The sequence below is a fragment of the Runella sp. genome, from assembly GCF_965279615.1.
In the GTDB taxonomy this organism is placed as follows: domain Bacteria; phylum Bacteroidota; class Bacteroidia; order Cytophagales; family Spirosomataceae; genus Runella.
This window is the reverse complement of the sequence record NZ_OZ257252.1, coordinates 5,049,216-5,510,588: the sequence shown is the minus strand read 5'-3', so window position 1 is coordinate 5,510,588 and position 461,373 is coordinate 5,049,216. Positions and strand designations below refer to the sequence as shown.

Genomic DNA, 461,373 nt, shown 5'->3' with positions numbered 1-461,373 from the left:
AAGAAATTTGCGCCAAACAATCAACTTCCGAGCGGTTTTTACCGAGCAGACAGCGGTCCGGAAAAGGGATTGATCAAATACAATGGCGCGGCTATTCATGCCGATTTTGATCTAATGAATATCAGTATGGCCGACAAAAATGGACATTTCGCTTTTACAACCCGAAACGACGCCCATACTCTTTTTATCAAAGCTCAGCCCCTTTTAAATCACCTTTTCGGTTCTCCGCTGATCATGCACGGCTCTGAATTTGACTGGGACCGTGGTATTGGAGCAAGAGAAAGTGAATATGTATTTTATTTTGGCCCTAAACGGCAGTTCAAACAAACGCTTTCTTCAATGCCTCAAAAGGCCGGCACCTTACATTAGAAAAGAGCCTTTTCTTGCTCATTTTCAGGCTAATTGAGCCAATATGAAGGTAGTTTAGATAGTTTTCGCCAATTTTGCAACTTGGTTTTATCTAAATTGTCCTTTTTGTAGTCGCAGCCATGCAAAAATTCTTTACATTATTACTCCAAGCCCTTAAAGGCGAAGAACAAGAATACACTTCCGGAAGTATCAATCGCGCTATTTTTCTGCTTTCCGTCCCCATGATTCTGGAAATGGTCATGGAGTCGCTGTTTGCGGTGGTGGATGTCTTTTTTGTTTCCAAGATCAGTACCGATGCCATTGCTACTGTAGGGCTTACTGAGTCCGTGCTTACATTGGTCTATTCTGTTGCCATTGGTTTAAGCACAGCCGCCACGGCCATTGTAGCGAGAAGAGTTGGCGAAAAACAGTTTGTTGAAGCAGGTCATGCAGCAGCGCAGGTGATTCTGGTTTCGTTGGGATTAGGAATTGCGATGGGATTAGCCGGTTTTTTTGGTGCCGAAGCCATTTTGCGAGCCATGGGCGGGCATCAGGGATTAATTGAATCGGGATCAAATTTTACACGGATCATTTTCGCCAGCAGTCCTGCTATTATGTTGCTTTATACGTTGAGTGGCGTGTTACGCGGTGGCGGAGATGCTGCCGTGGCGATGCGTTCCCTTTGGATCGCCAACGGCATCAACATTTTACTCTGTCCTTTATTCATTTTTGGATTTGGCCCTATTCCTGCTTTCGGGGTGGCGGGTTCTGCCATGGCAACTACCATTGGCCGCACCATCGGCGTGCTTTATCAGTTAAATGCCCTTGCCAAAACCAAAGGAACCATTCAGGTATTGGCTTCACAATTTAAAGTCAATGTGGCCATCATTCGAAATCTGATAAGTGTAGCGGCGGGCGGAACAGGACAATTTCTTATTTCATCGGCCAGTTGGGTATTTTTAACGCGTATCCTATCCGACTTTGGGCCCGGTATCGTGGCCGGATATACGATTGCCATTCGCATTATTGTTTTTACGATTTTACCTTCCTGGGGCATGGCCAACGCCGCCGCAACGCTGGTAGGGCAAAATCTGGGTGCTAATAAACCCGACCGCGCCGAAGCATCGGTTTGGCGGGCGGCTTTTCTCAATTTTCTTTTTTTGGCAGTGATTGCTGTTGTATTTTTTGTTTTTTCACGCCCTATCATTTCCTGGTTCAATGCTGATCCGGTTACGGTCAATACAGGCGTCAATTGTCTGCGTATTGTTTGTTTGGGGTATTTATTTTTTGCGTATGGAATGGTTATCAGCCAGTCATTTAACGGAGCCGGCGATACGTTGACCCCCACACTCATGAACCTGTTTTGCTTCTGGGCCGTCGAAATTCCGCTGGCATATGTTTTAGCAAAGCAATTGAATATGGGTCCTGAAGGTGTGTATACTTCCGTGGCTTTCAGCGAATCCTTACTGGCCGTTGTCGGTATTGTGCTTTTTAAACGCGGAAAATGGAAAAATAAGAAGGTCTAATACTCAAATTCAAGTTGTTGTAGGGTTTTGAATCCCTGATAATTTCTCTAACTTTGCTGCCCAATTTTCAGTCGTCAACTGTAAATCAGGACCTAATTATTATTCTATTTTCGCCATTGATTCTGTTTTACCAACGACTCAATATCCTTTGCAATGAAAGAGCAAATTGACCGTACTAAACTCCCTCAACACATCGCCATCATTATGGACGGCAACGGGCGTTGGGCCAAGCAACGCGGCGCTATGCGGATTTTTGGACACCGCAATGCTATCAAGGCAGTACGTGAAGCAACCGAAGGCTGCGCTGAGTTAGGAGTTAACTATTTGACATTATACGCATTCTCAACCGAAAACTGGGGGCGCCCTGAAATGGAAGTACGGATGCTGATGGAACTTTTGGTACATACCATTGGGGATGAGTTGCCTACTTTGCAAAAAAATAATGTTAAATTAGACAGTATCGGTGACCTCGAAAGTCTTCCAAAATCGTGTCAGCTTGAATTGCAGGAGGCCATTGAAAAAACAAAGCACAATACCGGACTTAATCTGATTCTGGCTTTGGGATATAGCGGTAAATGGGATATTGTCCAAGCTACCCAACAACTCGCCCGTGAAGTACAGGCAGGTACATTACGTGCCGAAGACATTAACGAAAACCTTCTCAACAGCAAACTTTCAACCCTCGACCGCCCGGAAGTGGACCTGATGTTGCGTACGGGAGGCGATCATCGCATCAGCAATTTTCTGTTGTGGCAATTGGCATATGCCGAGCTGTATTTTTATGACGATGTATTTTGGCCTGATTTCCGTCGGAATCACCTGCACGAGGCGATCCTGTCTTTTCAGCAACGTGAACGCCGATTCGGAAAAACCAGCGAACAGATTCTGAGTGACGCGAAATAAAATATCCCTTTTAGCGTTATAGCATTTTGGATAATTATGCTCTTATCGCCGGGTTTCTACCAATTGTTTCTCTTGATATTGACCGGAAACCTTACAATCAACGAAATTATAAAGAATTGATACCGAACCGTGAGCGAAAGAATTGTGTACCTACTACCTATGAAAAATTTTAACCAACCTGCCCGCTTAGCAACTTTTGCGGCGCTTTTTTTGTGTACTGTAGTATCGGCTATGGCTCAGCAGTTGGGTCTTGGGCAACGCACCCCGGCTACCGCTAAACCCGCCGAAGAAGCGATCAGTTACGCCAATCCCAAAGAACTTACCATTGCCGACATCGTCGTGACCGGAAATCAATTTTTGGACCCTAATTCCATGATTTCTATGTCAGGATTGAAAGTCGGCGACAAGATCAAAGTCCCCGGGGATGCCATCACAGGTGCCATCAAAAAATTGATGGATCAGAAAATCCTGGAAGACGTAGAAGTGCTCTACCGCAAGATCGAAGGTGAGCAAATCTGGTTGGAACTGCACATCAAAGAGCAATCGCGGTTGTTTAAAGTAACCTACGATGGTATTCGTAAAGGGGAGCAGGAATCCCTGAATGATAAAATTAAACTTCCCAAAGGGCGTATCATTTCCAACACGATGATCAAAAACACACAGTTGGCAGTGAAACGCTTTTTTATGGATAAAGGATTTTTGAATGTTAAAGTGCGTATTGCTCAAATTACTGACTCTACCCGTGGCAATGCAACCTTGAAGATCTTTGTTTCAAAAGGGCCTAAAGTAAAAATCCACCAGATTGTTTTCAACGGCCGTACTGAAATCTATGAGCAGAAGTTGCGTAACAAAATGAAAAGCACGAAGCAAATGCGCTTCGGTCGTTTGTTTACACCTTCCAAATTTATTCCTAAGAAATACGACGAAGACAAAGAAAAACTCATTGAGCTTTACAATAAGAATGGTTTCCGGGATGCAATAATTGCTTCTGATTCAGTTATCCAAAATGCTGACGGTAAAACCATTGATTTGGTAATAAACCTTGATGAAGGTCCACGTTATTACATCCGCAATGTAACATGGGAAGGGAATTACCTTCATTCAACGGATATATTGAATAAAGTATTCGGCTTGAAAAAGGGAGATATCTATAACCCTGAAGAAATCCAGAAACGTCTGGAAGCCAATCCGGGTCAGGATGTAAGTTCACTTTACATGGACGACGGTTATTTGTATTACAACTGCCGCCCTATTGAAAAATCCATCGAAGGAGATTCCATTGATATCGAAATGCGGATCTTTGAAGGAAAGCAGGCAACCATCAATAAAATTATCCTTAACGGTAACACCAAAACCAGCGACCACGTTGTGATGCGTGAGTTATTTACGTTGCCGGGCCAGAAATTCAGCAAAACAGAAATCATTAATACCCAGCGTCAGCTTTCTCAGTTAGGTTATTTTGATGCAGAAAAGATCGGCATTCAACCTATCCCCCACCCTGAAGATGGAACGGTAGATATTGAATACACCGTAGAAGAAAAACCCAGTGATCAGATCGAATTATCCGGTGGTTGGGGTGGATTTATTGGATTTGTCGGAACGTTGGGATTGGTTTTCAACAACTTCTCCACCAAAAATATTACTAATCTGAAAGCATGGAAACCGTTGCCTTCCGGTGATGGGCAAAAATTGGCGGTTCGTTTCCAAGCGAGTGGACGTCAATATCAAACCTATTCCATCAGCTTTACGGAGCCTTGGTTGGGTGGTAAAAAGCCCGTAACGTTCGGGATCAATCTTAGCCACACGATCTACCGTACGGTCGATTATTCTAACTATTATACCCAATCATCCAGTGGTATGAAGTTTTTGGGTTCTTACAAGAACTCAGGCGTCACGATTTCTCTTGGGAAGCGTCTTAAAGTACCGGATCGTTACTTTGTGTTAAGCACTGCCCTTTCTTATCAGCGTTATAAAATGGACAGTCTGGATTTGTTCGGTATCGGGTACCCTAACGGTGTTTCAAACAACCTAACCTTCAACCTTACTTTATCCCGCAATACAATTGACAATCCGCAATTCCCGCGCGGAGGATCTTCGTTCTCATTAAGTGGGACATTTACACCTCCTTATTCGGCCATTACGGGCCAAACCAGCTTTGCTACCAACGAAAGCCGTTACAAATGGGTAGAATACCACAAGTGGATGTTTGATGCCAGTTGGTTCCAGACAGTAGCGGGCAAATTGGTACTCAGTACCCGTGCACACTTGGGCTTTTTGGGCAGATATAATAAAAACCTGTCTATCAGTCCTTTCGAGCGATTTGTTTTGGGAGGTTCAGGGTTAGCAGGATATGGGATGTTTGCCTTAGCGCAGGACATTATTGGTTTACGCGGCTATGCTGACCGTTCGCTTGTTCCGATCTATAACCGCTTGAGTACCACTGACGCTTCCCAATCGACCGGTGCTACCGGCACAGGAGTTGCTTCAAGTTTAGGAGGGGTTGCTTACAGCAAATATGTAATGGAGCTTCGTTATCCGCTTTCTCTAAACCCATCTGCCACCATTTTTGGGTTGGTATTTGCCGAAGCCGGAAACAACTGGGGAACCGATGCACCACAGAAAAAGTATAAAGATTTCAATCCTTTTGACCTCAAACGTTCGGCAGGGGTTGGAGCACGTATCTTTATGCCTGCCTTCGGATTGATCGGTATCGACTGGGCCTATGGGTTTGATCCACTGCCGGGACAAACAAAACGCAGCGGCCCACAATTCCACTTTACAATTGGACAACAACTTAGATAAAAAGGGATATTTTAGGCATTAGACGTTGAGAAATCGGAATTCAACATCTAATGTTCGGTATTCAAAATCCAAAAGATGTATGAAAACCCGTTGGCTTTTAGTACTTTTGCAGTTTGTTACAGTAACCTACTCATTATCAGCCCAGAAATTAGGGTATATAGATATGGAGTATGTAACGACGAAAATGCCTGATTATCAAAAAGCACAAATCGAATTAGACAAGTTTTCGGATCGTTGGGCCAAAGAGATTCAGGATAAATATGCCGAAATAGACAAGCTGCAACGTCTTTATCAAGCAGAGGAAGTATTGCTGACCGACGAAATGAAACGCAAACGTCAGCAGGAGATCAACGATAAAGAACGCGAAGCAAGAGAATATAATAATAAGATTTTCGGTTTTGAAGGGTTATTATTTCAAAAGAAAAAAGAACTCATCAAACCCATTACCGATCAGGTATACAAAGCAAGTGAGCGTGTGTGTCGGCAGCGGAGATTGGATATGTTATTGGACAAATCAAGTGAATTTGTCATTATTTATTCAAATCCCGTTCATGACTATACCGATTACGTGATGGAAGAACTGGGATTGGTAACAGAGGCAAAAAATAATAAAACCGCTACGCCCGGCGTTAATACGCCTACGGCTAAACCAAACACAACGGATCCCCCAAATAAAACAACCAAACCAAAACAGTAGATAAAAATGAAGAGCAAATTCATCGTGGCACTTGTTGCCATTGTAGCTTTAATCGGAGTAGAAACAAAAGCCCAACAAGCCCCTAAGATCGGTTGGACGAATGTAGACTATATTTTGGGAGTATTGCCTGAAAGCAAAAAAATCGAAAACGAACTCCAAATCCAACAGCAACAGATCCAAAAAGCAATGCAGGACAAGCAAAAGGAGTTTGAAGATAAATACAAAGCGTACGAAGCCAATGCCACTAAATGGTCGGAAATCATTCGCGCTGACAAAGAAAAAGAATTGACTCGTCTTCAGACTGATTTTCAGGAGTTTCAACGTACTTCGCAAGAATCATTGCAGAAAAAACAACAGCAATTGATCCAGCCCGTGTTGATGAAAATCAATACAGCTATCGAAGCAGTTGGTAAAGAAAACAACTACACCTACATCCTTAATATGGATGGCGGTGCGCAAACTACACCTATCATTTTGTTTGCCGGTTCTGACGAGCTGAACGTAAGCAATTTGGTGTTGAAAAAATTAGGTGTTGATCCTGCTGAAATTGAAAAACAACAAAAAGCAGCTTCTGAAGCGGCAATGCAACAATTGCAAAAACCTGCCACGACTACACCGCAGCAGCCTGCAACTACCAAGCCTGCCACGCCTGCAACTACAACACCAAAGAAAAACTAATCCGTTTATAAAAACGGTCACGTAGCATAAAAAGAAGGAGCGCAGCCAATGGCTGCGCTCCTTCTTTTTATGGTCGAACTTAGTTGTTTTTTAAGGAGTTGAGCAAAAGTTTTCAGGTTTTACAAGTTAGATATTGCTCACAACCCGACCCATACTATTTCAACTCCCCTAAAATTTATACTTAATCACTCAAATCCAATGCTTTCGTTTGAAGATAAGCCACATACCTGCCATCGAACAGGCCATCAGCAGCAACGAGAACCAAAATCCGTATTGGTGTGTACTCGTTGGTAGAACGCTGTAATTCATTCCGAAAATCCCCGCAATCAACGTTGGCGGCATAAAAATGATCGTGAAGACCGTGAATATTTTGATGATCTGGTTTTGCTCAAGATTAATCAAACCCATGAACGTATTTTGAAGGTACTCCAATCGTTCAAAATTAAACGTACTGTACTCCAGCAATGAGCTGATATCTTTCAAGATGATACGTAAACGCTCTTTATGGTCGTCCGGAAAAAATTGACTTCGCAAAATACCCGACAGTACGCGTTGTTTGTCAATAATGGTTTCACGCAAGAGCATCGTATTCTCCTGCATCATATTGATCTTCAAAAGAATATCCTGCTTTGCTTTTTGTTCGCGATTGAGGTCTTTGCTGATGTTTGAAATATCTTTTGACAACCCTTCGAGTACATCGGCATCGCTTTCAATTCTGGTTTCGAGCAGCAGCAGCAACATATCGACGCCACTCATGAACGTTTCCTGACTCACTTTCATCTTGCGTACTGTATCAGCAAATGTCTTTGAATCACCGCTGCGATACGTAAACAAAACACCGTCTCGGATCAAAATGGAAACAGGATAGATAGCATACCCTTCCGGGCTGATCTTTAAAAAATTTGAGTTGGCATTGATGGTATTATTCTGTTCAAAATACCGTGAACTGCTCTCAATTTCAACAATTTCCTGTGGAGTTTGAAAACTGATGTCACATTTGGTCTCTACCCATTCTTCTTCTTCCTGAGAAGGAGATTGCAGATCTATCCACAAAATAGCCTTTAAATGCCCTATTTCCCGGACGTCCGTTTCACGTTTAATGTGCTTACCTTCGCGATAATAAATCCTGACCATACCTCTAGCTACTTCATTTGGGCCAAAGTTAGCCAATTGATTTTAGGATATTACGCGGATTTTGCAGATTTTGTACCTATGTTTTGACGCACAGTAACGGTAGAATTGTTTTTCCAACACAATTTTTTTCAAATCAATGCAACATTTAATTTTATCTATTGTCATTACCTCGAAAATACAGCCGATTGGAACCTAAACAATACATAGACAAACACGTCGAACTCGTAGAGCGCTGTAAGCAGGGAGATAGAAAGGCACAGTATGAACTGTACAAGCTTTATTCAAAATCCATGATGAATGTGTGCGTGCGGGTGGTCAACCATATAGGAGAAGCCGAGGACGTGTTGCAGGAAGCATTTTTGGATGCGTTTTGTAATTTACATACGTTCAGGGGGCAGTCTACGTTTGGGGCGTGGCTGAAGCAGATCGTGGTCAACAAAGCCATCAATCACCTCCGCCAACGAAAAATGCAACTTGTTGACATTGAAGGCTATGGCTACGGAGATGACGACCATGACATTGCCGACGATGTGCCGTTTGACGAAGAAAGTATTCAAATGGATGTTGAACGAGTTCGAAGAGGAATCGAACAACTTCCGGAAGGATACCGAGTGGTGCTGTCGCTGTATTTGTTTGAAGGATACGATCATGAAGAAATTGGTGAGATCCTTAACATCAGTGAAAGTACTTCCCGAACACAATACATGCGGGGAAAGAAGAAATTATTGGAAATGATTAAAAATTAGAAGTGAGTAGTCGGTGATGAGTAGCGAGTATTATTCCTGCTTCCTACCTGACACTCTGTACCAAATACAAACAAAATGAAAGATAAACTGCAACGATTCGTCAGAGACAACCGCGAGGCATTTGATGTGCATGAGCCTTCTGATGACCTTTGGAGTCGGTTGAGTGAAAAATTACCTAAAGCCGAAGATACCACTCCGTCGGGGGAAAGTACCGGCCCTGAAAAAACGTCGAAAGATGCGGAGTTAGGCAAAATTGTTCACGAAGATTTTCAAAATGGCGGTAGCTATAATCCATTTTTCAGGAAAGTCAGTAAAAACCTGAATTGGCGTATTGCAGCTTCTATTGCACTTATAGTAGGTTTAGGCTGGGTCGGTTATCGTATTAACCAAAATTACGGAATTACGGAGGCACCTGAAGTGGCAATGACGGATCCGGGCTTTGCTAAACAAGTAAGCCAATATACCCAATTAATTGATAACAAACGTACGGAGTTGCGCCAAATGACCGAAAGCGACCCCGCACTTTATAAAGAATTTGCAGTTGAACTGGATCAGCTTGAGCGCTCATACCAAAACCTGAAAGCCGACCTTCCGAAGAACCCCAATCAGGAAACGGTCATTCAGGCCATGATTCAAAACCTGCAATGGCAGATTGACCTATTGAACCAACAGTTGGACATTATCCAACGCATTAAAAACAAGAACAACCATGCAAGCAATAAACTTACATAAGACTACTAATTATTGGTTAATAGTTATTAGCTTCTTATTCACGCTGACAGCCCGCGCCGAAGATTACGGCAACATTGAAAAGAAAAAGTCTGTCATAAAAATCTATGATGTCTCTGCCAAAGAAAATTTACTGATTGACAATCAATTCGGGCAAGTTAAAATTAATCTTTGGGACAAAAATGAGATCCGCGTTGATATCAGCATTACCGCTAATTCCAACAGCGACGACCGCGCACAGCAGTACTTGGACGGAGTAAGCATTGAAGATAAAAAAGACGGAAACCAGATCAGCATCCGCACCATTATCAACAAAAACGGCAATTCAAATTGGAGTTGGAAAAGCAACAATGGTGAGAAAAATTTTGTGCAGATCGACTATACAGTCTCAATGCCTAAAAACACGCCTCTAAACGTAAAGAATCGCTTTGGCGCCACTAACATTCCATTTTTCAGAGCACCTCTTGTGGTAGAGTCTAAATACGGAAGTTTTAACGCCACCGATTTGTCCGGCAGCAGAAATGACATTGATGTATCTTATGGCAAAGCTGAAATACAACAACTGTCAAACGGAAACCTTGACATTGCTTATTCAACGCTTGAACTTGACAAAGCCAATAACATTGTGTTGAGCAATAAATTTGGAAAAATGAAAATCGGTGAAGTGGAATCTTTGGATGGTCAGATCAGCTATTCCGGCGGACGCATCGGCAACTTAAAGGGTTCAAGTAAGATCAAGCTTAGCTTCTCAGGAGGTTTCAGAATTGACCAATTGAATGAATCAGCCGACAATGTAGACATTCAGGCCAGCTACTCATCCGTAACCATTCCGATGGAAAACAACGATTGCAACTTTGATGTTACGGTAAGTTACGGCGGTTTTAAATATCCCGGCGACCGTAAGGTATCATTTACTCAAAATGACGACGACCGCAAGGATGATGAACATCGCGGCCCTCGTATGACAAAACAATACATTGGTAAGTTCGGCAAAGGAAGCGGCACCAAAATAAAGATCGTCTCGAAATACGGAGAAGTGAATTTGAGATAAAATTAAAAATTGTAGGGGCAGGCCTCGCGTCTGCCCTCTTCCAAATATAAAAAGAGCGGCAATAGTAGTCGTCAACTATATCAGATAGACGCAGCCGGGCCGACGCGAGGCCTGCCCCTACAGAGTTCAGTATTTATTCTACAAAATCAAGCTCTTTTCCGTAGGTCTCTTCGATTCGGGTAAGTGAAAAAAGCGAAATTCCATAACAGAGAACACCTAATAACGCGGCTCCGCCTATTGCTCCAAAAGAGGGTTTGAAAGCCTGAAAAGCGAGCGTCATAGGAATAGCCATCCCTCGTACTACGCTCGGGACAGAAGTAGTGGCGGTAGCGCGAAGATTCGTCCCATAGAGTTCGGCAACCATCATCAGGTACAAACCGATATATCCTGTACATATTCCTGCCAAAAAGCAAACGCTGTACAGTACCGTGGGTGATGCTATTCCACCGTACAAATAAATAGCCACGCAAATACTTCCGCAAAACATCAAAGCGCTAATGGCTTTGCGCCGTGAATGCAGCCATTGGCTTAAAGGACCGCTGAAAAAATCACCCGCCGTGAGTCCAAAATAAATGAACATAACGCATTTGCCGGGAGAAATGGCTTCTGTAATGCCGAGTTCTTTACCCAATTCATTCCCAAAAGTTCCCAGGATTCCTACTACAAACCACGTAGGAACGCCAACCATGATGCACCGCACATATTTAATAAACCGCGGCCAACTGCTGAAAAAGTAAAAGAAATTCCCTCGACTGACCTTCGTTTCTTTCATTTCCAGAAAAAGACCTGATTCAAATACGCTGATTCTAAGTAAAAGCAATAATAGGCCCATTCCACCTCCTACCATATACGCAGTGCGCCATTCAAACCATTCCTGCGTCAGGTAAGCGGCTCCTGCACCTAAATAACCCACTCCGGCAACAATTGTCGGTCCAAGGCTGCGAATCTCTTTAGGAATGATCTCTGTTACAAGGGTCATGGCAGCACCAATTTCTCCCGAAAGTCCTACGCCGGCTACAAAACGCAGCAACGCATACGTATTGGGTTCTTCGACAAACCCGCAGGCAATATTGGCCAATGAATACGTAATGATAGAACCAAACAAAACCGAAAGCCTGCCCCTCTTATCTCCCAAAACTCCCCACAAAATCCCTCCTACCAACAATCCGGCCTGTTGAGAATTGAAAATAAAAGTCCCGATTTTAGACACTTCCGCCTCTGAATATCCTAAAGATTGCAAACTTGGCACCCGTACAATGCTGAAGATAAGCAAGTCGTATACGTCTACAAAAAAGCCAAGTGCCGATACAATAACAGGCAGCGTGAAAAGCGCACGATAAGAGATTTTGGTCATGTAGTTGATTTCCCCCTCCTTGATAAGGAGAGGGACTAAGGATGAGGTTATTCTTCGATAAAATCAAGGTCTTTGCCGTGCGTTTCGGGAACTGTTAAGGTTGAATAAAAGCCTAAAAAGTAACTTAATACACCAACCAACGTACCTGCTCCGATCACTCCCAATTGCGGTACTGTAAGCTGAAACCATCCAAAAACGTCCAGTGTACCCGTCTTAAATCCGGCAAAAAGCGTAGTCATGATAATGACCATTCCCCGAACCATATTGGGCACAGTAGTAGCAGCAGTTGCGCGTAAATTGGTACCAAACTGTTCGGCTCCAATGGTCACAAACATGGCCCAGTAGCCAATTCCAAAACCCATGAGCGTACAAAGGCTATACAATGCAAAAGAAGATTTGACGCCGGCAAAAAGGTACACAATGCTGAAAACTCCGGCAAAAGCCATCAAAGCGGCCACGGCTTTTTTTCGAGAATGAAAATAATGGCTGATAAACCCACTGGACAAATCTCCAACGGCCAACCCTACATAACACCACATAATGGCCAAGCCCGGTTTTATAGGTTCGGCAATGCCAAATGCTTTCCCAAATTCATTACTGAACGTTGCCAAAATCCCAATGACGAACCATGTTGGAAGTCCAATACCGATACACTTCATATAGCGGACAAAACGCTCCCAATTGGTAAAGAATGAGAAGAAATCACCTTTGGCAATATTCTTTTGCCCGGATACCTCCGTAAACATTCCGGACTCAATAACTCCAATTCGCAGTAACAACAACCCAAATCCTAAGCCTCCTCCTACAAAATAAGCAATGCGCCAATCACCGAAGATCTCGACGGTAAAATAAGCAACTACCGCTCCTAGAAGGCCAATTCCTGCCACTAATGACGTACCAATAGCTCGCAACTCCTTGGGCAAAATTTCGGAAACCAACGTAATGCCTGCGCCTAATTCACCCGCTAAGCCAATTCCGGCAATGAAGCGTAAATATTTGTAGAGATCCGTTGCCGGCAAAAAGCTTGTATCCTGTATAAAACCGCACAATATGTTGGCAATGGAATAGGTAATAATGGAGCCAAAAAGCACCGAAAGCCGACCGCGCTTATCTCCCAATACTCCCCAAAGTATCCCACCGATGAGCAATCCTCCCATTTGCCAGTTAATAATGGAAGCTCCAACGGCCGACACTTCCTGCTCATTAAGTCCTAAGTCTTTGAGACTGGGTACGCGTACAATTCCGAATAATAATAAATCATAAATATCAACAAAATAGCCAAGCGCGGCCACAATCACAGGAAGTCCAAAAAGCGAGTTTTGGTTAGAAGGTTTAGACATTTGTTAAGGGGGTTATGGATTTTCTGCAATAATACTAAAAAAGCGCCAATCGGCTTGATACCGACTGACGCTCTTTTCTGATTCTTTTGGTATATCTAGGTATATTTTCGCCACCCTCCCAAAATTGCGCCCATTGCTGCGCCGCTCACCGCACTAAAACCGGCATTAAGTACCGATAATTCGATGGGTTTCATTTCGTAGGCATTGTTGGTAAAGATATTTCCCCCAACAATCAACGCCCCAATCAAAGCGCCGGTCATGGCACCCGTTTGGACAGTACTGACATTCATGGATTTAAACAAAAGTGCCATGGCATACGCTTCCAACAGATAGGTAATAAAACTGACAGCATAGCCTATGGTTCCACCGCCACCGGCCTGTATCTTGTCTTCGGTAAGGCCTGTCAGTGCCAGCCATTGAGGTTGAAAGGTTATGTACCAGAGGGCACCTAAAGCGAAGGTAGCAATGGCAGATATAAAGACCGCCATGTAATTGATTTTTAAGGTTCTCATTGTAACAGAAGGTTTGGTTAATCATTAAAACTTGACTGAAATATACACATTTTCAGAAAACCTCCTGTCTGTCGTACTATTATTTCTCGTTCATATTCAATTACTTATCTATCAACTGCAAATGGCTGTAGTTGGCGCCGATCGGTATGATCTGGCCATTAATGTACACCTCATACCTGTCAAAACGGTCTATTTTATCTTTTGCCACAATATACGAGCGATGAATACGCACAAAACGGTCATTGGGAAGAAGGGCTTCTGCCTCATTCATCGTCATACGAGAAGCTATTTTTTGCGATTTGATTACAAAAACCACGTAGTTCCCGCCCGCTTCCAAGTACAAAATATCATCCAACATCACCCGAATCTGTTCATAGCCATTTTTGACAAAAATACTTTCTGCAACCCCCGGCGTCGGTCGGTTCAAAACAGACTGACGCTTGCTTTCTTCCGCAATGGCCAATTCTCTCACTTTCAACACTTCATGCGCTTTGGTGCAGGCTTTCAGAAAACGACTGATGGCAAACGGCTTCAATAAGTAATCAATGGCATCGAATTCATAGCTCTGAACGGCATGTTCGGCGTAGGCCGTAGTAAAAATCACCAATGGGGGATTAGGAACCGCTTTTAAGAATTCAAGTCCCGAAATATCAGGCATTTTGATGTCCAGAAAAATCAGGTCTACGTGTTCTTTCCGTAGAAAATCCAACGCCTCAAATGCGTCTTGAAAAGTCGTTTTTAAGTCCAGAAAAGGTACTTTCTCCGCAAAAACCCGCACAATGTCCAACGCTTTGGGTTCATCATCAATGGCTATGGCAATCATTTTAATCGACTGATTTTTTGTCTGCTTTCTTCATTTTTAGGATTAAGAGCCAACGCTTTTTCGTACATCGCAATGGCTTCTTCTTTTTTTCCGCTTTCCAATAAACTGTCGCCAAAACTATCATAGACATTAAAACTGGTCGGGAAAAGCAGTGTATTGAGCTTAAAGGTTTCTAAAGATAATTGTTTGTGCCCTTTAAAATCAGCTCTGTATAAAAAATCATAGCCAAGCCAATTGAGTTCTTTTTCCGAAAGGTAATAATGAGCCGTATCCGATTTCAGTTCGTGAAACTTAGTGATGGCATATTCCGCGCCTTTTTCCTTCAATGCCACACCATATTCCTTCGCCAATGATTTTTTGGTGGTCGTTTCAATCGGTTTTTGATTATTCATCAATGCCAATGCCGAAGTGACCACCTTCCCAAAATCGCGGTCGGCTGTATTATCGAACGCAATAATGGTCTGGTTTTTTGAAAGATTATGGTAATAAAATGTAGCCAATCCAAACTTAAATCCGCCATGCCCTACCGATTTGCCGTACAATGGCTGCTCAAACAATTCCCAGCCCAGTCCGTAAGAGCCTTTTCCTTCGCCCATCATCGTATCCATTCTACCTTCGTAAAAGACAGCTCCGTCATTGAGCTTAACGGGAGTGAAAGCTAATTCCATCGTCGCTTTTTTTAGAAATTTTCCTTCAAAAAATGCCTTATCGAAAAGGTACAGGTCGGTGATCGTGGTGATTACATTGGAAGAACCTTGCGAGCCACTGCAATTGTAATGTGTATAACGATGGCGACTTACTGAATCGAGCGAATAATTCTTCGTTGAATACCAATAAGGCTGCGTGTGAAGCTTTACGGGACGTTTTGACATTTCCACCGCTTTTCCGTAAACATTCAAGTACGTATCTTTCATTCCTGCGGGCTCAAAAATGGCCTTTCCAAGGTAGGTCGGCAAAGGCGTCTTCGTGATTTTTTCAATCAATAAGCCTAATAATTCATAATTGGTATTGCAGTATGACCACTTGTCGCCGGGCTGAAAGTACAACGGTTTCTTTTGCGCAATCAGTTGGGGGATAATGATCGAATTGGTTACGACGGTATCAGGATAAGCTTTAACCAAATCCTCATATAATTCCAGATCAGGCAAACCCGAAGTGTGTGTGAGCAGGTGCCGAATGGTAATGGTTGGATATGGGAAGGTCGGAAAATACTTGACAAAAAGGTCGTCCAACTTCAATTTCCCTTTTTCCATCAACTGTAAAATCACCGTTGAAGTAATCACTTTAGAGATGGAAGCCAAATTATACCTTGATTGAATCGTATTAGGCGTTTGGTCGGTAAAATCCGCAAAACCGCTGCTTTTCTCATAGAGCACCTGACCGTTTTCGGCCAATAAGAGATTGCCGTTAAGATGCGCGAACGCAGAGTGGGAATAATAAGATTCGATAACGTTGCGCCTGTCTTGAGCTTTACAAGTAGTAGCAATCAGTAATAACAGAACAACAATTTGTAATAAGTTGGTTTTCATGACTGTATGGATTTTTAATCTCCACAAAGAAACCTGTAACGGCATTGCGCATGAAAAATCTGTGACGAACCGTCCGACAAATGGGGCGAAAACAACAAAATACAAATATGAAAGAAGAAAGTTTACTTGGCAGCACTATTGGTAAATCAATTAATTACCGCAAAAAAAGCCTGTTTGTAGCTTTCTGAGATTGGAATCAGGGTTTCTTTTATGCGAATACGGTCTTTTTCAATCGAATCAATTTTCGCCACCGCCACCATATACGATTTGTGGACGCGACAAACGACGTTTGGCGGCATGGCCTGTTCAAATTCGGCAAATGTTTGCAGCGTCATGATTTTCTTGGTCGGCGTATGAATTTGTAAATAATCGCCTTTGCCTTCCACAAAAAGAATATCGTTCAGTAAAATTTTCTCCAGCCGGTACTCGGTCTTAACAAAAATAAAGGGCTTGATGGGTGCAGTTTCCGATTTGGGAATCAGATTTTGAACCCTATCCACGGCCTGCACAAATCGCTCAAAAGTGTAAGGTTTAAGCAGATAATCGGCTACTTTCAGATCAAAACCCTTGAGCGCGTATTCATGATAAGCGGTTGTAAGGATCACCTGGCTTTTGACAGTACCCGTTTCGAGTAACTGAATGCCGGAAAAATCGCCCAAATGAATGTCTAAAAACAGCAGATCCACCTGATTGATTTTCAGAAAACCCAATGCTTCCATAGCATTGTCGAAGGTAGCTAACAAGTTTAGAAAAGGCAGTTTTCGAACGTATCCCTGCGCTTTTTCGAGCGCCAGCGGTTCGTCTTCGACAATGATGCAAGTGAAATTCATAAAAGACTATGGGTACAGTTCCATTACAACCAATTGGTTTCTAAAAATCAATCTTTCTACTTCGTTGAATTTGAAGATTTGCTCCGTAGCCTTACCAATATCAGGCTTTCCATGAACTGCCCCGTTAAGCAGTTGGAAGTGAGAATACCAATCATCTTTTCTTGGATTGAAGAAACGGGTTATTGTTTCATCATCCTGTAAAAATGTTCCAATGTCGTAGCCTTTGTAATAATTGCAATCGGGGCAGCAATAAGCTAAATTATCCAATTCATTACTACCGCCGTGTTTGATGCTTCTGATGTGTTCAATATGGAAGGAATAAAAAGAGGTCTGTTCACGTAACAAACAATACTCACATCGGTAATCGGCCCGTATTGCTACTTTCTTTTTAGTAGCGGCGGAGATGGTTTTCCTCATTTTTGCAACATCTTGACAGCTCTGGCTTTGGCTAAACCAACAATGCGGTTAATGATGAGATAGTGTTCCAGTTCGCTTTTTTCTTCCGCCGAAAGAGATGTATCTTTTTGCTTATCCAACAGTAAATCAAGACGTTGCTGATGTACCGGTGAAGGTTTAAAAGCAACTACCTTTTTGGGGTTCATCCCTGCTATAAATAGCGAGATTTCGTCAAATACCGAAAGTTCCGCTGTCATATTCTTAACTGGTTATTTTATACAAAGTTAATCGTTTTTCAACATCTTTAAAGAAGAGTTCAATGCCTGATTTTGAATTGTTCTCACGGTTAGCTTTATCCGATATACCTCTTCGTTTTTCGTAATCTCTAACGTATGACGTTCCGCGTACAATAACTCCAACCGTTTCTTAATCAACTCATTACCCAAGCCTCCGTGTTCCGACTTCATGGTTGATTCCTGATATTTGTTTTCACATTCAAACCCAATAATGCCGCTTTTTATCCAAACCTTGATTTGAATAGCATTTCCGGTTTTGAGGTTGACGGTGTGTTTGAAGGCATTTTCAACAAACGGGATGATGACCATTGGCGCAATGTAATCATACGTCGTTTCCCCTTCTACGCTGAAATGCACAAAATCGGGATTGGCCGTTCTGATCTTTTGCAATTCAACGTACTTTTGAACGTACGCCAATTCTTTACTGAGTAATATCTTTTCCGTTTTGGTTTCATAAAGCATAAACCGCATAATGTCAGACAATTGATTGAGGTAAGAAGAGGCTTTCTCGGCATTTTTAGTAATCAAAACATCAATGTTATTGAGTGTGTTGAACAAAAAATGCGGGCTGATCTGTGATTTGACCAAAGCCAATTCCATTTCAAAGTTCTTTCGGGTTAGTTCTTCCTTCAATTTCAGTTCGGCGTACCACCGAATAAACCCCTTCATGATCAGACCAATTGTACCATTAAGCAATGCTATGATAGCAATGACAATAATGATTGGAATGGAAGTCCCATTCCCATTATTCAAAATACTTGGGCCAATACGAAACGAATGTAAAACGGTCAACATACAGGCACTTATCAAGCTGCAAGCCAAGGCAGTAACTACCCCTGAAAAAAACAGCAACAGGATTTTTCGTTTAATGAGAAAGTTGTCAAAAAGCAGTGTGTAGTAACTGTAAAACCCTAAAATTGCCGGTAGTACCGCAAAAGCAAAGAAAAAGATCTCGAAACGCACGTCGGTGAAAAAAGGTAAATTCTTCAGGTTGGTTCCAACCTGAAGACATACCAAAATCAGCGTCAGTAGTAAAAGATACAGCAGCCAATAGCCTACATGCAACGAAACGACAACTATTTTTCTCATTGTTTTCGGGTCGCCCCATCAACCCTTCTCTTTTTTTGTAAGGTAAAGTATATAGCTAATCAACGTAAAAACTGTAAAATATCCCAACGCCAATGCATGAATATTGAGGTGTTGAGTGGCTTTCATGTTTGCGCCTCTGAGAAAAAAGAAATTGTAAGGGCAATACGTATAAGGAATAATATAGCCATATTCCCACTCCACGGCAAACAACGCAGCCAATAAAACACCGATACCGACCCCAAACGACACCAGAAAATTACGAAATTGCAGGCTTACCAAATATTGCAACGCCACAATCGGCAAACAATCTACAAAGAAATAACCGCTTGATTTTAAATACAGCAGCATTGGAAACACTTCTTTCGGATAATCAACAGTGCCTAAAATCAGCGCAGGAGTTATACCTGACAAAAATATGCCTACGTTGAATAAGACGAAAAACTGAAACATCATCAGCAAAATTACGCTCAATTTGCTCCAAAAAATAGTACTTAGGCCTTGCGGCGTGGTATGTAATTGCTTCCATGTATTGTTTTTAAATTCGAGTTGGGTAATCAAACTCGTAGCCAAAATGACGCCCATCGGCAACAGAAAAAGGGCCATCAACTGCCAATGCTGCGTCATCAGATTTTCCCAAAACCGAGGCGATAAACCCTCTTTTTGTGCTCTATCGGGATATAACATACGCGCTGCCACCATAATAAGCGGAATAAAAAAACCGCCAACGATCACCAGCCAAGACGCCAAACTGCGCTTGGTCTTGAGCCATTCGCTCTGAAAACTATAGATGAAATTCATGTTAATTGTCGTTGGTTAGGTTGATAAAAATACTTTCCAGATCGTTGGTAACCGTAGCAATGCTATACACATCAATGTCATGTTTTACCAAAGTTTGGTTGAGGCGGGCAATGGTCGGTTTGGGCAGGTGAGGCAACAAAATCTTTTCGTCATTGATCTGTGCTTCAAAATGGTGACTTTGAATGAGTTGAAGGGCGGCAGTATTATTACCGGTTTCAAAAGCAAGGTAAGAAGCCTCCTGTTGGCGACGCATCAATTCATTCAAAGAGCCTTCAAAAAGCATTTGACCTTTGTTGATGATGCCCAAGTCCGTTACCAGTTTTTCGATTTCCGGCAGCAAATGGCTCGAGATCACAATGGTTATGCCCTCATTTTTGTTAAGATTTTTGAGCAATTCCCGCATCTCAATGATACCGCCGGGATCAAGGCCATTGGTCGGTTCGTCCAAAATCAAAAGAGACGGATTGTGCAGCAATGCCGCCGCGATGCCGAGCCGTTGTTTCATTCCCAACGAAAATTGCCCTGCTTTTTTGCGACCTGTGTCACCCAGTCCCACCAATTGAAGTACTTCCGGGATACGATTTCCGGGGCATTGGTATATTTTCTGCCATACGGTCAGATTTTCGACCGCCGTCAGATGGCTATACATGGAAGGGCTCTCAATGAGCGAGCCGATGTTCTGCAGGATCTCTATTCGGTGCTTTTCAAACGATTTGCCAAGCACCCGAATCTCGCCTTTCTGCTTTTTAAGAAGTCCTAATAAAAGTCTTAATGTTGTGGTTTTCCCCGCACCATTCGGTCCCAAAAAACCGTAAATACTTCCTTCTTTGACCCGAAGGTTTACATTTTCCAACGCTCGGTCGCCGTTGGAAAATCGGTGAGACAACCCCACTGCTTCAATACTGTACATGGCTGTTAACAGGTTTGGTAATGCCTCAAAATTGGGCATTACCAAACGAGCTGCCAACTGTAATAGGTAAGTCGGGGAAATTAATCGGTCAATCGTGCATTTTATCCCTTCACTTTAACGCTGATGCATTTTTATTTGAGTTGATCGTAAGTGGCAAACAGTGAGTTCAGCTTTGATTTTTGGCTTTTTTTAGAAAAATCAATCACCAACTGAACCGAAAATTCTTTCTCCGTCCGATGAATCCGAAGTTGATGGTTGTTGGGATACAACAATTCAAGGCGTTTTTGGACATTTACCAACCCTATTCCTGACGAATGTTTTTCGGGATCCTCTTCGTGGCGTGGGTGCAGACTATTAAAAACTGAAAAATGAATCTGATGCTGTTCGCAATACAATTTGACAAATATCCAGGAATGATTACGAAGGCTGATGCCGTGTTTAAACGCATTTTCGACAAATGGAATCAACAACATCGGCGCAATACTTCTCAGGCAAAGCGAATCATCCAAGTCAACTTTCAATTCCAATTTATCCGACTCCGACAACCGAAGGCGCTGCAGGTCAATATAGTTTCGCAAGTAGGCCACCTCCTGTTGCACATCGATCTGTTCCTGATTGTTTTCGTGCATCATAAAACGCATCATATCCGACAATTGCTGAATCCCGTGCGAGGTTCTTTCGGCATTTTCTTCAATGGCCGTGGCGTAGAGCGTATTCATGGCATTGAACAAAAAATGCGGATTGATCTGAGCGCGCAACGCCGAAAGCTCTGCTTGGTTACGGTTAAGATTGGTTTCCAAGGGTTTCACCATGAACTGCCGAATCAACGTAACGGCCAAGGCTCCCAGCCAAGAAACCATCCAAAAGGCGAAAAATTCGTCAATACCGGACAGATACACATAACTTGAATGGCTAACCTTAAACACATCATACAACAAAGTCAAAACGATACTGCTGCCAAAACTAATAACCAAAGCAGTTAACAAGGTCAGGAAGGCTTGGCGATTCTCGTTGTTTCGACGAAAAGCAAACGTTTTCCATCTCAGGAGGTTATTGTGATACAAATAAGCGTGAAGAAATGCGCCCTGTACCCAAATCAACCCGGGGATAAGGAACAAATGACGAGCCGTGACTTGGGAAGCAATCCATAGCACAAATCCAATGAATGCCAGAATGGTGCCATCTTTAATGACTTTCCGGTTTGGATTGGAATCTGTTTCCGGTTGTTGCAGCGCCCATTGGTAGACCTGAGAAAGAAGCGTGTACAATGACAAAGCCAAGAATCCCCCCCCGCTAAGTAAGGCTAAGTTTCTGAGCCGGAAAGAAGACCAAACTTTTGCTCCAATTATGTTGGGATGGGCATCGTATCTAAAATCAAGCTCTTTCCATGTATACAAATAACTCCAAGCGCCGGCCAGTATAATAATTCCAATAAATATACATCCAAGCGCAAAAAAATTAAGGTTATTGGGCCAATAGCGTGGAATAATAATATGGTTCAGCGCGTACCAACTGCCATACACGGTTAGGAAAATACTAAGAATAGGCCACAACCCATTGGTTGCCCAAGTGTAGACAGAATAAATACGATTTTGCTCAAAAGCATCAATATGAGTCCATACTCTTGAAAAATTATGATAATCACTGGCAAGAAAAATCAATAAGAACAGGGACGTAAGAGCGGTAATCACCCAAAATTCTATTTGGCGGAAGCGTTCGACAGTCATAATTTTTTATCGTTTAGCTAAGGTTGCGTCAATTTGATGATACAATGAATCTCGGTCGCTGGGCCGAAGAGCAGAGCGATTCATGATATTTTTGTATTTGTCACTGATAAAATACCTCGGAATCTCAATAGGCTCTTTTTCATTGGCTGCGACGTTTCTAAAAATGCGGTCGTATTTTTCGTCTTCCAAAAAAATATGAACCCCCTGCATATTGTATTTCTTTAGTAATTTTTGCCACAGAAGTTTGTTGCCGCGCCCCACGTACAAAAATGCTACCTCTTTACCGGCGTATTTGTACTTTAATGATTTTGTAAAATTTCGTATTTCCCAAAGGCACGGACCACAGGTAGTTCCCCAAAAATCGCCATAGACCGTTTTGTTGGCCAACATTTTATGGTTCAATAAATCCGAGATATTTTTAATGGACTCATCTTCAATAATAGCAATTTTCTCTTCCTTACTGATTGAATACCAAGTCGTTTGTACAATTATAGAAAGGCCAATCAATAGAGCCGTTATTCCAAGAAACTGATAAACAGGCGGCCTGCTTTTCTGATTTGATCGTACTAAAATGAATAGAATAACGCCTATACAAATTATCATCAAAAAACTGAATCCATAAATTGTAAGATTGATTTCAAATTCATTTTTTAGAAAATGATCAAGAACCTCAGTTTTGAGTTTTTTATCATCAGGGAGAAAATGAACAGCGTAAATCATTTCCTCTTTAATTTCAGTTTTCCAAGCCATAAAAGCCTCAATGATTTGAAACAGGAAAATGGGAAGTAAAAAAATGAGCAGGAAGACGCCCCAAAAGGGTCTGAATTTTTTCATTATTGTTGTAGTTTAGTGATAAGAAAAATGGCTGTTAATGGGTATTTGATGGCTCAAAAGTACCCGTAATGCTTACTCAGAGGTAAAATCTGTGACGAATGTTGCGATAAATGGGATGGATTTACAACGGTTGGATTCAACCCTGCGTCTTGATTATAAACAAATCAACTATTCAAACAAACGACCTGCTCATCATGAAAATCGTTCAGTATTTTTTATTGTTTTTGGTGACAGTAAGCTGTCGCGAGAAAACACCAACACCTCCTGAGACGTTGGCACCGCTTGTAGGGAAGTGGCGTCTGGATGCGTATGAGCGTACCGAAAATGGAAAGAAAGTCTGGAAAGCTGTGGATCCTCAATCGACATCTTTTCTCAGTTTTCGCTTCGATGGTGTTGTTTTAGACAGCAAAGGCCTACCTTCGTGCTGCGCACCCGGTTCACTCACTATCAATGGAAAAGAATTCAAAATTATCCCGCAAGCAGCGCTTCCCGAAAACCCTTCCTGTGCATATATAGACTGTATAAGCTGCGCAACAATGGATATTGAGTTGACAGGTGACACGTTCATTCAGCACTCTTGCTTTGGCTCCAGGAGCAGATATGTGCGCGATAATCAGTAAGTTAAGCCAACGGAATATTTACCTCTGTGGCCACTTTCATTACATAGAGTCGCGCTTCATCGTATTCTTCAGCCGTTCTAAGGTGTTCGAGCATGAGCGGAACTTCGCGGGGCAGAGCCGTTACATTACGGAGATACGTTGGATAATCCATGCTGCCGCGTCCCGGCATGGTTTCGGCAAAATGCGCATCTTTTCCCACCACATCTTTGGCATGGCAAGACACGATCCACTTTCCTAATTTGCGAAAAGTATCGTTGATAAGCGCCGTATTTTGATAAAAACGTTCGGGAGAGTTGATGATATTGGCAATATCAACGTGTGCCGCAAAGGCGGGTCGGTCAATGGCTTTTATAAATTTAAGGCAAGAATCAGCATCATTGGGCAAACTCCAACCCATCATTTCAAGGGCAAATTTGGCCGTTTTGGGCTTGACAGCATCAATCACTTTGCGGCAATTTTCGACCGTAGCATCAAAATATTCTTTGGTCAGGTTTCGAGCATCCGGTCCGTCCCAATTTTTTGGATTGTAAGAACCTGCAATATCTACGCAGGTCAATGCACCTATTTCCTCTGCCAATGCCAGTCGTTCGGTCACATACGTAATATTTTTCGCACGTTTCTCAGCATCTTGATCGAGCATATTTACCCACGCTCCCACTTCAGCAATGATCACGTTTTGCTCCGCAAACGCCTTTCGAAGCGCGGCTATGCGGGCAGTATCTTTCAGTTCCACTTTAGGAACGTATGCTGCGCTGTATCCCAAACGTCGATGCTCTTTTGCCAACTCAACAGGATCATCACTTTTCAAAAAAATGGGCCCACCCAAACGCAACGATCTTTGGGCAATTCTGAATTGCGGCAGCAAAGCCGCCCCTGCCAATAAAGTTGAGGCGTGTAAAAAACGGCGGCGAGTGAGGGATTTCATATTAAATATATAATCGGAAACTTTTACAAACTTTTTCTCAAAGACTTTATAAAAACATTACAAATCCAATCAATTACATCCACCTATTTGAGCATTAAAAACACTTCCTCGTTTAGCTTCAAAACCGGGCAATAGTTGGGTAGACATCTTAGCATCAAAAGTAATATTGGCTTCCGCACTAATCAAACTATTAGAAGTGACAGTACCTCTCGAAAGAATATATTCCTGTCCATCCAGCACTGAAGAAATAATCTGAGATTCCAAACAGGGTACGGGCGGAACTTCACAATCCTTTAAAAGATATAAGGCCGCTACTTGATCAGCTATTAGCGCACCTTTAAAAATTTTAACTTCATCAATTTTACCAATAAAGTAATTAAGGTAATCATTTGGATACCCGTTTTTTACTACATTGCTTCTTCCTATAAAAGCATTTTGAATTCCCACTCCTCCATATGCAGGACTATTTACTCCTGAGCTGCCGGAGGAATTTACCAATATTCCGTTTAAATATAAAGCAAAGTTTTTTCCCTTACATGTGATAACTATGTGAAACCATTGATTACTGCTAATATTTACCAAATTGTAATTAGCAGAACCATCACTGTTTCCATTATAGGTGACTTTATAGGTAGCATAATTATAGATGGGGTTAGCGGTGACAAGTTCTAATTCTAATAAGTGACCCATAATATCTATAATTGAGCGACTATAAAGAACTATGTCACTGGGTGGCGAGAACCACAGAGAATAGGTATAACTACTGTTTAAAATTTGGTTTGTCGGAATTTGAATATATGAATTATTTCCACTAAATAAATAGGCACTGTTAGGGTTCCCAAACCGATCTGTTGTTAATGTCACGTTATATGCTGTTCCGTTATTAATCCCTCGACTATCATTGGCATTTCCATTAAATGGATAACAACTAACCAATTTTGTAACTGCCGGCAATGCTTCTATTCTTATCGTTGCGCTGCCAATACCTACACTGCTATTACACCCGTTATTGATAGATGTGAGCGTATAAGTTGTTGTAATTAAAGGACTCAATGATATTATCTCAGGATTCGACGAGGCCGTCTGAACAGCCCCTCCATTGATCGAATACAACCGGGGACCTGCACCGGTAAAACTAATTTTCAAGGAAGCCCTACTTTCTTCAAATATGGTTGTATCACCACTAATAGTCGCGGTCACATTCCCGAGAATTTTCAGAACGGAAGATGTATCACTGATTATACCGGAATTACCGGCAAAGCGCAGGCGAATTTTGTAACCACTACCACTGACAGTCGGTATTTGAGCACTTATAGGTGTTACGTTTCCTGAGCCAATGACTGTAGGGTTCGAAAAACCACCTGAAGCATCAGATAATTCAACGTTAATAGCATTACCGCTTAAAACACCTAAAACACCGATTGAGAAAAAAGGGATTGAAAGAGCTTGGTTCTGGCAAAAAACTGTATCGGTAATGGTCCCTAAAGACAGTCTATTTTCTTCACAGCTTGAGGAGCGATAAAGTTGCATGACTTGGATCGCATTCAGTGAACCTTTAAAGATTTTTACATCATCAATTTTACCTTCAAATCCGGTAAGCGCTCCCCCGGCAGCGTTCATAGCACCTATAAATGCGATATAAGTATCTCCATACCCATAAACAGGGTCGGCATTACCCATGCTACCGGATTGAAGTATGCCGTTTAAATAAAACGCAAAATTCCGACCATCCCGTGTGATTGTTGCCTGATACCAAGTATCAGGGCGTAGGGTTGGTTGTATACTGGTCATACTTCCATCGGCGTTTCCGCGGTAATTAAAATGACCTAGGGGTTCTCCTATTTGATAATAATTAAGCGATAATGAATGCCCCATTAAGTCAATCAAAACTCTCTCTGATTGTGAATCGGGCTTTGCTATTGAAAACCAAACAGAATAAGTATAAGCACTGTTTTTCATTCCTAATATTGGAATTTGAACATATGCTCTGGAGCCAAAATAGTAAGCACTGTTTGGGTTACCAAAACGATCAGTTGTGAGAGTTGCATTATTAGCAACTCCATTATTACTGCCTTGACTATCATTGGCATTTCCATTAAATGGATAACAGCTTATTAAGCGATTAGCTATTGGTATTACGGTAACGGTGGCACTCCCGGAACCTGTACCTGTATTACACGCAACATTTGAAACCGATGTAATACTATAAGTCGTTGTTGTAATTGGAGTAACTGAAATTGATTGTGGGTTATTGGAAGTGGTTTGTAACGAACCTCCATTTAAGGCGTAAGTCCACGGTCCGGTACCTGAAAAATTAATTGTCAAAGTAGCGACAGCACCTTCTCCTATAGTTGCGGTACCTGTAAGTGTAGCTGTTGGTATGGTAGAGTTAATATTGATAGCCAAAGAGTTAATGCTGGTCACAACTGAAGTACCAAGTTGCGTAATTCTTACTCTATAACCGCTTCCCGGAGCAAGGATAGAAGAAATTGGCACAATTAACGGATTGCTCGTACCCGTACCAAGTAATGTTGGATTAGCAAAACTACCTAATGAATTAGACAATTCTACTCGTAAAGGATTAGAATTACTAACAGTAAGGTTACTATTGTATGCGATAGTTATATTTTGACCGGCACAAGCAGGAGTAGTAATCGACTGAAGAATTGCAATAGGAGCATTTTCAATAACAGGGCAATCCTGTACCGTATAATACAATGCTGCTACCTCAGTATCATTAAGTGCCCCTTTATAAAGACGAACATCATCTATTACTCCCTTAAAAAGGTCCGTAGTAATACCGTTATTACCTAACTTTCCGCCAACACGTAATGAATCAGTATCTTTAAAGACTATATATGATGAGGTGTTAACAAATCCCACTGAAGCGCCATTGATATATAAACGCATTTCATTGTTCTTCCTAACAGCCGTCAGATGAATCCACTGTGCGGTTTGCACACTACCGGATGCCTCAACTATTTGAGTTGTACTTTGATTAGTCGAAACAAAAGCCCAACGAGCAACTCCGGAAGTAGCCGTCAAGGCTAACCCCTGCAGGTTGCCTGAACCAACATTATCGCCTATCGAAATAACGTATCGGGTTTGCCCGCTTGTTGGCAATTCGTTAAGAAACACCCATGCTGACATTGTATACTCTTGCTTACGAAGATTATTGGTGGTTCCTTTCATATAATCGTTGCTACCATTGAATAAGTATGCCGCATTGGATGCACCAATTCGATTGCCGATCAAAAGTGGCCCTCCGATTAACGAAATAAAATTATTATCTCTGGTATCATTTGCGTTTCCATTAAATGGTAAGCAAGTAATAAGTTGCTTAGGAACTATTACAGTTATAATGGGAGTGCCATTAACAGTTCCTGCACCACAAACATTACTTATTGAAGCAAAATAGGTAGTTGTACGTTCAGGAGTGACACTTATCAATGTAGGATTAACATTTGTGATGACATTTCCTGAAATAATTGAGTTCTCGCCATTTATTACATAATTGAAAGGAAAAGTACCGGTCCAATTTATATTAAGAGCCGTATTCTGACCATCTTGAATTGCAGATGTTCCGGTAAACGTGGCAACGATCGGTTTATTAAGAACTAAATTCAAGACGTTGATACTGTATAAGTTACCATAACGTATCCTGACCTTATAGTTGCCTTGGGGAAGGTTAGCAGGAATAGTCACTGAGTTAATGGGCAAAAATGATGCATTTGCTAAAATTATCGGATTTGCAAAACTTCCTGTAGTATCAGAAAGCTCAACCATAAATGATAAATTAGGATCATATACATTTTGAAAATTAGCAGTTTGGACAGATATACCAAAGGCCCTATCTGTACAGATAATTGTGGAGCTAAGACTTTCCAAGTAGATGTAAGTCTCTTGAGTTACATCATTACATGTTGTAGCCGCATAGTTAAGCTTTATTTCAGGCAAAATAATAGCTCCTTGGTATATTTTTACATCATCAATTTTACCTTTAAAGAATTGGTCATTATTAATACCACAACCTATTCGGAAAGAAGAATTTACCTCAAATGAAGTAGCCGGTATTGATGATTTTGAATTTACCGGTTCTCCATCTATATATAATAGCAATTCTGTATTTCGACGTATTCCGACTAAAAAATGCCAATGGTTTGTCTCCAGATTACGATTACTATAAACATTAAACCCGTTAGAAGAAAATTTCCATTTAGCTTCGCCACCGTTATTATCTACCGATAAATAATGTTGGCTTGAACTATTGCCCATTGACATAATAATGCGTTGCGGCTCACCTTCTAATGGTAAATCATCTAACTTTACCCAGCTTGAAAACCCAAAAGTTGAATTATTAAATTGGTTGGCCGACGCAGAGATGTAATCACTTAATCCATTAAAATAGTATGATTTATTTAACTGATTTTGTCGATCTGTAGTAAGCACAGTTCCTGAAACAACACCGTTATTAACATTTTTAGAATCATTGGAATCTCCATCAAAGGGATAGCATGATTTTAAACTTAGTGTTCTTGCTACTGAAACACCTGCATTTCCTGAAGTATTACCCGTTCCACAAACATTACGGACTGAGGTAATGGTATAATTAGTTGAAGCTACAGGGGTTACAACTTTCATTAAGGGAGTTGTTTTGGCCGTATCAATACTGCCATCGGACAATGAATATATCCAAGGGCTTTCTCCTGAAAAATTTAAGGTCAAACCAGTCGACTGTCCTTCATTAATTGTTGATGAACCGGATATCGAAGCTGTAGGAAGATTAGAACAATTTGGCAATTTCAGCATATGATATGTGACACTGCCACCTGTTGGCTGAGAAATGTTAATATTAGTAATTGCATTAGAATAATTCGTTACTAACATTATATATTTCTGACCTGCCTGCGCATTTAAAATAGATAAATCAGGATCAAATGCATCGTAATCACAAGTTATTGGAAGAGAATTGACAGATGTGCAGGCAGCAGAGATTTCAGCATTTTGAATTGGCCCCCAAATGGCCGCATCAACATCAACTCCTTTACTATTTGTGAAACGAAAGTAAAGAGAACCGCTTGAATTTACTTCAATAATAAACCAAGCTTGGTTTGGGACAGTATATAAGCATCCATATTTTGCATTATTAGGCCCTGTCAAATAGGAATTGTTATTAATTGGAGCATTATAAGTAAAGCTACTTCCTGTATTATAATTATCCGGATTATTAAAAAGGCTGCATCCAATTCGATATGAGCTAAATTCGACCGAGCTTATATTCGCTATGCCAGGTGGGCTTTTCTTTTGTTGTCCAAGGCTATTAAAAGAAATACATAATAAGAAAAAAAGACCGTTTGGCAATTTCATTGGGAATTAAGAATAAGTATTTGACAATAAATCTTAAAAAACTTAATAACCCAAAATAAATCTAAATTCCCCTCAATAAATAATACTTTTTAGAATACCGGACAAAAATTAATGGTAAGGTTTAGTTATATAATTCAAAAAGGGTTGCCCAAGCATATGTTTGGACAACCCTTTTTGAATTATATACTTATTAATTTTTATCCAAAAATGCGTAAGAGCAGTAATCTTCAAATAATGAACAATAAAGTCGCTACATTTTAACGAGCTTATCAGTAAAAATAAGCGTTAATTTTATTGTTTATAATATATGCTTTTAATGCTATATTTTAGATACTAATAAGCTCTCACCACACCGCGGCCTTCGTAGAAGTTTGCGTAGGCTTTGTTGACCACGCGATTTCCTCCCGGCGTTGGATAATCTCCTGTAAAATACCAGTCGCCGCTGTGATTTGGACACGCTTCGTGCAGGTTTTCTACCGTTTGGAATATGATCGACAAATCGGCTTTTAAATCTTTAGGACGCACAATGTCCGCCACTTTACGCGAAACCTCTTCCGGTGTAAACGGCTCAAACAATGCTTTCACATAGTTTTGCTGATAGGCATTTCCTGTTTCGAGCGAAGCTACACATTGGGCATATACTTCGTCGCGCAGGTTGTCTAAGCCACGTTCTTTCAAGAGTTGTAATGCCGCACGGAAAGCAACAAAGTCTTTCACTTTCGACATATCAATGCCGTAGCAGTCCGGATAGCGTATCTGCGGTGCCGATGATACGATCACAATTTTCTTCGGACCCAAACGATCCAACAGGCGCAGAATACTTTTTTCCAACGTAGTACCGCGTACAATGGAGTCGTCCACGACCACAATCGTATCAACGCCTTTTTTCACCACCTCATAGGTCATGTCATAGACGTGAGAAACCATTTCATCACGGGCGGCATCACTCGTAATAAACGTCCGTTGCTTAACATCTTTGGATACCAGTTTTTCAATCCTCGGGCGGAACGAAAGCACTTTGTCCAATTCTTCCGGCGAAAGATTCCCGTTCAGAATTGCATTTTTACGCTGCTTGGCCAAGTACTCTTCCAATCCTTCCACCAGCCCAAAAAATGCTGTTTCGGCCGTATTCGGAATGTATGAAAATACTGTATTTTCGAGGTCGTAATCTACTTCTTCCAAAATTTGAGGAATCAATAATTTCCCCAACTGCTTGCGTTCGTGGTAAATATCGGGGTCAGAAGCGCGCGAAAAATAAATCCGTTCAAAACTGCACGAACGTTTCTCAAGAGGCTTTAAAATCTGGTGCTGACCGTATTCGCCGTATTTATCAATGATCAGCGCATGGCCCGGCGTGATTTCCTTAATATCAGCATAATTGGCATCAAAAGCAGCTTTGATGGCCGGTTTTTCAGAAGCAACGACCACCACTTCATCGTCGGCATAATAATACGCCGGACGAATACCGGATGGATCGCGTACTACAAAGGCCTGTCCTGAACCTGTCATTCCGCACATGGCAAAACCACCGTCAAAATCACGGCAGGAACGGTGCAGCACGCGCACCATATCCATATTGTCTTCGATGACGTCAGAAAGGTCAGGATTTTCGTAAATACCTTTGAAGCGGTCGAAAACGCGCTGGTTTTCTTCATCTAAAAAGTGACCGATTTTTTCCATGATCGTGACAGTATCCACCCGGTCTTTTGGATGCTGTCCCAGCGAAACGAGCTTATCAAAAAGCGTGTCCACGTTGGTCATGTTAAAGTTTCCTGCTACCACCAGGTTTCTGCTTCGCCAGTTGTTTTGACGCAACATCGGATGGCAGTTTTCGATCTCGTTGGCACCGTGGGTACCGTAGCGCAGGTGACCTAACCAGACTTCACCCGTAAATGCTACGTTTTCCTGTAGCCAATTGGCGTCGTAACGGAGGTCTTTTTGATCGCCCTTGAGTTCTTTAAAGGCTTTTTTGAATTTCTTCTGTACCTTCTTAAAGATCTCAGCTACGGGTTGGGGGTCTACCGATCGGTAGCGGCTTATGTAGCGGCTGCCCGGCGGAACTTCGAGCTTGATGTTGGCTACCCCGGCGCCGTCTTGGCCTCGGTTTACCTGTTTTTCCATCAAAGTGTGAAGTTTATAGACTGCGTAGAGGGGTGTGCCGTATTTATCAATATAATATTGAAACGGCTTCCGGAGTCGAATGAGGGCAATCCCACATTCGTGTTTTATAGCGTCGCTCATCAGGGAGTGTGAAGTGTGTGACGATTTGTTAACACAAAGTTAAGAAATCGAATTCCAAAACTGTGTGTTAAATTTTAAGAAAGTTTAAAAACAATAATTTCTTTTCAAAAAACGTCACCTAATTGACGTTTTTTATATAAATTTTGTCATTTAATTGACATTTTTTATACCTTTATAGCTAAAAACCCTCGAAAATGGAAATTATACGGCTGTTGGAAAAAACATTGCTAAACCGACTTGTTCCTAATAAAGTACAACTCATTTTTGGGACTCGGCGGGTAGGCAAAACCTTTTTATTGAACCGGATTGTATCCAAAACCTCCTATAAAAATCTCGTTCTTCAAGGCGAAGACATTGATGTTCAGCAGGTTCTTGGGCAAAGAAGCATTGCCAATTATCAACGATTGCTTGGAGATACAGAATTATTGGTAATTGACGAAGCCCAAGCAATTCCTGAGGTTGGGAAAGTACTAAAATTAATAGTAGACAATTTTGAGGGTATTCGAGTGATTGTTACCGGCTCTTCTGCTTTCGATTTGGCCAATCTTTCAGGTGAGCCATTAACAGGAAGGGCATCCTTTCACGAACTATACCCCATTGCACAACAGGAACTTTTGCCCTTTGAGAATGCATTACAAACCATTCAAAATGTAGAAGACAGATTACTTTTCGGAAGCTATCCTGAGCTTTGGAATCTACCGCTCGGTGCTGCTAAAGCAGAATACCTTAAAGATATGGTCAATTCCTATTTGCTTAAAGATATTATGGCTTATGAAGGCATTAGAAACAGTTCAAAAATCAGAGATCTGTTACGATTGATTGCGTTTCAATTAGGGAAGGAAGTGTCTATGGACGAGTTGGGCAAGCAGTTACAAATGAGTAAAAATACCGTTGAAAAGTATCTTGATCTATGCACAAAAGTATTCATTTTGAAAAAAGTGGAAGCTTTCAGCCGCAACCTGAGAAAGGAAATTACGAAAAGTGCGCGGTGGTATTTTTGGGACGTAGGAGTGCGCAATGCTCTTATTAACGATTTTCGCCCTTTAGTCATTCGTACAGATGTTGGCGAGCTTTGGGAGAATTATTTAATCAGCGAACGTCTGAAAGTATTAAAATATACTTCGAGCTTATCCGAAACGTTCTTTTGGCGAACATACGATCAACAGGAAATAGATTGGATTGAAATAAAGGATGGCAGAATTGACGCTTATGAGTTCAAATGGCAGAAAAAACAAGCCAAAATTCCCAAAGCCTTTGCGGAAGCCTATCCGGAGGCAAGTTTTACAGTCATCCACCGAGAAAATTATTTATCATTTGTAACGGAGTTGGCATCTTCCGTTTAATCGGGCTCTACAAAGTGCTTTTGATTTTTAGATAAGTTGTGTGTGCTCCAATCAATGTCTTTCCGGAAGGCTTCTGCCCGGACGGGGCAATCGACCAAGCGACAGTATTTACAGCATTCAGGCAGGCAGGGATCAACGTGAATAAAGAATTCAACATGCCCTCCCGTATCTTCTTCCAATGCTTCTTCGAATTCATGCACAGCCTGATGAACCTGACGCAAATCCCAGTAATATGGCAGTGTGAGGTGGCAGTCTATGTGCAGATCGGGGCCGTATTTTTGAATGCGCATGTTGTGCACATCGATCCAATAGTCGCGTTTGTGGTTTTTGAGAATATTCACAATACGTTCCAAAAGCTCGGGGTCGGTTTGATCCATCAACGCAGCGACTGATCCTCTGATGAGCGTAAATCCATTGTAGAATATTACCAATGACAAAATCAACGATGCCGCACTGTCGATCCATTGCAAACCGGTGAGAATCAGCAGCCCCAACCCTATCAATATCAGTACGCTGCTTAGACTATCGGTCATTAAATGTTTACCATCAGCAATGAGCGCATCCGAGCGGGTTTCCTTGCCTACTTTTTGGAGATAATAACCCACTACGCCATTAAGAACCACTGTTACTAAAATCAACAAAAGCCCCCAATCCAAGTGCTGAATAGGCAAAGGATGAAGCAGGTGCTGAACGGCTTCTACCGCGATCAAAACGCCTGCAATGATGATGAGCGCCCCTTCAAATCCTGATGAAAAATATTCGATCTTCCCGTGGCCGTAAGGATGATCAAGGTCTTTGGGTTGCGACGAAAGATAGATACTGTAAAAAGCAAAACTGCTCGCAATGACGTTGATGATCGATTCTAAGGCATCACTTAATATGGCATTAGAACGAGTCAAATAATAGGCGGAGAACTTAATTACCATTAAAACTATGCTCAAACTAAGCGAGAGGATAATCCAACGGAATTTAGAATTTTGGCTAACTTGCACGACTTTTTTGGGGTAACTTGGACACAAAGTTACGAGTTTAGCCCCAAACCTTAGTATTAAATATACATGTCGTAAGAAAACGAAGCATTTTACATTCAACACACTGTATTAGAAATTCAGCCTGTTATGTCTCTTCCTTTTGAAACAGAAAACCCGTGGAAAACGCTGACATCCAGCGTCGTGTACGACAATAAATGGATTCAGGTACGCCACGAAGAAGTTCTTAATCCCAGCGGCGGCCCGGGAATATACGGCGTGGTGCATTATAAAAATAAAGCCATTGGCGTTATCCCGATTGACGATGAAGGATTTACTTATCTGGTAGGTCAATACCGCTATCCGTTGGAGGAATATTCGTGGGAAATTCCTGAAGGCGGCGGGCCGATGGACGAAGACCCGCTCGAAGGAGCCAAACGGGAATTGTTGGAAGAAACAGGCCTCATTGCCGCCAAATGGACTAAGATCGCCCGTGTACACCTGTCCAACTCCGTCGGCGACGAAGAAGGTTTTTTGTATATTGCCGAACAACTCACCCAAGCCCAACAACAACCCGAAGACACCGAACAACTGCACGTGGCGCGAATTCCGTTAAAGGAAGCCATAGAGATGGTTATGCGCTCCGAAATTACAGATTCTCTAAGCGTGATGGGGCTTTTGAAAATAGCGCGCCTCAGAGGCATTTAGAATAAATTGACCGTTTAGTACCAACGCTCAACTGACACCTTACTTTTCAACGTTAAACAGTTAATTTAAACCTATGTTTCTGGCAGCTTTATACGGATTGATTGCGGGAATTTTGTTGTGTCTTACCTTCGGAACGGTATTTTTTGCTTTGATACAAACGAGTATTGAACGGGGCTATCGGAGCGGCGTTCAGATTGCGTTAGGAGTAGTTGCCAGCGATGCTTTTTTTATCTTTACGGCCATTTTCGGTACTTCTTTTTTGCCTCAAATCAACAATTTCGATAAGTGGATCGGTGCCATCGGAATTATTTTTTTGGTGATCTTAGCGATTGGGAATTTTTTAAAAACGCCCACCCTTGAACCTAAAACACACGCCGACGACCGCAGCCGACGACGTTCCAATTTAAAATTTTTCCTCAAAGGCGTTGCCCTTAATGCCCTCAACCCTATTAATTTTATGTCTTGGGCGGCCATTGCGGCGTACCTGCGCACCAAGGGGCGCTACGATCTCAGCGAAATGATCATTTTTTTCAGTATGAGCCTCGTTGGGGTCGGAGCTACTGAATCCGCTTTGGCAGTTTATGCTCACCGTTTGCGTGGATTGCTCACTATCAAGGTCATCCATTACATCAACATCGCTACAGGAGTGGTTTTTTTAGGAGTGGCCACCAAACTTCTTTGGGAAGAATTTCTTAAATAGAACGAACTATTGCTGTTTCAGCCAATCAACAATTATTTTCAATGCATCGGCCGAAAATGTCTCTTCCAACATACCATACTCGGCGGTGGTGCATTTTTGGCATTTCTGAAAAAGGTGATTTAAACCCGGAAGTTCTATTGTTTTGAAATTCCTGTTTCCTGCGGCCGTTAAACCTTTTTCAAAGCCTGCCAGATTTTCCTTGGCAGATACCTGCAAGTCACTTCCGCCATTAAGCGCCAATACCGGTATTTTGATTTGAGCCAATATCGGCTGCGGGTCGTATTTAAGAAAATAACGATACCATTTTGAACCTATTTGACCAAATTGTCCGGTAACATTTTTTTTGCCTGCTTCACTTTTAAAACCCATCTGTCCCAATACTGCATCGGGCTGGGCTTTAATCCAATTGTCAAAAGCGAGTTGAAGGGTATCTTTTATGTCGCCCTCAAGCGGCTGCCGCATAGCTGCGTCATAGAGTGCAGCATTAAGCGATTGAGTATTTGCCCGATATGTTGCATTTGTACCTGCCTTCTGCAAAATATCATCGCTTTGTTTCAGCAACAACTCTCGTCCGCCAACACCAAGTCCTGCCAGTGACACGATAAAAGCAACATCTTTTGATTGAGCAGCAACCATTGGCGCAATCATTCCTCCTTCACTATGCCCCATCAATCCGATTTTTTTCGCATCAACTTCCTTTCTGGATTTTAAAAACGAGATCGCCGCCAGCACATCCTGCGCGTAATCGGCCGATGTACCTACTTTGCCGGTCGTTTCACCAATGCCTCGGTCGTCTACGCGCAATACAGCAAAGCCTTCCCGGCTCAACGCATCGGCAATGACCCAAAAGGGCTTATGTCCAAAAAGGGTTTCGTCACGATCCTGCAGCCCCGATCCGGTAATGAGAATGACCGTTGGAAATTTACCTTGGCCTTTGGGAAACGTCAGTGTTCCGCCAAATTGGATAGAACGGTCAGCATTGGCAAAATGCACGTCCTCTGAGTTATACGGAAAGGGTGCTACAGGAGTCTGTGGACGGTTCAAAAACGATAGCAAATTAACTCGCTTCAGCGTGAGCGGTGCAGGAAAGCCATTTTGTTTCCATTGGCCTGAGAAAGTTTCCGGCTCTAATTTCCCGGTCAATATTGTCTTAAATTCACTCAGATCAGCCAGTAAACTATCGTTACGAAATACGGAAGTTTTGAGTGCATAGTCAAACAAACCTTGTTCGGGAATATACAGCGCCGCTTTTTGTTGCTCTTTTTGGATTTTTAAGCCAATTTTTAACGTACTGAGATTTCCTTCGTAATAGGTTTGGCCAAAACCTTTAATCAACATTACTAAACAAAGAAGACAAAGTGAGGTAGTTCTCATGGGAGGTGGAGTTTATGAAACCGATCTGTATAAACTGAAAAATGTAAAACCGAGAAACTGAAAAATAATAATCAGATCGCCGATGCGACCGAAAAATATAAAAGTAAAAAATGCGAGCTTCGAAATGGTGAATACAAACTGAACCTGAGTCAAAAGTAAATGAACCGATTCTAAATAACAGGATGACGTTTAAATTCTTTGGTGCGGTCAAACAGATAACGGTAGGTGGTGTGTACTTTATGGGGTGTGCCGCCCAGTAATTCCACAAACCGTATCATTTTAGGGTTGAAATCACCGATCCAATTCATTTCGAGTTCGGTATACTGATAGTTTGGTCGCCAAGCCACTTTCGAAGATGCCAACGCAATGGCCGACTCCACACCTCGTCCCTGAAATTCAGGAACAACGCCAAAGATCACTCCAAAAGCTTTATGATTGGTTTTCATAAGTTTATGGTACAAAAATTTTAATTTGCCGATCAAGTCCAGTTTCCCGTTCATATGTTTAAAGATCTGATTCAATTCGGGAAGCATGATAAAAAAAGCAATAGGCTCGTCGGCATAATATCCAAACCACATCAATTCTTCGTCCAGGATCGGCTTCATTCGTTGCATGATTCCGCGTGCTTTGTCGGGCGTCATGTCTTCGGCACCCAGATTTTTTGCCCATGCTTTGTTGTAAACGATTCGAAAATCTTCGGCGTATTTGTCTAAGCGTTTTTTGTCTATGTGTCTGAATTCATAGTTTTCCATGGCCAAAATTCGCTCTGCGCGCTCAAAAAAAACGCGATTGACTCGCTCCATAAATCGCTCTTTGGGCATAAGCAGAAAGAACGTCAATTGTTCAAAATACGTCTGAAAGCCGTAGTTCTCAAAAAAGGTCTTATAATACGGAAAATGATAACCCATTCCATACAACGGTTCTTTATCAAACCCTTGAATCAGGACACCCCAAAAACGATCACGCTCTCCGAAATTGATTGGCCCATCCATTGCCTCCATGCCTCGTTCAGCGAGCCACTTTCTGCAAATATCAAACAATGCAAAGGCTACTTTTTCATCTTCGATACACTCAAAAAAACCCATTCCGCCTGTGGGCTGATCATTGCCTTTGTGCACCGTATTTTGATTAACAAAAGCCGCTACCCGCCCGATGGTCTGCCCGGCATCATCAACCGCGATCCAACGAATGCACTCTCCATATTTGAAGTTTTTATTTTTAGCAGGATTGAATGTATCTTCCACGTCTTTGTCCAACGGACGAATCCAGTAAGCATTGCCTTTGTAAAGACGAACGGGGAGCATTAAAAATTCGCGTTGGCGTTGAGTGTCTTGGCCTACTTCGAGGAGTTGCATAATAGAAATTGAGTCAAATAGAGAAGACTTGGAAAGTCTTTGAGACGGGGTCGCCCAGACTTTCCAAGTCTATAAAGAGGAGCGAAATTATGCGTTTCCGGGAAATTATAGCGTATTCACTTTCACAAAAAACTAACTTTGCACCTTCAAACCACCAATCATTTATCCTCAATGGCCCAAAAACGCCTTGCTATTTTTGCTTCAGGCTCCGGTTCCAACGCCGAAAAGATCGCCGAATACTTCACAGATCATGCTGACATTGAAGTTACCCTCATTCTTTCCAACAATCCTCAAGCGGGCGTAATTGCCCGGGCGCGCCGACTTCATATTCCCGTTGTTTTATTTGACCGAAAAACATTTTACGAAACCAATAAAATAATTGATATACTCCAAAATGAGCACATTGATCTGGTGGTATTAGCGGGTTTTATGATGCTGATTCCCGAAGCAATGGTGCACGCATTTCCTAACAGGATCATTAATATTCACCCGGCATTATTACCAAAATATGGTGGTAAAGGGATGTATGGTCACTTTGTCCATGAAGCCGTCGTTGAGGCTCGGGAACTTGAATCGGGCATTTCGATCCATTATGTCAACGAGCATTATGACGAAGGCGATATTATCTTTCAGGCAACCTGCCCGGTAACCCCCGAAGATACCCCCGAAGAAGTGGCGCGTAAAGTGCAGGTGTTGGAGCATCAGCATTATCCGGAAGTAGTGGAAAAGTTATTAAGCGCGTTAAACAGTTAAAATTCAGGCTGCTTAGGTTTGGAATATCAATAGCATAATTACTATCCAAACAGTAAATAGCGCCGTTTTGGTTAACGGCGCTATTCTACTTAAATCTCCGGTATAGTAAGCTTATCTCTTCGTAATCACCATTTCTACCCGACGGTTTTTCTCGCAGGGGCTTGGTTTACAAACCAATCGTGTATCGCCATAACCTTTGGTTGTAATACGCGCTGAACTAACTCCTCTTCGTATCAGGTATTCACGCACGGCATTGACTCGGTCGCGGGAGAGAATCAGGTTCTTTTCGGAGTCTCCGATTTTATCTGTATGACCTTCCAGACGAATTTCAACGCTCGAATTGGCTTTCAGCCAATCTGCTACGCGATCCAACTCTTTATAGGAACTTTCGAGCAAATCCGACTTAGTCAATTCAAAATAGATATTTTCCATGACTAAAGGCTGATTGACCACCGCCTCATCGTAGCGCGACGGCACTAACGGCTTAGGTTCAGGCTCGGCTTTTTCAACAGGTTTCTCCAATTTTGTTTTTTTGGGTTCCTTAAGCTTAGGTTCTTTTTTAGGTTTAGGTTCTTTTATTTTCTTAGGCTTCGGCTCTTTAACCGGCTTTGGCTCATAGACTTTGGGTTCTGACGTGACGGTCTCCCGTCGTTTCATAACAGTAATAGGTAATTTGATATTAGCCATTACTACCCCCAATGAAACATCCATCCGATTGACGCCCATCACCTGATTTAATTTTACAAAGGAAGTCTCCATCTGAAACAAATTTTGTAAAGGATGATAGTAAGCAATACTGAACTCAATGCCGCTGTTTTTGCCGTATTGCATCCCAATCTCAGGAACGACCTGTATCACGCCTTTCTGAATATTATAGGCTTTGGTACGGTCACCATTGCCCTGCTCTATAAATTCATCTTCCCACGCTTTCAATCCCTGCGGACCGGAGGGCGATTGATCATAAAATAAGGTAGAATAATAACCGCCCAATTGAATGTAGGTGCCGGCCCATTCTTTCATCCAAGTGCGGCGCAACATCAACCCGGTTCTTACGTAATTTACATTCCACACTGTGGCGCTGATATCATAGCCTTTGTAAGAAAACGAAAACGGATGTTCCAATTTAAATACGTGCTGATGCCAAGCCGTACTGAGACCCACTGACCAACGATTGCTTGAGCGACGGTCTTTCCAACGATAGTAAGTTTCGAGTCCCCATAACCCGGTATAATAAGTGTGCTGCTGAACGGTACCGTCTTTGGAAACAAGCTCACCGCGATACGAAGCAATCCAGGCCGCACGGGCGGCGGCCGTACCGCTGACCAAGGCTACTTTCGAGGGAACAATCCCGCCGATGCCTACCATAGGAGCTATGACAAAATCACGCTCACGGGTATAATTTTGTGAACGGGCGTCCATCGAAAAGACTACCCATAAAAAACTAATAATAAAGAGATTCAGGTTGAAAGTTTTCATAGCTGTATAATAAATAACAACGAAATTATACAGCAAGAAGCCGCCTGCCAAACAACAGACGGCTTCTTTACGCTTTACTTATTATACGGCCTTTATCTCTTACAATATAATAAGTTTTGATGTATTTTTCCAATAGACTCGCCGACCGAAATTTCATCCGGCGGCGAGCCAACTGTGATTTTCGGAATACTTAAAAAACATATTTATTTTCTGCAATCATCGCATCTGCAACACGACGACGGGCATTTTTAGTGTTCATGGGCTCGATTTTGGTGAAACGTTTCAATCCCATCAGCATGACGCGCAATTCGTCTCCTTCGGCAAAACCCATAATGGCAGCTTTCCCGGCGCCGGTGATTTTTTCTACGGCTTCGTGCAGGTAGCACATAGCCATATCTTTTTGTAACGCACAAGCCGCTTCGCCTTTGATTCCGATCAGTTTTTCGGTACGTAAGAGAGCCGATTCAGCAGCGTAGATCTCTATCGCCATATCGGCCACATTCATCAGGATTTCCTGCTCATCCGACAGTTTCATCATAAACTTCTGCACTGCCGCACCCGCTACCATCAAAGCTGCTTTTTTCAGGTTTTTGATCACTTTCTTTTCGGCGGCAAACGGCGTTTCATCTTCCGTAAGGCTAAAATCAGGAATAGACATGATTTCTTTGCCTACCGCCATCGCCGGTCCCATCAGGTCTATTTCACCTTTCATGGCACGTTTGAGCAACATATCTACCGTCAGCATGCGATTGATCTCATTGGTACCTTCAAAAATTCGGTTGATACGTGCGTCACGGTAGGCGCGATCCATAGGAGCATCGGCCGAAAAACCCATTCCACCATATACCTGCACACCTTCATCCACTACATAATCAAGCACTTCAGAACCATGTACTTTCATCATGGCGCATTCAATGGCAAATTGCTCCAAGGCTTTCAATTTTGCTTCAGCATCGGTCAGGCCTTTTTCTTTTAAGTCAGCAATAGCATCATCAATGTTCTGACCTGCACGGTAAGAAGCAGATTCGGAAGCATATAATTTTATGGCCATTTCACCCAGTTTGTGCTTGATAGCCCCAAACGTGCTGATAGCAATGCCAAATTGTTTGCGTTCGTTAGCGTATTGAATCGCCTGTGTAACAACCTGTTTCGCTCCACCCACGGCGGCAACGGCCAATTTGATACGACCGATGTTTAGAATATTAACGGCAATCTTAAAACCGTTTCCACGGTCAGAAAGCATGTTTTCAGCGGGCACGTGGCAATCATTGAAGAAGATTTGGCGTGTATCGGAGCCTTTGATACCCATTTTATGTTCGGGCTCGTTCATGGTAATGCCCCCGTAGGTTTTTTCCACGATAAAGGCCGTAAGGTTTTTATCTGTTTTTCCACCCTCATCAATTTTCGCAAAAACAATGAACACATCAGCGAAACCGCCGTTAGTTATCCACATTTTTTGCCCATTCAGGATGTAGCTTTTGCCATCTTCACTCAATACCGCTTTCGTTTTTCCTGAATTGGCATCTGAACCTGAATCAGGTTCAGTAAGGCAGTAAGCGGCTTTCCACTCACCGGAAGCAAGTTTAGGCAGGTATTGTGATTTTTGACTTTCGTTTCCGTAATATAGAATAGGCAATGTTCCGATCCCGGTGTGAGCCGACAGTGCTACCGAAAATGAATTACCTGCACCCGTTGCTTCGGCTACGAGCATCGAAGTATTAAAACTCATTCCAAAACCACCATATTCTTCCGGAACAGCCGTTCCTAAAAGGCCCAATTCGCCGGCTTTGTCCATCAGTGAAGACATTAATTCGGGTGATTTAGCTTTGTCGATTTCTTCTACGCGCGGCCAGATTTCGGTGGCTAAAAAGTCCCGGCACGACTGAGCGATCATCAATTGCTCTTCGGTAAACTCTTCAGGAATAAATACTTGAGAAGCATCAGTGTCTTTGATCAGGAATTCTCCTCCTTTAATACCGGCACGATTTTCTACAGTTGTCATGGTCATTAGGAATTTTAGTATTGTTCTGCTTGCATACAAAATTAGAAGAAACAAAAATAGTATGCAAGCATACTATTAAAAAATTTTATTACTCAAATCATGTTCAAAATAGATTGGCTTTTTTAATTAAAGAACCATTGTCAAGCGTCCGGTATTCAAAATCCGCTATGTAACGTCTAATAATCATTATCTTTGTAAAAAATCCAATGACGATGGAAACAGTACAAAAAACCGAGGAGCAGCTTCGTCGTGAGCGGGCAATAGCTTGGGCAAAGAAATTATTGGAGAGTAAACGAGAGCTTGAGAAAAAAATGGACGAAGATGTTTTGAATAATCCTAAAATCCGTGAATTAGTGAAACAGCTTCGCACTATGTAAGATTGCATTATGCCTCAATATTATACGTTCTACTCTGAAGTTGCAGAATATACTTACTACTTTTTCAAGACAAGTAATGGTATAATTTATGAATTAAGCTTCCGACCAACCCCTTATCTTTTTGACCCAACTTTTCCTTTTGCAGAGAATGTTTACGAGTCAGTAATCAAGGTTTTAGAAAATGGTTCTGATAATTTGGTACCATTCGATAAAAAAGTCAAACGTACCATCGCGGAAATATTCTATCATTTCTTTAATGATAAACGACGAATAATTGTCTATATCTGTGATACAGCTGACGCCCGCCATCAAGCCCGATCTCGTAAGTTTGGGGCTTGGTTTGAAGAATTTAAACATGGACAATTTGTCAAAGTAAATACAACTATTGCGGACTATTCTGATTTAGTGTACTTGAACGCTTTGATTTTACACATTGAGAACCCTTATTTTGTTGAAATTATTGACGCTTTCCGTAAAGTGACGGGAGGCTACTCTGAAGATAAATGACTGAAACACTCACCCTATCGCCCGAAGTACTTGCCAAATACGAGATTGTGATTGGCCTGGAAGTACATTGCCAATTACAGACCAACACCAAAATTTTTGCCGCCGATGCCAATCAATTCGGTAGTGAACCCAATACAAACATCAGCGTGATTACGTTGGCGCATCCCGGAACCTTGCCGAAATTGAATAAAAAAGCGGTTGAATACGCCGTACGTATGGGCTTAGCGTGTGGTTGTGCCATTACACGAAATACGATTTTTGACCGTAAGAATTATTTCTATCCTGACCTACCCAAAGGGTATCAGCTTTCGCAGGATAAATTTCCGATCTGCGTGGGCGGGCAAATTCCTGTGTCGTTTAAAGATAAAAGTGGAAAAACGGTTGAAAAAACGGTGCAGATCCACCATATCCATTTGGAAGAAGATGCCGGAAAATCAGTTCATGATGGTGCATTGGCTGATACATTGCTGGATTATAATCGCGCCGGCACACCACTGATTGAAATGGTGACTGATCCATGCATCGGCTCCGGTGAGGAAGCGGGTGCTTTTTTAACGGCCATTCGGCAATTGGTTCGCTTTATTGATATTTGCGACGGCAATATGGAAGAAGGTTCATTGCGGTGTGACTTAAACGTTTCAGTTCGTCCTAAAGGCACATTGCCTCTGGGGACAAAAGTGGAGGTCAAAAATATGAACTCTATCCGCAATGTGATGAAGGCCGTTGAAACGGAATTCCGTCGACAAGTGACAATGGTCGAAAACGGCGAAATTATCTTACAGGAAACGCGCATGTTTGACCCTGAAACGGGAGAAACATTGGGAATGCGGGTGAAAGAAACCATGAACGACTATCGTTATTTTCCGGAACCTGATCTGGCACCTGTATTTATTTCTGACGAATGGATGGCAAAAATTCAGGGTGAAATGCCGCCATTGCCTCGCCAATTGTTTGAGAAATTTACCACAAAATACAGGCTTTCTGCAGGACACGCGACTACATTAACAGATACAAAAGATGTAGCTTTATACTTCGAAAATTTAGGCGCTGTCGCAGGAAATTACCAAGCAGCTGCCAATTGGGTATTGGGACCTGTCAAAACATATCTTAACGAAAATCCGGATGCGGTGGCCGATCAATTTCCGCTTTCGCCCGCACAGTTGGCCGAAGTCATTAAATTGGTAGAAAGCAATCAGGTAAGTCATACCACGGCTTCGCAGAAATTGTTGCCAATTTTACTTGAAGATCCGACCCAAGACCCGTTGGAAGTGGCCAAGCAAAATAATTGGCTGCAAAACAGCAACGCTGACGCGCTCGAAGGCATTGTAGATGAAGTATTGGCTTCCATGCCCGACAAAGTTCAGGAGTTTAAAAAAGGTAAAAAAGGATTGATGGGGTTGTTTGTGGGCGAAGTAATGAAGAAATCAAAAGGCAGTGCCGACCCCAAAGTAGTTAATCAGTTGTTAGGCAAGAAACTCGGGGCATAGAAGGGATTATAAGAATGGATCAACCGGTATATCCCTACAAAAAATCAGAAGATGTATTGATTTTTGAATTTGAGAGTTATGGTTCAAGCAGAATTTCAAAAAAGAAAATTGTATATTCAAGTTTAGAAGAGTCTCCAAATCTATATAGCCTTTCTCTATTTGAAGTATTGGAAGGTGGACAATTAGATATTTATACGGAAAGTCGTAATAAGGATATGATTAAAATATTGTCTACCGTATTACACACAATTTTCGATTTTTTTGCTGCTTATCCGAACAGTAAGATTATTTTCACCGGTAGTACACAAGAACGTACCCGTTTATACAGAATTGTGATTGGTAAACTTCTTAGAGAGACAACGCTTAAATTTGCAGTAATGGGACTGTCAGAAGAGAGAGGGCTTGAACCCTTCGATACAAATGGGAACTATTCGGGTTATATTGTATCTTTAACTATTTAAAGCAAAAACGCTCATTTATCAGATGGAAACTGTAGTAAAAATAGCTAAATCAAAAAAAGCGCCTCATAAATCAGGACAGTTTGCAAATTTGGAAGAGGCAGTTCAGTATAAGCAATCTGAAATAAAAAAAATATTCAGAGATATTGATTTAAAGGCTATCAGCAAAAAGTAAGCTAAAAAAAACGCGCTTTCTCATGAAAAAAGTAATAGGCTTAGGAGGGATATTTTTTAAATCCAAAGATCCCGTTGCGCTTCGAGAATGGTATAAAACACATTTGGGTATTGCCGCTGAGGAATGGGGCACCCAGTTTTTTCCCAAGCAATTGGAAGAATCCAAGCTGGATGCTTATCAGGTATGGAGTCCTTTCCGCGAAGATACCACATACCTCGCTCCCGGCACACAGCCTTTCATGATCAATTTTATTGTAGAAGACCTCTATGCCCTTTTAGATCAATTACGCATCGAAGGCATTGATATACTTGAAGAACCGCAGGATACCGAATTCGGTAAATTCGGCTGGATTTTAGACCCCGACGGCACCAAAATTGAGCTTTGGCAACCACCACTAAAGAGTTAAGGGCAAAAAATACTAACTTTTGATGGTCAGTCGTTTAGGTTGTATATCTCACGACTGCACCATGAAAAATCTATCTACTTTCGTTATTTTTTTTAGCCTGCTTCAATCGGCTTACGCTACGCACCTTCTTGGCGGTGAGATCCGCACTAAACGCCTCAATACGCAGGGCCTGACGTATGAAATCTCGGTAAATTTGTACATGGACGACATAAATGGTGCTTCGGCTGCCGATGCACAAAGTCAAATAACAATTTGTGTAGGCGAAGGAAATCAAACGCTTGTCATGACGCGAGCGACCAGAAGAAAAGTAAGTTCCGGAGTATCACTAAATACATATTATGCCAATTTTACCTATGCCGCCCCGGGCACTTATACCGTTTCATTAGCTATTGAAAATCGTGGTGGAAATTTTGTTAATTTTAGCTCTGTAAATACTTCCTTTTATATTCAAACTACGTTTGCGGCCAATATTGTTAATGCAACTCCTGTTTTCAATGCGGCCGTTGGCACGCAAACGGCAAGTTTGAAACAAATTTTCAACTACAATGTAAATGCTGTTGATACTGAGGGCGACAGTTTGGTTTATCGCTTGGGCGTTAGTAATCAAGGCGTATCGAACAATTGTACGCGTGAAGGAATCAGAGATTTTAAATATCCCAATGAAATAACAAAAGAGGGCACATTCAGTATCAATGCTGCTACAGGAACCCTCACTTGGAATGCCCCAACCCAAGTAGGGACGTATGCTTTTGTCATTATCGTTGAAGAATGGCGTGATGGAGTCCGCATCAGCGAAACGCAACGGGAGGTAACGGTAAACGTAGAAGATAAAGGTGGTGATCTTGTGATTATTCCTCCATTTGAATACGCCAATAATGGTACGATTACAGCCATAGAAACAAGTCAAAAGGATGAACTGCAAGTATTTCCTTCTCCTGCTCGCAACGTAATCAAGGCGCATTACCACAGCCTAAAATCTGTCAAAGTGATTTTTCAGCTTGTTGATAGCAATGGAAAAGTCGTGGATGAGCACCGGGAAAACGAAAGATTCCTGCTGCACACTCACGACTTTGAGGTCAAACATTTGCCAAGCGGCGTTTATTTTATTCGAACAATTGGCGAAAAGATCGCAACGAAAAAATTCATTAAAGAATAGTCTTCTACGCTTTTTTTACCAAATCCACCAATGTTTCTATCCAAATCGGGCTATCATTGAGGCTTTCAACGAGCTGCCAATGTTTGCCGCCCGCCTGTTCAAATATTTCTTTGTATTCTTCGCCTACTTCGATGGTTGTTTCGAGGCAATCGGCCACAAAAGCGGGAGAGAATGCCAACACGCTTTTAATTCCTTTTGCCGGTAATTCTTTGATTACTTCATCGGTGTAGGGTTTTACCCAAGGATTTTTGCCCAAGCGCGACTGAAAACTGGTAATGTATTTCCCTTCGGGAATATTCAGGGCCTTGACCAATAAGCGCGTCGTTTCGAAGCATTGGGCGCGGTAACAATGCTGATTCATGGCGTTGAGTGTACCGCAACATTCACCGAATCGGCATACTTGCCCGGTCACATCTCCTTTTGTAATTTGGCGTTCGGGCAAGCCATGATAACTAAACAGGAAATAATCGAATTCATGCGTTGCCATGTATTTTTTGGCATTCTGCACAAACCCTTCAATGAATTTTGGATGTCTGACAAATTGATTGACAAAGCGAAGTTCAGGCATTACTTGCCATTTTGTCAATATGCGCATTACTTCTTCATACACAGAACCCGTTGAGGCAGAAGCATATTGCGGAAAGAACGGCACAACAATAATATCGGTCAAGCCCATTTTTTGGAATTCCAACAGTCCAACTTCAATGGCGGGATTTTGATAACGCATGGCCAGCTTAACAACATACGCGTCACCAAGCTCATCCTGCAACAATTTTTCGACCCTTTCGCCGTATATTTTCAAGGGAGAGCCTTCCGGCAACCATAGCTCTTTATAAATTTTGGCTGATTTGGGGGCACGAAAGGGCGCAATGATAAAATTCACCAGCATAAAACGTTGGAGAAAAGGAATATCTATCACGCGTCCATCCATTAGAAATTGACGCAGGTATTTGCGGACGTCCGGGACCGAATAACTATCGGGAGTTCCCAAATTAACAATCAGTACGCCCGTTTTTCCCGGCTTTGCTTGAATAACCGGAAGTGATTCAGAAACAGTTGAAGTCATTTTTTTTGGTGAATACGAAGAGAAAAAGCCATTAACTTTTTCTACAAATTACTGATAATCAATTATCTTTTTGTACTATTTGTTCATGTTCGCCCTTTTAGGCACTTGTAATTTCAATACCAAAACGATACAGCGTTGGGTTTTCAATACGTTCTGAAAACTTAAATCAGAAGAAAAAGTTTTCAGAATGTTGGCTTTCTTTATGCCCAAACTGCCCAATTCCGCTCTCCTTATTAGTATTTTGCAAAGGTAGGATGGAGATTTGAATTAAATGCTATCATAAGGAAAAACGGCAATAGGCTAAAACTACAAACCAACCATTACCTTTGTAGAGAATTTAAGTCCAACGGCAAGATACTATAACAAGAATATACAATCCATGGGATTCAATTTTGACTACCATAAACCTCTCGTTATTTCCGAAATCGGTTGTAACCACATGGGTGATTTTGAAATTGCGAAGGAATTGATCAGATTATCAAAAGAGTGCGGGGCAGATTATGCCAAGTTTCAAAAACGCAACGCCCGTGAATTATTGACGGACGAGCAATACAATTCTCCGCATCCTACGCCCTATAATTCGTACGGAAATACCTACGGCGCACACCGCGAATTTCTGGAATTGACGTGGGAACAACACGCTGATCTTAAAACTTATGCCGAATCCATCGGCATCGGCTATGCCACTTCGGTCTGGGACATGACCTCGGCCCATGAGATCATTGGTCTTAAACCCGATTTTATCAAGGTTCCTTCGGCGTGTAATAACCATTACGAAATGTTGAAACTACTGCGGGATGGCTACAAAGGTGATATTCATATTTCTTCCGGCATGACCACTCTCAGCGAAATCGAAGAGATCGTTGCCTTTTTTGAAGAAACCGGTCAAGCCAAAAATCGCCTCGTTCTTTATAATTGCACTTCAGGTTATCCCGTGCCTTTTAAAGACATTTGTTTGCTTGAGATCAATCGTTTGTACGATAACTACGGCGAACGGGTCAAGGAAATAGGATTTTCGGGCCACCACCTAGGTATCGCTGTCGATATTGCTGCCTATACGCTGGGCGCACGGTGGATCGAGCGCCATTTTACCAAAGACCGCACATGGAAAGGCACCGACCACGCCGCTTCGCTCGAAGTACCTGGCCTACAAAAATTGGTTCGTGACCTGCACCACATGCAACAGGCTTTTACCTATAAAAACAAGGAGATTTTGGACATTGAAGCCGAACAACGCAACAAGCTCAAATACCGCAAAGCCCAAACCATTTAATCATTCAACCTTTTTTCGTTTTGTCACGACCCAACGTACTGGCAATCATTCAGGCACGGGGCGGCAGCAAAGGCCTTCCCCACAAAAACCTGCTCCCGTTGGCGGGGCATCCGCTCGTGGCTTACAGTGTAAAGGCCGCGCTTGATACACCATCCATTACCCGAACCATTATTTCAACGGACTCTGAAGAGATTGCTGCCGTAGCCGCTCACTACGGAGCGGAAGTTCCGTTTCTGCGTCCGGCCGAATTTGCCCAAGATCTAAGTATTGATATTGATGTCTTCGGTCATGCGCTGCAATGGCTGTTGGACAATGAAAATTATACCCCGGACTTAGTGGTACAATTACGGCCCACCTCTCCTATTCGCACAATACATCATATTGAAGATGCTATTCAGCGGATGTTGGCTACTCCCGAGGCTGACAGTTTGCGCATGATCACAAGCGCGCCTATTACGCCTTATAAAATGTGGTTGTACGACGAAGAAACAGCTTCTATGCGCCCGCTGTTGCAACATCCTACCTTGAAGGAGCCTTACAATGAAGCACGCCAAAAATTACCACCCGTGTATTGGCAGATCGGAACGCTTGATGTGATCAGGCCATCTGTTATTCTGGAAAAAAAATCAATGTCCGGTTACCCAATTTTGCCGTACGTTCTCCCTTTTGATTACGCCATTGATATTGATGATATGAACAGTTTCCTCAAAGCAGAGGAGGTAATGAAGCGTTTGGATTGCGTTAAATTTGAAACCAACTTCGTAAACGATTGAGCCTTTCTACCCAAATTTCGCTCTTAGTCATTGGTGCAGGCTCCATCGGTGAGCGACACATTGAAGTGCTGCAATCGCTTGGCTATCACACTATTCATGTGTATCGCCAACGAATGTTGCCTTTACGGAATGTTCAGAACGATAGCGTTCATTGCTTCACGGATTTTGCTGAGATGGATAGTATCAAGCCGTATGCAGCGATCATTTGTACACCTACTGCCCAACACCTTGCGCAAGCCCTTGACTGTGTAAAAAGAGGAATTCACGTCTTGGTCGAGAAACCGTTAGCGGCCAATACCGAAAGAATTGAAGAATTGAAAGTAGCGGCGGCTCAAACAAATAGCTTAGTCCAAGTAGCCTATATGTTGCGCTATCATCCTTTGATGCAGCAACTGAAATCCATTATTTCTAACAAACGTTTTGGTAATCTATTGTCATTCAGTACGTATTGGGGCGAGTATTTACCCAACTGGCATCCGTGGGAAGATTATCGCGCTTCGTATGCAGCAAAGCGCGAATTGGGCGGCGGCGTAGCATTAACGCTCAGCCATGATCTTGATATTGTCAATTGGCTGGTTGATGAATTGCCGCAACATTGGCAACGTTCGTTCAATTATCGTTCTGATTTGGAGGTAAACGTAGAATCCGGCGCATCTTTTTTGCTTGAGTACAGCAACGGAATTACCGGTGTTGTTCAACTGAATTTTTACCAAAAGATCCCTAAAAGAACCTACGATTTGGTTTTTGACGATGCATTTGTGACCTTCGACTATTTCCAAAATAAAATCACTATTCAAACTACCAATGGTGTTGAAATCATCGAAGAAAAGCATTTTGAACGCAATGAGATGTTTCGAGAGCAAACCCGTGATTTTTTAAAAAATACGACATTGGCTTTCGCTAACTCATTGACCGATCGTTATCTGCGTGAATCGGAAGCTATTTTAAAAATGTGTAATTAAACAATGCAAAAGTTAAAAGGGAAAACGATCTTATTCACAGGCGCTTTTGGGCTGATCGGCAAAGAGATCTGCACGCATTATATGAACGAAGGTGCGCGGGTAGCTTGGACCGATATTCGAATTGATCCGGAAACCGTAGCGTGGCTGCATACCCATTTTGCCGATACTGATTTTATCGTGCTTGAAATGGATATTACCGATGAGCAACAGGTAGCAGACGCGGTCACAAAAATCGTTGTGCATTTCGGAACGATCGATGTGTTGGTAAACAATGCGGCAATTGATGCAAAATTTGACAAAACGGGTCTTTCGCAGGTAAATCAAAGTCGCTTTGAAAATTACCCCATTGAACTGTTGCGGCGTTCGGTGGATGTAAATTTAACGGGTACAATCATTGTAACTCAGGCTGTTTGTCGTCAAATGTTGGAGCAGCGATACGGCAATATTATCAATGTAGCTTCGACCTATTCAGTTGTTGCGCCTAATCAGGATCTGTATGATTTTGGGCAGGGAACGCAAAATTACAAACCCATTGATTACATCGCGTCCAAATCATTTATTCCTAATTTTACACGATACATCGCCACTTTTTACGCCAAAAACAACATCCGGTGCAATGCGGTGGTACCGCACGGCATTTTCAATAATCACGACGAAGCATTCTTAACCAATTTTGCCAAACTGTCGCCGCTTCAACGAATGGCTAACCGTGAAGAACTGCGCGGGCCTTTCACGCTGTTGGCTTCGGATGAATCTACGTACATGACCGGTTCGGTGTTGATGGTAGACGGCGGCTGGACGGCTTGGTAATCAATAGACTATTTCATGACTGCTATTAAATTATTTCTGACGGATGTTGACGGCGTTTTAACCGACGGAAGTATGTATTATACCGAAAGCGGCGACGAAATCAAACGCTTTCATACCTACGACGGCATGGCGTTTGAATTGCTCCGCAATGCCGGCATCAAAACAGGCATCGTTACTTCCGAAAATACCCAAATTGTGGCGCGTCGAGCAGCCAAGGTCAAGGCCGATTATTTATTTCAGGGAAAACGCGATGGCGGGAAGTTGGCCGTTGCAGAGCAGATTTGCAAAGAAATGGGCATTACAATGGCCGAAGTTGCTTATATCGGCGATGATATTAATTGCCTTGATCTGTTAAAAGCAGTCGGTTTGCCCGCTTGTCCTGCCAATGCGCGAGCGGCGGTCAAAAATATTCCCAATATTATGCTGCTGGAAACCAAAGGCGGCGAGGGTGCCGTGCGGGAATTTGTGGAGCGAATTTTGGGTCAATGAGTTTATGAATGTGTAACATTACGCCTGTGTATTTACAGAAATCTTCTACTACGGGTTATTATTGGCTTCTTCTGTTGATCTCACTTTACGTGGGATGGTATTTTTATTACCTAAACCTGTATGCAGTCGATGTTCCTTATATTGATGACTACGACGCCATTTTAGAGTACCTGCTAACTTACGGGAAAGTCGACGGTTGGAGCAAGTTCAAATCATTGTTTTTGCCGCACAGTGAGCATATTCTCATCATGACAAGAATAGCAGGTTGGGTAAATTATGCACTGGCCGGGCACATCAGTTTTCGCCATCTTTTGTTGGTTGGCAACAGTTTATTGGTTCTACAATTGGGATTGCTCTATACGCTGTTTCGGCCTTCTTTGCGTTTTTCGCCCGTATATTTTTTTTTAGTGGCGTTGGTCTTTCTTAATCCACAGTATTCACCTACTTCTTTTTGGGCCATGGCACTGTGGTCCAATATTTGGGTTTTGATTCCTGTGACGCTTTGTACCTTTATTTTAACACGCCCAAAACAATGGCATTGGACTATCCCATTGGCCATTTTAGCCCAGTTCAGCAATGGGAATGGAATGATGATCTGGCCGGTAGGTGTATTTGTTTTATTTATGGATCAAAGACCGCTGAGGCACTATTTGACGTGGATCATTACGGGAATCATCAGTTGTTCAGGGTATTTTTACGTGATGAGTCAACATCCTGCTGCCGGTACTTTTGAGATCAGTAATCCGGTCATGGCTCCTTTGAATTTTTTGGCATTCATCGGGTCGTATGCCGCACTCGTTGGCGGAATCGGAGGGCAGATCATGGCAGTATTGACAGGCAGCCTCGTGGTTACCGTAAGTTTTTTAACGTTGAGGAATTATAGAAAAAGCAACGATCGTACAGCGTTGATCTTGTTATCCTTAATGCTTTTCATCTGTCTGACTGCACTTTCAGTAGCGCTGTTCCGGGCCGAGAAGGGCATGAATATCATCATTGGAGGGCGTTATCGGCATTATTCGTCTTTAGCCGTAGCCATTAGTCTTCTGATGGGTTTTCGATTTATTACTTTCCGCGTGAGCCGTTGGATCTCTTTCGTTCCGTGGACGATCGCAGTAGTGGTTACCGCATTAAGTTATTTCAGAGATATTGGCTTACGACTCACCACCGAATGGATGACCGTAGCGGATTATTATAATTTTTTGCACAACCAACTGGATGTTTATACAGTAGACGGAACACCGCGCTTTGGAAAAACAGCCTTAAAAGCCCATCAAACAGGATTGTATAATGTACCTTTGCGGTATGACTTGAAAGAGCAGCTCAAAATCGCAGCCCTTCTGAAGTTTAAACCAATGCATCAACTTGAACGCAATGAAGAAACGAAAGTGGATAAAACTGTATGTGGCAATTATTGGCTCCTGAAAGAACCTCAATTCCAATTTCCACCTTCTTCCAAAGAAGCTTTTTACGCAGTACTAAGCCAAGGTTCGCGTCATTATGTATTTCCAACTTCTTCGACTCGAAACAATTGGCTTGCTATGCTGAAAGAGCGGCGTTATTTTAAAAAAGGGCTGGAAGCGGAAGTATTCGATTGTCATATTTCGATGCTCAATGCCCGGATCGAATGGCTGCAAACGGGCCATAAGCCTACATTATACCTTACAAATTCCATTATTACTGTCAATCCATAAACCCATCTCCCCGCTTTGTCGCTTGATTACCGAAACATAGGTGTTCTGTTTAGCCTAAACACGCTTAATATCTTTCTGAACGTAGTTGTTTCGACGCTGACGGTGTACATCTTTGGTACATCTCCGAAAGTCGAAGCGTTTTTTGCGGCGTCTTTGTTAGGAACTGCGGTATCGCGTTTTGTCAATACGGGGCAATTGATCGAGATCGTTGTCTCTCGCTATCACCGGACCAAACAGGAGGCCGGCAAGAACGCTGCCATGTCGATCATTGCCACCCTTTGTAATTATATGACGGGGATCGCATTGTTGCTGACCTTGGGGTTTATTGCAGGTGGTACGGGAATTATCAACTTATTAGTGCCCGGTTTTAAGGAAGAAACCAAATGGGGAATTTGGCAAATCTATTGCATTACAGGATTTTTAATGCCTGTTCAGATCGCCACTAATTTGTTTCAGGGCTTGCTCAATGCCGAAAATATATACGGAAAAGTAGAATTTACGAATACGGTCTCACTCCTTACAAATGTATTGATCTTGGCCGTCTGGGGGAATTCAGAAAATGTAACGAGCCTAATAGTGGGATTGGTTATCAGTGTTTTAGCGCAGTTTTTTACGGTTATTTATTATTTACGACAAATAGGTTATCGGCATTCATGGCTACTGCGGAATCCTTATTTCCCACTGCGAGATCTGGCGAAGACGCTATCGGCCACTTCTACCTATATGGTAAGTGTCCAACTTTATATCTTTCTCTTTAATGCTGCCTTATCACTCCTGCCACCCGGCAGTTTTGCCATTTACCGTTATGCCGAAATAATTTACGGGAAAGTCGCCAGTGTATTTATGATACCCGTCAGTACGGTTTTTTTCAATGAGATCAATCGCCTACTCAATCAAAACAACGGACAATCCATCAAAGCCTTTGTTTCTAAAAATCTGAACTTCTCCTTTTTTATCGGGTTCATGATTCTACTTCCCTTTTGGGCGGGCGGGAAATACCTGCTTTGGACGTTATGGGGAGGCGCTAAGTTCAACGCCCAAGACGTAACAGCCGTTTATGAATTGCTGTGCATCTTTTTCCTTTCCATGATCTGGTCAGGACCTTATATGATCTATCGTAAACTGGCCGTCAGTGTCGTGCGCCCTGAGTTATTGTACTATTATTGGAGTGCTTTACACGTTTTTTCGGCTTTGATCGGCTATGCAACTATTCGTATGTTAGGCTTTAACGGAGTGATGGTTCAGGTATTCCTGCATAGTTTTCTCATGTGCCTTGTTCCCATTCTAACTGTATGGTACCGGAAAAGAGTTTATTTCGGTTTTTATGAACTGAAAGAAATAATTAAAATCACATTGGCATTATTGGCAGGGGCAGGTGCCGTATGGGGTTTCAACAATTATTGGGGAGAAGTATTTGATTACGATAAAATAAAGAGTTTTTTTGTGGGATTCTTATCTATTTCCATTGCGGGCATTGTATTTATAGCGAGTACTCTTTTACTTAAAGTCCACGATATTAACCTTATCAGTAACAAGATTTTGAACCGCATGAAATGAGCCAAGCTGATTTACAAGCGCTAAAAATCAAAGACTTAACGTTTGCCTTTAAATTAAAAAATCAAGCATAATCTAATTTTATTGAATGCCCGCTACAGCTACCAGCATTGAGTTTACCGAATTGTCACGCATTATCGTTGACGCAGAAAAACCCCTCGCATTTGATTCTCCTGATCATTTAGTGCCTTGGGGAACTGCCAACAACAACAGCAGAAACTACCGGTTCAATGAAAAAATATATCAGATCTATTATAGTTACGCTAAGCCATTAAGGATATTAGACATTGGATGCGCCGGTGGGGGGTTCGTAAAAGATTGTCTGGATGATGGCTGTTTTGCAATAGGTTTAGAAGGAAGTGATTACTCTAAAAAGTTTAAACGTGCAGAGTGGGCCACCAGTCCGAGCAATCTTTTTACGTGCGATGTGACCGAAAACTACACTGTTTCCATCGAAACCAATGGCAAAAAAGAACCGGTAGTGTTTGAATTAGTGACCTCATGGGAATTGATGGAGCACATTGCTGAAGACAAAATAGAAGCCGTAGCCAAATACATTAAAAAGCATTTGGCCGAGCATGGGCTTTGGATCATGAGTATTGCTACGGTAGATGATATAGTCAATGGCGTAAATTTACACCAGACGGTAAAGCCAAAAGAATGGTGGATCAACCGCTTTGAGGAGTCAGGTCTTTACCATCTTCCTGCCTTTATTGACTTTTTCAATACACAGTTTGTACGCGGAGGCACCAAATACAGCGGACCCGCGAGCCACAGCTTTCATTTGGTTTTATCGGCTGATACTGCTAAAGCGCCTGCTGTTCCTCCAACAGGCATCAGAGATAAACTATTTGACGCATGGCTGGGAAGTAATTTTCAAAAAACACTTAAAAGATGGGTAATGGGAGCCTCTCGCAAATATTCTTAAATTTATTACATTGCCCTAAGACACTGAGCTATGGAATGCCACCTTTGTAAACATACAGAATTTGACGACCTCATGGCTTACAGGGCCGTTGCAAATGATACTATTTTTCGTGATAGCCGCCTTGTAAAATGCAAACGTTGTGGGTTAAATCAAATTAATCGAACTTTTACAAACGATGCTCTGACCGACTATTATAAAAATCAGTACGATAGAGAGCATATTTATCGGGTATCGCCTGAAAATTTTCCCAATGACAATCTTTTTTCAGTGTCGCGAGGACGGGCTTTGGCTAAATTATACAAAAGTTTACAGCTCCCGGCCCCTCAAACAGTATGTGACTTGGGCTGTGGCTACGGGCATCTGTTATATGGGTTTAGTCAACACTTTCCGAAGGCGCACTTTACCGGAGTGGAGTACGATACACATACCGAGGCGATTTTAAAACCACTAAATTTTGATTTTAAATTGGGAGGCATTGACGATATCAGTGAGTTGAACGGAAAAATAGATGTCCTGATCACCTCACATGTCTTTGAGCACGTCGTAAATCCGCATCAATTTGTATCACAATGTAAAGATTTGCTCACTCCAAGGGGTGTTTTTGTGTGGGAAATGCCCAATTCTGACGTTTTTAATCTCCAATGTGAACGCAGGCATTCGCCTCATATTTGCCTTTGGGACATTCAAACGCTGCGAAAAGTACTTGAAGAAAATGGCTTAACTATTCTTTTTTTAGAAACTGCCGGCAAAAAGTATCATTGGATAGACAGTCTGGAAAAAGGACCTGTAAAGACCGCAGGATTATTAATTCGAAATATGTTTGACGAAAAAACAGAGACGATTTCATTGTCAGACAAAGACGATATTGGATTTAAACTGGACGTATATGGCAACAACCGGCGCAATCTCAGAGTAATAGCCGGTAAAAAGGGATAATAAATTTGAGTATAAAGGTGAGCAGTTTGATTAGTTTTTAATACACAGATTTGGGCAGCCACGATTATTCAGTAAATTTGCCACGTTTTTGGAAAATCCTCGTTGACCATAAGACTTCTTTCGACCTAACTGCACTATGTTCCCACTAGCTACCCCGTCAATTCCCGACGTTGTTCAATCCATTCCCTTACAAAACTACGTTCTGTTAGCAACGACGTTGTTTATCATCGGCATTGTTGGGGTATTGACCCGACGCAATGCCCTTATTATTTTTATGAGTATTGAGTTGATGCTCAATGCTGTCAACCTGTTATTGATTGCTTTTTCTACCTACAAATCTGATCCTACCGGTCAGGTTTTTGTATTTTTTATCATGGCAGTAGCGGCGGCTGAAGTGGCCGTTGGGCTGGCTATCATCGTAATGATCTATCGTAACACACGTACTATTGATATTGGATTTTTGAACAAGTTGAAGTGGTAATTTTCAAATTTGGAGATAGATAAAACGTTATTTTCAAATTTTTAAATTCTCAAATTGAGCAATTTATGAACTCCTCCTTACTTATTTTTATACCTCTTTTACCTCTCATTGGATTTATTATCAATGGGATCGGATTTCGGCATGTTCCTAAAAGCCTTGCGGGTGTTATCGGTTCGGCAGCAGCGCTTGGAGCCTTTGCCATTTCTATTTTAGCGTGGACCGGATTTGACGGCCAACCGCAGGTGGTAAAACTGTTTGACTGGATCTCTATTGGGCAATTGACCATCCCTTTTGCTTTCCAGATAGATCAGCTTTCATTGCTGATGCTTATGGTTGTCACCGGGGTAGGATCGTTGATCCATATTTATTCTGTTGGCTACATGCATCATGACGAAGGTTTTGGGAAATTTTTTGCTTTCCTAAACCTCTTTTTGTTCTTTATGTTGCTGCTTGTGATGGGCTCCAACTACGTGATCATGTTCATCGGTTGGGAAGGTGTAGGTCTTTGCTCCTACTTATTGATCGGTTTCTGGAACAAAGTCACTAATTATAACAACGCTGCCCGCAAAGCCTTTATCATGAACCGCATCGGGGATTTAGGCTTTTTGTTGGGTATTTTCATGATCATCCAAACCTTTGGTTCGGTCGAATACCTCGACGTTTTTGCCAAAGCCGCCAATGGCAGTTTCAGTATCAATGACACCGTTATTGTGACCATTACGGCGTTGCTTTTTGTAGGGGCAATGGGAAAATCAGCCCAGATACCTCTTTATACTTGGCTACCGGATGCCATGGCAGGCCCGACACCTGTATCTGCGCTGATCCACGCTGCAACGATGGTAACGGCGGGAATTTACATGGTGATCCGTTCCAACGTGTTGTATTCGCTTGCTCCGGCTACACTCGGTGTAGTGGGCGGCATCGGCTTGCTCACCGCCGTCGTTGCGGCTTCCATTGGTTTATACCAAAACGATATTAAAAAAGTATTGGCTTACTCAACGGTAAGCCAATTGGGATATATGTTCCTGGCGCTGGGGGTGGGAGCTTATACGTCAGCGATGTTTCATGTCATGACACACGCATTTTTTAAAGCGTTGTTGTTCTTAGGTGCAGGAAGCGTGATTCACGCCATGTCAGACGAGCAGGACATTCGCAACATGGGTGGTTTGCGTAAATATTTGCCGGTTACCTATTGGACCTTCCTGATCGCAACCTTGGCGATCTCGGGAATTTTCCCACTTTCAGGGTTCTTCTCTAAAGACGAAATTTTGGCGCACGTATTCGAGCACAATAAGATCATGTGGGGTATTGGTCTGTTTACTTCAATGATGACAGCCTTTTACATGTTCCGTTTGTTATTCGTAACATTCTTCGGAGAATTTAGAGGTACACACGACCAAAAACATCACTTGCATGAATCTCCCGCTACAATGACCATTCCGTTGATCGTTCTGGCGGTCTTATCGGCCGTTGGTGGGCTAATGAATATTCCTCATGTATTGGGCGGCGGTGAATCATTGGCGCACTTTATGGCTCCGTTGTTTGAGTTATCAAAACAAGCCAATCCTGATTTGTTTGAAGGACATTTGGAACACTCAACCGAATATATCCTGATGGGTGTATCCGTAGGAGCGGCCGTTCTGTCTATCCTGTTTGCTTACAATTTGTTCATGAGCAAAAAAGTGGTTCCTGCTGCCGATAAAGACGTAACGGGCTTTCCCAAAGTATTGCAAAACAAGTACTACGTAGACGAGCTCTACGACGCTGTGTTTGTTAATCCAATGCGCAAACTTTCTGATGCGTTGTATAGCTTTGGTGAATTCCTGATTGATTTGGTGGTAAACGGAACAGGACGTTTGGTACAGTTCCTTTCAGGACGCCTGCGTTTATTGCAAACGGGTGAAACCGGCTTTTACGTGTTTGCGATGGTCCTTGGTATACTTGTGATTTTGGCTTGGAATCTTTTATTGAAGTAGAAGTAAAACGATACAGATAGATGCTTACACTTTCCCTTATACTCATTCCGTTGATTGCGGGTGTAGTTTCATTAAGTACAAAAAACAACAGCGCCAAACAACTTGCTCTGGCGGGAGCCGTCGTTGAGCTGGTATTGGCAATCGTTATTTTTACCCAATTTCAGTCAAATGCCAGCCAGCAGTTTGGTTTTAGTTATCCTTGGATAAAATCGGCGGGAATTATGTTTGCGGGTGCGATAGACGGTATCAGTCTGTTGTTGGTAATGCTTACGGCGTTTTTGACACCCCTTATTATTCTTTCCACATTTCGTCAGCCTTACAAAAATGCGTCTGCTTTTTACGCCTTGATCTTATTCATGCAATCAGCGCTGATGGGCGTTTTTACCGCTACCGATGCCTTTTTGTTTTACCTGTTCTTTGAAGCCGCTTTAATACCCATTTACTTTTTGGCGGCCGTTTGGGGTGGTGAAAATCGGATCAAGGTCACGTTCAAATTTTTCGTTTATACCATTTTCGGAAGTTTGTTCATGTTGGTTGCGTTGGTGTATTTGTATTACCAAACCACCGGCAGCCAAGGTCACACTTCTGAAATCTCCGCTTTTTATAAATTAGCATTGGATGCTCAAAAACAAGGTTGGATATTCTGGGCATTTTTCATTGCCTTTGCGATCAAAATGCCGGTGTTTCCTTTCCATACCTGGCAGCCTGATACCTATACAGAATCTCCAACGCCCGCTACTATGCTACTAGCGGGAATCATGCTTAAAATGGGGGTTTATGGCGTTATTCGTTTCATTTTACCCATCGTACCTTTAGGTTTGCAAACGTGGGGAACCACCGCCATTGTTTTATCGGTCATTGGCATTGTATATGGCTCTATCATTGCCATTCAGCAACGCGACATGAAACGCCTCATTGCCTATTCGTCATTTGCGCACGTAGGGTTGATGTCAGCAGGGGTATTTTCGCAAACATTAAGTGGTGTACAAGGCGCTTTGATCCAAATGCTTGCACATGGTATCAACGTAGTGGGTTTGTTCTTTATCGTAGAAATAATCTTTTCCAGAACCAAAACCCGCAATCTTGATCAGCTCGGCGGCATTACCCAACGCACGCCCAACCTGACCGTTTATTTCATGATCCTGATGTTGGGTAGCGTAGCTTTACCGTTAACGAATGGATTTGTGGGCGAATTTTTATTGCTGAGAGGCGTATATGAATCAAATATATGGCTGGGCGCAGTAGCAGGAACAACTATTATTTTAGGAGCGGTCTATATGCTTCGCCTGTTTCAAAAATCGATGTTTGGTACTAAATCATCCTTTACTGAGCACTTCGCTGATTTGTCATCCAGTGAGCGCGCTGTGTTGATTCCGTTGGTGGTAATGGTTTTTTGGATGGGTCTATATCCTAACTCTTTCCTGAAATTGACCGAGCCGGCCGTCAGCAACCTTTTACAAATGATTCATTACTGAGCTGAAAGGAGGTCATAATTATGACGCTTGTTCGCTCAACTAATATCGGTAATTTATAATTGCCACATTACATTCTAAAATTGAAACATTACTAAAATGCTTCCAATCGTACTTCTTTCTATACTGGGCCTTGTGGTTTTGTTTTTGGGTTTCCAAAAATCAAAAAACATTTTGCTTCCTGCCACACTTTTAGTACTGGCAATTGTATTAGTGGCCAATTTTCTCCATTGGAACGATGCGCCTTCTCTGTATTTTAAAAATATGCTGTTCGAAAACAAGATGACTATGGCGTTTTCGGGCATTGTCATTTTATCCGCGTTTTTGATCGTAGCACTTACGCGCGGTTTTGTGGACGACGAGTCGGCGCAACCTGCCGAATATTATACATTGATGTTGTTTTCATTGGTTGGCGCAATAATGATGATCGGTTTTGAAAACCTCATCATGCTGTTTGTAGGTGTTGAAATTCTGTCTGTTTCAATGTATGTCTTAACAGGAAGCGACAAAAAGAACCTCCGCTCCAACGAAGCAGCACTCAAGTATTTTTTAATGGGGGCTTTTGCAACGGGAATTATGTTATTTGGAATGGCCTTGCTTTATGGCGCAACAGGTTCATTCAGTCTTACGGCGTTGAAATCCTACGTTCAGTTCAACAACACGCCTTCTTCCATGCTTTATATCGGGCTGTTAATGTTATTGATCGGAATGCTTTTTAAAGTATCTGCGGCACCTTTCCATTTCTGGACTCCTGACGTATACGATGGCGCGCCTACGATTTTTACAACCTTCATGTCAACGATTGTAAAAACGGCCGGATTTGCCGCTATCTATCGTTTACTTTCGGGTTCCTTTGCAGGAATTTACAGTTTTTGGTGGATCACACTTGCCGCCATTACGATTTTGACCCTGATAGCAGGAAATATTACGGCAGTGTATCAGCAAAGCTTCAAGCGCATGATGGCTTATTCAAGCATTTCTCACGCAGGTTACTTGCTTTTAAGTCTGACGGCACTTACCAATCAATCGCAAAGCGCCATTGTGTTTTATTCATTGGCTTATTCAGTGGCAACCATCAGCGCCTTTGGTGTATTAATGATCGTAGCGCGGGAAACAGGCGTTCGCTCCAATGAAAACGCCGAGAACTTTGAGGCTTTCAACGGATTAGGGAAGAAAAACCCATTATTGGGTTTTGTATTGACCGTATCCATGTTGTCACTGGCAGGGATACCGCTCACTGCGGGTTTCTGGGGTAAGTTTTTTGTATTCTCTAATGCCGCTGATCGCGGTCTGACGTGGATGTTGGTCATTGCCATTTTGATGTCGACCGTCGGGATATATTATTACTTTAAAGTCATCATTGCTACCTATATGCGTGAAGGAGAATTGGGGACCATTAAAATTGCCCCTTTCTACCGTTTGGTCTTAATTGCCACTACTATCATTACGCTTGTCTTCGGTTTAATGCCTGATTTCTTAAAAGGATTGGTATAAATTTTAAGTTTTTAGCTAACCACTTTAAACAAGAGTTGTAGAAAAAAGAGGTATTTGAATGCATTTATTGTACTTTTTTTATAAAAACTTTTTCTTTTAAGGATTTTTTAATTTTTTTTTAAGAAAAGTATTGTAATTATTAAAAAAGAATTTACCTTTGTCAAGGAAACCTTAAAACATCACAAAATAATGAAAAAGGCATTTGCATTCTTGTTCGTAGCTGGTATGGTAACTCTAGCAGCTTGTGGCGGTAAAACTGAAGAAGCTGCTACTACTGATACTACTGCTGTAGCTGTTGATACTGCTATGACTATCGATACTGCTGCTGTTGACACAGCTGCTGTTGATACTGCTGCTGCGAAATAATTCGCCCCAACGAGTACAACAAATGAAAGCCACGCGAACCTTCGCGTGGCTTTTGTCGTTTTCAGATCAAGATGAAAACTATTGCTGAAAAAATAAGACTCTTTCGCCTTGAGCGTGGCCTTTCGCAGGAAAACATGGCCGATTCATTAGGCATTTCCACTACTTCATACGGTGACATCGAACGAGGAAAAACGGATCTGTCGCTCTCTCGATTCTATCAGATTGCGGAAGCACTGAATGTGACCATTGCTGTTTTGATGGGTGAAGAAACCCGGATACACCAAGAATTACAGCGCCTTGAAGTAGAAAAGTTGCGGATTGAAAACGAGAAGCTACGGATTGAAAATCAATACCTGCGCGAAAAATTAGCGGGAAGAATGATCATTGACCTAATTCAGGAAAGTGCTTCTTCAGTTCCGGAACGGCAACGAATAGGATTTTAACTAAATAAAATAGGAATGCTCTACCCCGACGCTTGTTCACGTCGGGGTATTTTTTTAGGTTTAAGGCTCAAAACAAAATAACCTATGATGAATCTCGCCGACATACAAGGAAGAAATCGTGTGATAATAGAGCGCGTATCGCCCGAATTGGACGGAGGACGCTTTTATATTAAATCTGTTCCTCAGGAAATTATTCAGGTAGAAGCCGATATTTTCTGCGACGGACACGACAAAACCGCCTCTCATTTGCTTTATAAGCATCATTCGGAAAAACAATGGAGTGAAGTCCCCATGCGATTTATTAATAATGATCGTTGGGGTGGCCAATTTATGGTGGAAAAGGAAGGTTTCTATAGCTATACCATTGAAGCTTGGGTTGATCATTTAGCTTCTTGGGAGCACGAAATAACCCTTAAAATACGCGATGCCCAACACGTCAACAGTGAGCTTTTGGCAGGTGCAACCTTACTCGAGAAAATTGTAAAACAAGCGTCAAAAGACGATAAAAAAGCCATTCAAGAGGCTATAAAGCTTTTTCGTAACGAAAAACGATACGATGAGGCCGTGCTATTGGCTATCAGTGAAACTTTTACCGGCTGGATTGCCAAGTACCCTATTCGCGAGCATACCACACGTTACCGGGAGCTCCAACTATGGGTTGATCGCCCCAGAGCCGGTTTTTCGAGTTGGTATTCGATGTTTCCGCGTTCAGCGGCCAAAGAACACGGCAAACACGGCACATTTCATGATGTGATCGACCTCCTGCCCCGCATTCAACGCATGGGATTTGATGTGCTGTACTTACCTCCCATCCATCCGATCGGTACACAATTCAGAAAAGGCAAAAATAACAATGTACTTTGTCAACCGGGCGAACCCGGAGTGCCTTATGGAATCGGTTCAGAACTGGGCGGCCACGATGCCATTCATCCCGAATTAGGCACTTTGGATGACTTTAAAGCGTTAATTGCGGCTTGCAAAGCGCATGAAATGGAAATTGCGATGGATCTGGCCATTCAATGTTCGCCTGACCACCCCTGGGCTAAAAACCATCCGGAATGGTTTAAGATCCGCCCTGACGGCACGATCCAATATGCCGAAAATCCGCCAAAAAAATACCAAGACATTTATCCGATCAATTTCGAAACAGAGGCGTGGCAGAGCTTGTGGGAAGAACTTCGGCGCATCATTTTTGTCTGGGCAGAATGGGGCGTTAGAATCATTCGGGTAGACAATCCGCATACCAAAGCGTTTGCTTTTTGGGAATGGGTCATTGCGGAAACCAAACAGAAGTACCCCGATATGTTGTTTTTGGCGGAAGCGTTTACACGCCCAAAAGTGATGCAACAACTGGCAAAGGGAGGCTATACGCAATCATATACGTATTATTCATGGCGCAACTCCAAATATGAACTCACGGAATACATGAATGACTTGACCCAAACCGAAATGAAGTATTATTTCCGTCCCAATTTTTGGCCCAATACCCACGATATTAATCCGCCTTTATTGCAAAGCGGCCACGAGCCTAACTACCTGCTTCGGTTCTTTATGGCTGCGACGCTCTCCTCTAACTATGGAATTTTCGGCCCCACGTTTGAATACATGGTGCATGAGACATTCCCGGGAAAAGAAGAATATTGGAATTCCGAAAAATATGAGATCAAACACTGGGATTGGCAACATACCAATAAGCTCACACAGGTGATCACACAGGTAAACCGCGCACGAAAAGAGAACACGGCGTTGCAACACACCAATAACATTACCTTCTGTGACATTAACAACGACCAACTGTTAGGGTATTTGAAAACGCACCCGAACGGCAACCGTATTCTGTGTATCGTTAACTTAGATGGGTACAACACACAAACAGGTTGGGTAAAAATACCGCTACAAAAAATCGGAAAAGCAGGATGGGAAGATTTTATTGTACATGACCTTATCACCGGGTCCAAATACGTCTGGAAAGGTGAATACAACTATATTGCCATTGACCCTTATTTTCTGCCCTTTCATTTGTTTCGGATTGAGGATCTTTAGAATTAATCTCAAACTCTCCTTCATTTTACTGTTTTAGGAGAGTTTGAGTAAAGAAAAGCGGCTAAGCACTTTTAATTGTTATAACAAAAAACGTAGTTTTGCAAAAAACTAATACCAGCCTAGAAAATTGACGCTTATCAAAGACATATTAGAGCGCTTTGATATGACTGTTGGGAGCGGTCTCGTCTTCACTGACCGCCTTGAAGATGCTGCTAATAACAGCGAACTCCTTGCATTACATCAAGCCTCACAATTTGAAGCCAAAGCCGTTTATTTCCGTCGGTTTGAAGAAAGAGGTATGTCTATGCCTCAAATCTATATTTATGATGAGGACTTTTCGGATGAGCAATTAACCGATATTCATCGTAAACTTTGGAGCAGTGGCGTTGTGCCTCTGTTCTATGTTATCACAAGAAGTCAAATTAAGATTTTCTCCTGTGTTAAAAGTTCTGAAAAAAAACGGAAAAGGGATGAACTGCCTCTAGTTGAGCGAATTTCGTTATTATCAGATACCATCGAACAATACTACTACGAAAAGTATTCCGCTCGATTGTTCGATAACGGAACATTTTGGGAAAAAGATGAATCGCTCTTAGATTACAAACAAGGGCCTTACCAGAAATTGCTTGAAGGACTTCTAAATGCTAAGAAATATTTAGAAAAAAAGAAACAAATTACTCAGCTTACCAACAACAAAACTATTAGTAAGTTGCTGATAATGTGCGTTTTGGTAAAGTACTTAGAAGAAAAACAAGATTATAACGGTACAAAGTTGCTTGAGATATACCGAGACTTTTACGGTCAGTTTCAAGATGCTGAGGAGTTTACGGATATTCTAAGAAAAGGGCTTTGCGTTCCGTTTTTTGAGAAACTGTCAAGTAAGTTCAACGGAAAAGTATTTGAGTTAACCAATGATGAAAAGATAGAGTTAAAAAATGCAAACTTAGAATATGTAGCCGCCATATTCGATGCAAAAATTGACGGCAATCAATATGTGCTATGGGAGCTTTACTCCTTCAATCATCTTCCCATTGAGCTAATTAGCGGAATTTATGAAGCGTTTTTAAGCAAAGAAGGAGTTAAGCCGAAAGATGTAGTATATACACCACCCTACTTGGTTAATTTTTTGATTGATGAATGCATGCCGCTTGAAAAAGCGGAAGAGTTATTTCGAGACCACAGTTTCAAAGTGCTTGACCCTTCTTGTGGTTCAGGAATTTTTCTGGTAAGTGCGCTAAAACGAATGATTCAGTGGGCCGCCATAGTGCATTATAAAAAAACGGGACAGATTATTTATCCTGATGCAGAAGTTGTCAAAGCAATCATTCGGAATAATATTTTTGGTGTTGATACTGAGCAGGAAGCTACATTAATTACTGTTTTTAGTCTCTGTATTGCTTTGTGCGATAAACTTTCCCCAATGGAAATTTGGGATAATTTACGTTTTGATAATCTTAGTGAGACCAATATTCTTGAAGACAATTTTTTTAATTTTTTCAACAAAACGTCAAAGCAGTCTTTTGATTTAGTCATTGGTAATCCTCCTTTTAACCCAAGAACAGGAAGTAACAAACAGTACGCTCAATTTTTAGCAGAAGAATATACTATTCAGCCGATTTATCCAATTCATGACTCTAACTTAGCCATTATTTTTTGGGATAAAGCTATTATGCTATGCAAACCCGGTCGGAACTGCTGCCTCATTTTACCTTCCGGTGCCTGGCTTTATAACAACAATTCTTACGAATACCGGAATGCTTTTTTGAAAGCCTACCAACTGCGCACTGTTATTGATTTTACTAATTTAAGTGAAGTACTGTTTCATGGCTCGGCTAATGTAGCCGTTTGTGCGGCTATCGCATCCAATAACTTACCTACTCTTAAAAACTCTATTCTTCATGCAGTTATAAAAAGGACGTTGGTAGCTGAACAGCGACAATTTTTTGAGATTGACCACTACGATTTTCATAATGTATCCTATTCCGCTGCCACTCAAAACCCACACGTTTGGAAAGCAAATCTCTTAGGTGGCGGGCGAATATCGCGGTTACTAAATAGACTTCAGAACTTACGTTCTTTAGGTGAATACTTAGAAGAGAAAAGAGAACAAGAAGGCTGGGAATTTGGAGAAGGATATATAATAGCTAATCAAAATGGCTCAACTGAAACTATTAAATCTAATGGAAGAAAGTTAAAAAGAGCCGAATGGATAACAGAAAAACCAACCATTATTACAAGTTCGTTTAACGAAACAAATAAGTTAAAAATAAAAATCGAAGAAGCTACTCTTTTTGAAGAACCTCGTTTTTCAAAAAAAACTATCTTTTTGCCTCCGCATCTGTTAATAAAAGAAAATTTAGGACAAGAGCAAATCCCTATGCTTTTTTCAGATGAATATCTCTGTTTTAAACACGAAATTATTGGTATTCATGCTCCCGTACAAGACAGAGAAAATTTATTGAATATTTATAATATATTAAAGTCAAATAGTAAAACAAATCGTTTTTTTTTAATAAGCACAAGCGGAAGGTCAGGCATCACAAGGTCTAATTTTACATTGTTAAAAAGTGATATTTTTAATTTGCCTTACCCAGGGGATACTACTGATTTAGAGCTTAGTAATAGTGAAAAAATAGTGCGTGATGATGTTTTAAATTACTTTATTAAATCGGGCCAAAGCAGTAAATTGTCCCTTTTAAATGAAGAGGTTTCGGATTCTGCGTTGGAAGAATTTGGGGCTATTTTTTGCAACACTTTGAACCCAATTTATCAAAAAGGAGATAATAAATGGTTTACGACCAAGTATGCAGAAGTTGGTGGAATGGTCATTTCTAAGTTTTATTTTGGCAAGTATTCTCCTTTATTTCCTTATGAAAAAGATACATGGGACAATGATGCGATTGAGAAATTAGAACGAATGATATATGACAAAAAACGACGCCATGTTCGTATGAATCGGGTATTAAAAGCCTACTTACATGAAGATGGCTACGACGTTTTGATACTGATAAAACCAAATAAACTTCGTTATTGGCTTAAATCTGTAGCGTTACGAGATGCCGATGAAACATTCTCTGATCTTAAACGTGCCGGATTTTAAGCCTATATGATAGAAAATATTCCATATTCAGGTGAAATTCCTTACCAAAATGTTACTCGTAATTCTTCCACGGAAGGTTATGTAGAGAAATTGATATTTTTCTTGGAACAATATCTCCCCTTGTTTCCAAAACAGAAACAAATTCAAAAAGATGAAAGTGAAGAAGATATAAGTGAAAAACTGTACAATTATTTACAGCGCCAACGTAGGTTTAATTTAGAGCAGATAGAATACCCATTCGAGTTTCAAATTGAAAAAAGCCAGAGAAAAGCAAAAAAAGGTAATAAAAGGCGAGTGGATTTTGGTGTGAAATTAAATACTGTTGACAATGATATGGAGTTGATTTATTGTATTGAGGCTAAAAAATTACCCACAGGACAAAAGGAGCGAGAAAAGGAATATGTGTTGGGTAATTATGGGGGTATTCAAAGGTTTAAAAACAATGCTCATGGAATAGATGACAATGGAAAATCGCTTGCAAGGAACGGAATAGTTGGTTATGTATTTGAGGAAACGTTTGATTTTTGGCACAGACAGATTAACAGTTGGATTACAGACGATGGGGGATGGGGCGATGAAGAAAATTTGCGAATAATCTATTTTGCCGAAATGGCTAAATTAGAATCTAAACATATACGGGAAAACCAAGACTACCTGTTTCTAACCCATTTCTGGGTAAAATAACATAAAAGGGTTGGTGATGAGCCACCCCTTTTTGTTATAGCCCTTCAACCGGCTATCAGGATTTCTTATCATTTTTCATCTGAATAAGGTAAGAAAGAAGTAACCCTGCTCCGCCGAAAATCATAATAAGCGCTAACGGAATACCATCACTGTCGTTGTTAAGTAAAGGCTCTATGATTATTCCTATTAATAAACCCAATCCCGCCCCTATCAACAGTAACCCAAATCTGAGTGTATTATCGGGGCTGATGCGGCCGCGCTTTAATGATTGACTATCAAAAGGGTTGAGCCCTTTTTCAATCATGCCCATACGCTCTACATATTGAAAATAACGGAGAAAAATAATCATTATTGATCCGGCAATGACAGAGATAAGAGGAATTATGAGTGGATTCATGGTAGTTGATTTTTAGTTTTTACGATATGTTTTGAACATAGGATGAAAAAGCATTGCGGAAGGTTACGGTGTGATGATAAAAATTTTTACACGAAAAAATCCGAACTTAGCCGTAACCTATTTTGATTCTTTCGCATCCAATACACCGTGAATGATAATCTAAAAGATATACAGATCATTGAGCGAATCCTGAATGGCGACAAGTCTGCCTATCGCGACTTGGTGCACCGTCATAAGGATTTTGCTTTTACGGTGGCGTATCGCATTCTCAATCACCGCGAAGAGGCTGAGGAGGCCGCTCAGGACGCTTTTTTGCAGGCGTTTGGAGCATTGAAAGAATTTAATCAAACGGCAAAATTTACAACTTGGTTTTATCGGATCGTTTTTAACGCCGCGTTAGGTGCCAAGCGCCGACAAAAACCGACAGAATCAATCACCGAAATACACACATTACCGTACGCGGTCATGGATGCCCCGCAAAACCTGCATAAGAAAGAGCGTGTCAAAAATATCCAACGGGCACTGACGCAACTTTCGCCGGATGATGTGACAATGATCACGTTATTTTATTTACAGGAACAATCATTGGAAGAAATTGCGGAAATTACGGAAATTTCGGTGGAGACCATCAAGGTAAAATTGCACCGGGCGCGCAAGCGTCTGGCAGAAACCTTACGAAAGCAATTGGGAGAAGAAGTCAAAAATTTGTATTAGAAAGATATGCAACGACTTAGTGACGACGAACTGTTTGATGTACTCGATGGCGCAGCTAATGAAGAAGTGGTGCAACGTCATCATTATTGGTTGAAGGCGGATGCTTCTTACCATGAGTACTTTACTGAACTGTCACAAATGCACAACGATTTAGGAGCATTATCCATAGAAGTTCCATCAATGGCCTTTGAAAACAAAGTGATGCACCAATGGGAATTGGCACAGGCCCGTTCACTGCGCCCGGCGCTTACAAAATGGATGCCTTTCCTATTCGTTGCCATCGTGTCGATCATATCGGCCGCATGTATGCTGATCACGGGAGCAAACCAATCTCCGGCGCCCGAAACCGGGCTATTAAAACAACTAAATGTCAATGTGCCCATTATCCAACAGGTACTCCTTCTATTGAATGCTATTTTGTTCCTGCTGGTCGTAGAGCGAATGCTTCGAAAACGGTTAAAACAGCATTACTGATCGGTTTCGGTGAATTTTCAGACCTGTTATTGGCAACGATCACCAACCAAAAATCTCTACGCCGGCATAAAGAACCAACATGATTCCGATGCTTGTAAGCGTATACATGACCGTATTGAAGGAAGTGCCCTGCATATATAAAACGTATTGGATCAGAAATCCCAAGCCCAATAAGGCAATGCCAACTGCCCCAACGATCAGGCCTCGGCGGCGGCGCTTGGCATAATAGTTTTCTTTTTCAGCTATTGAATTAAACTGTTTCATGGTAGAAGGTTTAGTAAAATCAAATTAAAACTTTCCATTATGCAAAAAAATGATTTTAGTCAAACAGGGTTAGGCTATGCTAACGTATTGGGAATACTGCTTTCAACGAGTTGAAGAATAGGGCGCAATTCCTCCGTCCTTTCTGCCAGCCACAGCATTTTCATATCCGCTTTTTGGGTAATGTGCGAGAGTTCAGCCCATTTAATTTGAAGATTTTGGCCTCGAAGTGTCGATTTCGGTTCGATAGAAATACCAATTCCGGCCTCTACCAATCGAAGTACAGAAGCAGAATACGCCGATTCGTGAATTATTTTGGGAATAAAGCCTCCATAATCGCGGCAAATTTGATGGACTGTTTCTACATAACCCATTCCCAACCAAAGCGGGGGAATGATAAAATCTTCATCTTTCAAAAGCGATAAATCGGTAAAATTTTCAGGATCAACCGTGTGGTTTTGTGGTAAAATAAGGACAAAATTTTCCTGATATACCGAACGTTGCTCAATGCCCGACGGCGGCAAAATATTGGGAGCAAAGCCAAGATCAAGACGGCGATTCAGGATATCTTCAATCAAAAACAAATTGGCTGTTTCGGTCAAAACTGTGTGAAGATCAGGCATTTGTTGCCGAAACCTGAGCAATAGTTGCGGTAAAATTGACTGCATGGCCGAACTCGCGTGTCCGATTCGCACTTCCCCTGCCTCGCCACGGTGAATTTGGGCTGTTTTGCGGCAGGCTTCTTCCCACTGAAAAACAATTCTTTCTACCTCTTTCTGAAAAAACAGTCCTGCTGCCGTTGGCCGTACATTGCGCTTATCTCGGTCAAACAACATTGCTCCGATGGTCTCCTCCAGTTGTTGTATTTGCCTACTCAATGCGGGTTGAGCGATAAACACCTCTTCCGACGTTTTGCGATAGTTCAGGTTCTTAGTAAGTCGCAGGTAGTTTTTAAGGGTACGAATATCCATAACTGATAACTTATTAGCATTAATCAGTAAAAATTAAGTATTTTTCAGTATCAAATATACTCATTTGTTTTGTACTTAAAACCATACTATTTAGAGTCCCCATGAATCTCACCCAAGCCTATTCGCCGGAGCATTTTCGTCAGGAAGCACATCAATTAGTGGATGTGTTGGCTGATTATCTGTCCAATGCCCAACATCAAACCTTGAAATCAGTTATTCCATATCGTTTGCCGGAGGATAATCTTGATTTTTGGCAGGCTGATTTCGAGCAGGGAACAGGCGATCCGCTTACGTTTTTTGAGAATGTGATTCAACAATCCACTCATCTGCACCATCCGCGCTACATGGGGCATCAAGTATCACCGCCGCTGCCTATTGCCGCACTGGCGGGGCTTTTGACGGGGATGCTCAATAATGGAATGGCGGTCTATGAAATGGGCTTGGTCTCTAATCCGCTTGAGCGAGTTTTGAGTGATTTATTGGCAAAAAAAATAGGATTCTCCCCCCAATCTTCGGGCTTTTTAACTTCCGGAGGAACGTTGGCCAACTTAACTGCCTTACTGGCCGCTCGTGCCGCCAAAGCGCCCACAGATGTGTGGGAAGAAGGCCACAGTAAGCGGTTGGCGGTGATGGTTTCCGAAGAAGCCCATTACTGCATCGACCGTGCGGCGCGAATCATGGGAATGGGCAGCGAAGGTATTATTAAGATCCCGACCAACAACCGTTTTCAAATGCGTACTGAGCTTTTGGAAGAATATTACCAACAAGCACAAAACAACGGTTTAACGGTCATTGCAGTCATCGGAAGTGCCTGCTCTACGTCTACAGGCTCGTATGATGACTTGAAGGCCATCGGCGATTTCTGCACGCAACATAATTTGTGGTTTCACGTCGACGGAGCGCACGGCGGCGCGGTAGTTTTTTCCGAAAAATACAAAGCATTGGTAACGGGAATTGACCGCGCCGATTCGGTAGTCATTGACTGGCACAAAATGCTTATGACGCCCGCTTTAGCAACGGCCTTGATTTTCCGCAATGGGGACGATGCATTTAAAACTTTTCATCAAAAAGCCCAGTATTTGTGGGCCAATCAAGGTTCGCAGGAATGGTTCAATTCCGGCAAACGCACCTTTGAGTGCACAAAACTCATGATGAGCGTCAAGATATATTCCATTTTGAAAACCTATGGCGAGGAGATTTTTGCTGAAAATGTAGACACGCTTCACGATCTGGCAAAGGATTTTGTGGGGATCCTGCGGGAAAATTCGCGTTTTGAATTGGCTATTGTTCCGGAAAGTAATATCGTATGTTTTCGTTTTATAGATAACGGGCAAAACCCCGAAACGTATAATTCGCTGAATGCTGCCATTCGGCAACAATTATTGGAAGAAGGGAAGTTTTACATTGTCCAAACCACCTTACGCGAAAAGCTGTATTTGCGCGTATCGTTGATGAATCCTCTCACGCAAAAGGATGATCTAAGAGCGCTTTTGGCTGAAATTGAGAAAATTGCGGCAACCATTGGGTAGTTTTAGTGAGAGAGAAAGCTTTTTGGATTAACTCATTCAAAATCAACCGTTATGGATTCCAATTCTTACGATCAAATTGCCAACGAATACCGCGACTCAAAAAAACTTGATTTTCGAAAATACATCGAAGAATATACGCTTCTTCAATTGGCCGGTGACATTTCCGACATGCACCTTTTAGACTTGGCTTGTGGGGAAGGAATTTACACGCGCAAACTTAAAAAGCAGGGCGCAGCCACTATTTTGGGCGTGGATTTGTCGGCGCGAATGATTGATCTGGCCGAAGAATCCGAAAAGCAGGAAGCATTGGGATGCCAATATTTGGTACATGATGTACTTCAATTAAAGCCACTCGGCGAGTACGATATTGTGGTTGGAATGTATTTGTTGAACTATGCTCAATCGCCGGAAGAGTTGACGCAGTTTTGTAAAGTAGTTTATGACCATCTCAAACCCGGCGGGCGATTCATTGGCTTTAATGACAATCCTCTCAACGAGTCGCAACATTATGCCAACTACAAAAAGTACGGCTTCGTCAAAGAAACCACGGAACAACGCAAGGAAGGCGATTTTGTAAAATACCGTCTGTTTAATCTCGACGGAACGGAATTCAGCTTTGATAATTTTTATTTTGATCCCCAAACTTACGCCGATGCTTTTACCAACGCAGGTTTAAAAGGCTTCAAATGGGAAGGCCCACTCCTGCATCCCGAACAACATCATCCCGAAAAATTTGACTATTGGGAAGACTTTATGAAGCATCCGCCATTGATTGGATTTTCGGCAGTGAAATGAATTTTACGAAAACATAACTCCTTCATAAATATCGGCAACAGACAGCCTGACATCCAACGCTTCAAGATATATCTGAGCATTTAATGCAGTATGGGACTGAAATTTCCAGAAATCATTGGCTCTTTGGTAAACTTCTATGATACAAGACTGCTGAGCTACCAATAAATAACATTGCAAAGAAGGCAGTTTGAAATAATGCTGCCTTTTTTCCATTTTATCACTGTCTTCGGTCGAATCAGATAAGACTTCAATGAGTAAGCAGGGGGATGAAACAATAACATCACTATCATCCGCCAGATCTTCAGAATCGCAGGTATAAATTACATCCGGGTATACGTAACGCTCACCGTCCTGTAATTTTTGTTTAACATTTTCTGAAAATGTTTGGCAACCATTTTTCCGCGCAAATGGACGTAAAGCAAAAGTAATGTTTTGCACAATTGTGTTATGCCGTTTGGTTGCTCCTGCCATGGCATAAATTTCACCATTATCAAATTCATAACGAATTCCTTGTGCTTTTTCCAGAGCGATATATTCTTCAAATGTGTAATGGCTCTTATGGGATCTTGCTGTACTCATTGGATCATTTTTGTTGTGAAGATACAAAAAAGGCAGATTTTCTAAAAATCTGCCTTTTTTGATACATTCTATCATCAATTATAAAATCAATCCTGCCCGTTTCAGCATCGCTTCCGGTTTAGGTTCGCGACCACGGAAACGTTTGTAAAGAACCATCGGTTTTTCGCTACCGCCTTTTGACAATACATTATCACGGAAAGACTGCGCCACTTCTTGGTTGAAAATGCCTTTTTCTTTGAACAACTCAAAAGCATCTGCATCCAATACTTCCGACCATTTATAGCTGTAATAGCCCGAAGAATAGCCTCCCGCAAAAATGTGGCTGAACGCCGTGCTCACGCTTGTTCCTTCGGTCTTGGGATATAATTTAGCACCTACATCGGCCTTTTCTTCGATTTGAGCTACGGTTTCGCCGTTAGGAACTGCACTGTGCCACGCCATATCGATCATGCCCAGACCTACTTGACGCATATTGCCGATACCCGCCATAAAATTAGAGCTTGCCCGGATTTTGTCGATGTATTCCTGCGGAATCACTTCACCGGTTTGATAATGTTTTGCGAAGATTCTTAATACTTCAGGTTCTTCCGCAAAGTTTTCCATGATCTGACTGGGCAACTCCACAAAGTCCCACGCAACGCTGGTGCCGGAAGTTGTTTGGTATTTGCCGTTGGCCAACATCGCATGTAATGCGTGCCCAAACTCATGGAAAAGCGTCGTTACTTCACCAAAAGACAACAGCGAAGGTTTGGTATCGGTTGGGCGTGTGAAATTACACACATTGACCACATGCGGACGATATTCTTTGCCATTCTCGATCCATTGATCCTGAATACTGTTGTTCCAGGCACCCGCACGTTTGCCGGGACGCGGGAAATAATCTCCATACCAAACAGCCAAAAACTTACCGTCTTTATCAAATACTTCGTAGGTTTTTACTTCCGGATTCCAACCTGTGATGTCTTTATTCTCTTTAAATGTAATGCCGTATAATTTGTTTGTCAACGTAAAAATGCCGTCCAACACGTTCTCAAGTTTGAAATAAGGCTTCAGCAATTCATCATTGATGGCGTATTTCTCTTTTTTCAGTTTTTCAGAGTAATACGACACATCCCAACGTTGCAGTTTTTCTTCGGTAAAACCGTTTTTTCTGGCATAATTGGTCAATTCAGCCAATTCTTTGGCAGCGGCAGGTTCAGCGTATTTTTTTACGTCGCTGAGAAAATTAGCTACTATCTGCTTACTGTTGGCCATACGTTCTTCCAACATATAATCGGCCCATGTTTCGTAACCCAGCAATTTGGCTTTTTCATAGCGAAGTTTTACGATTTGGGCAATATTGACTTGGTTATCATTTTTGCCACCGCCAAAACCACGGGCATTAAAGGCCAAAAAGAGTTTTTGGCGCAGGTCACGATTTTCGGAATATTGCATAAACGGGCCGTAACTTGGTGCCTGTAATGTAAATACCCAACCTTCTTTATTCATTTTCTTGGCCGTCGCTTTTGCTCCTTCTTTTACAAAATCAGGCAAGCCGGCCAAGTCTTTTTCGTCAGTAATTACGAGTGCATATTCATTGGTTTCCGCCAAATTATTTTCCGCAAACTTGATAGAGAGCTGCGACAATTCTTTGTTGATACCGCGCATCTTCTCTTTGTCGGCATCGTTGAGATTGGCACCGTTGCGAGAAAAGCTCTTATAGGTTTTCTCCAGCAGCATTGCACTTTCGGTGTCGAGTTTAAGCTTGTCGCGTTGGTCCCAAACGGATTTCACGCGGGCAAAAAGCTTATCGTTAAGTGTAATATCGTTGCCGTATTCGGTCAACATTGGCGAAGCTTCCCGGACGGTCTTCTGGATTTCAGGGTTGGTTTCTGCTCCATTGAGGTGAAACAGAATAGCACTCACTTTCCCTACATTTCCGCCCCCCTGTTCAAGCGCAAGAATGGTATTGTCAAACGTAGGTTTGGCGGGATTGTCAGTGATGGCAGCGATTTCCTTACGGCCTTCGGCCATGGATTCTTTAAGCGCCGGCAAAAAATGCTCCGGCTTGATTTTGTCATACGGAGCCGTTTGGTGGGGAGTATTGAACGGCTGTAAAAGAGGATTCGAACTCATACTACTTGGGTTTTGTGCAAAAGCCACACTACTGATGAGCAGGCCTGCGAATAATGCGTTGGTTTTCATGGGAAGAACGAATGGTTTGTTGCTAAAAGTGTGGCAATTTAGCAGTTAAAGAAGAAAAACGAATCCCCCAAAAGAGGTGATTACACAAAAGTTACGAATGAGTGACCATTGGCATTCTCTTCAATTCCTTACGAATCTTCTTTTAATACATATCCCATTCCTGATTTGGTATGAATCAGTTTGGTATCAAAATCGCGGTCTATTTTTTTACGTAAAAAATTAATATACACTTCCACCACGTTAGTGCCGCTGTCAAAATTCATATCCCAAACCTTTTCGGCAATGTCGGTTTTGGACACAACGCGTCCTTTATTACGCACCAGGTATTCCAGAAGCGCCAGCTCTTTGGGGGTCAGGTCGATGGCATGATTCGCCCTTACTACGATCTTTGTATCGGTGTTTATTTCAAGATCTGCCACGCGGAGGATATTGCTGCCTGTATTTTCTGCATCAAATTGCGAGCGTTTCAGAAAAACATTGACCCGCGCCAACAGTTCCCGAAAATCAAACGGTTTGACGATATAATCATCCGCCCCCACGTTAAATCCTTCGATCTTGTCGTCAGGTTCGCCAAGGGCGGTAAGCATCAAAATGGGTACATTAGGGTCGCGCTGGCGGATGAGTTTACATACCTCGTAGCCGTTCATGGAGGGCAAATTGATGTCTAAGATGACCAAATCGAAATGATTGGCAGCAGCGATCTTATTGCCAATGAGTCCATCATACGCTATTTCTGTCTCAAAACCTTTTTCCCGAAGGCCTTTACTGATATTTTGGGCAATACGTGAATCGTCTTCTACAATGAGGATCTTTCTGGAGTCGTTGGTCATTTTAAGAGTAGTTGAAGAGAAAATTCAAATCCCGGCGCTACATTTTCGCCTGAGAGTTTTTCAGAAAAATCAGTTATTTTACTGATTGTACCATCGGCTCGGTAAATAAAAACTGTCTGAGTGGCAGGTTGTATCAACCAAGCCAATTGCACTCCGTTTTCGATATACTCAAGCATTTTTTCCTGTGCTTTTTTCAGGTTATCACTCACCGACATCAATTCTATCACAAAATCCGGTGCAATAGGAGGAAATCGTTCCTGCTCTTCCTCGGACAAAGCATTCCAACGCACATCACTGATCCAGGCAGCATCAGGAGATCTGGTTGCAAAATTAGGTAATTTAAAAGCGGTAGAAGAATCAAACACAACGCCTCCAAACCCTTCCGACCAACTATATAATTTTGATAAAATTTTTGTATTACGGATACCTGTTTTTCCTCCGGTATTGGGCATGATAATGATTGTTCGGTCGGGGTTTCGTTCAAAGCGTAAATGAGGATTTCGGCGACAAAACTCATAAAAAGCATTGTCGTCCATCTCGTATGCCAGCTCTAACGGTTCCGGACCTTCGCCTCGCCAATCATTGATAACTACGGTCATGATTATGTAATTTTTGAGTAAAGATAACGATTCTCAAAAGAATTTAGTTGCTTTGAACCGGATTGAAGATTCTCTTACTTTTTCACTTTCCGGTTATGCAATTACACGTCATTGATGCAGGGCATTTCAAACTCGATGGAGGCGCAATGTTTGGTGTTGTCCCTAAAACATTATGGAATCGGCTCATTCCTGCCGACGAAAATAACCTTTGCAGTTGGGATATGCGCTGCCTGCTGATCGAAGATGGTAATCGACTGATGCTCGTCGATACCGGCATGGGCGATAAGCAAGACCCAAAATGGCAGGCGTTTTATTACCGTCACGGCGAGGGTGATCTGGTCAAATCCATTGAAAAGGCGGGCTTTGGTGCGCACGAAATCACTGATGTTATTTTTTCGCATCTGCACTTTGACCACTGCGGCGGCGGCGTAAAGTGGAATGCAAGCCGCACAGGCTACGAACTGACGTTTCCCAATGCTAAGTATTGGACACATTCGGAGCATTGGCAAACGGCTACTTTTCCTAATGCCCGCGAAAAAGCAACGTTCTTCAAAGAAAATATACTGCCTGTTCAGGAAGCAGGACACTTATATTTTTCGGATAAAACCGAGAATCCGTTCGGAACAAACGTACAACCCATTTATGTCGACGGTCACACCGAGAAAATGACGATGGTTAAAGTAGCTTATAAAGGCCAAACAGTGGTTTTTATGGCCGATACCATTCCTTCACACGCGCATTTGCCGCTGCCTTACGTAATGGGCTATGATGTGCGGCCGCTCGAAACCATGAAAGAAAAGGAGGCACTGCTCAAAGAAGCATTGGAGCATAATTACCTTTTGTTTTTTGACCACGATCCATTGTACGATTGCTGTACCGTAGAAATGACAGAAAAAGGTATTCGTGTGAAAAACAAGGGATTACTCAGTAATTTTATTTAAAAACAAAAGCGTCTGACGGTCTTGAATCGTCAGACGCTTTTATAATGCAAACAGTATTTGTTACAATTGTTCAAACTCACCAACGGCACGAAGTTCTACATCTTCACCCACAACGGCTGCCGGCATGGCTCCAACGCCAAAATCAGCACGTTTGATAGTTCCTGTAACTTTAAAACCTACTTTTGGTTTTTTTGTACGTCCATTCATCCCTGTTCCTGTCAACGCAAGGTCAAGTGAAACCGGTTTTGTTACGCCTTTAAGCGTCAAGTCACCCATTAATTTGTATTTCTTATCTGCTACTTTTGAAATAGAAGTGCTCTTGAAAGTGAACTTCGGATGTTTTTCAGCATCAAAATTTTTCTCACCTTTCAAATCTTTATCACGCATCTCGTTATCCGTGTTCAGGCTGGTAACATCTGCCGTTACTTCAAAAACAGCATCAGAAAAATCTTCTTTTGAAGAAGTAATGGTGGCATCGAACGTTTTGAAATTGCCGTCTACTTCCGACATTAACAAGTGAGTTACGGTAAAACCGAGCTTCGAGTGTGCTTTGTCGACAGCCCATTTCTGTTGAGCAAACGTGGCAAATGAGACTAAAAGAGCGGCTGCTGCTAAAGTGATTTTTTTCATTTTGTTTTGTTGGTAATGGTTTAATGAAAGTTTAATTCACACAAATCAAAAATATTTTTTTTACCTCTACGTAAATTTTCGACCATTAGTTGCCTCTACTCTGCCAACCCGTCTGTTTTTCGGCCAATCGGAGTCATAGGGTAATCTATCCGGGTCATCGATAAAAGTAACGAAGATGTAGAAAAAATCCATATACTTCTTTGGCAACGCTAAAAACATTAGTGCAAATAGATTCTTTTATCGAAATTTATCCCTCTTTGCGCAATGTTATATACGTCTTGCTCCCACCTGCTATCATGCAAGTATTCATTAAACGATACCGTATTTTAATTCTACACCTTTCCTTTTGGTGCGTTTATTTTTCTTTTTTCTTTTATCAGATACGTTTCCCCATCAGAGGTCAGGAAGTTACATTTTGGGATGCTTTTAAGAATACCTCGTTTGAAGTAATTTTTATGGCATTGGTAGTGTATCTCAATTATTTTTTCTTTTTACCCCGTTTCCTCAAACACAAAAGCCTTGCGCGTTACATTCTGGAATTCTCGCTGCCATTTGCACTGCTGATACGGTTGTTTATTCTTTTAAAGCGGCATTTGATCGATGGCAACACTCGCATGATCTGTTATTTCTACGAAGATAAATTTACCGTCAATGTTGTCTTAAGTACGTTGTTCATTGTGATCTTTGTCGGAATGCTCAAGTTTGCCGAAGGTTGGTTTGAGTTGGAAGCCAAAAAGAAAGAGATTGAAAATGAGAAACTTACTTCAGAACTTCGTTTTCTGAAAGCCCAGATCAATCCTCACTTTTTATTCAATACACTCAACAATCTGTATTATCTGGCATTTACCAATTCTCCCAATACAACGGAAGTCATTGCCAAATTATCGCAAATGATGCGATACATGATCTACGATTCCAACCACCCCAAAGTGCCGTTGAGTAAAGAGATCGAGTACATGGAAAACTACATCAGCCTCGAAAAACTGCGCCTCAATGAACCCATATCAATTGAGTTTGACGTGCAGGGTTATACGGGTGATGTCATGATCGTGCCGTTGATTTTTATCAGCTTTCTTGAAAATGCGTTCAAACACGGAGTAAGCAATAATTTTTCGGAGGCTTGGATCAAAATTCGTATTTTGCTGAAAGGATCGGAGTGCATTTATACGGTTGAGAACAGTAAACTCCCCGAAAACATTTTGAAAAGCGAAGAAAAATCAGGCATTGGTTTACAAAACGTTAAAAGGCGTTTGGCGCTGAGTTACCCTGACAACTTTGATTTAAAAATCGAAGAAACCGCCGATTTTTACCGCATAAGATTAAAATTAAATCTGGCATGATCTTAACCTGCGTAGTTGTAGAAGACGAACCTCTGGCCCGTAACTTATTAGAGCAATACATCCTGAAAGTAAGCCATTTACAACTCGTCAAATCGTTTTCCAATCCACTGACTGCACTGGAATTTTTGCGTAACAATTCGGTTGATATTCTTTTCTCCGATATTCAAATGCCGGAAATTACCGGAATTTCGTTGTTGAAAATATTGCCGAAAAAACCTTTAGTGGTTCTTACTACCGCTTACTCCGAATACGCTATTGAAGGGTACGAGCTTGATGTGTTGGATTATCTGTTGAAGCCCATTACGCTGGAGCGTTTTTTAAAATCGGTCGAAAAAGCTACTCAACGGCTTTCGGTGCTTCCACCCTCAACCATTCCGGAAGCAACTGCCCCGAATGATCAAACGCAATCGTGTATTTTTGTCAAAGACGGCACTAAATTGGTAAAGATCCGCCTCAGCGAAATTTTATACATCGAAGGGCTCAAAGATTATGTCACCATCTATACTAAAGATAAAAAGGTAGTGACCCTGCAAACATTGAAGTCGTTGGAAGTACTGCTTACTCCCCATCACTTTATTCGTGTGCATCATTCATACATTGTTTCCTTTGAGGCAATTGATACCATCGACAAAGAGAAGATCCAGATCGGGAAAATGTGGATCCCGATCAGTGATACTTACCGAAAAAGCTTCAAAGAATTTATTGAACGCAAACAAAGTTAGCGCGACATACGCATCGGTATACCTTGATTATGAAGGTATTGCTTCAACGCAGGGATCTCTATTTCCTTAAAGTGGAAAATACTCGCCGCCAATCCGGCATCAGCGTAACCTGTGGTAAATACTTCATAAAAATGTTCCATATTGCCCGCTCCTCCCGATGCAATGACCGGAATGTTGGCAGCGGATGAAATGGCCGACGTTAATTCCAATGCAAATCCGTTTTTAGTACCATCGGTATCCATTGAAGTCAACAGAATTTCTCCTGCTCCGCGCTCTTCCACTTCTTTGGCCCATTCAAGTGTGCGAAGTTCAGTGGGTTTGCGCCCACCGTGGGTATGCACCAAATGAGTATAGAGTGCAGAGTGTAGAGTGTCAAGTGGCTGTTTAGCTGAATAATCATCAGTTTGCTCACTTTCACCTTTCAACTCTAAACTTTTAACCTGTTTTGTATCAATTGCCACTACAATACACTGACTGCCAAACTCCAACGCCAATTCGTTGATCAGGTCCGGATTGCGAACAGCGGCAGAGTTGATGGAAACCTTATCGGCTCCTGCATTCAGAAGCGCCGAAACGTCTGCTTTGGAAGAGATACCTCCACCTACGGTAAACGGAATATTGATCGTATGCGCCACCCGACGAACCAACTCCAGAAGCGTTCCACGCCCTTCAACGGTAGCGGTAATATCCAAAAACACAAGTTCGTCAGCTCCCTGCTCAGCATATACAGCGGCGAGTTCTACGGCATCCCCGGCATCGCGAAGATTGACAAAATTGACTCCTTTTACCGTGCGCCCGTCTTTGACATCCAAACAGGGAATTATACGTTTCGTAAGCATTGTTCTATTACTGATTTTCGACTTTTAAACTATTTCGGTTTCTCACTATCTACGCCCCACTTTCATTTAATATTTTGTAAAATTAATCTTTTCCATCATTCGTTCCGGACGGGCAAGTGCCGTAAAGCCAAATTGTTCATACAATCCATGTGCATCGGCTGTAGCGAGCGACCATCTTCGAAAGCCCTGCAATTCGGGTATCTTATTGAAAATACAATCCATCAACCACTTGGACAGGCCTTGTCCGCGATATTCTTCCAATATAAATACGTCCCCTAAATAACCAAACGTAGCGAAATCCGTTACAACCCTGGCAAACCCTATTTGATTATTGTTATGATAGATACCAAAACAAAGCGAATTTTGAATAGAACGCTCTATAATGTCACGCGGAATATTTTCGGCCCAATAAGAGCGTTTTGAGAGATACTCATGAATCACGTCAATGTCTAATTTTGACTTTTCGGTAGAGATCAAAAAAACTTCTTTTTGAAATTCATGTACAAGCGTATCAAGAAGAGACATGGCGGTTGGCAATGATTTTTCCGCAAATAACCGAAAAAAAGGCGATTTTTTGCCCGGTTATTTAACTACTTCCGGCTTGATCGCACCAAAATTTTGGACAAAACGCCCAAAAGGCGCACTGCAAGCCTCGTAAGGATCTTTGGAAATTCGGGCAGAGCAGCCCAAATGAGTATAAGTTGAGTCCAACACATTGCGGCGGTGCCCGGGAGATTTCATCCATTCGCCAATGGCATATTCTGCAAACCCTTCGTAGGTATAAGGAGAAAAAACGGCTTTACTTTCACACTCCATGTATTCAAACGTTCCGTCGCGTTTTTTTCGGCAGCAATACGTGGGCGTCGTATCAATTACTTGGTATTGGCCGATGTTTTCTCCTTTTCTCAGAAAAGCCCATGTATGAACTTTAACTCGGTCGCTTATGGTGGCCAGCGAAGGGCTATAAGGGTGAGTATGTCCATAAAAACCCATTTGAATCATGTCCGTTGCATAGCCTTGCGCCGTTTGATGAAGGCCCGGATCGTATCGAAGGAGTTTTAGGCCAAATTTACTGCGTGCTTGATTGGTCAGATGAAAAATAGCCGCATCCAATAATTCGTAATCGGGCTTGCGGGCATCCACAAAATGCTTCAATTCGGGGAGTTGAACAAAGCGCTCAAGCGGAACCCCATAATAATCAGGCTGCTCGGTTTTGAATGAACCTGCAAGCAAAAGTAAGAACAGGAACCGAAGAGCCCGTTTCATCGGAATACAAGGTTGGCGTTTAGAACTTAAAAATAGCAACTTATTGAGTAAGTTGTATACAATTGCCCCATCGAACCTCTTTTTGTGGTAACTTTGCACCCTCAAAAAAGTTAAAAGTTAGCCTTCAGTGGTCATTTAAGACTTGGTAAGGATAACCTTTAATCAACAACCAATCTCGTTTATCATGTCCGTAAGAGTTCGTTTTGCTCCCAGCCCTACGGGTCCGCTCCACATTGGCGGTGTCCGCACGGCGTTGTATAACTATTTGTTTGCCCGTAAAAACGGTGGAAAAATGCTGCTCCGCATTGAAGATACCGACCAAAATCGCTACGTACCCGGTGCTGAAAACTATATCTTGGAAGCCCTTCAATGGATTGGTATTGAAATCGACGAAGGTCAGGGCGTTGGCGGCCCTCACGCACCGTATCGCCAGTCAGAACGGAAAGATATCTATCGTGAATATGCCGAGCAATTGATCGCTGCCGATAAAGCCTATTATGCTTTTGATACTGCTGACGAGATCGAAGCCATGCGCAAACGTCTCGAAGAAGCCGGTGCCGATGCCGCTCAGTACAATGCCATTACGCGCTTGCAAATGAACAATTCATTGACACTTTCTGCCGATGAAGTTCAACAACGCATTGCCAATGACGACCCATACGTGGTTCGTATCAAAATTGATCCGAAACAGGACATTCGTTTTAAAGACATCATTCGGGATTGGGTGGCAGTACATGCTTCTACCTTGGATGATAAGGTGTTACTCAAATCTGACGGAATGCCCACGTATCATTTGGCAAATATTGTAGACGACCATTTGATGGGAATTACGCACGTGATTCGTGGGGAAGAGTGGCTTCCTTCGGCACCTTTGCACGTGTTGATGTACCAATATTTTGGGTGGACGGCACCGCAATTTGCGCATTTGCCTTTACTGCTCAAACCGGAAGGGAACGGTAAACTTTCGAAGCGCGATGCCGACTTGGGTGGTTTTCCGATATTTCCGTTACAATGGCAAGACCCTACTACGGGAACCATTGCCCGTGGCTTTCGTGAAGATGGCTATTTGCAGGAAACCCTTGTCAATTTTTTGGCCTTTTTGGGCTGGAATCCCGGCACAGAGCAGGAGTTATTCACCATGGATGAACTCATCGAAGCATTTTCGTTGGAACGTATCCACAAAGCCGGGGCGCGTTTTGATATTACCAAAGCCAAATGGTTCAATCAGCAGTATTTGAAAGCAAAGTCTGATGAAGAATTGGCCGATTTGGTCCAAAGCCAAACCTCCGGCATCGAACGCCAAAAATTGCTCAAAATCTGCCACCTGATGAAAGACCGCGTAACTTTTTCTCAGGAGATATTGAGTGAAGCGGCTTTCCTTTTTGAAGCCCCAACGACGTACGAAGAAGCCATCGTTACGGGCAAATGGAATGCTGATGCCATAAAAGCCATTACTGCGTACGTAGATGACTTAAAAGTATACGAAGGTGATTTCTTAGCCGATTCGGCCAAAGCGGTATGGGCGGCGGCGGCTGAGCGTGTGGGTGTCAAAATGGGAAAGGTAATGCAAGCCCTTCGCCTTGCCGTAACGGGTGCAGGTCACGGTCCGGACCTGATGCTTACCATGGAGATTTTGGGCAAAGACGAAGTGATTCTTCGTTTGGAAAAAGCATTGCAGATATTGCCGCAGGTGTAAAAAGGTAGTAATTTTACGAAAAACGTCTAAGCGCATGACTTTGGTAGACCAAATTTTTCGCTCCCCTCATCTGCCGCAAATTTTGCAGGAGCTCAATAGCCTTTGGGAAAAAGAACAAGCTGACCGACGGGCATTTTATGAACAAATTTCGGAAAATGATAAAGCAGAATTCATCAATGGCCAGCCAGTTTTTCATTCTCCTGTAAAGCGCAAGCATAGTAGTGCTCTTGATTTTCTACAAACATTGCTAAGTGTATATGTTAGAATTAATGGGTTAGGGCGTATTTATGTAGAAAAACTCATGATCGAACTCACACGCAATAGTTTTGAGCCTGACCTGTGTTTTTTTACGACCAATCGAGATGCGCAATTTAATGAAGAGCAAATGCTTTTTCCGGCACCCGATTTTATCATTGAAATTTTGTCACGCAAAACTGAAAAATACGACCGTGGCGTAAAATTTGAAGATTATGAAGCACATGGCATCAAAGAATACTGGATCGTAGACCCAACGCACAAGACGATCGAACAATACTTGCTGAAGAATAAACGCTACGAACTTGCTGTGAAATCAACCGATGGTTACATTGAAAGTAAAGTTATTAAAGGTTTTAAAATGCCAATCAGAGCAGGGTTTTATGAACGTAAAAATCTCAAAGCATTACAAGAAATATTGAAGCCGTGATGCTCACTAACTATCACAGCCACAGCCATTATTGCGATGGCAAAGGCTCTCCGGAAGAACAAGTACAAGGCGCGCTGGCTCAAGGGCTGCGCGCCTTTGGATTTTCGTCGCATTGTCCCGTTCCGTTTGAAAACAAATGGAGTATGAAAGCGGAACGGATGACCGATTATCTGGCGGAAACAAATGCTTTAAAAGTTAAATACGCGGGGCAAATTGAGCTTTACGTGGGTATGGAAGTGGATTTTCTACCCGAAACATTAGGGCCAAAATCTTTTCCTATGCTTGACTATTGCGTTGGGTCAGTGCACTATGTTGAACTCAATCAATTTGGGCAACCGTGGGAAATTGACGGTAGCTCGGTAGAGTTTCTGGAATGTTTGGATACGCTTTACAGCGGAGATATTCGGGCAGTTATCCAAAAGTATTACGGTATTATTCGACAAATGGTGGACACCGATCCACCACAGATAATGGGGCATTTAGATAAAATCAAAATGCACAATGCAGCCCGTCATTTGTTTGATGAATCAGAACCTTGGTACGTCGAAGAAGTGGAACAGACACTTCAGGCCATTGCCAAAGCAGGAATTATTACAGAAATCAATACACGGGGCAATTACAAACGTGATTTGGATTTATATCCTTCCTCGTGGATCATTAAACGCATGCACGAATTGAACATCCCGATCTGTATCAATTCTGACAGCCATCGACCCGAAGAAATCACGGCTTCGTTTCCGCTTGCTTTTCAAACAGCCCTGGCGGCAGGTTATCGCGAAGTACGGATTTTATTGGGTGGTATATGGCAGGATGTAGCCCTTGAAAATCCTTTTTAAGAAAGATCAATGACTGAATGAGTATTGAAATGTATACGTTTTACCTTTCTCCTGGTACATTTCGGTTACTTTCAGGGAAGTAGACGTTAGCTCATTTATTGTCCAAATAAAGGCGGGTTTTCCTTCTTCGGTGATTTTAATGGTCGTTTCTCCGGGCTCAAACGCCCAAGAACCTTGTGTATAGATTTGAGGATCAGCTATATTGCATTTAGTAGCTCCTTCTTCATGCGAGAATTTATTGGCGGCGGTAAAAATCCAGTGGTCGTCCTGCCAACATGGGGGAGACCTGCTGAAATAATCGTCACCGATAAGAATCCCAATTCCAAAAATATCATACGCAGGTGAAATGGAACCGCCCACCCATTTCCACGTTTTGTTGGTCAACAACTCCGTTTGGTCGGGAGTGGGGGCTTCTTCTTTGCAGGAAAGCAAAATTGTTATCATTAACACTACCGGTAACAGCTTTTTCATTGACCTCCATTTAAGATTGAAAGGCAAAATACAAAATTCAATCCTGAAGTACTAATTTCATAAAGGTCATTCTATATTCCTGACCACCGTGTAGGTATAAAATAATAGTATGAAGAACTATACGGGCTATTGGGTCGGTCTGACGGTTTTGAACCGTCAGACCGTTATATATTACTGCTAATCTTCTTCTCCCAACTCGAATATCGCTTCCACGGGTTTTTCAAAATAGTTGGCAATCTTCATGGCCAATACGACCGAAGGTACATACTTTGAAGCTTCAAGGGCGTTGATAGTTTGGCGCGATACGCCTACCGCTGCGGCCAATTCGGCCTGCGTAATACGTCGGATGGCACGTTCTACGTGAATGATATTTTTCATGCGGCTGCTCTCCTTTCTTCCAAATAGGGTTTCACGTAAACGATCCAATGAAAGCGGGCTAAAAAGACCAACGGAGCCGTAAGCATATTCCACGACAAAAAGACGTAGAAAGCCAAACTATACGACAGCCAAACGGCTACTATAAAACCGGCAAGATGTACATAAAAAGCCCATAATAATGATTCAAGACGAATGCGCATGATCCATTCGTCGTCGGTACGCTCGCGGGAAAAGGCCACAAAAAAGAACCCAAGCGCGGTGAGTGTCATTAAAATTTCACCCGCAAGGTCATTGGACTGCCCATCAAGTGCTTTAGCCAATGAACTTTGCTCCGAAACCACCAACGTGGTCCACTTGGAAAGGATGTGTTCGGAATCAAAAAAGCTGAGCGCAGGACTGACTTGAAGAATGCTCAAAATAGTGAGAATTAAACAGGGGATGAAGATGATCCAACCAAGGCGTTTGTAGCGGTTGGGTAAAAGCAATTTAGTGTACATAGCTGTTAATAGGTAGTTGTTAGAAATTGTATTTCGATTCAAATGTAAAATAAACCTTACATTAAAGCAAGAATTTTTTACATAAAGACAAAAATAAAAGCGCGTCGCAAAAATTTGCGACGCGCTTTTATTAGTTATAGATTCCTTCGGAATGACAAAAACTGTGATTCTACTCTGCTTCGGCAGCGGCTCCCGGATACGTTACTTTGGGGATTTCCTGATCAATGGTAAAACGTCCAATGCCTTCTTCTCCGATAACATCAAACAATTCAACCTGACGGCGGGCAATGTATTCTTCTTCGATTTGCTCTTTTACAAACCATTGAATGAAGTTTTCAGTAGCATAATCATCATTGCGACGACTGATACCGACAATGCGGTTGATGGATTGAGAGACCGCAATTTCCTGCTCCAATGCCGTTTCGAACACACTGCGGAAAGTCGGATACTCTTGTGGAATGTTGGTTACATCGGGCGTAATGGCCACGCCACCCATGTCGCTGATGTATTTGAATATTTTGAGCATATGGCCGCGTTCTTCTTCAGCTTGCACAAAGAAAAAATCAGCACTGTTTGAAAAGCCGTTACGATCGCACCATGCTGCCATCGCTAAGTATTTTGAAGATGACTCTGCTTCCATTTTCACTTGAGCATTGAGGGCAAATTGCAACTCTTCTTTTAAAGAGGTGCGAAGGCGGATTAAATCTTTCATATTAGTATCTGCGAGGTTATAATTCGTTTGTTTTATAGTACAATACTACAACCAAGTATTCAAAATTGTTCGCTCAGTCGATCCTTCTCCTAAAATTTGGAATCAGTCTGAATTTGCTTATGTGTTCATAATGAACATTTCCTGTAAAATGACAGGTAGATAGCTTGACAAAAAAGCATTTATACTTAATAAAATGCTTCTGCTATGAATCGGCTCTTTATTGTATTATTGTTCTTATTGAACGTTTCTTGTTTTGCCCAAAAAAAGACGGCTGTTCCCATTATTTTTGACACTGACATCGCGGGCGATTACGACGATGTAGGAGCGATGGCACTGTTACACGCTTTTGCCGACCAAGGCGAAGCCGAGATTCTGGGCATGGTTTCCTGCAATGTTTTTCATACAACAGTTCCTACCATCAGTGTATTGAATACTTATTTTGGCCGCCCTTCTATTCCCGTAGGAATCACAAAGACGGAGTTTCCAAACAAAGATTGTCAACAAAAATGGGCACAGGGCATTGTGGAAAAATACCCACATGCTCTAAAGTCCAACGCAGAAGCTATGGATGCCGTTAAGCTTTACCGTCAATTGTTGGCCAAACAACCCGACCGTTCTGTGACCATTATTACGGTAGGATTTTTCACCAATTTAGCGCAATTGCTGGATTCCAAACCCGACGAGTTTTCTAAGTTGACGGGCAAAGAACTTATCAAAAAGAAGGTTAAAAATTTGGTTTCCATGGCCGCCGGATTGCCGGCAGGGAAAGACCGTTTTCATGAATACAATGTACACGTAGACGCCAAATCTTCCCAAAAAGTATTTGCTGACTGGAATACACCTATCTTGCTGAGTGGTTTTGAGATCGGCGAAAAGATTCACACGGGTATTCGACTTATAAGCAGCGCCTCCATCCAAAACAGTCCTGTCAAAGATGCGTATCAAATCGCATTGACCGCCGACAAAAACACCAAAGGCCGCATGAGTTGGGACCAAACGGCGGTTTTGGTAGCAATTAGGGGCGTAGAACCTTATTTTTCGAGTCGTAAACTTAACTTTGAAATTACTGACGACGGCACCAATATTTTGATTCCCGGCGAACGGTTTGAGTACCTGACCGAGAAAATGCCCGCCGCAGAGGTAGCCCAACTCATTGAAAACTTAATGATGCATCAACCCAAAACAAAGTGAGACTATTTTCCATCATTGTTTTGCTTGCCTTCATGGCTAAGCAATCGGTCATTGCCCAAACGAATTCAAATCCACGGGCTGTGTCTTCACAGCCCGTTCCAACACAGATTTCATCACAGGTCTTTCCAAACGCCGCTAAACCTTGGACCTACTGGTGGTGGATGGGCAGCACCGTTACCGAAAATGATATTACGTGGCAACTTGAACACTTTGCCAAGGCCGGGCTTGGGGGCGTTCACATTATTCCGATTTATGGCGTCAAAGGTCTTGAAAAACAAGCCATTCCGTACCTGAGTCCGCAGTGGATGCAAATTTTGGAGCATACTGTTCGCGAAGGGAAGCGACTGGGATTAGGCGTTGACATGACCACAGGAACGGGTTGGCCCTTCGGCGGCCCTAATGTGTCACCCGAAGTGGCTGCTAAAAAATGGCAGTTCACCAATGGACAATTACAAAGCGTACTGACCAAACAAGCCGTAAAACGCGCCGCACCAGGCGGAGAAGGATTGGTATTGGACCCATTTTCGGCCACTGCCGTTCCTCACTATGTACAGCGCTTTGATTCGGCATTTGCCACCATTAAAGACCTCCCGCGTGCTATGTACAACGACTCATACGAAGTATACGGTGCCAACTGGACGGATGATTTTTTGAACGAGTTTAAAAAACGACGCGGCTACGATCTGCAAAGTCAGTGGGCGGCGTTTATGGATACAACTACGGCGTTGGTGAAAATTGATTACCACCAAACATTGGCTGAACTGCTGCATGAAAACTATGCAAAAAAATGGACCGACTGGTCGCGGCAAAAAGGGTTTGTAAGCCGTTATCAAGCCCACGGCTCACCGGGAAATTTGTTGGACCTGTACGAATTGGCCGATATTCCCGAAACCGAATCCTTTGGCAGCAGTCGCTTTCCCATCAAAGGACTGCGCGTCGACGATCAGTACGAAGTAGATCGCTATGGCACGCCCAATCCACTGGCGATGAAATTTGCAAGTTCGGCGGCGCATCTGACGGGCAAAAAGCTCGTCAGTTCCGAAACCACCACTTGGCTTGCCAATCATTTTAAAGTGTCGCTTTCACAGATCAAACCCCAAATAGACGAACTTTTTACGGCAGGGATCAACCATATTTTTTATCACGGCACCACCTATTCTCCCAAAAATGCCGATTATCCCGGATGGCTGTTTTATGCTTCCACCAACTACGGCATGAATTCCCATTTCTGGAAACATTACCCATTGTTGAACAAATACGTTGAACGTTGTCAAACAATTCTGCAAAGCAGCCAACCCGACAATGATCTATTGGTGTATTTTCCGATTCACGATCTGTGGGCAACTTCCACCCGCGCAGGCGGAGGTATCCATTTGTTGGAAGTTCATCACGTAGATAAATGGCTGCTGAAACTGCCTTTTGGCCAATTGGGGGAATGGCTTTGGAACAATGGCTTCGCCTTTGACTTTATATCCGACAATCAACTTCAACACTTCAAGCCCGACGGTGCGGGGAAATATAAAACCCTGCTTATTCCTGCCACCACCTATTTGCCTGAAACAACGCTTGCCCGACTGAATGAGTTGACAAAAATGGGCGTCAAAGTGGTATTTATGGAACGTTTGCCCAAACAACCGACAGGATTCTATCAACAGGAAGAACGCAATGCGGCTTTCCAAAAAATGCTTCAGACGTGGTCCGACAACCAAAACTTTCCAAGTCTTAAACACTTGGAAAGTTTGAAACCCCAAGGTCTGGAAATGTTGCTGACTTCTGCCAATCTACGTCAGGAAACATGGGCCAAAGAAGGTCTGAAGTACATTCGTAAAGTGCAGGACGGTAAAGTGGTCTATTTCATTGCCAACCAGGATCAAAAATTCAGCGAAGGCTGGATCACATTATCTACTTCCGCCAAAACGGTCATTCTTTATCAGCCAATGACCGATAAAACTACGGTCTTACCTACCAAAATTGAGGGTGGCAAAACACAAGTATATTTAACCTTGCGTTCGGGCGAATCCTGTTTTTTACGGCTTGATCCGAATGCTGACCAAGCAAACGTCGGCGAGGTTTTGAACGGCAGACGCTCAGTCCTCGCCGACGTTAAAACCGCCCCGCTTCAAGGCAACTGGAAATTGGAATTTATGGAAGGAAAACCCTATTTACCCAAATCGGTCTCACTTACGCAACTTGGCTCATGGACATCGCTTTCCGACTCTGCCGGCTATTTTTCCGGCACAGCGCGCTACTCGTTAACATTTGATCTACCCAATGGTTTTATTCCAAGCCAAAGCATAACACTCGATTTGGGCGATGTTCGCGAAGTGGCTGATGTAATAATCAACGGCAAAAAGATCGGTACGGCCTGGAGTTTGCCTTTTCGGTTGGACATTCCTGCCAATACGCTCAAACTCAAACAAAATCAAATCACCATTGAAGTGACCAATCTTTCAGCCAATTACATGCGCCTCCGCGACACGCAACAACCTGAATGGAAGAAGTTTCAGGAAATCAATATGGTAGATATTCAATACAAACCTTTTAATGCTTCCAAGTGGCCGCCGATGCCTTCCGGGCTTTTGGGAGAGGTTAAGTTGGAAATTAAAAAAAATTAATGTGTCTCTATTGCAACGGCTGCCAAAAGACCGGCGTATCTATTACCAGATTATGGTTACAACATTAATCGTATTCGTTTTTATGGCTGTTAGAGATAAAAATCCCCGTTGGTTCTGCCGACGGGGATTTTTTTATTTTTACCCTAAGGTTCAAAATGGGTAAGTTCATAATTTGCCGGAAAGTATGTATGTTCGCTTGCCCTTGAACGACAAAAACATGCAACTCCCCGAATACGACAACTTAGATATTGCCAAACTTTCCACAGTTTTTCGGGTTACCACCAATTCCTATAAATTTTATTGGTTCCTCTCCATTCTGGATAGCCTGCGCGACAATGGTGAAAGGTTTATCTCACAAAAAGACATTGCCCTAAGAATGTTGGCAAATGTCTGGTATCCTTTGGATTACTTCAAATTATCGTTTGGTTCGCAGGATGGATTTAAGAAGGTAGCTAAATTTGTTTCTTCAAAAATGACGGTTGATAATCGCCCTAATTCATCAAGCCTCTTTGAACAAATTAAGAAAAATTTTACAGAAACAGACCTAACAGAACTTACTCAGGAAACGAAAAAACTATATCGGTGGGTTCCGTTTCGATTTGTACGCCCTTTCATTGAGTTGGAAACAAAAGGCATTTTAGACCAAAATGTAAATGCGGCTATTATCCGAATTTGTGGTGAATTATTTGAAAATCAGTCACATCGTATTATGTATCGTTTTGTAGGAGATTCTATTGAGTTGAACAGCGTTTGGGTAGAGTATCTGCAAAAACATCAGGGAATTTTACGCGGTTTTATTTTTTGGCATTTGGTTAAGTTTGTACAGAAGAATAACCCAAATGTGATTGGGCTTTCGGAAAAACTTCAAAAACCAACGGCGCGTGATTTGAAATTAGCCAATCGTTTTTGGAAAGGATATTTAGCTGAAAATTCGGATGTAACGTGTATTTATTCGCAACAAACAATTACAGAAGAAAACCTGAGCTTAGATCATTTTTTACCTTGGTCTTACGTTGTTCATGACCAACTTTGGAATATTATTCCCACGCCAAAGAATATCAATTCGGGTAAAAGCGATGGATTACCCTCGTTTGAAATGTATTTTGAAAGCTTTTTGAAAATTCAATACGATGCTGTGCAGTTTTATTTAAAGAAAGGAAACATAAGGATTTTAGAGGATTACAACCGCATTTTTCACGAAAGTTTAAATGAAATGTCACTTGAGACCTTTCGAGACGTCTTAACAAAACAAATTGTACCCCAACTGCAAACGGCTCAAAACTTGGGGTTTTCGTACCCAAATGTGTTTGATAAAGTAACAAAGAAATGGAAGATGAAGTAAAAATAAGTAAGTTCTTGAGTCTAGTTTTAAGACACAACCCTGCCTTAATCGGGCTTAAGTTGGATGCAAACGGTTGGGCTTCCATTACAGACCTATTGGATAAAATGAAAGCGAAAGGCCATCGCATAAGTCCGGAAGATCTCAAACATTTAGTTGACACAAACAGTAAGAAACGATTTGCTTTTAGTGATGATTTTGAAAAAATCAGGGCCAATCAAGGCCATTCCGTTGAGGTTGATTTAGGGTATGAAAAGCAAATGCCACCAACTGTTCTGTTTCATGGAACGGCCGAAAAAAACGTTGATTTAATACTAAAAGACGGTATTAAAAAGATGAATCGCCACCACGTTCATTTAAGTCAAGACATGACTACTGCCCGGAAAGTAGGCATGAGGCACGGCAAACCCGTCATTCTTAATGCAGACGCTAAAGGAATGGCACAACGGGGATTTGATTTTTATCTTTCAAATAACGGTGTTTGGCTAACTGATTTCGTACCTGCCGAATTTATAAGTATTAATGAGTGATTTGTACAACCCCAATACGCACCTAACCGCTAAAGAACGCAGCACTCCATCATTGCCCGTGCGTATCCTGCATGAGCGTAAACTTATTCAGGGGAAAGTGCTGGATTTCGGCTGCGGATTCGGTAAAGATATTGATTTTTTACATCAGAAGGGTTTTGACGTTCAGGGATTTGACCCGCATTATTTTCCACAATACCCTTCCGAGACCTTTGATACCATTCTTTGTTTTTATGTATTAAATGTACTTTTTCCCGAAGAACAAAATCAGGTCTTAATGCAGATTTCAAGTTTGCTTAAACCAACGGGCAAAGCATATTTTGCCGTTCGTCGCGATATTCAAAAAGATGGGTTTCGTACGCATCAAATTCACGGAAAGCCAACCTATCAATGTTTTGTAAAATTACCATATACCTCTATTTTTTTGAACGAAAATACCGAGTTTTACGAGTACCAGCATATCAATCAAGTTATTGATAATCAATCGAAGTGCCCGTTTTGTAAACCTGCCTCAAGATTACACTTACTGGCAGAAACTCCTCTGAGCTACGCAGTTTTGGACGGTTATCCTATTGCCAAAGGCCATACATTGGTCGTTCCCAAACGCCACGTTGCCGATTATTTTGAATTGACGTTTGAAGAACAAAAAGACTTGGTACAACTCTCTAACTTTGTTCAGAAACGCATCAAAGCCGACTTTCAGCCCGACGGTTTCACAACGGGAATGAACATCGGCAAAAGCGCCGGCCAAAAATTCCCTCATGCAAGCCTGCACCTCATCCCGCGCTCTACGGGTGATTGTAAAAATCCGAGTGGTGGCATTCGGAATATTTTGAAGTAAAAGCCATTATGAATTGGAAAGATTATTTTCGATTTCTTCAATGCTTGGCAAAGTGCTTTTGAGATTTTCGGGTAAGGCTTCGGTCAAACTGTATTCTGAGATACCGATTGGCTTTTGAATATCACGCAGGGTGTATTCTGCCATAAATTTACTCTTGTGGCGACAAATCAGCAGACCAATACTTGGTTGGTCTGTTGGGTGGCGAAGTTGGTCATCTACTGCTGAAAGATAAAAATTGAGTTTGCCCACAAATTCGGGTTCAAAATCAACGGCTTTCAGCTCTATAACTACGTAGCATCTTAGCGTAAGATGATAAAAAAGTAAATCAATAAAAAACTCGCGGTTATCTACTTCTATCAGGTGTTGTTTTCCAACATAGGCAAAACCTTTTCCAAGTTCGAGCAAAAAGGTAGTGATGTGTTTTACCAATCCGTTTTCTAAATCTTTCTCTTTATAGTTGTCAGCAAGAGCTAAAAAATCAAATCGATAGGGGTCTTTAAACGCCTGCTTTGCCAAATCTGACTGAAAATCAGGAAGTGTTTGGTCAAAATTTGAGGCTATTTTTCCTTTTCTTAGCCAATATCCTGATTCAATTTGATTGACCATGACATCTCTTGACCATCCTTGTTGTGCAGTTTCGTGTATGTAAAAGATGCGTTCTTCTTCGTTTTTTACCTTGTCTAAAAGAGTTAAATGATGATACCAAGTCAATTGTGCAAGCGACGCTTGCACAATTGAAAAATTGGGATAAGTATCCGCAAACTTTCTCATATACTTCAAATTTCTTGCCGACAGTCCTTGCATATCGGGAAACTCCGAACGTAGGTCATTAGACATTCTCTCGATTATTTTGCTACCCCATCTTTGTTGTTTTTGTTGTTCTAATATCGTTTTTCCAATTTGATAATAGATTCCTAACAGCTCCCTATTAACTAAGATGGAAGCCCTAAGTCGAGCTTGTCTGATTTCTTTTTTTAATTCTTCTAAAATTGGTAAATAACTTTCCATAATCAACTTATTACAGCTCAAACTGATGATGAAATATATTGGTTTAGTCGTAAGCTGAAGCAGGTCAATATTAAGAATAAAAACACAATATTCCTTTAAAATCCCTCACTTACATCCACGATTGCAAAAACCCCAAGCGGCGTAATTCGACTTATTTTAAGGTTTTAACACGCAGGAAAATTCACGTACCTTTGCCGCACAGTAACACTTCAATCAGTGAATAGTCATGTAATAAGTTACGCATAATTCAATACGAATCGGCGCCTGATTTTCAGGCGTTCAGTAACTTTATTACCGTAACTTAACCAAGTTTACAATGGCTATTTCAACAAAATACGGTCGTACGTATCACTTCCCTTTTTCGCCCGGGACTGCAAGCGACGACCGAATATATTCCGATTATTGGCAGTCTTTTTCCTCCATTCCGTCGTTGATCCATACCGAAAAAATGGACGGAGAAAATAATTGTTTGAGCAAATCAGGTGTTTTTGCCCGCTCTCACGCCGCCCCCACTACGTCGCCTTGGACGGCGCAATTGCGGCAACGGTGGCAATTGATCAAACACGATTTGGGTGATCTGGAGCTGTTTGGCGAGAATCTTTACGCTGTTCACTCAATAGAATACCGCAACCTGCCGGCGCATTTTTTTGTGTTCAGCATTCGTCACCATGATGTGTGGCTGTCATGGGAAGAAACCGCTTTTTATGCGGCTTGCTTCGATTTCCCCTGTGTGCATGTTTTAGAAACGGTGCAAATGCCTGTTTCAAAAGAAATTTTTGAGGCAACCTTGCTCCAATGGACAAAGCGCCCAAGCACGTTTAACTCTTTCGATATCGGCACCCAACAGCCGTGTTCGATGGAAGGCGTTGTCACACGAAATACAGATGAATATTCCGTTGAGAACTTCGCTAAAAATGTGTGCAAATACGTCCGCAAAGGACACGTCAAAACCGATGAGCACTGGACCAAAAACTGGAAAAGAGCCCGTCTAACATGGGAAGGAGGTGAACATCATGTGGAAATTAACCGATAATAAGGAGTGGGCGCAACTGGAAAAGGCGTTTGGCTGGGTGCGGGATATGAAAAATACGCCGCAGGATGTTCGTCACCATGCCGAAGGAGATGTTGCCATCCATACGCAAATGGTATTGGATGCACTGAATGAACTACCTGATTATCAGAACCTATCCCCTGAATCTCAAGAAATACTGTGGGCTGCGGCGCTAATGCACGACATGGAAAAGCGCTCTACCACTGTCTTGGAAAATGATGGAAGAATTACATCAAAAGGCCATGCGAAAAAGGGAGAATTCAGTGCGAGGTCTTGGCTGTATCAAAATACCGATACACCTTTTGAAATCAGGGAACAGATCACAAAATTAATACGTCATCATGGTCTGCCGGTTTGGGTATTTGAAAAGCCTGACCCTCAAAAGGCCATTATCAAAAGCAGTTTTGAGGTAAAAACTGACCGGTTGGGACTACTCGCACAGGCAGATATGCAGGGGAGAATATGTGAAGATAAAGACGATATGATGTATCGGGTCGAGCTTTTCAGGCAGTATTGCGATGAACTGAATTGTCTCAGCAATCCTTATACTTTTCCGTCGGCGTTGGCTCGTTTTGAATATATTCACAAGGAGGAAAGAGACGTCAGCTATCTTCCTTTTGATGATTATACCAATGAAGTGACGATGTTGGCAGGCCTGCCCGGCACCGGAAAAGACACCTACCTGCAAAAACACTTTCAGGGGGCAGAAGTGCTGAGTTTGGACGCCATCCGACGTGAATTGAAGATAAAACCGTCGGATACAAAGGCCACCGGTTTTGTGATTCAGCAGGCCAAAGAAACTGCAAAATCATATCTGCGCCGAAAGCAGCCTTTTATACTGAATGCGACCAATATCAGTCGCTCTATTCGTGAAGTTTGGATTGATCTGTTTGTGAGTTATAAGGCCAAAGTGAACATTATTTATCTGGAAGTACCTTACAAACAAATGATCAGTCAAAACAAAAACCGCGAACACGTAGTACCGAATGACGTTTTACAGCGAATGATCTCAAAGTTGGATGTGCCCGCATTGTGGGAGGCACACGAGGTTAGGTATGTAGTTTAAAATGTAACGCAGCCTGTGTCAATAAACAAACTATTGACACGGGCTATCCCAATTTTTCACGGCAACTCCACCTCTTTCAGACTAAATGGTACGGATTTGACAGAGGCAGGTGTTTCGATGAGAATTTTCAATTTCCATTTTGGGGTTGGTTTTTCGTCAAAACTATAGGAATGCATACGGTCGCCTGAAATAAAGCGTCCGCTTCGCCGTATTTCTTTGCCTGTTTCATCTTCAACTTTTATATCTACCAATTTGCTGAAATCACCGTCTACATAGAATGAAAGTTCATTTTCTCCGGCCATGCCTGCCCCGAAACCGTCGACCAGCGCCATAAGGCCGGCCGCAAGCTCACGCGTGGCAGGGTCAAGCTGTTTCATTTTGGCTTCACGTTCGGCTTTCTCTTGTTTTGCCAACTTTTCAACCGATTCTTTCGTAAAAAAGGCAATGGAAAGCGGGGCTTTTTTGGGCAATAAATTGAGGTTGGGCTTTGCCTGAAAATTGGTTACTTTTACGATAGCGCCGTTGGCTTCGGTGGGATTATACAGATCCAACGTTCCCGAAATCTCTTTGATGGCAGTCGCTTTACGCATAGGGTTTTTAAGCTCTATCTTAAGTTTTTCATCACCGATCTCGGCATAATCAGCCTTTTCTTTTTTGTCGGTGAGCAGATCAACACCCTCACTGTCAACCGCGCGGCTTAGGCTTTTGATCTTGACATATTTATACTTACGGACCTCATCGCCGGTAGTTTTGAGTTCAAGTTCGCAACGGTTTCCGAAATACGACGTGCCAATTGAGCGGCGGTCTTCGAGGCTTACTAAGGCCACTTTTTGTCCCACAGCGGCACGTCCAAACGCTAACGTTGCGAGAACAATCAGATAGGTTTTCATTATCATTAAGTAGATAAAGGTTTTAGAATTATTACCCAAATTAGACAACTTTTCCCTTACTTGCCGTACCTTAAAATAAGTAACGACGTCTAACGATTGGAAGGAGTCATAAACAGATACGTGAAGAAATGTTAGATTACACTATTCAGAAAAAGTATATAGAGACAATGCCGCTCAGCAAAGAACAAATTTTAAAACACTACTTCGGATACGATACATTCAGGCCGTTACAAAGTGAAATCATTGATTGGATATCAGCAGGAAATGACTGCATGGTACTGATGCCCACAGGTGGCGGAAAATCGGTCTGTTTTCAGGTACCGGCTCTGATGAAAGAAGGCATAACACTGGTGATATCACCGCTGATCGCCCTCATGAAAGACCAAGTGCAGGCGCTTCGTGCCAACGGTATTGAAGCTGCTTTTTTGAACAGTACGCAGAGCTCATCGGAGCAATACGCCATCGAAAAACAGTGCTATTCCGGTGAATTGAAACTGCTCTATATTGCACCGGAGAAACTTTTCGCGTCGGGTTCGCTGGATTTTGTGCGGTCGCTCAACATCAATTTATTTGCGGTCGACGAGTCACATTGCGTTTCGGTATGGGGGCACGATTTTCGACCTGAATATACGCAGCTGCACATTCTGAAGGCAGCCTTTCCTGATGTACCCGTGGTGGCACTGACAGCTACCGCCGACCGCGTCACCCGGCGTGATGTATTAAAGCAGTTGGGCATTCCGGAAGCACGCGTATTTGAGGCATCTTTTGACCGACCAAATCTTTCGCTCAATGTATTGCCCGGACGCAATCGTATCAAGGTCATTGAGCAGTTTATCAACGATCACCCCCATCAACCGGGCATTATCTATTGTTTAGCCCGCAAAACCACCGAAGACATTGCTCAAAAGCTTCGGGCCAAAGGCATCAATGCGCGGCATTACCACGCCAAAATGCCGCCCGATGAGCGCTCGCAGGTGCAGGATGCGTTTCTGCGCGATGATGTTCAGATCATGGTGGCAACCATCGCTTTTGGCATGGGCATTGATAAGTCGAATGTGCGCTGGATCATGCACTACAATATGCCCGGCAATGTTGAGAGTTTTTATCAGGAAATCGGGCGAGCGGGTCGCGATGGACTTAAATCCGATACGTTGCTCTTTTATAGCTTTGCCGATTGGATCATGCGACGCGATATGATCGAAAACTCAGAGTTGCCCCAACACCTGAAAGATATTCAGTTTGCCAAGCTCGATCGGATGAAGCAATATGCCGAGGCCGACCACTGCCGACGACGTATTCTATTAAGTTATTTTAACGAAGCAGTGGACAGAGACTGCGGCAACTGCGACGTGTGTCGTAACCCGCGTTCAAAATTCGACGCAACCTTGCCGGCTCAAAAAGCGCTGTCGGCCATTGCCCGCACCGATCAGAAAATCGCGATGGGTATGTTGATCGATGTGCTGCGCGGCTCACACAATCGCAACGTCACCGAACGCGGCTACGACCGTATCAAGACCTTTGGGGCGGGGCGTGAACTGCGGGCGGAAGAATGGGCCGATTACCTGACGCAAATGCTCAATTCAGGCGTGATGGACGTAGCCTACGACGAAGCTCACTCCCTCAAGCTCAACGAAACCTCATGGCAAGTGCTGCGCGGCGAGCGAAAAGTGCCCTTGGTTCGTTTTGAGTCGTATGAAGAAAAACGTAAACGACAGGAAGAAGCCGCCGAGCCGGTGAAAACCAAGAAAGAGATCATCCGGGATGAGTTGTTTGAACGCTTGCGAAAAGTACGCAAGCAATTGGCCGACGAACTGAACGTGCCACCATTTGTGGTATTTTCAGATGCTACGCTGTCGGACATGGCCGAAAAACGACCCATCAACCGTTTTCAAATGTTGCAGGTTTCGGGGGTTGGTGAAACGAAATTTTCACACTATGGCGAAGCCTTTATTAACGAGATTTTGGAATATGCCCGCTCCAAGACCCAACCCGGAACACGCATTGTTAACGGTATGACCTACATTGAGACGCACGATCTGTACAAACAGGGACTGACACCAACTCAAATCGCCCAGCGCCGAAATTTGAACGAGTTAACTGTGTATTCCCACTTGGCTAAATTATATGAAGATGGCTATGAAATAGATGTTTGGCAATACCTGACCAAAAATGAATACCGCGTCATTACGGAAGCGGCTGATCTACTTCAAGTCCTTCCGGGAGCAGCATTAAAACCTCTTTTTGAGCAATTGGAAGGACAATATGAATACTACAAATTGAGAATTGCGTTGGCAATTTGGGAGAAGGGAAAATAAGAAATCGCAAATTTTACAAAGGTTGCACCTCTCTACAAATGTTGCGCTTCTCCGAAGCTTGTTGGAATTTGCGGATTATTTTTCCCGGTGGTTTGATGCATTAATTTCTACAAATGTTGCGCTTCTCCGAAGCTTGTTGGAATTTGCGGATTATTTTTCCCGGTGGTTTGCGTTATTAATTTCTACAAATGTTGCGCTTCTCCGAAGCTTGTTGGAATTTGCGGATTATTTTTCCCGGTGGTTTGATGCATTAATTTCTACAAAGGTTGCGCTTCTCCGAAGCTTTGTGGTTTGGATCCTTGGTCTTTACTATAAAGGTTTCGCCTCTCCGAGGCTGATAAATGCTTCGGAGAAGCACAACCTTTGTAGAAAAACAATAACATAAATTCCAACAAGCCTCGGAGAGGCGAAACCTTTGTAGAAATTAATAACGCAAATTCCAACAAGCCTCGGAGAGGCGAAACCTTTGTAGAATTGTGGCGTAACATTTTATTCCCGAGTTCCCAAAAGATTCAGCATAAACGCATATTCCAACGCAATATCTTTCAGGCGCTTGAACCGCCCGGAAGCACCACCGTGGCCAGCTTCCATATCGCAATGAAGAAGAAGTTGGTGATCATCGGTTTTGAATTCGCGCAATTTAGCGATCCACTTTGCCGGTTCCCAATATTGTACCTGAGAATCGTGTAAGCCCGTTGTAATAAGCATATTAGGATAGCCCTGTGCCACTACGTTATCATACGGGCTGTATGATTTCATGTAATCGTAATAGATTTTTTCGTTGGGATTTCCCCATTCTTCATATTCTCCCGTAGTGAGCGGGATCGACTCATCAAGCATCGTTGTGACTACATCTACAAACGGCACCTGAGCTACTATGCCTTTGTAAAGCTGCGGAGCCATGTTGGCTACCGCACCCATCAGCAAGCCGCCGGCACTGCCACCCATCGCAAAAAGGGATTCGGGTGATGTCCATTTTGTTTGAATTAAGTACTGAGAGCAATCAATAAAATCGGTGAAGGTATTTTTCTTATGAAGCATTTTGCCGTTTTCATACCATAGTCGTCCCATTTCGTGCCCGCCGCGAATATGCGTGATGGCAAACGCAAAACCTCGATCCAATAAACTCAAACGCACACCGCTGAACGTCGGATCCATTGAATAGCCATAGGAACCATAAGAATATTGTAGTAACGGCGCACTTCCATCTTTTTGAAAACCCTTTTTGTATACAATTGAGATCGGAATCAATACGCCGTCGCGGGCGGGCGCAAAAAGGCGTTCGGTTTGGTACTCTTCTTTATCGAAACCTCCCAATACCTCTTGCTGCTTGAGCAAAACGCGCTCGCGCGAGTCCATATCATAGTCAAACGTACTGGCAGGCGTTGTGAGGGATGTATAACCATAACGCAAAATGGTTGTATTAAAATCAGGGTTATTTCCGGGAGAAGCGGTGTAAGCCGGCTCTCCAAAATTCAAATAATGCTCCGCGTGCGTTTTTTGGTCGATGATACGAATTTTAAGCAATCCTTCTCCCCTTTCCTGCAATACCAAATGATGTTTAAACGCCTCTATTCCTTCCAGATACACATCCGAACGATGGGCAATGAGCTCACGCCATTGAATCAGATCACTGTGATCCGTTTCCGCCACCGACATGAGTTTGAAATTGGTAGCTCCGCCGAGATTAGTGCGCACATAAAAGGCGCTTTCGAAATGCTCGATATAATATTCGTGGCCGCGACTGCGCGGCAAAAATGATACACATTGGCTTGCTGGCTCATCGGCTTTGATGAGTTGGTATTCGGTCGATACTCCATTTTGGTCCGATACGATGGCGATGAATTTTTTGGATTTCATTCGGTACAATCCCAAATAAAACTGATCATCGGATTCTTCGTACGTCAATACATCCTCGCTCACATCTGTACCAAGTCGGTGTCGCCAAACCTGAAATCCCAAGAGCGTATCGGTATGTTTTCTGATGTAAAAAATCGTTTGGTTATCGGCAGTCCATGCATAGTTTCCTCCTTCAGTATCGGGAATTGCATCGGGATAAAACGCTCCCGTTTTTAAATTTTTAAATTTCAAGGTATACAAACGGCGACTAACGGTATCTTCACCAAAAGCTGCAATTTCTTCATTATCAGCCATTTCGGGAAATGTGGCATTGTAGTACGAATGGCCTTCGGCCAATTCGTTGACATTCAGCATTATCTCTTCCGCAGCATCCAATGCGCCATATTTGCGACAATAAATTGGGTATTCGCCACCCTGTTCGTATCGGTAATAATAGTAGTAATTCCCGGCTTTATACGGCACTGATTCGTCCTGCTCTTTGATGCGCGACTTCATTTCTACAAACAACTTCTCCCGTAATTCTTTAACGGGCGCAAGAATGGCCTCTGTGTACGTATTCTCAGCATTCAGGTAGTTGATCACTTCCGGGTTTTCACGTTCGCGAAGCCAGTAATAATCATCTGTTCTGACATCTTTGTGTAATTCAAATCGGTGCGAAATTTTAGGCGCTTTGGGGGGCTGTATAGTATTCTGATGTTTGGACATAGCAATCTTAAATAGCGTTTTCAAAACCGGAAGTTACAATAACTTCCCGGAAATACTGTATTTTTGTTAAAACTACTGCAATGATTACGGACATTAATTCGCTTGACCCAAACGGCACCTATACCTATGCCGATTATCTGAAATGGCGCTTTGAAGAGCAGGTCGAGCTCATTAAAGGTAAGATATATCGGATGTCACCGGCACCGAAAATGGCGCATCAATGGGTATCTAATAAGCTGTCTTTTATGCTGAATAAGCATTTTGAGGAAAGATCTTGCAGTGTATTTGAAGCTCCGTTCGATGTACGTTTACCGATTGGAAATGACCGTTTTCCTGAAAAAATCTATACAGTTGTTCAACCGGATATTTGTGTGATTTGTGATGATTCCAAATTGGATGAAGATGGGTGCTTAGGTGCCCCCGATTTGATTGTAGAAATCACCTCCTCTTCCACATTCAAAAAAGACTTCAACGAAAAATTTAATTGGTATGAGAAAGCAGGTGTACGTGAATATTGGATTGCCATTCCGAGTGAAAAGGCTATTCAGGTCTATTTTCTCGAAAACGGCCAATATCAATTAGGTGGCATTTATGACAAATCTCCCGCCCAATCTATTATTTTTGAGGGATTTGAGGCCGCACTCGAAAAAATCTTCAGATAGTACCTATTCCTTAAACCATCCCGCGTACATTATATAGTTATTGGCCGTTCGCATAAACACCTCTCCCAGATCGGGCGTAACGTCTTTGAGGTATTTGGCAGGGTTACCTGCCCAGACCGTACCCGGCGGAACTACCTTGCCCTGCGTTATGACCGCCCCTGCGGCAATGATAGACCCTGTTCCGATGTGTGCACCGTCCATGATGATGGCTCCCATTCCCACCAAAACTTTGTCTTCAATTGTACAGCCGTGCACAATGGCATTGTGAGCGATAGAAACGTAATTACCGATCGTGGTTTTGGTTTTTTGGTAAGTACAATGAATCACTGCGCCATCCTGAATATTGACGCAGTCGCCCATTTGGATCGTATTAACATCTCCGCGAACAACGGCATTGAACCAAACGGTGCAATGATCGCCCATGATAACTTCTCCAACGATGGTGGAGTTTTCGGCAAACCAGCAATTGGGGCCGTATTGAGGAGAGATACCCCGAACAGGTTTTATAAGAGCCATAATTAGTTACGATTTTTGATTGTCGATTTCCGTGTTCCTTTCTCCCCTTTCTTCTTTCTCCACGCGAAACGCAAAGATAGCAGTCAATCAGTTTTATTTCCGTTTCCTATTTGTTTTTGACGGTTTCGGAGGTTAAAAATTGATGCTTCTTCTCTAACTTTCTTTCTTTGATAAAAAATTCACCTATGTCAAATCCGCTTGCCTCTAAAACACGCATCTTCATTGTTGTTATTTCGTTTCTGCTTGTGTGTTCATGTCTGATGCGGTGGTATGTTTTTAAAATACCCTGGCAGTCCAATATTTTTCTGGCCACTATTTCCGGCACGGTCATGATTATCTCCTGGCTGTTTTTCAGTAAGATGCACCGCTTTTTTGATTCTTTTTTTCCCTATGAAAGAGGAATCATTATGCGCATGATACCGCAGGTATTGATCACCTTCTTTTTTGTCCTGATCGTATCTCAACTTGTTATATCACGCGTAATGGATCTGTTTCCATTTAGAACCTTAATTGCCGCACAATACACCGATTTGGCACGTATTTCGGGTTATTTCGCTCAATTTTTAGTGGTTGTACTCATCAATGTGCTGCATCTTTCGGACTATTTGTTTCAGCAATGGCGTGAAAATGCTACCCGTGCCATCCACCTTGAAAAAGAAAAATCTCAAGTACAGTTCGATAATTTAAAGAATCAACTTAATCCTCACTTTCTTTTCAACAGTCTGACCTCATTGGATAGCCTGATTCAGGAAAATCCCGACTTGGCACGTCAATTTTTACAGCAGCTTTCGAAGGTATTTCGGTACGTGTTACAACACAAAGACAAAGGATTAGTGCCACTTTACATTGAATTGGATTTTATCAAAAATTACGTTTTTTTGCTTCAAACACGGTTCGATACTTTTCTGACAATTGATTTTCAAATGTCAGAAGAGAGTCTTGAAAAAAAAATAACACCTGTTACGCTCCAAATATTAATCGAAAATGCGCTCAAACACAACATAGTGAGCGCAGCACATCCACTCACCATTCGGATTTGTTCGGATGAGCAGTATCTGAAAGTGGAAAACACCATTCAGCCCAAAAAACAGGTTGAAACCTCAAACGGCCAAGGCTTACAAAATCTTAAAAATTTGTATAAATTCCTGACCGACACGCCCTTTGAGACCATTATACATAATGGAAAATTTGTCGCTTATGTTCCTTTGATCAGCTAATGATTCTTTATGCCATGACTATTTTAATTCTTGAAGACGAGCCGTTGGTGGCCAAAAATTTAGAAAAACTCGTTTATCAGCTATTGCCCAATGTGACTTTGCAAGGACCGTTAGCGAGCATTGAAGCAACGTTGAATTGGTTCAAACAACATCCGGAGCCTGACCTTATTCTGTCCGATATTCAGTTGGCCGATGGCGTAAGTTTTGACATTTTCCAAGAGCTGCAACTGTCGTGCCCTATAATTTTTACGACCGCCTATGACGAATATGCCATTCGCGCGTTTAAGGTCAACAGCATTGATTATTTATTAAAACCCATTGATAAAGACGAACTTAAACGCGCATTTGAGAAATTCAGGCGTTGGCAAAGTACGCCCGATAAAGAAGAAGTATTTTCTCACCAATTGCGTGATTTACTGCACGATCTGGAACATCGATCAGCCAAGCAATACAAACATCGTTTTACGGCGCATTATCAGCGGGCCGTAGTAGCGGTAGCGGATACACGTGTGGCTTATTTTGTACGTGAAGAAGTAATATGGCTCATCACGACCGATAATCAGCGGCTTATTACTGATTATCAATCGCTTGATGAAATAGAAGAGTTGCTCGACCCTATGCAGTTTATACGGGCTAACCGGCAGTATATTGTCAAAAAAGAAGCCTTGGAAAGTTATCGAACGCACTATTCGGGCAAAATAGAATTAACGCTTACGGTGCCCGTTAAAGACGAAATCATTATCAGCAAAGATAAAGCTGCGCAATTCAGGATTTGGTTTGAAACATAAAGCTATGTCAATTTTTAAGCGGTCACGCTTTTTTATAGACAAAATGGTTTAACTTTGTGGAATGGAGAGCTCTGCTAAAATCTATGTTGCCGGTCACCGAGGAATGGTAGGATCAGCACTTGTACGTCGCTTGCAGGCCGAACGTTATGAAAATATTATAGTTCGTACTTCGCGCGAACTGGATTTACGTAATCAACAAGCTGTAAGTGAATTTTTCGAGACCGAACGCCCCGACTATGTCTTTTTAGCGGCGGCAAAGGTAGGTGGCATAATGGCCAACAACGTCTATCGTGCAGATTTTTTGTACGATAATTTACAGATTCAAAACAACATTATTCACAATTCATACCTCACGGAGGTGAAAAAACTGATGTTTTTAGGATCTTCGTGTATTTATCCTAAAATGGCTCCGCAACCACTCAAAGAAGAGTATTTGCTGACCGGCCCGCTTGAGTACACCAATGAGCCGTATGCCATTGCGAAGATCACGGGTATCAAAATGTGTGAAAATTACCGTAAACAGTATGGCTGTAATTTCATTTCCGCCATGCCAACCAACCTTTACGGCCCCAACGACAATTACGACCTCAACAACTCACACGTATTGCCGGCCATGATTCGAAAGTTTCATGAAGCCAAAGTTGAAGGCAAACCTTTCGTTGAACTGTGGGGGACGGGTTCACCGCTTCGTGAGTTTCTGCATGCTGACGATCTGGCTGACGCCTGCGTTTATCTCATGAAAACCTATGACGGTGAGCAGTTCGTAAACATTGGCGTAGGCGAAGACATTACAATTAAGAATCTTGCTGAGCTTATCAAAGAAACCGTTGGATACGAAGGTGTATTACACTGGAATACCGACAAACCCGACGGCACTCCCCGCAAACTCATGGATGTGAGTCGCTTACACAGCATGGGTTGGAAACATAAATATGACTTGGAAGAAGGTATTCGAATAACATATCAGGATTTCCTATCCAAAGTCGAAGAATACGCAGTATAAATAAAAATGCCCCGCCTGAAAAGCGGGGCATTTTGTTATCTCCTTTGCCATTAGAGGTATTTTACCTGCAATCTTACGCTTTGACAATGCGCTATAACAACTCACCCATAACTTCTTCAATGGACTTAATTCCCGGAAAAAATGATACTATTCGAGTCAAAACGCCTTCGATAATGGCATCCGGGCAGGAAGCGCCACAGGTCAGCATAATAGTCACCCGATCCTTTTCAGGAATATAATTTTCGGTTACTTCCTCTTTCTTACTATGTAAATTATAGTGCTTGATGAGCGTACGATTCAATATTTTGCTGTCGGACTCAATAAAATACGTCGGCAATTTTTGTTCGCACAATTCTACAATGTGAGACGTATTGGAACTATTATAACCACCTGCCACAAGTACAAAATCTGCTTCATTTCTGAGCAATGCATAGGTGGCATCCTGATTATCATTGGTGGCGTAGCAAAGCGTATCTCGGGTATTGGCAAAGCGATCTTCCACTTCATTCGGTGCCAAGTGATAATACTGAATCATTACTCCTTTGAGGTAATCAGCAATTCCCTGCGTATCTGATGCCAGCATTGTGGTTTGGTTTACCACACCGATACGTTGCAGATCCTGCTCCGGGTCAAAGCCTACCGAATATTGACCCCGGAATTCTTCGTAAAAGTCTTCCTTTGTGCCTTCTCCTGTAATGTAACGCGCCAGCCTTTCGGTTTGCTTCATGTTTTTAACCACGACTGTCGGTGCGTTTTCCTTGCTATGAGAAAACGTCGCGCGAGTTTCTTCGTGTAGCGGCTTGCCATGCACTACAATGGTATAATTCTTTTGCCCGATCTGAGAGGCACGATTCCATACTTTTTCCACAAACGGACAAGTCGTATCGTATTGATAGGCATCAATTCCCAGTAATGTCAGGCGGTTTTGAATCTCAATAGTGGTTCCAAAAGCAGGAACAATGACAACATCTTCGGGGCGAAGTTCTTCCCACGGAATAATCTGACGGCCTGTTGTTTCCATCAAAAAACGCACACCGCGCTGCTGCAAATCCCGATTCACGTCGGGATTATGGATCATTTCACTCAGCAAAAAAATACGTTTACCGGGATTGTCCGCAATTGCTTTGTAGGCAATTTCAATGGCATTTTCTACCCCATAACAAAACCCAAAATGCCGCGCGATCAGAAATCTTACGGGGCCAAAGTCAAGCACTGTTGGTGAAAAATCGCGTTTAAGCTTATCATTTTTCCGACGCAGTTCTTTGATGGGCGTAATAATGCGGCTACGGTAAAAATCAGGTATGTGAAAAGTCTTCATGCTGTTTGAGCAGAATTACGCGTTCGTTAAAAGAATAATGGGTGCTGTCCGCTGCAAAATTACAACGAACCTAACTATAACACGCTACTATTCTGCTTTGTTTCAACAAATCCTCAAAATACCTGCTCATTTACCTTGCTTTGCGTATCCGGATTGAATTGGTATGTGTAGCATTTATCTTCCGCCCGGGTCTCTACGATCCGATAACCTCGATACTCTACGCCCCAACTTCCGCCAAAATGACCGTCAAAAAAGGCAGGTTTTGAGGTATTCTTACCTACATCTATTAAATGGTCATGCCCGTGAAACATCGCTTTAAGGTTCGGGTATTTCGTCAGTGTTTTCTCTAATTCGGGGCAGGTGGTGCCGTGTTCTGTCCACATTTTGGAAGGAATATGCATAAACAAAAACACATTTTCTTTCTTAGTAAATCCTGCCAATTGCTTATCTATCCAAGGAATATCAGGACAAAGGTATTCGCCTTTTTCATTGGAAGTATCGGCGAGAATGATCGCGTTTTTTCCGATTTCTACCGCATGATTGAGATCATAGCCCCACGCAGCGCGCCATTGCTCGGGTGTTACGTGGTCGTGATTACCACGCGTTACGTAATAGGGTAGGCCGAGGCTGTCAAATACTTTTTTTACTTCGGGCAAAAATGTAATATCGTCGTGAAATAAGTCTCCGTTGAATACCACAAAATCAAGCCTTCTTTCGGCATGTTCCTTTTTCAAATTTTTGATGATATTGTCGTGGTAGAGTCGAAAATCAGTCTTGGGTTGCCCATAATGCCCATCGGAAGCAACGGCAAAACGTAGATTTTTCGTTGATTTTGCAGCGGGCTTTTGGCAACCAAATGCCAATACTCCCACCGAAAGTTGAAGAAATTCGCGACGACGAAGCATAGTGTCTTTCGTTTTTCAGTAAGTTGATGTCTTGAACTGTTTTTCAGCTATTCCAGATTTCCCACGCTTTTTCGGCTTGCAACTGAAGCATGGGCAGCCCATTGTGGGTTTGCGCCCCCTGCTTTTTGCCTTTTTTTAAGAAAAGCGTTTCGGCAGGGTTGTATACTAAGTCGTAGAGTAAATGCTGTTGGCTCACTAATGCGTAAGGAATAGCGGGGCACTCTTCTATTTTCGGATAAGTACCTACCGGAGAGGTGTTTATAATAAGCAAATGCTCAGCAATGATATCTGCTGTTAAATCATCATAAGAAATGGCATCCTCATGATTCCCCGGTTGACGGGATACAATTTTGTGATCAATATGAAGATCTTTCAATGTTGCCAATACTGCTTTTGCCGCACCGCCATTGCCCAATACCAACGCTTTTAATGTTGAAGGGATGATAGTTAAATCAGCCAGCCATTTTTCTAAGGAAATTCGAAATCCGTAATAATCTGTATTATAGCCCTTTAATTTTCCGTCAGGCAAAAACTTAATGGTATTAACCGCACCGATTCGCTCCGCAGATGCCGCATCCAGTTCATCCAAAAATGGAATAATATTTTGCTTGTGCGGAATTGTTACATTAAGCCCCGACAAATCAGAATGCGCCTTGATCAACTCAGGAAAGTTTTGATAATCAGGAAGTTCTAATAATTCATAGCAACTGTTTTCAATCCCTTCATTTTCAAATTTTTCGGTAAAATACTTCTTGGAAAAAGAATGAGTCAAGGGGTAACCGATCAAGGCAAATACTCTCATTATTGGGCAATTATCAATTTTTTACTTCCTTTAAAACTTTGGTTTTGAACCTGTATCATGTAAATACCGACAGGCAAGTCTGTAAAGTCAAACAGTTTTTGATCGTTAAAAGACGGCACATTGATGGTTTTTACCGGTTTTCCGGTTAAGTCATAAACAATCAACGTAGCATTACTGAGAACTTCCAGCGTTTCTACGATCACCTTCCCATCCGGCGAGGGGTTAGGATAGACGGCTAAACCGTTATTACTCACTTCCAATACATAATCAAATACCGCAGAAGTTTTTGAAACGCAGGTTAAGGTTGGAAAGTATTGTACTGAGGCCGCCGCTGTATAAGCCCCGGATTGATTCACTCTGATGATTGATTTTGTTTCGGTCAGCGCTTGAGCGCCCGATTTCCACGTATATACTGCCGAAGCCGTTGGATTGGAAACCTGAAGCGTATAAGCACCTACTTTCTCAACAACAGGCGTTGCCGGGAGATCCTTTACATCTACTCTCGTCGGGCCGGTAAAAGGAGATAAACAACCGATCTCATCGCGCACACGAGCCGCGTAATTGCCCGATTTTGTGGCAACGATCCGCTTAACAGTCTCTCCTGTGTTCCATAATACATCATAATTTGATTCAACTCTGAGGCCGACTTGTTCGCCGTCACAAAATGTAAGGCGTCCTTCTGCAATAACCGAGGGAATTGAAGGCAATTGGTTAACCTTCACATTTACCGGCTCAGAAGCAGGGGAAGGGCAACCAAATTGATTTCGTATGATCAGTGTGTAATCTCCTGCAAAATTGACAGCTACACTTTTTGTATTGGCTTGATTTGACCATTGATAAGCACTGGCATCAGGAGCCGTTAGCGTCAGGCTTTGATCGGCACAAATCGTAGTAGGCCCGCCAACCGAAATAGTAGGGCGTCCGGGATTTGGATTGACCACAATAGTTATCGGCGCTGAGGCCGGCGAAGTACAACCCGTGGTAGGTTCAAAAACGGTCGCTGACAATTGGCCGGGGCTATACACTTTTATGCTTCTTCCCCGTTCTCCGGTACTCCATTCAAAAATATTGCCTCCCGACGTGATCGTTAGAACGGTATTGTCAAACTCGCAAAAAGTGGTAGGCCGCTCATTGACGATCGTTGGAGCTGCCGGAAGTGGATTTACTTTAACAGGAAAGGCATCCGAAACGGATCGGCACCCATTGTTATCCACATAACTCACATTATAATTCCCTCCGGTCGTAGCCGTAATGGTTTGGCTGTTTTGAAAATTACTCCAAGCAATACCTGAGCTGTAATTGGTCGTCAACGAAACCTGTCCGCCTTGGCAGAAAGTGGTAGGCCCAAGGGCTGTAATGATCGGCTTGGCAGGCAAAGCATTCACCGTTACCGAAATAGTATTGGAAGAAGGCGATTGACATTGATTGGCATCTACGGTCCGGGCCGAATACCTGCCGGGAAGATTGACCGTTACGCTTTTCGTATTTTGTCCATTACTCCAAATATAGCCGGATTGGGTAGAAGAAGTAAGCGTAATAACTTCATTCTCACAAATCGTCGTCGTAGAGCGATCCGTTGTGATTGTCGGAGCGGCCGGCAATGTATTGACTTTTACCGTAATCACTTCCGATCCGGGAGACGTACAGCCATTGGCATCTGTAACGGTCAATGAAAAACTTCCTGCCTTCAGAATATTGATACGACGACCGCGCGCGCCATTGTTCCAATTATACTGAGCAGAGCTGCTTGAAGTCAGCACAGTACTGTCACCGTCACAAAATACGATCGGACGTTCCGGGGTAATTGTAGGTGCGGCAGGCAACGGATTTACATTTACGGTGATATTGTTTGATATTCCGTCACATCCATTTGCATCCCGAAACCGAACATTATAAGTACCTGACGCCGTTACTTCAATGTCTTTTGATTGTTGGCCTGAACTCCAGATATTGCCGTCGTTATAATTTGAAGACAACGTTACGCGCCCGCCCTGACAAAAAGTAGTATTTCCTGAGGCATTAATGGTAGGTGCTGCGGGAGGTGCATTGACTTGTACTGTTACACTTGTAGGTTCGGAGGTACACCCTTTATCATCCAATACCCGCACCTCAAATGTACCCGTGTTTCGAGCCGTTACAACCTGACCTCTGTCACCGGTTGACCAACGGTATTCAGCCGCTGACGTAGCGGTAAGATTGACCGAACCACCCTGACAAAAAGTAAGCGGTCCCGAAGAGGCAATGGTTGGTTTGGCGGGAAGGGGTGAAGAAAACGAGGTAACATTGATACTCGCCGAGCCTTTACAACCATATAAATTTTGGGTAGATACCGAATAGGTTCCCGACGTTGACACTTCTATTCGTTGGCTTGTTGAGCCGGTATTCCATTGATTGCCGGTAGCCCCGCTGGAGATAAGCCCCACTGAGCTTCCCTGACAAAGGGGTAACTTCCCATCAACACTAATATTGATCGGAGCACTTTGAAGATCATTGGGAACATTAATGGTGGGCGTATAATAGACATTACCGGCAAAATCCCGTACGGTAGCCTGATAATTGCCGGGACCGAAATTGACGGATGATCCATTGGCGCCATTATTCCATTGAACAGAAGAGTAAGCCCCTTGTACATTAATATTCAACTGATTTCCTCCTGCGCAGCTAATTGAAAAATCGGGAAAAGAGCCGACTTGGGGAAAACATGAATTAAAGAAATTATCATCTAAGGCTGAATTCCAGGCATTGGCGGCGTCGGATAAACCTCCGTTCTGGAAGTGCGTACCATCAGGGCGCGGGATTTGGATACCATCCGTAGAAGGGCCAAAAAACACCGAATTGCCGTTCAAAACAACTTGGTTTTGACCATTAATCACCTCTTGGTAAATTCTCGCATTATAAAAAGAAGCCCGAGCCACCACCCAACCAACTGTTTTACCAAAATGTTGCCGTGATTTTTCGATGATCTTCTGTAGATTGGCCTGATACGTTACCGCCGAAGTATTAAGCAGGTTGTCAGCCTCTCCCTGATGCCAAAGTACCGCTCTGATCCCTGTTACACTGGCGTAATAATTGAGCGCCATTTTTAAATTCGCGTAAGGCTGCCCCTGCGGATAAGTATCATTGATATAAATACTGTTGGTAGTTCCACCATCGACGGTTTCACTCCAGTTTTTGGAAGCAGTACCCTCCCAGGCTGCATTATAAAAAAGCACAGGAACATTCAGGCGGCTCGCAATCATATCTCCCAAACGACCCCAACACCACGAAGACAGCCCACGGGGGCCTACACTTCCGTTATCACTCATCCTGACAAAATCAGGTGCCGGAAAAGAGTTATTTTGATTGACAATATTTCGATAATTAACACAATTGACGCGGTCATCTCCCGGGCCGGGAGCACCGTAGTTGAAGAAGCCCTGTGCATTGGATTGGCCGGCCACCAAAAATACTTCGCCCACACCCACCCGTTGCAATTCAGAAGTGCTGACAGTATTTCCGTTGGCAATGCCTCTGATCTGAAGTTCGTACCAACCTCCTCTAACGGTAATACTGCCCGAGTAAAACCCGCCCTGCGGGTTGTCCTGAATAACTCTCCAATCGGTTTGCTCTCCCTGTCCCGGATTCATTGGTATCACACGCGCCTCTACTCTGTCAACACTTTTACTGTATTGGCCGGTAACACGGATTTTTCCATTACCAAAATTATCACGTTGAAATACGATTCGACTAGAGGGAAAAGTGATGTTTATCTGTCCAAAAATCGTCAAAGGAAAAAGAATACATGCAAAGCTTTGCCGGAGGCCTTTCAGGTAACGGTTCAATTTCATTTGTTCATTATTAGGTGGAATATATACTTACATCTGTTCTTACAACATCACTGATCATTTCAATCCTTCAGAGCATCTCAATTACACCTGCTATTACGCACTGTTCAACGGTAAAGTTGCGATTGCCTAAGGATTCAGGGTCTTCCAAATCAAATCTTTCAATTCACTGATCCCTTCCTGAGTTACTGACGATATATATACGTACGGAATATCGTTAGGGACTGTTTTTAATAAATCATTTTTTAATTCTTCATCAAGCAAATCACCTTTTGAAATGGCCAGCAAACGATCTTTCATTAATAAAGAAGAATCATATAATTCTAACTCATTCAAAAGTGTACGGTACTCATCGCCGATATTTTCACTGGTGGCCGGGACCAAAAACAACAGGATCGAATTGCGTTCAATATGCCTTAAAAACCTCAATCCCAAGCCTTTACCCTGCGATGCTCCTTCAATGATCCCCGGAATATCTGCCATTACAAATGACTTGAAATTCCGATACGCTACCACGCCCAAATTAGGAACCAACGTAGTAAAAGGATAATCGGCAATCTCCGGTTGCGCCGCCGATACCGTTGAAAGCAACGTCGATTTTCCGGCATTCGGAAAGCCAACCAAACCCACATCGGCCAATAATTTCAATTCCAAGATGATCCATTCTTCCAACGACGGATCTCCGGGCTGAAAGTACTCGGGCGTTTGGTTGGTGGCGGTTTTAAAATGATGGTTTCCCAATCCTCCTCTACCCCCTTTCAACAAAATCACCTCTTGACCATCCTCGGTTACTTCTGCCAAAATCTCCCCGGTTTCGGGGTGTTTTGCGATGGTACCGAGTGGAACTTCTATTATGACGTCATCTCCCTGCTTTCCGTTGCAACGGGCTCCACTTCCTGCTTCACCATTTTCCGCTCTTATATGTCTTTTATACTTCAAATGGAGCAGTGTCCAGTGCTGAGAATTGGCTTTCAGGATCACGTGTCCACCCCGGCCGCCGTCGCCACCGTCCGGGCCTCCTTTGTCAACAAATTTCTCTCTTCTGAAATGTCGTGAGCCTGCTCCTCCCGCTCCCGAGCGACAATTAATTTTAACGTAATCTATAAAGTTCGAACTTGCCATTTTGACGTATTTATCTTCCGATGGTATCGGAAAACTCTTTTTTAGTGAAATTAGTAGTTATTAATACTTAACTCCTAACAGACAATAATGATTCTTTGATGGAGTATTTTACACTAAAAAACTCGTGTGGAATGCCTGTCGGCAAGACCACACGAGTTACAAATTTGGGAAAGAAACAGCAGAGTCTATGTATTTTGACCCCTAAAATTATTATTCGGTATCAATGGCGGCGCACAAATTATCGAAAATTTCTTCAATTTGCCCAATTCCGTGCACAACCGTCAGCTTGCCCTGTGTTTCATAATAAGGCAATACATGTACCGTTTTATTAAAATATTCGTCGATTCTTTTGACCAATTTATCTTCATCATCATCGGCGCGCCCGCTTACTTTTTTGCGTTCGGCAATACGGCGTTTGAGTTCCTCTTCGTTTACATCCAACTGTAATACCGCTTTGATCTCGCTGTTTTTAGAGGCCAAAAATGCATCCAACGCTTCGGCTTGCGGCACCGTACGGGGAAATCCATCAAAAATAATGCCCTTTGCGTCAGGATTTTTTTGAACCTCTTCTTCCAACATATCAATCGTAACTGAATCAGGTACCAAAATCCCGTTGTCAAGCAGGTCTTTTACGCGTTTCCCCAACTCGGTTTGTTCTTTGATGTGCATCCGAAACAAATCACCGGTGGAAATATGGACCAATTGATATTTTTCGATAAGTTTTGCAGCTTGGGTGCCTTTGCCCGCACCCGGAGGGCCAAAAAGTACAATATTAAGCATCTGACTGAAAGGGCGTTTTGGTGGAGGTAGTGCTATGTTTTGAGGTTTGAATGCGCAAATTTACAATTTCATCACACTACTCAACGGTTTTCGGGCACAAATTAAAAAAGGATTTTGCTAAAATGAGGTAGTTTATCCTATTTTCTCTTGTTGGCCATGTGATTTTCATATTAGATACCCCGTCACAATGTAGCTTTAAGTTCCTGTTATTCTTTTTTTAAAAGGCGGATTGCTTCTTTTTGTAAATCTATCAGTTCTGTCAGTTTATCAACAATAGGGCCTTTTGGTGAGGAAGCCCTCGAAACTTCTGTTTGTTCTTGATTGTCCGCCTGATTGGGGACCGTTAAAGGAGGAAATTCTTCGGGCAAAAGTTCGATTACTTCTACATTGAAAATTTTAGCCAAAGGGACTAAATACTTGGCAGGAAGGCCGGTTTTATCGCTCTCCCAATTGTGATAAGTGCCTTGCGTCACGCCTAATTCATCGGCAACTTCAGTGCCTGAGAGTTTACAACGATTACGGTTTTTGCGGAGTAGCGTACCGATAGTCATAGGAGCATCTATTTATTGGCTGAGTTCATAGGACGTTAACCGGCATAAAAAGTCACAAGTAAAAAATACAAATTCCATATTATTTTTTACCGGTAATGAAAAACAAAAACTTAATTATTGTTATTAAATTATTGTTTTTTTACCTGATTTTTTACTTATTTTTTTGGATTGCCAAAGGCTACATCGGCAATATTGCTACAACTATCTCCTTTGGCATCCAAACAACATGAAAAGATTATCATTAGCCGAATTGAAGGCGCAGTCAGGAAATGTAGTAGAAAATTTAGAGGCTATTAAAGGTGGGAATACAGCGGAGTGTCATAATGGTTCATGTACACCTCCTCCTCCTCCAAAAAGTTTTTGGGAACGTTGTTTAGATACTTTTCGGGAAAATTTAGATTTATATTTGCATTAATAATTACAAGCATATTTGAATTGCTTTTATTACTAACTTGCAAATAGAGCACATTTTCTTCTTGAATATGTATTAAAATCATGCTTTGAATAAGTTATAATTTTAAAATTCGGCTTATTTAAAGCATGTAAAAATATTAATATTTTAAAAAGTTGATAGTAATACGTTAATAATTAAACATAATTACTAATTCTTCCATTTTAATGAAGTATCTATTAAGAAGCATTGCGAATTTTTTGATAAATGGCGAAATAAAATACGAAAAATTAAGATTTTCTACTTTTTTCTCTGATTTTTTTTTACTCCTAACTGTTTCTTTCACTTGCTTAATTATTATTACTATTTTTTCTCAATTTATATTCTATTATTTTGATATCCCTTCACCAAAAAACAATACAGTAAATTTACTTTACGAAAAAAAAATTTTATACGTATTATTTTTTGCTGGGATATTAGGGCCTATTGTTGAGGAGATAACATTTCGGCTAATTCTAAATTATTCACTTGTTAATATTTCTACTTTTTTTTCAATTTTATTATCTAAAACTATAGCATACATATATCCATTTTTCTTAAACGGAGATGCATTTATAATTAAAATATTAGGACTACATTTGTTTATTATGTTGGTTGTATTGTTTTTTTAAATAATCTAAAAGTGTTTAATGAATATCTTGAAATAATTTATTTTAAAAATTATAAATTTATTATATATATTCTTATTTTATGTTTTGGATTGATTCACTTATCTAATTATAAATTTTCTGATAATATTATATTAATTAGCCCTATGCTAATTTTTCCTCAAATTGTGGACGGTATTATTTTTAGCTATTTAAGGGTAAAATATGGAATTGCATATTCAATACTTATTCATTCGTTTCATAATTTAATATTAATAGCATTAAAATATAGTTAAGTTTTTTACGAATAAAGCAAATTGTAATACCATGATTCCAAAAGTAAATTATATTTTGATTGAGTATTATATTTATTCCTATTCAATCTTGTAGTCAAGAAAAATTCTTACAAAATGTAATTTACGTAATTGGATATATTATTACTTTGGATTTAAGGACAAATATAAAATTTCGTCAGAGACATTGGCAATAGAAGTAAATCGAGCCATAGGCAACTCTAAAAGTAATACAGAAAGATTTCTTACGGTGCGGTTTGTGGTAAATTGTAAAGGGATGAAGAAAAAGTATGAATATGAAATTTTGGCAATGGATAAAAACCAAATTTGGCAAAGAGAATACACTATGAGAATATTGCATTTTATACTTGATTTTAAATTACTTACAATAAATCAAGCTTCGCTCTCCGACACTATTCGCATGGCTTTATATCAAGAAAACACCGAATTGTTTGAGAAATTGAATTATTATGATGATACCACATTTTGGGAACCTACTTTGTTTTGTTATTTTTTGTCGGATATAAGTAAAGAAAACAAAATCTCTCTGGAGCAAAGTGTATTGGGGTATATAGAGCAAAAAAACAGGCCGCTTACTGTTACCCTTAAAGCGGATATATTTGGAATCATTAACTTGCCTAATTGGGGCTATTTGCGTGTTCAACCGTATGGACAGTTACAAATAGAAACAGCAAAAATAAAGGATGTTATCCTGGAAAATGAGTATGCGACAAACACTTCCGTTCGCCTGTGTTTACATCACTCGGATTTACTGGCTTACGAAGCAGGTGTGATTTTTGACGAGCCGATACAGGAAAGCCTTGAGAAAAACAAAGACAATTTATTTGCCGCTATCCACTTTTTTCAAACCCATTTACCGGATTTTTGGAATGTAATAGAGCGGGTTACGAGCGAATTTGTTGTATTCAGTAGTCCAAGTTACAATTCCTTTGCGGGCATCATGCAGCACGGTACAGCCTATTTTAATGTCGAAAACAAACGCCAAACCCCTGTATTTTTTATTGACGACATCGCTCACCAATGTGGTCATATAATCTTCAACGCACTTACGCTACAAACTGACCAATTTTTGAGCGCCCCCAAAGCCCATCCGATGCAGGGCTATACAGACTGGCCGGGAGAAACACGTGGAGCTTATGGGGCATTTCACGGCCTGTTTACTTATACTACTATTCTGCATTCATTGGACAAAGTTCTTGATTTAGAAGGTGTATTTAATGAAGATTTACGTCATGAAGCCTTGGGCAGAATGGGTTTTTATGTTAATAAATTTGGCTATGACCTTCAATTCATTCATTCTGCTTCTATTTTGACCGAGGCAGGGATGGATTATTGGAAACAGTTTGCTAAAGGGTTCAAATACATTGCTGAAAAATATGAGGCAAGGTTAACAAAGTTAGATTATCGCAATCAGCCCTATATGTTTCAATATGATTTGTTTAAAGAGTTAAATCCTATTCAAAAAACTGTATCCGCATGAAATCATATATTCTAAGTTTGGGGCTTATCTCATTGGTATTTTCATCAAATGCCCAAACCCTATCCAATTATCAAAAAGCCTTGGCAATTTTGGATAAAGCCATTGGAGCTACGGGTAAAGATGCCCCCAACAGCATCACCCTTACGGCCAAAGGAACGGTTCATAACTTAGGTCATTACGAAACCCCCGAAAAAACCCGCGATATACCCGTAGAAGAAACGTATGCGTATTTTAGAAACGAACAGGTAAATTATCTGCGAAGCGCGATTCAAAACAATGGGAATAATTACGTTCGTTCAGCTATTAAAAAAGCAGATTCTCTCTATCAAATCGGGTATTACGACCGTCGGATTATAGCTTCTACTAATGCGCAGGAATTTAATTTTGAAACGGCCAAAACGTTGCCTGTCAAATTGTTAGAGTTTGCTTTTGAAAATCGTCAATCGCTTCGGTATCTTGGCAATGATAAAACGCATGAGTGGCTGTCGTTCAGTTATAAAGCCAACGATGCTGTAACGCTTTATATTAACAGGAAAACGTATTTGATAGATAAAGTTGAAAAACTAACCTATAACGACCGCTACGGCGACGCAGTTTTTACGACAGAATACAAAAATTATGAACTGCAAAACGGTGTTCAATTTCCTAAAAACCGAGTCGATATAGAATATGGGTTAGTAGAGCGAGAGCTAACGTATAGTGATTTACGGTTTGATACAAAACCCGATACCACTGATTTCAGATTGCTTTGGTTGTCTAAAACCTTTCGAGATAAACTTCCGGGTGTAACACCACAGGAAGACAATTTAACCTTTGAGAATATAGGAGCGAATCTTGATTTGATTAAAATCGTTTCTCAAAACAACAAAGTACTGGCGGCACAATTTAAAGATTATATCGCGCTGTTTGAAAGCCCTTCGGGTTTGAGGCTCAATCAGCAAATTTTGGCAGAAATTCAGAAACGATACGCACCAAAGCCACTACGCTACGTATTTGTAACGCATCACCACCCCGACCACGCAGGAGGAATTCGCGCTTATGCTTTGCTGCCCGTCACACTTGTGACTACACCCGGCAACGAAGCTTATTTCAAGAAACTGCTTACTGCAACGCATACACTGGGCAACGTACCTTCTAAAAATGAAGGGTTGAAATTGAAAATGGATTTTGTACCGTTGGAAGGGCAAAAAGCCTACAAAGATGAGCAAATGGAAGTTATAGCCTACGAAATTGGCAAAGCTACAACTCACTCCAACGAGCATTTAGTCTATTATTTTCCTCAACAAAAAATAATATGGTCGGGCGATTTGCTTTTTTTTCGCGCGGATGAGAAAATCTATCCCGCAGGAAATCGCGGAAAATCAGTTTATGATTTGATTCAGAGCCAAAAATTGACCGTTGACAAAATCTATACTTCGTGGCCGTTGCAAGGGCAAGCTCCGTTTGGTAAGGTAGAGGAATTAAAGAAAGCAACGGCGATGAAATAGTACACGTAGTATGGCCAAAAAATACCCCTTCTATAAACAATTAGACACTCATGACTGCGGCCCTACGTGCTTACGGATGATTAGCAAGTACCATGGCCGCTCGTTTGAGGCAGCTCACCTGCGTGACATATCCAACTTAGCCGGTGACGGCACTACTATGGGAGGACTGGCCGATGCTGCCGAAAAAATTGGATTTAGTACCTTAGCACTCAATGTCACCTATGCCGATTTATCTTCCCAAATCCCGTTACCGTGCATTGCTCATTGGCGGCAGCGGCATTATGTAGTGGTCTATGAAGCCACACCCGAAAAAGTAGTGGTGGGAGACCCCGCCTACCAACTTATCACTTATACCAAACAGGATTTCCTAAAAGGCTGGATACCCAACAAAGCCACTCAGGAAGATGCAGAAGGAGTGCTGTTATTATTTGAAACTACCCCCTTATTTTTTGAGCAGGAAAAGGAATCATCGTCTCCTAAAAGATCTTTTTGGGGATTCTTGGGTAAGTATTTTCGGCCGTATCGTGCTTATGGATTTCAGGTTTTCTTAGGTCTTACGGTAGTTACAGGCTTGCAATTGATTTTTCCTTTTCTGACGCAACAAGTGGTTGATACCGGGATCAATACGCGCAATCTTAACTTTGTTTATTTGATTTTGCTCGCGCAGATGGTGCTATTCATCTCGCAATCAAGCGTAAACGTGATACGGAGTTGGATTGTAATGCACGTCACGAGCCGCATCAATCTCCGTATGTTATCCGATTTTCTGATGAAGTTGATGAATTTGCCGATTGCCTTTTTTGATAGCAAGAGTACAGGCGATATTATGCAACGTATTCAAGATCACAGTCGAGTGCAGGGATTTCTTTCGGCCACTACCTTAGATGTACTTTTTTCGACCGTGACGTTTCTCATTTTTGGCGGCATTTTGTTCTATTTCAATGCCCAACTTTTCTGGGTTTTTCTGCTCGGAGCAAGTTTATATGTAGCTTGGATTTTTTTATTTCTCAAACGTCGGGCCGAAATAGATTATCGCTATTTCGACCAAGCTTCCGGCAATCAGAGCAGTACGATTCAGTTGATAAACGGAATGCAGGAAATCAAACTCAACGGCTCTGAAAAACGCCGCCGTTGGGAATGGGAAGCCATCCAAACCCGTTTGTTTCGGCTCAATATCAAGAGTTTGACCCTCTCTCAAGCCCAAAATGAAGGAGGACGTTTTATCAACGAACTCAAGAATATGTTCATCAGTTTTATTGCAGCCAAAGCCGTAATCGATGGACAAATTTCATTGGGAGGAATGCTGTCGGTGCAGTACATTGTAGGACAAATGAATGTTCCTCTCAACAATTTTATCGCCTTTGTGCGCAGTTACCAAGATGCCAAAATCAGCATTGAGCGACTTTCTGAAATTCATAACAAACCCAACGAAGAACTGATTGATGCTCAACTCGTTAATGAACTACCCGCTCACAAAACCATTCAAGTTCAAAATCTGGATTTTCGGTACGGAAGCAGCAGTTCGGAATTGGTATTAAAAAATATCAGTCTTACCATACCCGAAGGAAAAGTAACCGCGATTGTAGGAGCGAGTGGAAGCGGCAAAACTACCTTGTTGAAACTGCTTTTGAAGTTTTATGAGCCTACGAATGGCCAAATCAGTATTGGAAAAATGAACCTCAAAAATTTGAGTTATAACTTTTGGCGAAGTCAATGCGGGGTTGTGATGCAAGATGGCTATGTTTTTGCTGATTCTATTGCCCGAAATATCAGTGAATCTGACCCTAATGGTTTGGTAAATCGCTCAAAACTTCAGGAAGCGGTTGGAATCGCCAATATTGAGTCTTTTGTGGAAGAATTGCCCAATGGTTTTAATACCCGAATTGGGGCCAGTGGAATGGGAATCAGTGGCGGCCAACGGCAACGAATTTTCATTGCCCGTGCTGTTTATAAAAATCCTGAATTCTTATTTTTTGACGAAGCCACGAGCGCCTTAGATGCTAATAATGAAGCCGTCATTATGAAAAATTTAGAAGGCTTTTTTAAAAACAGAACAGTTGTAGTAGTGGCTCACCGATTAAGTACGGTCAAAAATGCTGACCAAATTATCGTACTGAATCAAGGCGAAATAGTAGAAAGCGGAACTCATACCGAATTGGTTTCTCAACGCCGCTACTATTATTCATTGGTCAAAAATCAGTTAGAATTGGGGAACTAATGGCGAAAATCGAGGAATTAGAAGTGAGTAGTGAAGCTATCCGCGACTACATGGAGCAGATTCCTGCCTGGATTTTGCGTTGGGGAATTACCGTCATTTTCTTTGTATTGTTGTCGCTTGGGGCTATCAGTTGGTTTGTTCATTACCCTACTATCGTTATGGCGGCTTTCAGACTCACTTCCGACAATGCCCCAAAGCCTGTTTTAGTACGTGCTGACGGTCGATTGATTAAGCTGTTCGTAGCTGACAATCAAACTGTTGAGCAAAACCATATTTTAGGGTTTATAGAAGCTACCGCAGCTCATTCAGAAGTTTTATCTCTACAAAAAGAGTTAAAAACGCTTCAAGCGGTTATTGAAGCAGGTAATTTTGAACAACTTGATAAATTTCCGGCCAATCGGTTTCAAAAGTTAGGAGAGTTACAAACTACCTATCAAAGTTTCATGCAATCTTATACGCAAACGTTGGCATTGTTTGCCAACGAATATTACAACAAACGTAAAAGTTACCTAAAAGCAGAATTTGACGATTTACAACAAAATAAAACACAACTTTTAGGCCAATTAGAACTGCATAAACGTGACGCAGAGTTGGCAAAAAAAGAATTTGAAATCAATGTAAAACTCTACAAAGAAAGAGTAATCTCTCCTTTAGAATACCAACGGGAAGAAAGCAAATACATAAATAAGCAATTGCCTGTCAGACAGTTGGAAATGGCAATCACCAATAATATAACTGCTCAAACCCAAAAACAAAGAGAATTGATGGAGCTTGAGCGTCAGGCAATTGAGCAAAAAGCGCAGTTTACTCAGGCGTTGAATACGTTGAGAAGCGAACTGGAAAATTGGCAAAGACGTTTTATTTTACGCGCTCCTACGGATGGAAAAACAAATTTTTCAATGACCCTGCAAGAAAATCAATCGCTACGAGCGGGGACAGAAATTATGTACGTGGGTGGAACTCGTGGCCATTATTTTGGAGAAATAAACATACCTCAAGTTAATTTTGGAAAAGTAAAAAAAGGACAACGCGTTCTAATCAAATTTCAAGGGTATCCGTTTGAAAAGTTTGGGGCAGTAGAAGGACAAAATGCTACTATCTCCCAAGTACCTACGCCCGACAATCAATTTTTTTTGGCGACAGTTATTCTTCCGAATGGCTTAAAAACCGGCATAAAAAAACAACTTATTTATAAAACGGGAATGATTGCATCCGCCGAAATTATTACCGAAGATTTACGCCTCATTGAGCGAGTGTTTTATCAAGTAAAACGCGTTTTAAATCAGTAATAGCCTAAAAATCATGATATGAATAGATATATTTTACTTCTTCTGCTGCTTTCCGCCTTTACAGCCCAAGCCCAAATCTTTGTTCGTCCCGACGGAGAGTACATGGACACAACATTGAATCTTAGAAAAAACTGTTTTGATATGAAGGGAGAAGCCTACTATTACAGTTTTGACGCAAAATACCCTCAAAGTTCAACGACAATTCAAAAGAATGCGATTGCATTTTTGAATCAAAAAAATACAAAATTGGCGGGAAGCGGTTATGTTACTTTCCAATTTAGAGTCAATTGTGAAGGTGAGATGAGTTATGTAAAATTGATGCAAATTGATGAGAAATATAAACCCAAGAAGTTTAAAGAAGAGGTTGTTCAAAGTTTGTATGAATTTACAAAGTCATTAAAAGACTGGAAACGAGTCAAATATAAAAATACGATTCCTTTTTCGTACACAGCATTCATCTCTTATAAAATCCATCATGGCCAAATCGTTGCTATTATTCCTTAGTGGTTTTTGCTTTGCATTTTATTGCTTAGGCCAACCTTCCAAAATTGATTGTTCATCCAAACAGGTTCAGGATAGCCTCATTACGCATTATATTGACAATGGCGCAGCTACTTTTAGTTACAACAACCCCAAATGGCACGTTTATCTTGATAGCTTGATTGCCATTTGTCCCACTATAGCAAGGGCCTATCAACAAAAAGCATTGCCTTATATTAAAAGTGGAGATTTTGGTAGAGCCTTCCCTCTGGAAGATAAAGCCGTGGAATATGACCCGGTCCGGTGGATAGGTTATCGGGCTTTTTTAAAATGTATTTTTTCTAAAGATTACGAAGGAGCAATTGCAGATTTTGATTTAGCTCAAAAGATAGTGCCCAATAGCTTCGTTATGGATCATTCTTATTGTTTTTATAAAGGGCTTTGTTTTTTAGAACTGAAAAATTTCAAAAAAGCAGAACGAAACCTGTTGGAAGATATTCAGATTCAAACGAAGGGAGATACCGCTAAAAACGTCCATTACAATACCTTGCTTTATTGTGGCATTGTCTATTACGAAATGAAACAGTACAAAAAAGCAGAAGCTTATCTCAAAAAATGTTTGAGTCAATTTTCACAGCTTCCGGACGCCCATTTTTATCTGGCAATGGTTTACAAAGTTGAAGGAAAAGTATATAAACCTCACTTAGAGTTCGCAAAAAAAGCATTTGAAGACGGTTATAAACAAAATGAGGATAATGAAGCCTACGCTTATTATCCTCATCAAATTACATTATATGAAGTTCTTGAAGAACTGAAAAACAACTAATGATTTCCTCTACTCAATCACAATACGTTTCACGGCACCATCTTCATTTTGAACAACGTTGATAAAATAAGTTCCTTTCACATTTTTACCCAGTTCAAGTTGTCCTACATAATCGCCTGAGAAATCTTTCACTTCTTTCTTCGTGATTTGCTTTCCTTTGGTATCGGTAACAGTGATGGTTACATCGCCTTTGTTGGGCGCATAGAAGCGAAGGTTAAGCTCATTTTTATCGGGATTGTTGGGATATGCTTCCAAACCGCGAATGGAAGCAGGTTTACCGCTCATGCCGCTGATGTTGATGTCGCTGTTCCAGAATTCACGGAATTTAGGCTCAAAATCACGGCTCCAGTTTTCCATATTCCGTTCAAATTTCCGCATCTGAGGCTCAATTCTTTTTTCGACGCGCTTCATGCGGTCGGCAAATGCGTCTTCATTGAAATTAAAATTATGGTTGTCATCGTTGTCCCAACGCTCTACATAGCGGTCTTTCGGTTTAGACTTGTAGTTTTTTACGCGTTCTTGTTCGTCTTTTTGTTTACGTACGATACGCTCTTCGTCATTCCAACGGCCTCCTCGATCAAAACGATGGGTTTCGCCTTCTTCGATCTCTACGCTCAATCGACGATTGGTCGCGTCTTTGCTCTGTCCTTTCAATGAGTCAACAATGGCCTTGATTTTAGCCTCCCGCTCGGCATCCGAAAGTTTATTGTACGTATAAGAACGCTCAACGATCTCGGTTTTGCCATCTTTTTCCTCACTCATGCGCACACGAACGGTGACTTTATCTTTCGCCGAATCGTTGGCTTCTTTCTTTTCATCCTGCGACATAGCAGTCGTGGCTACTCCCAGCCCGGCGACCAATGCAATAAGAGCAAATGTTGTTTTCATGCGTTTGTTGTTTAAAGGCTCAAAAGTGTTTAAATTTTAAAAAGCAGTGTTGTTAAATTTTCTTAAATTGTGTTAAAGGGTGGTTGAATTACGTTATTTTGATGATTCAGTGCGAATGTTTTCGAGGATGCTTTCAGCATAACAAACAGAAAGTCACGTTTTGATGAATGAACGTTGCATGAAGTTGAAAAAAAATGATGACGAAGCAAAAAATACGGTTATTGATCACACTCATGGGCCTCGCAACCCTGGGATTGGTGGGATTTCAATGGCATTGGATCACGAGTGCATTGGCTTTACGCAATGAGCAATTTGACCTGAAAGTGTCGGATGCGTTGCAGGATGTGGTACGTAAATTGGAAAAACAGGAAATTATTTACCTGATTCGTCAACGCGAACAGATCGAGCAACAACAGCGTAAACTGGAAGCGTTGAATAAAAATCGCCTGGCTAAATCTACGCAATCGCCGAAGCATTCATTGCCGGAAGAGTACGCGGCCGCTTCCAACCGCAATGATAAATTGACCGGCTCCAATCCTACTGATGCGCTTACGCCACGCAATCGTTCCATGACGGATTTTCAGGCCAACCTCATCACTGAATTTTTACGGCAACGTAATAGCGAATTACCTCATATTGAACGTTTTTTGCGTATTCATGCCGAGCAGGAGCGAATCTTTGATGCATGGTTTGAGCAAATGGATCGCGCTTTATGGCCAACCGACAGTTCGTCTAATGGATCAGTATTAATGACCGTTCGGTCTTCCGTTCACAAGGCTCGTCAACATCCGGAAAATACCTCGCAAGCCATTCTGCCAGATCATTCCAAAACCAAAGAAAAACTGCTCAAAGTAGCTTCGGCCTCGCAATCTGATCTGTTGAGAGATGTCTTTAAAGACCTGCTTTTCAGCAAACGTCCTGTGGAGCAGCGTGTTAATCGACTGATGCTTGATTCACTTTTACGAAAATCATTGCAGGAACGCGGCATTGGCATTACGTATGAGTTTGCCATTCAGAATGATGTTCGTCAGAATATTATATTTTCGACCGCTTCTTACCGCCCCGACAGTGCTGATTCAGAATTGTTTAAGGCAAGTTTGTTCCCCAACGAGATCAATACCTTTCCCAGTCAGTTGTTGGTTTACTTTCCGGACAGGCAAGCTTTTATTCTCGAAAATATGGGATTTACGTTGGTAAGTTCCGCTTTGTTATTACTCGTAATTCTGGGCTGTTTTTACGTAGCGGTTGCTACCATTTTAAAACAGAAAAAACTCTCGGACGTCAAAAATGATTTTATCAACAACATGACGCACGAGTTCAAAACGCCGATCTCAACCATTTCATTGGCTGTGGGCATGGCGCGTGAGCAAGTCGAAACGCAGGGACAACCTGTCAAGGTCAAACGATATTTAGGAATCATTCAGGATGAAGTTCAACGGTTGGGCGGACATGTTGAAAAAGTACTGCAAATGGCGTTACTGGATAGGGGCGAGATCAAATTGCGGCCTACGGCACTTAATATCCATGATGTAATTGAAAAAGTGTTGAACAATCTCAGCGTACAACTGGAACAGCGACAGGGAGAAGTTGATCTGAGTTTTGAAGCTGAACAGGAGATGGTTCAGGCCGACGAACTTCACTTGACCAATATTCTGACCAATTTGATCGATAACGCCAACAAATATTCACCCGATGCGCCACCGCACATTACGGTCAGTACCGAAAGCGACGATACAAACGTATATATCCGCGTAAGTGATCGCGGTTTAGGCATGAGTAAAGAGCAACAAACCAAGATATTCGAGCCTTTTTACCGCGTACCTACGGGCAATGTTCACGACGTAAAGGGCTTTGGTTTAGGGCTGAGTTATGTCAAAAAAATGGTAGAAGCGCACGGCGGCAGTATCGAAGTAAAAAGCAAACTCGGCGAAGGAAGTACATTTACCATTCAGTTGCCACACACATTCCAAAATGCATAAACCCTTCAATAAAAACAGTCATGTCCACCAGTCCAACTAAAATTCTCCTGACTGAAGATGACCCTAATTTGGGGCAATTGTTACAGGAATACCTCACCAATAAAGGTTACAAGACAGATCTGGCCGTTGATGGCAACGCGGGCTTGAAACGGTTTCTGGAAGGCTCTTTTGATCTGTGTTTATTGGATGTGATGATGCCCAAAAAAGATGGTTTCTCATTGGCGAAAGAAATTCGTCTCACCGACAAAGAAGTGCCGATTATCTTTCTGACGGCCAAAAGCATGAAAGAGGACACGATTCAGGGTTTTAAAGCCGGAGCTGACGATTACATTACCAAACCCTTCAGCATGGAAGAGTTGCTGCTTCGAATACAGGCGGTGTTGCGACGTTATCAGAAAACATCACCGGCCTATGAGTCTCAGCAAAGTGCATTTCAACTGGGTAAATACACGTTTGATTTTGACCACCAGCTCCTTACGATAAACGGAACTCCGCAAAAACTGACGAGCAAAGAAGCGGCTCTGCTCAAACTGTTCTGCGAAAATCGAAATCAGCCCATCAATCGAAGTTTTGCGCTCAAGCTCATTTGGGGAGACGATTCTTACTTCAACGCCCGCAGCATGGATGTATACATCACCAAATTGCGCAAGCACCTGAAAGACGATGCTTCGCTGCAGATCATGAATCTGCACGGCGAAGGTTTTAAGCTATTGGTGGATGAATAGAATTTGCCGCTCCAATAAAAATCTTTATGTAAAAGCACTCAAAATGAAGAACAAAAAAGGAGAAGTTTATCGCTTCTCCTTTTTTGTTCTTCACCAATGCTATTTTTTGCGTTTCTTTTTCGTCTCAATCACTTTCTCCTGCTCTACAGGTGGCGGAGGTGGCGGGATCGTCAGATCTTTGATACGGATATTTCTGAAACGTACCACGTCCCCATGCCCCAGAAACCCAATATACCCCGACGTGCGACTAAGCCCGGGATGCTCGCGGTGATCAGCCGTGCCATTTTTGGACGCTTCGGCCAAATCACCGTCCAAAATCACCGTACCATTGAGCGTTACTTTTACTTTTGAACCTTTGACCACTACTTCCTGATAGTTCCACTCGCCCACAGGTTTGAGGTAGCCGCGTTTGGCCGGGATGATACCATATGCTGAGCCGTGGTATTGATACGGCTGTAGGTTCTTATAGATATCAGCCTCATTGTCCAGAATCTGTAATTCGGTTCCTACGTAGGCCGCGTCGCCGGTAAGCGGCGCCCGAATACCCAACCCGTTGTTTGAACCGGGCGTCAGCATGAACTCAAAGCGAAACTCAAAATCACTGTATTCATCTTTGGTGTAAAGATTGCCTTTGCCGCCACGGTTGGGATAAACGACCATTGCCCCATCTTCTGTAATATAATCAGTGGTATTTCCCGTCCATTCAAACATGTTTGTTCCGTCAAACAGCACTTTAAAATTCTCCTGTTTTTCCTGATCGCTTAAAACAAATGGTTTCGTCTGAGGCAACTCCCGCACATAAATATCGCGGTACGCTACGAGTGTACCGTGAGCCTGAAGTTCCAATTGTTCCATTGGGAAGATCGGTTGCTTACGGTCCCAATAGTTTTCCAAAATGACGTTATCTACCACCAATTCACCGTTGAGACGCACCGTTACGCGGTCGCCTTTCATCATGATATAAAACGTATTCCAATCACCGATGGCGTTATCGGCCAATTTAAGCGGTTTGCTTGGGTTCTTTTGGTTATTGTACAATCCGCCGGAACCTACCTGTGCGCCAACTTCCACGCGTGAGGTATCCCATACCTGAACCTGCGGCGAACCACGCAGATAAATACCTGCATCACCTTTGGGTTCGATGCGCCAATCCACGTACATTTCAAAATCACCGTACTTTTTGACGGTACAAAGATTGTCGCCATGTCCGGTAAATATGAGTTCACCATCTTTGGCGTACCACCCTTTTTTCATGACCTCGTCGGCTTTTTTCTGTTTAGCAACAAGCGTATCGGGGTGCATTTTCGCACGAACAACGGGGTTAGCGACCAATCCTTTCCAACCCGTTAAGTCTTTGCCATTGAATAGTGAAACAAAGCCATCGCCCGCAGGCATGTCTGCTAAATGCTTCCGAACAGTTTCTTTTTGGGCTTCGTTAGTTATCACATTCATTGACTTGGTCAGCAATTGGCGCACAGCATCGCCCTGAAAATCTTTGTTGGCCAAAGCGCTGTTGATAACAATTTGAGCGGCCGTTTGTTGCAATTGCGTATCGTCCAGATAATTACCTGCCAGCATCAACGCGTTGAACGTCCGATTACGAACCAATTCTTTTAAAATACTTTCTTTCTGGGCTACCGTTTTCGAGATATCCAACGCTTTGCGAAGCGTCAACACTTTTTGCGTAGGCGTTTGATTTACGCGATTGACCGCTTTAAGATAACCGCTGACCGCTTGGTCAAGGTAGCCGGCATCGGCGGTGCTTTTTCCGATTTTATACAATTCAGGGGCAGCACTTGCATCTACCCAATTGGAAAGTGCGTTCAACGCAACATTTTGAGTAGCGGCATCCCCGTTAGAAAAAGCAGCAGTTACGGTAGACAAGGCTTTTTTACCGCCAATATTGGCCAAAATACGCAGATAGTTTGATTTCCTGTCTGCAGGAGCAGCAGCGATCTGTTCCAACACTACATTGGTTCGCTGAGCCACATCTCCTGTATTTTTTAAAACGGCTGTTATCGCTTCCTGTGTAGCCAGCACTTCCTGAGGCGTTGAGAGGCTGTTCAATAAACTAACCAAGACAGGCATATCTTTCGTCACCGAAACGCCTTTAAGTGCCGTAAAAGCAGCAGCTTTTACATTAGCATCCTTGCTTTTCAACTGTGCCAATACAACGTCTATTTTACTGTCAGCCGCCCGCGCCGCCAATACTTCAAGCAACGCAGATTGTGCGCTTACAGGCATGGCAGGAAGTGCATTGGCAACTTGATCTACCACCTTATCGCCTTTCATGATGAGCAGCGCATTTTTAACGGCGGTCACCTCGTCAGCAGTGCCTTTTTTCATGATGCCCAACAAATTATTCAAAACACTTTGCTGTCCAATCTTACCGGCGGCTTGGATAGCAGCCATTTTTACATTGCTTTCTTTGTTGATCAGATTTTTGAGAATAACAGGCAATGCCGATTTAGCATCTGACCGTCCCAACATACCGATGACCTCTGCTTGGGCAACGGGTTTGAGTGCAGGCAACGCTTTCAGCCAAAGCCCCGTTGTGGCCGGAGTGGTATATTTTTGCGCATATTTCAACGCCGCTACACGGTATGTGATCTCAGGGCTTTCCAATGCTTTGATCAATGTAGGAACGCTTGCCGCGCCCTGTGCATCCGCCAATAATTTCAACGCTGCTGATCGCGTGGGAATTTGCTTGGTGTCAGGCGTATTTTTCAGCAAGGCATTCGCCGCTTTTATAGTAAGTGCTTTATTACCGTTTTCGATTAAACGCCCTAAATACGTAAGATAAGAAGACGTTGCATTTGCTTCATCATAGCCATAAGAAGCCTTCGCGGCGGCACTCATCAATGTATTCTCAGAGGATGGAGCACCGATGTTTGCCAACGCATACAAGGCTACTTTTCGGGTCTTTAGGTCAGCACTTGCCGCTAACTTTTCAATGGTCGAAGCCGCTTCGGTAAAATGACTGTCGCCCAGAGCTTCAATAATGGAAATTTGAGCCTCACCTGAAGCCCCCGATAAGGCTTTTAATAGTGCTTGACTTGCCGAAATTGTGCCTATTCTCGCCAATGCTCTTGCCGCAGGGCCGCTTAGTTTTTCATCGTTCAAATAGGATGAAATTGGCGTAACGCTTTCCTCTTTACCTACCTGTTGAAGTTGAAAAATAAGAAAGGCCTGATTGTCTTTGTCGGTTACTTTACCCAAGGCTTCTGCGTAAGCTTCCGCTGCCATTTTACGTAATTCTTCTTTGCCGCTTTGCGTAACAAAATTCGTAAAACCGCCAATGGCGTATTGTACTTTTGCATTATTCCCTTTAGCTGAAGGCACTAACATAGAGGCTATTTGAACAATGCCGGATTTACCCAGCGCTGCCATATCATCCATATTTTTTTGAGATTGCTTGGCATTTTGTGCAGGCAATTGACCCAAAACCGTAGTAACGCGGCTATCGACCTGCGCTACAGCCATCGCCCCGCTTACCAAAAGTGCAATAAGTATATGTTGTATTTTTTTCATAAATTCCGAAAATAGATAATATTCGCTGATTCACTTGATTATTAGATCGTCCACGGTCCGCGCATAGGTTGGTCAATCAGGCGATTGGCGCCTTCATCGTCAACAAACAATTGCTTAACGGGGTCGTATTTCAGCGAGCGACCTAAACGCAAAGCCGCCAATCCCATATTAACAATTGTACAGGAACGGTGTCCGTTTTCTTCATTCAACGCAAACTTCTGACGCTTTCTGACCGCTTCTGCAAAATCCGTTACCTGTGGCTCAGAGTCAGGAAAAGTGGCAAGTTTCTTTTCCAGATCAGGAATATCGGAGCGGAAATTAGGATACAATTTACCTTTCGGGCCTTCGATGTATGGGATGTTTTCATCTTTACCTTCTCCGTCAAGAATGATCTTACAACCGTCGGCATAGGTATATTCGATGCGGCGCCATGTACCAACGGCATCAGTGTGTTGTTGCGGCGCATCAATTTCTACACTGATAGGGCTCGTATCATCTTTTCCTAAGAAATACTGAATCGGGTCTAGGTAATGCTGTCCCATATCGCCCAAGCCACCGCCATCGTAATCCCAATACCCTCGGAATGTGCCATGTGTGCGGTGCTCACTGTAAGGTTTATATTGGGCAGGTCCGAGCCACATATCATAATCCAATTCGGCCGGAATCGGCTCAGGTTGGAGATTCGTTTTTCCGACCCAATAAAATTTCCAGTCAAACCCTGTATGGCGGCTCACGGTCACTTTAAGCGGCCAGCCGAGCAATCCACTTTCAACGAGTTTTTTGATGGGTTTTACGGTTGTATTCATCCCATAGAAATTGGATTCAAACCGGAACCACGTATTCAATCTAAAAATACGACCATGTTGTTGAACGGCCTCCACCAGTCTTTTGCCTTCGCCAATAGTACGGGTCATGGGTTTTTCACACCAAACATCTTTGCCCGCCCTGGCAGCGTCAGCGGCAATGATCCCGTGCCAATGCGGTGGCGTAGCTACGTGCACAATGTCCACTTCGGGAAGTTGAATCAATTCACGATAATCGGAGAAGGTTTTTACGCCCGGTTCCAACTGATCAAGAGCCAGTTTCAGATGGCGTTTATCTACGTCACAAATGGCCACCACTTTGGTACCGGCGTAGGGAATGTGTCCTCTTCCCATACCGCCTACGCCTACAATAGCTTTCGTGAGTTGGTCACTGGGAGCCAAATAGCCTTTTCCCAATACGTGGCGCGGCACAATCGAAAAGGTGGCCAGCGTAGCCAACGAACCTTTAATAAATTTTCTTCTGGAGTTAGAAACAGGTATATTTTCTTTCATAAAGCAGTTGCAGATATACTTTTTACCTTTAGTTGATAAGTTAATAACAGGCCATCATTACTCATTTTTCTTAAAAATAAGCGTTGATTTGATCAAAATACTTACTAATACAAAACACTACACTTCTTTGAGAAGAATACTGCTTATAAACCAAAATGTACTAAGCTTATAGCATATAAAGTAACCTTCGGGCACTATTCCTGAGTAAGCGCAGCCCCGGTTCCATTTTCTGAAGCAAAAACTACTTTTCCATAATCGAATGTTACGCCTGTAGCAGGGTCATTGGCAATAAGAAGTGTGCCATCCATATCGACGTAATCCAGCAGGGGGAGTAAATGGGCAATGGACGAAATTCCTACGCTTGTTTCGTTCATACAGCCAACCATGGTTTTCATTCCCAATGATTTTGCCTCGTTGAGCATTCGGCGAGCGGGCGTAAGGCCACCGCATTTGGTCAGTTTTACATTAACTCCATGAAAGTATCCGTGACATTTCAAAACATCCGCTTCCACAATGCAGCTTTCATCGGCAATGCAAGGGAGAGCACTTTTCTCAAAAACGCGCTTCATACCTTCCCAATCTTCTGCTTTGAGGGGTTGCTCAATGAACTCAACGCCCAGCGCCTTTAATTCATGACTCAACCGGATAGCTTGGTCGGCTGTCCAGGCACAGTTGGCATCTACGCGAAAGACGGCGTCGGTATGTTTTCGAAGTTCTTTAATGATTGCTAAATCGTCAGCAGTGCCGAGCTTAATTTTATAGATAGGCCAAGGTAATTCTTTCATTTTCGCGACCATTTTTTCTACCGTGTCTATGCCAATGGTATAATTGGTCATTGGAATAGCTTCAGCGGAAAGTCCCCAAGCTTCGTATAATTTCCGGTGTCGTTTTTTTGCCCATAGGTCGTTTGCCGCTTCATCCAACGCACATTGAGCAAAGGGATTATCTTGAAGAAAAGGATGTATAAAAGCCCAAAATTCTTCGGGCGATTTTAAATCATAACTTTCGATACGTTCGCGAATGTTTTCCAAGGCGTCCACCATACCATCTATGGTAATGCCGTAATACTTATTGGAAGTAGCTTCACCAAATCCTCTTAGCGCCCCATCGCGCAATTCTACAACCAATGTAGGTTGCACATCCCGCGAATCATGGGCAATGGTAAATGTATGACGAAGACGTAAATCGAAGCGGTGAAAAAAGAGTTGCATAGACCTAAACCGAAAAACAGTACCCGTAAATATACACCTCAAACGGATATCAACTGCCGATTTGCCTTAATAATCATTCGAAAAACCGGGTGGGCAAATAATGGAATAAAACGTATAACTAAGCGTAATAGACGTATAATAATACATGTCCTTGGTGGTAGGATTTCCCAATCGGGTCTTTTGAGAAATGGGCACATTATCTCCAAGATCGTCCAGATAATCCGTGAATAATTTACGCGTCCCAAATTCAAATTCGAGGCTCCACGGACGTTTAAATTCCCATTTTACGCCGGCACCAAAGGGAATATTCATCTGTGCGGTTTTATAATCAGCTGTTTTGGTTCGGGGCTTGAATTTGTAAAACCCCAATCCTCCAAAAAGGTACGGTGTCCAATTTTTCGCTTTCCGTTTTTGCGAATAATTCAAAAAATTGTATTCAGTAATCAAATCCCCCTCCAATATAGAAGAACGAAAAGAGGCATTACGTGCCTGATTAAAAGGGTCTGACGAACGGCTGTCCTTCGCCCCTACCACTCCAAAGTTACCTCCAACCCGCAATGAAACCGCCGGACTGACATTGTATCTGAAAAGCAGATGCCCTCCGGGAAGATAGTTTCGAGGATTGAACGCCGGCGACAAGTCACCTTTGTAATTAAATCCACCCAAGCCTGCACCGATATTGATACGTTGCGCTTTAACCTGTAAACAAAAGGCTCCCAAAAGGAAGCCAATCAAAAAAAGTCGGTATTTGCTGTTCACAATTGCTATTTCTTTACTTTAAACTTCATATCATTAACGAAGCGGAGGGCACTTAATTTTAGAAGGCAACACATAACTTACCGTGATACTGGATAAAAGATATGCATCGTTTTTACCGCCACCTCTAGGGTCTCCTTGAGCCCAACCCGATAAAGGATTTGTTGCAAAGGGATCAATGGATGGTTCATTAGGATAGACAATACTTCTTACTATATCTGTACGATCTCTTCCGGTACGCGCCGCTATGGGCTCATTTGTACGATTAGACATAGCACGTGCTAAATCATTTTTCAGCACCGCAGGATCCGGAAAAAATCCACCTATATCATCCAAATAATCGGAACCTACCAAACGAAACCCTCCTTCAGCACTAACATTCCAATTTTCATTTATTTTCCACGTAAAGCCCAATCCAAATGGAATAGAATATGTCACTAATGAATAAGGTTTGGCATACCCGGGTTGTCCTTGTCCTTCAGTTCCGAGTGGTTGAAGTGCGACCCAATTATTGTCATATTCGGGAGATAGTGGCGTTTTGGCTTTTGGGTTATGAGCCAATACCGCGATCCCACCAAACAAATAGGGACTAAATGCAGCTCTTCGGTTAGGGCTTCTGCCATCACCTCGAAACTTAAAAATACCAACTGCACTAAATTCTTTGACATCATTACGAAAATGCAGGTTCCGTACATAAAAATTAGGGAACGGCTTTCCTCCTCGATTGTAATACTCATCATCACCGATAAGTCGTGCCCATGTAAATCCCAGCCTGGCCGCCAAATGTGGTGTAAAGTGTCTTGTATAGCCTGCATTGACATTCCAACGCATCATTTTAAATACAGTTTGGACAGGAGTACGGACCGGAGCTAATTCACCTATATAGCTGGAAGTTCCTAATCCAAAACTCACCGTTGAGTACTGTTCAAAAGGAGTTTTACGACGTTGGGCTTCGGAGGTATACGTCACTAGTAGCGTAAACAACACAGTGCCGACAAGTATCTTGAATTTCATTCGCTTTACTGATTTATGCGTGACTCTGAATCAACGCTTAAATGAATGTTTTTATTGAATGGCGCTACAAAAATCGCGCCGAGAATTAGTTTCGGGCATCTAATCCCCAATGTAATTTGGTACGTAATGTCTGCACAAAATTATCCTGACTCAATTTTACCAAACGTGCCTTAAACAGTTCTTTCTTAACCATTAAGGTAACAGTGGAGTCTACAATACGAAAGCGCGAATCCAGAGAGACCAGAAAGTTGCTGCTTCGGCTTTCTACCCGAAAACTTAATTTGCTTATATCGGGAATAATCATGGGGCGCACATTTAGATTGTGCGGGCTGATGGGTGTGATGACAAACACATCATTGGTTGGCAATACGACCGGGCCGCCGCAACTTAATGAATAACCCGTTGAACCCGTCGGCGTTGAAATAATCAGACCATCTGCCCAGTAAGAATTCAGAAACTCCCCATCCAGATAGGCATGTACCGTAATCATGGAAGAGGTGTCTGTTTTGGTAATGGTGAAATCGTTTAGGGCAAAATTGTAGTCCTCAAACAGGTCTGTATTCGACAATAAGCTTACTAACGTGCGGTCTTCCGTTTGGAAGTTCCCCTGAAAAAGTGCCTCCAGAGAATCATTGATCATAGGAGGAGAGACCGTCGCCAAAAAACCAAGACGCCCCGTATTGATCCCCAAAATGGGAATTTGACGCGAACGCGACTGCATCACAGCTTCCAACAGTGTACCATCGCCACCAATACTGAAAATAAAATCAGCATCGGGAGCGCCGTGTGGATGGGGGTAGTTTTTTTCGGTGTAAGGATCGACACCGGCACTAAGCAAAAAAGAATAAAACGAAGATGAAATAGAAAGTTCTATTTGCCTGCTCTTCAGAATGTCGAAAAAGGCCTGTACGTAAGGCTGCGTGTCGGTTGTAAAACTGCGTCCGTGGATGGCGATTTTCATTGGTATCGCTTCGGGGAAAGATTTGGACGCAAAGGTATAATAATCCTATTTAAGTCAGCGCCTAGGTTTCCAAATACCGCAGTAATAAATCCAGACGATGGCGGTCAGGGTTTTCAAGCGGTTCATTGGCGTAGACATTTTCAACCACGTATCCAAAACGCTCAAGGGTTGCCACCACCGCTGATACTTCTGTGCGGTTGAGTTTAAGCGTCAGCGTAGCTTGGTCGACAGCACCATATTCAGCGCCTGAAAAATAGCTGCTGATTATTTTTGCGTTATTAGATTCTACCAAGCGACTTATATCGGTCATGGAATAATCCCGATTAGACATTTTGAGTACTACCACTGCTCCTACTTCCTGCGTTCCTAACAATCCGGCAAACTTAGCCAACATATCACTTACAACAATTGTCCCGGCGTAGAGATTGTCTTCATCCAACACCGGAACGGTATCTAATTGATATTGGTTGGCAATGCCCATAACTTCATAAATGTGCTGAAATAAATTAGCGTGGACAGGATTAGGCGGTAAATTAAGTTCAGAAAGCAGCTTTTCATCGTCCGGAAAACTCAACAGTGTGTCTTCACTTAAAAGCCCTTTATATACTTCATCTTCCACTAAAGCCAATTGCCGAATGCCGTATTCATCCATTAAGTCAACAGCTTGCCCAACCGAGTCATAAGGTCGTAAAACGGGGGTAGCGGGGTTGATAAGTTCTTCGGCCAGCATGTTTGATGTGTGATTTTTCTGAAAACTTAGAAAAGTTATTTAAAGTTTCCAAGAATATTGCAAGATTTTATTGACGTTGAATCCGTATTAAAACAAAAAACAGCAATTTCCGGCTTTTTCAAATATGATATAAGCAACTAATTTTCAATGAATTTACATCTTAACAACGACAAATTCGACGCGCCGGTTCCGACGGCGCTCACTTTCGGAGGTTCCTTTGGTCACCGGGCGCGTCGGGCCTAAACCTTTGGCTTCAATACGTTGAGCGTCAATGCCTTTGCTGACCAGGTATTTTTTAACTGCATTAGCCCGATTCTGAGAAAGTTCAACATTCTTATCAAAATCACCTAAATTATCAGTATGCCCTTCTACCTTTATTTCCATGTTTGGATTTTCACGCATGAGTTGTGTAAGGCGATCCATTTCGGCGAAAGAAGAAGGCAATAAATCGAATTTAGAAATATCAAAATAGATGTTATTGAGCGTAATGGCTTCTCCTACAGCAACCGGATTCAGTACAATTTCATTTTCTACTTCCTGCCCTCCTTTGGCCTGCGTCAAATCAAACGCACCACTCGTCGGGAAATGACCTTTAGCCGTTGCTACATAAGCGTATTTATTTCCGGCATCCAGATTCAGTTTAAATCGCCCCGAAGAAGCCGATAACTGCATTGAATCCAATCCATTATCACCTCCGGGAAGCAAATAAGTGATTTTTGCCGCAATGGGTTGTTTTGTTTTAGCATCAATAACCGTACCACGCAACGTAACCAACTGTGGTGCAGACTCTTTTTTTGGTTCTGTAGGCAACGGAGTTTCTTTAGGAGCTTCGGCTACAACCGGCGGTTCTGCGTTTTTAGGTTCGGGAACAGGCTGCTTTTTAGGTAATGGACGTTTCGGATTTCGGATATGGACACCAAAATAATTCCAAAACTTTCTGGTTCCCTGGTCTTGTCCTTCATACATATCAAACTCTTCTATTCCGGGATCCAGTCGTTCAAAATAGACAACAAATTTTACAACATCTCCCTGATATATTTTACGCGTTTGTGGAGCAACAGGAATTCCTTCTGCCTTGATAAATCGAAATTTTCGGCTTGCATTGCCCGGTTCGTACAATCGGCAATTGGGGTCAATTTCAATTATGTCAGGTGTAGTACGATTACCCAAAATGATATCTTCCAATGATCGCGGACGTGCCGCAGTATTGAAATCAAGCGTAAAATAGAGAATTGTATAATCATTGGTCAATTCCACTTTGGTGATATTAACATAATATTGAGATTGCTTCTCAACATAAGGACTCAAAGTAGTAAGTTTCTGCGCAAAGGTTTCAATGGAAAGCAACAGAAATAAGCCTAAAAAGTATCGTAATCGTTTCATGGTCAGATGAGAGAATCTTGCCCGAAATAACGCAACCAAACAGCGATTAGTGCGAGAATTGTGTTAAAAATAGTTAATAAATTACTGTTCAATGGTGCTGATTTGACTAATTAAATGAAAAATTTTGAAAATTACAAAATGTATTTAGATATTTGTCTAACTATTTAAATTACATGAATATTCTTTTTAGAGCTCTTAATGACCCCACCCGAAGAAGAATTCTCGAGATATTACGAGAGAAGGATTTTACGGCGGGGGAAATAGCCGATAGATTTGACATGACCAAACCCAGCATTTCTCATCACTTGGATTTATTAAAGCAGGCCGAACTGGTTACGGCTGATAAACAGGGACAATTTATTTATTATTCGCTCAATACTACCGTTTTAGATGAACTGTTAACGTGGATATTTACCCTTAAAAAACCATGAAGAAATCGCTTGAATACCTGATGTGGGCTGCCATAGTCGCCCCTTTGATCTATTTAGCTGTTGTTTGGAATCAATTGCCTGATATTGTTCCCACGCATTTTGGTGTAAGTGGAAAACCTAACGGTTTTGGTCCTAAATGGACATTAGCGATCCTGAGCGTTGTTTCTGTAGGGCTGTATTTTCTGATGCGCTACGTACCTCATTTGGATCCTCGGCTTAATCAAGCCAGTTTATCAGAGCATTACCCAAAATTGATTTTGGTGGTGCTTACTTTTTTTGGAGCCATTCAGATGTTGATCATCCGCTCGGCCATTGAGCAAAAGATAAGCGGGATTTTTATGAACGTAGTTTTTGTGGGTGTATTTCTACTACTGGCAGGAATAGGAAATTATCTCAACACCATCAAATCCAACTATTTTGTAGGAATCCGTACTCCTTGGACGCTTGAAAGCGAAACGGTTTGGCGCAAAACCCATCAACTCGGGAGCAAACTGTTTTTTGCCATGGGAATTATCGGCGCTTTGGTCGTAGTTTGGCTACCTGATCTATGGAAAACTATTTGGACCTTATCCTTGATTTTGACTACCACCCTCTGGATCGTTGTGTATTCTTATCGGGTATATCGACAGGAGCAAAAAGCCTAAAAACGCCTTTTCTATGCTTTAGGGTGAGATTGCTTGAAAATCTTTTTCAGTTTTTCAATGGAATTGTGGGTATAAACCTGCGTTGCTGCCAAACTGCTGTGTCCCAGCAAATCTTTGATGGAATTTAGGTCGGCACCGTTGTTGAGCAAATGGGTAGCGAAGGTATGGCGCAGTACGTGCGGGCTGCGTTTTTGAAGGGAAGTGACGGCCGAAAGGTATTTTTTTACAATTCGTTGAACAAGAATCGGATACGCAGGCTCACCTTTATTGGTCAAAATTAAGATGTTGGTTCCCGGAAATTGCTCTTCTTTGCTGCTTTGGTATTTCTTTATAAGATCGGCTAAATTTTTATAAATAGGAACAATTCGTTGCTTACTTCGTTTGCCTTCTACTTTCAGCGTGAGGTCATAGTAGTTGATGTCCTGATCTTTCAGCGTGAGTAATTCCGCTAAACGCATTCCTGTTCCATAAAGAAGTTCCAAGATCAAACGGTCGCGGATTCCTTCAAAATCCGGCGTAAACTCCATCTCTTCAAAAAGCACTAAAAGGCTTTTTTCTTCGACAAATTGAGGCAGTGGTTTATCAGTTTTCAGTGCCGACACTCGTTGCGTTGGATTCACCGGAATCACTTTACAGCGTACCAAATACCCATAAAAAGACCGCAGCGTGGCCAATTTTCGGTTCACGCTGCGGTGGTGCAATTCTGCCTCTACCAAACTTACCGCCCAACCCCGCACCATGCGAAAGTCGGCCTTCTGAAGTTCTTTGAGGTTGTATGTTTTATCCAAAAACTCGCCGAATTGCTCCAAATCATTCTTATACGCCGTCAGCGTGTGTACACTGAGCCGCTTTTCGTGCGTAATGTGTTGGAGAAATTGGTCGATCATCATTTTTGGTGTCGAATTCAGGTTATTACAACGTTCTGATTCTCATGTTTTTGTACCACGCTTCGTCACCGTGATCCTGAAGGGCAATTTTTCCTTTTGCATGAGGAGTAGCGTAAGGCCATTTAGTGAATTTACTTTTGGCCAATTGCTCTTTCCACGCGGCACTGCCATATTCATATTCCACTACTTTAACGCCGTTGAGCCAATGTTCAATATGATTGCCATTTACTACGATCTTTGCTTTATTCCATTCACCAACGGGCTTGCTCACAAACTTACTTGGCGCCTGCATGTCATAGTTGGCAGCCGTTTTTTGTTTATCATTGATTTTGACCATTTTGCCGTTATCATTAAACGGCGGATAGCCTTCATCGTCAATCACCTGATATTCAGGGCCTGAATGATAGGGTGGGTTATTTGGATCTTCAACAACTTTATAGATTACTCCGCTATTACCTTTAGGGTTTATCTTAAATTCAAATTCAAGTTCAAAACTTTCGAAATCAGCGTCAGTCACCAGATTGCCGGATTTGCCGTGTGTCATCAATGAACCACCCATCACCATCCAGCCACTTGTGCCTGTTTTGCCGTAGCTATGCCATCCTGCAGTGGTCTTGCCGTCAAACAGATTTTTCCACGGCCCGGGTTTAGAAGCGTGAGAGAAAGTAACAACACCCATTAAAAGGGCACTCGTCAAAATGCGAATACTTTTCATGTGCAATTGATTGGTTTTAGTTTTAAGGAAAAAGGGAATACATGGTTTCAATTTACTCATTTTTGACGAGCTACCGCCACCGCAATTTTAGAATCAGCCGTACCATAATACAAAAACCATTTGCCTTTGTACGACGCCAACCCTTCCACAAAGCATACCTGATTGATTTGGCCCGTTATTTCGTATGGTTTATCAGGTTTAATAAAATAATTCTCCGACCGTTCTTTTAATTGAACAGGGTTTTCAGCATCAAACAGGAACTGCCCCGCAGCATACGCTCCTTCGGGCAGATTGGGGTCTCCGGTTTGGGCATAATTCATTCCATTATAAATAAGTACAATACCGTTTTTGGTCAAAAAAGCGGGCGGCCCTGACTCCAGCAAACGCGAATCATGTTTGCCATTGCGCGTAGCCGCTACAGGCACACAATTGACATCCGAAACATTTTGTGGTTTGAACGCAGGGTTAGCGGCTTTGGTGGCAGGATACCAGTTCACCAAATCATCGGAAGTAGCTACGTATAGTTGTGCCTGGTCCCCCCAATACATCCAATATTGTCCGTTGATTTTGGTTGCAATAAATTTATCGCCCACTTTTTTACACACAATCGCTCCCGACTTAGACCAAAAATCACGGTTACCTTTGATGAAATTGGAGAAAGCCAACCCATGTTTCTGCCACTTGACCAAATCGCGTGAGCTTGCCACGCAGAGACGCGCCAAATCACCATCGTAAGAAGTATAGGTCATGACATAACGTCCATCTTCGGTTTCCACGATGCGCGGGTCTTCACAACCACCCTCCCACTCGTATTTTTTCATAAAATCGTTGTCGGGATAAAATACCGGCTCGGGCATTCTTTTAAAATGAACGCCGTCAGTACTTACCGCTAGCCCCAAACGTGATGTTCCTGCATATTTACCTACTTTATCTTCAGCACGGTACACCATATACACTTTGCCATTACGAACCACTACGGCAGGATTAAACACATCTTTCTCCTCCCAATGTACTGTTTCACCTTTTACCGGACATGCAAAGGTGGTGGTAGATTTTGCCTCCAAAATAGGATTGGCAGCATCCAGTTTGTTAAAAGGGCCCAACATCCACGATTGTGATTTCTGGGCAAAAGCAAGGGGAGAAAAGAGCAGAAACAGTACTATTTTTTTCATAAAAAGAAGAAGTTGGAATACAAAAATAAAGGGCTAAAAGCATTGAAAAACAACCCCTTAACCCTTAATTCAATGAATTTGATCTATTTAATCAAAACATAACGAAGCCGCACCGAGCAAACCGGCATCATTCCCTAATGTAGCGCGCTTTATTTCGAGGTCTTTTAAGTAATACGGTGTCAACCAATAGTTTAGTTGTTTGTTTACGGCAGGAATGATATAATCAAACGAAGCTGCCAAACCACCACCGATCAGGATCAGTTTAATGTCCAAAATACGAACCATCGCCACTAGCCCATCTCCCAACATCTCTCCTACAGCCGTCCAGATTTGAAGTGCTAACTCATCGCCTTCTGCGGCCGCAGCCACTAATCCGGTAGTAGAAATGGTCCCATCTTCGGGCAATTTAGTTTCGCCGTTATAGGTACGACGCATGTCGTTGGCTAAGTCGAGCAATTCTTTCTTACCAATGTTGCGTTCGAGCACTTTTCCGTTGCGCGAAGGCACATGGCCCGGCTCCATTGCGTTTCCATCGCCGCCCACAAATACCTTGCGGTTGATGATCGCAGCACCGCCTACACCGGTACCAAGCGTAATGAATATATAGTTTTCGTTGATTTTTTCTTCAGCAAAATAAAACTCTCCCAATGCCGCAGCGTTGGCATCATTTTCAAGGAAAAATTGCACTCCCGCAAATCGTTTTGACAAATACTCCACCAACGGCACATTATCTATTTCCGGAATGGCGGTGATTTCCAAAGGAACCGTACGGTTTCGGTTGATCATTCCCGGTAATCCAATGCCTACTTTCTTTACATTTGGATATTCGTGCAGTTGTATCGCAATTGCGTCGCCAAGTCGTTCTTCAAAGTGCCCGGATTGGCGCCAACTGGCAGTATCGTGGCTATAAAAATTAGAAATTCGTCCCGTTTCCGTGTCCACGACACCCATTTTGACGTTGGTCCCGCCCACGTCAATACCCAAATATTGTTCCATTTTAAATTATAAATCGTTATCTGTTAGTGGTTAATAGTACAAGGCTAAGTGCAAAGTAGCGATTTAACGCGCAAAAATCCTAAACTTAAACAATATCTCCCAACTGTGGGCGTATCAAAATTTCTTCTACTACACTCCCCGCCGAAAGATGATAAGCTGACCAAATTGCTTCTGCAACATCCTCTGCCTTTATAAATCGTTCGGGAGGCAATTCTACTCCTTCCCAACTTGAGGTAAACGTTGCTCCCGGCAAGATTGCTGTCACCCGGATTCCCTTCGTTTTCAATTCTTCGCGAAGCGCTTTAGTGAATCCGTAAAGCGCAAATTTAGAAACGCAATACGCCCCGCTGTTAGGATATGCCGTGATACTTGCCGTAGAGCAAAGGGTGAAAATGTGACCTTTTTTTCGCTCTATCATTCCATCTATTAATCCCCTTGTCAAATAATGAGCACTGTACAGGTTGATTTCCATCATCTCTTCCAAAGTTCCTTCTGAAGCTTCGTGAATTTTCCCCAAGGCATAGAGCCCTGAGTTATTGACCACAATTTCAACCGGACGACCAAGCGACGCAATAAACGATAAAAATGCTTCAATATCTGTTTTTAATGCCATATCGGCGGCTTTTACAAAAAGCTTTGCCGTCGGATATTTTTCCCGAAAGCTATACTGAAGTTCCCGCAAATCGGACTCTGTTCGGGCGCAAGTGACCACGTCGAAACCACCGGCCATAAATCGCTCTACAACGGCTCGGCCAATTCCTTTGGTACCGCTGCTGACAATCACAAGAGGGTTCATCTTAAAAAAATATCATTTTCGTGAAGCAAAGGTCAAGATAAAGTTTTACTTTTGTTGGCTTTTTTGCAAGAAAAAGCTATTTTTAGATCACCAATAGAATTTTTAATCCTTAAAAAACTTACACTTTGTCAATGAATATTTGGCACATTTGTTCTGCCATTATTACTGCTTACCTGTTGGGATCTATTCCCTCTGCCATTTGGTACGGTGAAGCGTATTTTGGGATCGATGTTCGGAAATTTGGGAGCGGGAATGCGGGGGCAACGAATACATTCCGGATATTAGGCAAACGTGCCGGAACAATCGTGCTGTTGATTGACGTGTTAAAAGGCTGGACAGCCACCAAATTGGCCAGCATTCTGTTTTTTTTGGAAGTAATTCAGCCTTCTGAAGTTCCTACCTATAAATTAATACTGGGTTTTGCGGCTGTTTTGGGGCATTTGTACCCTATTTTTGTTCGCTTCAAAGGCGGCAAAGGCGTTGCCACTTCTCTTGGAATGATCTTGGCCATCGACCCACTGGTTGCTTCCGTTTGTATTGCCATTTTTGTATTGGTACTGTTGGTATCTCACTATGTATCACTCAGTTCTATTGTGGCAGCTTTTGCTTTTCCGATGATGCTGTTGTTAGGGGTTTTCGGCAAAGCCAGTACGTTATTGATCGTATTCGGATTTTTTCTGTTTGCAGTGGTGGTTATTACCCACCAAAAAAACATTGTTCGTCTATTGAAAGGCAACGAAAGCCGAGTTTATCTTTGGCGAAGTCGAAAATAGTGACTTTACGGCTTCTTCACCGCCGATAGTTCATAGTAGTTTGAAAGATTATACGTTATGTTTGCGTTTGAATACTAATTTGCGTTCAAATCAGCAACCATACACTTTGAACTACTCGCTAAACAATGTCTATTACCCTTATTCTTATCATTCTTACTGCCGGTATCAGTTGGTATGCATTCCAAAATCCTTCGCTCATGGACAAGTGGGTAATGAACCCGGCTCGCGTTTCTTCCCGCAATGAATATTATCGCTTCATCACTTCGGGTTTTATCCACGCCGATTTTGGGCATTTGATCTTCAATATGTTCAGTTTATATTTCTTTGGCGAGGCCATGGAAATGTTTTTGGGAAGCATTTTCGGTTCCGGCGGCACAATCTATTACTTGGCTTTATACCTTTTGGGTATCGTTATTTCTGATATTCCTACATTCCTTAAACATCGTAAAGACAGTCGGTACAACTCACTCGGTGCTTCGGGAGGTGTATCTGCTTTGTTATTTGCGTTTATTCTACTGGCGCCTCTGCAAAAAGTGTGTTTGTATTTTGCCATTTGCATTCCCGGCTTTCTATTCGGCGCTTTGTACATGGTATACTCTTTTTACGAATCGCGCAAAATGGGCGGAAGAGTTAACCACGACGCTCACTTATACGGAGCTATTTTCGGTATTCTTTTTATGGCACTCTTATTCCCGGCTTCTGTGCCGAATTTTTTCGAACAAATAAGCACTTGGCGATTATTTTAATCCTTTGATATTCTTTCATTTTATTTCATCATGAACAAACTTCGCATTTCGCTTTTATTCTTTGGAATGATTTCTTTTGCATCCTATGCGCAAGAGGTTTCAGGACAATACGCGCAAAGCATTACACCAACAGACCTTGAACGCCACCTGCGCGTCATTGCTCACGATAGTCTTGAGGGAAGAGACACGGGTTCGCGGGGACAGAAAAAAGCGGCAAAATACGTAGCTGATTTTTTTAAATCCGTTGGTTTACAACCCATTGTAACGGACAAAGATGGTTCCAAATCTTATTTCCAACCTTATGCGCTTTATCAGAAAAACTGGGGTGAGGTCTATTTAGCTACCGAAAAAGAGCATTATGAATTTCAACACGATTTTTACCTGAGCGGATTACTGAATGTTCTTTCGGAAGAAAAAGTACCTGTCATTTTTGCGGGTTACGGAATAGAATCCGATAAATACGATGATTATAAAAACGTGGATGTCACCGGTAAAGCCGTGCTTATTCTCGAAGGAGAACCTAAGGCCAAAAACGGAAGTTATTTACTTTCGGGTGACGATAAGGCTTCAAAATGGAGTAACGACGCCATGGCCTGGCAGCGCAAAGCCAGCCTCGCCACAAGCAAAGGGGCAAAATATGTTTTGATCGTTTCGAATTTGACGGGCGATGATTTTACCAAAGAAGTAACCAAGCGCGGTGCAATGAGCCAACGTTTCAATCGCCTTTCGATGAAACCGTCTACCGAGAAAATCGGAGGTACTGCCGCTTTTACCATTTCACGCACGATGGCGCTTGATTTATTGGACATCAAAGAAAAGAAACTGGCAAAAATCGAAAAAGAAATCACTACAAAAAGCCAAAGCTTGGCCGGCAGCCTGCCCGAGCGCACCGTCCGCGTAAAAGCTGAGCGCAAAGAAAACATCGTAATGACCGAAAATGTGCTGGGCTTTTTGGAAGGTACTGACAAAAAAGACGAAGTTATTTTCATTACCGCTCACTTAGATCATATCGGTATTTCGGCAGACGGCCAAATCAATAACGGTGCCGACGACGATGGCTCGGGAACGGTTTCTATCCTTGAACTGGCCGAAGCCTTTGCCAAAGCAAAAGCCGAAGGGCATGGGCCACGCCGCAGCATTGTATTTATGACCGTAACGGGTGAAGAAAAAGGGCTTTGGGGTTCTGAATATTACACTTCCAATCCTGTTATTCCGTTGGCAAATACCGTATGTGACCTCAATATCGACATGATCGGACGCGTGGACAACGCTCACAAATCCAATCCCAATTATGTGTATATTATTGGTTCTGACAAACTTTCGTCAGAATTGCACGCCATCAGCGAAGAAGCCAATAAGAAATCGGTCAATTTTAACCTGGATTATACCTATAACAATCCCAGCGATCCCAATCGGTTTTATTACCGCTCCGACCACTACAATTTTGCCAAGAACAAGGTGCCTGTCATCTTTTATTTTACCGGCGTTCATGAAGATTATCACCGCCCGGGCGACGATGTAGAAAAGATCATGTTTGACAAGCAATCCAAAATTGTCCAATTGGTGTTTCAGACGGCATGGGATCTGGCCAACCGCGATGAACGTATTAAAGTAGACAGTAATAAACCATAAGCATCATTCATCCATAGGGCAGGCTTTACGTCTGCCCACTTGCGTCTACCCAATTCGACGTATTTGGACGACGTGACCGGGCAGACGCAAGGCCTGCTCCTACAACCCTAAACCTCCTTTTTATGCTTACTTTTGATAATCTTGCCGCATTTCGCGCCCACGTTGGGCAGCCACTCGGCACAAGCGAATGGGTGACCATCACCCAGGAAATGGTCAATGATTTTGCCAAAGCCACCGGCGATCACCAATGGATTCATGTTAACATTGAAATGGCGGCAAAGTTCTCGCCTTTTAAAACAACCATTGCCCACGGTTTTCTGACACTTTCGTTCGCTCCTAAATTTATGTATGAAATGTATCAGGTAAAATCCGTGAAAATGGGGCTTAATTATGGTACAAACAAAGTACGCTTTACCTCTCCTGTTCCCACGGGAAGCCGAGTACGGATGATTGCTACCCTCAAAGAAGTGGAAGATCAACAGCCCAACGGAATAAAATCGGTGGTAGACGCGGTTTTTGAACTGGAAGGAAGCGCCAAGCCTGCCTGTGTAGCAGAGTTGATTACCCTGATGTTTGAGTAATTTGCTTCAAATTTACTCCCTGTAGTTTTTTATTCTAAGTGCGTGCCCAAGAAGTTGCACTTTTTGTTGCTTTGATAGCCTACATTTATTCTTCTCAGTAGTATTCCAATAGTACAGAACTCAACCATAGCCTTTAATAAAATGTCACGTTTAGAAAATAAAGTTGCCATCATTACGGGAGGTGCTCGCGGAATCGGCAAAGCTACTGCCGAAATTTTTACACGCGAAGGCGCCAAAGTCATCATTTGGGACATGCTCGACGCGGGCGAACAAACCGCTCAGGAATTGAAAGACAAAGGTTTTTCGGCGGAGTTCATCAAAATCAGCGTAACGGATGTACCAGCTATTGAAGCCGCCACCCGCGATATCTTTGAGCGTTATGGTAAAATTGATATTCTGGTCAACAATGCAGGAATCACGCGCGATAAATCGTTGCTGAAAATGTCGTATCAGGAATGGGCGCAGGTCATTGATATTAATCTCAACGGCGTTTTCAACTGCACCAAAACCATTGTTCCTTACATGGTTGAAAACAAATACGGACGCATTATCTGTACTTCTTCAGTAGTAGGGCAAACGGGCAATTTTGGCCAAACCAACTACGTCGCTACCAAAGCCGCCATCATTGGAATGGTAAAAACGTGGGCCAAAGAGCTTGGCAAATACAACATTACCGCCAACGCCGTAGCGCCGGGATTCATCAAAACCGAAATGACAGATCTGATTCCCGAAGAAGTGAGAAATCAAACCGTGGCAGGAATTCCCGTCAAACGTATGGGAATGCCCGAAGACATTGCCAACGCTTATCTTTATTTGGCTTCGGAAGAAGCGGGATATGTAAATGGTCATACATTGAGTGTGAATGGCGGGGTCGCTTAAAAATAAGTATGCTTGCATACCTTTTTTGAAAAGTGTAACTTTGGCCAAAAGTCAGCAAACATACACACTTCATTATGGCACTGAACGAATCAATGTTGGAAGGTTTGAACTTCAACCTCTCGGAAGAACATCTGGCAGTAAAAGAAGCCGCCCGGGATTTTGCCCAAACCGAGCTTTTACCGGGAATTTTAGAACGCGATAACGCCCAAAAATTTGACCCAAAGCTTCTCAAACGAATGGGCGAATTGGGCTTTTTGGGGATGATGGTTCCGCCGGAATACGGCGGTGGAGGCATGGATACTGTCTCGTATGTGTTGGCGATGGAAGAACTTTCTAAAGTGGATGCTTCGGCTTCGGTGATGGTTTCGGTCAATAATTCGTTGGTTTGTTACGGTTTGGAGGCATACGGTACAGAAGAACAGAAGCGGAAATACCTGACACCATTGGCTTCAGGAGAAATTATCGGCGCTTTTTGCCTTTCTGAGCCCGAAGCAGGCTCAGATGCTACCTCACAACACACCACTGCCGAAGATAAAGGAGATCATTATTTACTCAATGGCACCAAAAACTGGATCACCAACGGTGGAATTTCGTCGGTTTGCTTAGTCATTGCTCAAACCAATCCTGAACTGCGACACAAAGGAATAAACTGCCTGATCGTCGAAAAAGGGTGGGACGGATTTATGGTTGGTAAAAAAGAGGACAAAATGGGCATTCGTGCCTCAGATACGCATTCATTGATGTTTACCGACGTGAAAGTACCCAAGGAAAATCGCATCGGTGCCGATGGATTTGGGTTCAAATTTGCGATGAGTACCCTCAATGGTGGTCGCATCGGGATTGCAGCGCAGGCATTGGGAATCGCGGCCGGGGCGTTTGAACTTTCTCTGAAATATTCACAGGAACGAAAAGCCTTTGGCAAGCCTATTTTTGAACATCAGGCCATCCAATTTAAACTGGCCGAAATGGCTACCAAGATCGAAGCAGCTCGCTTATTGGTATATAAAGCGGCACGTCTCAAAGATGAGCATAAAGATTATGTAGAAGCCGCCGCTATGGCCAAGCTTTTTGCCTCCGATGTAGCCATGTGGGCCACCACCGAAGCCGTACAAATCCACGGCGGCTATGGTTACGTCAAAGAATACCATGTAGAGCGCATGATGCGTGACGCGAAGATCACGCAGATTTACGAAGGCACTTCTGAAATACAAAAATTGGTCATTGCACGAGAATTGATCAAATAGAAGGAGCGGGCTAAAACCCGCTTTTTTATTTCCTGTCTTAAAACAAGTGCTGTAGTGGGTCAGGTTCCACTACATGTGAAGAAGGTTGCTCACAACCTGACCGTTAACCGGAAAAAGGTGACGGTTTCAAATAGTCCTACAATTTATACTCAAACACTTTAAAAATCCCGCTATTTTTATCGGTGCCAAAAATGTTGATTCCTGCTGCAATAAGGCAGCTTGTAGAAATCATATTTATTGGATTTAGTAAAGATTCATGCAAACTGCAAAAAGGCTTCAATAATTCCCCGGTTCTCCCTTCAGAAAAAATATTTTAAAAAAAAAGTACCTCTGAAATACAAAAACTTACAATAGCCCAATAAGGGCAAAAAGCCCAAATAATCCAATTTTTACCATTTTTATAAAAAAAAGTGTGCGTTTTCTTGCAGGATTCGTGTACTTTTTTTTATATTGAAAAAAATTCCACACTTGTATTAGTTTTGTACAATTATTAGTTTTGTACAAATTTTAATGGAAGCCCCTTTTTGGGCATTATACAAGCAACGCACTTAACCATTACCCAATGGAAGATTATAATAAAATCATCGAATCACTCGGCGTGAAGTTTATCAAAGCTCGTCACATCCGAATGCTGCAAACCATCACAATTAAAAACTTTTACGACGTTGAAAACTCGTTGATGATCCTCTATGATGGAGAGGTATTGTTTGCCAACGAAAAAATTGAGGTCGGCGACATGTTATTTATTCCCGGAGGAAAACATGCGACCGTCACTTACAGCAGCGGCGACAGCGTACAACCCAAGGTAGTCAGCAATGAAGAGTTCTTAACTCGTCGTGAGTTATATTTCGACAGCCTGCGCGACGCTACTCAGGTTGGCAAAATTCCTCATTCTTTCGGCTTAGTTGCTTTTGATGCCAAGGTGTTTGATTCGGTCAACTTCTTTACGTCGTTGGACATTCCTCCTTTCATCATCAAAAATAATTCATACCTCGGGCGTCTTATTGGTGAAATTCTTCAGGAAGATTTTAACGAAACGCCGGGACGCGGACGTATCATTAAGATCAAAACCGAAGAGTTAGCCATTGAAGTGATTCGGTATATTTTGAAGAACAAGTTGTTTGTAGAACAACTCGTGACCAATAGTACCTATTTTAAAGACCCTCGTTTGATCGATATTTTTGCCTACATCAAAGATAATTTGGGGGGCGATCTATCCAATAAAGTATTGGCCAACGTGGCCAACGTTTCGGAAGATTACGTAGGGCAATACTTTAAAATGTTAACCGGCATTAACCCTCAGGATTATATTGAATACCAACGCATGGAAGAAGCCGTTACGCTTCTGCGTACGTCGAAAAAGAGTATCCGAGCCATCGGTGCAGAAGTAGGATACAAGGATACCGCCTATTTCTGTCGGCGTTTTAAAATGATGTTTGGAATTCCGGCGGGCAAAATGCGCCGCCGCGAATCACTGATGAACGTTTAAAGGTGAAAAATAGATTGATTCATAAAGCAGCTCATTCAACGGGCTGCTTTATTGTTTCTGTGGGGTTTTGATTTAAATTTGCTCAAAAAACCAAAACCGCTCGAACATGAAAAAGCCATTTCACTTCTCGTGGATTATTGTATTCTGTCTTGTATATGCAACACAGGTGTCGGGTCAACTTAAGGGAGCATGGAAACAAACCTCTTCTGATGGAAAAACGACCATGCTGGTTTGCTCGGACGATTATCTGATGATTGCCCGTTACAAAGAAAAGGAGTTTTTATACACAGAAGGCGGCATATACACGCTTAGCGGCGGCACTGTCACTTACAAAAGCGAGTTCAATTCGGCGGATACGTCCAAGGTAGGAAAGACGGTGAGTGTTAACATTAATTTTTCAGGCAACAAATTATCCGTTGAGGGCTTGGGCGATTGGCAACGCACTGATGAAGGGAAAACACCTGCCGCTGCCGTTTATCGAATTACGGGACGAATGGGCAACGACAATCAAATCACTTCTATGCAGCGCGGTGCTCGAAAAACTCTCAAAATGCTCACAGATACACGTTTTCAATGGGTAGCCATCAATCCCGAAACCAAACAGTTTTCGGGTACAGGTGGCGGCAGTTACACGATCAAAGATGGAAAATATACCGAAACCATCGACTTTTTCAGTCGTGATAACAATCGTGTCGGCGCTTCTTTAAGTTTTGATTATGAACTTAAAGAGGGCAAAGATTGGCACCACAGCGGTCTCAGCAGTGCAGGCGCCAAAATATACGAAGTCTGGAGCAAGGAAAAATAACAGACGCAGTTCCTACGTCAAAATGCCCGTTACTCAATACGAATTTACTCACTACCGTTTAGAATGACCATTCCTCAACTTTACGATTATTTTCGCACCTGCACGGGTGTATCGACCGATACCCGCCAAATTAAGGAAGGATGTTTGTTTGTTGCCCTTCGCGGCGACAAATTTGACGGCAATGGCTACGCCAAAGATGCGCTGGAAAAAGGAGCAAAATACGCCATTGTGGATAACTCTGATGTAGTGGTGGATAACCGTTATCTATTGGTGGAAAACAGCTTGGAAGCGCTGCAACAATTGGCGGCTTATCACCGTAAACAGTTAAGTATTCCCGTGATTGGTCTTACCGGTTCCAATGGTAAAACCACTACCAAAGAATTGATCGCGGCCGTATTGTCTAAAAAATTCAGAACATACGCTACCAAAGGCAATCTTAACAACCACATCGGCGTGCCCCTTACCCTTTTAGCCATTGACGAAACGTACGAGATCGCCGTGGTTGAAATGGGCGCCAATCACCAAAAAGAGATCGCGCTTCTCAGCAGCATTGCCCAACCCACACACGGTTTGATCACCAACGTTGGCAAAGCACATTTGGAAGGTTTTGGAGGAGTGGAAGGCGTTAAGCGCGGAAAAGGCGAATTATACGATTGGCTGATTGAATCCGGTGGAACGGTCTTTGTGAACGGTATCAACGCTACCTTGGTCGAAATGGCCGACCAACGCAGTTTTTCGAAAAGAATCACGTATTTAGCCGGCATTGAGTCACCCATCTTACTCGAAGATTCCCCGTTGGTCATTTATCAGGATGTGGAAGGCAATTTGGTTCAAACTCACCTGATGGGAAGATATAACTTTGAAAACATTGCCGTTGCATTAGCCATTGGCAACTATTTCGGCGTTCCCAACGATTTGGCCAATGAAGCCGTAGCGGATTATAATCCTACTAATAATCGCTCTCAAATCATTCAAAAAGGCGACAATACCATCATTATGGACGCCTATAACGCCAATCCATCTTCCATGTCGGCAGCAATTGAAAATTTCGGACGATTGAAAGCAGAGCGGAAAATGGTCATTTTGGGCGATATGCTTGAGCTCGGCGAAGAATCCCCGGAAGAGCATTTGGCTTTAGGAAAGTTAGTGGCACAACAACAATTTGACGTGGTGATCCTGGCGGGAAAACTCATGCAGGATGCGTTGCCGGCGTTGCCCAAAGCGTATTATTTTCCCGATAAATTCTCTTTGCACAATTGGATCGTTGACCATCCTCAAAAAAACACGTATGTCCTCATCAAAGGCTCACGCGGAATGGGATTGGAAACGGTGGTTCCGTATTTGTGAGAAATATCAGTAACCTACTGCCGAATCTTTTTTAAACGGTTTCCCCGACCAAGCCTTTTGCTGCGTCCATTCGGCGTCGGTATCGGCCCAAAATGGGTCTGTGGCCGGCAAGCCTAAAGGAATAAATCCTAAGGTGGTCAGGTACATGCTTCCGGCATTGGAATACGAATCGGCAATATTGGGCTGATGTCCGGCAAAACCTAAGGTAAGCCAACCTTCTTTGTCAAAAATACCGTCCTGCGCAAACATCCGTTTCATGACCGCCGTAAGCGCGCATCTTACTTGCGAAGGGCTGACTCCTTCGGGCAATTGATGAATCAGCGCTGCATGGCACAGAGACTGAAATGCGCCCACTCTGTAGGTTACACTGCGCCCAAACGCAGGAAATGTTCCTTCCGGCGAGATAAGACGCTCCAGAAAATCTGCGTGCCGCTGCATACGTTTCACCGATCGTGTATGGCGTTCCTGTAACGCCTGATGATTGCCGTTGGGCGATTGGCGCTTATTGGCTTCCAACCAGGTTTGCAGCACATCGACCAACATCGGTTGAATGACAAAAGAATTGTAGTAATCAGTATGAAACACCTCGCCATCTTTAAACCAACCGTCGCCAATGTACCACTCTTCGATTTTTCGAACGCCAAATTCGATGCGATAGCGGTCAGCTTCTTCATCAATCGATAACAAAAACGATTCGACAATGGCCGCAAAAAGCACCCAATTATTATTAGGCGGCACTACTCGCCGCATCAATTTAAACTCTTCAATAACCCGTTTTTGAGTCAATGCATCCAATGGTTTCCAAAGTGCCTCGGGCGCTTTGAGAAAAGCCTGGGCTAAAAATGCCGCATCCACCAATGTTTGTCCCTGTTTTCGCCAAAGCATATAATCAGGGGCATCGGGGTCAACGCTATTTTTGATACTTAAAAGCGCATAGTCTCTTAACTTTTTACGCAACTTCCCTTCTTCCGTTGTGTCATCAGGTAGAGCAAGCCAAGGCGCAGCGCCAACAATTGTGCGTCCAAAGGCTTCCAGATAAGCTACTTTTGCGTTGCGATTATCCCAATTGGGGCTGTATTCTACTTTCCAGTTTTTTACAAGCGTATTCTGACTCAGGTTTTTGAGTACCGGCTCGGCTATTTTATAAAGCAACTTGGCCCAATACAACCGCACAGTATCTTCGATAACCGCTGCCTGAATGTTAGAAATGGGTAAACTAACCGCCCCTAAACTTAAAAGGGTATTTTTGTGAATAAAGTCTCGACGATTCATGGAAAGAAACGTTGTCAAAAAATAGTTCTTACTGCATTGCTTTCAAACACACAGGCATCGACACCTTTATTTCTTTTCCGGTCGGGGTTAATTTCCCCGTTTTTATATCGCGGCTAAATACCACCACATTATCAGTGTCCTGATTGGCTACCAATAGCCATTTCCCCGTGGGATCGATCATAAAATTGCGGGGCGTTTTTCCCGGTACATCCTGATGACCTACGTAAGTAAGTTGGCCCGTTTTTTGATCAATGCTGAAAATCACCAAACTCTCATGCGAACGATTGGAGCCATACAAAAATTTACCATCGGGTGAAATATGAATGTCGGCGCACCATTTACGGCCTTTATAGTCGGCAGGTAGGGTGGAAACCGTTTGAAAAGCCTCCAACTTACCCGGTGTATAGTTGAACCCGGTAATGGTTGCGTCCAATTCCTGAATTACGTAGGCAAATTTGCCGTTGGGATGAAAGGTAAAGTGACGAGGTCCGGCCCCCGGAGTTGTACGGGTATACGGTGGATTTCCCGCCGTCAATTGCCCTGTTTTGGCATCTAATTGGTAAGTCATGATCTTATCCGTTCCCAAGTCAGGAACAAACACATCGCGGTTATTGGGAGCGATGTTGATGGAGTGTACGTGAGGTTTTTCCTGACGTTCGGCATTTACGCTTTTGCCTTCGTGTTGGATGGTTTGTATAGGTTTACCTACCGAACCATCTGCCTGAATGGGCAGTACGCTCAAACTTCCACCGCCATAATTACCCACAATGACCCATTTTCCGGTTTTATCGACCGTTATATGACAAGGCCCTGCGCCACCTGCCGATTCCGTATTCAGTAATGTCAAACTGTTTGATTGCTTATTGAAGGCAAAAGCACTTACCGCCCCGCCACTCATTTCAGCCACAGAATACACAAATTTCCGGTCGGGAGAGAATGCCAGAAAGGACGGATTTTTGACGCCTTTCCCAATGGCTACAGGCGTGAGATCGCCCGTAGTGGAATTAAATTGGTAGACATAAATTCCTTCACTTGTTTTGTTCGTATATGTACCAATAAACAGGAGAAAGCCATTGTTTTGACCAACAGACGCATTACTCATCAAATATAAAAGCCCCAAAAGGAGTAGGCCGACTCTTTTCATGTGATAATACATTTAGGGAAAAGGGATAATAATAGATTTTTGACTTTTTTTCTAAAGTAATGAAAAAAGTGCTTTTACCCTACATTCCGGCACTAGTTTTGGGGTTTATAATGAATGTTAAAAAAAATCCCTAACTTTTCGTCCTATTTTATAATATCCCAAAAAATATATTTGTATCTCCAATGAAAGGCATAATTTTCACCGAATTTTTTGATATGGTTGAACAAAAATTCGGATATGAAATGGTTGATACTTTACTCAATGAGTCAGATCTGCCTTCAGGCGGTATTTATACAACCGTTGGAACGTATGATCATAAAGAAATGGTAAATTTGCTTGTCACTCTTAACCAAAAAACAGAAATTCCCCTTTCCCTTTTATTACAAACGTTTGGTCGATATCTATTTCAGAAATTCACAGAAATATACAGCCATCTTATTCATAAAGCCCCTGATGCGTTTACGTTTTTGGGCTCTATTGATAACTATATTCATGTTGAAGTAAAAAAACTATATCCTGACGCCGAACTTCCTCATTTTGCCATAGAGCGTTTGGATGACAACACTCTCGTTATGAATTACTTATCCATAAGAAAAATGCCAGATCTTGCTTATGGGCTTATAGAAGGCGCTATGCTGCACTTTGGCGAAAAAGCAACCATAACACAGGAATTACTTACACAAGACGGCTCACATGTAAAATTTGTGATCATAAAGCAGTATGCAGGAAATCGAAATTCTTAAACGTCGTGTAGAGCGAGAGCAAAAAGCTCGTAAACAAGCCGAAACAATCTTGGAAGATAAAGCATTGCAACTCTACCAAGCCAATGAGCAGCTCCGCCGGTTGAATGAAAACCTCGAGCAGCAGGTAAAAGAAGAAAGCGAGAAGCTCCAAAAAAGTGAAAAACGATACCAACAGCTCATTGAGTCGGTTCAGGATATTATTTATAAAATTTCGCCCGAAGGTTTTTTTACGTTCGTCAATCCGGTAGTACAGCAACGCTTGGGATACAGCGAAGCCGAGATCGTCGGCCGTCATTTTACTGAGTTGGTTGTGCCTGAATACCGCGAGCCGTTGATCAATTTTTATTGGGATATGGTATATTTTCAAAAGGAGAGTACCTACAACGATTTTCCCGTGTATAAAAAAAACGGTGAGATCGCCTGGATCGGCCAAACTGTTCGGATCATTGAAAATGAAGGTAAGGTAGTGGAATTGGTTGCCGTAGCCCGCGATATTACCGATAGAATCGCTACGGAAGATGCCCTTCGTACCACGCAAACTCGTATGTCAACGCTGATCACCAATCTCCAAAAAGGGGTATTGGTCGAAGACGAGAATCGAAAGATCATCTTAGTAAATCAATTATTCTGCTCTTTTTTTGACATTCCCGATGCTCCGGAAGCGCTTATTGGGCTGGATTGCGCCCAATCCGCCGAACAATCGAAGCATCTTTTTAAGAATCCCGAAAAATTTGTACAACGAGTCAATGAGTTGTTAGCTCAACAAAAAATAGTCATTGATGAAGAATTGCACATGGTAGACGGGCGCATTTTAGAGCGCGATTATATCCCGATCTTTTTGGAAGGCCACTACAGAGGGCATCTTTGGAAATATGCCGACGTTACGGAGCAGTTTCTGGACAGAGAGCAAATCCGTAAAAGTGAAGAAAAATACCGAGGCATCATGAACAATATGGAGCTCGGTCTGATCGAAGTAGATACGGAAGATCGGATTTTCAGAGCGTATGACCGTTTTTGTGAAATGATCGGTTATACTGAGGAAGAACTCGTCGGCAAAGTTGCTTCCGAGTTGTTTCTTCCCGAAGAATTCAGGGACTTATTCAACCGGCAACAATCCATGCGGGGAGAAGGTCGCGCCGGTTCTTATGAGGTGCAAATGGTCAAAAAAGACGGCACTCGGATATGGGTCATTATCAGCGGCGCGCCTATTATTGACGAGCACGGCGAAGTTACAGGCTCAATGGGGATTCACTATGATATCTCTGAGCGGAAGCTCTTGGAGCAGGAATTGGCGCAGGCCAAAGAAATTGCGGAAGAGGCGCGTCAGGCGGAAAAGCAGTTTTTGGCCAATATGAGTCACGAAATTCGTACTCCCCTCAATGCCATTATTGGCATGACCCATTTGCTGTTTGACACGCGCCCGTCCAAACAACAGTATGAATACCTGGATATTCTCAAAACCTCGGCCGATTTCTTACACAGTCTCATCTCAGATCTCCTTGATATGGCAAAAATTGAAGCCGGACGCATCGAAGTCCAAAACCACCCTTTTGATTTAGTCGGACTGCTGCGAACCACCCAGCGCGTTTTTCAAATAAAATTGGAAAATCGCCCTATTGAGCTGGATTTGATGATCGATGGTCGTATTTCAGGCAGTTACATGGGCGACGATGTGATGCTAAACCAAATTCTGTTGAACCTCATTGGCAACGCCGAGAAGTTTACGGAAGAAGGAACCATTGAGATCACGGTTAAACTAAAAAAGGAAGACAACACAATCTCATGGATCGAATTTAAAATAGCCGATTCAGGCATCGGAATTCCGAAAGAAAAACTGGAGATGATCTTTCAGAAATTCAAGCAGGTCAATCCGCAGGGCCATAAACACAAAGGAACGGGTCTGGGGCTTTCTATCACTAAACAATTGGTTGAATTGCAGGGTGGAACCTTAGACGTTAAAAGTCAGGAACAGGAAGGCACAACATTCATATTTACCCTTCCATTCCAAAAAGTTGACGATGAAGTCATAAAGAATAATTACGAAATAGAAGAAGGAACGAACAATCTGGAGCAATGCCATTTGTTGGTGGTGGAAGATAATATCATGAACCAACGGTATATCAGTGGATTGCTCAACAAATGGAATATTCCGTTCACGATAGCCATTGATGGCAGAAAAGCCGTAGAACAAGCTAATAAACAGCATTTTGACATTATCCTTATGGATATCCAAATGCCAAATATGGACGGATACGAAGCCACTTTAACCATTAGAAATACCAACAATCCCAATCAGAAGACCCCCATCGTAGCGCTTACGGCGTCGGCAATGATCGACCAGAAAAATAAGACAAAGGATGTTGGTATGGACGATTTTATTACTAAGCCATTCACTCCTACGCAGCTTTTAAGTGCCATCAAACGATTCCTTAAAACAGAAAGTATGGCAGCCTTGGCTTTACCGATCGTTGTTGCGGCACCCACTGTTTCACTTCTGAATCAAGAACGCATCCAAGAATTATATGGCGACGACAATGAATACATTCTGGACATGATGGAAACCTTCATGACGGATGCATTGCCTGATTTTCCATCTTTTCAGGAACTCATAACGAAGCAAGACTGGGTGAATGTAAGCAAATTAGCCCATCGGCTGAAGCCTACCCTCGGAATGGTCGGTCTAACTACACTGGAGAAAAAAATGGCTCAGCTTGAAACGGAATCCCGTAAAAATCCACAGGCTGAAAGTTTGCAATTGCTTTGGGACAGTATAAAAGAAGGGCTGGACCGAGGAATAAAGGAAATTACGGGTGAAATTGAAAAATTAAAATCGTAGCTTTCTTTTTAAGGGGTTTTAACCACAAATATTTTTTGCAGAAAAGTAGTGATGTGACCGACCACCGGGTCAAACCAAGGGTTAAATAAAACAAATGTATGAGGAGCATCGGGAAAGGACTGCACCTCAGAATAAATCCCCAAGGCGCTCAATTTCCGACGCATATCGTCGCGGCCTGCGTGCATTCTATCCACAGAACTGTTGATAAACAAAATAGGCGGTGTGTTTTTGTCTACGTGATTTAACGCGCCGGCTTCATGCCATAGTTCGGATTTTTGAGTTTTGGTATACCCAAACCAGTACGTAGCGGCCGAAATGGATTTGCTGTCGTCGCCCTCGCCCGATTCGGGATGAATAAATGCCAAGGTGCCGTCAAGGTCAACAATCGCATTTATTTTACTCGAAAAGGAAGTATTTCCTGCATTTCCTTCCAATCTTGATATGTTATTGGTTGTTCCCAACAATGCGGCCAATTGTCCGCCGGCTGAAAAACCTAATGATGCAATTTTATCGGGGTCAATGTTGTATTTTTTGGCATTGGCCCGCATCCACCGAACTGCGCCTTTCAAATCATGTAACGCCGCCGGATAAAGTGCTTCGGTCGAAAGACGATATTCGGCCGTAACGGCTACAAATCCACGTTCAGCCATTTTTTGCGCCAACGAAATATGTTGTGAGCGATCGCCCGAACGCCAACCTCCTCCGTGAATAATGAGTACGGCAGGAACGGGTTTCTTAGCTTTTGCTTTTGGATAAAAAATATCCAATTGTAATTCTCTCGTCCCCATGTCAGCATACACAACATTACGCATTTCGGCTACCGACTGCGGCGGCGTAAATTCAACCAATGAACTGTTGGGAAATTGTTTTTGAATTTGGGCAAAAGCTCCTTTGGTGTTAAAAGATGCATCTTTTACCCCCGTTAAGCCAAACGTAAGCAAAGGTGCTTCAGGGTCCCAATGGTCTTTTCCGCCTAATACTTGCGCTACGGTATAGTTTTTAGCTTCTTCTGCGGTTAACTGCTTTGCCCAACTTACTCTGGCTTTAGGATTTGCACCGGCACCCTTAGATCGGTACTCGGCATAAAAGGCCGTTTTTTCGGCATTCGGCTTATCCCAATTATGCCAACCCTCCGGCTTGACGACTTTCGACAAATTGCAATTCAGAAAAACAGTTTGGGCATAATCCCGCCACGGCCGGCCCAAATAAATACTCGCCTCCGGAGACTCCCCATCCAACTCACATTGGTTGAAGACGTATCCGTACGCTTGCCCTTGCGGGGTGGAAGCGGCCGTAAAATAGCCTCCGCTAAGCTTGGAGGAAATTCGGCAATTTTGAAAGTAAGCAATCGCCCAGCCAAAGATAAAATCAACGGTACCTTCTATATAACAATTCTTATAATACTGACGCGTGCCTTCTCTTTTAGGATAAAGCGTGTCTTGAAAACCCAAAAACCGACAATTGACAAAGCGTGCCTTATCGCCGTCAACGAGCATGGCAACGGCTTGACCCACAGGCCCTGCCGAGTTGGCAAACGTAATATCAATGGCCGTAAAATCATTGGCAACAATGCGCGTGGAAGTGGAGGTAGTGGTGCCCAATTTTGTGCCGCCAACCGTTACTTTACCCGAAAAATCATCGTAGGTAAGCACCGTACTTTCGGCATCTTCTCCCATAATGGTGACGTGATTTTTGGTAGAATCGAGCGTAAGTTTTTCTTTATAGATTCCTTTTTTGATACGGATCAAAACAGCCTTTGTATTGTTCAGTGGAACAGCATTGAACGCTTCCTGTACGGTTTTAAAATCACCCGTACCGTCTTGTGCCACGATCAAAAGGTTTTTACCGGTGTTTTGGGCAAACAAATGAGTTGCCAAACAAACGGGCAAAAGCAAAAAGCAGAAAGTTTTCATGCGTAAAATGATTCAAAAACGTTTCAATTTCCCCATTTCTTCAACCAATTCGGATAATCGGTTGCTACTAATTTTGCCGGCCAGACACCGTAATAAGCATATCCCACACGGCGTTCGTTCTCAATTTCGGCCAGTGTGGCTTTCGGTGTGCCGTTGCGCCCCGTAAAGAAAGGTATATTGGTATCAAGATCATAAAAACGCGCCCAAACCGTTGAATTTGGGTCATTTATCACAAGTCGATCACGGCCTTTCGGTTGAAAAGGATCTACTGCCTCCTGTATTCTGATCCCCACCAGTTTAGAAGCTTCAAACCATGTAACAGCGGCGTTGATCGCCTTCCTGATTTCGGCCGAAGGCTTATCGATGCTCATCAAAAATCGAACGATTCCCACACTTTCATTGCCACTTAATGAGGCCAATTCAAAAGCACGCGCTTTGGCGGGCAACAGTGTTTGGCGATCATGCTGCGCGCACCAAACGGTAAGCTTTCCTTTCTGAACAAATTGGGTTTTAAGGATACAGCTGATTCCCTTCGCCATAGCGGCTTTGGCTCGTGGAATCAAGGCTTTATTTACTGTCTCAAAATCGTTTGTACCTTCTGTAATGGATTTCATTATCTCCATTGCATCTATCATCGCATTGTCGTTGTAGGTAATATGTTTGCGGTAACCACTGGTGTCCGGATAAAATTGCCCCCACCCACCGGCACTATTTTGGGCAGTCAAAAGGTAATTAATACCGATTTCGGCAGTCTTCAAATAGATCGGATTGTTCGTTTTTTTATAAGTCGTGACCAGCATTTTGATCTCTCTTGTGGTGGCTTGGTCGTCAATGGTCGCGTCCAATTTGCTTTTTTCCGCAAGCAAGATAGCTTTTAACGCCTCTGATAATGTTTTATCATAATTAATGGCATCACCGCCGGGTTGCGGCCAACCGCCGTTACTACGTTGATAAATCAACATTCGTTCGGCTACGGAGTCTTTTACCGCTTCCTGCCCAATAACGGCAGTAACGAAGGATGCGAAGAGCAAAGCACCCATAATTATTGATTTTTGCAACATAATAAATGCTTTTGTGTCCAATTTATCTGCCCATCCATCCGCCATCAACAGTCAGAACGGTCCCATGCACGTAATCGGAAGCCGACGACGCCAAGAACACCGCCGGGCCTTTAAAATCCTCCGGTTCTCCCCAACGTCCTGCCGGAATACGGTCTAAAATGGATTTGCTCCGGTCGGCATCGGCCCGCAATGCGGTTGTATTTTCCGTAGCGATATAACCCGGTGCAATCGCATTTACGTTGACGCCTTTGGCTGCCCACTCATTCGCCAACGCTTTAACAAGGCTGCCGATCGCTCCTTTGCTCGCGGCGTAACCGGGCACATTTATTCCCCCCTGAAAGGTTAGAAGAGAGGCCGTAAACACAATTTTTCCGTAACCTCTTGCAATCATTTCTTTTCCGAATTCTCTGGCCATTATAAACTGAGCATCCAGGTTGATGGACAGTACCTTATCCCAATAGTCGTCGGAATGATCGGCCGCAGGCTCCCGCAGGATTATTCCTGCATTGTTAAATAAAATATCAATCTGAGGATGATCTTGTTTGACCTGTCGAATAAAAGCATACAACGACTCCCGATCTCCCAAATCAGCCCTGTAAGAACTGAATTTTCTACCCAATTCAGTTACTTCATTTTCAATACTGCTTCCCTGCGCCGGCAAAGACCGCGATACGCCTATAATATCCGCTCCCGCTTCGGCCAAACCGATGGCCATTGCCATTCCAATTCCGCGGTCACATCCCGAAACCAAAGCCACTTTACCTGTCAAGTCAAAATTTCTCATGCGGTGATTTTAATTTTTTTTAGAAATAAGAACAGAAAGTATAGGCATATATTCACTTTTTACCATTCTATTCTTTTAGGTTACCACTCAAGTTTAGTTCATATTTTTAGTACATAACAAATATTTTGTTGACTTTTTTATGCAATCGTTATCGGTAACGTTCCCAAAATCCTATATTGAGAGTTTATAGTGATTTTGTTTGAGTTGCTTACCAAAAAGGTGTATCTTCACCTTCTTAAAACGGAATACTTCCGTTAGTAGCCGAAAATTGCACAAAACCAATAATCAAGTTTGTGGAGATAATTACCATAAAAGATATAGCTAAGGCGCTCAACCTTTCAACTTCCACAGTATCAAGGGCATTACGGGGCAGTTATGAGATCAATCCGGAAACGAAACGTTTGGTCATGGAATATGCCGAGCGGATGAACTACCGGCCCAACCCCATTGCGCTGAGTTTGAAAGAAAACCGCAGTCGTTCTATCGGAGTAATTATTCCCGAAATTGCCAACAACTTCTTTTCGCAGGCCATCAATGGCATTGAATCCATTGCGTACAATCGCGGATACCATGTGGTTATTTCGCAAAATCACGAATCGTACGAACGTGAGCTGGTCAGTACACAATACTTAGCACAACGGCGCGTGGATGGGCTACTGGTCTCTCTTTCGGGCGAAAGTAATGACTTAGAACACTTTAAAGAACTTCAATCCAAAGGGTTGCCGATCGTATTCTTTGATCGTGTGCCGCAGGATTATATTACCCATAAAGTAACCGCCGATAACTTTGCCGGCGCTTACGAAGCCACCGAACATTTGATCGAACAGGGATTTCAGCGCATTGCGCACCTGACCAGCCCTTCGTGGCTTTCCATTACGTATGAACGACTGGAAGGGTACAAAAAAGCCTTGCAAAATCACGAAATTCCGATTGAAGAATCGTATATAAAATACTGTAGTCATGGGGGAATGATCGAGGAAGAAGTAGAAAAAGCTGTGATGGAACTCATCAATCATCCCGATCGGCCTGACGCTATTTTTACGGCCGGCGACCGACTGACCACCACCTGTATGTCGCTGATTCGGCAGGCCGGGCTGCGCATTCCGGAAGATATTGCCATTGTTGGCTTCACCAACCTGATCACAGCTCATTTGCTCAATCCTTCGTTGAGTGCGGTGCGTCAGCCGGCTTACGAAATGGGTCAATTAGCCACCGAATTTTTGATCGATCTCATTGAACGCCCGAAAGCAACGATTCGTTTTGAGACAAAAAAATTAGATACGTACTTGGTTATTCGTGAATCTTCCATCAAATCTAAAAACTAAATTTCAGGCCAATGCGGCGTTTTTTGTGCTTACTGCTCATTGTTTCAGCACCCACCTGTTTGTTTGCTCAAATCCGCGATACCATCACAGCTCTGCGCCCTGATTCTGCCTTTTATGTGCGTACCAAAGGACCTTCTGCTTCGCTGAGTTATGGTTTGGGAGAAGACCGCCTCGGCGGAGCCAAAATGGGTCATGTAGATTCATTGGTGCTTTTTAAAGTAACGGGTAAATACAAAGACCTTTATCGCGTACGACTCACCCATCAACTTTCGGCCTGGATCTCGCAATCGCTTACCCGGCGCGATACCAACGTACGGGTGCCGCTGCAATACCTGACCACTTCCTGGAGAGTTTCGGGCGACAATCGCTTCGATTATGTTTCCATACCGCTTCCCGAACGATTGCCTTATCGCAGTTGGCAGGAAATGAATCCCTCCCGAATCATTGTGGACGTTTTCGGCGCTACGGCCAACACTAATTGGATAACGCAATTACGAAGCGCTGTAGAGATTAAAAATGTTGACTATGAGCAAGTTGCTGATGAACAATTTCGCATTACAATTTCTCTGCGCCATGCCCAACATTGGGGGTATGCCATCGGTTATGAAGGACGTAGATTAGTAATCAGAATAACGCATCAACCCGAAAAAGTACGCCTCAAAAACCTGACCATCGCCGTTGATGCGGGTCATGGAGGCAGTAATTTAGGCGCTATCGGGTTGCGTTCAAAACAGTTGGAAAAAGACCTTAACCTGAGCATTGCGCTGCATTTACAGAAAGAACTTGAACAAAAAGGCGCAACGGTCATCATGACCCGCGTCAACGACACGCTAATCAACAACTCAGACCGAGTTTTAAATTTTCGGAAACTAAAACCGGACTTGCTGATCAGTATTCATAACAATGCCGCCGGAGATACCACCAAATCCCGAGGAACAAGTACGTATTATAAACATTTGGGATACAGGTCTTTGAGCCAAGCGGTACTGAAACGCCTGCTTGACATGGGATTGGACGAATACGGCAATGTGGGACGTTTTAATTTTGCGCTCAACAGCCAAACCGAATACCCAAATATATTGGTAGAAGGCGCATTTATGAGTTATCCCTATGATGAAGCACTCCTTCTTGACGATAAATTTCGTAAAAAAATGGCTCAACAAATTCGAAAAGGCGTAGAAGATTGGCTAAAACAGGTTCGGAAACAGCGTCCATAAAGAAATAGTTTGTAAGTTTAGACTTCGGTAAAAACTGTTCTGTTTCATGCCTTTTATCTACTTAATTCTTCTACTTATGCATTCAGGGATTCCGGAAATCAACTTGACCAAAGGTCAATGGGCCGTCCTATCACAAACACATTTCAGCTACGCGACCGACGGCCAAGAAGCTCCGCAACAAACATTGGTTAAATTATCTTTTGACGACGATCATTTGTACGTTGATTTTGAATGCCGGCAAAATCCGTTTTGGAACGAAAATACCTACAAAAAACACAATACTGAAATGTGGAATCAGGAAGTGTTTGAGTTGTTTATTGCCGAAGGCGAAGCCACACCTACTCAGTATTTAGAACTGGAAATCAACCCCAACAATGCGCTGTTTGTGGGATGGATCGATAACCCAACCAAAGAAGCACCGCAAAAACTTACGTTTGTTGATTACGATAAAGCAGATATCAAACACGAAGTAAAAACAGGAGGAGAGACTTGGGCGGGCAAAATGCAGATTCCCCGGACATTGTTGGGAGGTAAAAAAGCTACGTATCGGTTAAATTTTTACCGAATCGTTTCACTTCAATCACACACCGATCCTAATTGGAAATGTTCTCCGGCCGATTGCGCTTTTACGTGTTGGAGTGCATCTATGAGCGGCGCTACACCCCGTTTCCACCGCCCGGATGCGTTTGGGAGGCTGACTTTGCGCTAATTATCAATGGTCAGGTAAATGATATTTGTTGGCGTGAGCAAGTGTTTTATTTTTACCCTGTCTCCTTCGTTTGCTTTGTTAAATGTCTCGGCAGCAGCTATTTCAACGTGTATAAGATCGTTGGTAATTGGATGTTTGATACTTAAAAAATAAAAATACGAACCACTTCGCCTGCTCTGACGGTTTTCTATTCGCTCTTTCTTTTCTACGGGCACCATGGCCGTTTCGGTAAATTCAGCTTTTGGGTAGAGAATATATTTTCGAACAGCCTTTAGGCCCTCCACCAACATTCCTGCCACGATCCATAACCAAAAGGGCAGCAGTGCCAACAAGTATAACCATTTTTCAGAAACGGGAATACTCGACAATAAGCGCTCTCCGATATCCTGTACAATTTTCAACAGATTTTTAGGTAAAAACCACAAACTGAAAAAACAAAGCCAAAAAACCGTCGGCCAAATCCACCAAATGATTTTATAGATCAGCTTGATCAGCTTTTCAATTTTGTTAACCACAAGGTCGGCGTAAAATTCAGTTTTAACGGTGGTCGTCATGACGCTTAAAAGGGTTGGAAAAGTGAATTTAAAACTTTGCGCTCATATTATCCCATTTTACTTCCATACAATTTCAGACTTCTACCGGCAACGTTGCCGACAACGATTGCATAAAAAAATCCAAAAAATGAGTTGTTTTGTTATAATTTAAGGAGTAACCTCGTACAGAATTCCTCGTTTTCCCCCAATCTGTACCATGAAATCATTGCTTCGTATATTCCTTTTAATAACTCTGACGGCTTTTCGTCCCGCTGATACTAAGCTTACTATCTTCCTCTGCGGCGATTCAACACTGGCGGATAAACGCCCTGCCGATAATCCCGAAACAGGCTGGGGTATGGTGTTACCGGAATACTTTGATACTACTGCCGTTCAGATACAAAATCATGCCGTAAACGGTCGCAGCACCAAGAGTTTTATTACTGAAGGGCGTTGGCAAAAAGTGGTTTCACAGGTAAAAAAAGGGGATTGGGTTTTTATTCAGTTTGGGCATAATGACCAAAAAGCAGCCGACACTACGCGTTCAGCTCCTGCCCAAACCCTGTATCGTCAAAATCTGACTCGATTTGTGAATGAAACACGCGCTAAAGGCGGCAATCCGTTGCTGATCACCCCCGTAATGCGCCGCAAGTTTGACGAAAAAGGAGCCTTTGTAGACCAGCACGGCGAATATCCGCAAGTAGTAAAAGACGTAGCCAAAGAATTGAAAGTGCCCATCATCGACCTGCACACCAAAAGTCAGGTGGTGATCGAAAAGCACGGCGTTGAGGGTTCTAAAGCATTGTTCATGCACTATGGCGGCGGTATTTACCCAAGAGCTCCAAAGGGCATTGAAGACAATACACATTTTTCCCGCTACGGTGCATCTGTCATGGCGAGCTTAGTGGTGGAAGGCATCATGGAATTGCCCATTGATTTGAAGAACGTTGTCAAAAAATCAGCATTTACCAACAAATACGTTTACGAACTTCCGAAGTATTACACTCCCGTTTTTCGCAAAGATACCTTCAACATTATTCGTTACGGGGCCAAAGCGGACGGTTTGACGATCAATACCAAAGCCATCAATCAAGCCATTGATGCCTGCCACACAGCGGGCGGCGGTACGGTATTGGTGCCGGCGGGATTGTGGCTGACCGGGCCGATTATCCTTAAAAATAATGTCAATCTGCACATTGCAAAAAGTGCATTGCTGCAATTCAGTCGTAATCATGACGATTATCCGATTGTTGTCACAACGTGGGAAGGGCAGGAATCCTACCGTTGTCAGGCACCGATTTGGGGTGTGGATCTGACCAACATCGGCATCACCGGCGAGGGCGTGCTCGATGGCGGCGGCGATGTATGGCGCGCCATCAAACGGGAGAAACAAACCAATTCACAATGGGCCGCGCTCATTAAGTCAGGCGGAGTGGTAAGTGAGAAAAATGATCTGTGGTTTCCCTCAGAAAAGTCAAAAAAAGGCAATGAGTTACCCAATGCAGGTCGCATTTTGAACGGTGTTCGTCCAACGCAGACCGAGTTGGAATCGTACAAAGATTTCCTGCGCCCTAATATGATCAGTCTAACACGTTGTAAAAATGTATTATTGGAAGGCGTAACGTTCCAAAATTCTCCCGCCTGGACGATGCACCCGCTCTTATGTGATCACGTCAGCATCCGCAACGTGACCGTTAAAAATCAGTGGTATGCTCAAAACAGCGACGCTCTGGATCTGGAATCCTGCCGCAACGGTATCGTCGAAGGTTGCACCTTTGACACGGGCGACGATGGCATAACTATCAAATCGGGCCGTGATGAACAAGGTCGCAAGCGCGGCATACCGACCGAGAATTTCATTATCAAAGACTGTAAAGTGTACCACGCTCACGGCGGTTTTGTGATCGGATCGGAGATGTCGGGCGGCGTACGAAATCTGTTTGTCTCCAACTGTACCTTCATGGGTTCCGACGTTGGCCTCCGTTTCAAAACCGCCCGAGGACGCGGCGGCGTGGTGGAAGACATTTATGTAACGGACGTAAATATGACCGAAATTCCGGGCGAAGCCATTCTTTTCGACATGTATTACGCCGCCAAAGACCCTGTACCGCAGGAAGGTGAATCCAACGAACTCCCCACCATCAAAGCCGAGCCACTTAACGAAGGCACACCTCAGTTCAGGAATTTTTACATCAAAAATATCATTTGCCAAGGTGCAGAAACGGCCATTTTGGTGCGGGGATTACCTGAAATGAGCATCAAAAATATCAATATTGAAAATGCCGTTATTGAAGCCAACAAAGGTTTGGTTTGCGTGGAAGGTGAAAACATCAACCTCAAAAACGTAACGCTCTTAACCAAAGATAAAACCGTAATGCAGGTTCAAAACAGCAAAAATGTAGTATTGGACGGTATCACTTATGGCAACGATAAAGACGTGCTTCTCAAGGTAATGGGCAACCGTTCCGAAGGTGTTCGCTTGCTTAATACTGATGCGGGAAAAGTGAAGAAGGATATTGAATTGGGGATTGGCGTGAAAGAGAAAGTGGTGAGTAAGAAGTAGGATATTTTGACGTTGGTGTTTTTCACCAACGTCAGCAGTAACTAAGGCTATTGAGATACGATTAGCGTTCAGACCGCAAAAGAAATACACCTGCTCCCAAAGCTATAACTGCCAAACCCAATTGAATATAGGCAGAGGCTTGACCGCTTTCATTGTCAGCGTCAATTTTTAAGCCCAACGCTTTAACCGAAGCCGAGCTTTTTTGAAATTTTTGAACACCATTGTACCCCAATACAATAGCAATGACGATAAGGACGATTCCGGCAATTTTTTTCATGTGCAAATAGAGTTTGGTAGAATGTTGGTTATTAGGAACATACAACATAAAAGCGAAATTATATACGCTCTATATGGCCTTTCTCTATATGCTAAAAGAAGTATGCCGGAGAAAACATTGGCATTGTACTTATCACACTATTTTGGCTATTTCAAAAACCGCAACCGCTTTCCTACCTGCTTCATCCACTCACGTGCCATGAGTTCGTGGGCAAAAACGGTGGGATGGATACCGTCCCAAATCCAGTATTCAGTAGGAGCTTTTTTCATGGCTTTGTCAAAAACAGCAGGGTAATCAACTACTACAGCATCAAACTCACCGGCCAATTTTCGAACGACTGCCTGACGATTATTTGTATCCTCTCGCCATTGCTCCCATTGTTCGGCGCGTTTCCCTACAGGATATACAAATGGGATTCCCAACACAAAAAGTATATCAGGATTAGCACTGCGAGAGGCAGTTAACAGGCTTCGGTAAATGTTTTCAAATTCTGCCACCGTAGAGGCTTCGGCAGATTTATTGATGACGGCATTTGTATCATTGATACCAATCAAAATACTCAGCACATCAGGTTTGAGATTGAGCGTATCGGTTTCCCAGCGTTTTTGCAGATCCGTGATTTTGTTGCCGCTGATGCCTCGATTATAAAACGTAAATCCTGCTTCCGGAAAGTCCGCACCGATTCGGCTCGCTACCGAATAAGCATAGCCATGTCCCATGATGTGATTAGGGTCGAGGCTGCGGCCACGGTTACCGTCGGTAATGGAATCGCCCTGAAATAAAAAGATAAGGGCTTTTTCGGGTTTTGGAGAAACGGCGAAGTTTGTCCCCACTCCTGCCCAAGCGGCTGATTGTATGAATGTACGTCGTTTCATGTTCGTTTGAAGCAGCCGCTCGTGGTGCAGTAATGAATGATAAAATCCTCATTCGCTTATCAAAACGCAAGCGAGTGAGGATTTTAAACCGTTGCCAACTGGGCATATTCCCGGGCGTAAGGAGGCAGGAAGCCAACTACAATATCAGCTTTTTCAACGCCTTTTTTAATAAGTTCTTCATCAATCAATACATCAGTCCAGTTTTGCTGTATCCAAATTTTATCGTCTTTGATGTCAAAATGAAGCAAAATATCAAAGACAAATTTTCCATTCTCCCACCCCAGTGTTACAACTTGGAAATGATTATGAATCATATCTGTAATGGCTTGATTTTCCAAGCCGGGTTGCACTGAAAACGCAGCTTTTGCAAAACTCTCTACCAATTCCGAAAGAATGAGTTGATATTTTTTCAGTTTTTCCATAAAATTATGTTTTCACTTATGGGGTCGTAAATGAGTAACTTAATGTGTTTGCGTTCAATCACTTTTTGTATAAATCGTTCTTGGAAATAAGAATTCCAAATTTCATTTGGTACAGCCAAAAATAACTGTCTTTCAGGTGCAATTTCTTCTAGCGCAAAGAGATAATTGTCATATTGCCCTGTGGCTTCGTGAAATGCATGAATAAAAGAAGCTTGAGTAAAAGTTTTGATTTCAACCACAATTTTTTCGGTTTCCCTCTCTGCTGAAATCATTTTTTCAGCTCCTAAATCCATGCGAAAAGAAATACGCCCTAACCGAAATAAAAATGGGTCGTCTGTAATTTGCCAACCTTCCTTTTCAAGAGCTGTTCGTACCGAATCATGATAAAGGTCTTTCGCCATATTTTTTATGTTATGCGAATATAGCTTTTAACCTTAACTATCGCAACCTTTTTTGAGACCCAACGGTAAGAATCTCGCCAAGGAAGGTTGCTTTTTAAGCAACATAAGTATCTTTTACCCCTCCTCCCCGCTGATCAGGCTCTTCTGCTTCTTAGCACCGGCGGCTTGGTTCAGGCGGTACATTACAGTCAGGTTGATTTGGCGGGCGCGCATTCCGGCGGTGCCTTCGGTATAGAAGTTGAGGCCTTCGGTAATACTACGCATGTAGCGGGAATTGAAAACATCGACAACGTTAAAGGTCAGGGTACCTTTGCCTTTCAGGATTTCTTTACTGAAAGCTAAATCGACAAAAGCCCGGGCTTTGCGGCGGCCTTGGGGGAGTTGCTGTGGTGCTTCGTAGTTGGCACGCACTTGCAGATCCGTTTTAGGAGCCAACGTAAAGCGCGAAGTTTGCCGCGCAAACCAACTGTAAGTATCTGCTTTGAACGTAGCATCAAGGTTTTGTCCGTCGGTAATAGCGCGGAAAAAGTTGAAGTTAAAATCCAATTTCCACCATTTTATAGGGGTATAAGTACTCGTAAATTCTGCACCAAACGCATCTTCCGTCGCTAAGTTCTCGGGACGTGTATTGGAAATTCCCAAGTCATTCACACGGCGAATACGCAACACTTTGCCGGTGGTATGGCGATAATAGATGGAAGAAGTAAACGAACCTTTTTCGAAATAATTGATGTGCCCTACATCGTAAGAGTTGGTGAATTCAGGATTCAGGTCAGGATTTCCCGAGAAAAAGTTGCGCTGATCGGAGAAGGTCACGTACGGACTCAGATCATTGTAGGTAGGTCGGCGGACACGGCGACTGTAGCTTACCTGCAAGGCATTGTCTTTGTTCAAATTGTAAGTAGCGTGAGCGCTGGGAAACAAATTGGAGTATTGGCGCGGGTTGCGTTGATTGGTTTCCTGAAGAATCGTCACCACATCCGTCATTTCAGCCCGAAGACCTACTTGGTAGCTTACTTTTCCCGTTTTATTTCCAATGATCCCGTACGCTCCATGAATTTTTTCTTTATAGATAAAGTAATTATCCAGTCCCGGCAACGGCTCAAAAACGCCCTGATCGTTGCGTTGGGTCACAATATAATCATTGACCATATCACGGAAACTGCTGCGTACACCGGTCTCAAATTTGCCGTCTTTCCCAATTGGTTGAATGTAATCCAATTGCACCAAAAACTGGTTTTCGTACTCGTCGTTCAGGGACTTTTGGAGCAGATTTCCTTTGGTGTTGGGTGAACCGTTGGCAAAAACGCTATTCTGCGTAAATGTCTGATCGGAGCGCTCCCAATAAGTCAGGTAGCGCACGTCCGCAATCAATTCCTGCCCCTTTTTATTGTATGTTTTCTTGTAGGTAAGCGCGTATTCCGAATACGGCTCAGCTTCCGTTTCGCGTTGCTGCCGGTCGGTGATGGCTTTTAAATTGTTGAGAGTATTGATATAATCTTTGTATTGGTTATTCGTAATGCGAAGTACGTCTGTCCGGCGAAACTGATACGAAGCGGTCAGAATATTTTTCTCATCAAAGAAATAATCCAACCCACCACGAATCGTATTGGCTACTGTTCTGACCTCTCCGTTGGTGGTTTGTTGCAAAATGGCCGTAGTGTCTTTTCCACGCACTTCCTGGTACAGTTTTCCCGCTCCGATCGGAATCCGATACGCAATGCCGTAATTGAGGAAGAAGTTCAGTTTATTTTTGCGGTAATTGATATTGGCCGCGATACCATAGTTGGGACGAAAGCCCGTAACCACTTCAAATGAGCCATTAAAACCCTGCTTACGTTCTTTTTTAAGCACAATATTGATGATTCCCGACATTCCTTCCGCTTCATAACGGGCCGAAGGATTCGTAATGATCTCGACGCGTTCGATCTGGTTTCCCTGCAATTGTTGCAAACCGGCTCCGCCTTTAAAACTCACCAAACCCGAAGGTTTGCCATCGATCAAAATCCGTACACCATCACTTCCGCGCAGTTTAACATTGCCTTCTGTATCCACCGACACCGACGGCACATTGCTCAAAATATCAATAGCTGTTCCGCCCGCATTCGAAAGGTCTTTGCCGACGTTGAAAATCTTTTTGTCCAACGACAATTCCATTGAACTTTTCTCGGCCTGTACCACTACTTCATCCAACGTTTTGGAAGCGGCCGCGATTTTAAGCGTACCCACATCATGTGAAGGCTGCTCTTTTGAAAGGGCAAAAACGGTGGTTTTTAAGGGCTTATAACCAATAAACTCAACCACTGCATAATAGTCACCATAAGCAGCTTCTACCGAAAACTGTCCTTTTTCATCGGTAATAGCACCCGAAACCAACGAACTGTCGGTGCTTTTCAATACACGAATGGTAGCATAGCCCAACGGCGCATTGGTTTGACTGTCAATAACTTTACCCTTCACACTCGCTTTCTTGCCTGTTTGGGCATAACTGCTGAGAAAAGCAATAAAAACTAAGCTTAGTATTCCTAATGCTTTTATGGAATGGTATTTTGGTGTAGTAGTGTTCATAATAGCTATAAAGAAAATCAGGCGCAGGATGTACTCACTAAAAATGAAAGCCCGACGAATTTTTCTTCAAATTATCCAAATTCGTCAGGCTTTTTTTCCTGCTTCTATTTGCTTGGCGGCGGTCCCTGAGGGCGGCGCATGATCAGGCTATCGGGCGGATTACTTGCTTTCAGAAAAGCCATATTTGTTTCTGCCCAACTGATAAGCGACTGTTTCTGTTCTTCGGAGAGTTTTGCACCCGGGTGCAATCCAAAATTGGTATAAGAAGCCAACGGCATTTCATCCTCTTTGATCATCTCAATGGTTTCCTCAAACTTGTGGTTTTGGTAGGCAATGGGGCGAGAGGTAAAGTTGGAAAAGTTCAAATGCCGTTTTCCGTCAACAACGTGATCGTTCAGAAACCAAGCTACCGGCTGAATGTTGGAGTACCATGGATATTCAGTTTTGTTGCTGTGACAATCGTTACAGGCTACCTGTAAAATGCCTTTTACGTCTTCGGGCATGGCGTATTTTGTAGATACATCGTACGTGCGGTCGTCCGAGAGATTTTTTTCGGGGCGAATGAATTGGATCAATATCAATACAATGCCCAATCCAAGCAGAATTTTCTTTACCATAGGTTTAGAGAGATTTAAGGGTGAAAAAGTACAGACTTACTGCATTACAAAGATACCTTTCCCGGCTTACCGGAAAAATGACTTCTGCCGACAATCGGCACGCATCCGATTTTTACCGACGGTTTACCTAAATAAGCCTAAGGAGTAATCATTTGCTACAGCTTCAATCAAGGAAAGCTCCTTTAACAATGTTTTTGTTGTCAAACCGGTTTGACAACAAAAACATTGTTAAAAAATGAAAACGAAGTCGAAACTATTAAAGACTTTTGTAGCTATTATTGCTTCCAAAAACACCTATCGATGAACTATTTATTTACTCTACTCCTCTGCTGCTTCACCTTCCAAATCTACGCCCAGCAAGCCGAGCAGTGGCTTACCAAAGCTGACCAATTAGCGTTATTCCAAAAACAAACGGAGAAATTGGCATTCGGCCCAATAGCCGGTACAGCACCAAGCATTTATGTAGATGATACCAAGCGCTTTCAGAGCATGGACGGATTCGGCTATACACTCACCGGCGGTAGTGCTACGCTCATCAATAGCCTCAAACCGGCAGAAAAAACGGCCTTATTGAAAGAACTCTTTGCTACTGACGGTACCAATATCGGAATCAGCTACCTGCGCATCAGCGTGGGCGCGTCCGATTTGAGCGATCATGTGTTTACATACAACGACCTGCCTGCGGGCCAAACCGACCCTACGATCACAAAGTTTTCATTGGCCGAAGAACAAAAGGATTTAATTCCGGTATTAAAGCAAATCTTGGCGATCAATCCCCAAATAAAAATCCTAGGCTCGCCGTGGACACCGCCGGCGTGGATGAAAACCAATAATAACTCAAAAGGCGGCAGTCTCAAGACCGAGTTCTACGACGCCTATGCGCGTTATTTGGTCAAATACGTACACGAAATGAAAAAGCAGGGCATCCGCATTGATGCCCTGACGGTGCAAAATGAGCCCTTGCATCCCGGCAATAATCCAAGTTTATTGATGGTACAGGACGAACAGGCAGCTTTTATCAAAAAAAGCCTTGGACCGACCTTCAAAAACGCAAAGTCAGACACCAAAATCATCATTTACGACCACAACGCCGACCGTCCCGATTATCCTATCAGCATTCTCAACGACCCCGAAGCTCGGAAATACATCGACGGTTCGGCCTTTCACCTGTACGGCGGCAACATCGAAGCGCTTCGCGACGTCCACGAGGCGCATCCTGATAAGAACCTGTATTTCACCGAACAATGGATCGGTGCGCCGGCCAATTTCGGCGGCGACCTACTGTGGCACGTCAAAAATTTAGTGATCGGCGCGCCACGTAATTGGTGCAAATCTGTTTTGGAATGGAATTTAGCCGCCGATCCGAAGCAAAATCCGCATACCGATGGCGGTTGCACAGCGTGTTTGGGAGCGATCACAATTGGAGAAACAGTGAGTCGAAATCCAGCTTATTATATAATTGCCCATGCTTCAAAATTTGTGCGGCCCAATTCGGTGCGCATTGCTTCTAACATAACGATGAGTTTACCAAATGTAGCCTTTAAAACGCCCGACGGTAAAACCGTTCTTATTGTCATGAATGAAAGCGACAAACCCATAACGTTTAACATCCGAACAAAAAATCAACAAATTACGCCTACGCTTAGTGGAAAGGCGGTAGCCACTTTTGTGTGGTAATTAACCGGGGAATTATTCAGGTTTGTATTTTATTTATTTAATTTTCTTCTTTAAATAGATATATATTTTAAAATATTTTTTGAATACAAAGATTTTTCCGGCATTTTTACAAAGACTTTCCGCCTTTTCACGCTATTTTTGATTGTTTTGCCTACAACCTTAACGAATGAAAAAACTGGACCGCAGACTATTCCTAAAAACAGCTTCTTTGGCCGGTGTTGGCACGTTATTTCACGCCAATGCTTTTGCCAATGAGTTTCCAACGGTGCGCGTAGCCGCCGCTCAACGCAAATTCAACAGCACCGCCATTGAATCGACGATCAGCCGCATGAAAGGCGTCATCAAAGACCCCGAACTGGCATGGCTTTTTGAAAATTGCTTTCCAAATACGCTCGATACAACCGTCCATTTCAAAATGAAAGATGGACGTCCTGATACATTTGTCATCACGGGCGATATCCACGCCATGTGGCTGCGCGACAGCACCGCACAAGTGTGGCCATATTTGCCGTTGATCAAACAGGATGAAAAATTAAAACAACTCATTGCGGGTGTGGTCAATCGCCAAACGGAATGTATTTTGATCGACCCGTACGCCAACGCGTTCAACGACGGCCCGGGGCACAGCGAATGGCTCAAAGACCATACCGATATGAAACCCGAACTGCACGAACGCAAATGGGAGATCGACTCGCTTTGCTATACTGTTCGGTTGGCGTATCATTATTGGAAAACGGCGCAGGATGTCAGCGTCTTTGATGAAAAATGGCTGAAAGCCGCCCAACTTATCATCAGTACTTGCCGTGAGCAACAACGCTTGAAAGGTCGTGGCCCTTATCACTTTGGTCGTACTACATCATGGTCAACCGACACGGTGCCCGGCAATGGCTATGGAAACAACACCAAGCCTAACGGGCTTATCCATAGCACCTTTCGCCCTTCAGACGATGCTACACAATATCCTTTTTTGATTCCTTCCAACTTATTTGCCGTGGCGTCGTTTCGCCAAATAGCCGAGATTGCGGAGCAGGTGTATAAGAATCAGGCATTTGCCGATGAGTGCCGCAGCTTTGCCAATCAAGTAGAACAGGCCATCAAAAAATTCGCCATCATCAATCACCCACAATTTGGGCCTATGTATGCGATGGAAGTCGATGGCTTTGGCAACTGCCTTTTCCAGGACGATGCCAATGTTCCTAATTTATTGGGAATGCCGTACTTAGGCGCGGTGAATCTTAATGATAAAATCTATCAAAATACCCGCCGGTTTGTGCTGAGCGATTCCAACCCTTACTTTTTCAAGGGCAAAGCTGCCGAAGGCGTCGGCAGTCCGCATACACTGATCAATCAGATTTGGCCCATGAGCATCATCATGCGCGCGATGACGTCAACCAACGACCCTGAGATTTTGGCGCAATTACGTTTTCTGAAAAATACCCACGCCAACACGGGCTTTATGCACGAATCGTTTGATAAAGACAATGCGAGCCAATTTACCCGCAAATGGTTTGCATGGGCCAATACGCTTTTCGGAGAATTGCTGCTCAAGATCGAACGCGAAAGGCCTCATTTACTGAACAAAACAGTATAATTAAGGACTTGGAAACCATACACTTTCCAAGCCTTCCTTTGCCCATTTGTTTCTATGCCCATACCAAACATCATTTTTCGCAAAGCAACTCCTGAGGATGTCGAAGAGCTGATTCAGCTTCGTATTGCGTTTTTGAAGGAAGTACAAACGCCTGAAGTACGCCAAACCGACGACGCAACATTAACCGATTTGCTTCGACGTTACTTTAACGAAAATATTCCCAACGATGCCTTTTTGGCTTGGTTGGCCATCCATGAAGGCGAGATCGTGGCAACGAGCGGCCTTTGCTTTTTTCAGCTTGCACCGGGCTTTACGTTGTTGGACGGAAAAATCGCCTACATTCTCAATATTTTCACCCTGCCTGAATGGCGTGGCCAAGGACTGGGAAAGCAGATTTTCGAACGTATTTTACAGGAAGCCAAAAATCGCGGTTATAAGCGTATTACGCTCCATGCTTCTGATGACGGTCGTCCTTTGTACGAAAAATTCGGCTTCCGACTGACAGGCGACGAAATGATATTAAAACTTTGATAATCAATCACTAAATATTAGTTACAGTTATTCAATCTTATGAAAAAAATATACTTTCTTTTTTCAATTTTCCTTTTGTCAGTCCCTCTTTTTGCCCAACAACATTCGGAGCAAAAGCATGATAAATACGTCGTTCCGACTGACCCAAAAGTCAAAGAAAAGCTGAATCAGTGGCAGAACGTTAAGTTTGGTTTGATGATGCACTGGGGCGTTTACAGTCAATGGGGAATTGTAGAAAGCTGGAGCCTTTGCCCGGAAGATGAAGGTTGGTGTGAGCGTCGCGGGCCGTACAAAGACAATTGGTACGAATACAAAAAAGCATACGAAAATCTCCAAAACACTTTCAACCCCACGCAGTTTGCACCCGAAAAATGGGCAACGGCCGCAAAAAATGCCGGCATGAAATACGTGGTATTTACCACCAAACACCACGACGGTTTTTGCATGTTCGACACCAAACAAACCGATTATAAAATTACAAAATCACCTTTCGGCAGCAATCCCCGCAGTAATGTTGCCAAGGAGGTATTTGGCGCTTTCCGCAATGAAGGATTCATGGTCGGAGCTTATTTCTCTAAACCTGACTGGCACACCGACGATTATTGGTGGTCGTATTTTCCACCTAAAGATCGCAATCCATCCTACCATCCCAAGAAATATCCTCAAAAGTGGGAAAGTTTCAAGAAGTTTACCTATAATCAAATTGAGGAGTTAATGAGTGATTACGGCAAGATGGATATTCTTTGGCTTGATGGCGGTTGGGTGCGCCCTTTCAGCAGCATTGACACGACCGTTTCATGGCAAAAATCCATTCCATTTGACCAAGACATCGATATGGCACGCATTGCCAAAAGAGGCAGAGAACTTCAGCCCGGGCTTTTGGTGGTAGACAGAACAGTGAGTGGAGAGTTTGAAAATTACGTTACGCCCGAACAACAGATTCCGGATCATTATATGCCTATTCCGTGGGAAACCTGCCTGACGATGGGCGATTCGTGGAGTTATATTCCGAAAGAGAACTTCAAATCTGCGCGTAAATTGATCCACATTTTGGCCGATGTTGTCTCCAAAAATGGTAACTTGTTGCTCAACATTGCCCCAAGTCCCCAAGGAGATTACCACGCAGAAGCTTACACACGCTTAGAAGAGATCGGAAAATGGATGAAGGTCAACAGTGAGGCGATTTACGAAACACGCGGTGACAACGAGATCGGGAAACAGGGCAAATGGGTATTTACACACAAAGGCACCAACACAACCTATGCGATTTATTTGGCCGATGAAGGTGAAGCATTGCCGACAAGCATTGAAATCGGGAAATTGAATTTGAGCAAAACCACCAAAATTTCTCTTTTAGGAAGCCCTGAAACTCTAAAATGGACTGTGAAAGAAGATAAAGTATCCATCCAAATTTCCGAGAAATTGACAAAGAAAATCCCTACCGGCTACGCATACGTCTTGAAAATTACCAAGTAAAGAAAAACACTTGCCAAGTCTTAAAAACTTGGCAAGTGTGTCAAAAACGATAAACACCCCAATCCCAATCTACAAACTAACAAACCAATGCAATCAAGAAGACACTTTCTCCGTTGGTCGGCTTTGAGCCTGCCGCTTCTTTCGTTCAGCAAAGCATTTTCCAAAAAAATTGCGGTCACAAAACCGATCGTGGTTTCTACATGGGACAGCGGTCTGCCCGTTAATGCCGTAGCTTGGAAAGTGTTGAAACAACCCAACGGGCGCGCCTTGGATGCCGTAGAAGCCGGAGCGCGATCGATCGAAGATACCATCAATTGCTGCGTTGGGCTGGGAGGAAATCCTGACCGGGAAGGAAAGGTAACGCTGGATGCCTGCATCATGGACGATAAATTCAATTGCGGTTCGGTAATGGCGCTCCAACACATCAAACACCCTATTTCGGTAGCGCGCAAGGTCATGGAAAACACTCCACACGTGCAACTGGTCGGTGATGGCGCATTGCAATTTGCGTTGGAAAGCGGTTTTCAGAAAGAACCTGATACACTTTCGGCTGATGCTGAAAAGACCTATAAAGAATGGTTGAAAAAATCTGAATATAAGCCGGTTATCAACATTGAGCAACAACAGGGAAAAGGCCAAAAAACCAAAGGCGGCCCTTTTGCACCCAATTTTTTCGATGACGGCACGCCCAACCACGATACCATGGGAACCATCGCCATGGATGCCTCCGGCAATCTTTCCGGTGCCTGTACCACCAGCGGTATGGCATTCAAAATGCATGGTCGCGTGGGCGATTCTCCTATCATTGGCTCAGGCCTTTATGTTGACAATGAAGTGGGTGCCGCTACAGGTTCGGGCCAGGGCGAAGAAGTGATTCGCGTGGCGGGAACGCACCTGATCGTGGAAATGATGCGTATGGGCAAAAGCCCGGAAGAGGCGTGCAAAATTGCCGTTGATCGCATCGTTAAGATCAATCCGACCAAAGCCAAAGATTTTCAGGTAGGCTTTATTGCCATCAATAAGCAGGGAGAATACGGCGCCTACTCCATCCATCACGGTTTCAACTTCTCCGTGACGCACACCGACGATGGTGGCAAAGTATACATGGCAAAAAGTCATTTTCCAAAAAAATAAAGCAGCAGTCGCCGCTCGGGCGGCCCCGTCGCATCCTGCGAGCGACTGCTGCTTGGCTATTTAAAAGGATCACTGAATTTGGGGTCAGTGGCAATGCCGGTATCGGTCAGGGTTTTCATGAACGCGACCAACGCATTTTTCTGGGCAGCGGTTAAATTGAGGCGGCGGGGTTGTCCGTTATTCCCGCGCAATTGGGGTGAAAGATTGGCGTGCGGTCTTACTTGACTGTTGTAATGTTCAACCACCTGCTCAAGCGTAGCAAAACGTCCGTCGTGCATATAAGGAGCGGATTTTTCAATGCCGCGCAATGACGGGACTTTGAAAAGAGCATTTTCAGCGCGATTGCCGGTAATAGCCCCGACACCGTTGTCAGTTGAGACAAGATCAAGACCATTGTTTCGAGCTTCGGTAGCGGTAAACGTCTCGGTACCATGACATCGGTTACAATTTCCTTGGTTAAAGAAAATCTGTTTTCCCTGATTTTCCAACGCCGTAAAATTGGCAAAATCAACATTGTTAGGGTTTTGATTTCCGGTTAAAGCGGCTCTGCCAATATCGTATTTGGTACGATAGGAAACCATTGAACGAATAAATTGAGCCAATGCTTTGACAATACCGGCGGAGTCAATAGTTGCAGTACCGTATGCATTTTGGAAAAGGCCGGGATAGTAGCCCAGCGTTTTCAATTTAGCAACCGCGCTCGGCATCGTCATGCCCATTTCAACGGTGTGCACAATGGGCCGTGAGGCCTGAATTTCGGCAGAGGCTGCACGTTCATCCCAAAAGAAACGCCCATTCGGATAGTAACGAGCATTGATCAACGACATAGAATTACGGGTAGTCAGCCCTCCTACAAACCCTTTGCTGAATCGGAGTGTATCCGAAAATGAATTGGATTGATGATGACAGGAGGCGCAAGCGGTAGTGTTGTTGAAACTCAGGTTTTTATCATAAAAAAGTACTCTACCCAAGGCAGCTCCCTGATCGGTAATGGCATTAGTGGCAGGCGTATTGATTTGATTTCTGACTTGTTGATTATTCAGGTAAGGTGGCAATGGGATAGACGCATAGTTGAACGGAACGGTAGGTAAGACGGGCGTAAGTGCACTCACACGGGCATTTTGGTTAGCGGTTTCGGAAAATTCGGTTGGTAATGATTCTTTTTGGCAACCAACGAGTGAACCAAAAACGAGGGCGACAATAAACGTTCTGATAAGGAGGATTTTCATGGACTGAGCTGGTTTAAAGTAGATAATGAAGGGTTAGACGGCAGCGCTTCCTAAAACCTTTGGTTCAGCCAATTATTTTTCTCACTATTTGTAGCCACTCTTTCTTTTTTTGCAGTAAATACTTGACAATCAGTCCACAATACTTTTAATTTAATTTCAATAAGAAACTTCTTTCCATGAATCGGTTGTTTGTATCTTTCTTATTCTCATGCTTTTTTACGCAAGTTTTTGCGCAGGATTGGCTCATTTCGCCCATTGCCCAAAAAAGTGAAGTGAAGGTGGTGAAAAATGGCAAAATCATTGAACTCACGAACGGCCTGATTGCCCGTCAGATCCAAATTTCACCAAACGCCGCTACTGTTAGTTTCAAAAATCTCGGGACTAACGAGCAGTTTGTGCGGTCAGTACGCCCCGAAGCGCGCGTTACGCTCAATGGCAAAACTTATAACGTGGGGGGGCTGTATGGGCAAAAAGAGCACGCTTATTTGTTGGAAGAATGGACAAATCAGTTTACTGCCAATGCCACAGATTTTCAATTTGCACGCCATGAAATTACCGGCATCAAACCGCATTTTAACTGGAAGCCAACCACTTGGACTTCCAACAAAAACCTGCCGACCGGCAAAGAGTTAGTTCTGTATTTCACTTCTAAAAACGCCGAGCTAAAAGGCGTAGAAGTAGCCGTTCATTACGAAATTTTTGACGGTATTCCCGTAATAGATAAATGGGTAACAATCAACAACAAATCGGGTAATGAACTGAAAATAAATCAGGTAGTAAACGAAATTCTGGCAACACCCGAAGAAGAATCGGCGGTGGTGGGGAAGCCCGAAAAGATGAGAAAGCCGCAAAAATTGTACATCGAAAACAATTTTGCCTACAACAACGCCATGCGTTATGAACTGTCGGACCAAGCCACGCATTGGAAAATTGACAGCAGTTATACTTCACAGGTCAATTATAATTACGAAACTCCCTGCGTAGTGGAAGTATACCCATCTTTGGGCGTAGGAATTGATTTGCCCATCAATGAAGTCTACAAATCCATTCGCTCTTACGAGTTATTGCTTGACTCGTACGACCGCGAACGTAATGGCTTGGCACGCCGCAAAATGTATCGCACACTATTTCCGTGGACGACCCAAAATCCGATCTTTATGCACCTCATCAGCACCGATCCCGAAAAAGTGAAAAGTGTAATTGATCAATGCGCGGAAACAGGCTATGAAATGGTGATTCTAAGTTTTGGCAGCGGCCTAAACATGGAAGATGCTTCAGAAGTAAACATTCACAAATTTAAAGCATTGGCCGATTACGCCCACAGCAAAGGCATCAAATTGGGGGGGTATTCGCTGTTCAGCAGTCGACGAATTGATGACGAAAATGACGTTATTGATCCTGTAACAGGTTTGCCCGATAAAGCTGCCTTTTTTGGCCATGCGCCCTGTTTGGCAAGCAAATGGGGCATTAATTATTTAAAAAGTTTGAAGAAATTCATTGCCGAAACGGGCTTTGATCTCCTTGAACACGATGGACCTTATCCCGGTGATATTTGTGCCTCTACCAAGCACCCTGGCCACAAAGGGCTGGACGATTCGCAATGGGCACAGATGACCATGCAAAAAGAATTTTATCAGTGGCTCAACGGGCGAGGTGTTTATATTAATGCACCCGACTGGTATTTTTTGGATGGCTCGCATAAGATTGCGTTAGGATATCGGGAAGTCAATTTTTCATTATCGCGTCAACAGCAAAAGATTCTCAATCGCCAAAATATTTACGATGGATTATGGGACAAAACGCCGTCGATGAGTTGGGGATTTGTGCCATTGACCAAGTACCAAGGCGGCACCGCTGACGCTGTATTGGAACCGCTGAGTGAGCATCTTACCGATTATAAACAACTCATGATGCAATACTACGGTGCAGGCGTGCAGGCCTGTTATCGAGGTCCACGTTTATACGATACAGAAGCCACCAAACAAGTAGTAAAAGAAACCATTGACTGGTACAAAAAATACCGCGACATTCTTAATTCCGACATCCTTCACCTCCGCCGCCCCGACGGCCGCGATTGGGATGGCATCATGCACATCAATCCGACATTGAAAGAGAAAGGATTCGTAATGGTTTATAACCCTCTGAAAGAGGCCATTACACGAAAAATCAAATTACCGTTATATTATACAGGTTTGAGCAAAGAAGCGATGATTCATACGCAGGAAGGCAAATCCATAAAATACATACTTGATCGAAATTACGATGTAGAAATCACAGTCAACCTTCCTGCTGAAGGATATACTTGGGTAGTTATTGAATAAGAACAGTAAAATCCTGTCCATCCTGTAATCCTGTCAAAAACCAATGAAAAAATATCTTATCATCTTTTTTAATGTCATTTACTCCATCAGTTTCTCGCAAACTCCCGCCGAACTCAGGTGGTGGAAGCCTTCTGACAGTAAATTTCCCGTCATTGACGGGCAGGCGTGGTCAAGTGAAATGCGCGACACCATTCAGCGGTTTCCGCCACGTGCAGAAAGTATGGTACGGAAACCGGTTTGGAATCTTTCACGCAACAGCGCCGGACTTTCGATTCGGTTTGTGAGTAATGCGCCACAAATTATTATCCGCTATAAAGTGACGGGTTCGGCGGCAATGCCACACATGCCTTCTACGGGCGTAAGCGGCGTGGATCTGTACGGCATTGATAGCGACGGGACTTGGCATTTGGCCTCCGGGAAATACAGTTTTAAAGACACCGTTCTGTACAATTTTGACAAACTAAAGCCCAACGACAATTACCACAAATTAGGGCGTGAATATCGTTTGTTTCTTCCTTTGTACAACAGTGTCAGGGACTTAGAGATCGGCGTGCCCGACGGCAGCATTTTCACGGTGCTTCCGCAACGGATGGAAAAACCCATTGTTGTATATGGAACTTCCATCGCGCAGGGCGCTTGTGCATCACGGCCGGGCATGGCTTGGACCAATATTTTAGCGAGAAAGTTAGACCGTACAGTGATCAATTTAGGATTTTCGGGGAACGGGCGTTTGGAAAAAGAAATCATTGACCTCATCAATGAAATTGACGCCAAAGTGTTTGTGCTGGATTGTTTGCCCAATTTGATCTATCCTATCGTTGAGCGCAAAGAGTTGCAAAAGAGAATCATCGAATCGGTCAAAACCCTGCGCGCCAAGCATCCGCTTACGCCCATTTTGTTGACTGAACATGACGGCTATACAGAAGGTTATTTGGTACCACATCGTCAGCCGCTTTTTGAAGAAGCTAACCAAGACCTGCGCGAAGCATTTGCTCAACTGACAACCGAAAAAGTGCCTAATATTTACCTGCTTCCCATTTCCGAGATCAACATGGATCTGGATTGCATGGTTGACGGTACCCACCCCAACGATCTGGGCATGATGCGCTACGCCATTGCGTACGAAAATAAATTACGCGAAATCCTCAAACAACCCGTTGGCACCCTTAAAACGCAAATTCCCACTCGGCATAATCGCGAGCCGGGAAGCTATAATTGGGAAGAACGGCACAACGAAATCCTGAAACTCAACCAAACAGAGCCAACCAAAGTACTGATGGTTGGCAATTCCATTACGCACAATTGGGGCGGAAAACCACTCAACAATCGTATCAAAGGCGCCGAAGCTTGGCAAAAATACCTTGAACCGTTTCAGGCCCGTAACTTTGGTTTTGGTTGGGACAGGGTTGAAAATGTACTTTGGCGCGTGTATCATGACGAATTGGACGGTATTGCTCCCGAGAAGATCATCATCAATATCGGCACCAATAATCTCCAGCTTAACACCGACGAAGAGATCATTGAGGGGCAAAAACTTTTGATTCAGGCGATGCAAGCCCAGCAACCCAATGCCAAGATCACACTTTTGGGAATTTATCCGCGCCGCGAGCAGGAAGCGCGTGTAACAATCCTGAACAAAGGCATTCAGGCATTGGCCAAATCCATCGGCATCGGCTATGCAGATATTGGAAAACCGTTACTGCTGAAAAACGGCAAGATCAACGAAACCCTGTTTTCTGACGGCCTCCACCCCAACGCCGCCGGTTATGACCTTTTAGGCAAAGAGCTTCAATCCATTTTAAAATAGAACACTGATTGTTAAGATGAGTTATGTTTAAGTACTTGAGCATAAATTTTAGAATATTTGAAACAGTAGGCCATTCTCCGAGCGGATGGGTCGGGTTGTGAGCAACCCTCTGCACTGAGAGTATTCCCCTGTGCGGAGGACGGTCGGCCGTTGCCGTTGCTCACAACCCGACCCGTCCATAACATTATCTTGAAAAAACCCGGAAACTTTTGCTCGGCTACTTAAAACCGCAAAAATCATCGCTGGGCGGCGAACCGTGATAATCATATCAAATCAGTGTTCCATACTTCACAATTCAACAAACCAGTATTTATGAAATTAAAGTCTGTTTTCTTTACACTTGCCCTATTTGGTGCACTCTGCACTTCTGCCCAAAACAACTCCAATGAATTCAAAGTAGTTGGGTATTATGTGCCTTCCATCCCTGCCGAGCAGATCCCAATCGATCTGCTTACACACATCAATTTTGCGTTTGCTATTCCGGCCAAAACAGGCGATACACTTGAACCATTGAGAGACCCTGCGCCGCTCAAAAATTTGGTCAAATACGTGCACAAAAACAAAAAACAAGTCTTTATTTCAATTGGCGGTTGGGGAATCGGCGACGGTGGCGGCGATGATACCCGCTTTCATAAAATGGCCGAACGCCCCGAAGGGCGCCGCACATTTGTGAAAGATGTAATGAAGTTTGTTCGTACGTATGACGTAGACGGCGTAGATCTGGACTGGGAATATCCCGACGAAGACAGTCGCTCGGCGGATGATTATGTGGCGCTGGTCAGTGAATTAGGCGATTCGCTCCACGCCAAAGGCAAGAAGCTCACAGCGGCGGTGATTTCTTACGGCAAAAAAGGGTACGGCACCAAAAAAGAAGCCCTTGATAAAATGGATTGGGTCAATCTCATGGCGTATGACGACGATTACGGCCCCAGTTATGTTATTGCGCATTCGCCGTATTCATTAGCCATAAAAAGCCTGGATTATTGGACAAAAGAACGAAGTCTGCCGTCGCATAAAGCGATTTTGGGGTTGCCATTTTACTCCAAAAAAGGAATGGGCAATTACGGTCCTGATTACAAATCATTGATCAAAGACGGCGCCAGTCCGTTTGATGATTATTGGAAAGGGTCATTCTATAACGGTACGTTGACCATCGAACAAAAAACGCGTCTGGCCAAAGAGCGTGGTTGCGGCGGTGTGATGATCTGGGAAATTTCCTGCGATACTACGGATGATTATTCACTGCTGAAAGCCATTAAACGAGGTGCGATGAAATAGTTTTTTACGATGTTACAAATAGTTTAAATAACGTATTAGCACCCACACCCAATAAAATTGCACTTCCATAGCTAAGCAATGTCCCTATCAGGATATATTCCGATTTTTTATTTACTGTTGCGTTTTTTTGATTGCTTTCACTAAATCGAATCAAAGATTTAGCAGCAATCAAAAAACCAATAGACTCATATTGCTCCACAAGTACCAGTGTTATTATAATTAATCTTTCCAAAACCCCTATCCAAATCCCTGCATTGGCAAGGTCATTTCCATCCAATTTATCAGTACTGATTTGCATTTGCCACTCTCTGGTGGCAATATCAATGACAATAGCAACAGGAAATGTTCCTAATCCATAAACTGCAATAATAATCAATGTCCCGGGGTTGGTAATGACCTCTTGCCACAAAGTCGGAATTTCTCCCAAGCGTTGAATTAAATATAACCAGATCAGGCCAATTACGAACAAGTGTGCAAATTGATCAAGTACAAAATATTTTAGTTTCAGGCGAGAATAATGTGGAAAGGTTGTATGAGGTAATTGTTTATTTAAGCCCTTGTCCTTCTTTATTTTACAAACATCTATTAGCCAATGACTTATAGATAAAAACAGTACAGCCGGCCAATATTTCAATTCCCCTAGCAATAAAAATGTGGTCAGAAAATGGGTCAAAACATGCAAATAAAGGTATTTTGACCTTACTCCTTTTTCTTCTTTATCTTTCACCCACTCTTCAAATTGAAGAAAAAAATCAGCGAGTACATGAGCAATCACTAATTGTATTAAAACAATAAATTGTGACGTCGAAATGGCCATTCTACTTTATTTTTGTTATTATTAATTCTTTATACCGTTTTATAAAGGCTTCAACTGCCGTCCAAGATGCTGCTTTTGCTCTTTGATTAACAGCAGGTTGCGCTATTTTCAAGGTAGAAGAAATAGTCATTTCAGTCATACCCAGCAATTTAAGGTATATTACGTCTGCTTGCAGCGAAGTCCACTTACCAATAATTCCTTCCAATAGTATTAAACCAATGTTTATTTCGTCATTTACCGTTTTCCAGGGGGATTGAATACCTATTTTTTGAGGTTGTTTTTTTAAAACATCCAGTAATCTCCCCGAATTATGAAAAGCTTCTCCATCTGACTCTGATAATTTTGCCGACTTGAAAGAAACTTTACCAATCCCGATAGCAATCCTTGCATCCAAATCTTGTCCTGAATAGTATTGACTTTTTAAATAAGACCTTAATAAAATACAAATTTTCAATGATTCTTCAGGAGTTTCCAGCATTCCCTGAAAGCTATCTCCTCTAAAGACTTCAAAAGGTATTTTAAGATTTAATTCATTTTCTGTTTCAGACGAAAATTTCTTAAAGAATAAATCTAAGTTTTGTAAAAGTTTTTTTCTTTCGGCTGCTTTCAATTTCGTCGACTCAATAATATCTCCCGTAATTACTGCAAAACGTTCCATATTTTTTTCCGCTAATTTATAAGGTCTGAACCTTATAATCAATATTTATAAGGTTCAGACCTTATAAATATTGATTATAAGACAGCTATCTATCATTATACAAAAGCTTTGTTGCTCACATTTCGTTACCTTCGTTCATTTATTTGCCTCATTTACCGTTCGCATGGTTTTCCAAAACAAGCTTTTACTGCTCACGCCGCCGTTTACCCAACTCAATACGCCCTACCCCGCTACGGCGTATATCAAAGGGTTTTTGAATACGTTGGGCGTGCCGTCGTTACAGGCAGATTTGGGGATTGAGGTCATTTTGGCACTTTTTTCTCCCCACGGACTTATACAACTTTTTGAGGCGCTTGACCAAGCCGAAGATGATGTAGAATTATCCGAAAATGCCTTTCGCATTTACAGTCTTCGCGAGGAATATATTACTACCATTGAGCCGGTTATCCTTTTTTTACAAAATAAAAATCCCACACTTGCCCACAGCATTTGCGACCGTACCTACCTGCCCGAAGCCTCTCGGTTCAAAGAAGTTGAAGATTTGGAATGGGCGTTTGGTACGATGGGTACGCAGGACAAAGCCCGCCATTTAGCCACGCTGTATTTAGAAGATTTGGGGGATTTTATTCAGGAAGCCCTCGACCCTCATTTTGGTTTCAGTCGCTATGCTGAACGTCTGGGCCGTACCGCTACGCACTTTGATGAAATGCAGGCTTCGCTTCTTGCGCCAGATACATTGATCACAAAGTTGCTTACTGATTTGCTCGAACAAAAAATCAAAGCGTTTCGCCCTACGGCAGTTTGTTTGACAGTACCTTTTCCGGGCAATCTCTTCGGGGCATTCAAGTGCGGTCAATACCTTAAACGCCATTATCCGGACATTAAAATCATCATGGGAGGAGGATTTTGCAATACCGAACTTCGTTCCCTGTCAGACGCTCGCGTGTTTGAGTACGTTGATTTTGTGTGCTTGGACGATGGAGAAGCGCCTTTACGCTCGCTGTTGGAATACTTCGAGCAAAAAAGACCATTGGAGAAACTCAAGCGTATTTTTTCTTTGGTTGACGAAAAAGTCGTTTATCATAACGGTGCTTCAGAAAAAGACGTAGCACAACGCGAAACCGGTACGCCCGACTATACAGATTTGATGTTGATGGACTATTTGTCGGTCATTGAAATTGTTAACCCAATGCACCGCCTTTGGAGCGATGGGCGATGGAATAAATTGACCTTGGCGCACGGTTGCTATTGGGGAAAATGCTCTTTCTGCGATATTTCATTGGATTACATTAAAAACTATGAGCCGCTTACTGCTTCCCTCATTTGCGACCGCATCGAAGAAATCATCAAAAAAACGAAGCAAAATGGCGTTCATTTCGTCGATGAAGCGGCCCCGCCGGCGTTATTGCGCGATGTGGCCATTGAGATCATTCGCCGCAAATTGACCGTGGTTTGGTGGACGAATATTCGTTTTGAGAAGAACTTCACCCACGATCTGTCTTTGCTTCTGAAAGCCTCCGGTTGCATTGCTATGTCGGGCGGATTGGAAGTGGCCTCGGATCGTTTGTTGGAAAAAATGAAAAAAGGCGTCACCGTGGGACAAGTGGCCCGCGTGACCGACGGTTTTACGCAGGCGGGCATCATGGTACATGCGTATTTGATGTACGGTTTTCCGACCCAAACCACGCAGGAAACCATTGATTCGCTCGAAATGGTGCGGCAATTATTCCAAGCAGGTGTGCTGCAATCGGGCTTTTGGCACCGCTTTGCCATGACTTCACACAGCCCTGTAGGTTTAGAGCCGGAAGCCTTTGATGTACAGCGCATTGGCCCAACCTTTGGCGGCTTTGCCGATAATGATCTCTACCACGACGACCCAACGGGCGCAAATCACGATCTGTTTGGTGAAGGCTTACGGAAATCGCTCTTTAATTATATGCACGGCGTAGGATTTGATATTTCGTTGGCAAAGTGGTTTTCATTCAAAGTACCTTCCACCACCATTCCGCCCAATTACATTCAAAAACAGATCAGCTACCGGGAAGATACTATTCGCAAGAATGCCTTTGTGATTTGGTTGGGAAATATGCCTTCATTGGGCTATTTTGAAGTAAAACAGGGCAAGAAAACGCTACAAATGGCTGAACTCCATTTCTATCATAAAAAGCACGATTTTGCGGTTGAAATGTCGACTGCCTTGGCAGAGTTTTGGGCAGATATTTTCCCTCAAATTGCCGTGGCTAATCTCGATAAACCGTTTTCGTATCAACAATTACAAACTGCTTTTGAAACGGCTCACCTTGGCAGTTTTGAGGCTTTTCTCAAAACAAATGCTTGGAAACAGTTAAGGGAGAATGGGTTATTGATTTTGTGAGATTTTCATTGAACACTGATTGTATAAGATTTTTAGGATTAATTACATTGGCTAAAATAGTTTGATGTATTTCGTATTTGTTTGACCCCATCCGGGGTCAGATATTTATAGTAATGCCGCTCTTTTCTACAAACATCTGACCCCGGATGGGGTCAAACAAATAATGCAAAGTATTTTTAATGAACTACTTAGTTATGTTTAAAACAGCGAAAATCATCGCGGCAACGAACCGTGATAATCTTATAAAATCAGCGTTCCAAATTCCTACGCCAATTTCAGTCCAACCACCAGTCCCCACATCAACAAAAAGCTGATCAACAGCGAGATATTGACCAATACGCCTGCAATACGTGTATCATAATTGAGTTCGTCGGCAAAAGGAAGAATGGTCATACCGATGGGTAAAATGACGCAAACGAGCAGTACATTACGAAAAAGTGATGCTTCCGGAATAAGCGTATACAACAGTAAGACCGCAATAATGCCGCATACATATCGAATGGTCAGTACTTTTACAACTGCCAGCACCTGACTTTTTTCCAACGAAAAACTCATATAAATTCCCATTAGCAGCAATACGAGCGGTTTATTTGCTTTGGCCAATACATCCAAAAAATCGTACGCAACCGCAGGCAATTCAATTTTTAAGGCGTTGATCGTCAACCCGATCACCATCGCCTGAAGCGGCGGCAGTTGGATTACTTTTTTCAAAACCCTGCCATAATTCACTTTTCCTTCGCCCTTTACCGCAAAATAGCTCCCTACCGAATAGACCAAGCCAAATGTGACAATGGTGTTGCCAATGTCAAACATGGCTACGTAAATCAGCCCTTCCCGTCCCCAAATGCCTTCAATGATAGGAAATGCAAACAGCCCCACATTCAGACCACCGCATGCCATTGTCAATACACCGCGCAGTCGATTGGGATAATTTTTGAACCAGACCCAACCCACTAAGGTCATTATGGCGCCTAAAGCAATACAGATGAGTGGAATTAGAAACAGCGTAGGTTCAAACTTGATGCGAAGCATACTGACGATCATCAGCGCGGGGAAAGTGGTGTGCATCAAAAATTTAGAAATCGACTTACCATCGTTCTCGCTCACAAACTTAAATTTTTTAATCAGATAGCCCATCGTCGCAATGCCGAGGGTAATTAAAAATACACTGTTGGTTTGATTCATAGGACGGAACGGGAAGATTCGCGGCTTTTAGACGTGCAAAAGTAATAAAGCGCCGGATAGCCTTCCTGAAAAACTTTGAAAAGTATAATTTTTCGTTATTTCTCATCATCAGCCGTTGCGTACTAAAATCAACTTCTAACACCTCAAAATCTTGATTCTTTCCAATCTATTTTTTGTTAAGTACAATTCGGCAACGTTGCCGATAACGTTTGCGTAAAAATATCGTTTAAAAACATTGACTTACAGCTAAATTAAAGATAAACTCAATCCGTCAAATAGTGAGCTGATGAATTGCGCCGATATAGTCTCTAACTAAAAAATACAATTTTAAGACCTCTTATGCATCCTTCGTTCGAAAAAGTACTGGTCGCCGATGACGACCTGCCCTGGGAAATCGTTGACGACAAAATTCAACGCAAAATCATGTCTTACACCAATGAGTTGATGTTGGTTAAGGTTGCGTTCAAACAGGGTGGCATCGGAGCTGTTCACAAGCACCCTCATTTACAGATCAGCTACGTAGCGGGCGGCGTTTTTGAAGTAACGATTGGCGATCAAACCCGAAAATTACAGGATGGAGACGTCTATTTTGTACCCTCCAACGTATTACATGGAGCCGTTTGTCTGGAAGCGGGTCTTTTGATAGATGTTTTCAATCCCATGCGCGAAGATTTCGTCTGACATTTTGTACTAAATCGACTTTCATACTTCATGAAATACCTCATTTTCTGTTCGTTCATTCTGATTGCCGGTCAATCTCTGCGCGCTCAAAAAACGCCCTATTCTGTGCGTATGGCCGAATCCTTCATAAGTCGGCACAAAGATTCCATCGCCGTCAAAGAAGGCAAACCTGCCGCATGGGATTATGAGCAGGGATTGATGTATAAAGCCATCGAAAAAGTCTGGAACCGCACAGGCGACGGTAAATATTTTGAGTACATCCTGCGGGATTTGGGCCGTTATGTTCAAAAAGACGGCAGCATTCGTACCTACCGATACGATGATTTCAACCTTGATAATATCCCTACGGGGCGGGCGCTGTTGACACTTTACCAACAAAGCCAACCTGACAAGGAAAAGTACCGCAAAGCGGCTGATCTGTTGTGGAAACAAATTGAAAACCAGCCCAAAACCAAAGAAGCGGGTTATTGGCATAAGAAGCGTTATCCCAATCAAATGTGGCTCGACGGGCTTTTTATGGCAGAGCCTTTCTCTGCGGAATACAGCCTTGTTTTTAATCATCCCGAACACTTCAACGATATCGCAAAACAGTTTGCGCTCATCGAAAAATACGCCGTAGACGAAAAAACAGGACTCATTTACCACGCTTACGACGAAAGCAGGTCCGAAAAATGGGCCGACCCAAAAACGGGCCGTTCGCCGCATTTCTGGAGCCGTGCCATTGGTTGGTACGCAATGGCGTTGGTAGATGTGTTGGATTATTTCCCCGAAAATCATCCCGAACGCGCCAATTTGATCAACTACCTTCAACGGTTAGCGCCCGCACTTGTCAAATACCAAGATACAACGTCGGGCGTATGGTATCAGATGACGACCCAAGGCACCCGCAAAGGCAACTATTTTGAAGCATCAGGCTCGTGTATGTTTGTGTATGCCTTGGCTAAAGGCGTACGCATGGGTTATTTGCCCCAAACTTATTTAACCGCCGCCAAAAAAGGCTATGCAGGTATTCTGAAAGAATTTGTAGAAGAAGAACCCGGCGGTACGTTAAGCCTTAACAAAACCGTAAGCGTTGGCGGCCTTGGCGGCACTCCCTACCGCGACGGAACGTACGAATATTACCTCAGCGAACCTATTCGCAAAAACGACCTGAAAGGCCTCGGGCCATTCATTTTTGCGAGTATAGAAATGGAAATCGCCGCTGAAAATACCTTGGGTCAGGGCAAAACAGTGGCTGTAGATTATTATTTCAACCACGAATTTCGCAAAGATTTTAACGGAAACGAGGAGCAATTTCACTACACATGGGAAGATCCACTGCATTCGGGATTTAAAGTGTGGGGCACTATTTTCCGTGAACTGGGGGCAAAAACCACCGCCATCAAAGCCGCGCCGACAGCCGAAAATCTTAAAAATGTGAATGTTTATATCATCGTTGACCCCGATACGAAGAAAGAAACAGCCAATCCTAATTTTGTTCAGGATGCTGATATCAAACAGATCAGCAATTGGGTAAAAGCGGGCGGGGCACTCGTATTGATGGCCAATGACACCGCCAATTGCGAACATAAAAATTTCAACCGCCTGGCCGCTGAATTTGGCATTCAGTTCTTACCCAAAAATATCAATATGGTACAGGGCACGCAGTGGGAACAGGGCCGCATTGACATTCCGGCGGGAAATTCTATTTTCAAAAATACCAAAGCCGTTTACATCAAAGAACTGTCACCGCTTGAGTTGAAAGCGCCTGCACAGGCCGTGTTAAACCATAAAGGGGAAGTAATCATTGGCGTATCAAAAGTGGGCAAAGGAACCGTATTCGCCGTGGGTGATCCTTGGCTTTACAATGAATACACCGACGGACGTAGGATTCCAATGATTTATGAGAACTTCTCAGCAGCCAAGGATCTGGCTAAATGGCTGCTATCAGCTAAAAAATGACGAATCGGGACAATCAGTAACACAACAAAATCAGTCAAGCAAAGCCGCAGTCCGCCGTTGCGGCAAAGCATTTTTTACCCTTTGCTTCTGTGCGTCTTTGCGTGACAATTAAAATAAATGCGTACGAGTGCTGAATAGCAGTATACACCACCATCGACCATTATTAGACCGGAACCGTTAAAGGATTTACACTTATGAATTATCTATCTAAAAATGAATTAAAACTCCTCCGTGACCAATCAGATTTGATTGTTCCCGATGAGGAAATATTCGAATTACCGGAAAAAGTGCTACAATTCGGCACAGGCGTTTTGCTGCGGGGATTGCCCGATTATTTGATTGATAAAGCCAATCGTCAGGGCATTTTTAACGGTCGAATCGTAGTTGTAAAATCGACGGATGCAGGCGATTCAGCGGCGTTTGACGAGCAGGATGGATTGTATACGTTGTGTGTAAGAGGCGTTGAGTTGGGTCAAAACATTGAAGAAAATATAGTTTGTTCGGCCATCAGTCGGGTATTATCGGCCAAATCACAGTGGCAAAGCATTTTGAATTGTGCCAAAAACCCTGAACTTCAGATCATCATTTCCAATACTACCGAAGTAGGCATTCAGCTCACGCAGGATGCTATCTCGGCTACCCCGCCGGCGTCATTTCCGGGAAAATTATTAGCGTTTTTGTACGCAAGATTTCAGGCATTTGGCGGCAGCAAAGAGTCAGGGTTGGTGATCGTACCTACTGAATTGATTACTGACAACGGCTCCAAATTGGAATCCATTGTCATTGAGTTGGCGCACCGTAATGAATTGGAATCTGATTTTCTGGATTGGCTCGAAAGTGCCAATTATTTTTGTAATTCATTGGTAGACAGAATTGTTCCCGGCAAACCCGAATCAGGCACTTATCAGGAACTAACGCAGCAATTGGGTTATAAAGACAAGTTACTCACCATAAGCGAGGTTTTTCGGTTGTGGGCGATTGAAGGTGATGAACACGTAAAACAGGTATTGTCTTTTCAACAGGCTGACGGCGGTGTTTTTGTCGAACCCGATATTGATCTCTTCCGTGAATTGAAATTACGCCTGCTCAATGGTTCACACACATTGAGTTGCGGCTTGGCCTACCTGTCAGGTTTTGATAATGTTATCAGCGCCATGCAAAATGAAACGATGGCCGCCTACATCAGCAATTTGATCATGGCCGAATTAGGCCTTGCCATTCCTTATACAATGGACGACAAAAGCCCGCAACGTTTTGGCATGCAGGTCATTGACCGTTTTCGTAATCCGCATCTTAATCACCAATGGTTAAGTATTACGCTGAATTATTCGTCAAAAATGAAGATGCGCAATGTACCGACGCTGTTGCGTTATTACGAAGTCTTCAATTGTGTTCCTGAATATTTTTCATTGGGCTTTGCTGCGTATCTGCATTTTATGAAACCCGTTGCCAAAGAAGTATTTGTCTATTTTGGCGAACGCGACGGTCAACTTTATCCTATTCAGGACGAAAAAGCAGATTATTTTTATCAGCAGTGGCAACAAAATACACCTGCAAAATTGGTGGACGTAGTCCTGCAAAATAAAAATCTGTGGGACACCGACCTTACCCTATTACCGGGCTTTGCGCAAAGTGTGACAGAAAATTTAGAAAATATGCTTGAAAATGGGGTAAAATCAACGTTGGAAGCCTTTTTTCTAAAAAACACCACACAGCTTGCCGAAATTAACGCGACTCTCTAACAATCTATATAATAAATGATAATGCCGGTCACTAAAGCCTTTTTGGGCGAAGATTTTTTACTGCAAACAGATACTGCCCGCACGCTTTACCACGAGTTTGCGAAGCAAATGCCCATCATTGATTACCATAATCACTTACCTCCCGATCAGATCGTTGCCGATAAAACATTTGATAATTTAACCCAGATCTGGCTTTATGGCGATCACTATAAATGGCGCGCCATGCGCACCAACGGTGCCCACGAAAGCTATTGTACAGGCGACAAAAGTGATTATCAAAAATTTGAAAAATGGGCCGAAACGGTTCCGTATACGCTTCGTAACCCGCTCTATCACTGGACGCACTTAGAGTTGCAGCGTTATTTTGACGTGACCGACATTTTAAGTCCCAAAACGGCGCGCAGAATATACGACGAGTGTTCTGAAAAACTTCGCACTCCTGACTATTCAGTGCGAAATCTGTTGCGTAAAATGAACGTTGAAGTCGTCTGCACCACCGACGACCCGCTGGATTCGTTGGAATACCATCAACAACTGAAAAATGAAGGCTCGTTTGAAGTTCAAATGCGCCCCGCTTTCCGTCCCGATAAATTTATCCTGATCGGTAATGCCAATTTTGCCGGGTATATCCAAAAATTAGCCACCGTTGTAGGCTTCGAGATCAATACGTTCGACGATCTGACCAAAGCCCTGCGCTCACGCGCGGACTTCTTTGCCTCCATGGGTTGTCTGTTGTCTGACCACGGATTGGAGCAATTATATTCAGTAGATTTCACAGCGGAAGACGCCAACAGCGTTTTCAAAAAAGCATTGGCAGGCCAAACAATTTCGTCGGCAGAACAGGTACTGTACCAATCGGCGATCTTACACCAACTCGGCACCATGTACCATGAGCTGGGCTGGACGCAGCAATTTCACATTGGCGCGTTGCGTAATAACAATGCCCGCGCTCTGCGTCTGCTTGGGCCTGATACGGGTTGGGATTCCATCGGTGACTGGTCGCAGGCAATGGCGCTCTCTAAATTCTTAGGCAAATTGGATGAATACGATCAATTGGCCAAAACCATCATTTATAACCTTAACCCTGCCGACAACGAAGTAATTGCCACCATGATCGGTAATTTCAACGACGGCTCGATAGCGGGTAAAATCCAGTTTGGGTCTGGTTGGTGGTTTATGGATCAGAAAGACGGTATGGAAAAACAAATGAATGCTTTATCGAATATGGGTCTGTTAAGCCGATTTGTCGGAATGCTCACCGATTCGCGTTCATTCCTGTCATTCCCTCGCCACGAGTATTTTCGTCGGATACTATGCAATATGTTCGGTAATGACATTGAAAACGGCGAATTGCCCAATGATACTGAGTGGATCGGACAGGTAGTACAAAACATTTGCTACAACAACGCAAAGCAATATTTCGGATTTTAGTTTCTCAAAACCACACACGATGTTATCGCAATTTATGTAGCGGTTTTGAGAAACCGCCACCACGCGTGCTGAGAAACCGATACCACGCGTGCTGAGAAACCGATACCACGCGCAAAAACTGCTATCACACGCTTGAAACCGTTGACACCCACTAATTAAATGAGTAATAATCAAGAAAATAATCCATTGAGTACAGGAGGCACTGTTTGTTGTTTCGGCGAACTATTACTGCGTTTTTCTCCGCAACTCAATGGGCAATGGATCAAACAGGCAACCATGCCGGTCTTCGTGGGCGGTGCAGAACTCAACGTAGCCAATGCCCTTGCCAATTGGAAAGTGCCCGTGCGTTACAGCACCGTCTTGCCCGAAAATCAGTTATCGACCGAGATCAAAGCGTATCTTGAGGAAAGAGGAATTGAAACTTCCGGCATTCAGCACTTTGGATCGCGTATTGGCGCATATTATTTGCCGCAGGGCGCCGATCTGAAAAATGCCGGCGTGATCTATGACCGCACTTTTTCATCTTTTTCAGAATTAGCCGTCGGCAAAGTAGATTGGAAAAAAGTATTGGAAGGTTGTTCATGGTTTCATTTCAGCGCCATCAGTCCTGCACTCAATCAAGACGTTGCTGATGCTTGTCTGGAGGCGTTGGAAGTAGCTTCGCAACTGGGCATTACCATTTCCGTTGACTTAAATTACCGCGCCAAATTGTGGCAGTATGGCAAAAAGCCCGTTGAGATCATGCCCGCTTTGGCGCAGTATTGCGACGTTATCATGGGCAATATTTGGGCCGCCAATACGCTTTTAGGCATTCCGGTAGACAAAGAGGTGGAGAAAGACCCAACGCAGGAAAAATACTTAGCCCACAGCATTGCTACTGCCGAACAGATCCAAGCCACATTTCCTAAATGCAAAGTAGTCGCCAACACCTTCCGTTTTGACGCTTTCGGGCAGGGAATTCAGTATTATACAACCCTTTACAAAGACGGAACGCAGTACGTTTCACCCGAATTTACCACCGAAAAAGTAGTGGATAAAGTAGGCAGCGGCGATTGTTTTATGGGTGGCCTCATTTACGGTCTGCACCACCGTCACACTCCGCAGGAGATCATTGATTTTGCGGCGGCGGCAGCATTTGGCAAACTTCAGGAATACGGCGATGCTTCGCAGCAAACCATTAAAGATGTGAAAGAGACGTTGAACGACGTTTTAAGTGAGAATAAAAGTAATTAACGAAGAGACAAATGGCATTCGAATCACAACAAATTTATCAAACACTGGCAAGTGCTCCCATCGTGCCTGTTTTTTATTACCCTGACGCAGCAGTAACAACCCAAATCATTAAAGCATGTTACGAAGGCGGAATTCGGGCGTTTGAGTTTACCAATCGCGGCGAAAAAGCCAAGGAAGTTTTTAAAGTATTGCGCGAATACATCAGTACAAATTACCCCGAAATGGCTTTAGGTATTGGAACCATTTTCAATGCCCTGCAAGCGGAGGAATTCATTGCGTTAGGAGCAGATTTTGTGGTTCAGCCATTCACGGCCACGGACGTAGCCGAAGTTTGCAAAGCGCATAATATTGCTTGGATGCCCGGCGCCATGACCGTTTCGGAAGTGTACAATGCCACGTTGTTAGGGGCCGAGATCGTTAAGATCTTTCCGGGCAATGTCGTAGGCTCGGGATTTGTCAAAGCATTGAAAGGCCCATTGCCGCACGTCAATGTTATGGTTACCGGAGGCGTAGAACCTACTCCTGAAAGCCTGAAAGAGTGGTTTGGTGCCGGAGTAAGTGCGGTGGGTATTGGCTCACAGTTGTTTCCGAAAGCAACCATTGAATCAGGTAATTTTGAAGAGATTACAAAAAAAATAAATACATTACTAAACTATTACCAAACCCTCGCTGCAACCACATAGGCACATAGTACAGATAGGTTTGAATTTCGTTCAACAATTTTTCTATGTGCTCTATGTACCTATGTGGTTACCAAACACCTTTATTTAAATGGAAAAAATCGGTAATTATCGCTGGACAATTTGTGGTCTGGTCTTTTTCGCAACAACCGTCAACTACCTTGATAGGCAAGTTATCAGTCTTTTAAAGTCCACCTTATCAGCGGAATTACACTGGGATGACGGCGACTACGCTAACATCGAAATTGCCTTTAAATTATTTTATGCCTTTGGAATGCTCGGTGCCGGGCGTTTGGTCGATAAATTAGGTACTAAAATCGGATATGCCGTTGCTACTACTTTATGGAGTATCGCTGCCATTGCTCACGCATTGGTAAGCAGTGTATTTGGGTTTGCCGTTGTACGTTCGGCTCTTGGTATCACTGAGGCGGGTAACTTTCCGGCGGCTATCAAGACCGTAGCCGAGTGGTTTCCTAAAAAAGAGCGCGCATTTGCAACAGGAATTTTCAACTCAGGAACCAACTTCGGAGCTATCGTTGCGCCACTTTCAGTGCCTTTCATTGCGGCCGCAATGGGCTGGCAATGGGCGTTTATTATCACGGGAATGTTAGGCTTTATATGGTTGATTCTTTGGTTGATTTTTTATGAAGTACCCAGCAAAAGCCCTAAACTTTCAAAAGCTGAGTATGATTACATTCACTCTGATGCCGCCGAAGTGCTCGCCGACAAAAACGATGTAAACAAACCGCAGGTGTCTTGGTTCAAGCTGTTGAGTTTCCGTCAAACTTGGGCATTTGCGCTTGGAAAATTGCTTACTGACCCCATTTGGTGGTTTTATCTCTTCTGGTTACCCGATTTTTTACAAAGCCAATACAAACTTTCAGGTACTGAAATTGCTATTCCGGTTGCGGTTGTTTATTCGCTGTCGACCATTGGAAGTATCGGCGGAGGTTATTTACCTATGTACCTTATTAAATTGGGATGGCCCGTGTTCAGAGCGCGTAAAACCTCCATGCTTATTTATGCCATTTGTGTTTCTCCCATTATTTTTGCCCAAATATTAGGGAGTATGAGCATGTGGTATGCCGTTTTCGTCATTGGATTTGCTACGGCCGCTCACCAAGCGTGGAGCGCAAATATCTTCACTACGGTTTCGGATATGTTCCCTAAATTCACGACCGCTTCCGTAACGGGAATCGGTGGAATGTTTGGAGCATTAGGCGGAATTTTGCTTTCGGCATTGGTCCAAAAAAATATGTTCGTCTATTATCGTTCCATCAACCAAATCGAAACGGCTTATTATATTATGTTCTTTGTGTGTGGTGCGGCCTATATTTTGGCGTGGACGATCATGCACTTCTTAGTTCCAAAAATGAAACCGGTAGATTTATAATTAATTGATTATGAAAAAGATACTCGCCTTTTTATTGATCGCTTGTTTCGCTGCGTTCAACACCGCTTTTGCCCAATCGAAAGATGAAGCTGCGGTAGCAAGCGCCGTTGAAATGCTGAAAAAAGCCATGATCGATGGTAAAAAAGAAGCATTGGAAAACATTGCCGCCGACGACCTGAGTTATGGTCACTCAGCAGGTAAGGTGGAAGACAAAGCGGAATTTGTGCGCGCCATTGTGAGTAACGAGTCTGATTTTGTAACCATTGATCTGACTGACCAAACGATCAAAATAGTGGGCAACAATGCCATTGTACGGCATAAATTAACCGCGACCACCAACAATAACGGGCAGCCCGGCACCGCCAAAATTGCGGTGTTATTGGTGTGGCAGAAACAAAAAGGCGAATGGAAATTGCTGGCCCGTCAGGCAGTAAAAATCTAGATAATTATCTTTCCAATATAAATCCCCTTTGCTCCGGTGAAGGGGATTTTTTTTGCCGATCAAATTCTTTCAAAAATCCCTGAACAGCTCTGTTAATCGCTTTTTAATGATGTTTACAAAAAGAAAAAACACTTTATGTAATGGTAGTGTGTTGAAAAACCTATTTTTGTCCTGAAAATCAATCTCTAGTTCAACCCACCGGGATCCTATGAAAACCGTAGATTCGTACAATTTTGCAGGGAAGCGCGCGCTTATTCGTGTAGACTTCAATGTTCCTCTCAACGAAAAATTCGAAATTACCGACGACACTCGCATTCAGGCCACGCTTCCAACCATCCGTAAAATTTTAGCGGACGGTGGCTCGTGTATCCTCATGTCACATTTGGGCCGCCCGAAAGACGGGCCCACCGAAAAATATTCTCTCAAACACTTGGTTAACCCTTTATCTGTAATATTGGGGGTTCCCGTCAAATTTGCCGATGATTGCATCGGGGAGTCTGCTTATGACCAGGCCACTACACTTAAGCCCGGTGAAATTTTATTGCTCGAAAATCTCCGTTTTTACAAGCAGGAAGAAAAAGGAGATGTAGCCTTTGCCGAAAAACTTTCTAAACTCGGTGATGTTTGGGTAAATGATGCGTTTGGTACTGCGCACCGCGCCCACGCTTCTACGGCGGTGATCGGTCAGTTTTTTGAAGACCGCATTTGCGGGTATGTTATGCAGGCAGAAATTGACAACGCTCAACGCATCCTGGAGCATGCTGAACGTCCGTTTACGGCCATTATGGGCGGTGCCAAAATCTCCGACAAAATCCTCATCATCGAGCGCCTTTTGGACAAAGTGGACAATCTCATCATCGGTGGTGGCATGACTTACACGTTTACCAAAGCACTCGGTGGGAAGATCGGGAAATCGCTTTTAGAAGCAGATAAGCAAGACTTAGCTTTGGAAATCATTGAAAAAGCGAAGGCAAAAGGGGTGAAAATTATCATGCCCGTTGACAATGTTTGCGCCGATGCTTTTTCAAACGACGCCAATCGCCAAATCATCGCTACCGGCGAAATTCCCGACGGTTGGGAAGGATTGGACATTGGTCCGGAATCGATAAAATTGTTTGAAGAAGTGGTGCGTACCTCTAAAACCATTCTTTGGAACGGCCCAATGGGGGTATTTGAATTCCCTAATTTTGCGGTTGGAACAGACGCGATTGCCAAAGCAGTGGTAAAAGCAACGGAAGAAAACGGTGCTTTCTCGCTCATCGGTGGCGGAGATTCTGCTTCAGCCATCAACAATGCAGGTTATGGCGACCGTGTAAGTTATGTCTCAACAGGCGGTGGTGCCTTACTCGAATACATGGAAGGAAAAGAATTGCCGGGCGTAGCTGCTTTGGCCTAGTTTTTCCTACAAAAAAAATAAAACCTTATAGGTCTAACGAAGATAAACAGACCTATAAGGTTTTGTTACGAAGCTATTGTGCTTCATATTTCTCAATGACACGCAGAATATCTTCTTCTTTCGACAATTTCAATTTTTCATCATTGATAAACGTTTCCAACTGCGTTTGTTTGTCTCCCAGTGCTTCCAGTAGTGATTTTTTATCTTTTTTCAGGCGAATTATCGTGCCGTTTTTAAACAAATACAGAGCGCTTTCTTTCATAAAACGCTTTGTCTGCGTAGCCGAACTGTAAAGCTTTTCAAGTTGGATTCGCACGGTGTTACGTTTTAGCAATTTAACGTTGCCATCGTATAATACCTGATAGAAATTACGGGCGGTCATTGATTCAATGGCTGGAAATCCACTTCTGAATACGCCGTCGTTGGTTGAAAACTCCGTGATCTCAGTACTGAAACGATATGGTTTTTGATTCTCTTCGTATTCCAATTCATCCTTGTAAAGATCGTACCGCATTTTAGCCAGTTCATACGTTTTACCGTTATTTTTGGCTTTGACGTTCCCGGTCGACCATGCATCATTCAGATACGGCGAGCCTTCGATCTCAGTGTATCCATTTTCAAAAATGGGACGCCCGTTGATGTCCTGAATAAACAGGCTTTGGGCATGTATGGTGAGGGTCATTAAAATCAATCCCCCACAGAGTAATGACTTTTTCATGTTGCGTTGTACTTTTGCGAGCAAATTAAACAATCTACCTTGCGACTCCAAGACCATCTTTACCACGTTATCCAAAGTCTGCCCGGTTTTTTACCCGAAACGTGGCTGGCAGGAGCCTTCTTATTTATTATTCTTAGTGAAATACTGCTGAAATACAGCCGTTGGCAATCAAAAACCACCAACGTTTTGCGAGGCTTGACCGCCGTATTGCTCGTGGTAGCTTTCGTCTTTGTTTTTCTTCAATGGAACGACTTGGGCGGCTATTTATTTCATCATTTGATATATCTTGACCACAAAGCCGTTTTCTTCAAAATAATCATCCTATCGGCTACTTTATTGGTCCTTTTGCACATCCAACTCATGCGTTCGGAATTACCTGCCGAATTTTACAGTATTTTGTTGGCGATCGTATTAGGCCTTTTTTTGATGACAATGGCTACCAATGGCCTGAGCATGTATTTATCCATTGAATTAGTGTCGATCGGTTCTTATTTGATCGCAACATTAAGCAGCGGCAAAAAAGCCGGCGAAGCAGGTATCAAATACCTTTTATTTGGGGCGTTGAGTTCCGCCATTATGTTGTACGGTTTATCATTAGTATACGGCATGACGGGTACATTGAACTTTACGAGCGACGTATTTGCTGATCAGTTAGTACAGAATCCGCCGCTTATTTTATTGATTGTCGGGTTTCTTACGTTGGGTGGAGTTTTATTTAAACTGTCTTTGGTTCCTTTTCACGTTTGGCCGCCCGATGTGTACGAAGGTGCCCCTACGCCCGTGGTTTCCTTTCTGTCTACCGCTCCCAAAGTAGCGGCGTTGTTGCTTTTAATGCGACTTTTAAGCGTATTGCCTGACGATTTCCAAAAACTCATGGCTATTATTTCGTTGGTGAGTATTTTGGCCGGAAACCTCGCCGCCCTTTGGCAAAATGACCTTAAACGACTCATGGCTTATTCAGGGATCGCACAGGCAGGATTTATCATTGTGGGGTTGGTCGCGTTCAATCAAACGGGTTTTGAAAGTACCACCTTTTACATCGCCGTATATGTGCTTATCAATATCGCGGTTTTTCTGATGATTGATCTGATGGGCCAAAATGCGCCAACACTGGCAACCATTACGGGAAAAGGTGCTTCGTATCCCTTTCTGAGTGTATGTTTTACGATTTTGATGGTTGGGCTGGTTGGATTGCCGCCAACCGCAGGATTTACAGCTAAATTGTTGGTGTTTTCATCGCTTTGGGAAGCTTATCAGACAAGCGGTGACCAATTGTTGATGATTTTATTGGTCGTTGGATTGCTAAATGCCATTGTTTCACTGTTTTATTATTTCAAAATCCCCTTTTATCTTTTTTTCAGAACAAGCTCTTCTCCGCTTCCCTCCGGCAATGTATCTTCTGCTGCGTCCATAGTTATTGCTCTCTTGACACTCACCATTTTAATACTATTTTTCAAGACAGATTGGCTAATTGATTGGATCAGGATTTTGTAAGTATGATTTACTGCCGTTCATCCCCAAAAACTGTACGGTATTGACTGATTATTATCGGCTTAACGAATAATTTTTGGCTTCCGAGAACAACGGATAGCCCAAGCATTTATATTTGTCCGATTTTTTTACCAAGTCTGCGAAAAACTACGTTCTACTATACATTTAAAATTTAGTCATTCGTCACTATTTTATATTAGTGTTACCTATCATTTATAGAACATACGATTTTCATGGAGCACGGTAACGGTCACCATAATTTAGACAAAATCTCGGGCGCAGGTCTATTAGTTGCATTAGGAATTGTATACGGAGACATCGGAACTTCTCCATTATACGTAATGCAGGCCATTATCGGAAAAGGGCGTATTAATGAAGAAGTAGTATTAGGCGCTCTTTCCTGCGTGTTCTGGACGCTTACACTACAAACGACCATAAAGTATGTCATTTTGATTCTCCGCGCTGACAACCGTGGGGAAGGAGGAACGTTGGCACTTTTTGCCCTTGTACGGCGCCATGCCAAGTGGCTCACTATTCCGACCATGATCGGCGGCGCGGCGCTCTTAGCCGATGGAATTATTTGTCCCCCCATTTCAGTTTCTTCGGCCGTTGAAGGATTGGAAATCTTATATCCCAATATAAAAACCGTTCCCATTGTTTTGGTTATTTTGGCCGTTTTATTCATTATTCAGGTCTTTGGGACAAAGGTCGTGGGTGGTGCTTTCGGGCCTATTATGCTGGTGTGGTTCTCAACGTTGGGAATCTTAGGATTTTCGCACGTAATTCAAAACCCGTTGGTTGTCAGAGCGCTTAATCCCTATTATGCTTACCAATTATTGGTTCAACATCCGGGAGGATTTACACTGCTGGGAGCGGTATTTTTGTGTACGACCGGAGCAGAGGCGTTGTATTCAGACCTGGGCCACTGCGGACGGGGAAATATTAGGATAAGTTGGGTGTTTGTAAAAATGACCCTATTGCTTAACTATTTTGGGCAATCGGCGTGGCTAATGGCTCACAACGGCCAATACCTCAACGGGCGCAAACCTTTTTATGAGCTGATGCCGGACTGGTTTCTGTTGCCGGGAATTGCCATTGCCACTATGGCGGCTATCATTGCCAGCCAAGCCTTGATCACAGGCTCTTTTACGTTGGTCAGCGAAGCCATTCGTCTTAATTTCTGGCCTAAGATCAAACTTAAATACCCTTCCGCTCAAAAGGGGCAACTGTATGTTCCGAGCATCAACCTGCTGCTTTTTATCGGTTGTGTGGCCGTTGTATTATATTTTAAACGTTCTACCAACATGGAAGCGGCCTATGGATTGGCTATCACGCTTACGATGCTGGTAGATACACTTTTAATGTCTTACTACCTCTACACACACCGTTATAATATGTGGCTGGTGATCGTGTTTTTGGTCGTGTATTTTGCAGTGGAAAGTTCATTCATGGTAGCCAATTTAGATAAGTTTATGCACGGTGGCTGGGTATCTGTGTTGATTTGTACCATCTTGGCAGCGGTCATGTTCATTTGGCTGAAAGCAGGTCAGATCAAAGCCCAACTGACCGAATACACCAAGCTTGCCACTTATATCGACGCACTCAAAGAACTTAGTCGCGATGTAACCATTCCCAAATACGCCACTCACTTGGTATTTATGTCCAATGCCTCGCGTACGAGTGAAGTAGAATCCAAAATCATTTATTCTATCTTTGAAAAACGCCCCAAACGGGCTGACATCTACTGGTTTGTGCACGTCGATACCACCGATGAGCCTTATACAATGCAGTACAAAGTGGACGTTATTGAACCCGATGATGTTATTAAGGTTACTTTCCGGTTAGGATTCAGGATCGAACAACGGATCAATCTTTATTTGCGTCGTATCATTGAAGATATGGTAAAAAATAAAGAGGTGGATATTACGAGCCGCTACGAGTCATTGCATCGCCACAATGTCATTGGCGACTTCCGTTTTGTTGTTTTGGAGAAATTTCTTTCCTACGAAAACGAATTGCCTATTTTTGAACAACTTATCATGAAAGCCTATTTCTTCATTAAAGGATTTACCAATAGTGAAGATAAATGGTTTGGATTAGATAGCAGTGCCGTAAAAATCGAAAAAGTACCTCTCATTATCAGAGCCATCGACAAAGTAAACCTTCAACGTATCTATGGCTAATTTTTAACCGATCTATGGAATCTAACGAAGCGCATCATCACAACACAACCAAAGTTTCAGCCGCCGGATTATTAATTGCACTGGGAATTATTTACGGGGACATCGGTACTTCTCCGCTCTACGTGATGAAAGCCGTCACGGGAACGACCAAGCCGATTGTAGAATATGAGATTTTAGGGGCGCTCTCGCTGGTTTTTTGGACACTTACGTTACAAACGACCATCAAGTACGTCATCCTGATCCTTCGCGCCGATAACCGGGGTGAAGGAGGAATTTTCGCCTTGTACGCCTTGGTGCGTCGGCATGCCAAATGGATCACCATTCCGGCCATGATCGGCGGCGCGGCCCTGTTGGCCGATGGTATTATCACTCCCCCTATTTCGGTCTCTTCTGCTGTTGAAGGATTACGCATCATTTATCCGGAATTGAAAACCATTCCCATTGTTATCGGCATTTTATCCATCCTGTTTTTGATTCAGGGGTTTGGGACAAGTGCCGTAGGTCGTGCTTTTGGGCCTATTATGCTCATTTGGTTTTTGATGTTGGCCGTTTTGGGCGCTATTCATATCAGCGACGCTCCCGAAGTGATCAAATGTTTTAATCCTTACTATGGCTATTGGCTGTTGTTTGAGTATCCGGAAGGTTTTTGGCTATTGGGGGCGGTATTTTTATGTACCACCGGAGCAGAAGCATTATATTCAGACTTAGGTCATTGCGGCCGGGGAAATATTCGAGTGAGTTGGGTATTTGTCAAAGCCACTCTTTTTCTGAATTATCTTGGTCAGGGAGCTTATTTGTTAAGTTTAAAAGGACAACCATTAGGCAACCGTAATCCTTTTTTTGACCTCATGCCCGATTGGTTTCTGCTTCCGGGTATCGGCATTGCTACCATGGCGGCCATCATTGCGAGTCAGGCGTTGATCACGGGTTCATTTACGTTGGTGAGCGAAGCCATTCGGTTAAACTTCTGGCCTAAAGTACGGCTGCGCTATCCAAGTGTACAAAAAGGGCAATTATACGTTCCAAGTCTCAATTGGCTTCTTTTAGCAGGTTGTATTGGTGTTGTGTTATACTTTCAGGAATCATCGCGCATGGAAGCGGCTTATGGCTTGGCCATTACACTTACCATGTTGATGACCACACTGCTGATGTCCTACTACTTGTACGCCCGGCGCGTAAATGCTTGGGCTATTGTCTTGTTTCTGGTGCTTTATGCCGGCATTGAAGGGTCTTTTTTAGTGGCCAATCTCATGAAATTCATGCACGGAGGCTGGGTTTCATTGATCATTGGCGGTACGATTGTTTCTTTAATGATTATTTGGTATAACTCCTTCTACATCAAGCAGCAATTGACCGAATATGTCAAATTAGAGAGGTATTTGGATTCATTGAAAGAACTCAGTCGCGATGTAACCATTCCCAAATACGCCACTCACTTGGTATTTATGTCGAGTGCGTCACGGATAAGTGAAATTGAATCAAAGGTGATTTACTCTATCTTCCAAAAGCGTCCTAAACGGGCTGATATCTACTGGTTTGTGCACGTCGATACCACCGATGATCCTTACACAATGGAATACAAAGTAAATATTCTGGAACCCGACGATGTCGTCAAGGTCAACTTCTATTTGGGTTTTAGGGTCGAACAGCGGATCAACCTTTACCTGAGAAAAGTGATCGAAGAAATGGTCAAAAATAAAGAAGTGGATATTACCAGCCGTTACGAATCATTGAACAAACAAAACCTGGTCGGTGATTTTAGGTTCGTGGTGTTGGAAAAGTTTTTGTCTTACGAAAACGAGTTACCTTTGTTTGAGCGAATCATCATGCAGGCTTATTTCTTTATCAAACAATTTACGCCCGGTGAAGACAAGTGGTTTGGCTTAGATGCCAGTGCAGTTAAGATCGAGAAAGTACCGCTTGTGATTCAGCCCGTAGAGAATGTACTGCTTAAAAGGAGATATAATTAAATAGATTATGAAAATTCTGATTACCGGCGGCGCCGGCTTTGTTGGTTCATCACTTGCAATTGCACTTAAAACCAATTATCCTTCGTACGAAATTTATTGTTTGGATAACCTCAAACGAAAAGGCTCTGAACTCAATGTAGCCCGCATCTCTCAACTGGGAATCAAATACGTACACGGCGACATCCGAAACAAGGAAGACTTTGATGCACTTCCCGCTGTTGATACCGTCATTGAAGCCTCCGCCGAACCTTCGGTATTGGCAGGGTTGGACGGAACACCTGATTATTTGATCAATACCAACCTTTTCGGAACGGTCAATTGTCTTAATTACGCACTTAAACACCGCGCCGGCTTTATCTTTCTGTCTACCAGCCGGGTATACCCCATCAAAACCATTGAAACCCTCAATTTCACCGAGTCCGAGACCCGTTTTGAATTGACGGATGAACAACCCGTAAAAGGCGTTTCTTCCAAAGGTATTGCCGAAGATTTTCCGTTAGACGGGGCACGTTCTTTGTACGGAACCACAAAATTGGCTTCGGAATTGATCATCCAGGAATACAATGAATTTTATGGCTTAAAAACGGTGATCAACCGTTGCGGAGTCATTACCGGCCCTTGGCAAATGGGAAAAGTAGATCAGGGAGTAATGGTTCTTTGGATCGCAAAACATTATTGGGAACAACAATTGGGCTATTTTGGCTACGGCGGCACGGGTAAACAAACCCGCGATATGTTGCATGTGGCTGACCTATATCGTTTAATTGACTGGCAATTACATAATTTGGAGAAAGTAAACTGTGAAATTCTCAATGCCGGCGGAGGCAACAGCAGCAGCACTTCATTGCAGGAACTCACCAAAATATGCCAAGAAGTAACCGGCAAAACCATTCCGATCAAACAGGTTGCCGAAACCCGTACGGCTGACATTCGATTGTATATTACCGACAATTCGAAAGTGACGCGTCTCACGGGTTGGGAACCTCAGATCGGCGTACGTCAGATCGTGGAAGATATTACCGAATGGCTTGACACAAATCATGTTGCTTTAGAACCCATCTTAAAATAAAGATTACCATGCACATTCAGGTTCGACATACCACCAATCCTACGGATTTCAAAAGCTACGATACGCACCGAATTCGTGAAGAGTTTTTGATGGAAAAGCTCTTTGTACCGGATCAATTTCATTTTGTTTATTCCCATTATGATCGCATGATCGTAGGCGGAATTAAGCCGGTAGGTCAATTGCATAAACTGCCTGTTTATGAAGAGTTGCGCGCCGATTATTTTCTTGAACGCCGCGAATTGGGTATTCTCAATGTCGGTGGTGATGGGTTTGTGATGGTAGGAGATGAACTTTTCACCCTCCAAAAACGCGATTGTTTGTACGTAGGGAAAGGTAATAAACTGGTTTCTTTTAAAAGCCTGGACCCTGAATTCCCGGCCAAATTTATCCTGATCTCGACACCCGCGCATCGGGTAGTGCCTACGGCCATGATGAAAGCCGCCGATGCCTTACCTGTAGATATGGGGTCGCCGGAAAAAGCCAATACCCGTGTCATTTATAAATACATTCATGCCGGCGGCCTTGAAAGTTGTCAACTGGTAATGGGAATGACGGCGATGAAATACAGCAGTGTTTGGAACACCATGCCTCCCCATATTCACGACCGTCGTTCTGAGATTTATGTCTACTTTGATATGGAAGAAGACCAACGCATTTTCCACTTTATGGGCGCTCCTGAAGAGACCCGCCACTTGGTAGTAGCCAACGAGCAGGCGGTTATTTCTCCTCCTTGGTCAATCCACGCCGGAGCGGGAACGACCAGTTATTCCTTCTTGTGGGCAATGGCGGGTGAAAACTATTCCTTCACCGATATGGACATGCTGACAATGAGTGAAGTAAAATAAAAATTCAAAAAAAGTAAGCTTAATACTTGGTTTTTCAAAAAAAAAGACACAGTTTAGTTTTACAATCGTTGAAGGTAGACTTCAAAATTAGAGATAGCGGTCTGATATGCCAGACCGCTATTTTTTCCCCTTTTGAGTCCGCAAATACGATTGGAAATCAATGTTTAACTAAAACTGTGCGTAATTATGAGACTTCAAGTGCACGCTATCCACTTCGACGCAGCCCCTGCGTTGCTCGAATTCATTCAGAAAAAATTAGAAAAACTCGAAACATTTTATGACCGAATAACCAGTGCGGAAGTTTATCTGCGATTAGATAAAAGTGAGAGCAGTAAGATCAAAAATAAAGTTTTAGAAGTCAAAATTAACCTTCCAAATGCTGAGCTGTTTGTCAAAGAAAATGGCAAAAGCTTTGAAGAAGCCACAGATCTGGCCTTAGAGGCGCTCAAAATTCAGATCAAAAAATACAAAGCCAAACGGCAGGAAGTAGAGAATAAAACCATCAAAGAGGTAACCAACAGCTCAGAAGTAGCTGAAGAAATAGAGGCAGATGAACTATAAAATGGAAATATTTCCAACAAAAAGGGCGAATACGATCAGTATTCGCCCTTTTTGTTGGGCAAGATACACCAAAATCCATAATCTTCCTTACATTTGGAATACCATTATACTCCATCTACCTATCCCAATTTTCGTATGAAAAGACTCTTACTCTTAGTGGCATTATTCGCTTTTTACTACTCATCTCCTGTACTTTCACAGGTTCAAAAAGCGCCCAATCGCGCCGAAGGAGACGGCCCGCACAAACGACTCATTATTAGAGGTGTAACGATCATTAACAGCACCGGCTCGCCCCCGATCGGCCCGATGGATATTGTGGTGGAAAACAACCGTATCGCACAGATTCGTCAGGCAGGTTATCCGGGAATGCCCGCCGATCCAAAAAGCGGCGTAAAAGCCAATCCGGGCGATAAAGAGCTGAATTGTCAGGGCATGTATATGATGCCGGGTTTTGTCGATATGCACGGACACATCGGCGGTGTACAGCAGGGAGCCAATGCCGAGTATGTTTTTAAACTTTGGCTGGCGCACGGCGTTACTACCATCCGCGACCCGTCTTGCGGTAACGGACTGGACTGGGTATTGGATCAAAAGGAGAAAAGCGCTAAAAATTTGATCACGGCTCCACGTATTAAAGCTTATACCGTTTTCGGACAGGGAGCCAAAGATTTTATTTCCACGCCCGAACAGGCTCGCGAATGGGTTCGCCAAAACGCGCAAAAAGGCGCAGACGGTATTAAGTTTTTTGGCGCTGAACCCGAAGTTTTTAAGGCAGCATTAGACGAAAATAAAAAGTTAAAACTCGGCTCAGCAGCGCACCACGCCCAAACCGAAGTGGGCCGCATGAACGCGTTGGCTACCGCCAAAGCAGGCTTAACAAGCATGGAACACTGGTACGGGCTTCCGGAAGCCTTGTTTGATGATAAAACCCTGCAAAATTACCCAACAGACTACAACTACAACAACGAGCAGAATCGATTTGAAGAAGCCGGCAAACTGTGGAAACAGGCCGCCAAACCCGGCACCGAAAAATGGAATCAGGTAATGGAGGAAATGCTGAAACTGGATTTCACCATTGACCCGACCTTCAATATCTACGAAGCCAACCGTGAACTGATGCTGGCACGACGGGCCGAATGGCACGATGATTACACGTTGCCTTCGTTGTGGCGTTTTTATGGCCCCAGTCGCATTTCGCACGGCTCTTATTGGCACAATTGGGGTACGGAGCAGGAAGTGGCCTGGAAAGAGAATTATCGCCTCTGGATGGCCTTTATCAACGAATACAAAAATCGCGGCGGCCGTGTGACTACCGGCTCCGATTCGGGCTTTATTTATCAACTGTACGGTTTTGCCTATATCCGTGAGTTGGAATTGTTGCGTGAAGCAGGTTTTCACCCAATGGAGGTCATTCGGGCCGCCACGCTTAAAGGCGCCGAAGCTCTGGGAATGGACAAAGAGATCGGTTCCATAGAAGTAGGTAAACTGGCTGATTTTGTCATTACCGAAGAAAATCCCCTTGCCAACCTGAAAACATTGTACGGAACCGGTGCCATTCGCCTCAACGACAAAAACGAAGTGGTACGCGTAGGCGGTGTAAAATATACCGTGAAAGATGGTATCGTATACGACGCTAAAAAACTCTTGGCCGATGTTCGCAAGATCGTTGCGGATGCCAAAAAACAGGAAAACTTCGAAATCACTCAACCGGGCATTCCTCAAAAAACAGGAAAAGTATCCGGCAGCAATGAATAAATACCGTAGGAGCGGGGTCGGGCGGCGGACCGTTCACCTCCGCCCTTCTTATTCTGCCTCCTTCCTTTTTATTCCATCGCTGCCCTTTGTGTTAAACGCGTTTCTATTTCCCTGTTAATTGAACCGAGAAACAGAAAAATAATAAACTGAAAAACAGCAAAAGGAATAATCGAATAAGTTGGTTTTACTTCTGTATGTTCTCCAACAAGAGTTCAGAACAATCCATCGTCAGTTATGCAGGAATTCTTACCTTTGCGAATAATATCATCTGTCCTGCATCTGTTTTAACGTGTTTAATGCTATAATTACAAAGCACGAAGAACAAAACGGATAGACAACATACTGATAACGGATACTAATTAACAGAAGAATGCTAACCGAACGCGTAAAAGAAATATACCGGGAAATTGAGCAATTTGAAGTTGCCACCAAAGAGCAACTGGAACAATACCGTCAACGATTTGTGGGAAGAAAGGGTATTGTTGAAGCGCTTTTTGAAGGTTTAAAAGACATCGCCAAAGAAGAACGGCGCTCAGTAGGTCAGGAACTGAATGCCTTAAAAAACTTCGCCAACGACCGCTTTGTATTCATCCAAACAGAATTTGAAGCCAATGACAGTGGTACGGACGGCGCGTCCGTAGACCTAACACTCCCCGTAATTCCAAACCAATTAGGAAGTATACACCCGCTCACCTTAGCCCGCGCCAAGATCATTGAGATCTTTGAACGCATGGGTTTCAGCGTAGCCGACGGCCCCGAAATTGAATCGGATTGGTACAACTTCACGGCCCTTAATTTTCCCGAAAATCACCCCGCCCGCGAAATGCAGGACACGTTTTTCGTGGCTAAAAATGCCGAAGACCCAACACAGGACATGCTCCTGCGGACGCACACCTCCAACGTACAGATTCGTATGATGGAGCGCCAAAAGCCGCCTATCCGCGCCATTATGCCCGGACGCGTATACCGCAACGAAGCCATTTCGGCACGCGCGCATTGTTTTTTCCATCAGGTAGAAGGCTTGTACATCGACAAAAACGTAAGTTTCAAAGACCTCAAAGACACGCTTTATCACTTCTCCAAAGAGATGTTTGACAAAGATGTAAAAATACGCCTACGTCCATCATTCTTCCCGTTCACTGAGCCAAGCGCCGAGATCGACATTTGGTTAGGTACCGATACTGAAGAAACATATCGTTTATCCAAAGGAACCGGTTGGGTAGAAATTGCCGGAAGCGGTATGGTTGATCCCAATGTGTTAGCCAACTGCGGCATTGACCCCGAAGAATACACCGGTTTTGCTTTTGGCATGGGCATTGAGCGCATCGCCCAGCTCCGCTACGGCGTCCGCGACCTGCGCCTGTATTCTGAAAATGATGTACGTTTCCTGCGTCAGTTTGATGGAGTATAAGGAATGACGATTTGGAATTGACGAATTAGGGATTATAAAAAAGGGGCTGAAAATTAATTTTCAGCCCCTTTTTTATAATCCTCTGTAAATGTTTTATACCTGCTGACGTCCTACAAAATTTCAGGCTTTATGCGTCAATTCTTTGAGATTACCTCAATTTCTGAGGTAGTTTTACCTCAAACATTGAGGTAGTTTTGCTCTATTTTTTTATGTATTTAACTTTTAAGTTTGTGCCGTTGATGCGCATCCAACCGAGATGTCGGACCACCGCGATTGCCGAAATGCGTTAAGAGTAGGCTTAAATTATAAGTTATCCTTTTCTTAAAATGAAGAAACTTGAAAAGGCCAGAATGCAAAAGCTATATGGTGGAGCATGGCAGTGCGAAATGCTGACAGATTATCTAATCACAGCTGGAGTAGGGTTAACGGCTTGGACTATAACAGCACCTATTGGAATTCCTATGGCTCTAATAGGGCTTGGGTCTAAGGCATTTGGTGGTTGTGGAAAATCTTAGTAATTATTATCATCATAAACATTTTTTATTCATGAAAAATTAGAAACTATTACAATGTCAAAAACAATTGCCGGAGGATGTGCCGGGGATATAGGTTCATCTCTAGGCGCATTCACAGTTGCGGCGGTATTCGTAGGGGCTGCGGTAGTTACAGGTGGGGTGGGACTGACTATATTGGCTGCCGGAGCACTTTCAGCAGGTTTTTGGGAAAATGCGAAAGCCTTTGCAAGCTGTTACGGTAGTGGGTGGAATTAGCACAAAAATGGAATAAACACAAAATCAAGAGCTATGATTATAAATCTCGTATAAAATAGCTCTTGAAAAAGACTTAAAAGCATGCATAGGTTATTAAAAGGCAAAAATAGATATTATACATTAGCTATTTTATTATTACTTTATTCAGTCACAAACTCATTTATTAATAATTCTTTATATCAAGTATTAAATGGCCTTTTCTTTATGGCAATCTTGGTCTTTATTGTATATAGAAGTAATATCAATTATTGATTTTCAGAAAATACAGGATAGTTGTGAACAATCTCTTTATGTATTGCAGCAGCAGTAGCTACTGTGTGGGCAGCATTTGATTGTTCATTAGGTGCATTAGCATGAGTAGTCGCAGTTTTTGTAGTTGCTACTCAAGAAGGATGCTTTGATTAATTAGGTTGTTTTAGTGAAAAGAATCGGCTAACTTCTTTTCACTAAAACATATATCAACAAATCTAAAAATAACAAATATTATCATGCTAAACAAACTCAAAGTTTTTACTATTAGTATTTGGGCTTTTATATATTTGATTAATTTAAAATATAAAATATTAGAAGAAAGTTTTAACAAAGCTTCTGTTCCTGTTATTATTATTTTAGCAATATTATATTATGGCGAGTATTTTTTAAATATTAAAAAATAAATAATAATCAGTAAATACTTTTACTCTCTTTAACAAGGCTATAATTCGTACTATCAAACAAAGTGATTTTTTGCAGGTTTTATATTGTATAAAAAAACTTATTATGAAAATTCGCAAATCTTTATTTAGAAAAAGCTATAAATTGATAGTCATTCTGATTTTTAATTTTTATACTTTATTTACAAAATATCCATTTTCATCTAAACTACTTTTTTATGCAAACTTAGGAGGCACTTTTGGCTTTTCAGTCTTACTTGTGTTAGTTATTTATGCACATTTTTTTCAAATTAAGAATACGGTTAATTGTAAATTATGACCCTGATAGCATTACAATTTCAATAAAGGCATAAAAAAAATATTTAGTAATATTCATCCAATGGGCTTATATGTTTGGTTTAATACAAAGATTAGTTTATGAAGAAGACCTTCCTCAAAAAAAACTGATAGCAGTTTCAATAGAGTTAGTGGTTATTATTTCTGTATTTTTAGAGATGCTGGGGGTCAGTATAATTAAAAGAAAAAGAATTGACAAATAATGGATTTTTTTATGCTGTTTTTAGGCAAAAACTGAGTTTTATTATTTGTTGTTAAATTTGGCAAAATACATTATCTTAAATAAATTATAAATTGATTGAATATTTTATTTACGCGACATTGTTAGTGTATAAAAACTACAAGCAACATAGCTATTTAATTTCATGAAAAAATTATTAAACATTTTTGCGGGCTTCATAGCTCCTACATTTGGTGTATATTGTTCATTTTTAGGTTTTTTTAAATCTTATAATATAAGCAATAAGCTTGGAGTCTATGTTTCTTTAATAGTAATGATGTTATCAATCACTTGGATTTTGCTCCGATTATTGTTTGAGTTTAAAATTTGGAAAATTTCAAAAGGTTATTAAAATATCTGCAGGCAAAAATATTTACATTCTAAAATTCATAAATGCAGAAAATGTCTTTTATTTTAATTATCGCTTCCACACTTGAGGTGTTTATTTTCTTATTTAGCTATCTTTTAATTGCCGATATTCTTTATTTTAATACTTTTTGCTTATAAACAAATAGAACCATAAGCCATAAAACAAAGAATAACAATGGTTTGAATATGCATTACAGCACTGCCTGTGATTGTGCTACTTAAGTTCGTGATTATCGCTTCTTGTATGAGTTTGAATTTTTATTTTTTCACTAAGCCTTTCTCGGTTAAAGCCGCTTTCGCAGTAAAGAGTTTGGTTAAAAGACAATCTTTATCAAGTCATCTAAGCAGAACATTTATATACCTAGTAGCAAAAATATTCCAAAAGGAAAAATACCATTCAAGTCTTCAGGTTTCAGTTTATAGAATTTTATTAATTTACAAATAATTTCATACGTTATCTTTGCCTGCCCATTTTCCAGTCTTGAATAAGTTGCTTGTGAAATCTCTAAATTATTTACTACTTCTTCTTGAGAGTACTGCCTTTCTTTGCGCAACTCTCTCAATTTAGCGCCAACTATTTTTTTCATAAATCGATACTTATAAGAATAGAAATCAGCATTTTATCAATATGACGAAAAAATATAAGAATGGTAACTAAAGATTATTTTCATTTTATTCATTTCTGAATAACACTTTGTTATATCATACTATATATTTGCTGCCGTTGATGCGCATCCAACCGAGATGTCGGACCACCGCGATTGCCGAAATGCGTAAAAGGTAGGCTGAAATTTTTAAACATTTTATGAAATGAAGAAATTAGAAAATGTTCAAATGGAAAAATTGACTGGATATGGTTATGACCCATTCGGATGTGGTTTAACCCTAGTAGGTGCAGCTTTAACATTTGCCACAATACCTACAGGTTTCGGAGCTGGTCTTTTGTTACTAGGTGGGGCATCTGTTGTAATCGCCGGAATTGCCACTTCGTGCAATAATCCTAATCGATAGATTAAACAATATAAAACACGTTCCATGATTACAAGCCATTTTTACTTTGAAACAGGTATTTTAAAAAGGCAAATTTAGTATATTTTGAAGAGGAATATATTGTAATAAAAATCTGTATGCTATATGACTTAGGTTTTTTCTTATTTCAATGGCATACAGTTTGAAACAAACATCTTCAATTATATTTTTGTCTAAATATATTACTCAACTGCAAAAAAGGTTTAACTTTCTAAAATTAGATATAATGACTACTCATATTTGGAGAATAAATCGAAATAAAATTATCGCTACAATAATTTTATTATTGCCTATTTTATTATTTATTTATCATAATTGGTTCTTATCGCAAAAATTAGACAAAATTCATATTTATTTATATTACAGCTTATATACCATTTGTATAATTGGCCTATACAACAATCTTTATATTTTCAAAAAAGACAATTTTATAAATCAAATTTTTAGCAAAGAGTTATTAATCTTATTTATACTTTTCGATTTATCTCTTTATACTTTTTTTATCAATATTTCCATTACTACCTTCTTAAGGTTTCAAATATCTCTTATTTTAACACACATAAATATACAAACTTTTCTTTTTTTTGCATCTAAAAAAAATCAAAAAAAGGTATATGAAATTTTATATTCTTCATTAATATTTATTTCAAATTTACAAATGTTTGCTTTTTTAACCCGTAATGTTTTGCTTATGAATATTTTAGAATGGACGCCTATTAATTTAATACACTTAAACACATTCTTTAACCCAACGGTATTATCTATTTCTTTTTCATTATTATCAATAACTTATTTCTATCTTGTAAATAAGTTAAATATTTGATTTTTTTATTGTAGAAAGATTCGTTTTTTATCTGTAACTACATGTATTATAATAGGTTTATCTCTAAAAGAATCAGTTACATACCTAATAGTAAAAATATTCCAAAAGGAAAAATATCAGTCAAGTCCTCCGGTTTTAGCTTATATAATTGTATTAATTTACAAATAATTTCATACGTTATCTTTGCCTGTCCATTTTCCAGTCTTGAATAAGTTGCTTGTGAAATCCCTAAATTATTAACAACTTCTTCTTGAGAATACTGCCTTTCTTTACGTAACTCCCTCAACTTAACGCCTACTATTTTTTTCATAAATTGATACTTATAAGAATAGAAATCAGCATTTTATCAATATGACGAAATAATATAAGAAAGTTCACTAAAAAAATATTTTCATTTTATTCATTTTTGAATAACACTTTTTTATATCATACTATATATTTGTTGTCGTTGATGCGCATCCAACCGCGATTGCCGAAATGCGTCAATAGTAGGCTAAAAATTATCAAACCTTTCAAAAAATGAACAAATTAGAAAATATGAAGATACTGCATAACAACAAATTAGAAAAAATAAAAGCTAGTGGTTGTTGGGGGTCTGTTCTAGGTGGTGCTGTTGCTTTAGCTGGCGCTGTTGCTGCAGCCTCTACAGGAATCGGAATTCCTTTTGCTATGGCGGCAGGCTTAGTTGCAGTGGTTTCCATTCACGAAGACTGCCATAAATAGCTTCGTTTATTTATTTAATTCTAAAACCAATTCAGTCGTTGTTCTAAAATTTCCAACAACGACCGAATAATTTTCTAACTATGAACACATCCATCCGTAAAACTCTGTTTTTTTTATCAATTTTCGTCATTGCTATTAGCATATATGACATCATCGAAGATTTGAAAAACCAGCAATCAATTGTAGGGGAATCTCTTTGCATTTTCTCAATGGTTTTAACAATTCTTGCAGTTACTCGAATAAAAAATTAGTTTTTTAATATAGATAAGCTTATTAATATATAAAAAAAACAGTATTATGGTTAAGTATTATCCTTCCTAATTTTATAGCCTTATTTATTGGCCTTCTTGCGTTTCTCAATCCCAGATATGAAGGTTTAATGGTTTATTTTTGGATATTGATGTTGTTTAATATTTCTTTTTACTACTTTGCCAAACGAAAAGGCATTGAAATATGAGTAACAATATACGTTTTCTAGTGCTCATATTTATCATGAGTGGCTTTGCGTTTTTGTCAAATCATCAAAATAGGGTATTTATATACCTAGTAGTAAAAATGTTCCAAAAGGAAAAATATCAATCAAATCCTCCGATTTCAGCTTATAGAGCTGTATTAATTTACAAATAATTTCATATGTTATCTTTGCCTGTCCATTTTCCAGCCTTGAATAAGTTGCCTGTGAAACCCCTAAACTATTAACTACTTCTTCTTGAGAGCACTGCCTTTCTTTGCGTAACTCCCTCAACTTAGCGCCTACTATTTTTTTCATAAATTGATACTTATAAGAATAGAAATCAGCATTTTATCAATATGACGAAATAATATAAGAAAGGTCACTAAAAAAATATTTTCATTTTATTCATTTTTGAATAACACTTTTTCAACTACTGCTCTATATTTACCTCCGTTGATGCGCATCCAACCGAGATGTCGGACCACCGCGATTGCCGAAATGCGTTAAAGGTAGGCTGAAACTTGAAACATTTACAGAATGAAGAAAATTGAGAGTCTACAGATGGAGATGACAAGAGCAGGAGGTGAGATATGTGAGTTCTTAACTTGGGGACTTATGGGAGCTGGGGTTGCTTTGACCACAGCATTTGTTACAGCGCCTTTAGGCATTGTTATTGGGGCTGTTGGGGCTGTTGGCTATTTTGCCGGAGGGTGTGGTAAATAGTATTTATTAATTCAAAAAATTGAAATTAAACTTTTAAAATAATGAGAAAATTAAAAAATACTGAAATGGCATCAGTTTATGGTGGTGGCTGGTGTATTGCAGCTTCCGGATTCCTTACTGGCTTTAGTTTAGGAGCTGCTGGAATGTTAGTGGCAGGAGTGGCTACTGTAGCTACCGGTGGAGCGGCAACCCTGATTGCAGCCGTAGGAACTGCTGTTATAGGTATGGCCTGTCTTAAATCGTAAACTTCCTATATTGAAATTTTACTACAAAATACGCCATAATATTAGGTTTGAAATTTATTATTCAACTTAATACAAACATAATATTATGGCGTACAAATTTCAAAAAATAGAAATCAAGTTAAACTTCTAAATAATGAGATTCATAAAAAAAAGTGCTGTCCCTATTATAGGTCTTTTTCTTACAAGCTTCTTACTTTACAAATACTTCAAAAAAAGGCCTTTGTATGATTCTAACAACCCATTTGTAATAGTTCTTGGGGCATTTATTTCTATATTAATCCTTCTAATAATTGCCTATTTTAAGAATAACTATAAAAACAATAAAGAATGAAGGAAAGAGTAATGATAAACATAGATTCTCTAACACATGAAGAATATAAAAAAATGGATATTATGGTTAGGCATCATTCTTCCTAATTTTATAGCCATATTCATTGCCCTCCTTGGGTTTTTCAACTCCAAGTATCAAGGTTTAATGATTTATTTTTGGGTATTAATGTTGTTCAATAGTTGTTTTTACTATTTTTTCAAACAAAATTAGCCTTTTTCAACAAATGTTTCTTGTTTAAAACAGTTTAAAGAAAAATTATTTGATTAAAATCAATTATCTCTAAACGAATCATTTATATACCTACTAGTAAAAATATTCCAAAAGGAAAAATATCGTTCAAATCCTCCGGCTTCAACTTATAGAAATGTATTAATTTACAAATAATTTCATACGTTATCTTTCCCTGTCCATTTTCCAGTCTTGAATAAGTTGCTTGTGAAATTCCTAAATTATTTACTACTTCTTCTTGAGAGTACTGCCCTTCCTTATGCAACTCTCTCAATTTAGCGCCTACTATTTTTTTCATAAATCGACACTTATAAGGATAGAAATTAGTTTTTATCAATATGACGAAATAAAATAAAAAAGGTAACTAAAAAATATTTTCATTTTATTCATTTTTGAATAACACTTTCTTATATCACATTATATATTTGCTGCCGTTGATGCGCATCCAACCGAGATGTCGGACCACCGCGATTGCCGAAATGCGTAAAGGGTAGGCTAAAACTTTATGAATCTATTAATATTATGAGGAAATTAAAGACAGCACAAATGGCGAAAATAATGGGAAATGGAAATGAGATGGGGCTATTTTGCTTTACTGCTCCGATGCGTGCAGTGTTTATATACGGAAGTATGCCAATGGGTTACTTACGCACAATTGCAGAACATGTGGCTTGTTGGAACAGTTAATCTTAATACAAATTAAAATCTTATTTTATGAAAAAAATTTCAAATCAGAAAATGTGTCTAATAGAGGCAGGAGTATCTAATAGAACATGTTTAATTTTAGGTTGGGGGGCATTTGCAGCAGCTGTTACTCTTCGCGCAGAACTCTGTTTAGGTATTACTTTTGGTGCAGCTGCTTCTGGTTGTTTTGGTTAATAGTCGCTAGTTTTGAAAAACGTTCGTATTTAACTGGATAAAGGCATATACTTGATTATTTATTGAAAATAAAAAACAGCAACTAATCAATTGTTAGGCGGTTATTTAGTTGCTGTTTTTTGGCTCTAATACTAGGGCAGGTGTAATTATATTTTGTAGAAAATTATTAAAATGAGTTATTTTATACAATCTAAAAAAATGAAAAAAAACCTCACTGTTATTGTAGGATTAATAGTTCTATTAGTAGGGCTTTGGATGAATTTAAAAAATATTACCGATGCAGATGTGTATGTTAATGTTGGCCTAATACTTATAGCAATTTATATCGCTAGAATTTGCATTGTCTATCTCTACAAATTTTATAAACAGAAAAAGTAAAAAATATTTTAACAATATTTGGAATTAATGTTGGATTATATGTGCTATCAAAATGAAAATAAATAATAATAAATTAGCAACATTGAACGCGGGTTTCAATAAGGATTTCTGGAATGGCTATTGCTGGGCGCCAGATAATATTGGTAATTGGCTAGGGCTTACTGGGCTTGTAGGCAAGTGGATACCTGGCGCTGTATTAACTGGGTTTGGTGGAGGGCTTACTGTTGCTCAATTAATTTGCCAATATGTAGATCATTGAAAATTAATTGGTGGTAGATAAATGATGTATCTACCACCAATTTTAACAGAGAAACTATGAGTATAGAAACTTTAAAAAAAATAAGAAAATTTTCAGGAACAGTTGCTTTTTTGTTATCTGCATATCTTTTATACTTTCAATACATAAAAAAAGCACCACCTTATTTTTTGAATCCTGTACAAACAGGAGCGACATTATTTTTGTTGGTATTTTTTGTGGTATCAACTATTATAATACGAAAAAACAAAAAATTATAACTTTTACAGCATAAGAGCATATGTCCTTCTAATAGACATGAACAACTATTTTTTATTGTCATTGCTTTTTTTGGCATTGGCTACTTTTGGGATTTTATCTAACTACATTTTAATTTCTGATACACTCTATTTCAACACCTTTGCCGAGCAGCTTACCTACGAGCAAATAGAAGCTGTGATTACACAAACTAAGGAGTGGCAATGGGTGGGATATGCATTGATACCTCTGATTGTTCTCATTAAACTTACACTTATTACTGCTTGTCTGAGTCTGGGCGTTTATTTTTTTACCAATCACTTTTCGTTTAAAGCAGCTTTTAGAGTAGCGTTGGAAGCAGAATTTGTTTTTTTGATCCCTGTCTTTTTAAAAATAGTATGGTTTGCTGTTTTTCAAACGGATTACACACTCCAAGATTTACAGTCATTCTACCCACTTTCGGCGCTCAATTTCTTTGATAGTACCCAAGTACAGCCTTGGCTTATTTATCCTCTCCAACTTTTCAATGTGTTTGAAATCATATATTGGGTTTTGTTGGCAAAAGGCATAAGTCAACTCATTGAGCATGATATGGGTAAATCGATGGAGGTCGTAATGGCCAGTTACGGCACGGGGTTATTGCTTTGGGTAGCGGTAGTGATGTTTATTACGGTGAGTTATAGCCCTTAACAATCATGAAAAAAGTATTTTTTAGCGTACTCACGGTGGGTGTGATAGGTATGGCTACGCTGCTTTTTGTCAAAACATACCAAGGTATGGCGGCAAAAAAACAAACCGAGCAGCAGCTTCAACACTTGCCTTCGGTAGCATTGGTAGGATTAGATAGTACCTCTTTTGCATTGCACCCAAACACAAAGCCCATCGTCATATTTTATTTTGACCCCCACTGCGAACATTGTCAAAACGAAGCCAATGCATTGAAAAAACAGGCAAATGCTTTTGAAAATGTAACCTTGCTTTGGCTATCCACTGAGCGCCTTTGGGTATTGCGGGAGTTTGAACAAAAGTACGGTCTGCAAAAAACAATTCCTTCACTCAAAATCGCCCACATCTCCCCGCAGGATGCGGATAAACAATTCGGTTTTCGTACCGTACCCACGATTTTGATGTATGATACCGAAGGAAATTTGACAAAAAAATACGTGGGCGAAACCAAAATAGAAGCTATTTTAAAACACCTGCATGGATGTACTATCTATTAAAACTCGCCGCTTTTCTGCTCGAATGGGCCATCCGATACATTACCAACCAACCTGATTTTTAAAATGTCGGCATCTTTGGAGTTGATCAAACGCAGCCACGTTTTGCAACTGGACCAACGCGACTGTGGTGTTGCTTGCCTGTTATCGTTGGTACGTTTTTATGGCGGCGATAGCAATTTTGAACAAATTCGTCGCTTTTCCGGCGCTGATCTAAGCGGTACATCGTTGCTTGGCCTTAAAGAAGCAGCCCTGCAATTAGGTTTTGAAGCCGATGGCTATGAGTCAGACATTTCGTCGCTTATCGAGCACGGCAAACCCGTGATTCTTCATATTGAGTTGGAAGGCGGTTTACAGCATTATGTGATTTATTACCCCCATCCCAGCCTTCCCCCTGCAGGGGAAGGGGCAATCCATTTGATAAGTGATCCTGCACATGGGATTGTGGAATGGTCGATGGAGGAGCTAAAAACGCATTGGAAATCAGGTGCTTGCCTGGTGTTAGAACCCAAAGAGACATTTGTGAAAGTAAACGAAAAAGCTAACCTTAAAAAAGAGTGGTTTTGGAATTTGATTCGGCAAGATGTGCCTCTGTTGGCCGTGAGTGCAGGAGTTGGGGTAGTAATGGCAGCCTTGGGGTTGGCTATGGCCATTTATTCACAACAGCTGATAGATAAAATTCTACCTTCCAAAAACGTGACGCGTATCGTCGTGGCAACGGTGTTGGTGGTGATATTATTACTGGCACGGGTAGGGCTTTCGGTGCTGCGGCAGTTGCTGTTACTGCGTCAAAGCAAAGAATTTGGCATCAGAATCAATACTTCGTTTTATGACAAGCTGCTCTATCTTCCCAAATCATTTTTTGATACCCGTCGTATTGGCGATTTTGTGGCTCGGCTCAACGACAGCAGTCGTATTCAGAGTACCGTTAGTATGCTTACGGGCAATCTGCTGGTCGATCTGCTGATGGTTTTTGCTTCTTTTGGTTTGCTGTTTTATTACAATTGGCCCGTAGGATTGGCAAGTGTATTGATCTTACCACTCTATTTTTGGCTGATATATCGTCAAAACAAAGGGTTAATCGAAGCCCAAACGAACGTGATGGTCGCCTATTCTCACAGCGAAGGGAATTTTATAAATACGATCCAAGGCATTGCTGATGTTAAAAATCGAAACAAACAATCCTTTTTCAGCAACATCAACAAACTGTTGTTTGGTCATTTTCAGGAGCAGGTTTATCGATCAGGAACTAAGCAAGTATTTTTAGCTGCCTCAACGGGTGTGGCATCGGTTGCTTTTATTGCCTTGGTATTGACCCTTACCATTCGCGCGGTGTATGAAAATCAGATCAAGATAGGTGAAATGACCGCTATTCTGGGCGCGGTCTCCTCGCTTTTGCCTTCGGTTACCAACTTGGCTTTGATCAGTGTACCGCTCAATGATGCCAAGATCGCTTTTGAGCGCATGTATGAATTTGTACAGGTGATACCGGAAAAAATAACACAGGCCGAAGAAACGTTCACTTTCCAATCACTTCATGCGCAAAACATTTCTTTTCGCTTTCCCGGCAAAACACAACAACTGCAAGACATTACTTTTCACCTAAACAAAGGAGAAGTTATTTCTATCGTAGGCGAAAGTGGAGGTGGCAAAAGTTTGATCTGCCAACTGATTCAACGTTTTTACGAACCCGAAGCGGGAATGCTATTGATAAATGGGCAAATGTCGCTTCAAGAAATGGATGTACAACATTGGCGCAGTCTTATCGGAATTGTGCCGCAACAGGTACATATTTTCAATGGAACGGTCATAGACAATATCTGTTTTGGCACTACTGAGCAAGAAATCATCAAAGCTTTTCAATTACTTGCCGGTTATGGCTTTGCACCATTTTTAGAAAGTTTTCCGCAAGGGGTACTTACTGTTTTGGGAGAAGAAGGGGTAAATCTTTCGGGCGGTCAACGGCAGCTGATAGGCTTGGCAAGAGCGCTAGTGCCTAAACCTCAGTTATTGATCTTAGATGAAGCAACGGCAGCGCTCGACCGCAACACCGAACGTTTTGTATTGAACCTTTTAGGACAACTTAAAAAGGAGATGGCAATTCTTTTTATCAGCCACCGTCTTCATACATTACGCAGTATATGCGACCATATTTATTTGTTGGAAAATGGAATTCTTACCCAATCAGGCACCCATGAACAATTAATGCAGTACGCTAATAGCTATAGCGATTATTGGCAGGAATGGGAGCCAGCATCCCTTTAGGCAGCATATAACTATAAATCATTATGAAGAATCCAGTCTATTTTAACATTTTTTTTACTGTTCTTTTTGTTATCAAATTAATTGCCGAAACAACTTTCAGAGCAGAAGTAACAAAAACGATTGAGATAATCCTTTATGCTTGTGCTACTCTAAAAATGGTAACGCTCCTATTTTTGTATTATCGTAAGAAAAAAACACATGCTTAAATCTAAAAGAAAGAACCTACTGTAAATGTGACACAAACCATCAACAGGAGCAAGGACCAAAATGAGTAATTGATAAATGAAAATCTTTCACTTATTGTCCGTTTGAGCGACAAGCCAAGCAAAAGAAGCAGCATTACCAGTAAAGGCAACGTCAGTACTTCCTGAATAACACCTATAAATGTATATTCTAAATGAAACGCATCCGCATTTAAGTATAAAAACAGAAAGTACATCACAAGCGCTAAACTAAAGACAAACAGCTTTTTATTGGTAATAAAATTCATGTTTCAGATCAGATTATACCTTGCTATTCGTTACTGCATATTCTTCTTAATTGCCTCTACTTTACCCAAATGAGTTTCCAGCATTGGGTAATATTTTACCACGAAACGCCTTACGGAAACATCATCATACATTCCGGCTTTTTTAAACAATTTAATGTCGCGCTCGTGGTCAATGGCGATCATTTTCACAAATTTTCTGTCAAAGTCTTTGTCCTGCTCTTTCATTAGATCGGCCAACCCTTCCTGTTTCTCGCTGCTGATAGAAGCCGGGAGTGTGATTTGATGCGATTTGGCCAATTTCTTTACTTCCTTCAATAACTTGGTTTGGTCTTTGACCATCAATTGACCGTATTGCCGTATTTCTTTCGTAGTTCCTTTTTTGAGGGCTTCTTCGCCTTCTCGTTTATCCATCATGCGCCCATCCGCAATTTCAACCAAGAATTCAGCGATGTCTTTGTCCAATTGGCTTTGCTCCGCTTTTTCTTTATTAATTTTATTGGCGGTGGCAACACTGTCGCTTTTTTGGGATGCGGTTCTGCAACTTACCATAGGCAACGCAATGATAATGCACGAAAAGAGTATTGAAAAGGCTTTCATTTTGCAGAAATTAATGATTTCAATACTATTTTTTAAATAATCGTGCCGGTAAAAGAAATAGGGCATTAGGCATTAATACCCTATTTCTCTTGGCAATTAAAAGAGAGCTTAATTTGTTGGTGTTTTTCACCAACAATGGCATTCATAATTTGAGGTTTGGCTTCTCCGAAGCCAAAATATGTAATAATCAAATTATTTCTACAAAGGTTATGCCTCGCCGAGGCAGTTTTGGATAGCATTATCAGGCCTTTGTTGATGAAAAACATCAACAAATTAAAAGCTTCGGAGAAGCATAACATTTGTAGCGTTCGTTATCAATTAGTTATTAGGCTTCGGAGAAGCCAAACCTCAAATTATGAATGCCTCTCAGCAGCTTTCAATTGAATTTACAAAACATTGATATTGGCTAAAACCCGCCTCCAACCCATTGTTCATCGTCAAAATCGCCTTCCAATTCTCCGGATTTGGAAACAAATAAAGGACGCGCTTTAACAGGACGTTCAGGTTTGACGGTCATGAAGTTGCGGTATTGTTCATCCGAAATCACTTCCAACGCAAGTGCTCGTTTCAGAACAATCGTAAACGGTACGCGGAAGAAATCGGCAATGTCCATCGCCAGGGAAGAGGAAATCTTGGTAATGCCTCGATGAAAGAAACTTTGTACCTCACTTTCGGGCAATAAGGCGTCAAACACCAGTTTTTCAGAACGTTGGCACAACGCATCGGGATGAGGATAACTCATGTAAAGCCCCAACGATGCCGTCAACAGTGCTGTGTAATAACACCGTTCGTGTTCACCGGCGTTGGCATTCAAAAAAACCCAACCTTTGTTTTGAAAAAGCGCCGAAAAACCGATAAATTCCGTTTCAACCTGATGTAGCTGCGCTACTTTTACAACTTCCGGATACGGCAAGCGTCGGCCTAACTGACGGATGATGTCTTGTCCTGAAGATACATCCGCTGCCTCGCCGGCGGGCTCCAACAGCCATTCTCCCGCCAACAATCCCTGAAATAAACGTTCACCATCGCGCTGAGCCGCAATTTGCCCCAAGTGAAGCAACGTGCGGTCCTGCAAGCGGAAGTCAATCGGGACTTGATTTTCAGGTTGTTTTTTCTTGCCCATTTGTACCTTAAAAGGTTGAGTATAAGACAAAAGTATACGAATTTTGAAAATGAACAAATGAAAAATCGGATAAATAATTGGAAATAACTGTATTTTCCAATTGCCCGGTTTTCAAATTTTCAAATTAGAAGGGTAGCTTTGCACCAACATTTCAACAGACCAATTATGACTGATCAACTTAAAACTGTTCCGCTCAACGACCTGCACCAAAAACTGGGAGCAAAAATGGTACCATTCGCCGGCTATATGATGCCCGTCCGCTATTCTTCCGACCTTGAAGAACACAACTGTGTTCGTAACGGCGTAGGCGTGTTTGACGTGTCGCACATGGGCGAGTTTATCCTGAAAGGTCCCAAAGCGCTCGACCTCATTCAACGGGTATCGGCCAATGACGCTTCAGTTTTGTTTGACGGTAAAATCCAATATAGTTATCTGCCCAACGATCAGGGTGGCGCCGTTGACGATTTATTGGTGTATAAGATCGACGATGAAGAATACTTTTTAGTGGTCAATGCCTCCAACATTGAAAAAGACTGGAACTGGATTGAAAGTCATAATACCGAAGGGGTTGACATGATCAATGCCTCGGATGATATGTGCCTCTTTGCCGTTCAGGGCCCTAAAGCTGCCGAAGCCATCCAAAAATTAACGGATGTTCCTTTGGCCGAGATGGATTATTATACTTTTAAAAAAGGCACCTTTGCGGGTTTACCGGATATTATTATCTCTGCAACCGGTTACACCGGTGCGGGCGGATTTGAATTATACATCCCCAATCACGTGGCATTGCACGCCTGGCACCACATTTTTGAAGCCGGAAAAGAATTTGACATCAAACCCATTGGTTTAGGCGCCCGCGATACCCTTCGCCTCGAAATGGGCTATTGTCTGTACGGTAATGACATTGATGACACAACTTCTCCGCTCGAAGCAGGCTTAGGCTGGGTGACCAAATTCACCAAAAATTTCATCAACTCCGAAGCACTTCTCCAACAGAAACAGGCGGGTATCCAACGGAAATTAGTAGGTTTTGAAATGATCGACCGCGGTATTCCGCGCGGACATTATGACTTATGCGATGCCGAAGGAAATGTGATCGGTCACGTAACTTCAGGAACTCAGTCACCCACGTTAGGTAAGGGTATCGGATTGGGCTACGTACCTGCCGCTTACAGCAAACCGGGAAGTGAGATATTTGTAAAAGTGCGCGAAAAACTATTGAAAGCGCAGGTCGTAAAGCCGCCTTTTGTAAAACCAACCGTATAATTTCCAATCAATTTGATGAAATAGAGCACAGATAAAACGGATTTTCTCAACACTATGCTGAGTTGATCCGTTGCAGATCTTTCTAATTTGTCATCATCTGTGTACCTATTTTCCCTTTTTTATGAAATCCATTGATGTCTGCCTAACTCCTGATCTATTACATCTCCATACCATTGACAATACCATCGTGGTCGTTGCTGACGTTTTTCGGGCTACCTCCTGCATGGTCACGGGCTTGGCCTACGGCATAGCAAGTATTACCCCTGTAGCCACGGTAGAAGAATGTTATGCTTACCAACAAAAAGGATATTTTGCAGCAGCAGAACGCAACGCCATGAAGGTGGAAGGATTTGAATTGGACAACTCTCCCTTCAGTTACATGGACGATCAGCTCGTTGGCGCCCACATCGCCATGACAACCACCAACGGAACCTTATCCATCACTAAAGCCAAAGCGGATGCCGTAAAAGTATTGGTGGGCTCTTTCCTAAACTTAGGCGCAGTGGCAAATTACCTTCAATCGCAGTCGTACGATGTACTGGTTTTGTGTGCGGGTTGGAAAGGCCGCGTCAATCTGGAGGATACGCTTTTTGCGGGAGCATTGGTAGAAGCACTCAAAGAAGAATACATGATCGCTGAAGACAGCGCCCTGATGGCGATGCGTGCCTATCAGCAAGCCAAAGATGATCTGTTGGGCTATGTATCCAACTCATCGCACGTACGCCGTCTCCAACGCCTCGGTATCCAAAAAGATATTTCCTATTGCCTACAACGTGATTTATACGACGTAGTGCCCATATTGCGCGGGAGCACGTTGGTTTGTTTGTAATTGAAAAAGCTGGGAGCCGGAAAACTCCAACTCCCTGCTCCCAGCTTCTGTCTACATCCTATCCGGCACTTCAATCCCCAGCAACCCCATCGCTTTCTGTATTCCATCAGCAACGGCCTGTGAGAGCAATAGACGGGCCTGTTGTGCATCAGCGTTAGGTTCTTGTAAAATTGAAACTTCGGCATAAAATGTATTGTAAGCCTTTGCTAACTCGTAGGCATATTGCGAAATCAACGCCGGGGAATAGTTGCGGCCTGCATCAGCGATTCGCTCCGGAAATTGGGTCAAACAAAAAATAACTTCTTTTTCTGAATCTGTCAGCGGAACGGTAGCCGCCGGTTTTGACCATTCCACGTCCATTTGTACGGCTTTCCGCAGTACCGAACGCGTACGGGCATGCGTATATTGAATAAACGGCCCTGTATGTCCGTGCAATTCCACCGATTCTGCGGGGTTGAACAGCATTCGTTTTTGAGGATCTACTTTCAACAGGTAATATTTTAAGGCACCTAAGCCCAACATGGAGAATAGTTTTTGTTTTTCGGCTTCGCTGAAATCGTCTATTTTTCCCTTTGCATTTCCTTCTTCGGCGGCAGCAGCGGTCACTTCAGCCACCAATTCATCGGCATCCACAACGGTTCCTTCGCGCGATTTCATTTTGCCCGACGGCAGATCGACCATACCGTAACTAAGGTGATAACAGCCATCTGCATACGTACGACCAAGCCGTTTCAGTATAGCAAACAACACCTGAAAATGATAATCCTGCTCGTTGCCTACTACCCAAATGGATTTATCACTGTGGAAATCAGCGAATTTAAGATCGGTCGTACCCAAATCCTGCGTCATGTAGACAGAAGTACCATCACCCCTTAAAACGAGCTTTTCGTCCAACCCTTCGGCCGAGAGATCGATCCAAACTGAATTGTCCGGTTTTTTGAAGAATATACCTTTGGTTAACCCTTCGTCTACCGCATCTTTGCCGAGAAGGTACGTATTTGATTCGTAGTATGTTTTATCAAAGCTGACACCGATCTTTTGATACGTATCGTTAAAACCGGCATAGACCCATTCGTTCATTTGCTTCCAAAGCGCAATGGTTTCGGCATCGCCCTGTTCCCATTTCAGCAGCAATTGTTGGGCTTCGAGCATCCACGGCGCTTTTTTCTCCGCTTCTTCTTTGGTCATTCCTTCGGCAACCAATGCTTCAATTTGCCGTTTGTATTCTTTATCAAACAGCACGTAATATTTGCCGATCAGGTGATCTCCTTTGAGGTTTGACGATTCAGGTGTTTCACCATTGCCAAGTTTGGCGTACGCCAACATGGATTTGCAGATGTGAATACCGCGGTCGTTGACCAAACAGGTTTTGACCACGTTGAAACCACTCGCTTTCAAAATTCTCGAAACCGAATCTCCCAGGAAATTATTCCGTAAATGACCTAAATGCAGCGGTTTGTTGGTATTGGGCGACGAAAACTCCACCATCACGGATTGGCCATTGGCGGGCGAAAATCCGAAATTTGGGTCAAGGGCTAAGGCATTAAGAGCTTCGATCCATGCCGACTCGGCAATGCTGAGATTCAAAAACCCCTGCACTACATTGAATTTACTTACCACACCCGATTTCTCAAGCAAGTACTGACCAAGCGCATTTCCTATTTCGACCGGCGGTTTTCGCAGGCTCTTAGTGTAGGGAAAAGTGACAAACGTATAAAAACCTTCAAAGTCTTTTTTGGTAGGCTGAAGCAGGATTGTTTCTTCGACAACGTTATAAATTTCCTGTAATGCGCTTTGGATATACGTCTTGAGAATTGATTCGATTTGCATAATTACGTATTCATTAACCCGTTATTCATCATGGTTCGTTATTGTTAAAAGGCAGCCGGAAGTCCGAGACAATTAACAAATAAACGGCTCAAACGAGTCGCAAAAGTACTTCAAATTCAGCAAGCAAATAATAAATTAATCGTATTTTCGTATCTTCAACTTCTTAATGCTCACAAAAGAGTTGAATTTATCCAAACCGTTCGCTATTTTTATTCCTGCCAATTGTTGATGATGAACCATTAACTTTTAAGCACTTAACAGTCAAGAAATGAAAACGTTGAAACAAATAATACTTATCTTGATTTGCGCCGGCCCTTTCATTTTGGAAGCCCAGACGCAACTGGATCAATCGTTGAGGCTGGAATTTAAAGTTAGCCAAACAAGCGATGAATATTTTGACGTAACTCCGCTCGACAAGGAGGGCTTGTTGGTTACACAACGAAAAGAAGAATATTATGGCAACGAAAAATGGTCTTTTTTTCGTTTTGACTCCTTATTGAAACAAAAATGGTCGGCAGAGTATAAGTTATCGTATGAGCTGCATCCCATCAAAACCTACCATAATCAACACTACCTTTTTTGGCTGCTTCAGGAAACCGACAGCGACAAGCTGACCGTGCTGCGCGTAGACCTTGGCAACGGCGACATCGAAACTTTTAAAGGTGACCTCTTGACCCGCGCCGACATTGTCCATTTTAAAGTATTGGGGAATACGGCTTTTATCGGCGGTTATCACCATAGCCGCCCCGTGGTTATGGCTTTTTCATTTTTTGACAAAAGCATCAAGGCACTTCCCTATTTGTACAGTACGAACACCGAGATCAGCAATATTGAACTCGACGAACAGCGCAATCAACTTAGTGTATTGTTATATACCATCAAACGGGGTGATTGCCAGTTTACCATTAAAACCTATTCATACGAAGGAAAGCTGCTCAAAACGACAACGATGCCTTTTGAGGATAATAATGGCTTAATTTCAGGAAAGATCTTACCGCTTGATGAGGCTTCTTCACTCATTGTCGGTAATTATGCACAGGGTTGCACGCAATATTCACAAGGGTTGTATTTTTCAAGAATCAAAGACTCTGAACCCGAAAAGTTGCAGTGGGTTGATTTTTCAAAATTGGAAAACTTTTTTAATTACCTCAAACCCAAGCGCAAGCAACGAGTGGTTGAAAAAATATCCAAACAAAAAGAAGAAGGAAAAGAACCTAAATTTCGGTATCGTTTGCTGGTGCATGAAGTGATCAAAACCGAAAATGAGTTTGTACTGGTAGCTGAGGTCTATTATCCTGTGTATAAAAATGGGAATATGTACTATGGCGGTGTTACTCGTAGCTCCAATCGTGAATACGATGGTTTTCGCTATACGCATGCTATCGTCTGCGGGTTTGACAAAGCAGGAAATTTGTTGTGGGACAATTGCTTTGCCCTCGAAAATGTTGAGAGCATTGAGCTTCTGCCCATGATTCAGGTCACCCGTCGTGACGGACTTTTGGTGCTGGGATATCCCAAAGACGGCAAAATCAATACGGAGGTGATCGAGCGGAATAAAGTGGTTCGCGAAAGAGAGGAATTTACCATCAAAAGTGCAAACGACACCGAACGCATCGTTGACAATGAGCGCGGGCTTTTGGCCGCTTGGTACGACCGTTATTTCCTGGCGTACGGTTACCAAAAAATCGGGAGTGAAAAATGGATCGGAGCACCGCGCGAGGTGTTTTACATCAATCGTTTCTCTTACGATCCGTATGCTCCGCGCTTAGAAGCCAAAGAGGAAACTAAAAAAGGGAAGTCTTCAGGCAATTAACACTATTCTTAGATTAAGCAATTATTTTTTCGTTAAAACTTCTGACCACCTGCGCGATTTCGGGCAAAAGGTCAGGGTTTTTCTCAATGCCGTTTCCTACTACGACCACGTCTGCGCCCGCTTCCAACGCCGATTGCACTTTTTCAATGGAATTGATGCCACCGCCAACGATAATGGGCGTATCCACCGCTTGACGAACTGCCGCGATCATTTCGGCCGAAACCGGCTTTTGAGCGCCGCTGCCGGCATCCAAATACATGATTTGCAGTCCCAGTAGCTCTCCTGCCATAGCAGTACAGGCCGCTACACCCGGCTTATCGTGAGGAATAGGGGTGGTGTTGCTGATATATGAAACCGTAGTAGCGCGGCCGCTTTCCACGAGCATATAACCCGTTGGCAGGATTTCCAATTTACTTTTTTTCAACAACGGCGCCGCAATAACGTGCTGACCGATGAGCAATTCAGGATTACGCCCCGAAATAAGCGAAAGCAACAAAATAGCATCCGCCGAAGGTTCTATGTGAAGGCTGTTGCCCGGAAACAGAATGGCAGGAATAGAAGTATGTTTATGAATGGCCGCAATGATCTCATCCGAAGCGTATCGGGTAATAAGACTGCCTCCAACAAAGAAAAAATCAACTCCATAACGCACACTTTCGGCGAGCATAAACGGAAACGATTCTAACTCTACCTTGTCCGGGTCGAGCAACACTGCGAACGCTTTTCGCCCGTTTTTAAGATTATTTTGAAGTTTCGTTCGTATTTGTGCCTGCATTCGAATTTTGCTGAGTAGCCAAATAATCAATTAATTTTTCCCGTGCCATTCCCAATGCCCACGTCACTGCATACGAAACGACAGCTTTGGTAACCCACGATGTTTTTTCTTCATGACGCTCAATGACCACCGGAACGTTGCTTCCATTCTTCACTTTAATTTCCGGTTCATCCTCCGGCAATAACGCATCAACCAATAAATAGACCGCCGCAATTACCCCGCCGATCACAATGGCTTGCTTGCCGATTTCAGCCGCGTCAATTTTTAAGTCTTCCAACTTTTCTTCCAACAGGCGGCGGTAGCCTTCTGTGGTACTTTTCAATTCAACTTTACGGCCATTGGTGTCACCAAAGGGCTCCTCAAAAGTCAGGATATTTTTTGGGAGTGTAGCCATTATGTGGATGTTTTTAAGATGATCTCAGGAATTTTAAGGGGGAATAACAGAGACAATTTACGCCTTATCTATTAAATTCCACTTAAAATTAAATAGTAAATCTTTCTCAAAAGTCGTAAAAACTTACTGGAAGCCCAAAACTGAACCTAATTTTTAAAGAAATAGTAAGGCAAAAACGTCTAAGCGTGTACCTTTGTACGTTTATATAAGGTAGATTAGTACATTGCGATGTATTTTACTTTGACTGAATTATCTCCGTTGCGTAACATAAAATGATTATTACCAATATAAAAATAGAAAATGCCACTCGACCAAGAATTTGACAAAGAGACAGCCACCGGCGACGAAATGAGTTTCATTGACCACCTTGAAGAACTGCGTTGGCACGTAATTCGGGCAGTGGGCGCCATTTTGATTTTTACCATTTTAGCTTTCGTTTACATTGAAGAAATCTATCATTCGGTTATTATTGCTCCTTCACAACCCGATTTCTGGACCTATCGAATGCTCTGTAAGCTCGGTAGTTTTACGGGTGCCGAAGGACTATGTATTGATAAATTAGATTTTGAACTGCAAAGCATTGGTCTGTCAGATCAATTTTCAATGGCTTTGCTTTCTTCCGTGATCATTGGATTGCTTTTTGCCTTTCCCTATTCATTTTGGGAAGTGTGGCGTTTTATCAAGCCCGGTCTGAAGAGATCCGAACGCAGAGCTGCCCGAGGAGCCGTTTTTTACGTAACTTTTCTATTTCTCTCAGGCGTGGCTTTTGGCTATTTTATTGTGGCTCCGTTGGCAATCAACTTCTTAGCTAACTTTAAGTTAGACCCCACCATCCAAAACCAATTCAGCGTTACTTCTTACATTGGCCTCATTGCCATGTTGACGCTGGCCTGTGGACTTACGTTCCAATTGCCCGTAGCTGCGTTTGTATTATCCAGAATCGGCGTCCTGAATCCTCGCTTTATGCGCGAGTATCGCAGACATGCCTTTGTGGTGATTCTGATTCTTGCGGCGGTAATTACGCCTTCTCCCGACGTTCTGAGCCAAGTGTTGGTTGCTTTGCCTCTGACCCTCTTGTACGAGATCAGTATTTTTGTTTCCGGCTGGGTAGAACGTAACAAAAAGAAAGATGCTGAACTGGACGCCAGAGAAGAAGAATCAAGCGCGATGGGCGAGCCTTGGAATCCTGATGCTGACATGTAATTTATCATGATTCAATTCACCGACATTTGTAAGTCCTTCGATGGACGTATGGTATTGGAAAATGTGTCCGGTACTTTCAAACCGGGCGATACAAATTTGATCATTGGCGGGAGCGGCACGGGTAAAAGCGTGCTGCTCAAATGCCTGATCGGATTGGTCAAGCCCGACAAAGGCAATGTCCTCTACAACGAACGCGATTTTTGGAACAATGACGAAGAAACCCGCAAGCAAATTCGCCGCGAAATGGGCGTTCTTTTCCAAGGTGGCGCATTGTTTGATTCTCAGACCGTAGCCCAAAACGTGCGCTTCCCATTGGAAATGCTGACGAACATGAGCGACAGCGAAAAGGACGACCGCGTAGCGGTGTGTCTCACACGTGTGGGCTTAGAGCAGGCAGCCAAACGAATGCCTTCGGAGATCAGCGGTGGGATGAAAAAGCGCGTAGGTATTGCCCGCGCCATTGTGATGAATCCCAAATACTTGTTTTGTGATGAACCCAACTCCGGTTTGGACCCGCTCACTTCCATCAAAATTGATGAACTCATCAAGGAAATAACCGACGAATACCACATTACCACCGTCGTAATTACGCACGATATGAACTCTGTCCTTGAGATCGGTGAAAAAGTAATGTTCCTCTACAAAGGGCACAAGGTCTGGGAAGGTGATAATACGACCATTACTCACTCAACAGTACCTGAATTGAATGAATTTATCTTTGCCAATAAGCTCCTTCGGGATATGAGATAGCTTATATAAATTCAGGAAAACACCTTGCGGTAAACGGGCTTCCGATACAAAAACTGTCCATACAAAAGAGGATAAAATAAATAGTCGGTCAGGAAAAACGGAGTACGAAACTCGATTTCATCCGCAATGACAGCGTGCTCTCCGTCTTTTATAATTCGGTGGCGATGTCGCCAATAGCGCAGGAAAAAGGGTAGTTTGATGCCTTGATCTATAAAAAATATCTCTGTGCTATCGCTTTGCTGCTCGGTAATCTCGCTTTTCCACCGCTGTTTGAATAAAAGGAAATTCAATTCCAATTCCACCGTATCTCCTTTTGAGCATCCATCAAAGCGAACCACCCGAACGGGAGGAAAGGGTGGATTTAACCGGCGAAAAAGTGTTTCATTAAATCCCTTCCAAACTTCTTGGAAGGATTGTTGAACGGAGGTTCTCAGAATGAGTTTCATATACTCTTAACTTCCCTCACTCAAAAAAGTTTTCTACTTTGCACCACAATTCACCAATTCCCTTCTTATGCTGACTGTTTACGGAATTCCGAACTGCGATACGGTAAAAAAAGCCCTTACTGCCTTAAAAGAAAATCAACTTCCTCACACGTTTCACGATTACAAAAAAGAAGGCATTTCGCGCGAAAAATTGGAAGTTTGGCTTACACAGCAACCCAAAGAAACACTCATCAACCGCGCCGGTACTACGTGGAAACAACTGTCGGACGAACAAAAAAGCGCAGTGCAGAACAACGAAAGCGCCATCGCACTGATGATGGAAAAACCTTCGGTAATTAAACGACCCGTTATTGAAAAAGAAGGTAAAATTGTCGCCGTAGGTTGGAAACCTGAAACATTGGGAAGTATTCAATAGATTGAATTTGTGTAGCATGTTGTATTACTTCTCACCCGGAAAATGAAACTATTGACGGTATTCGGTACCCGGCCGGAAGCCATTAAAATGGCAATGGTGGTACGAAATTTAAAGCAGGATTCTCACTTTGAACACAAATTGTGCGTCACCGGACAGCACCGACAGATGTTGGATCAGGTGTTGGATATTTTTGAATTAACGCCCGATTTTGATCTCAATGTGATGCAGGCCGGGCAAGATCTGACCGATATTACGTGCCGTATTCTAATCGGACTGCGCGCACTTTTTCAAACTTATCGCCCTGACATTGTGCTTGTTCACGGCGATACTACTACGTGCATGGCTACGTCGTTGGCCGCCTTTTACGCAGGAATCAAGATCGGTCACGTAGAAGCGGGATTGCGTACCGGAAACCTGCAATCACCCTATCCGGAAGAAGCCAATCGCCTCATCACCGATCGGCTGTCCAATTATTTTTTTGCTCCTACCGACCGAAATGTAAAGTCACTTTTAGCCGAAGGAATCTCTCCTGGAGTAATTTTAAAAACGGGCAATACCGTCATTGATTCGTTATTATTTGTAAGCGAACGAGCTATATGTTTTTCGGATTCTATCCCCACTCCCATTCAAGCGGTTTTTGAATCAGGAAAGAGAATTTTACTTGTTACAGGGCATCGTCGGGAGAATTTTGGCGATGGTTTCATCCAAATTTGTGACGCCCTGCATCATTTGGCCGAAATATACCCTGACCTTGAAATTGTCTATCCCGTTCATCTCAATCCCAATGTACAACAGCCTGTTTATGACCGATTAGGAGATTTGCCGAATGTGCATTTGCCCGCACCGATGGATTACGTCAATTTTGTGTATGCTATGAAAAAAAGTTGGGTCATTCTGACCGACTCGGGCGGCGTGCAGGAAGAAGCCCCAAGTCTGGGCAAACCCGTATTAGTGATGCGAAACACCACCGAACGCCCCGAAGCCGTAGACGCCGGCACCGTCAAACTTGTAGGTGCCAACCGAGATTCTATTGTACAATCCGTGAGTGAATTGTGGGAAAACGCAATGCTTTACCGCCAAATGTCAGAAGCCAATAATCCCTACGGTGATGGCTTAGCAAGCGAACGAATCGCCGCATTTTTAAGAACGGTAGAAGATATTTAGGCTTTGGAGGAGTCTAATTACAAATTAATGTTGGGCTTCCGCTCCGGCGGCCCGGTCCGAAGCCCTGTAAATGGCTGATAAACAACTGCTACAAATGTCGAGCTTCTCCGAAGCTGTTTCTTAGGCTGACGTCTATAGTGTAAGCGCCAACTTCGGTTTTACATTTTGCAGTTTCTCGGTTTTGCAGTTTTGCAGTTCCTACTTTTTACTTCTGCTCCTTCGGCAAGGGAATCACGCCTGTTTGTTCATAGTGTTGAAGCCACTCTTTTTTAGGGCTTTGAATCGTTAGGTAGAAATCGTAAAAAGGCTTCATATCTTTGACATAATCGCCGGTGAGATGAAGTACATCGCCAAAAACCACTACTTTTCGTGTATAATCAAAACCAACCAAAACGATAGGAACATTTGCTTTCAGGGCCATATAATAAAAGCCCGATTTGAGTTTTGAAATATTGCTGCGGGTACCTTCCGGCGCAATGGCAATGTGAATGATTTCATTTTGTTTAAACGTTTCCGCCACTGCTTCTACCAAATTATTTGATTTTTCGCGGTAAACCGGAAAACCGCCCAGGGCTCTGAAAAACCAGGCTGAATACCATTTAAAAAGGGCGCTTTTTGCCAAAAACCCCATTTTAACACCAATATAGGCTCTCACTCCAATGCCAATAAAAAAATCGGTATTGTTCCAATGAGGAGCAACTACCCAAATGGCTTTTTTAAGTTCTTTCGGAACGTGGCCAAGTGTACCCCAGCCAAAGAATCTGTATAAAAATGCAAAAAGCCAATTCATCATCCTATAGGTTTAGATTCCTCAAATTTAAAAACTCCTTTCGATTCAACAACAGGAAGTCATTATCTTTGAACAATATCAAGACTTTATTTAAAACATTTAAGCTATTTTCGAATGAACCTGCCTTTGACCCGAATTGTAGTGGCCGATGACCATCCCGTAGTATTGGGAGGATTGCGCTTAATGTTGGAATCCATGCCGGCTTATCAATGGGTTGCCGAAGCAGCTTCTCTGAAGGAAACACTCACCGTTTGCGAACAATTTCGACCCGATATATTAATACTTGATCTCAATTTTGACGGAAAAAACAGCCTTGATCTTGTCCCCGAACTTCGCCTTCGTTTTCCCGCTTTAAAAGTATTGGTGTTTTCGGCGTATCATTCTACGGGATTGGTCAAAAAAGCGTTGGAAACAGGTGTCAATGGTTATTTGCTCAAAGATGCTTCCAAAGCCGAATGGTCAGACGCGCTTCAGGCCTTAAGTCAGCAAAAAATTTATGTGAGCAACCATTTATCTCCAACTATTACTCCTATTGCAAACGAATTTCAACATTCTGCTTTTCAGCAAATCACAAATCTGTCCGAACAGGAAAAGAAGATCATAAAACTCATTGCACAAGGCTTGATGGAAGATGGCATTGCCGAGGCACTTTTTATCAGCAAACACACGGTACATACGCATAAAAAGAACATTTTCAAGAAGTTACAGCTACATACCAACACCGATCTGGTAAAGTTTGCCTACGAAAATGGACTGGTATAGTTTTTATAAAGTAACGGTATGCTTCATTCCTTTGGGTTGTTTTGTTACATAAAAACTGCCATTGAGTAATTGTACCCTTGCCCGAATATTTTGCAACCCTATTCCTCCGCTTATTTCTTCGTTTTCATAACCAATTCCATCATCTAAAACTTCCAGCGTCAGCGTTTCTTTATCCTCAATCAAACGCAGTGTAGCATGGTGCGCTTGGGCATGTCTGACAATGTTGTTCAGTAACTCCAAAGCGATCTGATAAAGCATCTGCGACACCAAAGAGGGAATCTGTTTGTCCTCTATCTGTTGAGTTTCAAAAGTCAGCATTATTTCGGGCTGAGCGGTTTGGACATGATGTACCAATTCTTCCAACGCTTCCACCAACCCATAACGCTCCAGCATCACGGGCGAAAGCGCGTGTGAAAAGCGCCGCACATCCTGCCCGACATCGCCCAAGGCTTCGACCAAATGATTCGCTTCTTTACTGTGTCCGTTGAGTTTTTCAGCCAACATAGAAAGTCGCAGACGGATATTGGCCAGCGAAAGACTGATGCCATCGTGCAACTCCTGCGAAAGACGTTTTCGTTCAATCATCTGCCCTTCAAACAATTGAATGGCATTTTGTTGGCGTTGCTCGGCAAGTTCGGCGGAGATTTGAGCATTGAGTTGATAAATGTTTTTGAAGCGATTGGCCAACAAAAACGACAGGATCACCGATTCGAGTGCATTGGTCATCAAAGGCATATTTTGGGTTATGTAGTTCTCCGGCAGATATCCTGCAAAAACAAGAATAACCGTCATCCCTCCGAATAAAAGCATAGAATTTCCTAACGTGAACCAAAGGCTTTCGAGCTTGCGGTATCGAAAATAATAGTATACTCCGATGAAGGGCGTAGTGGCCAGCAGAATAAAAACGACAAGATTGGTCAGCTTCATAAACACCAATAACCAAGTACCCTCATAATAAACGGGGTTGTACCAATATTGTTTGAAAAGCCCTAATACCGGATTTTGTGACCAAAGCCACAGAAAGAGTATAATAAAAGCTCCCAGCTGGAATCGGATAAACAGGTAAATAAAACGTTGGGTATTGGCAACGTTAAAAAACTTACTTGTGAACAATAACATAAAACTATACAACAACATTGCGGTAGTGGGACGAGCAGCACTGGCCCACCAGGTAGACTCGCTCCAAAGCAGTTGAAATCCAAGTCCGGTATGAGCCACCAGAAAAAGCCATATAGCGGTGGTGTATATCCAATAATAAAACGTAAGTCTCTGACGAAAGAAAATAAAAACGAAGAAACTCACAATGCAGTACAAACTGGCAATTCCCAATAAAAAACCTAAGAAAAGAAATACTGCATAACTGCCCGTTGAAAAATATTCTTTTTCCCACAGCCGAAGCGGAATTTGGAGCTGTTCACCATGTTTATCAACCCACAAATAATAAGTAAGCGTCTCGCCGGGCGGCACACTGACAGGAAACAAAAAGTGAGGATGCCGAATGGGGCGTTGCGCAAAAGGAAAATGGTCGCCGGTAAGCATACTCGCATGCACTTGTTTTCCCGAAACGGTAAAAAGTTGGAGTTTGTTGATGTGCGGATTTTCGACTTCCAAGATCAAGGCTTGAGCCACAGAATCAGGATTTGTGAGTTTAAAACGCAACCAATAATAACTGTTTGTAAAACCAGGATTAATAAAAGGCTGAGTATTGGGCTTAAACAATGGTTTTTGCGCTAAAACAGCCTGAATCGTCAGGTTTTTCGGCGCATCTTCCAAAAGCTCTGCTTGCCTGCTCAACAATTCTTCTTTAAACCCTTTTCCCACCTTGACGGGGGTCTGTGCAGACAAAGATAAACCCATTGTAATTAGGCATACAAACAGCAAATAAGTAGGGTAGCGGCTTGCCATCGGTAGGGTGATTTTGCTACCAAGATACAAAAAATACCCTGTGGAGGGTATTGAAGAGGAGGGTTTTGCCCAACTACTTTTGTTTCCAAACCTGAAAGCTATGAAACGGCTGCAAACAACCCTACTGAGTACAGTCATGTGTCTGACATTTCTCGCGGCTTCTGCCCAAAAAGCAGACGAGATCATCAGCAGCTATACGGGTGCCAATGCCTCCGGCTACCTGCAACCGCTCGCCGATGTCCTCACGTCTACGTTCAATACGGGACACATTCACAAAACCTCTGTTGACAGCGGTTTCCATTTTTACATCGGCCTAACGGCTTTTTCAACGTGGTTCACGGACGATAAATCACGCTATTTTATGGGCACAACCCCCAACGGATTTTTGCCTGTGCAAGAGGTACGCGCGCCAACCATTTTAGGCCCTCGTGAGATTGTAACGGTCAATGGGATGAATGGCACTTCTTATACTTTTCCTGCGGGATTGGGAACAAAATCTGTCCTGTTGGCGGTACCGCAAATTACCATCGGAAGTATTTTAGGTACAGAGTTCAATGTGCGATTTTTTGGCTACGATTTCGGGGGCGATTTTGGGAAGCTTCAATTTTTGGGCGGCGGTGTGCGTCATGATATCGGCAGGTATTTTTTAAAGAATTCGCGGTTCAGAATTTCCGCAGAATACTGTTACCAAAAACTCAATGTGGGCAATTACGCCGACCTTACTACCCACAAAGCGGGGGTTTATGCAGGTCAACAGGGGAAACTGTTTAATTACTACGCTTATGTAGGCTACCAAAACGGCGCAATGAACATTGATTACCAAGGTTCGTCCGATGCTTCTCCCGTTCATATACCGCTGACCAACAAAAACCCCTTGCTACTCGCTGCGGGGATGGGCGTAAGACTGTGGATTTTTCGGCTCAATGTACACGGCAGTTTCATCCGTCCCGTGGTAGCGGCCGCAAGTTTGGGATTAAGTTTTTAATGAACCGGCTCTGTTAAATCTAAACCTATTGGTATGAAAAAGACGCCTTACCTATTATTTTCAGTTTTCTTTTTTCAAGCATTTTCTATCCTTTCGTATTCACAATCGGTCAGTCTTTCAAAATCGGTTTATGCGCCGGGAGAACAAATTGTCGTCTATTTTTCGGGGTTTTCGGGCAACGCCAAAGATTGGATCAGCATTGCCCAACCCGGCAGCGCCGACGACAAATACATCGTCTGGAAATACATCAATGGAAGCAGAAGCGGTACCGTCGCTTTTGACGGGCTTGCGTATGGCAACTACGAAATTCGGGGGTATTATAACAACGAAAGTATCCTAAGAGCACGACTCTCTTTCAAAGTGGGTAATGCCGACCAAAGCCTCTCCGTCAGCCTTACCAAGCCGATCTATGCGCCCGGGGAGCGCATTGTCGTCAATTTCTCGGGGTTTCCGGGCAACGCCAAAGATTGGATCAGCATTGCCCAACCCGGCAGTACAGATGAAAAATACATAGTGTGGAAGTACACAGAAGGAAAACAAAGCGGAACGATGGAATTTGATGGAATGGCCTATGGCAACTATGAAATTCGGGCCTATTTCAACAATGAAGGCAGTATAAGAGCGCGTATTCCATTCAAAGTAGGCAATGCCGATCAAAATCTTTCGGCCAAAACGCAGTTGCCTTCTTACCGACAAAGTGAAAAAATCACAGTACAGTTTTCGGGGTTCCCGGGCAATGCCAGAGATTGGATCAGCATTGCCCAGCCCGGCAGTGCTGATGATAAATACATTGTCTGGAAATATACCGAAGGAAAACAAAGCGGAACGATGGATTTTGCGGGATTGCCTGAAGGTAATTATGAGGTACGGGCTTATTTCAATAATGAAAATGCGGTCAAGTCAAGATACAGTTTTACGGTGGGGAAATCATCAACGACCGGACCGGCAACCGTTAGAGGAGGTAGGCCCGGGCGATTTTGCAACCGAGACCTGAGTATTTTTTACACGGGCGTATATGGACTTGGGTTATGCTGGGGCAGGTTGGGGTCAGACATGATAGCCCCCGGAACAATTACCGATGTACAATCCGTGTTAACCACAACGATTACCGGCCTGAGAACAATCACCTGTCTTGATTTTGACATCAATAAGATCAGCAACTATTCAAGTCGTTTGCCGGGAATGTCCAGAGTACAGGCGGTCAATGAAATTGCTTTGCTGATAAAAGAAATTCTGGCCTCTATTCAACGCGCCAACGTCACCTGCGACGGCGGCGCCGGTCTGGCGGCTTTGTATTCAATAGGCATCCATTTGGGTGCTTCCCAAGCCATTTGCAATACGTTTGTATGCCGAGCCATTCCGATGGACTGGCAACAAAATCTGCGTAATCATTTGAGTTTGGTCAGCAGTGGCATATCTGCGTACAGCGCCTGTATTCCGGGAGTCAGTCCTTCTTTAGTGAATATGGTTGCCGTTAGCTCACCCAATGCTTATATACCGTTCTGTACCATTATCAATATTCATATTCAGGTATTGTGGAGTGTTTCACTGTCTACCTGTTGCTGTTCATGCAAATAATTCACGTTTGGACTTAAAATCTTAAAACCATGAAAAGTTTTCCGGTCTATTTTTTCCTATTCTGTTTTACGCTACAGCAAGCCTGTACACCCGGTATTCTTAAGAAAGTAAAAGTCACCCGTACTGTCAAAAAAGCGATCAACTTTAATTATTCGATCAATCAGGTGGGTAATTTTCAGACGTATCAACTGGTCGGCAGCCGCGATATTACCAATTTGTTTGATCCTGAAAACAACAGAGTATCAAGTGCAACGATCGAAAGAATTAATATTCATGGAGTTAACATAGGAGCTAACGTTCTTCCGGCCAATACATCCACCCAAGTGGTATTAAGTGCCGATGTACTGGGAGGAGCTTTACTGAATACCGTTAATCCGTTGCTCAATGAGACCAAAACCCTTGCTATTTCGAAAAGTGCGGGGTTAGATCTTGAAAATGCGTTAGGCAATGCCCTGGGAACCACCGAAGATGTTTCCATCTACAACGCTATTTCGATTTTAAATGCCAAAGGAACGGTGGAATTGCAAAAAATTCTGGATGCCAATTTGAGCGGCATCAACCGGGGCGGACTAAGTATTCGTTTGAATGGCAAAGTGCCGGCCAATCAACGTCTTGTAATGACCGTGACCATTCAAATCAATGCGTCCATCACCTTTACCCGTTGTGAGGAAATATTGGTTTCGGGCGAAATGTCTACCGATGATGAATGTATTTGATTAAAATAGTTACAGGCAAATCATGTTCATCCTTTTTTTGTATTCCGTAGGAGTCTGTTCTGTAGATTTTTTAAAGGCTTCGTCAAACAAAGCGATGGATTCATAGCCTACTCTGGAAGCAATTTCTTCGGGTTTGCTGTGCCGAAACTCAGGCGTAACCAATAGGCGCTTTGCCTCCTGAATGCGATACGTTGAGATCAGTTCCGAAAAACCCTGTTCCAAATTATCGTTGATCACTTTGGTAAGTTGTTCTGCCGTGACATTCAAACGCAGGGCGAGCGATTCAAGCGAAATATTTTTTTCCAGATACGGTTTTTCATCATTCATCAACCTAAAAAGGCGATTTAAGAGACGCACACCGTATTCCTGATTTGCTTTTTTACCAAAAAAGAGAAAGTTCAATTTCATGGGTTTTTGAAGCATTTTTTCAGAACGAACGACAAAGAACAGCACCCAAACAAGGCCAATGAAGATACCTACCCACCCCAATAACCCATTTAAAGTACCCGGCAATTCTTTCATCTCATGGCTGTTTTGCTAATAAGATGAGAAAACACCCAAGGAAGTTGCACGAATTACCAAATCAATTTTATTTTTTTTCCCGTATCGGCCGAACGCACGATGGCTTCAATGATTTTCAGGTCGGTCATTCCTTCTTCGCCTGAGGCAATGGGAGAGGTATCTTTGAGGATACTTTCGGCAAAAGCATCCATTTGTTTGATCTGTTGGAAAGGCAATGTTTTAAAAGAAATCGACCCTTCCGAAGATTCGCCGCCTGCGCCGGTGGCGTTATAAGAAGGCTCCAATTTAAACCAACGATAACCGGTCGTGGCATAAAGGCGATCAACATACGAACTATAGGTAGTAGTAGAATTGGATACTGCACCGCTCGGAAATTCCATCTGAAACAGCATCATTTCATAGATTCCTTTGAAAACAGTTGTGTCCGTCACAAAACCCTGCGCCATTACGGCAACGGGTAATTCGTTCAAAACCCGTCGGGCACCCTGAATGCAATACACGCCTAAATCCATGATGGCACCGCCGCCGCCCAAGGCTTTGTTAAGTCGCCATACTTTCGGGTCAGCCATTGAAAAACCCAACGACGATTCAATCATTTTTACCGCTCCCAATGCTTTTTCATTGCCTAATCGACGTACTTCCAAATGATGCGGTTCAAAATACAGGCGATAACCTACCGACAGCTTTACCTTTGCTTCGCGGCAGGCTTTGATCATTTGCTCGCACTCTTTGACATTCAATGCCATCGGTTTTTCACAAATGACATGTTTCCCCGCCTTAGCGGCGCGAATGGTGTATTCGGCGTGCATGGAATTGGGCAAAACGACATATACAATGTCTATGTCGGGGTTATTGCGAATGTCATCAAAATTGTCGTAATTGTAGATATTCTGCTGTGGCAATTGGAATTTGATCGCCCATTCGGCGGCTTTCTGAGGTGAGCCTGTCACAATTCCTGCCAATCGACAAAATTCCGTTTGCTGCAAAGCAGGTGCCAATTGATTGGTAGCATAATTACCTAGCCCTACCAAAGCGATCCCGAGTTTCCGATCTTGGGGTAACCATTGTTTTAGTTCTGAAGAAAGTAACGTCCCCGCAGCAAGCGAAGATTGGGCGAGAAATTGGCGGCGTTGCATGGCTAAAACAAAGGGTTGGTTTTCACAAATGTAGATCGTATGACTTGAAAAAAAATACCTCATTTTGAGGGATTGGGAAACGATATTTTCGGTCCCGCGTTAAAAACGATAATAGCCACTCTTTAATTTTTACTATTAACAGTATGCAGGGTATCACAAAACGTTCATTAGCAAAAGATGCAGTACTAATTACCGCCGGGATTTTCAGCGCCGGGCTGGGCCTTAAAGGTTTTTTACTTTCGAGCCATTTTATCGACGGAGGCGTTACAGGAATCTCTATGTTGATAGCTTCTATATTTCACATTCCATTATCCTTGCTTATTCCCATCATTAATTTCCCGTTCATTATTATGGGATATAAGCAAATTGGCCGCGCGTTTGCCTTCAAAAGTACTGCCGCCATTACGGGTTTGGCTCTCTGTTTAGCCCTTGTCGAATTTCCTGATGTCACCCCGGACCTACTGCTGACGTCGGTTTTCGGGGGCTTTTTTATTGGTGCCGGCATTGGATTAGCTATGCGGGGCGGGGCTGTTTTGGATGGTACAGAGGTAGCCGCGTTGTTGGTAAGTCGCCGCAATTCGGGCGTTCGAGTAGGCGATGTTATTCTGGGAATGAACATTTTTATTTTTGCGGCGGCAGCCTATTTTCTGGGCGTGGATATTGCCCTTTATTCCATGTTGACTTATTTTACGGCTTCCAAAACCGTTGATTTTCTGATTCATGGGATTGAAGAATATACCGCTATCTGGATCGTGTCAGACCATCACGAACAGATCAGGGAATTGATCACGGATAAGTTGCACAAAGGCGTAACGGTACTAAACAGCGAAAAAGGGTTTGGTAAACGAGGCGTTCAGACAGAGGAAACAAAAGTTCTATATTCCGTTGTTACTCGCCTGGAAGTAAGTCGTTTGCGCGATGCCATTGCCGAAATCGACCCTCTTGCATTCATTGTTCAACACGGAATAGACGATGCGCGCGGCGGCATCGTAAAGGGAAGAGCGTTGCATTAAATTTATAAAAAAAGGCTGTTAACAGGTGACTGAATTGGTTTGCAAAGTTGAACCTCACCCTAAATCCCCTCTTAGGGAGGGACTTTTCAGGCTCCCTTTCCCTTACAGGGTCGGACCGCCGCGCGGGATAGGGGTTAAAGCCTACGGATTTTTGGGCGGAGGAGATTGCCACAGTACCTGCGTGATCATCCATTTGTTGTCGATTTTTGCCAATAAGATATAATCAGTACCCCACCAAGCCGTCAACTTTGCAGCGGCAGTTTGGTCCTGTACATCAAATACTTCGATCTTTTTGGGAAACTTGTCAACGTTTGGGCTTAGGCCTTTTTTATGCACTCGTGCGGCATAATCGACCATTTCTCTGAACGACATGGGTTCGCCTTCGTAAGCGGTTTTGTTCTTGGGTTTGAAATAACCGTATTTAACCACGTTAGGCGAAATACTGCGGTGAATCCTGGCCGTATCTCCGTAGTAAAAAGCATCAACATAATCGCCCACGGCGCTTGTCACCTGTTCTTTATCAGTTTGTGCAAATGACGAAACGGCAAAGCAGGACAATGCGAAGAGCAAAACGTAAAATCTGTTCATAGTCGTTTTATTTTACAGTCATTGATCAATGGCTTTAAGCCATTTAACCGTTTCTTCGGCGATTTTAAGGTTAAAATTTCCTTTCATGTATTGCTGTTCTTTAAAGTTTTTGGCGGCTTCCGTCCAGTCTTTACTGCGCATCATAAAATGGTCAAGATCAGGAATCGTGACCCACGTGGCCGCGTTGGGATGTTTTTCGTTCACCGTCTTCTGAATCATTAATGGCTCTACCAAAGAACATTGCTCATAATCAGCGCCGCCGTGCAACACTAATACGGGGCAATTTACTTTTTGCCAACTTTCGGCCAAATTCAACGAATCCAACTGCTGCCAAAAACGCCAATGTCTTCCCCACATGTTGTTGTTCCAATTTTCTTTATACCCCAACTCACTTGCTACCAACGACTTATATTCAGTATTTTGATAGAGCTCGGCCGGTGATTTTTTCAGGATAAAAAACTCAAAATAGATTTTCTGAATCATTCGTGTGAAGGCTTCGGTTTGTTGGTAGTTCAAACCTTCCAATAACGGTTTTTGCACGCGGTGCATTTCCAACAAAAACTCACTCCAGGGTCTGAATACACAGGCAAAAACGATGACACCTTTAGGGTTATGCAGTTTGGCCACTTCGGGGGCAATGGTTCCGCCCATAGAATGCCCCCAGATATACAGGCGGCTCTTGTCCACATTCGGCAACTGTTCCATGTATCTGTAGCCCGCGTCAAAACTCTCAATGTCGGTTACCAGATCCACTTCGGTACAGGGCGCACAGCCGTAACTATCGCCCATACCGGACTTTTCAATGGTCACGACGGCAAAGCCATTTTTGAGCCATTCGTTCATCAGTTTTCCGTTATAACTTGAGGCATAGTTTTCAATAGAGCCGCAACCGTAGCCCGGAATCAGCAAAATAGCGGGAACGTTGGTTTTGCCTTTCGGTATGCGCGTAATGGTACGTAAATAGCCGTTTTTGAATTTAACCCAATCGTAGTTTATATCTGCAATATCCGACTGTTCAAAGGGACGCATGATGGCTGTGGCAGTAGCATTACCGGTTTTCCCATCCCGTACAAACGCAAATGTCACCTTTTGATCTGATCGAATAGTGGAAACAACAGCGTTGTACTCCGCCATTTTTGGGGTATTTTGACCATTGACTGAAATAACCTTATCGCCCTTACGAATCTTGGCTGCGGCAAAAGTGCCGGTGGCCCACACGCTGTCTACCAGAATTCCATCGGTTGATTCTTTGCCCTGCATTCCCATGATGGCTTTCCGTTGCGGCGGTTGAGCATGTATATCAAATCCACATACAGTAATGAGCAGTATCCAAAACAGTCTTTTCATTTTTTATCGGCTTTATTTTAGTTGATCTTCGTTTTGTTAAGTGCTGTCGGGTTCTCAAACCCGACGATGAGGATTCTCAAATCCTCGTGTTATTTCGCTGTTATTTTACGGACCGGCGGTCCGTACCACAAGTTTAGCTGTTGCCTGCTCTTTGCTTTTCTTCTTCTACGCCGCTGCTGCGACGACGCCCGGCCTGTACTTTATTGTTGCCAAACCGGTAGGAGAATGACAACGTTGCCACGCGCGTTTCGCGATTTACCCGAAATTTTTCTACATAGTCTTTAAACGTGACCGTGGCACGGCCAATGCTTGTGTAAAACAGATCGGTTCCGTTGAGCTTGAGGGTGGCTTTCCGATCCCAAAATGTCTTTTGAATACCCAATGACACTTGACCCGTAGGCTGCACATCCATAAAACCATAAATTTCACGCGCCCGATAGATGACACTTAGCTCGGCCACGTAGCCTTTTTTGCCCAACACAAAACTGTTGTTGCTGTTGATGTTAATATTCGCATTGCCATTGCGTAAAGGTGTATTGGCTACATTGCCTTTGTATGTGCTGTAATACGTGTTGATATTGTTGACGCTGTTCCACCATTTTGTGACTTGTGTTGATGCCGAAATGTTGATACCCCAAAACTGAAATTCCGTGAGATTTCGATTGGTTTGCACCGTTACTTTGTCTTGCCCTTCCAACGGCATGATCACTTCCGTGATGTTATTGACGGTTTGGCTGTACGAGAATGTAGTCGTAATCTGTTGGTTATAATGATGCGCTATTTCAAACGAGTACGTAAACTGCGGTTGCAAGTAGGGATTTCCTTCGCTGTAAGTGCTGTTGTTGATATAAAACTTAAAAGGATTGAGCTGTCGATAACTCGGACGATCTAAACGACGGCTGACCGAAAAACTCCATTCGTGCTTCCTGGAGAATTTATAGTTAAGAAAAGCACTCGGAAACAGTCGGGTATAGGTACTGTCGAAGGTGATGTTGGTAGCCAATTGATTTCCTTTGATGTTGTTTTGCTCCATGCGCAGACCCAACTGAAAATTGACTTTATCAAACTGCTTTGCGTAGTTGACGTAGGCCGCGTTGATGTTTTCGTCGTAAATAAAATGATTGCTTTGTGAAGGATCAAAAACGGGTTTTTCGTTGCCGCCAATATAGTATTTCAGGTCATTATCAGCACGCACAAAACTGCTTTTGAGGCCTGCCTCAACTTTTGCTTTTTTAGGCAACGGATGCACATAATCGGCTTTTAGGGACTTTATATCCAGTTTTCCCAACACATCGCCCAACAACACATAGGTTGGCAGCAATTGATTTCCTTTCGTATCCACATATTCAGTCGTAAAACGCTGATCGGTGCGGTTGCCGTAATGCGCGTAGTCAAGATCGACGGTCAACTCGCGGCCGGTGGAATCGAAGGTATGTTTGAGGTTAGTATTTATGGCAAAATTAAACCAGTTTTCTTTTGAGCGATTGCTGTTCAAATCGTACCGCACCAATTGTAAGTCCTGATTCAGTACCCCGGTACGGGTATCGCCCGTGGGGTTGAAGCGATTGGAAAGGCCACTGATTACTGCGCCTATCAACGTTTTTTTGGAAACAGCATAATCGGCTCCCAAACGTCCTGTATGATTTTTGAAGGGAAATGTAATGTAATTGTCTTGGTCGAAAACACCGTCTAAAATGCCATCTTTGTAAAATCTCCTATCCAATACCAAGTGACTGAAGGCTTTGCGGTAGGCGAAATTGTAGTTGCCGAATAGGTTCAGTTTTTTGTTACGATGGTTAAACGTAATTCCTTCCGATGTTTTGGCATAAACACCCTGCCCGTAACTAAGATTAATAGTACCGTTGGTACCCAAACGTTGATCTTTTTTCATGACCAAATTCAAAATGCCGGCATTGCCGGCGGCATCGTATTTGGCCGATGGATTGGTGATGATCTCGATTTTTTCCAAAGTATTGGCCGGCAATCCGCGCAGATAATTAGCCAAATCCTGACTCGCAATGATCGAAGGTTTGCCATTGATCATCACCATCACTCCTTGTTTGCCTTTTAGACTGATGTTGTCGTTTTGGTCCACCACCACGCCGGGCGAGCGTTCGAGTACTTCAAGGGCATTGCTTCCCGCGCTCACGATGCTGTTTTCTACGTTTACAATGGTTTTATCCAATTGCCTTTCGATGAACGGCTTGGTTGTTCGTACGGTTACTTCATTGAGGTTCTTGGCATCTTGGATCAGTTGGATACTGCGCAGGTTGACGTTAGGGGTTTCGGTGTTCAATACAAATGCAGGGCTTGAAAATCGTTGATAACCGACTTGCGTTACCCGCACAAAAAACCGCCCCATCGCCACATTTTCCAACGTAAAGCGACCCTGTTCGTCGCTCAGTGCGGCTTTTACAAACACAGAATCCGCCGCGCGGTGCAATGTAACGTTAGCGAATTGAACAGACTTTGCAGACTCATCATTGATTTGGCCCGTCACAGTTTGAGATTTCACCGAATGAATGAGAAAACTGAGAAGAAAAATAAGGGGTAATTTTTGATACATGGCTGTAAGAGCAATTTGTTGACTTTTAACAGTCCAAAACTACACTACAGTCTGTATCATGACTTTCACCCAAAGGGGGTGATTTGGATAAATGGTACAAAAGAAAAACGCTTTAAAACAGTCGACCTGTATGGTTTTTATCGGCGAACGTTACCGACTGTTAAAAGTAAATGCTAAAAAAACGGGGTTGGATTTAGGGATAAAGTCGTTTTCCGAGGCTTATAGAGGTAATCTGTACAGGTTATTAAAATTGGCAGCACCTCAATGGAGGGATTTATTGACCTGAATGCTTTATTTTGAGTCCATGATAGTAGTTTTACCAATTCACAATTTATTATCTCTATGAAACAATTCGTAACCGGTACGCTTTTCTTTTTATGTATAGTAACCGGCCTTCAGGCCCAACCACGCTGGACAGCTGACCAAGCCAATGAGTGGTATAAAAAACAAGGTTGGATTCGGGGCTGTAATTATCAGCCCGCTACGGCGATCAATCAATTGGAAATGTTTCAGGCCGCCACCTTCGATCCGCAAACCATTGATAAGGAATTAGGTTGGGCCGAGCAACTGGGCCTGAATGCCATGCGGGTGTACCTGCACCACGTTGCCTGGACGTCCGATAAAGCAGGTTTTAAAAAGCGTTTGGACAACTATCTTCAAATTTCGAGCAAACACGGCATCAAGACTATTTTTGTCTTTTTTGACGATTGCTGGAACGACGAATACCACCCCGGCAAACAACCTGACCCCAAACCCGGCGTCCACAACAGCGGCTGGGTGCGCGATCCCGGCACGATGATACTCAACCATCCCGACAGCTTGGGTGTATTGGAAGCGTACGTGAAGGACGTAATGACAACCTTCAAAAACGATGATCGGATTCTGCTTTGGGATCTTTACAATGAACCCGGCAATAATCAATACTTCAGCAAAAGTCTGCCCTTGTTGAAAGCCGTTTTTGTATGGGCCAAAGCCGTAAACCCTTCACAGCCAATCAGTGCCGGCGTGTGGAGTTGGGGAGAAAAATTTACGGAGTTGAATAAATTTCAGTTGGAAAATTCCGACGTTATTACTTATCATCATTACGGGTACATTGATAAACACCGGGAAGTGATTCAGGACTACCGAAAATACAACCGTCCGCTTATCTGTACAGAATACATGGCTCGCAGAAACGGAAGCCTGTTTCAAACCATCATGCCTATGCTGAAACAGGAAAATATCGGTGCCATTAACTGGGGATTTGTGTCAGGAAAAACCAACACCATTTTTGCCTGGGACACTCCTATTGCCAGCGGCAAAGAGCCGGAACTTTGGTTTCACGATATTTTCAGAAAAGACGGTACGCCTTTCAGTGAAGATGAAGTTAAAACCATCAAAACATTGACCGGAAAAAAATAACGAGCAGCTATCGGTCTCCTATCACTCACTCACAAAACTCTTTTATGTCTTCCTCTAAATCAACGATTTCGTGGCTTGTCTTAAGCCTGTGCCTGTCGCTGACATCCTCATTTGCGCAGTCGTTACGACCGCCGGCATATCCGCTCATTACTCACGACCCGTATTTCAGCATCTGGAGTACTACGGACCAACTGACCGAAGGCCCCACGCGGCATTGGACCGGACGACCACATTCTTTGGAAGGTATCGTGCGCGTGGACGGAAAAGCCTATCAATTTTTAGGGGCACCGCCTACAGTGTATCAAGCGTTATTGCCAACCGGCGAAACCAAACCTTATGAGGCGTTGTATACCGCAGTCAAGCCCGCAGAAGGTTGGGAACAGCCTGATTTTGTGCCGCAAGGTTGGAAAAAAGGTTCCGGACCTTTTGGCGATTCTCCCGCAGCGCGTTCTCCTTTCCGTAACGGTCAAATCGACAAAGACGGGATTTTTATTCGCCGTGAGTTCAATTATGACGGCAAAATCGACCCTGCAAAGCTATTGCTGACACTCGTCAATGACGACGACTTAGTGGTGTATCTCAACGGTACACGCATTTTTGCTAAACCGTGTTGCGCCGGAGAATACATCTATTCTCCGCTTTCGTCGGACGCTCAAAAAGCACTGCGCAAAGGACGTAATGTGTTGGCCATTCATTGCATTAGCCCTGTAGGTGAGTCATTTGTAGACGTCGGTATTGTAAGCGTTGTTCCTACTGCCCAAGCAGTAACCGCGACTCAAACCAAAGCCAACGTAACCGCCACCCAAACGCAATATGTATTTACGGCCGGACCGGTAGAATTGGACGTTAATTTTCTGTCGCCTTTGTTGTTGGACGAGTTGGAAGTGGCCGCTCGCCCCGTGAGCTATGTTACTTTCTCAACGCGTTCATTGGATAACAAATCGCACTCAGTACAGGTGTATTTCGGAGAATCGGCACAGATAGCGACCAATGTTCCTTCGCAGGAAGTAGTGGCAACAACCAAGACGGAAGGCAATTTGGTGTACGCATCGTTCGGCACCAAAGAGCAACCTGTATTAGGAAAGAAAGGCGACAACATTCGCATTGATTGGGGTTATGCGTATTTGGCCGTGCCCGAAGCCGGCAGCCGCATCGTTACCGGCAATCCCGATAACTTAAAGAATGAGTTCAAAACCAAAGGACAACTTCCTGCTTTGGCAGCGAGTACATCAGGAGTGGCAGGTGACTTGGCGGTGGCAACGGTGTTAAATTTTGGCAATGTATCAGGCTCAACGACAACCAAACACATTTTGTTGGGTTATGACGACCTGTATTCGGTGCAGTATTTTGGACAAAACCTCCGAGGTTGGTGGCGTCGTGACCCTGCGACGACGATGGTCAAAACCCTGCAAACCGCCGAAGGAGATTATGCGCGTTTGCGCCAAAAAAGCACAGCCTTTGACAAACAACTTCACGACGAGGCCACAAGATCAGGTGGAAAAGCCTACGCAGACTTGTGTCAACTGGCCTATCGGCAAGCCATCGCTGCCCACAAAATAGTGGCCGGGCCGAAGGGTGAGGTTTTCTTTTTGTCGAAAGAAAATTTCTCCAACGGTTCCATCGGTACGGTGGATGTAACCTATCCGTCGGCGCCGATGTTTCTTTTGTACAACAACGAATTGGCCAAAGGCTTGCTTCGCTTCATTTTTGATTACAGCGAATCAGGACGATGGAAAAAAGACTTTCCTGCCCACGACATAGGCACCTATCCGCTCGCCAACGGCCAAACCTACGGCGAAGACATGCCCGTAGAAGAAGCCGGAAACATGATGATCCTGACGGCAGCGTCGGTAAAAATGGACGGAAATCCAAGTTTTGCCCGCGAACACTGGCCGATGCTCACCAAGTGGGTGGAGTTTTTGAAACGCGACGGCTTCGACCCGGCCAATCAATTATGTACCGACGATTTTGCGGGGCATTTGGCACGTAACGCCAACTTATCAGCCAAGGCGATCATGGGTATTGCGTGTTATGCCCAAATGGCTACACAATTGGGCGAACAGAAACTGGCTGATGAGCATTTCACGTTGGCGCGTACTATGGCTCGTCGATGGATGGAAATAGACGCCGACGGCGACCACTATGCCCTTACGTTCGACAAAACAGCGGGAAGTTGGAGCCAGAAATACAATATCGTTTGGGATAGATTGCTCGGTCTGAACGTATTTCCGAAAGAAGTAGCGCAGAAGGAAATTGCGTTTTACCTCAAAAAGCAACAAACCTACGGCCTTCCGCTCGACAGTCGCAAGACGTACACCAAGTCTGACTGGATCATTTGGAGTGCCACCATGGCCGATTCAGAGAAAGACTTCAAAGCATTTATTGATCCCATTTGGAAGTTTGCCAACGAAACGCCCTCGCGCGTACCACTCAACGATTGGCACGAAACCACCAATGCCAAACAGGTCGGTTTTCAAGCCCGCTCGGTCGTGGGAGGCTATTTCATTAAGCTTTTGGCAGATCGTTTGGAGAAAGGGAAGTAAATAGTTGAAGAAGTACTGACATACAAAACCCTTCCAAAGAATTGAGCCTTGGGAGGGTTTTACTTTTTAAATATCTATGAATGAGCTAAGTACACCTAAATATTGCCTAATTCCAAGATATATCTTTGTTCGATTTAATAGGTAAATTCGGAAGTTATTTGTTTGATTTAATAGGCAAATTTGAGGGAATTTTGTTTGATTTTATAGGCAAATCTTAATTCACTCTTCTCTTTTTCATCTTCTATACCTGTATTGCGGCGGTGTTGCCAGCGATATTGTGCATGAACTTAAATTCATTAAGCTTCAGCCTCAAACTTTCGGCAAAACGATAAGTTGATACTATTCGTACTTTTATTTACTTGACATTTTGATTATTTTTATTCAATTTTGTCAAGTAAACAAATAAACTATTATGAACTCCGAGTTATCAGAAAGATTAGCTGCTGCCCGTCGTATGTCGGGGCTGTCTTTGCAGGAGCTTTCTGACCGTATGGGCAATGCCGTTAGTCGGCAAGCCATTCATCAGTTTGAGCAAGGTAAAGCAAAGCCCGAATCCGATACGCTCCTATTATTGGCTAAGGCACTCGGGGTACGTTTGGATTATTTTTACCGTGATATTGCAGCAACTGTTACGCTCGAAAAAATAGAGTACCGCAAAAAACAAAAGCTTACCAAAGCGGAAGAGACAGCCATTCATGAAAAAGCAAAAGATGTATTAGAGCGTTATTTTGAGCTTGAGAATTTAGTAGATGCTCAACTTATCTTTGAAAGTCCGCTTGAAAACGTCATTATCCATACTCAAAATGATATTGAGGATATGGCTGAGCTTATCCGTCAAAAGTGGCAATTAGGAATGAAACCTATTCCCAGTGTCATTGAAATGCTGGAAGAAAAAGGCATTAAAGTACTGGAAATCGACGCTTCTGAATCGTTTCAAGGTCTTTGCGCCAATGCTAATGGAAGTTTGGTAGTGGTCATCAATCAAAACGATGATGATGTACGCAAACGCTTTACAGCGATTCACGAGTTAGCACATATTTTACTGACTTTTGCTGAAAACGTAGATACAGAGCGATTTTGCCACCGATTTGCAGCAGCTTTATTGTTTCCACGTCAAAGTGTGATAGAGGTATTTTCGAACAAGCGAAAAAAAATTGCCTTGGCTGAACTCTTGCAGGTAAAAGCATATTATGGCATTTCAATTCAGGCAACACTCATTCGTCTTCGTGACCTCGACATCATCACCGACGCTACTTATAAGGGATTTATGATATGGATGACCAAAGTAGGATACCGCAAAAAAGAACCCGGCATTTACAAAGGCGTTGAAAAAGCGATGCGTTTTTCTCAACTACTCTATCGTGCTGCTATTGAAGAGGTTATTTCTTTAAGTAAAGCCGCAAGTTTGGGTAATCAGACATTAACAGAATTTAGGCGAACTTTAGCGGGAACGAATAATATAAAAGCATGAACAAAGACAATCCGGAGGTGTCCGATTTAGAGACACCATGTAATCGGATTGCTGTAAATGATGCCAACTTATTCATCGATTTATGTGAGATTGACTTAGTGGAAAGATTCTTTGAGTTACCGTTGGAATTTCATACCACGCAACTGATTTTGAATGAATTGGAAGAAGAGCAACAAAAGTTGCTCCTTCCCTTTTTAACAACCGAACGCCTTTCGGTAAGACATTTGACTCAGTCTGAAATTGAGGGCTTAGCTAGTATATCGACACAGTCTCGCAAGCTATCACGAGAGGATTTATCGGTGTATTTCTACGCTCGAGAATTGCAGAATTGTATGATTCTAACGGGAGATAATCGCCTCCGAAAAGAAGCGCAACAGCAAGGATTTGAAGTGCATGGGATTCTGTGGGTATTTGAGCAATTGGTGTATAAAGAGGTTCTTACACCCCAAATCGCTTCAAACAAACTTCGTGAATTGATGAGTATTAACTTGTGGGTACCTTTGGCAGAGTGCCAGACAATTCTTGAAAAATGGCAGAAAAAAACGACATAAAATCAGCATCTCATGACATATTGTCACAAAAAATGGACGTGGCATCTAAATTGAACCTTTATTTGTTAAGGAGTGCTATATGCTTAAACGAAGAAACATGACCAATAACTGACATTTTTTACATATTTATTAAACATACCTTAAGCTGGGTAAAAAAAGAAAATGCTCTCGCCGTCGCCAAACATTGAAGAGCATTTTCGAGAATTTCCAGCGATAAACAGGTTAGTGGAGGGGCTTACCCACCCTTTCCATGTATGCTTTTTGTTTGAAAACGCCGCAAAATTAAAAAAAGTTCTTGATATGTCAAGCTACACTTTTTGTACTCTTTGCTTCTTGCTTCTACATAAATGCCGTACCGACCTTCTTATCGCTCCAATTTTAAATTAATTATTAACTTCTAATTTTTTTAGTTATGGCTACGAATGGAGAAAAAGGAGGCGGGCGCCACGGCGCTGTTCGCGAGCGTTCACAAACGCATAATCCAAAAACAGATCAATGGGTAAAGCGTGACACAGAAACAGGGCGTTTTATTGATGTAAAAGAAGATGGTACACCCTTCAAAGGTGTAAGAAAAGAAAAATAATTATATAAGGGCTTTGGAGCAAGCCCTTATACTTATAATATAAAAAAACATAAATATGCTATTAACAGAACAAGAAGTAAGGAGTCGCTTATCACAAGAGAAAGTAGGTGGTTTAAGTGGTATTGTAACCGAATCACGAAAAGCGTCGGAAATTTTAGAAAAATCCTTTAATGAACAGCAGTCATTAAAAGGACAATCAGGGACTTATGATATTTTTTTATCGCATAGTACAAAGGATAAAGAATTAGTTGCAGGCACTAAACTTATTTTGGAAGACATGGGCTATTCTGTTTATATAGATTGGATTGAAGACCCACAAATGAATCGCAACAATGTAACCAAAGAAACGGCAGAACTTTTGCAAAAACGTATGCAGAATTGTAACTCTTTATTTTATGCCTTTTCAACAAATTCAGGCCAATCCAAATGGATGCCATGGGAGTGCGGATATTTTGACGGAATAAAGAATGGGAAAGTAGCAATTTTACCTATTTCTCAAAATAGAGAGAATTCTTTTAAAGGGGCAGAATATCTGGGATTATACTATTATATAACAATTGAAAACGATACTACGAAAAAGAGTAGAATATGGGTGCGTCAATCGGCTGTTAATTATGTCGTTTATGAAGGATGGATGAGTGGCACAAATCCTTATTATCGCCCATGAAAACAAAATTTAGTACTCAAATACAAACATTTATCAAAGAGTTTGCAAAAAACCTACATGATGATAATGTAGCCATTTTTGCTGGCGCAGGTATGTCAAAAAGTCGTGGTTTTGTAGACTGGAAGCAACTGCTTAGAGATATTGCTGAAGAACTAGATTTAGAAATCGACAAAGAAAATGATTTAGTTTCATTAGCACAGTTTCATGTAAACCATAAACAGAGCAAACAAAAATTGCATGAGACGATTTTAAATGAATTTTCAGAAGATATTGAAGGTGGAGAAAATCATAAAATTTTGGCTCGACTACCTATTTCTACTTATTGGACTACTAATTATGATAGCCTCATTGAAAACTCTCTAAAAGAACAAAGAAAAAAAATTGCAATAAAAAAACAGGTAAGCGATTTAAATCAGAATGTATTTGGTAGCCATGCAACTGTTTTTAAAATGCATGGTGATGCACAAGATCCGGCTAATGCAATTTTGACAAAGGAGCAATATGAGATATATCATTCAACCCATTCACCATTCATTACAGCCTTAAAAGGAGATTTAGTACAAAAAACATTTTTATTTATAGGGTTTAGTTTTGAAGACCCAAATCTTGATTATATTTTAAGTCGAGTAAGATTTGAGCAAAAAGAAAATTTGCGAACTCATTATTGTACAATGAAGCGTATTAGCATGAATGATTTTGGTAATACCCCTGAAGATGAAGCAAATTATAAATATAAAAAAAGGAAACAAGAACTACAAATTCAAGAACTTAAGAGATATCATATTGAAGCTCTTTTAGTTGATGACTATGATGATATTACAGAAATTTTAAGACAAATAGAAACATCTTTTAAAACTACATCTGTATTTATTTCCGGAAGTGCTGAAATATATGGAAGTATAGATAAAAATACTGCACAAGGCTTTATACATAAATTAAGTAAGCATATTATTGAAGAAAAATTTAGAATTGTTAACGGTTTTGGCTGGGGAGTTGGCAGTGCCATTATTAATGGAGCATTAGACGCAATTTACGATAAAACAGGTAAACATTCAGAAAGTCAATTAGTACTTAGACCCTTTCCTCAATTTGAAACAGGTGACAAAACCAAAGAAGAGCTTTGGCATGAGTATAGACAAAAAATGATTAGTCAAACAGGAATAGCTATTTTTATATTTGGTAATAAACTAAAAGAGGAAACAAGCGAAATAGAGCCTGCAGATGGTGTTAAAAAAGAGTTTGAGATTGCCAAATCACAAGGATGCCATTTAATCCCAATAGGTATAACGGGTTATATGGCGCATGAGCTATGGAAGGAAGTAGTTGATAATTTTGAAACATTTTATCCAAAACATCAGCATCTAAAAGTTGAGTTTGAAAAATTGGGGGATTCAGGATTGGCATTAAATGACATTTTAGCACATTTATTTAAAATTTTAAAATCATTAAAAAAATAACATATGGCAAGAAAGACTTTTTTCAGCTTCCATTATGAAAATGACGTATGGAGAGCAAATATTGTAAGAAATAGTTGGATTACTAAACCTAATACACAAGATGCTGGTTTTATAGATGCTGCTGCCTTTGAGGAAGTAAAAAAAGGCGGTGATATATCTATAAAAAGGTGGATCGATGATCAACTTTATGGAACAACTGTTACCGTTGTCTTAATAGGATCTGACACCAGTAATAGGGACTATATAAAGTACGAATTACAAAAAAGTTATATTCGTGGAAACGGTTTGATTGGTATTTATGTGAATAAAATAAGAGATAAAAATGGCAATCAATCATTAAAAGGAAGCAATCATTTTGGCGAAATTGGGAAAGATACACAAGGCAACTCAGTTTATTTCAGTATAAACTATCCTACTTATGATTGGGTAGATAATGATGGATATAATAATCTGGGAAGATGGATTGAAGAGGCCGCTAAAAAAGCAGGAAAATAAGATTATATTGATTATGGAAAGTTTCAAAGTTTTTTACTCATTTCATTATGAAGATGTTGGAAATTTTAAAGCCAACATAATTCGTAATACTTCAAAGATTAAATGTTACCAAGGTCTATTATCTGACCAATCAATTTGGGAAGAATTTAAAGCAAAAAATGCCTCTCAAATAAAGGTAAGAATTGACAGTTCTAGCTTAATAGATGCAGATGCGACAGTGGTATTAATTGGGCAAAACACTCACGAACGCAGATGGGTAAAATATGAGATTATTAAAAGTTTTGAGGCAGGCAATACTTTAATCGGGGTTCATATCAATAGAGTTAAAGGAAATATAGGTATTACTCGTAAAGGTCTTAGCCCTTTCGATAGGTTAGCATTTAGATATGATGAGAATAAAGAAAGACTCTATTTTCTTGAATTAATAAATGGTCGCTGGCAGCCATTTGAAGATTTGCCTTTTGTAAATAATAAAACAAAAAATTCTGTATATGTCAAAAAGACCAATTTCATACAATCTATTTTTAGAAGGTATAAAGACGGCAATCTTTATAAACTCTCTGAATTTTTCCCAGAATACACTTGGAAAATAGGAGAGCACAATGCTGAGAGTCTACATGAATGGATTCAAGAATCACATATATGGATTAGTATCTAGCCACATGCTTCCCTACAGTGCCAAAAAATGGTGCTGTAGGGAAGCATATAGTCATTTTCAATTCGCCCTCCTCTTCTCATCCTCCACGCCCGTATTGCGGCGGCGGGCTTGGGCGACGGTGTTACTGCCGAAACGGCGCGTAAAGGAAAACGTAACTACGCGTGAATCCCAACGACGGTCAGTAAAAAAATCCATGTTTTGGTAATTGACCACGACCGCAATGTGATTGGTGTAAAACAGATCGCTCATGGCCAGTTTGAAGGTGGATTTGCGATCTTTGGAGACTTTTTGAAGCCCGACCGAGGCCTGTCCCAAATTTTTGATGATGAAAAGCCCCCACGCATTGCGTGATTGATAGAAACCGTTCATTTCGGCCGACCAGCCTTTGTTGCCCAAAATAAAGGAATTATTGACGCGTACATCCCACGCCGTGTATTCATTCACCAAGTTGCCGCCCTGCAACGGACTGGTATATTTGTTCCAATACACACTTCCGATGATACTCGAATTCAGCCATTTTTTGACCGTCACAGGAATCGTCAGACCTAAATTGACTTGGTCAAAATTTTGCAGGTTGGCGGGAATTTGGTAGGAAATCTTGGTGGCATCGTCTTGTGCGAAAATGTCGGTGATGACTTCTTTGCTTTGGGCATAGCTGAGCGTCGTTACATATTTTTCTTTGAAAGTGTGGTTTACCTCAAACGAATTGGTCAACACAGGCTTTAGTTTGGGATCGCCCACGACGTAAGTAAACGGATCTACGAAAATGCGAAACGGATTCAATTGCCGATAATTGGGGCGGTCGATGCGCCGACTGTACGACACCGAAAGCTGATTGTTTTTGTCAAATTTATGATTGGCAAAAACACTCGGAAACAGATAGATATAGTTTCGTGAGAATTTCTCACCCGTCGTTACCTGTTCCCCATGCGTCACGGTGTGTTCCATTCGTAATCCTGCCTGAAAATCAGTCTTTTTGAATTCTTTGGCGTAATTGACGTAAGCGGCATTCACATTCTCGGAATAGATAAAATGATTGGAGCGTTTAGTGTCCAATTGCTCGCCGGAAGGCAATACGTCAAAAAATTGAATGTCATTATCGGTTTTAACCAAGCTGCTTTTCAGTCCGGCTTCAAACTTTTCACCTTTGCCCAACGGGTGCAGGTAATCGGCTTTGACGGAGCGAACGTCGATGTTGCCGCTTTGATCGGTCCGCAAGGCTTCCGAATTGAGCGGGGCTTTAGCCGCATTGAAATAATTCGTCACAAAATCCTGTTTCGTGGAGGCTCCAAAACGACCATAATCTGCATCGACGGTCAGTTCTTTGCCTTTGTCATCGAACGTATGTTTGAGGTTAACATTGGCAAAGCCGTTAAAGCGTTTTTCGGACAATTGATTATCCGTTTCGGCGGTAGAGCGTAGTGCGCCGTTGGGTTCGCTGATAAGTGAATTGGTAAAGCCATCGCGCTTGAGTCCAAACCAATTGGCATTGAGCATCACGCCCACCACCGTTTTTTTGGAAAGGTAATAGTCGGCTCCCACTTTGGCGTTGTGGCTTTGCATGGGCATTTTGATGAGCGATGTTTGATCAAAAACCGACGTCAAGGCTCTGTTTTCTCCGAAAAATTTCCGATTGATGTAAAACATGGTAAAACCTTTGGGCATCGAAATGGAATAATTTCCGAAGAAATTCCATTTCTTTTTTCGAAAGTTCAGGTTGGCACTCGCCGTTGGTTTGCGATAACGCCCCTGACCATAACTGAGGCTGTAATTGCCGTTGAAGCCTTCGCGTTGGTCTTTTTTAAATTTAATGTCGATAATGCCCGCATTGCCGGCTGCGTCGTATTTGGCCGAAGGATTCGTGACGATCTCAATGCGCTCGATATTTGCCGAAGGTATGCCTTTAAGGTAATTGATCAGATCAGCGCCCGACAGCGGGGTGGGCTTTCCGTCGATCATCACAATCACTCCCTGCTTTCCTTTAAGGTTGATGGAACTTTCCTGATTGACCACCACGCCCGGCGAGCGCTCCAATACTTCTAAAATCGACGTTCCGGTGCTCACAATGCTGCCTTCTACATTGACGATGAGGCGATCCAACTTGCGCTCCAAAAACGGCTTTTGTGCCCGTACAACCACTTCGTTCAGGTTTTTTGCATCCTGCATTAACGAAACAGAACGAAGATTGATGGTAGGATTTTCGGTATTAATGACAAACGCAGGACTCGAAAAGCGTTGATAACCAACCTGCGTTACCCGCACGAAGAATTGCCCGAATGCCACATTTTCAAACTCAAACTGTCCCTGATTATCACTAAGCGATGCTTTAACAAATACCGAATCAATCGCCCGATGGAGCGTCACGTTGGCAAATTCAAGAGACTTTCCGGCTTCATCGTTCACCTGCCCTTTAATGGTTTGGGCACCGACCGAATGAAAAAACAAACACAGAACAAAGAGAATTGGTAGATTTTTAAACATGGCTGAGTGAGTTGATGTTTGATACACCAAAACTAAGCTACAGCCCACATCGGGTCGTTCACCCAAAGGAGGGGATTTGGATGAATGGCGAGAGAAATTATCAGGGAAGCAAGGCCGATTTTTGGTAGAATGCTGCTTTTGGGATAGTTTTAACTTTTCCTTTATTTCTTATGCTTCAGTTAGTTAAAAACGCCTCCAAAAATCAGGAAAATCAAGCCATTGTCTCCGGCAATCAGGTCTATACCTACAGAAATTTGCTGGAAGCTTCGCACGAATTTGCTTCGTACCTGCTTGACCAAACCGGCGATTTAGCCGAAACTCGCGTAGCCTTTATGGTCTCGCCGGGCTTTGACTACGTGCGGGTGCAGTGGGGCATTTGGCGCGCGGGCGGGGTGGCAGTGCCGTTGTGCATCACCTATCCATTACCATCGTTGCAATACGTCATTGATGATACCGACGCGCAGATCATCGTTGCAGGCCCTGAATACGCCGAACTCCTGGCACCGTTGGCAACGCAGAAAGGCATTCGTTTTATTTCGTTGGCGGACGTCGATGCTTTGTCAATATCTTCCAAAAAACTGCCTAATATCCTTCCTGACCGGCGCGCTATGATCCTGTATACCAGCGGAACCACCAACCTACCCAAAGGAGTAGTGACGACGCACCGCACCATCGAAGCGCAGGTATCGACCTTGGTCAAATCGTGGGAATGGTCGGCCACTGATCGCATTTTGTGTGTGCTGCCGCTGCACCACGTTCATGGTATTATCAACGTGATTTCGTGCGCGTTATGGTCGGGTGCTACGGTCGAATTCCTGCCGTTTTTTTCGGCCGAAGCAGTCTTTGAGGCATTTGCTAAGGGGCACATCAACGTGTTCATGGCCGTACCCACTATTTATTTTAAACTCATTGCTTATTGGGAAACGTTGCCTCAAGAAGCACAACAACAGATATCCGACACACTTTCGCGCTTTCGGTTGATGGTTTCCGGCTCAGCAGCGTTGCCTGTATCGGTTATGGAAAAATGGAAAATCATCAGCAGCCATACGCTTTTGGAACGTTACGGCATGACCGAGATCGGCATGGGCATCAGCAATCCATACCACGGCGAGCGCAAAGCGGGCTACATCGGAAAACCCCTGCCGGGCGTACGTGTCCGTTTGGTCGATGAAAACAATCAGGTAGTGAAAGCAGGGCAACCCGGAGAGATTCAGGTAAAGGGTAAAAACGTATTTTTAGAATATTGGCAACGCCCCGAAGCCACCCAAAAGACCTTCACCGACGATGGTTGGTTCAAAACGGGCGACGTAGCCGTGGTGGAAAAAGGCTATTACCGAATCCTGGGACGCGATTCTATAGACATCATCAAATCAGGAGGTTACAAAATCTCAGCACTCGAAATTGAAGAAGTATTGCGCACGCATCCCGCTATCAGCGATTGCAGCGTAGTAGGTATTCCCAATGAAGAGTGGGGCGAATTAGTGGTAGCGGCGGTGATGGTCAAAGACCCTGAAATCGACCTCAAGGCGCTCAACCAGTGGCTGCGCGAACGAATGCCTGCTTACAAAGTACCGCGCCACTACAAGATCATCGACGAACTACCCCGCAACGCCATGGGAAAAGTCACCAAAAACGACATCAAGAAAATGTTCTGATCTACCAACGTCAGCAGGGTTTGGAACCCTGCCGACGTTATCCCTGCCGACGTTTTCCTAAACCTTTAACCTCAAAAAAATGATCATTTACGGCGTAGCCATTCTGGCCTTCTGCTACATCATTGGCCAACTTATTGGTGAATTTCTCGGCAAACTCATCGGCGTGGACGCCAACGTCGGCGGTGTAGGCTTTGCCATGCTGCTATTGATCTTTCTGAGCGATTGGCTCCATAAAAAAGGGGATTTTGATAAATCTACCGAAAACGGTATTCTGTTTTGGAATCAGCTATACATTCCGATCGTGGTGGCGATGTCGGCTATTCAAAACGTAAAAGTGGCTGTTTCCAGCGGTTTCATTGCCATTTTGGCGGGAATCGTCCCTGTATTGATCTGCCTCGCGTGCATTCCCCTGTTGGCCAAACTTTCCAAAAATACCAAGCCCGACTAAATATGGAAATCATTCCTAAGTTTCTCGAAAAAAATGGGCTGATTTTTGCCTTTCTGGTCGTAGGTATCATCATTTACCTATCAGGCATTATCTCCGACAAACTCACTCGCCGAAAAATTCCCGCTTCGGCCATCGCTATTCTAATCGGTCTGGTCATTGCTTACTTTGGCGGTGTGTATTCGGGTGGGGAAAAGGGCATTGCTGACGTCAAAATCTTCTCGGGTTTCGGTACCTTAGGCGGTTCTATGTTTCGCGATTTTGCCATTGTTTCCACCGCCATGGGGGCGAGTTTTTCAGTTCTCCGACGCACAGGTTGGGTAGGCGCATTATCGCTCTTTTTGGGGATCGTTCTTTCCTTTCTCGGCGGCGTAGTCATCGCATTGTTTTGGGGCTACCGCGACGCCGTCAGTCTGACCACCATTGGGGCGGGAGCATGTACCTACATCGTCGGCCCCGTGACAGGCGCAGCCATCGGCGCTTCCTCCGACGTCATTGCTCTGAGCATTGCGGCAGGCGTGGTCAAGGCCGTTTTTGTAACCATTGGTACACCCTTCGCTGCGAAATACATTGGCCTTGACAACCCACACACAGCCCTCATTTACGGCGGATTGATGGGAACAACCAGCGGCGTAACGGCAGGATTAGCGGCCACCGACCCCAAACTTGTTCCCTATGGTGCTCTCACCGCCACGTTTTATACGGGCTTAGGTTGCCTCGCCTGTCCTTCGATTTTGTACCTGTTGATGCGAATAACGTTTGGGGAGTGATGATGGAATGCGTGTTACAAAGGTTGCGCCTCTCCGAGGCTTTTTAGAACGCCTCGGAGAGGCGCAACCTTTGTAGAAAGAGTTTGCACAGAATCCCAAAAGCCTCGGAGAGGCGCAACCTTTGTAGAAAGAGTTTGCACAGAATCCCAAAAGCCTCGGAGAGGCGCAACCTTTGTAGAAAGAGTTTGCACAGAATCCCAAAAGCTTCGGAGAGGCGCAACCTTTGTAGAAAGAGTTTGCACAGAATCCCAAAAGCCTCGGAGAGGCGCAACCTTTGTAGAAAGAGTTTGCACAGAATCCCAAAAGCCTCGGAGAGGCGCAACCTTTGTAGATTTTTTTCAAATCAAACGCTCTCTCCTCGCCTTTTCAATCGCTTCGGCTTTGGAATGGACTTCGAGTTTCCAGTAGATGTTTTTGATATGGGTGCGGATGGTTTCTTTGTCAACAAAGAGTTCATCGGCGATGGTCGTATAGCTTTTTCCCTGCGCAATGCGCTCCAATACTTCTGTTTCGCGGGCAGTCAAGGGCGAATGGTGGTTTTTCTGAAACGACGCTACCACCATGCGGGCAATGTTGGTGCTCATCGGCGCGCCGCCCTGACGTATCTCACGAATGGCTTCAATAAGGCGACTCGGCGGCATATTTTTGGTAAGATAACCACCTGCACCGGCGCAGAGAGCTTTAAAAACCAACTCGTCGTTTTCATAGACCGTCACTACAATGAGTTGAGTTTGGGGACGCAATTTCTTAGTGCGCTCGATACCTTCTACGCCTCCCATGCGCGGAAGTTCAAGATCCATGAGCACCACATCGGGGCGGTCGGTGGCAAGGTTTTTCAGGTAATCTTCGCAATTGGAATACGTACTGACCACGCTAAAATCTTCGGTGTTGTTCAATAGATCAGCGAAGGCTTCGCGGATGAGATGGTCGTCTTCGACGAGAGAAAGGCGGATTGGCATTTTTGGAATAAAGTTAGTTAGGGATAAAGCCCTCGTTCAGTCTGTTTTTTTCAGGTTTAGGATGAGGTAACGGTTGCCTCTCCAACTTTTTTGCGAAACTCCACACACGTTCCTTTTCCTTCTAAGGTTCGGATAGTGGCAACACCGCCTATTTTTTCGGCGCGGGTTTGAATGTTGGTTAGGCCATTGCCCTGACGGGTTTGGTCGGGGTGGAAACCCTTACCGTTGTCTTGCCACTGAATCATCATTTCATGGTTTTCGACGGCAAAGGTCAGCGTTACTTCGGTAGCTTGAGCATGTTTGAGGGTATTGCTGATGGCTTCCTTAAACAACAGCACCAAATGCCGACTTTCACCCATATAGAGCGTCACGGCACGGAGATCGTCGTTGAGGTCGTTGGCTGAAAAACGAATACCCGTCTTGTCAAACGCATCATCCCCGAAATCTTTAAGGCGAATAGCGATTTCATAGAAATTATCGTGCTCGGGATTAATAGCCCAAATAAAATCTTTCGTACCCTGATACATGCGGTTGGAGTTGTCTCCGATTTTGGTCAATAGCGTCCCGATTTCCCCCTTAGCCTGGCCGTTGAGGCGGGTTTTGATCATCTCGGTCAACAGCGAAATACGCGTCAGGGTATTACCAAATTCGTCGTGCAGGTCCTGCGCGGCAAGTTTGCGTACGCGCTCATTCTCTTCCAGTTTTACCCGTTCCAAATCAAACAGATACTTCACTTTGGCCCGAACCCGATAATCGTAAAACAGCTTAGCTGCAGTAACCAACACCAGCAACGCCACCGCATAAAACCACCATGTTTGCCAGAAAGGCGGGCGAATATAAAGTGGAATGCTCAGAATATCTTTATCATTCCAAAGCCCTTCATTGTTTGAAGCTTTGACGCGAAGTGTGTAGTTGCCGGGACTCAAGTTGGTAAAACTCAAATAACGGCGCGTACCTGCCGGTATCCAATCTTTGTTAAATCCTTCCAGTTTGTACGCAAACCGGTTTTGATCGGGATTGGTATAGTCGAGAGCGGCCAATTCAAATGAAAAGAAATTTTCATCATAATCAAGCGTGACAGGCGCTTTCAGCGTCAATAAACTATCAATGTTCGACTCTTTTTCAAATTTCTTAAAAGAGGTTACCGCAATTTTGGGCAAATGCCGATTAGGCACCAATTCCGTAGGCCGGCAGCTCAACAACATGCCATTACCGCCAAAAAATAACTCTCCGTCGGCGCTTTGGTGAAAACCGCCTGAATTAAATTCCTCACCGCTGAGTCCATCTTGTGCGGTGTAGTTGCGAAAGGTGCGCTTATCGGGGTTGAAACACACAATACCGCCATTGGTGGTAAGCCACATATTGCCTTTGGAATCGCTCAAAGCACCATAGACAAAAGCGTTGGAAAGCCCTTCTTTTTCGGTAAAATGTACAAAGGTTACTTTGCCTTTTTCTTCTATTACGCGACTGATTCCTTTGGCGGTACAGACCCATACACGCTGTTTGGCATCTATATGAACATCCAGTACCATGTTGTTGATCAATGACTTGGCATCAAGCGGATTGTTCTGAAACAATTGGGCGTTGCCACCGTTGGCAGGCCATTGTACCAATCCATGCCTCATTCCGATCCAAAGCGTTCCTTTGGCATCTTTTTGAATAGCACCAACATGCCTTAGTTCAATTTTGGTATTTTTGGCAGCGAACACCTCGCGAATGATTTCCGTTTGCCCCTTGGAAGTGATTTTGGCTAAATAAGCCTGCGTTCCGATCCACTTGTTTTGCTGAGTATCTTCATAAATGCGAAAAACCCAAGGCTTTTGATTATCAAACACCGGCAACGTAAACGGGGCAAAACGATCATGAGCGCGGTCGTAGCGGAAAAGCCCCGTGTTTCCTCCTACCCACAAAGTACCCTGTGCATCTTCGTCAATTGTTTCGACAAGGGCATCTTTGGGTAATGCATATTTTTTTATCGCGTACGATTGTCGGTCAATCCGGTACATATTGGCTAAGCTTCCCGCCCATAAAAACCCCTGTCGGTCGGTGCCGATACCGAAGAAACTTCTCCCCGCCGCGTTTTCTTTGTTGAGCAATCGTTCCCAGTGCTGAAAGGTATTTTTAGAGCGCGAATAAAGTTGTACTCCCGCTTCGCGGGTACCTACCCACACCACATCTTCAGCGGCTTCTCTCCCTTCATAAATACTTGTAATGTGGCTGCTTCTGAGACCGTTTTTTGCCAACAGGTCTTCCCGAAAATTCCCTAATCGGACCAATTGCCGAGCAGCAGGATCAAAGCGATAACGGAAAACACCGTTGCCCTGTGTACCAATCCAGATTGCACCGAGACGGTCGGTCCAAACGGTCGAAATCTGAACCTTGGCAGGCAATGCCGATGTCAACTCTTCCCATTCGCCCGTTTGGGGGTTGGCCAAACCGAATTGGGTTTGCGTACTCACCCAAAGCCCTTTTCCGCGCGCGCTCCAGACATGCGTAGCGGGCCGGTCAGCATCATACAGCGGTAAAGAGCGGTTTCGGCTATTCTCAAAACGAACGGTATTGCCCGGCAATAACTTATTTAGCCCTTTGGCGGTTCCTATCCACAGATTTCCTTCGACATCGACCGCCATGCTTCCCACGAAATCGTGCGTCAATGAATAGGCATCCTCTGCCGAATATCGGTACAAAAAGTATTGAAATTCATCGCCATTGGGTCGCAAACACCAAAGTCCCGAGGAGGTTCCCACCCAAATCGTGTGCGTTTTATCTTCTACAATGCCTGTAACCATCCCTTCCACCTGCGACAGATGTTGAAAGGTGTTTTGACGAAACATTCGCCGATTCAATCCTTTGGTTGTTCCTATCCACAAATGATGGCGCGAGTCTTCAAACAAAAACGTAATGTCGTCGTGCGAAAGCGTGGTGGAATCAAATGGATTATGGCGGTATTTTTTGATGGTTTGTCCATCATAGCAATTGAGGCCGTCCTGCGTGCCCATCCACATCAGACCGCGATGATCCTGCAAAATACTGCGCACTTCGTTTTGACTGAGCCCTTCGTTTAGGCCAAGGTGATCCCAGTAGTCGGTGGGGATCACATTGTTGGCCCATACGACATTGGTTAAACAGATAAAAAGCAGTAATAGGTATTTTTTCATTGGAACTTCGAAACCTCACCCCCTGCCCCCTCTCCTTGAATAAGGAGAGGGGGTGATGCGAGTATATCTTACAAAAGTAGGTTGGAACGTTGTTTGTTTCGTTCACCCAAAATAGGGGATTATGACTATGTTATTCCTGCCTGATTTTGAAGGGTTAATTTATTTATTTCTTCTGTATTTTTTGTAATACGATTTTCTGAAAAACAGCCGAATGTCATTTTGAGAACCTCCTAAGCTGTTTTTTGAACATATCCATCAAGTTGCAACATTCTTCCTTTCCAAACCGTATTTACTTTTGGAGGTTCAACAAGAATAAATTTACTCCTAATGAACTCTTGCCGCATCCAAAAAATCGCTTTATAAAGTTACTTTTCCCTTATAACTTCATCCTTTTTTTTCGTTTATACAGGAAATACCGTCATCATGCACTATCGTTTACCCCTCTTTCTCCTTGGTTTATCTTTTTTTTCGCTGACAAGCTACGCCCAACGCAAGCCGTTATACTCAACGGAGCAACAGCAAAAACTTCAAACCACCCGACAATCCATTGAAAATCAATACCGTACTTTAAACGCCCAACTCCAAACGTTGGCTCAACTGAACAATTGGCCGTTGCGCCGGGATTTCTCCGACGGTCGGGTGATGATTTTGAGCGGAGTCAGCGAAACGGGGCAACCTTTATATGACATTACAACCACCAACCGCGCCGCTGCTGCTACTACTCGCACCGACGCCCTGTACGAAGGCGGAGGACTGGGATTGAATCTTACCGGCGGTAGCAGTGCAATGAAAGATCGCCTGGGAATCTGGGACGGGGGAGCTGTATTGAAAACCCACGTCGAGTTGGTCGGGCGCATTACCCAGTCGGACGGAGCGACCAGCGTCAGCAACCATGCTACGCACGTGAGCGGAACCATGATCGCTACCGGAATTAACCCTCGGGCGCGCGGAATGGCCAATCAGGCTACTTTGTTGGCCTATGATTTCAACAACGATACGCCCGAAATGGCCAATGCCGCCGCTAACCTACTCGTTTCGAATCACTCTTATGGAACATTATCGGGTTGGCGGTTGAACCCTGATCGTCCGGGAACCGATAATAATCTAAAATGGGAATGGTACGGTGATTCGACCGTAAACAGCCAACAGGATTATAAATTCGGGTTTTATGATTCCCGTACCCGCGAATGGGACCGAATCGCTTACAATGCTCCCAATTATCTGATGGTCAGCTCATCGGGGAATGATCGTGGCACTAACGGCCCGCCGGCAGGAACACCTTATTTTATCGGAAGCAGTAATCGTAAAAGCACGACTCCACGTGCGGCCCAAACCGGCTATGACTTGGTTTCCACCTACGGAACGGCCAAAAACAGCTTGACGGTAGGCGCCATCAGTGCGTTGAGCAACGGCTATAATCAACTATCAGACCCACGCATTTCAAGTTTCAGCAGTTGGGGCCCTACCGACGATGGGCGTATCAAACCCGACATTGTTGGGGTAGGTGTAAGCGTTTTTTCGACCACCTCTACCAATAATAACGCCTACGAAACACTCAGTGGCACGTCTATGTCGTCACCCAACGTGGCCGGATCAATTTTTCTGTTACAGGAATTATATAATAACCTGAACGGCAAGTTCATGCGTTCGTCAACGTTGAAAGGGCTCGTTTTACACACCGCCGACGATGCCGGCAACCCGGGGCCTGATTATCAATACGGATGGGGATTACTCAACGACCGCCGAGCGGCAGAAGTGCTTCTAAACAAAGATCAATCGCATTTGGTCGCGGAAAGGACATTGGCTCCCAACGAAACCTACACAACACAGGTAATCGCTTCGGGAAAAGGTCCGTTGGTAGCTACAATTTGTTGGACAGATCCTGAAGCAACGGCTTTTTCAGCAACAGCGGCCAATTTTAACAATCGTACGCCAAAACTTCTGAATGATTTAGATATCCGCATCTCCGACGGAACCATTACGTCTTTGCCGTGGGTGTTGGACCCTGAGCAACCTGCCAACAACGCTACACGCGGAGACAATATTCGTGACAACGTTGAACAAATTATTATTCCGAACGCCATTCCGGGAAAAACGTACACCATTACCATAAAACACAAAGGTACCCTAACCAATAATACACAACTCTACGCACTGATTGTCAGCGGTATCGGAGGTAAATCCTATTGTGAATCGCGGGCTGCTTCCGACGCAGACACCAAAATCATGAAAGTAGTTTTGGGAAATATTACGCAGCTTGCTAACAACGGCTGCCAAACCTATACTGATTTTATGAATCAAATCGCTACCGTTTCTCAAGGGCAATCCATTCCGTTGGAAGTAACGGTCGGCTCTTGCGGAAGTGACCTCAGTAAAGTGGTAAAAGCCTTTATAGACTGGAATTCAGACGGAGATTTTGACGACGCCGGCGAATTGGTTGCCACTTCTTCGGTCATGAACAACGGCGTCTTTTCCGCTACCATCAAAACACCTGCGGGTTTAACTATCAACAACCTAACCCGAGTACGCATTGTCACCGTAGAAGCGACCAATTCTGCCGCAGTTGTGGCCTGCGGTACCTACGCCAAAGGAGAAACGCAGGAATTTTTGCTGCGTTTTACGCGCCCTTCGCGTGATGCAAGCATCTCGGCATTGATCACTCCTGAAAATAATTTTTGCAGCAATCAACTAAGCAGCATAACCGTTCGAGTAAAAAATAATGGCTCAGAAGCTCAGTCCAATATTCCTGTTTCAGTTCAGGTTTCTGACGGAGCAGGTCAAGTAGTCGGAACCATTTCATCTACGCTTACACAAACGTTGGCGGCTTTTTCCGAAACTACTTTTTCATTGACAGCTCCTTTTTTGAGTGAGTTGAAAACAGGAATCAATTATCAATTTACTGTTAAAACACTCCTGACCAACGACCAAGATTCGCTCAATAATACGTTAGTACAAACTCGTACAGTGGCTGCTGTTCCAACGATCACTTCAGCTACTGCAACCTACTGCGGCAATGATCCTGTTGCGCTCATTGCACAGGGCAACGGTCTTGCTTTCTGGTATGATAGTCCCACGTCCAACCAATTTATTGCCATTGGAAACTCAACAAGCAGCAGCGTCCGATTGCCCGGAGGCACATTTTACGTAGCACTCAACGATTTCAGCGGCACCTTAGGGCCTGCCACAAAAGCTGCTTTTGGGGGCGGAACCTATTCCGGCAATTTCGGCCCTGCGCCCCTGATTCGTACCGAAGTGCCGCTTTTGTTGGAAAGCGCCCGGTTGTATATTTCGACGGCAGGACGATTGACCTTTACTGTATCCGGCTTGGATGATCGGTTTATATCTACTACTACCATTGATGTAGTGCCTACTCGAAATGCCAACGCCCCCAACCAAGGTGCTCCTTCCGGACAAGTAGCCGACGACCCCAACGACCCCGGACAGGTATATCCACTCAATCTGGCCATTCCTACGGCGGGAGATTATAAAATCACCATTGAATACGAGAATGGCGCTACGATTTTCAGAAGCAATGTCGGAGTAACAGGCTTCCCGTACAGCATTCCCAAGATCATTACGTTAAAAGGAGCTTTGTTTGCACAAAATAATACCGTCGATACCCTTACAAATGCCTATTACTATTTTTATGATTTGAAGGTTAAATCATTGGGTTGTTCGAGCGGCAGGATTCCGGTCGTATCCAAAACCGCGACAAGTTCTACGCCAACCATTTCATTTACGGGAAGTAATACCATTTGCGAAGGAACCACCATCAACCTTGCCGCTGCCGCCGGTACAGGGGGATATCAGTGGTTTTTCAACAATCAGCCCGTAAGCGGTGCCACCGGCGCTGCGTATACGGCAGGCAACGCGGGTGTTTATACCGTAAGTACTTCGGTCAACAACTGTCTGCCGGCCCTGTCATCTCCTGTCACGATCACCACTAAAAAAGCCGAAAAGCCGACCATTACCACCACCGGAATTTTGCTTACCTCGAATGCACCTTCCGGCAATCAATGGCTGCTGAACAGTTTACCGATTTCAGGAGCTACGGGAACTACCTACACGCCATCACAAACGGGCAATTATTCGGTCAGAGGAAATGTAAACGGTTGCGGCGAACTGATCTCGGACGAAGTAAGAATAACAATAACGGCCATCGAACCTACATATCCTGAAAAGACAATATTCTATCCCAATCCAGCCGAAAATTTTGTCAATTGTGAATATAATTCACCGATAGGTATTTCACAGAAAGTGATGGCATCTCTGTATGATATTAACGGTCGTTTATTACTTAAGCAGCAAATGGAAGGCGGAGACAAAAAATTCCGTACACAATTTAACCTCAAAACGATGGAAAACGGTACGTTTTTTGCTATTATTGAGGTGGAGGGTACATCGACGCGGATCATTAATGCCATTATAAAACACTAAGTTACGCGGCCTGTATTGTGAGAGGATGCTTGTTATTTTACCCCGTAAACTACTTTTTGCTATTGCTCCGTTGATAAATAGGCTTTTAATGGTCTATTTATTGGCCGGTTACTCTATTGTTCAGGCTCAAACATCCGAAAATCGGTTCAATGATTCTGAAAAATCTGCTCATCTTCGATTCATTGACCTTCAAAAACGCTATACCTTAAATCATAAGAAGGCACTTGCTCTCGCTAAAAAACAAAAATGGCCAATTAACAAAAAATATGCCAATGGGCGCATTTTAACGCTGGAAGGCGTTGATGCATTCGGTTTTCCCATTTATTACACAAGTCACAATGTAGTGGCTTCTGCGGGCACTCACACTACTAATTTATACAGTGGCGGCGGTTTAGGCATTGATTTAAAAGGAGATCTGCCACAACTTAATGGCCGGCTCAGTATTTGGGACGGCGGCTTGCCACGCCTTTCGCACGTTGAATTTGGCGGGAGAGTTCGTCAAAAAGATGGAAACACATTGTTGAGCGATCACGCCACGCATTTGTCAGGAACCATTGTGGCGGCGGGTATTAATCCACAAGTCAAAGGAATGGCGTTTGGGGCTAAATTGGACGTTTGGGATTATACCAACGATTTGGTCGAAATGTCGCAGGAAGCCACCAAACTATTGGTTTCAAACCATTCCTATGGCCCGGTGGTTGGTTGGTTTTACAACGAAAGCCGGCCCGGCAATGACCCAACCCGAAAATGGGAATGGTGGGGCAATACAAACATTAGTACCAAAGAGGATTATCGTTTCGGATTTTATGACGAAAAAGCGCAGGATCTGGATGAATTAGCCTACAACAACCCCTTCTACCTGATCGTCAAATCGGCTGATAATAAGCGTACTGAAACGGGCCCGCCGATCGGTACACCTTATTTTTTAAAAAATACGACCCAAACAAGTATTCTGGATCGCTACCGAAACGATACGTATGACGTGATTCCCGCCGAAGCCAACGCAAAAAATATTTTAACGATAGGAGGCGCAGATATAAAAATTCAAAATGGTCGAATCAGTGGTTTTTCCGTAGCTGATTTCAGCGGGTGGGGCCCCACCGACGATGGGCGCATCAAGCCTGATCTGTTGGGCGTAGGAACCAATATCATTTCTTCCATTTCAACCGCCGACAATGCCTACGCGACCCTATCAGGCACTTCCACGGCTTGTGCCAATGTGTCGGGAACGTTGATATTGTTGCAGGAGCTTTTTTACCGTCAACAAACCTATTTTATGCGTTCGGCCACCTTAAAAGGGTTGGTGTTGCACACAGCCGACAAACCCGCCAACAAATCAGGGCCAAGCTACGAATACGGATGGGGGCTGCTGAACGCTGAGAAAGCGGCAAAAGTCGTGATCAATTCAGGTAATACAAATGTGCTGCTGGAGAAATCCCTCCGACAGAATGAAACGTTTCAACAAAAAATGATCGCTATGGGTAACACACCTTTGGTAGCCACGATCTGTTGGACCGACCCCGAAGCAACGGCCACAAGCGTTACTGCTCAAACCGTAGATGACCGTACAATAAAGCTCATTAATGACTTGGATATTCGTTTGAGCGACGACGGAGGCACTACCTGGTTTCCTTGGGTACTCGACCCCGCCAATCCTGCCAAAGAAGCGACCTTGGGCGACAATATTCGTGATAATACCGAACAGATCGTTATTGAGTCTCCAACACCCGGCAAAGTATATACCCTGACGGTACGACATAAACGAACATTACAAACAGGCAATCAACCTTACTCATTGTTTATCAGCGGTGTACGTCCTCAGGATTGCACTACTGCCGTGCAATTGGTAAGTGGAAAAGACACAATCCTTTGCGGAACCGGTGCGATGAGAATGCAGGTCAAAGGAGATAATGCCCTGACCTACCAATGGATGAAAGACGGACAGGTACTCTCAACCACCACCACTCCCACCTTAGACATTTCAAAGGAAGGTGTGTATAGTGTTAAAGCTATTGGATATCAATGCTCGGCGCAATCAAAAACCGTTAATGTTCGCGTTTCCAACTTAAGCGCCCAAATTACGCCGGCGGGCAGTTTTGCCATTTGTTCGGGCAAAGCCGTGCTGTTGACGGCCAATGAAGGTGTTGGCTATCGTTATCAATGGCAACGCAACGGCTTCACCATTGCCGGTGCCGTCACATCTACGCTTAAACCAACCGAACCGGGAACATATAGGGTACTGATAACGGCAACCGGTTGCACCGCTACTTCTGCCCCTACCCAACTGCTTTCGGCACTTGAACAGCCCGTTATTTCAAGCAACAGCGGTACGCTGATTCCTCCTAAGGGCAGTATTCGACTAACGACCAATACAGGTGAAGGAATGACCTATCGTTGGTTTTTAAATAATAATGTGATCACGACTGCCACCGGCCCGCGGTTGACGGCTTCATTGCCCGGTAACTACACCGTTGAAATCACGCAAAACGGTTGTTCAATTACTTCCAAGCCAATCGTATTAATCAATGTTCCGTACCCAACCGATACGCCATCGCCGATTCCCGAAATATTGATCATTAAAGAAAACCTCTCCCTTTTCCCCAATCCTGTTGTCAGCAGTTTAACGGTTGCGTATGTGTCTGACAATACGTATGATCTTAAAGCCAATATTGTGACAATGGACGGCATTGAATTGGCGAGTAAACTGCTTTACGACAACGGAAGTGTGTTTTTGAATCAATTTGATGTTTCGGAATTACCTCCCGGCAAGTATTTCATTCAAGTCAGCGACGGGCGAAAATCAATTGCCAAACCTTTTGTGAAGCAATGATGTTTTCGGGAGATGAATGATGCCATCGAACTTACTGTTTTATCGCCCACGGCTTCGGTCGAAACGCTGTACGAAGCCTTTGATGCAGTGCAGAAAAACGGTTTTGCAACATTGACCGTTCCGCCTTTTTGGGTTAAAAAATTACAGCGCGATTGGTCAGAAACACTGCCTGTGGTCTTGTCAACCGTGATCGGCTATCCTTATGGCTATCAACGTACCGAAGCCAAGCAGACCGAAGCGGAATGGGCTTTGAAAGACGGAGCGCGGGAAATTCAGCTTGTGATGAATACATCGGCTTGGTTTTCCAATTCGAACGGCTGGCCCAAGGTGGAATTTGCCAAACTTGCCAAATTAATTCATTCTCAGGAAGCGATTTTTACGGTCATTATCGAAACTGATTTCTTTGATGAATTAAACCTTGTCCGCGCTGTCAAAACAGCCGCAGATGCAGGAGTGGATTATGTACAAAATGCCACAGGTTTGTTTCACAAAACGTTTGAGTTGGAAAAAGCACTGCAATTCAAAGCGTCTGTGCCCGCTCATGTGGGGTGTAAAATCTGGGCAGAAGGCGCAACAAACGAAGATTTAACCAAATTGCGGGAACACGGAATAGAAAGACTATGTTTGCCTTTCAGAAGTTAACATACTGTATCTGTCCATTTTTTCTTTGGAAAGTTTGTCATGCCTGTTCTTTCAACCAACACCCACCGTCCGCCGTCGTGGTTGCCGAATGGCCACTACCAAAGCATTTATCCCAGTCTTTTTCGAAAAGTAAAACCGCCTTATCAACGCGAGCGTCTCACGACTCCCGACGATGATTTTTTGGATCTGGACTGGAGTTTTGCGAATAACAAAGGACAAAGCACCAAAGCCAAGGTATTGAAACCTGTTTTGCCGCCGTTGATTATTCTCTCACACGGATTGGAAGGAAACAGTACTCGGCAGTATGTGACGGGCATGGTGAAACTGTTAACCGCCAACGGGTATGATTGTTTGGCTTGGAATTACCGAAGTTGCAGCGGCGAAATCAACCGCCAATTGCGCTTCTATCACAGCGGAGAGACCACCGATCTGGAATTTGTTATCCAACACGCTCTTGCCAAAGGTTACAGAGAGATCAGCCTGATGGGATTCAGCTTGGGGGGAAATGTGACATTGAAATACGTGGGAGAAAATGGCAAAAGCATTCACTCAGCCATTAAAAAAGCGGTGGTATTCAGTGTTCCGATGGATCTGTTGGCCTGTAGCCGAAACATCGAAAAGCCCGAAAATAAAATCTATTTATGGCGGTTTTTGAAATCATTAAAACCCAAAGTAGCGGCCAAAGCGCTGCAATATCCTGACCGATTTGACCTAACTAAATGGAAGCAAGTAAAAACGTTCTGGGATTTTGACCATATTTATACGGGGCCTTTACACGGCTTTGAAGGTGCCGATGATTATTACAAAAAAAGCAGTTCGAAAGAATACATACAAGGAGCGGCCATTCCAACGCTCATCGTCAACGCCGTTAATGACCCCTTAGTACCTTATCAAAGTCTACCGGCTGATGTGATTGCAGATTTGCCAAATGTATGGCTTGAATTGACACAATCAGGAGGCCATTGCGGTTTTCGTCCCGATACATTCAGTCAAAAAGGCGTTTATTGGTCAGAAATTCGCGCGTTGTCTTTTCTCAACGAAGCATGAACGGGCTTATCCTCGTAGGTGGTCGCAGCAGCAGAATGGGCACCGATAAAAGCCGGTTAATTTATCACGATCAACCCCAATGGCGTTATTTACACGAATTATTGAAACCTTTTTGCCGATCCGTTTTTCTTTCCTGTCGAGACGATCAAAAAGAGAATTTCAATGATTTTCCCTGCCTGATTGATTCGCGTGAAATCGGGCCATTGGGCGGAATTTTATCCGCTTTTGAACATAATGCAAAACAAGCTTGGCTGGTCATCGCCTGCGATATGCCTTTTGTTGTTCAGGAAACGATTGCGTTTTTGGTCAGGAACCGTCAACCGGCTCAATTAGCTACCACATTTCAAAATCCTGACACTTTACTGCCTGAGCCTTTATTGACTGTTTGGGAACCTGAAAGTTATGAATTGGTAAAAGAACAATTCCAACAACATCGTTATTCTCCGCTTCAAATTCTCAAAAAGAAAAATATTCACCTATTGACCTGCCCCGAACCGCATTGGCTTCAAAACGTCAACACACCCCAAGATTTAAAAAACAGTCACAAACAATGAAGGTATCAGTTCAGCAAACTCTTTAGGCTGCATTTTTTTGCGCAAAGAATCGTACTTTTAGTCCTTCACCTTCAAAAATGCGTTTTTCTTTATGACTCAAAAGCGAATCAATATTTCTTCCGGCGCGCCTTGGGAAGCCATTGTGGGCTATTCACGCGCTGTCAGGATCGGCAATACCATTGAAGTGAGCGGCACCGTAGCCGTGGAGGGCGACCAACTGATAGGATTTGGCGACCCGTATATCCAAACCAAAGTTATTATCCAAAAAATTGAGAATGCATTACAGCAGGCAGGCGCATCACTGTCGGATGTTGTTCGCACGCGTATCTTTGTAACAGATATATCACAGTGGGAAGCCGTTGGCCGCGCACATGGCGAGTTTTTTAGTGAGATTAGGCCGTGTACCACAATGGTAGAAGTCTCTCGCCTGATCTCTCCCGAGTACATGGTGGAAATCGAAGCAACGGCCCTTATCCTAGCTGAATAAGTGTAAAGGTTAACGGTCGGGTTGTGAGCAACCCTTGGCACGAAAACGATAAGTGTGCGGAGGGCGGTCGGCCGGTGCCGGTGCTCACAACCCGACCACCGGTGCAATAATTTTCCTGTAAAACCCAAAAAAGGGGAAGCTTTCGCTTCCCCTTAACATCTAAATGAATTGACTGCCTAATTGCTTGGCATCAGCGACGAAATCTCGTACGCGCTGTTCTTCGTCTATTTTGCAGATCATCAATACACCATCGTTTTCAGCAATGATGTAACCATCCAAGCCCTGCACCACCACGAGTTTATCTTTCGGCGTTTTAATGATACAGTTGCCGGTATTATACAGTTTGATATTCCCTTCGGTGGCATTTTGTTGTTCATCCTTTGGTGAAACATCATAGAGCGATTTCCACGTACCCAAGTCAGACCAGCCAAAATCACTTAAAACGACGTATACATTGTCGGCTTTTTCCATGATGCCTACGTCGATGGAAACGTTCTTACACAACATATATGCTTTTTCGATAAAGGTCTTTTCCTGTTCGGTATAGTAATCCTGCTCGCCTGCCAAAAATACTTCTGCCACCTCCGGCAAATGAGCGGTAAATGCTTTGAGGATAGCTTGTACATTCCACACGAAAATTCCCGCATTCCACACAAAATCACCACTTTCCAAAAACTTAACGGCAATCTCCAACTGAGGTTTTTCCGTAAATGTCTTTACTTTTTTGGTTTCGCTTTCGGAAGGGATAAACTGAATGTAACCATAACCTGTATCAGGACGAGTAGGTTGAATGCCGAGCGTAATTAATATTTCTTCTTTACCTGCGGCGTCGAGTGCAAAAAGGATTTTTTCACGAAATATGTCTTCTTTTAAAATAATATGATCAGCGGGCGCTACTACCACTCTTGCTTCCGGATCCTTCTGCGCAATTTTATAGCACGCATACGCAATACAGGGAGCGGTATTACGGCGATTTGGCTCCAACAGGATCTGATCATCGTTCAGAAATGGTATCTGCTTTTTGACCAGATCGTAGTATTCTTCACTGGTAACAATGTAGATGTTTTCGGGAGGACAAACGCCTTCAAACCGGCTGATCGTTTGCTGAAGCAATGACTTACCCGTTCCCAATACATCGTGAAACTGTTTGGGATTATTGTTTCGGCTGAACGGCCAGAATCGTGTTCCGACGCCTCCTGCCATGATAATTACAAAATTATGATTCATAAGCGATGAGTGATAAAAAAATTAAAAGTGAATAGAAAATGTACCGTATTTAGACGGCAAAAACCCTCCTGTAAGTTACATTTTCCTATTTATTTTTGCTCTTGTTGGATATAGTTTTCAATTCGTAAAGCTACATTTTCCCGAATACTTTGCCAAAAAAGGTTTATATCTGCCGTATGCCAAACTTTGTTCCTCAACAACGAGCGCCCTTTGACATAAGGCTTATTGATCCATAAAAGGCCCTGATGAACCTGTGCATCGGCCAAGTGTGGTATAAATGCAAATTTTAAGCCAACTCCCCCTTTGTTTAAGGTTTGGGAAGCATAATCTTCGGTTAACGTCCACGTCAACGGATTGGTGCAAACACAGGTAGCAAAGTGATTGGATGTGTATTTTGCCGGGAAAAAGTCGCGTGCATACGTATGCCAGGCAGCAAACCCACCTGACTCGTCAGGGGTTTGTGCCGGTTTGATGGTTTTAAATTCGTCGGGCTGAACGGGAATGCCCGTTATATCGCCTACCAAATAGGCAAAAACCAGTTTTTTACGAAGCGATTTTCCGTCAAAAAACTCTTTCAGAAGTCGTTTGGCATGCGCGGTTCCCTGACTGTGAGAAGCAATAACGATGGGTCGGTCGTTTTGATAGTTCTTTAAATAATATTCAAAAGCGGCTTTGATATCCAAATACGCCAGATTCATCGCCTTTTCACTTTCTGCCTGATTCTGCGTTACAAAACTGTAATAATGGGCCTGTCGGTAGCGGGGAGCATAGACTTTGCACGAACCGTTGAAGGCCGTAGCTTGATTGAGAATGGTAGAATTATCGACTCGTTGATTCAATGCTGCGTCGTTAACATCCGCATTCCATTCAAAAGTGCCAAATTCAGGTTGTTGCGTATAGATGGTGGGGTGAATAAAAAAGACGTCTGCTTTTGCCAGTGCCTGTCCATCTTTTTGTCCTGACTTAAACGGTACGCTGTCAGCGGCATCTTTTACCGTGGGCAGAGCCGCCCAGTAGGCTGCTTTTGCATAGTCAGGAGCTGCCGGAGCATTGTCCGGAAGGTACCGACTTTGTAATATTACTGATTTTGAACATCCCGATAAGATTATCAAAATAGCGACCGGTATGACGGAATACGGGAATTTTGGATTGTTCATTTTTGGATTATTCTAACAATTATGCATGCATAACAGTTTTTTATTATGAATATAAAAAGGTTAAATTGTAAATTATCTTTAAAAGAACGAATATTACGTAAATTTATAAATGTGTAAAACCAAAACCAATTTTATACCTATGAGTAAACTGTTACGAAATACCATGCTTTACTTTGCAGCATGGTTTATGAGCGCAGGAATACTGCTGGCTCAGACAAAAATCGCCGGTACTGTGACCGACGCTACAACGAGCGAAGGTCTGGTGGGAGTGAGTATTCAAGTGAAAGGAAAGGTAATCGGTACGATTTCAGATACGAAAGGCAATTTCTCTCTTACTACCACTACAGCTACTCCTTTTGCTTTGGTTGTCTCTTCTGTGGGCTACGAAACACAGGAAATTCAGGTGAGTGGCGAGACTTCAAGCCTGAAGATATCACTTAAGGAGCAGGTAATGATGGGACAGGAAGTAGTCGTGTCTGCTTCCCGTATTGAAGAAAGTGTATTGAAATCGCCTGTAACGGTAGAAAAAATGGACATTCGCGGTATTCGGGAAACGCCTTCGGCTTCGTTTTATGACGGATTAGCCGGCTTGAAGGGCATCGACATGACCACCCAAAGTGTTTTGTTCAAGTCTCTCAACATGCGCGGATTCGGTTCTACCGGAAACCCACGTACCGTTCAGATGATCGACGGAATGGACAACTCAGCTCCGGGACTTAACTTCCCCATCGACAACATTGTCGGTATGCCGGAACTGGACGTAGAAAGTGTTGAAATTCTGCCCGGTGCAGCTTCTGCTCTGTACGGCCCTAATGCGTTGAACGGTTTGATTTTGATGAACAGCAAAAGCCCGTTCTTATACCAAGGATTGAGTGCTGCGGTTAAAACAGGCGTTATGTCGGCCAATAACCGTACCGAAGCTACTACGCCTTTCGGTGATATCTCCGTACGTTATGCCAAGGCGTTCAACAACAAGTTCGCTTTCAAGATCAACCTTTCTTACATTCAGGCGAAAGATTGGCAATCAAGCAACTACGACAATTTAAACTTGGGCGGCAGCTCAGACCCATTGAGAGGTGCAGGTACCAAAACGGATTATGACGGTACAAACGTGTACGGAGACGAAGTACAAGCCAACATGCAAACGGTTGCCAATGCGTTGGTCACTGCAAAATTATTGCCATCTGCGGCTTTAGCACTTATCCCAAATACCAACGTAAGCAGAACGGGCTATGTCGAAAACGGTTTGGTGGATAACAACGTAAAAAGCTTCAAATTCAATGGTGCATTGCATTATCGAATCACTGAAAAAGTAGAAGCTGTTGTGCAGGTAAACTATGGTTACGGTACTACGCTTTATACAGGTACAGGAAAATATTCACTTCGTAATTTTAACCTGACCCAAGCAAAAGCCGAGCTGAGAGGTGACAATTTTACCATAAAAGCCTATACAACCCAAGAACGTTCAGGTGATTCTTATACTGCCGGCTTGGTAGCGGTTTCAATGTTAAATGAAATTAAGCCTCATTCTACCTGGTTTGGTGAATATGTGGGCGCTTACGCCGCTGCAAGAGGTGCAGGCGTAGCTGACGAACAGGCTCAATTAGTAGCCCGTCAAACAGCGGACAAAGGAATGCCTGCCGTTGGTTCAACTGCTTACAATACTTTGTTGGACAAATGGAGAAATACTTCAATCGCTCAAGGCGGAGGAAGTTTTCTTGACAAAACCAACCTTTACCATGCCGAAGGAAACTATAATTTCAAAAATCAGATTCAGTTCATCGAACTTTTGGCAGGTGCCAGCATTCGTCAATACCAACTTCGCTCAGGCGGAACGTTGTTTGCTGACCTAAAAGACGGTAGAAACGGCACTATTCCTATCAACGAATACGGCGCTTACGTGCAGGCAGGTAAAAAGCTGTTTGGTGACCACTTGAAATTATCAGCTTCCATTCGCTACGATAAGAACCAAAATTTTGAAGGACAATTCTCTCCGCGTGTATCAGCCGTAGGGTCTTTTGGTGACCAGAACATTCGTCTTTCTTACCAGACAGGTTTCCGTATTCCAACCACTCAAAACCAGTACATTGACCTGCAAACTCCAAGTGGAACATTGATCGGTGGCTTAGGGGAATTTGACAAAAGATACAATTTGAGCACCGGAGTAACCCGCGAATCATTGGTTGACTTTTCTGTCAATCCGACCAAATACATTACTGCCGACGTAATTGCCAAAGCACAGGCGTATGCCACTGCCGCAGTAAACGCGCAATTGTCGCTGATCCAAGCAGGGGTTACTGCTGCCGTACAGGCACAGGTTACCGCTGCCGTAACGGCGCAGGTAAATGCAGCGGTAGCTGCGGGACAACTTCCTGCTGCAGCTGCACCGGCGGCTATTCAGCAAGGAGTAGCAGGACAAATGGCGAGTGCTCCCATTCAGGCAACGATTGCAACAAACGTAAAGGCCGAAGTAACAAAACAGGTAACAGCCGTTACGACCCAAGTAGCTCCTGCTTACGCATTGGCTACGTTGCCTAAATATCAGGCAAAAGCCCTTCGTCCTGAAAAAGTGAAGTCGATTGAATTTGGTTACAAAGGTGTGATTGGCAAGAAGTTATTGATTGACGCTTCGTATTATTACAGTGTTTATCAAAACTTTATCGGTGGTGTAACCATCGTTGTTCCAACCGCTGCCGCAGCACCGGGCTTACCTATCGAATCAGGCTTGGGAAGCGGTACTACGCGTGCGGGTTATTCAAGAACGGCCAACAGCGACCAAGACATTACGGTGACAGGGTTCTCTATTGCGCTTAATTATTCGCTTCCAAAAAGTTTCTTCGTGGGTGGAAACTTTGCCAATAATTCCTTGAAGACTTTTGTTCCAACCCCTGAATTGCCTTATTCGGGCTTTAATACTCCTAAAAATCGCTTCAATGTTAACTTCGGAAAACGTATTACCAGCGGTAACAAATTCGGATTTAATATTGCCCTCAAACATCAGGATGAATTTTTGTGGGAATCAAGCTTTGTGGTACCGACAACTGCAGGGGTGGGACTATTCTCCAACACAAAAGTACCGGGCATCACAAATCTTGACGCACAGGCAAGCTATAAACTGTCAGGGTTGAAATCTATTTTGAAAGTGGGTGGTACGAACCTTTTCGGCAAACCTTACATCCAAGCCTATGGCAGCCCTGCCGTTGGTTCAATGTACTACGTGTCTTTGACGTTTGATGAATTGTTAAACAAATAAGAATCTCTTTTTTCACACAAAAAAGGCGCCGACTTGGCGCCTTTTTTTATTGTAAATCAGAGACTTAAAACCTTAAGAAAAAATTGTAACGTATTTAAAGCAGCGGGTCGTTCTCCGGTTAACGGTTGGTCGGATTGTGAGCAACCCTCCGCACATAGCGTATGTAATCAGTCACCTCCGCCTGTTCCTTTGGTTCCGTTAGCCGTTACAACAGGCGGAACAGTGAGTGCCGCTCCGTTGTTGGCTTGGTCGGCACCGATATCTACTTTAGCACCTCTTGCTCCGCCGTCGTAGTCATTTTCTACCAAACTACCCAACGCTTTTCCTGCACCAATGCATGGGCTGCTGCTTGTTAAATGGTATTGCGCATCCAATTTAGGATCGGCGTTGGTACTGCTTGCGTCAAATTTAGATTGGGTTTTCCAATTGGTAAAACCGTCGAATTCGTTGTAATCATCATCGTTTTTATCAATCCGGAAGGTAAGCGTGCCGGGTTTATAATAGAAATTATTGCTGATATCAATATTCCCTTCGGCCGCCCATCTCAACCGTGCCATGTAGCCTTTGGCCGAAGCCGTTTGAACAAAGATGTTATTGGAAATTTTAAGGTCTTTACTTTTCGGATACACATCGCCTTTGGGCGTACCGTACGTTTCACCACGCGCTATCAGCAAAGCGGCACTTCCTTCCTGTGCTACGTTGATGAGCGTATTGTTGTATACTTGAGCGTTGAGCGCTGCGTACAATCCCACACCTTCCCATTTGGTATTGATGACGATGTTATTTCGGATAATTATGTTGATGCTTTCGTAATAATTGGGATTGGAAGCGGTATTGAACCATTCGGCATCGGTATCCAGATAACCGGCCACCAATCCGCCTTCGCCGCAGTTCATGATCAGGTTTTGTTCAAAAATGCAATCTCTTGCACCGCCTTTGGCGTACAGAGCATTGGTGGCAATGTCGTGAAAATAACAATTACGAACGGTCATATTGGAGCCGTTGACATTGTCAATTCCTTCGGCATTTTGGGCTTCTTTATTGGCGGGGCCTACACCCGATCTGTATATCTCACAGTTCAGGATTTCGATGTTTTGACAACCGGGCGTTATTTTAATGCAGTCGCGGCCGGTGTCGTGAATTTTACAATTTTTGACCTTTATGTGACGCACACCGCGCCGTTTGTCAAACGGCACATTGCGGTCGTCATCCCAATTACTTTCGAATTTGATGCCGTAATAGTAACCACCAATGATTTCGAGATTTTCAATAGTGATGTTTTCTGTCGTGGGTTCACGAAACCACAAACAACTTGTAATGTCTTCGATGGTGGTAACGGCTTTAAGGATGGCCCACTCGCCGGGATAGGAATGAATGGAAATGTTGGAAGTACGGAAGGATATTTCCTTGCTTTCGTACGTACCGCCGCGCAAAATAATCTCCAATCCTTTAACGGGGTCGGCGGCGTCAGCCGCTTTTTGGATGGTTTTGAGCGGTTTTCCTTCGCTACCGTCGTTGGCGTCGCTGCCGTTAGGCGAAACGTATACTTTTCCGCTGATGGTCTGACCGCCGTTATTGCCCGGATCGCTGCAACTTGGTGGCTCCTGCGGGCAGCCGCAAGCCGTAGGGTCAGCGTCGCATTCGTCGGTTTCGATGGGTTCTTTTTTACAACTTTCCAGTATAAGGCTGAAGGCGAATAGACTAAAAAGGAGGAGTTTTTTCATGATCTTATAGCAAAAAACAGAATAAAAAGGCTGTTATTCAGGAAATCAAAACAATGGAAATCTTACATGAGGAGGTTCCTCATGCCAAACAAAACATATTTAACCCATTCAGGGGTAGGTTAAATTTTCGTATAAACGAGCGTCAGCGATTTGGTTTTCCCGCCGGGATTCAGTGTTTTAGGATTCTTTGTATAATCAAAGTACCAGATCATGGTATTGCCCTTGAACTGAACATCGTAGACGGCAGGTGGAAGTTTGGACGATGTAACGGTAAGCTTATTACCCGACATGCTGCATTTCCCGTCGCCGTTCATGGATTCAATCGTCTTTTTCATCGCTCCGCATTCATCCGGAACGCCGGTAAGGATACTTCCGTCTGCGTTGAAGGTATACATAATGTTTTTAGAGCAAGGCATCGCTTTCAAGATAGCAGCATGATCGTCGGATATGGTACCGTCGTTGTCGACGGAGGTCATGCCCGTGCGCTTCCAAGTGCCGGTAGCGCTACTCGGCAGTTGCGCCAAAACGGTGTTATTGAGACTCAATACGAGAAGTAAGGAAAAAAGGATAGACTTCATGGATTTCGATTAGTTACAAATGAAAAACGCTTACTCTTTTTGACGAAGTAGTGTCACCGTTGGTTTTTGATCAAAACGCGGATCAGCGGTGTTGGTATAAGCAGAACCACCCGGAATACGGTAGCTGAAGCTGACAGGCAACGTCATTTGGTTTTCCCGCCAACGCCCCTGATTGATTATATTGATGTAGAAATTGGGAAGAATCGTATACTTTTCATTTATTGCCCCAAAATGAAGGTTAAACAGGTAATCATCATTTCTATCCACACTTCCCCATATGCTGTAGTGTTCCGTTCCCAATTTGCTCGTGACCGTTGCCGCGCCGTCAAAATTTCGACGTGTGCGATACAAACCTCTTTTGCGGCGACCTGATTTGGTCCAACGTTCTGCCGTAGTTTGCGGAACAAAGATTTCCAAATGAATTGATTTAGCTACACCGTCGGGGTCGGTAAAATTGCCTTGCCATTTGCCCACTAATAATGGTGCATTTGAATCGCTGCTGAACGCCCACGGGCGTTGGTACCTGTCTAAAAAACCGCCAACAAAATGACTGATGCCGTAACCGACCACACTAAGCACGATCAAACCCAATAAAACAGATAAACAACCAAATTTCTTTTTCATAGTCAACTACTTATTCTTTTTGTCGGGTAAGCGTTAGTATTGGATGTTGGTCAAAGCGCGGGTCGGCACTGTCCCAACGGGTTCCGCCGTCGATGTAATAATTGAAAATCAGGGTCAACTGCATTTGATTGTTTTTCCAATTCCCTTTTTCCACCAAACTCACGTAAAAATCACGATCAATGCTGTATTTTCCGCCAACGGGCATAAAACTGAGGCGGAATAGATGATCGTCATCCTCATCAACCATGCCTTCAACCCGATACGCTTCTTTCCCGAGTTTACTGAGCACAGTGCCTTTGCCTTTCAATTCGCGCATGAGACTAAAGTTGGGTCGGTAGCGCGATGATTCTTTGCTTAACCAAACTTCGGCCGCCGTTGGTGGCGGAAAGATTTCCAGTGCCATTTCTTTCTTCACGCCATCGGGGTCGATAAAACTGCCTTTCCATTTTCCCGGCAGCAAAAGAGCCCGCGAATCATCACTAAACGCCCATTGTCGAAAATGAAGATCCCAAAACCTTCCTGCAAAATGCGTCACCACCCACACAACAGCTACGAGTACCGCTGCCAATTCTCTTTTCCAACCATACCTTTTCATTTCACTGAGAATGTTTGTTTACTCTAAGGTAGGTATAGCTTCTCCTTTTTAAGCACCGTTTACTAAATGAGTATGAGTTACATATCGTAAGGTTAGCGAATGAATGCTTTGGCTTACATCTTTTTAAAATTCTGAATAAGTGTCATTTCCGGGTAGGTGGACATCTTGGTGACATCCACTACCAGAAATATGAGGTCAGGAGTTGTATTGATCTGAAACGTAAGGTCACCGGACTGACCGATTTCTTTTGCCAATTCTTTCTGTTCATTTCCGATCTGAATGAGTTGCCCTTCAAGAATGCCCTTATCATCCGATTTGATCACTTTCAAACTCCATCGAATTTCAACTTTCGTACTTCGTGCAACATCTGTCACAACCAAACGCCCATCGTCGAAAAATTCATACACAATGTTAATACCTCGCGGTTCGGTATCGAAGGTGTCGTTTACTTTCGTCCCATCGGATTTGGTAATGTAATAGCCGGTTTTGGTCAGCTTCCATTTGCCGATAAGTCCCGGGAAAGTGTCCGGTTTAGGATCGGTTGTTTTGTCACTGCAACCCGCTCCCGAGTTGAGGATGAAAATAGTGAATAACACACCGTAAGCGATCAGTTTTTTCATGGTCTTGTTGTTTTGATTAGCTGCTATTTTCCTGCGTTGTAAATACTCATCAACAAGGCTTTGCTGATGCGCTGTCCTGCTTTTTTGCCGATGTGGCCTTGTCCATCCGAACTGTCAACGCCGTTTACGTCCGATGGGTCAGAGGCCGAATTACGATTTTCAGGGCAAATGCGCCACACACTGTTTTGCTGACAGGCACCGTCGTTGGCTTCCAAAGCCTGTAAATCAAAAATGATGTCTGTGCCTTTGAAGGTATCTTTCATCCATTGCCCCACTTTCATCTTGGCGGCATTGCCTTCAAAGGAAGTGGTCGAATATACCAGCGGAGGGGTGATATGGACAAAGCGTAGATTAGGTGATTGTAAACGAAGTGCATCCACAAATGCCTTGTATTCTGTCTTTACCTTCTCAAAGTTGTCATCCATGATATCGGCATAGCCAAATTTGAAGATGGCGATTTGGAGTAAGTCTTTGTTGCGAGTCGCGTTTTCTCTGAAAACCCTGATTTTTTCGGAAGGATTTCCATTGGCGATTCCGCCTACATCTACAAAAATCCCTCCGCGTAAACCTTTGTCGGTTTTGTCGCCGGGCCCGTAGTAGTCGAACGGAAATCCGTTGGCTTTGGCCCCTTCTTCCAGGTCTTGCCCCACGGATTGGTGCAAAAACAATGTGTTGAAATCTTTGATACGCTCTTTTTCACCCGACGCAAGTTTTTCCCACGCATCAATGCCCGCAATGCCCACTATACCGGGTTGGCCTTTGCCTAAAGTACCGCTGCCCGTATTGGAGCCGTTGTTGTTACCGGAATTGGGGTCCGGATCATCGGACGGTGCGGCACAGGCTATTATTAAAAAAAGCAGGGTAAGCATTCCAAGGTTTTTTTTCATGATCATAGAAAGAGATTTATTCAAATGTCTTTAGTTTTAGCTTAAATTCAGGTGTAAAAAACGGACAACAGGGAAAATCTGAAAGCAGCTCATTGGCTCACTTAGGCTCCTCTTTTGTCCATAATTATTTTATGATCAAAACTAAACAGGGTTTTGAAAGGCCTCAAACGCCAATAGACGAACGACATTTTAAATAGACCGACGACGCGCCGAAAACTAAAAACCGAGGTTGGCGTCGTACTTTCGGGCTGAAAAGTATTTATCTTTGGAAGAGTTCAAAAAATGCGATGGGACTACCGGCCACCTATAACTGTATCATAATTGATGACAACGAGATCGACCGCTTAATGTCATTGGCGTTTGCAAAAAAATACCCTTTTCTGAATGTCATCGGTGTATATAGTTCCGCGACGGAAGCATTTGCGGCTATAGAAGAGACGTCGGTGGATGTGCTGTTGAGCGATATTGATATGCCCGAAATAAGCGGATTGGATTTTCGCTCGCAAATGATGCACATTCCCGTTTGCATTTTTATCACGTCGTATCCCGATTATGCCGCTGAGAGTTTTGAGGTAGAAGCGTTTGATTTTTTGGTAAAACCCATTAAAAGTGAACGTTTTGAGCAATCCATGAATCGGTTGCAACATTTTTTTGAGCTCAAACGCAAAGCTCAACTGTTTGAATACAGTTTGGGAGGAAGCACTGTTTTTATCAAAGACGGACACGAACAGATCAAGCTAAACCTGCACGACATTGTGTATTTGGAAGCGCTGAAAGACTACACGCGTATCGTGACGACCACCAAAAAATACAGCGTCTTATCTTCCATTGGCCATCTGTTGCTTGAATCAGCCTTCCAATCTTTTTTGCGGATTCACCGAAGTTATGCCGTGCAGCGGCATTATATTGAGCGCATTACGCCGCAACAGGTGTATATTCAGAATTATTCATTACCTGTAGGGCGGAGTTACAAAGACGTGTTGATTAACTTAAAATGACAATCCAATGTGCTTTCGTTGGCTGCTTTTTGTGTTTTTTCTGATTAGTTCTCAAGCCATTGCTCAAAAAACGGGGCAAGCTTTGATCGATTCGTTAGTGCGTGAAATTCCCAAGGCTACCAACGATACCATAAAAGGAAGGCTCATCAAAAGAGTGGCCGATGAATACTATTTCATTAACATAGATCGGGCATTGGAGTACAGTCGAGTTGGACTAAAACACGTGACCGGTATGAAGTGGAAGCGTGGCATTGCCGTTTTCAATTTTAATATCGGCAGGGCGTACAGCGATAAAGGAAATTATGATTCAAGCATGTTTTTCTATAATCGTTCGCTGGCGCTGCACCGTGAAGCCAACGACCAATGGAACATCGCTACTGCGCTCAACAACATGGGCGTAGTCGCACAAAACATTGCCTCTAATTATCCCGAAGCCAATCGTTATTATTTTGAAGCACTTAAAATAGGTCAAACCCTTAAAGACAAACACCTTACAGCGTTGGGGTACGATAATATCTCTCAGATTTATTTGGTGCAAAAGAATTATTCGAAAGCCTTGGATTATGCTTTAAGGTCCTTGAAACTAAGACAGCAACAAAACGATACGCCCGAAAGGAACGCCGCACGAGAAGTAGGGAATTCGTTGGTAGGTATTGCCAATATTTATACACAAATGGGGCAAGGCAATAAAGCGAAAGCCTATTACCTCAAAGCAATTTCCAACCATACACAGGTCGGTAACAAGGAAGGTCTGGCTAACACCTATTCCAAATTGTCTATTTTATTTGGCAAAAATTACCCCCGAAAAATAGAATATGCATTGAAGTCCAAGCAATTGTGGGATGAGATCAATCCCATGAATTCGGAAGCAATTATCAATATCGGCAACTTGGGCATTGCCTATTTAGATCGCGTCCGGTATGATTCGCTGCACCTCCCCAAAGCAGGACAGTCTTTTTCCGCACCACAACGTGCTGATCTTATTCAGGCGGAAAAGTACTTACAGGAAGCCATCCGGTTATCAACCCAAAAAGGAGAAAGAGATCCTAAATCGTACTATACGGGAGTATTGGCCGAATTGCAGGCGCTGAAAGGCGACTACAAAAATGCCTACCAAAATTTCAGATATTATCAGGAAATTCAAGACTCGCTCTATTCGCAGGAAAGTAAAAACAAGATTGCGGCCGAAGAAGGAAAGCACGAAATTGAGCTGCGCGACAAAGAGATAGAACTTAATAAACTGGCGCTTGAAAACCAGAGAAAACAGCGCATCGGTTTGTTGATCGGATTGGGGTTGTTGTTGGTCATCGGGGGATTGTTGTATTGGCAAAACCTGTCGCGGAAACGCACTAATACGACGCTGTTGCACCTCAACGCCGAACTCGACGAAGCCAACAAAATAAAGGCCAAATTCTTTGCCATTTTGAGCCACGACCTGCGCAGTCCGGTCGCCAATCTGATCAGTTTTTTGAACCTTCAAAAAGAAGCACCCGAATTGCTGACGCCCGAAATGACGGAGGCCAATCAGAAACGCATTACTGCCTCGGCAGAAGCTTTGCTGGAAAACATGGAAGCGATGCTTTTGTGGAGCAAAGGCCAAATGCAGGCGTTCAAGCCGCAAGTGAAAACCATTGAAGTGTCGGAGTTGTTTACCTACATTCAGAAATTCTTTGACGGTACCACCGGCGTTCAGTTTCGTTTTGATAACCCTTATTCATTGCACGTCGTGACTGATGAAGATTACCTCAAAACCATCATGCAAAACCTTACCTCTAATGCTGTCAAAGCGTTGAAAAACAAACCAAATGCCTCGATTCACTGGGAGGCACGACAGGAGGAGAATCAAATCATTTTGGCGATCACGGACAATGGAGCGGGCGTTTCGGAGCAGCAACTTAATGCCTTGTATACCAATGAGGCGTCCATCGGTACAAAAACGGGTTTGGGCCTGCACCTGATCCGTGACCTGGCGCAAGCCATTTCCTGCAAAATAGCCGTGAAATCAACCACCAATACAGGCACTGAGTTTCAGTTGGTTTTTACCAATGCCTGATTTCAGATAGAATAGACTTGCATTCTTTTTTCTTCAATAACATCCTTCAATCAAAGAAGGATAATAAGGCTTCTTTGATTTCGAGAAAACGGAGTTCTGTTTATATAGCAGTAATAAACCCGGTAAATCGGGAATATTTTTCTAAGTAAAAATACCGATAATTGCTGCTGAAAGGGCTTTAGTGAAAATAAATGCATATCAATATTTATCGTTTTCTGATGAACTATTGCATATTTCATTTTTTTATCACATATTTAATATAAATTATACCATAATACCTACTCAGCGTAAATACTTAAATGTAAAAAATCAGATTTCTCTATAGAAAGGGGATAAAAAATCCGGTTTTAAAGTAAAATTTCTTCTTGCAAGTAATACGCGTTCAATGCTTCCACACCCGGATGAATAGCTGTCATTCTATTGTATTTGAACCACAATAGAGAATTGTTTTTTGGCAGAAGAGTAAAACGTTTTTGATTCTCTACACCACCTTTAAAGGACATAGGCATCTAACCGGGGAGTGATTTCTTAAGAAAGCACTTATAATACTGCGACTCAATCACGCTTGGGAATGTCGTTATAGGCAACTGTCGCGGCTTGCTTCTCAATACTATCAATGCTACCACTTTACCTCTTTTAACATGAAAACCTTTCCTCTTTCGGATTTCAAAAAAATCTGTTTATTCTTATTTGCGGCTTTTTTCACGAATACTCTATTTGCCCAAACCACTTTTATCGGATTCAAATCATCGGGATGGAAATACAGAGAAGCGTATCAGGAGCCCGGCACTTTTGGTACCGGCACCTGGAAAACCAACGCGTACAGCGATGCAGCATGGGCAAGCGGACAGGCAACATTGGGGTATGATGATATTACAACGACCCATACCATTACAACATGGGTTTGGCCCCTTAATGCCAACCGAACCGGCACGAATTCCTCTAAAACTCATTATTTCAGAAAGACATTTAATGTTGCAAGCCCGGGTTCGTTTACAGGCTACCGCATCAAAACATGGTGTGATGATGGCTTGGTGGTGTATCTTAACAACAAAGAGGTGTATCGTTTAAACATGCCCGTTGGAACGATTGACTCACTCACTTCTGCCTCAACAGCACCCGCCAATGATTCCATTTATGGCGAAACAACGATAAATCTACCGAGTGATTTACTGACGGGTACGAACGTCATCGCTGTAGAGGTACATCAATCCGGCTCAAGCATTGACCGCTATTTTGACCTTTCAATTGAAGGGCTTGCAGCTCCTGCCTCCTGTCCTGAATGGCCGATTGCATTTAAGTCTACGAACTGGAAACAGCGAGTTTCTTACTTAGAGCCTACTACTTTTGGAAACGGTACCTGGAAAACCAATGCGTACAGTGACGCTGCCTGGTCAAGTGGACAGGCAACATTGGGCTACGATGACGGTACCCCTACTCATGCCATTAATACGTGGTTGTGGACGCAGGGTTCAGGCAGAACAGGCACCAATACATCCAAAACGCATTATTTCAGAAAGTGCTTTAACATTACGGATAAAAACGCGTATAGTGGCTATCGTATCAAAACATGGTGCGATGATGGATTGGTTGCGTACCTAAATGGGCGGGAAATCTTTCGGCTCAATATGCCGGTGGGTACGGTAGATTCGCTGACGTTTGCGATCAGCGCCCCACCCAACGACTCTATTTATAAAGATACCACCGTCTATCTGCCCGCTGACTTATTGAATGGCACCAATGTCATTGCGGTGGAAGTCCACCAATCAGGTACGTTGATGGCTCCCAGTGTTGATCGCTATTTTGACTTATCCATTCAAGGGGTTACCGGTGCCTGTGCGGTGGCCCTTGACAGGCCACCTTACCTTCAGGTAGGCACTCCTACTTCTGTCATCGTTCGTTGGAAAACGGACGTACTTACCAATAGCAAAGTCAAATATGGTACCAGTCCCGGCAGTCTTACCAATGAAGTAGTTATTAATACGAATGATTCGATACACGTTGTGCCGCTCACCGGATTATCGCCCAATACAAAGTATTATTATTCCGTCGGCTACACCTGTGGTATAGTAGACAATGTACTGGCAAGCGGTACCGAGTACTATTATTACAGTTTACCCAATAACACTACTGACCCGTTACGGTACTGGATTTTGGGAGATGTATGCAGTGGGGAAGATCGTCAATACAACGTTCGTACTGCTTATATGAATTATTTAGGGGCAAACCGACTCCACGGAATTATTTTTGGCGGTGACAATTCTAAGTTCGAAGGTTTTGACGGAAAAGATCAAGCCCTTGACAACAACTTTTTTCCGGTTTACCCCAATCAACTTCGCAATACAGTATCATGGATATCTTTGGGCAATCATGATTATGGCGCTCGCCCTTATAACGACTCTACGACCGCTTCTTATAGTTCTTTTTCCTATCCTACTCAGGGCGAAGCGGGAGGAATAGCCTCAAAGAGTAAAGGATATTATTCATTTGATGCCGGCGATATCCACTTCGTTATTCTTAATCCATACCATCCCGATTTCTTTATCAGTCGTGGTTCCGCCATTCCCGGTTGTGTCCCGCCCTGGGATTGTGCGGCTGCTCAAGGGCGCAAAAATATGTTCATGCTCAAATTTGATGACCCTTCCACTCAAACAACTGATTTCAATAATTTTCAGCAGGTAAAATGGCTGAAATTGGATTTGGCAAATACGACGAAAAAATGGAAGATAGTCTTATTCCATACCCCACCGTATACCAAAGGCTCCCATGATTCAGACCCGGGAATTTCTGACTGGTCAAAAGCTGATGGTGAGTTAAAAGTGGTACGTGAACTGTTGGTACCTATATTGGAGCAGTACAAAGTTGACTTGATCGTTACCTCTCATACACACTCTTATGCTCGCTCTTTTTTGATGCAGGGCGTAACAGGTACACCTACCAAAACTCAATTCCGGACAAATCCCAATCAATTGTTACAGTCTTGGACCGGCAAATATACGCCCGTGCCATCGTCAAAACCTTACATCAAAAATGCTCCTTATAATGGCGCCGTTCAAGTCGTAACGGGTAATGCCGGCCGGGGCGGTTCAGGACCAAACGGGGCACCTGAAAACCCAAATTCGGGGGTTACGCATCCGGTCATGTATTATGGCGACAGCACCGCAACCCTCAATGCCACCGGAGGCAGCGTAGAGTTGCTGATCACAAAAAACCGTTTGGACGTAAAATACATCAAACTAGACAGCGATTTCGGTACGACCTCTTACATCAAAGATGAATTTACCATCATGAAAGATGTCAATAAAAAAACAACCTATACCAACCCCACTCTACCGCTTACGCTGACAGCTTCGTGGGAAGGAACCTATTCGTGGAAAATAATAGGTGGAGGTAGCTTGCCCAACACCACACAGGCAATTGCCGTTTCGCCGAGTGCCAATACCACTTATATCGTCAATGATGGCTACAATGGGGGAAACGGTTTTTTGGCCGATACGTTTATAGTTAACGTATGCGCTCCAACCCTTACGCTCAACTCAACGATTTCGACAAGTACGGTATATCAGGCCGAACAATGGATACAGGGCACAAATACAAACATCATTTCGCCATCTGCAACGGTAGAGTACCGTGCCGGTTACGTATTGTTAGCCCCCTTAGGAAACGGCACAGCCTTTCAGGCATCTCCGGAAAACGGCTTTTACTTTTTAGCCTTACCAATAGGGTGTAATACAGGCGGTGGTGGTGGTGGGGCGCCTGCACCAACATCGAAAAAGAACACCAAAGAAGGCGTCCTACCAACAAATAACCCCGCGATAAAAGGCACTAAAAAGGGAAAATAAGCAACTAAACAGGCAGCTTAATGCAGGTGCGCCTCTACCAGCTTTTGCTCAATCGCTTCCCACGTATAGCGACGGCGAAAGTCCGGATCAAAAAGAAAGGCTTTCTTTTGAGAAATCAGTTCCTGAAGAAGCATGTCAAAATCCGTGGTATAATAACTGTCCAATTTGTAACCGAGTCCATTCTCGGTTACAAATTGGGCTACTTTGATCTCAGCATTGATAATAACGGGCGTTTGTGATTGTACCGCATCATAGATCTTATTGGGACTGGCGTTGAGGTTATTGTCGTTGATCGGCTCATACACCGACAGTATATAGTCACATTCTGACGCCAATCGCATGGTTTCCTGCTGGGTTTTTACTCCCCAAAACCTCACCTGTGGATGTTGGCTTAGCTGTCGCGTAGGTTCGTCATAGACCCAACCGATCATCCAAACCTTTACTTTGGGCGAACGTTTCAGCAATTCTGTCAGAAGCAATGTCCCACGGGTTACGCCCAACGAACCGCTGTACAAAATCAATAATTCATCATCACCCGCGACTTTAGGCTGCACGTTATGAAATGCATACGGGTAATTTTCGACAACAACGGTTTTAGACTGAAACTCTTTCGGTACAAGCGTTTTACGATTATCGTCGGTTACAATGATTTTGCTTGGCAAACGGTATAAAAGCGATTGTAAAGAGCGTACGGCTGAACTGCCTGACCGCAGAAAAATGGAATCAAAAATATCGGCTGCAATTCGCCGCCGACTCCAAATCAAAAACGGGAAGAAAATCAGTAATAACTGCTCATTAATAACATGAATGCTGCGAAAACGGCGCGTAAAATACAATTTAACAAACGTGAAAAAGTAACGAATGAGCGTCGCAACGGATTTATGATGTCCTTTGATTAAATAAAATTCTGAACAAAAGGGTTTCACAAATGCCTGTGAATCATCCCGTCCAATCCCCAAATAGATAATATCAAATCGGGAAGCTAACGTTCTGATCTCTTTATTGATACGCGTATCAGAACCATCATTGATACAAAGGTAAAGAAGCTTCGGCAAAGGCATATTCTGTGGTACGGACATCCTGTCCGTCATCTTTTTGATAAATTTCACATTTGTACTATAGCAAATGGACAAAAGTGGGCAAACGCAAGGCCTGTCTCTACCCCTTACTCAGGAATTTCCATCCTGATCCGCCAATCTTTTGGTAAATAATTATTGATACGATTGCCCAAACCTTTGACCCAACCAAGTCCCAATCCCTGATACGTAACCAAAAGCCATCCTTTGGGTGCGTCCAACATTAGGTTCTCTTTTTTTAGAAATTGCAAGGCTTCACTTTCTGAAAGTTCCAAACGCGGCAATTTATCAGACACAGCCGTACTCAACGCCAACGCATGAGAAGGAATGAAATCTGTTCCTTTAAAAGAGCCCATTTCCAAACCTAATCCTTTGGCAAACAACAAATTATCCAAAATAATCAAATCTTCTTTTTGATTTTCCAACAAAGCAATGACATCACCGTTGGGCTTTTCATAAAAACTGAAATCGTCCGGTTCTTTCAGCCAACGACTGATTTCGCTCAGTTGTTTTTTGTGTAACGGTTTGAATGAACGTGGCCTTCCGTTCTTTTCCATGTTGTAATGGAATGAATCCGATTGAGTCGTTTTTCGAAACACCGCCAGAAAAAAGCCTTCTCCTTTTACTTTATGCGGATAACATTGATACCCAAGCATTTTAGCCGTTATGCCCCAATCAGTAGGCAAGTGAAGTCTTACTTCTTCAAATTGACCACTATTTACTACAAATGCACTACTGTCCCGGTTTTCAGCGTCGTTATAGGTACAGGTGCAATAGATCAAAATCCCGCCGGCACTTAGCAACGGCATAGCTGCCCCCAAAATTCGTTTCTGACGCCCGGCACAAGTCTGTACATTTTCAGGTGACCATTCTTCCACGGCATCCGGATCTTTCCGAAACAATCCTTCTCCGGAACAGGGAGCATCGACCAAAATCACATCAAAAAAACCTCCCAATTTTCCCAAATCTTCAGGATCATGATTGCTGACATGAACGTTAGGGAAACCCCACTTCTGCACATTTTCTTTCAAGATCATGACCCGACTTCGGATAACCTCATTAGCCAATAAAAGACTGTCGGAAGATAGCGCAGAAGCCAAAAGTGTGGTTTTGCCACCCGGAGCGGCGCACAGATCCAATACCCGCAACGGCTCTGTAAGATCAACCGTCTGCTTCAATGCTTCTCCGATCAACATCGAAGACGCTTCCTGTACATAATACGCCCCCGCGTGAAAAAGCGGATCAAGCGTAAATACTGGCCGAACGGGCAAATAACGGGCTTCTGCGCACCATTTAACGGTATCTTGGGTAGGAAAATCAGGAAATTTAACCGAATTATAACGGATGCTCACGGGCGGCGGTTGCTGCAAAGCCGCCTCAAAATCGGCGTATTCGTTGCCCAACTGAGCTTGAAGTTCCTGTATAAATGGATGGGGGAATTGCATAGTCAAATTACGTTCAAAACAGGCCGTGTGTTCATTACACAAAACAACCGGAAACTGAGGCAAAGTAGCCTACTTCAGCAAAGATGCGTAGATTTCCGTCAACTCTTTCGCTATTTTCTCGGCATCAAACTGCTTTATGTGTTTTTTCCCTTCTGAGATCAAGGTTTTTCGCAGCGGTTCGTCATTCCAAATTGTTCGTAATGTTTGGGCTAACGTGTTCACATCATTGGGTTCAATATACAACCCACCGGTACCGCCGGCTTCTTCAAGACACGAGCCCGTAGCGGCCACTACAGGCACACCGCTGTGCAAAGCTTCCACGATCGGAATGCCAAATCCTTCAAAAAAGGAAGGATACGCAAACACCCGTGCCGATTGATATAAAGCGGGAAGATCAGCAAACGGAACGCCATTTAGGATTTTAACAGTGTCGGATAAACGATGTTTCGAAATGTAGGCTTCAATTTCCTGCTGGTACTTTGTTTTGCCGCCAATCAGCACCAGATCAGCATCCTCCAATTGCGCTTCATGAAATGCTTTTACCAAACACAGCTGGTTTTTACGCGCTTCGATAGTGCCGACGCTCAATACGTAAGGCTTATGAATAGTATATTTTTGGCAAGTCTCCGAAACTTTCCAAGGCTCTAAGGCTTGAAAAATTTTAGGCTCATGAAACGCTTCATGGCAATTTTGATACACGACCCGAATCTTTTCGGGTGCAGTTCCGTAAAAGTTTACAATATCACGTTTGGTCTGCTCGCTTACTGCCACAATAACATCCGCTTCTTCACAGGCTTTTTTGAATTTTCGGCGGTAAAAAAAACGATCAATGGCAGGGTATAAGTCAGGATAACGCAAAAAAATCAAATCATGAATGGTCACTACGGATTTGATGCCTGACTGTGCTAAGCCATTGGGAAGTTCATTGCTCAACCCATGAAAGAGTTGAACGTTGTCATTGAGAAGCATTTTTTTTATGCCGTAACTCCGCCACCAAGTACCGTAAAGCTTATTATTGAAATCAGGCAATCGAAGGTCTTTAGTCGGAAATTCATCAAAAAGGCCCTTCTTTACTTGTGGTGTATACGCCAGGTAAGTATGTTGCGGAGCAAATTGACACAGCGCATTGAGCACAAAACGGCTATAATTACCCAGTCCTGTTCGATTATTAAAAGCCCGTTTAGCGTCAAATCCAATGCGCATCAGTGTTTTTCCATAGGTTTATGAACATGCTCAACTTCCTGTAAATCAATCCAATTGTTGCAATGCGGACAGCGAATATACTTACGACCTTTATCCCGGCGAATTTGCTCCATAAAGCCCGACGCAATAATACCTGTAGGTAACGCAAACAACGCAATCCCCAAAACCAAGACGATTCCTCCAAAAAACTTCCCGACCGGCGTCATGGGATACATATCACCGTAGCCGGTAGTAGTCATCGTAATGACACCCCACCACAAGGTAGCAGGAATACTCGAAAATTTGGTAGGTTGACCGGTATGTTCCAAATAATACATCACACTCGATGAAATGAATAAGGTAAAAAAGATAAATGCAAAACAAAGCAACAATTCCTCTTTATGCTCCAAAATAACGGTTCTGATAAGTTTGAGTGCGTGTGAATAACGCGTAGCACGAAACAAACGGAACAAACGAAATACGCGTAAAATCCGAATAATCCCAAAATCAGAGGTGAGCAATGAGAAATAGAAGGGAAAAATACCCAGAAAATCAATGATTGCCCAAAAGGAAAAAATATACATCAAACGCCCCCGCCAACTGTTTTTGATTCCGGGATTTTCAACGCACGACCAGATACGTAAGAAATATTCAATGGTAAATATGCCCACCGAAATAATTTCAAAATTTTGAAAAAAGCGCTCGTAATGTTGGTTATTCCTGATTTCAGGAACGGTATGAAGAATAATAGCGACCGAATTAAGAAAAATAACAGACACCAAACTTATATTGATATATAAGCTCAGGCCACGTCGACCGGTCGCTGAAAACTCCAGCGTGTTGTAAACTCTTCTGCGGAAGGTCACGGAATGATACGATTTATGATTATACGATTTGGTAACAACAAGACTACTGATTGCCTGTCAGGTCACTCAAAAAATACGTTAAGACCTCACAAAGCAAACGAAAACAGTAACATTTACCGAATATCTACTCCGGTGCAGCAACGCAGACCGCACCTTTTCAAGTGATTCTAACTTTTCCGGTTTTAATGGTTTGACGGCTATTTTGTTTACTTCCGCTCAAACACTTTTTCGCCGGCCACATAGGTTTTCAATACTTTCACTTCCCGGAGTTCGGCGGCGGGAGCCGTCATCAGGTCTTTTTCCAAAATGATAAAATCGGCGACTTTCCCTTTCTCAATGCTGCCCAAGCGACCTTCTTCAAAATTGCCGTAAGCGGCCCAAGCTGTCATGCCACGCAGGGTTTCTTTGCGACTGAGCGCCCCTTCCGGTTGATAACCTCCTGCGGGAAAGCCTTTGGCATCCTGTCGGTATACGGCCGAGTGAAACGTATAAAAGGGTGAAACGGCTTCTACCGGAAAATCAGTCCCGAACGTGATCTTGCCGTTTTGTTGAAACAACGCCTGAAAAGCATAGCCATTTTTTTCACGTTCTTTGCCCAAACGTTCTCCCGCCCAATACATGTCCGAAGTGGCGTGAGTGGGTTGTACAGAAGGAAGAATGTTGAATTTACCAAACGTCGGTACATCAGCTGCATCTACGATTTGGGCGTGTTCGATTCGCCAACGGCGGTCGTTTTTCCCATTCAGGTATTTGGCGTATAAATTAAGCATAAGACGGTTGGCCGAATCACCAATACAGTGCGTATTTGCCTGAAATTCGCTGTCAGCAATTTGCTTCACGAAATTTTCCAATTCCTTGGGACTCAGCAACAAAAACCCTGTTGTTTCGGGTGCATCACTGTAAGGCTTAAGTAAGCACGCCCCGCGCGAACCCAACGCACCATCAGCATATATTTTGAAGGAACGAACATTAAGACGATCAGTAACGTAAACGCCTTTTTTCAACATTTTATCCACATTTTCCTGATTAATGCTTACCATTGGGTAAAGCCGAATTTTCAACTCACCTTTTTTCTGCAAATTATCCATCAGGTCGATCACTTCGGGCGATACACCGGCGTCTCCCACATTGGTCAGACCGTAGGAGAAACATACTTCCTGTGCTTTAAGCAACATATCTTTGATCTCAGCTTCAGAAGGTTGTGGATTGGCCGCTCGCGCCAACCGCATGGCATTATCCACCAAGATACCCGTAGGCTGACCGTTTTTTATAGGAATAGCACCGCCGTCAATCTTAGTTTCACCCGTAATTTTGGCCAGTTGTAGAGCTTTTGAGTTGACCCATGCCGCGTGCCCATCTATTCTGGTTAAGTAAACAGGGTTATTCGGAAAAGCTTTGTCCAGTAATTCTTTGTCAGGAAACTGCTTAACCGCCCAATCGTTCTGATCCCAGCCGCGACCGATGATCCATACACGGTCAGGATGTTCGGATTGGTATTTTTTAAGTCGTTCCACTACTTCTTCCGCCGACTGCGTATCCACCAAATCAGCCTGATCAAGCTTTTGACCTAAGCCATAAAAATGCGCGTGTGCATCGTATAGACCCGGATAAACGGCGTGGCCTTCGGCATTGACCAACGAGTCGGATTTATACGCGCCAAACACCGATGCAGAATCGCTAATCAGCACAAATTTACCTTCTTTTATAGCAAAAGCGGAAGCTTTAGAAAAGGTCGAATCGACGGTATAAACCGCCGCGTTGTAGACAATTAAGTCGGCTTTGTCTTGATTTGAGCATGACGCTAAAAAGGCGGCGAACAGCGCGTAAAAGTAGTTTTTCATCGTGTCGGGTTTATTTGATGCTTAAAGCTACGCTATAAAAAGTTATTTTTGAAACGTCAAACGCGTTTTGTCGCCCTGTTAGGGTCTATCTTCCCGTTATTTCTCTTCGGATAGATGCTGAACGAAATGACAAAATAAGCTAACCTATCCTTTGCCTGCTTGTATGACACGAATTTTTACACTTCTGTGCGTTCTGTTTTTATTGCCTTTTATATCCTTTTCCCAAGAACTTCTTACGTTGGAAAGTGCCATTTCCGTTGCGCTTGAAAAAAATTATGCCATCAAAATAGCCCGCAGTCGCGAAGCCATTGCCCATAACGACAACACACGCGGCAATGCCGGCATGTTGCCCATCGTATCGGGATCAACGCAGGCTAACTTCAACAATAACAGCGTTAACCAAACCTTTTTCCCCGTAGGTACCACCACCCGCGACCCGCTTATCCAAAAAGGTGTGCAAAACCGTAACTCTCTCTCCGGCATCAACTTAGTATGGACCGTATTTGACGGAATGGGCATGTTTGCCACTGCTGAGCGTTTGCGCGAAATTGAGCAATTTGGAAAAACCACCGTTAAGATCAACATCGAAAATACTGTAGCGCAGGTAGCGGCAGCTTATTATGACATTATTCGTCAGAAACAGCGTCTTGAATCACTCAAAGATGCACTTGATATTTCGGGCACTCGCCGCGAATTGGCCAAAGCAAATTACGAAGTAGGAACTACATCCAAGTCTGAATATTTGGCCGCGCAGGTGGATTACAACGGCGACCAAGCGGCTTTGGTAGCTCAGGAGCAGTTTTTGCAAAACACCAAAGTAAACCTGAATGCGCTGTTGATGCGGGAATTGGGCACCGACTTTGCGATTCCGGACACCATTATTTTTCGTAAAGACTTGGAATTGGTTCAGTTACAACAAAATTTAAAAAGCCAAAACCCCAATTTAATTGCGGCCAATCAAAACCGTAAAATTGCGTCGGTGATCGAACGGGAAGTAAAAGCGACGCGTTTGCCGCAGGTAGATGTGCTTGGAAGTTATACCTACAATACCCTCAGCAACGAAGTGGGTTTTGGGGTAAAAACCAGCAAAACAGGTTCATTGAATTACGGTGCCCGGCTCGTCATTCCTATTTATGACGGTTATAATCAACGCCGGCGGGAAGCAAATGCCAAGATCGGAACCATCATTGCAGAGTATCAGGAATCTGACTTGTCGGTGCAGTTGCTTTCTGCCTTGGAACGCACATACAATACCTACCGTAATAGTATTACCCTCTTCAGTTTTGAAGAACAAAACCTCAAAATTGCCCGCCAAAACGTCGATCTAGCCTTTGAACGTTACAAGTTCGGAAACTCCACGGCCATCGAATTTCGGGAAGCACAACGAAATGCCGTTGCCACGGAATCACGTTTGATCGAAGCCGCCTATAACGTCAAAGTGACTGAAATTGAACTGCTTCGTTTGAGCAGCTCAATTATTACAGACGTTAAATAAGAAAAACAAATGACTGTCTGAGGCTTTGATTTACCTTTGCCGGAAATCAATTCGTTTTCGCCAAAGTTTGTATATGGAGCCATTTTGGAATAAAACTCTCACACGCGACGCTCTCCTAACAGTTGCTACAAGTGCCTTTTTGGCTTGGAGTTGTTTTTACGGCCCAACGATTCACCTACCTTTTTTGGTCGGAGTTTTATCCGGCATCAGCTTGGGATTTCTTCAACCCCGCAAAGGATGGATTCTGGCCATTGAGCAAGTAGCTTTAACCATTCTTTTCTATTTCCTGATCAATAACTTCCAACTGATTAGTCCTTTCGACGCCGATGCTACCCAATTCACAGCCTTTTTACAATTTTTCCCCGTTTTTGCGGGGAGCTATTTAGGTGGATTTGTAAAACGGGCTTTTTAGCTTTTAAACAGCCGCTCAAGCAGTTGCTCGGCTCTGCCGAGTGACGAATATTCTAAGGCCTCCGGCCGTTATCAAATCCTTCCCCGTTCAATCGCTTTTGCCGCCGTCTTACTCAATGAATGAACGCCCATAATTAAACCCGCAAAACGTTCATCTTTGCTGAATCCCTGCTTCCAACGGGCGTAGATTTGTTGAATAACTACCGTATTTTTAAACAACCCAAAAACATAATAATAGAGAATATTGGAAACATCACGGCCGCTTTGTTGGGCATAACGGTCCGCAAATTCCCGGCGGGTAAAATTTCCCGGAAGCCACGTAAGATTAAAGCTTTTCTCAAACGCACCGTCCGTCGCTTCCGACCAATAAGACAACGATGTTCCCACATCCATGAATGGGTCGCCTACGGTCGTCATTTCCCAATCCAATACGGCAAGAATATCTGTTAAGTCATTGGTATTGAGTACTACATTATCGTATTTATAATCATTGTGAATCAACGTGGGCGCATTTTCGGCGGGTCGGTTTTCGACCAGCCATTGATATACCTGCTCCAAAACCGGCACTTCGTCGGTTTGAGCGTGTTGATAGCGCTTGTACCAACCTTCCACCTGACGCTGTACATAACCTTCAGGTTTACCCAAAGTTATCAACCCTGTAGACTGAATATCAATGGAATGTAGCGCGGCCATATTATCAACCAACGCCGTAGAAAGACGTCGAAATGTATCGGCATCTATACCCATTTTAGGCGCGGAATGGGCACGCAAAATTACGCCCTGTACCCGCTCCATGACATAAAACGGGCAATCCAACACACTTTCATCTTCACAATACGCAATGGGTTGGGGAATTTTGGCGTAGCCGGCTGCCTTTAACAGCGACAATACCCGAAACTCACGCCCCATGTCATGCGCTCCTTTGATGTGCTTGGCTCCAAACGGCGGACGACGCAGTACATATTCTTTTCCTGAAGCCGTCTTGAGAAAATACGTCAAGTTAGAATAGCCGCCGGGAAATTGATTTACTTCAGTAATTACGCCAAAATCAGGCAATTGTTCAGAAAAATAGGCGTTCAGTTTAGTTATGTCTAATTGTTCGCCATCACGCACCGCTACGGGGGCATCGGTTTTTGGAATACTCATGGGGTTTAGGTTTTTTTCAAAAAATGAAAAACTTTCTCAAACTACGTATTTATTGGAAACAGGCTTTACTAACTACCGATTATTTTTTGGGTTAATTAAACTGTTTTAAAACAAAGAGGCAAGAGTTGGCTTATTACCTGAATCTGCCCGGAAAGAGCGAAACAGGCGAAGTATGTGTACAAAAAAGGGCAGAGAACACAAAAAAAGGGCGGAGGTAAACCCCGCCCCTACTATAGGATAATTTGATTAATTTTTGGCTCCGCCTTGCTGTCCTGCTTTTGGCGGCTGACTTTGCTGCGCCTCACGCATTGGATTGGGTCCGCGTTGGAAACCGCCCTGCTGCTTAAACAACTGGAACTTAGTAGGTTGGGCAGGCTGACGAGGAAAACTGTTATTCTCTGTATCAATATCTGCAATTTCCAAATAGGGGTCGAGCGTCCATTGAACGATCTTTTTCTTACTCGTAATGACCTTCGAAACATCCTGATCGTTCAAACGCCAGATTTCGGCCGGAAAACGCGCTACCGAATCTGTACCATCTTCATATTGCATCCGTACAATGACCGGCATAGGCAAACCGCCTTTGTTTTTTAGTTTGATAGTATAAAAATTCAAGCCTGATTCGACCAACTTGCGTTCATCCGGCGTTAAGCTTGCCAAGTATGTTTCGTATTTTTTCTTATCGTTTTCCGTTACTTGGTAAGGATCATAGGTATTATAGAAATCCTTCATGTCAGGATTTTTATCCACAACGCTTTCTTTGATATAGTCTTTATCCCGTTGACGCGCTACGGTATTGCGTTTGGCATCGGCTTCTTTTTTAGCAGCAGTCTTATTGATCTCCGGATTTTGGGTATCCACCGCAAACCATTCCACTTCTGTAATATCCTGATCTACGGGTTGTGTCCCATAAAACCAGCCTTTCCAGAACCAATCCAAATCCACGCCGGAAGCATCTTCCATCGTACGGAAGAAATCGGCGGGAGTTGGATGTTTAAATTTCCAACGATTGGCATATTCTTTAAACGCATAGTCAAAAAGTTCACGCCCCATGATGGTTTCGCGCAGAATATTCAGACCCGTGGCAGGTTTGGTGTAAGCATTAGGGCCAAAACCCATGATATTGTCAGAACTTGACATGATCGGCACTTGCTTGCTTGGGTCGGTACGCATGTATTCTACAATGTTTTGAGGTTCGGCTACGTCGCCGCCCATGTCGCGGTCCCATTCTTTAGTAGCCAAATATTCCATAAAGGAGTTCAGTCCTTCATCCATCCACGACCATTGGCGTTCGTCAGAATTTACGATCATCGGGAACCAATTGTGGCCTACTTCGTGAATAACTACCTGAATCAAAAAGTCTTTGGTACCTTTTGAATACGTCCCGTCAGCTTCAGGACGCGCGCCGTTGAATGAAATCATCGGATATTCCATCCCACCCACAGGTCCGTGTACTGATTGTGCCACGGGATACGGATAATCGAACGTAAATTTGGAGTAAGTTCTGACCGTATGAGCCACTAACATGGTCGAGTATTGTCCCCAAAGCGGATTGGCTTCTTTAGGATAAAACGACATTGCCATGATCTTTTTGCCGTTCAATTCTACGTTCATGGCATCCCAGATAAACTTGCGGGAAGTGGCAAAGGCAAAATCACGTACGTTGTCAGCTTTAAAGATCCACGTTTTTTTACCGGTTGGTTTGTTGGCTTCGTTCTTAGTTGCCTCTTCCTGACTAACGATCAACACCGGTTTGTCAAAGGTTTTACGTGCCTGTTCCATGCGTTTCAGTTGGTCGGCCGAAAGCACTTGATTTGCATTTTGCAATTCACCCGATGCACCCACAATATGATCGTTGGGTACGGTAATGGCTACTTTATAGTTTCCAAAGGCCAAGGTAAATTCGCCCTGTCCCAAAAACTGTTTGTTTTGCCAACCGTTCACGTCATCATAAACACACGCCCTTGGAAACCACTGGGCTATTTCATAAATAAAGTTATTGTCTTTGGCAAAATATTCAGCGCCTGAACGGCCCTGTGCAAAGCGAAAATCAGTGATATTATAATTCCAGTCGATTTGAAAAGTCACCGATTGACCCGTTTTAATCGCTACCGGTATTTCAATCCGCATCATGGTTTCGTTGATGGTATAACGAAGCGGTTGGCCCGTTTTAGGATCTTTCACGGCCGTAATTTTATGGCCGTAATCTTTATCGATCATGGAGCGCATCGTAGTGCTCATCGGCATTCCTTTCTCGTTGACAGAACTTGTACGGCTCAGGCTCGACATCGAATTTTTTTCAAATATATTCTGGTCCAACTGCATCCATACGTAGCGAAGCTCATCGGGAGAATTGTTGAAATACGTTACAACTTCAGAGCCTGTTAAGTGTTGTTTTTCGTCGTTGATCTCAGCCTTGATATCATAATCAACTCGGTTCTGCCAATACTCTTTTCCGGGAGCGCCTGAGGCGGTGCGGTACGTATTGGGCGTAGGCAGTTGAGTACCCATCTGCTCAAAACGCGAATTGGCGTGGTAGGATGTTGGAGCGGGGGCTTGGGCCTGCAAATAATGGGTGGTTTGCCATAGGCAAAAGACTAAAAACAGGAGTTTTCTCATGGTATTCGTTTGCTGAATGATTTTTACAAATTTAAGATTTTCCAATCAAATAGGGAGTTAAACTTGTAAAGCAAAGCCTAAATATCCCCCAAATTGGGTGTAATTACTTAACAACTATCTTGGCAGTGTTTTATAAAGCACGAAGCCAATTCCGGCAAAGATGATATTGGGCAACCACACCGCCGCCACTGCAGGAATTTTGCCTGATTCTGCAATTCCTTTGGCAAGCATAAAGAACAGCAAATACACAAACGCCAGAATAAATCCTAACGCAATTTGCCATCCCGAACCTCGTCGGCTCTTACGCGCTGATACTACTACCCCAATAATGGTCAAAATCATAAAGGCAAAGGGGTGTGTAAATCGGGTATATTTTTCGAGTAAATAGGTTTGAATACCGTCAGCGCCCCGCAAATTGAGCAGATCAATGTAATCATTCAGCTGCGTAAGGGTCAATTCTTCAAAGCGATTTTTATCATTTTCGAAGTCTTTTGGGCTCAGCGTAATGGCCGTATCTATTTTGACCCCTTGCGTTAAGATCTCTTTCTGACCATCAAACTTCCGAACTTTATAATCATATATCTCCCATTTTTTTTTCTTGGGTTCCCAAGTGATGTGATCGGAAGTAAGTTTCTCTCTCAGTTGATTTCCTTCAATGCGTTCCAGTGTAAATTTATAGCCTGTTTGAGAGGTATTGTTATAGCTTTCAAGGTACGCATAAGTGGTAGGAGCCACTTTAATGTGAAAGTTCCGACGATTGAAATAATATTGGTCTTCGATGTATTTGTATTCGAACGCGAGTCGAATCTTGTTGGCACGCGGAATGACCCAACCCACCATATAAAAAGTAAAGGCGGCCAGAATCAACGAGCCAATAAAATAGGGGAACAAAATCCGAATAAAGCTGATCCCGCTGCTGAACATGGCGATGATCTCGGTACGAGCCGCAATACGCGCCGTAAAAAACACCGTTGAAATAAACACCAATAAAGGGCTAAGGTAATTGGCGTAATAAGGGATAAAATTCAGATAATAATCTACCAAAATTTCATACGGAGGAGGATTTGTCTTCCTGAAATTGTCGACCTTTTCCGTAAAATCAATCACACAGATAATAAGTAGTGTGACGAGTACCGTAAATACGTAAGTGATTAAGAAATTCTTGAGAATATAGCGGTCTAATATTTTCATGCAATAAGTCGTTCGTCGTAGCTCAGAACGCTCGTTTTAAAATAGAACGTAAATCACTACAAGTTATGCTTTGATTCAGCAAATGTTACCCTTTTTTAGATTTTTTAACATTTAACAAACAAAGCAACTTCCCCAAAGTGAATGCTTTAAGGAAGTTGCTTTTACTGATTTACCCGACCTGCCATATTTTACAAACCAATACGCCTGAACTTGGCACGTCTTTATAGTAGGTTTACTTCTTATATTTTGCCAATCCTTCGTCCAGAAAACGGGTAAATTCTTCAACGCCGGCATAACCTACAGGCTTCGTAAGCAACTCACCGTCAGGAGTTACTACACAGTAAAAAGGTTGTGCATTGTTGTTGAATTTCGTGATCTGTAAATCAGCATTTTTAGCCCCGACGGTCGTTTTTTCACGCTGATCGTAAGTAGAAACAAACTGCTTTTCTTTGGGCAGTTCAGTTTTATCATCCACGTACAAAGAAGCAATCACAAAGTCTTTTTTAAGACGGCTCAATACCTCCGGTTGCGGCCATACATTGGCTTCCATTTTACGGCAGTTCGCGCAATTGAATCCTGTAAAATCAATAAAGACGGGCTTTCCAACCGCTTTGGCCTGTGCCAATGCCTGTTCATAATCAAAATAGCCTTCCAATCCATGCGGCAAATGCGGCTTACGACGACCCGATTCTGTCAATGCCGGAGCAGTCGATGTGCCGCCACCAACGGCATTGGTCAGGTAAAAATCCTGCGTTTGCTCCGGAGGCAGCCAGCCCGATAACGCCCGCAACGGTGCGCCAAACATTCCCGGAATCATGTACACCACAAACGCAAAAGTGGCCGAAGAGATCAACAAACGCGGAATCGTAATTCCCTTTACGGGCGTGTCTTTGTCCATCCGAAGTTTGCCCAATATATAAAAACCGATGATGGAAAACAGCACGATCCAAATTGCTAAAAATATCTCACGGTCAAGCACTTGCCACTGGTACGCCAAGTCAATATTTGACAAAAATTTCAACGCCAACGCAAATTCCAATAAACCGAATACCACTTTGAATTCATTGAGCCAACCGCCGGATTTGGGCAGACTTTTCAGGAATTTCGGAAACATTGCCAATCCCGTAAATACAATGGCAAAAGGCAGTGAAAAACAGATCATTCCCAATACCGGACGCATTACTTCATTGCCTTTGGAGGCCAATATCAACAGAGAACCCGCAATCGGCGCCGTACACGAAAACGAAACCACCACAAGGGTAAGTGCCATAAAAAAGATACCGATAAGACCACCTTTATCGGCTTGCTTATCGACGCTGTTGACAAACGAATTGGGCAACACAATTTCAAACAATCCTAAGAAAGAAAGTCCGAAAAGGATAAAGACAATAAAAAAGATCGCGTTGGGGGCCCAGTGTGTACTGATAAAGTTGGCAGCCTGCGCGCCTCCAATTCGGGAAACCAAAAAGCCAAGCAACGTAAAAATGGCCACAATTGAAAGCCCGTATACCAATGCCTTGCCGGTACCGTGTTCCTGTTTGGTAAAATAACTCACCGTCATGGGCATAATGGGATAAATACACGGCATAAAAATAGAAGCTAAACCACCCAGAAAACACGCCAACAAAAAGCTCCAAAGTGATTCTTCCGACTCGGAAACAGGTACCGAAAGATCAGAAGCCGGTGCTGTATCGGCCGTTCCTGCGGGCTGGGTTGTTGCCTGAACAGTATCTGTTCCGGAGGTTGTTGGTTGTGAGTTTGCGGCGGCCTGTTGCTCTGTTGTCGGAGTAACTGCATCTGTTTTAGGTGCATCGTTGGGAGAAACGGCGGCTACTTTGATGGTGTTTATCTTTAAATCGGCAGTTCCCATCGTACAAAGGCCATCGTTTTGGCATGTCTGATAGGAAATCTCCACTGCTATTTGCGGAGAGGGTTTCAGGATTTTAACTTTTTGAACAAAACTTCCTTTTCCTTCGGCTACACTGGTATTTCCACCCCATACTTCTTCGTAAAATTTATGAAATCCTACGGGTTTGATTTTCCCGACGAGTTGGTACGTATCATTGGGTTTGAACTTGAATTCAGTAGGATTAGGGCCATCTTTCACTTCAAACTCTGTTGAATACAAATGCCAGGTAGGATCAATGTCCGCATTAAATTTCAGCTCAATGATATCCCCTACTTTTGCTTCTTTCTTAGGAACTTCAAACGACCAACTCGCGTGATCCTGAAGTTGAGCAAACGTCGGAACGGAGACGATTAGAAACATTAAAACAGCAGCAAAGCGCTTCATATAATTGACAGATAATAGTAACAGTTTTTATTTTTTATTTTTCTCCAACGACTTGGCATCTACTTTTCGTACTACTTCATTCTTTAGAAACTTTACGCGCCAAAGGCCCAGTTTCGTGGCATCATCGGCAAAGCACTTTTGGCAAATTATGTTTTCAGTTGCAATAGGTGCGTTATAAATGAGTACAGAATCTCCCAGTTTCTGGATGTTGGTGGATTGAGGAAGTTTATTTTCTGCGTTGTACAAATAAGCATCCAATATTTCTTTCTCTTTGGCTGCCAGTTGGGGACTTTTTACATCTTTAGCCCCCAAAAGCATGATTTTTACTGCGTATAACTTCTCTAAAGAGTCTATTTCCGCAATCCCTTTCAATTGACACAAAGAAGCAAAATCAGCTTTTGAACTTCCGGCTTTTGCTTGCCATGCCGCTTGCGCCTGCTTTATGATTCGCTCTCCCCATTCATCCACAATATCCACTACCTGCGGAGAGGTTACACGTTTGATCTGCATACTTTTCATTTTCTCGACGGCTTCTTTGGAGCCTTCTACACGTCGTTCGGGATTACAGGAGGCAAAAAACAAGCCAACAATTACTAAAATACAGGTATGCAGTCGGTAGTTCACGATTTTTTTGCTTCAAAATTACACCTTATTCTCAGCAAAATGAAAACGCCTCTTGCCGGCGTTTGGTTCAGGCAAAAAGTTTGTAACTTGCCATTGCCTATTTATTCTGTACAAAAGACCGCTGCCATTTGCCATGAATACGCCTTTTAAAACCCTTCTGATCGACGATGAACCCTTGGCTCGTGCCCGTTTGCGCCGACTGTTGGGCAAATTTGCAGAAACATTTGAGATCATTGGCGAAGCCGCGAACGGCGCAGAAGGGTTGACATTGGTCGAAGAATTAAAACCGGATGTCATTTTTCTGGACATCGAAATGCCCCTAATGACTGGTTTTGAGATGCTTTCCAACCTCACGTTCATGCCAATGGTCATCTTTGCTACCGCCTATGACCAATACGCCATTCGAGCATTTGAAGAAAACTCCATTGACTATTTACTTAAACCCATCGAGAACGACCGGCTCGAAAAAACAGTAGAAAAATTAAAAAATCGAATTGCTTCCAATCAGGCGAAAAATACATCCAACGCTTTCGACTCCGGCCTTCTGCAACTCATTGAACAATTCAAGCCCAAAAAAGACCTTCATGCTATTTCGGTCAAATTTGCCGATAAGATCTTATTGATCCCATTAGAGGAGATCAGTTTTTTTGAAGCGGAGGATAAATATGTGTTTTTAGCTACTAAAGAAGGCCAAAAGTATTTGACGAGCTATACCATTTCTACATTGGAAGAAAAACTTCCGGAACATTTTACCCGGGTCAGCCGGGCCGCGATTGTGAATTCCCGTCAGGTCAAAGAGATTCAGAAACATTTTGATGGGAAGTTCATTTTGGTGCTCAATGATAAAAAATCAACCAAAATTACTTCCGGTCAATCATTTGCCGATAATGTCCGTCAATTGTTTGAACTATAGAGACGCAAGATGTTGCGTCTCTACACCGTGCCTTCGGATTCTCAAATCCGAAGCTTTTTTGAGCTGTTTCAAGCATTTTACAATCTTCCGAACCATTGGCTATCAGTTATATCTGAGTAAAATAATACAATTTCAGCCAACTTATTCTTTGTATTATTTTGACGCCGTAGAGACGCAACATTTTGCGTCTCTACGGTATTTATTTTCGATTTCTTCAAAACATTTCATTTTGATAACGTTCCCGATAACGTTTGCATAAATAATTCATGCCAATTCTTTCAAAAGTTTAATATCTTCTATATATATTACAATACGCTATTCGCTAAACAAAAAGACCTTTTTTACAGGATTTCTTAGAAAAATTCAAGAGGCTCACTTATGACAACAACCATTGCTTCTATCAACCGCCGCAGCAATCATTATGGATTCGATACCTCCAATCGCTCCTCGGCTACGGGTTTGTATCAGTTGCAATTTAATCCGTCAGACAAGATGCCAAAGTACAAGCAGATTGTCCATTCGGTGATCAAAGACATAGAAAGGGGCGTGTTGCAAAAGGGGAACCAATTACCTTCCATCAGTGAACTAAGCATTGAGTACCTGCTGGCGCGCGACACGGTGGAGAAAGCGTATCGAGAACTCAGAGCGCGCGGTTATATCACATCGGTACAGGGAAAAGGATACTACATCCAATCCAATCACGACAAGAAACTGAAAGTGCTGCTCATTTTCAACAAGTTGAGTTCTTATAAAAAAATCATCTATTATTCTTTCCTCCAAACGCTGGGCGATCAAGCCACGGTAGATCTGGAAATTCATCATTATAGCGCGGGACGTTTTCAGGAAATCATTGATAAAAATCTGGGCAAATACAATTACTACATTGTGATGCCCCATTTTACGGAAGACCTGGACAAAGCAGATTATCTTCAAACGCTCAAAAGCATTCCTGCCGGTGAATTGGTTTTACTGGATCGCGAGATTCCCGAGCTTCCACAACAACCGTTGAGCATCTATCAGCGCTTTGAAAAAGACATTTTTGAGGCATTGGAAAATGCAACGGACCTACTGGCCAAATACCAACGTATGGTATTGATTTTTCCAAGCGACGGCAATTATCCGCTCGAAATCGTGCGTGGCTTCCGTAATTTTTGCATTAATTATCACAAAGAATTCGACGTCCGCGAGACCGTTGATGAGTCGATGGTTCGGGCGAAAACTGCTTATATTGTGGTTGAGGAAAACGACTTGGCAGAGTTGATCAAAAAGTCCAGAAGTGCTCAACTTACCTTGGGAAAAGACATTGGAGTAATATCTTTCAACGAAACAGCACTGAAAGAACTGCTGGATATTACGGTCATTACCACAGATTTTGAAAAAATGGGGAGAACCGCCGCTACGCTTCTTATTAACAATGAGCGCATTAAAGTTAAGAATCCTTTTTATATGATCCGACGTGGTTCATTATAACGGTTTATAACTAAACGAATGAATACAGGATAACAGAGAGTTTAAAAATCCATAATTATTGAGAGAACAGATAAATAAACAAAAATCCCGCAGGGTTTTGCGGGATTTTTTTACTATCCACTAATAGAAATTCAATCACCGATTGATCAGCTTTTTTAATGCTGTACAATATCCCAAATGAAGGCCTTCGTGTTGAGGAATATAATTCATCACGTCTCTGAAAGTTTCAATTCTTAATTCGGGATAAGAGCCTGAATTATAGGCGTTGTAATTTTCAAAAATGTTTCTTTCTATGTCCTCTTCCAGTTGGTCAATCGTAGAGAAAAGGTGCACTTTCAACCATTCAAACTCTGCGGAATTAACAAACTTAACCGGCTTTGTACCATTCTTATATTTATCAATGATCTCAGCTTCAATAACAGGTTGATTATTTGAATACCGATAACATAGAATCTGCTGACTCGCAATCACATGGCCGATATTCCACATGATATTATTGTTAAAACCATCCGGAATCCGATTCAAGGCTTCAATGGAAAGCCCCTGCGTCAGATACACCAGCTTTCTGCGGGACGCTTTGATAATTTCAATGGTCTTTTTCATCAATAGCGAGCTTGTTAAAGGATTTAAATCAATCCGCGCAAAATTACGACACATTGATCTATATTCCCAAGATGAAAAAGCTTCAATCTGTACCTGTTAAAGAGCTATTTAAACGCTAACTTGGTTATATAAGTGCCATGACACTTGACTGATTTATAATAAAGTAATGAGGTTTTTGAAAATTTCCGCCAACCGAACTGCCTCAAAGATATATTGTCTTCTGACCAAAATCTGAAATTGGGAGAAATCTGAAAAAATCCTTTAAGTACTACAATTTGGCTACTTCAGTACCTGCCAAAAGAAAGCAACCTAAGCCAAAATCTTCATAATCAGGCTGTTTATCGTAGCTCAACGGCTGTCCGTCTTTGGGTTCTTTGCCCGTTCCCTGCACCCAGCCTAAAAATCCATTGGGGTGTACGCATTCTTTCAGCATGGCATTCATGGCTTTGGCCACGATGGGTTGATATGTTTTCTTATCCAATAACCCATTACGCATTCCCCACGCCATCCCGTATACAAATAAAGATGTTCCCGTGAGTTCTTTGCCGCCAAAATCGGCCTCGTCGGTCAGGCTCACGTTCCAGTAACCGTCGGGGCGTTGAAGGGGCGCAAGTGCCTGCATCATTTCAAGGTATGTTTTTTGGTATTCTTCGCGGTGCGGTGCGTCTTTAGGCATAATTTCCAGTACACGCACCAATGCCGCTATCACCCAACCATCTCCTCTTGACCAATAGCAATTTTTGCCTGTAGGTGTTTTATAAGGCGGGTCAAAGTCTTTATCTCGCCACCAAAGCCCCTCGGCCGGATTATAAAGCCCCTTGTCGCCGTGTTGGTTTTTGGTGAATAGATACATTTCATACATCTTTTCGTAGTAGCGATTGTCATTATAAAGCACCCCCAATTTTGCAAAAACGGGCATCGCCATCTGCAACGCATCCACCCACGACCAATCATCTTTTTTGTCGCTGTTGACCATATTATCCATACAGGCTTTTATATCGCGAATGCGTTCCTCTTTTTTGTCCATCAGGTACAGATCAATGTACGTTTGTCCGCAGCATTGATCATCGCCATTACGGGTCGTAATTCCGTTGCGTAAACCCCACTTGTGTGCTTCTCCCCACGAAACGGCATAATCTAAGTAGCTTTTTTGCGGGTCAAGTTTATACAGGGCCATGAGTCCTTCGTAATACACACCTCGTGTCCAGATATTGCTCGGACGCGTGCGGTCTTTTCCCACAATGGGTTTGCCAACATCGGGCCATTTATTCATGAAATAGGCATTAGCCGACGTCATGGCCTTCAGAAGTTCCTTCTTTTTGGGGAGTTTTTGGGCATAGGCGGCTGATGCGAGGAGTAAAAGCGCCAGTGTAACTTTCAGAAATTTCATTATCTCTATTTTCTTATACGTTGGTGTTTCAATAAAGCTACAAACAGGTAGCTCCTACGGAGCATTTTGTTAGTAGTTGTACTATTTCCACAGTACTACAACCAAAGAGATTGCTCCGTAGGAGCTACCTATTTGTAGCCCATCAGAATCCACACCTCAACCTTTATGTGCCGTAGGCACTACCCTTAATCAGTCCCAAAACAATTTATTTTTTCTGCAACAACTGCACAGAACTGTCATTGATCTCAAACTGCTTGTTTTTTAACAAACTGATTACCTCTGCACCTGCCAAAATCACAGGACCGTAGCCGTGCGCTGCAAAAGGGCTGATGGGACGGTGGTAGTAAAAAGCAGGATCGAAGCCCATGCCCGTACCCACGCACGTACCTTCCACTTGGCCCTTTTCATTAACTTTGGTTGAAACAGCATTCCATGCCAACAGGGTCATAGGCGCATAGGCCAAGCCGTCTATCCAGCCTTTGTTAATGGCATGAGCAATAGAATAGGCATAAATCGCGGTAGCCGAAGTTTCTAAGTAAGAATCTTCACGGTTAAGCAATTGATGCCAGAAACCCGACCCCGACTGATACGACGCCAATCCTTTTACGTGCGCTTTCAGTAATGCCAAAATTTCAGGACGGGCAGGGTGATTTTCGGGCAAAACATCCAAAACTTCTACTTTGGTCAAAATCGCCCAGCCATTGGCTCTTGCCCAGTGAAATTGGGGATGCTCGGCCATGCCTTCCACCCAACCGTGCATATAAACGCCTTTTTCTTTGTTGAACATTCTTCCCGCAAATTGCAGTACCTGCTTGGCCGCTTCATCGTAATATTTTTTATCGCCTGTCAGTTTCCCCATTTGCGCAATGGCAGGTACACCCATGAACAGATCATCCAACCAAAGTGTGTTGGGTTGAGGGCGATTTCGTGCCAACGTGCCGTCTTTCAGCTTATGTTCCTTGTTTAAAATATAGTTGATATGGCTATCGATCAAGGGGCGCATATTAGACTTATTTCCTTCGCGTGTGGCCTTAATCATGGCAGCACACATGGCACCGCAATCATCTAAAGCATGAGGAGTCAGCAAACCGCGCAGAGGCCCTTTTGTGCCCCAATCGGCGTGTTCTTCAGTCGTTTTTTTGAAGTAAGGCGCGGCATTGGCGATAAATTCCAATCGCTTTTCGGTGTATTCTCTGTAACGGCTATCGCCTGTTACTTGACTTGCCAACAACATTCCTCCGTAAGTAACGCCCCATTCGTAACTTACCAAACGATAATCACCTTTTTGCAGGGCTGTATTTTCGTCAATTTTAGATAGGTCCGTCAACACTTCGCCCGTCTTGGAATTGACAAAGGCTGGAGGTGTAACATTATTCAGGTATCCATGAATTCGATCCAAAACTCCTTTTACTTCATCTGCTTTTACAATGCCGTAAGGAACGGGATAATCAGGTTTTAATAAATGCAGAGGCGTGTTGGAGTCATTGGCATTGAGGACATTACGTTGCGCGGAAAGCGGCAAGGCCAAACTTATCATCAATCCAAAAGCAAGCAGGTTTTGACGGGATAAATAGTTCATAGGTTTAAAGGAGAAAATAACCTTGGTTTTGTTGGGAAGGTACAAAATTGACATGAATTGTGGCAGTAACATTCCCGTACCTACCTGTGCAGTTACCGGGCAGTCGCTCGCGTCTCGCGAGTGACGATTATTGTTAGGCCTCCGGCCTGAATAAAAAAATAGGCTGGAAGCCTCATAATAGTCGTCACTCGCGAGACGCGAGCGACTGCTTGGTAACAAAAACCCCTGACTTCTTTGAAAGTCAGGGGTTTTCTAATTTGAATAACAAAGTATCAAGCTTCTACCATGCACGCACCAACAGTTACATTAGATGTTTCGTCAATCAAGATCGCGGCACCATTAGCGCGGTTTTGCAGGTATGAATCATACGCAAGCGGTTTGGCAGTACGCAGGATGATTTTTGCGATGTCGTTCAATTTAAGGCTTTGAATATCTTCCAATCGCTCATAGTTATTAACATCAATACGGTATTCGATGCCTTTAACAGAGCAACGTACAAGGCTCGTTCCGTGTTGAAGTGTATATTTATTGCCAACTTTCAGCTCTTTACGGTCGTCCATCCAACAAATGGTTGCTTCAACATCTTGGCTTAGGACGGGCAGGTTGCCCGTACCACTGATCAAATCTCCTCGGCTGATGTCTACATCTGTTTCGAGCAATAGCGTTACTGATTGAGGGGCATAAGCTTCTTCTACTTCTTCTCCATACAACTCAATTTTGGCGATTTTGGAGGTTTGCTCTGATGGCAAAACGGTAATAGAATCACCTTTTTTGAAAACACCGCTTTGGATTCTTCCCGCGTACCCACGATAATCGTGCAATTCTTCGGTTTGAGGGCGTAATACATACTGAACGGAAAAGCGCGCGTCCGTGTAATTTATATCATTTAAAACATCGACGTTTTCAAGGTAATGAAGCATAGTCTCGCCTGTGTACCATGTCATTGCTTCGGATTTATCCACGATATTGTCGCCGGCCAACGCACTTACGGGAATGATTTTTAAATCTTTGATACCGAGTTTATCGGCCAGTTTTTTGTATTCCTGCGCAATCTGCAAAAACGTATCTTCCGAGTACCCTACCAAATCCATTTTGTTGACTGCCACCACAATGTGCGGAATACCCAATAGCGAAGCGATCAACGAATGTCGACGCGTTTGTTCAACCACTCCCTGACGGGCGTCAATCAGAATAATGGCCAAATCAGCATTAGAAGCACCCGTTACCATGTTACGGGTATACTGAATGTGGCCCGGAGCATCAATACTGATAAATTTGCGATTGGGTGTTTGGAAATATTTATAGGCTACGTCAATTGTAATTCCCTGTTCACGTTCCGAACGAAGTCCGTCGGTCAATAAAGCCAAGTCTATTTCACCATCACCTCTGGTTTTGCTGGCGCGTTCAATAGCCTCCATTTGGTCGGCCAAGATGCTTTTTGTATCGTAAAGCAAGCGACCGATCAACGTACTTTTTCCGTCGTCAACACTGCCTGCGGTTATAAATCTTAGAATGTCCATTTGTAATAGTAAGTAAATCAATGAGTCCGTTCATAGTGAAAACAGTCATAGCAGACTACAATTTCACTTTCAAGGCTACACTTTCTAAAAATATCCTCCTTTTTTGCGGTCTTCCATGGCCGCTTCGGTTTGTTGGTCGTCGATACGGGTTTCGCCGCGTTCGCTGATGCGCGTTGCTTTGATCTCGTTCACCACTTTTTCAATAGTATCGGCATCCGACTCAACCGCTGCGGTACAGGTCATATCACCAACCGTGCGAAAACGAACCGTTTTAGTAACGATCACGTCATTTTCATCTTTGAAAATAAAATCCGCATTCGCCAACAAATTGCCGTCACGCAAGATCATTTCCCGCTGATGAGAGAAATAAATCGTTGGTAATGGAATTTTTTCGCGCTCAATATACGACCATACGTCCAGCTCTGTCCAGTTGGAAATAGGAAAAGCGCGTACATTTTCGCCCTTGCTGATCTTGCCGTTAAACAAATTCCACAATTCAGGACGTTGACGCTTAGGATCCCATTGACCAAACTCATCGCGGAACGAGAAAATCCGCTCTTTGGCGCGGGCTTTTTCTTCATCACGACGAGCGCCGCCGATACATGCGTCAAATTCAAATTCTTCAATGGTATCCAGCAACGTAAAGGTTTGCAGCCAGTTACGCGTAGCATTTTTACCGGTCTGTTCTTTTAAACCCTTAGCTTTAATGGTATCTTCTACCTGACGTACAATCAATTTTGCTCCTACTTCATTAGCGAGCCAATCGCGGTATTGTGTTGCTTCAGGAAAATTATGTCCCGTATCGATATGTACTAATGGAAAAGGAATTTTGCCGGGAGCAAAGGCTTTTTGGGCCAGACGAACAAGGGTAATTGAATCTTTACCACCCGAGAATAACAACGCGGGACGCTCAAATTGCCCGGCCACTTCACGCATAATGTAAATGGCTTCGGACTCAAGTTGATCCAAATAGTCCTGACGTTGGACAATGGACTCCGGATTTTGAATAGTTGACATGATGTATCGTGTCTGATTTTGTAATTTACTTTTAAAAGAACGGGCTTGCTCTCCAAACGCTTTTATTTAGCGTGCAATCCGCATTCTTTTTTGCTTTCATCTTCCCACCACCAACGGCCGGCGCGGAAGTCTTCCCCTTCGCGGATAGCGCGCGTACAAGGGGCACAACCAATACTTACAAACCCTTTGTCGTGCAGTGGGTTATAAGGCACATTCTGAGCTTTCACGTAGCTTTTTACTTCTTCAAATGTCCATGGCAAAAGCGGATTGTATTTAAACAGATCATGGCCGCCGTCCCACTCAATGGCCTGCATATCGGTACGGTTCGGGGATTGCTCGGCGCGGATACCTGTTACCCATATTTTTACCCCTTTCAACGCACGGTTAAGGGGTTCCACTTTACGAATAAAACAGCACTCTTTGCGATTTTCTACCGACTCATAAAAACTCAATGGTCCTTTTTCCGTCAGCAGTTTTTCAACCGCTTCGTTTTGGGGAAAAAGTACTTCGATCTTGGTATCGTAGCGATTGTTGGTTTTCTGTAAGGTAAGATACGTTTCAGGAAACATGCGTCCTGTATCCAAGGTAAAGATTCGAATATCAATACCGTTAGCTAAAATCATATCTGTAATCACCTGATCCTCGTACCCCAGACTGGTCGAAAATGCCACTTGTCCGGGAAACAATTCCGCCAAAAGGCGTAATGCTTCGACTTCGGTTTTGCCTTGCAGTAATTCCTGCAACGACGAAGCTGTATGATGGGTTAATACATCTGCCTGCATTTTAATTCTATCGAATTTGTATTATATATTATTTTCCACTAAAACACTTTTGTGCTTACGTCAGACAGGCTCAAAGCCCTTGTAATAAAATCGTTGATGAATAATTTGATCGTTTTGCCAGCGTTGCACAAACGCTTCTCTCAATCGTTGCGGGCCGCGTTTTTTGCTGTCAAAAACAATGTCCAGTTCACCCGCCACTAATCCCTTTCCCGTATCTATTACTACCGAAACAACTTTGATGTTCAGGCTATTGACACCTTCTAAATTAGCTGCTTCGTATTGCCGTAACACATCTTTTCCCTGTATTGGTTCGTCAGTGTTTTCTATTTGAATAATTTCCTCCGCATACCATTCGTCTATTGCTTCAAGGGTTTTGCCTTGCTCAATGAGTGTTTGGAAACGGGAGAAATTTTGTTTCAGCATACCGTTAATTTATTTTATTTCCATCCACCACTTTATCGTTTCTAATTGTTCCTTTTCAATCTTTGTTAATACATCATTATTTGAAATCATTTCAAAGGTATTTTTACATGCCTCTGCACCATAATTTTCTTTTAACCAAAATGGAATCTCTTCTACACTTTTATCCCAATTGCTTAAAATTCTTTTCAGAATTGTCTCAAGGGCAACCTGTGTTTTAGGCTTGATTTCTCTCAAAATTTGCCCTGCAAACTCTTGATCTAAAGTCTTGGTTAATATTCTTTGGTCGCCTTCAAAGACATTAATTACTCCTTCAATTATTAATTCATCAGATACGTTTGATAAAATTTTTATCAACTGTCTAATTCGTAAATCTCCAATTTCAGGATATTTATCTGCCGAAATATAAACCTCATTAGTCAATTCGTTTGCTGTAAGCGGGAATTTCATATCTGAAATTTATATTTCAAGAATCTATTCAAATTTTCTCAGCAACTACCTCCGCACTCACAACTGCTGCCTGCGTAAAATCTTCAATCAGATCTTCCACCGATTCCAAACCTACCGAAATCCGAATCAATCCTTCTGTAATTCCCAAGGCTGCTTTCTCGTCAGACTTCAGTTTAGAGTGAGTTGTTGTGAACGGATTCGTAATAATGGTACGGGTATCGCCCAAGTTTGACGACAAGGTTGGAATGGTTAAGGCTCTCATAAAAGCACTTACGCGCTCAAATCCACCTTCCAATTCAATGGTCACGATGGCTCCGCCGGCATTCATTTGTGCTTTGGCTAATTCGTATTGTGCATGACTTGGCAAATAGGGATAATTGACTTTTTTCACTTCAGGCAATGCCTCCAACGCTTCCGCTAAACGCAACGCATTTTGGCTGTGGCGTTCCATACGAAGTTCGAGCGTTTCCAAGCTTTTGCTCAGTGTCCACGCGTTAAATGGCGACATCGAAGGTCCGGTATGGCGACAGAAAAAGCGTATCGGCGCAATATATTCAGCTTTACCAACCACAACTCCACCCAACACACGACCTTGGCCATCCATGAATTTAGTCGCTGAATGCACGATCAAATCTGCGCCAAAATCAACGGGCGTTTGAAGGATGGGGGTTGCAAAGCAATTGTCAACGTTAAAAATCAAATTGTGTTTTTTACAAATCCGACCGATCATGGCCAAATCGACCAGTTCCAATCCCGGATTGGAAGGTGTTTCAAGGTATACCATGCGGCTGTTAGGCTGCACAGCGGCTTCCCACTGTTCTTCGGTTGCATCAGCATCCAAATAAGTATACGTTATACCCCATTTGGCAAAAATCTGCGTAATGATCTGATGCGCCGACCCAAACAACGCCCGACAAGCCAAAAGGTGATCACCTGATTTCAGAATTCCCGCCATACTTGCAAACACCGCTGCCATACCCGTAGACGTAGCAAGGCCGTCTTCTGCACCTTCCAACATGCATACTTTATCCACAAATTCCTGAACACTTGGATTCGAAAAACGGCTATAGATATTGCCTTCTTCGGTCTCATCAAAAAGTGCCTTGCCCTGTTCGGCCGATTCAAATGAGAAGCTTGAGGTAAGAAACAATGGCGTAGAATGTTCGCGGTATTGTGTCTTTTTGGTTTGGATGCGAATTGCTTTGGTCTGACGTTTCATACTTTTCCTGAAAATTTAGACCTGAAACTTTTGTAGACCTTGATTTACAAACATTTCAAATCTTTTATAATGACCTAATTGAGTTAGGCCGCAAAATTACACATTCTGCTACAATATCGCTTTCAAAACAACTCTTAATCCTAAGAATATTACCAATAAACCCACGATCACCATCAATGGCTTGCGGTTTACTTTATTCACCAGGTAAGCGCCAAAGGGTGCGGCAATCATGCCACCGAGCATTAATCCAAGCACTACTTGCCAACTGTTGATCCCTTCAAAAAGCAGAAATGTAACACCACTGGCAAACGCCACGGCAAATTCAGCAGCATTGACCGAACCAATGGTATAACGCGGATCACGACCACGACCAATGAGCGTAGAAGTCACAATAGGGCCCCAACCTCCTCCGCCAACGGCATCCATAAAACCACCAAAAATGGCCAAGATGCCCAGTCGTTTCGTTGGCTTTTTAACATTTGTCTTTTTGATCCCTTTGCTTACGATAATGCACCCCAAAACCACCATATACGCTGATATATAAGGCTTAATGACATTGCCGTCAATCACATCCGACAGCAAATAAGCGCCTATGATTGAACCGATCACCCCGGGAATCAATAAAGTTCTGAAAAGCTTTTTATTGATATTTTTAAATTTGAAATGCGAAATAGCCGAAGCTCCTGTTGTAAACATCTCAGACAAATGAACGCTTGTACTGCTTACGGCAGGCGGTACGCCCAAGGTCAATAAAAAGGAAGTAGCGGTAGCGCCATAGCCCATGCCCAGTGAGCCGTCTACCAGTTGCGCCCCAATACCTACTAAGAGGTAAAATACCAAATCGGAGTTAAAGCCGTCTTTGAAACCTTGCAACGTAAAACTCCCGGCATGTTTGTAAAACAAATAGCCTAAAATAAGTGTCAACAGCCCAATTGGGATTCCAATCCACAGCCATTCCTCAATGTTTCTTGGTTTTTCGGTAGGTACACTCGGCGTTTTTGTAATGGAACTCATATCCTTTTAAAATTTTATCTCGGTAGGAATGTGATTGTGATAATGGCTGTATTTTCAATGTAATGTTAAAAGCCTAATACCATATATAGTATATTGATTATATAGGCAATTTTACATAAATTAAATGCCGTTTTTTGGACGGCATTACAAAAGTAGAAGCTATATTTAAAAAGTCCAAAGAATCGGCTTAAAAACTTATTAAATCCTTACAAAAATCCGATTTTTGTACATCCAGTGCAAAATCAGCCATTCCACCAAAAGAATTAAAGTCCCCCGTACGAGCGACTCATACGTGATTCCAACTACTTGATCATAAGTAGAAGAAATATGTATCTGTATAGAGTGATGAATAAACTCTACTATTGTATGGGAGATTACATAGGCTGCAATGGAGTTAGTCCCGATCACGATCAACCAAAAAAAAGCTTTGCGATACCCTTGAATATCTACCAACCAATAAAAAGCAGCCAATAATAAGAAACACCATCCTCCGCTAAACAATACCCAAGTTGGCGTCCAGATGCGTTTGACATTGGGACAAATACCCAGCCAATTGAGCAGCGATCCTACTATTAAAAGACTGATTCCCAGCACGCCAAATCGTTTGACTTTCTCCATTGGTGCCGAATCTGATTTAAGCCATTGCCCGGCCAACAAACCTAAAATCATGGTTCCCAATGTTGGAATAAAGCTCAATGTAGAATAACCGCCTCCATTCCGAATGAACGGTTTTTCACGGGGAAAAAGATTCATGAACCACTGGTCAAACGCCCATGCAGCGTTAGTATTTTTATTCCAATGGGCGGCAAATCCCTGCAAATTATGCTCCCAATCGGAAGTAACACCTACGGCAGCATAATCAAAATCAGGACCGGGCAACGGATAAACAGCAAAGAAAAGCCAATAACCTACTAAGATAGTCGACAAGGCAATAAGTTGTGTACGAAAGGTTCGAAAACCAAGCCAAAACAATACAGGATATCCCAAACCAATTTGACTCAAGGTATCTTCAAACGTAAAATTGGTTTGCTCGCGGTGCATCGAACGCAGAAAAACGCCCAGAAAAATAAGAATCAACGACCGCTGAATCGTATGCCAAAACATGGCTCCAAAATTTTGTCCTTTGGCCACGCGACTCGCGATAGAATACGGCAATGCCACGCCTACCAAAAATGAAAACGAAGGTTGAATCAGATCATGCAATGAGCAGCCAACCCATTCGACATGGTCTTGATTGTAGGCCAAAAAAGCCCAAAAAGAATTGCCGGGAAGGGCTTTGGAAACATGCCCGAATTCGAGTACTTCGGCCATCATCAAAAACATAACAAAACCTCGGTAAGCATCTACCGAAGAGATACGGGCGGGTAAGGTTGGGGCCATAGTGTTAGGAAAAGGTTTATATGCCAAAGTAAACAAATGTGATTTTATAACCTGCAACGAACTATGCTGCATTGACACCTGTTTCTGATACTACTGAATTTCATCACTTTGATACCTTTCTTCCGCTCTAAAAAAATGCTCATCGGCGTCGCTTTCTTACTGTCTTTGGCAGCAGGTTTTTACTTCTTTATGTACGAAGATTTTAAATGGGAACCGGGCGGCTATCGTTCAAATCCTGATCTGAAAACTGTCCGAACCGATTGGAAAGGCAACCCTGTCAATCCGGATGGGCGTTTTTTGAACGAAGATATGGACGCATTGCCCGGTTTTAGCGATCTATGGAAATGGCAAAGCGAAACCAATCCTCAAAAAGCCGAGAAAAAAGCGGATACGTTTCGCTTGAAAGTTATAAAAGACAACCATTTTTTGGAGGGAAATGACGATTGCATTATTTGGCTGGGACATGCTACTTTTTTTATTCGTCTCAACGGCATTCGCATCTTAACCGACCCCGTGCTGGAAAGCCCTTCAGCCTTGATGAAACGCTATTCAGAATTGCCCGTAGCAATTTCTGAATTAAAGGACATGGATTATATTCTTGTCTCGCACGACCACCGCGACCATTGTGACGAAAAAAGCCTTAAAACCTTAGCGCTTCAAAATCCCAATGCTACCTATTTGACAGGACTTAATTTAGACAAACTTCTCCAAGATTTTACAAAAAGCACCAAAATACAAGCTGCCGGTTGGTATCAGGCGTACCAAACCGATACATCCAAGATCGAAATTATTTACCTGCCCGCTCATCATTGGGGAAGACGATATTTAAACGATACTAACAAACATCTGTGGGGAGCCTATTTGATTCGAGCCAATGGAAAGAGTATTTACTTCGGTTCTGATTCCGGATACGGAACACATTATCAGGATTTTGCCAAATTATTTGGCGGAGTAGATGTGGCGTTGTTGGGAGTAGGAGCTTATAAGCCCGAATGGTTTATGGCGGCGAGTCACGCAGGGCCAAAAGATGCGGTACACGCCGCGCATGAAATGAATGCCAAACGAATGATTCCAATGCATTACGGCACCTTTGATTTGTCAGATGAGCCATTGGGAGACTGTTACCGAGTGCTCCAAAAACTGGAAAAAGAACCAGCGAATAAGCAATTGATTGATTTAGTAGACGTGGGAGAAATTGTGAAGCTATAAATGCAAAAAAAACGTCGGCGAGGTTTTGAACCTCGCCGACGTTCACTGCGACGTTAATAACACTAAGTAACTACATCACTTTCGTTTTAAAAGCTTTTTTGGCTGCCAAGTCATGGGCCGTATCGTAGTAAGAACGGAGATTTCCCCAATCAAAAACATCAGATATATTCTCTACTTTATTACGCTGTTGAATACGTTCGCGGAGGTTCATTCTCACAAACTTGAACAGAATATTAGCCAATTGGTCAGCGGCTTGGTCAAAATCCTGGGTTTTGCGATTGATTACGTAAATGCCCCGGTTTTCATAATCACGCATGATCTGCATGATAAAATCTCCAAACCCTGACAAATCGCTGGTAACGGTCGGAATACCTCGCACTACGCACTCCAAAGGAGTATATCCCCACGGTTCATAATAACTCGGAAATATTCCCAAGTGACATCCCCGCACAAATTGCCCGTAATCCAACCCGAAAAGTGGATTTGTTGAGGCAATAAAATCCGGGTGATAGACAATTTTAACGCGGTCCTGTTCGTGATTTTTCAATCCTGAACGCTCACAGTATTCCGTGATGGCATCGGGTTGTTTGAGATCGTGGGTCACGTACGGTGGCAAGCGTTTCGTTTTCCATGTTTGAATGGTACGACGAAGGCGCAAACGCCAATATTCATCCACAAATTGATTCAAATCAGGCAAATGATGGTCGGACGAAGAAGCAGAAGCTAAGAATAATTTATCGCCCAACTGTTTTTCAATCGCGCTGCAAGTGTCTTGAATTTCACCCAATACCGCCCGTGACTGAAGTACGTCCGGATTCATGGAATGGTAAGGCTGACGTGTCACAATAAACATCACCACCGTCATGTCCATCTTGGCCTGTACCATTTTCCAGTTCAACCGAGCCAAGGCTTCCATCGTAATGTCATAGCCTTTATTAACAAATTCGTAGCGGCCCGACGTGAAGAAGTAAAGTGTTTTGTCCAGATTGAATGAATAGCTTTGGAAAAAGTGACCCATGATAAACCGATGGATGTTTTCCTTATACTTCATGTGCAGGTTCTGAAACTCGTGTACCGCTGCAAAACGCTGAATATTAAGCCCGTTTGGCAAAACCAGATCAGGATATTTCCCTAAAAACACCTCACATTCCCGCGCTGTTACATCACTTACCGTTGTGCTCACGTGGGCACTCAGGTACGCAAGACGTTCGACGGTTGCCTGCGCTTCAATTCCGTAGTGCCGTGCTTCGTGTTTCCAGTCAAAAAAGGGAAGTTTATGGTAGAAATCGCGCTCGTTGGAGGCAATATACCGCCCAAGCATCGTGGCGTGCGTGGTGAATACAGTGGCGATGCGAACATCGTCTTTGCGTAGATCCGGCAATCCCGAACTTGCCATCCATTCGTGAAAATGCGCCGTGATCTCAAATTTTTTGGCGTAATCTTCCGCAAATTGGGTCAAAAAAACGCGCACCATTTCGCCAAAACCCAGTGTTTGATTGACGAGATCTTCAATATTGACGGTCGAAATCTGATGGCGTTCCCACAAACCATATTTTATACGATCCATTTGGTTCAACACACTTCTTATATCGAACAGCACGACGCGCGGTTTACCCGTAATCAGCCAGTAACCATACTCGACCACCAAACCGGCTTCGCGCATTTTTTCAACGGTTTGGTAGATCCCCGACCCGTCGTCTGAAGTAATGGGCTCATATTCAGTCAACGCACGTTGAGGAAAATAAGGCCCTAAACATACATAGTCATCGCCCCATTGGTCAACCATCGCAGGCACTTTACTCCGAATCACGGTATAAATTCCTCCCACTTGGTTGCAGACTTCCCAAGCGACTTCAAATAAGAGGGCTTTTTTAGGTTTTTTTTCCACGATTAATGAAGATTTTTAATGTACAATTTTTAATTCAAAATGTACAATTTTATGATTTTAGAATTGCAATAATAATGTTTATTTGCTTTTTTTCAAGGGAAATGAACATTAAGGATAATGTTGAGTCAATACTCGTTACCTATGCTGAGAAGGTTTTGGTGGTGCTTGTCCAAAACACAACCTGCTCTTTGTTTCTACATCTTCAAAAATCAATGTACAAACCTGCTGTCTTTCAATGATGTGGTTTAATCTCTGTGTATTTATCTGTCACACTGCTTTATTTTTGAAAGCCTCCGACCTTCTGTTTTCTAATCATCTACCCCAAAGAATTAATCCGGTTATAATCAATGACTATACTCTCAAGTGTCCTTGAAAAGCCTATGACCGGAAAAGCTTTACATTTCCATGCCAACAATACTATAAAAAATAATGATACTATCCCTCATTCAGGCGGGGATTTTTGGAAGTTTTCTTAGCCCTCGCATTTAAACAAATACCCAACGCCTTTGAGTGTGACGATTTCGAGGGAAGTATCTTCCCGTAAATAGTCACGCAGGCGAGTGATATATACATCTAAATTGCGGGAATTGAAGAAGGAATCATCGCTCCAGACGCGCATCAGAATGTCGCGGCGGGCAACGGTGAAGTTACGGTTTTCCGCAAATATGGAAAGAAGCTCTGTTTCGCGGTGAGAGAGTTTACGCAGGCTGTCAGCGCGGTGTAACTCGTACTTATGAGGATAAAACGTATATGTTCCCAACAAGATGCTGCCGTTAGGGGCTGTCAACACAGGTTTAGCGTTGGTCAATTGAAGTAAATTCTGAATTCTGACAATCAATTCTTCCATACTGAAGGGCTTGCGTACATAGTCATTTCCTCCCGCCTGAAAGCCTTTCAATACATCTTCTGTTTGAGTTTTAGCGGTCAGAAAAATAATGGGCATCTCGGGGTTTAATTGGCGAATATCCTGCGCCAAGGCGTAGCCGTCGCGATGCGGAAGCATTACGTCCAAAACACAGATAACGGGTTGAAACGCTTTGAATTGCGCAATTACATCTCGGCCGTCAGCTACCATGCATACATCAAATTGGCGACTTTCGAGGCTTTCTTTCACAATTTTTCCCAGAAAGGGTTCGTCTTCTACGTACAGTATTTTGGTCATGTTGGGTTGTTATTCTGTAGGGACGGGACCCGCAACTGCGTGCCGTTTGCCTCCGCCCTATTTTGTCCGTTGCTCTCGTAGATATGCCGATTTGGGGCGGATGTAAAGCCCGCCCCTACAATTTTGGAATTATTATGGTGAAAACACTGCCTTTATCTAATTCACTTTCTACTTTGATGCGTCCGCGATGTTGTTTAATGACCGATGACACATAGTTCAATCCTAAGCCATAACCTTTCACGTCGTGCGTATCGCCCGTGGGAACGCGGAAAAATTTATCAAAGATTTTATCCAAGTATTCCTTTGGAATGCCAATGCCGGTATCGCTGACCGAAAGGGCAATCTCATTCTCTGTTTCCTTTAAAAACAGTGAGATGTATGGGTTTGATTCACTGTATTTAAGAGCATTGTCCAGTAAATTATAAATGACATTTGTTAAGTGTATTTTATCTGCGGGAATCAGAAAAGAGGCGCCGACTTTCTCGAATTCTACTTTTGCTCCGTACTTTTCAAATTGCAGTTTCATCGAATTCAAAACCAATTGAATTACTTCTGCCAAATCAATCGTTTCAAGTGAAAGCGACAATCCCTGCTGCTCAAAAGTCGCCATTTTCAATACTTTATCGACCAACAGCGTCAGGCGATTTAGCTCACTTTTGGAAATTTCGAGGTATTCTTTGGTCTGTTGTGGGTTTTGTGCGGCACCAAAATTTTGCAACGCTTCAATCGCCACGCTGACGGTGGCAATGGGTGTTTTGAGTTCGTGGGTAACGTTACTGATAAAGTCATTTTTCAGTTCGGTCAAACGGCGCTGTTGGCGAAGATTTCGGGAAATGGCACCAAACGCCAAACCTGTAATGGCCAGTAGGAAAAACGAAAACAAACTTTGGGGAACGATTTTCTTCAACAGAAAGCCTTCATATCCCGAAAATACCGCCGTATAAGTGCTTCCAAACGGCATAGTACTGGAAACGGCTGAAGTGGACAATGTTCGGTCGCTCGTTTCATTGATAGCAGAAGAGTCAGAAAGAGTTTTAGTTGCCCGACGGGTTACGTGAAAAGGTAAGTTGATCTTTGAGTTTCTGATTTGAAGCCCATAATTTTGCTTGATGTCTTTAATTTTAAGCGAATCTTCATCCAATCGAATGACAAAATGATTTTCACTCGGATTATATTTACGGGCTGCTTTGGCTGAAAATATCTGTTTTTCAGCACGTTCAATGACCGATATTCTCAAATTATTAGGTCTATCCGACATTGGCATGAGCGACAGAATGCTATCACGATTCGGGCGATTATACATCATCACTTTAGCCACTCTTCCAATCATTTTTTGCATCGTATCTGACGGATGATGCGATTTTACAATGATAATTTCAGATTTACCCTGCGGCGTTGTATCTGAAAGCATGAGTTTGGTTATGTCTAAATTTCCAATCGCATTTATATTAATAGATCGGATATTATCGGGATTGATTTTCCTTAAAACGTCTTGCAATTTATCTCCGGATACAAGCGGCATAGTATCCGCACCTGATGACCGAGCCATGCGCGCCGCTGTTTGTATATAAAACATATTAAAGGCTTCAGATGAGGCCACATTTTTAGCCTTTTCCTGCATTGTACGGATTATCTGAGGTTCCGGAGGAGTATTATTTTGCGTATAGTGAAAGGTGAATTTAGGCTTGGAAACCTTACTTTTTTGAACTAAAACCTGCGAATCAGGCAAAAACGCTTTTCTCATCGGCAGCGATATCTTCTTTTGAATCACCGAATCTTCCAATGCCTGAATGGTATTCTTGAACAAAATATCCGTCTCTTTTTGCAAAATGCTTTTTTGTTCATTGTACTCTTTCCGCAGCCAAAATACCTGAAAAGCCGCCAGTAACAACATACTGGCGACCATCAAAATCAAGGAGACACTATTTTGCCTGATTTGCTTCATTTTTAATACTGTCGTCTACGAGCAGCCGGTATCAGTAACACAAGGTTAGTTACGAATAATTCGAATTCCACCTTGGCCGCCCATTTCTTTCATGAATTCATCGCGTTTTTTGGTAAATTCCGCTTCGGTGATTTTTTTGCCGCCCGAGGGTAGTTTAATGTCTCCGGCCGCTAATTTCTTGAATTCTGCTTTTGTCAAACTATAGATCATATCACCTTCATTGACGTCAACTTCTAAGATCAATCCCGGCAATCCACCAAAGCCCGCCGGTCCGCTCGGTACCGGAATGGCTTCTGTAAACCACGCCACGATGGGCTGATTGGTGGCTTTGTTGGTCATCGTTGCTTTCATACAATCGTATCCCTGGATTTTTTTGGTTTCTCCCGCCAATTTCCACGGCATACGACGCAATGAATCTTCGATCAAAAACTTCTGTCCCGCCAATTCTCGCAATTCTACGGATTTTTGGGTTTCGTAGTTACGATACGTTTCATTTTGAGGAACGCGGATGACCATTCTTACGGTAGTACCATTGGCATCACTGTTCTCTTCTTCTTCATTCGGCTGAGCCGCTGCTTTAAATAATGACTCTGTAGCGCGAATCATGAGTTGCATTTTGTTGGTACGAAACTCCGGTACCATTGCCTTCATAGACTCATCCTGCATGCGTTTGTGCATGTTGATCTTTTGGTCATACAATAGTATTCCTTCGTTCTGCTGACTGAATGCTTTTAACAAAGAAAGTGTCAAAATTAAACTTAAAACGGTCTTTTTCATTGGTTTATGATTGGTTATTTATTTTTAAAGGATCTATTTTAATCTCATCGCTACCGGCACCTCATCCCGCCCTCCGGGCACCCTTCTCCTTAATAAGGAGAAGGGATAAACAGTATCACCCCTCTCCTTGTTTAAGGAGAGGGGCAGGGGGGTGAGGTTTAGCCTTGGCGTATCACGCGCATTCCGCCCGTTGGCATTCCGCCCATAAAGCTTTTGAGGCTGTACGTAAAGCTTAAGAGAAAATAGCGGCCCAACGAACGAATTCGCTCATCCTGTACGAAATTGCTCTGCGCAATGCGGTTGATACCAACGTTGCGATTGAGCATATCGACCACCGAAAACTTCAACTCTCCGCGGTTTCCTTTCAGGAAAAACTTAGAGACGGAGGCATTCCAGATAGGTACTTTTGCATTAAAGTCAGAGCCCGCAAAATTGTAAATGCTGTAATCCAACGTTGAGGTGAGGTTAAGTGTTTTGGTCACTTTCAGATTGCCTTCCACATCATAGTTTTGATTCACAAACGATTGATTCAGATTGGGATTGACCGAATACGACGTTTTGTTATAGGTAATGGCCGCGCTGGTAGACAGGTCAAGAATCTCTTTGTAGCGGTATTCCAGACGAAGTGTATTTCGGCTTTCGAGGCGACGCGTGCGGTTGTCTACGTCATTGACCGGCGTAATGCCCCGATTCAACATTAAATTGGTGGAAAAATTAACCTTCGTGCCAATCGCCTTTATTCGAAATCCTTTTGAAATATTGGTGAGAAGCGTATAGTCGTCTTTTACGTTAACGGGACGATACGTTCTTACCAAATTGGCATCTACCTGTTGTGCGTTGGCAATTTTGTTTGTCGTATAGGTCAGGTTGGTAAAGGCAAAAAAGTTACTGAAATTGAGCTGATTAAAATTGAAGAAATTCAGATTCAGGCGGTGATTGTATTCAGGGCGCAAGCTTGGATTGCCGGTTACGATATTGAGCGGATCGCTGTTATCTACGATGGGCGAAAGTTGCTGAATGCTTGGTTCGCGCACATCGGTATCGTACGTCAGGTTGAGGTTACGATTAGCGGCGAAATTGTATTGATAACGTACATTGGGCAATATATTCACAAACGTGCGTTCGATGTGCGTATTCTGTAAGATCAAATCGCCATCCAATGCCGATTGCTGCACACTTACACCCGTTGAGAAATTGTATTTCTTATCGTTCACCCGAAAATTCACTCCACCTCGTTGGTACGTAAAATCGTTACGGAATTGATTGCTTAATTTCGTATTGAAACTCGGCGCGCGTCCTTCACCGTTAACATCAAACACTTGTCGGTTTACGTCGTTTTGGGTAAGATTCAGGGCGTAATTCACTTCCAGGTACCTGCGTTTGCCGAGTGGCTCGGTGTAAGAAGCAGTCACTCCGTAGCTTTGTCGGTCATTTGTTTGCGTATTTGTTTGTCGCAAAGTATCTATCCGAGTTTTTTGTCCTGTTGGGTTATAGAAACTATTGACTGCGTGTAATGTTCCATCACGGTCGCTTTGTTCAAGCCCTAAAATAAAGTTGGTTGACAGCGTTCTTCCTTTTTTGCCAAACTTATGTCGCCACAATAATTCAGAGTTTATTTTCCAATTGTCTCCTTGGGCGTTTGATTGTCTCGTACCTTCATTTTCAAGCATGCCGGTTCCATTTATTGAACTGCTGCTGCTTCCCGTATTGGACGAATTTTTGGAATAGTTAAAATTATTGGTCCATTTCAGCGAGTTGAGTGAATCTATTTTATGATCAAGCGTTAGGTTGCCTCGATGCGTAGCGTTGGTCGTTTTTTGAGCCGTATTTTGGGTAGTTTTAAAATTCCCCGTTGGCAAGAAGCTCTCTCGATTGGTCTCACGTTCAATCAATTGATCCAGTTGGTTGTAGAAATAATTACTTTGCAGTTCGGTCTTTTTGCTGAGTCTATCATTGTAATTCAATCCCGCACCACCTGAGGTAACAAATCCGTTATTACGCCCGCCAAAGTTTAGCGGAATAGACGAATCATCGTCTGAATTGAACTGCAAACGAACACCCCCGCCCGACATCATGCGTTGCGATGCTCCCGTAAAGTTCATGTAATCGTCAATCGAAAAGCCCTGCTGATTGATGTTATTGGCCATTCCCAAAAACGACAGTTGGCGGGTTTTGCTGAAACGGTTAAAATTGGCTTTGAGTGAATAGCGACTGTCATCCCCCACGCCGGCAGTAACATTGCCAAAAATCCCTTTTTTCTTTTCTTCTTTCAACGACAGGTTTATTGTTTTTTCGCGTTGACCGTCATCAATGCCGGTAAACTGAGCCTGATCTGATTTTCGATCAAATACCTGCACTTTGTCTACGGCATCGGCGGGGAGGTTTTTTGTTGCCATTTTGGGATCACGGCCAAAAAACTCTTTGCCATCTACGGTTACCCGTCGTACCTGCTGTCCTTGAGCACGTACCGTTCCGTCGCGGTCCACTTCCACACCCGGCAGACGTTTAAGCAAATCTTCTACGGCGGCGTTGGGCTGCACTTTGAATGATCCGGCATTGTACTCAATGGTATCCTGTTTAATGGTGACGGGATCGCGCTCGCCTTTGATGACCACTTCTTTCAGATCTTTGGGAACAGGCGCCATTTGAATCGACCCCAAATCCAACAATTCTGTACTTTGAGGCGCGATGGTTTGATTCAAAGGTTGCAGGCCCATATAGGTAGCTTTCAGGAAATAGGTTGCATTGGCCACATTTTTAAATTCAAACGCTCCCGTAGCTTGTGATCTTGAAAATGAAACCAGAGAAGTATCTTTTCCGTCGAGCAGCATCACCGTTGCACCTTCCAACGGGCGATTGGCCGTATCACGTAATGTTCCTTTAATGGTCAATTTTTGGGCAAAAGAGGCCGAGGAAAGGAAAAGAAAAAAAAGCCCCGGCAGGGCGTAACGCTGATAGAAAGACATTTCTTTTTTGCCTTCTGCCAACGTTGTGTTCTGCCGGGTGCTCATTGTAACGAATTTATACAAATAACTCATGGCTGTAATGGGTTCTGAATGATTACGGGACAAAACTACGTCGGCTTTTGGCACAATCAGGTTAATGGTCGTTGAAACAATGTTAATTAAGGTTAATGCCAAAAATCTTATCTTTGCATTTACTCATCTTAGACATCTTCTATCACCATGCATTGCTACTTCAACGGCTACATTATACCTGTCGAACAGGCTTCTGTTAAAATCAACGATCTTGCTTTATTGCGCGGCTACGGGTTGTTTGACTACTTCCGCACCTATAACGGCGTTCCTTTTCAGTGGGATTGGTATTGGGCGCGCTTTACCCGTTCGGCCGAAGTGCTTCGCTTACCCGTTGCGCTTACGCAGACTCAGACGGCGGATATTTTAGCAGAACTTTATCGTCTGGCCGACAAACCTGATATTTCATACCGTTTTGTACTAACAGGCGGCTATTCGCCCGACAGCGTCAGTGTGGTGGAACCCAATTTTCTGATCATTGCCGAAAACCTTCCCAAAGACAATCCCGAAGGACGTTTCAGAGGTATAAAAGTATTGCCATACGAGTTTGTGCGCGATCTGCCCGAACTCAAAAGCACCAATTATCTCCACATGATCCGTCTGGCCGCCGAAATGAAATCGCAGGGCGCAGCGGATCTTTTGTATCACAAAGACGGTGAAGTTAGCGAGTTGACGCGCAGTAATTTCTTCATTTTCAAAGGAGATACACTCATTACGCCCGACCAAAATATCTTACACGGTATCACACGTCGTGTGGTGTTGGAATTGGCCGAAAAGGAATTTAACGTGGAAATTCGCCCGCTCAAAGTGGAAGAATTGGAAGACGCCGACGAGGCTTTTACCACCAGTACTACCAAGTGGGTGATGCCGGTAGTGCAAATCGGTCGCCAAATCGTGGGTGATGGAAAACCCGGTCCGCGCACATTGAAGTTGCTGGAACAATTTGAAAAGTTGGTTGTCGAATATGGTGTAATTGAAAAAATCAACTTTTAAGTTTATTTAATGGAAATTAGCGGTATTTTTACAATCCAAAAAAGTACCTTGTTCTCTGTGGCTTATGATGGAGAAGTCATGGAATTCAAACGACTTTTTGACCAATGGATTTCTGACATTGCTTATTTAGAAGCCTTTTTTGAAGAAAATAAAGCTGATTTAAATAGTAAATTTTATAGTTCAATAAGTATCGAAGAAGCGATACAAAGGACAAGAAAACAAGCAGTTCTCTTTAGAAATAATTTCCTGCAATTAATTCAAAATCCAAATTCGGAGAAATTGCAGTTTATTTTTCGACCACTCAATAACAGCGAGTATAAATTGAAGTCACTTTCTAAAGAAAAATCACAAGCTGATTGGTTGAGAATATACGCTGTAAGAATTAGTGAAAATACTTATGTAATATCAGGAGGCGCTATCAAACTTACTCAAACCATGAATGAAAGGCCTCATTTACAGGCTGAACTTCAAAAACTGGAAATGACCAAACGTTTTTTAATAGAGAATGGACTAACTGATGAATCAGATTTTGGATTTGTTGAATTTGACTACTGAAAATCATGAAAAATCAACAACTTATTGAGAACCTAAATCAAATCGCCCAAGTAGATACTACTTGGATGGATGATGGTATATATTATGAAAACAATCAGGAGTGGCTTGAGCGCTCTGCTAAAATTGCTTTAAAATTACTTCGCACTTTACGGGAGAATAAGATTAATTCTATCTATCCAAGCTCACAAAAAGAACTTGCTGAGCGGATGGAAGTGAGTCCTCAACATATAAACAAAATAGCAAAAGGGATTGAAAACTTAACCCTTGAGACGATTAGTCGTTTGGAAAAAGCGTTAAATATTCCATTGATTGAGCTCGCTAATGATTATATTATTACGAATGTACATGAGCAACTTGAACTTGCAGACACATTCAGTTTCAGTTCAAAAGAATTAGTTAATGAACAAATGACTATCCTACAACAGGAGATGACTGAATGGAGCGCGCAAAAAGCAGGAGAATATTCTTACGCGATGGCAGCATAATGGAAAACATAGAAAAAATCATTGAGTTCAACCTTTTCAAAATAATAACAGAGCAATTCGCTCTAATCCCCGGCTCCTTTGAAGAAGGTAAAGAGGTAAAATTAAAGCCTGAATTAAATTTTGGCATTGATAAGCAAAATAAACGGATCATGGTTAGTATGCTTTTTCGTTTTGAGCAGGAAAACAAGCCTTTCATCATCCTTAAAGTAGCCTGTTACTTCACTATTGCACCGAATGATTGGGCACAATTTGGAAAGTATGACTTCAATACTGTCGTAATTCCACAAGGTTTTGCCACGCATTTGGCCATGCTTACTATTGGAACGTTGAGAGGCGTTCTTCACGCAAAAACTGAAAATACCACATTCAATCGTTTCATCATTCCTACCTTCAATGTAACCGGCCTGATCAAAAGCGATGTTATTTTTAATGAATAATGTCTCATATTGATCAATTATATACTGTAATAATATCATGTCCATCACCAATCCTGCCGAACTCGTCGGTATGCAAAAAATCAGCGAAGCCGTCGGCACGACACTCAAAAAAATGCGTGAATACGCCCGCCCCGGCATGACCGCGAAAGAATTGGATGATTATGGCGGTGAAATCTTACAGACATTCGGCGCGAAGTCGGCACCGCGACTTACGTATGGTTTTCCGGGTTGGACGTGTATCAGCCTAAACAACGAAGTAGCTCACGGTATTCCGTCTGAAAGAAAGATTTTGAACGAAGGCGATCTCGTTAATATTGACGTTTCGGCTGAATTGGGGGGATTTTGGGCTGACAACGGCGGCTCTTTTGTATTGGGAGAAGATAAAAATAATCATTTACGCCTTGTCAACGCTTCAAAGCAGATCCTTCACAAAGCCATTCACCAAATAAAAGGAGGTGTCAGAATTGCTGACATTGGAAAACTGATTGAAACTGAAGCTAAAAAGTCAGGCTATCGGGTCATCAGGAACCTGGTAGGGCACGGCGTGGGAAGAAGTTTGCATGAGGCCCCCAACGAAATCCCTTGTTTTTACGACCGTTTCAATACGGGTCGTTTCAGAAAAAACTCCATCGTGGCTGTCGAAACATTCATTTCAACCCGAGCCTCTTTAGCGCACCAAAATGGCGATGGTTGGACGTTCGTAACCAATGACGGCAGTTTTGTGGCTCAACACGAACATACCATCATGATCACCGACGGCAAGCCCGTCATTTTAACCGAAAGCAACGAAATTTGGAATTGATGATGAAACCGGCAAATTATTGGGTTGAAAAATACCAAATGCAAACGCATCCCGAAGGAGGCTATTTTACTGAAACGTATCGCTCTGCAGAAATTATCTCAAAAGGCGCGCTTCCATCTCGTTTTTCGGGCAACAGGAGCTTCAGCACCGGGATTTATTTCTTACTGGAAAATCATCATTTCTCTGCCTTGCACCGCATTCAGGCCGATGAAATGTGGCATTTCTACGCAGGCGGGCCTTTGAATGTGTATGTTATTCACACAGAAGGCAGCCTTGAAATCATCAAATTAGGTCCAAACCCCGACAACGGAGAAGTATTTCAGGCAGTAGTTCCGGCGGGAACATGGTTTGGGTCCAAACCTGCGGCCGACAGTGCGTATTCGTTGGTAGGCTGCACCGTAGCACCGGGCTTTGATTTTGCTGATTTTGAATTGGCAGAACGGGCGGATTTATTAACAACTTATCCACAACATGAGGAAGTGGTTCGGTTATTGACGCTTGAAAAGTACTAATTTTAATAATTCAATTGTAAAATCATCTTTTTAATAAGATTCTAAAAAAAATAGTTTTTTGGCGCATAAAACGGTATAAAGTATACCAAAAACAACTTTATTATATTAATATAGCCATAAATCTTCCACTAAAATTTAATATCAATGGCGAATAAGATTCGCATTAATTGGGTAGTCTTATTTTATTTAACAACCCTATACACTATTTCTGCCAATAGCCAGTCTATTTCTATAACTTCCGACAATTTCTACTCTCTTTGTGCAGGGTCAATCATTAGCGTTCCTGTATCATTGTCAGGCTCATGGGAACCTGATAATAAATTTGTACTTAAACTTAAGGAAAATTCAGGTCCAAGAGATACCACTATTTATATAACTGCCAGTAATACTTCCTCTCCTTTGCAATTTCAATTACCTAAATTATATGCTGAGAAGAACCGAGAATGGAAATTGTTTTCCATCGCAAGTATTAGCTCTACTAACCCTGTAGTTGTCAGCAATGAAAAACACTTTGATGTTGGCCTTTTGCCTACTATTCAACTGGAAAAACCTATGCAAGCTGTTGACGTTTTTCCTATTTCAAGATTTCCTAATGAATATACTAATCCGGGGCAAGGGCGGTATGTAGGTCTTAAATTATACCGAGGCGATGGTAATGTTATCGGTAAATTGGCTGACAGCACCCTCTGGTACTTAGGAGGAGAATGGGGATTGTCTCCTAATCAAACAACTGTTTATCAACTGGTTAAAATTCAGAACAATTGTGGGATTGGAAAAGTATTGCCGCCCAATACCATTACAGTTAAGGTAAATCCATTTAAACTGAAAATAACATCCGTATACCCCAAAGCAATTTGCGAGGATCGAAAAATTAACGTCAATATAGATTACACAGGTGAACTTAATCCTGAACAGGCAGTGATTGAGATCGCCAATATCAAAGGCGATACGATCACGCAACTTCCTACAACAGTTATGGATGCCCGCAGCTTTACAACCACTCTGGCAAACTCTTTTTCGCCGGGAACATATTTTGTACGAATAAGATCAACTGTCCCTGACGCAGCGACCGATTTTGTTCCGATTTACATAAAAGAATCTCAAAAAATTGAATTGAATTGGCCAATAGAAGCCACTAATCCGATAGATTACAAAAAAGAGGTAAGGCTTAGAATAAACAGTATTGGAGCTTCAGACTCCAACAGGCCTTTGACACTCAAACTCTCAGACGGTACCATTGTCAATAACTTTAATAGCTATAGTGGTTCAAGCTCCGGATATTACGCCGACGTTTTGTTAAATCCTGAAAAAACACATTATTATCGAGTGGATTCATTGATAACAACTTGCGGAATTTCTCAGGAATATACGGTTTCGGGAGAACGGGCACTGATTGTAAAAAGCGATTTTTACATTGAAAACTTATCAAAGCTTATATACTGCGAAAGCGAAAAACTAAAGTTAAAAATTAAATCATCTCTTTTGTTTACTAATAATACAGTTTTTACCGCTAAACTTCATCTGAGCAACGGCACCGTTTTGTCATTGCCAACCACTCGAATTTCCTCCGACAGTTTGGAATTCACGATTCCCGTAGCTTCGTTTTTTGAGTCCACAGCCTTTTATTTTCAATTACAACTGGAATCCAATTCCCCGACAGCTTTAAGTTCGTTGTATTGGCAACAAATTAACGTGACTCAAAAACCTGTCCCGGTAACGGCATGGGCAACTACTCCGCTGACAAATCCCGGAAACGGTTACCTCTTTTTTTTATTCAAAGGAGGGTCCCCTGCTTCCTTGATATTTACCGATGGGCAACGCGACGATACGGTATCTGTCTTCAGCATCACCAATGAACATACAAGAGAGATTTTGTTAAATCCGCTCATTGTACAAACCACTTCTTTCCGCTGGAAGTCCATCGAAAACAGCTGTGGAAAAACCGAGAATTTTCCTGTTCCGGAGGTTACGATAACCGTTGCCAATACCGCTCAGAAAAACATTTTCATCATAAAAAGCCCTAAACAAGTTTGTTTGGGAGGCACCTATACAATTGAAATAAAAACTGCCGGGACTTTTTCTACAGAAGATGAGTATTTAGTTCGGTTGGTACGATATATCAATTACGTCCCTGTCGTTTATGAAATAGGCAGAGGCAGGTCAAAAATTTTATCCATCCAGATCCCGACCAATGTACCTGTTTCGGCAGACAACAATTTCTGCAAATTTGTTGTCTCTTCGGTTCAGACGGAAGCCGACAATCTGCCAACCGCCTTTCGCGAAGCGTCCTCATATATTACAGTCAACCAAACAGCTTCTCTGTTTGTGAATACGTTTGATTTAAACAGAAACAGCATTTTAAGTAAGACTGTTGATCTGTTAAAGGGAGAAAGTGTGCCGCTTATTATACACTCTTCCACTTCTAATTCTAATGAACCTTATAATGTTAAGATCAATAGTACTTGGTATAATTATGCCGCCTACGTGAATAATAACTCCGGCATGGTAAACGGTCTTTACATTAATATAAAGCCCTCCAACGATACGCTGTTAATATTAAATGCGCTGGAAAATATTTGCGGAGTTACATCCCTGAATGACACTGTAAAAATCAAGGTAAGACCTTATCGAATCCAAACCGCACTTGTCGAAGCAGGTATAAGATGTCAGCAAAGTATCGTGGATGTAATGTTCTCTATCGAGGGCAATCCGCAAAATGTACCGACTGACTACAAAGTGTATTTCAGACCGATTGCGCCTTATGCTCAGAAATATCCTGATTCCCTTCGATTTGAGGCCCCGGTTGTCACAAAGCGCCCTTTTCATTATACAGTCCAAATTCCTGATATGCCCTATGAGGGCGGTTTTGGGGTTGAGGTAGAACCCTTAAGCAATGAAGGTCATTTCGCCAAAAACTATCGTTTGCCTCAAATTTTTATTTATAAACGCCATCAGGTCAAATTGACCGCTTCGGATGGTGCCTCTATTTTATGGGTTGATGGCAGTAACTCATCTGTCTACCTGAAAGCCGAAACACTCAACTCCAACACTCCTCGTTGGGACGGCAAAACGGTGGTAAATCCCACTACTTTCGGAGGAACAACCATACAGGCATACACAAAAGTGACGCCTATATGGGCTTCGTCAACGCCCGGTAATGTATATACTTTAGCCGACATTGAAAGCGTATGCGGTTATGGTCAGGCAATAGGAGAAGTACACGTAAAAAGGTGTTATGGAGACGTAAATCCGGGCTATATCTATTCGGACAGTAACGAGTACTATTCCGGCAGTACTATTAAAAGCGGCGCTCCGGTCATTAAAAACAACACGTTATTTTCTGCTAAAGAATCCATAGAATTAACTCCCGGCTTCAAAACCGAAGGCCAAACACTATTCAGCGCTGAAATTAAAGGATGTGAAGTAACTAAGCCATAAACTTTTGTCTGCACAAATAAGAAGTATGTTAAATGAGGCGGGCTTTAACCGCCCGCCTCATTTATTAGTTTTCCAATTTCTTCAATTCTCCAATCAGCGCATCTACTTGTTCAATGGATACCGCAGGAAAATTAGCGATGCGAATTTGGCTGTCCTTAAAAGGTCCGTAACCGCTTCCGATGACCATATTGGATTGTTTTAACTGCGCAATAACTTCTGCCGACGGAACGCGGGTATTGGCTACAATGACCGTACGTGAACGGTGCCGCTCTTCAGCCACCGCCGGGCTAAAGGCTTTGCTTGTTTCAACAAACTTATTGAGCAGTTTATATTTATCTTCGGTTTGTTTGCGAACCGTTTCCGCGCCGATCTTATTCAGGTCTTCCGCTACTTTTCCCAACAGATAAATACTTATTACATTGGGAGTTGCAGGAGTTTCGTAGTTTTTAAAGTTCTTCCAAAGCATGGGCAGGCTGTTGTGCGCGCCGATGGTTACGTCCTCGTATTTCTGTAAACGCTCGGCTTTGGCAAGGCACTTTTCATTGACGATCCATACCCCTAAACCAGCCGGTAACCCAAAGGCTTTTTGCACCGAAAAAAATGCCGTATCGATCACGCTGAAATCCAATTCAGGATACGGAGCCGACGAGACGATATCTACCGCAATGAGTTTTTTGGAATTGCTGCGCTTCAATTTATGAATGTCCGGTTCGCGCATTTGCACGCCTGAACTCGTCTCGTTATGCGTCACACACACCAATTCAGCGTATTCCGGCACTTCCACTTCGGCATAGTCAAACCCTTCCCCAAAAGGCTTTTCCTGCTTATGCGCATACTTCCGGAGGGAAACGCTGTATTCGTAAAATTTCTTGGAAAAAGAGCCATTGACCAAATGGAAACTTTCATGCTCGACGCAATTCATCAACACTCTTTCCCACACTTCAGAAGCGGAACCTGTAAACAGAACAGCATGCGTATCAGGGATATTCATCAACGTACGAAGCTGCTCTACCGTAAACTGATAAATACTCCGAAACTTCTGACTGCGGTGCGAAATCGAGCCAAGTTGTTGCTCTATGGCAGTCCGTAAATGTTGCTCAAACGTAGGATACATCTCAGCCGGCCCGGCTGTAAAATACACTTGTTTCATCTGTTTTGGAGCCCTCCTGTAAAGGGGCTTTGGTTTGAGGGGGCAAAATTAAGCTAAAAACCCACTTTTGAAACTCGCTACGCGAATTCCTGATTCTTTTTAACAGGGTTCAACTTTTTTTGAAGCGTTTCGTAGTATTTACATACGTGCGTTATTTCACACTTGGCGCATTGAGGAGTGCGTGCCAAACACACATATCGGCCGTGCAAGATCAGCCAATGATGGAAGATGGGAATGATGGCATCAGAAACATGTTTAACAACTTCTTTTTCAACCGCAAAAGGCGTAGTGGCCGTTTTTGAAACCAATCCAAGGCGGTGAGAAACCCGAAAAACGTGCGTATCTACCGCCAACGCAGGTTGGTTATAAACGACCGAAACAATCACATTGGCCGTCTTGCGACCTACGCCGGGCAGAAGTTGAAGTTCTTCAATGGTGCTTGGAATTTCGCCGTCAAATTTATCGAGCAGCAACCGAGCCATGCCAACCAAGTGCTTGGCTTTGTTGTTGGGATAGGAAACCGAACGAATGTATTGAAATACTTCATCTACCGTACTGTCGGCCAATGCCTGTGGGTCAGGGTAGCGCTGAAAAAGGGCCGGCGTGATCATATTAATGCGCTTGTCGGTGCATTGTGCCGACAAAATGACCGCTACTAATAATTCAAAAGGATTCGAATAGTTCAGTTCTGTTTCGGCTTCAGGGAATTTTTGCGAAAAATGTTCAATCAGGAGGCGATAGCGTTCTTTCTTTTGCATAGGTTTGGAAGGGCCGTTTTTGAGCTTCCAAAGATACTTGTTTCCTTAAAAAAAGGTTTTTTAAAACGAAAGAGATTTAGAGCCAAGTTAGCCTTTTCCAAAAGCCTGAAACATTTTTGAAACGATGTTGGCATGTTTTGCCGCACGCATCATCGGTGATTTCCGTTCATCGAACATGGTTTTTCCGTCTACTTCCAGGTATTCGTCACCTGTTTCTTCGTCTACGCCTACTTTGATCTTTCGTACAACTATCCCTATGATCGCTCCTGCCAACGCAAAAAATGCCGCTGCTGCGTACAAAACCCATTTTTCGCTGATAAACCGGTTGAGACTTTCGTTCACGTAAACGATTCGCGACTGCGCATCGTATAACACCGGAATTGTTTTCCCTTCTTTAAAACGCTCGTATTCTTCGTTGGAAATATATTCGTGAGTCGATTGTTCGATAGTTTCTCCGCCGGTTGTTTTAAATGACAGTTTGACGGTATTATCGGCAGAAGTTGTGTGTTCTGCTTTGGTCTTTAGCTTTTGTAAAACAAGCGCATCATAATGTTGGCCATTTTTTTGAAGGCTTTTCAGCACTTGTTCATCTTCGTAGATCCAGTAAGATACCGCCAACGCGACGGAGAAAAACAGGACAAAAAGGCGCAGCCCAAGTGAATTGTAGCGGCGTAAAATAAACCAGTAAATGGCGAAGAAAAAGATGCCGATGAGCAGTTTCTCTACCAGCGGATTCATTGAATGGAAAAACATAGTTGTTTATTTTTCCGAAAGCTATCGTTTTGGCGATTTTCACGCAAAATGGGTGATTTAATGGTTGGTCCTGTTTTTCCTATCTTTGTCTCCAATGTGTTTTAGTGCGCAATAGTCATTCACTTATTCATCACTTACATGATAAAAACCTTTCCTTCAACCCATTATCGCTCTGCCATTTCCTTAATAGTCAGCCTGTTATCTTTTGTCTTGTCGCCTCAGGCACAGCAAAAAATCATTACACTCAACGACATTTACGGTGCACAAGGCTCCATATTTACGCCACGCTCTGTGTCGGGGGTAAACTGGATGAAAGCGGGCGGTTTTTACACCACTCAACAAAATGGAAAAGTCATTAAATACAGTATTGCCACGGGCGAAGCCGTCGAAACACTTTTTGATCAGGCAGCCGTTAAAGTAGAAGGCACCAACCAATCCATCCAATTTGACAGCTACGAACTCAGCCCTGACGAGCGTAAGTTGGTGCTTACCACGGGCATTGAGCATATCTATCGCCACTCGTTCAAAGCCGAATTTTACATTTATGACCTGGCAAGCAAAAAGCTCGTTCAGCTTTCCAAAAACGGCAAACAAATGCTCGCCACGCCGTCGCCCGACGGCAGCAAAATAGCCTTTGTCCGCAACAATAACGTGTACCTGACCGATCTTGCCACCATGAATGAACAAGCTGTTACGACCGACGGCAAATGGAACGAGATCATCAACGGCGCCTGCGATTGGGTGTACGAAGAAGAATTCAGCTTTGCAAAAGCGTTTGATTGGTCATCCGATGGAAAGAAAATTGCGTTTTATCGTTTTGATGAAAGACGCGTTCCTGAATACAACCTCCAGATATGGGGGGAATTATATCCAAAAGACTATCGGTATAAATATCCAAAAGCGGGCGAGGCCAATTCTTTGGTGGAGATATGGGTATACGATCTTGTCACAAATCAAAAAAACAAAGTAGATATAGGTTTTGAAACCGATCAGTACATTCCGCGTATCAAATGGACGCAAAATCCTAATCTACTGTCGGTAAAGCGTATGAATCGCCTGCAAAACCGCTTGGACATTCTTCATTGCGACGCTGCCAGCGGCAAATCCCAAACGGTGTGGACCGAAGAAAGCAAAACGTACGTCGATCTGGAATTTACAGATGACCTTACCTACTTGGCCGACGGCAAATCGTTCATTCAATCGTCGGAAAGAAGCGGATATAAGCATTTATACCAATACAATATGAACGGCCAATTGATAAAACCATTGACTTCCGGCGATTGGGAAGTCACGGATATAGTCGGTATTGATGAAAAAGCACAAACGCTGTATTTTACCTCTTCAATGGTTTCACCGATGGAAAGGCATTTGTACAGTTTACGTTTTGCGGCACCGGCGGTTGCCAAAAATTCAAAGAAATCACTTCCCGTTGCTGTACCACAGCCTGTAAAACTGACCGAAAAATCAGGTTCTAATACGGTAAACATGAGTCCGGATTTCAGTTATTATTTGATCTATAATCAATCGGCTCAGGAACCGTTGGTGGTGAGTCTGCATCAGGCACCGGCGGGTAAAGCAGTACGTACATTGGAAGACAATCAAAGGCTACGAACACGCTTGGCCGATTATCGCATCTCCAAACAGGAATTTTTCAAATTTACCACGACCCAAGGCACAAGCCTCAACGGTTGGATGATCAAGCCCCTTGATTTTGATGCCACCAAAAAATACCCCGTTCTGATGTTTGTCTATGGTGGTCCCGGTTCACAAACCGTTCTTGATACATGGGGCGGAGGGGTGTTTTACTGGTTTCAGGTATTGGCGAGCAAAGGCTATATGATCGTATCGGTGGATGGGCGCGGAACGGGCGGTCGCGGAAATGCCTTCCGTACCGCAACTTATCCACAACTCGGAAAATACGAAACCGAAGATCAGATCGAAGGCGCAAAATACCTTGCTACGTTGCCTTACGTTGATGCGTCACGCATTGGTATTCACGGCCACAGTTACGGCGGCTACATGGCGTCTCTCTGCATGACCGTTGGCGCAGATTATTTTAAAGCAGGCATTGCCGCCGCTCCCGTGACTACCTGGCGGTATTATGATACTGTTTATACTGAACGCTATCTCAAACGTCCGCAGGATAATGCCTCAGGTTACGACGACAATTCGCCGATTCAGCACGTTAATAAATTGAAAGGCAAATTCTTTATCATTCACGGAACGGGCGATGATAACGTTCATTTTCAAAACTCGGTTGATTTTGTCAACGCACTTATCAAAGCAGGGAAGCAATTTGACACTTTTTATTACCCCAATCGCACTCACGGCATCAGCGGCGGCAACACGTTGAGTCACCGTTATCAAATGATGACCGATTGGATAGTGAAGAATTTGTAAAACCGTCAGCCAACTAAATCGTTCCCTCAAAATCCAATTGCAATGCCTCGATCTTTTCAAGTTTTCCTAAAACCTGATTGAGCATTGTTTTACGGATTTCGAGTTGGAGGCTGCATTCGTTATCGAACTGTTGTTTTTGAGGCACTAAGTCAAACGTTTTTATGACTTTCATGACCTCGTTCATTTGTTCGTAAGGGTACGTAAGTGTGTAGACATCGCGGACGTATTTTATTACAATTTGGGCCTGCCCAAGAGCTTCCTCCGTCGCCGCCTTATAGGCGTTGATCAAGCCTGGAACGCCCAACAAAGTACCGCCGAAATACCTCACCACCACCACCAAAAGATTGGTAAGGTCGTGGGCATAAAGCGTATTTAAAATAGGTTTACCTGCCGAGCCTGACGGTTCACCGTCGTCGTTGGCGCGAAAATGAGTACGATCCAATCCAAGGCGGAAAGCGTAGCAGTGATGATTGGCTTTGGGGTGAAGTTCACGCAGTGCCAAGAGGCATTGTTTTGCGTCTTCTTCGTTTTGAATGGGATACGCAAAAGCCAGAAATTTACTCCCTCTGTCACGAAAAAGACCTTCAACGGATGTGACTATTGTTCTGTAACTATCGTCAAATAACATTAAATCAATAACTTTGTTCAAAAAACTAATTCTTTCGTTGACTCAAAAACAGGAATTGGTCAGTAAACCTTGATTTCAACCACTTATCCACAATAATTTGGGAACATGTGCGTAAACAACTTGTTTTATCTTCAACTCCTATTTTTCATTTAAACTTTTGTGATTCCATGAAACAAACAAAGTTACTACTATTTATGGTAGTTTTTGGTTGGGCAAATGCAGCCTTCTCCCAAACCGACCTTAAAAAACCCATTCCTTTAGATCCGAAAGTTCGCTATGGCAAACTGCCCAATGGCATGACGTACTACATTCGTAAAAACGAAGAACCGAAAAAAAGAGCCGAATTGTATTTGGTCAATAAAGTAGGTGCCATTCAGGAAGAAGACAAAGAAAATGGGTTGGCTCACTTTACCGAACACATGGCGTTTAACGGTACGAAAAGTTTCCCCAAAAATGAACTCGTTCACTATCTCCAACGCGCCGGTATCAAATTTGGCGACGACCTCAATGCGTTTACCGGACAAGACCAGACGGTTTATCAACTACCCGTACCTACCGACTCAGCCGATATTTTCAACAAAGCATTTGTCGTGTTGGAAGATTGGGCGCACAATATCACTATGGAAGATTCCGAAATCAATAAGGAACGCGGGGTAATCCTGGAAGAATTTCGCGGAGGCAAAGGCGCAGCACAGCGTATGCGCGACAAATGGCTTCCTACCTTAGTTGGTGATTCCAAGTACGGAAAACGCACCGTGATCGGTACGGAAGACATCCTTAAAAACTTTACGCCTGAAACCATCCGTAATTTCTACAAAACATGGTATCGTCCTGACTTGCAGGCCATTTTGGCCGTAGGTGATTTTGACATTGACCAAGTGGAGAAAACCATTAAGGAGCGTTTCGGTGCCATTCCAAAAGCTACCAATGCCAAACCCTTCGGAAAATATCCGATCCCTGACTTCAAAGGCACGCGCGTAGCCATCGTTACCGATCCTGAGCAGCCTTATATGATCGCCCAAATGGTGACGAAATTGCCGAAAGCGGAAGAAAAAACGCTGAATGATTCACGCGAAACGCTCAAACGTAACTTATTCAACCAAATGTTGCAGGCGCGTTTGCAGGAATTGCAACAACAGGCCAATCCTCCTTTCCTGTTTGGAGGTGCAAGTTATGGCGGTTTTATCGGTGATTATGACTCATTCGCCAATATTGCAGTTGCCAAAGACGGTAATCTGGAAGCAGCCGTCAAAGCGGTATTGGACGAAGGTGTTCGTGTCAAAAACTTCGGCTTCACCGCCACTGAATTGGAACGTACCAAAAAACAATTGCTGACTGCTGTTGAAAAGCGTTTCAAAGAGAAAGACAAAACCAAGTCGGCGAGTTATGTGAACGAATACATGAATAACTTTTTGGAAGAAACTCCGGTCCCGGGCATTGAATTTTCTTACGAGTTTGTGAAAGAACAATTGGACGGCATCAAAATCGAAGAAGTCAATGCATTGGTCAGCAAATACTTAACGCCCGACAACCGTACGGTGATCATTATGGCGTCGGAAAAAGACAAAGCCAAACTTCCTACCGAAGCTCAGGTATTGGAGTGGATCAACGGAGCAGGAAAAGGCGTAACAGCATACGTAGACAAAGTAGTAGACAAACCCCTGGTCGAAAATTTACCTGCTGCCGGCCGTACGACTTCTACCAAGCAAATAGCCGAATTGGGTGTGACTGAACTTACATTGAGCAACGGGGTAAAAGTGATCTTAAAACCTACCGAATTCAAAAACGATGAGATCCTTATCGGAGCGCGCAGCCAAGGCGGTACTTCTCTTTATTCTGACAAAGATTTCATGAGCGCCGGTCTTTCGGATGCCGTAGTGGAAGAAAGCGGCGTAGGTGAATTTAACCAAAACGCTCTGAAAAAATACCTTACAGGCAAAGTGGTGAATATCAGTCCTTTTGTGAGTGAAAACGAAGAAGGGTTTACAGGAAGCAGCAGTCCTAAAGATCTGGAAACCGCTTTGCAATTGATCTATGCGTACTTTACTAAACCGCGCAAAGACAGCGAAGTGATCAAAGGATTTATGGCTACGCAACGTTCGGCCATCCAAAACATGAAAGCGTCGCCGTCACCTGAGGCGGTATTTCAGGATACATTGAGTACGCTTTTAGGGAATTACAATTTCCGTCGTTTACCGATCAGTGTGGAGCGTTGGGACATGGCAAACCCTGATCGCGCTTTCGAGATCTACAAAGAGCGTTTTGCCGATGCGTCTGATTTTACGTTCTTCTTTACGGGTTCGTTCAAAGTGGAGCAGATCAAACCTTTGCTCGAAAAATACTTAGCTGCGTTGCCTTCGCAAAACAAAAAAGAGTCGTTCCGCGACTTGGGTATTCGTGCGCCTAAAGGAAAAATTGACAAAAAAGTATACAAAGGGATTGAGCAAAAAAGCCAGGCTTCGCTTGTGTATACCGGTGACTATGAGTACAATGATGATAACAACTGGCAATTGGATGCTTTGGAAGAGATTCTGAATATCAAGTTGATCGAAGTGATCCGGGAAAAAGAAAGCGGTGTATATGGTATTGGTGCCCGTGCAACCTATGGCAAAGTTCCCGCGCCGCGTTACAACTTCCGTATCGGTTATGGTACCGGTCCTGAGCGCGTGGACGAATTGGCAACCAAAACCTTAGCGGTCATTGACGATATTAAGAAAAACGGAGCTACTCAAACCGACATCGACAAGTTTAAAGCCGAAACTCGCCGTGCAATGGAAGTACAAGTCAAAGAAAACGGTTTCTGGCAAAACCAGTTGATCGACGCCTATTCTAAGAACGAAGATCCTAAAACGGTGTTGGATTGGGAAAAACAGTTGAATAAAATTACCGTGGCAAGTACCAAAGCAACGGCCAACAAATACCTCAATGATACGAATTTTATCAAAGTCGTATTGTTGCCGGAGAAGAAGTAACCACTTCAAAAAACAGTTAAACAAAAAAGTCGGGCAAGCCCGACTTTTTTGTTTTCTAGCGACGTTTCTTCCGTTTTTTTGAAGAAGATTTTCTTCGTGTCGGCTTCTTTTTAAGGCGTTTTGTTGCTTCGGCTTTTCTGATGGCAGCCTCCTGATCTTCATTGGAAACCTCGCCCGTAGGTGCTTCTTTCACAATCGCCGCAGGTGCGCCCAATTCAGACGCTGCCTGTGATTGCGCCGTTATTTCGGGCAATGCCGTTTGTACAACAGTCCCGATTTGTACCGTAGCATCCAACGGCCGCAAACGAAACGAATAATTATATTCTTTTTCGTCTAAAAGATATTCAGGGTGCGTGCGCGGTGTCCAACTGTCATCGCCTCCGAGGCCCATCATTTGGTGGTCAAAATGAAGCACAGTTACTAACCCGCGCGGCAGATTTTGAGTTTTTTTAGATTCCATCAAATTGGCATCGGTGTAATCTTTGGCGCTGAAATTCAGCGTAGGTTCTCCAATCACCAACCATCCAAAGCCGAGAGAGTCCGTAACGCTGGCCCAACGTACGTCTGTTTTATTGCCGTTTTCCTGAGGCATTGTATACGCAAAATGTTGATCTATGGTTTTGCCGCTATACTCTCCCAGCCGTGCCGCTGATTTTCGGTCGCTATAGCTCTCAAAAGGCCCGCGACCATACCAACTCACGTTCCGAAAAGAGGCCGGAATCTGCATTTGCATTCCAACTTTCGGTAAAGGCGGTACGTTGCTTCCATTTACAACAATGTTGTTCTTAACCTGCATGTCACCGGAACCGTATACTGTATAAGTGGTTTTATACACAATAGAAGTACCTCCTTTGCCAACCCAAGTTGTTTGGGTATGTACGCGGGCAACGGATGGACTGACCTGCTCTACCCGAATATCGCCACCCATCCGCCGAAGGCTATCCAAACCGGCCATGCGCCAACGCTCGGCAAAGCTTGCTTTTCCACCTCCTTCGTCGTTATCGGTCGGCACTCGCCAAAAATCAGGTTGGAGCGGCTGGCCGATCAATTCATGGTTTTTATAAATAAAGGAACTGATACCAACTGATTTACGGTCGAATGCAATTTTAAACTGCGGATTAGTAAGTTGAATGCCTCCGCCACGAATCAAGCCTACTTTTACCGTGGCATTGGTCGGCCAAGTAAGCAGCGGCTTAGTGGTTGGCGGCGTTTTTATGTACAATTGTTGATATGCCACTTCATGCCCGGCAGAAGCCCAAGGCATATTTTCTTTCAGTTTTAAACTTAGGTTCAGTAAATACTCAGCCCCACTGCTACCGGGTATAGTGAACGGGATCGTCACGTTTTGCTTTGCTCCGGCGGCGGCTGTCAAAGCTGAAATTTCACCCTGTTGGATCGATCTTCCGTTTTCAAGCAATTGCCACACTAGTTTAAAAGGGCTGAGACTCAAAAAATCGTAGTTGTTTACCAACGTAATCGACTGATTTTGGGGCGAGATCGTATCCTTCGGCGTAAATTTGACGTATTGATAAACGTGCTTTACTTCGTTGATCTCAGGCTGCGGTGTGCGATCCGGATTCACCAAACCATCTCCGGCATTGGCTCCGTCGATATAATTGATGTGATTGACATACGTGCGCCCCTCTTTATCTTTGACAAACAACCCCTGATCTACCCAATCCCACAAAAATCCTCCCTGCATGCGCGGATGTTTTTCAATGGCGTCCCAGTATTCCTGTAAATTACCCACGCTGTTTCCCATCGAATGGGCATATTCACAAACAATATATGGGCGATTAGGGTCTTTCTCTACCATTGCTTCCATCACTTTTACCGATGGATACATCGTGCCGTTGATGTCAAAATTGGTACTTGGTTGATTTACATCTTCAAATGTTTTGGGATAATTGGAACGCCCTTCGTAGTGAATGGGGCGAGTAGGATCGATCAACTTAATGATCTGAGCCATGTCCTGAAAATTACTTCCCATGCCGGACTCATTTCCCAATGACCAGATGATGATGGAAGGGTGGTTTTTGTCCCGTTCCACCATTGCCTTGCCTCGCGCAATGAACGCATCTTTCCAATCGGGATTATTGGCCAATACAATTCCTTTTTGTTGCCACAATTCGTGGCTTTCGATATTGGCTTCGTCGATGAGATACAGGCCGTATTCGTCGCAAAGGTCATACCAAAGGGGGTCGTTGGGGTAGTGAGAAGTACGAACGGCGTTGATATTGTGCTGTTTCATCAACAAAATATCTTTTATCATGGATTCACGACTGATCACGCGTCCGGTATTGGGGTCAAATTCGTGTCGATTTACTCCTTTGAACTTAACGGCTTTTCCATTGACCAACAATTGCCCATTGCTGAGTGCGATCTCCCGAAAACCTACCCGAGTACTTAACACCTCGGCCGTTCTTCCTTCGCCGTCTACCACCTGAATGATCAGTTTGTAAAGATTGGGCGTTTCGGCTGTCCAACGGGCAGGCGTTGTGATGGGAACATTAAGCGTTAAATACGATTCATCTTTGGGGTCCATCATGGGAACATTCTTCACAAATTCTCCCTGAAAGATCTTCCCGTCGGGGTCGTACAATTTGAACTTAACTTGGTATTTATCCTGAACCTGCGAAGAAAAATTCTTCACAAAAGCCGATACTTTCAGCGTAGCGTTTTGGTAATTGTCGTCCAGATCAGTGACTACATAATAATCCCTGACGTGAATGGTTGGAGCGGCGTACAGATAAACATCCCTGAAAATACCCGAGATACGCCAAAAATCCTGATCTTCCAGATAGCTTCCATCCGACCAGTTGATAACCTGCACCGCCACTTGGTTTTCGCCCGCACGCAGGTATTTTGTTACGTTAAACTCCGCAGGGGTCATTCCATCTTCGTGGTATCCGACCTGCAATCCATTCACCCACACATAGCAGGCAGACTGTACACCCGCAAAATGCAAGAATACATCGCGGTTTTGCCAATCAGGAGATAGTGCAAACGACGTACGGTATAGCCCAACTGCGTTAGTATCGCTCGTAATACGCGGTGGATTCGCAGGAAATGGGTGTTTTATGTTTGTAAAAATAGGTCGATCATACGAACGGCCTTCGCGCGCGCCCACTACCTGCCAATTGGATGGGACGGGTAAATTATCCCAATTGGACACATTAGTATTGACCTGAAAAAAATCACCGGGCACTTTGGAAGGGTGTGAAACCCACTTGAATTTCCACGTTCCATTCAATGATTTGAAATAGGGCGAAGCCGCGCGGTCAAATTTAAAGGCCGATGTTTCGTCAGCATAAGGGATGATTGTGGTATGGGGCCGTTCGGTATTTCGGCTTATAACCGATGGGTTTTCCCAATCGGGCAAATCTTGAGCAAATCCAACACAGGGTAGTAAGAGGGATAAAAAAACGCTTAACTTGCGCATAAATCATTAGCGGGTTAAATTTTTCACGAACGCAACACGATTTCACAAAATAAAGGACTTTTGGCCGAACCAATAGAAAGTCAACGAAAAAAGACGAATGAATATTGGATAGAGAATGCCGCCATACGCGAATCTCTCTAACGGTGTTTGCAAATTCCGGAGTTGTACCAAACGAATCCATTGACCTGAAATTTTTTATACCAATAAAAATCACACCACTACAAACCTCAGTCTATCATGCTCTTAGCTGTCGATGCAGGCAATACTGACACTGTTTTTGGAATTTGGCAAAACGAAGAATGGACGCATGTCTTCCGGATACGCTCACTGTCGGATGAATCGCCTAATTATTTTGAAAGTAAGTTACGGCTTCATTTTTTAGAGGCCAATCTGGCCTTAGACAAAGTGACCGTTACGGTATTGAGCAGTGTAGTTCCTCCCCTTACGCCTACCTTGAAGGCTATGCTCTCTACGCTCTTCGGCGAATCGCCGATCGTGGTAGGTCCTGATGTTTATCCTGCTTTGAAGGTCGAAATAGACCATCCGCACGAAATCGGCAGCGATTTGGTAGCCAACGCTGTCGCAGCTTTTACCAAATACAATCGCAATGCCGTCGTGGTTGATTTCGGCACGGCACTCACCTTTACCACTGTTTCGGCAGACGGTAGAATTTTAGGCGTAGCCATCGCGCCCGGACTCAAAACCGCCGTGAAAGCATTATTCTCCAACACGGCTCAGTTGCCCGAAGTACCTTTGCAATTGCCCGAATCGGCCATTGGCAAAAACACAACACACGCCATTCAGGCAGGGATTTTGCTGGGCTATGAGAGCTTGGTACGCGGCATGATCACGCGTATCCGCCGCGAACTTGACGGCGACTGCATTGCCTTGGCTACGGGCGGCCTTTCTTCCATCATTGATACGCTGCATGGCGAATTTGTGGAAGTAAACCGTAGCCTGACACTCGACGGTCTGCGAATCATCGGTGAAAAAGTGAAACAAAAGAGTGCCTGACAAGTGGTTTTAAACCATTGGCAACACCGGAAATTGTCCCATCAAAACTTTTTGAATTTCATCGGACGGTAAATTTAGCCACTGCTGCAAAAGCGTCGCATAGACCGACCGAAAATCGTGCTGCATCGGTATATTATCATTGACATTAACGGCAGTTGGCAATTGCGGATTTGTCCCAATAATCCCTGCCTTCACTTTAGCCCCAAAATAAAACAACGGTGCGGCAACTCCATGATCGGTACCACCGCTGGCGTTTGATTTGATCCGTCGTCCAAATTCCGAAAAGGTCATTCCTGCCACTCGATCAGCTACGTTTAGTGCGGTCAGATCTTCCATAAATATACCGATTGCTTCCGATACTTTTCTTAGCAACTGTGCGTGCACTCCGGTAGTGGTATCTTCATTCTCCGTCTGCTTGGAATGTGTATCAAAACCACTCATATTGACCAAATACACTTTGGTACGAAGCCCTCCGGCCACTAATCTGGCCACAATCTTCAATTGATCGGCGAGCGTATTTTTGCCCGGTGCAGGGTATTTGTCCGATTGCTTCATTATGCGCAATGCCGCTTTTTTGATCACATCTGCGTACTGGTCAGTTTTCTGCGATACTTTTTCGAGGTATTCCAATTGCTGTCCCCAACGGGTTGTTGTAGGCGCATCGGTTTTATCTTCGATCAAATTATAAAAATTGGCAGGATTACTGATGGCCAAACCCATCGTAAAAGAAGGCCCTTGAAAGGCCGAAGCTACCACCGATCCTACCTGAATCGCCAACGGATCAGGCATTATCTCGTTGGGATATTTGTCGGGAAAACCGGGAAACGTATCGTTTAGATAGCGTCCTGCCCAACCCGTCGTTACCACTTTATCAGCATCCGAGGCGGTCATCCAAATGTCCGTTGCCCTGAAATGTGAAAAATTGGGTTTGGGATAACTCACCGCTTGCACAATTCCCGCTTTGCCGTCATTCATCAATTGCTGAATTTCGGTAAGGGAAGGATGCAATGCCGTAGCATCAAAGCCGTTTATTTTCAGCAGTTTATCTTGAGGAAGTGCAATGTTTGAACGCGCAGATTGGTAGGCACCGTATTGATCTACGGGTAGTATGGTATTGAGGCCATCATTTCCGCCATTGAGTTGAATTAACACCAACACGCGGTCATTGGACACATCTTGAGCCAACAAAGGCGTATGTCCCATTGCTTTGAGGGAAATACCATTGAGCAATTGCGGAATCACCACTCCGTTGATTGCCATATTTCTTAAAAAATCTCTGCGTTTCATACCGTTGTTGGGTTAGCACAGTTGGTACTGCGGTAAGTTCATGAGATATTTATACAAACTCTTCAGCTTTTTAAGCACGCTGTTTTTATTCGCGGTATCGTTGGGATCATTGGTTAGGTTTTCCCATGCCTGCGTCCAATAATGATCCGACATGGTATCCTGCATTCCCGACAACAAAATGCTTCCTTTGATGTATTGTTTGTCTTTATCGGGCAATTCCATCATGTATAAATGCCGAACGGCGTCTTCAATGAGTGCCATCGGTTGGGAAGGATTGGGCAGTGATTTTGTAAAACCGATCAGATCAATGCTCAATTTGATGTTATTACGACCAAGCGATCCATTGACAATTCCATCCGAAAACACGTTTCGTTTGGGCAAAGTATCTGAATTGACCCAAATCTTATCAAACAACGGCTCCTGATAATATGCCGGCCAACCGGCCACATCGGGCGGATCGCCGATGTTTTGCTGCATGGCCGAAGCTTGGTTTTGAATCAATAGCCAAAGGCCGTATACATCGGCATAATTAGACGATTCAGGAAAAACCACGCCAAATTCCCGACACAGACCGACGGTATAATCAATGGGGCTTTTGATAATGGCGCCGTGATTATTTCCATCGAAAAAATGACGGCTGCTGAGCAATTCACGTAATACCGGCTTTATTTCGTAATTATTCTTTCGAAATGTTTCCGCTAACGGTGCGATAATGGTTTGCTCGGTTTCGGCGTCGATTTGGTGATAAACAAAGAAACGATAGAGTCTGCGGCAGATAAAACGCGCCACTTCCTGCTGCGCAAAGAGCATATTCAGCAGTTCGTCCAACTCCTGTTCGCCTTCCGGTCCGCGGCGGCCTTTGATGGTGGTATTTTGGTAAAATTCCGAAAACGTTTTATCACTATAATCATGTCGGCCCGGATCAAAAATACTCGTGTAGGTGACTGTATCAATTCGAAAACCCGTCAGTATCTTGGCGGCGGCTTTGACGTCTGATTCGGTATAATGTGAGTCGGGACCTTTGCCCATTGTAAACAATTCCTGAAGTTCGCGGCCGTAATTTTCGTCAGGCGCTTTTTTATTATTGGCCGTACCGTTAAGGTATTTCAACATGGCCGGATCTTTGGTCACGGCTTTGACCATTTCCCTGAAATTTCCTAATGCGTGTTTCCGCAACAGCGCATTATGTCGGTAACACATCAGGGCATTGTCGACCATGTTGGTTTCGGTGGCAAAATGATTGTGCCAAAAAACAACCATTTTCTCGCGCAAAGTGCGTGATTGATTCAACATCAACCCCAACCACCAAGCCTTAAATGAATTTTTGCGTCGAAAATTATTCATTCCATCGTAGTTGATGGAATTTACCCACGTTTCGCCGGGCAGAATCTCGTCGTCCGTAAATTTGGGTTCATTGTAATTATTTACCGGCGGGGCAGGTGCCGGCTCATCCGCCAGCAATTCGTTGAGCACTTTACGAATAGAGCGCTTTTGAAAATACGCTACGTCGTCGGGTTTCGCCCCAAACATTGTACGTTTGAGCAGGTGCTTTGTCTCTTCGTAGCTTACTTTAGTACGTAATGACTCCAAGGGAGCCTTGGTTTCTGTCGGTTTCATAGCGTGGAGTATCTTTTCAGATTCCCCTTTAACGCTACAAAAGGCTAAATGGTGTGGTTTTAAGGGATATTTAATCTCAGGCTGCCATTAATGTTCGCCTTTGGATTTAGAATTTTACTTTGTACGCAACTCCTATCAGAAACCGATTCTCCTGACTTCCAACTAAGCGATAGTCCGTAAAGCCCGACAGATCCAATTTATTAGTCTTATTAATTGCAATTTCTATGCCTGCTTTGTTCCGCATTTGGTCAAAATCTGCACCGATCTCATAAAAAATGTCGGTAGAGATATAAGGTGTGAAGCGCGATTTGTTGGGGTACGACAATTCAAATTTATTGCGGATATAACTGCTGTTGTTTTCCGCCGCGCTTTCATCGTCCTGAAACTGGTTTTGGTAACGTAAGCGATAGTCGAATTTCAGCTTCCAAATCTTATGATCGTAGGCCAAGTCGGCATAAAAACGATTATATGAACGGTATTCATAGCCTGTTTTATCTTCGTTTTTCTTACGACGGCCAATATAACGGTAATATCCGCTCACTTCCCAGTGTTTATTAAGTTTGTAGGAAAGTCCCGCTTCGCCCAAATAGGCTTTTAAAACCGAAATATTATCCGTAAAACGAGTTTGTACATTCACATTAATTGACCATTTCTTATTGATCTTTTTCTCTGCACCTACGCCCGCCCAAAGCCCAATATCCGTAGCTTGTGAATAACTCAAAAAAGGGAGCAGTAAAAATAGTAGGGGAAAGAAGATTCGTTTTGACGAACTCGCCGTTTGCAAACCAAAAAGGGAATGCACATTTTCTGAATTAAACATTCTCCAAAACAGTTTTTTCAACTTTCTTTTCATTTTTGGTGCTTGTTTGATAATAAAAAATCATGATAAGGGCGGAGTCTCTCAGAAAATCCATGGTCTGAATCTCTACACGGTGAATATCCAATCCGGTACGAGCTCGCAGATCAGTGATAAGTTCAGCACGTTTTTCGGGAACAATCAGCTCAATTTTATCGTATTGGACATTTTTGGTGAGTTCGCGTTTGATGAGCCAATTACCCTCCAACAGCCAGACACTCAGCACAATAATACCGTTAACCAAGCCCAATTCGTCCCAACTTCCTTTGATAATGGCCGATATAAGTCCCAGCGAAATGACGATGAAAAGGTAGGTCATGTCTTTGGCCGAAAGTCCTTCGGTACGGTAGCGGAGCATGGAAAATACTGCAAACAACCCAAAAGCCGCGCCCATCGACATTTGCACTTTGTTGAGCAAATAGGTAATAAGAAATATGACCAAATTGAAGCCAAAAAACGTCAGGAAAAGGTCGGTACGGCGATAAATTCGGTAATAGATCAGCCGGGTCAGTACTGTGACCGTCAACAGATCAACCAAAAGCCGTACAAAGAATTTTTCAGGAAGTTTATTGAACCATTCAAAAGTATCGGCAGTGGCAAGTTCTTGCAGAAATATCATTGTCGTAGTGTTAGGTATGGACTATTTTAAACAGGTGGATGACTATAATCAGCGCTTGAAATACCTCGGGAATTTATTTTCAGGACATGGTTAAGCTTTGCTTTAAATCTATTGTGTTTCACCGTTTTATCAAGGCTGATCACGCCCAAACAATATTTACTCAACGAGCCTTCCCGAAGTCGGTATTTCTTCATTAGGTCTAAAAATCGAGACTGCTTGAGGGAATCCTGTTTTACTTCGGCTACCACCAATTGCTCATAACTTTTATGGCTCTTACCGTTGCGAAACGACAAATTCAGATCCAAGGTCAGGCGCTCGGCAGTAGTACGGCTTACGAGCGTTAGGCGTGTATAATCCACCCACAATATAGGCGCTAAGATAGTGGGGTCAAAAGGCGTTTGCTGACTTAAAAAAACTTTCGTTTCCGAGCTTAATGTGCTATTGATCAACTTTGGATTAAGAATACGGGTCTTTATGGTACGTCCTTTATTGTTTTTAAATTTTACTTCCGTAAAAACCGTGTTGGTATGCACGTAATTCCGTTGCCGAATTTTATAGCGATTGAGCCGTCCGGACTGATGATCGTGGTAAAATTGCAGGTCGGGTGTATCAAAATAGAGCGTTTCGTAATCGCACATCCGATGTCCGTTGATCTCTAATAGGCGATAATGCGGCCGCAGGTCTTCCAACAAATTGGGCAACATTTTCAGCGGAACCAAAAACTTGGCGTCGATGCGGTTCATGAGTTTAACGCCGTCCATTTCCGCCAGTGAGATGGACTCGTACAAACCTATTTTCTGTACAATGGTGGGAGTGATGAATTGCGCTGCCATTTATTTCAAAAAAGTATTAACATCTTGGTTACGAGTCACTACGTGTTGTTTCAACGCCGCAAGTGCGGAAGTAAACGACGCCGTATTCGTAAGATTGGTATAAGGCGCCACCTCTTTTTCCGTCCCGTTGACATAAGGCGTAATCAAGGAAGTATACTTATCAAAAAGCTCATTCATTTTGGCGGTCGTGAATACAGTGTCCGCAAATGTTCGGATGTATGTTTTGTATTTGGCATAATACACAGGATCTGCGGCCACATAGCGAATCAACGGCCAGCCTGTTCCCACTTCGGTCATGGCCAATGATACCGCCGAACGTCCTCCGCCGACTCCCTGCTGATTTCCTCCTCCAACGGTGTTGGTCATAGACATGTTATGATCCCACGGAATCCACGTTAATTTATTGGCCGGAGAATTATACAGATAGTAATTGTGCGCCATCGCCCCGTAAGTATCCCAATTGACAATCGTGTTGTTGATCGCTAAGAACTTCAGGTAATTATCTACGTTGAAGGTTTTCTCTAGGTTGGTGCGCCATTGCGCGGCATTTGTTGTACGGTCAGTACTGTTCAAGGCAGCTACAAACGCCTGTACATCACTGTAATCAGGCGTAGTTTCGTTGTTCTTTTTCTCAAATTGTGATTGCACAAACGTCTGAAACGTGGACTCAGGTTTGTAGATATTACCCTTTTTCTCGCCGAATTGATCTTTGATCATCGTATCATCAATAATCTCCACCATGGTATACACACCGCAATATTTGAGACCATCGCCAAAATTGATATATACTTTATAAAAGGCCGTTCGCGCTGCGGCTACACCGCCCATTCTGAAAATATCGGCCACCACTTTTTCGCGAATGAGTGAGTTATCCGAAAACGCCGGCGACATGGATACTTCTTTAAATCCATAAAAACGCTGATCCTGAATTTCGGGGTGTTGGTCTTCATACTCATCCATTTTGAGCCGAAAAGGTAATTTATAAATACCTGCCCGCCAGATAGACGAAAGACTGGAATTCCCTTTTAATCTCAGACCAACGTTGTTCCAGATTTTGCCGTTGAATTTCATGGTTGTAGCAACATAAATAGGATCCCCGGGTATAATATCCAATCCTCCTGCACCGTTACCGCCCGGATTGCCACCAATATTCCCGCCGCCCGGGTTGCCACCGCCACCGCCAAAAGCAGTGCCGCTTTTGGTTTGCATATCAGTTTTTATGGCGGTCCAATCGGCCGCCGTCATCGTTATTTCGAGCGTATTTACCTGATTTTGGGGGAATACAACGTCATAATTCGGATCGGCGGCGTTGCTGTGAGATTCAGTTGTCCAATCGGAATTGGCTTCGCCGGGAACAATTTCAACGGTTTTGTCTTTACAGGCCGTAGCACCCCATAACAACGCAGCGGTGAGCAGCGTATAGCGAATAGATTTCATAGTTTAAATTGGCGTCAGGTAAGTTACTTATAATTTATACGCAAAAATTATTCCTATCGTTGCGAAAAAGCTGAATCTCAGTTTATGAAATGCTGAAAACTAGTCATTTGTGCTTTCAAGGAAAGCCTTAATGGCCTTCGTTCGCTGCGTCACGTGCTCATTCAATTGCGGCAATCCGTTCCCAAAATCATCGGAGTTCCGTAAATGAGAATACGGTCTTTCTTCTTTCAACTTTCCATTTACGAATGGGGCAATGAGCGCATGATTTTTAGCGAACAATTGCTGCATTTGGGCCTCAGTAAACACTTTTTCGCTGAACTCTTTTACGTACTTTTTGTATTGAGCAAAATAAATGGGGTCATCCGCCAAGTACCGAATCAACGGCCATTGTTTGCCTACTTCTTTCATTTCCAACGAAACACCGCCACCTCGACCGCCTCCGGGACGAAAATTCGGCGGAGGCCCAAATCCTTCGGGCGGCTTAAACCCTTCAGGCGGCGGGCCCATTTCCGCCATTGGTCTCATGCCACCGAAACCCCGCATCTTCATGGCTTCGTTATTGTCCCAAGGAATCCACGTCAGTCTTTTTGTCGGTGAATTGTACAGGTAATGATTGTGCGCCATTCCTCCGTAGGCATCCCAATTGACAATGGAATTATTGACTGCCAGGTAGTTCAAAAAATGCGCAACATTAAACGTCTTTTCCAAATTAGCCCGCCATTGAGCCGCATTTTCCGTGCGCAGCGAATCATCATTCAACGCTTTGACAAATGCCTGAACATCACCGTAATCCGCTTTTTTCTTATTATTCTTCTTTTCAAACTGACGCGTGTTAAAGCGCGAAAAAGTGGATTCGGGTTTATAAATATTCCCTTTTGCTTCTCCAAATTGGGTTTTCACCATTGTATCGTCAATGACTTCCACCATGGTATATACACCGCAATAGTTTGGCCCTTCTCCAAAATTAAGATAAACTTTGTAAAAAGCAGTTTGCGCTGCAGGAATTCCCGCTTTACGGAAAATATCGGCCGTTATTTTTTCCCGAATCAGCGAATTATCTCCCGATCCCGGCGACATCGACAATTCCTTAAATCCAAAAAAACGTCGGTTTTTGGTTTCGGGAAATTGTTTTTCAAATTCATCAAACGACAGCCGAAAAGGCAGCTTATAAATTCCCTGCGTCCAAGACATCATCAGGCTTGAATTGCCTTTGAGCCGAAATCCTACTTTTTTCCAAACCTTCCCGTTAAACGTCAACGAAACGGGCACATAACTCGGCTCTTTTCCACCTCCCCCAAACGGAGGGCCGCCGCCCATTGGAGGAAAATTTCCTTCGCCGGGAGGCATCGGCGGCCTTTTTCCGTCGGGTTGCATCATAGGTGGTCGGTTAAAATTTCCTCCTTTTCCAAACTCGTTCCCAAACTTGGTTTTCATTTCTGCACTAATGCTGTCCCAGTCGGTTTTTGATACCGTAATTTCCAGCGTATTCACCTTATTCTGAGGAAATACCACTTGATAATTTGGAGTAGGGTAAGTGTTTGTTTTATTTTTCGAATAACTAATAAGGTGTGGCTGTCCAAACAATTGAACACTTTGTAAGACTATCAGTATCAGAGCAAAATTCTTTTTAATATCCATCTTTATGCTGCGTTTATGGAGGATTACTCTTCCTGAACGCACGTTGTGGCGAGGTCTTTCCGGTGTGTAGAGAAAGACCGAAGGTGTGTAGAGAAGTGTTACGGAATTGTTATCTGAAATGCGTTAATATTGCCCTCAAATAACCGGCGCATGAAATACCTCGAACGATACAGTCTTTGGTTGCATCTCTTGGGATGGAGTGTTTTTGTCATTACGCCTTTCTTATTGTTTCCTGATTCGGGCTTTTCGCAATTACCCCATTTTAAATGGTTTGTACTCATTAAACTACTCGAAGACGGCCTCTTTATCTTATTCTTTTACCTCAATTTGTACATCTATACGCCGGCTTTACTGTCTACCAAAAAGAACCTTCCTTTCTTGGTAGCGTTATTGATCGGATTCGCAGCCTGTTTATTCATTCCTGAACTGCTGTTACGCTTATTTGTGTTTGACAATCATCCACTTTTCACCCCGCCACCGCCGCCGACACTCCCAAATCGGCCACCGCCACCACCCTCATTTATTCCTTTTCCTCACCAGATCGGCACATTGCTGTCTTTTTCTTTCGTGGCATTGGTAAGTTCTATCTTGGCGCTTTTGCGTGACCGTTTGCGCGAACGCGAAGAAAAACAGCAGATCCAGTTGGAGAAAGTGGCCGCCGAATTGGCCGTGTTGAAGTTGCAGATAAGCCCTCATTTTTTGTTCAATACGCTCAATAATCTGCGTTGGCTGACGCGCCAAAAATCCGATAAAGCAGAAGATGTAGTGGTGAAATTATCGCAGTTACTCCGTTACATGGTCTACGAAGCCAATGCTGAAAAAGTGCCTTTATCGAAGGAAATTGCGCATTTGCAGCATTATATTGACCTTCAGAAAATACGCTTGACCGACAAAGATTGCGTTTTATTTGAGTGTCAGGGCTCCATCGAAAAGCACTTCATAGAACCTTTGTTGTTCATTCCTTTTGTGGAAAATGCCTTTAAGTACGGTTTGCACAGTCAACAAAGCGGCGAGATTCGATTTCGATTTGAGGTAACGGAAAACACGATTTCCTTTTTCTCAGAAAATGCTGTTTTCGAAAACAATCTGCCGGCAGAAGGACAATCAGGGATTGGGATTCAAAATGTTAAACGAAGACTGGCATTGCATTATCCCGAAGCCCATTCGCTGAAAATCAGCCAAAACGACGGTATCTTTCGCGTACATCTTCTTTTACAAATGAACCCATGACCCAACTACGTTGCATAGCCATTGACGATGAGCCTTTTGCGCTCGAACTTCTGGCCGATGATATTCAAAAAGTGTCTTTTTTGGAGTTATTCAACACCTTCACGAATCCCTTAGATGCGCGGACATTTTTAGAAGCAAATCCCGTTGATCTGGTATTTCTGGATATTCAAATGCCAACACTGACGGGAACGCAATTTTTGCGAAGTCTGCCAAAGCCACCCATGGTCATTTTCACGACAGCCTATCAACAATACGCCTTGGAAGGATTTGAGTTGAATGTAGTGGATTATCTGCTTAAACCCATTCCTTTTGAGCGTTTTTTGACCGCCTGTGAGAAAGCCCTTGACTTGTTTGTGCTGCGAAAAAAGGAAACCGGTTTGCCTACCGAGCGTGGATTTTTCTTTGTGTTTGCGGAATACAAAGAGATCAAGTTGTTTTTTGACGAAATTCTGTACGTTGAAGGAATGAAGGATTATGTCAAGATATTTACCAATCAACAAACCAAACCCATCCTGACCCGACTGAATTTGAAAGCGATGGAAGCCAAACTTCCCCCCAATCTATTTTGCAGAGTGCATCAATCTTTCATTGTGGCGTTGGACAAAATCACATCTTCACAGAAAACAAAACTGCAGATTGGAAATCGTGAAATCCGCATCGGAAGTCGGTTTCTGGCACATTTTGAAGAAAAATACCGTTCAACGCACTAACGGGCAAGGAGAACTGTCCCTGTTTTTACAAAGCTTGCCCCCAATGAATCCGTTATTTCAACCCGGAAAACATACGTTCCTTCTACCGCCGGCTGCCCGTTGATGGTTCCGTCCCAGCCTACCATAGCGTTGTCGGTTTCGAAAAGTACCTGTCCCCAACGGTTATACACAATCATGCGCGACTTATCCACAAATTGACCTTTAGGTGCAAAAGCATCATTGACACCATCGCCATTGGGCGAAAAAGCATCAGGGATAAAAACAAGTGCATTTTTTTTGAAGACGAAGTAATTGGAATAACTGTTCCCACCCGTTCCCTGCGCATAAGCCAGGATTCGATAACGAAACAATTGCTGATCCGAAACACTGGGCGAATAGCTGGTATTTCCTCCTACCGGAACTTGACTGTAAGGATTGCCCTGCTCATCTAAAATTTCCAGTTGATACCGATTGACAGGCACTAGAAACGGCGTTTCGGGCGTCCAATCGACCGTTGAGCCTGATTTGGAATAAAGATATACCGTACAGAGAGGCTCCGTAGGTTGGGAGCGATTGCCGCAGGAATTTTCGTAGACAATTTGATAACAGTATGACTGCTGCGTTGGATCAACGGAAGCATCTGAGTACGAAAACGCATTGTTTAAAGACGCCACTTCCTTAAAATCAGCACTACCGCTCACCGCCCGCGTAATGATCGTTTTGTACTTGGAAGGCGTTGCTCCGGAAGCCGGCGGAGTGGCATAAATGCTTATTTTATTATCGTCTTCTACTGTTACAAAAGCATTTTGGACGATAGACGGAAATTCAGTAGAAATTGCTTTTACGCACACCGATGGGGAAACCGACTCTGCTCCTCCTGCCAACTGTACCGTTACCTGATAGCAATATTGTTCGCCACAGGTTACATTCGCATCCGTTTGGGTGGTATTGGTGCGCACGCTTGCGCCACCCAAGCTTACCAAATTACGTGTAAGGCGATAGTTTTGAAAATCGGCTGCATTGGGGTATTCTTTCCATGTCAATACATTTTGGCGATTTTCGGCTTTTACTTCTAAGGTTGTTGCACAAACCACATTTGACAAAAGCGCCGAATTATTTACACATCCATCGTTGGTATTTAATCGGAAGCAATAGGTGTCTTTCAGGGCATTTACTTCTTTGATCGTGATCGTCGTGGTATCTCCTACTAACGTCACCTGTCCGGGCAGGTTGTTAAACGTGCCGTTATTCTGACTTGCCTGAACCGAGGTGGTCGTGCCTTTGGGAGCTTTGATCAATACCGCGACCGAACCATCATTGTTTAAGGTCAGCTTACGAATAGCCGTAGAAGATAAGTCATTGGTATTGAGTATAATAGTTGGCGACGGAAGGGAGCAGCCCAACAATTGGGCTCCAACTCTACCCGTGACAAACACGGAAGCTGTATTAGTTGTTGCACCATAAGAGTGTGTATATGTTCCGGGCGCTGTAACCGTTTCTTTAACACCGGATTCCCACTCAATAATAAAAACAGTATAGCGCTGTGTAGTGCTATCATTAGGAATAATTACCTGTACTGCTCGGTTACTGCAAGCCTTTGCTGTAAAATTGGGCGGAGGAAGTACTTCAACTGTTTTGCACGTAATTACTCCGCTACCACTATTACTATCGCCACTGCCATACTGAAGAATTTTATAAATCCCCGTCTTATTGTATTTGAAAGATGTAGCCCTTGTTGTATCTCCACGTGATTCATATTGTGGAATATTCCCGCCCTTATAGTCGTATATGTAATTTTCATTTTTGACTGAAGTTTTTTCAACTTTTACTTCAAACGGCATACATCCTACTGAAGGGCCAACTATGTTAAATCCGGCCTGATTAGACGCATTTAAACACAAATCAACAGCTTGCTGGGCGTATGACCTTACAATTAAAAGTGTTGATAGAGAAAGTAAAAGACCGAACTTCATAGATTTTCTTATTCTTCTTTCGTTCCGATCAAAGAACGTATCTTTGCCCACCGTTGTTTTGTCATCACAACCGAACTTATAATCACTCAACGTAAGCAGGTAGTTAAGCATACAACGTAATTTTTGATAAACTATTTTTTACCTGATTCATGGACAGCAATAATAATACCAATTCCATACAACTTGATAGAATTGAAGACGCGATCGCGGATATTAGAGATGGAAAGATCATCATCGTAGTAGATGACGAAGACCGGGAAAATGAAGGCGATTTTATCTGTGCCGCCGAAAAGATCACTCCCGAAATGGTCAATTTTATGGTGCGTGAAGGTCGTGGATTGATGTGCGCGCCACTCACCGTAGAGCGTTGCGAAGAACTGGGTCTGAAAATGATGGTGGGCGATAATACCTCTACTCACGAGACACCTTTTACCGTTTCAGTTGATTTATTGGGTCATGGCTGCACCACCGGCATTTCGGCTTCTGACCGCGCCAAGACGATCCAAGCACTCGTAAACCCCGAAACAAAACCCGAAGAGTTAGGCCGTCCGGGGCACATTTTTCCGTTGCGTTCTATGCCCGGAGGTGTTTTACGCCGCACGGGTCACACCGAAGCTGCCATTGATTTTTCAAAATTGGCAGGACTTGCGCCGGCAGGCGTACTTATTGAAATCCTCAACGAGGACGGTACAATGGCTCGTTTGCCGGAATTGCGCATTTTGGCAGACAAATTCGACATGAAGTTGGTCTCTATCAAAGATCTGATCGAATACCGCCTTCGCACTGAATCACTCATAAAACGCGAGATCGCCGTTGATATGCCCACCGAATGGGGGCATTTTGACATGATCGCGTACCGTCAACTAAACACCGATGAGTTGCATTTGGCCCTGATCAAAGGTTCATGGGAAAAAGATGAAACTGTCATGGTACGTGTTCACTCTTCCTGCGCTACCGGCGATATTTTTGGCTCATGCCGTTGCGACTGCGGTCCGCAACTTCATGCCGCAATGGAAATGGTAGAGCGCGAAGGAAAAGGCGTAGTGCTGTACATGAATCAGGAAGGAAGAGGCATTGGTTTAATTAATAAACTCAAAGCATACAAATTGCAGGAAAACGGTTTGGATACAGTAGAAGCCAATCTTGCGTTAGGCTTTAAGATGGACGAGCGCGATTATGGCGTAGGAGCACAGATCTTACGGGATCTGGGAATCTCAAAAATCAATCTTATTTCCAATAACCCTAAAAAACGGGTGGGATTGATGGGATACGGTCTCGAAATCGTCGATAATATTCAAATCGAAATGAAGGCCAACCCCCACAATGAAAGTTATCTTCGAACCAAATACAACAAAATGGGTCACCGTTTGACGCAGTTTGCGACGGTAAAAGACGCCTAAAAAATATATTCTACCTAACTGAAAAGCGCCTGACTCAGAAAGTCAGGCGCTTTTCAGTTATACAACTATTCCTCTTTTTTCCTAAAACAATACTGCCCGAATCACCAAAGGGCTTGAGGTAGGGTAGATGTTTTCGGCGGGATACGACGGGTTCACTAAGCTGTTATAGCTCAAATTATAGAGCACTATCAAATTGAAGGCACGAATGAACCGCCCCCCGATTGGTGTTGAATACGATGCACCAACCATTGCCGAGCCAATCCACTTTCTTCTGGCAATACCATTTGCGGTATAATCGCGGTATTGTACGTTCAATGATTCGTATTCGGCATTTAAATTAATGCTTTCAAATACATTGAACATTCCAAAAAAGCGTCCGCCATAGTTATCATAGCTGCTTTTTACCGTAGGAGAATACTTTATTTGGGTATACTGGTACGTTATTCCGGCTCCTAAAGCCAAACGGTCGGTAACTTGATACCCTGCCACGGGCGATATTCCAATGCTGGTAACTGTGCCGAACGAAAGAGGCCCGACACTTCCTCCCAGACGAAGTTTATCCAAGGCAGAAGGCGGACGTTGCGGGTCTTCACTCTTTCGGGGGGGCGCATCCAAAACTTTAATAGGCCCTTCATTTTGGCGAACAGGCGGCGGAGGTGCATCGGGATTAGCTGTTTGAGCCGCCACCGAAAATGTTAACAGCGCACCAAATGCTATCATTAAATAGGTCTTTCTCATGGGTGTGTTTAAATAAATACTCTTTTATTCTATTACGTCAAATACAAAAATTCTGTTTCAAAACGAAAAATAAATATCGGCTATTGCGTAGTAAGCTCTCTGAAAACCACTTCGAGCGGTTTACCTTCATTTTGTAAATCTTCCAAACGCCGATCTGCCACCACCTGACCACGGTTGATGATCACTACACGGTCGCAGATAGCTTCGACTTCCTGCATGATATGCGAAGAAAACAGTACGGTTTTTTCTTTCCCAACGGTTTTGATCAACGTTCGGATCTCTACGATCTGATTGGGATCTAAGCCGGTAGTGGCTTCGTCCAAGATCAATACAGGAGGATTGTGGATCAATGCCTGCGCCAAACCGACACGTTGCCGATAGCCTTTGGAAAGTTGCCCTATTTTTTTTCGTTGCTCTACGCCCAGGCCGCAAATATCAATCATTTCACTGACGCGTTTTGTGAGTGTTTCACCCTTCAAATTATACAGAGCGCCCACAAATCGCAGAAATTCTTTGATGTACATATCAGTATATAGCGGATTATGCTCCGGCAAATACCCAATGCTTCGACGCACTTCCATCGAATGTTTAGCCACGTCAAAGCCATTGACTTCTACCTGACCGCTCGTCGCGGATAAATAACAGGTGGTGATTTTCATTGTAGTTGATTTTCCGGCGCCGTTAGGGCCCAAAAAACCAACTATTTCGCCACGATTAACGTCAAAACTTACATCATTGACGGCCTTTTGATGGCCGTACACTTTGGTTAAATGTTGAATCCGAATGGACATGATTTTTTAGAATTGGGGCGAAAATACAAAATTCTCGCGTAGGGTCTTGTATCTTTGTCAGAGGAAAGAGGTAGTTTGAAAATTCGGTAGCTACTATTCGCAACTTTGTGAGTCATACCAACCGGATAACATTAACGGAAAACGTTTTATGAGATTGTTTATACGCTTTGAGTTAGTACTGATTTTGCTTTTATCATTGGTCGGAAATACACTTTTTGCCCAAGTACCCACTGTCGTTACCGGCAATGTCAGCGGTGGTGCAGCCTGTGCAGGGACCGTTGTACCGGTCTCATTTGTCACGGCCAACTTTGCCACAGCCAAACGGCTTTTCACCGTCCAACTTTCCAACTCAACCGGCGTTTTTACAAGTCCTACCGTTCTCGCTACGGGCACCGCCAGTCCTATTCAGGTTACGCTTCCTGCCACTGTTTTGGGCGGTGATTATAAATTGCGCGTCATTACAGATACGACAGGGATCACTTATACTCCATCCGCTACTTTTACGATGCTCAAACTCCCGACCGCTGCCTTAAGCGGTGATACCAGCATCAATTTCGGCGGTACGGCTCAGTTATCTATTGCATTTACGGGCAACGGCCCCTGGACGTATACATTTACCAACACCAGTACAGGAACTACCTCTATCAATCCCCTCAAAGGCATTGTACAACCCACTTTTTCCACAACTTACGCTTTACAATCAGTTTCCAATATTTGTGGTGCAGGAACAGTATCGGGAAGTGCACGTGTGACCGTTTATCCCCGCATTACTACCGACTTTACGGCCACAAGTTTATGTGCAGGCGCTGCCATAACTGTTCCTTTTACCGTAGCAGGTACGTTTGCCGCGAGCGGCGTGACTTATACTGCACAACTTTTCCCTGCCGGAGGGACTCTTCTGATGCCCATTACTTTAGGATCAGGTACTGTCAGTCCGCTGAACGTTACACTCCCTGCCAACTTAACCGCAGGCTCTTATCAAATTCGTGTCATAGCGAGTTCAGTAGCTACCTATGTCAGCAGTGCGGCATTCAGCATTAAGCCTTTGCCAACTGCTATACTCAGCGGAAACGCCGCCGTAGGGATAGGAGATACCACAAGCTTGAACATCGCTTTTACGGGAGATGCTCCCTGGACCTATCAACTCGCCTCGGGCCCTGTTATTACCACTTCCGTCACTCCGATCAAAGTAGTTGTCAGTCCGACAGTATCTACCAATTACAGCTTAGTATCGGTCAGCAACGCCTGCGGAACCGGAGCTGTTTCCGGAACGGCGGCCGTCACCGTCGTTCCTCGGATCAGTGCAGCTGATGTTACTGTGGGTTCGGTATGTGTGGGAGCCAACATAAGTCTTCCTTTTACCGTAACGGGCGAATTCTCTACCCCCGCTACCTATACTGTACAGCTTTCCGATGCGGCCGGAAGTTTTGCCACGCCACGCATTTTAGCCACCGGAGCAAGCAGCCCTATTTCGATCAGCATTCCGACCAATTTGGGGGCAGGGACAGGCTATCGTTTACGCGTTGTGGCAAATTCTGCTGCTTCTTCGCTGAACAGCCCCGCATTTACTGTCAAGGCTCGCCCGACGGCCGTTTTAAGCGGGAATTCAGTGGTCAATTTTGGCGAAAAAGCCTTGCTTGCGCTCAATTTCACGGGTGAAGGCCCTTGGACATTTACACTTTCCGACGGCAGTACGGGCACAGCAACACAGACACCTTTTGTGGTAAGTATTACGCCCACTCAAACGTCTACCTACGTAGTAAGTTCGGTGCGGAATGTTTGTGGAGAAGGAAGTACATCCGGAAGCGCATTGGTAACGGTTATTCCCCGTTTGCTTACCGAAAACCCCGGCACGGCTATCTGTTCCGGCAAAGACATAGAGATTAAATTCACGGTTGGAGGTGTTTTGTCGGGAGCAACTTCTTTTCAGGCCCAGCTTTCTGACAGTACAGGTGCATTTACCAACCCTGTTTTGATCGGAACAGGCACTCAAAGCCCGATCATCGCTTCTATTCCGGCCACGACTCCGGTGGGAGGAAGTTATCGTATCAGAGTTGTTGCTACCGGAGGTTCTGCCATTACCTTGGTTCCTACCAACCCATTTTTCTTAGGACGCCGTCCCGGTGCAGTGTTGAGTGGGGGCGGTACCTTTCCGCTCAAGCCCGGTGAAGAAGTTTTTTTGGTCATTCAATTCAGCGGCGACGGTCCTTGGACCTATACTTTGTCGGACAATACCACCGGCACTTCTTCGATCACTCCTGCTTTGTTGACTGTAGTTCCCCAATTTACGACTACTTATACACTTAAATCCGTCAGTAATACCTGCGGTGAAGGAAATGTTTCGGGAAGCGCTTTAGCCAATGTTATCATTACGAGTATAGAAGATCCTCTTAAAAGCGGTATTTCTTTTTTTCCAAATCCCGTCGCTAAGCAGTTAACTATAAACATCACCAATGCTGCCGCCACCGAATGGCAATTGATGGATTTACAGGGAAGAACCCTGAAAAGCAGTCGTTGGGAGCCACGCCTTAAATACGAAGATACGGTTGATATTCAGTCGTTTCCAGCAGGTACTTACTTCGTTAAAGTAAAAATAAACGACCGTTGGTTCAGCACTAAAATGGTAAAGGAGTAAGGCCGTTGGCAAGGGTTGCCACTAAGTGGCAAAATGGATGATAACTTACCATTTGCTACAAATAGGCAGTGCCTATGGCACACAAATACCCACACAGTAGGCTGTGTCTCCACAGCCCCGTCCATATTACTAAATGTAAGTTAATTCTCAAATCCGTGATCTGTGAGACCACGGATTTGAGAATTTAGACACCTTACCAGCCCTTAACCTCTCACCTACTGTTATGACTGATGCTCTTTACGAAGCAAATCATTGACGGTTTTTACCGGATTGAAGGTAATCAACGGCACTTCTACAAATACCGTATTCCAGTCTGACATCGAACCGTTCCACAATCCCGGCAATTCCTGCGCTTTGAGGTCTTTGCCGTCTTTTGATTTTTGGGTAATAAAACCCGTGTTGATATCTACATAATTCATCAAGGCAAATTTCTTGCCTTTGTATCCTCTCAAAGAGCACACTAAATCGACGGGATTGAAGTGCGTAGCCGTATCAAACAAGGCTTTTTGGGCCGCATCTGACATATCAATTTGCGCTGACTCCACCACCTGCAATGAAATGGTTCCGTCAGGATTGCTCGCCCAGAAAGGCCCGCCGCCCGGTTCCCCTACGTTTTGAACCATGCCGCAAAGACGGAAAGGTCGATCCAATTTTTGTTGAAAGTAAGCCAACTTTTCAGCCGTTGATAGTTTTTCAAATCCTTCAGAAGGCAACGTATACATGGTTTTTTCGAAAAATTTTGTCAACTCTTCTACCAGTTCTTCGCTTGTTTCGCCGTTTTCAATTCGTTCCTGAAAAGCAAAGCCCTGTTGGCGGTAGTTGAGCAACAATGCTCCCAGCACTTTCTTGTATGTAAAGGTTGTTTCCTTCAAGCTATCCGGTACTACGTTGTCAATATTTTTAATAAAGACAACATCGCCATCCTGATCGTCGAGGTTGGCCAGCAATGCTCCGTGCCCGGCGGGGCGGAACAACAGGCTGCCATCCGCATTACGGAAAGGCGTATTGTCTAAATTGACCGAAATGGTATCGGTAGAAGGTTTCTGTTCTGAAAAACTGATATCGTATGTTACCCCGAATTTATCTTCATAAAGCGGTTTGACGGCATCGATCAAAGCCTCAAAACGACTTCGGTGTTCGGGGGATACCGTAAAATGAATACGTACTTTCCCTGCCGAATTGGCATAGTTTGTACCTTCGATCAAATGCTCTTCTACCGGTGTGCGCGCTCCTTCAGGATAGTGGTGAAACTTCAACAATCCTTTGGGTAAATTGCCGTAATCCAACCCTTTAGCCGAAAGAAGATAGTCTGCAATTTTACGGAATTCGCCCGCATTAATATCGGCATCAATAGCGCCATCCTGCTTTGAAATGACCGTTTGGAGGTCTTGAAAAAAGGCAAAATCACGCAGACGATCGCTGAATTCTACGATGGATTTATCACTCTTGCCTTCATCTTTGAACGCAAACAATGCCTTGAACATACGCGTGGCTGCGCCCGATGCAGGCACAAACTTGAGCAAAGACACTTGACCCGACTGTGCATCAAATGCCTTAACTAATTCTTCCAATTCCTTTTCTTCAACCCGAACAATTCCATCTCCTACGGTAGCGGCTTTGAGAACTTTCAGATAAGGAAAACCGTTGACAAAATGACTGATTTGCTGTTGGATAGTTTCGATCGAAATGCCCTGTTTGGCAATTTGTAAATAATCTTTTTCCGTAAACATAATTTTATAAAAGGGTTGAATAAAATCTTAACTATTAAAGATAAACGTTAATGGAAACCACTTGTAAATCGGGTTGAAAGTAAAAAATATTTCTCAAGTTGATGACCACTTGATAAAAAAAACGCTCACAAATGATTTTCCGTCGTAACTTTGTATAAAAATCACCCCATTATATGTCTATCCCGTCTGAACATTCGAAAAACGTCGTGATGGTTCCGTGTGCTATTTTCGAAAAAGATGGGCAATTGTTTGCAGCTCAACGCAGTAGTACAATGTCCCTGCCGCTAAAGTGGGAATTTCCCGGCGGAAAAGTGGATGAAGGCGAATCAGAAGTGGAAGCCCTCCACCGTGAGATCATGGAAGAGCTGAGCATTGAGATCGAAATTGGCCCCCGCCTTGCTCCTGCATACAAAGAAGATCCCACCCGAAATCGCATTATTTGTTTGGTACCTTACATTTGTCGCGTGATGAGTTCACCCATCATTTTGACCGAACACGCCCAATACAAATGGGTGCGTATGGATCAATTATCAAAATTAGATTGGGCAGACGCCGATTTGGAGGTGCTGGATACATACCTGAAATACAGAGATCAACGTTTACTTTGTCGTACTAAATTAAAAGTCAGAGCTTAATAAGCTTCCTGACAATCGGTTGCTCACCCATCAGGATTCGTAATATATAGGTTCCGGAAGGTAACTCCGTCACGTCGATCTCAAAATTGCTCCGCTGACTCCTTCGCACGTTTCCTTCTTTCGCCATTTTGCCGTCTATAGTTACCAGCTCCCAGCTTATGGTTCGACTTTGCAGCTCGTTTACCTCCACTTTTATTTTTGTCTGTACAGGGTTGGGGAATATGCGTATCTTATTTTCCTCTTCCTGCACGGTGCCCGTAATGATAACCTTTACCAATGCACTGCCGGCTATTGAACCTGCTCCGCATACATTGGTTAACGATTTTAGAGTATAAACCGTTGGCAATGTTGGACTTACTGTGACGAAGAAAGGAGAATAATCTACGGTATTGGTTGAATTATCAGAGAGTACATACGTCCAGGGCGAAGTTCCTTCAAAACGTAATGTTAGGGGTGCCCGCTCGTCCAATTTAATGGCCGTATCTCCGCTGATAGTCGCCGAAGCGCGTTGGCGCATGGTTAACGAAGCCGTAGGCAACACGTTTGCCGTTGCATTATTTTCAGGAACTACTCGAATCTTATAGCCTGTTCCAACCACCGCAGAAAGCGGAACCGTTGCCTTAACGGGACTTTGGTTTCCTGCTCCAATAAATGACGGATTCGAAAAATCTCCTTCTTTCGTAGATAGCTGTACGACATAATTTACGGCGGTTTCAAATTGCCCTACTTGCGTAAACGGTACATTTACTTCTGTTCCGTTACAAATGACTGCCGAAGCCGACAGTGTTGTTTCGATGCGCGGAATTACCACCACACGGGCATTTCCCGTTCCGGAGCCTTCTCCACAGGTGTTTGTAATGTTTGTTAAGGAATAAACCGTAGTTTTCAAGGGGTTGATTGTCACCGAGAGCGGATTGCTCGAAGTGGTGCCGGTAGTATTGTCGGAAAGACGGTAGGTCCACGGCGCTGATCCCGTAAAAGTCAATGTTAAATTTGCCGTTTTACCTGCTTCAATGGTTGCTTCTCCTTTCAGCGTTGCGGTTACTTTTTGACGCACACTAAACGCCGCAGAAGCTACATAGTCAAATCCTTTTGTATTGGCAATCACTCGTATTTTATACCCTTCTCCGGCGGCAAGATTTGCCGGAATAGTGATGTTAAGCGATGTTCCGTTACCTGTACCCAAAGAAATCGGCGCAGCAAAGTTTCCCTGTACATCTGATAACTGTGCCGTATAGCGCCATTTGGCAACATCGGTATTTGTAACCGAAAACGGTACAGAAAGTTGTTCACCGCTGCAAACGGGTCTGAGATTTTGGGTGGTAATTTGAGGGCGCGGAAATACTTCAATGTTAAAACGGTCCTGCAAACACCCAAGGCTATCGCGGACTATAATGGTGGTATCACTTACGAGCATAAATTCTGTGGTCGACTTGCGGCTGCCGTCCGGCCAGAGATAACTTCCTTTCCAGGAAGGAGCTAACGTTACCACTTCACCGAGTTTTGCTTTCAGGTCAGTTGTTTTATTCACGTTTTTGAAAATAGTGAATTGATCACGAACGATCTGATCGGCGCCCAACCAGTTAAAATCCAGTCGATTGTCTTCAACATCAATGTACGCAGAGCCGCCAATGATGGCATTTTTAAAAGGCATGGCAGGATGAGGCACACCGTTAAAACCATTGTTTTGTCCCGATGAACCAATAACCGTATAGATCACTCCTTCCGTCGATGGGTTCTTGACATACGGACAAGAATTGGGAAAGCCATCATACCTGCCCGACGAACTGCTGATGAGATGCTTTTCCGCATCAAACTCGGTTGAAGGCTCGGTATGGCCGCGCATAAGTCGAGAGCGCTCGTACAAATGACTATGGCCGCTCAGCACCAAATCGACCTTATAACGCTCCAAAATAGGCGTTAGATTTTTGCGTATTTGAGTAAGTTCATCTTCTGCATCAGAATCATGCGAGTTCTTGGTATAAGGTGGATGGTGAAACATCACAATCGTCCAAGGCTGTTTGTTGGCGGCCAGATCTTTCTTCAACCAAGTCACCTGCGGACCTAATGTATCATAAATGCGGTACTTTTCCTCCTCAATACCATCTGAATCCAATCCTACAAAATGCACATTGGCATAGTTAAATGAATAATACATCTTCGAATTTGACGGAACGCCGCCACCTTCGCCTTTTTGCGAAAATGAAAAAACCTTAAAATAAGGGATGTCTCGGCTCGTTCTGGAACCCGAATAATATTCATGGTTACCTGGAATAGTCCAGATGACATTATTCTTCAGAAATTGATTTTGATATATATTGAAGAAATTATTCTGGTATTCTTCATCGGTTCCTATGCCGTAGGCATTATCGCCAAGCATCAACACCAAATCCGTTGCCCGATTATTATTCTTAATGCTGTTCATGTACGAATCACGGACACTGACTTGGTTAGGCGTTCCGCTTCCCATATCACCCATGGCCCAAATTCGTATTTTTTGTTTGCTGCCGGCAGGCACGGCTGTTTTAAAATAGTAATCCGGTCCACTTACCTGTACCTCTGTTAAATTCCCTATAGCATAGTAATAAAACGTGTTTGGCTGCAAGTCGCTTAGTTTTATTTCATGCTCTGTAGTAACCGTTTCATCCACAACATTGCGATTCAGTTGATCTGCCGCAGGCCCAAAAGTTACTTTGCTGCCGGTAGCTATATCCGTCCGCCAGCGTATAACGATGCTCGTAGGTGTCCCGATCTGAAGAAAAGGGCCGCGAATAATCTTTTGAGTTACTCCTTCTTTTGCACTAAAAAATAGCAAAATAGAGAGAACAAGTGCTTTTTGTAGAGAATACATCTAAAATGAAATTAAACAGAAAGTAATAACAAAAATGCACATTTTTTGGCTATTTTAACCTTGCTGTACATAACGCCTGCTGCCAAAGTGAACAATTGACAACTTCAGTTCGCTTTTTTCTTTTTGATCCGGCAAAACCTGAGGACAAAAAAGGCAATAGTATACAGGTGCAGAAAACTCAATAAAACTTTAGGGTATATATACGTAGTGAAACAATTTTATCATTTGAATTGACACCCATTTATCTATATTTTATTTTGTTTCTCAAGAAAATAACAAATTAAAATTTTGAGGTTCAAGAAAGAGTAAAAATTATCCAATCAATATCTTTTATATACCAAAATCACACCTTTCGTCCATGTTTTACCATTATTCATCCCTAATAAAAGTTGTAAAAAAAACATATTTGCCAAATTTGCATTACAGAAAACTCTATACTCAACGTTTTGAACAGGTTTCCCCGGCAAAGTTCAAGAGCTTTGTCGGGGCTTTATGTATACTTATCACCATTCAGGGCCTATAACTTTTCTATGAGTCGTTTCCTAATTTGGGTTTGCTTAAGTTTCCCTGTTAGCGTTTTATGGGCACAAGGCGTTACGGTCCCCGATAGCCTTTTACGCCTACCTTACGACTCTCTAAAAGTTCGTAGATTATCCAACTTGTCCCAAGACTTCGTTTTCAGCGGCAATTTTGAAAAAGCAAATGCGTATTTGCAGGCGGCCGTCAAAATGAATAAAACCGTACGTTCAAAATTCTGCGAAGCTGATATTCTTTCTCGTTATGGACTTTATTATCTCAATCAGCATGATGCCCCAAAAGCAATAGAGTATTATTTAAAATCCTATGAGCTTTTTGATCGAAACAAATTTTATCGGGGCGCTTTTTTAAGCATTAATAAAGTCGGATATGCTTATTTTAACCAACATGAATTTGAGAAGGCAGAGCAATATTACCAAAAAACCCACCGATATTTTTTGGACCATTCTGCCAAGCTGCCTAAGCTTTTTTTAGCCTATGCGCTCGAAAATTTCGCCTCGTTGGAAGGAAAACGCAAAAATCACCTAAAGTCGTTGGAATATAATGAACAGGCATTGGCGATCCTGAAAAATGAGCATGATGATGAAGCCTACTTCTCAGGGTTGTATAATTATGCGCTCAAACTCTCTCATCTGAAACGCACTGACGAAGCCGCCGCTCGGTTGCAGGAAGTAGCTCAATATGCAAAAAAGGCAAAAGATATCTATCTTGAAATGTATGTTCAGAAAGGCCTTTGCGGAATATACATTTCCACGAATCAGCCCGATGAAGCAATTAAAACGGCAAACTATGGCATAGAGCTTTCAAAAAACCAGTCGGAGCAGAAAGAACACCAAAAAGATTTTCACCAATTTCTCTCCCAAGCCTATGAGCAGAAAAGGGATTTCAGCGAGGCTCTATCTCATTATCAAAGCGCAGTAGCATTGAACGACAGTGTTCGAAACAATGAAAAAAAGAAGGCAATTGCTAAAATTGAAGCGGAGTTCCAGACAAAGCAGATACGTGAAACGACACTGATCCAGGCACTTACTCAACGTCAGATCGCTGAAACACAGCACCGGCTTAAGAAAGAACAAACAGAACATTTAGCTATGCTTAATGCCGAGAAAGAGAAACAATTAGCCTCTATCAAAGCACAGGCAGACGTTGACAAAACACGCTCTATTGCTGAAATCAGGACGAAGTATGCCACGACAGAAAAAGAAGCGCAAATTCGACAGTTAGACCGAGAAAACCGCGATAAAACGCGCCAAATGCAATGGTGGGCCACAGGAACAGGCTTATTGGCCCTGTTGTTGGGAGGAATGATCTTTCTTTACCAAAAAGTACAGAAACAAAATGTTATTCTTGCTTCTCAACGAAATCAGTTGACGAAACAAAATCATACCATCAGCGAACAGTCAGGTAAGCTCGAATTAATGATGAAAGAGCTTCACCATCGCGTCAAAAATAACCTACAGATCGTGTCCAGTCTACTGAATTTGCAAACGTACAATATGGAAGACCCCAAAGCGGTACGGGCAATTCGGGAAGGGCAACAGCGCATCGAAGCCATGTCGTTGATCCATCAGCGTCTTTACCAGAAAGAGCATCTTACAACCATTGATATGCAGGAATACCTAAGCAATCTTGTCGAAAGTATCATGCGGTCGTATGGCTACGATCCCGAGCATTTTGACCTTGCATTGGATATACAGGAAAGGGAGTTAGACGTTGAACTGGCGATGCCTATCGGATTGATCGTAAACGAGTTAGTTACTAATTCATTTAAATATGCCTATCATACCAACAATCATCCGGCATTAGCTGTATCTTTAAAAAGCGATAACGGCATTTCATTGGATGTACGCGACAATGGACCGGGCGTTGATATCGCTACGTGGCAAAACCGTAAAGGGTCATTTGGTAAAAAATTGATCAAATCATTGTCCGAACAACTGGGGGGAGAAGCACAGATACAAAACGAAAACGGCACTTGGTATCACCTTCATATTCCAATTACCCGTTTAAAAACTGTTGCTTAATACAATCAATATGCAGAATATTAAGATCCTGATTGTGGAGGATGAAGCTGTTGTAGGGCTTGATCTGGAAGCTCGACTTGAATCTGAAGGATACGAAATAGTGGATGTGGTAAACAATGGTCTTAAGGCGATTGAACTCTATAGAACGCTTCAGGTCGATCTCATACTTTGTGATATAAAATTGATCGGCACTATGACAGGCATTGAAGCGGTCAAAGAAATGATCGCTATTCGAGAAGCCCCTGTTATTTATCTTACCGCTCAGGCCGACCGCTCTACGATCGAAGCCGCCATGAAGACATACCCTTCGGCGTATATTACTAAACCTTTCAGTACTGAAAGTCTTAAAATAGCCATCGATCTGGCCATCAATAACTTTGCACTACGCGCTCAAAATCAGGTATTTTCAAAAGAAAAAGAGGACACTGTAAAACCGCTGAATTCAATTCCTAAATCCGCTGACCGGGAAACAATCCTGCAAATCAATGATTACGTTTTTATCAAGGAGAATTACAAATTTCAAAAATTATTGCTAAACGATATCCTCTTTTTTGAAGCTGATAAAAACTACACAACAATCCATACGGAGTCCAAAAAAATTGCTTTACGCCTTACGCTGAACACCGTACTTGAACGCCTCTCAACGCCTAAATTTATCCGTGTCCACCGCTCCTATGCGGTCAATATTGACAAAATCGATTCATTTGATGAGCATGATCTCACTATCGGGAAGTTTCAAATCCCGATTGGCAGGAGTCATAAGGAAGATTTTATGCGCTATTTTATGTTTCGCTAAACGAATTAGGGTGTGATTGTACCCCACCCTAAATCCCTCCCCAGTAAGGGAGGGACTTTATTACTCCCTTACTGGGGAAAGGGTTGGGGATAGGGGTTGAAATAATCACTTATCAACTAGCCTGCTACTTCAATTTTTACTTTCAGCAAAAACTCGTCGATCTCTATTTCCGTTGCAGAACCGTTTAGGTCAGCCACCAGATCCAATGATATCGCCTGGACTTCCTGACAAATGTAGTCTTTATTGGTAGTGACCGCTTCGGCCAATTCAGGGCTATTGTCCTGCACGGTGATCTTGATCTTATCCGTTACTTCAAAACCACTGTCTTTACGAAGGTTCTGAATACGATTGACTACGTCGCGGGCTAACCCTTCGCGGCGTAACTCTTCTGTGACCGTTACGTCAAGCGCTACGGTCAGGCTTCCCTGACTTGCTACCAGCCAGCCCGGTACATCTTCAGCAATGATCTCTACATCATCTCTCAACAATGAAAAATCCCCTGCTGCAAGTACGCCTTCTTTCTCGATCGTTGAAATGTCGGCAGCGTTCAGGCCGTTGATGATCGCCGCAACTTCTTTCATTTTCGGGCCGTATTTCGGTCCCAATGCTTTGAAGTTAGGCTTGATTTTTTTCTTCAAAATGCCGCTGTCGTCACTGACAAACTCAACGGCTTTCACGTTCACTTCAGACATAATGATGGGCGCAACGTGTTCGATCTGTTCGCGTATTTTTGTGCTCAGTACCGGAATAAGCACTTTTGACAACGGCTGACGTACTTTTATTTTGTTTGCTTTCCGCAACGAATGCACCAATGAACAAATGTCCTGCGCCAACTGCATCGACTCTTCCAACTCGGTATCTACCCAATATGCATCGTAGGTGTGCCAATCTGTAAAATGCACTGATTCGTGCCTGAACGGCGTATTTTTTTCGATAGACTCCTCCCGAACGTGGTCGGTGAGATTACGATAAAGCCAATCACCAAAGAACGGCGCAATCGGCGACATCAACTGCGCCACCGCCGCCAAACAATGTTGAAGGGTTTGATACGCTGCTCGTTTGTCGGTGGTCATTTCGCCCTGCCAGAACCGTCTGCGGCACAAGCGTACGTACCAATTGGACAGATCGTCGCACACAAAATCCTGAATCAAACGACCTGCTTTGGTTGGATTATAATTGTCAAACTGTTCGGTTACATTTTTGACCAATGTATACACTTTAGAAATGATCCAACGATCCAATTCGGTCAATTGCTCTTTCGGAACCCGATCAAACTGCTCAATCCGATAGCCATCCAAGTTGGCGTAAAGCGCAAAGAAATTGTAGGTATTGAACAGCGTTCCGAAAAACTTACGCTGTACTTCCACCACTCCGTCGATATTGAATTTAAGGTTGTCCCACGGTTCTGCGTTGGTGATCATGTACCAGCGCGGCGCATCAGGGCCGTAGGTGTCAATGGTTGCAAACGGATCAACGCCGTTGCCGAGACGCTTTGACATTTTGTTGCCGTTTTTATCCAACACCAAACCCGTAGAAACGACGTTTTTGAAAGCGACGGAATCAAACAACAAGCCTGCAATCGCATGTAAGGTAAAGAACCAACCGCGCGTTTGGTCAACGCCTTCGCTGATAAAATCGGCCGGATACGAAGTCTGTGATTCATTGACCGCCGTACCGCCCATACTTTGAGGATATTTATCCAAATTCTCAAACGGAAAATGGAATTGCGCATACGGCATCGCACCCGAATCAAACCACACATCAATGAGGTCTGTCTCGCGGGTCATTACTTTCCCCGAATCCGAAACCAAAAAGATCTCATCTACGTAAGGGCGGTGCAAATCAAACGCTTCCGTCCCTTTTGATTGCAGAAAAGACTCATTTTTAGCACGTTGTTCATCACTTAACGCAGCGCTTGCCAAGGCTTTTTCCAGTTCGCCCGTCAGTTCATCTATTGAACCAATGCACTTTTCTTCTCCTTCTTCGGTGCGCCAAATCGGCAACGGTGTTCCCCAATAACGGCTGCGGCTCAGGTTCCAATCCACAAGGTTTTCGAGCCAGTTTCCAAAACGCCCCGTTCCTGTGCTTTCCGGATTCCAGTTGATGGTATTGTTCAATGCCACCAAACGGTCTTTCAGTGCTGTTGTTTTGATAAACCAGCTATCAAGCGGATAGTACAAAACAGGTTTGTCAGTACGCCAGCAGTGCGGGTATGGGTGCTCGTATTTCTCCACTTTGAACGCCCGATTCTCTTCTTTCAACTTGATGGCGATCAATACATCGGTTGGCTTGAATTCAGGATCTTCCTGCTCGACAGCCGAGTAATATTGCTCTTTGACAAACCGTCCGCCAAACTCCCCGATCTCCGGTACAAAACGTCCCTGTTTGTCAACGATCGGTACTTCTTTGCCGTTTTCGTCGCGCACCATAATGCCCGGTACGCCGTTGGCTTTCGCTACCCTAAAGTCATCTGCCCCGAAAGTAGGCGCGGTATGCACTACGCCGGTCCCGTCTTCCGTGGTAACAAAATCGCCTAAAATAACTCGGAATGCTTTATCGGCGTCCTCGAGCGGCTGCACATACGGCAACAATTGCTCGTACTGAATACCTTCCAAATGCACACCTTTGAATTCCATCAAAACAGACCAAGGAATGACCTTATCGCCTTCTTTGTAGGTCGCCAAATTGACATCTTTTCCTTTTTCAGAAAAATACTTTCCTACAAGATCTTTGGCCAAAACCACGTTGATAGGCAAATGTGTGTACTGATTAAAGGTTGTAATCAACACGTAATCAATGTCTTTTCCAACGGTCAATGCAGAGTTGGCAGGCAAAGTCCAGGGAGTAGTGGTCCAAGCCAAAATGTAGATATCGTCGCTGTCGGCGGTGTCGAACAAATACCCCGATTTGCCGGTCAGTTTTACTTTGAACTGCGCTACAATGGTGGTATCCTTTACATCTTTGTACGTACCGGGCATGTTCAACTCGTGCGAGCTGAGACCTGTTCCGGCGGCCGGCGAATACGGTTGGATGGTGTATCCTTTGTAAAGTAATCCTTTTTCGTAAAGCTGTTTCAACAACCACCAAAGGCTTTCGATGTAGTCGTTTTTATAGGTTACGTACGGGTCGTCCATGTCTACCCAATAACCCATCTTCTCGGTCATGGTCAGCCATTGGTCGGTAAACCGCATGACAGCTTCCCGGCATTTTTTATTATAATCTTCAATGCTGATCTTGATACCGATATCATCTTTTTTGATGCCCAGTTCTTTTTCGACCTGCAACTCAATGGGCAGGCCGTGGGTATCCCAACCGCCTTTGCGCTTCACCTGATAACCGCGCAGGGTCTTATAACGACAAAACAGATCTTTGATGGTACGCGCCATCACGTGGTGAATCCCCGGCGTACCATTAGCCGACGGCGGCCCCTCATAAAAAGTAAACGAAGGAGCACCTTCCCGTACTTCTACTGACTTTTCGAATATCTGATTTTCTTTCCAAAACTGAAGGATGTCCTTGCCTACCTGTGCATAGTCCAATCCTTTATACTCTTTGTAGTTCATCGGCATTGTGATTAAAAAAATGCCGTTAATCGTTAGTTGTTGGGGTTATTATCCGAAAATGATGTTCATCATTTTCGGACAATTAACGTTTGACAATTAGCGATTAACGACTTTTCTAAAAGAAACCACAAAGGTAAGAATTTTTTAGCTTAATCTTTCTTCACACTGCTGCCGCCTGAGCTATTGGAACGTACTTCCGGGCTCCCGCGATACCGCAAACTACTGGCACCGCTCGCATCCACTTTTAATGTTTTATCGACCAATACATTGGCGTTGCTTGCGCCTGAAAGCTCCAGATCAACATTATCAACGGCATAATCAAAGCCATTCAGCTTCGATGCACCCGACAGATCTCCGGTCAGGCTCAGCCCCTGCCCGTGTAACGTCAGCGTAGAGGCACCCGAAAGATCAACATAAACGCGTTCCCAATCTCCGTCAACGGTTGACTTGGATGCGCCTGACAATTCAATGTCCAGATCACGGGTATTCGTAAATCCTTCAATGTTGGAATTGACGGCTCCCGAAAAATCTACCCCGCGCAATGTGGGCATCGTAATGTCGATGTCCATGTCATAGCGGCGGATTCTATAATTGCGGTAACGTATCACCAATTTACCGTTGCGATCCACAAAGGCTTCCAAATCACTGATATCGCGGCGGTCTCCGTGAACAAAAATACTGAATTGTCCTGACCGACGAACGCTGACGTTGAACGCATTACCCATTTCCAGTTGGTCAAAATCGCGCAGGTCGAAGGTTTGATTGTCAGGATTTTTCGGGTCTAAATGGGTATCTCCGTCAATGAAAATACAGGATTGCAATAAGGCTAACAAAAAGGCAAAACTTGCCAACTTGGCAGAAATCACTCGTAACTTTTTCATGGCTGTTGTAGTATTAATTAAACTGTTTTGGAAGAATGACAATTCAGATTTCAACCTCCCCTACTTCATTAAAAAAAATAATTCTCTTTTAAGATGCCGGTTCCTTCGGATAGGCTGCTTCAAAAAAAATATTTTGCCGACATAGGGGGAGCTTTCGATTCGCTTGTCATACCTAAAATGAGGTTTCAGCCATCATTTTTAACAACTCGTCACAAAAACGGCCCTATCGTTAAGGGTAAAGCGTTAACTTTGCTCCAAAACGATTCGTCATTTCGTGCAATTATCGGACACACAAATACTTACAGCCATTGGGCAAGGCGATGAAGGGGTTTTCGAACAGGTGTTTCGGAAGCACTACGCAAGCTTATGTGCCTACGGACGTTCGATCTTGCGCGATGCCGACGAAGCGGAGGAAATTGTCCAAACCGTATTTGTGAGCATTTGGGAAAAACGAGCCGAGCTCGAAATTACCCAATCGTTAAAGTCATATTTATACCGTGCAGTGCATAATCATTGCCTTAACCGAATCAAACACCAAAAAGTACGCGAAGAACATCAACAATACGCCACGCATTACCAAGAAACAACGTATGAATCGGTAAGTCAAACAGTCTATAAAAATGAATTGGAGCGGCAGCTTTCGGTAGCCATTGAAAAATTGCCCGAACAATGCCGGATCATTTTTAAGCTGAGTCGTTTTGATGAATTAAAGTACCAGGAAATTGCCGACCAAATGGGTCTTTCGGTCAAAACCATCGAAAATCAAATTGGAAAGGCTCTGAAAATTTTACGAATTGAACTTGCAGATTATTTACCTCTTTTGGTTTGGTTGGGACTAACAAATTATCTATGATTGACAACTACTAAATGGATTCGAACGCACATATTCCTGACGATTTACTGGCACGTTACGTGGCGGGTGAAACTACACCCGACGAAACACGTCAAGTAAAAACGTGGTTGGCCCAATCGTCCACGCATGAAAAGGAACTGCTTCGTTTTCAAAAAATATGGGAAGTTGCAGAGGTTGTTAAACCGACGGCAGAGGTTAATGTTGATTTGGCTTGGAAAAATGTAAGTAAGAAGCTAACGGCGACCGGTCAACAGCCTTCAACAGAAAATCCATTGCCATTTGTTATTCATAAGAATGACGCTGATATTCAGCCACTCGGTTCTGCCAAATCGTCTTCGGGCTTTGATTTTCTGCGTATTGCGGCAAGTATTTTGATTCTTTTAAGCGCCGGTTGGTTTGGGTATACATTCTTAGAAAAAAGGAAAGACCCTGCCGTTGCCAAAGTATTGAAAACGACGGAAAAAACCAACGAACAAATTTTGCCTGACGGCACGAAAATCTTTCTGAATCACAACACAACGCTTACTTACGCGGATGATTTTGGGAAAGAAACGCGTACGGTTACGCTCAAAGGAGAAGCTTACTTTGAGGTAAAACGTGATGAAAATCGCCCCTTCATCATTCATGCCAACGACACAGAAGTGCGGGTTTTGGGTACAGCTTTCAACGTACGTGCTTATGATAAAAAAGTAAACGTAGCCGTAACCAGCGGAAAAGTGCAGTTTTCGACCCCAAAAGCCAAAACGCTTTTAGTCAAAGACGAGGCAGCCACCGCTCAAGCCGACACGATCATTAAACTCCCCGCGATGGATCTGAATGCAATGGCGTACCGCACCAAAGTATTTGTGTTTGACCGAACCAATCTGGGCGATGTCGTCGCTTCCTTACGGGAAGGCTATCAAACCGACATTCAATTGAGCGGTCGTTTGAAAAATTGTCAATTAACGGCTCGCTTCGAACGCGAAAGTTTGGATGCTGCGCTAAGTGTTATTGCCGAAACGCTCCACCTTCAAGTCACCCGAAAAGGGCAAACGATATTACTGGACGGACAGGGATGTCCGTAAAAAACAACAGCCATGAAACAAGTACTGACTATCAACAACTTCCGCTTTTTGCACCTGCGGAACCGCGCAACTTACGTCATCATTCTTTGGATCTGCGGACTTCTGTCTTTGCCAACTCTGGCCCAAAAACCTTCTATTCTCGACCGGACCATTACGGTACGAGTCACCAATGAGCGTCTTGAAGAAGTATTACGCATCATTAGTGAAAAGGGAAATTTCAGCTTTTCGTACAATCCCAACGAATTTGATCTGAATCGGCGTGTTACGCTTAATGCCAATGTCAAAGCCATTCGTCAGATTTTGGAGGAAGTTTTCAAAGGTGGTGCTTCATATAAAGAGCGTCGCGGACACATTATTCTTCAAAAGGTTGCGGAAGTTCCCGTTGAAAAACCGGATATTATTATCAATGGCTACGTTTTTGACCGTGCTACGGGAGAGCGAATTGCCCAGGCCAGTATTTTCGAGAAACGCACGCTTGCTTCCGCAGTCACCAATCAGTCAGGCTATTATCGTTTAAAGCTTCCCGCTACGCTTACGAATCCGCGTTTGGAAGTACGGAAAGAAAGATACTTCGGTTCCAGCATTGCCGTTACCAATCAGGCGCTGGACATCAGCTTAGTGCAAATGCCGTTGGATGATAAATTACAGGCCATTTCCCCTCAATTAAAGTCTATTTCTCGTCCTGCAACTGATACGTTAAAATTTCGGGTCCCTGCCGTTCAGCCGGTACTGGTAGCCTCAACCGATACAATCCCCGGTCCTCAAAAACAAAAGCGTATTAACTTAGATAATGTTGAAAAAACGTTTGTGGACGCTTTTGCCACGGCTAAACAGGCTATTCACATCCAAAACGTGCGTGACACATTTTACCGACCGTTTCAGGTCTCCTTACTGCCGTTCGTGGGAACCAATCATGTCATGAGCGGAAACGTAGTAAACACATTATCTTTCAACATCATAGCAGGTTATTCTTTGGGCGTAAATGCGTTGGAAGTGGGTGGTTTTGCCAACCTTGTTCGATGGGATGTACACGGTGCTCAATTTGCCGGTTTTGCTAATTTAGTGGGTCGGAATGTGTATGGATTGCAGGCGGCAGGGTTTGCCAATGCGGTTCTGAAAAACTTTGAAGGAATGCAACTGTCCGGTTTTGTCAATGCAACGGGAGGCAATCATAGTGGCATTCAAGTAGCGGGTTTTGCCAATTTAGCAGGACGGAATTATTATAATGGTTTTCAAACCGCAGGATTTGCCAGTGTAACGCTCGGCAATATGTATGGCTGGCAGATGAGTGGATTTGGCAACGTAACGCTTGGTACTATGCGCGGTGTACAGATCAGCGGATTTGCGAATGCAGCCCTGAAAAAATTTCGCGGCGTACAGATCAGTCCCTATTTAAACTACGCACATATTCACGAAAAAGGGCTTCAACTGGGCGTATTTAACTATGCCGACTCGTCAGGCGCTTTACCGGTCGGCTTGTTCAGCTTTGTCAGATACAATGGCTATCGCCGTCTGGAAATCAGTACCGACGAGCTTAACTATGCCAATGTCAGCTTCAAAACGGGCGTACGGCAGTTGTACAATATCGTAACCATCGGCGGCAATTTCGGCATTACCGACAAACCTCTTTATACATTTGGATACGGACTTGGAACTGCGGTAAAATTAGGGCGCGGGTGGATGACCAACCTTGACCTCACTGCCAACAAAATCATGGAAGCCACCAATCGCTTCGACACTTCTAACGGGCTTTTTTATCGGGCAAGTTTAGGACTTGAAAAAAGAATTGTTGGGCGCCTCGCGCTTTTCGGCGCGGCTACTTTGACCGCCATGACGGCGCAACCCGGTTATCTGAAATTGGACAATTCCACTCGCTATCAACCCTTTCCAACCAGAACCCTCCGCGATGGCCTTGACCTGACCAATTGGGTAGGATTTCAGGCCGGTTTGAGGATTCTCAACCGTTAACAATCGTTAACCAAACATTCTGTGACAGGCTGAAATACCCCGCGTCTAAACGACGTTATGGATAAAACAGCTCTGAACATGACGCAAATTATACGTAACTTTTTTATTGTTTCATTAACCATCTTCCAACAAAATGAAAAGAGTACGTAATCTATTAACAGCCATCGCCGTAACAGTCGTGGGCCTTTCGACCCAAGCTCAAGTATACATCGGAGCCCGAGGAGGAATTTCTCTCGCTAAAACAACCGGTAACGGCGGATTCATCGAAAATTTTACGGGTAACCTTGATTATATCGTAAGCGGTAACGGAGCCATTTTTTTAAAAGTACCGATTGCCGGCGGATTATCTTTTCGTCCTGAGCTTGGCTACAAGCAAAGTGGAGCAGGGCTTTCTTCCAATAACCTATTAGACCTGATCGGGGTAAATATTCCGTTGGGGGGTAGCATCAAGCAACGTCTCACCTATATTCAGGCACCCATGTTGTTGCAATATGATTTTGGTGACGAAGACAGTCCCGTCCAACCCTACATCGTGGCGGGACCAACCTTCAATTATCTGGCGGCCGGCAAAATCGTTTCCCGCGCTGATTTGTTATTATTTCAAACACAACCTACGCGCACAAGTATTGGCTTAGGTACGTTCAATCGCTTTGAAGTGGGTGCCGCAGGTGGAGCAGGGCTTAGTTTTGACTTAGGAAGCGCTAAGATGTTCATTGAAGGCTGTTACGAACGCGGACTTACCCGATTGTATGATACGCCTATCGTTCGTGTTCCTGTTCACAATCAGAGTTTCAGCGTTTTGGCAGGTTTCGCCATACCGTTCGGCCAATAATGTGAGGCAGGTTTCTCAAAACCTGCCCTACACCGAACTTACTTTGGGTTGTAAGCAACCCGGTTGGCGGTTTTGAGAATCGCAGCGCGCACCGCCCGCCGGCACATCAGGTGAAGCAGGTTTCTCAAAACCTGCATTGAGGTTGCTCACAACCTCGTTTTAGTATCTCCTTAAAATAGTAACCTACCGGCGGTTTTTCAAAATCGGCGGCATAACAACAAAAAAACGCCTCTCATCAAGGCGTTTTTTGTTGTTATTAAAAGCAAGTTTTTATCCTTTCAACCAAGTATACAAATAGGCAACTGCATGTATAGCTGCAAAAATCAACGAGAAATAAAATAATCCCGTATCTCCTTCAATGGATTGGGTATGATGGAAAAACGCCACTACAGCCAATACAAGTGCAAGCGCTAATCCTGATAAACAAATTACTTTAAAATCGTCTTTTAAGGTTCCTGTTCCCGTAGAAAGTTTGCTGTTGTGAATACCATACCAAAGGTATACGTCAAAACCAATGATCATCCACACGATCAGACGAATCCATGTATCCAAAGGAAGGAAGGCCATCATGAAGAAACACGTTGCTACGCCTAAAATCGGCACCAAAGGCACCCAAGGTGTTACAAAGGCGCGAGGAGCGTTCGGCATTTGTTTACGCATAACAATGATACCGATACATACCAGAATAAAAGCAAACAATGTTCCGATACTGGTCATTTCACCTACTACCCTTGCCGGAATAAATGCCGCAAACAAACTTACAAACAGCATAAACAGCAAATTACTTTTGACAGGTGTTTGATACTTGGGGTGAACTTTTGAGAAGATACTTGGTAACAAACCGTCTTTACTCATACTGAAGAATACACGTGTTTGTCCCATAAGCATCACCAAAATAACGGAGGCATATCCTGCTAAAATAGCTACAATGATGGCACGGTTCAACCAAGGATAATCGGGAACAATCAATCCTGCGGCGTTGGGAGTTCCCATGTGCTCAATGGCAACGGCAACCGGCGCAATCCCATCCTGACCTTTGAAAGAAGTATAACTGGTCACTCCCGTCATTACGTGAGCAAACAAAATATAAAGAACGGTACAAATGGCCAAGGAAGCCAGAATACCAATAGGCATGTCTTTACGAGGATTTTTGGCTTCTTGGGCCGCCGTACTTACTGCATCAAATCCAATATAAGCGAAGAACACAATGGCCGCCGCTCGAATAATACCGCTGAATCCATACTCTCCGAAGGTACCTGAATTGTCAGGAATATAAGGCGTATAGTTGTCGTTGTTGATGTATTTCCAACCCAAAACGATAAAAATAATCACAACCGTTACTTTCAGCGCTACAATGATACCATTGACAGTAGCGCTTTCCTGCGTTCCTTTCATGAGCAATAAACTCATCAAAATAACAATAAATACGGCAGGAAGATTAATTAATCCGCCATCCCAAGGACCAACAGTAAGTGCAAGGGGCAGGTGAACATCAAACCCTTCCAGAAACTTTATCAGATAACGACTCCAACTGATACTTACTGTAGCTGCTCCAACCGCATATTCCAATACAAGATCCCAACCGATGATCCAGGCAATAAATTCACCCATGGTAGCATAAGAGTAGGTATAAGCACTACCCGCGACCGGAATCATTGAAGCAAATTCAGCATAACACAAACCTGCAAAAGCACAACCAAATGCTGCTACTATAAATGAAATGGTAATGGCGGGTCCTGCCTGATTGGCAGCAGCCCCTCCTGTAATAGAAAATAATCCCGCGCCGATGATAGCTCCAATACCGAGGGCTATCAAGCTGCCGGGACCCAATGTTCGTTTAAGTTGGTTACCTTCACCCGAGGACTCATTCATAAGTTTGTCCAAGGGCTTTTTAGTCCAAAGTTGATTTGCCATGCTTGATTAGGTTAGAAATTTTACGATAAGGTATAATAGTTTGCGACTGAAATATAGGTGAAAAATACGCTCTTATCGCCTTGTTACCAAACAAATGCGACGAAAAGTTATTATTAGGCAAAATAAAAGTGGTTAGCTGGATAAAGAACGGTTTGCTGAATACGCATTCAACTTTTACCATTCTCCATTCCACTAACCACTTATGGGTACTCTATTTTTTTAAAGAAGGCTTAATCAAAGGCGCTTTCTTTTCTTTTTTTACTTTTTCTTTTTCTTCCTCTTCTTCCTGTGGCATCTCTACTTGCTGTAAGCCACCGCGAGGTGTATCCGGAAAATCAGAGATCAAACGAACAGGTGCTGCTTTTTTCTCTTCTGTAGAAGCATCCTCTTTCGCTTGGTCACGGGTCAATGAATCAACCACGATTGGCGTAGCCACGAACAAAGATGAATAAGTACCTACAATAACCCCGATCAACATGGCAAAAGAGAATCCACGGATCACCTCTCCACCAAAGATGAATAGTACGATCAACACAAACATGGTTGAAAGACCCGTTACCGCCGTACGGCTAAGAGTACTGTTCAAGGCATTGTTAATGATGGTCGGAATCGTTTCTTTCTTACCGCGATTATCTCTTAAATATTCACGAACGCGGTCAAATACTACTACCGTATCGTTCATTGAATAACCCATGATCGTTAGAACGGCACCGATAAACGCCTGATCCACATCCAATGAGAAAGGCAACCAACCGTTAAAAAAGGAGAATACAGCCAAAATCACAAGAACGTCGTGAAATAAGGCTACAATAGCTCCCCAAACGAACGCCAGTTTACGGAATCGAATAAAAATGTAGATCGACACCACAATTACCGCCAATAGGATTGACTTTAAGGAAGTCATGATCAGGTCAAACGCAATCGTTGGCCCTACCTTTTGGGAGCTTTGAATCGTTGCTTTATTGTTAGGTAATTTGCTTAACCCTTCGTTCAATTTAGCTTCAGCCTGTTTGTCAGAATCTGGCGTTGTTGCATCCGCTAAAAAGCTGGTCGTAACTTTTACCTGCTCATTAGCTCCGATCCCTATCCCTCCAAATGTTTTTACTTCGGGAGCAGCACCAAATACACCGGTCAAAATCTCACGAACCTCCGAAGTTTCCACTCCTTTTTCAAAGCGAACAACATAACTGCGACCGCCTTTGAAGTCAACTCCCAAACCGAATCCTTTGAAAATGACGGAAATAATACCAACGCCAATGATGACCGAAGAAATGATATAATACAAACGACGACGTGATACAAAGTCGAAATTGGAATCTTTAAATAGGTTTTGCGACCATGAAGCGAAGAATTCAATCTTACGGCCTTTGCCAACCCACCATTCCAAGATCAAACGTGATACGAACAATGCCGCAAACAACGACGTAAGAATACCGATCACGAGCGTAGTGGCAAAACCTAAGATCAAACCTGTTCCCAGGAAGAAAAGGATAATACCTGTCAAAAGCGTCGTTACGTTTGAGTCAATGATGGAGGAAAGTGAGTTTTTGAAACCGTCAGAAATGGCTAGTTTCAACTCTTTCCCCGCCGCTAATTCTTCTTTGATACGCTCAAACACAAGTACGTTCGCATCCACGGCCATACCGATGGTCAGTACGATACCTGCAATACCCGGCAACGTAAGGATCGCTCCCAAAGATGCCATGATACCCATCAGGAAAAACAAGTTGATAACCAACGCCACGTCGGCGATCATACCTGCTTTGTTGTAATAAATGACCATGAAGATCAATACAACCAACAAACCAACCAACGAAGAGATAACCCCCGCATTAACCGATTCTGAACCTAACGTTGCTCCTACAATGGCTTCTTCCACAATAGTGGTAGGTGCCGGCAACTTACCTGCTTTAAGCACGTTGGCCATATCCTTGGTTTCATCAATGGTAAAGCTACCGGTAATGCTTGAGTTTCCGTTAGGAATCTCGTTTTGAACGTTAGGAGCAGTATACACAAAACCATCCAAAATAATAGCGACCGGACGGCCTACGTTGGCAGCAGTCAGGTTTTTCCATTTACGGGCACCTTCGGCATTCATACGCATAGACACTTCCGGACGTCCGCGGTCATCGTAGTTGTTACCGGTTGCATCCACAATTACATCTCCTTCCAACTGTGCCTGACCGTTGGCTTTTTTGATGAAATAGATACCAACGATCTCATTACGCTTATCAGTCGTTTCAATTCCTTTACGATCCCACATGATCACAGCGTCTGAAGGAAACATTGCTTTCACTTCCGAACGAGCCAAAAGCTCGTTGGCACGCGCCGTATCTTTCGCATACACCCCCAATTGTCCCTGAGAAATCGGTACGAATAAACTTGCAAGCCCTGTTTGATTAGCCGTTGTATCTTTTGCTGTTGAATCGGTTTTTGCGCCTTTGGCCAACTGTGCAGCCAAACCGCCGGCTTTGCTGGTGTCAGCTTTCGAAGTACCTTTTTCGGCAATTTTCTTTTCCAGATCCAATTGAGTCAAATAAGCACCCAATGCATTAAGCGCCGGCGAAACTTCATCTAAGGTATACACTTCGCAGAATTCCAATTTAGCAGAACCCGTCAAAAGGCGACGAACACGCTCAGGATTATCTACGCCCGGAAGCTCGATCAAAATACGACCTGAGCCCGGTAAACGTTGAATGTTAGGGTTGGCAACTCCAAATTTATCTACCCGTTGTTGAATGATCTGGAAAGCGCGGCTTGTTGCGCCATCCACTTCCGTTTTCAAAAATTTGGTTACTTCACTGTCTGATGAGCTGTTGCTGATTTTACCTCGGTTGGTACTGTTGGAGAAAATCTGGGCCAGCGTTGCATTTGGAGCAACATTCTTGTAAGCACTTACAAACAGATCTACAAAATTAGACTGACTTGTTTTCTGTGCAACAACTGCCTGTTTTAAGGCTTCATTGAATTGAGCGTTGCGAGCGTTACCTCCCGCAAGGCCTTTCATGATGTCGGTAGGAGCCACTTCCAATACTACGTGCATTCCACCTTGTAAATCAAGACCTAAACCCAACTCACGTTGTGTTACCTCCTGATAGGTACTTCCCAAATAAACGGGTTCGCGGCGAAGTGAGTCCAGATAATGCTCTTTTTTCTTCTGGTCAACGATACCGTCTTTTCCTGTAGCGAACGTTTCAGCGTCTTTACGAATCCCACGCGCCACAAATGTAAAGGACAGATAATAGATACTCAGTACAGCAACTACCACTGTCAAAATCCAAATGCCAAGTCTGTTTTGCATTGTTTTATTGAATGAATAAATGATTGAATAGGTAATAGTGAAACGTAAGAAGGGTTTTATCCCCATAAAGGGCCTTATTTCGTGCCCCAAAGCTGCTACAAGGTGCTTTCACAACCGCACACCGAATCAGCGTGACAGAATAACATTCATACGCACCTTAACTAAGGAGCATTGATTGCAATGAAGTGTCCGAAAACATTTCGGAAAAAGGAGAAGAAATAATAAAAGACATCAAACCGTTTGGGAAGGGCGTTTGTGCCGCCGATTAGTTCGATGCTGAAAATAGTAGGCAAAAAGTAAAAAGACTGCTCAAAATCAAACGAAACAGCGGGTGCTACTACGGCCACCAACGACATTTCCTGAATGACAGGCCGTTCTTCGTTGGCTTTTTTGTTTTTTGAGGTCTGCTCCGAAACAGGCTTCTTCGCAACGGCTTTCGGCAACAGCAACGACTTACCTGCAATCGCTGTTAACAATAACAGCAACGCCAGAGAAGCAGAAGTCAATTGAGTGGAAAGCCTGCGTTGTTTCATTTGCTTGGTTTAAGAACCGTTTTAACTATCGCTAATTCACGGTTTTTCAAAGGGCTCGCAAAGTTCGTACCAATTTTTTTGCAAAACAATAGCTTATTTGTTTTAGATTATTTCTTTTGTCTATTTATTTCTCTGAAATATCATAAACTGACACAATAGCTGTCTTTTTTTATAAAAATAATAACATAGATAATTGGTAAAACGAAGATTGATTCAATGCTTTTTGTCCGTCATAATGCATTTATTCAAGAATAATCCTTTGCTTTGAAGCGACAATACGACATCAAAAAATTTCGTTGTACAAAGACATAGTTCTTACTTATCTCTGTATAGCGGTAACACGCAAAAAACGGTATCATGAAATTAATTACCTCTTTTATACTTTGCATTTTGGGAAGTGCGCTTTTCCTCTCCTGCGGCCGCCCGGTATCTACTTCCAACGGTGGATTAGGCATTCCGATCAAGCTTGCCAAAGCAGATTATCCCATTGATGTATTCTACGAAAACCAACCCACCACCCGCGTCTACACGGCGCTCGGCCCTGTAAAGGTTGAAAAGGAAGTGCCGTTAAGCGACCGTCAAACCAAAGAAGGCCGCATGTTGTTTCGTGGAAATGATGAAGACCAAAAACGGGCGTTGCTTGACCAGTTAATTTTGCAGGGCATCGGCATGGGCGCACACGCTTTGGTCAATGTAAAATACCAATATTATACCGCCAAAGACTATCAGGGATTTGTGATGACGGGCACGGCCGTGAAGTATGGAAATCAGTAGTATATTGCGCGAAAACCGATCAAAGCTTTCATGCAGAAAATACGCTTTCTATTCTGGAATCTGAACCGTAACCGACCTTTTGAAGAAATTGTCAATATCGTTGAACATCATCAAATTGATGTATTGATAATGGCCGAAGTAAACTTCAATTTAGCATTGTTAGTGGTAGAATTAGCCCAAAGAGGGCATAATTTCTTTCACAATCCAATCTCTCAGTGTGATAAAATTAAAATTTTAACCCGTTTTAAAGAGAATTTTTTGAAACCTGTTTCCGAAAGTGGGCGTTACAGTATCAATATTTTAGAATTGCCTTTGCTTGAAAAAATATTGTTGGCAAGCGTTCATGTTCCTGATAAATCTCATAATACGCCTGACGACCAAGAGGAATTTTGTCGGGACTTTGTAGAACAAGTCAAAAGGGAAGAAATTGAAAGGGAAATAGTAAAAACCGTTTTGGTAGGCGATTTCAACATGAATCCTTTTGAAACTGCAATGATTAAATCTACCGGTTTGCATGCGGTTTCTTCGTCCAAAGTCTCTGAAAAATTAACGCGAACAGTGCAGGAGAAAGACTATAAGTTTTTCTATAATCCGATGTGGAGTTGGTTGGGTGATATAAGAAGTGAAGCTATTGGAAGTTACTATTATAATACCTCTAATCACATTAATTTCTTTTGGAATACTTTTGATCAAGTATTGATTCGTCCCGAACTAATCCCTAATTTTGATAAAGAAGCATTACAAATTTTAGACAAAGACGGAGTAAAATCGCTTTTAACAGCAAATGGCTTTCCAAACAAAACTTATTCTGACCATCTGCCGCTTTATTTTACATTAAATTTGAACTTAGTATGAGCGAAGTAGTTGACCTTTGGCCTGACTTTACACCTGAAAAAGTCAGAAGCCCTAAAACCATTCTTAAGGAACAAGCAGATTTATTAGCTCAAAAAACTAACAATGTGCTAAAAGCTGACTTGACGACATATAATCCTTTAAAAAATCTTCCTTTGTTAATTGATAAGGCCCAAAAAAGTTTAGATGGACCCTTAGCAGGTCAAAATGGATATATAATTGGTCTAACTTTTGATATCATTGCCCCTTATTTAAATAACTATAAATATCATTTATTCAAAGTGGAATATGAAGCATTAGTTTTTTATCCGATTAGAATAAATGAAACAGAATGTATTAATGAGCCCTCGTTTATACAAGCTTTACAAAGTATATTAAATAGAGAAACCACCATAAAAGTCATTAACTCTCTTTACTCCCAAAGTTTAGAAGAAACAGAAAATGTCTAAAGGGGCTTTAAAGCCCCTTTTTTAATGCGCTTCCAACCAGTTATTTCCGGTACCGATACCCGTTTCAATTTTGACAGGCAGCGGAATAGCATTGACCATCAGATCATTGACGCGCTGGCTTAATAATTCTACCTCATCACGGTGAGCGTCAAACACCAATTCATCGTGTACCTGAAGAATCATCTTCGAGCGTAGTTTTTCTTTTTTCAGAAACTCATGAATATTGATCATCGCCACTTTTATCATATCGGCGGCAGAGCCTTGAATCGGTGCGTTGATGGCGTTGCGCTCGGCAAAGCTTCGCGTTGTTTGGTTTTGAGAATCAATATCAGCTAAGTAGCGACGACGCCCAAGAATAGTTTCTACGTACTTATTTTCCCGTGCTTTTTGAATAGACAGATCCATAAACGTTTTCACCGCAGGGAATTCTTCAAAATACGCTTTAATGATTTCGGCCGCTTCGCCGCGCGGAATTCCCAGTCGTTGCGCCAATCCAAACGCCGAAATCCCGTAGATAATACCAAAATTGACCATCTTCGCCTTGCGACGCATGTCGGACGTCACGTCTGACAGCTCTACTTTAAATACTTTGCTTGCAGTACTGGCGTGAATGTCCAAGCCTTGGTTAAAGGCCTCTAGCATGGTACTATCTTGGCTGAAAGCAGCCATGATCCTCAGCTCAATTTGAGAATAATCGGCCGAAAGAATCATGAATTCATCGCTGTGCGGCACAAACGCTTTGCGAATTTCCCGCCCTCTCGGCGTCCGAATCGGAATATTTTGAAGGTTGGGATTTGTACTGCTCAAACGCCCCGTTGCGGCTACTGCCTGATTAAACGACGTATGAATACGCCCGGTTTTAGCGTTGATCAACAAAGGCAATGCATCAACGTAGGTAGACTTTAGTTTTTGTAATTCGCGGTAATCCAGAATTTTACGCGCTATTTCGTGTTCGGCTTCCAAGTCTGACAAAATATCTTCGCCCGTAGCGTATTGACCTGTCGCCGTTTTTTTAGGCTTTTTAATCAACTGCATCTTTTCAAACAATATCACTCCCAGTTGTTTTGGCGAGGATATATTAAATGCTTCTCCTGCCAATTGATAGATGTCTTTTTCCACCAACTTCATGTCAGTATCCAACACACCGGACATTTCTTTCAGGGCATTCATGTCTACTTTTACTCCTTCGCGTTCCATTCCCGCCAATACAGGCACCAACTTCACTTCCACTCCTCTGAAAAGCTTTTCTGCCTGGTTTTGAATCAAGATGGGATTCAGCTTTTCTTTTAATTGAAAGGTTACATCAGCATCCTCTGCGGCATACTCTACCAATTTTTCTATGTCAACATCCCGCATTGTGAGCTGTTTCGGGCCTTTCTTGCCGATCAATGATTCTATAGAAACCGGCTCATAGTTCAAATACGAATTGGCCAAAATATCCATGTTGTGCCGTTTTTCAGGCTCGATCAGGTAATGCGCCAACATGGTATCATACATCGGCCCACAGATTTCGACTCCGTAATTTTGCAGTACGAGCAGGTCGTATTTAAGATTCTGGGCAATCTTCTCAATTTTATCGTTTTCCAACACTGATCTGAAATCTTCCACTACCTTTTGAGCCTCTTCGCGGTCAGCAGGAACGGTGACGTAAAATGCCTCTCCTTTTTGATATGAAAACGACATTCCCACCAATTCTGCATCAATGGCATCCAATGAATTTGTTTCAGTATCAAAACAAAAAGCATCCTGCAAACTCAAATAATGCGCCAGTGACTGCCGCAATTCCGCAGTATCAACCAAATGATAGCGGTGCAAGGTATTAAACACAGTGCGGCGCTGTGAAGAAAAATCTGTCGTAAAAAACGGCAACTCTGCATCGGTCGAGCCGGACGATTTGCTTTGTCCATTACTTTCTGTTGGAGAAGTACTTTCTCCAAATAGATTAAGTTGTCCTTTTTTATCCGCCGAAGGTTGAGTCGTTGCCGTCCTTGTGGGTTTTACCTCATCGGCATCTTCACCCAACAAGCGTTTACGCAACGTACGAAACTCCAATTCATCCAGCAAAGCGGAAAGCATATCCCGATTGGGATCGCACATGAGAAGATCCTCTTCGTGAAATTCAATCGGTACGTTAATATCAATGGTCGCTAAATGCTTTGATAAAATCGCTTTATCTGCTCCTTCAATGACTTTCTCCTTGAGTTTTCCGGCCAATTTATCGGAATTCGCCAACAAATTTTCAATCGAACCAAATTCTTCAATTAACTTCTGAGCGGTCTTCTCTCCGACGCCCGGTATTCCCGGAATATTATCAACGGCATCTCCCTGCAAACCCAGCATATCCACTACCTGACTGATATCTTTGATCCCCCAACGGGCGCATACTTCGGCCGGCCCCATGATTTCCACGCCTTTCCCCATAATGGCGGGTTTGTATAAATACACATGCTCTTCCACCAACTGCCCATAGTCTTTGTCGGGGGTCATCATGAATACCTCAAAGCCCGAACGAGCTGCTTTCTTGGCGAGGGTTCCCACCACATCATCTGCTTCGTATCCATCCACTTCCAATACAGGAATACACAAAGCTTTCAGTAATTGCTTGACGTACGGAACAGCGATGGTAATGTCTTCGGGCTGCTGTTGACGCTGCGCCTTGTAGGCTTCAAACTGCACATGGCGAAACGTAGGCTTTGGTGTATCAAAAGCCACGCCCAAGTGTGTTGGTTTTTCATTTTTCAAAACCTCCAACAATGTATTTACAAAACCGAATACCGCACTCGTATTCAATCCTTTAGAAGTAATTCTGGGTGTTTTAAGAAAGGCAAAATGGGCACGGTAGATCAACGCAAAAGCGTCTAAAAGAAATAGTTTTTTTTCGGGCTTCATGGGTCATTCAATGAGTGAATAATGCAAAGAAAGGAAAGTTTGACGGGATTTTTAATTTTTCCGATGAGTTGTTAAACTACCTATGATGTTTGTGCGTTATTTTTATACATTATTTGTACATCATCATTCTCGCTTTGTAAAAGTAACATGGAAAATCCAATTCAAAATGATCGCCGGACTGTACGGCTACCGATTTTGCTGAGTATTACGCTAGCCGCCGGAGTATTTCTGGGCGCTACGTTTTTTGGAGGAAGTAAGGGCATTACTGACGTAGCCCGAGGCTACACTAAGTTCAAAGAAGTCCTCCAATTGATTGATAATAACTATGTTGACACCGTCAACACCGACGAGCTGGTGGATTATTCCATCACCAAAATGCTCGAAAAACTGGACCCACACACGTATTATTTTAATCCAAAAGATGCCGTTACGGCGCGTTCTCAGCTGGAAAGCGGATTTGACGGTATCGGTATTGAATTTAACCTTTACAAAGATACGGTTTATGTGGTCACGCCGTTGGTAGGCGGGCCTTCCGAAGCCGCCGGCATTCAAAGTGGTGACAAAATCCTGAAGGTAAATAACGAAGCCTTTACGGGCACGAAGGTTGATAACGCTTTTATCTTTTCCAAACTTCGCGGACCACGAGGCAGTGAAGTAAAAATTGAGATATTACGAAGAGGGGTTCCCAAAGCCTTGGCATTTCAGCTAAAAAGAGATCGTATTCCAACCTATTCGGTCGATGCATCTTATATGATCGATAAAGAAATAGGATACGTCAAAGTGACTCGTTTTTCTGAGTCAACCTACGATGAATTCAAAAATTCGGTAAGCAGTCTTAAAACGCAGGGAATGAAAAAGCTGCTGCTTGATTTGAGGGGCAATCCCGGTGGCTACATGGACCGCGCCACCAATATGGTCGATGAATTAATTTCCGGTGATAAGATGATCGTGTATACCGATGGCAAAGATGATCGCTATGATCGCCAGACCCGCACCAAAAACGCCGGCATGTTTGAGAACGGAAGTGTCGTGGTGCTCATCGACGAAGGCAGCGCTTCGGCTTCCGAAATTGTGGCAGGAGCATTGCAGGATCACGACCGCGCCCTGATTGTAGGAAGACGCTCATTCGGAAAAGGATTGGTACAAATGCCGGTCAATCTCTCCGATGGCTCAGAATTACGTTTGACCATCTCCCGTTACTTCACACCAAGCGGCCGTAGTATTCAAAAACCCTACACACACGGCGATTTGGAAACGTATGAAAAAGACATCAAGAACCGTTATTCACACGGCGAGTTTTTTATCGCAGACAGTATCAAAAATAACCCCAAACTCCAGTTTCATACCGATGCCGGACGAATCGTTTACGGCGGTGGCGGCATTACGCCTGATGTATTTGTACCGCGCGACACAAGCATGATGACTCCTTATTTGTATGAATTATTTGGCAAAAACATTGTTCGCGATTATGCCGTACGGTATGTAAGCGAAAATAAAAAACAATTGGAGAAACTCACATTTGCTGAATATCTTAAAACATTCAACGCAAGTGACGCCGATTTAGACGTCATTGTAAGCAACGCTTCGGCCGACGATATTAAGTTCAACGAAAAAGAATACAAACGTTCCAAGCCATATATTCGCACCTATTTGAAAGCCATGATTGGGCGTTATGCCTATCAAAAACGCGATAAAGGAGGTTTAAACAATGAGTTTTATCAGATCATGTCAGATTTGGACGAAGGCTATAAAAAAGCCGTAACGCTTTTTGACGAAGCTGAAAAATTGGCACGCACGAGTGTAAGCTTGAAAGACGCTAAAAAGTAAGTTTGCGAATCCTCAGGTTATTGTAGATTTTTGTCGGACTTTCTTCGACAGCGTCTACAATATACAATAACCTATTTTTTTTGTCCATGCTTGCCAAATCAGTTAACTACTCCCGTACTACAATTACGGAATTAATGATTCCTTCTTACGCCAATTTTGGGGGTAAAATCCACGGAGGGATTTTGTTATCGCTCATGGACAAAGTAGCCTACGTATGCGCTTCTAAGCATGCAGGCACTTATGTCGTAACCGTTTCAGTGGAGGGTGTCAATTTTCTGCAACCCATTGAAGTAGGTCAATTGGTTTCCTTGCACGCATCCATCAATTACGTGGGCCGCAGTTCTATGGTCGTTGGCATAAGAGTGATCGCGGAGGATGTTCGTACCGGCGTTCAAAAACATACCAATACGTCGTATTTTACGATGGTGGCTAAAGACGACCAAGGCAAGCCCACCGAAGTACCCCAACTTACGCTCGAAACCAAAGAAGATACGCGCCGGTTTCTGGAAGCCATTAAACGCAAAGAAATGAAAGTTACTTACGCGGGTGAATTTGACAACGAAAAAACGCGCCTGAAAATAGAAGAGAATTTGCATCTGCTTAAAAATGAGAGATGCATCATTAGCGATGAAGCTAAAAGCTCATAAATCGACCACAAATGGTGTGTCGGGTTGCTCACAACCCGACTACAAAGGTTGCGCCTCTCCGAGGCTTTTTTGAATTTTTATACGTGTTTATCTTTTCTACTACAAATGTTGGGCTTCTCCGAAGCCGTGTGTGTTTCGGGTTGCTCACAACCCGACTCTTACTATAAATGTTGGGCTTCTCCGAAGCCGTGTGTGTTTCGGGTTGCTCACAACCCGACTCTTACTATAAATGTTGGGCTTCTCCGAAGCTGGGTTTGGCTGAAAATTAGGGCGGGGTCGGGTTGTGAGCAACCCGATTATTCAATAAGTAATTTAATGGATGAAAATAGGAAAACCCGTCGTTATCAGCGACGGGTTTTCCATATCCTTAAAACGAGTTTGTCGTTTATTTTGCGTAGGCTACTGAGCGCATTTCGCGGATAACTGTTACTTTGATTTGGCCCGGGTACTGCATTTCTTTTTCGATTTTTTGCGAAATATCAAATGAAAGCTTGCCGGCAGTGTCGTCATTTACGGTATCAGAGTTAACAATGACACGTAATTCACGCCCTGCCTGAATCGCGTAACATTTATCGACACCGGGAAAGTTGGTTGCCAATGCTTCCAAATCCTTTAAACGCTGAATATACGATTCCATCATCTCGCGACGAGCGCCCGGACGCGAGCCCGAGATCGCATCACACACTTGAATAATTGGAGACATCATGCTGGTCATCTCAATTTCATCGTGGTGAGCACCGATCGCATTACATACTTCCGGATTTTCTTTGTATTTCTTGGCCAATTCCATTCCCAAGATAGCATGAGGAAGTTCTGATTCTTCCGGCCATACTTTTCCAATATCGTGTAAGAGTCCGGCGCGTTTGGCGAGCTTGGCATTCAAGCCCAATTCTGACGCCATTGTAGCACAAAGACGCGCCACCTCACGCGAGTGTTGAAGCAAATTCTGTCCATAGGAAGAACGGAAACGCATCCGTCCGATCATCTTTACCAATTCAGGGTGCAAACCATGAACACCCAAATCAATAACGGTACGCTCGCCGATTTCGACGATCTCGTCGTCAATATTTTTCTTCGTTTTGGAAACAACTTCTTCGATACGGGCCGGGTGAATACGACCGTCCTGAACCAAGCGGTGCAATGACAATCGTGCAATCTCGCGGCGAACCGGGTCAAAGCCCGAAATAACGATGGCTTCCGGCGTATCATCGACAATGATCTCACAACCCGTAGCGGCTTCGAGCGCCCGAATGTTACGACCTTCACGTCCAATAATCTTTCCTTTTACGTCATCGCTTTCAATGTTGAAGACTGAAACAGTATTTTCAATCGCATGTTCGGAAGCGGTTCGTTGAATGGTTTCAATAACAATTTTCTTGGCTTCTTTGGTAGCGGTCAGTTTGGCCTCATCAATGGTATTTTTGATGTAAGCAGAGGCCTGTGTTTGGGCGTCGGCCTGCAAGGCTTCCACGAGTTGTTGCTTGGCTTGTTCGGCAGTCAGGTTGGCAATGCGCTCCAATTGTTCTACCTGAGAGCGATGCATTTTTTCGGCTTCATCGCGACGTTTGGTAGCCACCTCTGTTTGCTGTTCGAGGTTCTTTTTCAGCGTTTCCAACTCAGTCTCGCGACGTTTGTTTTGTTCTGTTATCTGATTAAGCTGCTGCTCACGCTGCTTTATCTTCTGCTCGTTTTGAAGAATGATTTGTTTCTTTTTATTCGAGTCGTCCTCAAATTCCGACTTTAATCTCAAATACTTCTCTTTCGCTTCCAGAATGCGGTCTTTCTTGATATTTTCGGCGGTAATTTCTGCATTCTTAACAATTTCAGCGGCTCGTTGCTGTGCGTCTTCTTCCGTTTTTTTAGTTGTCTTTTTAATGACGAAGTAGACAATTACTGCACCCACGACCGCCGAAACGGCAGCATCGAGTAAAAACAATAATATATCATTCATTTTAGTCTGTGTTTATAGGTTCAACATACATCCCCTAAACGCAGCTTTGTACTAAACTGATACTTTTTGAACGAGTTTGAAGAGACCAAAGGTTTAATTTTGGCCCGATGGATTGAAGTGTTTTTGTAGATAGTCTAAGTGTTTAAATACCGTTGACTGTATGACTTCTAAATCGTTATCTCCTTTTAGGCGAGCTACCATTGAGTCGAGGCTAACCATTGCCAAGACTTTTTGAATATCTGATTCGCCTTGTTCTTTCATTCGAAGTTCCACTTGTGCATCAACTTTCTTGGCTGCTTCTCTCATAAAAGACTCGTCTTCGTCCGAATTAGCCCAGACCTCGTAAGATTTATCGGCAATCTTTACCCTTACGATTCGCCTTTTTTGTTTGGTCTCCATTGATCTCAGGTCACAACGTTTGCAACAAAGTTATGGTTTCTTCTATGTATCGAATGTATTCGTCCAATTTGGTGTTCAGTTCCGTAATCGCGTCTACGTTTTTCGGGTTTTTTACAATTATAGACAATTGTTTGAAATTATTTAACTTTTCTTTCAAAGAAACTTCTTTTTCACGCAATTGTTTATTTTCCGTTTTTAATATTTTTATCTCCTGACGTTCATATTTTATCTCATCACTTTGCTTTTCAAAACGCTTTTGAAGCACTTCAAAGCGTGATTTCAGCTCACTGTGCGCCGCCTGTTCGTGAGCAAAAGCTGCTTGCAAAGCGCTGATACTTCTTTCTACAAACAGAAATTGAAAATTCAGCTCGTCCAGAAGCCGATCATCTTCAAAGGTTGCAAGTTTCATGCCGAGTTGTTTTACTTCGACATCGGGCATCAGAGCAATAACTCTCTTCTAACGCCCGATGTGCTTATCCGGTATTTTATCATTTACGAATTACTGCATTCAACTCTTTCTCAAAACCCATCATTAATTTCTGCATGGTTTTGTCAATGACTTTGTCAGTCAAAGTTTGGGTTTCGTCCTGAAGGATAAAGCTTACCGAATACGATTTTTTGTCGGTTCCGATATTCTCTCCTTCGTATACATCAAATACGTTGATGTTGGTCAATAATTCCTTTTCGTATTTATGAGCGGTTTGACGAATTTGCTCAAACGTTACAGCTTTATCAAGTACTAATGACAGGTCACGACGCACTTCGGGGAATTTAGAAACTTCCTTAAAGCGCACTTTATCATTGTATTGTTTGAGCAAGTAAGCCCAATCAAAATCTGCGTAAAAAACAGGTTGTTTAATGTCTGCAATTTTGGTCAGCTTTCCTTTTACCTGCCCAAAACTAACTATCGGCTTTTTTTTGACGGTATACGTCAGGCCATAATCAAAGATCGTTTTATCTTGAATTTCCTGTTTTTCTATCTGCTGTACACGGAACGCATTTAACACCAAATGAACCATTCCTGCCAAATCGTGAAAGGTTAGTTTTTGGTCTTTCGCGATCCAACTTTCGGCGTTTTGATGCCCGGCCATGAGCAATACCAAGTGCGAAAGTTCTTTGTATTTTGATTCTACTTTGTGATAGGTTTTTCCAAACTCGCAGATTTTCAGGTCACGCTGCCGGCGGTTGAGGTTATAGGCCAAAGATTCCAATCCTGAGAAAAGCATCGTTTGGCGCATCACCGAAAGGTCTTCGCTCAACGGATTGAGCATCACTACATCTTCGCCCGGCAAGCTTGTCCGAACAGCATCATTGTATGCGGGTTTAGTCAATGAATTTGCCATTGTTTCATTGAATCCATTCGCCGCCAAGAGGTTAGCGATACGCAGCTTTTGTTTGTCAGGGTCTACAATGGGAAAGCCTGACAGGAAATCCGTGGCTAAATTCTCAGAAAGTTCAATATTGTCAAATCCGTAGATACGCAGAATTTCTTCGATCACATCCGCCTCGCGCGTTACATCTACCCGATACGGCGCTACCGAAGCCAAAAATCCTTCGGATGTTTCGTTTTGAATTTCAATATCAAGGCTTGTCAAAATTTGTTTGATCAACGCTCGATCCAACACTTTACCAATGAGTCGGTCTACATTTTTGTATTTGACATTCACCTGATGATTAGGAATCGGATCAGGATAAATATCTACGATGTCCGAAATTACCTGACCACCTGCTACTTCCTGCATCAACAACGCAGCACGTTTAAGCGCATAAACAGGCATGTTGGGATCAGTACCACGCTCAAAACGGAAAGAAGCATCGGTTTTCAGGCCGTGAAAAGTACCTGTTTTACGAATCCATGCGGGAGAAAAATACGCCGCTTCCAGAAAAATGCTTGTCGTTTGCTCCGATACGCCTGACTTAGTTCCGCCAAATACGCCCCCGATACACATGGGTTCTTCGGCATTGCAGATCATCAGATCACGGTCAGACAATTTGCGTTCAACACCATCAAGGGTTACGAAAGGAGTGCCGGCAGGCAATGTTTTTACAATTACTTTATTACCAATGATCTTCGCGGCATCAAACGCGTGCAACGGCTGGCCGAGTTCGTGGCAAATGTAATTGGTGATATCTACCACATTATTGATCGGACGAACGCCTACGGCCTGTAGTTTTTCTTTCAACCAATCCGGAGACTCGCTTACCGTCAAACCCGAAATCGTCAATCCTGCATAACGCGGACAGGCTTCGGAATTTTCAACACTGACTTCAATGGGTGATGTTTTATTTGCAATAGTGAAGTTTTCAACCAAAGGCATGTTGAGTTCACGTCCCAATACAGCTTTCAGGTCACGCGCTACGCCAAGGTGCGAAGCGGCATCGGCGCGGTTGGGTGTTAGGCCGATTTCAATGACGTAATCGGGCAGCAAACCAAAGTAGGCCGCCGCAGGTGTGCCATTGGGCAGATCGGTATCCAAAACCATGATGCCCGCGTGCGATGCTCCCAAGCCGATTTCATCTTCGGCACAGATCATGCCTTCGGAGGGTTGGCCATATACTTTGCGCTTGGCAATGGTAAATGGCTCACCGCCGGTAGGATGAATGGTGGCACCAACGGTAGCTACTACTACTTTTTGGCCCGCAGCTACATTAGCCGCTCCGCACACGATGGTGGCAGGCACATCAGCGCCGGTATCCACAGTAGTGAGATGCAATGTTTTCTCTTTGATCGTAAAAGGTTCGCACGTAAGTACTTCTCCGATCACAATGCCTTCCAGTCCACCCTCAACGCGTTCGACGGGTTCAATGCCTTCCACTTCAAGGCCGGTACCGGTCAACAATTTGCCGGTTTCTTCGGCAGACTCCTGAATATCAATAAGTTCTTTAAGCCAGTTATAGGAAATTTTCATTGGAAATTTTTTAATCGTTCGTGGCCATCTGTCAACGTATTTTAACAACGCTTAACGGATAACAGATAACTTTTGCCCAAAGGCAGCGCAAAATTAGGGGATTTTAGGGAAAATGGGGAAAAGGACTGAAATTACTGCTCCTCTGTAGGTGGTAAGTTCTCTAAATCCAAAAGATCTTTGGGGCGGCCTACGGCTGTTTTATTTTTGATTAAATCGTGGTAAGAGATAAAATTAATGGCTATATCTTGGTTTAAAACTATCTCTTTATTCTGATAAGCCTCTGCAAACGTAATTCCCAATGTCTGAGTCAACAGTTCTATTTTATAGGGTTCATCTCCAATAGAAACGAACCTTTCTTCTCCATAAAAATCATTTAAGTCAAAATCATAAGGGCCAAATCCAAAACTGAACATAACATTGAGTAATTTTTCGGCATTTTCGCGAGTTCCACTAATGAAAATATCCAAATCGCCTGTATAACGAGGATATCCATATTTAGCAACTGCATACCCTCCTACCACAACGTACTCAACGTTTTCTTCGTTTAACAATCGGATAAATGTCAGGAAATGGTCGTGCATCTTGTCGAAGAAGTTCAGGTTTGATCATAAAAATACGCTCTATCAATACTTTCATTGCCGCTAAACGCTCTTGCGAAGATTTATCTTTCCAAGAGTTTTGCGCATCCTGTGTTACCTCATCCCAAGAGCGATATTTTCTTATTGTAGGTTTCATTCTTCAAATTTACTCTTTCTTCTCAAAAATCTTCTCTCCAGCCTCAACCCGTACCGGCAACGTATTTTCTTTAGGGGGAATCGGGCAGGCAAAGGTGTGATTGTAGGCGCAGTAAGGATTGTAGGCTAAATTGAAGTCGAGCGTGAGTTTGCTGTCTTTTATATCGTCGGTTTTAAAATCCAGATAACGCCCGCCGCCGTAGGTTTCCTGCGGAGCGGTAGCATCGCGGAATAGGATAGAAAGGCCTTTCTCATGTTTGTAGATAAGCAAGCGGTACACATTCAGTTCGGCAGCTTTGCTTTCATGCGGTAATGTAAACTCTGCAAACCCATACTTTTCGTAGGTTGTGGTACTGCCATCGGTCATGGGTACGGCTACCTGCTTATCTTGGGCGCTGCTGTGATAGGGAACCACCGTTGCCACTACTTTGTAATCAGCATTAGGCGTAAAATAGTTGAGTCCCTTAAAATTGGCCTTGTCCTGAATAGGAGATGAATCGGAATTGCGATAAAAATTATCTTTTTCTTTGCGCTCTTTCTCCAATTGCGCTATATAATCGGCAACTGATACAGTGGTTTCTTCCCCAAAAAAGGTATATCCAATCACACCCAAAATAACGACCGCAATCAACCCAAGTAAGAATTTGTTTTTTAGCATGATCTTTAGAATTAGAGCTTAAAAGGAAGGGGTTAGAAGTTAAGCATGAACCTAACACCTAACCCCCGGCTTTCAACTGATATTTATAGTATCGCTTTTTCCAGCGTTGCTTTGACACTTGTGTTCATCATCTCAACCAAATAGGCGGTTATTGATTCGGCAAAGCCTGCCAATTTTGTCAGGTCAATGTCCCAGAGTTTCGTGTTACTCAATACCGTTTGAACAAATGCAGGAACGGTTTCGACCGTAACGCCCTGCCATTGCTCGTAAAAGTAGGCTGCCTGCTCATCATTGATAACATAAAACTCTTCTCCGCGTTGGCCGTAATAGTGCTCGTTCTGTTGTTTGACGGCACGCATAAACAATAAATACGCCGCAAACCCAATCGTGAACAACTGAGGCGCTTTACCGAATTGTTGATAATAACGCCGAATCGTCGTTACATTCCGCGCATTCATTTTCGACGATTGTTGCAGCGTAATACCAATGAGTTTTTGTTGAATGAACGGATTACGATAGCGGTTGAGAATATCTCCCGCAAAGACTTTCAGTTCATCCATTTGCTCTTCAAACGGCAACGTCGGTACGATCTCATCATAGATGATCGTTTCGTAGTACTTCGACATTGCAGGATCGTTCATGCATTGAAACGTGATGTCAAATCCGCTCAAATAACCCAACGGTGCTGCTGCACTGTGGCTGCCGTTGAGAATGCGTAACTTGCGCTCACGGTAATAGGAAATATCTTCATCAACAATAACGTTTTCGCTGATCTGCTCAAATCCAAGCACTTTTTTTACACGTTCGTCGCCCTCAATAGCCCATAAGAGATAAGGCTCGGCCACCGTCAAAAGTGAATCTTCGTATCCGATTTTTTCCTCCAAAGCAGCTTGTGTAGCAGCGTCCGGCTTACCGGGTACAATTCTGTCGACCAATGAATTACAGAACTTAACGTGGTATTTAAGCCATTTATTGAACAGTTTTCCCAATTCGTTATACACCGAAAGTTTCTCGACGCACTCGCGAAGTTTAAGGCCGTTATCGGTAATTAACTCCGTAGGAACCACCACCAATCCTTTGTCTTTTTTCCCTCCGTAGGTACGAAAACGCTCATACAAAAAAGCCGTCAGCTTGGCCGGGAAAGACTGCGGCGGGCTTTGAAAAATACTTTCTTCCACGTATTGAATGCCTACTTCCGTGGTATTTGAAAGAATGATTTCCAAATGCGGATTGCGAGCCACCTGCAGAATGCTCTGCCAACTGTCCTGTGCCGAGATCACTCGGCTGATAGCGGTAACAGGGGTGGCTTCGTCGATGGTGTTTCCATTGCTGTCAACGCCGCGGACACAAACGGTATAAAGGCCATCCTGCTCGGCAAAATCTTCTGCCGAACCTGCCGTAGATTTTACCACTACAATCCGACCGTTGAAGATATTTTGTTTGTTAGCTTTGTCGATCAGGTAATCACAAAGCCCTCTTAATAGCACTCCCGTTCCGAATTGTAATACTTTTACGGGCAAATCAAAGGTATATTGGGTTTCGCTATCAACGACTTGTTTAGAGAGTTTCGGCATGGTTACTGGTAGATTTATCAGTTTGGCAGGTCTAAAATGTTTGTATTGGCAAACCTAATAAATTTTGCGCAAAACTTATCTTTGTGTCGACCAAAGCAGACAAAACTCTAACAGATTTTATTGATTCATTGGATTTTGCCCTGTCTTCGCAGGCATAAATTTCATAGAATCGAACAATTAAAATCATTTGTATGACCAATTACATCCTTTACGATGATGCCGCAATACGTCCGCATCTTTTGCCGTTTACGTTTACTCGTCCCGTTTCTGAAATTCGTTGCGGCATTCTGACATTGACCGAAAAATGGGCGCATTTCCTTAAAACCAAGCCCTCGTTTTTGACAGAACCTTACCTCCAATATAAATTCCCGTTTGTTGCCACCAACGACAATATCTTTCTCAATGGAGCCATTTGCGCGACCGCTGCCATCGTTGAAGCGGTGCATCAACTGGCGCAGGGAGAAGCATTGGTAGCGGTTGACCAAGTGATTGCCTATCGCTCGCCGTTTGAGGTCGTTAAACCGCAGGAAGAATTAAAAGTGATTTCCTTTACCGAACCTATCACCATTATTCAGCGCGTATGGGATATTTACGGCGAAAATGGCGCACAAATCAAGACGGATTTTGCAGTACTTACTCAAAACCGGGTCAGTCAACCTATCAATGATCCTTTTACGCGCGTTTACGCACCGGAAAATGTCTTTTTAGAGGAAGGAGCAAATGTTCGTGCGTCGATTTTAAATGCGGAAAACGGGCCGATCTATATTGGCAAAAACGCCACCGTCAACGAAGGCAGTGTTGTCATAGGCCCGTTTGCGTTAGGCGAAGAATCTACCGTCAACTGGGGAGCAAAAATGCGCATGAATACCAGCATCGGCCCCTATTGCAAAATAGGCGGAGAAGTGAGTAATTCGGTACTTTTTGCCTTTAGCAACAAAGGGCACGATGGATTTTTGGGAAACTCTGTTTTGGGCGAATGGTGTAATTTGGGGGCAAACTGCAATAATTCCAACCTCAAAAATGATTATACCAACGTAAAACTTTACAGTTACGCCACCGAGGCTTTAGAAGACACGAATCGTTTGTTTTGTGGGCTTTTCATGGGCGATTTCACCAAGGCCGGCATCAGCACGCTGTTCAATACCGGCACTGTGGTGGGTGTAAATGCCAACGTATTTGGGGCAGGTTTTCAACCAAAACACATTCCTTCGTTTTCGTGGGGCGGCGCGGCAGAAGGATTTACCGAATACCGCATCGAAAAAGCCTTGAAAGTAGCATTTGAGACCGTAAGCCGTCGCGGGGAAGTGTTTGGAGAGCAGGAGCGGGAACTATTAAAACATGTGTTTGAAATAAGCCGTTCCGGGCACCAATAACTGAACGAAGGAAGAATTGTTAACTTTGAAGATCCAAAAGTCAACGCAATGAAGAATACCCAAAAAGCAAATTTATCATTCTGTAAGAATCTATTGCTCCGGTGTGCTCACCAAACCAACGGTGATCAGGAAAGGTACCGTTTTCTTCATTCATGGCTTTTATGCGGACTGCTTATTGTCGGTTTCGTCAGCAAAATTTACGCTCAAGCAGATACGTTGACCGTGCGCGGAAAGGTGGAAAACCTTACCGTTCGACTTTATCGGCAAGCCCCCGAAATCAGCGTAGCACGGCTCAATATTTTACAGTCTGCCAATGAAATTGTGCGAGGGGCGCAACTCCGCCCCGACGGAAGTTTTGAGTTAAAAATGCCGTTGGTTTATCCTTTGGAAGAATGCTACCTGACCTATGCCAATGTGGTGGTGCCCTTTTTGGGCGAAAAGGGGAACGTAGAAGTCACCCTCAACGGCGATTCATTGACCACAAGCGATGTTCCGCTTCATTTCCAAGGTATTCACGCCGCTACCAACAATCGACATGCTCAATTTTACGCGGCCTTCAATAAGTGGCTCAAAGCCAATCCTGAAAAACCCATAAAAACAAACAATGCACTCAGTTTTTGGGAAAAAATTTCGTTGGAACGCGACCGTAAGATCGCCTTTTATCGCTCCTTTACAACGTCCAAAGATGCCTTGCTCGACCAATGGGTAATTTCTTCTTTGAATGACGCTGCCAAAGCCAAACTATACAATTTCTTATTTCAACAGACCCAAACACTCCCTATGGCTTTAACGGCCGCGGCTGAATTGGACACGAATCGTTTTCTGACGTTTGCCAAGGCTGACAGTTATCAACAATTCAACAATTACGCATTCGTCAATACCCCCGGCCTATCGGAATCATCCTTACCCGTCAATAAAATTGCTTCATTGATCCTTCAATATGTCTCTAACATTTCAAGTGCCGACAGCTTAAAATTAGCGAGTTATGTAAAGGGAGAAACCGCTAAAATGAGGGATTTAAAATGGCTGAGCAATCTCTTCAATCAAAAAGAAGACACGCTCAAACTTATTTCAGTGTACGAATTGTACGCACGCAAATATGGAGCGGCATATACGGCCAAAGAACTGGATTATTTGAAGGCTGCCTTTTATTCAACCAACGTTAACAGCTTTACGTTGAAAAATTTGACGCTGTGGTACGATCACCTACGCCCTTCGCTCAAAAACCCCTATTATGTGCGCTCCTTGGATGAACTCCACCGCATTCAAAACCTTGATTCGGCAGCCATTCGGGAAGCAAACCGTAAAATCATACCCAATGACGACAAGCAATCTTACTATGATGAGTTAGTCCCTAACCTTTGGGCCTATCAGGATACATACAAAGACGGAGAAGAGCTTTGGGGTGATATTCGAAAAAAAACAAAGGGGAAAATTATTTACGTCATCTTCTGGACAAACGATGAATTAGGACGGCGTGCCTTGGCAGAGAGCCGCGAACTGCGCGCCTATTTGCCGGAAGATAAAGTAGCTTTTGTGTATTTGTGCGAGCATAAAGACAACGAAGAAGTATGGCTCGAAACCATTATCAAAACCAAAGCACGCGGCTTACACGTTAAATTGGAAGAATTGCAAACCGATTATTTAGCAAGTATATGGGAGATCAATCGAGTACCATTTTGCGTTTTGGTGGATGCCAACGGCAAATACATTAAGCGTGATGCCCCTCTTCCCGCCGACCGCGAAGGCTGGAATAAGATTTGGGATAAAGTGGTTCGCTGAAATTATTTCGTAAAACGGCTGTTCAACATCGGATATATGATCACTGCCAGTAATATCACCAAAGCACCGGTATAAAACCCCGCCGTCATGCGTTCATCAAGTATAAAATACGCCAAGATCATGCCATAAACAGGCTCCATATTAATGGTCAGATTGAGCGTGAAAGGGGATATTTTTTTCAATAAATGGGTCGCCGCCGAATACGCATATACCGTACATACAAAGGCCAAAATAACCAACCAAAACCAATCGGTTGATTCCGGAATGACCTCTTTGGCCGTAAGTCCATTGGTCAACGCCACCCCTGCCAAGCCCACCGACATAGCTAACGTAGCGCCGTTCATTTCGTAAAACGTGATCAAAAGAGCATTGTGGCGGCGCGCAAAACGACTGTTGGCAATAGTAAAAAGTGCCGCCAAAAATGCCGAGATCAGCGCCAATCCCAAGCCTAAAGCTTGGTCTACCTGAAATCGAAAAATGAGGTAAAGCCCTAAAATTACCAGCAAGCTCAGAAAAATCTCCAATGTACGTACCCGTCGCCGCGCAAAAAGCGGCTCCAATAAAGAGGTAAAAAGCGACGTAGTAGACATCCCCGCCAAACACACCGATGCGCTCGAAACATGGGCCGAAGCAAAAAACGTCAGCCAGTGCAATCCCATGATCGCTCCCACTCCAAGCATGGCCCAACGGTCTTTGGAAGAAATACGTTTCCACTCTTTCCAAATAGACAGCACCAACGCCAAACCGACAGCGGCCAACAGCGTCCGAAAAAAAGTAAGGCTGATGCGCGACAATTCGGGATTGATAAGCTTTCCCAATATGGCCGTGAAGCCCCAAATAACTACTAAAAAGTGTAAATGAAGATAATCGACAAAGGTGGGTTTGGGCTGTGGAGCGTTCATAGGGGCGTTTATTACCGAAAAACAAAAATAGAAATTTTGCACTTACTTTTAGCTTGGTTAGCTAAAGAAGGATTCAGACAAAAAAACACATTTAATATGCCTTTTAAATCATAAGTTTCTGCAATTAAATTTTGCCGATTTTCATTGTTAAAATGGCGAAGCAATTCCGTGAAACAATCTTCAATTATCTACATTAGCGTGTTTTCACGGTCAAATAGTTAGTTTTTACGGGTTTTTGACAGATTTTTTCTCTTTTACATTTTGAAACCACTTTTTTCTGCTTTAGTTTTATCAGCTCGGTACTACGTTATGGGAAACTATAGATACGTTAAATTTATAGAACCCAAAGCCATAAAACATGTCTTTAAGCATTTCTCAAAAACTGTTGATACTTGCCGCCCGGCAGCCCGACATCAAGTCTGAAGTTATTCAATTGTTAGCCACGCTTACCCCACAGGAGATCATCGTCTTGATTCACTTAGCTGACGACCTCACCGCCGTTGAGATCGCCAAAGCCATGCGTATCACTCCCAAAAGTGTATCCAACTACAAAGACCGAATCACCTGCAAGCTATACCTTGACGGTTGCCGTGCGCTGCGACGCTTCGCTATTCAACAGCACGAATTTTTACACTTGCTCAAAAAACAGGTAATGTAATGCTTCCATTTCGAGGGAATTATACCTCATTCTTTGAGGTAGTTTTGCTCTATTTTTTTATGTATTCAGCTTTTAAGTTTGCACAGTTGATGTGCATCCAATCCGAATGATGCCGGATCACCGCGATTGCCGAAATGCGTTAAGGGTAGGCTGAAATTTTCAATCTTTTTATGAAATGAAAAAATTAGAGAATGGGCAAATGGAAGGAGTAGTTGCCGGAAGTGATTCTTGCGAAGCTACAGTAAATGGATTATTTTGGTTTGGAGCTACTTTACTTCCTGTGCCGGGATGGAATATTATAGGAGGAGTTTCAATGGCAATTGCTGCCGGGGCTTGGGCATTTGGAGGGTGTGGTAAACGTTAATAAAATTAAAAGATTTATACTATGAAAAAGCTAAATGCAGTAACCCTTGAGAATATATCTGCCGGTGGATGTGCTGCCTCAATAGGTGCCTCTATCGGCGTAACAGCAGGGGCAACTATTGCTTACCGGAGGTCTAGGGTTTGTACCGGCCGCCGGCGCTGCTACATTATGGGCTGCAGCAGACTGTTATGGTGGTGGCTGGCGGTAAGTCACCTAATTTAATAGGTTGCTCAAATAAAAAATTGTATTTGAGCAACCTATTAAATTATCATTTTTATGAATCAAAAATTAATCACTTTATCTAGATGAAAAATAAAATGAAATTATATGCACCACTTTTTTTTGTATTTTTATTAGGAATGGTATTTGAGCAAGCAAAAGTTAAAGGATCGGCATGGTATTTTTTACTTTTAATAGTCTCTATCGCATGGCTATTAATAGGTAGAAAATTATATAGTAAAGAAGAATAAAATATGAAACTCTGATATTCTATTTAATTCTGTCGTTAAGCCGGCACTAGGCAGATATGAAAGCAGTATAAATTTCATGTATCAAAACAAAATTGCTCAAAACCAATGTAATGAAAAAATTAGGGCTTTATTTAATAATAGCCATAGGGTTATTCATACTATCTACAATAGCCGGTATTGTAGGGTGGTTGTATGAATCAATACTATTAGGAACAGTTTATTTTTTGTAAACCTATATTTGACTAAACAACAATTCAAAAGTGCTAGAATTGAATATTTGGCAAAAAATATTATCCTTTTACCATTCCCTTTGATGATTATAGGTATGGCTGTTTTTTATGGCCAAGAATTAAACCACATTTACCCTTTGCCATTTTTAATAATTTTAAGTTTTGCATCATCTGAAGTTTTAGTAAAACTAAAAAAATTATGACTTTTTTTAATACTATTATTTTCCGGCTTAATACTTTATCCAAACTATTTAGCTTTTATCAATTCATCAAATCCATACGTCAACAAAGGGCTTCCCAATCAAGAATTCGTTGATATGAAAGGAGAGTCGATAAAATTAGGCAAAGGGAAAGTCAAAATTATTGAAATATGGCATACCGGCTGTAGTTCCTGTTTTAAAAAACACCCTGCTTCTGACTAATTTAGAGAAAAATACCAAACCAATCCTAGTGTATCTTTCTATGCTTTAAACGTAGCCTTACCTAATGAAAATTTTAACAAAAGGATTAAAGTAGCAGAATCTAAAGTCAATTTTAAATTCAAAAATATATTCACAAATCGTGCCTTTGCTGCAAATCTCGGAATAAGCAATTATCCTACGATATTAATTATAGACAAGAATAACAGAGTTAAATATCAAGGCTTTTTTCATCCGGAGCCTTATATTTTAGTTTACAATCCCAAAAGTGTATTAAATAGTCTTCTTGCAATACAAAAATATATCCATTCTCCATTCTGCTACTCCTTGCCATTAAGCGCGAACGAAAACTTGATTTATGTCAAGTGCTGTGAGGCCCTCACCATCGTTGAGATCGCCAAAGTGATGCGTATCACACCCAAAGTGTACCCAACTACAAAGACTTCATCACCACCTACAAGCTACGTCTTGACGGTTGCCTTACGTTATGGCACTTTGTTATCTAACAGCAGGCATTTTTAAACCTGCTCAAACTTGTTCAAAAAAAGTAGTGAAATGGCTCCATTTTGAGGGAATTATACCTCATTCTTTGAGGTAGTTTTGCTCTATTTTGAAAGAATTTGAACCCCTATGTTTGCATCGTTGAAGCGCAGCAACAAAAGGCGGTTTCTGAAAAGCCTATAAGAGAGTAAGAAAAAATAAGCCCCAATCCAGTTTGGCGACGAGAGTTGGGGCTCGAGTGCAGTTTCATGTTTAACCATAAAACCAAGGCAAATTTATGAAAAAGACTTACATAAAGTCATTTTTAACAGTAATTATAACATTTTTTATCTCAATGAGTTGTGACCGGCAATTGGAATCTGCGCCTCAACTTACAGCAGATAAACTCTTAAAAGATAAAGATTTTTTAAGTTTTCTTTCTTCTACCGAAGAAGTCCGCTATAAAGTTATATATCGGCAAAGAGATTTGAGGACTTTTGAGCGAGTGGACAGCTCTCTTAAAAAGATACAAACTTGGGGAAAAGATCCAAAGCTCACTCTTAAAAATAAAGCTTTAATAGTAAATGAGTTAGGTTTTGAGAGTTGGTCAGCATATGAAAAGTTAGAAAATGATATACAAAAAAAACGAGCACTAATTATCAGCAAATATCCTGAGTTACTTTCTTTACCTTCTGAAGAACGAATGGATCTGCTTTTAAAGACAATTGAAAGATGGGATAACTCATCACAAATTCGTAGGAATGTAAGCGATCTTTGTCCAAATTGCTTTTTTAATAATTGTGACTATTGTAGCGATGGGCAATTTAAAGAGCCAAATCCTGGTGAAAATGCTGCAACCGGATATAATCAAGCAAAACTTGAAGAATGTAAACAAATTAAACTTGGAATAAAGAATGCTTCATTAAATATCGCTTGGGTAGTTTATTTAGAATCACTTATTGGGTGTGGTGCTGTTGGTGTCGAGGCGGGCAGTTGGGCAGCTGGTTTAACTGGACCGTTAGCTGGGCACGCTTTTGTTGTTGTAGGTGGGCTTGCAGGAAGTGGTTGTGCGCTTGGAGCCACTCTTATCTACTTTCAAACCAAAAACCTTATTGAATTAACATATCGGGATGGGGTTATGGATTGTGAGGACAAATATGGCAGATAAATAATAAATGTATAACTATCAACTTTATATCTTAATGGTATAAAGTTGATAAAATTAAATAAAGGTATGAACTCTAAAATTTCAGCTAAAATCATTTCCTTATCAGGTCTAGTTATTTTCATTTACAATGTCACTTTTTCTCCATTTTCAATTAATTTTTTAGGTATTTTGGGAGGAGTATTATTGGCTATTGGGTTGTTGTTCAGATATAGCATACTTTATAAAGAGAGCAGAAATTTCAATAATAAAAAGAAGTCATTTTTTATTTATTTTCTTTTATATGGATTAGTATTGTTTTTAATATTTTTATTTTCATGAAGCATTTATTGGATAATTTAAAAATAAAGTTTGCAATATTTATTATGGCATTCTATTATTCTATTAATTTAGCTGGACAAGGTGTTTTTGTAAAAAAAGCCGATGGCATATTAATGGTAGAAAGTAAGTATGTGGACGTAGAAGGTTCACCTTATATGGAAGATCAGTTTACCGCCGGAGAAGTCAAATTAAGGCAGAATGAAAAATGGCAACAATACTCAAAAGCGAGGTATGATACCTTTAAAGATGAATTCGAGTATGAGCAATCATCCAATGCAAAACTATTACGATTTGATGCTTCTCACATAACAGAATTTAAATTAAACGGCAACATTTTTCGGTGTAATTTCCCTGCAATCGGCGAATGGAATAATCGTCATTTTTATCAGGTTTTGTATGATGGCAATATAAAACTCCTCAAAAAAATCTATACTAAGATCATAACGCCAACCGATTTTGGCTCAGTAACAAAAGCATCAAGCTTTGTTCGTGAAGAGAAATTATACGTAATTAAAAATGAGAAAATCCAATACATTAAACGAAAAAAGTCGGATATTTTAGCGATTTTAAACGACAAAGAATCTGCAATTAAAGATTTTGTCAAATCAAATCAGCTGGATTATTCTATCGAAGGTGATGTAATAAAAATTATGGAGTTTTATGATCGTGAAATTTCATTAAAACAATAGTGAGATACTCGTTTTGACAATAGCATTCACAGTAGGTTCTACGCCCCGGCTCAATAATAAAATGGTTCAAATCATAGGCTTCTATTATTTGAACCATTGGCCTTTTCCACAAAAAAATAAATCCTTCTTTCTCGCTCCTCACTACTGACTTCTCGTTACCTTTGCCTAAGTCTTGGGTGCCTCATGCCTGCTTCGTGGCGGGCTTTGACGGCTTAAAAGGGAATTTCGTGCAAAACGGAAACTGTCCCCGCAACTGTGAGTTTCATTTAACGTCGCTCTTAATAACTGCTTAAACCACTGGTTTTCAAACCGAAAATCGGGAAGGTGCAAGGGCGATGAAATAAGTCAGGAGACCTGCCCAATGCTGTTTTCAGTCGCCGTGCACGGAGGATGCGCAGCCAAACCGATTATTTTACAAACTGATATGAAACAAACACTCAATCCTCGTCTTTTGACGCTATTGTGCTTTATTTTAGCCGTAGCGCTGATTCGCATTTTAAACGTTGCACAACTCTCGCCCGTATCCAACTTCACTCCCCTTGGCGCGATGGGGCTTTTCAGCGGCGCTTATTTTACTACGCGTTGGAAAGCTTTTGCGTTTCCGCTTCTCACGCTCCTTATCAGTGATCTGATCATCAATGCCGTTATCTATAAGGGTCAATACGGCATTATTTATAACGGTTGGTATTGGGTATACGGCATTTTCGCGCTGATCGTTTTTTACGGAAAAATGCTGCTAAAGAAAATCAATGTGAAAAACATTGTTCTTGCCGCCATCGTTGCCACATTATCTCATTGGATGTTGTCAGATAGCAGCGTGTGGCTCAGCGGCGGCACCGACCTGCGCACCGGATTGCCACTTACGCGTGATTGGGCCGGCTTTGTCCAATGCTTAACCCAAGGATTTCCGTTCATGCGTAATTTCCTGGCAGGAACGTTGGCTTACAGCGCCCTGCTGTTTGGCGGATTTGAATTACTCAAAGTTCGTTTTCCAAAACTTGCTTTTGCCGAATAATGCAGCAGGCCTTAATGAATTGGTCGGGAGGAAAAGATTCGGCGTTGGCGCTTTATCATAGTTTGCAAAATAAAAGCTATGACGTTCGTTACCTCCTGACTTCCCTTAATGATTCCTTTCGACGGGTTTCGATGCACGGCGTACGAGAGGAATTACTTGACCAACAGGCCCAACACCTTGGCATTGAGTTGCTCAAACTGCGTCTTCCCGAAACTACTTCTATGGAAGAATACCGGAGCCGCATGGCCGAAATACTTCAACCATTGGCTAAGGCAGGCATTGAGAAATCCATCTTCGGTGATATTTTTCTGGAAGATTTGCGGATTTACCGCGAAAACCAACTGAATCAACTAGGAATGCAAGGCATTTTTCCACTCTGGAAACGCCCTTCGCTTGAACTATTGGAAGAGTTTTGGGAGTTAGGTTTCAAAACTATCGTGGTCAGCGTAAATGGAAATCTATTGGATAAATCTTTTTGCGGTCGAATCCTGGATCGTGATTTTGTCAGAGACTTACCCCAAACAATCGACCCTTGCGGCGAAAACGGCGAATTTCACACCTTCGTTTTTGAGGCGCCTTATTTTGCGCAACCCATTGATTTTCAAAAAGGAGAGACGGTAGAGAAAACCTATCATTTCCAAAATGCAGCGGGAGAAGCGCTGACTTCTACTTATTTTTTCACAGATTTGCTGCCTATTTAAAGCCATTGAATATGTTGACACCTACGTTATCAAAAGACGCGGTACGCGAAATTTACGAATCACCGTTATTGGAATTGATCTACCAAGCCGCTACGGTTCATCGCCAACACCACGACCCTCAGGAAGTGCAGGTGTGTACGTTACTTTCTGTTAAAACAGGTGGTTGTCCCGAAGATTGTGCCTACTGCCCACAGGCCGCACGTTACCATACGGGAGTGCAAACCCACAAATTAATGCCTGTGGAAGAAGTATTGGCCGCCGCCAAACGTGCCAAAGAAGCCGGAAGTACGCGTTTTTGCATGGGTGCTGCTTGGCGCGAAGTACGCGATAACCGCGACTTTGACAATGTATTGGAAATGGTCAAAGGCGTTAACCGATTAGACATGGAAGTTTGTTGCACCCTGGGAATGCTGACCGAAACACAGGCCGAGAAACTCAAAGATGCAGGGCTTTACGCCTACAATCATAACTTGGACACCAGCGAAGAATTTTACGGCGATATTATTTCTACCCGTACCTACGATGACCGACTTCAAACCATCCATCATGTTCAGAAAGCGGGGATTTCAGCTTGCGCGGGTGGCATTATAGGCATGGGAGAAACGCATGATGACCGCATTGCAATGCTGTATACCTTGGCGTCGCTCCCTCAACCACCTGAGTCAGTGCCGGTGAACGCGCTCGTAGCGGTAGAAGGCACACCGTTGGAGCATCAAAAGCGCGTATCTGTTTGGGACATGATCCGGATGATCGCCACGGCTCGTATTCTCATGCCCAAAGCAATGGTTCGACTCTCGGCAGGCCGCGTCAATATGACAATGGAAGAGCAGGCGCTTTGTTTTATGGCGGGGGCTAACTCTATTTTTGCAGGCGATAAATTACTGACGACTCCCAATTCGAGCGTTGATGCCGACCAAGATATGTTCCATCTCTTAAATATCAGACCCCGCCCTGCCTTTAAAGAACAAAAATTGGAAACTGTTTGATCTTCCTGTGCTCATTTGTTCTTGAAAATCCACTATTTTTGACTTTTATTTCGTTATCTCCCTAAAAGAGACGCTGAATCATTACAAAATGCCCCCGCTAAAACCCGCCAAAGGAAAATTGCTGATTGCCGAGCCATTTTTGGGAGACCCCAATTTTGAGCGGAGCGTCGTATTTTTGTGTGAGCATAACGAAAACGGGACCTTTGGTTTGGTTTTTAATCAAACAACCAACCTGCACCTCAACGATGTCCTCAAAGAACCCGTTGTGAACAATATGCCTCTCTATTTGGGTGGACCGGTAGAACAGAATACTTTACATTTTCTTCACCGATTACCTTTTCTGGAAGACGCTGTTCCCGTAGGTGAAAATTTGTATTGGAGTGGTGATTTTGAACAAATTACGAGCCTACTCAATGTTGGCAAAATAACCGAGCGGGATTTGCGTTTTTTCATTGGTTATTCGGGTTGGTCGGCAGGGCAGCTTGATGATGAACTCAGTAAAAACGCCTGGATCGTATCCAATACTGATGCCGGATTTATATTCGATACGCCGGTCGATCAATTTTGGAGGGCGGTTTTACGGAAAATGGGTGGAGAATATCGCGTTAAGTCACATTACCCTACTGATCCGAGATTAAATTAGACGATATATGTGGTACGGACGACCCGTCCGTCCATCCACAGCTAAAGCAGAAGTAAAACACCTAAAATCGTAAAGGTCATTTACCCTATTCCCCTTTAACTCCACAGGAACTGAAAATAACAATTACCCAAAATAAACAGTGTGGTTGACACAGAAACAACCAAGTGACTTTGAAAGCCACTGCAAACCAACTTTTAGAATTGTATCATGAATTTGAAACTTAGATTACTTCTTCTTTTAGTGATTGTCTCGTTGGGAGCACAAGCACAAACAGTTTACATGAAACCCCATTTAGGACTGCGCTTAGGACTGAATGTTGCCCGCAGCACCTATTCCCCCAACTTTATTTATAACCTAAAAGCGCAATCCCACCCCAATTTAGGCGTGTTTTATCGTATGCGAACAAAAAAATGGGCTTTCCAACCGGAAGTGCAACTCTCTGTACGCGGCGGAACTTTCAAAAGTGAAACGGCAGTAATACGCAACAATTTCAACTATGCGAGTTTTGTACCGGTAGTGGGATACATCATCACCGAAGGCCTTACGTTTGAAGTTGCCCCGGAATTCAGTTACGCCCTCAGCACCCTTAAAAGTGTCGTTCCTCTACGTAAAAATGAATTTAGTTTAGGCTCAGGCTTACGCTTCGATTTTATGGATATGGGGGAAGATTTCAGCCTGAATGTTCGGTACATTCATGGTTTTACCAATTTATCAACTTCTAAGACGGAGACCCTTTCCAACAAGACACTGCAAGTATCCGTTATTTACAATTTGTACAAGAAAAAATAAAAATTTGGATTTATAAATCCCGATTGTAATTTTGCAACATGATTTTAAACGTAAAAAATAGCGCGTGGTGGTGGCGTTCTTCTTTGAGAAAGATGAACACGTAATGCTATGCTTATTTTTTATTCTAAAAAGCTCGCTGTTCATCATACAGCGAGCTTTTTTTATTTTCAACATTCGAACCTGATTCCTAATTCAACCGAAAAATAAGGTAATGACAACGACCGAAACCACTTTCAAGATCACCACCCAAAGCCGCAAATTACTGGGAGATATGCTTACTCCCGTTGGAGTTTATCTTAAACTTCGCGACAAATTCCCTTACACCGTTATGCTCGAAAGTGCCGAATACCACGGCATGGAACACGGTTTCAGTGTCATCGCCTGCGACCCCGTTGCTTCATTTGTATTGGACGAAGATGTTGTTAAACAGTGCTTCCCTGATGGCTCTGAAGATTCGTTTCGTTTGCCTTATCGGAAGCATGCGATGCAAACGCTGCGGGATTTTATTCAACGTTTTGATGCCCCAAAAAACGAGCACCCATTTATCAACGGAGGACTATTCGGGCACATCACCTACGATTCGGTAGAGTATTTTGAAGACATTGAAATTCAGGAAAAAACGCCCGACAATGCCATCCCGCAAATGGTATACCGCATTTATCGTTTTGTGATCGCGTTCAATCATTTCAAAGACGAAGTGTACCTTTTTGAACATGATTATGGCGTTACGAGGCAAGACTCCAATCATAGCAAAAGCATGGGCATGGACCTTGATTCGTTGGAAATGATCATCAAGGCACCCAAAATGGCAACGTTCCGTTTTCGTGCCGGTGACACTGAAGAAAGCAATGTGACCGATGAACAAATGGCGGGTACGATTCAGCAATGCATTAATCACTGTCTGCGCGGCGATGTATTTCAAATTGTACCTTCACGGCGTTTCAGCAAAAAATTTGAAGGCGATGAATTCAATGTGTACCGTGCTTTGCGCTCCGTCAATCCTTCACCCTATCTTTTTTACTTTGACTTCGGCAATTATAAGGTTTTTGGATCATCGCCCGAAAAACAGATTTTTATCAAAAACGGCCACGCCGAAATTCACCCCATTGCGGGCACGTTCCGCCGCACCGGAGACGATGAAAAAGACGCAGAATTGGCACGCCAATTAGCCGCTGACCCCAAAGAAACGGCCGAACACGTAATGTTGGTAGATTTAGCCCGCAATGACCTGAGTCGGAGTTGTGATGTAGTAAAAGTGGAAACGTATAAAGAAGCGCAGTTTTTCTCACACGTGATCCATTTGGTTTCAAAAGTTACGGGCAAGATGAGTGCCGGCGTGAATCCATTGCAATTGGTAGCCGACACATTTCCGGCCGGAACGCTTTCCGGTGCTCCGAAACATAACGCTATGACCCTCATTAATCGGCTCGAAACTACCAATAGAAGTATTTACGGAGGAGCTTTGGGTCATATCAGTTTCAGCGGCGATTTTAATCACTGTATTACGATCAGGACGTTCTTAAGTAAAAACAATACGTTGTTTTATCAGGCAGGAATGGGCGTAGTAGCCAAGTCAAACATTGCTTCGGAAATGCAGGAGGTTCATAATAAGCTCGCTGCCCTTCGCAAAGCCATTGAAATGGCCAATGAATTGTAAATAAAGTAAATGGCCGGCAACAAAAATTCCTCTTTAGCCCAAAGATGCTTTTTTGCAAAGTTTGTCTATCTTTGTTTCGTTTATTGCGTATATATTCTATAATTAAATAAGAAAGTATTATGCATAATCGTTTTCACGGTATGAGGAGACTTTTTACACTGCTGGCCATTTTCTATTCCACATTCACATTTGGACAGGGATTTATTGACCTTTCCTCCAATACGGACATCACACCTTGGGCACCCGACGGTGCCTTGTTACAGACTTTTAATAATGTTGGCAACCCTCAGGTTACTGTTACAGCTACAGTTGAAGGCAACGTCAATCGTTTTAATAACAATACTCCCCGTAATGATGCTCGCGGACTGTGGCTAAACATTGCATTGGGAATTCGTACAGATGCCGTTCGTATTACATTTACGTTCAGCGAGCCTGTCACTAATTTATCTTTCGGCATTCTTGGAATAGACCGCGAACAAAGTTTCAGTAACTATCAGGATCGCGTTCTGATCGGCGGTTATGATGATAACGGAAATGGCGTCACACCAACTATTACCTACAACCTCGGTTTTGCCTACTTATCAAACGGAACTGAGCCTTTTTTGAAATTCTTATCCGGCTTTAATTCAGATCCGTTGGACAGTACACGCTCCAATGTCTCATTTCCCAACGCCGGCATCAAAAAAGTAACGCTTACTTTCGGTAGCGGCGATTTAGTTCGGAGTGGAGCCACCACTTCTCAAAGTATTTTTTTAACAAATCTATCGTGGGCGAGTATTGTACCTGTTGAGCTTCTTTATTTCCGAGGCAAAGCGGAAAATGACCGCGTACGTCTGAATTGGGCTACCGCTACCGAATCCAACAGCGATTATTTTCAGGTAGAACGCAGTACTGATCTTAAAGAATTTACGCCGTTGGGCCGCCTAACTTCGGCGGGAGATTCAAAAGAGCGAAAAGAATATAGTTTTTTAGACGAAGCTCCTCTGCCGGGTGTCAATTATTATCGCTTAAAACAAGTTGATAAAGACCGCGCGGCTGAATATTCAAAAATAATTGCCGTCAGTCCTCAAACTGCAGCCTCACGATTTGTCATTTATCCAAACCCTTCCGATGGACAAACGATAAAACTACAATTTGATAATCTTGAATTGGATGGCCTTCGTTTATATACTTTGCTTGGACAGGAAGTTCCCTTTGAAATTCAGGCAAACAACGGCAATAGTTTGACGATCAAACCTCAACGCGAGTTGCAGACAGGCCTTTATTTTGTTACCTATACCAATCCTACCGGCCGGGCACGAGTGACCCAAAAATTATGGGTCAGTAAATAACTCCTTTGTATATAATTACATAAATTCCTGCTGAATTTCGTCTTTGATCGTCCTGAGCGCCAAAGCCGTAGGATTACGATTTTCTTTGATGATTTTCTCAAAAATCTTTTTTGATAACTCTAACGGTGCCGCATCAGAAGCAATCTCGGAAGCTGCTTGATTGATAAGCGTAATCACTTCCTGTTGAGCCGCCCGTACCTGTTCCCATGCTTCGTGACTCATGTAGACCTGTTGCGAAAGATTGTGGTTGAATTCTTCCCGTACTTCGCACATTAAAATTTGCTGAAATTCAATGGCTTGTGTAGCCGAGCCGTTCAAACGGATAATAAGATTATTAGGGCTGATTCGTTCCAGAAAAAGACACATCCGCTCATAGGCCTGAAGACGAATCGGCAGGGTTATTTCTACTTTTTTACTTCGATTTTCAAGTTGTTTATCTACAAATTGTTTTTTCAGAAAAGTAGCCACAGTCAAATACATAGCATACAATACCAATGCTGAAGGAAGCAAAATTTTCAATAGGTCGGTGACAATTTCCATTCGTTTATTGTTGGTTTACTATTCAAGAGTCTCCGCAAAGAACGCAAACTGTCGTCAAAATAGTACGTACTTTCGCGGATTAACGTTTAAAAGTACCATGATACCTGCCAATCCTATCAGAATTTCGGCCATTGCCCATCAAGAGATCGTAGATACGTTACGCATTAATAAGATCCCCGATACGTATGGATTAAGGGTGGGAATGAAAGGCGGTGGCTGCGGTGCCCAGTTTTTATTGGGCTTTGACCTGCCCACCGAAAACGATCAGGTATATATAATCGAAGCCATAAAGGTCATTATTGATAAACGTCACTTAATGTACGTCATTGGTACAGAAGTAGACTACGAAGAGACCGAAGGAGGAGCGGGGTTTACGTTGGTAAAATAGCCCTTTATATTGGTGAAATACTTGATTTATTTGGCAACTCACAAAAACACTTATGCAGGCAACACTAACTTTTGGCACGATTTTAGGTCTGTATTTATAAAACGACACAATCACTCTTTGGACTTTCGTGCAGAAAATTAGCAGACATATTCTGGTCATTCTGGCTTCAGCTTCGTTATTACTGGCGTTATTGTCATTCTTTTTCTTTGAAAGAGGAGCTTTGGGAGCAGCAGAAGAAACCTATTTTTCGGCCGTCAAAGAGCGTATCCGTCAGGAGCTTTCGGTATCGCAGGGAGAATTGGAACGAATCACGGGCTTGGTATCACAAAACACAAACACCCAATTTTCCGATCTTCGTCAATCTACAAAATATCCTTATTATGTATACCAAAATGGTCGCCTGATCTTCTGGTCAGATTATCGATTCATCCCTGACTACGAGTCGATTCGTAAAATATCTGAAACCCAGATGGTTACCTTTGACCAAAGTAAGTATTTGGTCAGCCGCCGGCAATACACTCGCCCCAATGGCCGAATTGATATTGTTTCTGTCATTAATTTGTATCGGTATTATAAGAATGAAAACAACTACCTGCAATCGGGCTACAATACTAATCTTTTTACAGTAGATCCTGAACAGATCTCAACCAATGTCGGCCCTGCTTACCAAAACGTACTGGACAATCAGAATCGCTTTTTGTTTTCTATCGTCCCGCCCAAATTTGAATCGTACCGCAATCAAACCACGCCCGTCAACACCATTACCTGGGGTGTATTGGCGGCAGTTTTGTTCGGAATTTATATTTTTAAATGGGTTATTACTTTAAGCAGGCAGAAGCGGTATGAGCAGGCTTTTTTGCTGTTAACGGTCTATTTATTCTTACTTCGAGCGGGAATGCTGTATTTTGGCATTCCGTTCTTATTTTCCGAAACCGATCTGTTCAACCCTAAATTCTACGCCTCTTCGCCTATTGCACCCTCCCTTGGCGATTTGCTGCTCAATTGTGTTGTCTGCTTTATTTTATCACTTTATGTAGCTGATTTTTACTTTCGTTCCAAGACCTATCTTTTCTTAGTCAATACCTCCAAAAAAGTTCGGCCTGTTTTATCATTTGTCTTTATTGCACTAAGCTTTGGAGTGTTTTATGTCAGTCTGTTGGAATTGACCAATATTTATGAAAAATCACAGTTCACGCTTGATATTACACTGAGTATTTCTTTTTCAATCCTTAAAATAGCGTGTTTAATCATCTTCATTCTCATCTCAAGTATTTACTTTCTTTGTACGCATTTATTGGTGGGGTTGTTTATTCGGCTTAATCCTCAAAAACTGTTTGGTGTGCTGACTTTTGCGGTTAGCGCAATTATAATAACGGCAGTGCTTTTTGTGTTAAAAACAGAATTAAAATGGATTTTCGGAATTCACGCCATTTACTTTCTGTTGCTGTATTTTTCACGGTTTCCACGTATTCTTTATACTTTCCGCTATCGCACCACCATTTACTACTTCATGGGAGCCTTCTTTTGGGCCGTTGTGACTACGTATGTGGTATACAATGAAGAAGAGCAAAAAGACATTACCAACAAAAAAGAATTTGGCGAAAAAATCATTGCCGAGAATGATGACTTAGGAGAATATTTGTTGGATCGTGCCAAAGAATCCATAAGCAAAGACGCTGAAATCCAGAATTCTTTTATCAGCGATACCATCCTGTCAAGAGAGCGAATCCAACAAATGGTGAAGAGTATTCACTTAGACAAATATTTTGATAAATACGACATTGAAGTCGTGTCTTTTCAGGCAGATGGACAGCCTTTAGATACATCTATTTCAAAAGAAACATTTGACAATTATACCAAATTCTATCGGCAGCAAAAATACCAAACCAAGTATGCTTCGCTTTATTTTATCAACGATCTGGTCAATGATTTCAGAAAACAATATTTGAGTTTGATTGATATTTACAAAGATTCGGTCTTGGTTGGCCGCGTCGTGCTTAATCTTAACCCTCGCGAAGATCAACCCCGAAATGTGTATCCGGAGTTGTTAATGGACAAAAAATTTGTACAGGCCCCTGAAACACGTCAATATAGCTATGCTGTTTATGACACTCACAAAAACCTCATTTATAGCTCCGGAAGCTATAATTATGACCGAAAAATGCCGCAAACAGAACTGGATAATCCTGTTTTGTTTGAGCGCGGAATCCAACTTTATGACTACAAACATGTAGGAAATCGCGACAAAAATAAGCGGTATATGATCGTATCTTCCAAATCATATCCTCTTAAAAGTCTTATTTCAAATTTTTCGTTTTTGTATCTGATTTTGGTTTTATACGTCATTTGTATCATTGCTGTTTATGCGTTGAAATACGGTTTAAGACGCTTAAAGATCAGTTATACAACCAAAATTCAAATTCTGCTCAACGTTGCATTTTTTACACCGCTGTTGCTGATTGTGTTAATAACATTGCAGGTAATTACGGCCAATTACAACAGTAATCAGGAAAACAGCTACCTGACAAGCACCAAAAACATCGGTAACAACTTTGCTCCGTACCTGGCAGAATATATGAGCGGAAGAAGGAGTCAGGAAGCAATGGTGCAGGAATTGGAAAAAATTGCCCGCGATGCCAACGTTGATATTAATTTCTTCAACGAAGAAGGAAACCTTTCCATTACGACGGAGCCGCTCATTTATGAAAGCAAACTTCTGTCAAAATGGTTGAATCCTGAAGCGTATATCCATTTACTTCAAGACCGTGAAAATGAGGTTTTGCTGGATGAATCACTTGGTAAAAAACAATACCGAACCGCGTATGTGACGGTCAGGGCAAGTAATACCGGTAAGCCTTTAGGGATTTTAAGCATCCCGTATTTTGATTCAAAACCGGAGCTTGATCGGCAGATCATTGAAGTGATCTCAACAATACTGAGCGTTTTTGCCATCATGTTCCTCTTGTTTTTGGCCATTTCCTATTGGGCTTCCAATTTGTTAACGATTCCTTTACGACTCCTGACGCAGAAGATACGGAGAATTAATCTCCACCAACTGAACGAACCGGTCAATTGGAAATCGGACGATGAGATCGGGGTGCTGGTAGGTTCTTATAACCAGATGTTGAAAAAGTTGGATGATAGTAAACAGGAACTTGCTAAAAACGAAAAACAATCGGCATGGCGTGAAATGGCGAAACAGGTAGCGCACGAGATCAAGAACCCATTGACACCGATGAAACTCACGATCCAGCAACTTCAGCGAACCATGCTGCGCGATCTGCCGCCTAATTTGCCCCAAAACGAACGCATAAAGCGTACGTTTGAATCGTTGATCGACCAAATTGATAACATCAGCGACATTGCCACATCGTTCTCGGATTTTGCCAAAATGCCGCTTCCTAAAAACGAGCTTTTTGAGATTTCCTCGGTACTCAATAAAGCCGCTGACTTATATGCCGACGATACTAAAATCACCCTTCGCAGGGATATTCAAACCCGTAGAGTGAACGTAATCGGTGACCGACAGCTCATTGGCCGTATCATTACGAATCTGATCATTAACGGAATTCAATCAGTCCCGTCGGGCCGCCGTCCGGAAATTCTCCTTCGTTTGCGTACCGATGAAGGCAATGTTTATATTGAAGTTCAGGACAACGGAAACGGTATCCCCGAAGCCATTCGTCCAAAAGTTTTCTTACCCAATTTCAGTACCAAACAGGATGGCTCAGGTTTAGGGCTCGCCATTGCCAAGCGCGGCGTAGAACATGCGGGCGGTACCATCTGGTTTGAAACGGAAGAAGGAACAGGAACAACCTTTTTCTTATCTCTTCCCCTTACCCACGGCAACCGCCCGGTTGAAGTAAGTTTACCCTGAAAATCTACCTGATACTCAAACTGAGTACCGGAATATCGGAATGATTGGCCGTATCTTCCGTCATACTGCCCATGAAGAAGTGGGCCAGGCCTCGGCGTTGGTGCGTTGCCATCACGATCAGGTCTGCTTTATTCCGGTGAGCAAAGTCCAGAATAGCATCTTCTTCATTGAATACTTCGGTATCCGAAACAAATAACGTTGCATTTTTCAGCCCTGACTCTTTCACTAAAAACGCCTTTTGGGCTTCCATCGCTTCGGTGTTCTTAAAATGGCCCGGATCATTAATATAGAGCAGAGATACTTCCCCTACGAAAACGCTTTGCAATGAAGCAAATGCGGTAAACGCAGCAATTTGATCTTCTTTTAACGTAGTTGGAAACACAATCTTATCGAACGAAGCAGGCAGGTTAGGAACCGCTAAAACAGGGCATTTCACGCGCCGGATTACTTTTTCTGTGTTAGAACCCACAAGAAACTCTTCTATGCCCGACACCCCACGCGTTCCCATTACCACTAAATCAATCGCATGGTCTTTCACGAAATCTTCGATCACACTTACCATCGGGCCGCCAATGACTGCCGTCCGAATCTTTATTCCGGCGAATTTTCCATTTTCGGCAATTTCGATCAGTGTCTTTTTTAAGCTTTCAGTTACCATATCCAAATACTCATCTTCGATGGCTTTGTCGTACAAATAATACTCTGCCATCGGTGTTGCCATTACCATCTTTTCATTGGCATGAAGCAACATAATTTCGGCATTCGTTTTCAAAGCCAAATCCGCTGCCACTTCCAGCGCGTTGTGCGCAAAGCCGGAAAAATCCGTTGGAACTAATATTTTTTTCATTACAGTACATCGGTTAAGTAAAAAATGATAGTTAAATGTACTGCCCCGGCAAAATCTAAATGATGATAAATATCAAAGTAAGTCACTGATATACATCAATTAATCTGACTAAATGAGAAAATAAGTCGCTTCCCTAATGCGTATCAATGGATATGTGCTTAATTTTGGAAGCCAATACTCATTTAACAATACCACCGATGAATCTTTTCAAAATAAGTTGGGCCAATCTTAAAGATAAAAAGCTGAACAGTTTCCTAAGTGCGCTCCTGATGACGCTTGGAATAGGGATCATTTCGATGTTGTTGTTATTGAATAAGCAATTGGACGAACAATTTCGGCGTAATATCAAAGGCATCGACATGGTGGTGGGTGCTAAAGGAAGTCCACTGCAATTGATTTTATCAAGTATCTACCAGATTGATTCTCCAACGGGCAACGTTTCGCTTGACGAAGCGCAACGGGTTATGAAAAATCCATTGGTCAAAACGGCCATTCCGCTGGCGATGGGAGACAATTATATGTCTTACCGAATTGTAGGAACCAATCCCAAATATCCTAATCATTTTGAAGCCAAAGTCAAAGAAGGCAGGCTCTTTGCCACTACAATGGAAGCAACCGTCGGCGCAAAAGCAGCCAGTGTAACGGGCTTGAAAATCGGCGACGTTTTTGCCGGTGCACACGGTTTTGACAATATGGACGATGTACACGGTAACAAAAAATACAAAGTGGTCGGCATTTTTGAAACCAACAATTCTGTCATAGACCAACTCATTTTGACCGATATTTCGAGTGTATGGTCCATTCATGAACACGCCGAAGCACCGGGCCAAAGAGCAAACGTAACCGATCTACTCACAGGCGGCGACTCCACCCAAACCGATGACCCAAGTCAGGAAATTACGAGTTTGTTGGTAAAATTCCGCAATCCAATGGGAATGGTGGCTTTGCCTCGTTTTATCAATGAAAATACCAAAATGCAGGCGGCTTCGGTGGCTTTTGAGATCAATCGCTTGTTTTCATTGTTGGGAATAGGCATTGACACGTTACGCGCTATTGCGCTCATTATCATACTTATAGCAGGGGTAAGTGTTTTTATTTCCCTTTACAATTCGTTGAAAGAACGTAAATATGAAATGGCGTTAATGCTTTCTATGGGCGCAACACGTACCAAGTTGTTTGTAATGCTGTTGTTGGAAGGAATTATGTTGGCATTGGTTGGCTATGGCGCAGGGGTGTTGATGAGCCGAGTGGGTTTATGGCTGTTTAGCCGCGCTGCTGAGACTGATTATCATTATTCTTTTGCTGATTTCAGCCTTCTTCCCGAAGAGATATGGTTGTTGGTCGGAGCTATTTTGATCGGTATTTTAGCGGCGGCTATTCCTTCATTGGGCATTTACCGTATCAACTTATCACGGACTTTGGCTGAAGAATAATTGCATAGAACGCTGATTGTTAAGACATCAAGATAGATTATGTTTTACATAACAAATCATAAAATCATAACAATCAGCGTTCCATCTATTTGCCTAAATCCTGATGCAGGCTTTTCACTTCCTGACCGAAAAAAACAGCAGATTGGCGGTCAAAAGCTTCGGTAGAATCGGTCGTATAGAAGGTTCTTTGACCATTTTTACTGCATTTAGCCTCAATTTCGGGATGACGATGAAGGTAATCCGCAAAACTGTGGGCAACAATTTCAGCTTGATTGATAATTCGAATATGTGCAGGCAAAAATTGCCGTATCTTGTTAATTAACAATGGATAATGCGTACAACCCAGCAACACGGCATCAATGTCGGGCGATTGAGCCAGTAAATGCTCAACGTGTTTTTTGACAAAATAATCTGCGCCTTCGTTGTCAAATTCGCCATTTTCGATCAACGGCACCCACATCGGACACGCTTCCTGCACCACGTTCATGTTGGGGAAAAACTTTTCTATTTCCACTAAATATGACTCTGACAAGACCGTACCTGCCGTGGCAAAAATGCCAATGTGTTGCGTATGGGTGAATGTTCCAACCACTTCCGTCGTAGGACGAATGACGCCTAAAACGCGCCGTTCCGGAGCGATATGCGGCAGATCAAGCTGCTGAATATTCCGTAATGCTTTGGCAGAAGCTGTATTACACGCCAATACTACCAAATGACATCCTTTCGAGAAAAGATGTTTGACGCACTCAAGGGTATAATTATACACCGTGTCGAAGGAGCGTGTTCCATAAGGCGCGCGCGCATTATCTCCCAGATATAAATAATCATATTGTGGCAATTGTTTCACCAACTCTTTTAAAATCGTGAGGCCTCCGTAGCCCGAATCAAATACGCCGATCGATCCCTGCATTAATGTACGTTTAAGATCTTACCAAGATACCGTTTTTAAATACTCTGCTACCACTAATCCGCAGTAGGTTCCGATGGCATTTCCGAGCGCCCCCACCAAAATCCCGGGCAAGTACAAGTCCGGGCGATTGAGGCTTTTTGACAATGCCAAAGCGGAAGCCGAACCGCCAATATTTGCCTGTGAAGCAATGGATAATATATCCCAATCCTGCTTTATTAATGCCCCGATTCCAAAGATAACAGCAGCATGCACAACAATTAATGTACCTACAAAAACAACCATACTTATTGCCAAAGGTCCATCCTTGAGCAACGCCTCAATATCACAGAAAGCACCGATAACCGCCAAAAACAGATAAATACAAAACATGGCTAAAACCTTCATTCCACGCAAACGCTGCACCACCGGAAGTTGCGCCAGCACCAAAGCCAAAGTAGTTAAAATAAGGATCTGAGGAACCTGTGGCAACAACGTTCCCAAGTACTTTGAAACATATAATCCCAAGGCTCCCAGTCCTACCAAAACTGCCAAATCCTGTGGATTGAAGGTTTCAACATCGCTTACCTGAGCAGATGCTTCTTTTTCAAACTGATGTGCCTCTTCTGCCGTATGATTATAAACGATGCGGCGCGGAAAGTAGCGGTTAAGCAGCTGAGGCAACAACAACGTAGCCACCATCCATAAAGCCGTCAGAATATTATCTACCGCTACTGCCGCTGCATAAATATTTCCTTCCTTATTGACTTCATAATGAAGGGCCAATGCGTTGAAATTAGTACTCCCGCCAATGTATGTCCCCGTAAACATTCCGCCCAAAGCATAATAAAATTCGCCAAATCCTTTAGGTCCTTCAATCGCCCACATTCCTGCCAAAACTCCCGCCATTGTTCCCGCCGTTCCCAGAAAAAAACTAAAAACCATAGGCGCGCCCGCCTTTTGAAGCCCTTTAAGATTGACCGTCAGCAATAGATAAAAGATAGAAATGGGCGCGAGATAGGTAAAAATCCCGTCGTATATCGGAGGTGAATTGGTAGAAGCAGGAATCAAACCTATATTGGACGTGATTGCCGTTAAAATGATCACAATGAGTGCCGTACCCATGTGGCGCAGATACGGCAGTTTCGCCAATTTTTCCGAAATGACAATATTGACCATCAATACCGCCAAAATAGCGAGTGAATCCTGAAAAAAGGGCATGTAGATTAAGGATTGGGTAAACAGCAAATGCAATTTACCCAATCTTTATTTCATTTGCACTATCGTAACCCCTGCCCCTCCGCGATCCGGATGCTCATCCTGCATTTTTCCTACCTGTTTATACGATTTAAGATGGTTACGGACCAATTGGCGAAGAATACCATCCCCTTTTCCATGTACAATGCGTAATTCGTCGTAGCCAAGCATCAACGCATTGTTGAGAAAATCATCCAATTCCACCATCGCTTCCTCTCCACGCTTGCCTCTAATGTCCAGATTGAAGCTAAAATTCATCATTTTTTCATTGATGTCAATCCCTCCCACGCCGGTTCTCGGGCCTGCTCCCTTCTCTCCCGTCGCTTCTTTAAAGGCTTTTTTGGAGACTTTTTCCAATCGGTTCAATTTCACGTTGGACTTTAAATCTCCGATTCGAATTTCAATGTCTTTGCCCTTCATCGCCAACACTTCACCCACCGTAGCCTGTCCTTTGATACGCACAAAGCTTCCCACCGAGATTTCGCCGCCTTCGGGAATGAATTCTTCGCGCTCAGGCTCCGCGACGGGTTCAATTTTCAGTTCCTGTTTTTCAAACTGCTCCAGTTCCTGTCGTATTAGTTTTGTTGTATCACGCTCTGCTTTGTTTTCTTTTATCTCGCGAATCGTAGTTTCGATACGTTGATTGGCGGTGGCCAACAATTGTTTGGCTTTTTGTTTGGCATCGTTGATGATTTTCTTTTGGTCATTGTCCAAGCGTGTTTGCAAGGCGGTTGTTTCAACTAACTGTTGAGCCAGTTTTCGTTCCTTAATTCCGATTTCAATGTTCTTTTCCGAAAACACTTTCTTCTCAATATCCAACTCCTTCAACAGCTTTTCGAAATTGACCTGTTGCGTCCCCAATTTACCTTTGGCTCGCTCAATGACTGCTTTGGGAAGGCCTATTTTCGTCGCGATCTCAAACGCAAAACTGCTTCCCGGTTTACCTATCTCTAATTCATATATCGGCTCAAGATGCTCTCCATCGTAGCGCATCGCACCATTGACTAATCCCTGCGTTTTGTCAGCGTAGGTTTTCAAATTCGTGTAGTGCGTGTTGATCACACCATATGCACCCGATTTAGTCAGATCTTCCAAGATGGCTTCTGCAACGGCACCGCCCAAACTTGGCTCCGTTCCCGTTCCGAATTCATCTATCAAAAACAAGGTACGCTTATGAGCAAATTGTAGGAAATGGCGCATATTCGTCAGGTGGCTGCTGTACGTACTCAAATCATTGTCCAGGCTTTGTTCATCACCAATATCAATGAATAAATTCTGAAACAAACCTACCGTCGAGTCTTCACGCATCGCCACCAGCAAACCGCATTGAAGCATGTACTGTGTCAAACCGATTGTTTTCAAAGCAACCGATTTACCTCCTGCATTGGGCCCCGAAATGACCAGAATCCGCTGATTTTGGCGAAGTTCAATCGTTAGCGGAACCACCTTCCGTCCTTGTTTCTGAAATGAAAGGTATAATAATGGATGCCGAGCCATGCGCCAGTCAATCACCGGTTGATTCACAAAGGCAGGATTGACGGCTCCCAACATTGACGCAAATTTCGCTTTGGCCCGAATAAAATCCACCATCCCCAAAAACTGACAGGCTTTCTGCAGGTCTGCTAAATGCGGGCGAATCTGATTTGCCAATTGAATCAAAATACGGTTAATTTCCCGGCGCTCGGCATATTCTAACTCTTTGATTTCATTATTGGCATCCAATACATCGGCAGGTTCAATAAATAATGTTTGCCCCGTGGAAGATTCATCGTGCACAAAGCCTTTCAATTTTCGCTTATGCTCGGCCGAAATAGGAATTACCATTCTCCCATTGCGTACTGTCAATGATACATCGTCGCCCACCCAGCCACTGCTTTTGGCGTGTTTTAGCATTGAGTCCAATTTTTTACGCACACCGGCCGCTTCTGAGATCAATCGACGACGGATATCGGCCAATTCGGGTGAAGCATTGTCACGGATTTGTCCACGGTCATCAATAATGCGGTCAATAGCATCGCTGACCGATTTTTCTACTTTTACATTGCCTGCCAATTCTGTTAAAAAAGGGAAGCGCCCTTCTTCCTGATCGGCTAAAAATTTCAATACTTGGCGAATAGTGCGGAGAGAAAGTTTTAAATCAAAGAATTCATCCAAAGATAACAGCATTCCTTCAACCCGCATTTTGTCGAGTGCAGGTGTAGCATCCAAGTAATTTTGAGAAGGAAACTCCCCTGTCGACTCTTCCAGGATGGCTTTCATCTCAGCCGTTTGACGGGTGAGTTTATCAATGACGGCGAAATTGTCCGAAAAGCGAATCTTCTGTACAAACGCCCGCCCCAGTGGGCTAAGACATAACTCACTCAATTGCTCGCGAATGCGATCAAATCCTAATTTTTGTTCTAAATCTTGCGGGTATAACATTGTCATTCAACATAAGGCATTGAACATTTATCAAAATGTATAGCCAATGCTAAATGACAAATGCTCAATGAAAAGTTCCCACAAAGGTAGTGAGTATATAAGGAAGTATTGTTAAACCCGCACTTACTCCTTAGTTTTGCAGCCAAAACTCACTCATAGCTCCCATCATGTCGATGGACTATAAACTAATTTCATGTTTCATATCATCCCTGCCATAGACCTTATTGAAGGCAAATGCGTACGCTTGACCCAAGGCGATTACGAAAAAAAACAAATATATAATGAGCATCCGCTCGAGGTAGCCATGCAATTTGAAGATGCGGGACTGACTCGTTTGCATCTTGTGGATCTGGATGGTGCCAAAGCCAAAAAAGTAATTAACTGGAAAGTATTGGAAACATTAGCCACTAAAACAAGTCTTCATATTGATTTTGGCGGAGGAGTTCAGTCAGAAGATGATCTGCGCGTGGCTTTTGAATCGGGCGCTAAGCAAGTGACAGGCGGAAGTATTGCCGTAAAGAATCCTGATTTATTTGAAAAATGGCTTACCAACTATGGTGGCGATAAAATAATATTGGGAGCCGATGCCCGCAATGAACGCGTTGCCGTTAGTGGCTGGGAAGAAGGGACTGATCTATGGGTGTATGACTTTGTACAAAAATGGGTTGAAAAAGGTGCTCGCTATACCATCAGTACGGACGTTGCCAAAGACGGTTTACTGCAAGGCCCTTCCTTTGATCTTTACCGAAACTTACAGGATCAATGTCCCGACATAAAAATTATTGCCAGCGGAGGCGTCAGCAACTTAGGAGATATTGAAATATTAGCCGACATGCAGCTTTTTGGCGTGATTGTTGGGAAAGCTATTTATGAAGGAAAAGTAACTTTAGAGGAACTCCAACGGTGGTCGATTAAGTAATTTTGCACACAGAAAATACTCATTCAACAAAATTATATATTGAAAAACGATCTACTCGTGCAATTTTTTCTTGAATAAGTGTAATACAGACAATAATTTCGAGTTCAAGTGAATACTCGGAATTAAATTTGGTGTTTCTCTTACACTTTAAAAAATATTTGGCAAACTCTTGCACAATAAATTATTATTGTTTTATCTTTGAAACATAAATAAGACGCAAAATAATTTTCTTCATCTAAAACAACGAGGGGCTACAATATCGAAACAAAGGTTTACGTTAACTAATTGTACATACAAAAATGGAAAAGTACCAAGTTAGCGACAGTGATCTGGTTTCATTGTATACTCATGGCAACGAAAAAGCCTTTGAAAAACTCGTTCAGCGTCACAAGTCCAAGATTTACACCACTATTTATTTGATTGTTAAGGATCAGTACGTAGCTGAGGATTTGATGCAGGATAGCTTTGTAAAAGCTGTCGAAACCCTCAAATCCGGTAAGTATAACGATGAGGGCAAGTTTTTGCCATGGATACTGAGAATTGCACATAATTTGGCTATTGACCATTTTCGGCGCGACAAACGCTACCCCGAGATAGTGTTTGAAGACGGGAGCAACGTGTTTAATACGTTAGACTTTTCGGAGGATTCGATTGAATCACTCCAGATTCGTCAGGAAACGCATGAACACTTACGCGAACTGATTCAACGATTACCTGATCCTCAACGGGAAGTGCTCATTATGCGGCACTACGAAGACATGAGTTTTCAGGAAATTGCAGATGCCACAGGAGTGAGTATCAACACGGCTTTGGGAAGAATGCGTTACGCGCTGATCAATTTGCGAAAGCAACTCAGCAAACGCGTTCCTATATATGATACAAACGTTTACCCCAGATGATGTAATTCGGTATGTTTATGAAGAAACTACCGACGAAGAAAACACGCTCATTGAAGATGCCTTAATTGGTGACCAAGAGCTGTTGGAATTTTATCTTGATACACTTGAGATAAAAAGTCTAATGAACAAACTTGAACGTACGCCGTCAAACCGCGTTGTTTCAAACATTCTGGAGTATTCGCAAAACTATACAGGCAGTCAATCAATGGCATAATTGCCAACGGTTGACTGCTTTTTGTTTGCGAACTACTCTTTACTTTCCTTATTTTAAGGAAGGATGATGTCTTTTGAGTTCGTCGTCTATTACCCCAAAGCATTTGTCTCGTAAAGACACAACATCCTGAGGGGTTAAGCCGATTGTCGGTATTGCTTCGTGGACTATCGCTCGCATTGAATAACGATGCATGCGAATAGGTTTTTTGTCGGGTAAGATCTTATAATTGATCGGCAAGCTGATTGGTACAATTGGTACTTGCTGCTGAATAGCCATCTTAAATGCGCCATCCATAAAAGGTCGATGCATTTGGGGTGGCTGTTTTGTTCTGATCCCTCCTTCCGGAAAAACAACAATGCTTCTACCCTGAGCCAATGTTTTGATTGCTCTGTTAAGCGATGATACGCGACTTTGAGTACTGTCACGATTGACCTGAATGTGCAAATGCCTGAACATATACCCAAAAAGCGGAATATTTTTGACGTCATCTTTGCCAACAAAAGCAAAATAATGTTCTACGATCACACCCATTACTGCAATATCCAGAAAAGAGAAATGATTGGCACAAAAGACATATGCTTGTTTTGGATCAAGTTGCCCACGGTATTCTATTTCCAATCGGATACCTGCCATTGGGAAAAACAGTTTTCCCCAAAGGCGATTAAGCCAATGTGCATAGGGCTTCCATTGTTCTCTTTGAAGGCAAATATACATCCCGGGAAATAACAGCAGAAAAATAAGCACCAACCAAAAAACGCACCAAACGGTATAAAGAAGTTTCATTGCACAAAATCAAAAAATATAAAAGTAATTGCCGAATATTGAACAATGAAATCTATTTGACAAACTCTCCTGCAAATAAGTTAATCTCTTTACGCTCATGAAGAAAGTTGTATTCCATCAATATGGTAAACCTGCGGATATTTTAAACGCAGAAAGTGTAGAAATACCTACTCCAGGCCCCGACGAAGTACTCATAAAAGTCCTGGCCAGTCCGATCAATCCTTCGGATATTATGTTCGTGCAAAACCTGTACGGGATTCGCCCGCAATTGCCGTCAGGAGCCGGCTTTGAAGGTGTAGGTATAGTCGAATCTGTGGGCAGTAATGCTAAAGTTGCAGTCGGTACACGCGTAAGCTTTACGGCCATCGGTACTTGGAGCGAATACGTGATCACTAATCATCGCACCTTGATTCCTGTTCCGGATACCATAAATGATGATACTGCCTCCCAATTATTTGTCAATCCTTTCACAGCTGTTGCGATGGTGGAAGAGTCAGGAGTGAAAACCGGGGAATGGCTATTGGTTACGGCCTGCGCTTCGGCGTTAGGAAAGATGGTGATTAAAATCTGCAAAATGCGGGATATTAAAACCATCGGAACTGTACGCCGAAATGACCATAACGAAGAACTAAAGGCACTCGGCGTGGATGAAATTATCAATACGGAACAGGAAAACCTACCCAAACGTGTTCAACAAATCACTAATTATGAAGGTGTTAGAGCAGTATTGGAATGTGTTGGAGGCCAAACGGCGAGCGAAGCCGTAAAGTGCATGGGCAGAGGCGCTATTATGCTCATATATGGAGTATTGGGACTCCAAGACCCCACCATAAATCTTGGCCTGATGATTTTTCGCGAACTAACCTTAAAGGGATTTTGGCTGACGGATTGGATGCGCCGGGTCGATAGCGGCACTCGTCAAAAAGTAGCACAGGAAGTAATTACGTTACTTTCTACCGGACAGGTTAAAATGCCGATTGAGGCTGTATATAGCCTTGATGAGATCAAAACCGCCGTTACTCATGCCGACTCGCCCGGCCGTTGGGGGAAAGTTCTGGTAAAACCATAGCCATTTATTGCCCTTGTCAAAGGTTGATCAATGACTACCCTTTGATAAGGGCTTATTCTATTTTAATACAACAACACTCCGATTGTAAGCAGCAAAACACCCTAATCCGTTTTTGATGTTAGAAGGAATTAACGACGGCTCGGCAAACGGATTGTCATCGTCGAAACTTCGCACAGCGCGGTGATAATCGTAGTAGGTTTTTTCGCAGGAAAGCAGGAATAATTCCACACGTCGGGTTGAATAAATAATATTTCTATTGTAGGAAAAATAGCCCGGAAGTATCCCATTATTAGACACAAATTGAATTCCGTCGTTCCGCTCATCTGATAAAAGATCACCGAAACGATTATTTTCTCTAAAACTTAATTGCACTATATTAGGACGTTCTTCGAATCTATCGGTTGATGCCGGAATTCTTTCTACCTGATAGGCGTATCCTCCAACGCGATAATAATTGGGCTCTCCGGTGATATCTTTCCAAACAATACGGTAGAGATAATCTTTAGGGGGAATAAAGTTGGGACTGCTCGAAAAAATACTGCGTGAATCAACGGAATCCTGTTTGATTTCCTGAATAGTTACCGCTTTAGGAACCGTACATGATGATTCAACTGTCTCACCGTTTCTGATTACCTTTAAGTCATAGGTTTGTCCCACTATAATAGGCATTTCAGTAGCTTTAATACTATAAGAGCCGCTTTTATAATCGAAAGGAATGGTAATACTTTTACCTTGATTTGAAAGAGTTACAACAGCATCATTAAATGATACAGCAGGACCCGAACCGCCCATATAGTAATTAACTGTTCCTCCAACTAATTGACTACTATAATAAACACTGATCAAAATAACGGTATCCTGAGGCGATAAATAGCCATGCACTACCAGTTTGTTATCGCTGCGGGGCAAACGATCAGGATCTACGTCATTTACCAACGTTTCACAAGAAAAAAGACTGATTGAGATAATTATGAATAGGATTATAGATAAATTTTTCATGGCTCCTAAAATTTAAAATTATAGCTTAGTGTAGGCACGATCGGAAAAATGGAGATTCTTTGCAGGGCTGTCTCATTTTTTACAAATTTTCCGGCAGCATCATACACGGGACGGGTAGTGAGGTTATAAAAAAATGGATTTCGACGATTATAAAGATTATAAACACTCAATTCCCACGTCCGTTCATGGTAACGTTTTTTCTTATGAAACTGTAAGCTAAGATCAAAACGGTGATAAGGCTCCGCTCGAAAGCTATTTTTTGGTCCATAATCGCTTACGCTTCGCCCATTTCCAAAGACTTGATAGACTATTTCCGGTTGGCTTTGAGAGTTTATCGGTCCTTGTGGGTATTGCACTTGGGGACTAAGATTATGAGTGTAAGCCACATAGTTACTTTGAGGCAGCGTAAGGGCATTTCCGGTACCATATACCCATGTACCTGAAAGAGTTATGCGAGGACTAAATTCATAAATACCCACTACCGATAAGTCGTGACGACGGTCATAACGAGGATAGAATTTTTTTCCAAAGTTAAGTTCATCAAATTGCCATTGGGTCCATGAGAGTGTATAACCAATCCAACCCGAGAGTTTGCCCGTTTTTTTCTGAAGAAGTACTTCTGTCCCATAAGACCAACCGCGTCCACTGGTGATGTTGTCATCCCAACGGGCTTTGTTTGCATTTGAGGGGTCATTAATCAATAAAAAACTGGAACCTTCTTTATAATTGACGATATGATTCATGGTTTTATAATACCCTTCTATTGTCAGGGCAAGGCCATGTTTTTCAAAATCTTTGGCAAGACCTGCGGCCACCTGACTTGACTGCTGCGGCGCTATTTTGGCAGTACTTGGTACCCACAAATCCGTCGGCAATCCAATTCCTGTATTGGAAAGCAAGTGAATATACTGGTTCATTCGAGCATAAGATGCCTTAAATGAAAGGTCGGGGCGCAGCATTAGGGCTGCCGAGATGCGTGGTTCCGGGCGGACATAACTCTGATTTTCGGCTTTAAAATGACTCAATCGCAGCCCGGCATTCATTCTGAGCCGACGAGTAGGTTTCCAGGTATCTTCTGCATAAATACCTGATTCTATATTGTTGATGGCCTCAATTTCTGTTTTAAATTGGTCAATATCAGTATCTTTAACTACAACTGCACTGGGGGTAAATCGGTGTAAAGTACTTGAGATACCAAACCTTAAAGCATGCTTGGGACTGGGAAAATAGTCAATGTCATATTTCAAGCCCCAATCTCTTACCCCTGATGTATAACGAAGTTCATATTGGCTTTGGCTATTATTGGTCGTTGTTCCTTCTTTGGCATAAATCTGAAACTTATAGTTGCTGAAAATCAAAGAAGCATTGGCGAACAGTTTTTCATTGAAAAGGTGATTCCAACGCAATGTACCGGTAGCATTACCCCAATTCAGTCCACCTTCACTGGTCGATAAAGTACTTTTGTCGCGAAAGAAAAAACGATCTTGGCCGAAATAACCGCTGGCATACAATTTATTTTTTTGCCCAAAATCATAATTAAATTTGGCATTAAGGTCATAGAAATAATAACCTCCCATAGTATTGCCATCGTTTTGAGCAGCAATAATAGGTCGAGCGAGCAGATCTAAATAAGTACGCCGGCCGGAGATCAAAAAGGACGATTTGGCTACTTCTTTGCCGGCTTTCTTAATAGGCCCTTCCAGGGTTAAGCGACTGGCAATGAGCCCACCACCGCCCTCACCATGCAGTTTTTCTTTATTACCCTCTTTCATATTCAATTCTACTACCGAAGAAAGCCGTCCACCAAATCGTGCAGGAAAGCCACCTTTGGTCAGTTCCACGCTCTTGAGAGCATCTCCATTGAAAACTGAGAAAAACCCAAATAAGTGACTGACGTTGTAAACAGGTGCATCATCCAGAATAATTAAGTTTTGGTCAGGACCGCCACCCCGCACATAAATGCCTGTTTGTCCTTCCGAACCTTTTTGCACACCGGGCATCAATTGCAGTACGCGTAATACGTCTTTTTCGCCTAAAAAAGCGGGAATTTTTTTTATCTGTTGCACCGGAATATCGATCTTGCTCATTTGCGGCGTTTGGCTCACTTTGTCAGCTTCTCGTTTTCCCGAAACAATTACTTCATTCAACTGTCTCCCTATAGCCGCCAGTTCTATATTGAGTTCAAGATTATTACGAAGTTTTATTTTACGGATTTCTGCTCCATAACCTACAAAGGAAAAGGCCAAAGTTACCGAATCTGCCGCAGGAAGGGTGATGGAATAAAAACCGTAGGTATTGGAAGTAGTGCCCGTAGTGGTGCCCGGCAAATATATGTTTACGCCAATCAATTGTTCTTGGCTGCCGCTTTCGCGAATATAACCACTAACCGTAAAACGCTGTTGGGCATACGCCGAAAAGGCAAACAGGCTGAAAAATAAAAATAAACGCATGACATGGCGGTTTAGGTAATGAATTGTAAGTTTGGCTGTTTGATTAATGTAACGAATCGGTTTTATTACATAGTCTGCCAAATACTCAATAAGGTTGGAATTTACTTAGGAAAATATTTATGTCAACTATTCTTATCGTTAATGCTCAGATCGTGAATGAAGGGCAATTAACTACACAGGACGTTTTTATAAAGAACGGTTTTATTGAACAAATCGGTACAGATCTGCAGCATTTAACAGCTTCAAAAATCATTGATGCCGCAGGCAAGTATTTGCTGCCCGGCGTGATAGACGACCAGGTACACTTCCGCGAACCGGGGTTGACGCACAAAGCCACCATTTATTCGGAAGCCAAAGCGGCCGTTGCGGGCGGTGTGACCTCCTTTATGGAGATGCCCAACACGGTACCGAATGCGCTGACCCAAAGCCTGTTGGAAGACAAATACCAAATTGCGGCAAAAACGTCATTGGCCAATTATTCCTTTTTCATGGGAGCTTCCAATGATAATTATGATGAAGTAATGCGAACGCCTTATGCCGATGTTTGCGGAATCAAGATTTTCATGGGTTCTTCCACGGGTAATATGCTCGTAGATGCACCCGAAGTGTTGGAAAAGTTATTCGCCAACGCGCCCTGCCTGATCGCTACGCACTGCGAAGATGAAGCCACGGTACGTCAGCGTACAGAAATGTTTAAAGAACAATACGGCGACAATGTTCCGTACAATATCCACGCCCTTATCCGCAACGAAGAGGCCTGTTATAAATCATCGTCTATGGCAGCCGAACTGGCAAAAAAACACGGTACACGGCTACATATTTTACATATTTCGACGGGAGAAGAAACCGACTTATTTGAAGTTGGCAACTATGGAAACAGTGCCGTAAGTGAAAACGATAAACGGCAAAAACGCATTACGGCCGAAGCCTGCGTCCACCATTTGTGGTTTGATGCCGAAGACTATCGTCGCCTCGGAACACAGATTAAATGCAATCCTGCCATCAAAGCACCTCACCACAAAGAAAAGATATTTCAGGCGCTGCTCGACAATCGCATCGACGTTATAGCAACTGACCACGCGCCGCATACTTGGGAAGAAAAATCGAAAGGCTATTGGGCAGCACCTTCCGGCTTGCCTTTGGTACAGCATTCGCTTAATATAATGTTAGAATTTGTGCAACAGGGCAAAATTTCGATAGAGCGTGTCGTTGAGAAAATGAGTCACGCCGTAGCGGATGTGTTCCAAATAGACCGTCGCGGATACATTCGTGAAGGGTATTGGGCCGACTTGGTCTTGGTTGATCTGAATCAAAAAACGACCGTTACAAAAGAAAACATCTTATTCAAATGCGGTTGGTCGCCGTTGGAAGGAACGTCGTTTCAGTCGGCCGTTACGCATACAATTGTTTCGGGAAATTTGACTTATGCCAATGGCATTTTTGATGAATCTACCCAAGGAAAACGCCTGCGTTTTACCCGATAATTCTACGATGATTGAAAACTGATTTTCAGCGATTTCGTTTCACCCGATTTTTTATCCGGTTCATCGGGCTAAACACCGGGTTTATCATTTTTTTTTGGGAACGTGCAACCTTTTCACGCACCTTTGCATCATATAAACAGTCAACGGTTATGTGATAAAAGGAGCTTTTAAGAGACAAAAGAAATCAATCACCACTCATCCTTGAAATTTGCCGATTAACACTTTTTAATCAAAAACAAGGTACTTTGTATTGCATAATACCAGACGAAACATATATCTTTGTATCATACTTACAGCCACAGAAAATAAATAATCGTTAAAAGTCCATTTTAAAACTCATACAGTCATGAAAGCTATCACCCTCGCCGCCGCCCTTTGTTTGTTGAGTACCGCCGCTTTTTCGATTGGGCGTCCGCATAATATTTTTGCGACACACAAAGCCATCACTGAGCGTACGGTTGTTACTCAACCGAAAAAGAGTTTGTTACCGCAAGGTTCTATTCTTAAGAACGTTACGCAACAAGCACAGGACGGTGTGGAGGAAACTCGCCAAGCTGTTTCTACCGTTGGGCGTATTGTAGGCTTCATTATCAAAATTACGCAGTAGTACTTCTATCGTCAACAGGTTTTGACCTTTTGACAAAAGCGCTCCACAAAAACATTCAGCAGAAAAAATTTTATTGTAGTTAGGGTTTAGGAAAAAGCGACAAACGCTGCTCGTCTGAGTGGCGTTTGTTTTTATTTACCCTTGGGAAGAGCAATAAAAAACACTTCGGAACCCTGTCGACGAGGAATAGAATTGTAGGCTTCATCCATACGCCGCAGTTCAAAATAGTTATCGAACAGGCCTTTGTACTCTTCTACAGAACCGCCAAAAGGCGGCCCGCCTTCAAACGGGCGATTAAATAAAAGTCCTGCCAATTTTCCATTTGAGACCAATAATTCATTCATCTTTTGAACATATAAAGAGCGCAGGGAAGGATCAAGGGCGCAGAAAAACGTTTGCTCTAAAATTAAATCATATTGACCTGAATGATTGAAGAAATCTCCGCACATGGCCTTTAGACCTCGTGAAGCATATTTTTCCTGAAGGGTAGCGGTAACTTCAGACGAAATATCAACCACCGTTACGTCCGAGAACCCCTGCACAAGAAGGTAAGCTGCTTCATGGCTATTTCCACCTCCGGGAATAAGAATGCGGGCTTGTTTATTGGTTAACTGATCAATGTATTCTTTCAAAGGAGTAGATACATAACCAATGTCCCAGCCCGTTTGACTCGCACGATAGCGCTCATCCCAATAATCTTTATCTAATAAATCGCTCATTTTTATTTTTTCAGATACATTCTTTCGGTTTTGAGAAACCGAAAGCACATTCTTACACATTAAATATCGACGGACAAATGGAGATTCAGAACATTCTGTTCGTCAAATTCCACGATGTTTGTTCGGCGACCATGAATAAAGGTGTAACCC

Annotated in this window: 393 protein-coding genes and 1 riboswitch (2 of these 394 running past the window's edge); of the genes, 215 read left to right on the top strand and 178 right to left on the bottom strand. The window is 43.0% G+C overall.

Going from position 1 to position 461,373, the window contains the following annotated elements; genetic code table 11:
- The 6 genes from ACQY73_RS23245 to ACQY73_RS23220 form a co-directional block, all read left to right on the top strand.
- A protein-coding gene (locus ACQY73_RS23245; RefSeq protein WP_428655528.1) for a hypothetical protein crosses the window boundary here: on the top strand, positions 1-369 show its 3' portion. Its footprint begins 249 nt before the window's first position; only the last 369 of its 618 coding nucleotides appear in the window; the start codon falls outside the window, past its left edge; its stop codon occupies positions 367-369.
- A gap of 119 nt (positions 370-488) precedes the next feature.
- Positions 489-1,874, top strand: a complete 1,386-nt coding sequence (locus tag ACQY73_RS23240; RefSeq protein ID WP_428655525.1) for an MATE family efflux transporter — start codon at positions 489-491, stop codon at positions 1,872-1,874.
- A 153-nt stretch (positions 1,875-2,027) separates the two neighbouring features.
- The gene (locus ACQY73_RS23235) at positions 2,028-2,777 is read left to right on the top strand and encodes an isoprenyl transferase (protein WP_428655523.1); all 750 of its coding nucleotides are present in this window, start codon (positions 2,028-2,030) and stop codon (positions 2,775-2,777) included.
- Positions 2,778-2,936: 159 nt separating this feature from the next.
- Positions 2,937-5,579, top strand: a complete 2,643-nt coding sequence (bamA, locus tag ACQY73_RS23230) for an outer membrane protein assembly factor BamA (protein ID WP_428655521.1) — start codon at positions 2,937-2,939, stop codon at positions 5,577-5,579.
- Positions 5,580-5,658: 79 nt separating this feature from the next.
- Positions 5,659-6,276, top strand: coding sequence for an OmpH family outer membrane protein (locus ACQY73_RS23225; protein WP_428655519.1), 618 nt, complete (start codon positions 5,659-5,661; stop codon positions 6,274-6,276).
- A gap of 6 nt (positions 6,277-6,282) precedes the next feature.
- Positions 6,283-6,954, top strand: a complete 672-nt coding sequence (locus ACQY73_RS23220; RefSeq protein WP_428655517.1) for an OmpH family outer membrane protein — start codon at positions 6,283-6,285, stop codon at positions 6,952-6,954.
- A 189-nt stretch (positions 6,955-7,143) separates the two neighbouring features.
- Here the strand turns inward: ACQY73_RS23220 and corA are convergent, their stop codons facing one another.
- Positions 7,144-8,088 carry a magnesium/cobalt transporter CorA gene (corA, locus tag ACQY73_RS23215; RefSeq protein ID WP_428655515.1) on the bottom strand — a complete coding sequence of 315 codons (945 nt, stop codon included), beginning with the start codon at positions 8,086-8,088 and terminating at the stop codon, positions 7,144-7,146.
- Positions 8,089-8,273: 185 nt separating this feature from the next.
- On the opposite strand from corA, the gene ACQY73_RS23210 reads away from it, so the two are divergent.
- The 3 genes from ACQY73_RS23210 (at position 8,274) to ACQY73_RS23200 (ending at position 10,614) form a co-directional block, all read left to right on the top strand.
- Positions 8,274-8,834 carry an RNA polymerase sigma factor gene (locus tag ACQY73_RS23210; protein ID WP_428655513.1) on the top strand — a complete coding sequence of 187 codons (561 nt, stop codon included), beginning with the start codon at positions 8,274-8,276 and terminating at the stop codon, positions 8,832-8,834.
- Between the two features lie 75 nt (positions 8,835-8,909).
- Positions 8,910-9,566, top strand: a complete 657-nt coding sequence (locus ACQY73_RS23205) for a hypothetical protein (protein ID WP_428655510.1) — start codon at positions 8,910-8,912, stop codon at positions 9,564-9,566.
- Positions 9,544-10,614: a hypothetical protein gene (locus tag ACQY73_RS23200; protein ID WP_428655508.1), complete on the top strand. Its 1,071-nt coding sequence runs from the start codon at positions 9,544-9,546 to the stop codon at positions 10,612-10,614. The genes ACQY73_RS23205 and ACQY73_RS23200 overlap by 23 nt, the downstream gene beginning before the upstream one ends.
- Before the next feature lie 133 nt (positions 10,615-10,747).
- Here the strand turns inward: ACQY73_RS23200 and ACQY73_RS23195 are convergent, their stop codons facing one another.
- From ACQY73_RS23195 to ACQY73_RS23135, 13 genes are all read right to left on the bottom strand, one after another.
- Positions 10,748-11,968 carry an MFS transporter gene (locus ACQY73_RS23195; protein WP_428655506.1) on the bottom strand — a complete coding sequence of 407 codons (1,221 nt, stop codon included), beginning with the start codon at positions 11,966-11,968 and terminating at the stop codon, positions 10,748-10,750.
- A gap of 47 nt (positions 11,969-12,015) precedes the next feature.
- On the bottom strand, positions 12,016-13,308 hold the full coding sequence (locus ACQY73_RS23190) for an MFS transporter (protein ID WP_428655504.1): 1,293 nt from the start codon (positions 13,306-13,308) through the stop codon (positions 12,016-12,018).
- Between the two features lie 95 nt (positions 13,309-13,403).
- Positions 13,404-13,820 (bottom strand): DUF1761 domain-containing protein, encoded by a 417-nt coding sequence (locus ACQY73_RS23185; RefSeq protein ID WP_428655502.1) that lies wholly within the window; start codon positions 13,818-13,820, stop codon positions 13,404-13,406.
- Between the two features lie 100 nt (positions 13,821-13,920).
- Positions 13,921-14,643 carry a LytR/AlgR family response regulator transcription factor gene (locus tag ACQY73_RS23180; protein ID WP_428655500.1) on the bottom strand — a complete coding sequence of 241 codons (723 nt, stop codon included), beginning with the start codon at positions 14,641-14,643 and terminating at the stop codon, positions 13,921-13,923.
- The gene (locus ACQY73_RS23175; RefSeq protein ID WP_428655498.1) at positions 14,640-16,172 is read right to left on the bottom strand and encodes a serine hydrolase; all 1,533 of its coding nucleotides are present in this window, start codon (positions 16,170-16,172) and stop codon (positions 14,640-14,642) included. Before ACQY73_RS23175 ends, ACQY73_RS23180 begins: the two co-directional genes overlap by 4 nt.
- A gap of 146 nt (positions 16,173-16,318) precedes the next feature.
- Positions 16,319-17,002, bottom strand: coding sequence for a LytR/AlgR family response regulator transcription factor (locus tag ACQY73_RS23170; protein WP_428655495.1), 684 nt, complete (start codon positions 17,000-17,002; stop codon positions 16,319-16,321).
- 6 nt (positions 17,003-17,008) lie between these two features.
- Positions 17,009-17,419 (bottom strand): HNH endonuclease, encoded by a 411-nt coding sequence (locus ACQY73_RS23165; protein ID WP_428655493.1) that lies wholly within the window; start codon positions 17,417-17,419, stop codon positions 17,009-17,011.
- Positions 17,416-17,655, bottom strand: a complete 240-nt coding sequence (locus ACQY73_RS23160; RefSeq protein ID WP_428655490.1) for a hypothetical protein — start codon at positions 17,653-17,655, stop codon at positions 17,416-17,418. Before ACQY73_RS23160 ends, ACQY73_RS23165 begins: the two co-directional genes overlap by 4 nt.
- Before the next feature lie 27 nt (positions 17,656-17,682).
- Positions 17,683-18,783, bottom strand: a complete 1,101-nt coding sequence (locus tag ACQY73_RS23155) for a sensor histidine kinase (protein ID WP_428655488.1) — start codon at positions 18,781-18,783, stop codon at positions 17,683-17,685.
- A gap of 18 nt (positions 18,784-18,801) precedes the next feature.
- Positions 18,802-19,581: an ABC transporter permease gene (locus tag ACQY73_RS23150; protein WP_428655485.1), complete on the bottom strand. Its 780-nt coding sequence runs from the start codon at positions 19,579-19,581 to the stop codon at positions 18,802-18,804.
- 1 nt (position 19,582) lies between these two features.
- Positions 19,583-20,548, bottom strand: a complete 966-nt coding sequence (locus ACQY73_RS23145; RefSeq protein WP_428655483.1) for an ABC transporter ATP-binding protein — start codon at positions 20,546-20,548, stop codon at positions 19,583-19,585.
- A gap of 74 nt (positions 20,549-20,622) precedes the next feature.
- Positions 20,623-22,218, bottom strand: a complete 1,596-nt coding sequence (locus ACQY73_RS23140; RefSeq protein ID WP_428655481.1) for a sensor histidine kinase — start codon at positions 22,216-22,218, stop codon at positions 20,623-20,625.
- Positions 22,219-22,224: 6 nt separating this feature from the next.
- Complete coding sequence (locus tag ACQY73_RS23135; RefSeq protein ID WP_428655479.1) at positions 22,225-23,052, bottom strand: TlpA family protein disulfide reductase; 828 nt, start codon at positions 23,050-23,052, stop codon at positions 22,225-22,227.
- Between the two features lie 194 nt (positions 23,053-23,246).
- Here ACQY73_RS23135 and ACQY73_RS23130 point away from each other — a divergent pair, with 194 nt between their 5' ends.
- On the top strand, positions 23,247-23,672 hold the full coding sequence (locus ACQY73_RS23130) for a hypothetical protein (protein ID WP_428655477.1): 426 nt from the start codon (positions 23,247-23,249) through the stop codon (positions 23,670-23,672).
- A 1-nt stretch (position 23,673) separates the two neighbouring features.
- On the opposite strand, the gene ACQY73_RS23125 is transcribed toward ACQY73_RS23130, so the two are convergent.
- The 3 genes from ACQY73_RS23125 to ACQY73_RS23115 all read right to left on the bottom strand — a co-directional run bounded on the left by ACQY73_RS23125 (position 23,674) and on the right by ACQY73_RS23115 (position 32,205).
- Positions 23,674-24,597, bottom strand: coding sequence for a sugar phosphate isomerase/epimerase family protein (locus ACQY73_RS23125; RefSeq protein WP_428655475.1), 924 nt, complete (start codon positions 24,595-24,597; stop codon positions 23,674-23,676).
- 69 nt (positions 24,598-24,666) lie between these two features.
- Positions 24,667-29,964, bottom strand: coding sequence for a LamG domain-containing protein (locus tag ACQY73_RS23120; RefSeq protein ID WP_428655472.1), 5,298 nt, complete (start codon positions 29,962-29,964; stop codon positions 24,667-24,669).
- 333 nt (positions 29,965-30,297) lie between these two features.
- Positions 30,298-32,205 carry an amidophosphoribosyltransferase gene (locus ACQY73_RS23115; protein ID WP_428655469.1) on the bottom strand — a complete coding sequence of 636 codons (1,908 nt, stop codon included), beginning with the start codon at positions 32,203-32,205 and terminating at the stop codon, positions 30,298-30,300.
- A 194-nt stretch (positions 32,206-32,399) separates the two neighbouring features.
- On the opposite strand from ACQY73_RS23115, the gene ACQY73_RS23110 reads away from it, so the two are divergent.
- A complete protein-coding gene (locus ACQY73_RS23110) occupies positions 32,400-33,548 on the top strand; it encodes an ATP-binding protein (protein WP_428655466.1) in 1,149 nt (382 codons plus the stop codon).
- Here ACQY73_RS23110 and ACQY73_RS23105 read toward each other — a convergent pair.
- On the bottom strand, positions 33,545-34,540 hold the full coding sequence (locus tag ACQY73_RS23105; protein WP_428655464.1) for a cation diffusion facilitator family transporter: 996 nt from the start codon (positions 34,538-34,540) through the stop codon (positions 33,545-33,547). The two genes, ACQY73_RS23110 and ACQY73_RS23105, sit on opposite strands and share 4 nt — an antisense overlap.
- A gap of 126 nt (positions 34,541-34,666) precedes the next feature.
- Here ACQY73_RS23105 and ACQY73_RS23100 point away from each other — a divergent pair, with 126 nt between their 5' ends.
- Together ACQY73_RS23100 and ACQY73_RS23095 are read left to right on the top strand one after the other, a co-directional pair.
- Entirely contained in the window at positions 34,667-35,224 is a 558-nt protein-coding gene (locus ACQY73_RS23100) for an NUDIX domain-containing protein (protein WP_428655462.1), read from the top strand.
- 73 nt (positions 35,225-35,297) lie between these two features.
- Entirely contained in the window at positions 35,298-35,924 is a 627-nt protein-coding gene (locus ACQY73_RS23095) for a LysE family translocator (protein WP_428655460.1), read from the top strand.
- A gap of 6 nt (positions 35,925-35,930) precedes the next feature.
- Here ACQY73_RS23095 and ACQY73_RS23090 read toward each other — a convergent pair whose 3' ends face one another.
- Together ACQY73_RS23090 and ACQY73_RS23085 are read right to left on the bottom strand one after the other, a co-directional pair.
- Positions 35,931-37,298: an alpha/beta hydrolase family protein gene (locus tag ACQY73_RS23090; protein ID WP_428655458.1), complete on the bottom strand. Its 1,368-nt coding sequence runs from the start codon at positions 37,296-37,298 to the stop codon at positions 35,931-35,933.
- A 170-nt stretch (positions 37,299-37,468) separates the two neighbouring features.
- Positions 37,469-38,653, bottom strand: coding sequence for a hypothetical protein (locus ACQY73_RS23085; protein ID WP_428655457.1), 1,185 nt, complete (start codon positions 38,651-38,653; stop codon positions 37,469-37,471).
- Positions 38,654-38,824: 171 nt separating this feature from the next.
- Here ACQY73_RS23085 and purN point away from each other — a divergent pair, with 171 nt between their 5' ends.
- Positions 38,825-39,406, top strand: coding sequence for a phosphoribosylglycinamide formyltransferase (gene purN / locus ACQY73_RS23080; RefSeq protein ID WP_428655455.1), 582 nt, complete (start codon positions 38,825-38,827; stop codon positions 39,404-39,406).
- A 111-nt stretch (positions 39,407-39,517) separates the two neighbouring features.
- Here purN and ACQY73_RS23075 read toward each other — a convergent pair whose 3' ends face one another.
- Both ACQY73_RS23075 and ACQY73_RS23070 read right to left on the bottom strand, forming a co-directional pair.
- A complete protein-coding gene (locus ACQY73_RS23075) occupies positions 39,518-40,882 on the bottom strand; it encodes an OmpA family protein (RefSeq protein WP_428655453.1) in 1,365 nt (454 codons plus the stop codon).
- Positions 40,883-41,072: 190 nt separating this feature from the next.
- A complete protein-coding gene (locus ACQY73_RS23070; protein WP_428655450.1) occupies positions 41,073-42,884 on the bottom strand; it encodes an acyl-CoA dehydrogenase family protein in 1,812 nt (603 codons plus the stop codon).
- Positions 42,885-43,096: 212 nt separating this feature from the next.
- Between ACQY73_RS23070 and ACQY73_RS23065 the strand changes: the two genes are divergently transcribed.
- From ACQY73_RS23065 to ACQY73_RS23035, 7 genes are all read left to right on the top strand, one after another.
- Complete coding sequence (locus tag ACQY73_RS23065) at positions 43,097-43,261, top strand: hypothetical protein (RefSeq protein ID WP_428655448.1); 165 nt, start codon at positions 43,097-43,099, stop codon at positions 43,259-43,261.
- A gap of 9 nt (positions 43,262-43,270) precedes the next feature.
- Positions 43,271-43,768 carry a DUF6169 family protein gene (locus ACQY73_RS23060; protein WP_428655446.1) on the top strand — a complete coding sequence of 166 codons (498 nt, stop codon included), beginning with the start codon at positions 43,271-43,273 and terminating at the stop codon, positions 43,766-43,768.
- Positions 43,765-45,255 (top strand): Asp-tRNA(Asn)/Glu-tRNA(Gln) amidotransferase subunit GatB, encoded by a 1,491-nt coding sequence (gene gatB, locus ACQY73_RS23055; protein WP_428655444.1) that lies wholly within the window; start codon positions 43,765-43,767, stop codon positions 45,253-45,255. Before ACQY73_RS23060 ends, gatB begins: the two co-directional genes overlap by 4 nt.
- A 14-nt stretch (positions 45,256-45,269) precedes the next feature.
- Positions 45,270-45,716: a DUF6934 family protein gene (locus ACQY73_RS23050; protein WP_428655441.1), complete on the top strand. Its 447-nt coding sequence runs from the start codon at positions 45,270-45,272 to the stop codon at positions 45,714-45,716.
- A gap of 22 nt (positions 45,717-45,738) precedes the next feature.
- Positions 45,739-45,888, top strand: coding sequence for a hypothetical protein (locus tag ACQY73_RS23045; RefSeq protein ID WP_428655439.1), 150 nt, complete (start codon positions 45,739-45,741; stop codon positions 45,886-45,888).
- Between the two features lie 22 nt (positions 45,889-45,910).
- Entirely contained in the window at positions 45,911-46,294 is a 384-nt protein-coding gene (locus ACQY73_RS23040) for a VOC family protein (RefSeq protein WP_428655437.1), read from the top strand.
- A 61-nt stretch (positions 46,295-46,355) separates the two neighbouring features.
- Positions 46,356-47,450 carry a T9SS type A sorting domain-containing protein gene (locus ACQY73_RS23035; RefSeq protein ID WP_428655435.1) on the top strand — a complete coding sequence of 365 codons (1,095 nt, stop codon included), beginning with the start codon at positions 46,356-46,358 and terminating at the stop codon, positions 47,448-47,450.
- A gap of 4 nt (positions 47,451-47,454) precedes the next feature.
- Here ACQY73_RS23035 and hemH read toward each other — a convergent pair whose 3' ends face one another.
- The gene (gene hemH, locus ACQY73_RS23030) at positions 47,455-48,516 is read right to left on the bottom strand and encodes a ferrochelatase (RefSeq protein WP_428655433.1); all 1,062 of its coding nucleotides are present in this window, start codon (positions 48,514-48,516) and stop codon (positions 47,455-47,457) included.
- Between the two features lie 379 nt (positions 48,517-48,895).
- Here hemH and ACQY73_RS23025 point away from each other — a divergent pair, with 379 nt between their 5' ends.
- The 18 genes from ACQY73_RS23025 to ACQY73_RS22940 all read left to right on the top strand — a co-directional run bounded on the left by ACQY73_RS23025 (position 48,896) and on the right by ACQY73_RS22940 (position 69,991).
- Positions 48,896-49,789, top strand: coding sequence for an N-acetylneuraminate synthase family protein (locus ACQY73_RS23025; RefSeq protein WP_428655431.1), 894 nt, complete (start codon positions 48,896-48,898; stop codon positions 49,787-49,789).
- A 20-nt stretch (positions 49,790-49,809) separates the two neighbouring features.
- Positions 49,810-50,562 carry a cytidylyltransferase domain-containing protein gene (locus ACQY73_RS23020; RefSeq protein WP_428655429.1) on the top strand — a complete coding sequence of 251 codons (753 nt, stop codon included), beginning with the start codon at positions 49,810-49,812 and terminating at the stop codon, positions 50,560-50,562.
- Positions 50,559-51,524, top strand: a complete 966-nt coding sequence (locus tag ACQY73_RS23015) for a Gfo/Idh/MocA family protein (protein WP_428655427.1) — start codon at positions 50,559-50,561, stop codon at positions 51,522-51,524. Before ACQY73_RS23020 ends, ACQY73_RS23015 begins: the two co-directional genes overlap by 4 nt.
- A 3-nt stretch (positions 51,525-51,527) precedes the next feature.
- A complete protein-coding gene (locus ACQY73_RS23010; protein ID WP_428655425.1) occupies positions 51,528-52,334 on the top strand; it encodes an SDR family oxidoreductase in 807 nt (268 codons plus the stop codon).
- Between the two features lie 15 nt (positions 52,335-52,349).
- The gene (locus ACQY73_RS23005; protein WP_428655423.1) at positions 52,350-52,823 is read left to right on the top strand and encodes a KdsC family phosphatase; all 474 of its coding nucleotides are present in this window, start codon (positions 52,350-52,352) and stop codon (positions 52,821-52,823) included.
- An 8-nt stretch (positions 52,824-52,831) separates the two neighbouring features.
- Entirely contained in the window at positions 52,832-54,514 is a 1,683-nt protein-coding gene (locus ACQY73_RS23000; protein WP_428655421.1) for a hypothetical protein, read from the top strand.
- Positions 54,515-54,529: 15 nt separating this feature from the next.
- On the top strand, positions 54,530-56,071 hold the full coding sequence (murJ, locus tag ACQY73_RS22995; RefSeq protein ID WP_428655419.1) for a murein biosynthesis integral membrane protein MurJ: 1,542 nt from the start codon (positions 54,530-54,532) through the stop codon (positions 56,069-56,071).
- A gap of 85 nt (positions 56,072-56,156) precedes the next feature.
- The gene (locus ACQY73_RS22990) at positions 56,157-56,996 is read left to right on the top strand and encodes a class I SAM-dependent methyltransferase (protein WP_428655417.1); all 840 of its coding nucleotides are present in this window, start codon (positions 56,157-56,159) and stop codon (positions 56,994-56,996) included.
- Between the two features lie 72 nt (positions 56,997-57,068).
- A complete protein-coding gene (locus tag ACQY73_RS22985) occupies positions 57,069-57,932 on the top strand; it encodes a class I SAM-dependent methyltransferase (protein WP_428655415.1) in 864 nt (287 codons plus the stop codon).
- A 136-nt stretch (positions 57,933-58,068) separates the two neighbouring features.
- Positions 58,069-58,413, top strand: coding sequence for an NADH-quinone oxidoreductase subunit NuoK (gene nuoK / locus ACQY73_RS22980; RefSeq protein ID WP_428655413.1), 345 nt, complete (start codon positions 58,069-58,071; stop codon positions 58,411-58,413).
- A 65-nt stretch (positions 58,414-58,478) separates the two neighbouring features.
- Positions 58,479-60,389 carry an NADH-quinone oxidoreductase subunit L gene (nuoL, locus tag ACQY73_RS22975; protein ID WP_428655411.1) on the top strand — a complete coding sequence of 637 codons (1,911 nt, stop codon included), beginning with the start codon at positions 58,479-58,481 and terminating at the stop codon, positions 60,387-60,389.
- 20 nt (positions 60,390-60,409) lie between these two features.
- Positions 60,410-61,864 carry a complex I subunit 4 family protein gene (locus ACQY73_RS22970; protein ID WP_428655409.1) on the top strand — a complete coding sequence of 485 codons (1,455 nt, stop codon included), beginning with the start codon at positions 60,410-60,412 and terminating at the stop codon, positions 61,862-61,864.
- A 96-nt stretch (positions 61,865-61,960) separates the two neighbouring features.
- Complete coding sequence (locus ACQY73_RS22965) at positions 61,961-63,355, top strand: NADH-quinone oxidoreductase subunit N (RefSeq protein WP_428655406.1); 1,395 nt, start codon at positions 61,961-61,963, stop codon at positions 63,353-63,355.
- A gap of 189 nt (positions 63,356-63,544) precedes the next feature.
- On the top strand, positions 63,545-63,721 hold the full coding sequence (locus tag ACQY73_RS22960) for a hypothetical protein (protein ID WP_428655404.1): 177 nt from the start codon (positions 63,545-63,547) through the stop codon (positions 63,719-63,721).
- Between the two features lie 71 nt (positions 63,722-63,792).
- Positions 63,793-64,164 carry a helix-turn-helix domain-containing protein gene (locus ACQY73_RS22955; RefSeq protein WP_428655402.1) on the top strand — a complete coding sequence of 124 codons (372 nt, stop codon included), beginning with the start codon at positions 63,793-63,795 and terminating at the stop codon, positions 64,162-64,164.
- An 84-nt stretch (positions 64,165-64,248) separates the two neighbouring features.
- Complete coding sequence (locus ACQY73_RS22950) at positions 64,249-66,207, top strand: alpha-1,4-glucan--maltose-1-phosphate maltosyltransferase (protein ID WP_428655400.1); 1,959 nt, start codon at positions 64,249-64,251, stop codon at positions 66,205-66,207.
- A gap of 127 nt (positions 66,208-66,334) precedes the next feature.
- Complete coding sequence (locus ACQY73_RS22945) at positions 66,335-69,307, top strand: Eco57I restriction-modification methylase domain-containing protein (RefSeq protein WP_428655398.1); 2,973 nt, start codon at positions 66,335-66,337, stop codon at positions 69,305-69,307.
- A 6-nt stretch (positions 69,308-69,313) separates the two neighbouring features.
- Positions 69,314-69,991: a hypothetical protein gene (locus ACQY73_RS22940; protein WP_428655396.1), complete on the top strand. Its 678-nt coding sequence runs from the start codon at positions 69,314-69,316 to the stop codon at positions 69,989-69,991.
- A gap of 55 nt (positions 69,992-70,046) precedes the next feature.
- On the opposite strand, the gene ACQY73_RS22935 is transcribed toward ACQY73_RS22940, so the two are convergent.
- Positions 70,047-70,388: a DUF6249 domain-containing protein gene (locus ACQY73_RS22935; RefSeq protein ID WP_428655394.1), complete on the bottom strand. Its 342-nt coding sequence runs from the start codon at positions 70,386-70,388 to the stop codon at positions 70,047-70,049.
- A gap of 147 nt (positions 70,389-70,535) precedes the next feature.
- Between ACQY73_RS22935 and ACQY73_RS22930 the strand changes: the two genes are divergently transcribed.
- Together ACQY73_RS22930 and ACQY73_RS22925 are read left to right on the top strand one after the other, a co-directional pair.
- On the top strand, positions 70,536-71,102 hold the full coding sequence (locus ACQY73_RS22930) for an RNA polymerase sigma factor (RefSeq protein WP_428655392.1): 567 nt from the start codon (positions 70,536-70,538) through the stop codon (positions 71,100-71,102).
- Positions 71,103-71,108: 6 nt separating this feature from the next.
- Entirely contained in the window at positions 71,109-71,576 is a 468-nt protein-coding gene (locus ACQY73_RS22925) for a hypothetical protein (protein ID WP_428655390.1), read from the top strand.
- 39 nt (positions 71,577-71,615) lie between these two features.
- On the opposite strand, the gene ACQY73_RS22920 is transcribed toward ACQY73_RS22925, so the two are convergent.
- Both ACQY73_RS22920 and ACQY73_RS22915 read right to left on the bottom strand, forming a co-directional pair.
- Positions 71,616-71,840: a hypothetical protein gene (locus tag ACQY73_RS22920; protein ID WP_428655388.1), complete on the bottom strand. Its 225-nt coding sequence runs from the start codon at positions 71,838-71,840 to the stop codon at positions 71,616-71,618.
- Between the two features lie 74 nt (positions 71,841-71,914).
- Positions 71,915-72,808 carry a LysR family transcriptional regulator gene (locus tag ACQY73_RS22915; RefSeq protein WP_428655385.1) on the bottom strand — a complete coding sequence of 298 codons (894 nt, stop codon included), beginning with the start codon at positions 72,806-72,808 and terminating at the stop codon, positions 71,915-71,917.
- Between the two features lie 101 nt (positions 72,809-72,909).
- Here ACQY73_RS22915 and ACQY73_RS22910 point away from each other — a divergent pair, with 101 nt between their 5' ends.
- Together ACQY73_RS22910 and ACQY73_RS22905 are read left to right on the top strand one after the other, a co-directional pair.
- Positions 72,910-74,337: a pyridoxal phosphate-dependent decarboxylase family protein gene (locus tag ACQY73_RS22910; RefSeq protein ID WP_428655383.1), complete on the top strand. Its 1,428-nt coding sequence runs from the start codon at positions 72,910-72,912 to the stop codon at positions 74,335-74,337.
- Between the two features lie 51 nt (positions 74,338-74,388).
- The gene (locus tag ACQY73_RS22905) at positions 74,389-75,132 is read left to right on the top strand and encodes a class I SAM-dependent methyltransferase (RefSeq protein WP_428655380.1); all 744 of its coding nucleotides are present in this window, start codon (positions 74,389-74,391) and stop codon (positions 75,130-75,132) included.
- A gap of 3 nt (positions 75,133-75,135) precedes the next feature.
- On the opposite strand, the gene ACQY73_RS22900 is transcribed toward ACQY73_RS22905, so the two are convergent.
- From ACQY73_RS22900 to ACQY73_RS22885, 4 genes are all read right to left on the bottom strand, one after another.
- The gene (locus ACQY73_RS22900; protein WP_428655378.1) at positions 75,136-75,786 is read right to left on the bottom strand and encodes a Uma2 family endonuclease; all 651 of its coding nucleotides are present in this window, start codon (positions 75,784-75,786) and stop codon (positions 75,136-75,138) included.
- Between the two features lie 3 nt (positions 75,787-75,789).
- Positions 75,790-77,895, bottom strand: a complete 2,106-nt coding sequence (locus tag ACQY73_RS22895) for a M3 family metallopeptidase (RefSeq protein ID WP_428655375.1) — start codon at positions 77,893-77,895, stop codon at positions 75,790-75,792.
- A gap of 128 nt (positions 77,896-78,023) precedes the next feature.
- Complete coding sequence (locus tag ACQY73_RS22890) at positions 78,024-78,725, bottom strand: response regulator transcription factor (RefSeq protein WP_428655373.1); 702 nt, start codon at positions 78,723-78,725, stop codon at positions 78,024-78,026.
- The gene (locus tag ACQY73_RS22885) at positions 78,722-79,324 is read right to left on the bottom strand and encodes a Uma2 family endonuclease (RefSeq protein ID WP_428655371.1); all 603 of its coding nucleotides are present in this window, start codon (positions 79,322-79,324) and stop codon (positions 78,722-78,724) included. The genes ACQY73_RS22890 and ACQY73_RS22885 overlap by 4 nt, the downstream gene beginning before the upstream one ends.
- A gap of 95 nt (positions 79,325-79,419) precedes the next feature.
- Between ACQY73_RS22885 and ACQY73_RS22880 the strand changes: the two genes are divergently transcribed.
- Positions 79,420-80,265, top strand: coding sequence for an MBL fold metallo-hydrolase (locus ACQY73_RS22880; RefSeq protein ID WP_428655369.1), 846 nt, complete (start codon positions 79,420-79,422; stop codon positions 80,263-80,265).
- Between the two features lie 60 nt (positions 80,266-80,325).
- Here the strand turns inward: ACQY73_RS22880 and ACQY73_RS22875 are convergent, their stop codons facing one another.
- Positions 80,326-80,895, bottom strand: coding sequence for a YceI family protein (locus ACQY73_RS22875; RefSeq protein ID WP_428655367.1), 570 nt, complete (start codon positions 80,893-80,895; stop codon positions 80,326-80,328).
- 296 nt (positions 80,896-81,191) lie between these two features.
- Here ACQY73_RS22875 and ACQY73_RS22870 point away from each other — a divergent pair, with 296 nt between their 5' ends.
- The gene (locus ACQY73_RS22870) at positions 81,192-82,235 is read left to right on the top strand and encodes a sensor histidine kinase (protein ID WP_428655365.1); all 1,044 of its coding nucleotides are present in this window, start codon (positions 81,192-81,194) and stop codon (positions 82,233-82,235) included.
- Positions 82,232-82,957 carry a LytR/AlgR family response regulator transcription factor gene (locus ACQY73_RS22865; RefSeq protein WP_428655363.1) on the top strand — a complete coding sequence of 242 codons (726 nt, stop codon included), beginning with the start codon at positions 82,232-82,234 and terminating at the stop codon, positions 82,955-82,957. The genes ACQY73_RS22870 and ACQY73_RS22865 overlap by 4 nt, the downstream gene beginning before the upstream one ends.
- On the opposite strand, the gene hisF is transcribed toward ACQY73_RS22865, so the two are convergent.
- The 3 genes from hisF to ACQY73_RS22850 form a co-directional block, all read right to left on the bottom strand.
- Positions 82,954-83,796, bottom strand: a complete 843-nt coding sequence (gene hisF / locus ACQY73_RS22860) for an imidazole glycerol phosphate synthase subunit HisF (RefSeq protein ID WP_428655360.1) — start codon at positions 83,794-83,796, stop codon at positions 82,954-82,956. The genes ACQY73_RS22865 and hisF overlap by 4 nt on opposite strands.
- Positions 83,797-83,862: 66 nt before the next feature.
- A complete protein-coding gene (locus ACQY73_RS22855) occupies positions 83,863-84,321 on the bottom strand; it encodes a GNAT family N-acetyltransferase (protein WP_428655358.1) in 459 nt (152 codons plus the stop codon).
- Between the two features lie 57 nt (positions 84,322-84,378).
- Positions 84,379-85,062 carry a CAP domain-containing protein gene (locus ACQY73_RS22850; protein ID WP_428655356.1) on the bottom strand — a complete coding sequence of 228 codons (684 nt, stop codon included), beginning with the start codon at positions 85,060-85,062 and terminating at the stop codon, positions 84,379-84,381.
- 184 nt (positions 85,063-85,246) lie between these two features.
- On the opposite strand from ACQY73_RS22850, the gene gltX reads away from it, so the two are divergent.
- From gltX to ACQY73_RS22835, 3 genes are read left to right on the top strand one after another with little or no spacing between them, the layout of a single operon-like run.
- Entirely contained in the window at positions 85,247-86,758 is a 1,512-nt protein-coding gene (gene gltX, locus ACQY73_RS22845) for a glutamate--tRNA ligase (protein WP_428655354.1), read from the top strand.
- A 34-nt stretch (positions 86,759-86,792) separates the two neighbouring features.
- Entirely contained in the window at positions 86,793-87,443 is a 651-nt protein-coding gene (locus ACQY73_RS22840) for a Uma2 family endonuclease (RefSeq protein ID WP_428655352.1), read from the top strand.
- Positions 87,443-88,279 carry a histidinol-phosphatase gene (locus tag ACQY73_RS22835; protein ID WP_428655350.1) on the top strand — a complete coding sequence of 279 codons (837 nt, stop codon included), beginning with the start codon at positions 87,443-87,445 and terminating at the stop codon, positions 88,277-88,279. Before ACQY73_RS22840 ends, ACQY73_RS22835 begins: the two co-directional genes overlap by 1 nt.
- A gap of 6 nt (positions 88,280-88,285) precedes the next feature.
- On the opposite strand, the gene ACQY73_RS22830 is transcribed toward ACQY73_RS22835, so the two are convergent.
- From ACQY73_RS22830 to ACQY73_RS22815, 4 genes are all read right to left on the bottom strand, one after another.
- Positions 88,286-88,750, bottom strand: a complete 465-nt coding sequence (locus ACQY73_RS22830; RefSeq protein WP_428655348.1) for a hypothetical protein — start codon at positions 88,748-88,750, stop codon at positions 88,286-88,288.
- Positions 88,751-88,927: 177 nt separating this feature from the next.
- A complete protein-coding gene (locus tag ACQY73_RS22825) occupies positions 88,928-89,128 on the bottom strand; it encodes a helix-turn-helix transcriptional regulator (RefSeq protein WP_428655345.1) in 201 nt (66 codons plus the stop codon).
- The gene (locus ACQY73_RS22820) at positions 89,125-89,625 is read right to left on the bottom strand and encodes a hypothetical protein (protein ID WP_428655343.1); all 501 of its coding nucleotides are present in this window, start codon (positions 89,623-89,625) and stop codon (positions 89,125-89,127) included. Before ACQY73_RS22820 ends, ACQY73_RS22825 begins: the two co-directional genes overlap by 4 nt.
- Before the next feature lie 169 nt (positions 89,626-89,794).
- The gene (locus tag ACQY73_RS22815) at positions 89,795-90,337 is read right to left on the bottom strand and encodes a ferritin (protein WP_428655340.1); all 543 of its coding nucleotides are present in this window, start codon (positions 90,335-90,337) and stop codon (positions 89,795-89,797) included.
- A gap of 204 nt (positions 90,338-90,541) precedes the next feature.
- Between ACQY73_RS22815 and ACQY73_RS22810 the strand changes: the two genes are divergently transcribed.
- From ACQY73_RS22810 to ACQY73_RS22790, 5 genes are all read left to right on the top strand, one after another.
- Positions 90,542-91,528, top strand: coding sequence for a nucleoside hydrolase (locus tag ACQY73_RS22810; RefSeq protein WP_428655338.1), 987 nt, complete (start codon positions 90,542-90,544; stop codon positions 91,526-91,528).
- A 32-nt stretch (positions 91,529-91,560) separates the two neighbouring features.
- A complete protein-coding gene (locus tag ACQY73_RS22805; RefSeq protein WP_428668523.1) occupies positions 91,561-94,143 on the top strand; it encodes a glycosyl hydrolase in 2,583 nt (860 codons plus the stop codon).
- Positions 94,144-94,360: 217 nt separating this feature from the next.
- Positions 94,361-95,485 carry an HNH endonuclease domain-containing protein gene (locus tag ACQY73_RS22800; RefSeq protein ID WP_428655336.1) on the top strand — a complete coding sequence of 375 codons (1,125 nt, stop codon included), beginning with the start codon at positions 94,361-94,363 and terminating at the stop codon, positions 95,483-95,485.
- Positions 95,470-96,012 carry an RNA 2'-phosphotransferase gene (locus tag ACQY73_RS22795; RefSeq protein WP_428655333.1) on the top strand — a complete coding sequence of 181 codons (543 nt, stop codon included), beginning with the start codon at positions 95,470-95,472 and terminating at the stop codon, positions 96,010-96,012. Before ACQY73_RS22800 ends, ACQY73_RS22795 begins: the two co-directional genes overlap by 16 nt.
- A complete protein-coding gene (locus tag ACQY73_RS22790) occupies positions 96,005-96,850 on the top strand; it encodes an HIT domain-containing protein (protein ID WP_428655331.1) in 846 nt (281 codons plus the stop codon). Before ACQY73_RS22795 ends, ACQY73_RS22790 begins: the two co-directional genes overlap by 8 nt.
- 6 nt (positions 96,851-96,856) lie before the next feature.
- Here ACQY73_RS22790 and ACQY73_RS22785 read toward each other — a convergent pair whose 3' ends face one another.
- Positions 96,857-97,858, bottom strand: a complete 1,002-nt coding sequence (locus tag ACQY73_RS22785) for a PDDEXK nuclease domain-containing protein (RefSeq protein ID WP_428655329.1) — start codon at positions 97,856-97,858, stop codon at positions 96,857-96,859.
- A gap of 316 nt (positions 97,859-98,174) precedes the next feature.
- Between ACQY73_RS22785 and ACQY73_RS22780 the strand changes: the two genes are divergently transcribed.
- A complete protein-coding gene (locus ACQY73_RS22780; RefSeq protein WP_428655327.1) occupies positions 98,175-98,891 on the top strand; it encodes an RNA ligase family protein in 717 nt (238 codons plus the stop codon).
- Positions 98,872-99,975: an AAA family ATPase gene (locus ACQY73_RS22775; protein ID WP_428655325.1), complete on the top strand. Its 1,104-nt coding sequence runs from the start codon at positions 98,872-98,874 to the stop codon at positions 99,973-99,975. The genes ACQY73_RS22780 and ACQY73_RS22775 overlap by 20 nt, the downstream gene beginning before the upstream one ends.
- Before the next feature lie 56 nt (positions 99,976-100,031).
- On the opposite strand, the gene ACQY73_RS22770 is transcribed toward ACQY73_RS22775, so the two are convergent.
- On the bottom strand, positions 100,032-100,865 hold the full coding sequence (locus tag ACQY73_RS22770; RefSeq protein WP_428655324.1) for a hypothetical protein: 834 nt from the start codon (positions 100,863-100,865) through the stop codon (positions 100,032-100,034).
- A 167-nt stretch (positions 100,866-101,032) separates the two neighbouring features.
- Here ACQY73_RS22770 and recQ point away from each other — a divergent pair, with 167 nt between their 5' ends.
- On the top strand, positions 101,033-103,180 hold the full coding sequence (recQ, locus tag ACQY73_RS22765) for a DNA helicase RecQ (RefSeq protein WP_428668521.1): 2,148 nt from the start codon (positions 101,033-101,035) through the stop codon (positions 103,178-103,180).
- Positions 103,181-103,669: 489 nt separating this feature from the next.
- Here the strand turns inward: recQ and ACQY73_RS22760 are convergent, their stop codons facing one another.
- Complete coding sequence (locus ACQY73_RS22760) at positions 103,670-105,745, bottom strand: S9 family peptidase (RefSeq protein ID WP_428655321.1); 2,076 nt, start codon at positions 105,743-105,745, stop codon at positions 103,670-103,672.
- An 80-nt stretch (positions 105,746-105,825) separates the two neighbouring features.
- Between ACQY73_RS22760 and ACQY73_RS22755 the strand changes: the two genes are divergently transcribed.
- Positions 105,826-106,407: a Uma2 family endonuclease gene (locus ACQY73_RS22755; protein WP_428655319.1), complete on the top strand. Its 582-nt coding sequence runs from the start codon at positions 105,826-105,828 to the stop codon at positions 106,405-106,407.
- A 3-nt stretch (positions 106,408-106,410) separates the two neighbouring features.
- On the opposite strand, the gene ACQY73_RS22750 is transcribed toward ACQY73_RS22755, so the two are convergent.
- The gene (locus ACQY73_RS22750; RefSeq protein ID WP_428655316.1) at positions 106,411-106,923 is read right to left on the bottom strand and encodes a gamma carbonic anhydrase family protein; all 513 of its coding nucleotides are present in this window, start codon (positions 106,921-106,923) and stop codon (positions 106,411-106,413) included.
- 185 nt (positions 106,924-107,108) lie between these two features.
- Here ACQY73_RS22750 and ACQY73_RS22745 point away from each other — a divergent pair, with 185 nt between their 5' ends.
- The 3 genes from ACQY73_RS22745 (at position 107,109) to fcl (ending at position 109,931) form a co-directional block, all read left to right on the top strand.
- Positions 107,109-108,140 carry a sensor histidine kinase gene (locus tag ACQY73_RS22745; RefSeq protein WP_428655314.1) on the top strand — a complete coding sequence of 344 codons (1,032 nt, stop codon included), beginning with the start codon at positions 107,109-107,111 and terminating at the stop codon, positions 108,138-108,140.
- Positions 108,141-108,154: 14 nt separating this feature from the next.
- Positions 108,155-108,928: a LytR/AlgR family response regulator transcription factor gene (locus tag ACQY73_RS22740; RefSeq protein WP_428655312.1), complete on the top strand. Its 774-nt coding sequence runs from the start codon at positions 108,155-108,157 to the stop codon at positions 108,926-108,928.
- 61 nt (positions 108,929-108,989) lie between these two features.
- Positions 108,990-109,931: a GDP-L-fucose synthase gene (gene fcl, locus ACQY73_RS22735; RefSeq protein ID WP_428655309.1), complete on the top strand. Its 942-nt coding sequence runs from the start codon at positions 108,990-108,992 to the stop codon at positions 109,929-109,931.
- A gap of 91 nt (positions 109,932-110,022) precedes the next feature.
- Here the strand turns inward: fcl and ACQY73_RS22730 are convergent, their stop codons facing one another.
- From ACQY73_RS22730 to ACQY73_RS22700, 7 genes are all read right to left on the bottom strand, one after another.
- Positions 110,023-111,249, bottom strand: coding sequence for a 4-hydroxy-3-methylbut-2-enyl diphosphate reductase (locus ACQY73_RS22730; protein WP_428655307.1), 1,227 nt, complete (start codon positions 111,247-111,249; stop codon positions 110,023-110,025).
- Positions 111,250-111,362: 113 nt separating this feature from the next.
- Entirely contained in the window at positions 111,363-112,154 is a 792-nt protein-coding gene (locus ACQY73_RS22725; protein WP_428655305.1) for a metallophosphoesterase family protein, read from the bottom strand.
- A 43-nt stretch (positions 112,155-112,197) separates the two neighbouring features.
- A complete protein-coding gene (locus ACQY73_RS22720) occupies positions 112,198-112,956 on the bottom strand; it encodes a shikimate dehydrogenase family protein (protein ID WP_428655302.1) in 759 nt (252 codons plus the stop codon).
- On the bottom strand, positions 112,956-116,783 hold the full coding sequence (locus ACQY73_RS22715; RefSeq protein WP_428655300.1) for a sialate O-acetylesterase: 3,828 nt from the start codon (positions 116,781-116,783) through the stop codon (positions 112,956-112,958). The genes ACQY73_RS22720 and ACQY73_RS22715 overlap by 1 nt, the downstream gene beginning before the upstream one ends.
- Before the next feature lie 126 nt (positions 116,784-116,909).
- Entirely contained in the window at positions 116,910-117,902 is a 993-nt protein-coding gene (gene obgE, locus ACQY73_RS22710; protein ID WP_428655298.1) for a GTPase ObgE, read from the bottom strand.
- A gap of 210 nt (positions 117,903-118,112) precedes the next feature.
- Positions 118,113-118,682: an adenylate kinase gene (locus ACQY73_RS22705; protein ID WP_428655296.1), complete on the bottom strand. Its 570-nt coding sequence runs from the start codon at positions 118,680-118,682 to the stop codon at positions 118,113-118,115.
- Between the two features lie 206 nt (positions 118,683-118,888).
- Positions 118,889-119,233, bottom strand: coding sequence for a helix-turn-helix domain-containing protein (locus ACQY73_RS22700; RefSeq protein WP_428655294.1), 345 nt, complete (start codon positions 119,231-119,233; stop codon positions 118,889-118,891).
- A gap of 226 nt (positions 119,234-119,459) precedes the next feature.
- Here ACQY73_RS22700 and ACQY73_RS22695 point away from each other — a divergent pair, with 226 nt between their 5' ends.
- The 8 genes from ACQY73_RS22695 to ACQY73_RS22660 all read left to right on the top strand — a co-directional run bounded on the left by ACQY73_RS22695 (position 119,460) and on the right by ACQY73_RS22660 (position 128,365).
- On the top strand, positions 119,460-119,648 hold the full coding sequence (locus ACQY73_RS22695; RefSeq protein ID WP_428655292.1) for a hypothetical protein: 189 nt from the start codon (positions 119,460-119,462) through the stop codon (positions 119,646-119,648).
- Positions 119,649-120,306: 658 nt separating this feature from the next.
- The gene (locus tag ACQY73_RS22690) at positions 120,307-120,567 is read left to right on the top strand and encodes a CPBP family glutamic-type intramembrane protease (protein WP_428655290.1); all 261 of its coding nucleotides are present in this window, start codon (positions 120,307-120,309) and stop codon (positions 120,565-120,567) included.
- Between the two features lie 184 nt (positions 120,568-120,751).
- A complete protein-coding gene (locus ACQY73_RS22685; RefSeq protein ID WP_428655287.1) occupies positions 120,752-122,065 on the top strand; it encodes a hypothetical protein in 1,314 nt (437 codons plus the stop codon).
- Positions 122,062-123,552 (top strand): MBL fold metallo-hydrolase, encoded by a 1,491-nt coding sequence (locus ACQY73_RS22680; protein ID WP_428655285.1) that lies wholly within the window; start codon positions 122,062-122,064, stop codon positions 123,550-123,552. The genes ACQY73_RS22685 and ACQY73_RS22680 overlap by 4 nt, the downstream gene beginning before the upstream one ends.
- 10 nt (positions 123,553-123,562) lie before the next feature.
- A complete protein-coding gene (locus ACQY73_RS22675; RefSeq protein ID WP_428655283.1) occupies positions 123,563-125,770 on the top strand; it encodes a peptidase domain-containing ABC transporter in 2,208 nt (735 codons plus the stop codon).
- Positions 125,770-127,059, top strand: coding sequence for an HlyD family secretion protein (locus ACQY73_RS22670; RefSeq protein ID WP_428655281.1), 1,290 nt, complete (start codon positions 125,770-125,772; stop codon positions 127,057-127,059). Before ACQY73_RS22675 ends, ACQY73_RS22670 begins: the two co-directional genes overlap by 1 nt.
- An 18-nt stretch (positions 127,060-127,077) precedes the next feature.
- Positions 127,078-127,563: a hypothetical protein gene (locus tag ACQY73_RS22665; protein ID WP_428655279.1), complete on the top strand. Its 486-nt coding sequence runs from the start codon at positions 127,078-127,080 to the stop codon at positions 127,561-127,563.
- Positions 127,535-128,365: a tetratricopeptide repeat protein gene (locus tag ACQY73_RS22660; RefSeq protein WP_428655277.1), complete on the top strand. Its 831-nt coding sequence runs from the start codon at positions 127,535-127,537 to the stop codon at positions 128,363-128,365. Before ACQY73_RS22665 ends, ACQY73_RS22660 begins: the two co-directional genes overlap by 29 nt.
- A 9-nt stretch (positions 128,366-128,374) precedes the next feature.
- Here the strand turns inward: ACQY73_RS22660 and ACQY73_RS22655 are convergent, their stop codons facing one another.
- Positions 128,375-129,253: a T9SS type A sorting domain-containing protein gene (locus ACQY73_RS22655; protein ID WP_428655275.1), complete on the bottom strand. Its 879-nt coding sequence runs from the start codon at positions 129,251-129,253 to the stop codon at positions 128,375-128,377.
- A 194-nt stretch (positions 129,254-129,447) separates the two neighbouring features.
- On the opposite strand from ACQY73_RS22655, the gene ACQY73_RS22650 reads away from it, so the two are divergent.
- Together ACQY73_RS22650 and ACQY73_RS22645 are read left to right on the top strand one after the other, a co-directional pair.
- A complete protein-coding gene (locus tag ACQY73_RS22650) occupies positions 129,448-131,232 on the top strand; it encodes a sensor histidine kinase (protein WP_428655273.1) in 1,785 nt (594 codons plus the stop codon).
- Between the two features lie 20 nt (positions 131,233-131,252).
- Positions 131,253-131,957: a response regulator transcription factor gene (locus tag ACQY73_RS22645; protein ID WP_428655270.1), complete on the top strand. Its 705-nt coding sequence runs from the start codon at positions 131,253-131,255 to the stop codon at positions 131,955-131,957.
- Between the two features lie 99 nt (positions 131,958-132,056).
- On the opposite strand, the gene ACQY73_RS22640 is transcribed toward ACQY73_RS22645, so the two are convergent.
- The 8 genes from ACQY73_RS22640 to ACQY73_RS22605 all read right to left on the bottom strand — a co-directional run bounded on the left by ACQY73_RS22640 (position 132,057) and on the right by ACQY73_RS22605 (position 142,859).
- A complete protein-coding gene (locus ACQY73_RS22640; RefSeq protein WP_428655268.1) occupies positions 132,057-135,488 on the bottom strand; it encodes a DUF1080 domain-containing protein in 3,432 nt (1,143 codons plus the stop codon).
- 41 nt (positions 135,489-135,529) lie between these two features.
- Positions 135,530-136,804, bottom strand: a complete 1,275-nt coding sequence (locus ACQY73_RS22635) for a Gfo/Idh/MocA family oxidoreductase (RefSeq protein ID WP_428655266.1) — start codon at positions 136,802-136,804, stop codon at positions 135,530-135,532.
- A gap of 194 nt (positions 136,805-136,998) precedes the next feature.
- On the bottom strand, positions 136,999-138,015 hold the full coding sequence (locus ACQY73_RS22630; RefSeq protein ID WP_428655264.1) for a dipeptide epimerase: 1,017 nt from the start codon (positions 138,013-138,015) through the stop codon (positions 136,999-137,001).
- Between the two features lie 66 nt (positions 138,016-138,081).
- On the bottom strand, positions 138,082-138,750 hold the full coding sequence (locus ACQY73_RS22625; RefSeq protein ID WP_428655262.1) for a DUF6089 family protein: 669 nt from the start codon (positions 138,748-138,750) through the stop codon (positions 138,082-138,084).
- A gap of 57 nt (positions 138,751-138,807) precedes the next feature.
- Complete coding sequence (locus ACQY73_RS22620) at positions 138,808-139,785, bottom strand: DUF6089 family protein (RefSeq protein WP_428655260.1); 978 nt, start codon at positions 139,783-139,785, stop codon at positions 138,808-138,810.
- Positions 139,786-139,870: 85 nt separating this feature from the next.
- A complete protein-coding gene (locus ACQY73_RS22615; RefSeq protein ID WP_428655258.1) occupies positions 139,871-140,746 on the bottom strand; it encodes an NAD kinase in 876 nt (291 codons plus the stop codon).
- Between the two features lie 61 nt (positions 140,747-140,807).
- The gene (locus ACQY73_RS22610) at positions 140,808-141,476 is read right to left on the bottom strand and encodes a CBS domain-containing protein (RefSeq protein ID WP_428655255.1); all 669 of its coding nucleotides are present in this window, start codon (positions 141,474-141,476) and stop codon (positions 140,808-140,810) included.
- Between the two features lie 153 nt (positions 141,477-141,629).
- Positions 141,630-142,859 (bottom strand): OmpA family protein, encoded by a 1,230-nt coding sequence (locus ACQY73_RS22605; protein WP_428655254.1) that lies wholly within the window; start codon positions 142,857-142,859, stop codon positions 141,630-141,632.
- A 173-nt stretch (positions 142,860-143,032) separates the two neighbouring features.
- Here ACQY73_RS22605 and ACQY73_RS22600 point away from each other — a divergent pair, with 173 nt between their 5' ends.
- Together ACQY73_RS22600 and ACQY73_RS22595 are read left to right on the top strand one after the other, a co-directional pair.
- Complete coding sequence (locus ACQY73_RS22600; protein WP_428655250.1) at positions 143,033-143,290, top strand: autorepressor SdpR family transcription factor; 258 nt, start codon at positions 143,033-143,035, stop codon at positions 143,288-143,290.
- The gene (locus tag ACQY73_RS22595) at positions 143,287-143,934 is read left to right on the top strand and encodes an SdpI family protein (protein WP_428655248.1); all 648 of its coding nucleotides are present in this window, start codon (positions 143,287-143,289) and stop codon (positions 143,932-143,934) included. Before ACQY73_RS22600 ends, ACQY73_RS22595 begins: the two co-directional genes overlap by 4 nt.
- An 11-nt stretch (positions 143,935-143,945) precedes the next feature.
- Here ACQY73_RS22595 and ACQY73_RS22590 read toward each other — a convergent pair whose 3' ends face one another.
- The 5 genes from ACQY73_RS22590 to ACQY73_RS22570 form a co-directional block, all read right to left on the bottom strand.
- Positions 143,946-144,821, bottom strand: coding sequence for a tyrosine-type recombinase/integrase (locus ACQY73_RS22590; RefSeq protein ID WP_428668519.1), 876 nt, complete (start codon positions 144,819-144,821; stop codon positions 143,946-143,948).
- 25 nt (positions 144,822-144,846) lie between these two features.
- A complete protein-coding gene (locus tag ACQY73_RS22585; RefSeq protein ID WP_428655246.1) occupies positions 144,847-145,536 on the bottom strand; it encodes a 3-keto-disaccharide hydrolase in 690 nt (229 codons plus the stop codon).
- A gap of 56 nt (positions 145,537-145,592) precedes the next feature.
- Entirely contained in the window at positions 145,593-146,708 is a 1,116-nt protein-coding gene (locus ACQY73_RS22580; protein ID WP_428655244.1) for a glycoside hydrolase family 130 protein, read from the bottom strand.
- A gap of 87 nt (positions 146,709-146,795) precedes the next feature.
- On the bottom strand, positions 146,796-147,704 hold the full coding sequence (locus ACQY73_RS22575; protein WP_428655242.1) for an ROK family protein: 909 nt from the start codon (positions 147,702-147,704) through the stop codon (positions 146,796-146,798).
- Between the two features lie 85 nt (positions 147,705-147,789).
- Positions 147,790-148,500 carry an SDR family oxidoreductase gene (locus tag ACQY73_RS22570; protein WP_428655239.1) on the bottom strand — a complete coding sequence of 237 codons (711 nt, stop codon included), beginning with the start codon at positions 148,498-148,500 and terminating at the stop codon, positions 147,790-147,792.
- A 131-nt stretch (positions 148,501-148,631) separates the two neighbouring features.
- Here ACQY73_RS22570 and plsY point away from each other — a divergent pair, with 131 nt between their 5' ends.
- The 9 genes from plsY to ACQY73_RS22525 all read left to right on the top strand — a co-directional run bounded on the left by plsY (position 148,632) and on the right by ACQY73_RS22525 (position 157,996).
- Positions 148,632-149,273, top strand: coding sequence for a glycerol-3-phosphate 1-O-acyltransferase PlsY (gene plsY / locus ACQY73_RS22565; protein WP_428655237.1), 642 nt, complete (start codon positions 148,632-148,634; stop codon positions 149,271-149,273).
- 125 nt (positions 149,274-149,398) lie between these two features.
- The gene (locus tag ACQY73_RS22560; RefSeq protein ID WP_428655235.1) at positions 149,399-150,019 is read left to right on the top strand and encodes a rhomboid family intramembrane serine protease; all 621 of its coding nucleotides are present in this window, start codon (positions 149,399-149,401) and stop codon (positions 150,017-150,019) included.
- A 30-nt stretch (positions 150,020-150,049) separates the two neighbouring features.
- The gene (locus ACQY73_RS22555; RefSeq protein ID WP_428655233.1) at positions 150,050-151,651 is read left to right on the top strand and encodes a M28 family peptidase; all 1,602 of its coding nucleotides are present in this window, start codon (positions 150,050-150,052) and stop codon (positions 151,649-151,651) included.
- A 122-nt stretch (positions 151,652-151,773) separates the two neighbouring features.
- Positions 151,774-152,232, top strand: coding sequence for a MaoC family dehydratase (locus ACQY73_RS22550; protein WP_428655231.1), 459 nt, complete (start codon positions 151,774-151,776; stop codon positions 152,230-152,232).
- A 141-nt stretch (positions 152,233-152,373) separates the two neighbouring features.
- Positions 152,374-153,111: a 3-oxoacyl-ACP reductase FabG gene (gene fabG, locus ACQY73_RS22545; protein WP_428655228.1), complete on the top strand. Its 738-nt coding sequence runs from the start codon at positions 152,374-152,376 to the stop codon at positions 153,109-153,111.
- A 74-nt stretch (positions 153,112-153,185) separates the two neighbouring features.
- A complete protein-coding gene (locus ACQY73_RS22540; protein WP_428655226.1) occupies positions 153,186-154,355 on the top strand; it encodes an acyl-CoA dehydrogenase in 1,170 nt (389 codons plus the stop codon).
- Positions 154,356-154,917: 562 nt separating this feature from the next.
- Entirely contained in the window at positions 154,918-155,844 is a 927-nt protein-coding gene (locus ACQY73_RS22535; protein ID WP_013927961.1) for an AraC family transcriptional regulator, read from the top strand.
- 106 nt (positions 155,845-155,950) lie between these two features.
- Positions 155,951-156,649, top strand: a complete 699-nt coding sequence (locus ACQY73_RS22530) for a membrane or secreted protein (RefSeq protein ID WP_428655224.1) — start codon at positions 155,951-155,953, stop codon at positions 156,647-156,649.
- A gap of 63 nt (positions 156,650-156,712) precedes the next feature.
- On the top strand, positions 156,713-157,996 hold the full coding sequence (locus ACQY73_RS22525; RefSeq protein ID WP_428655222.1) for a UDP-N-acetylmuramoyl-tripeptide--D-alanyl-D-alanine ligase: 1,284 nt from the start codon (positions 156,713-156,715) through the stop codon (positions 157,994-157,996).
- Between the two features lie 6 nt (positions 157,997-158,002).
- Here the strand turns inward: ACQY73_RS22525 and ACQY73_RS22520 are convergent, their stop codons facing one another.
- Together ACQY73_RS22520 and ACQY73_RS22515 are read right to left on the bottom strand one after the other, a co-directional pair.
- On the bottom strand, positions 158,003-159,268 hold the full coding sequence (locus ACQY73_RS22520; RefSeq protein WP_428655220.1) for a DUF2264 domain-containing protein: 1,266 nt from the start codon (positions 159,266-159,268) through the stop codon (positions 158,003-158,005).
- Positions 159,269-159,296: 28 nt separating this feature from the next.
- Positions 159,297-160,412: a lactonase family protein gene (locus ACQY73_RS22515; RefSeq protein ID WP_428655218.1), complete on the bottom strand. Its 1,116-nt coding sequence runs from the start codon at positions 160,410-160,412 to the stop codon at positions 159,297-159,299.
- Positions 160,413-160,594: 182 nt separating this feature from the next.
- On the opposite strand from ACQY73_RS22515, the gene ACQY73_RS22510 reads away from it, so the two are divergent.
- Both ACQY73_RS22510 and ACQY73_RS22505 read left to right on the top strand, forming a co-directional pair.
- Positions 160,595-161,155 (top strand): heme NO-binding domain-containing protein, encoded by a 561-nt coding sequence (locus tag ACQY73_RS22510; RefSeq protein WP_428655216.1) that lies wholly within the window; start codon positions 160,595-160,597, stop codon positions 161,153-161,155.
- Entirely contained in the window at positions 161,133-163,991 is a 2,859-nt protein-coding gene (locus ACQY73_RS22505; RefSeq protein ID WP_428655214.1) for a PAS domain S-box protein, read from the top strand. Before ACQY73_RS22510 ends, ACQY73_RS22505 begins: the two co-directional genes overlap by 23 nt.
- Before the next feature lie 8 nt (positions 163,992-163,999).
- On the opposite strand, the gene ACQY73_RS22500 is transcribed toward ACQY73_RS22505, so the two are convergent.
- From ACQY73_RS22500 to ACQY73_RS22490, 3 genes are read right to left on the bottom strand one after another with little or no spacing between them, the layout of a single operon-like run.
- A complete protein-coding gene (locus tag ACQY73_RS22500) occupies positions 164,000-165,904 on the bottom strand; it encodes a pectinesterase family protein (RefSeq protein ID WP_428655212.1) in 1,905 nt (634 codons plus the stop codon).
- A gap of 23 nt (positions 165,905-165,927) precedes the next feature.
- Positions 165,928-166,944 (bottom strand): pectate lyase, encoded by a 1,017-nt coding sequence (gene pelA, locus ACQY73_RS22495; RefSeq protein WP_428655210.1) that lies wholly within the window; start codon positions 166,942-166,944, stop codon positions 165,928-165,930.
- A 43-nt stretch (positions 166,945-166,987) separates the two neighbouring features.
- Positions 166,988-167,749 carry an SDR family oxidoreductase gene (locus ACQY73_RS22490; protein WP_428655208.1) on the bottom strand — a complete coding sequence of 254 codons (762 nt, stop codon included), beginning with the start codon at positions 167,747-167,749 and terminating at the stop codon, positions 166,988-166,990.
- Positions 167,750-168,042: 293 nt separating this feature from the next.
- On the opposite strand from ACQY73_RS22490, the gene ACQY73_RS22485 reads away from it, so the two are divergent.
- The 3 genes from ACQY73_RS22485 to ACQY73_RS22475 are packed head-to-tail and all read left to right on the top strand — an operon-like array spanning position 168,043 to position 171,000.
- A complete protein-coding gene (locus ACQY73_RS22485) occupies positions 168,043-169,074 on the top strand; it encodes a LacI family DNA-binding transcriptional regulator (protein WP_428655205.1) in 1,032 nt (343 codons plus the stop codon).
- An 11-nt stretch (positions 169,075-169,085) separates the two neighbouring features.
- Entirely contained in the window at positions 169,086-170,291 is a 1,206-nt protein-coding gene (locus tag ACQY73_RS22480) for an N-acetylmuramoyl-L-alanine amidase family protein (RefSeq protein ID WP_428655203.1), read from the top strand.
- A 46-nt stretch (positions 170,292-170,337) separates the two neighbouring features.
- The gene (locus tag ACQY73_RS22475; protein ID WP_428655201.1) at positions 170,338-171,000 is read left to right on the top strand and encodes a carbohydrate-binding family 9-like protein; all 663 of its coding nucleotides are present in this window, start codon (positions 170,338-170,340) and stop codon (positions 170,998-171,000) included.
- Here the strand turns inward: ACQY73_RS22475 and ACQY73_RS22470 are convergent.
- Complete coding sequence (locus ACQY73_RS22470; protein ID WP_428655198.1) at positions 170,997-171,554, bottom strand: hypothetical protein; 558 nt, start codon at positions 171,552-171,554, stop codon at positions 170,997-170,999. The two genes, ACQY73_RS22475 and ACQY73_RS22470, sit on opposite strands and share 4 nt — an antisense overlap.
- Positions 171,555-171,750: 196 nt before the next feature.
- Between ACQY73_RS22470 and ACQY73_RS22465 the strand changes: the two genes are divergently transcribed.
- Positions 171,751-174,096, top strand: coding sequence for a glycosyl hydrolase family 28 protein (locus ACQY73_RS22465; RefSeq protein WP_428655197.1), 2,346 nt, complete (start codon positions 171,751-171,753; stop codon positions 174,094-174,096).
- A gap of 61 nt (positions 174,097-174,157) precedes the next feature.
- On the opposite strand, the gene ACQY73_RS22460 is transcribed toward ACQY73_RS22465, so the two are convergent.
- The 6 genes from ACQY73_RS22460 to ACQY73_RS22435 form a co-directional block, all read right to left on the bottom strand.
- Positions 174,158-174,373, bottom strand: a complete 216-nt coding sequence (locus ACQY73_RS22460; protein WP_428655194.1) for a hypothetical protein — start codon at positions 174,371-174,373, stop codon at positions 174,158-174,160.
- Positions 174,374-174,519: 146 nt separating this feature from the next.
- The gene (locus ACQY73_RS22455; protein WP_428655192.1) at positions 174,520-175,248 is read right to left on the bottom strand and encodes an SGNH/GDSL hydrolase family protein; all 729 of its coding nucleotides are present in this window, start codon (positions 175,246-175,248) and stop codon (positions 174,520-174,522) included.
- An 83-nt stretch (positions 175,249-175,331) separates the two neighbouring features.
- The gene (locus tag ACQY73_RS22450; protein WP_428655190.1) at positions 175,332-175,670 is read right to left on the bottom strand and encodes a XisI protein; all 339 of its coding nucleotides are present in this window, start codon (positions 175,668-175,670) and stop codon (positions 175,332-175,334) included.
- Positions 175,658-176,071, bottom strand: coding sequence for a XisH family protein (locus tag ACQY73_RS22445; protein ID WP_428655188.1), 414 nt, complete (start codon positions 176,069-176,071; stop codon positions 175,658-175,660). The genes ACQY73_RS22450 and ACQY73_RS22445 overlap by 13 nt, the downstream gene beginning before the upstream one ends.
- A gap of 114 nt (positions 176,072-176,185) precedes the next feature.
- A complete protein-coding gene (locus ACQY73_RS22440) occupies positions 176,186-178,639 on the bottom strand; it encodes a TonB-dependent receptor domain-containing protein (RefSeq protein ID WP_428655186.1) in 2,454 nt (817 codons plus the stop codon).
- Positions 178,640-178,743: 104 nt separating this feature from the next.
- Positions 178,744-179,256: a heme-binding domain-containing protein gene (locus tag ACQY73_RS22435; protein WP_428655184.1), complete on the bottom strand. Its 513-nt coding sequence runs from the start codon at positions 179,254-179,256 to the stop codon at positions 178,744-178,746.
- Positions 179,257-179,556: 300 nt separating this feature from the next.
- On the opposite strand from ACQY73_RS22435, the gene ACQY73_RS22430 reads away from it, so the two are divergent.
- The 5 genes from ACQY73_RS22430 (at position 179,557) to ACQY73_RS22410 (ending at position 185,665) form a co-directional block, all read left to right on the top strand.
- Positions 179,557-180,933: a glycoside hydrolase family 30 protein gene (locus tag ACQY73_RS22430; protein ID WP_428655181.1), complete on the top strand. Its 1,377-nt coding sequence runs from the start codon at positions 179,557-179,559 to the stop codon at positions 180,931-180,933.
- Positions 180,934-181,099: 166 nt separating this feature from the next.
- Positions 181,100-182,524, top strand: a complete 1,425-nt coding sequence (locus tag ACQY73_RS22425) for a glycoside hydrolase family 125 protein (protein ID WP_428655179.1) — start codon at positions 181,100-181,102, stop codon at positions 182,522-182,524.
- 54 nt (positions 182,525-182,578) lie between these two features.
- Positions 182,579-183,055 carry a GNAT family N-acetyltransferase gene (locus ACQY73_RS22420; RefSeq protein ID WP_428655177.1) on the top strand — a complete coding sequence of 159 codons (477 nt, stop codon included), beginning with the start codon at positions 182,579-182,581 and terminating at the stop codon, positions 183,053-183,055.
- 39 nt (positions 183,056-183,094) lie between these two features.
- Positions 183,095-184,531 (top strand): alpha-L-fucosidase, encoded by a 1,437-nt coding sequence (locus tag ACQY73_RS22415; protein ID WP_428655175.1) that lies wholly within the window; start codon positions 183,095-183,097, stop codon positions 184,529-184,531.
- A gap of 87 nt (positions 184,532-184,618) precedes the next feature.
- Positions 184,619-185,665, top strand: coding sequence for an isoaspartyl peptidase/L-asparaginase family protein (locus ACQY73_RS22410; protein WP_428655173.1), 1,047 nt, complete (start codon positions 184,619-184,621; stop codon positions 185,663-185,665).
- Positions 185,666-185,721: 56 nt separating this feature from the next.
- Here ACQY73_RS22410 and ACQY73_RS22405 read toward each other — a convergent pair whose 3' ends face one another.
- Entirely contained in the window at positions 185,722-186,894 is a 1,173-nt protein-coding gene (locus tag ACQY73_RS22405; RefSeq protein WP_428655171.1) for a cytochrome-c peroxidase, read from the bottom strand.
- 176 nt (positions 186,895-187,070) lie between these two features.
- On the opposite strand from ACQY73_RS22405, the gene ACQY73_RS22400 reads away from it, so the two are divergent.
- The 3 genes from ACQY73_RS22400 (at position 187,071) to ACQY73_RS22390 (ending at position 192,300) form a co-directional block, all read left to right on the top strand.
- Entirely contained in the window at positions 187,071-189,215 is a 2,145-nt protein-coding gene (locus ACQY73_RS22400; RefSeq protein WP_428655169.1) for a glycoside hydrolase family 36 N-terminal domain-containing protein, read from the top strand.
- 43 nt (positions 189,216-189,258) lie between these two features.
- Entirely contained in the window at positions 189,259-191,022 is a 1,764-nt protein-coding gene (locus ACQY73_RS22395; protein WP_428655167.1) for an SGNH/GDSL hydrolase family protein, read from the top strand.
- Positions 191,023-191,334: 312 nt separating this feature from the next.
- Positions 191,335-192,300 (top strand): glycosyl hydrolase family 18 protein, encoded by a 966-nt coding sequence (locus ACQY73_RS22390; protein WP_428655165.1) that lies wholly within the window; start codon positions 191,335-191,337, stop codon positions 192,298-192,300.
- 4 nt (positions 192,301-192,304) lie between these two features.
- Here ACQY73_RS22390 and ACQY73_RS22385 read toward each other — a convergent pair whose 3' ends face one another.
- Together ACQY73_RS22385 and ACQY73_RS22380 are read right to left on the bottom strand one after the other, a co-directional pair.
- Positions 192,305-193,117 carry a DUF3307 domain-containing protein gene (locus ACQY73_RS22385; protein ID WP_428655164.1) on the bottom strand — a complete coding sequence of 271 codons (813 nt, stop codon included), beginning with the start codon at positions 193,115-193,117 and terminating at the stop codon, positions 192,305-192,307.
- Between the two features lies 1 nt (position 193,118).
- Entirely contained in the window at positions 193,119-193,775 is a 657-nt protein-coding gene (locus tag ACQY73_RS22380; protein WP_428655162.1) for a SatD family protein, read from the bottom strand.
- Positions 193,776-193,938: 163 nt separating this feature from the next.
- Here ACQY73_RS22380 and ACQY73_RS22375 point away from each other — a divergent pair, with 163 nt between their 5' ends.
- A complete protein-coding gene (locus ACQY73_RS22375) occupies positions 193,939-196,149 on the top strand; it encodes a B12-binding domain-containing radical SAM protein (protein ID WP_428655160.1) in 2,211 nt (736 codons plus the stop codon).
- 264 nt (positions 196,150-196,413) lie between these two features.
- Here the strand turns inward: ACQY73_RS22375 and ACQY73_RS22370 are convergent, their stop codons facing one another.
- Complete coding sequence (locus tag ACQY73_RS22370) at positions 196,414-197,334, bottom strand: AEC family transporter (protein ID WP_428655158.1); 921 nt, start codon at positions 197,332-197,334, stop codon at positions 196,414-196,416.
- A gap of 339 nt (positions 197,335-197,673) precedes the next feature.
- Here ACQY73_RS22370 and ACQY73_RS22365 point away from each other — a divergent pair, with 339 nt between their 5' ends.
- The 9 genes from ACQY73_RS22365 to ACQY73_RS22325 all read left to right on the top strand — a co-directional run bounded on the left by ACQY73_RS22365 (position 197,674) and on the right by ACQY73_RS22325 (position 208,273).
- Complete coding sequence (locus tag ACQY73_RS22365) at positions 197,674-198,015, top strand: cupin domain-containing protein (RefSeq protein ID WP_428655156.1); 342 nt, start codon at positions 197,674-197,676, stop codon at positions 198,013-198,015.
- A gap of 30 nt (positions 198,016-198,045) precedes the next feature.
- On the top strand, positions 198,046-199,956 hold the full coding sequence (locus ACQY73_RS22360; RefSeq protein ID WP_428655153.1) for a glycoside hydrolase family 88 protein: 1,911 nt from the start codon (positions 198,046-198,048) through the stop codon (positions 199,954-199,956).
- 194 nt (positions 199,957-200,150) lie between these two features.
- Complete coding sequence (locus ACQY73_RS22355; protein WP_428655151.1) at positions 200,151-201,698, top strand: tagaturonate reductase; 1,548 nt, start codon at positions 200,151-200,153, stop codon at positions 201,696-201,698.
- 21 nt (positions 201,699-201,719) lie between these two features.
- A complete protein-coding gene (gene uxaC, locus ACQY73_RS22350; RefSeq protein WP_428655149.1) occupies positions 201,720-203,129 on the top strand; it encodes a glucuronate isomerase in 1,410 nt (469 codons plus the stop codon).
- A gap of 159 nt (positions 203,130-203,288) precedes the next feature.
- On the top strand, positions 203,289-204,362 hold the full coding sequence (locus tag ACQY73_RS22345; protein ID WP_428655147.1) for a PfkB family carbohydrate kinase: 1,074 nt from the start codon (positions 203,289-203,291) through the stop codon (positions 204,360-204,362).
- Positions 204,363-204,373: 11 nt separating this feature from the next.
- Positions 204,374-205,045 carry a bifunctional 4-hydroxy-2-oxoglutarate aldolase/2-dehydro-3-deoxy-phosphogluconate aldolase gene (locus ACQY73_RS22340; RefSeq protein WP_428655145.1) on the top strand — a complete coding sequence of 224 codons (672 nt, stop codon included), beginning with the start codon at positions 204,374-204,376 and terminating at the stop codon, positions 205,043-205,045.
- A gap of 88 nt (positions 205,046-205,133) precedes the next feature.
- Positions 205,134-206,435, top strand: coding sequence for an MFS transporter (locus tag ACQY73_RS22335; RefSeq protein ID WP_428655143.1), 1,302 nt, complete (start codon positions 205,134-205,136; stop codon positions 206,433-206,435).
- Between the two features lie 10 nt (positions 206,436-206,445).
- Positions 206,446-206,877, top strand: a complete 432-nt coding sequence (locus ACQY73_RS22330; protein WP_428655141.1) for a nuclear transport factor 2 family protein — start codon at positions 206,446-206,448, stop codon at positions 206,875-206,877.
- A 208-nt stretch (positions 206,878-207,085) separates the two neighbouring features.
- Positions 207,086-208,273 carry a phosphoglycerate kinase gene (locus ACQY73_RS22325; RefSeq protein ID WP_428655138.1) on the top strand — a complete coding sequence of 396 codons (1,188 nt, stop codon included), beginning with the start codon at positions 207,086-207,088 and terminating at the stop codon, positions 208,271-208,273.
- Positions 208,274-208,346: 73 nt separating this feature from the next.
- On the opposite strand, the gene ACQY73_RS22320 is transcribed toward ACQY73_RS22325, so the two are convergent.
- Positions 208,347-208,991 (bottom strand): hypothetical protein, encoded by a 645-nt coding sequence (locus tag ACQY73_RS22320; protein ID WP_428655136.1) that lies wholly within the window; start codon positions 208,989-208,991, stop codon positions 208,347-208,349.
- 39 nt (positions 208,992-209,030) lie between these two features.
- Here ACQY73_RS22320 and ACQY73_RS22315 point away from each other — a divergent pair, with 39 nt between their 5' ends.
- From ACQY73_RS22315 to ACQY73_RS22270, 10 genes are all read left to right on the top strand, one after another.
- Positions 209,031-210,485 (top strand): NADH-quinone oxidoreductase subunit N, encoded by a 1,455-nt coding sequence (locus tag ACQY73_RS22315; protein WP_428655134.1) that lies wholly within the window; start codon positions 209,031-209,033, stop codon positions 210,483-210,485.
- Between the two features lie 230 nt (positions 210,486-210,715).
- A complete protein-coding gene (locus tag ACQY73_RS22310) occupies positions 210,716-212,665 on the top strand; it encodes a KUP/HAK/KT family potassium transporter (RefSeq protein WP_428655132.1) in 1,950 nt (649 codons plus the stop codon).
- A gap of 14 nt (positions 212,666-212,679) precedes the next feature.
- A complete protein-coding gene (locus ACQY73_RS22305; protein ID WP_428655130.1) occupies positions 212,680-214,635 on the top strand; it encodes a KUP/HAK/KT family potassium transporter in 1,956 nt (651 codons plus the stop codon).
- A 7-nt stretch (positions 214,636-214,642) separates the two neighbouring features.
- Positions 214,643-215,704 carry an NAD-dependent epimerase/dehydratase family protein gene (locus ACQY73_RS22300; protein ID WP_428655128.1) on the top strand — a complete coding sequence of 354 codons (1,062 nt, stop codon included), beginning with the start codon at positions 214,643-214,645 and terminating at the stop codon, positions 215,702-215,704.
- 8 nt (positions 215,705-215,712) lie between these two features.
- The gene (kduI, locus tag ACQY73_RS22295; protein ID WP_428655126.1) at positions 215,713-216,549 is read left to right on the top strand and encodes a 5-dehydro-4-deoxy-D-glucuronate isomerase; all 837 of its coding nucleotides are present in this window, start codon (positions 215,713-215,715) and stop codon (positions 216,547-216,549) included.
- Positions 216,550-216,735: 186 nt separating this feature from the next.
- The gene (gene hpf / locus ACQY73_RS22290) at positions 216,736-217,110 is read left to right on the top strand and encodes a ribosome hibernation-promoting factor, HPF/YfiA family (RefSeq protein ID WP_428655124.1); all 375 of its coding nucleotides are present in this window, start codon (positions 216,736-216,738) and stop codon (positions 217,108-217,110) included.
- A 135-nt stretch (positions 217,111-217,245) separates the two neighbouring features.
- Positions 217,246-218,865: an amidohydrolase family protein gene (locus ACQY73_RS22285; RefSeq protein ID WP_428655122.1), complete on the top strand. Its 1,620-nt coding sequence runs from the start codon at positions 217,246-217,248 to the stop codon at positions 218,863-218,865.
- A gap of 370 nt (positions 218,866-219,235) precedes the next feature.
- Positions 219,236-220,276 (top strand): phenylalanine--tRNA ligase subunit alpha, encoded by a 1,041-nt coding sequence (gene pheS, locus ACQY73_RS22280; protein ID WP_428655120.1) that lies wholly within the window; start codon positions 219,236-219,238, stop codon positions 220,274-220,276.
- A gap of 326 nt (positions 220,277-220,602) precedes the next feature.
- Entirely contained in the window at positions 220,603-220,791 is a 189-nt protein-coding gene (locus ACQY73_RS22275; RefSeq protein WP_428655118.1) for a hypothetical protein, read from the top strand.
- A gap of 743 nt (positions 220,792-221,534) precedes the next feature.
- On the top strand, positions 221,535-221,702 hold the full coding sequence (locus tag ACQY73_RS22270; protein WP_428655115.1) for a hypothetical protein: 168 nt from the start codon (positions 221,535-221,537) through the stop codon (positions 221,700-221,702).
- Between the two features lie 1,275 nt (positions 221,703-222,977).
- On the opposite strand, the gene ACQY73_RS22265 is transcribed toward ACQY73_RS22270, so the two are convergent.
- Positions 222,978-223,211: a helix-turn-helix domain-containing protein gene (locus ACQY73_RS22265; protein WP_428655113.1), complete on the bottom strand. Its 234-nt coding sequence runs from the start codon at positions 223,209-223,211 to the stop codon at positions 222,978-222,980.
- A 223-nt stretch (positions 223,212-223,434) separates the two neighbouring features.
- Here ACQY73_RS22265 and ACQY73_RS22260 point away from each other — a divergent pair, with 223 nt between their 5' ends.
- Positions 223,435-223,635 (top strand): Vmc-like lipoprotein signal peptide domain-containing protein, encoded by a 201-nt coding sequence (locus ACQY73_RS22260; protein ID WP_428655111.1) that lies wholly within the window; start codon positions 223,435-223,437, stop codon positions 223,633-223,635.
- 917 nt (positions 223,636-224,552) lie between these two features.
- Here ACQY73_RS22260 and ACQY73_RS22255 read toward each other — a convergent pair.
- Entirely contained in the window at positions 224,553-224,786 is a 234-nt protein-coding gene (locus ACQY73_RS22255; RefSeq protein ID WP_428655109.1) for a helix-turn-helix domain-containing protein, read from the bottom strand.
- A gap of 209 nt (positions 224,787-224,995) precedes the next feature.
- On the opposite strand from ACQY73_RS22255, the gene ACQY73_RS22250 reads away from it, so the two are divergent.
- On the top strand, positions 224,996-225,199 hold the full coding sequence (locus ACQY73_RS22250; RefSeq protein WP_428655107.1) for a hypothetical protein: 204 nt from the start codon (positions 224,996-224,998) through the stop codon (positions 225,197-225,199).
- Positions 225,200-225,734: 535 nt separating this feature from the next.
- On the opposite strand, the gene ACQY73_RS22245 is transcribed toward ACQY73_RS22250, so the two are convergent.
- Positions 225,735-225,968 carry a helix-turn-helix domain-containing protein gene (locus ACQY73_RS22245; RefSeq protein WP_428655105.1) on the bottom strand — a complete coding sequence of 78 codons (234 nt, stop codon included), beginning with the start codon at positions 225,966-225,968 and terminating at the stop codon, positions 225,735-225,737.
- Between the two features lie 222 nt (positions 225,969-226,190).
- Between ACQY73_RS22245 and ACQY73_RS22240 the strand changes: the two genes are divergently transcribed.
- A complete protein-coding gene (locus ACQY73_RS22240) occupies positions 226,191-226,376 on the top strand; it encodes a hypothetical protein (RefSeq protein WP_428655103.1) in 186 nt (61 codons plus the stop codon).
- A 41-nt stretch (positions 226,377-226,417) separates the two neighbouring features.
- On the top strand, positions 226,418-226,621 hold the full coding sequence (locus tag ACQY73_RS22235) for a hypothetical protein (RefSeq protein WP_428655100.1): 204 nt from the start codon (positions 226,418-226,420) through the stop codon (positions 226,619-226,621).
- A gap of 623 nt (positions 226,622-227,244) precedes the next feature.
- Here the strand turns inward: ACQY73_RS22235 and ACQY73_RS22230 are convergent.
- A complete protein-coding gene (locus tag ACQY73_RS22230; protein WP_428655098.1) occupies positions 227,245-227,478 on the bottom strand; it encodes a helix-turn-helix domain-containing protein in 234 nt (77 codons plus the stop codon).
- Positions 227,479-227,894: 416 nt separating this feature from the next.
- On the opposite strand from ACQY73_RS22230, the gene ACQY73_RS22225 reads away from it, so the two are divergent.
- From ACQY73_RS22225 to ACQY73_RS22200, 6 genes are all read left to right on the top strand, one after another.
- Entirely contained in the window at positions 227,895-228,059 is a 165-nt protein-coding gene (locus ACQY73_RS22225; RefSeq protein ID WP_428655096.1) for a hypothetical protein, read from the top strand.
- 430 nt (positions 228,060-228,489) lie between these two features.
- On the top strand, positions 228,490-228,696 hold the full coding sequence (locus ACQY73_RS22220) for a hypothetical protein (RefSeq protein ID WP_428655094.1): 207 nt from the start codon (positions 228,490-228,492) through the stop codon (positions 228,694-228,696).
- Positions 228,697-228,752: 56 nt separating this feature from the next.
- Complete coding sequence (locus ACQY73_RS22215) at positions 228,753-228,953, top strand: hypothetical protein (RefSeq protein ID WP_428655091.1); 201 nt, start codon at positions 228,753-228,755, stop codon at positions 228,951-228,953.
- A 37-nt stretch (positions 228,954-228,990) separates the two neighbouring features.
- Positions 228,991-229,620, top strand: coding sequence for a hypothetical protein (locus tag ACQY73_RS22210; RefSeq protein WP_428655089.1), 630 nt, complete (start codon positions 228,991-228,993; stop codon positions 229,618-229,620).
- A gap of 5 nt (positions 229,621-229,625) precedes the next feature.
- Positions 229,626-230,153, top strand: a complete 528-nt coding sequence (locus tag ACQY73_RS22205) for a TlpA family protein disulfide reductase (protein ID WP_428655087.1) — start codon at positions 229,626-229,628, stop codon at positions 230,151-230,153.
- 63 nt (positions 230,154-230,216) lie between these two features.
- The gene (locus tag ACQY73_RS22200; RefSeq protein ID WP_428655084.1) at positions 230,217-232,415 is read left to right on the top strand and encodes a peptidase domain-containing ABC transporter; all 2,199 of its coding nucleotides are present in this window, start codon (positions 230,217-230,219) and stop codon (positions 232,413-232,415) included.
- A gap of 208 nt (positions 232,416-232,623) precedes the next feature.
- On the opposite strand, the gene ACQY73_RS22195 is transcribed toward ACQY73_RS22200, so the two are convergent.
- The 3 genes from ACQY73_RS22195 to ACQY73_RS22185 all read right to left on the bottom strand — a co-directional run bounded on the left by ACQY73_RS22195 (position 232,624) and on the right by ACQY73_RS22185 (position 234,625).
- Positions 232,624-232,905, bottom strand: coding sequence for a hypothetical protein (locus ACQY73_RS22195; protein ID WP_428655082.1), 282 nt, complete (start codon positions 232,903-232,905; stop codon positions 232,624-232,626).
- Between the two features lie 30 nt (positions 232,906-232,935).
- A complete protein-coding gene (locus ACQY73_RS22190; protein ID WP_428655079.1) occupies positions 232,936-233,502 on the bottom strand; it encodes a DUF4142 domain-containing protein in 567 nt (188 codons plus the stop codon).
- A 406-nt stretch (positions 233,503-233,908) separates the two neighbouring features.
- Positions 233,909-234,625 (bottom strand): hypothetical protein, encoded by a 717-nt coding sequence (locus tag ACQY73_RS22185; protein WP_428655075.1) that lies wholly within the window; start codon positions 234,623-234,625, stop codon positions 233,909-233,911.
- 165 nt (positions 234,626-234,790) lie between these two features.
- On the opposite strand from ACQY73_RS22185, the gene gcvT reads away from it, so the two are divergent.
- Together gcvT and ACQY73_RS22175 are read left to right on the top strand one after the other, a co-directional pair.
- The gene (gene gcvT, locus ACQY73_RS22180; RefSeq protein WP_428655073.1) at positions 234,791-235,891 is read left to right on the top strand and encodes a glycine cleavage system aminomethyltransferase GcvT; all 1,101 of its coding nucleotides are present in this window, start codon (positions 234,791-234,793) and stop codon (positions 235,889-235,891) included.
- A 121-nt stretch (positions 235,892-236,012) separates the two neighbouring features.
- Entirely contained in the window at positions 236,013-236,720 is a 708-nt protein-coding gene (locus ACQY73_RS22175) for a 2-phosphosulfolactate phosphatase (protein WP_428655070.1), read from the top strand.
- Positions 236,721-236,771: 51 nt separating this feature from the next.
- Here ACQY73_RS22175 and argS read toward each other — a convergent pair whose 3' ends face one another.
- Positions 236,772-238,550, bottom strand: a complete 1,779-nt coding sequence (gene argS, locus ACQY73_RS22170; RefSeq protein ID WP_428655068.1) for an arginine--tRNA ligase — start codon at positions 238,548-238,550, stop codon at positions 236,772-236,774.
- Positions 238,551-238,818: 268 nt separating this feature from the next.
- On the opposite strand from argS, the gene ACQY73_RS22165 reads away from it, so the two are divergent.
- Entirely contained in the window at positions 238,819-240,363 is a 1,545-nt protein-coding gene (locus ACQY73_RS22165; RefSeq protein WP_428655066.1) for a hypothetical protein, read from the top strand.
- Between the two features lie 13 nt (positions 240,364-240,376).
- Here ACQY73_RS22165 and ACQY73_RS22160 read toward each other — a convergent pair whose 3' ends face one another.
- Together ACQY73_RS22160 and ACQY73_RS22155 are read right to left on the bottom strand one after the other, a co-directional pair.
- Complete coding sequence (locus tag ACQY73_RS22160) at positions 240,377-241,138, bottom strand: geranylgeranylglyceryl/heptaprenylglyceryl phosphate synthase (protein ID WP_428655064.1); 762 nt, start codon at positions 241,136-241,138, stop codon at positions 240,377-240,379.
- Positions 241,104-241,532, bottom strand: coding sequence for a hypothetical protein (locus tag ACQY73_RS22155; protein ID WP_428655062.1), 429 nt, complete (start codon positions 241,530-241,532; stop codon positions 241,104-241,106). The genes ACQY73_RS22160 and ACQY73_RS22155 overlap by 35 nt, the downstream gene beginning before the upstream one ends.
- Before the next feature lie 300 nt (positions 241,533-241,832).
- On the opposite strand from ACQY73_RS22155, the gene tatC reads away from it, so the two are divergent.
- Both tatC and ACQY73_RS22145 read left to right on the top strand, forming a co-directional pair.
- The gene (gene tatC / locus ACQY73_RS22150; protein ID WP_428655060.1) at positions 241,833-242,735 is read left to right on the top strand and encodes a twin-arginine translocase subunit TatC; all 903 of its coding nucleotides are present in this window, start codon (positions 241,833-241,835) and stop codon (positions 242,733-242,735) included.
- Positions 242,736-242,741: 6 nt separating this feature from the next.
- Positions 242,742-243,485 carry an ABC transporter ATP-binding protein gene (locus ACQY73_RS22145; RefSeq protein ID WP_428655057.1) on the top strand — a complete coding sequence of 248 codons (744 nt, stop codon included), beginning with the start codon at positions 242,742-242,744 and terminating at the stop codon, positions 243,483-243,485.
- Between the two features lie 11 nt (positions 243,486-243,496).
- On the opposite strand, the gene ACQY73_RS22140 is transcribed toward ACQY73_RS22145, so the two are convergent.
- Positions 243,497-243,931 (bottom strand): SRPBCC family protein, encoded by a 435-nt coding sequence (locus ACQY73_RS22140; RefSeq protein WP_428655055.1) that lies wholly within the window; start codon positions 243,929-243,931, stop codon positions 243,497-243,499.
- 67 nt (positions 243,932-243,998) lie between these two features.
- Here ACQY73_RS22140 and ACQY73_RS22135 point away from each other — a divergent pair, with 67 nt between their 5' ends.
- Both ACQY73_RS22135 and wecB read left to right on the top strand, forming a co-directional pair.
- Positions 243,999-244,346 (top strand): arsenate reductase, encoded by a 348-nt coding sequence (locus tag ACQY73_RS22135; protein WP_428655053.1) that lies wholly within the window; start codon positions 243,999-244,001, stop codon positions 244,344-244,346.
- A gap of 42 nt (positions 244,347-244,388) precedes the next feature.
- A complete protein-coding gene (gene wecB, locus ACQY73_RS22130) occupies positions 244,389-245,510 on the top strand; it encodes a non-hydrolyzing UDP-N-acetylglucosamine 2-epimerase (protein WP_428655051.1) in 1,122 nt (373 codons plus the stop codon).
- A gap of 205 nt (positions 245,511-245,715) precedes the next feature.
- On the opposite strand, the gene ACQY73_RS22125 is transcribed toward wecB, so the two are convergent.
- The gene (locus tag ACQY73_RS22125) at positions 245,716-246,303 is read right to left on the bottom strand and encodes a 1-acyl-sn-glycerol-3-phosphate acyltransferase (protein ID WP_428655049.1); all 588 of its coding nucleotides are present in this window, start codon (positions 246,301-246,303) and stop codon (positions 245,716-245,718) included.
- A 111-nt stretch (positions 246,304-246,414) separates the two neighbouring features.
- On the opposite strand from ACQY73_RS22125, the gene ACQY73_RS22120 reads away from it, so the two are divergent.
- Positions 246,415-247,062 carry a response regulator gene (locus ACQY73_RS22120; protein WP_428655047.1) on the top strand — a complete coding sequence of 216 codons (648 nt, stop codon included), beginning with the start codon at positions 246,415-246,417 and terminating at the stop codon, positions 247,060-247,062.
- A 3-nt stretch (positions 247,063-247,065) separates the two neighbouring features.
- On the opposite strand, the gene ACQY73_RS22115 is transcribed toward ACQY73_RS22120, so the two are convergent.
- Positions 247,066-248,967 (bottom strand): sensor histidine kinase, encoded by a 1,902-nt coding sequence (locus tag ACQY73_RS22115; RefSeq protein ID WP_428655045.1) that lies wholly within the window; start codon positions 248,965-248,967, stop codon positions 247,066-247,068.
- 100 nt (positions 248,968-249,067) lie between these two features.
- Here ACQY73_RS22115 and ACQY73_RS22110 point away from each other — a divergent pair, with 100 nt between their 5' ends.
- Genes ACQY73_RS22110 through ACQY73_RS22100 form a run of 3 tightly spaced genes read left to right on the top strand, consistent with a single transcriptional unit; the run spans position 249,068 to position 252,246 of the window.
- Complete coding sequence (locus tag ACQY73_RS22110) at positions 249,068-249,952, top strand: DUF6588 family protein (protein WP_428655043.1); 885 nt, start codon at positions 249,068-249,070, stop codon at positions 249,950-249,952.
- Between the two features lie 33 nt (positions 249,953-249,985).
- Entirely contained in the window at positions 249,986-251,530 is a 1,545-nt protein-coding gene (locus ACQY73_RS22105; RefSeq protein WP_428655041.1) for a hypothetical protein, read from the top strand.
- A gap of 29 nt (positions 251,531-251,559) precedes the next feature.
- Positions 251,560-252,246, top strand: a complete 687-nt coding sequence (locus tag ACQY73_RS22100; protein ID WP_428655039.1) for a hypothetical protein — start codon at positions 251,560-251,562, stop codon at positions 252,244-252,246.
- Positions 252,247-252,255: 9 nt separating this feature from the next.
- Here the strand turns inward: ACQY73_RS22100 and ACQY73_RS22095 are convergent, their stop codons facing one another.
- Positions 252,256-252,768, bottom strand: coding sequence for a helix-turn-helix domain-containing protein (locus ACQY73_RS22095; RefSeq protein ID WP_428655037.1), 513 nt, complete (start codon positions 252,766-252,768; stop codon positions 252,256-252,258).
- 53 nt (positions 252,769-252,821) lie between these two features.
- A complete protein-coding gene (locus ACQY73_RS22090) occupies positions 252,822-253,904 on the bottom strand; it encodes a Gfo/Idh/MocA family protein (protein ID WP_428655035.1) in 1,083 nt (360 codons plus the stop codon).
- A 143-nt stretch (positions 253,905-254,047) separates the two neighbouring features.
- On the opposite strand from ACQY73_RS22090, the gene ACQY73_RS22085 reads away from it, so the two are divergent.
- A complete protein-coding gene (locus ACQY73_RS22085) occupies positions 254,048-254,917 on the top strand; it encodes a YitT family protein (RefSeq protein ID WP_428655033.1) in 870 nt (289 codons plus the stop codon).
- 141 nt (positions 254,918-255,058) lie between these two features.
- Here ACQY73_RS22085 and ACQY73_RS22080 read toward each other — a convergent pair whose 3' ends face one another.
- The 3 genes from ACQY73_RS22080 to ACQY73_RS22070 form a co-directional block, all read right to left on the bottom strand.
- Positions 255,059-255,505 carry a nuclear transport factor 2 family protein gene (locus tag ACQY73_RS22080; RefSeq protein WP_428655031.1) on the bottom strand — a complete coding sequence of 149 codons (447 nt, stop codon included), beginning with the start codon at positions 255,503-255,505 and terminating at the stop codon, positions 255,059-255,061.
- A gap of 18 nt (positions 255,506-255,523) precedes the next feature.
- Positions 255,524-256,852: an alpha/beta fold hydrolase gene (locus tag ACQY73_RS22075; RefSeq protein WP_428655029.1), complete on the bottom strand. Its 1,329-nt coding sequence runs from the start codon at positions 256,850-256,852 to the stop codon at positions 255,524-255,526.
- 133 nt (positions 256,853-256,985) lie between these two features.
- Positions 256,986-259,418, bottom strand: coding sequence for a TonB-dependent receptor domain-containing protein (locus ACQY73_RS22070; RefSeq protein ID WP_428655027.1), 2,433 nt, complete (start codon positions 259,416-259,418; stop codon positions 256,986-256,988).
- A 342-nt stretch (positions 259,419-259,760) separates the two neighbouring features.
- On the opposite strand from ACQY73_RS22070, the gene ACQY73_RS22065 reads away from it, so the two are divergent.
- From ACQY73_RS22065 to ACQY73_RS22025, 9 genes are all read left to right on the top strand, one after another.
- Entirely contained in the window at positions 259,761-260,819 is a 1,059-nt protein-coding gene (locus ACQY73_RS22065) for a glycoside hydrolase family 2 TIM barrel-domain containing protein (protein ID WP_428655025.1), read from the top strand.
- Positions 260,820-260,863: 44 nt separating this feature from the next.
- Positions 260,864-263,362: a glutaminase domain-containing protein gene (locus ACQY73_RS22060; RefSeq protein WP_428655023.1), complete on the top strand. Its 2,499-nt coding sequence runs from the start codon at positions 260,864-260,866 to the stop codon at positions 263,360-263,362.
- Positions 263,363-263,774: 412 nt separating this feature from the next.
- Positions 263,775-264,833 carry a helix-turn-helix domain-containing protein gene (locus ACQY73_RS22055; protein ID WP_428655021.1) on the top strand — a complete coding sequence of 353 codons (1,059 nt, stop codon included), beginning with the start codon at positions 263,775-263,777 and terminating at the stop codon, positions 264,831-264,833.
- Entirely contained in the window at positions 264,830-265,384 is a 555-nt protein-coding gene (locus ACQY73_RS22050) for a hypothetical protein (protein ID WP_428655019.1), read from the top strand. The genes ACQY73_RS22055 and ACQY73_RS22050 overlap by 4 nt, the downstream gene beginning before the upstream one ends.
- Positions 265,385-265,796: 412 nt before the next feature.
- Entirely contained in the window at positions 265,797-265,967 is a 171-nt protein-coding gene (locus ACQY73_RS22045) for a hypothetical protein (RefSeq protein ID WP_428655017.1), read from the top strand.
- Between the two features lie 55 nt (positions 265,968-266,022).
- Entirely contained in the window at positions 266,023-266,634 is a 612-nt protein-coding gene (locus tag ACQY73_RS22040; RefSeq protein WP_428655016.1) for a toll/interleukin-1 receptor domain-containing protein, read from the top strand.
- A complete protein-coding gene (locus ACQY73_RS22035) occupies positions 266,631-268,091 on the top strand; it encodes an SIR2 family protein (protein ID WP_428655015.1) in 1,461 nt (486 codons plus the stop codon). The genes ACQY73_RS22040 and ACQY73_RS22035 overlap by 4 nt, the downstream gene beginning before the upstream one ends.
- A 3-nt stretch (positions 268,092-268,094) precedes the next feature.
- Complete coding sequence (locus tag ACQY73_RS22030; protein WP_428655013.1) at positions 268,095-268,586, top strand: TIR domain-containing protein; 492 nt, start codon at positions 268,095-268,097, stop codon at positions 268,584-268,586.
- Positions 268,587-268,599: 13 nt separating this feature from the next.
- Positions 268,600-269,244, top strand: coding sequence for a TIR domain-containing protein (locus tag ACQY73_RS22025; protein WP_428655011.1), 645 nt, complete (start codon positions 268,600-268,602; stop codon positions 269,242-269,244).
- Positions 269,245-269,301: 57 nt separating this feature from the next.
- Here the strand turns inward: ACQY73_RS22025 and ACQY73_RS22020 are convergent, their stop codons facing one another.
- The gene (locus tag ACQY73_RS22020; protein WP_428655009.1) at positions 269,302-271,725 is read right to left on the bottom strand and encodes an outer membrane beta-barrel protein; all 2,424 of its coding nucleotides are present in this window, start codon (positions 271,723-271,725) and stop codon (positions 269,302-269,304) included.
- A gap of 170 nt (positions 271,726-271,895) precedes the next feature.
- Here ACQY73_RS22020 and ACQY73_RS22015 point away from each other — a divergent pair, with 170 nt between their 5' ends.
- The 3 genes from ACQY73_RS22015 (at position 271,896) to madM (ending at position 274,595) form a co-directional block, all read left to right on the top strand.
- Positions 271,896-273,380, top strand: a complete 1,485-nt coding sequence (locus ACQY73_RS22015; protein WP_428655007.1) for an acyl-CoA synthetase — start codon at positions 271,896-271,898, stop codon at positions 273,378-273,380.
- Positions 273,381-273,459: 79 nt separating this feature from the next.
- Complete coding sequence (gene madL, locus ACQY73_RS22010; protein WP_428655005.1) at positions 273,460-273,828, top strand: malonate transporter subunit MadL; 369 nt, start codon at positions 273,460-273,462, stop codon at positions 273,826-273,828.
- Between the two features lie 2 nt (positions 273,829-273,830).
- Positions 273,831-274,595 (top strand): malonate transporter subunit MadM, encoded by a 765-nt coding sequence (gene madM / locus ACQY73_RS22005; protein WP_428655004.1) that lies wholly within the window; start codon positions 273,831-273,833, stop codon positions 274,593-274,595.
- Between the two features lie 338 nt (positions 274,596-274,933).
- Here madM and ACQY73_RS22000 read toward each other — a convergent pair whose 3' ends face one another.
- Together ACQY73_RS22000 and ACQY73_RS21995 are read right to left on the bottom strand one after the other, a co-directional pair.
- Positions 274,934-275,554, bottom strand: a complete 621-nt coding sequence (locus ACQY73_RS22000; RefSeq protein WP_428655002.1) for a response regulator — start codon at positions 275,552-275,554, stop codon at positions 274,934-274,936.
- A 56-nt stretch (positions 275,555-275,610) separates the two neighbouring features.
- Positions 275,611-278,712, bottom strand: coding sequence for a two-component regulator propeller domain-containing protein (locus ACQY73_RS21995; RefSeq protein WP_428655000.1), 3,102 nt, complete (start codon positions 278,710-278,712; stop codon positions 275,611-275,613).
- Positions 278,713-279,135: 423 nt separating this feature from the next.
- On the opposite strand from ACQY73_RS21995, the gene ACQY73_RS21990 reads away from it, so the two are divergent.
- The 6 genes from ACQY73_RS21990 (at position 279,136) to ACQY73_RS21965 (ending at position 288,709) form a co-directional block, all read left to right on the top strand.
- Complete coding sequence (locus ACQY73_RS21990) at positions 279,136-283,149, top strand: S8 family serine peptidase (RefSeq protein WP_428654998.1); 4,014 nt, start codon at positions 279,136-279,138, stop codon at positions 283,147-283,149.
- A gap of 88 nt (positions 283,150-283,237) precedes the next feature.
- On the top strand, positions 283,238-285,979 hold the full coding sequence (locus tag ACQY73_RS21985) for a S8 family peptidase (protein ID WP_428654996.1): 2,742 nt from the start codon (positions 283,238-283,240) through the stop codon (positions 285,977-285,979).
- 12 nt (positions 285,980-285,991) lie between these two features.
- The gene (locus ACQY73_RS21980) at positions 285,992-286,621 is read left to right on the top strand and encodes a deoxyribose-phosphate aldolase (protein WP_428654993.1); all 630 of its coding nucleotides are present in this window, start codon (positions 285,992-285,994) and stop codon (positions 286,619-286,621) included.
- A gap of 39 nt (positions 286,622-286,660) precedes the next feature.
- Entirely contained in the window at positions 286,661-287,668 is a 1,008-nt protein-coding gene (locus ACQY73_RS21975; RefSeq protein WP_428654991.1) for a YheT family hydrolase, read from the top strand.
- A complete protein-coding gene (locus tag ACQY73_RS21970) occupies positions 287,665-288,222 on the top strand; it encodes an NTP transferase domain-containing protein (RefSeq protein WP_428654990.1) in 558 nt (185 codons plus the stop codon). Before ACQY73_RS21975 ends, ACQY73_RS21970 begins: the two co-directional genes overlap by 4 nt.
- A 91-nt stretch (positions 288,223-288,313) precedes the next feature.
- Entirely contained in the window at positions 288,314-288,709 is a 396-nt protein-coding gene (locus tag ACQY73_RS21965; RefSeq protein WP_428654988.1) for a RidA family protein, read from the top strand.
- Positions 288,710-288,868: 159 nt separating this feature from the next.
- Here the strand turns inward: ACQY73_RS21965 and ACQY73_RS21960 are convergent, their stop codons facing one another.
- Together ACQY73_RS21960 and ACQY73_RS21955 are read right to left on the bottom strand one after the other, a co-directional pair.
- Complete coding sequence (locus tag ACQY73_RS21960; protein ID WP_428654986.1) at positions 288,869-289,936, bottom strand: mannose-1-phosphate guanylyltransferase; 1,068 nt, start codon at positions 289,934-289,936, stop codon at positions 288,869-288,871.
- Between the two features lie 89 nt (positions 289,937-290,025).
- Positions 290,026-291,093, bottom strand: coding sequence for a DUF3089 domain-containing protein (locus ACQY73_RS21955; RefSeq protein ID WP_428654984.1), 1,068 nt, complete (start codon positions 291,091-291,093; stop codon positions 290,026-290,028).
- A 139-nt stretch (positions 291,094-291,232) separates the two neighbouring features.
- Here ACQY73_RS21955 and ACQY73_RS21950 point away from each other — a divergent pair, with 139 nt between their 5' ends.
- On the top strand, positions 291,233-294,346 hold the full coding sequence (locus tag ACQY73_RS21950) for a carboxypeptidase-like regulatory domain-containing protein (RefSeq protein ID WP_428654982.1): 3,114 nt from the start codon (positions 291,233-291,235) through the stop codon (positions 294,344-294,346).
- 167 nt (positions 294,347-294,513) lie between these two features.
- Here the strand turns inward: ACQY73_RS21950 and ACQY73_RS21945 are convergent, their stop codons facing one another.
- From ACQY73_RS21945 to ACQY73_RS21920, 6 genes are all read right to left on the bottom strand, one after another.
- A complete protein-coding gene (locus ACQY73_RS21945; protein ID WP_428654980.1) occupies positions 294,514-296,070 on the bottom strand; it encodes a right-handed parallel beta-helix repeat-containing protein in 1,557 nt (518 codons plus the stop codon).
- Positions 296,071-296,189: 119 nt separating this feature from the next.
- Positions 296,190-296,648 carry a lipocalin family protein gene (locus ACQY73_RS21940; RefSeq protein WP_428654978.1) on the bottom strand — a complete coding sequence of 153 codons (459 nt, stop codon included), beginning with the start codon at positions 296,646-296,648 and terminating at the stop codon, positions 296,190-296,192.
- 30 nt (positions 296,649-296,678) lie between these two features.
- A complete protein-coding gene (locus tag ACQY73_RS21935; RefSeq protein ID WP_428654976.1) occupies positions 296,679-297,272 on the bottom strand; it encodes a hypothetical protein in 594 nt (197 codons plus the stop codon).
- A 10-nt stretch (positions 297,273-297,282) separates the two neighbouring features.
- Positions 297,283-297,867 carry a hypothetical protein gene (locus ACQY73_RS21930; RefSeq protein WP_428654974.1) on the bottom strand — a complete coding sequence of 195 codons (585 nt, stop codon included), beginning with the start codon at positions 297,865-297,867 and terminating at the stop codon, positions 297,283-297,285.
- Between the two features lie 113 nt (positions 297,868-297,980).
- Positions 297,981-298,487, bottom strand: a complete 507-nt coding sequence (locus tag ACQY73_RS21925) for a hypothetical protein (protein ID WP_428654972.1) — start codon at positions 298,485-298,487, stop codon at positions 297,981-297,983.
- Positions 298,488-298,510: 23 nt separating this feature from the next.
- Entirely contained in the window at positions 298,511-299,374 is an 864-nt protein-coding gene (locus tag ACQY73_RS21920; RefSeq protein WP_428654970.1) for a hypothetical protein, read from the bottom strand.
- A 287-nt stretch (positions 299,375-299,661) separates the two neighbouring features.
- Between ACQY73_RS21920 and ACQY73_RS21915 the strand changes: the two genes are divergently transcribed.
- The 3 genes from ACQY73_RS21915 (at position 299,662) to ACQY73_RS21905 (ending at position 306,267) form a co-directional block, all read left to right on the top strand.
- A complete protein-coding gene (locus ACQY73_RS21915) occupies positions 299,662-300,372 on the top strand; it encodes a LytR/AlgR family response regulator transcription factor (RefSeq protein ID WP_428654968.1) in 711 nt (236 codons plus the stop codon).
- Between the two features lie 7 nt (positions 300,373-300,379).
- A complete protein-coding gene (locus ACQY73_RS21910; protein WP_428654966.1) occupies positions 300,380-302,425 on the top strand; it encodes a tetratricopeptide repeat-containing sensor histidine kinase in 2,046 nt (681 codons plus the stop codon).
- Positions 302,426-303,066: 641 nt separating this feature from the next.
- Complete coding sequence (locus tag ACQY73_RS21905; RefSeq protein WP_428654964.1) at positions 303,067-306,267, top strand: purple acid phosphatase family protein; 3,201 nt, start codon at positions 303,067-303,069, stop codon at positions 306,265-306,267.
- A gap of 17 nt (positions 306,268-306,284) precedes the next feature.
- On the opposite strand, the gene ACQY73_RS21900 is transcribed toward ACQY73_RS21905, so the two are convergent.
- From ACQY73_RS21900 to ACQY73_RS21880, 5 genes are all read right to left on the bottom strand, one after another.
- On the bottom strand, positions 306,285-307,346 hold the full coding sequence (locus tag ACQY73_RS21900) for a hypothetical protein (protein ID WP_428654961.1): 1,062 nt from the start codon (positions 307,344-307,346) through the stop codon (positions 306,285-306,287).
- A gap of 86 nt (positions 307,347-307,432) precedes the next feature.
- Positions 307,433-308,788 (bottom strand): methyltransferase RsmF C-terminal domain-like protein, encoded by a 1,356-nt coding sequence (locus ACQY73_RS21895; RefSeq protein ID WP_428654959.1) that lies wholly within the window; start codon positions 308,786-308,788, stop codon positions 307,433-307,435.
- 69 nt (positions 308,789-308,857) lie between these two features.
- Positions 308,858-309,991, bottom strand: a complete 1,134-nt coding sequence (locus ACQY73_RS21890; protein WP_428654957.1) for a glycosyltransferase family 4 protein — start codon at positions 309,989-309,991, stop codon at positions 308,858-308,860.
- Positions 309,991-310,836, bottom strand: coding sequence for an ion transporter (locus tag ACQY73_RS21885; RefSeq protein ID WP_428654954.1), 846 nt, complete (start codon positions 310,834-310,836; stop codon positions 309,991-309,993). The genes ACQY73_RS21890 and ACQY73_RS21885 overlap by 1 nt, the downstream gene beginning before the upstream one ends.
- 206 nt (positions 310,837-311,042) lie before the next feature.
- A complete protein-coding gene (locus ACQY73_RS21880; RefSeq protein WP_428654952.1) occupies positions 311,043-312,677 on the bottom strand; it encodes an amidohydrolase in 1,635 nt (544 codons plus the stop codon).
- Between the two features lie 163 nt (positions 312,678-312,840).
- Between ACQY73_RS21880 and ACQY73_RS21875 the strand changes: the two genes are divergently transcribed.
- Complete coding sequence (locus ACQY73_RS21875) at positions 312,841-314,172, top strand: TolC family protein (RefSeq protein WP_428654950.1); 1,332 nt, start codon at positions 312,841-312,843, stop codon at positions 314,170-314,172.
- 73 nt (positions 314,173-314,245) lie between these two features.
- The gene (locus tag ACQY73_RS21870) at positions 314,246-314,584 is read left to right on the top strand and encodes a hypothetical protein (protein ID WP_428654948.1); all 339 of its coding nucleotides are present in this window, start codon (positions 314,246-314,248) and stop codon (positions 314,582-314,584) included.
- Positions 314,585-314,655: 71 nt separating this feature from the next.
- Here ACQY73_RS21870 and ACQY73_RS21865 read toward each other — a convergent pair whose 3' ends face one another.
- The 5 genes from ACQY73_RS21865 to ACQY73_RS21845 form a co-directional block, all read right to left on the bottom strand.
- Entirely contained in the window at positions 314,656-315,729 is a 1,074-nt protein-coding gene (locus ACQY73_RS21865) for a phosphotransferase family protein (protein WP_428654946.1), read from the bottom strand.
- Between the two features lie 246 nt (positions 315,730-315,975).
- Positions 315,976-318,348, bottom strand: a complete 2,373-nt coding sequence (locus tag ACQY73_RS21860; RefSeq protein WP_428654944.1) for a M1 family metallopeptidase — start codon at positions 318,346-318,348, stop codon at positions 315,976-315,978.
- Between the two features lie 114 nt (positions 318,349-318,462).
- Positions 318,463-319,539 carry an LptF/LptG family permease gene (locus ACQY73_RS21855; RefSeq protein ID WP_428654942.1) on the bottom strand — a complete coding sequence of 359 codons (1,077 nt, stop codon included), beginning with the start codon at positions 319,537-319,539 and terminating at the stop codon, positions 318,463-318,465.
- A gap of 232 nt (positions 319,540-319,771) precedes the next feature.
- Positions 319,772-321,832: a cytochrome c biogenesis protein CcdA gene (locus tag ACQY73_RS21850; RefSeq protein ID WP_428654940.1), complete on the bottom strand. Its 2,061-nt coding sequence runs from the start codon at positions 321,830-321,832 to the stop codon at positions 319,772-319,774.
- A gap of 27 nt (positions 321,833-321,859) precedes the next feature.
- Positions 321,860-322,456: a hypothetical protein gene (locus tag ACQY73_RS21845; protein ID WP_428654938.1), complete on the bottom strand. Its 597-nt coding sequence runs from the start codon at positions 322,454-322,456 to the stop codon at positions 321,860-321,862.
- A gap of 133 nt (positions 322,457-322,589) precedes the next feature.
- Between ACQY73_RS21845 and ACQY73_RS21840 the strand changes: the two genes are divergently transcribed.
- Positions 322,590-323,369 carry a LytR/AlgR family response regulator transcription factor gene (locus ACQY73_RS21840; protein ID WP_428654936.1) on the top strand — a complete coding sequence of 260 codons (780 nt, stop codon included), beginning with the start codon at positions 322,590-322,592 and terminating at the stop codon, positions 323,367-323,369.
- A 378-nt stretch (positions 323,370-323,747) separates the two neighbouring features.
- Positions 323,748-324,839, top strand: coding sequence for a GntR family transcriptional regulator (locus ACQY73_RS21835; RefSeq protein WP_428654934.1), 1,092 nt, complete (start codon positions 323,748-323,750; stop codon positions 324,837-324,839).
- A 135-nt stretch (positions 324,840-324,974) separates the two neighbouring features.
- On the opposite strand, the gene ACQY73_RS21830 is transcribed toward ACQY73_RS21835, so the two are convergent.
- From ACQY73_RS21830 to ACQY73_RS21780, 11 genes are all read right to left on the bottom strand, one after another.
- Positions 324,975-325,442 carry a DinB family protein gene (locus ACQY73_RS21830; RefSeq protein WP_428654932.1) on the bottom strand — a complete coding sequence of 156 codons (468 nt, stop codon included), beginning with the start codon at positions 325,440-325,442 and terminating at the stop codon, positions 324,975-324,977.
- A gap of 268 nt (positions 325,443-325,710) precedes the next feature.
- A complete protein-coding gene (locus tag ACQY73_RS21825) occupies positions 325,711-326,832 on the bottom strand; it encodes a glycoside hydrolase family 88/105 protein (protein WP_428654929.1) in 1,122 nt (373 codons plus the stop codon).
- A 205-nt stretch (positions 326,833-327,037) separates the two neighbouring features.
- The gene (locus tag ACQY73_RS21820) at positions 327,038-328,411 is read right to left on the bottom strand and encodes a glycoside hydrolase family 88/105 protein (protein ID WP_428654926.1); all 1,374 of its coding nucleotides are present in this window, start codon (positions 328,409-328,411) and stop codon (positions 327,038-327,040) included.
- Positions 328,412-328,683: 272 nt separating this feature from the next.
- Entirely contained in the window at positions 328,684-329,931 is a 1,248-nt protein-coding gene (locus tag ACQY73_RS21815) for a sulfate adenylyltransferase subunit 1 (RefSeq protein WP_428654924.1), read from the bottom strand.
- 84 nt (positions 329,932-330,015) lie between these two features.
- The gene (cysD, locus tag ACQY73_RS21810) at positions 330,016-330,948 is read right to left on the bottom strand and encodes a sulfate adenylyltransferase subunit CysD (RefSeq protein ID WP_428654922.1); all 933 of its coding nucleotides are present in this window, start codon (positions 330,946-330,948) and stop codon (positions 330,016-330,018) included.
- A 62-nt stretch (positions 330,949-331,010) separates the two neighbouring features.
- A complete protein-coding gene (locus tag ACQY73_RS21805) occupies positions 331,011-331,730 on the bottom strand; it encodes a phosphoadenylyl-sulfate reductase (protein WP_428654919.1) in 720 nt (239 codons plus the stop codon).
- Between the two features lie 60 nt (positions 331,731-331,790).
- Positions 331,791-332,153: a hypothetical protein gene (locus tag ACQY73_RS21800; RefSeq protein WP_428654917.1), complete on the bottom strand. Its 363-nt coding sequence runs from the start codon at positions 332,151-332,153 to the stop codon at positions 331,791-331,793.
- 9 nt (positions 332,154-332,162) lie between these two features.
- Positions 332,163-332,600, bottom strand: a complete 438-nt coding sequence (locus tag ACQY73_RS21795; RefSeq protein ID WP_428654915.1) for a hypothetical protein — start codon at positions 332,598-332,600, stop codon at positions 332,163-332,165.
- 28 nt (positions 332,601-332,628) lie between these two features.
- The gene (locus ACQY73_RS21790; RefSeq protein WP_428654913.1) at positions 332,629-333,819 is read right to left on the bottom strand and encodes a trans-sulfuration enzyme family protein; all 1,191 of its coding nucleotides are present in this window, start codon (positions 333,817-333,819) and stop codon (positions 332,629-332,631) included.
- Between the two features lie 108 nt (positions 333,820-333,927).
- Positions 333,928-334,833, bottom strand: coding sequence for a sulfite exporter TauE/SafE family protein (locus tag ACQY73_RS21785; protein ID WP_428654910.1), 906 nt, complete (start codon positions 334,831-334,833; stop codon positions 333,928-333,930).
- A gap of 198 nt (positions 334,834-335,031) precedes the next feature.
- Positions 335,032-336,213, bottom strand: a complete 1,182-nt coding sequence (locus ACQY73_RS21780; protein ID WP_428654908.1) for an acyltransferase family protein — start codon at positions 336,211-336,213, stop codon at positions 335,032-335,034.
- Positions 336,214-336,348: 135 nt separating this feature from the next.
- Between ACQY73_RS21780 and ACQY73_RS21775 the strand changes: the two genes are divergently transcribed.
- A complete protein-coding gene (locus ACQY73_RS21775) occupies positions 336,349-337,422 on the top strand; it encodes an MBL fold metallo-hydrolase (protein ID WP_428654906.1) in 1,074 nt (357 codons plus the stop codon).
- A 70-nt stretch (positions 337,423-337,492) separates the two neighbouring features.
- Here the strand turns inward: ACQY73_RS21775 and ACQY73_RS21770 are convergent, their stop codons facing one another.
- From ACQY73_RS21770 to ACQY73_RS21750, 5 genes are all read right to left on the bottom strand, one after another.
- Positions 337,493-339,310 (bottom strand): glycogen synthase, encoded by a 1,818-nt coding sequence (locus tag ACQY73_RS21770; RefSeq protein ID WP_428654904.1) that lies wholly within the window; start codon positions 339,308-339,310, stop codon positions 337,493-337,495.
- Positions 339,311-339,782: 472 nt separating this feature from the next.
- A complete protein-coding gene (locus ACQY73_RS21765) occupies positions 339,783-340,472 on the bottom strand; it encodes a response regulator transcription factor (protein ID WP_428654901.1) in 690 nt (229 codons plus the stop codon).
- Positions 340,473-340,587: 115 nt separating this feature from the next.
- Positions 340,588-342,417, bottom strand: coding sequence for a sensor histidine kinase (locus tag ACQY73_RS21760; protein WP_428654899.1), 1,830 nt, complete (start codon positions 342,415-342,417; stop codon positions 340,588-340,590).
- Between the two features lie 45 nt (positions 342,418-342,462).
- Positions 342,463-343,194: a GLPGLI family protein gene (locus ACQY73_RS21755; RefSeq protein ID WP_428654897.1), complete on the bottom strand. Its 732-nt coding sequence runs from the start codon at positions 343,192-343,194 to the stop codon at positions 342,463-342,465.
- A gap of 158 nt (positions 343,195-343,352) precedes the next feature.
- Positions 343,353-346,334 (bottom strand): outer membrane beta-barrel protein, encoded by a 2,982-nt coding sequence (locus ACQY73_RS21750; RefSeq protein ID WP_428654895.1) that lies wholly within the window; start codon positions 346,332-346,334, stop codon positions 343,353-343,355.
- A 45-nt stretch (positions 346,335-346,379) separates the two neighbouring features.
- On the opposite strand from ACQY73_RS21750, the gene ACQY73_RS21745 reads away from it, so the two are divergent.
- The 7 genes from ACQY73_RS21745 (at position 346,380) to ACQY73_RS21715 (ending at position 353,451) form a co-directional block, all read left to right on the top strand.
- A complete protein-coding gene (locus ACQY73_RS21745) occupies positions 346,380-347,222 on the top strand; it encodes an aminotransferase class IV (protein WP_428654894.1) in 843 nt (280 codons plus the stop codon).
- 9 nt (positions 347,223-347,231) lie between these two features.
- Positions 347,232-347,777, top strand: coding sequence for a hypothetical protein (locus ACQY73_RS21740; RefSeq protein ID WP_428654892.1), 546 nt, complete (start codon positions 347,232-347,234; stop codon positions 347,775-347,777).
- A 5-nt stretch (positions 347,778-347,782) separates the two neighbouring features.
- Positions 347,783-348,262, top strand: coding sequence for a helix-turn-helix domain-containing protein (locus ACQY73_RS21735; RefSeq protein WP_428654890.1), 480 nt, complete (start codon positions 347,783-347,785; stop codon positions 348,260-348,262).
- Positions 348,262-348,699, top strand: a complete 438-nt coding sequence (locus tag ACQY73_RS21730) for a hypothetical protein (protein WP_428654888.1) — start codon at positions 348,262-348,264, stop codon at positions 348,697-348,699. The genes ACQY73_RS21735 and ACQY73_RS21730 overlap by 1 nt, the downstream gene beginning before the upstream one ends.
- A gap of 37 nt (positions 348,700-348,736) precedes the next feature.
- Entirely contained in the window at positions 348,737-349,501 is a 765-nt protein-coding gene (gene map / locus ACQY73_RS21725; RefSeq protein WP_428654886.1) for a type I methionyl aminopeptidase, read from the top strand.
- A 2-nt stretch (positions 349,502-349,503) separates the two neighbouring features.
- Positions 349,504-350,013, top strand: a complete 510-nt coding sequence (locus ACQY73_RS21720) for a cupin domain-containing protein (protein ID WP_428668517.1) — start codon at positions 349,504-349,506, stop codon at positions 350,011-350,013.
- Positions 350,014-350,157: 144 nt separating this feature from the next.
- Complete coding sequence (locus tag ACQY73_RS21715; RefSeq protein ID WP_428654884.1) at positions 350,158-353,451, top strand: 3-coathanger stack domain-containing protein; 3,294 nt, start codon at positions 350,158-350,160, stop codon at positions 353,449-353,451.
- 64 nt (positions 353,452-353,515) lie between these two features.
- On the opposite strand, the gene ACQY73_RS21710 is transcribed toward ACQY73_RS21715, so the two are convergent.
- The 3 genes from ACQY73_RS21710 to ACQY73_RS21700 form a co-directional block, all read right to left on the bottom strand.
- Positions 353,516-354,601, bottom strand: a complete 1,086-nt coding sequence (locus ACQY73_RS21710) for an aminotransferase class V-fold PLP-dependent enzyme (RefSeq protein WP_428654882.1) — start codon at positions 354,599-354,601, stop codon at positions 353,516-353,518.
- 77 nt (positions 354,602-354,678) lie between these two features.
- The gene (gene nth, locus ACQY73_RS21705) at positions 354,679-355,359 is read right to left on the bottom strand and encodes an endonuclease III (protein WP_428654880.1); all 681 of its coding nucleotides are present in this window, start codon (positions 355,357-355,359) and stop codon (positions 354,679-354,681) included.
- 87 nt (positions 355,360-355,446) lie between these two features.
- Positions 355,447-356,112: a hypothetical protein gene (locus tag ACQY73_RS21700; protein WP_428654878.1), complete on the bottom strand. Its 666-nt coding sequence runs from the start codon at positions 356,110-356,112 to the stop codon at positions 355,447-355,449.
- Positions 356,113-356,250: 138 nt separating this feature from the next.
- On the opposite strand from ACQY73_RS21700, the gene ACQY73_RS21695 reads away from it, so the two are divergent.
- Positions 356,251-358,512 (top strand): S9 family peptidase, encoded by a 2,262-nt coding sequence (locus ACQY73_RS21695; protein ID WP_428654877.1) that lies wholly within the window; start codon positions 356,251-356,253, stop codon positions 358,510-358,512.
- 13 nt (positions 358,513-358,525) lie between these two features.
- On the opposite strand, the gene ACQY73_RS21690 is transcribed toward ACQY73_RS21695, so the two are convergent.
- Positions 358,526-359,140, bottom strand: coding sequence for an IMPACT family protein (locus ACQY73_RS21690; RefSeq protein WP_428654875.1), 615 nt, complete (start codon positions 359,138-359,140; stop codon positions 358,526-358,528).
- Between the two features lie 167 nt (positions 359,141-359,307).
- Between ACQY73_RS21690 and ACQY73_RS21685 the strand changes: the two genes are divergently transcribed.
- Positions 359,308-362,112: a M16 family metallopeptidase gene (locus ACQY73_RS21685; protein WP_428654872.1), complete on the top strand. Its 2,805-nt coding sequence runs from the start codon at positions 359,308-359,310 to the stop codon at positions 362,110-362,112.
- A 55-nt stretch (positions 362,113-362,167) separates the two neighbouring features.
- On the opposite strand, the gene ACQY73_RS21680 is transcribed toward ACQY73_RS21685, so the two are convergent.
- Positions 362,168-365,554, bottom strand: a complete 3,387-nt coding sequence (locus ACQY73_RS21680) for a glycoside hydrolase family 2 TIM barrel-domain containing protein (RefSeq protein ID WP_428654870.1) — start codon at positions 365,552-365,554, stop codon at positions 362,168-362,170.
- 237 nt (positions 365,555-365,791) lie between these two features.
- Here ACQY73_RS21680 and ACQY73_RS21675 point away from each other — a divergent pair, with 237 nt between their 5' ends.
- On the top strand, positions 365,792-366,568 hold the full coding sequence (locus tag ACQY73_RS21675; RefSeq protein WP_428654868.1) for a type III pantothenate kinase: 777 nt from the start codon (positions 365,792-365,794) through the stop codon (positions 366,566-366,568).
- Positions 366,569-366,577: 9 nt separating this feature from the next.
- Here ACQY73_RS21675 and ACQY73_RS21670 read toward each other — a convergent pair whose 3' ends face one another.
- From ACQY73_RS21670 to ACQY73_RS21640, 7 genes are all read right to left on the bottom strand, one after another.
- On the bottom strand, positions 366,578-367,855 hold the full coding sequence (locus ACQY73_RS21670) for a DUF1501 domain-containing protein (RefSeq protein ID WP_428654866.1): 1,278 nt from the start codon (positions 367,853-367,855) through the stop codon (positions 366,578-366,580).
- A gap of 12 nt (positions 367,856-367,867) precedes the next feature.
- Entirely contained in the window at positions 367,868-369,472 is a 1,605-nt protein-coding gene (locus tag ACQY73_RS21665; RefSeq protein ID WP_428654864.1) for a DUF1800 domain-containing protein, read from the bottom strand.
- A 106-nt stretch (positions 369,473-369,578) separates the two neighbouring features.
- Positions 369,579-370,292, bottom strand: a complete 714-nt coding sequence (locus tag ACQY73_RS21660; RefSeq protein WP_428654862.1) for a DUF2490 domain-containing protein — start codon at positions 370,290-370,292, stop codon at positions 369,579-369,581.
- Entirely contained in the window at positions 370,285-370,947 is a 663-nt protein-coding gene (locus ACQY73_RS21655) for a DUF4956 domain-containing protein (protein ID WP_428654861.1), read from the bottom strand. The genes ACQY73_RS21660 and ACQY73_RS21655 overlap by 8 nt, the downstream gene beginning before the upstream one ends.
- 26 nt (positions 370,948-370,973) lie before the next feature.
- Positions 370,974-371,780, bottom strand: a complete 807-nt coding sequence (locus ACQY73_RS21650) for a polyphosphate polymerase domain-containing protein (protein WP_428654859.1) — start codon at positions 371,778-371,780, stop codon at positions 370,974-370,976.
- A complete protein-coding gene (locus ACQY73_RS21645) occupies positions 371,781-373,217 on the bottom strand; it encodes a CotH kinase family protein (RefSeq protein WP_428654857.1) in 1,437 nt (478 codons plus the stop codon). It abuts the gene before it with no gap.
- Between the two features lie 99 nt (positions 373,218-373,316).
- A complete protein-coding gene (locus ACQY73_RS21640; RefSeq protein WP_428654855.1) occupies positions 373,317-374,855 on the bottom strand; it encodes a CotH kinase family protein in 1,539 nt (512 codons plus the stop codon).
- A 150-nt stretch (positions 374,856-375,005) separates the two neighbouring features.
- On the opposite strand from ACQY73_RS21640, the gene ACQY73_RS21635 reads away from it, so the two are divergent.
- Entirely contained in the window at positions 375,006-376,085 is a 1,080-nt protein-coding gene (locus ACQY73_RS21635; RefSeq protein WP_428654853.1) for a sensor histidine kinase, read from the top strand.
- Entirely contained in the window at positions 376,082-376,795 is a 714-nt protein-coding gene (locus tag ACQY73_RS21630) for a LytR/AlgR family response regulator transcription factor (RefSeq protein WP_428654851.1), read from the top strand. The genes ACQY73_RS21635 and ACQY73_RS21630 overlap by 4 nt, the downstream gene beginning before the upstream one ends.
- Here ACQY73_RS21630 and ACQY73_RS21625 read toward each other — a convergent pair.
- The gene (locus tag ACQY73_RS21625; protein ID WP_428654849.1) at positions 376,792-378,858 is read right to left on the bottom strand and encodes a T9SS type B sorting domain-containing protein; all 2,067 of its coding nucleotides are present in this window, start codon (positions 378,856-378,858) and stop codon (positions 376,792-376,794) included. The two genes, ACQY73_RS21630 and ACQY73_RS21625, sit on opposite strands and share 4 nt — an antisense overlap.
- A 38-nt stretch (positions 378,859-378,896) precedes the next feature.
- Here ACQY73_RS21625 and ACQY73_RS21620 point away from each other — a divergent pair, with 38 nt between their 5' ends.
- Positions 378,897-380,147, top strand: a complete 1,251-nt coding sequence (locus ACQY73_RS21620; RefSeq protein WP_428654848.1) for a bifunctional 3,4-dihydroxy-2-butanone-4-phosphate synthase/GTP cyclohydrolase II — start codon at positions 378,897-378,899, stop codon at positions 380,145-380,147.
- 81 nt (positions 380,148-380,228) lie between these two features.
- Here ACQY73_RS21620 and ACQY73_RS21615 read toward each other — a convergent pair whose 3' ends face one another.
- Together ACQY73_RS21615 and ACQY73_RS21610 are read right to left on the bottom strand one after the other, a co-directional pair.
- On the bottom strand, positions 380,229-380,885 hold the full coding sequence (locus ACQY73_RS21615) for a hypothetical protein (protein WP_428654846.1): 657 nt from the start codon (positions 380,883-380,885) through the stop codon (positions 380,229-380,231).
- A gap of 80 nt (positions 380,886-380,965) precedes the next feature.
- Positions 380,966-381,676 (bottom strand): ATP-binding cassette domain-containing protein, encoded by a 711-nt coding sequence (locus ACQY73_RS21610; protein WP_428654844.1) that lies wholly within the window; start codon positions 381,674-381,676, stop codon positions 380,966-380,968.
- Between the two features lie 148 nt (positions 381,677-381,824).
- Between ACQY73_RS21610 and ACQY73_RS21605 the strand changes: the two genes are divergently transcribed.
- Positions 381,825-384,311 (top strand): T9SS type A sorting domain-containing protein, encoded by a 2,487-nt coding sequence (locus ACQY73_RS21605; protein WP_428654841.1) that lies wholly within the window; start codon positions 381,825-381,827, stop codon positions 384,309-384,311.
- Between the two features lie 221 nt (positions 384,312-384,532).
- Here ACQY73_RS21605 and ACQY73_RS21600 read toward each other — a convergent pair whose 3' ends face one another.
- A complete protein-coding gene (locus ACQY73_RS21600) occupies positions 384,533-386,041 on the bottom strand; it encodes a DUF4301 family protein (protein WP_428654839.1) in 1,509 nt (502 codons plus the stop codon).
- Between the two features lie 173 nt (positions 386,042-386,214).
- On the opposite strand from ACQY73_RS21600, the gene ACQY73_RS21595 reads away from it, so the two are divergent.
- Positions 386,215-386,676 (top strand): (deoxy)nucleoside triphosphate pyrophosphohydrolase, encoded by a 462-nt coding sequence (locus ACQY73_RS21595; RefSeq protein ID WP_428654837.1) that lies wholly within the window; start codon positions 386,215-386,217, stop codon positions 386,674-386,676.
- On the opposite strand, the gene ACQY73_RS21590 is transcribed toward ACQY73_RS21595, so the two are convergent.
- Entirely contained in the window at positions 386,666-389,527 is a 2,862-nt protein-coding gene (locus ACQY73_RS21590) for a metallophosphoesterase (protein ID WP_428654834.1), read from the bottom strand. The two genes, ACQY73_RS21595 and ACQY73_RS21590, sit on opposite strands and share 11 nt — an antisense overlap.
- A gap of 659 nt (positions 389,528-390,186) precedes the next feature.
- Here ACQY73_RS21590 and ACQY73_RS21585 point away from each other — a divergent pair.
- Together ACQY73_RS21585 and ACQY73_RS21580 are read left to right on the top strand one after the other, a co-directional pair.
- A complete protein-coding gene (locus ACQY73_RS21585) occupies positions 390,187-392,088 on the top strand; it encodes a histidine kinase dimerization/phosphoacceptor domain -containing protein (RefSeq protein WP_428654832.1) in 1,902 nt (633 codons plus the stop codon).
- 10 nt (positions 392,089-392,098) lie between these two features.
- Positions 392,099-392,884: a LytR/AlgR family response regulator transcription factor gene (locus ACQY73_RS21580; RefSeq protein WP_428654830.1), complete on the top strand. Its 786-nt coding sequence runs from the start codon at positions 392,099-392,101 to the stop codon at positions 392,882-392,884.
- A gap of 116 nt (positions 392,885-393,000) precedes the next feature.
- Here the strand turns inward: ACQY73_RS21580 and ileS are convergent, their stop codons facing one another.
- Entirely contained in the window at positions 393,001-396,447 is a 3,447-nt protein-coding gene (ileS, locus tag ACQY73_RS21575; protein ID WP_428654827.1) for an isoleucine--tRNA ligase, read from the bottom strand.
- 149 nt (positions 396,448-396,596) lie between these two features.
- On the bottom strand, positions 396,597-397,328 hold the full coding sequence (locus ACQY73_RS21570; protein WP_428654825.1) for a head GIN domain-containing protein: 732 nt from the start codon (positions 397,326-397,328) through the stop codon (positions 396,597-396,599).
- Positions 397,329-397,602: 274 nt separating this feature from the next.
- Between ACQY73_RS21570 and ACQY73_RS21565 the strand changes: the two genes are divergently transcribed.
- The 4 genes from ACQY73_RS21565 to ACQY73_RS21550 all read left to right on the top strand — a co-directional run bounded on the left by ACQY73_RS21565 (position 397,603) and on the right by ACQY73_RS21550 (position 402,045).
- A complete protein-coding gene (locus ACQY73_RS21565) occupies positions 397,603-398,181 on the top strand; it encodes an RNA polymerase sigma-70 factor (RefSeq protein WP_428654823.1) in 579 nt (192 codons plus the stop codon).
- Positions 398,182-398,195: 14 nt separating this feature from the next.
- Entirely contained in the window at positions 398,196-399,245 is a 1,050-nt protein-coding gene (locus ACQY73_RS21560) for a FecR family protein (RefSeq protein WP_428654821.1), read from the top strand.
- Between the two features lie 12 nt (positions 399,246-399,257).
- The gene (locus ACQY73_RS21555) at positions 399,258-401,213 is read left to right on the top strand and encodes an STN and carboxypeptidase regulatory-like domain-containing protein (RefSeq protein ID WP_428654818.1); all 1,956 of its coding nucleotides are present in this window, start codon (positions 399,258-399,260) and stop codon (positions 401,211-401,213) included.
- Between the two features lie 133 nt (positions 401,214-401,346).
- On the top strand, positions 401,347-402,045 hold the full coding sequence (locus ACQY73_RS21550; RefSeq protein WP_428654816.1) for a porin family protein: 699 nt from the start codon (positions 401,347-401,349) through the stop codon (positions 402,043-402,045).
- A 27-nt stretch (positions 402,046-402,072) separates the two neighbouring features.
- Here ACQY73_RS21550 and ACQY73_RS21545 read toward each other — a convergent pair whose 3' ends face one another.
- The 4 genes from ACQY73_RS21545 to ACQY73_RS21530 all read right to left on the bottom strand — a co-directional run bounded on the left by ACQY73_RS21545 (position 402,073) and on the right by ACQY73_RS21530 (position 407,793).
- On the bottom strand, positions 402,073-402,195 hold the full coding sequence (locus ACQY73_RS21545; protein WP_428654814.1) for a hypothetical protein: 123 nt from the start codon (positions 402,193-402,195) through the stop codon (positions 402,073-402,075).
- A 120-nt stretch (positions 402,196-402,315) separates the two neighbouring features.
- A complete protein-coding gene (locus ACQY73_RS21540; RefSeq protein ID WP_428654812.1) occupies positions 402,316-403,959 on the bottom strand; it encodes an amino acid permease in 1,644 nt (547 codons plus the stop codon).
- A 211-nt stretch (positions 403,960-404,170) separates the two neighbouring features.
- Positions 404,171-407,260 carry a protein translocase subunit SecDF gene (gene secDF / locus ACQY73_RS21535; RefSeq protein ID WP_428654810.1) on the bottom strand — a complete coding sequence of 1,030 codons (3,090 nt, stop codon included), beginning with the start codon at positions 407,258-407,260 and terminating at the stop codon, positions 404,171-404,173.
- A gap of 161 nt (positions 407,261-407,421) precedes the next feature.
- A complete protein-coding gene (locus ACQY73_RS21530) occupies positions 407,422-407,793 on the bottom strand; it encodes a hypothetical protein (protein ID WP_428654808.1) in 372 nt (123 codons plus the stop codon).
- Between the two features lie 357 nt (positions 407,794-408,150).
- On the opposite strand from ACQY73_RS21530, the gene ACQY73_RS21525 reads away from it, so the two are divergent.
- From ACQY73_RS21525 to ACQY73_RS21515, 3 genes are read left to right on the top strand one after another with little or no spacing between them, the layout of a single operon-like run.
- The gene (locus ACQY73_RS21525; RefSeq protein ID WP_428654806.1) at positions 408,151-408,567 is read left to right on the top strand and encodes a hypothetical protein; all 417 of its coding nucleotides are present in this window, start codon (positions 408,151-408,153) and stop codon (positions 408,565-408,567) included.
- Positions 408,568-408,597: 30 nt separating this feature from the next.
- On the top strand, positions 408,598-409,422 hold the full coding sequence (locus ACQY73_RS21520) for an endonuclease/exonuclease/phosphatase family protein (RefSeq protein ID WP_428654803.1): 825 nt from the start codon (positions 408,598-408,600) through the stop codon (positions 409,420-409,422).
- Positions 409,419-409,868, top strand: a complete 450-nt coding sequence (locus ACQY73_RS21515) for a hypothetical protein (RefSeq protein WP_428654801.1) — start codon at positions 409,419-409,421, stop codon at positions 409,866-409,868. The genes ACQY73_RS21520 and ACQY73_RS21515 overlap by 4 nt, the downstream gene beginning before the upstream one ends.
- Positions 409,869-409,889: 21 nt before the next feature.
- Here the strand turns inward: ACQY73_RS21515 and polA are convergent, their stop codons facing one another.
- A complete protein-coding gene (gene polA, locus ACQY73_RS21510; RefSeq protein WP_428654799.1) occupies positions 409,890-412,757 on the bottom strand; it encodes a DNA polymerase I in 2,868 nt (955 codons plus the stop codon).
- A 147-nt stretch (positions 412,758-412,904) separates the two neighbouring features.
- Between polA and ACQY73_RS21505 the strand changes: the two genes are divergently transcribed.
- Both ACQY73_RS21505 and ACQY73_RS21500 read left to right on the top strand, forming a co-directional pair.
- Positions 412,905-414,584: a S41 family peptidase gene (locus ACQY73_RS21505; RefSeq protein ID WP_428654796.1), complete on the top strand. Its 1,680-nt coding sequence runs from the start codon at positions 412,905-412,907 to the stop codon at positions 414,582-414,584.
- A gap of 86 nt (positions 414,585-414,670) precedes the next feature.
- Positions 414,671-415,231, top strand: coding sequence for an acyl-CoA thioesterase (locus ACQY73_RS21500; RefSeq protein WP_428654794.1), 561 nt, complete (start codon positions 414,671-414,673; stop codon positions 415,229-415,231).
- 385 nt (positions 415,232-415,616) lie between these two features.
- On the opposite strand, the gene rny is transcribed toward ACQY73_RS21500, so the two are convergent.
- The 8 genes from rny to ACQY73_RS21460 all read right to left on the bottom strand — a co-directional run bounded on the left by rny (position 415,617) and on the right by ACQY73_RS21460 (position 423,456).
- Complete coding sequence (rny, locus tag ACQY73_RS21495) at positions 415,617-417,182, bottom strand: ribonuclease Y (RefSeq protein WP_428654791.1); 1,566 nt, start codon at positions 417,180-417,182, stop codon at positions 415,617-415,619.
- Positions 417,183-417,275: 93 nt separating this feature from the next.
- On the bottom strand, positions 417,276-417,581 hold the full coding sequence (locus ACQY73_RS21490; protein WP_428654789.1) for a cell division protein ZapA: 306 nt from the start codon (positions 417,579-417,581) through the stop codon (positions 417,276-417,278).
- A 10-nt stretch (positions 417,582-417,591) separates the two neighbouring features.
- Positions 417,592-417,990: a hypothetical protein gene (locus tag ACQY73_RS21485; RefSeq protein WP_428654787.1), complete on the bottom strand. Its 399-nt coding sequence runs from the start codon at positions 417,988-417,990 to the stop codon at positions 417,592-417,594.
- A gap of 79 nt (positions 417,991-418,069) precedes the next feature.
- Positions 418,070-420,490: a phenylalanine--tRNA ligase subunit beta gene (pheT, locus tag ACQY73_RS21480; RefSeq protein WP_428654785.1), complete on the bottom strand. Its 2,421-nt coding sequence runs from the start codon at positions 420,488-420,490 to the stop codon at positions 418,070-418,072.
- A 131-nt stretch (positions 420,491-420,621) separates the two neighbouring features.
- Positions 420,622-421,041 carry a hypothetical protein gene (locus ACQY73_RS21475; RefSeq protein ID WP_428654783.1) on the bottom strand — a complete coding sequence of 140 codons (420 nt, stop codon included), beginning with the start codon at positions 421,039-421,041 and terminating at the stop codon, positions 420,622-420,624.
- Positions 421,019-421,225, bottom strand: coding sequence for a hypothetical protein (locus ACQY73_RS21470; RefSeq protein ID WP_428654781.1), 207 nt, complete (start codon positions 421,223-421,225; stop codon positions 421,019-421,021). Before ACQY73_RS21470 ends, ACQY73_RS21475 begins: the two co-directional genes overlap by 23 nt.
- A gap of 9 nt (positions 421,226-421,234) precedes the next feature.
- Entirely contained in the window at positions 421,235-421,882 is a 648-nt protein-coding gene (locus tag ACQY73_RS21465) for a DUF1684 domain-containing protein (RefSeq protein WP_428654779.1), read from the bottom strand.
- A gap of 83 nt (positions 421,883-421,965) precedes the next feature.
- Complete coding sequence (locus ACQY73_RS21460) at positions 421,966-423,456, bottom strand: tagaturonate reductase (protein WP_428654777.1); 1,491 nt, start codon at positions 423,454-423,456, stop codon at positions 421,966-421,968.
- 191 nt (positions 423,457-423,647) lie between these two features.
- Between ACQY73_RS21460 and ACQY73_RS21455 the strand changes: the two genes are divergently transcribed.
- Both ACQY73_RS21455 and ACQY73_RS21450 read left to right on the top strand, forming a co-directional pair.
- Positions 423,648-424,829 (top strand): putative sugar nucleotidyl transferase, encoded by a 1,182-nt coding sequence (locus ACQY73_RS21455; protein WP_428654775.1) that lies wholly within the window; start codon positions 423,648-423,650, stop codon positions 424,827-424,829.
- Between the two features lie 48 nt (positions 424,830-424,877).
- Positions 424,878-426,611: a hypothetical protein gene (locus tag ACQY73_RS21450; protein WP_428654773.1), complete on the top strand. Its 1,734-nt coding sequence runs from the start codon at positions 424,878-424,880 to the stop codon at positions 426,609-426,611.
- A gap of 2 nt (positions 426,612-426,613) precedes the next feature.
- Here ACQY73_RS21450 and ACQY73_RS21445 read toward each other — a convergent pair whose 3' ends face one another.
- On the bottom strand, positions 426,614-427,513 hold the full coding sequence (locus ACQY73_RS21445; RefSeq protein WP_428654771.1) for a DMT family transporter: 900 nt from the start codon (positions 427,511-427,513) through the stop codon (positions 426,614-426,616).
- A 358-nt stretch (positions 427,514-427,871) separates the two neighbouring features.
- Here ACQY73_RS21445 and ACQY73_RS21440 point away from each other — a divergent pair, with 358 nt between their 5' ends.
- From ACQY73_RS21440 to ACQY73_RS21380, 13 genes are all read left to right on the top strand, one after another.
- Positions 427,872-428,171 carry a LuxR C-terminal-related transcriptional regulator gene (locus ACQY73_RS21440; RefSeq protein ID WP_428654769.1) on the top strand — a complete coding sequence of 100 codons (300 nt, stop codon included), beginning with the start codon at positions 427,872-427,874 and terminating at the stop codon, positions 428,169-428,171.
- Positions 428,172-428,346: 175 nt separating this feature from the next.
- Complete coding sequence (locus tag ACQY73_RS21435) at positions 428,347-428,535, top strand: hypothetical protein (RefSeq protein ID WP_428654767.1); 189 nt, start codon at positions 428,347-428,349, stop codon at positions 428,533-428,535.
- 305 nt (positions 428,536-428,840) lie between these two features.
- Positions 428,841-429,005, top strand: coding sequence for a hypothetical protein (locus ACQY73_RS21430; protein WP_428654765.1), 165 nt, complete (start codon positions 428,841-428,843; stop codon positions 429,003-429,005).
- 238 nt (positions 429,006-429,243) lie between these two features.
- The gene (locus ACQY73_RS21425) at positions 429,244-429,438 is read left to right on the top strand and encodes a hypothetical protein (protein ID WP_428654762.1); all 195 of its coding nucleotides are present in this window, start codon (positions 429,244-429,246) and stop codon (positions 429,436-429,438) included.
- A 994-nt stretch (positions 429,439-430,432) separates the two neighbouring features.
- Positions 430,433-431,302 (top strand): hypothetical protein, encoded by an 870-nt coding sequence (locus ACQY73_RS21420; RefSeq protein WP_428654760.1) that lies wholly within the window; start codon positions 430,433-430,435, stop codon positions 431,300-431,302.
- Between the two features lie 314 nt (positions 431,303-431,616).
- Positions 431,617-432,309, top strand: coding sequence for a hypothetical protein (locus tag ACQY73_RS21415; RefSeq protein ID WP_428654757.1), 693 nt, complete (start codon positions 431,617-431,619; stop codon positions 432,307-432,309).
- Positions 432,310-432,466: 157 nt separating this feature from the next.
- Positions 432,467-432,685: riboswitch (cobalamin riboswitch) on the top strand.
- 48 nt (positions 432,686-432,733) lie between these two features.
- Complete coding sequence (locus ACQY73_RS21410; protein WP_428654755.1) at positions 432,734-433,324, top strand: DUF6580 family putative transport protein; 591 nt, start codon at positions 432,734-432,736, stop codon at positions 433,322-433,324.
- Complete coding sequence (locus tag ACQY73_RS21405; RefSeq protein ID WP_428654753.1) at positions 433,324-434,025, top strand: diphthine--ammonia ligase; 702 nt, start codon at positions 433,324-433,326, stop codon at positions 434,023-434,025. Before ACQY73_RS21410 ends, ACQY73_RS21405 begins: the two co-directional genes overlap by 1 nt.
- An 11-nt stretch (positions 434,026-434,036) precedes the next feature.
- Complete coding sequence (gene bioB, locus ACQY73_RS21400) at positions 434,037-435,011, top strand: biotin synthase BioB (protein ID WP_428654751.1); 975 nt, start codon at positions 434,037-434,039, stop codon at positions 435,009-435,011.
- An 88-nt stretch (positions 435,012-435,099) separates the two neighbouring features.
- Positions 435,100-435,654: a YqgE/AlgH family protein gene (locus ACQY73_RS21395; RefSeq protein WP_428654749.1), complete on the top strand. Its 555-nt coding sequence runs from the start codon at positions 435,100-435,102 to the stop codon at positions 435,652-435,654.
- A 207-nt stretch (positions 435,655-435,861) separates the two neighbouring features.
- A complete protein-coding gene (locus tag ACQY73_RS21390) occupies positions 435,862-436,443 on the top strand; it encodes an outer membrane beta-barrel protein (RefSeq protein ID WP_428654746.1) in 582 nt (193 codons plus the stop codon).
- Between the two features lie 211 nt (positions 436,444-436,654).
- Positions 436,655-438,100, top strand: a complete 1,446-nt coding sequence (locus ACQY73_RS21385; protein ID WP_428654744.1) for an anthranilate synthase component I family protein — start codon at positions 436,655-436,657, stop codon at positions 438,098-438,100.
- Between the two features lie 140 nt (positions 438,101-438,240).
- On the top strand, positions 438,241-439,431 hold the full coding sequence (locus ACQY73_RS21380) for a T9SS type A sorting domain-containing protein (RefSeq protein WP_428654742.1): 1,191 nt from the start codon (positions 438,241-438,243) through the stop codon (positions 439,429-439,431).
- A gap of 15 nt (positions 439,432-439,446) precedes the next feature.
- On the opposite strand, the gene ACQY73_RS21375 is transcribed toward ACQY73_RS21380, so the two are convergent.
- Positions 439,447-439,971, bottom strand: coding sequence for a hypothetical protein (locus ACQY73_RS21375; RefSeq protein ID WP_428654740.1), 525 nt, complete (start codon positions 439,969-439,971; stop codon positions 439,447-439,449).
- Positions 439,972-440,068: 97 nt separating this feature from the next.
- On the opposite strand from ACQY73_RS21375, the gene ACQY73_RS21370 reads away from it, so the two are divergent.
- Both ACQY73_RS21370 and ACQY73_RS21365 read left to right on the top strand, forming a co-directional pair.
- Positions 440,069-440,359, top strand: a complete 291-nt coding sequence (locus ACQY73_RS21370; RefSeq protein ID WP_428654738.1) for a HesB/IscA family protein — start codon at positions 440,069-440,071, stop codon at positions 440,357-440,359.
- A 127-nt stretch (positions 440,360-440,486) separates the two neighbouring features.
- Entirely contained in the window at positions 440,487-444,236 is a 3,750-nt protein-coding gene (locus ACQY73_RS21365; RefSeq protein ID WP_428654736.1) for a sensor histidine kinase, read from the top strand.
- A gap of 4 nt (positions 444,237-444,240) precedes the next feature.
- On the opposite strand, the gene ACQY73_RS21360 is transcribed toward ACQY73_RS21365, so the two are convergent.
- Complete coding sequence (locus tag ACQY73_RS21360; protein ID WP_428654734.1) at positions 444,241-445,083, bottom strand: universal stress protein; 843 nt, start codon at positions 445,081-445,083, stop codon at positions 444,241-444,243.
- 197 nt (positions 445,084-445,280) lie between these two features.
- Between ACQY73_RS21360 and ACQY73_RS21355 the strand changes: the two genes are divergently transcribed.
- Positions 445,281-446,516, top strand: a complete 1,236-nt coding sequence (locus tag ACQY73_RS21355) for an ABC transporter permease (RefSeq protein WP_428654732.1) — start codon at positions 445,281-445,283, stop codon at positions 446,514-446,516.
- A gap of 85 nt (positions 446,517-446,601) precedes the next feature.
- On the opposite strand, the gene murI is transcribed toward ACQY73_RS21355, so the two are convergent.
- Genes murI through ACQY73_RS21340 form a run of 3 tightly spaced genes read right to left on the bottom strand, consistent with a single transcriptional unit; the run spans position 446,602 to position 451,080 of the window.
- Positions 446,602-447,426, bottom strand: coding sequence for a glutamate racemase (murI, locus tag ACQY73_RS21350; RefSeq protein ID WP_428654730.1), 825 nt, complete (start codon positions 447,424-447,426; stop codon positions 446,602-446,604).
- Between the two features lie 18 nt (positions 447,427-447,444).
- Positions 447,445-448,623 (bottom strand): DUF819 domain-containing protein, encoded by a 1,179-nt coding sequence (locus ACQY73_RS21345; protein ID WP_428654727.1) that lies wholly within the window; start codon positions 448,621-448,623, stop codon positions 447,445-447,447.
- Between the two features lie 45 nt (positions 448,624-448,668).
- Entirely contained in the window at positions 448,669-451,080 is a 2,412-nt protein-coding gene (locus ACQY73_RS21340) for an endonuclease MutS2 (protein ID WP_428654725.1), read from the bottom strand.
- Between the two features lie 193 nt (positions 451,081-451,273).
- On the opposite strand from ACQY73_RS21340, the gene hisA reads away from it, so the two are divergent.
- From hisA to ACQY73_RS21325, 3 genes are all read left to right on the top strand, one after another.
- The gene (gene hisA, locus ACQY73_RS21335) at positions 451,274-451,999 is read left to right on the top strand and encodes a 1-(5-phosphoribosyl)-5-[(5-phosphoribosylamino)methylideneamino]imidazole-4-carboxamide isomerase (RefSeq protein WP_428654723.1); all 726 of its coding nucleotides are present in this window, start codon (positions 451,274-451,276) and stop codon (positions 451,997-451,999) included.
- Positions 452,000-452,298: 299 nt separating this feature from the next.
- Positions 452,299-452,898, top strand: a complete 600-nt coding sequence (locus tag ACQY73_RS21330; RefSeq protein WP_428654720.1) for an RNA polymerase sigma factor — start codon at positions 452,299-452,301, stop codon at positions 452,896-452,898.
- Positions 452,873-453,112, top strand: a complete 240-nt coding sequence (locus ACQY73_RS21325) for a hypothetical protein (protein WP_428654717.1) — start codon at positions 452,873-452,875, stop codon at positions 453,110-453,112. Before ACQY73_RS21330 ends, ACQY73_RS21325 begins: the two co-directional genes overlap by 26 nt.
- A 48-nt stretch (positions 453,113-453,160) precedes the next feature.
- On the opposite strand, the gene ACQY73_RS21320 is transcribed toward ACQY73_RS21325, so the two are convergent.
- The gene (locus ACQY73_RS21320; RefSeq protein WP_428654715.1) at positions 453,161-453,895 is read right to left on the bottom strand and encodes a lysophospholipid acyltransferase family protein; all 735 of its coding nucleotides are present in this window, start codon (positions 453,893-453,895) and stop codon (positions 453,161-453,163) included.
- 97 nt (positions 453,896-453,992) lie between these two features.
- Between ACQY73_RS21320 and ACQY73_RS21315 the strand changes: the two genes are divergently transcribed.
- A complete protein-coding gene (locus ACQY73_RS21315; RefSeq protein ID WP_428654713.1) occupies positions 453,993-454,964 on the top strand; it encodes a zinc-dependent alcohol dehydrogenase family protein in 972 nt (323 codons plus the stop codon).
- Positions 454,965-455,021: 57 nt separating this feature from the next.
- On the opposite strand, the gene ACQY73_RS21310 is transcribed toward ACQY73_RS21315, so the two are convergent.
- Positions 455,022-455,963 carry a DUF4249 domain-containing protein gene (locus ACQY73_RS21310; protein ID WP_428654710.1) on the bottom strand — a complete coding sequence of 314 codons (942 nt, stop codon included), beginning with the start codon at positions 455,961-455,963 and terminating at the stop codon, positions 455,022-455,024.
- A 5-nt stretch (positions 455,964-455,968) separates the two neighbouring features.
- Positions 455,969-458,413 (bottom strand): TonB-dependent receptor, encoded by a 2,445-nt coding sequence (locus ACQY73_RS21305; RefSeq protein ID WP_428654708.1) that lies wholly within the window; start codon positions 458,411-458,413, stop codon positions 455,969-455,971.
- Positions 458,414-458,532: 119 nt separating this feature from the next.
- Here ACQY73_RS21305 and ACQY73_RS21300 point away from each other — a divergent pair, with 119 nt between their 5' ends.
- On the top strand, positions 458,533-459,897 hold the full coding sequence (locus ACQY73_RS21300) for a dihydroorotase (RefSeq protein ID WP_428654706.1): 1,365 nt from the start codon (positions 458,533-458,535) through the stop codon (positions 459,895-459,897).
- A 346-nt stretch (positions 459,898-460,243) separates the two neighbouring features.
- Positions 460,244-460,504, top strand: coding sequence for a hypothetical protein (locus ACQY73_RS21295; RefSeq protein WP_428654703.1), 261 nt, complete (start codon positions 460,244-460,246; stop codon positions 460,502-460,504).
- 131 nt (positions 460,505-460,635) lie between these two features.
- Here the strand turns inward: ACQY73_RS21295 and ACQY73_RS21290 are convergent, their stop codons facing one another.
- Positions 460,636-461,223: a methyltransferase domain-containing protein gene (locus ACQY73_RS21290; protein WP_428654700.1), complete on the bottom strand. Its 588-nt coding sequence runs from the start codon at positions 461,221-461,223 to the stop codon at positions 460,636-460,638.
- 59 nt (positions 461,224-461,282) lie between these two features.
- Positions 461,283-461,373: the end of a DUF2490 domain-containing protein gene (locus ACQY73_RS21285; protein ID WP_428654698.1), read on the bottom strand. Its footprint extends 650 nt past the window's final position; 91 of the gene's 741 nt are visible here — the last part of the coding sequence; its start codon lies beyond the right edge, outside the window; it ends in the stop codon at positions 461,283-461,285.

Excerpts from the sequence above, each read along its gene's own strand:
- ileS (WP_428654827.1), bottom strand. The coding sequence starts at position 396,447 with ATGAACTACAAAGAGTATAAAGGATTGGACTATGCACAGGTAGGCAAG.
- ACQY73_RS22990 (WP_428655417.1), top strand. The coding sequence starts at position 56,157 with ATGCCCGCTACAGCTACCAGCATTGAGTTTACCGAATTGTCACGCATT.
- ACQY73_RS22965 (WP_428655406.1), top strand. The coding sequence starts at position 61,961 with ATGCTTCCAATCGTACTTCTTTCTATACTGGGCCTTGTGGTTTTGTTT.
- ACQY73_RS22075 (WP_428655029.1), bottom strand. The coding sequence starts at position 256,852 with ATGAAAAGACTGTTTTGGATACTGCTCATTACTGTATGTGGATTTGAT.
- ACQY73_RS21945 (WP_428654980.1), bottom strand. The coding sequence starts at position 296,070 with ATGAAAAAACTCCTCCTTTTTAGTCTATTCGCCTTCAGCCTTATACTG.
- ACQY73_RS22080 (WP_428655031.1), bottom strand. The coding sequence starts at position 255,505 with ATGAACAGATTTTACGTTTTGCTCTTCGCATTGTCCTGCTTTGCCGTT.
- ACQY73_RS23120 (WP_428655472.1), bottom strand. The coding sequence starts at position 29,964 with ATGAAATTGCCAAACGGTCTTTTTTTCTTATTATGTATTTCTTTTAAT.
- ACQY73_RS22175 (WP_428655070.1), top strand. The coding sequence starts at position 236,013 with ATGAAATCCATTGATGTCTGCCTAACTCCTGATCTATTACATCTCCAT.
- ACQY73_RS21420 (WP_428654760.1), top strand. The coding sequence starts at position 430,433 with ATGAAAAAGACTTACATAAAGTCATTTTTAACAGTAATTATAACATTT.
- ACQY73_RS21915 (WP_428654968.1), top strand. The coding sequence starts at position 299,662 with ATGGGACTACCGGCCACCTATAACTGTATCATAATTGATGACAACGAG.
- pelA (WP_428655210.1), bottom strand. The coding sequence starts at position 166,944 with ATGGGTGCTTTGCTCTTCGCATCCTTCGTTACTGCCGTTATTGGGCAG.
- ACQY73_RS22070 (WP_428655027.1), bottom strand. The coding sequence starts at position 259,418 with ATGTATCAAAAATTACCCCTTATTTTTCTTCTCAGTTTTCTCATTCAT.
- ACQY73_RS21760 (WP_428654899.1), bottom strand. The coding sequence starts at position 342,417 with ATGAAGCAAATCAGGCAAAATAGTGTCTCCTTGATTTTGATGGTCGCC.
- ACQY73_RS22615 (WP_428655258.1), bottom strand. The coding sequence starts at position 140,746 with ATGAAAATCGCCATCCACGGACGCAGTTTTACAACCGACACGCAGCCT.
- ACQY73_RS22360 (WP_428655153.1), top strand. The coding sequence starts at position 198,046 with ATGAAATACCTCATTTTCTGTTCGTTCATTCTGATTGCCGGTCAATCT.
- ACQY73_RS21990 (WP_428654998.1), top strand. The coding sequence starts at position 279,136 with ATGCACTATCGTTTACCCCTCTTTCTCCTTGGTTTATCTTTTTTTTCG.
- ACQY73_RS22415 (WP_428655175.1), top strand. The coding sequence starts at position 183,095 with ATGAAAAAAATATACTTTCTTTTTTCAATTTTCCTTTTGTCAGTCCCT.
- ACQY73_RS22410 (WP_428655173.1), top strand. The coding sequence starts at position 184,619 with ATGCAATCAAGAAGACACTTTCTCCGTTGGTCGGCTTTGAGCCTGCCG.
- ACQY73_RS22865 (WP_428655363.1), top strand. The coding sequence starts at position 82,232 with ATGATCTTAACCTGCGTAGTTGTAGAAGACGAACCTCTGGCCCGTAAC.
- ACQY73_RS21500 (WP_428654794.1), top strand. The coding sequence starts at position 414,671 with ATGCTTGCCAAATCAGTTAACTACTCCCGTACTACAATTACGGAATTA.
- ACQY73_RS21395 (WP_428654749.1), top strand. The coding sequence starts at position 435,100 with ATGCCCCCGCTAAAACCCGCCAAAGGAAAATTGCTGATTGCCGAGCCA.
- ACQY73_RS23180 (WP_428655500.1), bottom strand. The coding sequence starts at position 14,643 with ATGATTGCCATAGCCATTGATGATGAACCCAAAGCGTTGGACATTGTG.
- ACQY73_RS22900 (WP_428655378.1), bottom strand. The coding sequence starts at position 75,786 with ATGATAGAATGTATCAAAAAAGGCAGATTTTTAGAAAATCTGCCTTTT.
- ACQY73_RS22240 (WP_428655103.1), top strand. The coding sequence starts at position 226,191 with ATGAAGAAAATTGAGAGTCTACAGATGGAGATGACAAGAGCAGGAGGT.
- ACQY73_RS22200 (WP_428655084.1), top strand. The coding sequence starts at position 230,217 with ATGTCGGCATCTTTGGAGTTGATCAAACGCAGCCACGTTTTGCAACTG.
- ACQY73_RS22785 (WP_428655329.1), bottom strand. The coding sequence starts at position 97,858 with ATGGAAAGTTATTTACCAATTTTAGAAGAATTAAAAAAAGAAATCAGA.
- ACQY73_RS23000 (WP_428655421.1), top strand. The coding sequence starts at position 52,832 with ATGTGTAACATTACGCCTGTGTATTTACAGAAATCTTCTACTACGGGT.
- ACQY73_RS22125 (WP_428655049.1), bottom strand. The coding sequence starts at position 246,303 with ATGATGAATTGGCTTTTTGCATTTTTATACAGATTCTTTGGCTGGGGT.
- ACQY73_RS23040 (WP_428655437.1), top strand. The coding sequence starts at position 45,911 with ATGAAAAAAGTAATAGGCTTAGGAGGGATATTTTTTAAATCCAAAGAT.
- ACQY73_RS22645 (WP_428655270.1), top strand. The coding sequence starts at position 131,253 with ATGTCCACCAGTCCAACTAAAATTCTCCTGACTGAAGATGACCCTAAT.
- ACQY73_RS22635 (WP_428655266.1), bottom strand. The coding sequence starts at position 136,804 with ATGAAAGAAAATATACCTGTTTCTAACTCCAGAAGAAAATTTATTAAA.
- ACQY73_RS22575 (WP_428655242.1), bottom strand. The coding sequence starts at position 147,704 with ATGGAACAATATTTGGGTATTGACGTGGGCGGGACCAACGTCAAAATG.
- ACQY73_RS22365 (WP_428655156.1), top strand. The coding sequence starts at position 197,674 with ATGCATCCTTCGTTCGAAAAAGTACTGGTCGCCGATGACGACCTGCCC.
- ACQY73_RS21625 (WP_428654849.1), bottom strand. The coding sequence starts at position 378,858 with ATGCTTAACTACCTGCTTACGTTGAGTGATTATAAGTTCGGTTGTGAT.
- ACQY73_RS22030 (WP_428655013.1), top strand. The coding sequence starts at position 268,095 with ATGGCAAGAAAGACTTTTTTCAGCTTCCATTATGAAAATGACGTATGG.
- ACQY73_RS22830 (WP_428655348.1), bottom strand. The coding sequence starts at position 88,750 with ATGAAAAAGCTGTTACCGGTAGTGTTAATGATAACAATTTTGCTTTCC.
- ACQY73_RS21970 (WP_428654990.1), top strand. The coding sequence starts at position 287,665 with ATGAACGGGCTTATCCTCGTAGGTGGTCGCAGCAGCAGAATGGGCACC.
- ACQY73_RS22680 (WP_428655285.1), top strand. The coding sequence starts at position 122,062 with ATGAAATCATATATTCTAAGTTTGGGGCTTATCTCATTGGTATTTTCA.
- ACQY73_RS21740 (WP_428654892.1), top strand. The coding sequence starts at position 347,232 with ATGGAAATTAGCGGTATTTTTACAATCCAAAAAAGTACCTTGTTCTCT.
- ACQY73_RS22220 (WP_428655094.1), top strand. The coding sequence starts at position 228,490 with ATGAAAATAAATAATAATAAATTAGCAACATTGAACGCGGGTTTCAAT.
- ACQY73_RS22500 (WP_428655212.1), bottom strand. The coding sequence starts at position 165,904 with ATGAAAACTTTCTGCTTTTTGCTTTTGCCCGTTTGTTTGGCAACTCAT.
- ACQY73_RS22700 (WP_428655294.1), bottom strand. The coding sequence starts at position 119,233 with ATGACTATCGGTACGCTACTCCGCAAAAACCGTAATCGTTGTAAACTC.
- obgE (WP_428655298.1), bottom strand. The coding sequence starts at position 117,902 with ATGGCAAGTTCGAACTTTATAGATTACGTTAAAATTAATTGTCGCTCG.
- ACQY73_RS23125 (WP_428655475.1), bottom strand. The coding sequence starts at position 24,597 with ATGAAATCCCTCACTCGCCGCCGTTTTTTACACGCCTCAACTTTATTG.
- ACQY73_RS22905 (WP_428655380.1), top strand. The coding sequence starts at position 74,389 with ATGGATTCCAATTCTTACGATCAAATTGCCAACGAATACCGCGACTCA.
- wecB (WP_428655051.1), top strand. The coding sequence starts at position 244,389 with ATGAAACTATTGACGGTATTCGGTACCCGGCCGGAAGCCATTAAAATG.
- ACQY73_RS22800 (WP_428655336.1), top strand. The coding sequence starts at position 94,361 with ATGCAACTCCCCGAATACGACAACTTAGATATTGCCAAACTTTCCACA.
- ACQY73_RS21870 (WP_428654948.1), top strand. The coding sequence starts at position 314,246 with ATGGAGCCATTTTGGAATAAAACTCTCACACGCGACGCTCTCCTAACA.
- ACQY73_RS21995 (WP_428655000.1), bottom strand. The coding sequence starts at position 278,712 with ATGAAAAAATACCTATTACTGCTTTTTATCTGTTTAACCAATGTCGTA.
- ACQY73_RS22335 (WP_428655143.1), top strand. The coding sequence starts at position 205,134 with ATGGAAAAAATCGGTAATTATCGCTGGACAATTTGTGGTCTGGTCTTT.
- ACQY73_RS22460 (WP_428655194.1), bottom strand. The coding sequence starts at position 174,373 with ATGAAAAAAATTGCCGGAATCGTCCTTATCGTCATTGCTATTGTATTG.
- ACQY73_RS21685 (WP_428654872.1), top strand. The coding sequence starts at position 359,308 with ATGAAACAAACAAAGTTACTACTATTTATGGTAGTTTTTGGTTGGGCA.
- ACQY73_RS21505 (WP_428654796.1), top strand. The coding sequence starts at position 412,905 with ATGGAAAATCCAATTCAAAATGATCGCCGGACTGTACGGCTACCGATT.
- fabG (WP_428655228.1), top strand. The coding sequence starts at position 152,374 with ATGTCACGTTTAGAAAATAAAGTTGCCATCATTACGGGAGGTGCTCGC.
- ACQY73_RS22455 (WP_428655192.1), bottom strand. The coding sequence starts at position 175,248 with ATGAAACGACGTACATTCATACAATCAGCCGCTTGGGCAGGAGTGGGG.
- polA (WP_428654799.1), bottom strand. The coding sequence starts at position 412,757 with ATGAAGCCCGAAAAAAAACTATTTCTTTTAGACGCTTTTGCGTTGATC.
- ACQY73_RS22300 (WP_428655128.1), top strand. The coding sequence starts at position 214,643 with ATGAAAATTCTGATTACCGGCGGCGCCGGCTTTGTTGGTTCATCACTT.
- ACQY73_RS22855 (WP_428655358.1), bottom strand. The coding sequence starts at position 84,321 with ATGTCTCTTCTTGATACGCTTGTACATGAATTTCAAAAAGAAGTTTTT.
- ACQY73_RS22740 (WP_428655312.1), top strand. The coding sequence starts at position 108,155 with ATGACTATTTTAATTCTTGAAGACGAGCCGTTGGTGGCCAAAAATTTA.
- ACQY73_RS22550 (WP_428655231.1), top strand. The coding sequence starts at position 151,774 with ATGCTTACTTTTGATAATCTTGCCGCATTTCGCGCCCACGTTGGGCAG.
- ACQY73_RS21640 (WP_428654855.1), bottom strand. The coding sequence starts at position 374,855 with ATGGATATTAAAAAGAATTTTGCTCTGATACTGATAGTCTTACAAAGT.
- ACQY73_RS22050 (WP_428655019.1), top strand. The coding sequence starts at position 264,830 with ATGAACAAAGACAATCCGGAGGTGTCCGATTTAGAGACACCATGTAAT.
- ACQY73_RS22610 (WP_428655255.1), bottom strand. The coding sequence starts at position 141,476 with ATGCTGGCCGAAGAACTTATCAACCCCGCTACCCCCGTTTTACGACCT.
- ACQY73_RS22875 (WP_428655367.1), bottom strand. The coding sequence starts at position 80,895 with ATGAAAAAAATCACTTTAGCAGCAGCCGCTCTTTTAGTCTCATTTGCC.
- ACQY73_RS22435 (WP_428655184.1), bottom strand. The coding sequence starts at position 179,256 with ATGGTAAAGAAAATTCTGCTTGGATTGGGCATTGTATTGATATTGATC.
- ACQY73_RS22480 (WP_428655203.1), top strand. The coding sequence starts at position 169,086 with ATGCGGCGTTTTTTGTGCTTACTGCTCATTGTTTCAGCACCCACCTGT.
- pheS (WP_428655120.1), top strand. The coding sequence starts at position 219,236 with ATGCTAACCGAACGCGTAAAAGAAATATACCGGGAAATTGAGCAATTT.
- ACQY73_RS22770 (WP_428655324.1), bottom strand. The coding sequence starts at position 100,865 with ATGAAAACCTATCTGATTGTTCTCGCAACGTTAGCGTTTGGACGTGCC.
- ACQY73_RS21460 (WP_428654777.1), bottom strand. The coding sequence starts at position 423,456 with ATGCCGAAACTCTCTAAACAAGTCGTTGATAGCGAAACCCAATATACC.
- ACQY73_RS23110 (WP_428655466.1), top strand. The coding sequence starts at position 32,400 with ATGGAAATTATACGGCTGTTGGAAAAAACATTGCTAAACCGACTTGTT.
- ACQY73_RS21580 (WP_428654830.1), top strand. The coding sequence starts at position 392,099 with ATGCAGAATATTAAGATCCTGATTGTGGAGGATGAAGCTGTTGTAGGG.
- ACQY73_RS22445 (WP_428655188.1), bottom strand. The coding sequence starts at position 176,071 with ATGGCGAAAGACCTTTATCATGATTCGGTACGAACAGCTCTTGAAAAG.
- ACQY73_RS22840 (WP_428655352.1), top strand. The coding sequence starts at position 86,793 with ATGACTTTGGTAGACCAAATTTTTCGCTCCCCTCATCTGCCGCAAATT.
- ACQY73_RS21645 (WP_428654857.1), bottom strand. The coding sequence starts at position 373,217 with ATGAAATCTATTCGCTATACGCTGCTCACCGCTGCGTTGTTATGGGGT.
- ACQY73_RS21910 (WP_428654966.1), top strand. The coding sequence starts at position 300,380 with ATGTGCTTTCGTTGGCTGCTTTTTGTGTTTTTTCTGATTAGTTCTCAA.
- ACQY73_RS22065 (WP_428655025.1), top strand. The coding sequence starts at position 259,761 with ATGAAACAATTCGTAACCGGTACGCTTTTCTTTTTATGTATAGTAACC.
- ACQY73_RS23225 (WP_428655519.1), top strand. The coding sequence starts at position 5,659 with ATGAAAACCCGTTGGCTTTTAGTACTTTTGCAGTTTGTTACAGTAACC.
- ACQY73_RS22775 (WP_428655325.1), top strand. The coding sequence starts at position 98,872 with ATGTGGAAATTAACCGATAATAAGGAGTGGGCGCAACTGGAAAAGGCG.
- ACQY73_RS21975 (WP_428654991.1), top strand. The coding sequence starts at position 286,661 with ATGCCTGTTCTTTCAACCAACACCCACCGTCCGCCGTCGTGGTTGCCG.
- ACQY73_RS23155 (WP_428655488.1), bottom strand. The coding sequence starts at position 18,783 with ATGAGAAAAATAGTTGTCGTTTCGTTGCATGTAGGCTATTGGCTGCTG.
- ACQY73_RS22540 (WP_428655226.1), top strand. The coding sequence starts at position 153,186 with ATGGCACTGAACGAATCAATGTTGGAAGGTTTGAACTTCAACCTCTCG.
- madL (WP_428655005.1), top strand. The coding sequence starts at position 273,460 with ATGATCATTTACGGCGTAGCCATTCTGGCCTTCTGCTACATCATTGGC.
- ACQY73_RS22370 (WP_428655158.1), bottom strand. The coding sequence starts at position 197,334 with ATGAATCAAACCAACAGTGTATTTTTAATTACCCTCGGCATTGCGACG.
- ACQY73_RS22790 (WP_428655331.1), top strand. The coding sequence starts at position 96,005 with ATGAGTGATTTGTACAACCCCAATACGCACCTAACCGCTAAAGAACGC.
- ACQY73_RS22085 (WP_428655033.1), top strand. The coding sequence starts at position 254,048 with ATGCAGGGTATCACAAAACGTTCATTAGCAAAAGATGCAGTACTAATT.
- ACQY73_RS21960 (WP_428654986.1), bottom strand. The coding sequence starts at position 289,936 with ATGAATCATAATTTTGTAATTATCATGGCAGGAGGCGTCGGAACACGA.
- ACQY73_RS22835 (WP_428655350.1), top strand. The coding sequence starts at position 87,443 with ATGCTCACTAACTATCACAGCCACAGCCATTATTGCGATGGCAAAGGC.
- ACQY73_RS22235 (WP_428655100.1), top strand. The coding sequence starts at position 226,418 with ATGAGAAAATTAAAAAATACTGAAATGGCATCAGTTTATGGTGGTGGC.
- ACQY73_RS22705 (WP_428655296.1), bottom strand. The coding sequence starts at position 118,682 with ATGCTTAATATTGTACTTTTTGGCCCTCCGGGTGCGGGCAAAGGCACC.
- ACQY73_RS22560 (WP_428655235.1), top strand. The coding sequence starts at position 149,399 with ATGTCTATTACCCTTATTCTTATCATTCTTACTGCCGGTATCAGTTGG.
- ACQY73_RS22040 (WP_428655016.1), top strand. The coding sequence starts at position 266,023 with ATGCTATTAACAGAACAAGAAGTAAGGAGTCGCTTATCACAAGAGAAA.
- ACQY73_RS22425 (WP_428655179.1), top strand. The coding sequence starts at position 181,100 with ATGAAAAAACTGGACCGCAGACTATTCCTAAAAACAGCTTCTTTGGCC.
- ACQY73_RS23025 (WP_428655431.1), top strand. The coding sequence starts at position 48,896 with ATGGGATTCAATTTTGACTACCATAAACCTCTCGTTATTTCCGAAATC.
- ACQY73_RS22810 (WP_428655338.1), top strand. The coding sequence starts at position 90,542 with ATGAATCGGCTCTTTATTGTATTATTGTTCTTATTGAACGTTTCTTGT.
- argS (WP_428655068.1), bottom strand. The coding sequence starts at position 238,550 with ATGCAAATCGAATCAATTCTCAAGACGTATATCCAAAGCGCATTACAG.
- ACQY73_RS22325 (WP_428655138.1), top strand. The coding sequence starts at position 207,086 with ATGAAAACCGTAGATTCGTACAATTTTGCAGGGAAGCGCGCGCTTATT.
- ACQY73_RS23165 (WP_428655493.1), bottom strand. The coding sequence starts at position 17,419 with ATGAGGAAAACCATCTCCGCCGCTACTAAAAAGAAAGTAGCAATACGG.
- ACQY73_RS21440 (WP_428654769.1), top strand. The coding sequence starts at position 427,872 with ATGTCTTTAAGCATTTCTCAAAAACTGTTGATACTTGCCGCCCGGCAG.
- ACQY73_RS23065 (WP_428655448.1), top strand. The coding sequence starts at position 43,097 with ATGGAAACAGTACAAAAAACCGAGGAGCAGCTTCGTCGTGAGCGGGCA.
- ACQY73_RS22140 (WP_428655055.1), bottom strand. The coding sequence starts at position 243,931 with ATGAAACTCATTCTGAGAACCTCCGTTCAACAATCCTTCCAAGAAGTT.
- ACQY73_RS22355 (WP_428655151.1), top strand. The coding sequence starts at position 200,151 with ATGAATTATCTATCTAAAAATGAATTAAAACTCCTCCGTGACCAATCA.
- ACQY73_RS23135 (WP_428655479.1), bottom strand. The coding sequence starts at position 23,052 with ATGAAAAAATTCAGACCCTTTTGGGGCGTCTTCCTGCTCATTTTTTTA.
- ACQY73_RS21925 (WP_428654972.1), bottom strand. The coding sequence starts at position 298,487 with ATGAAAAAACTGATCGCTTACGGTGTGTTATTCACTATTTTCATCCTC.
- ACQY73_RS21795 (WP_428654915.1), bottom strand. The coding sequence starts at position 332,600 with ATGAAATTCCCGCTTACAGCAAACGAATTGACTAATGAGGTTTATATT.
- ACQY73_RS21550 (WP_428654816.1), top strand. The coding sequence starts at position 401,347 with ATGAAAAGAGTACGTAATCTATTAACAGCCATCGCCGTAACAGTCGTG.
- ACQY73_RS21680 (WP_428654870.1), bottom strand. The coding sequence starts at position 365,554 with ATGCGCAAGTTAAGCGTTTTTTTATCCCTCTTACTACCCTGTGTTGGA.
- rny (WP_428654791.1), bottom strand. The coding sequence starts at position 417,182 with ATGAATGATATATTATTGTTTTTACTCGATGCTGCCGTTTCGGCGGTC.
- ACQY73_RS22640 (WP_428655268.1), bottom strand. The coding sequence starts at position 135,488 with ATGAAAAAAATACAACATATACTTATTGCACTTTTGGTAAGCGGGGCG.
- ACQY73_RS22120 (WP_428655047.1), top strand. The coding sequence starts at position 246,415 with ATGAACCTGCCTTTGACCCGAATTGTAGTGGCCGATGACCATCCCGTA.
- ACQY73_RS23240 (WP_428655525.1), top strand. The coding sequence starts at position 489 with ATGCAAAAATTCTTTACATTATTACTCCAAGCCCTTAAAGGCGAAGAA.
- ACQY73_RS21320 (WP_428654715.1), bottom strand. The coding sequence starts at position 453,895 with ATGAAACTTCTTTATACCGTTTGGTGCGTTTTTTGGTTGGTGCTTATT.
- ACQY73_RS23060 (WP_428655446.1), top strand. The coding sequence starts at position 43,271 with ATGCCTCAATATTATACGTTCTACTCTGAAGTTGCAGAATATACTTAC.
- ACQY73_RS21805 (WP_428654919.1), bottom strand. The coding sequence starts at position 331,730 with ATGCAGGCAGATGTATTAACCCATCATACAGCTTCGTCGTTGCAGGAA.
- ACQY73_RS21895 (WP_428654959.1), bottom strand. The coding sequence starts at position 308,788 with ATGCAATTCCCCCATCCATTTATACAGGAACTTCAAGCTCAGTTGGGC.
- ACQY73_RS22215 (WP_428655091.1), top strand. The coding sequence starts at position 228,753 with ATGAGTATAGAAACTTTAAAAAAAATAAGAAAATTTTCAGGAACAGTT.
- ACQY73_RS22660 (WP_428655277.1), top strand. The coding sequence starts at position 127,535 with ATGGCCAAATCGTTGCTATTATTCCTTAGTGGTTTTTGCTTTGCATTT.
- ACQY73_RS22570 (WP_428655239.1), bottom strand. The coding sequence starts at position 148,500 with ATGAACCCTCTTGTGATTGTCAGCAGCGGTACCAAAGGAATTGGCCGA.
- ACQY73_RS21605 (WP_428654841.1), top strand. The coding sequence starts at position 381,825 with ATGAGATTGTTTATACGCTTTGAGTTAGTACTGATTTTGCTTTTATCA.
- ACQY73_RS21345 (WP_428654727.1), bottom strand. The coding sequence starts at position 448,623 with ATGCCCTTTTTTCAGGATTCACTCGCTATTTTGGCGGTATTGATGGTC.
- ACQY73_RS21940 (WP_428654978.1), bottom strand. The coding sequence starts at position 296,648 with ATGAAGTCTATCCTTTTTTCCTTACTTCTCGTATTGAGTCTCAATAAC.
- ACQY73_RS21660 (WP_428654862.1), bottom strand. The coding sequence starts at position 370,292 with ATGTTTAATTCAGAAAATGTGCATTCCCTTTTTGGTTTGCAAACGGCG.
- ACQY73_RS22815 (WP_428655340.1), bottom strand. The coding sequence starts at position 90,337 with ATGAAAGATTTAATCCGCCTTCGCACCTCTTTAAAAGAAGAGTTGCAA.
- ACQY73_RS22820 (WP_428655343.1), bottom strand. The coding sequence starts at position 89,625 with ATGTACACTAAATTGCTTTTACCCAACCGCTACAAACGCCTTGGTTGG.
- ACQY73_RS23190 (WP_428655504.1), bottom strand. The coding sequence starts at position 13,308 with ATGTCTAAACCTTCTAACCAAAACTCGCTTTTTGGACTTCCTGTGATT.
- ACQY73_RS22395 (WP_428655167.1), top strand. The coding sequence starts at position 189,259 with ATGAAAAAATATCTTATCATCTTTTTTAATGTCATTTACTCCATCAGT.
- ACQY73_RS21905 (WP_428654964.1), top strand. The coding sequence starts at position 303,067 with ATGAAAACCTTTCCTCTTTCGGATTTCAAAAAAATCTGTTTATTCTTA.
- ACQY73_RS22155 (WP_428655062.1), bottom strand. The coding sequence starts at position 241,532 with ATGGCTACACTCCCAAAAAATATCCTGACTTTTGAGGAGCCCTTTGGT.
- ACQY73_RS22600 (WP_428655250.1), top strand. The coding sequence starts at position 143,033 with ATGAATATTCTTTTTAGAGCTCTTAATGACCCCACCCGAAGAAGAATT.
- ACQY73_RS22505 (WP_428655214.1), top strand. The coding sequence starts at position 161,133 with ATGCAGGAAATCGAAATTCTTAAACGTCGTGTAGAGCGAGAGCAAAAA.
- ACQY73_RS23220 (WP_428655517.1), top strand. The coding sequence starts at position 6,283 with ATGAAGAGCAAATTCATCGTGGCACTTGTTGCCATTGTAGCTTTAATC.
- ACQY73_RS23185 (WP_428655502.1), bottom strand. The coding sequence starts at position 13,820 with ATGAGAACCTTAAAAATCAATTACATGGCGGTCTTTATATCTGCCATT.
- secDF (WP_428654810.1), bottom strand. The coding sequence starts at position 407,260 with ATGCAAAACAGACTTGGCATTTGGATTTTGACAGTGGTAGTTGCTGTA.
- ACQY73_RS22870 (WP_428655365.1), top strand. The coding sequence starts at position 81,192 with ATGCAAGTATTCATTAAACGATACCGTATTTTAATTCTACACCTTTCC.
- ACQY73_RS21930 (WP_428654974.1), bottom strand. The coding sequence starts at position 297,867 with ATGAAAAGGTATGGTTGGAAAAGAGAATTGGCAGCGGTACTCGTAGCT.
- cysD (WP_428654922.1), bottom strand. The coding sequence starts at position 330,948 with ATGTCAACTATTCAAAATCCGGAGTCCATTGTCCAACGTCAGGACTAT.
- ACQY73_RS22960 (WP_428655404.1), top strand. The coding sequence starts at position 63,545 with ATGAAAAAGGCATTTGCATTCTTGTTCGTAGCTGGTATGGTAACTCTA.
- ACQY73_RS23035 (WP_428655435.1), top strand. The coding sequence starts at position 46,356 with ATGAAAAATCTATCTACTTTCGTTATTTTTTTTAGCCTGCTTCAATCG.
- ACQY73_RS22880 (WP_428655369.1), top strand. The coding sequence starts at position 79,420 with ATGCAATTACACGTCATTGATGCAGGGCATTTCAAACTCGATGGAGGC.
- ACQY73_RS21695 (WP_428654877.1), top strand. The coding sequence starts at position 356,251 with ATGATAAAAACCTTTCCTTCAACCCATTATCGCTCTGCCATTTCCTTA.
- ACQY73_RS22165 (WP_428655066.1), top strand. The coding sequence starts at position 238,819 with ATGAAAACGTTGAAACAAATAATACTTATCTTGATTTGCGCCGGCCCT.
- ACQY73_RS23095 (WP_428655460.1), top strand. The coding sequence starts at position 35,298 with ATGTTTCTGGCAGCTTTATACGGATTGATTGCGGGAATTTTGTTGTGT.
- ACQY73_RS21610 (WP_428654844.1), bottom strand. The coding sequence starts at position 381,676 with ATGTCCATTCGGATTCAACATTTAACCAAAGTGTACGGCCATCAAAAG.
- ACQY73_RS22520 (WP_428655220.1), bottom strand. The coding sequence starts at position 159,268 with ATGAATCGTCGAGACTTTATTCACAAAAATACCCTTTTAAGTTTAGGG.
- ACQY73_RS21560 (WP_428654821.1), top strand. The coding sequence starts at position 398,196 with ATGGATTCGAACGCACATATTCCTGACGATTTACTGGCACGTTACGTG.
- ACQY73_RS22305 (WP_428655130.1), top strand. The coding sequence starts at position 212,680 with ATGGAATCTAACGAAGCGCATCATCACAACACAACCAAAGTTTCAGCC.
- ACQY73_RS22400 (WP_428655169.1), top strand. The coding sequence starts at position 187,071 with ATGAATCGGTTGTTTGTATCTTTCTTATTCTCATGCTTTTTTACGCAA.
- ACQY73_RS22255 (WP_428655109.1), bottom strand. The coding sequence starts at position 224,786 with ATGAAAAAAATAGTAGGCGTTAAGTTGAGGGAGTTACGTAAAGAAAGG.
- ACQY73_RS21985 (WP_428654996.1), top strand. The coding sequence starts at position 283,238 with ATGGTCTATTTATTGGCCGGTTACTCTATTGTTCAGGCTCAAACATCC.
- ACQY73_RS22885 (WP_428655371.1), bottom strand. The coding sequence starts at position 79,324 with ATGACCGTAGTTATCAATGATTGGCGAGGCGAAGGTCCGGAACCGTTA.
- pheT (WP_428654785.1), bottom strand. The coding sequence starts at position 420,490 with ATGAAAATTTCCTATAACTGGCTTAAAGAACTTATTGATATTCAGGAG.
- tatC (WP_428655060.1), top strand. The coding sequence starts at position 241,833 with ATGCCACTCGACCAAGAATTTGACAAAGAGACAGCCACCGGCGACGAA.
- ACQY73_RS22595 (WP_428655248.1), top strand. The coding sequence starts at position 143,287 with ATGAAGAAATCGCTTGAATACCTGATGTGGGCTGCCATAGTCGCCCCT.
- ACQY73_RS21890 (WP_428654957.1), bottom strand. The coding sequence starts at position 309,991 with ATGCGCATTGGATTTGACGCTAAACGGGCTTTTAATAATCGAACAGGA.
- ACQY73_RS22985 (WP_428655415.1), top strand. The coding sequence starts at position 57,069 with ATGGCTTACAGGGCCGTTGCAAATGATACTATTTTTCGTGATAGCCGC.
- ACQY73_RS21380 (WP_428654742.1), top strand. The coding sequence starts at position 438,241 with ATGAGGAGACTTTTTACACTGCTGGCCATTTTCTATTCCACATTCACA.
- ACQY73_RS22760 (WP_428655321.1), bottom strand. The coding sequence starts at position 105,745 with ATGTCCAAACATCAGAATACTATACAGCCCCCCAAAGCGCCTAAAATT.
- ACQY73_RS21330 (WP_428654720.1), top strand. The coding sequence starts at position 452,299 with ATGGAAAAGTACCAAGTTAGCGACAGTGATCTGGTTTCATTGTATACT.
- ACQY73_RS21800 (WP_428654917.1), bottom strand. The coding sequence starts at position 332,153 with ATGCTGAAACAAAATTTCTCCCGTTTCCAAACACTCATTGAGCAAGGC.
- gatB (WP_428655444.1), top strand. The coding sequence starts at position 43,765 with ATGACTGAAACACTCACCCTATCGCCCGAAGTACTTGCCAAATACGAG.
- ACQY73_RS21445 (WP_428654771.1), bottom strand. The coding sequence starts at position 427,513 with ATGAACGCTCCACAGCCCAAACCCACCTTTGTCGATTATCTTCATTTA.
- ACQY73_RS22620 (WP_428655260.1), bottom strand. The coding sequence starts at position 139,785 with ATGAAATTCAAGATACTTGTCGGCACTGTGTTGTTTACGCTACTAGTG.
- ACQY73_RS22585 (WP_428655246.1), bottom strand. The coding sequence starts at position 145,536 with ATGAAAAGTATTCGCATTTTGACGAGTGCCCTTTTAATGGGTGTTGTT.
- ACQY73_RS22105 (WP_428655041.1), top strand. The coding sequence starts at position 249,986 with ATGAAAAAGACGCCTTACCTATTATTTTCAGTTTTCTTTTTTCAAGCA.
- ACQY73_RS21780 (WP_428654908.1), bottom strand. The coding sequence starts at position 336,213 with ATGGCCCCAACCTTACCCGCCCGTATCTCTTCGGTAGATGCTTACCGA.
- recQ (WP_428668521.1), top strand. The coding sequence starts at position 101,033 with ATGCCGCTCAGCAAAGAACAAATTTTAAAACACTACTTCGGATACGAT.
- ACQY73_RS22230 (WP_428655098.1), bottom strand. The coding sequence starts at position 227,478 with ATGAAAAAAATAGTAGGCGCTAAATTGAGAGAGTTGCATAAGGAAGGG.
- ACQY73_RS22095 (WP_428655037.1), bottom strand. The coding sequence starts at position 252,768 with ATGAAAGAATTGCCGGGTACTTTAAATGGGTTATTGGGGTGGGTAGGT.
- ACQY73_RS22755 (WP_428655319.1), top strand. The coding sequence starts at position 105,826 with ATGATTACGGACATTAATTCGCTTGACCCAAACGGCACCTATACCTAT.
- ACQY73_RS22115 (WP_428655045.1), bottom strand. The coding sequence starts at position 248,967 with ATGGCAAGCCGCTACCCTACTTATTTGCTGTTTGTATGCCTAATTACA.
- ACQY73_RS21305 (WP_428654708.1), bottom strand. The coding sequence starts at position 458,413 with ATGCGTTTATTTTTATTTTTCAGCCTGTTTGCCTTTTCGGCGTATGCC.
- ACQY73_RS22675 (WP_428655283.1), top strand. The coding sequence starts at position 123,563 with ATGGCCAAAAAATACCCCTTCTATAAACAATTAGACACTCATGACTGC.
- ACQY73_RS22330 (WP_428655141.1), top strand. The coding sequence starts at position 206,446 with ATGAAAAAGATACTCGCCTTTTTATTGATCGCTTGTTTCGCTGCGTTC.
- ACQY73_RS22185 (WP_428655075.1), bottom strand. The coding sequence starts at position 234,625 with ATGGGCAAGAAAAAACAACCTGAAAATCAAGTCCCGATTGACTTCCGC.
- ACQY73_RS22160 (WP_428655064.1), bottom strand. The coding sequence starts at position 241,138 with ATGCAGGCACAAATACGAACGAAACTTCAAAATAATCTTAAAAACGGG.
- ACQY73_RS21835 (WP_428654934.1), top strand. The coding sequence starts at position 323,748 with ATGACAACAACCATTGCTTCTATCAACCGCCGCAGCAATCATTATGGA.
- ACQY73_RS23195 (WP_428655506.1), bottom strand. The coding sequence starts at position 11,968 with ATGACCAAAATCTCTTATCGTGCGCTTTTCACGCTGCCTGTTATTGTA.
- ACQY73_RS22270 (WP_428655115.1), top strand. The coding sequence starts at position 221,535 with ATGCTAAACAAACTCAAAGTTTTTACTATTAGTATTTGGGCTTTTATA.
- ACQY73_RS23175 (WP_428655498.1), bottom strand. The coding sequence starts at position 16,172 with ATGAAAACCAACTTATTACAAATTGTTGTTCTGTTATTACTGATTGCT.
- ACQY73_RS23140 (WP_428655481.1), bottom strand. The coding sequence starts at position 22,218 with ATGACTGTCGAACGCTTCCGCCAAATAGAATTTTGGGTGATTACCGCT.
- ACQY73_RS22805 (WP_428668523.1), top strand. The coding sequence starts at position 91,561 with ATGGCTAAGCAATCGGTCATTGCCCAAACGAATTCAAATCCACGGGCT.
- map (WP_428654886.1), top strand. The coding sequence starts at position 348,737 with ATGTCCATCACCAATCCTGCCGAACTCGTCGGTATGCAAAAAATCAGC.
- hemH (WP_428655433.1), bottom strand. The coding sequence starts at position 48,516 with ATGACTTCAACTGTTTCTGAATCACTTCCGGTTATTCAAGCAAAGCCG.
- ACQY73_RS23050 (WP_428655441.1), top strand. The coding sequence starts at position 45,270 with ATGGATCAACCGGTATATCCCTACAAAAAATCAGAAGATGTATTGATT.
- ACQY73_RS22045 (WP_428655017.1), top strand. The coding sequence starts at position 265,797 with ATGGCTACGAATGGAGAAAAAGGAGGCGGGCGCCACGGCGCTGTTCGC.
- ACQY73_RS21860 (WP_428654944.1), bottom strand. The coding sequence starts at position 318,348 with ATGAGAAAACTCCTGTTTTTAGTCTTTTGCCTATGGCAAACCACCCAT.
- ACQY73_RS22955 (WP_428655402.1), top strand. The coding sequence starts at position 63,793 with ATGAAAACTATTGCTGAAAAAATAAGACTCTTTCGCCTTGAGCGTGGC.
- ACQY73_RS22475 (WP_428655201.1), top strand. The coding sequence starts at position 170,338 with ATGCCTTTTATCTACTTAATTCTTCTACTTATGCATTCAGGGATTCCG.
- ACQY73_RS22910 (WP_428655383.1), top strand. The coding sequence starts at position 72,910 with ATGAATCTCACCCAAGCCTATTCGCCGGAGCATTTTCGTCAGGAAGCA.
- ACQY73_RS22795 (WP_428655333.1), top strand. The coding sequence starts at position 95,470 with ATGGAAGATGAAGTAAAAATAAGTAAGTTCTTGAGTCTAGTTTTAAGA.
- ACQY73_RS22630 (WP_428655264.1), bottom strand. The coding sequence starts at position 138,015 with ATGCAACTCTTTTTTCACCGCTTCGATTTACGTCTTCGTCATACATTT.
- ACQY73_RS22345 (WP_428655147.1), top strand. The coding sequence starts at position 203,289 with ATGAGTAATAATCAAGAAAATAATCCATTGAGTACAGGAGGCACTGTT.
- ACQY73_RS22135 (WP_428655053.1), top strand. The coding sequence starts at position 243,999 with ATGCTGACTGTTTACGGAATTCCGAACTGCGATACGGTAAAAAAAGCC.
- ACQY73_RS22390 (WP_428655165.1), top strand. The coding sequence starts at position 191,335 with ATGAAATTAAAGTCTGTTTTCTTTACACTTGCCCTATTTGGTGCACTC.
- ACQY73_RS23150 (WP_428655485.1), bottom strand. The coding sequence starts at position 19,581 with ATGAATTTCATCTATAGTTTTCAGAGCGAATGGCTCAAGACCAAGCGC.
- ACQY73_RS22385 (WP_428655164.1), bottom strand. The coding sequence starts at position 193,117 with ATGGCCATTTCGACGTCACAATTTATTGTTTTAATACAATTAGTGATT.
- ACQY73_RS21295 (WP_428654703.1), top strand. The coding sequence starts at position 460,244 with ATGAAAGCTATCACCCTCGCCGCCGCCCTTTGTTTGTTGAGTACCGCC.
- ACQY73_RS21840 (WP_428654936.1), top strand. The coding sequence starts at position 322,590 with ATGAATACGCCTTTTAAAACCCTTCTGATCGACGATGAACCCTTGGCT.
- ACQY73_RS21935 (WP_428654976.1), bottom strand. The coding sequence starts at position 297,272 with ATGAAAAAGAAATTTGGTTGTTTATCTGTTTTATTGGGTTTGATCGTG.
- ACQY73_RS21390 (WP_428654746.1), top strand. The coding sequence starts at position 435,862 with ATGAATTTGAAACTTAGATTACTTCTTCTTTTAGTGATTGTCTCGTTG.
- ACQY73_RS21630 (WP_428654851.1), top strand. The coding sequence starts at position 376,082 with ATGACCCAACTACGTTGCATAGCCATTGACGATGAGCCTTTTGCGCTC.
- ACQY73_RS22650 (WP_428655273.1), top strand. The coding sequence starts at position 129,448 with ATGATGACGAAGCAAAAAATACGGTTATTGATCACACTCATGGGCCTC.
- ACQY73_RS21820 (WP_428654926.1), bottom strand. The coding sequence starts at position 328,411 with ATGAACTATTTATCCCGTCAAAACCTGCTTGCTTTTGGATTGATGATA.
- ACQY73_RS22695 (WP_428655292.1), top strand. The coding sequence starts at position 119,460 with ATGAAAAGATTATCATTAGCCGAATTGAAGGCGCAGTCAGGAAATGTA.
- ACQY73_RS21525 (WP_428654806.1), top strand. The coding sequence starts at position 408,151 with ATGAAATTAATTACCTCTTTTATACTTTGCATTTTGGGAAGTGCGCTT.
- ACQY73_RS22915 (WP_428655385.1), bottom strand. The coding sequence starts at position 72,808 with ATGGATATTCGTACCCTTAAAAACTACCTGCGACTTACTAAGAACCTG.
- nuoL (WP_428655411.1), top strand. The coding sequence starts at position 58,479 with ATGAACTCCTCCTTACTTATTTTTATACCTCTTTTACCTCTCATTGGA.
- ACQY73_RS22420 (WP_428655177.1), top strand. The coding sequence starts at position 182,579 with ATGCCCATACCAAACATCATTTTTCGCAAAGCAACTCCTGAGGATGTC.
- ACQY73_RS22430 (WP_428655181.1), top strand. The coding sequence starts at position 179,557 with ATGAACTATTTATTTACTCTACTCCTCTGCTGCTTCACCTTCCAAATC.
- ACQY73_RS21450 (WP_428654773.1), top strand. The coding sequence starts at position 424,878 with ATGAAGAATACCCAAAAAGCAAATTTATCATTCTGTAAGAATCTATTG.
- hisF (WP_428655360.1), bottom strand. The coding sequence starts at position 83,796 with ATGCTTACGAAACGTATAATTCCCTGTTTGGATGTCAAAGACGGGCGC.
- ACQY73_RS21405 (WP_428654753.1), top strand. The coding sequence starts at position 433,324 with ATGCAGCAGGCCTTAATGAATTGGTCGGGAGGAAAAGATTCGGCGTTG.
- ACQY73_RS21755 (WP_428654897.1), bottom strand. The coding sequence starts at position 343,194 with ATGAAAAAGACCGTTTTAAGTTTAATTTTGACACTTTCTTTGTTAAAA.
- ACQY73_RS22110 (WP_428655043.1), top strand. The coding sequence starts at position 249,068 with ATGAAACGGCTGCAAACAACCCTACTGAGTACAGTCATGTGTCTGACA.
- ACQY73_RS22145 (WP_428655057.1), top strand. The coding sequence starts at position 242,742 with ATGATTCAATTCACCGACATTTGTAAGTCCTTCGATGGACGTATGGTA.
- ACQY73_RS22340 (WP_428655145.1), top strand. The coding sequence starts at position 204,374 with ATGGCATTCGAATCACAACAAATTTATCAAACACTGGCAAGTGCTCCC.
- ACQY73_RS22190 (WP_428655079.1), bottom strand. The coding sequence starts at position 233,502 with ATGAAAGCCTTTTCAATACTCTTTTCGTGCATTATCATTGCGTTGCCT.
- gcvT (WP_428655073.1), top strand. The coding sequence starts at position 234,791 with ATGACTGATCAACTTAAAACTGTTCCGCTCAACGACCTGCACCAAAAA.
- ACQY73_RS22935 (WP_428655394.1), bottom strand. The coding sequence starts at position 70,388 with ATGAATCCACTCATAATTCCTCTTATCTCTGTCATTGCCGGATCAATA.
- ACQY73_RS22720 (WP_428655302.1), bottom strand. The coding sequence starts at position 112,956 with ATGAGAGTATTTGCCTTGATCGGTTACCCCTTGACTCATTCTTTTTCC.
- corA (WP_428655515.1), bottom strand. The coding sequence starts at position 8,088 with ATGGTCAGGATTTATTATCGCGAAGGTAAGCACATTAAACGTGAAACG.
- gltX (WP_428655354.1), top strand. The coding sequence starts at position 85,247 with ATGTCCGTAAGAGTTCGTTTTGCTCCCAGCCCTACGGGTCCGCTCCAC.
- ACQY73_RS21300 (WP_428654706.1), top strand. The coding sequence starts at position 458,533 with ATGTCAACTATTCTTATCGTTAATGCTCAGATCGTGAATGAAGGGCAA.
- ACQY73_RS22895 (WP_428655375.1), bottom strand. The coding sequence starts at position 77,895 with ATGAAAACCAACGCATTATTCGCAGGCCTGCTCATCAGTAGTGTGGCT.
- murI (WP_428654730.1), bottom strand. The coding sequence starts at position 447,426 with ATGCAGGGATCGATCGGCGTATTTGATTCGGGCTACGGAGGCCTCACG.
- ACQY73_RS22530 (WP_428655224.1), top strand. The coding sequence starts at position 155,951 with ATGAAAAAGCCATTTCACTTCTCGTGGATTATTGTATTCTGTCTTGTA.
- ACQY73_RS21360 (WP_428654734.1), bottom strand. The coding sequence starts at position 445,083 with ATGAAAAAAATATTAGTTCCAACGGATTTTTCCGGCTTTGCGCACAAC.
- ACQY73_RS22940 (WP_428655396.1), top strand. The coding sequence starts at position 69,314 with ATGATAGAAAATATTCCATATTCAGGTGAAATTCCTTACCAAAATGTT.
- hpf (WP_428655124.1), top strand. The coding sequence starts at position 216,736 with ATGAGACTTCAAGTGCACGCTATCCACTTCGACGCAGCCCCTGCGTTG.
- ACQY73_RS21790 (WP_428654913.1), bottom strand. The coding sequence starts at position 333,819 with ATGAAACGTCAGACCAAAGCAATTCGCATCCAAACCAAAAAGACACAA.
- ACQY73_RS21775 (WP_428654906.1), top strand. The coding sequence starts at position 336,349 with ATGCTCATCGGCGTCGCTTTCTTACTGTCTTTGGCAGCAGGTTTTTAC.
- ACQY73_RS21515 (WP_428654801.1), top strand. The coding sequence starts at position 409,419 with ATGAGCGAAGTAGTTGACCTTTGGCCTGACTTTACACCTGAAAAAGTC.
- ACQY73_RS21765 (WP_428654901.1), bottom strand. The coding sequence starts at position 340,472 with ATGACCAAAATACTGTACGTAGAAGACGAACCCTTTCTGGGAAAAATT.
- ACQY73_RS21700 (WP_428654878.1), bottom strand. The coding sequence starts at position 356,112 with ATGTTTTTCCATTCAATGAATCCGCTGGTAGAGAAACTGCTCATCGGC.
- ACQY73_RS21435 (WP_428654767.1), top strand. The coding sequence starts at position 428,347 with ATGAAAAAATTAGAGAATGGGCAAATGGAAGGAGTAGTTGCCGGAAGT.
- ACQY73_RS21465 (WP_428654779.1), bottom strand. The coding sequence starts at position 421,882 with ATGCTAAAAAACAAATTCTTACTTGGGTTGATTGCGGTCGTTATTTTG.
- ACQY73_RS23085 (WP_428655457.1), bottom strand. The coding sequence starts at position 38,653 with ATGCAACTCCTCGAAGTAGGCCAAGACACTCAACGCCAACGCGAATTT.
- ACQY73_RS21385 (WP_428654744.1), top strand. The coding sequence starts at position 436,655 with ATGACAACGACCGAAACCACTTTCAAGATCACCACCCAAAGCCGCAAA.
- ACQY73_RS22015 (WP_428655007.1), top strand. The coding sequence starts at position 271,896 with ATGCTTCAGTTAGTTAAAAACGCCTCCAAAAATCAGGAAAATCAAGCC.
- bioB (WP_428654751.1), top strand. The coding sequence starts at position 434,037 with ATGTTGACACCTACGTTATCAAAAGACGCGGTACGCGAAATTTACGAA.
- ACQY73_RS23010 (WP_428655425.1), top strand. The coding sequence starts at position 51,528 with ATGCAAAAGTTAAAAGGGAAAACGATCTTATTCACAGGCGCTTTTGGG.
- ACQY73_RS21875 (WP_428654950.1), top strand. The coding sequence starts at position 312,841 with ATGACACGAATTTTTACACTTCTGTGCGTTCTGTTTTTATTGCCTTTT.
- ACQY73_RS23005 (WP_428655423.1), top strand. The coding sequence starts at position 52,350 with ATGACTGCTATTAAATTATTTCTGACGGATGTTGACGGCGTTTTAACC.
- ACQY73_RS22250 (WP_428655107.1), top strand. The coding sequence starts at position 224,996 with ATGAACAAATTAGAAAATATGAAGATACTGCATAACAACAAATTAGAA.
- ACQY73_RS22025 (WP_428655011.1), top strand. The coding sequence starts at position 268,600 with ATGGAAAGTTTCAAAGTTTTTTACTCATTTCATTATGAAGATGTTGGA.
- ACQY73_RS21745 (WP_428654894.1), top strand. The coding sequence starts at position 346,380 with ATGCATTGCTACTTCAACGGCTACATTATACCTGTCGAACAGGCTTCT.
- ACQY73_RS22375 (WP_428655160.1), top strand. The coding sequence starts at position 193,939 with ATGGTTTTCCAAAACAAGCTTTTACTGCTCACGCCGCCGTTTACCCAA.
- ACQY73_RS22490 (WP_428655208.1), bottom strand. The coding sequence starts at position 167,749 with ATGAGAAATTTTGACTTGACAGGTAAAGTGGCTTTGGTTTCGGGATGT.
- ACQY73_RS22195 (WP_428655082.1), bottom strand. The coding sequence starts at position 232,905 with ATGAATTTTATTACCAATAAAAAGCTGTTTGTCTTTAGTTTAGCGCTT.
- ACQY73_RS21430 (WP_428654765.1), top strand. The coding sequence starts at position 428,841 with ATGAAAAATAAAATGAAATTATATGCACCACTTTTTTTTGTATTTTTA.
- ACQY73_RS21965 (WP_428654988.1), top strand. The coding sequence starts at position 288,314 with ATGACTCAAAAGCGAATCAATATTTCTTCCGGCGCGCCTTGGGAAGCC.
- ACQY73_RS21735 (WP_428654890.1), top strand. The coding sequence starts at position 347,783 with ATGAAAAATCAACAACTTATTGAGAACCTAAATCAAATCGCCCAAGTA.
- ACQY73_RS21665 (WP_428654864.1), bottom strand. The coding sequence starts at position 369,472 with ATGAAACCGACAGAAACCAAGGCTCCCTTGGAGTCATTACGTACTAAA.
- ACQY73_RS22470 (WP_428655198.1), bottom strand. The coding sequence starts at position 171,554 with ATGACGACCACCGTTAAAACTGAATTTTACGCCGACCTTGTGGTTAAC.
- ACQY73_RS23075 (WP_428655453.1), bottom strand. The coding sequence starts at position 40,882 with ATGAAAACTTTCAACCTGAATCTCTTTATTATTAGTTTTTTATGGGTA.
- ACQY73_RS21830 (WP_428654932.1), bottom strand. The coding sequence starts at position 325,442 with ATGAAAAAGACCATTGAAATTATCAAAGCGTCCCGCAGAAAGCTGGTG.
- ACQY73_RS21715 (WP_428654884.1), top strand. The coding sequence starts at position 350,158 with ATGGCGAATAAGATTCGCATTAATTGGGTAGTCTTATTTTATTTAACA.
- ACQY73_RS21315 (WP_428654713.1), top strand. The coding sequence starts at position 453,993 with ATGAAGAAAGTTGTATTCCATCAATATGGTAAACCTGCGGATATTTTA.
- kduI (WP_428655126.1), top strand. The coding sequence starts at position 215,713 with ATGCACATTCAGGTTCGACATACCACCAATCCTACGGATTTCAAAAGC.
- ACQY73_RS22920 (WP_428655388.1), bottom strand. The coding sequence starts at position 71,840 with ATGAAACAGTTTAATTCAATAGCTGAAAAAGAAAACTATTATGCCAAG.
- ACQY73_RS21920 (WP_428654970.1), bottom strand. The coding sequence starts at position 299,374 with ATGAAAAAAAACCTTGGAATGCTTACCCTGCTTTTTTTAATAATAGCC.
- ACQY73_RS21900 (WP_428654961.1), bottom strand. The coding sequence starts at position 307,346 with ATGTCCGTACCACAGAATATGCCTTTGCCGAAGCTTCTTTACCTTTGT.
- ACQY73_RS21670 (WP_428654866.1), bottom strand. The coding sequence starts at position 367,855 with ATGAAACGCAGAGATTTTTTAAGAAATATGGCAATCAACGGAGTGGTG.
- ACQY73_RS21825 (WP_428654929.1), bottom strand. The coding sequence starts at position 326,832 with ATGAAATTTCTGAAAGTTACACTGGCGCTTTTACTCCTCGCATCAGCC.
- ACQY73_RS22725 (WP_428655305.1), bottom strand. The coding sequence starts at position 112,154 with ATGCTTCGTCGTCGCGAATTTCTTCAACTTTCGGTGGGAGTATTGGCA.
- ACQY73_RS22510 (WP_428655216.1), top strand. The coding sequence starts at position 160,595 with ATGAAAGGCATAATTTTCACCGAATTTTTTGATATGGTTGAACAAAAA.
- ACQY73_RS21325 (WP_428654717.1), top strand. The coding sequence starts at position 452,873 with ATGATACAAACGTTTACCCCAGATGATGTAATTCGGTATGTTTATGAA.
- ACQY73_RS21620 (WP_428654848.1), top strand. The coding sequence starts at position 378,897 with ATGGACAGCAATAATAATACCAATTCCATACAACTTGATAGAATTGAA.
- ACQY73_RS22210 (WP_428655089.1), top strand. The coding sequence starts at position 228,991 with ATGAACAACTATTTTTTATTGTCATTGCTTTTTTTGGCATTGGCTACT.
- ACQY73_RS22970 (WP_428655409.1), top strand. The coding sequence starts at position 60,410 with ATGCTTACACTTTCCCTTATACTCATTCCGTTGATTGCGGGTGTAGTT.
- ACQY73_RS22405 (WP_428655171.1), bottom strand. The coding sequence starts at position 186,894 with ATGAAAATCCTCCTTATCAGAACGTTTATTGTCGCCCTCGTTTTTGGT.
- ACQY73_RS22205 (WP_428655087.1), top strand. The coding sequence starts at position 229,626 with ATGAAAAAAGTATTTTTTAGCGTACTCACGGTGGGTGTGATAGGTATG.
- ACQY73_RS21690 (WP_428654875.1), bottom strand. The coding sequence starts at position 359,140 with ATGTTATTTGACGATAGTTACAGAACAATAGTCACATCCGTTGAAGGT.
- ACQY73_RS21865 (WP_428654946.1), bottom strand. The coding sequence starts at position 315,729 with ATGAGTATTCCAAAAACCGATGCCCCCGTAGCGGTGCGTGATGGCGAA.
- uxaC (WP_428655149.1), top strand. The coding sequence starts at position 201,720 with ATGCCGGTCACTAAAGCCTTTTTGGGCGAAGATTTTTTACTGCAAACA.
- ACQY73_RS21340 (WP_428654725.1), bottom strand. The coding sequence starts at position 451,080 with ATGTTATACCCGCAAGATTTAGAACAAAAATTAGGATTTGATCGCATT.
- ACQY73_RS22260 (WP_428655111.1), top strand. The coding sequence starts at position 223,435 with ATGAAGAAATTAGAAAATGTTCAAATGGAAAAATTGACTGGATATGGT.
- ACQY73_RS22655 (WP_428655275.1), bottom strand. The coding sequence starts at position 129,253 with ATGAAAACAACATTTGCTCTTATTGCATTGGTCGCCGGGCTGGGAGTA.
- madM (WP_428655004.1), top strand. The coding sequence starts at position 273,831 with ATGGAAATCATTCCTAAGTTTCTCGAAAAAAATGGGCTGATTTTTGCC.
- ACQY73_RS21675 (WP_428654868.1), top strand. The coding sequence starts at position 365,792 with ATGCTCTTAGCTGTCGATGCAGGCAATACTGACACTGTTTTTGGAATT.
- ACQY73_RS21955 (WP_428654984.1), bottom strand. The coding sequence starts at position 291,093 with ATGAACAATCCAAAATTCCCGTATTCCGTCATACCGGTCGCTATTTTG.
- ACQY73_RS22590 (WP_428668519.1), bottom strand. The coding sequence starts at position 144,821 with ATGATCGACCAATTTCTCCAACACATTACGCACGAAAAGCGGCTCAGT.
- ACQY73_RS22525 (WP_428655222.1), top strand. The coding sequence starts at position 156,713 with ATGACCATTCCTCAACTTTACGATTATTTTCGCACCTGCACGGGTGTA.
- ACQY73_RS21290 (WP_428654700.1), bottom strand. The coding sequence starts at position 461,223 with ATGAGCGATTTATTAGATAAAGATTATTGGGATGAGCGCTATCGTGCG.
- ACQY73_RS22380 (WP_428655162.1), bottom strand. The coding sequence starts at position 193,775 with ATGGAACGTTTTGCAGTAATTACGGGAGATATTATTGAGTCGACGAAA.
- ACQY73_RS22665 (WP_428655279.1), top strand. The coding sequence starts at position 127,078 with ATGAATAGATATATTTTACTTCTTCTGCTGCTTTCCGCCTTTACAGCC.
- ACQY73_RS22580 (WP_428655244.1), bottom strand. The coding sequence starts at position 146,708 with ATGAAAAAAATAGTACTGTTTCTGCTCTTTTCTCCCCTTGCTTTTGCC.
- ACQY73_RS21520 (WP_428654803.1), top strand. The coding sequence starts at position 408,598 with ATGCAGAAAATACGCTTTCTATTCTGGAATCTGAACCGTAACCGACCT.
- ACQY73_RS22310 (WP_428655132.1), top strand. The coding sequence starts at position 210,716 with ATGGAGCACGGTAACGGTCACCATAATTTAGACAAAATCTCGGGCGCA.
- ACQY73_RS22535 (WP_013927961.1), top strand. The coding sequence starts at position 154,918 with ATGGAAGATTATAATAAAATCATCGAATCACTCGGCGTGAAGTTTATC.
- ACQY73_RS22320 (WP_428655136.1), bottom strand. The coding sequence starts at position 208,991 with ATGAAAAAGTCATTACTCTGTGGGGGATTGATTTTAATGACCCTCACC.
- bamA (WP_428655521.1), top strand. The coding sequence starts at position 2,937 with ATGAAAAATTTTAACCAACCTGCCCGCTTAGCAACTTTTGCGGCGCTT.
- ACQY73_RS21635 (WP_428654853.1), top strand. The coding sequence starts at position 375,006 with ATGAAATACCTCGAACGATACAGTCTTTGGTTGCATCTCTTGGGATGG.
- ACQY73_RS21785 (WP_428654910.1), bottom strand. The coding sequence starts at position 334,833 with ATGAGTTCCATTACAAAAACGCCGAGTGTACCTACCGAAAAACCAAGA.
- ACQY73_RS22515 (WP_428655218.1), bottom strand. The coding sequence starts at position 160,412 with ATGAAAAGAGTCGGCCTACTCCTTTTGGGGCTTTTATATTTGATGAGT.
- ACQY73_RS21375 (WP_428654740.1), bottom strand. The coding sequence starts at position 439,971 with ATGGAAATTGTCACCGACCTATTGAAAATTTTGCTTCCTTCAGCATTG.
- ACQY73_RS21950 (WP_428654982.1), top strand. The coding sequence starts at position 291,233 with ATGAGTAAACTGTTACGAAATACCATGCTTTACTTTGCAGCATGGTTT.
- ACQY73_RS21415 (WP_428654757.1), top strand. The coding sequence starts at position 431,617 with ATGAAGCATTTATTGGATAATTTAAAAATAAAGTTTGCAATATTTATT.
- ACQY73_RS21880 (WP_428654952.1), bottom strand. The coding sequence starts at position 312,677 with ATGAAAAACTACTTTTACGCGCTGTTCGCCGCCTTTTTAGCGTCATGC.
- ACQY73_RS22825 (WP_428655345.1), bottom strand. The coding sequence starts at position 89,128 with ATGAAAAATATCATTCACGTAGAACGTGCCATCCGACGTATTACGCAG.
- ACQY73_RS21590 (WP_428654834.1), bottom strand. The coding sequence starts at position 389,527 with ATGTATTCTCTACAAAAAGCACTTGTTCTCTCTATTTTGCTATTTTTT.
- ACQY73_RS22285 (WP_428655122.1), top strand. The coding sequence starts at position 217,246 with ATGAAAAGACTCTTACTCTTAGTGGCATTATTCGCTTTTTACTACTCA.
- ACQY73_RS21815 (WP_428654924.1), bottom strand. The coding sequence starts at position 329,931 with ATGGACATTCTAAGATTTATAACCGCAGGCAGTGTTGACGACGGAAAA.
- ACQY73_RS22275 (WP_428655118.1), top strand. The coding sequence starts at position 220,603 with ATGAAGAAACTTGAAAAGGCCAGAATGCAAAAGCTATATGGTGGAGCA.
- ACQY73_RS21730 (WP_428654888.1), top strand. The coding sequence starts at position 348,262 with ATGGAAAACATAGAAAAAATCATTGAGTTCAACCTTTTCAAAATAATA.
- ACQY73_RS21530 (WP_428654808.1), bottom strand. The coding sequence starts at position 407,793 with ATGAAACAACGCAGGCTTTCCACTCAATTGACTTCTGCTTCTCTGGCG.
- ACQY73_RS21595 (WP_428654837.1), top strand. The coding sequence starts at position 386,215 with ATGTCTATCCCGTCTGAACATTCGAAAAACGTCGTGATGGTTCCGTGT.
- ACQY73_RS22715 (WP_428655300.1), bottom strand. The coding sequence starts at position 116,783 with ATGAAATTGAACCGTTACCTGAAAGGCCTCCGGCAAAGCTTTGCATGT.
- ACQY73_RS23170 (WP_428655495.1), bottom strand. The coding sequence starts at position 17,002 with ATGAATTTCACTTGCATCATTGTCGAAGACGAACCGCTGGCGCTCGAA.
- ACQY73_RS23160 (WP_428655490.1), bottom strand. The coding sequence starts at position 17,655 with ATGACAGCGGAACTTTCGGTATTTGACGAAATCTCGCTATTTATAGCA.
- ACQY73_RS22245 (WP_428655105.1), bottom strand. The coding sequence starts at position 225,968 with ATGAAAAAAATAGTAGGCGCTAAGTTGAGGGAGTTACGCAAAGAAAGG.
- ACQY73_RS22850 (WP_428655356.1), bottom strand. The coding sequence starts at position 85,062 with ATGAAACGGGCTCTTCGGTTCCTGTTCTTACTTTTGCTTGCAGGTTCA.
- ACQY73_RS23045 (WP_428655439.1), top strand. The coding sequence starts at position 45,739 with ATGGAAACTGTAGTAAAAATAGCTAAATCAAAAAAAGCGCCTCATAAA.
- ACQY73_RS21855 (WP_428654942.1), bottom strand. The coding sequence starts at position 319,539 with ATGAAAATATTAGACCGCTATATTCTCAAGAATTTCTTAATCACTTAC.
- ACQY73_RS22225 (WP_428655096.1), top strand. The coding sequence starts at position 227,895 with ATGAAAAAAATTTCAAATCAGAAAATGTGTCTAATAGAGGCAGGAGTA.
- ACQY73_RS22055 (WP_428655021.1), top strand. The coding sequence starts at position 263,775 with ATGAACTCCGAGTTATCAGAAAGATTAGCTGCTGCCCGTCGTATGTCG.
- ACQY73_RS23130 (WP_428655477.1), top strand. The coding sequence starts at position 23,247 with ATGAAAATCGTTCAGTATTTTTTATTGTTTTTGGTGACAGTAAGCTGT.
- ACQY73_RS22750 (WP_428655316.1), bottom strand. The coding sequence starts at position 106,923 with ATGGCTCTTATAAAACCTGTTCGGGGTATCTCTCCTCAATACGGCCCC.
- ACQY73_RS22035 (WP_428655015.1), top strand. The coding sequence starts at position 266,631 with ATGAAAACAAAATTTAGTACTCAAATACAAACATTTATCAAAGAGTTT.
- ACQY73_RS21720 (WP_428668517.1), top strand. The coding sequence starts at position 349,504 with ATGAAACCGGCAAATTATTGGGTTGAAAAATACCAAATGCAAACGCAT.
- ACQY73_RS21490 (WP_428654789.1), bottom strand. The coding sequence starts at position 417,581 with ATGGAGACCAAACAAAAAAGGCGAATCGTAAGGGTAAAGATTGCCGAT.
- ACQY73_RS22890 (WP_428655373.1), bottom strand. The coding sequence starts at position 78,725 with ATGACCAACGACTCCAGAAAGATCCTCATTGTAGAAGACGATTCACGT.
- ACQY73_RS21410 (WP_428654755.1), top strand. The coding sequence starts at position 432,734 with ATGAAACAAACACTCAATCCTCGTCTTTTGACGCTATTGTGCTTTATT.
- ACQY73_RS21555 (WP_428654818.1), top strand. The coding sequence starts at position 399,258 with ATGAAACAAGTACTGACTATCAACAACTTCCGCTTTTTGCACCTGCGG.
- ACQY73_RS21710 (WP_428654882.1), bottom strand. The coding sequence starts at position 354,601 with ATGAAACAAGTGTATTTTACAGCCGGGCCGGCTGAGATGTATCCTACG.
- ACQY73_RS22925 (WP_428655390.1), top strand. The coding sequence starts at position 71,109 with ATGCAACGACTTAGTGACGACGAACTGTTTGATGTACTCGATGGCGCA.
- ACQY73_RS22745 (WP_428655314.1), top strand. The coding sequence starts at position 107,109 with ATGTCAAATCCGCTTGCCTCTAAAACACGCATCTTCATTGTTGTTATT.
- ACQY73_RS23115 (WP_428655469.1), bottom strand. The coding sequence starts at position 32,205 with ATGAGCGACGCTATAAAACACGAATGTGGGATTGCCCTCATTCGACTC.
- ACQY73_RS23205 (WP_428655510.1), top strand. The coding sequence starts at position 8,910 with ATGAAAGATAAACTGCAACGATTCGTCAGAGACAACCGCGAGGCATTT.
- ACQY73_RS21485 (WP_428654787.1), bottom strand. The coding sequence starts at position 417,990 with ATGAAACTTGCAACCTTTGAAGATGATCGGCTTCTGGACGAGCTGAAT.
- ACQY73_RS21650 (WP_428654859.1), bottom strand. The coding sequence starts at position 371,780 with ATGGCAGCGCAATTCATCACTCCCACCATTGTACAGAAAATAGGTTTG.
- ACQY73_RS22780 (WP_428655327.1), top strand. The coding sequence starts at position 98,175 with ATGGCTATTTCAACAAAATACGGTCGTACGTATCACTTCCCTTTTTCG.
- hisA (WP_428654723.1), top strand. The coding sequence starts at position 451,274 with ATGTTTCATATCATCCCTGCCATAGACCTTATTGAAGGCAAATGCGTA.
- ACQY73_RS22100 (WP_428655039.1), top strand. The coding sequence starts at position 251,560 with ATGAAAAGTTTTCCGGTCTATTTTTTCCTATTCTGTTTTACGCTACAG.
- ACQY73_RS21370 (WP_428654738.1), top strand. The coding sequence starts at position 440,069 with ATGATACCTGCCAATCCTATCAGAATTTCGGCCATTGCCCATCAAGAG.
- ACQY73_RS21355 (WP_428654732.1), top strand. The coding sequence starts at position 445,281 with ATGAATCTTTTCAAAATAAGTTGGGCCAATCTTAAAGATAAAAAGCTG.
- ACQY73_RS21470 (WP_428654781.1), bottom strand. The coding sequence starts at position 421,225 with ATGAAACCTACAATAAGAAAATATCGCTCTTGGGATGAGGTAACACAG.
- ACQY73_RS21310 (WP_428654710.1), bottom strand. The coding sequence starts at position 455,963 with ATGAAAAATTTATCTATAATCCTATTCATAATTATCTCAATCAGTCTT.
- fcl (WP_428655309.1), top strand. The coding sequence starts at position 108,990 with ATGGAGAGCTCTGCTAAAATCTATGTTGCCGGTCACCGAGGAATGGTA.
- ACQY73_RS22020 (WP_428655009.1), bottom strand. The coding sequence starts at position 271,725 with ATGTTTAAAAATCTACCAATTCTCTTTGTTCTGTGTTTGTTTTTTCAT.
- nth (WP_428654880.1), bottom strand. The coding sequence starts at position 355,359 with ATGCAAAAGAAAGAACGCTATCGCCTCCTGATTGAACATTTTTCGCAA.
- purN (WP_428655455.1), top strand. The coding sequence starts at position 38,825 with ATGGCCCAAAAACGCCTTGCTATTTTTGCTTCAGGCTCCGGTTCCAAC.
- ACQY73_RS22265 (WP_428655113.1), bottom strand. The coding sequence starts at position 223,211 with ATGAAAAAAATAGTTGGCGCTAAATTGAGAGAGTTGCGCAAAGAAAGG.
- ACQY73_RS23100 (WP_428655462.1), top strand. The coding sequence starts at position 34,667 with ATGTCTCTTCCTTTTGAAACAGAAAACCCGTGGAAAACGCTGACATCC.
- ACQY73_RS22090 (WP_428655035.1), bottom strand. The coding sequence starts at position 253,904 with ATGCAACGCCGCCAATTTCTCGCCCAATCTTCGCTTGCTGCGGGGACG.
- ACQY73_RS21850 (WP_428654940.1), bottom strand. The coding sequence starts at position 321,832 with ATGAAGCGCTTTGCTGCTGTTTTAATGTTTCTAATCGTCTCCGTTCCG.
- ACQY73_RS22060 (WP_428655023.1), top strand. The coding sequence starts at position 260,864 with ATGTCTTCCTCTAAATCAACGATTTCGTGGCTTGTCTTAAGCCTGTGC.
- ACQY73_RS23235 (WP_428655523.1), top strand. The coding sequence starts at position 2,028 with ATGAAAGAGCAAATTGACCGTACTAAACTCCCTCAACACATCGCCATC.
- ACQY73_RS21655 (WP_428654861.1), bottom strand. The coding sequence starts at position 370,947 with ATGATATTTCTGCAAGAACTTGCCACTGCCGATACTTTTGAATGGTTC.
- plsY (WP_428655237.1), top strand. The coding sequence starts at position 148,632 with ATGAATATTTGGCACATTTGTTCTGCCATTATTACTGCTTACCTGTTG.
- ACQY73_RS23200 (WP_428655508.1), top strand. The coding sequence starts at position 9,544 with ATGCAAGCAATAAACTTACATAAGACTACTAATTATTGGTTAATAGTT.
- ACQY73_RS22000 (WP_428655002.1), bottom strand. The coding sequence starts at position 275,554 with ATGCCAATCCGCCTTTCTCTCGTCGAAGACGACCATCTCATCCGCGAA.
- ACQY73_RS21615 (WP_428654846.1), bottom strand. The coding sequence starts at position 380,885 with ATGAGAAAGACCTATTTAATGATAGCATTTGGTGCGCTGTTAACATTT.
- ACQY73_RS22730 (WP_428655307.1), bottom strand. The coding sequence starts at position 111,249 with ATGAAGACTTTTCACATACCTGATTTTTACCGTAGCCGCATTATTACG.
- nuoK (WP_428655413.1), top strand. The coding sequence starts at position 58,069 with ATGTTCCCACTAGCTACCCCGTCAATTCCCGACGTTGTTCAATCCATT.
- ACQY73_RS21980 (WP_428654993.1), top strand. The coding sequence starts at position 285,992 with ATGAATGATGCCATCGAACTTACTGTTTTATCGCCCACGGCTTCGGTC.
- ACQY73_RS21570 (WP_428654825.1), bottom strand. The coding sequence starts at position 397,328 with ATGAAAAAGTTACGAGTGATTTCTGCCAAGTTGGCAAGTTTTGCCTTT.
- ACQY73_RS23070 (WP_428655450.1), bottom strand. The coding sequence starts at position 42,884 with ATGACAACTGTAGAAAATCGTGCCGGTATTAAAGGAGGAGAATTCCTG.
- ACQY73_RS22465 (WP_428655197.1), top strand. The coding sequence starts at position 171,751 with ATGAAATCATTGCTTCGTATATTCCTTTTAATAACTCTGACGGCTTTT.
- ACQY73_RS21600 (WP_428654839.1), bottom strand. The coding sequence starts at position 386,041 with ATGTTTACGGAAAAAGATTATTTACAAATTGCCAAACAGGGCATTTCG.
- ACQY73_RS21540 (WP_428654812.1), bottom strand. The coding sequence starts at position 403,959 with ATGGCAAATCAACTTTGGACTAAAAAGCCCTTGGACAAACTTATGAAT.
- ACQY73_RS22950 (WP_428655400.1), top strand. The coding sequence starts at position 64,249 with ATGATGAATCTCGCCGACATACAAGGAAGAAATCGTGTGATAATAGAG.
- ACQY73_RS23090 (WP_428655458.1), bottom strand. The coding sequence starts at position 37,298 with ATGAGAACTACCTCACTTTGTCTTCTTTGTTTAGTAATGTTGATTAAA.
- ACQY73_RS21455 (WP_428654775.1), top strand. The coding sequence starts at position 423,648 with ATGACCAATTACATCCTTTACGATGATGCCGCAATACGTCCGCATCTT.
- ACQY73_RS22440 (WP_428655186.1), bottom strand. The coding sequence starts at position 178,639 with ATGAACACTACTACACCAAAATACCATTCCATAAAAGCATTAGGAATA.
- ACQY73_RS22670 (WP_428655281.1), top strand. The coding sequence starts at position 125,770 with ATGGCGAAAATCGAGGAATTAGAAGTGAGTAGTGAAGCTATCCGCGAC.
- ACQY73_RS22555 (WP_428655233.1), top strand. The coding sequence starts at position 150,050 with ATGAACAAACTTCGCATTTCGCTTTTATTCTTTGGAATGATTTCTTTT.
- ACQY73_RS22450 (WP_428655190.1), bottom strand. The coding sequence starts at position 175,670 with ATGGAAAAACTGAAAAAATATCAACTCATTCTTTCGGAATTGGTAGAG.
- ACQY73_RS22605 (WP_428655254.1), bottom strand. The coding sequence starts at position 142,859 with ATGAAACGATTACGATACTTTTTAGGCTTATTTCTGTTGCTTTCCATT.